The 461,373-nt window shown below is 35.6% G+C and carries 382 protein-coding genes, 4 tRNA genes, 1 other RNA gene and 2 pseudogenes (1 of these 389 only partly in view); 151 read left to right on the top strand and 238 right to left on the bottom strand.

The window, feature by feature from the left end:
• From FNW21_RS01950 to FNW21_RS01900, 11 genes are all read right to left on the bottom strand, one after another.
• Positions 1-308 carry the 5' portion of an ATP-binding protein gene (locus FNW21_RS01950; protein WP_144255043.1) on the bottom strand. It extends 2,656 nt beyond the left edge of the window, so the window shows 308 of its 2,964 coding nt (coding positions 1-308); the start codon lies at positions 306-308; its stop codon lies beyond the left edge, outside the window.
• Between the two features lie 10 nt (positions 309-318).
• Positions 319-864 (bottom strand): helix-turn-helix domain-containing protein, encoded by a 546-nt coding sequence (locus FNW21_RS01945; protein ID WP_144255098.1) that lies wholly within the window; start codon positions 862-864, stop codon positions 319-321.
• A gap of 271 nt (positions 865-1,135) precedes the next feature.
• Positions 1,136-1,477, bottom strand: coding sequence for a nuclear transport factor 2 family protein (locus FNW21_RS01940; RefSeq protein ID WP_144255042.1), 342 nt, complete (start codon positions 1,475-1,477; stop codon positions 1,136-1,138).
• Positions 1,478-1,670: 193 nt separating this feature from the next.
• Positions 1,671-4,139: a glycoside hydrolase family 3 N-terminal domain-containing protein gene (locus FNW21_RS01935; protein ID WP_144255041.1), complete on the bottom strand. Its 2,469-nt coding sequence runs from the start codon at positions 4,137-4,139 to the stop codon at positions 1,671-1,673.
• 416 nt (positions 4,140-4,555) lie between these two features.
• Positions 4,556-7,198: a TonB-dependent receptor gene (locus FNW21_RS01930; protein WP_144255040.1), complete on the bottom strand. Its 2,643-nt coding sequence runs from the start codon at positions 7,196-7,198 to the stop codon at positions 4,556-4,558.
• Between the two features lie 264 nt (positions 7,199-7,462).
• Positions 7,463-8,326, bottom strand: a complete 864-nt coding sequence (locus tag FNW21_RS01925; RefSeq protein ID WP_144255039.1) for an alpha/beta fold hydrolase — start codon at positions 8,324-8,326, stop codon at positions 7,463-7,465.
• Positions 8,327-8,410: 84 nt separating this feature from the next.
• Positions 8,411-9,934 (bottom strand): carboxylesterase/lipase family protein, encoded by a 1,524-nt coding sequence (locus FNW21_RS01920; protein ID WP_144255038.1) that lies wholly within the window; start codon positions 9,932-9,934, stop codon positions 8,411-8,413.
• 121 nt (positions 9,935-10,055) lie between these two features.
• Positions 10,056-10,913, bottom strand: coding sequence for a 3-hydroxyacyl-CoA dehydrogenase family protein (locus tag FNW21_RS01915; RefSeq protein ID WP_144255037.1), 858 nt, complete (start codon positions 10,911-10,913; stop codon positions 10,056-10,058).
• A 247-nt stretch (positions 10,914-11,160) separates the two neighbouring features.
• Positions 11,161-12,258 carry a bile acid:sodium symporter family protein gene (locus FNW21_RS01910; RefSeq protein WP_144255036.1) on the bottom strand — a complete coding sequence of 366 codons (1,098 nt, stop codon included), beginning with the start codon at positions 12,256-12,258 and terminating at the stop codon, positions 11,161-11,163.
• Between the two features lie 38 nt (positions 12,259-12,296).
• Positions 12,297-13,064, bottom strand: a complete 768-nt coding sequence (locus FNW21_RS01905) for an IclR family transcriptional regulator (RefSeq protein WP_144255035.1) — start codon at positions 13,062-13,064, stop codon at positions 12,297-12,299.
• Between the two features lie 70 nt (positions 13,065-13,134).
• On the bottom strand, positions 13,135-13,551 hold the full coding sequence (locus FNW21_RS01900) for a VOC family protein (protein WP_144255034.1): 417 nt from the start codon (positions 13,549-13,551) through the stop codon (positions 13,135-13,137).
• Between the two features lie 127 nt (positions 13,552-13,678).
• On the opposite strand from FNW21_RS01900, the gene FNW21_RS01895 reads away from it, so the two are divergent.
• The 6 genes from FNW21_RS01895 (at position 13,679) to FNW21_RS01870 (ending at position 19,160) form a co-directional block, all read left to right on the top strand.
• Positions 13,679-14,512, top strand: coding sequence for a hypothetical protein (locus tag FNW21_RS01895; protein ID WP_144255033.1), 834 nt, complete (start codon positions 13,679-13,681; stop codon positions 14,510-14,512).
• A 6-nt stretch (positions 14,513-14,518) separates the two neighbouring features.
• Positions 14,519-15,739 carry a CaiB/BaiF CoA transferase family protein gene (locus tag FNW21_RS01890; protein WP_144255032.1) on the top strand — a complete coding sequence of 407 codons (1,221 nt, stop codon included), beginning with the start codon at positions 14,519-14,521 and terminating at the stop codon, positions 15,737-15,739.
• 371 nt (positions 15,740-16,110) lie between these two features.
• Entirely contained in the window at positions 16,111-17,325 is a 1,215-nt protein-coding gene (gene pcaF, locus FNW21_RS01885; RefSeq protein ID WP_144255031.1) for a 3-oxoadipyl-CoA thiolase, read from the top strand.
• 6 nt (positions 17,326-17,331) lie between these two features.
• Entirely contained in the window at positions 17,332-18,138 is an 807-nt protein-coding gene (locus tag FNW21_RS01880) for an SDR family NAD(P)-dependent oxidoreductase (RefSeq protein ID WP_144255030.1), read from the top strand.
• A 17-nt stretch (positions 18,139-18,155) separates the two neighbouring features.
• On the top strand, positions 18,156-18,473 hold the full coding sequence (locus FNW21_RS01875) for a cupin domain-containing protein (protein WP_144255029.1): 318 nt from the start codon (positions 18,156-18,158) through the stop codon (positions 18,471-18,473).
• A 30-nt stretch (positions 18,474-18,503) separates the two neighbouring features.
• Positions 18,504-19,160 carry a nuclear transport factor 2 family protein gene (locus FNW21_RS01870; RefSeq protein WP_144255028.1) on the top strand — a complete coding sequence of 219 codons (657 nt, stop codon included), beginning with the start codon at positions 18,504-18,506 and terminating at the stop codon, positions 19,158-19,160.
• Positions 19,161-19,368: 208 nt separating this feature from the next.
• On the opposite strand, the gene FNW21_RS01865 is transcribed toward FNW21_RS01870, so the two are convergent.
• From FNW21_RS01865 to FNW21_RS01835, 7 genes are all read right to left on the bottom strand, one after another.
• Complete coding sequence (locus tag FNW21_RS01865; RefSeq protein WP_144255027.1) at positions 19,369-20,301, bottom strand: transglutaminase; 933 nt, start codon at positions 20,299-20,301, stop codon at positions 19,369-19,371.
• Positions 20,302-20,319: 18 nt separating this feature from the next.
• Complete coding sequence (locus FNW21_RS01860; RefSeq protein WP_144255026.1) at positions 20,320-21,171, bottom strand: substrate-binding domain-containing protein; 852 nt, start codon at positions 21,169-21,171, stop codon at positions 20,320-20,322.
• Positions 21,172-21,283: 112 nt separating this feature from the next.
• Positions 21,284-22,408, bottom strand: a complete 1,125-nt coding sequence (locus tag FNW21_RS01855) for an SDR family oxidoreductase (protein ID WP_144255025.1) — start codon at positions 22,406-22,408, stop codon at positions 21,284-21,286.
• 74 nt (positions 22,409-22,482) lie between these two features.
• Complete coding sequence (locus FNW21_RS01850; RefSeq protein ID WP_144255024.1) at positions 22,483-23,004, bottom strand: GNAT family N-acetyltransferase; 522 nt, start codon at positions 23,002-23,004, stop codon at positions 22,483-22,485.
• Between the two features lie 73 nt (positions 23,005-23,077).
• Positions 23,078-23,956, bottom strand: coding sequence for a nucleoside phosphorylase (locus FNW21_RS01845; RefSeq protein WP_144255023.1), 879 nt, complete (start codon positions 23,954-23,956; stop codon positions 23,078-23,080).
• Between the two features lie 176 nt (positions 23,957-24,132).
• A complete protein-coding gene (locus tag FNW21_RS01840; RefSeq protein ID WP_144255022.1) occupies positions 24,133-24,462 on the bottom strand; it encodes a translation initiation factor in 330 nt (109 codons plus the stop codon).
• Between the two features lie 83 nt (positions 24,463-24,545).
• Positions 24,546-25,496, bottom strand: a complete 951-nt coding sequence (locus FNW21_RS01835) for an isopenicillin N synthase family dioxygenase (RefSeq protein ID WP_144255021.1) — start codon at positions 25,494-25,496, stop codon at positions 24,546-24,548.
• A 170-nt stretch (positions 25,497-25,666) separates the two neighbouring features.
• On the opposite strand from FNW21_RS01835, the gene FNW21_RS01830 reads away from it, so the two are divergent.
• Complete coding sequence (locus FNW21_RS01830; RefSeq protein WP_144255020.1) at positions 25,667-27,643, top strand: alpha-ketoacid dehydrogenase subunit alpha/beta; 1,977 nt, start codon at positions 25,667-25,669, stop codon at positions 27,641-27,643.
• A 149-nt stretch (positions 27,644-27,792) separates the two neighbouring features.
• On the opposite strand, the gene FNW21_RS01825 is transcribed toward FNW21_RS01830, so the two are convergent.
• The 7 genes from FNW21_RS01825 to FNW21_RS01795 form a co-directional block, all read right to left on the bottom strand.
• A complete protein-coding gene (locus tag FNW21_RS01825) occupies positions 27,793-28,182 on the bottom strand; it encodes a nuclear transport factor 2 family protein (RefSeq protein WP_144255019.1) in 390 nt (129 codons plus the stop codon).
• Positions 28,183-28,247: 65 nt separating this feature from the next.
• Positions 28,248-29,138, bottom strand: coding sequence for an MBL fold metallo-hydrolase (locus FNW21_RS01820; protein ID WP_144255018.1), 891 nt, complete (start codon positions 29,136-29,138; stop codon positions 28,248-28,250).
• Between the two features lie 88 nt (positions 29,139-29,226).
• Complete coding sequence (locus FNW21_RS01815; RefSeq protein WP_144255017.1) at positions 29,227-29,808, bottom strand: Crp/Fnr family transcriptional regulator; 582 nt, start codon at positions 29,806-29,808, stop codon at positions 29,227-29,229.
• A 999-nt stretch (positions 29,809-30,807) separates the two neighbouring features.
• The gene (locus FNW21_RS01810) at positions 30,808-31,464 is read right to left on the bottom strand and encodes an NAD(P)-dependent oxidoreductase (RefSeq protein ID WP_144255016.1); all 657 of its coding nucleotides are present in this window, start codon (positions 31,462-31,464) and stop codon (positions 30,808-30,810) included.
• Between the two features lie 169 nt (positions 31,465-31,633).
• Positions 31,634-32,548: a helix-turn-helix domain-containing protein gene (locus FNW21_RS01805; RefSeq protein ID WP_144255015.1), complete on the bottom strand. Its 915-nt coding sequence runs from the start codon at positions 32,546-32,548 to the stop codon at positions 31,634-31,636.
• Positions 32,549-32,609: 61 nt separating this feature from the next.
• Positions 32,610-33,365 (bottom strand): SDR family NAD(P)-dependent oxidoreductase, encoded by a 756-nt coding sequence (locus tag FNW21_RS01800; protein ID WP_144255014.1) that lies wholly within the window; start codon positions 33,363-33,365, stop codon positions 32,610-32,612.
• A 92-nt stretch (positions 33,366-33,457) separates the two neighbouring features.
• Positions 33,458-34,063 (bottom strand): FMN-dependent NADH-azoreductase, encoded by a 606-nt coding sequence (locus tag FNW21_RS01795; protein ID WP_144255013.1) that lies wholly within the window; start codon positions 34,061-34,063, stop codon positions 33,458-33,460.
• A gap of 110 nt (positions 34,064-34,173) precedes the next feature.
• Here FNW21_RS01795 and FNW21_RS01790 point away from each other — a divergent pair, with 110 nt between their 5' ends.
• Positions 34,174-34,545, top strand: coding sequence for a winged helix-turn-helix transcriptional regulator (locus tag FNW21_RS01790; protein WP_144255097.1), 372 nt, complete (start codon positions 34,174-34,176; stop codon positions 34,543-34,545).
• 141 nt (positions 34,546-34,686) lie between these two features.
• Here the strand turns inward: FNW21_RS01790 and FNW21_RS16495 are convergent, their stop codons facing one another.
• The 4 genes from FNW21_RS16495 to FNW21_RS01770 all read right to left on the bottom strand — a co-directional run bounded on the left by FNW21_RS16495 (position 34,687) and on the right by FNW21_RS01770 (position 37,396).
• Complete coding sequence (locus FNW21_RS16495; RefSeq protein ID WP_235889573.1) at positions 34,687-34,971, bottom strand: SDR family NAD(P)-dependent oxidoreductase; 285 nt, start codon at positions 34,969-34,971, stop codon at positions 34,687-34,689.
• A gap of 153 nt (positions 34,972-35,124) precedes the next feature.
• Positions 35,125-36,045, bottom strand: coding sequence for a helix-turn-helix domain-containing protein (locus FNW21_RS01780; RefSeq protein ID WP_144255012.1), 921 nt, complete (start codon positions 36,043-36,045; stop codon positions 35,125-35,127).
• 20 nt (positions 36,046-36,065) lie between these two features.
• A complete protein-coding gene (locus tag FNW21_RS01775; protein WP_144255011.1) occupies positions 36,066-36,962 on the bottom strand; it encodes an NmrA family NAD(P)-binding protein in 897 nt (298 codons plus the stop codon).
• A gap of 86 nt (positions 36,963-37,048) precedes the next feature.
• Positions 37,049-37,396, bottom strand: a complete 348-nt coding sequence (locus tag FNW21_RS01770; RefSeq protein WP_144255010.1) for a winged helix-turn-helix transcriptional regulator — start codon at positions 37,394-37,396, stop codon at positions 37,049-37,051.
• 130 nt (positions 37,397-37,526) lie between these two features.
• Between FNW21_RS01770 and FNW21_RS01765 the strand changes: the two genes are divergently transcribed.
• On the top strand, positions 37,527-38,279 hold the full coding sequence (locus FNW21_RS01765; RefSeq protein WP_144255009.1) for an SDR family NAD(P)-dependent oxidoreductase: 753 nt from the start codon (positions 37,527-37,529) through the stop codon (positions 38,277-38,279).
• 95 nt (positions 38,280-38,374) lie between these two features.
• Here FNW21_RS01765 and FNW21_RS01760 read toward each other — a convergent pair whose 3' ends face one another.
• Together FNW21_RS01760 and FNW21_RS01755 are read right to left on the bottom strand one after the other, a co-directional pair.
• On the bottom strand, positions 38,375-39,529 hold the full coding sequence (locus FNW21_RS01760; RefSeq protein ID WP_235889572.1) for an FAD-dependent oxidoreductase: 1,155 nt from the start codon (positions 39,527-39,529) through the stop codon (positions 38,375-38,377).
• A 74-nt stretch (positions 39,530-39,603) separates the two neighbouring features.
• Complete coding sequence (locus tag FNW21_RS01755) at positions 39,604-40,359, bottom strand: helix-turn-helix domain-containing protein (protein ID WP_144255008.1); 756 nt, start codon at positions 40,357-40,359, stop codon at positions 39,604-39,606.
• 1,738 nt (positions 40,360-42,097) lie between these two features.
• On the opposite strand from FNW21_RS01755, the gene FNW21_RS01745 reads away from it, so the two are divergent.
• The 3 genes from FNW21_RS01745 to FNW21_RS01735 are packed head-to-tail and all read left to right on the top strand — an operon-like array spanning position 42,098 to position 43,486.
• On the top strand, positions 42,098-42,853 hold the full coding sequence (locus tag FNW21_RS01745; RefSeq protein WP_144255006.1) for a hypothetical protein: 756 nt from the start codon (positions 42,098-42,100) through the stop codon (positions 42,851-42,853).
• Position 42,854: 1 nt separating this feature from the next.
• Positions 42,855-43,250 carry a DUF5675 family protein gene (locus tag FNW21_RS01740; protein ID WP_144255005.1) on the top strand — a complete coding sequence of 132 codons (396 nt, stop codon included), beginning with the start codon at positions 42,855-42,857 and terminating at the stop codon, positions 43,248-43,250.
• 11 nt (positions 43,251-43,261) lie between these two features.
• On the top strand, positions 43,262-43,486 hold the full coding sequence (locus FNW21_RS01735) for a hypothetical protein (protein ID WP_144255004.1): 225 nt from the start codon (positions 43,262-43,264) through the stop codon (positions 43,484-43,486).
• Between the two features lie 245 nt (positions 43,487-43,731).
• Here FNW21_RS01735 and FNW21_RS01725 read toward each other — a convergent pair whose 3' ends face one another.
• The gene (locus FNW21_RS01725; protein WP_144255002.1) at positions 43,732-43,911 is read right to left on the bottom strand and encodes a hypothetical protein; all 180 of its coding nucleotides are present in this window, start codon (positions 43,909-43,911) and stop codon (positions 43,732-43,734) included.
• 29 nt (positions 43,912-43,940) lie between these two features.
• Positions 43,941-44,363 carry a DUF6943 family protein gene (locus tag FNW21_RS01720; RefSeq protein ID WP_144255001.1) on the bottom strand — a complete coding sequence of 141 codons (423 nt, stop codon included), beginning with the start codon at positions 44,361-44,363 and terminating at the stop codon, positions 43,941-43,943.
• Between the two features lie 566 nt (positions 44,364-44,929).
• Between FNW21_RS01720 and FNW21_RS16230 the strand changes: the two genes are divergently transcribed.
• On the top strand, positions 44,930-45,151 hold the full coding sequence (locus FNW21_RS16230; RefSeq protein WP_185963863.1) for a hypothetical protein: 222 nt from the start codon (positions 44,930-44,932) through the stop codon (positions 45,149-45,151).
• 603 nt (positions 45,152-45,754) lie between these two features.
• Here the strand turns inward: FNW21_RS16230 and FNW21_RS01715 are convergent.
• The 13 genes from FNW21_RS01715 to FNW21_RS01655 form a co-directional block, all read right to left on the bottom strand.
• A complete protein-coding gene (locus FNW21_RS01715) occupies positions 45,755-46,705 on the bottom strand; it encodes a hypothetical protein (protein WP_144255000.1) in 951 nt (316 codons plus the stop codon).
• 3 nt (positions 46,706-46,708) lie between these two features.
• Positions 46,709-49,951: a DNA repair protein Rad50 gene (locus tag FNW21_RS01710; protein ID WP_144254999.1), complete on the bottom strand. Its 3,243-nt coding sequence runs from the start codon at positions 49,949-49,951 to the stop codon at positions 46,709-46,711.
• Positions 49,948-50,595, bottom strand: coding sequence for a condensin complex protein MksE (locus tag FNW21_RS01705; RefSeq protein WP_144254998.1), 648 nt, complete (start codon positions 50,593-50,595; stop codon positions 49,948-49,950). The genes FNW21_RS01710 and FNW21_RS01705 overlap by 4 nt, the downstream gene beginning before the upstream one ends.
• Complete coding sequence (locus tag FNW21_RS01700; RefSeq protein WP_144254997.1) at positions 50,565-51,905, bottom strand: hypothetical protein; 1,341 nt, start codon at positions 51,903-51,905, stop codon at positions 50,565-50,567. The genes FNW21_RS01705 and FNW21_RS01700 overlap by 31 nt, the downstream gene beginning before the upstream one ends.
• A gap of 49 nt (positions 51,906-51,954) precedes the next feature.
• Positions 51,955-52,893 carry a carbon-nitrogen hydrolase family protein gene (locus tag FNW21_RS01695; protein ID WP_144254996.1) on the bottom strand — a complete coding sequence of 313 codons (939 nt, stop codon included), beginning with the start codon at positions 52,891-52,893 and terminating at the stop codon, positions 51,955-51,957.
• A 2-nt stretch (positions 52,894-52,895) separates the two neighbouring features.
• Positions 52,896-56,078: an RNA-directed DNA polymerase gene (locus FNW21_RS01690; protein ID WP_144254995.1), complete on the bottom strand. Its 3,183-nt coding sequence runs from the start codon at positions 56,076-56,078 to the stop codon at positions 52,896-52,898.
• A gap of 62 nt (positions 56,079-56,140) precedes the next feature.
• The gene (locus tag FNW21_RS01685) at positions 56,141-56,998 is read right to left on the bottom strand and encodes a nucleotidyl transferase AbiEii/AbiGii toxin family protein (protein ID WP_144254994.1); all 858 of its coding nucleotides are present in this window, start codon (positions 56,996-56,998) and stop codon (positions 56,141-56,143) included.
• Positions 56,998-57,798 (bottom strand): type IV toxin-antitoxin system AbiEi family antitoxin domain-containing protein, encoded by an 801-nt coding sequence (locus FNW21_RS01680; protein WP_144254993.1) that lies wholly within the window; start codon positions 57,796-57,798, stop codon positions 56,998-57,000. Before FNW21_RS01680 ends, FNW21_RS01685 begins: the two co-directional genes overlap by 1 nt.
• 122 nt (positions 57,799-57,920) lie before the next feature.
• Positions 57,921-59,597 carry an ATP-binding protein gene (locus FNW21_RS01675; protein WP_144254992.1) on the bottom strand — a complete coding sequence of 559 codons (1,677 nt, stop codon included), beginning with the start codon at positions 59,595-59,597 and terminating at the stop codon, positions 57,921-57,923.
• The gene (locus FNW21_RS01670; RefSeq protein WP_144254991.1) at positions 59,597-60,814 is read right to left on the bottom strand and encodes a DUF4297 family anti-phage-associated protein; all 1,218 of its coding nucleotides are present in this window, start codon (positions 60,812-60,814) and stop codon (positions 59,597-59,599) included. The genes FNW21_RS01675 and FNW21_RS01670 overlap by 1 nt, the downstream gene beginning before the upstream one ends.
• 100 nt (positions 60,815-60,914) lie before the next feature.
• Entirely contained in the window at positions 60,915-61,541 is a 627-nt protein-coding gene (locus FNW21_RS01665; RefSeq protein WP_144254990.1) for a P-loop NTPase family protein, read from the bottom strand.
• Between the two features lie 100 nt (positions 61,542-61,641).
• Positions 61,642-62,493 (bottom strand): transcriptional regulator, encoded by an 852-nt coding sequence (locus tag FNW21_RS01660; RefSeq protein WP_144254989.1) that lies wholly within the window; start codon positions 62,491-62,493, stop codon positions 61,642-61,644.
• Positions 62,490-62,795, bottom strand: a complete 306-nt coding sequence (locus FNW21_RS01655) for a helix-turn-helix domain-containing protein (RefSeq protein ID WP_144254988.1) — start codon at positions 62,793-62,795, stop codon at positions 62,490-62,492. Before FNW21_RS01655 ends, FNW21_RS01660 begins: the two co-directional genes overlap by 4 nt.
• A 421-nt stretch (positions 62,796-63,216) precedes the next feature.
• Here FNW21_RS01655 and FNW21_RS16225 point away from each other — a divergent pair, with 421 nt between their 5' ends.
• The gene (locus FNW21_RS16225; RefSeq protein WP_185963862.1) at positions 63,217-63,381 is read left to right on the top strand and encodes a hypothetical protein; all 165 of its coding nucleotides are present in this window, start codon (positions 63,217-63,219) and stop codon (positions 63,379-63,381) included.
• Here FNW21_RS16225 and FNW21_RS16220 read toward each other — a convergent pair.
• From FNW21_RS16220 to FNW21_RS01625, 7 genes are all read right to left on the bottom strand, one after another.
• Positions 63,361-63,849 carry a hypothetical protein gene (locus FNW21_RS16220; protein WP_185963861.1) on the bottom strand — a complete coding sequence of 163 codons (489 nt, stop codon included), beginning with the start codon at positions 63,847-63,849 and terminating at the stop codon, positions 63,361-63,363. The two genes, FNW21_RS16225 and FNW21_RS16220, sit on opposite strands and share 21 nt — an antisense overlap.
• On the bottom strand, positions 63,828-64,877 hold the full coding sequence (locus FNW21_RS01650) for a hypothetical protein (RefSeq protein WP_185963860.1): 1,050 nt from the start codon (positions 64,875-64,877) through the stop codon (positions 63,828-63,830). Before FNW21_RS01650 ends, FNW21_RS16220 begins: the two co-directional genes overlap by 22 nt.
• Positions 64,878-64,982: 105 nt before the next feature.
• The gene (locus tag FNW21_RS01645) at positions 64,983-65,165 is read right to left on the bottom strand and encodes a hypothetical protein (RefSeq protein ID WP_235889571.1); all 183 of its coding nucleotides are present in this window, start codon (positions 65,163-65,165) and stop codon (positions 64,983-64,985) included.
• A gap of 50 nt (positions 65,166-65,215) precedes the next feature.
• Positions 65,216-65,926, bottom strand: a complete 711-nt coding sequence (locus FNW21_RS01640) for an FAD-binding oxidoreductase (protein ID WP_144254986.1) — start codon at positions 65,924-65,926, stop codon at positions 65,216-65,218.
• A 20-nt stretch (positions 65,927-65,946) separates the two neighbouring features.
• Positions 65,947-67,140 carry an FAD-dependent monooxygenase gene (locus FNW21_RS01635; RefSeq protein WP_144254985.1) on the bottom strand — a complete coding sequence of 398 codons (1,194 nt, stop codon included), beginning with the start codon at positions 67,138-67,140 and terminating at the stop codon, positions 65,947-65,949.
• An 80-nt stretch (positions 67,141-67,220) separates the two neighbouring features.
• Entirely contained in the window at positions 67,221-68,078 is an 858-nt protein-coding gene (locus tag FNW21_RS01630; RefSeq protein ID WP_144254984.1) for an AraC family transcriptional regulator, read from the bottom strand.
• A gap of 59 nt (positions 68,079-68,137) precedes the next feature.
• Complete coding sequence (locus tag FNW21_RS01625; RefSeq protein WP_144254983.1) at positions 68,138-69,376, bottom strand: site-specific integrase; 1,239 nt, start codon at positions 69,374-69,376, stop codon at positions 68,138-68,140.
• Positions 69,377-69,832: 456 nt separating this feature from the next.
• Between FNW21_RS01625 and FNW21_RS01620 the strand changes: the two genes are divergently transcribed.
• From FNW21_RS01620 to FNW21_RS01560, 13 genes are all read left to right on the top strand, one after another.
• On the top strand, positions 69,833-71,134 hold the full coding sequence (locus FNW21_RS01620) for a site-specific integrase (protein ID WP_144254982.1): 1,302 nt from the start codon (positions 69,833-69,835) through the stop codon (positions 71,132-71,134).
• Positions 71,135-71,171: 37 nt separating this feature from the next.
• The gene (locus tag FNW21_RS01615) at positions 71,172-72,077 is read left to right on the top strand and encodes a hypothetical protein (protein ID WP_144254981.1); all 906 of its coding nucleotides are present in this window, start codon (positions 71,172-71,174) and stop codon (positions 72,075-72,077) included.
• 82 nt (positions 72,078-72,159) lie between these two features.
• The gene (locus FNW21_RS01610; protein WP_144254980.1) at positions 72,160-72,456 is read left to right on the top strand and encodes a helix-turn-helix domain-containing protein; all 297 of its coding nucleotides are present in this window, start codon (positions 72,160-72,162) and stop codon (positions 72,454-72,456) included.
• Between the two features lie 2 nt (positions 72,457-72,458).
• On the top strand, positions 72,459-72,737 hold the full coding sequence (locus tag FNW21_RS01605; RefSeq protein ID WP_144254979.1) for a helix-turn-helix domain-containing protein: 279 nt from the start codon (positions 72,459-72,461) through the stop codon (positions 72,735-72,737).
• Between the two features lie 10 nt (positions 72,738-72,747).
• Entirely contained in the window at positions 72,748-73,641 is an 894-nt protein-coding gene (locus FNW21_RS01600) for a hypothetical protein (protein WP_144254978.1), read from the top strand.
• 86 nt (positions 73,642-73,727) lie between these two features.
• Positions 73,728-77,150 (top strand): helicase-related protein, encoded by a 3,423-nt coding sequence (locus FNW21_RS01595; protein WP_144254977.1) that lies wholly within the window; start codon positions 73,728-73,730, stop codon positions 77,148-77,150.
• Between the two features lie 457 nt (positions 77,151-77,607).
• Complete coding sequence (locus FNW21_RS01590; protein WP_185963859.1) at positions 77,608-81,183, top strand: Eco57I restriction-modification methylase domain-containing protein; 3,576 nt, start codon at positions 77,608-77,610, stop codon at positions 81,181-81,183.
• Positions 81,183-82,901, top strand: coding sequence for an ATP-binding protein (locus FNW21_RS01585; protein ID WP_144254975.1), 1,719 nt, complete (start codon positions 81,183-81,185; stop codon positions 82,899-82,901). Before FNW21_RS01590 ends, FNW21_RS01585 begins: the two co-directional genes overlap by 1 nt.
• 162 nt (positions 82,902-83,063) lie before the next feature.
• Entirely contained in the window at positions 83,064-83,645 is a 582-nt protein-coding gene (locus tag FNW21_RS01580; protein ID WP_144254974.1) for a Panacea domain-containing protein, read from the top strand.
• 9 nt (positions 83,646-83,654) lie between these two features.
• Positions 83,655-84,086, top strand: a complete 432-nt coding sequence (locus FNW21_RS01575; protein WP_144254973.1) for a hypothetical protein — start codon at positions 83,655-83,657, stop codon at positions 84,084-84,086.
• A gap of 12 nt (positions 84,087-84,098) precedes the next feature.
• Positions 84,099-84,494: a hypothetical protein gene (locus FNW21_RS01570; protein WP_144254972.1), complete on the top strand. Its 396-nt coding sequence runs from the start codon at positions 84,099-84,101 to the stop codon at positions 84,492-84,494.
• A gap of 11 nt (positions 84,495-84,505) precedes the next feature.
• On the top strand, positions 84,506-85,030 hold the full coding sequence (locus tag FNW21_RS01565; RefSeq protein ID WP_144254971.1) for a hypothetical protein: 525 nt from the start codon (positions 84,506-84,508) through the stop codon (positions 85,028-85,030).
• 1 nt (position 85,031) lies between these two features.
• Positions 85,032-85,442 (top strand): protein-export chaperone SecB, encoded by a 411-nt coding sequence (locus FNW21_RS01560; RefSeq protein WP_144254970.1) that lies wholly within the window; start codon positions 85,032-85,034, stop codon positions 85,440-85,442.
• A gap of 305 nt (positions 85,443-85,747) precedes the next feature.
• On the opposite strand, the gene FNW21_RS01555 is transcribed toward FNW21_RS01560, so the two are convergent.
• Complete coding sequence (locus FNW21_RS01555) at positions 85,748-86,257, bottom strand: hypothetical protein (RefSeq protein WP_144254969.1); 510 nt, start codon at positions 86,255-86,257, stop codon at positions 85,748-85,750.
• Positions 86,258-86,699: 442 nt separating this feature from the next.
• Here FNW21_RS01555 and FNW21_RS01550 point away from each other — a divergent pair, with 442 nt between their 5' ends.
• Positions 86,700-87,344: a DUF6266 family protein gene (locus tag FNW21_RS01550; RefSeq protein WP_144254968.1), complete on the top strand. Its 645-nt coding sequence runs from the start codon at positions 86,700-86,702 to the stop codon at positions 87,342-87,344.
• Between the two features lie 147 nt (positions 87,345-87,491).
• On the opposite strand, the gene FNW21_RS01545 is transcribed toward FNW21_RS01550, so the two are convergent.
• From FNW21_RS01545 to FNW21_RS01500, 10 genes are all read right to left on the bottom strand, one after another.
• A tRNA-Ser gene (locus FNW21_RS01545) sits at positions 87,492-87,576 on the bottom strand.
• A gap of 143 nt (positions 87,577-87,719) precedes the next feature.
• Positions 87,720-88,853: a 3,4-dihydroxy-2-butanone-4-phosphate synthase gene (ribB, locus tag FNW21_RS01540; protein ID WP_185963858.1), complete on the bottom strand. Its 1,134-nt coding sequence runs from the start codon at positions 88,851-88,853 to the stop codon at positions 87,720-87,722.
• 8 nt (positions 88,854-88,861) lie between these two features.
• On the bottom strand, positions 88,862-90,313 hold the full coding sequence (locus tag FNW21_RS01535; protein WP_144254966.1) for an LptF/LptG family permease: 1,452 nt from the start codon (positions 90,311-90,313) through the stop codon (positions 88,862-88,864).
• Positions 90,314-90,319: 6 nt separating this feature from the next.
• On the bottom strand, positions 90,320-90,997 hold the full coding sequence (locus tag FNW21_RS01530) for a LolA family protein (protein ID WP_144254965.1): 678 nt from the start codon (positions 90,995-90,997) through the stop codon (positions 90,320-90,322).
• Between the two features lie 6 nt (positions 90,998-91,003).
• Positions 91,004-93,451, bottom strand: coding sequence for a DNA translocase FtsK (locus FNW21_RS01525; RefSeq protein ID WP_144254964.1), 2,448 nt, complete (start codon positions 93,449-93,451; stop codon positions 91,004-91,006).
• Positions 93,452-93,469: 18 nt separating this feature from the next.
• On the bottom strand, positions 93,470-93,844 hold the full coding sequence (locus FNW21_RS01520; protein WP_144254963.1) for a diacylglycerol kinase family protein: 375 nt from the start codon (positions 93,842-93,844) through the stop codon (positions 93,470-93,472).
• A 6-nt stretch (positions 93,845-93,850) separates the two neighbouring features.
• Positions 93,851-94,348, bottom strand: a complete 498-nt coding sequence (gene tpx / locus FNW21_RS01515; RefSeq protein ID WP_144254962.1) for a thiol peroxidase — start codon at positions 94,346-94,348, stop codon at positions 93,851-93,853.
• A gap of 160 nt (positions 94,349-94,508) precedes the next feature.
• Entirely contained in the window at positions 94,509-94,766 is a 258-nt protein-coding gene (locus tag FNW21_RS01510) for a DUF6952 family protein (protein ID WP_144254961.1), read from the bottom strand.
• A 10-nt stretch (positions 94,767-94,776) separates the two neighbouring features.
• Entirely contained in the window at positions 94,777-95,085 is a 309-nt protein-coding gene (locus tag FNW21_RS01505; protein WP_144254960.1) for a thioredoxin family protein, read from the bottom strand.
• A gap of 134 nt (positions 95,086-95,219) precedes the next feature.
• Positions 95,220-95,858, bottom strand: a complete 639-nt coding sequence (locus FNW21_RS01500; protein ID WP_144254959.1) for a peroxiredoxin — start codon at positions 95,856-95,858, stop codon at positions 95,220-95,222.
• Positions 95,859-96,306: 448 nt separating this feature from the next.
• Between FNW21_RS01500 and katG the strand changes: the two genes are divergently transcribed.
• Entirely contained in the window at positions 96,307-98,547 is a 2,241-nt protein-coding gene (katG, locus tag FNW21_RS01495; RefSeq protein WP_144254958.1) for a catalase/peroxidase HPI, read from the top strand.
• A 313-nt stretch (positions 98,548-98,860) separates the two neighbouring features.
• Here katG and FNW21_RS01490 read toward each other — a convergent pair whose 3' ends face one another.
• From FNW21_RS01490 to FNW21_RS01455, 8 genes are all read right to left on the bottom strand, one after another.
• Entirely contained in the window at positions 98,861-100,462 is a 1,602-nt protein-coding gene (locus FNW21_RS01490; RefSeq protein WP_235889570.1) for a glycoside hydrolase family 3 protein, read from the bottom strand.
• Entirely contained in the window at positions 100,462-100,914 is a 453-nt protein-coding gene (locus tag FNW21_RS01485) for a GNAT family N-acetyltransferase (protein WP_144254957.1), read from the bottom strand. Before FNW21_RS01485 ends, FNW21_RS01490 begins: the two co-directional genes overlap by 1 nt.
• Before the next feature lie 140 nt (positions 100,915-101,054).
• A complete protein-coding gene (locus FNW21_RS01480; RefSeq protein WP_144254956.1) occupies positions 101,055-103,016 on the bottom strand; it encodes a site-specific DNA-methyltransferase in 1,962 nt (653 codons plus the stop codon).
• Positions 103,017-103,832 (bottom strand): KilA-N domain-containing protein, encoded by an 816-nt coding sequence (locus FNW21_RS01475; RefSeq protein ID WP_144254955.1) that lies wholly within the window; start codon positions 103,830-103,832, stop codon positions 103,017-103,019.
• Positions 103,833-103,851: 19 nt separating this feature from the next.
• Entirely contained in the window at positions 103,852-104,130 is a 279-nt protein-coding gene (locus FNW21_RS01470) for a BRO-N domain-containing protein (protein WP_221932034.1), read from the bottom strand.
• A gap of 57 nt (positions 104,131-104,187) precedes the next feature.
• Complete coding sequence (locus FNW21_RS01465) at positions 104,188-106,890, bottom strand: restriction endonuclease (protein WP_144254954.1); 2,703 nt, start codon at positions 106,888-106,890, stop codon at positions 104,188-104,190.
• A gap of 25 nt (positions 106,891-106,915) precedes the next feature.
• Positions 106,916-108,178: an MFS transporter gene (locus tag FNW21_RS01460; protein ID WP_144254953.1), complete on the bottom strand. Its 1,263-nt coding sequence runs from the start codon at positions 108,176-108,178 to the stop codon at positions 106,916-106,918.
• 21 nt (positions 108,179-108,199) lie between these two features.
• Entirely contained in the window at positions 108,200-109,747 is a 1,548-nt protein-coding gene (locus tag FNW21_RS01455) for a glycoside hydrolase family 10 protein (protein WP_144254952.1), read from the bottom strand.
• A gap of 209 nt (positions 109,748-109,956) precedes the next feature.
• Here FNW21_RS01455 and FNW21_RS01450 point away from each other — a divergent pair, with 209 nt between their 5' ends.
• Both FNW21_RS01450 and FNW21_RS01445 read left to right on the top strand, forming a co-directional pair.
• On the top strand, positions 109,957-112,872 hold the full coding sequence (locus FNW21_RS01450) for an FAD-binding and (Fe-S)-binding domain-containing protein (protein WP_144255093.1): 2,916 nt from the start codon (positions 109,957-109,959) through the stop codon (positions 112,870-112,872).
• A gap of 306 nt (positions 112,873-113,178) precedes the next feature.
• Entirely contained in the window at positions 113,179-115,110 is a 1,932-nt protein-coding gene (locus FNW21_RS01445; RefSeq protein WP_144254951.1) for an amino acid permease, read from the top strand.
• Positions 115,111-115,478: 368 nt separating this feature from the next.
• Here FNW21_RS01445 and FNW21_RS01440 read toward each other — a convergent pair whose 3' ends face one another.
• Entirely contained in the window at positions 115,479-118,295 is a 2,817-nt protein-coding gene (locus tag FNW21_RS01440; protein WP_185963857.1) for a starch-binding protein, read from the bottom strand.
• A gap of 344 nt (positions 118,296-118,639) precedes the next feature.
• Between FNW21_RS01440 and lpdA the strand changes: the two genes are divergently transcribed.
• Complete coding sequence (lpdA, locus tag FNW21_RS01435) at positions 118,640-120,043, top strand: dihydrolipoyl dehydrogenase (RefSeq protein WP_144254949.1); 1,404 nt, start codon at positions 118,640-118,642, stop codon at positions 120,041-120,043.
• Between the two features lie 75 nt (positions 120,044-120,118).
• On the opposite strand, the gene FNW21_RS01430 is transcribed toward lpdA, so the two are convergent.
• Together FNW21_RS01430 and FNW21_RS01425 are read right to left on the bottom strand one after the other, a co-directional pair.
• Positions 120,119-120,493, bottom strand: coding sequence for a DoxX family protein (locus tag FNW21_RS01430; RefSeq protein WP_144254948.1), 375 nt, complete (start codon positions 120,491-120,493; stop codon positions 120,119-120,121).
• 211 nt (positions 120,494-120,704) lie between these two features.
• A complete protein-coding gene (locus tag FNW21_RS01425; protein ID WP_144254947.1) occupies positions 120,705-121,598 on the bottom strand; it encodes a DUF4349 domain-containing protein in 894 nt (297 codons plus the stop codon).
• A 206-nt stretch (positions 121,599-121,804) separates the two neighbouring features.
• Between FNW21_RS01425 and FNW21_RS01420 the strand changes: the two genes are divergently transcribed.
• From FNW21_RS01420 to FNW21_RS01405, 4 genes are all read left to right on the top strand, one after another.
• The gene (locus FNW21_RS01420; RefSeq protein ID WP_144254946.1) at positions 121,805-123,100 is read left to right on the top strand and encodes an anthranilate synthase component I family protein; all 1,296 of its coding nucleotides are present in this window, start codon (positions 121,805-121,807) and stop codon (positions 123,098-123,100) included.
• Positions 123,101-123,291: 191 nt separating this feature from the next.
• A complete protein-coding gene (locus tag FNW21_RS01415; RefSeq protein ID WP_144254945.1) occupies positions 123,292-124,452 on the top strand; it encodes an ATP-binding protein in 1,161 nt (386 codons plus the stop codon).
• 12 nt (positions 124,453-124,464) lie between these two features.
• The gene (gene tilS / locus FNW21_RS01410) at positions 124,465-125,775 is read left to right on the top strand and encodes a tRNA lysidine(34) synthetase TilS (protein WP_144254944.1); all 1,311 of its coding nucleotides are present in this window, start codon (positions 124,465-124,467) and stop codon (positions 125,773-125,775) included.
• A gap of 11 nt (positions 125,776-125,786) precedes the next feature.
• Complete coding sequence (locus tag FNW21_RS01405; protein ID WP_144254943.1) at positions 125,787-127,802, top strand: protein-disulfide reductase DsbD family protein; 2,016 nt, start codon at positions 125,787-125,789, stop codon at positions 127,800-127,802.
• Positions 127,803-127,831: 29 nt separating this feature from the next.
• Here FNW21_RS01405 and FNW21_RS01400 read toward each other — a convergent pair whose 3' ends face one another.
• From FNW21_RS01400 to FNW21_RS01390, 3 genes are all read right to left on the bottom strand, one after another.
• Entirely contained in the window at positions 127,832-130,732 is a 2,901-nt protein-coding gene (locus tag FNW21_RS01400) for an aminotransferase class III-fold pyridoxal phosphate-dependent enzyme (protein ID WP_144254942.1), read from the bottom strand.
• A gap of 348 nt (positions 130,733-131,080) precedes the next feature.
• A complete protein-coding gene (gene tamL, locus FNW21_RS01395) occupies positions 131,081-133,375 on the bottom strand; it encodes a translocation and assembly module lipoprotein TamL (RefSeq protein ID WP_144254941.1) in 2,295 nt (764 codons plus the stop codon).
• Complete coding sequence (locus FNW21_RS01390; RefSeq protein ID WP_144254940.1) at positions 133,368-138,371, bottom strand: translocation/assembly module TamB domain-containing protein; 5,004 nt, start codon at positions 138,369-138,371, stop codon at positions 133,368-133,370. The genes tamL and FNW21_RS01390 overlap by 8 nt, the downstream gene beginning before the upstream one ends.
• Positions 138,372-138,812: 441 nt before the next feature.
• Between FNW21_RS01390 and nadC the strand changes: the two genes are divergently transcribed.
• The 4 genes from nadC (at position 138,813) to priA (ending at position 143,825) form a co-directional block, all read left to right on the top strand.
• Positions 138,813-139,670, top strand: coding sequence for a carboxylating nicotinate-nucleotide diphosphorylase (gene nadC, locus FNW21_RS01385; RefSeq protein ID WP_144254939.1), 858 nt, complete (start codon positions 138,813-138,815; stop codon positions 139,668-139,670).
• 22 nt (positions 139,671-139,692) lie between these two features.
• Positions 139,693-140,652 carry a YihY/virulence factor BrkB family protein gene (locus FNW21_RS01380; RefSeq protein WP_144254938.1) on the top strand — a complete coding sequence of 320 codons (960 nt, stop codon included), beginning with the start codon at positions 139,693-139,695 and terminating at the stop codon, positions 140,650-140,652.
• Between the two features lie 162 nt (positions 140,653-140,814).
• A complete protein-coding gene (locus FNW21_RS01375; protein ID WP_144254937.1) occupies positions 140,815-141,243 on the top strand; it encodes a DUF2147 domain-containing protein in 429 nt (142 codons plus the stop codon).
• Positions 141,244-141,359: 116 nt separating this feature from the next.
• Entirely contained in the window at positions 141,360-143,825 is a 2,466-nt protein-coding gene (gene priA / locus FNW21_RS01370) for a replication restart helicase PriA (protein ID WP_144254936.1), read from the top strand.
• Position 143,826: 1 nt separating this feature from the next.
• Here priA and FNW21_RS01365 read toward each other — a convergent pair whose 3' ends face one another.
• The gene (locus tag FNW21_RS01365; protein ID WP_144254935.1) at positions 143,827-144,525 is read right to left on the bottom strand and encodes a LytR/AlgR family response regulator transcription factor; all 699 of its coding nucleotides are present in this window, start codon (positions 144,523-144,525) and stop codon (positions 143,827-143,829) included.
• Between the two features lie 168 nt (positions 144,526-144,693).
• Here FNW21_RS01365 and rpsF point away from each other — a divergent pair, with 168 nt between their 5' ends.
• The 20 genes from rpsF to FNW21_RS01265 all read left to right on the top strand — a co-directional run bounded on the left by rpsF (position 144,694) and on the right by FNW21_RS01265 (position 165,655).
• Entirely contained in the window at positions 144,694-145,035 is a 342-nt protein-coding gene (gene rpsF, locus FNW21_RS01360) for a 30S ribosomal protein S6 (protein ID WP_144254934.1), read from the top strand.
• A 5-nt stretch (positions 145,036-145,040) separates the two neighbouring features.
• Positions 145,041-145,337 (top strand): 30S ribosomal protein S18, encoded by a 297-nt coding sequence (rpsR, locus tag FNW21_RS01355; protein WP_144254933.1) that lies wholly within the window; start codon positions 145,041-145,043, stop codon positions 145,335-145,337.
• Positions 145,338-145,402: 65 nt separating this feature from the next.
• The gene (gene rplI, locus FNW21_RS01350) at positions 145,403-145,843 is read left to right on the top strand and encodes a 50S ribosomal protein L9 (protein WP_144254932.1); all 441 of its coding nucleotides are present in this window, start codon (positions 145,403-145,405) and stop codon (positions 145,841-145,843) included.
• A gap of 95 nt (positions 145,844-145,938) precedes the next feature.
• A complete protein-coding gene (locus tag FNW21_RS01345) occupies positions 145,939-149,097 on the top strand; it encodes a TonB-dependent receptor (protein WP_144254931.1) in 3,159 nt (1,052 codons plus the stop codon).
• 131 nt (positions 149,098-149,228) lie between these two features.
• The gene (locus FNW21_RS01340) at positions 149,229-149,702 is read left to right on the top strand and encodes a DUF6495 family protein (RefSeq protein ID WP_144254930.1); all 474 of its coding nucleotides are present in this window, start codon (positions 149,229-149,231) and stop codon (positions 149,700-149,702) included.
• A 68-nt stretch (positions 149,703-149,770) separates the two neighbouring features.
• Positions 149,771-151,774: an NAD-dependent DNA ligase LigA gene (ligA, locus tag FNW21_RS01335; RefSeq protein ID WP_144254929.1), complete on the top strand. Its 2,004-nt coding sequence runs from the start codon at positions 149,771-149,773 to the stop codon at positions 151,772-151,774.
• Entirely contained in the window at positions 151,764-152,447 is a 684-nt protein-coding gene (locus FNW21_RS01330) for a lysoplasmalogenase family protein (RefSeq protein WP_144254928.1), read from the top strand. The genes ligA and FNW21_RS01330 overlap by 11 nt, the downstream gene beginning before the upstream one ends.
• Before the next feature lie 223 nt (positions 152,448-152,670).
• On the top strand, positions 152,671-153,189 hold the full coding sequence (locus tag FNW21_RS01325) for a DUF6913 domain-containing protein (RefSeq protein WP_144254927.1): 519 nt from the start codon (positions 152,671-152,673) through the stop codon (positions 153,187-153,189).
• Between the two features lie 9 nt (positions 153,190-153,198).
• Positions 153,199-154,080 (top strand): 4-hydroxy-tetrahydrodipicolinate synthase, encoded by an 882-nt coding sequence (gene dapA / locus FNW21_RS01320; protein ID WP_144254926.1) that lies wholly within the window; start codon positions 153,199-153,201, stop codon positions 154,078-154,080.
• Positions 154,081-154,249: 169 nt separating this feature from the next.
• On the top strand, positions 154,250-155,044 hold the full coding sequence (locus tag FNW21_RS01315; protein WP_144255092.1) for an outer membrane protein assembly factor BamD: 795 nt from the start codon (positions 154,250-154,252) through the stop codon (positions 155,042-155,044).
• A gap of 8 nt (positions 155,045-155,052) precedes the next feature.
• Positions 155,053-155,370, top strand: a complete 318-nt coding sequence (locus FNW21_RS01310) for a DNA-directed RNA polymerase subunit omega (RefSeq protein ID WP_026709525.1) — start codon at positions 155,053-155,055, stop codon at positions 155,368-155,370.
• Positions 155,371-155,380: 10 nt separating this feature from the next.
• The gene (gene coaBC, locus FNW21_RS01305; protein ID WP_144254925.1) at positions 155,381-156,592 is read left to right on the top strand and encodes a bifunctional phosphopantothenoylcysteine decarboxylase/phosphopantothenate--cysteine ligase CoaBC; all 1,212 of its coding nucleotides are present in this window, start codon (positions 155,381-155,383) and stop codon (positions 156,590-156,592) included.
• A 160-nt stretch (positions 156,593-156,752) separates the two neighbouring features.
• A complete protein-coding gene (gene porD, locus FNW21_RS01300; protein WP_144254924.1) occupies positions 156,753-157,637 on the top strand; it encodes a type IX secretion system protein PorD in 885 nt (294 codons plus the stop codon).
• Positions 157,638-157,689: 52 nt separating this feature from the next.
• Positions 157,690-159,342, top strand: a complete 1,653-nt coding sequence (gene recN, locus FNW21_RS01295) for a DNA repair protein RecN (protein ID WP_144254923.1) — start codon at positions 157,690-157,692, stop codon at positions 159,340-159,342.
• A 114-nt stretch (positions 159,343-159,456) separates the two neighbouring features.
• Complete coding sequence (gene fabV / locus FNW21_RS01290; RefSeq protein ID WP_144254922.1) at positions 159,457-160,647, top strand: enoyl-ACP reductase FabV; 1,191 nt, start codon at positions 159,457-159,459, stop codon at positions 160,645-160,647.
• Positions 160,648-160,771: 124 nt separating this feature from the next.
• Positions 160,772-161,578: an enoyl-ACP reductase FabI gene (locus FNW21_RS01285; RefSeq protein ID WP_144254921.1), complete on the top strand. Its 807-nt coding sequence runs from the start codon at positions 160,772-160,774 to the stop codon at positions 161,576-161,578.
• A 111-nt stretch (positions 161,579-161,689) separates the two neighbouring features.
• Positions 161,690-162,694: a glycosyltransferase gene (locus FNW21_RS01280; protein WP_144254920.1), complete on the top strand. Its 1,005-nt coding sequence runs from the start codon at positions 161,690-161,692 to the stop codon at positions 162,692-162,694.
• A gap of 1 nt (position 162,695) precedes the next feature.
• Positions 162,696-163,286, top strand: coding sequence for a dephospho-CoA kinase (coaE, locus tag FNW21_RS01275; RefSeq protein ID WP_144254919.1), 591 nt, complete (start codon positions 162,696-162,698; stop codon positions 163,284-163,286).
• A 64-nt stretch (positions 163,287-163,350) separates the two neighbouring features.
• Positions 163,351-164,934 carry a sensor histidine kinase gene (locus tag FNW21_RS01270; protein ID WP_144254918.1) on the top strand — a complete coding sequence of 528 codons (1,584 nt, stop codon included), beginning with the start codon at positions 163,351-163,353 and terminating at the stop codon, positions 164,932-164,934.
• A 4-nt stretch (positions 164,935-164,938) separates the two neighbouring features.
• Positions 164,939-165,655, top strand: a complete 717-nt coding sequence (locus FNW21_RS01265; protein WP_144254917.1) for a response regulator transcription factor — start codon at positions 164,939-164,941, stop codon at positions 165,653-165,655.
• 81 nt (positions 165,656-165,736) lie between these two features.
• Here FNW21_RS01265 and pheT read toward each other — a convergent pair whose 3' ends face one another.
• The 5 genes from pheT to recG form a co-directional block, all read right to left on the bottom strand.
• The gene (gene pheT, locus FNW21_RS01260) at positions 165,737-168,157 is read right to left on the bottom strand and encodes a phenylalanine--tRNA ligase subunit beta (protein ID WP_144254916.1); all 2,421 of its coding nucleotides are present in this window, start codon (positions 168,155-168,157) and stop codon (positions 165,737-165,739) included.
• 116 nt (positions 168,158-168,273) lie between these two features.
• A complete protein-coding gene (locus FNW21_RS01255) occupies positions 168,274-169,584 on the bottom strand; it encodes a TolC family protein (RefSeq protein ID WP_144254915.1) in 1,311 nt (436 codons plus the stop codon).
• A 56-nt stretch (positions 169,585-169,640) separates the two neighbouring features.
• The gene (locus FNW21_RS01250; RefSeq protein WP_144254914.1) at positions 169,641-172,736 is read right to left on the bottom strand and encodes an efflux RND transporter permease subunit; all 3,096 of its coding nucleotides are present in this window, start codon (positions 172,734-172,736) and stop codon (positions 169,641-169,643) included.
• A gap of 131 nt (positions 172,737-172,867) precedes the next feature.
• A complete protein-coding gene (locus tag FNW21_RS01245) occupies positions 172,868-173,935 on the bottom strand; it encodes an efflux RND transporter periplasmic adaptor subunit (protein ID WP_144254913.1) in 1,068 nt (355 codons plus the stop codon).
• A 152-nt stretch (positions 173,936-174,087) separates the two neighbouring features.
• Complete coding sequence (recG, locus tag FNW21_RS01240) at positions 174,088-176,196, bottom strand: ATP-dependent DNA helicase RecG (protein ID WP_144254912.1); 2,109 nt, start codon at positions 176,194-176,196, stop codon at positions 174,088-174,090.
• Positions 176,197-176,348: 152 nt separating this feature from the next.
• On the opposite strand from recG, the gene FNW21_RS01235 reads away from it, so the two are divergent.
• The 9 genes from FNW21_RS01235 to rpsA all read left to right on the top strand — a co-directional run bounded on the left by FNW21_RS01235 (position 176,349) and on the right by rpsA (position 185,427).
• A complete protein-coding gene (locus FNW21_RS01235; RefSeq protein WP_144254911.1) occupies positions 176,349-176,966 on the top strand; it encodes a hypothetical protein in 618 nt (205 codons plus the stop codon).
• 30 nt (positions 176,967-176,996) lie between these two features.
• Positions 176,997-177,536: a DUF1697 domain-containing protein gene (locus FNW21_RS01230; protein WP_144254910.1), complete on the top strand. Its 540-nt coding sequence runs from the start codon at positions 176,997-176,999 to the stop codon at positions 177,534-177,536.
• A gap of 47 nt (positions 177,537-177,583) precedes the next feature.
• Positions 177,584-178,414 carry a 4,5-DOPA-extradiol-dioxygenase gene (gene ygiD, locus FNW21_RS01225; protein ID WP_144254909.1) on the top strand — a complete coding sequence of 277 codons (831 nt, stop codon included), beginning with the start codon at positions 177,584-177,586 and terminating at the stop codon, positions 178,412-178,414.
• 38 nt (positions 178,415-178,452) lie between these two features.
• Positions 178,453-178,866, top strand: a complete 414-nt coding sequence (locus FNW21_RS01220) for a hypothetical protein (RefSeq protein WP_144254908.1) — start codon at positions 178,453-178,455, stop codon at positions 178,864-178,866.
• Positions 178,867-178,972: 106 nt separating this feature from the next.
• On the top strand, positions 178,973-179,701 hold the full coding sequence (gene kdsB / locus FNW21_RS01215; protein ID WP_144254907.1) for a 3-deoxy-manno-octulosonate cytidylyltransferase: 729 nt from the start codon (positions 178,973-178,975) through the stop codon (positions 179,699-179,701).
• Positions 179,702-179,832: 131 nt separating this feature from the next.
• The gene (gene porQ, locus FNW21_RS01210) at positions 179,833-180,858 is read left to right on the top strand and encodes a type IX secretion system protein PorQ (RefSeq protein WP_144254906.1); all 1,026 of its coding nucleotides are present in this window, start codon (positions 179,833-179,835) and stop codon (positions 180,856-180,858) included.
• A gap of 252 nt (positions 180,859-181,110) precedes the next feature.
• Positions 181,111-181,803, top strand: a complete 693-nt coding sequence (cmk, locus tag FNW21_RS01205; RefSeq protein WP_144254905.1) for a (d)CMP kinase — start codon at positions 181,111-181,113, stop codon at positions 181,801-181,803.
• Between the two features lie 70 nt (positions 181,804-181,873).
• Positions 181,874-183,250, top strand: a complete 1,377-nt coding sequence (locus FNW21_RS01200; protein WP_144254904.1) for a nucleoside permease — start codon at positions 181,874-181,876, stop codon at positions 183,248-183,250.
• A 398-nt stretch (positions 183,251-183,648) separates the two neighbouring features.
• Positions 183,649-185,427: a 30S ribosomal protein S1 gene (gene rpsA, locus FNW21_RS01195; protein WP_144254903.1), complete on the top strand. Its 1,779-nt coding sequence runs from the start codon at positions 183,649-183,651 to the stop codon at positions 185,425-185,427.
• 73 nt (positions 185,428-185,500) lie between these two features.
• On the opposite strand, the gene FNW21_RS01190 is transcribed toward rpsA, so the two are convergent.
• From FNW21_RS01190 to FNW21_RS01155, 8 genes are all read right to left on the bottom strand, one after another.
• On the bottom strand, positions 185,501-186,244 hold the full coding sequence (locus FNW21_RS01190; RefSeq protein WP_144254902.1) for an acyl-[acyl-carrier-protein] thioesterase: 744 nt from the start codon (positions 186,242-186,244) through the stop codon (positions 185,501-185,503).
• Between the two features lie 248 nt (positions 186,245-186,492).
• Positions 186,493-187,413 carry a tRNA (adenosine(37)-N6)-dimethylallyltransferase MiaA gene (gene miaA, locus FNW21_RS01185; protein ID WP_144254901.1) on the bottom strand — a complete coding sequence of 307 codons (921 nt, stop codon included), beginning with the start codon at positions 187,411-187,413 and terminating at the stop codon, positions 186,493-186,495.
• Between the two features lie 12 nt (positions 187,414-187,425).
• Positions 187,426-188,787 carry an exonuclease domain-containing protein gene (locus FNW21_RS01180; RefSeq protein WP_144254900.1) on the bottom strand — a complete coding sequence of 454 codons (1,362 nt, stop codon included), beginning with the start codon at positions 188,785-188,787 and terminating at the stop codon, positions 187,426-187,428.
• A gap of 146 nt (positions 188,788-188,933) precedes the next feature.
• The gene (locus FNW21_RS01175) at positions 188,934-189,302 is read right to left on the bottom strand and encodes a four helix bundle protein (RefSeq protein WP_144254899.1); all 369 of its coding nucleotides are present in this window, start codon (positions 189,300-189,302) and stop codon (positions 188,934-188,936) included.
• Positions 189,303-189,358: 56 nt separating this feature from the next.
• Positions 189,359-190,027 carry a YggS family pyridoxal phosphate-dependent enzyme gene (locus tag FNW21_RS01170; protein ID WP_144254898.1) on the bottom strand — a complete coding sequence of 223 codons (669 nt, stop codon included), beginning with the start codon at positions 190,025-190,027 and terminating at the stop codon, positions 189,359-189,361.
• Position 190,028: 1 nt separating this feature from the next.
• Entirely contained in the window at positions 190,029-190,916 is an 888-nt protein-coding gene (locus tag FNW21_RS01165) for a 3-hydroxyacyl-CoA dehydrogenase family protein (protein WP_144254897.1), read from the bottom strand.
• A gap of 1 nt (position 190,917) precedes the next feature.
• On the bottom strand, positions 190,918-191,514 hold the full coding sequence (locus FNW21_RS01160; RefSeq protein ID WP_144254896.1) for a hypothetical protein: 597 nt from the start codon (positions 191,512-191,514) through the stop codon (positions 190,918-190,920).
• 3 nt (positions 191,515-191,517) lie between these two features.
• Entirely contained in the window at positions 191,518-192,483 is a 966-nt protein-coding gene (locus tag FNW21_RS01155; RefSeq protein ID WP_144254895.1) for a Gfo/Idh/MocA family protein, read from the bottom strand.
• Between the two features lie 144 nt (positions 192,484-192,627).
• Here FNW21_RS01155 and FNW21_RS01150 point away from each other — a divergent pair, with 144 nt between their 5' ends.
• A complete protein-coding gene (locus FNW21_RS01150) occupies positions 192,628-193,269 on the top strand; it encodes a protein-L-isoaspartate(D-aspartate) O-methyltransferase (protein ID WP_144254894.1) in 642 nt (213 codons plus the stop codon).
• A 72-nt stretch (positions 193,270-193,341) separates the two neighbouring features.
• Here FNW21_RS01150 and FNW21_RS01145 read toward each other — a convergent pair whose 3' ends face one another.
• The 3 genes from FNW21_RS01145 to FNW21_RS01135 all read right to left on the bottom strand — a co-directional run bounded on the left by FNW21_RS01145 (position 193,342) and on the right by FNW21_RS01135 (position 196,392).
• Positions 193,342-193,980, bottom strand: coding sequence for a hypothetical protein (locus tag FNW21_RS01145; protein WP_144254893.1), 639 nt, complete (start codon positions 193,978-193,980; stop codon positions 193,342-193,344).
• 71 nt (positions 193,981-194,051) lie between these two features.
• On the bottom strand, positions 194,052-194,504 hold the full coding sequence (gene smpB / locus FNW21_RS01140; RefSeq protein WP_144254892.1) for an SsrA-binding protein SmpB: 453 nt from the start codon (positions 194,502-194,504) through the stop codon (positions 194,052-194,054).
• Positions 194,505-194,604: 100 nt separating this feature from the next.
• Complete coding sequence (locus FNW21_RS01135; RefSeq protein ID WP_144254891.1) at positions 194,605-196,392, bottom strand: ABC transporter ATP-binding protein; 1,788 nt, start codon at positions 196,390-196,392, stop codon at positions 194,605-194,607.
• Between the two features lie 184 nt (positions 196,393-196,576).
• Here FNW21_RS01135 and FNW21_RS01130 point away from each other — a divergent pair.
• Positions 196,577-196,651, top strand: a tRNA-Val gene (locus tag FNW21_RS01130).
• A gap of 114 nt (positions 196,652-196,765) precedes the next feature.
• A complete protein-coding gene (locus FNW21_RS01125) occupies positions 196,766-197,896 on the top strand; it encodes a serine hydrolase (RefSeq protein WP_144254890.1) in 1,131 nt (376 codons plus the stop codon).
• 198 nt (positions 197,897-198,094) lie between these two features.
• Here FNW21_RS01125 and FNW21_RS01120 read toward each other — a convergent pair whose 3' ends face one another.
• The 19 genes from FNW21_RS01120 to FNW21_RS01030 all read right to left on the bottom strand — a co-directional run bounded on the left by FNW21_RS01120 (position 198,095) and on the right by FNW21_RS01030 (position 216,929).
• On the bottom strand, positions 198,095-198,970 hold the full coding sequence (locus FNW21_RS01120; protein ID WP_144254889.1) for a sugar phosphate isomerase/epimerase family protein: 876 nt from the start codon (positions 198,968-198,970) through the stop codon (positions 198,095-198,097).
• A 22-nt stretch (positions 198,971-198,992) separates the two neighbouring features.
• Positions 198,993-199,886, bottom strand: coding sequence for a hydroxypyruvate isomerase family protein (locus tag FNW21_RS01115; protein ID WP_144254888.1), 894 nt, complete (start codon positions 199,884-199,886; stop codon positions 198,993-198,995).
• A 10-nt stretch (positions 199,887-199,896) separates the two neighbouring features.
• Positions 199,897-201,135, bottom strand: coding sequence for a nucleoside permease (locus FNW21_RS01110; RefSeq protein ID WP_144254887.1), 1,239 nt, complete (start codon positions 201,133-201,135; stop codon positions 199,897-199,899).
• A gap of 59 nt (positions 201,136-201,194) precedes the next feature.
• Positions 201,195-201,923, bottom strand: a complete 729-nt coding sequence (locus FNW21_RS01105) for a 3-keto-disaccharide hydrolase (protein WP_144254886.1) — start codon at positions 201,921-201,923, stop codon at positions 201,195-201,197.
• A gap of 266 nt (positions 201,924-202,189) precedes the next feature.
• Positions 202,190-203,644 carry a Gfo/Idh/MocA family protein gene (locus tag FNW21_RS01100; RefSeq protein WP_144254885.1) on the bottom strand — a complete coding sequence of 485 codons (1,455 nt, stop codon included), beginning with the start codon at positions 203,642-203,644 and terminating at the stop codon, positions 202,190-202,192.
• 71 nt (positions 203,645-203,715) lie between these two features.
• On the bottom strand, positions 203,716-204,081 hold the full coding sequence (locus FNW21_RS01095; RefSeq protein WP_144254884.1) for a c-type cytochrome: 366 nt from the start codon (positions 204,079-204,081) through the stop codon (positions 203,716-203,718).
• Positions 204,082-204,093: 12 nt separating this feature from the next.
• On the bottom strand, positions 204,094-205,146 hold the full coding sequence (locus tag FNW21_RS01090; RefSeq protein ID WP_144254883.1) for a sugar phosphate isomerase/epimerase family protein: 1,053 nt from the start codon (positions 205,144-205,146) through the stop codon (positions 204,094-204,096).
• Positions 205,147-205,171: 25 nt separating this feature from the next.
• Positions 205,172-206,338, bottom strand: a complete 1,167-nt coding sequence (locus tag FNW21_RS01085) for a Gfo/Idh/MocA family protein (protein ID WP_144254882.1) — start codon at positions 206,336-206,338, stop codon at positions 205,172-205,174.
• An 11-nt stretch (positions 206,339-206,349) separates the two neighbouring features.
• Positions 206,350-208,053 carry a GMC oxidoreductase gene (locus FNW21_RS01080; protein WP_144254881.1) on the bottom strand — a complete coding sequence of 568 codons (1,704 nt, stop codon included), beginning with the start codon at positions 208,051-208,053 and terminating at the stop codon, positions 206,350-206,352.
• 55 nt (positions 208,054-208,108) lie between these two features.
• Positions 208,109-208,672, bottom strand: a complete 564-nt coding sequence (locus FNW21_RS01075; RefSeq protein WP_144254880.1) for a gluconate 2-dehydrogenase subunit 3 family protein — start codon at positions 208,670-208,672, stop codon at positions 208,109-208,111.
• Between the two features lie 429 nt (positions 208,673-209,101).
• On the bottom strand, positions 209,102-210,292 hold the full coding sequence (locus tag FNW21_RS01070) for a hypothetical protein (RefSeq protein WP_144254879.1): 1,191 nt from the start codon (positions 210,290-210,292) through the stop codon (positions 209,102-209,104).
• A gap of 15 nt (positions 210,293-210,307) precedes the next feature.
• Positions 210,308-211,138 carry a type 1 glutamine amidotransferase gene (locus FNW21_RS01065; RefSeq protein ID WP_144254878.1) on the bottom strand — a complete coding sequence of 277 codons (831 nt, stop codon included), beginning with the start codon at positions 211,136-211,138 and terminating at the stop codon, positions 210,308-210,310.
• A 41-nt stretch (positions 211,139-211,179) separates the two neighbouring features.
• On the bottom strand, positions 211,180-212,286 hold the full coding sequence (locus FNW21_RS01060; RefSeq protein WP_144254877.1) for a carboxylate-amine ligase: 1,107 nt from the start codon (positions 212,284-212,286) through the stop codon (positions 211,180-211,182).
• Positions 212,287-212,308: 22 nt separating this feature from the next.
• A complete protein-coding gene (locus FNW21_RS01055; RefSeq protein WP_144254876.1) occupies positions 212,309-213,256 on the bottom strand; it encodes an ATP-grasp domain-containing protein in 948 nt (315 codons plus the stop codon).
• A gap of 55 nt (positions 213,257-213,311) precedes the next feature.
• Positions 213,312-214,025 (bottom strand): alpha/beta fold hydrolase, encoded by a 714-nt coding sequence (locus FNW21_RS01050; protein WP_144254875.1) that lies wholly within the window; start codon positions 214,023-214,025, stop codon positions 213,312-213,314.
• Between the two features lie 210 nt (positions 214,026-214,235).
• Complete coding sequence (locus FNW21_RS01045) at positions 214,236-214,643, bottom strand: glyoxalase (RefSeq protein WP_144254874.1); 408 nt, start codon at positions 214,641-214,643, stop codon at positions 214,236-214,238.
• A gap of 339 nt (positions 214,644-214,982) precedes the next feature.
• Positions 214,983-215,375, bottom strand: a complete 393-nt coding sequence (locus tag FNW21_RS01040; RefSeq protein ID WP_144254873.1) for an ACT domain-containing protein — start codon at positions 215,373-215,375, stop codon at positions 214,983-214,985.
• A gap of 20 nt (positions 215,376-215,395) precedes the next feature.
• A complete protein-coding gene (locus FNW21_RS01035) occupies positions 215,396-216,652 on the bottom strand; it encodes a mechanosensitive ion channel family protein (protein ID WP_144254872.1) in 1,257 nt (418 codons plus the stop codon).
• Positions 216,645-216,929 carry a DUF3817 domain-containing protein gene (locus tag FNW21_RS01030; RefSeq protein WP_144254871.1) on the bottom strand — a complete coding sequence of 95 codons (285 nt, stop codon included), beginning with the start codon at positions 216,927-216,929 and terminating at the stop codon, positions 216,645-216,647. Before FNW21_RS01030 ends, FNW21_RS01035 begins: the two co-directional genes overlap by 8 nt.
• Positions 216,930-217,034: 105 nt before the next feature.
• Here FNW21_RS01030 and FNW21_RS01025 point away from each other — a divergent pair, with 105 nt between their 5' ends.
• The 4 genes from FNW21_RS01025 (at position 217,035) to FNW21_RS01010 (ending at position 222,126) form a co-directional block, all read left to right on the top strand.
• Positions 217,035-217,562 carry a DUF6155 family protein gene (locus tag FNW21_RS01025; protein ID WP_144254870.1) on the top strand — a complete coding sequence of 176 codons (528 nt, stop codon included), beginning with the start codon at positions 217,035-217,037 and terminating at the stop codon, positions 217,560-217,562.
• A 151-nt stretch (positions 217,563-217,713) separates the two neighbouring features.
• Positions 217,714-219,252, top strand: a complete 1,539-nt coding sequence (locus FNW21_RS01020) for a DEAD/DEAH box helicase (protein WP_144254869.1) — start codon at positions 217,714-217,716, stop codon at positions 219,250-219,252.
• Between the two features lie 154 nt (positions 219,253-219,406).
• Complete coding sequence (locus FNW21_RS01015; RefSeq protein ID WP_144254868.1) at positions 219,407-220,744, top strand: DEAD/DEAH box helicase; 1,338 nt, start codon at positions 219,407-219,409, stop codon at positions 220,742-220,744.
• A 101-nt stretch (positions 220,745-220,845) separates the two neighbouring features.
• Complete coding sequence (locus FNW21_RS01010) at positions 220,846-222,126, top strand: NAD(P)/FAD-dependent oxidoreductase (protein WP_144254867.1); 1,281 nt, start codon at positions 220,846-220,848, stop codon at positions 222,124-222,126.
• Positions 222,127-222,141: 15 nt separating this feature from the next.
• Here FNW21_RS01010 and FNW21_RS01005 read toward each other — a convergent pair whose 3' ends face one another.
• Complete coding sequence (locus FNW21_RS01005) at positions 222,142-223,371, bottom strand: multidrug effflux MFS transporter (protein WP_144254866.1); 1,230 nt, start codon at positions 223,369-223,371, stop codon at positions 222,142-222,144.
• Between the two features lie 279 nt (positions 223,372-223,650).
• A complete protein-coding gene (locus FNW21_RS01000; protein WP_144254865.1) occupies positions 223,651-224,157 on the bottom strand; it encodes a DUF2911 domain-containing protein in 507 nt (168 codons plus the stop codon).
• Between the two features lie 182 nt (positions 224,158-224,339).
• Between FNW21_RS01000 and FNW21_RS00995 the strand changes: the two genes are divergently transcribed.
• Entirely contained in the window at positions 224,340-226,256 is a 1,917-nt protein-coding gene (locus FNW21_RS00995) for a DUF294 nucleotidyltransferase-like domain-containing protein (protein ID WP_144254864.1), read from the top strand.
• 1 nt (position 226,257) lies between these two features.
• Positions 226,258-226,851, top strand: coding sequence for a 3'-5' exonuclease (locus tag FNW21_RS00990; RefSeq protein ID WP_144254863.1), 594 nt, complete (start codon positions 226,258-226,260; stop codon positions 226,849-226,851).
• Positions 226,852-226,961: 110 nt separating this feature from the next.
• On the opposite strand, the gene FNW21_RS00985 is transcribed toward FNW21_RS00990, so the two are convergent.
• The 14 genes from FNW21_RS00985 to FNW21_RS00920 form a co-directional block, all read right to left on the bottom strand.
• Positions 226,962-227,447: a 4'-phosphopantetheinyl transferase family protein gene (locus tag FNW21_RS00985; RefSeq protein ID WP_144254862.1), complete on the bottom strand. Its 486-nt coding sequence runs from the start codon at positions 227,445-227,447 to the stop codon at positions 226,962-226,964.
• Positions 227,444-227,698: an acyl carrier protein gene (locus FNW21_RS00980; protein ID WP_144254861.1), complete on the bottom strand. Its 255-nt coding sequence runs from the start codon at positions 227,696-227,698 to the stop codon at positions 227,444-227,446. Before FNW21_RS00980 ends, FNW21_RS00985 begins: the two co-directional genes overlap by 4 nt.
• A 249-nt stretch (positions 227,699-227,947) precedes the next feature.
• Positions 227,948-229,216 (bottom strand): beta-ketoacyl-[acyl-carrier-protein] synthase family protein, encoded by a 1,269-nt coding sequence (locus FNW21_RS00975; protein WP_144254860.1) that lies wholly within the window; start codon positions 229,214-229,216, stop codon positions 227,948-227,950.
• Positions 229,217-229,348: 132 nt separating this feature from the next.
• The gene (locus tag FNW21_RS00970; RefSeq protein ID WP_144254859.1) at positions 229,349-229,810 is read right to left on the bottom strand and encodes a 3-hydroxyacyl-ACP dehydratase FabZ family protein; all 462 of its coding nucleotides are present in this window, start codon (positions 229,808-229,810) and stop codon (positions 229,349-229,351) included.
• 2 nt (positions 229,811-229,812) lie between these two features.
• Positions 229,813-230,865: a type III polyketide synthase gene (locus FNW21_RS00965; protein WP_144254858.1), complete on the bottom strand. Its 1,053-nt coding sequence runs from the start codon at positions 230,863-230,865 to the stop codon at positions 229,813-229,815.
• Between the two features lie 480 nt (positions 230,866-231,345).
• Complete coding sequence (locus tag FNW21_RS00960) at positions 231,346-232,056, bottom strand: methyltransferase domain-containing protein (RefSeq protein ID WP_144254857.1); 711 nt, start codon at positions 232,054-232,056, stop codon at positions 231,346-231,348.
• Positions 232,057-232,083: 27 nt separating this feature from the next.
• On the bottom strand, positions 232,084-233,223 hold the full coding sequence (locus FNW21_RS00955; RefSeq protein ID WP_144254856.1) for an NAD(P)/FAD-dependent oxidoreductase: 1,140 nt from the start codon (positions 233,221-233,223) through the stop codon (positions 232,084-232,086).
• Between the two features lie 343 nt (positions 233,224-233,566).
• Positions 233,567-235,474 (bottom strand): acetate--CoA ligase, encoded by a 1,908-nt coding sequence (acs, locus tag FNW21_RS00950; RefSeq protein WP_144254855.1) that lies wholly within the window; start codon positions 235,472-235,474, stop codon positions 233,567-233,569.
• Positions 235,475-235,858: 384 nt separating this feature from the next.
• Positions 235,859-237,328 carry a ketol-acid reductoisomerase gene (ilvC, locus tag FNW21_RS00945; protein ID WP_144254854.1) on the bottom strand — a complete coding sequence of 490 codons (1,470 nt, stop codon included), beginning with the start codon at positions 237,326-237,328 and terminating at the stop codon, positions 235,859-235,861.
• Positions 237,329-237,376: 48 nt separating this feature from the next.
• Complete coding sequence (gene ilvN / locus FNW21_RS00940) at positions 237,377-237,898, bottom strand: acetolactate synthase small subunit (RefSeq protein ID WP_144254853.1); 522 nt, start codon at positions 237,896-237,898, stop codon at positions 237,377-237,379.
• 77 nt (positions 237,899-237,975) lie between these two features.
• Positions 237,976-239,664 (bottom strand): biosynthetic-type acetolactate synthase large subunit, encoded by a 1,689-nt coding sequence (gene ilvB, locus FNW21_RS00935; RefSeq protein ID WP_144254852.1) that lies wholly within the window; start codon positions 239,662-239,664, stop codon positions 237,976-237,978.
• Positions 239,665-239,759: 95 nt separating this feature from the next.
• Positions 239,760-241,433 (bottom strand): dihydroxy-acid dehydratase, encoded by a 1,674-nt coding sequence (ilvD, locus tag FNW21_RS00930; RefSeq protein ID WP_144254851.1) that lies wholly within the window; start codon positions 241,431-241,433, stop codon positions 239,760-239,762.
• A gap of 47 nt (positions 241,434-241,480) precedes the next feature.
• Positions 241,481-242,596 carry a 3-isopropylmalate dehydrogenase gene (gene leuB, locus FNW21_RS00925; protein ID WP_144254850.1) on the bottom strand — a complete coding sequence of 372 codons (1,116 nt, stop codon included), beginning with the start codon at positions 242,594-242,596 and terminating at the stop codon, positions 241,481-241,483.
• A gap of 33 nt (positions 242,597-242,629) precedes the next feature.
• Positions 242,630-243,805: a 2-isopropylmalate synthase gene (locus FNW21_RS00920; RefSeq protein WP_144254849.1), complete on the bottom strand. Its 1,176-nt coding sequence runs from the start codon at positions 243,803-243,805 to the stop codon at positions 242,630-242,632.
• Between the two features lie 153 nt (positions 243,806-243,958).
• Between FNW21_RS00920 and FNW21_RS00915 the strand changes: the two genes are divergently transcribed.
• A complete protein-coding gene (locus FNW21_RS00915) occupies positions 243,959-245,503 on the top strand; it encodes a hypothetical protein (RefSeq protein WP_144254848.1) in 1,545 nt (514 codons plus the stop codon).
• A gap of 58 nt (positions 245,504-245,561) precedes the next feature.
• On the opposite strand, the gene FNW21_RS00910 is transcribed toward FNW21_RS00915, so the two are convergent.
• The 7 genes from FNW21_RS00910 to holA form a co-directional block, all read right to left on the bottom strand.
• A complete protein-coding gene (locus FNW21_RS00910; RefSeq protein WP_144254847.1) occupies positions 245,562-252,623 on the bottom strand; it encodes a PKD-like domain-containing protein in 7,062 nt (2,353 codons plus the stop codon).
• A 615-nt stretch (positions 252,624-253,238) separates the two neighbouring features.
• Entirely contained in the window at positions 253,239-254,702 is a 1,464-nt protein-coding gene (locus FNW21_RS00905; protein WP_144254846.1) for an AAA family ATPase, read from the bottom strand.
• A 64-nt stretch (positions 254,703-254,766) separates the two neighbouring features.
• Positions 254,767-255,885 carry a vWA domain-containing protein gene (locus FNW21_RS00900; RefSeq protein ID WP_144254845.1) on the bottom strand — a complete coding sequence of 373 codons (1,119 nt, stop codon included), beginning with the start codon at positions 255,883-255,885 and terminating at the stop codon, positions 254,767-254,769.
• A 153-nt stretch (positions 255,886-256,038) separates the two neighbouring features.
• Positions 256,039-256,632, bottom strand: coding sequence for a 2OG-Fe(II) oxygenase (locus FNW21_RS00895; protein WP_144254844.1), 594 nt, complete (start codon positions 256,630-256,632; stop codon positions 256,039-256,041).
• Between the two features lie 202 nt (positions 256,633-256,834).
• Positions 256,835-258,529, bottom strand: coding sequence for an energy-dependent translational throttle protein EttA (gene ettA / locus FNW21_RS00890; protein ID WP_144254843.1), 1,695 nt, complete (start codon positions 258,527-258,529; stop codon positions 256,835-256,837).
• A 69-nt stretch (positions 258,530-258,598) separates the two neighbouring features.
• Entirely contained in the window at positions 258,599-258,781 is a 183-nt protein-coding gene (locus tag FNW21_RS00885; RefSeq protein ID WP_144254842.1) for a CAL67264 family membrane protein, read from the bottom strand.
• A gap of 51 nt (positions 258,782-258,832) precedes the next feature.
• On the bottom strand, positions 258,833-259,837 hold the full coding sequence (holA, locus tag FNW21_RS00880; RefSeq protein ID WP_144254841.1) for a DNA polymerase III subunit delta: 1,005 nt from the start codon (positions 259,835-259,837) through the stop codon (positions 258,833-258,835).
• Positions 259,838-259,966: 129 nt separating this feature from the next.
• Here holA and FNW21_RS00875 point away from each other — a divergent pair, with 129 nt between their 5' ends.
• From FNW21_RS00875 to FNW21_RS00865, 3 genes are all read left to right on the top strand, one after another.
• On the top strand, positions 259,967-260,416 hold the full coding sequence (locus FNW21_RS00875; RefSeq protein ID WP_144254840.1) for a type I restriction enzyme HsdR N-terminal domain-containing protein: 450 nt from the start codon (positions 259,967-259,969) through the stop codon (positions 260,414-260,416).
• Between the two features lie 84 nt (positions 260,417-260,500).
• Entirely contained in the window at positions 260,501-261,481 is a 981-nt protein-coding gene (locus FNW21_RS00870; RefSeq protein WP_144254839.1) for a glycosyltransferase family 2 protein, read from the top strand.
• Between the two features lie 71 nt (positions 261,482-261,552).
• A complete protein-coding gene (locus tag FNW21_RS00865; protein WP_144254838.1) occupies positions 261,553-262,386 on the top strand; it encodes an OmpA/MotB family protein in 834 nt (277 codons plus the stop codon).
• Positions 262,387-262,476: 90 nt separating this feature from the next.
• On the opposite strand, the gene FNW21_RS00860 is transcribed toward FNW21_RS00865, so the two are convergent.
• From FNW21_RS00860 to corA, 13 genes are all read right to left on the bottom strand, one after another.
• The gene (locus FNW21_RS00860) at positions 262,477-263,853 is read right to left on the bottom strand and encodes a M28 family peptidase (RefSeq protein WP_144254837.1); all 1,377 of its coding nucleotides are present in this window, start codon (positions 263,851-263,853) and stop codon (positions 262,477-262,479) included.
• Between the two features lie 109 nt (positions 263,854-263,962).
• Entirely contained in the window at positions 263,963-266,059 is a 2,097-nt protein-coding gene (locus FNW21_RS00855) for a glycoside hydrolase family 97 protein (RefSeq protein WP_144254836.1), read from the bottom strand.
• Between the two features lie 142 nt (positions 266,060-266,201).
• Positions 266,202-268,211: a T9SS type A sorting domain-containing protein gene (locus tag FNW21_RS00850; protein ID WP_144254835.1), complete on the bottom strand. Its 2,010-nt coding sequence runs from the start codon at positions 268,209-268,211 to the stop codon at positions 266,202-266,204.
• 177 nt (positions 268,212-268,388) lie between these two features.
• Positions 268,389-269,222, bottom strand: a complete 834-nt coding sequence (locus tag FNW21_RS00845) for a T9SS type A sorting domain-containing protein (RefSeq protein ID WP_144254834.1) — start codon at positions 269,220-269,222, stop codon at positions 268,389-268,391.
• 86 nt (positions 269,223-269,308) lie between these two features.
• Positions 269,309-271,633 (bottom strand): beta-glucosidase BglX, encoded by a 2,325-nt coding sequence (bglX, locus tag FNW21_RS00840; RefSeq protein ID WP_144254833.1) that lies wholly within the window; start codon positions 271,631-271,633, stop codon positions 269,309-269,311.
• A 2-nt stretch (positions 271,634-271,635) separates the two neighbouring features.
• Positions 271,636-272,340, bottom strand: a complete 705-nt coding sequence (locus tag FNW21_RS00835) for a carboxylesterase family protein (RefSeq protein WP_144254832.1) — start codon at positions 272,338-272,340, stop codon at positions 271,636-271,638.
• A 3-nt stretch (positions 272,341-272,343) separates the two neighbouring features.
• Positions 272,344-273,708 (bottom strand): glucoamylase family protein, encoded by a 1,365-nt coding sequence (locus tag FNW21_RS00830; RefSeq protein WP_144254831.1) that lies wholly within the window; start codon positions 273,706-273,708, stop codon positions 272,344-272,346.
• A gap of 77 nt (positions 273,709-273,785) precedes the next feature.
• On the bottom strand, positions 273,786-275,255 hold the full coding sequence (locus FNW21_RS00825) for a RagB/SusD family nutrient uptake outer membrane protein (protein WP_144254830.1): 1,470 nt from the start codon (positions 275,253-275,255) through the stop codon (positions 273,786-273,788).
• A gap of 4 nt (positions 275,256-275,259) precedes the next feature.
• Positions 275,260-278,241, bottom strand: coding sequence for a SusC/RagA family TonB-linked outer membrane protein (locus FNW21_RS00820; protein ID WP_144254829.1), 2,982 nt, complete (start codon positions 278,239-278,241; stop codon positions 275,260-275,262).
• Between the two features lie 240 nt (positions 278,242-278,481).
• Entirely contained in the window at positions 278,482-281,226 is a 2,745-nt protein-coding gene (locus FNW21_RS00815; protein WP_144254828.1) for a helix-turn-helix and ligand-binding sensor domain-containing protein, read from the bottom strand.
• A gap of 102 nt (positions 281,227-281,328) precedes the next feature.
• Entirely contained in the window at positions 281,329-282,525 is a 1,197-nt protein-coding gene (locus FNW21_RS00810; RefSeq protein WP_144254827.1) for an acetate/propionate family kinase, read from the bottom strand.
• A 77-nt stretch (positions 282,526-282,602) separates the two neighbouring features.
• Entirely contained in the window at positions 282,603-284,696 is a 2,094-nt protein-coding gene (gene pta, locus FNW21_RS00805; protein ID WP_144254826.1) for a phosphate acetyltransferase, read from the bottom strand.
• A 56-nt stretch (positions 284,697-284,752) separates the two neighbouring features.
• Complete coding sequence (corA, locus tag FNW21_RS00800; protein WP_144254825.1) at positions 284,753-285,823, bottom strand: magnesium/cobalt transporter CorA; 1,071 nt, start codon at positions 285,821-285,823, stop codon at positions 284,753-284,755.
• Positions 285,824-286,327: 504 nt separating this feature from the next.
• Here corA and fumC point away from each other — a divergent pair.
• Positions 286,328-287,731 carry a class II fumarate hydratase gene (gene fumC / locus FNW21_RS00795; RefSeq protein ID WP_144254824.1) on the top strand — a complete coding sequence of 468 codons (1,404 nt, stop codon included), beginning with the start codon at positions 286,328-286,330 and terminating at the stop codon, positions 287,729-287,731.
• Positions 287,732-287,752: 21 nt separating this feature from the next.
• Here the strand turns inward: fumC and FNW21_RS00790 are convergent, their stop codons facing one another.
• Positions 287,753-288,004 carry an LUD domain-containing protein gene (locus FNW21_RS00790; RefSeq protein WP_235889568.1) on the bottom strand — a complete coding sequence of 84 codons (252 nt, stop codon included), beginning with the start codon at positions 288,002-288,004 and terminating at the stop codon, positions 287,753-287,755.
• A gap of 316 nt (positions 288,005-288,320) precedes the next feature.
• On the opposite strand from FNW21_RS00790, the gene FNW21_RS00785 reads away from it, so the two are divergent.
• The 5 genes from FNW21_RS00785 (at position 288,321) to FNW21_RS00765 (ending at position 292,107) form a co-directional block, all read left to right on the top strand.
• Complete coding sequence (locus FNW21_RS00785; protein WP_144254823.1) at positions 288,321-289,088, top strand: YHYH protein; 768 nt, start codon at positions 288,321-288,323, stop codon at positions 289,086-289,088.
• The gene (locus FNW21_RS00780) at positions 289,089-289,658 is read left to right on the top strand and encodes a toxin-antitoxin system YwqK family antitoxin (RefSeq protein WP_144254822.1); all 570 of its coding nucleotides are present in this window, start codon (positions 289,089-289,091) and stop codon (positions 289,656-289,658) included. It abuts the gene before it with no gap.
• Positions 289,627-290,277, top strand: a complete 651-nt coding sequence (locus FNW21_RS00775) for an SCO family protein (protein WP_144254821.1) — start codon at positions 289,627-289,629, stop codon at positions 290,275-290,277. Before FNW21_RS00780 ends, FNW21_RS00775 begins: the two co-directional genes overlap by 32 nt.
• Positions 290,278-290,344: 67 nt before the next feature.
• Entirely contained in the window at positions 290,345-291,355 is a 1,011-nt protein-coding gene (locus tag FNW21_RS00770; RefSeq protein WP_144254820.1) for a sensor histidine kinase, read from the top strand.
• A complete protein-coding gene (locus tag FNW21_RS00765; protein ID WP_144254819.1) occupies positions 291,352-292,107 on the top strand; it encodes a LytR/AlgR family response regulator transcription factor in 756 nt (251 codons plus the stop codon). The genes FNW21_RS00770 and FNW21_RS00765 overlap by 4 nt, the downstream gene beginning before the upstream one ends.
• Before the next feature lie 103 nt (positions 292,108-292,210).
• Here FNW21_RS00765 and FNW21_RS00760 read toward each other — a convergent pair whose 3' ends face one another.
• Positions 292,211-293,194, bottom strand: coding sequence for a phytanoyl-CoA dioxygenase family protein (locus tag FNW21_RS00760; RefSeq protein ID WP_144254818.1), 984 nt, complete (start codon positions 293,192-293,194; stop codon positions 292,211-292,213).
• A 154-nt stretch (positions 293,195-293,348) separates the two neighbouring features.
• On the opposite strand from FNW21_RS00760, the gene FNW21_RS00755 reads away from it, so the two are divergent.
• On the top strand, positions 293,349-294,185 hold the full coding sequence (locus tag FNW21_RS00755) for an AraC family transcriptional regulator (protein WP_144254817.1): 837 nt from the start codon (positions 293,349-293,351) through the stop codon (positions 294,183-294,185).
• Between the two features lie 60 nt (positions 294,186-294,245).
• Here the strand turns inward: FNW21_RS00755 and FNW21_RS00750 are convergent, their stop codons facing one another.
• The 16 genes from FNW21_RS00750 to pckA all read right to left on the bottom strand — a co-directional run bounded on the left by FNW21_RS00750 (position 294,246) and on the right by pckA (position 313,824).
• On the bottom strand, positions 294,246-295,901 hold the full coding sequence (locus FNW21_RS00750; RefSeq protein ID WP_144254816.1) for a M1 family metallopeptidase: 1,656 nt from the start codon (positions 295,899-295,901) through the stop codon (positions 294,246-294,248).
• Between the two features lie 183 nt (positions 295,902-296,084).
• Complete coding sequence (locus FNW21_RS00745; protein WP_144254815.1) at positions 296,085-298,604, bottom strand: heavy metal translocating P-type ATPase; 2,520 nt, start codon at positions 298,602-298,604, stop codon at positions 296,085-296,087.
• A gap of 109 nt (positions 298,605-298,713) precedes the next feature.
• Complete coding sequence (locus tag FNW21_RS16485; protein WP_144254814.1) at positions 298,714-299,019, bottom strand: heavy metal-binding domain-containing protein; 306 nt, start codon at positions 299,017-299,019, stop codon at positions 298,714-298,716.
• A 361-nt stretch (positions 299,020-299,380) separates the two neighbouring features.
• Positions 299,381-300,595: an ATP-grasp domain-containing protein gene (locus FNW21_RS00735; RefSeq protein ID WP_144254813.1), complete on the bottom strand. Its 1,215-nt coding sequence runs from the start codon at positions 300,593-300,595 to the stop codon at positions 299,381-299,383.
• 10 nt (positions 300,596-300,605) lie between these two features.
• A complete protein-coding gene (locus FNW21_RS00730; RefSeq protein ID WP_144254812.1) occupies positions 300,606-302,039 on the bottom strand; it encodes a leucyl aminopeptidase family protein in 1,434 nt (477 codons plus the stop codon).
• 27 nt (positions 302,040-302,066) lie between these two features.
• The gene (locus FNW21_RS00725; RefSeq protein WP_235889567.1) at positions 302,067-303,173 is read right to left on the bottom strand and encodes an alpha/beta hydrolase-fold protein; all 1,107 of its coding nucleotides are present in this window, start codon (positions 303,171-303,173) and stop codon (positions 302,067-302,069) included.
• A gap of 173 nt (positions 303,174-303,346) precedes the next feature.
• Positions 303,347-303,946 carry a bifunctional phosphoribosyl-AMP cyclohydrolase/phosphoribosyl-ATP diphosphatase HisIE gene (gene hisIE, locus FNW21_RS00720; protein ID WP_144254810.1) on the bottom strand — a complete coding sequence of 200 codons (600 nt, stop codon included), beginning with the start codon at positions 303,944-303,946 and terminating at the stop codon, positions 303,347-303,349.
• A 44-nt stretch (positions 303,947-303,990) separates the two neighbouring features.
• A complete protein-coding gene (hisF, locus tag FNW21_RS00715; RefSeq protein WP_144254809.1) occupies positions 303,991-304,746 on the bottom strand; it encodes an imidazole glycerol phosphate synthase subunit HisF in 756 nt (251 codons plus the stop codon).
• A 44-nt stretch (positions 304,747-304,790) separates the two neighbouring features.
• The gene (gene hisA, locus FNW21_RS00710) at positions 304,791-305,555 is read right to left on the bottom strand and encodes a 1-(5-phosphoribosyl)-5-[(5-phosphoribosylamino)methylideneamino]imidazole-4-carboxamide isomerase (RefSeq protein ID WP_144254808.1); all 765 of its coding nucleotides are present in this window, start codon (positions 305,553-305,555) and stop codon (positions 304,791-304,793) included.
• A gap of 53 nt (positions 305,556-305,608) precedes the next feature.
• A complete protein-coding gene (gene hisH / locus FNW21_RS00705) occupies positions 305,609-306,190 on the bottom strand; it encodes an imidazole glycerol phosphate synthase subunit HisH (RefSeq protein WP_144254807.1) in 582 nt (193 codons plus the stop codon).
• A gap of 57 nt (positions 306,191-306,247) precedes the next feature.
• Positions 306,248-307,384 carry a bifunctional histidinol-phosphatase/imidazoleglycerol-phosphate dehydratase HisB gene (gene hisB, locus FNW21_RS00700; protein ID WP_144254806.1) on the bottom strand — a complete coding sequence of 379 codons (1,137 nt, stop codon included), beginning with the start codon at positions 307,382-307,384 and terminating at the stop codon, positions 306,248-306,250.
• A gap of 151 nt (positions 307,385-307,535) precedes the next feature.
• A complete protein-coding gene (locus FNW21_RS00695; RefSeq protein WP_144254805.1) occupies positions 307,536-308,441 on the bottom strand; it encodes a toxin-antitoxin system YwqK family antitoxin in 906 nt (301 codons plus the stop codon).
• Between the two features lie 56 nt (positions 308,442-308,497).
• Positions 308,498-309,538, bottom strand: coding sequence for a histidinol-phosphate transaminase (hisC, locus tag FNW21_RS00690; protein WP_144254804.1), 1,041 nt, complete (start codon positions 309,536-309,538; stop codon positions 308,498-308,500).
• A 62-nt stretch (positions 309,539-309,600) separates the two neighbouring features.
• Positions 309,601-310,899 (bottom strand): histidinol dehydrogenase, encoded by a 1,299-nt coding sequence (gene hisD / locus FNW21_RS00685; RefSeq protein WP_144254803.1) that lies wholly within the window; start codon positions 310,897-310,899, stop codon positions 309,601-309,603.
• Between the two features lie 87 nt (positions 310,900-310,986).
• Positions 310,987-311,844, bottom strand: coding sequence for an ATP phosphoribosyltransferase (hisG, locus tag FNW21_RS00680; RefSeq protein WP_144254802.1), 858 nt, complete (start codon positions 311,842-311,844; stop codon positions 310,987-310,989).
• 360 nt (positions 311,845-312,204) lie between these two features.
• Positions 312,205-313,824 carry a phosphoenolpyruvate carboxykinase (ATP) gene (gene pckA / locus FNW21_RS00675; protein WP_144254801.1) on the bottom strand — a complete coding sequence of 540 codons (1,620 nt, stop codon included), beginning with the start codon at positions 313,822-313,824 and terminating at the stop codon, positions 312,205-312,207.
• Between the two features lie 559 nt (positions 313,825-314,383).
• Here pckA and FNW21_RS00670 point away from each other — a divergent pair.
• Positions 314,384-316,078: a putative transporter gene (locus FNW21_RS00670; protein WP_144254800.1), complete on the top strand. Its 1,695-nt coding sequence runs from the start codon at positions 314,384-314,386 to the stop codon at positions 316,076-316,078.
• Positions 316,079-316,155: 77 nt separating this feature from the next.
• Here FNW21_RS00670 and FNW21_RS00665 read toward each other — a convergent pair whose 3' ends face one another.
• From FNW21_RS00665 to FNW21_RS00635, 7 genes are all read right to left on the bottom strand, one after another.
• A complete protein-coding gene (locus tag FNW21_RS00665; protein ID WP_144254799.1) occupies positions 316,156-316,656 on the bottom strand; it encodes a hypothetical protein in 501 nt (166 codons plus the stop codon).
• Between the two features lie 41 nt (positions 316,657-316,697).
• Positions 316,698-317,399, bottom strand: a complete 702-nt coding sequence (locus tag FNW21_RS00660) for a VIT1/CCC1 transporter family protein (protein ID WP_144254798.1) — start codon at positions 317,397-317,399, stop codon at positions 316,698-316,700.
• 20 nt (positions 317,400-317,419) lie between these two features.
• Positions 317,420-318,535: an efflux RND transporter periplasmic adaptor subunit gene (locus tag FNW21_RS00655; protein ID WP_144254797.1), complete on the bottom strand. Its 1,116-nt coding sequence runs from the start codon at positions 318,533-318,535 to the stop codon at positions 317,420-317,422.
• Between the two features lie 11 nt (positions 318,536-318,546).
• A complete protein-coding gene (locus FNW21_RS00650) occupies positions 318,547-322,881 on the bottom strand; it encodes a CusA/CzcA family heavy metal efflux RND transporter (protein WP_144254796.1) in 4,335 nt (1,444 codons plus the stop codon).
• Positions 322,882-322,954: 73 nt separating this feature from the next.
• Positions 322,955-324,334 (bottom strand): sensor histidine kinase, encoded by a 1,380-nt coding sequence (locus tag FNW21_RS00645; RefSeq protein ID WP_144254795.1) that lies wholly within the window; start codon positions 324,332-324,334, stop codon positions 322,955-322,957.
• A gap of 5 nt (positions 324,335-324,339) precedes the next feature.
• Positions 324,340-325,002, bottom strand: a complete 663-nt coding sequence (locus FNW21_RS00640; RefSeq protein ID WP_144254794.1) for a response regulator transcription factor — start codon at positions 325,000-325,002, stop codon at positions 324,340-324,342.
• A gap of 241 nt (positions 325,003-325,243) precedes the next feature.
• Complete coding sequence (locus FNW21_RS00635) at positions 325,244-326,233, bottom strand: glycoside hydrolase (protein WP_185963856.1); 990 nt, start codon at positions 326,231-326,233, stop codon at positions 325,244-325,246.
• 308 nt (positions 326,234-326,541) lie between these two features.
• Between FNW21_RS00635 and FNW21_RS00630 the strand changes: the two genes are divergently transcribed.
• The gene (locus FNW21_RS00630) at positions 326,542-328,641 is read left to right on the top strand and encodes an LTA synthase family protein (RefSeq protein WP_144254793.1); all 2,100 of its coding nucleotides are present in this window, start codon (positions 326,542-326,544) and stop codon (positions 328,639-328,641) included.
• 112 nt (positions 328,642-328,753) lie between these two features.
• Here the strand turns inward: FNW21_RS00630 and FNW21_RS00625 are convergent, their stop codons facing one another.
• Positions 328,754-329,755, bottom strand: a complete 1,002-nt coding sequence (locus FNW21_RS00625; RefSeq protein ID WP_144254792.1) for a zinc dependent phospholipase C family protein — start codon at positions 329,753-329,755, stop codon at positions 328,754-328,756.
• Between the two features lie 95 nt (positions 329,756-329,850).
• On the opposite strand from FNW21_RS00625, the gene FNW21_RS00620 reads away from it, so the two are divergent.
• Both FNW21_RS00620 and FNW21_RS00615 read left to right on the top strand, forming a co-directional pair.
• Positions 329,851-330,582: a YoaK family protein gene (locus FNW21_RS00620; protein ID WP_144254791.1), complete on the top strand. Its 732-nt coding sequence runs from the start codon at positions 329,851-329,853 to the stop codon at positions 330,580-330,582.
• Positions 330,583-330,720: 138 nt separating this feature from the next.
• Positions 330,721-331,236 (top strand): hypothetical protein, encoded by a 516-nt coding sequence (locus FNW21_RS00615; RefSeq protein ID WP_144254790.1) that lies wholly within the window; start codon positions 330,721-330,723, stop codon positions 331,234-331,236.
• A gap of 103 nt (positions 331,237-331,339) precedes the next feature.
• On the opposite strand, the gene FNW21_RS00610 is transcribed toward FNW21_RS00615, so the two are convergent.
• The 13 genes from FNW21_RS00610 to FNW21_RS00550 form a co-directional block, all read right to left on the bottom strand.
• Positions 331,340-332,320: a YeiH family protein gene (locus FNW21_RS00610; protein ID WP_144254789.1), complete on the bottom strand. Its 981-nt coding sequence runs from the start codon at positions 332,318-332,320 to the stop codon at positions 331,340-331,342.
• Positions 332,321-332,381: 61 nt separating this feature from the next.
• Entirely contained in the window at positions 332,382-334,409 is a 2,028-nt protein-coding gene (locus FNW21_RS00605; RefSeq protein ID WP_144254788.1) for a hypothetical protein, read from the bottom strand.
• An 88-nt stretch (positions 334,410-334,497) separates the two neighbouring features.
• On the bottom strand, positions 334,498-335,244 hold the full coding sequence (fabG, locus tag FNW21_RS00600; RefSeq protein ID WP_144254787.1) for a 3-oxoacyl-[acyl-carrier-protein] reductase: 747 nt from the start codon (positions 335,242-335,244) through the stop codon (positions 334,498-334,500).
• A 269-nt stretch (positions 335,245-335,513) separates the two neighbouring features.
• On the bottom strand, positions 335,514-335,936 hold the full coding sequence (locus FNW21_RS00595; RefSeq protein WP_144254786.1) for a hypothetical protein: 423 nt from the start codon (positions 335,934-335,936) through the stop codon (positions 335,514-335,516).
• A 214-nt stretch (positions 335,937-336,150) separates the two neighbouring features.
• Positions 336,151-337,023: a succinate--CoA ligase subunit alpha gene (sucD, locus tag FNW21_RS00590; protein WP_144254785.1), complete on the bottom strand. Its 873-nt coding sequence runs from the start codon at positions 337,021-337,023 to the stop codon at positions 336,151-336,153.
• Positions 337,024-337,120: 97 nt separating this feature from the next.
• Positions 337,121-337,483, bottom strand: coding sequence for a nuclear transport factor 2 family protein (locus tag FNW21_RS00585; RefSeq protein WP_144254784.1), 363 nt, complete (start codon positions 337,481-337,483; stop codon positions 337,121-337,123).
• Positions 337,484-337,485: 2 nt separating this feature from the next.
• On the bottom strand, positions 337,486-338,415 hold the full coding sequence (locus tag FNW21_RS00580; RefSeq protein WP_144254783.1) for a UDP-3-O-(3-hydroxymyristoyl)glucosamine N-acyltransferase: 930 nt from the start codon (positions 338,413-338,415) through the stop codon (positions 337,486-337,488).
• Between the two features lie 97 nt (positions 338,416-338,512).
• Positions 338,513-339,079, bottom strand: a complete 567-nt coding sequence (gene efp, locus FNW21_RS00575) for an elongation factor P (RefSeq protein ID WP_144254782.1) — start codon at positions 339,077-339,079, stop codon at positions 338,513-338,515.
• 144 nt (positions 339,080-339,223) lie between these two features.
• Positions 339,224-340,009, bottom strand: coding sequence for an acyl-ACP--UDP-N-acetylglucosamine O-acyltransferase (gene lpxA / locus FNW21_RS00570; protein WP_144254781.1), 786 nt, complete (start codon positions 340,007-340,009; stop codon positions 339,224-339,226).
• 79 nt (positions 340,010-340,088) lie between these two features.
• On the bottom strand, positions 340,089-341,477 hold the full coding sequence (locus FNW21_RS00565; RefSeq protein WP_144254780.1) for a bifunctional UDP-3-O-[3-hydroxymyristoyl] N-acetylglucosamine deacetylase/3-hydroxyacyl-ACP dehydratase: 1,389 nt from the start codon (positions 341,475-341,477) through the stop codon (positions 340,089-340,091).
• Positions 341,470-342,513 carry a UDP-3-O-(3-hydroxymyristoyl)glucosamine N-acyltransferase gene (gene lpxD, locus FNW21_RS00560; protein ID WP_144254779.1) on the bottom strand — a complete coding sequence of 348 codons (1,044 nt, stop codon included), beginning with the start codon at positions 342,511-342,513 and terminating at the stop codon, positions 341,470-341,472. Before lpxD ends, FNW21_RS00565 begins: the two co-directional genes overlap by 8 nt.
• A 39-nt stretch (positions 342,514-342,552) precedes the next feature.
• The gene (locus FNW21_RS00555; protein ID WP_144254778.1) at positions 342,553-343,785 is read right to left on the bottom strand and encodes an HD domain-containing protein; all 1,233 of its coding nucleotides are present in this window, start codon (positions 343,783-343,785) and stop codon (positions 342,553-342,555) included.
• A 143-nt stretch (positions 343,786-343,928) separates the two neighbouring features.
• Positions 343,929-344,723 (bottom strand): 3-keto-disaccharide hydrolase, encoded by a 795-nt coding sequence (locus FNW21_RS00550; RefSeq protein WP_144254777.1) that lies wholly within the window; start codon positions 344,721-344,723, stop codon positions 343,929-343,931.
• Between the two features lie 236 nt (positions 344,724-344,959).
• Between FNW21_RS00550 and FNW21_RS00545 the strand changes: the two genes are divergently transcribed.
• The 5 genes from FNW21_RS00545 to FNW21_RS00525 all read left to right on the top strand — a co-directional run bounded on the left by FNW21_RS00545 (position 344,960) and on the right by FNW21_RS00525 (position 349,922).
• Positions 344,960-346,030 carry a T9SS type A sorting domain-containing protein gene (locus tag FNW21_RS00545; protein WP_144254776.1) on the top strand — a complete coding sequence of 357 codons (1,071 nt, stop codon included), beginning with the start codon at positions 344,960-344,962 and terminating at the stop codon, positions 346,028-346,030.
• A 187-nt stretch (positions 346,031-346,217) separates the two neighbouring features.
• Positions 346,218-347,771 carry a T9SS response regulator signal transducer PorX gene (gene porX / locus FNW21_RS00540; RefSeq protein ID WP_144254775.1) on the top strand — a complete coding sequence of 518 codons (1,554 nt, stop codon included), beginning with the start codon at positions 346,218-346,220 and terminating at the stop codon, positions 347,769-347,771.
• A 31-nt stretch (positions 347,772-347,802) separates the two neighbouring features.
• Entirely contained in the window at positions 347,803-348,210 is a 408-nt protein-coding gene (gene tsaE / locus FNW21_RS00535) for a tRNA (adenosine(37)-N6)-threonylcarbamoyltransferase complex ATPase subunit type 1 TsaE (RefSeq protein ID WP_144254774.1), read from the top strand.
• A 95-nt stretch (positions 348,211-348,305) separates the two neighbouring features.
• On the top strand, positions 348,306-349,502 hold the full coding sequence (locus FNW21_RS00530; protein WP_144254773.1) for an alanine dehydrogenase: 1,197 nt from the start codon (positions 348,306-348,308) through the stop codon (positions 349,500-349,502).
• 33 nt (positions 349,503-349,535) lie between these two features.
• Complete coding sequence (locus FNW21_RS00525) at positions 349,536-349,922, top strand: DUF4258 domain-containing protein (RefSeq protein WP_144254772.1); 387 nt, start codon at positions 349,536-349,538, stop codon at positions 349,920-349,922.
• Here the strand turns inward: FNW21_RS00525 and ung are convergent.
• From ung to FNW21_RS00510, 3 genes are all read right to left on the bottom strand, one after another.
• Positions 349,919-350,590 (bottom strand): uracil-DNA glycosylase, encoded by a 672-nt coding sequence (gene ung / locus FNW21_RS00520; protein ID WP_144254771.1) that lies wholly within the window; start codon positions 350,588-350,590, stop codon positions 349,919-349,921. The genes FNW21_RS00525 and ung overlap by 4 nt on opposite strands.
• Before the next feature lie 2 nt (positions 350,591-350,592).
• Positions 350,593-350,835, bottom strand: a complete 243-nt coding sequence (locus FNW21_RS00515; RefSeq protein WP_144254770.1) for a HepT-like ribonuclease domain-containing protein — start codon at positions 350,833-350,835, stop codon at positions 350,593-350,595.
• 111 nt (positions 350,836-350,946) lie between these two features.
• On the bottom strand, positions 350,947-351,237 hold the full coding sequence (locus FNW21_RS00510) for a nucleotidyltransferase family protein (RefSeq protein WP_144254769.1): 291 nt from the start codon (positions 351,235-351,237) through the stop codon (positions 350,947-350,949).
• Positions 351,238-351,324: 87 nt separating this feature from the next.
• Between FNW21_RS00510 and FNW21_RS00505 the strand changes: the two genes are divergently transcribed.
• The 3 genes from FNW21_RS00505 to FNW21_RS16645 are packed head-to-tail and all read left to right on the top strand — an operon-like array spanning position 351,325 to position 354,106.
• Positions 351,325-353,490 carry an endonuclease MutS2 gene (locus FNW21_RS00505; protein ID WP_144254768.1) on the top strand — a complete coding sequence of 722 codons (2,166 nt, stop codon included), beginning with the start codon at positions 351,325-351,327 and terminating at the stop codon, positions 353,488-353,490.
• 6 nt (positions 353,491-353,496) lie between these two features.
• Positions 353,497-353,919: a thiol-disulfide oxidoreductase DCC family protein gene (locus FNW21_RS00500; protein ID WP_144254767.1), complete on the top strand. Its 423-nt coding sequence runs from the start codon at positions 353,497-353,499 to the stop codon at positions 353,917-353,919.
• Between the two features lie 58 nt (positions 353,920-353,977).
• Entirely contained in the window at positions 353,978-354,106 is a 129-nt protein-coding gene (locus FNW21_RS16645) for a hypothetical protein (RefSeq protein ID WP_262710607.1), read from the top strand.
• A gap of 91 nt (positions 354,107-354,197) precedes the next feature.
• Here FNW21_RS16645 and FNW21_RS00495 read toward each other — a convergent pair whose 3' ends face one another.
• The 6 genes from FNW21_RS00495 to FNW21_RS00470 are packed head-to-tail and all read right to left on the bottom strand — an operon-like array spanning position 354,198 to position 356,791.
• On the bottom strand, positions 354,198-354,590 hold the full coding sequence (locus tag FNW21_RS00495) for an energy transducer TonB (protein ID WP_144254766.1): 393 nt from the start codon (positions 354,588-354,590) through the stop codon (positions 354,198-354,200).
• Between the two features lie 55 nt (positions 354,591-354,645).
• Entirely contained in the window at positions 354,646-355,437 is a 792-nt protein-coding gene (locus FNW21_RS00490; RefSeq protein ID WP_144254765.1) for an META domain-containing protein, read from the bottom strand.
• Positions 355,438-355,485: 48 nt separating this feature from the next.
• On the bottom strand, positions 355,486-355,872 hold the full coding sequence (locus FNW21_RS00485) for a YchJ family protein (RefSeq protein ID WP_144254764.1): 387 nt from the start codon (positions 355,870-355,872) through the stop codon (positions 355,486-355,488).
• Positions 355,865-356,089, bottom strand: a complete 225-nt coding sequence (locus FNW21_RS00480; RefSeq protein WP_144254763.1) for a hypothetical protein — start codon at positions 356,087-356,089, stop codon at positions 355,865-355,867. The genes FNW21_RS00485 and FNW21_RS00480 overlap by 8 nt, the downstream gene beginning before the upstream one ends.
• A 7-nt stretch (positions 356,090-356,096) precedes the next feature.
• A complete protein-coding gene (locus FNW21_RS00475) occupies positions 356,097-356,249 on the bottom strand; it encodes a hypothetical protein (RefSeq protein WP_144254762.1) in 153 nt (50 codons plus the stop codon).
• Positions 356,246-356,791: a hypothetical protein gene (locus FNW21_RS00470; protein WP_144254761.1), complete on the bottom strand. Its 546-nt coding sequence runs from the start codon at positions 356,789-356,791 to the stop codon at positions 356,246-356,248. Before FNW21_RS00470 ends, FNW21_RS00475 begins: the two co-directional genes overlap by 4 nt.
• A 106-nt stretch (positions 356,792-356,897) precedes the next feature.
• Between FNW21_RS00470 and FNW21_RS00465 the strand changes: the two genes are divergently transcribed.
• The 5 genes from FNW21_RS00465 to FNW21_RS00445 all read left to right on the top strand — a co-directional run bounded on the left by FNW21_RS00465 (position 356,898) and on the right by FNW21_RS00445 (position 359,305).
• Entirely contained in the window at positions 356,898-357,143 is a 246-nt protein-coding gene (locus FNW21_RS00465; RefSeq protein WP_144254760.1) for a hypothetical protein, read from the top strand.
• A 154-nt stretch (positions 357,144-357,297) separates the two neighbouring features.
• A complete protein-coding gene (locus tag FNW21_RS00460) occupies positions 357,298-357,738 on the top strand; it encodes a KTSC domain-containing protein (protein ID WP_144254759.1) in 441 nt (146 codons plus the stop codon).
• Between the two features lie 162 nt (positions 357,739-357,900).
• The gene (locus FNW21_RS00455; RefSeq protein ID WP_144254758.1) at positions 357,901-358,644 is read left to right on the top strand and encodes a DUF4369 domain-containing protein; all 744 of its coding nucleotides are present in this window, start codon (positions 357,901-357,903) and stop codon (positions 358,642-358,644) included.
• Positions 358,645-359,049: a TlpA family protein disulfide reductase gene (locus FNW21_RS00450; protein ID WP_144254757.1), complete on the top strand. Its 405-nt coding sequence runs from the start codon at positions 358,645-358,647 to the stop codon at positions 359,047-359,049. It begins immediately after the preceding gene.
• Between the two features lie 175 nt (positions 359,050-359,224).
• Positions 359,225-359,305, top strand: a tRNA-Tyr gene (locus FNW21_RS00445).
• Between the two features lie 52 nt (positions 359,306-359,357).
• Here the strand turns inward: FNW21_RS00445 and FNW21_RS00440 are convergent.
• Both FNW21_RS00440 and FNW21_RS00435 read right to left on the bottom strand, forming a co-directional pair.
• A complete protein-coding gene (locus FNW21_RS00440) occupies positions 359,358-360,041 on the bottom strand; it encodes an SIMPL domain-containing protein (RefSeq protein ID WP_144254756.1) in 684 nt (227 codons plus the stop codon).
• Positions 360,042-360,092: 51 nt separating this feature from the next.
• Positions 360,093-360,731, bottom strand: coding sequence for a rhomboid family intramembrane serine protease (locus FNW21_RS00435; protein ID WP_144254755.1), 639 nt, complete (start codon positions 360,729-360,731; stop codon positions 360,093-360,095).
• 240 nt (positions 360,732-360,971) lie between these two features.
• Between FNW21_RS00435 and FNW21_RS00430 the strand changes: the two genes are divergently transcribed.
• Entirely contained in the window at positions 360,972-361,841 is an 870-nt protein-coding gene (locus FNW21_RS00430) for a lysophospholipid acyltransferase family protein (protein ID WP_144254754.1), read from the top strand.
• A gap of 488 nt (positions 361,842-362,329) precedes the next feature.
• Here FNW21_RS00430 and FNW21_RS00425 read toward each other — a convergent pair whose 3' ends face one another.
• The gene (locus FNW21_RS00425) at positions 362,330-363,817 is read right to left on the bottom strand and encodes an aminotransferase class V-fold PLP-dependent enzyme (RefSeq protein ID WP_144254753.1); all 1,488 of its coding nucleotides are present in this window, start codon (positions 363,815-363,817) and stop codon (positions 362,330-362,332) included.
• A gap of 452 nt (positions 363,818-364,269) precedes the next feature.
• On the opposite strand from FNW21_RS00425, the gene FNW21_RS00420 reads away from it, so the two are divergent.
• On the top strand, positions 364,270-365,757 hold the full coding sequence (locus FNW21_RS00420; protein WP_185963854.1) for a glycosyl hydrolase: 1,488 nt from the start codon (positions 364,270-364,272) through the stop codon (positions 365,755-365,757).
• 302 nt (positions 365,758-366,059) lie between these two features.
• Here the strand turns inward: FNW21_RS00420 and glmM are convergent, their stop codons facing one another.
• The gene (gene glmM / locus FNW21_RS00415) at positions 366,060-367,466 is read right to left on the bottom strand and encodes a phosphoglucosamine mutase (protein WP_144254751.1); all 1,407 of its coding nucleotides are present in this window, start codon (positions 367,464-367,466) and stop codon (positions 366,060-366,062) included.
• A 322-nt stretch (positions 367,467-367,788) separates the two neighbouring features.
• Between glmM and FNW21_RS00410 the strand changes: the two genes are divergently transcribed.
• The 5 genes from FNW21_RS00410 (at position 367,789) to FNW21_RS00390 (ending at position 374,296) form a co-directional block, all read left to right on the top strand.
• Positions 367,789-368,973, top strand: coding sequence for a YaiO family outer membrane beta-barrel protein (locus FNW21_RS00410; RefSeq protein ID WP_185963853.1), 1,185 nt, complete (start codon positions 367,789-367,791; stop codon positions 368,971-368,973).
• Between the two features lie 42 nt (positions 368,974-369,015).
• Positions 369,016-370,119: a protein-tyrosine phosphatase family protein gene (locus FNW21_RS00405; RefSeq protein ID WP_144254749.1), complete on the top strand. Its 1,104-nt coding sequence runs from the start codon at positions 369,016-369,018 to the stop codon at positions 370,117-370,119.
• 65 nt (positions 370,120-370,184) lie between these two features.
• Positions 370,185-370,769, top strand: coding sequence for an acyl carrier protein phosphodiesterase (locus tag FNW21_RS00400; protein WP_144254748.1), 585 nt, complete (start codon positions 370,185-370,187; stop codon positions 370,767-370,769).
• A complete protein-coding gene (ggt, locus tag FNW21_RS00395; RefSeq protein ID WP_144254747.1) occupies positions 370,766-372,445 on the top strand; it encodes a gamma-glutamyltransferase in 1,680 nt (559 codons plus the stop codon). The genes FNW21_RS00400 and ggt overlap by 4 nt, the downstream gene beginning before the upstream one ends.
• 57 nt (positions 372,446-372,502) lie before the next feature.
• Positions 372,503-374,296 (top strand): chloride channel protein, encoded by a 1,794-nt coding sequence (locus FNW21_RS00390; protein ID WP_144254746.1) that lies wholly within the window; start codon positions 372,503-372,505, stop codon positions 374,294-374,296.
• 5 nt (positions 374,297-374,301) lie between these two features.
• Here the strand turns inward: FNW21_RS00390 and FNW21_RS00385 are convergent, their stop codons facing one another.
• Positions 374,302-375,468: a proline dehydrogenase family protein gene (locus FNW21_RS00385; protein WP_144254745.1), complete on the bottom strand. Its 1,167-nt coding sequence runs from the start codon at positions 375,466-375,468 to the stop codon at positions 374,302-374,304.
• A 201-nt stretch (positions 375,469-375,669) separates the two neighbouring features.
• Here FNW21_RS00385 and FNW21_RS00380 point away from each other — a divergent pair, with 201 nt between their 5' ends.
• The 6 genes from FNW21_RS00380 (at position 375,670) to recQ (ending at position 384,127) form a co-directional block, all read left to right on the top strand.
• Entirely contained in the window at positions 375,670-377,670 is a 2,001-nt protein-coding gene (locus FNW21_RS00380; RefSeq protein ID WP_144254744.1) for an O-antigen ligase family protein, read from the top strand.
• Positions 377,671-377,705: 35 nt separating this feature from the next.
• Positions 377,706-378,785: a 3-dehydroquinate synthase gene (aroB, locus tag FNW21_RS00375; RefSeq protein WP_144254743.1), complete on the top strand. Its 1,080-nt coding sequence runs from the start codon at positions 377,706-377,708 to the stop codon at positions 378,783-378,785.
• 288 nt (positions 378,786-379,073) lie between these two features.
• On the top strand, positions 379,074-380,474 hold the full coding sequence (locus FNW21_RS00370) for a type III PLP-dependent enzyme domain-containing protein (protein ID WP_144254742.1): 1,401 nt from the start codon (positions 379,074-379,076) through the stop codon (positions 380,472-380,474).
• Positions 380,475-380,560: 86 nt separating this feature from the next.
• Positions 380,561-381,532 (top strand): deoxyhypusine synthase family protein, encoded by a 972-nt coding sequence (locus FNW21_RS00365; protein WP_144254741.1) that lies wholly within the window; start codon positions 380,561-380,563, stop codon positions 381,530-381,532.
• A gap of 8 nt (positions 381,533-381,540) precedes the next feature.
• Positions 381,541-381,936, top strand: coding sequence for a DNA primase (locus FNW21_RS00360; RefSeq protein WP_144254740.1), 396 nt, complete (start codon positions 381,541-381,543; stop codon positions 381,934-381,936).
• 88 nt (positions 381,937-382,024) lie between these two features.
• Complete coding sequence (recQ, locus tag FNW21_RS00355; protein ID WP_144254739.1) at positions 382,025-384,127, top strand: DNA helicase RecQ; 2,103 nt, start codon at positions 382,025-382,027, stop codon at positions 384,125-384,127.
• 64 nt (positions 384,128-384,191) lie between these two features.
• Here the strand turns inward: recQ and FNW21_RS00350 are convergent, their stop codons facing one another.
• Positions 384,192-385,229, bottom strand: coding sequence for an RluA family pseudouridine synthase (locus tag FNW21_RS00350; protein WP_144254738.1), 1,038 nt, complete (start codon positions 385,227-385,229; stop codon positions 384,192-384,194).
• Entirely contained in the window at positions 385,219-385,845 is a 627-nt protein-coding gene (locus FNW21_RS00345) for a PASTA domain-containing protein (protein WP_144254737.1), read from the bottom strand. The genes FNW21_RS00350 and FNW21_RS00345 overlap by 11 nt, the downstream gene beginning before the upstream one ends.
• Before the next feature lie 226 nt (positions 385,846-386,071).
• Between FNW21_RS00345 and FNW21_RS00340 the strand changes: the two genes are divergently transcribed.
• From FNW21_RS00340 to FNW21_RS00320, 4 genes are all read left to right on the top strand, one after another.
• On the top strand, positions 386,072-387,043 hold the full coding sequence (locus FNW21_RS00340; RefSeq protein WP_144254736.1) for a D-alanine--D-alanine ligase: 972 nt from the start codon (positions 386,072-386,074) through the stop codon (positions 387,041-387,043).
• A gap of 156 nt (positions 387,044-387,199) precedes the next feature.
• A complete protein-coding gene (locus FNW21_RS00330) occupies positions 387,200-387,778 on the top strand; it encodes a TMEM175 family protein (protein ID WP_144254735.1) in 579 nt (192 codons plus the stop codon).
• A 3-nt stretch (positions 387,779-387,781) separates the two neighbouring features.
• On the top strand, positions 387,782-388,237 hold the full coding sequence (gene coaD, locus FNW21_RS00325; RefSeq protein WP_144254734.1) for a pantetheine-phosphate adenylyltransferase: 456 nt from the start codon (positions 387,782-387,784) through the stop codon (positions 388,235-388,237).
• Positions 388,238-388,703: 466 nt separating this feature from the next.
• Positions 388,704-389,276: a PhnA domain-containing protein gene (locus FNW21_RS00320; protein ID WP_144254733.1), complete on the top strand. Its 573-nt coding sequence runs from the start codon at positions 388,704-388,706 to the stop codon at positions 389,274-389,276.
• 71 nt (positions 389,277-389,347) lie between these two features.
• Here the strand turns inward: FNW21_RS00320 and lon are convergent, their stop codons facing one another.
• Both lon and rocD read right to left on the bottom strand, forming a co-directional pair.
• Positions 389,348-391,801 (bottom strand): endopeptidase La, encoded by a 2,454-nt coding sequence (gene lon, locus FNW21_RS00315; RefSeq protein ID WP_144254732.1) that lies wholly within the window; start codon positions 391,799-391,801, stop codon positions 389,348-389,350.
• Between the two features lie 402 nt (positions 391,802-392,203).
• Positions 392,204-393,487 (bottom strand): ornithine--oxo-acid transaminase, encoded by a 1,284-nt coding sequence (gene rocD, locus FNW21_RS00310; protein ID WP_144254731.1) that lies wholly within the window; start codon positions 393,485-393,487, stop codon positions 392,204-392,206.
• A 239-nt stretch (positions 393,488-393,726) separates the two neighbouring features.
• Between rocD and FNW21_RS00305 the strand changes: the two genes are divergently transcribed.
• The 5 genes from FNW21_RS00305 (at position 393,727) to FNW21_RS00285 (ending at position 399,208) form a co-directional block, all read left to right on the top strand.
• Positions 393,727-394,179, top strand: coding sequence for an Lrp/AsnC family transcriptional regulator (locus tag FNW21_RS00305; protein ID WP_144254730.1), 453 nt, complete (start codon positions 393,727-393,729; stop codon positions 394,177-394,179).
• A gap of 36 nt (positions 394,180-394,215) precedes the next feature.
• Positions 394,216-395,079 carry a cyanophycinase gene (locus FNW21_RS00300; RefSeq protein WP_144254729.1) on the top strand — a complete coding sequence of 288 codons (864 nt, stop codon included), beginning with the start codon at positions 394,216-394,218 and terminating at the stop codon, positions 395,077-395,079.
• 1 nt (position 395,080) lies between these two features.
• Complete coding sequence (locus FNW21_RS00295) at positions 395,081-397,279, top strand: penicillin acylase family protein (RefSeq protein ID WP_144254728.1); 2,199 nt, start codon at positions 395,081-395,083, stop codon at positions 397,277-397,279.
• 108 nt (positions 397,280-397,387) lie between these two features.
• Positions 397,388-398,161, top strand: coding sequence for a dienelactone hydrolase family protein (locus tag FNW21_RS00290; RefSeq protein ID WP_144254727.1), 774 nt, complete (start codon positions 397,388-397,390; stop codon positions 398,159-398,161).
• A gap of 30 nt (positions 398,162-398,191) precedes the next feature.
• A complete protein-coding gene (locus FNW21_RS00285) occupies positions 398,192-399,208 on the top strand; it encodes a M28 family peptidase (protein ID WP_144254726.1) in 1,017 nt (338 codons plus the stop codon).
• Between the two features lie 129 nt (positions 399,209-399,337).
• Here the strand turns inward: FNW21_RS00285 and FNW21_RS00280 are convergent.
• The 5 genes from FNW21_RS00280 to FNW21_RS00260 all read right to left on the bottom strand — a co-directional run bounded on the left by FNW21_RS00280 (position 399,338) and on the right by FNW21_RS00260 (position 402,617).
• Positions 399,338-399,411, bottom strand: a tRNA-His gene (locus FNW21_RS00280).
• A 75-nt stretch (positions 399,412-399,486) separates the two neighbouring features.
• Positions 399,487-400,203, bottom strand: a complete 717-nt coding sequence (gene bshB1 / locus FNW21_RS00275; protein WP_144254725.1) for a bacillithiol biosynthesis deacetylase BshB1 — start codon at positions 400,201-400,203, stop codon at positions 399,487-399,489.
• A gap of 216 nt (positions 400,204-400,419) precedes the next feature.
• Positions 400,420-401,487, bottom strand: a complete 1,068-nt coding sequence (locus FNW21_RS00270; protein WP_144254724.1) for a chorismate-binding protein — start codon at positions 401,485-401,487, stop codon at positions 400,420-400,422.
• Positions 401,487-402,116, bottom strand: a complete 630-nt coding sequence (locus FNW21_RS00265; protein ID WP_144254723.1) for a hypothetical protein — start codon at positions 402,114-402,116, stop codon at positions 401,487-401,489. The genes FNW21_RS00270 and FNW21_RS00265 overlap by 1 nt, the downstream gene beginning before the upstream one ends.
• Before the next feature lie 72 nt (positions 402,117-402,188).
• The gene (locus FNW21_RS00260) at positions 402,189-402,617 is read right to left on the bottom strand and encodes a hotdog fold thioesterase (RefSeq protein WP_144254722.1); all 429 of its coding nucleotides are present in this window, start codon (positions 402,615-402,617) and stop codon (positions 402,189-402,191) included.
• A gap of 171 nt (positions 402,618-402,788) precedes the next feature.
• On the opposite strand from FNW21_RS00260, the gene FNW21_RS00255 reads away from it, so the two are divergent.
• The 4 genes from FNW21_RS00255 to FNW21_RS00240 all read left to right on the top strand — a co-directional run bounded on the left by FNW21_RS00255 (position 402,789) and on the right by FNW21_RS00240 (position 411,601).
• Positions 402,789-404,315, top strand: coding sequence for a right-handed parallel beta-helix repeat-containing protein (locus FNW21_RS00255; RefSeq protein ID WP_144254721.1), 1,527 nt, complete (start codon positions 402,789-402,791; stop codon positions 404,313-404,315).
• Positions 404,316-404,628: 313 nt separating this feature from the next.
• The gene (gene purL, locus FNW21_RS00250) at positions 404,629-408,300 is read left to right on the top strand and encodes a phosphoribosylformylglycinamidine synthase (protein ID WP_144254720.1); all 3,672 of its coding nucleotides are present in this window, start codon (positions 404,629-404,631) and stop codon (positions 408,298-408,300) included.
• 202 nt (positions 408,301-408,502) lie between these two features.
• Positions 408,503-410,284 carry an AMP-dependent synthetase/ligase gene (locus FNW21_RS00245; RefSeq protein WP_144254719.1) on the top strand — a complete coding sequence of 594 codons (1,782 nt, stop codon included), beginning with the start codon at positions 408,503-408,505 and terminating at the stop codon, positions 410,282-410,284.
• A gap of 270 nt (positions 410,285-410,554) precedes the next feature.
• A complete protein-coding gene (locus FNW21_RS00240) occupies positions 410,555-411,601 on the top strand; it encodes a proline iminopeptidase-family hydrolase (RefSeq protein WP_144254718.1) in 1,047 nt (348 codons plus the stop codon).
• Between the two features lie 51 nt (positions 411,602-411,652).
• On the opposite strand, the gene FNW21_RS00235 is transcribed toward FNW21_RS00240, so the two are convergent.
• Together FNW21_RS00235 and FNW21_RS16475 are read right to left on the bottom strand one after the other, a co-directional pair.
• Positions 411,653-413,230: a phage tail sheath family protein gene (locus FNW21_RS00235; RefSeq protein ID WP_221932033.1), complete on the bottom strand. Its 1,578-nt coding sequence runs from the start codon at positions 413,228-413,230 to the stop codon at positions 411,653-411,655.
• A 39-nt stretch (positions 413,231-413,269) separates the two neighbouring features.
• Positions 413,270-413,794: pseudogene (locus FNW21_RS16475) on the bottom strand (contractile injection system tape measure protein); the annotation flags it as partial.
• Between the two features lie 399 nt (positions 413,795-414,193).
• Between FNW21_RS16475 and FNW21_RS00220 the strand changes: the two are divergent.
• From FNW21_RS00220 to FNW21_RS00185, 7 genes are all read left to right on the top strand, one after another.
• Positions 414,194-414,661 (top strand): MarR family winged helix-turn-helix transcriptional regulator, encoded by a 468-nt coding sequence (locus FNW21_RS00220; protein WP_144254716.1) that lies wholly within the window; start codon positions 414,194-414,196, stop codon positions 414,659-414,661.
• Positions 414,645-417,035 (top strand): 3-hydroxyacyl-CoA dehydrogenase/enoyl-CoA hydratase family protein, encoded by a 2,391-nt coding sequence (locus tag FNW21_RS00215; protein ID WP_144254715.1) that lies wholly within the window; start codon positions 414,645-414,647, stop codon positions 417,033-417,035. Before FNW21_RS00220 ends, FNW21_RS00215 begins: the two co-directional genes overlap by 17 nt.
• Before the next feature lie 82 nt (positions 417,036-417,117).
• The gene (locus FNW21_RS00210; protein WP_144254714.1) at positions 417,118-418,299 is read left to right on the top strand and encodes an acetyl-CoA C-acyltransferase; all 1,182 of its coding nucleotides are present in this window, start codon (positions 417,118-417,120) and stop codon (positions 418,297-418,299) included.
• 115 nt (positions 418,300-418,414) lie between these two features.
• Positions 418,415-418,780 (top strand): four helix bundle protein, encoded by a 366-nt coding sequence (locus tag FNW21_RS00205; RefSeq protein WP_144254713.1) that lies wholly within the window; start codon positions 418,415-418,417, stop codon positions 418,778-418,780.
• A 34-nt stretch (positions 418,781-418,814) separates the two neighbouring features.
• Entirely contained in the window at positions 418,815-420,605 is a 1,791-nt protein-coding gene (locus FNW21_RS00200; protein ID WP_144254712.1) for an acyl-CoA dehydrogenase family protein, read from the top strand.
• A gap of 321 nt (positions 420,606-420,926) precedes the next feature.
• Entirely contained in the window at positions 420,927-423,305 is a 2,379-nt protein-coding gene (locus FNW21_RS00190; protein WP_235889566.1) for an Ig-like domain-containing protein, read from the top strand.
• 87 nt (positions 423,306-423,392) lie between these two features.
• On the top strand, positions 423,393-425,414 hold the full coding sequence (locus FNW21_RS00185; protein ID WP_144254711.1) for an OmpA family protein: 2,022 nt from the start codon (positions 423,393-423,395) through the stop codon (positions 425,412-425,414).
• Between the two features lie 94 nt (positions 425,415-425,508).
• Here the strand turns inward: FNW21_RS00185 and FNW21_RS00180 are convergent.
• From FNW21_RS00180 to FNW21_RS00120, 13 genes and pseudogenes are all read right to left on the bottom strand, one after another.
• Positions 425,509-426,738: pseudogene (locus FNW21_RS00180) on the bottom strand (TCR/Tet family MFS transporter).
• 98 nt (positions 426,739-426,836) lie between these two features.
• A complete protein-coding gene (locus tag FNW21_RS00175) occupies positions 426,837-428,405 on the bottom strand; it encodes an efflux MFS transporter permease (protein WP_144254710.1) in 1,569 nt (522 codons plus the stop codon).
• A 3-nt stretch (positions 428,406-428,408) separates the two neighbouring features.
• Positions 428,409-429,470: an HlyD family secretion protein gene (locus FNW21_RS00170; protein ID WP_144254709.1), complete on the bottom strand. Its 1,062-nt coding sequence runs from the start codon at positions 429,468-429,470 to the stop codon at positions 428,409-428,411.
• 10 nt (positions 429,471-429,480) lie between these two features.
• On the bottom strand, positions 429,481-430,758 hold the full coding sequence (locus tag FNW21_RS00165; protein WP_185963851.1) for a TolC family protein: 1,278 nt from the start codon (positions 430,756-430,758) through the stop codon (positions 429,481-429,483).
• A gap of 107 nt (positions 430,759-430,865) precedes the next feature.
• Positions 430,866-431,438 (bottom strand): hypothetical protein, encoded by a 573-nt coding sequence (locus FNW21_RS00160; protein WP_185963850.1) that lies wholly within the window; start codon positions 431,436-431,438, stop codon positions 430,866-430,868.
• Between the two features lie 85 nt (positions 431,439-431,523).
• The gene (locus FNW21_RS00155; RefSeq protein ID WP_144254706.1) at positions 431,524-433,242 is read right to left on the bottom strand and encodes an amidohydrolase; all 1,719 of its coding nucleotides are present in this window, start codon (positions 433,240-433,242) and stop codon (positions 431,524-431,526) included.
• A 32-nt stretch (positions 433,243-433,274) separates the two neighbouring features.
• Positions 433,275-434,042 carry a hypothetical protein gene (locus tag FNW21_RS00150; RefSeq protein ID WP_144254705.1) on the bottom strand — a complete coding sequence of 256 codons (768 nt, stop codon included), beginning with the start codon at positions 434,040-434,042 and terminating at the stop codon, positions 433,275-433,277.
• Between the two features lie 19 nt (positions 434,043-434,061).
• The gene (locus FNW21_RS00145) at positions 434,062-434,634 is read right to left on the bottom strand and encodes an HdeD family acid-resistance protein (RefSeq protein ID WP_144254704.1); all 573 of its coding nucleotides are present in this window, start codon (positions 434,632-434,634) and stop codon (positions 434,062-434,064) included.
• Between the two features lie 27 nt (positions 434,635-434,661).
• On the bottom strand, positions 434,662-435,129 hold the full coding sequence (locus tag FNW21_RS00140; RefSeq protein WP_144254703.1) for a copper resistance protein NlpE: 468 nt from the start codon (positions 435,127-435,129) through the stop codon (positions 434,662-434,664).
• Positions 435,130-435,144: 15 nt separating this feature from the next.
• Positions 435,145-436,233 carry a calcium:proton antiporter gene (locus tag FNW21_RS00135; protein ID WP_144254702.1) on the bottom strand — a complete coding sequence of 363 codons (1,089 nt, stop codon included), beginning with the start codon at positions 436,231-436,233 and terminating at the stop codon, positions 435,145-435,147.
• A gap of 57 nt (positions 436,234-436,290) precedes the next feature.
• The gene (locus FNW21_RS00130; RefSeq protein WP_144254701.1) at positions 436,291-437,616 is read right to left on the bottom strand and encodes an amidohydrolase; all 1,326 of its coding nucleotides are present in this window, start codon (positions 437,614-437,616) and stop codon (positions 436,291-436,293) included.
• Between the two features lie 21 nt (positions 437,617-437,637).
• On the bottom strand, positions 437,638-438,153 hold the full coding sequence (locus FNW21_RS00125; RefSeq protein ID WP_144254700.1) for a DUF4251 domain-containing protein: 516 nt from the start codon (positions 438,151-438,153) through the stop codon (positions 437,638-437,640).
• Between the two features lie 63 nt (positions 438,154-438,216).
• Positions 438,217-438,651, bottom strand: coding sequence for an META domain-containing protein (locus FNW21_RS00120; RefSeq protein WP_144254699.1), 435 nt, complete (start codon positions 438,649-438,651; stop codon positions 438,217-438,219).
• 234 nt (positions 438,652-438,885) lie between these two features.
• Between FNW21_RS00120 and FNW21_RS00115 the strand changes: the two genes are divergently transcribed.
• From FNW21_RS00115 to FNW21_RS00105, 3 genes are all read left to right on the top strand, one after another.
• Positions 438,886-439,413 carry a superoxide dismutase family protein gene (locus FNW21_RS00115; RefSeq protein ID WP_144254698.1) on the top strand — a complete coding sequence of 176 codons (528 nt, stop codon included), beginning with the start codon at positions 438,886-438,888 and terminating at the stop codon, positions 439,411-439,413.
• A gap of 24 nt (positions 439,414-439,437) precedes the next feature.
• Positions 439,438-440,007, top strand: a complete 570-nt coding sequence (locus tag FNW21_RS00110; RefSeq protein ID WP_144254697.1) for a YdeI/OmpD-associated family protein — start codon at positions 439,438-439,440, stop codon at positions 440,005-440,007.
• A 72-nt stretch (positions 440,008-440,079) separates the two neighbouring features.
• Positions 440,080-441,282, top strand: coding sequence for an LETM1-related biofilm-associated protein (locus FNW21_RS00105; RefSeq protein ID WP_144254696.1), 1,203 nt, complete (start codon positions 440,080-440,082; stop codon positions 441,280-441,282).
• 46 nt (positions 441,283-441,328) lie between these two features.
• Here FNW21_RS00105 and can read toward each other — a convergent pair whose 3' ends face one another.
• On the bottom strand, positions 441,329-441,964 hold the full coding sequence (can, locus tag FNW21_RS00100; protein WP_144254695.1) for a carbonate dehydratase: 636 nt from the start codon (positions 441,962-441,964) through the stop codon (positions 441,329-441,331).
• Positions 441,965-442,213: 249 nt separating this feature from the next.
• On the opposite strand from can, the gene FNW21_RS00095 reads away from it, so the two are divergent.
• The gene (locus FNW21_RS00095; RefSeq protein WP_144254694.1) at positions 442,214-443,155 is read left to right on the top strand and encodes a LysR substrate-binding domain-containing protein; all 942 of its coding nucleotides are present in this window, start codon (positions 442,214-442,216) and stop codon (positions 443,153-443,155) included.
• Between the two features lie 42 nt (positions 443,156-443,197).
• Here FNW21_RS00095 and hutI read toward each other — a convergent pair whose 3' ends face one another.
• Complete coding sequence (gene hutI, locus FNW21_RS00090) at positions 443,198-444,436, bottom strand: imidazolonepropionase (RefSeq protein ID WP_144254693.1); 1,239 nt, start codon at positions 444,434-444,436, stop codon at positions 443,198-443,200.
• Positions 444,437-444,443: 7 nt separating this feature from the next.
• On the bottom strand, positions 444,444-445,493 hold the full coding sequence (locus FNW21_RS00085; RefSeq protein ID WP_144254692.1) for a glutaminyl-peptide cyclotransferase: 1,050 nt from the start codon (positions 445,491-445,493) through the stop codon (positions 444,444-444,446).
• An 87-nt stretch (positions 445,494-445,580) separates the two neighbouring features.
• On the opposite strand from FNW21_RS00085, the gene ffs reads away from it, so the two are divergent.
• The 4 genes from ffs to fsa all read left to right on the top strand — a co-directional run bounded on the left by ffs (position 445,581) and on the right by fsa (position 447,693).
• Positions 445,581-445,678: signal recognition particle sRNA small type (gene ffs, locus FNW21_RS00080), an RNA gene on the top strand.
• A gap of 202 nt (positions 445,679-445,880) precedes the next feature.
• Positions 445,881-446,684 carry an SDR family oxidoreductase gene (locus tag FNW21_RS00075; protein ID WP_144254691.1) on the top strand — a complete coding sequence of 268 codons (804 nt, stop codon included), beginning with the start codon at positions 445,881-445,883 and terminating at the stop codon, positions 446,682-446,684.
• A gap of 2 nt (positions 446,685-446,686) precedes the next feature.
• On the top strand, positions 446,687-446,875 hold the full coding sequence (locus FNW21_RS00070; RefSeq protein WP_144254690.1) for a hypothetical protein: 189 nt from the start codon (positions 446,687-446,689) through the stop codon (positions 446,873-446,875).
• Between the two features lie 161 nt (positions 446,876-447,036).
• Positions 447,037-447,693 (top strand): fructose-6-phosphate aldolase, encoded by a 657-nt coding sequence (gene fsa / locus FNW21_RS00065; RefSeq protein ID WP_144254689.1) that lies wholly within the window; start codon positions 447,037-447,039, stop codon positions 447,691-447,693.
• A gap of 89 nt (positions 447,694-447,782) precedes the next feature.
• On the opposite strand, the gene FNW21_RS00060 is transcribed toward fsa, so the two are convergent.
• The 3 genes from FNW21_RS00060 to FNW21_RS00050 all read right to left on the bottom strand — a co-directional run bounded on the left by FNW21_RS00060 (position 447,783) and on the right by FNW21_RS00050 (position 450,154).
• Positions 447,783-449,009, bottom strand: coding sequence for an RsmB/NOP family class I SAM-dependent RNA methyltransferase (locus tag FNW21_RS00060; RefSeq protein WP_144254688.1), 1,227 nt, complete (start codon positions 449,007-449,009; stop codon positions 447,783-447,785).
• Positions 449,010-449,179: 170 nt separating this feature from the next.
• Positions 449,180-449,593 (bottom strand): DUF6691 family protein, encoded by a 414-nt coding sequence (locus tag FNW21_RS00055; RefSeq protein WP_144254687.1) that lies wholly within the window; start codon positions 449,591-449,593, stop codon positions 449,180-449,182.
• 3 nt (positions 449,594-449,596) lie between these two features.
• Entirely contained in the window at positions 449,597-450,154 is a 558-nt protein-coding gene (locus tag FNW21_RS00050; RefSeq protein ID WP_144254686.1) for a YeeE/YedE family protein, read from the bottom strand.
• A gap of 192 nt (positions 450,155-450,346) precedes the next feature.
• Here FNW21_RS00050 and FNW21_RS00045 point away from each other — a divergent pair, with 192 nt between their 5' ends.
• From FNW21_RS00045 to FNW21_RS00035, 3 genes are all read left to right on the top strand, one after another.
• Positions 450,347-450,796, top strand: a complete 450-nt coding sequence (locus FNW21_RS00045) for a 2-dehydro-3-deoxyphosphooctonate aldolase (protein WP_144254685.1) — start codon at positions 450,347-450,349, stop codon at positions 450,794-450,796.
• A gap of 145 nt (positions 450,797-450,941) precedes the next feature.
• Entirely contained in the window at positions 450,942-451,760 is an 819-nt protein-coding gene (gene kdsA / locus FNW21_RS00040) for a 3-deoxy-8-phosphooctulonate synthase (RefSeq protein WP_144254684.1), read from the top strand.
• A 17-nt stretch (positions 451,761-451,777) separates the two neighbouring features.
• A complete protein-coding gene (locus FNW21_RS00035; RefSeq protein ID WP_144254683.1) occupies positions 451,778-452,692 on the top strand; it encodes a hypothetical protein in 915 nt (304 codons plus the stop codon).
• 87 nt (positions 452,693-452,779) lie between these two features.
• On the opposite strand, the gene FNW21_RS00030 is transcribed toward FNW21_RS00035, so the two are convergent.
• Entirely contained in the window at positions 452,780-453,736 is a 957-nt protein-coding gene (locus tag FNW21_RS00030; RefSeq protein ID WP_144254682.1) for a hypothetical protein, read from the bottom strand.
• 282 nt (positions 453,737-454,018) lie between these two features.
• Here FNW21_RS00030 and FNW21_RS00025 point away from each other — a divergent pair, with 282 nt between their 5' ends.
• Positions 454,019-454,981: a DUF6515 family protein gene (locus FNW21_RS00025; RefSeq protein WP_144254681.1), complete on the top strand. Its 963-nt coding sequence runs from the start codon at positions 454,019-454,021 to the stop codon at positions 454,979-454,981.
• 72 nt (positions 454,982-455,053) lie between these two features.
• Here the strand turns inward: FNW21_RS00025 and FNW21_RS00020 are convergent, their stop codons facing one another.
• The 4 genes from FNW21_RS00020 to FNW21_RS00005 form a co-directional block, all read right to left on the bottom strand.
• Entirely contained in the window at positions 455,054-456,808 is a 1,755-nt protein-coding gene (locus FNW21_RS00020) for an ABC transporter ATP-binding protein (RefSeq protein ID WP_144254680.1), read from the bottom strand.
• 89 nt (positions 456,809-456,897) lie between these two features.
• Positions 456,898-457,518 carry an L-threonylcarbamoyladenylate synthase gene (locus tag FNW21_RS00015; RefSeq protein ID WP_144254679.1) on the bottom strand — a complete coding sequence of 207 codons (621 nt, stop codon included), beginning with the start codon at positions 457,516-457,518 and terminating at the stop codon, positions 456,898-456,900.
• Positions 457,519-457,579: 61 nt separating this feature from the next.
• A complete protein-coding gene (locus tag FNW21_RS00010) occupies positions 457,580-459,916 on the bottom strand; it encodes an ATP-dependent helicase (protein ID WP_144254678.1) in 2,337 nt (778 codons plus the stop codon).
• A gap of 392 nt (positions 459,917-460,308) precedes the next feature.
• The gene (locus FNW21_RS00005; protein ID WP_144066613.1) at positions 460,309-461,103 is read right to left on the bottom strand and encodes a Hint domain-containing protein; all 795 of its coding nucleotides are present in this window, start codon (positions 461,101-461,103) and stop codon (positions 460,309-460,311) included.
• Between the last annotated feature and the right edge of the window lie 270 nt (positions 461,104-461,373).

The following is a 461,373-nucleotide window of genomic DNA, read 5'->3' as shown; positions in this document are numbered from 1 at the left end:
AACCAGAACGGTTCGCCTTTTTTATTATTTAGAACGATTTCTATGGTATTTACTTTGTCCTTTTGAAACAATTGCAGTATTGTTTTTTTATGAAATTCTGGGATAACAATTCCGGTTTCTGCAGATGTTTTGCCTATAATTTCGTTTCTTGTAAAGCCCATAGATTTAAGAAAAGCCTTATTTACAAATTGAAATTTTTCGGTATCAATAACCGTAATAATCATTCCAATAGCACTGTTTTCAAACATATCAAAAAATAAATCATCGGATTTATAGTTTGTGTTTTCTGATTTTTTTGAGGGGCTCATGTTATTAAAATTAATTACCAATATCTTCAATCGATGTTCTGCGCTTATTTTTGAGTTGTTTGAAATGCGATGGGGACAATCCTGTGGTTTTCTTGAATTGACTCGACAAATGCGCCACACTGCTGTAGCCCATTTTCCAAGCGATTTCGGTAATGTTGTATTCGCCGTAAATAAGCAGTTCTTTGATGCGTTCGATTTTGTGGGAAATGATAAAATGTTCGATGGTCATTCCTTGCACTTCGGAGAACATACTGGCAAGATAGGAGTAGTTGTGGTCTAGTTTTTGGGACAAATAATCCGAAAAATTGACTTTGATGGTTTCCTCGGAATGGTGTACCATTTGGACGATGATAGTTTTGATTTTCTCGATTAAAATGGCTTTTTTATCATCCATTAATTCCAAACCGCATTCGAGTAAATGTTGTTTTAGCAAGGCTCTTTTCTCGGAATTGAGGTTTTCCATAATTTCGACTTCGCCTAAATCGACTACAATAAAATGAAGACCCAATTTGTTGAGTTCGTCTCGCACTACTAGTTTGCAGCGATTGCTAACCATGTATTTGATATAAACTCTCAAAATAAGTTCATTTATTTTTTTACCAAATATGATGTTTTAAATTGATTAAGTGTTATATAATGTGAAGAATAAGTTATATAATTCCTAGGTTTTTTATTCGTAAAAAAAAAGTAAGAGTAGATTTGTAGGTTTTATTGGCTTTAGCCAAAAATTCGTACTTTTTGGCTAAAGTCAATTTATTTTCATACCTATATCCCCAGCAAAAGCTGGAGGTAATTCATTTTTTTGATAGGTTGAATAGAATTTTGTTTTATAGTCTATAGTCGGCAACGGTGTGGTATTGAATTTTATCGCCTTCAAAAACGAAAGTATCGGTTCCCATAGGGATTTCGACACTATTGGATTTGCTTGCCCATGCAATGTAGGCTACGTTTCCTTCGATAATTTTTTGTTGCATACTAAAGGCTGAACCTGTGGGGATTGCTTCAAAAAAATCTTCAAAAAATCCCTGAATTTCTGTTAGTCCTTTTACAGTTCCGTTGGGTGTCATGATAACGGATTCTGGGGTGTAATCTTTTAGAATTTCGTCTAAATTGTTATCGCCAAAGGCAATCAGGTGGTGCATTAAAATTTGTTCTACTGTTGTGTTCATTGTTTTTGTTTAGCTATTATTTCAACTTGATTTAGGGCAATTATAGGGATATGTTACATTTAGTTGAATTATTTCGAAAAGGGATAGGTGTTCAAATAATTTAATAGGTTGGTGTTTTAAATTGGTGAGTGTTGTTATATTACCATTATAAAAATAAAACAAAACTTATTTTTATAATAATTTAATATTAAAATTAGTTTTTTAAATCTGAAAAATTAGTGTCAGGAGCAAAGGACGAATTTGTTTTTTCGACCACCAATTCTTTGGACAAAGAAAATCCTGCGGTTTGTTTGCTGTTTAATGATGACGTTCCGATGGCGATTTTATAAGCACCGGCTTCTGCAATCCAAGCATTTTTTGTAGTTACAAATGAAGCTAAATTTTTAGAATTCAGGGTTAATATAATGGTTTGACTTTCTCCAGCTTGCAATAATTTTGTTTTGGTAAAAGCCTTTAATTCAGCACTTGGTTTGTCGGTATTTTTGGATGGAGCAGACAGATACAATTGAATCACTTCTTTTCCTGCGGTTTTTCCTGTGTTTTTTATAGTTACAGTTGCAGTCATTTTTTTGGTAAAAGTTTTAGTACTTAATTTCAAGTTAGAAACATCAAAATTGGTATACGATAAACCATAACCAAATTCGTAGGCAGGTTTTACTCCAAAAGTGTTGTAATATCGATATCCTACATAAATTCCTTCATTATAAGTTACACTTGTAGGATTCTCCATAGGTGTACCATTCCAGTTTTTTGCGGATGGTGTGTCCTCGTATTTAATAGGGAAAGTCATTGTTAATTTTCCAGAGGGATTTACTTTTCCAGAAAAAACATCTGCTACAGAATTTCCTCCTTCTTGCCCTGGTTGCCATGGTAAAAGAATGGCATCTACTTTATCTCTCCAACTTGCAGTTTCAATTACACCACCAATATTCAACACTACAACTACTTTTTTTCCTTTGGCGTGAAATGCCTCCGAAACATTGTTAATTAAAGCTACTTCGTCAACGGCCAAAATAAAGTCTTCATCAAGATTTCTGTCAGCACCTTCACCTGCATTTCTGCCTATTGTAATCAAGGCAATTTCAGACGAATTGGCTTTGCTTTCTATAGTCGCCTTATTCAATTCTAATTCAAGAATTCGTTTTGGTGTGGCCAGTAACCCGCCATTTTTATCGCGACGTTCCATTTCTTTTGCCTTTTGATCTGCAACATAAGGTTTATATAATCCTTCTAATTCTGAATCTATTGCAAATCTATTATTGGTCAAGCCGTCAATTAATGAAATCGTATACGCTTCGTTAACATCACCACTACCAGTTCCGCCAGAAATGAAATCGTATGAAGTAACTCCAAAAATGGCTAATGGTGATTTTTTTGATTTGAATGGTAATGTATTGCTGTCATTTTTTAATAATATAGTTCCTTCTGCAGCAGCTTGTCTGGTCACTTCAGCATTTGCTTTCAAATTTGGTTTGTCAGAATATTTATAATTATTCATTGCTGGCGACCTCATAACCAATTCTAAAATACGGGTTAAATCTCTATTTACAACTGATGCTGTTAATTTTCCGCTTTTCATATTGTCTAAAATCGCTTGTTTTTGCGATGGCAGTCCAGGCATCAATAAATCATTCCCTGCAGATAATTGTGCAGTAACATTGCTTACTACATTAGGTGTAAAGGGAGCCGCATAGCTTATATATCCACCAAACCAGTCACTCATTATTAAACCTTTAAATCCCCATTCGTCTCTTAATACTGTTGTCAATAAATCCTTTCTTTCTGAAGTAAAAGTGCCATTGATAGAATTATAAGAAGACATAATTGTCCAAGGCTGTGCTTCTTTTACAGTTATTTCAAACCCTCTTAAATAAATTTCTCGCAAGGCTCTTTCGCTTATATGAGCATTTATACCCGTACGATTGCGTTCTTGATTATTTGCGGCAAAATGTTTAATGGAGGTTCCAACACCATTCGATTGAATACCATTTACGATTGCTGCCGAAATTTTTCCAGTAAGTAATGGGTCTTCAGAATAATATTCGTAATTTCTACCACACAATGGATTTCTGTGAATGTTCATTCCAGGTCCTAACAACACATCTACGCCATATTCTTTGACTTCGTTACCCATTGCTTGCCCAACATTGTTGATTAATTCTGTGTTCCAAGTGGATGCCAACGCAGTTCCTACAGGAAATGCGGTTGCATAATAATTGTTTGAGTCATTATTTCGTTTTGGATTAATTCTCAATCCAGCAGGACCATCAGAGACAGTAACTGTAGGGATTCCTAGTCGTTTAATTTCAAATGTTCCACCAGCTGCCCCAGGCACTTTTCCTTGAAATCCCTCGGTAGTGAACTTAAATGTGGTTAAGTCAAATCCGGGCATTCCTATACCTGTGAGCATACTTGCTTTTTCATCGTCGGTCATTTTGCTTATCAGATCTTGGATTCTGTCCTTTATCGGAAGGCGAGTATCTTCATATTTATCTAGTTTTCCGTTTTGATTTAAGTCCGAAAAAGTGAAACCATTGATAGTAATTATAGTTTTATCATTAGTGTCTTTGATTTCAGGTTTTTTATTCCAAGAGATTCCAGAAATTATAACTATTGTAAGGAGCGATGTTTTTGCAATTTTTAAAAAAGATACGTTTTTCATGTGATTTTTTTGTTGATAATTGATATTTGCAACGAATAGTCACAAATTTTTATCTTTGATTTTTTTATAAAACAGATTGACTTTATTTACCAAATCATAAGTAACTGTTTAAATTTTTGATATTAGAATTTTTATGAGATTATTTTTTGATAGTCAAGGCAAATTTTGAAAGAATAATCAGCTTATTTTTGAATAAATTTAACGAAGAATAGCGGAAAATAATCCATAAAAAAATAATTAGATAAAACTTAAACAGTTATTAAATATATTTTAAAAACAGATAGTTTAAACGAGGTCGCTTAATAAAAGGCAACCTCATTTAAACTAAAAAAAACCTGTTTAAACAATTATTTTACACTACTCATATTATAATCATTAAATCATCAGAGTAGTCATATTGATTCATCATTACGTTTTTATTTAAAACTATAGGATATTGAAGCCCAAAAACTGCGAGGTAAAATAGTTCTACCAATCATTAAGCTTCCTTTAGCAATTGTTGAAAAATCTCTAAATTGATCTCCTCTCACATCTCCTTCGGTAAGTGCTCTAGTATTGGTTAAATTATCAACCCAAAATTTAGCTTCAATTGCTTTTGTTAATTTATAACCTGCACTAGCTCTCACAGAAATATATCCTGGTAATTTATAGCTGTCAGATGGAGAAGTATAGCGACTTCCTGTATAGATAATACCCCAATTGGTTGTGAATTTTTTGTAATCATAATTAGCAGATAGTTCTGTACTTAATACTGGAACTCTTTCAGTTCTATTACCAGAAAAATCATATGTTTTATCTCCTAATTCTGCAAAAACTGCTGGATTGGTATTAGTAGATGCTTTATAATCCGTATATTTAGAGTCTTGTAATGTACCTGTAAGTCTTAAACCTAAATTATTGGATACTTTATAAGCTACTTCATATTCAGCACTTAAGGTTGCAGTAGAACCAAAAGCTATCAAAGACTGCAGTCCAGCACTAGTGGGAACCGTTATATTTAAAGAGACATTTTTAATAGCTGAATAACTCATAGAGCTAAATAAAGACCAACCATTTTTCGCATATTTATATCCTAATTCAGCTAAATATACGGGACGTTTTTTAATAGAAGCAGCATTGAAAACCTGTACACCATAGTCTAAATAATTTGGGGTATTGTATGCTCGTGTAAGTCTAGCAAACATGGCTGCATTTTCGCTTATTTTATCATTAAGTCCTGCAGAAAATGCCCAGTTGGTATTTGAATATGAATAATCTGTTGTGCCAGTAACAGTCATAGTAGCTGGAGCAGAAGGGTTTGGTGTTCCATCTGTGTTTACCCCATAATAAGGTCTTTTGCCATCTATATTATGATTATCCAAACGGAAACCCAAATCCAATCTGTATTTAGCACTCAAGGCAATTTCATCAGTAATATAACTCGATAAAATACGTGTATTTGCTATATATAGAGTTGTACTAGCTGGTATAATACCATTTCCTACAATACCAAAAGCTGGAATAAGTAAACGACGCGGATTTTCTTTCAATTCCTGAAAGAATACGAAAGTATCATATGGATTATTATTTACATTATGTTGGTGTATTCCTAATCCCATTCCAAGGCTATGATTATTAACTTTTTTCTTGAAATCAAGATTGTTGATATATTGCTTATCTTTATTTCGCCACATAATTGCTGCAGTAGTAACATTATAATCGTTAGCACCATATACCGCAGGACTTCCGTCTAAATATTTATAATCAACTCCAGGAACATATCCTCCCACACCTACTGGAATACTTGAATTTATATCTGTTTTATTATCTTGGTAACGAAAATTATTAGATATCTGCCACTCATTATCAGTAGTATAATTAAATTGAAAGCCTATTGCCCCCATTTTGGTGTGCATCCCATCTGCTAAATCATAGCTAGTTGTTTTTCCTGAACCGTTAGTATAATCCCATTTTGAATCTACTACTTCCATTGATTGTGTAAAAATGTCATAGTTTGGTAGCGCCTTTGGTTTTCCAGATCCATCGTAAGAATAATAACTAGGTAGTCTCCAATATATTTTGTCATCTATATATTTTCCTAAAAGACGAAAGTAACCTTTGTTGTGTTTGAAATGATACGTTATATTTCCTTTCAATTGACCACCTTTACCAGCGTTATATGGAGGAGATACGATTCCATTATCAGTACGATAAGATCCACCAATATTGTACCTAATATTATCGCTTAATGAGCCCCCTGTATTCCCTTCTACTTTGAATAGACCTTGAGAAAGCCCAGACGATACTTTGAAATCTCCATAGCTTTTAGCTGCCCCTACATAGCTAATATTATTGATAACAGCACCAGGCGTATTAGCCAAAACAATAGCCGCATTACCACCACGAATGGCTTCAACATTTTTAATGGTAAGATCGGCTTTATAATATTGATCTGCAGATGGGGCTGAATTAAATCCAGTAGGTAATACAGCTAGTCCATCTTCTAAAATTCCTAAATAAGTGTAACCACCTCCTTGAGGAAAACCACGTACCCATACATTGCCGGGGCCATCACCACCGCTACTTTCTACAGTAAGACCTGGTATTGCTTTCATTAAATCAATATTATTAAGTGGCGCTCTTTGTTGAATGTCTTTGGCAGACATCGTGGTAATGGCTACACTAGATTCGATTTTTCGTTTTGGACGACCACCTGTAACCACTACAGCGTCTAGTTGCATAGGATCTTCGACCAATTGTCCGTTAATCACGACATCATTATTTTCAACAACAACTTGGGCGGTTGAGGCTAAATGTCCGAGTAACGTAAAAAGAATTTTGTATTTTCCGTTGGGTACGTTTTTAAAATTGTAAGTAGACATGGAATCGACTTTGGTACTTCGATCTGTTCCATTTGCGGATGATAATTTAACAGTAACTTCAGAAAGCAGTGTACCGTTTTTGTCTTTTACAACGCCTGAAATACTTCCAGTACTTTGTGCGTGAGCCACACTTGAAATAATAAATAGACAAAGGAGCCAAAATGTTTCCAGCTTGTCTTTTAATTGTAATTTTTTCATTTTGTTTGTTTTTTGGGTTAATAGTTATTTTAATAATGATTTGCAATTTTAAATATTTTGCAAATTTTCTTTATTGCACTTTACTCCTAATTATCAGGAAATAAAAGATATAGGTTATGCTGTATTCGAATAATTTCGAAAAGTTATAAGTCTCTATTTTATTTAGAGATAGTTTTTTAAAAAGGGTTGTTGGTGCTTTTATTTCACGTTTTGAAGAGAATTAATGAGACTCTGTAAAATAAATTTTTCTATTTTCCTAACGGATTATTTTTTCAAAAAAGAGACGATACATGCCCAGCTCGCATTAAAATTTTCGGTAAAACATTCATGTGTAGCATTTGGAATAATGGCAATTTGCGATTTCGGGATATTCCGTGCCGCACTTACCACACGTTCTACAGGATTGCCAGTGTCACGGTCTCCTGCCATAACAAGAACAGGACATTTAATAGTGCTTAACAACTCTTTGCCCACCGTAACATTATTATAGCAATTAGAAATTTGTGTAAATAAATCCTCTATTCTATTGGGTTCTGGCATCAATTTTAATTGTTGTTCCCAGAAGGGTTTATCCATTTCGAATGCCATTTTAGAAGTGAATTTAAACTCTCTTACACCAGGACTTACTTCGCCAGCGCCAATGACAATCATTTTTTTGACTCTTTCTGGATGCATTGCACCTAATTTATACGCTGAATACCCGCCATCGCTAAATCCAAGTACAATAACACTATCTTTGGTTACGGTATTAATAACCGCCATAGCGTCGTGGGCACGTTGCTCTAAAGTAAGTGGCTCGGTACCTAATTCAGATTTGCCATGACCACGAGTAGAAACGGCTATTACTTGATAGTTTTGTTGTAATAGGTCAATAAAGTCTGCCATTTCTACAGTAGAACCGAACAATCCACCATGTAACAATACAATAGGTTGCCCTTTGCCATACACTTCATAATAAATTTTGGCATCATTTGCCTGAACATAATGCCCTGCTTTAAGGTTATTTCCATATGGTACTTTATTCACCACATTGGCGGGTTGAAAAGCGCGTCTTAAATTTTTTTGCTGTGCCTGACCAGTTGAGATAAAGAACAGTAAAACGAGAGCGGTTACTAATTTTGAATACATATTGTTTTTTTTTTTAAGTGAATAGTATTGTTTTGATTCTTGTTTTGTTTTTAAAATAGGGGAGTGGGTTTAGATTGTAGTTTTTTAATTTTTTTCTAAAAAAGCAAACTCTTTTTTAAAAAACCCGGACTTTGATTCTATTTTGTCGCCTAAAACCATAACAGCACCAGACTCTTGATCATACATTTTCCATTCGGGCAAATTGCTTCCATTTGGATTGCCCGTTTTGGCAAAATTGACCCAATAGGACGAAAAAATAGTTTCTATTTCGGTGTCTAATGGTTGCCAAGGACGATTCCAAGTATGCAAATTATGAAGTACATACGGCACTTCCGAAGTGTGAAAAGCTCCGTAATTAGGCGTGTTTGGTTTATCTGGTGCCACATGACCAAATTGATACACATAGCTTGCTTTAGTGTTATAACTTGCCAATAAATGAGCTGGTAATCCGGCAAAGCCTAATAATGTCAATTTTTGTTTCACACTTTTTACTTCGTCAGCTGTATTTGCAGGAAAAATATTCAAAAACGCATCGGCTTTATCGCCATATTTTGTTTGAGCTTCTTTTTTATAATCGGCAATAGACATATTAGTATCTCCCAAAAAATTACCATCGCCAGTAACCCAACCCGTTAAAATAGGCGTTTGATTGTGCAACCCTTTTTTAAAATGTTCTAATAAATTAACGGGTAATACATAACCGTCTAGTGTAGTTCCAAAGCCGCCAACTTCGGGATTATTGCCTATTAGTTGCAATGCTTCTGCGGGTATTTTTCGCAATTCGGCAATGGAATTGGTATTTGTTTTTTTCATAAAAACAACCCCTTGATTTTCGGCTTTTTCTAAATTTTGAATTAACATATTAGAAAACAAACCACCACTTTGTGCAATAGCTTTGTGGAACAAACCTTTGGCCAAGGGCGAAGCAATCAGAGCCGTTACGCTAAATGCACCTGCCGATTGCCCTGCAATGGTTACATTATTAGGATCTCCACCAAAGGCTGCAGCGTTTTTTTGCACCCATTTTAAAGCTGCCATTTGGTCTAAAAACCCATAGTTTCCCGAAGTATTATGACCCGATTCTTTGCTTAATTCTGGGTGAGCCATAAACCCAAAAACACCTACTCTGTAATTTATGCTTATAAAAACCACTCCTTTTTTGGCCATTTCTTCGCCATCATAAATAGCACAATTTGCCGATCCGCTATTCAAGCCTCCTCCATAAATCCATACAAATACGGGTTGTTTTTTGGATTTTGCTTTTGCAGATGTCCACACATTCAAGTACAAACAATCTTCCTTGATGGGTTCGGGTTGTGCAATAAATTCTTCCGACCAACAGTAAAAAGGCACCGGTTTGTTTTGTATTGGGCTTGCCGAAAAGCGAGTGCATTGTTTTATACCTTTCCAGTTTTGCAATGCTTGCGGGGCTTTCCATCTCAAGTTACCAATGGGTGCTGCCGCAAATGGGATTCCTTTAAAAACACGAACTGTTTTATCCATACTCGTTGTACCCTTAATTTTGCCATTGCTGGTTGCTACAATTGGGTTTTGTGCTTTTGCAAAAACCGAAAAGCATAAAATTAGTAAGAGGAAGCTGTTTTTCATATGTTGCTATTTGTTTTTTTTGGTGTCATCGAACTTCGTTTCGCACACAATCGTTGGTGTTAGCGACCCAATTTTGAGTCATGCTCATTTCATAATTTGATGTTTTTTTTACACTACATCGTTACTCATAATCATAAAATCCTTTTCCTGCTTTTTTGCCAAAATCTCCTTTGGTAAATTTCTCCACCACAGTGGGCGATGGTCTGTCGGCTGCATCGCCACTTTCTTTGTATTTTTCCATTCCTACATGATAGGCCAAATCGATACCCGTAAGGTCTAATAACTGAAAAGGCCCCATTGGGTAACCCAGTCCGTTTTTGGCGGCGGTGTCTATATCTTCAAAACTGGCAACGCCCATATCTAATAGCTTCAGGGCTTCTTGTCTGGTGGCTTGCAAAAGGCGGTTAACGAGAAAACCGTATATTTCTTTGTGAAGTAAAACAGGAGTTTTATTCATTTTTTTGGCCGCATTCATTACAGCATCAACGGTTTCGTTTGAAACGTGGGATCCTTGAACGACTTCGACCAGTTTCATGACCAAAGCCGGATTAAAAAAGTGCATGTTGCATACTTTATCAGGGCGATTGGTAGCATCGGCAATTTTGGAACTTACGATGTACGAACTATTCGTGGCCAAAATGGTATGTGCAGGACACATGGCATCCAAATCGGCAAATAGTTTTCGTTTTACGTCTAATTTTTCAATAATGGCTTCAATAACCAGATCCGTTTCAACAACAGCTTCTTGAATTGTTGGTACAAAAGCCAAATTTTGTTTGGTTTTATTCGCTTCTTCCTCGGTTAGTTTTCCTTTTGTAACCCTTTCGTTCAGGTAATTGTTCGCAAAGGCAATTGCTTTTGCCAGAATATCCGGATTGGTATCGGTACATTTTACTTCAAACCCAGACAAAGCGGCACACAAGGCTATTTGATGTCCCATATTTCCGGCTCCAATAACGGTTATTTTTTTTATTTCCATACTAATTTTCATTTAGTTATAAGTACTACATCCTTCTGGTGATTCCGTTATTTTTAACGTTAGTTCGATTATTATTTTTTTAACTTGTTGACTAACAGTATTTTTATTTCTATTAGTTTTCCTGCAAGGTCTTTTTTGACCTTGTAGGTATTTTTAGTATCGAAAATCATACCTACAAGGTCAAAAAAGACCTTGCAGGAGTGTAAAATTTATTGAAATCATCATTCAACAGTCTAAAATCAGGTTTTTAGTAAATGCTTTTATCCGCAGTATCGTTGTCTTTTTTGCACCACCAATTGGCAAGCGTCGATCCCGATATGGTCATCCAAGGCACGGCTATAACAGAGGCTAAACCCACTGTTGCTATTTTTCCCATTTGAAGGGCAATACCCGATGCAAGTCCTCCGTTTTGCATGCCAACTTCTAACGAAATGGTTCGGCACGATGCTTCGTCTAGCCCCATAAATCTCGATGCCCAATAGCCCAATAAATACCCAATGGTGTGGTGAATAATGGCCGATAAAAATAATAATGGACCAATTACTAACAGTGAATCTCTACCGGAGGAGACAATAACAATCATCATCATCAATACCCCAAACATGGATATTTTAGGCAATAGGAATTGAACTTTTCTAACCGTATTTCTAAAAAATTTATTGATAAGCAGTCCAGATACTATGGGCAAAATAATTATTTCGGCAACGTGTAACATCATGGCTTGCAAATCGATAGCAACGTATTGTCCAGCCAATGACTTCATTAACAAGGGCGTCATAAACGGTGCCGCAAGCGTAGAAATCGCCGCAATAGTTACCGACAGCGGCATATTAGCCTTGGCTATAAACGCCAACACATTGGAGGTTACGCCACTTGGTACCGAACCCATCAATATAACACCCGCAGCTATTTCGGGGGCAAATCCAAAACTTTTGGCCAAGGTAAAACCCACTAATGGCATAATGGTAAAATGGCTTACCAAACCAATCAAGACCGCTTTTGGTGTTTTGATAACGCTTTCAAAATCTTTCCAACTCATTTCGGTGCCCATTGTAAACATGATTAACTGAATAAGCGGTACAATAAAACGGGTGCACTTAAAATCGCCAATTTTTTGAAAATACTGTGGAAAAAAGAACCCAACCGAAACGGCCGCCAATACCCAAATGGTAAACGACATTTGATTTAGAATAGAAATGCTTCGACCTCCAAAGGCTAAACAGACAAGTGCGCTAACAACAAAAGGACCAGTTGCCAATAATCCGCGTCCAAAAAACAACATTCCTATTGCTAAAAGCCCTAAAATAGCGGAACTTATAAGTAAGAATTTATATAAATTATTCATAATAGGTAAAATGTTGGTTTTATAAAATGTTTTTTTGTTTATAATTTGGCAATTTTTTGATTCAAATTAGATACACAATATTTTAATTTTTCGGCTACTTCTTGATGCGTAAGTTGGTTTGTTCCATCAATTCGTGCCAGCATGGGTACCGTCATGGCGGCTACTGCATTTCCATTCATGTCCAAAATAGGAAATGAAATAGCATGAAGCCCTGCATACTGTTTACTTTTTATAGAGGCAAATCCATTGGAAGCCACTTCGATTAGTCCCTTTCGGAACGTTTCTATTTCGGATTCTGATGTATTCAAAAGGCATTCTCGAATTCTGATATCGGTGATCACTGGATCTTGAAAAGCCAGCAATACTAATCCTGATGCCGAAGGTGCTACCTCAATTTCCGACCCCACCCGAGTCATAAAACCCAATCCGTTTGGCGGCTGAATAGACGCTACAACGGTCTGAAAACCATTGTTATAAACCCTCAAATCGCAAGGAAAAGATACTGCTCGTGATAATTCTTCCATTAGTGGAAGTGCCTCGGTAAGCAAACGATATGTAGGCGGATGAAAATGCGACAGTTGAAACAATTTGGAAGTTATGGTGTACACATTACCATAATTAGCAACATAGTTTCGTTGTACCAAACAGTTCAACATCCTGTAAATTTCTCCTAATTTCCGCCCAAGTTGTCCCGAAATTTCTTGTTGTGTCAGTCCGTTTTCGCTTTTGCAAAGCACTTCTAGAATGTCCAACCCTTTGTCTAATGCAGGTGCCGAATACGCTCCGTTTTCTTCTTTCTCTTTCATATCTGATTTATTTTACGCTTTGTTTGAGATAAATATCTGCTATTTTAAGCAAAATAAACCGTAAATCAAACTACAATCCTATTTGATGCACCTCGATGATGTTTCCGTCTGGGTCATGAAAAAATATTTGATACCAACCCGCCAATGCCCATTTGCCATAATCGGCATAAGGAATATTTTGTTCCTCTAACTTTTTTTTGAATCCCTCGATGTCATCGGTTCTAAAACAGAAATGACCGTTTTTAATCGGATTGATCCATTGGTTCATTCTATGTCCCGCATTGTGGTCTTTTTGGGTAATATGAAATTCTATAGCACCATCGGTTATAAATTCAACTTGGCCATCGTACCTATTCTCGGTGTCCTCGGTCGTCAATCCGTGTTCTTCATCTTCAATGCGGTTCATGTCGAAAATGTCTTGGTAAAATTTGGATAATCTGGATACATTTTCTGTACAAAGATTCATGTGATGGTATTGGAATTTCATGTTTTACGAATTTAATAATTGTTATTTGTTTTGCAAATATGAAACATTATTTTTAAATATGAAAAAATAATTCGTATTTTTGTCGAAATATATAATAATTTACCTCTTTGTGAGAACATTTAGTACTATGCAAGAAAACATTTTAGAGTCAAAAAAACAATCAATTGAACTGTGTAGTCCCTCGATGGTGCGTCGTGTAGCTGCTATGTTGGATCTGCCTACGGCTTCTTTTTTCGAAGGGAATTTGTTGCCAAAAGGCTGGCATTTTTTTATGCTAGCTGGCGAAACTCCAAAATCCCAATTACGCCAAGACGGATTCCCCGGTTTGGGCGTGTCAATTCCTGATCTTGGTTTGCCAAGATTGCTTCTGGGCGGCAGAACGGTAACCTATAATGGAGATATTATAATAGGATATAAAATCGAGAAAACCAGTTTTATAAAAAGTATCATAGAAAAAACAACGCCTTCGGGTCCTATGGCCATTGTAACCCTTCAACACGAGTTGCGAACCATCACAGAATCTAGTCCTGCCATTATTGAAACCCAAACCTACATCTTGTTGGGCAAAAATAAAGCTTCTAACGATACCACAAAAACACTTTCGCAACCCATAGAATCAAAATACCAGCAACAAATAATTCCTGACGAAACACTTTTGTTCCAATACTCGGCATTAGGATTTAACTCTCACAAAATTCATTTGGATCGAAATTATGCCCAAAACATAGAGGGACTTCCAGATTTGGTGGTAAATGGTGGTTTAACCACACTTTTAGTAACCGAATTTATGAGAACCCATTTAAAACTCGAAATTTTGGATTTAAAAGTAAAACACCTAGCACCGCTTTATTGCAACAGGCCCATGACCCTAACTGCCCAAAAAACAGAAACAGGATGGAACTTGGCCGTTTATGATGATAATAACGATTTAGCGGTAGCAGCAGAAACAAACGTAAAATAATGAAGTATGAAATTTGAACCCCTAAAAAATATCAAAATATTAGACTTAACCTCCGTAGTAGTTGGTCCAGTGGCTACGTGGCGATTGGGGCAATACGGCGCCGAAATTATTAAAGTCGAACACCCATCAGGCGATTTAATGCGTGGTCTTGGAGGAATGTCCCCAACTGGGCAGCATTCGGGTACGTACTTACATCTTAATCGAGGCAAAAAAAACATTTGTCTTGATTTAAAAAAACAAAGTGGTCAAGAAATCGTTCAGAAATTAGTAGCTTGGGCTGATGTAATTGTTGCCAATATGCGACCTGATGCCTTGCAAAGATTAGGTTTAGACGCAGATACGATTCGATCAAAATATCCCGAAAAAATATATTGCATGATAACCGGTTATGGCACCGATGGGCCGTATTCGGGATTGCCAACCTACGATAGTGTTTTGCAAGGCGCCTCGGGTATTGCTGGCCTAACCATGGCTCGTGATGGAAAACCAGCCTACGTGCCACTACTTTTATGCGATCACGTGGTGGGCGAAATTACCGTAGGAACCGTTATGGCAGCGCTAATGCAACGTCAAAATACAGGAATTGGTTCGAGTATAGAAATACCAATGTTCGAAACTATGGCGTCTTTTGTCTTGCAAGAACATTTGGCGCAACAAAGCTTCGATCCTCCTGTTGGCCCACCAGGTGATCTTCGACTTTTGAGTCCGCACAATCAACCTGTTAAAACAAAAGACGGTTACATTTCCTTCACCATCAATACCGATTCTCAAGTACAAGCTTTCCTAAAAATAACCAATAGAACCCAATTACTTACTGACGAACGATTTTCAACGGTAGCAAGCAGGGCAAAATATGTTTCAGAATGGTTTGAAATTCGGGGTGCAGCACTTTATAATAAGACTACTGATGAATGGCTTAAAATATTCAGAGAGGCCGATTTGCCTGCAATGCCTTGCCACACGCTAGAAACCTTGCCCAACGACCCGCATCTAAAAGCCGTGGCCTTAATTAATTTTGAAAATCATCCCACCGAAGGAAAAACAGCCGTAATTCGTTCGACCATAAAAGTAGATGGCAATTATCCTGTTGCACGTTCTACAGCAGCTCCTTGTGGCTGGGATACCAACGAAATTCTGGATGAATTGGGATATTCAGATATAGAAATAGAAACAATTTTATCACAAAAAGCAGCCTATACCCATAAACCAAATAACAAACAACCCTAAAAAAGTCCAATTATCAGTTCAAACACAGTCAACAATTATTTGGGCGTGCCCCCATGGCTTGGCTCCGTTATCTCTTCGCCAAGCCATGGAGTCGGGCTATCCGTTCCCGCTTTTTTTTTGGCATTTGGGCTGGGAGAAAAACCCAGCCCAAATGCCAAAAAAAAGAGCTCCACTTCTATCCCTCACGCAATTGGAATAGAAAATCAGAATAAAAAACAATGGTTATAAATAAAACAATAAGTCGTTTCGCTACTATAACCAGCACTTATTTAAACTTAAAATATTGGTTATCATTATAATTTTTAATTGGTAATTGTAACCTACACCCAAAAAAAGGTATTAATTTATTTAATTTACAAAAAAATAATCCAATGAAACAATCCTATATTATTGATGCTGTTCGTACTCCAATTGGAAGTTTAGGTGGTGGTTTATCCTCACTCCGTGCCGATGATTTGGCAGCCTTGCCAATCAAAGAGCTCCTCAAAAGAAACCCCAATTTGCCCCTAGAATTAATAGATGATGTAATTTTGGGCTGCCACAACCAAGCCGGCGAAGACAATCGCAATGTAGCCCGAATGGCTTTACTTTTAGCCGGAATACCACATACGGTTCCGGGCGAAACCGTCAATCGGTTGTGTTCCTCCGGAATGTCGGCCATTATTCATGCCAACAGAGCCATCAAAGCCAATGATGGCGATATTTTTATTGCGGGAGGAATGGAGCACATGACCCGTGGCCCCTGGGTAATTTCTAAAACTTCAAAACCCTTTGGCAACGATGCCCAAATGTTCGACAGTAGTTTTGGATGGCGTTTTATCAACCCCGAAATGCAAAAACAATACGGCACCGATGCCATGGGAATAACCGCCGAAAATTTGGCAACACTATATTCCATCAGCCGCGAAGATCAAGATTTGTTTGCCTATAACTCACAACAAAAAGCGTTTTTGGCACAACAAAATAACATTCTAGCCAATGAAATCATGAAAATCGAATTGGCAGATAGAAAAGGCAATATAACCGTTTTTAACACCGATGAATTTATAAAAGGCAACACAAGCCTTGATGTTTTATCCAAATTAAAACCTATTTTCAAGAAAGAAGGCGGCACTGTAACGGCAGGAAATTCGTCTGGTTTAAATGACGGAGCTGCTGCCATGCTGATTGCTTCGGAGGAAGCCATAAAAAACCATCATTTTATGCCAAAAGCAAGAATTGTATCCTCGGCGGTTGTAGGCGTCGAACCCCGTATTATGGGCATTGGCCCCGTGGGAGCCACACAAAAAGCCTTGCAAAAAGCAGGTTTAACACTCGACCAAATAGACGTTTTTGAATTCAACGAAGCCTTTGCAGCCCAATGTCTGGCCGTTACTCGAAATCTAGGCCTTGCCGACGATGATGCCAGAGTAAACCCAAACGGAGGCTCCATTGCACTGGGGCATCCACTCGGGATGTCGGGCACCAGAATTATTCAAGCGGCTGCCAATGAACTGCTTCATACCCAAAAAAAATATGCTCTTGCCGCCATGTGTGTGGGCGTAGGAATGGGCTATGCCGTAATAATCGAAAATGTTACTATATAATTAGATATGAAAAACGTAAACGAACAAAAAAAATACAATCACCTATTATTAGATAACAAAGTTTGTGTGATTGTTGGTGGCGGATCATTGCGTAGTATTGGTTATGCTACGGCCGAACTTTTTGCAGCACACGGAGCCAAATTGGTGCTTTTGGATTTGGTCATGAACGAAGAAAAAGCCAAGGAGGCTACTAATGCTATCGCTTCACAAATAGGGTATACACCTGAAATTATTTGCATTCCATGCGACATCCGAAACACATCCGATTGTGAGAAAGCCATAGCAGAAGCCGTAGCACATTTTGGCACCATAGATTGCTTGGTCAATTGTGCAGGCATTGTAAAGTCGGAAGGAATGTTGTCTATCACCGAGGAAGCCTATGATTTGATAATGGACGTCAACCTAAAAGGGACATTTAATATATGCCAAAGTGCCCTAAAAATATTTGCCGAAAAGCAAGCAGGAGTTATTGTCAATTTATCATCCCTGTCTGCACAACGCGGTGGCGGATTGGTAGGTGGCACACATTATGCGGCTTCCAAAGGGGGCGTTATCAGCCTTACCAAAGCCATTGCCAGAGAATTTGCTCCCAAAAACATTCGTGCCAATGTCATTTGCCCAGCCATGATCGAAACCAGCATGCTCGACGGCCTTTCGGAACAACAATTGAAGGATGTGGTTTCAGGAATCCCATTGCAACGCGTGGGCAAAACGGTTGAGGTTGCAGGTGCTTGTCTTTTTCTAGCTTCGGATCTTTCGGGGTTTACTACTGGCGCTACTATCGATGTTAATGGTGGTATTCATATTCATTAAATAATTAATCTAAAGTGATGATCGAAATAAAGGCACTACCACAAAAGGAAATTAAAGACGGTTTCAAGGCACAATTTGTTCATGCAGATACTTTTACCTTGGGGTATTGGGATGTTGAGGAAGGTGCCATTTTGCCCGCACATTCGCATATTCACGAACAAGTGACCCAAGTTTTGGAAGGACAATTTGAAATGACCATTGGCAAGGAAACAAAAATCTACAAAAAAGGGCAGCTAGTTGTAATACCCTCTAACGTGGTACACGGAGGAAAAGCACTCACAAAATGCAAACTATTTGATGTCTTTTGCCCCGTTCGAGAGGAGTATCTGGTTTAGGTTTTAGTAATTAATTTTAAACTATCAAAAATGAAAACCCAAACCAATCTTACCATGCGATTTGTATTGTGTACAGCCTTGGTACTAATGTCTACCCTACTTGCTGCCCAGAAAGTGGGAGCAAAACACAAAACAATCCCCCCAACGCATCACACCTCAACAACTACTTTGAATACAGAAGACCTTCTCGCCCGAATTACAGCCATCGAAGACCGCCTCGAAATCCTAAACCTTCTTGCGGGTTCTGCTTTTAGTTCCGATGTAGCGTCCGAATCGTATTGGACAAAAATGTTTACCGAGGATGCCACTTTTGATCGTGGTGCTGCAAAGCAAGATAAAGGTAGAGATGAAATCTTGAAAATCGTCAATGCACCCGAGCAGAAGCAGGCAATCCAGGCTGGAATGTCTCATTTAGCAATGCTTCCTCATATCACACTACAGGGCAATACTGCTGTTGCTACGGGTTATTTGCTCATAGTAATGCCTGACAGCACAGCCTCACACGTAAAATTGCCTGGAAAAGGAACTTCTCCCGGGTTTTCTATTTATCAACTTACCATCAACCAATGGAAACTCGTGCGGACTACTGCTGGTTGGAAAGTTACCAATCGTACCGTTAGACCCATGTCAAGTGCTGATTCTCGTACGATTATTCAACAAGCCATTGAAGTTGATACGAACAAATAGTTTAAAATGAAGGTCTTGACCTAAACTATTGGAAATCAAAAAAAAACATTTATTAATGGATTAACTTACTATTCCATTTCGTACCATTTAGAAAAAGAGTTTGGAAAATTGTTTTTCCCTATTAAAAAGCCTTCTTGGGGTAAGCTAGGGCTTTGTATTTCGTGCAAAAATTACCCGAAAAGTTGGTTGTAACACTAAAACAAGCCCATCAATTCAAAGTTAAAGCTCCCAGAATTTCTTCGGACAGGAAGGGGCCTCCTGGATAATGAGCCGTATAATCCAAATTCAACCACACTTGACCGCGCTCGTCTATATGGTAATGCAATTGTTGCTTTTGACTTTCCTTTTCGAACAAAACATTTTTGATAAGGAAATTTACTTTTTCTAAATCGATTAACGAACCAATCAAAATTTCGGGATAAATATGCCCTTTGGTATGAATCAATCTCGGGGTTCCACCTATGGCTCTAACACAAGCCGCCATGAGTATAGAATGATCGTCACAATCTCCCGAGAAATAAAGCAACGACTCGCTTGCTGTGGCTATATAATCGCCTTCTTTGGGGTCGTTTACGTAATTCCAACGGTTATTTATTTCTTTGAAAACGGCAAAACATTGCATTATCGTGCGGTAATCCGAGTAGCCTTTTATGTTTTTAAAATGTTTTGAAGTAGCCATAATGGCAAAATTCCGAACTTTTGGATTTTCGTATTCAATGGCTTGAATGATTTTGGATTTGTTAGGAAAAGGAAGCAGTTTAGCAATGATAATATCTTGCGGATACGGATTATCAGACATCGTGTACACCATGGAATTATAGTCTTCAAAAACGTTATTGAAACCATAATTTCCCAATACCGTTCCATAAAATAACACCAAAAAATAAAGTGCCAAACAAACTATAATAATGGTGCGTAAGGAAATTAAAACATAATGAATAACGGCCAAAAGCACTAGAAATAAAAAAACACGATCCAAGTGAAAAGGCCAATTGGGATTGATTAAATTTTGGTGCAAAATGATGAAAACAGGGAAAGTAATTAATAAATTCAAAGAAAAAATGATAATATGATCCCAAGGTTTTTTGACCTGAAGTTTGGCTTTTATTTTCTTTAAATCAATTTTTTCGTATGTTGTCATAGGATACAAAAGCGTGGTCTATACGGCTTTTACGAGTGTAGCAAAAGTACTTATTTTATCAATAATACCCAGCTCAAATAATTGATTTTGAACTTTATCAACCATTTCTTCCGAAAGTGGTTTTTGAGACCATTCGGTTACTGCTAACCACTCTTGAATAGCCGCTTTTTTTTGATTAAAATGCTTCGCCAAAACCGAATCAATAGCCGGGATTTCTTTAAAAAAAAGCATTTCTTGATTGATGATTTCAAGAATTTTGGCAATGATTTTAGGTTGTTTTTCTAAAATTTCATCCCGAACCGCAATTACAAAACTAGGCCAAGGTGTAGGACAATCTCCAAGGCGTCTAAAAATACCTTGATCGACTAACGGCTGTGTCATGAAGTGTTCCCACATAAAATAATCCGCAGTTCCTTGGGTCAAAGCAGCGACGGCGCCATCGATAGTATTTACAATTTCGAATGGCAAGTTAGTCGTTTTCCAGCCTTGATTGTGAGCATTTACATAGGTCATTAATTGCGAACCGGAACCCACTCTTGAAATGGCGGCTTTGGTATTTTCTAAATCCGAAAGTGTTTTGTAATGGGATTGTGCTGCAACATGAATCCCCCATATCAAAGGCGTTGCTACATATATTTGCACGATTTTGGATGGGTTTCCAGCAGCAATATCCTTTACAATTCCTTCGGTTAGGATTACGGCAATATCGGTTTCGTCATCCCGAAGCATTTGGCACATTTTGCCTGTTCCTTCGGGAATATCTGTCCATTGTAAATGGATGTTTTCGTTTTCAAAAGCTTTTTTTTCGAGGGCAAGATGCCACGGAAAATTGAAATGTTCTGGAACGCCTACTATTTTTATTGGTGTCATACGTGATTTTTTTTTGAAAACGGATTCCCTAGCCCCGACAGTAGCGGCATCCTTTTTCTGGCTTCTTTAGCCAGGAAAAGATACAGCGAATGGCGGGAAATAGCTCCTGAAATTACACATTTATATCTTTAAAATTATTCAATCTTGCGTAGCGAATCATATTGGTAAAGGCTTCGGAATCTAGTTTTGGGATTTCGAGAATGGTGTTCAATAAAGTGGTGTCGTATTCATTGGCAGCCGTTGTAAAATAGGGGCTTAAGTGTTTGCCAATGCTTTCGTAATACAGTTTTTCGATGGTATTTTTGTATTTAAAATCGAGTGAATTTTGTATCAACGTAAAATTGGTATAGCCCACTTCTTGCATGATTAATTGCAGTCCAGTGGCCATATTAAAGCTTTTGTTGTGTACAATATTGAGTTGCTCAATATCATTTCTTTCGAAGGTATTTACAATCACTTTGGCAACATAATCGACTGGAATAATGTTCAAACCAGTATCCTTGTTGATGATAAAACGGACGTTTTCTTGCTCGCCTTTTCGCTGTGATGTAAAGTGAAAAAACTTTGCCAAGAGATAAAAAACCATGTATTTTGGGATGAAATACGTGCTTTCGTTACCCAGCATTTTGCCACCAATAACGCTGGGACGCAAAATCTGGAATGGCAAATGTAACCGTTTGCATTGTTGTGCTATGTAGTTTTCGGAGTGAAATTTAGCATCTTCATAGGCATTGCGATGCTCGGGTGTGAAGTCTAAATTATGAAAATTATTGTCGATTAATCCTTTGCGAATGCCGGATGAAAAAGCGGTTCCTATGTAAATGAATTTCTTGATAAAGGGATGAAAAGTATGGAAAAGAGTTTTGGTAATTTGGGCATTTTCCTCAAAAATCTTTTCTTTTTGATCGGCATCCGTGGATAAATTCACGTATCCAGCAGAATGAATGAAATAAGCGTCTTTTATTTTGGCTGAAAAAGAGGCGTCTACTGTTGCCAAATCCGAATCGATGATTTCGATGTATTGGTGTAGTTTTTCAAGTCCTTTTTCTACAAGAATTTTTGGGGTATAATCGCTGGATAATAATTCGTTTATTCGATCTTGTGCCGAATTTTTGCCCTTGTTACGGGTAATTATAAAGAGTTTTCCGCTGTTGTTTTTGGTAATAAAAAGTTCCAGAATTTCATACATAATATGAGAACCTAAAACGCCAGTTGCACCTGTAAGTAGTATTTTCATTATTGATTTGTTGTACGAACAAAGATAGTTTTAAAAAAATGAAGTTATTCCTTATTTTAACAACTCCTTAAAAATTACTTGTTTTCTAGTTCATACCAATTCCAAGAAATCCCTTCTTCGAGATAGTTTTGGGTAAATTGCATTCCAATTTTTTGAAGAATGGCGTTTGAAGCCCCATTATTAGTATGTGCAGCTGCGGTCATTGTTTTGATATTCATAGTCTTGAAACCATAATTGAGCCAAGCAAAACTAGCTTCACTGGCGTAGCCTTTGCCCCAAAATTTTTCGTCTAAACGGTAGCCAATATCATAAAAATGAGTTCTGTTATTGACTACATCCGTATTGTATTTCAAGCCAGCCCAGCCAATAAATTCATTTGTTTCTTTTGAAATCATAGCAAACCGACCAATATTGTTTTCAACATACTGCGCTCTTACAAAGGCGATTATAGCTATTGTTTCTTCTATTTTTTGCGTGGGTTTGTTCCATAAATACTGGTGAACATTAGGATTGCTGTCCATTGCAAAAAAAGCTTCGGCATCAGTAAGTTGGAGTTCTCGCAAGAGGAGGCGGTTGGTTTCTAGGATTAAATTCATTTTTTTTCTTTTTTGGAAAATTAAAAAAAGTGGGACTAATTAAGTAGTGTAGCACCTATAAAAGACACCACTGTTACAAAGCCGGAGTACTCAATTTATCCAGTGTATAAGCAATCAAAGCATCGACGGCTAGTAACGGATCTTCGCTAAAAGTTCCCGTCGCTCTATTAGCAATAATGGCATTTAGCGAAAGGGAGTGATGCCCTAATAGTGCCGAAAGTCCATAAATAGCGGCTGTTTCCATTTCGAGATTGGTGATTTTAGTGGCTTCAAAAGCAAATGTATCCATTTTTGAATTTAAGGTAGAATCCTGAATTTCCAATCGCAAGATGCGCCCTTGTGGGCCATAAAATCCGCCTGCAGTAGCTGTAATTCCTTTGTGCATCTGGTCACTTTCGATTCTTTTTTCGAGTAGTGGCGAGCAAGAAATAACGTATGGTTTTCCTTTGCGTATGTCCCAATTGGTGTGTTTTATAAAAGCATTTTCGATTTCATGATTCGAAATTTCGTCAATCAAGTAGGAGCGGAGCATGTTGTCGAGACCCAATCCAAATTTTGATAGCACAAAACTATCGCAAGGAATACTCGCATGAAGCGAACCTGACGTTCCAATCCGAATGATGTTTAGCGCCGTAAGTGTGGGTTTTGGTTTTCTAGTTTTGAGATCAATATTGACCAAAGCATCGAGTTCATTCAGCACAATATCAATATTATCAGGGCCAATTCCAGTTGACATAACGGTAATTCGTTTGCCTTTGAAAGTTCCTGTTTGAGTTTTGAATTCTCTTTTTTGAATAGAAAATTCGATGTTGTCAAAAAATTGCGTGATTTTTTCAACCCGATTTTGATCTCCTACAAAAATAATATCCCGAGCGATATGTTCCGGTTTCAAATTCAAGTGATAAACGCTTCCGTCGGGATTGAGAATTAACTCGGATTGTTTGATAGACATACTTTATATTTTAAACGAAGAGTTATTAGCCAAGTTTTTGTTAGTTTTAACCGCAAAGAGCGCAAGGTTTTACGCAAGGTTCGCCAAGTTTTTGTTGGTTTTTAAAAGCAAAATTCGTTGGGTTTTAGGCAAAGTCCGCAAGGTTAAAGTTTGCTCATTTTTTTTAATTTAAAACGCTATCCACCAACACGTTTTGTTTTGAATCCTTTTTCTTTTAAAATGACCATTATTTTATCTCGATAATCGCCTTGAATAATGATGGAATCATCCTTGAAAGTCCCGCCAACACTCAATTTTGTTTTGATTTCTTTGGCAAGGATTTTAAAATCTTCATCGGTGCCTTCGTAGCCTTCGATTATGGTGGTGGCTTTTCCTTTACGTTTTTCGAATTTGCAAATCATGGGTTCTTTTTGAACATATAATTCGTGTGCAATTGGCTCGATTGCTTCTTCGGGAGCAATTTTGTGGTCGGGAAAAAGGTTTTTTAGTTGGTCTTGTAAATCCATATTTTTATTCAAAAAATTACCAATTTTAAAATTCCAAAACTCAAAATGCAGCATTGGAATTTTAAAATTAAAAGGCTATGCTGTTATACTTTGATTAATCCCAAATCGACTAAACGCTCATACAAATAGGTACCAGCGGTGATGTCTTCGAATTTTTTCGGGTTTTCGGCATCTATGCAATTTTCGAGACAATCTAGTTTCATATCGCTCACAGGGTGCATAAAAAACGGTATCGAATAGCGTGAAGTTCCCCACAATTCCCTAGGCGGGTTAACCACTTGATGAATCGTTGATTTTAGTTTATTATTGGTATGACGCGAAAGCATATCGCCAACATTTATTACCAATTCGTCGGGTTGCGCAATGGCATCAATCCATTGTCCATCGTGGTTTTGTACTTGTAATCCTTTGCCTTGAGCTCCCATCAAGAGCGTTATCAAGTTGATGTCGCCGTGAGCCGCTGCACGAATCGCATTAGCAGGTTCGGCAGTGATAGGAGGGTAGTGTATGGGTCTTAAAATAGAATTTCCTTCCTTGGCATATTCGTCAAAATAAAATTCGCCTAAACCCAAATGCAATGCCAAGGCTCTTAAGACATAAACGCCTGTTTTTTCGAGCATTTGATACGCTTCTTTCCCCGCCGAATTGAATTTTGGTAACTCGGCTACCACTACATTTTCGGGATATTCGGTGGCATATTTAGAATCGTTGGCAACGTATTGTCCAAAATGCCAAAACTCTTTCAAATCGCCTTCTTTTCGCCCTTTGGCGTGTTCTGTTCCAAACGAAACATAGCCTCTTTGACCACCAATTCCAGGGATTTCGTAGCTTTTTTTGGTTGCTACTGGCAAAGCAAAAAAGTTTCTGATTTCGCCATACAATTCTTCGACCAATTGATCGTTTAAAAAATGCCCTTTTAAGGCCACAAAGCCTATTTCTTCAAAAGCACTTCCGATTTCATTTACAAATTTTTGTTTGCGTTTCGGGTCATCCGAAAGGAAATCACGCAAGTCAACACTAGGAATGTTTTGCATAGTATTTTAATTTTAGTACTTTTAGAAGTGTTTTACATCTTCCCTACAAATGTATCGAATATTTTTAAATACAAATTCTAAAATCGGATTTCAAACTAAAATAATATAACAAAAAACAATCAAACTGTTATATTTTTTTATCTTTGAAGCATCCTAATTAAGCAAACACCATGAATTTTGATCGAAAAAACCTCTCGGACGAGAAATTATTAGATTTATACAAGCGAATACTTAAACCCCGATTGATTGAGGAGAAAATGCTCATCCTCATCCGACAAGGAAAAGTGTCCAAATGGTTTTCGGGAATTGGTCAGGAAGCAATCGCTGTAGGCGTTACAGCAGTTTTGGATGCTGATGAATATATTTTGCCTATGCACCGTAATTTAGGTGTTTTTACAGGACGAAATATTCCATTGTACCGCCTATTTTCGCAATGGCAAGGCAAAGCCAATGGGTTTACCAAAGGTAGGGATCGCAGTTTTCATTTTGGTACACAACAATACCATATTATAGGAATGATTTCGCATTTGGGGCCACAATTGGGTGTTGCTGATGGAATTGCATTGGCAAATAAACTCCAAAAAAATGACAAAATAACGGCTGTTTTTACCGGTGAAGGAGCAACAAGCGAGGGCGATTTTCATGAAGCTTTGAACATTGCTTCGGTGTGGGAATTGCCCGTAATGTTTGTCATAGAAAACAACGGGTACGGACTTTCGACACCCACAAAAGAGCAATACCGATGCGAAAATCTTGCCGATAAAGGCATTGGTTACGGTATGGAAAGTCATATCGTTGATGGCAATAATATACTTGAAGTCTACCATTTGTTAAGCCAATTGAAGGCGTCGATGATCGAGAAACCACGTCCCGTTTTATTGGAATTCAAAACCTTTAGAATGCGTGGACATGAAGAGGCGAGTGGCACGAAATACGTTCCGCAAGAGTTAATGGATCTGTGGGCGATTAAGGATCCAGTTGAAAATTACAGGAATTATTTACTAGAAAATGGCATTCTAACCGAAGCTTTTGACTTGGAAGTACGAACCGAAATCAAAAAAGATATTGATGACAGTTTGGCCATAGCCAATGCCGAACCCGAAATTAAAGCCACTCTTGAAACCGAAATAAACGATGTTTACAAACCTTATTCGTTTGAGTTGGTCAAGCCAAATGCAACCACCGAGAAAATTAGGTTTATAGATGCTATCTCTAATAGTTTGCGAGAATCGATGACCCGACATAAAAACTTGGTTATCATGGGGCAAGATATTGCCGAATATGGAGGTGCCTTCAAAATTACGGATGGTTTTGTAGTGCAATTTGGCAAAGAACGCGTCTTGAATACGCCCATTTGTGAGAGTGCGGTTGTATCTGCTGGGATGGGATTGTCTATAAATGGGTATAAAGCGATTGTCGAAATGCAATTTGCCGATTTTGTTTCGACGGGATTTAATCCGATCGTTAATTTATTGGCAAAATCCCATTACCGCTGGCAAGAAAAAGCCGATGTAGTGGTACGAATGCCTTGCGGTGGCGGCACACAAGCGGGGCCTTTTCATTCACAAACCAATGAAGCTTGGTTTACCAAAACACCGGGTTTAAAGGTTGTTTATCCCGCATTTCCGTATGATGCCAAAGGGTTGTTGAATGCCGCAATCAATGATCCAAATCCTGTTTTGTACTTTGAACACAAGCAATTGTACCGCAGTATTTCGCAGGAAGTCCCTACGGATTATTACACGATTCCGCTAGGAAAAGCCGCTTTGTTGCAAAAAGGAACGGATGTTACGATTATTACCTTTGGTGCAGGGGTACATTGGGCATTAGAAACCCTATCCAAAAATCCTGAAATAGCAGCGGATTTAATAGATTTACGAACCCTACAACCGCTGGACACAGCGGCTATTTATGCTTCGGTAAAAAAGACAGGACGAGTTGTTATCTATCAAGAAGATTCGCTTTTTGGAGGAATTTCGAGTGATATTTCGGCTTTGATTATGGAAAATTGTTTTGAATACTTGGATGCTCCCGTTATGCGCGTGGCGAGTTTAGACAGTCCAATTCCGTTTACAAAAGCCTTGGAAGATCAGTATTTGCCCAAAGGCAGATTTGAAACGGTACTCAAACAACTTTTAGCGTATTAATACTCAATCAAAAATCTATCAACTATAAAATAATTATAGAAATACAAAATAAAAAGTTTTAACTACTTATTTATAAGGTAATTATGTTTAAAAAATATAATTACCACCGTATAAAAAAAAATAGATTGCAGGACATAAAAAAATAATTCTTATTTCATAGCATCATTTACAACTTGGCTATCTACAAACTGTTCAAAACCGATAATTTTGGTATCTTTCAATTTCCAAACGTGCGCCACTCTGGCTGTAAATGATTTGCCTGTAATTTTATAAGTACCCTTGTAAGTACCGTAAGCCACTACTTTATCATTGCTGGCAACATAATCTTCGGGCGTGAATTTATAATCAATCCATTCGCTTCCCAAACGGCTAAAAACGTTTTTGGTTACGTTTTCTAATCCAATATAAGTCCCTGCATACGGAAAACCTTTGGCTTCGGTCCAAGAAATATTTTCAGCGGAATATTGCGCTAGATTTTTACCGTTTTCTTCCGAAGTATTTCCTTCGTAGGTACTTTTTATAATGTCAAGATTTGTCATTGCCTTTTTATTTAAAGAACAGCTTGACAATGCCAAAAGCATCGCCAAGCTGCATAGAATTGATTTTACCATTTCATTTCTCCAGTGTTTACTTTTGCACCAATCATCAAGGCAGTTTCAAAAGTAAGTGTTGGGTATTTTGATTTCAAAGCTGAAATTAAAGCTTCTGAAGTTTTGTTGGTTTTTAGGGCTTCTTCGTAGAATTGAATGTAACTTTTGGTATGATTTACAGCAGTAATATCAAATGGAGAATTGGCATTAGCGTGAGCAGGAATTACAATTTCAGGTTTCAAAGCCGAGATTTTATCTAAAACGGAAATCCAGTTTTTGCGTTCTTCTGCGGTTTGTGCATCTGCCATCCAAAGATGAAAAGTAGTTCCAAAAACGTTTATTCCACCAACAACCGCTTTGATAGAAGGGATCCAAATAAAGGTTTTTTTAGGAAATTCATCCAAACCAATTATTTCTAATTGCTGCCCTTCTAATTCAATGCTGTTTCCTTTTAAAACTTGAGGTAAAACAACATTTGAAGTATTGTTTTTACCCAATCTTTCGCCCCAAACTTCTAATTTCTTTTGAGCTGTAGCTTTGATATGCTCTACCGTTGCAGGAGAAGCATAAGCGGTAACTTCTGGAAAATATTTTTTGAATACTTCCAAACCGAAATAAAAATCAGGATCGCCATAAGAAACGTAAACTGCTGTTAATTTTTTGCCTGAATTTTTAATTTCTTGTGCTACTTTTTCGGCATCCGCCAAAGTAAATTGCGCATCAATCAAAACGGCATCTGTTTTTCCGGATACTATTACCGATGCTACACCAAAACTGTTTTCGGATGCGTTGTAAACTTGAAGTTTTAAATCTTTTGTTTCAATTGTTTTGAAAATTTGTGCTTGTGATTCCATATTAAATAAAGTTAAAGTTGTTACTACTACTGTTGCAATAAGGTTTTTCATTTTTGTGTTGTTTTAAATTAACACGGCAAAGATGAAACGAAATCCTATCTCAAAACATTAAACTAGTTTAATAAATAAAAGGAAAATCTTATTTTCTGACAGCAATTTTCTTTCGGATATTACTCAAAAAAACATTGGTAATTCCCAAATAAGCCGCTATTTGTATGTTAGAAAGACGCTGCACAAGTTTTGGGTATTTTTCTAAAAATTCGATATAACGGGACTCTGCTGTTTTACTCAAATTATCAATCATTCGTCTTTGTAACGCAACATGCGTTTTTTGAGTCATTACTCGAAATAACTTTTCGATTTTAGGCAAATTGGAGTATGCAAATTCCTTATCTTTTTTAGAAATAACAAGTACCTCACTATCTTCAATAGCTTCTATAAAAAGTTGGGATGGGGATTCATTGGTAAAGCTATCAATATCGGTAATCCACCAATTTTCAATAGCAAAATAGAGTATTTGTTCTAAACCATTTTTGTCAATATGATACACTCGAAAAAGGCCTTTGGTTACAAAACCTTCGAACTTACAAACTTCTCCTTCTCGCAATAAAAAGCTTTTTTTCTGGATAGTTTTATGCTGAAATAAATTACAAAAACCTTCCATTTCAGTATCGGACAATGAAATATGGCTAGCAATATTTTGTTTAAGTAGTGTTGTCATTTTATGGGTTTTATAAAGAATGCTATCTTTATAACTAATTATTACTATTGATTTTACTTAATTTTTTCATCTAAAATTCAATGAACCTTTTAAGCTAATAGAAATAGAAGAAGTACAAAAGTAATGAGATTTATTTTTAGCATAAGTATTTTAGCAATCGATTCTTCAATTGACTTTATTAAATTTAGTAGTAGTTGGTATAAACTTATCTCATAAAATCATCCTATTTTTACTCGTTTTTCATTTAAATTTTTGTTCAATATTGGGTTGTTCGTACGTTTTTTTGACCTAGTATTTTGCTTGCACTTTCAATTGGAGTGCCATTTGTTTTCACAATTTCTAACGCTTCTTACCCAAAATTCGGAATCAGTTACAAAAGTGTGATTTATTTTATATTGGGCACTTTGTATTTTTATCACAGCAGTTTTTAGCTCTTAACGAATATGATTAAATGAATATTTTAGTTAGAACATAAAAGAAAAACCCCGTAAAACATAAGATTTATGAGGGTTTGATTGCTTTTGTTTTCAACTGTCTGGCGTTTTGTACTTGCAAACCAATGCAAATACTACCGATTTGTGTAGTATTTTATTTTCTTAAAGAAAGGAGCTATTCTCGCTAAAAATAGTCTTGAATGGTTTGTGAAGGATGGCTTTTTTAGCGGCTGTCCCCGATGGTATTAAGTATGACGGGTATGTTGCAGCAACTCAAAAAGTTATTATGGAGCAAACCCCTTGTGCATGGAGTGGAGCGGCTGTTGTCCATATTTGTTTTAATATCATAAAATCGTTTGAGCGAAACACTAAAAAAGTCAAAAACCAAACTAAATGAACTTTTTATTGAACCTTGAGTTATGTCTGCCAAGTTTATCAAACTAATTAATGGATGCTCCGGCATGGGTAATTCTATCAATTTGTCATATTGACTAATGGTTTTAATGTGATATAGCGGTACTTTTTCCATTTTTAAAATTTCCATTTTATAATCCAAAACTTATTTTTATTTGGCATAATAACTCAAATCACACGTATGAATTGCTGTTTCATCTAATAATAGTTGATAATTAAACGCAGCACAATCTACAAAAGTCGCCAAACTGTTTTTTGTTTTGGATCTTGTTAGGTTTCCTTTTGAAGCATCATCAGAAATTATGCTTGCTCTATGTACCATCCATTCTATATCGTTGGCTTGCTCTGTTAGGTATTTTATTACGGCTTCATTGTCTCTATGTTGTCCTAGTAACCCCGAAAATCGCACCATTGTTTGTTTTAAAACCCAAAACATAAAAGGAAGTTTTTCTTTATGAGGACGACTAAAACCTCCAGCTTGGTACAAAAAACGCTTTACTTTTTGGCGACGCATCGCAGGAATTAGTTTTTTGACGAATTCTGTATTTACGTTTTCCAATTTTTGAAGTCGGGCGTCCCCTAACATACTTACCACAAAGTCTACTCCATTTAATAGTTCATCAATAGAATAGCTGTCATTTATAGTGCCTTTAATTACTTTTAAATTAGGGTTCTGTATATCCATTTTTTCAGGATTACGAACCAATGCTATCACTTTATGACCTGCATTAAGGGCTATCGAAACAAAATGTTTCCCCGTGCGACCTGTACCACCTAATACAAGAAATGTGAATTTTGAATTTGTCATGCAATTATTATTTTATGTTAGCTGCAAAATTGGAATTATTGAGTAATAACTTTGTATCTGAATTTGATATTATTGTAATTAGATTTGATTTTTCTAATTTTAGTTGGTCTTGTCCCGTTTTTATCTAAAATTCTTGCGTAATCAGTATTTTAACAAAAGTACAAATTCATCAATTAAAGCTAGCTCTATACTTTAATGGACTCATTTCCGTTTTATTCTTGAACAATTTATTGAATGATTGTGGATGTTCAAAACCCAATTGATAGGCAATTTCTGCAACTGATAAATTGGTTGTTGTTAAAACATCTTTGGCGCTTTCAATCAGTTTATTATGAATGTGTTGTTGTGTGCTTTGCCCAGTAAGTGTTCGCAACATATCACTCAAATAACTTGTAGAAAGGTTTAATTGATTGGCAATTTCAGTAACGGTTGGTAATCCTAATTTAGAATCGGTATCGAAATAACTATTCAAAACATTTTCAAATTTTGCTAGCTCATCATTATTTGCCATTTTTCTGGTTACAAATTGACGGTTATAAAAGCGGTTGCAATAATTAAGCACTAATTCTAAATTAGAAACAATGACATCTTGGCTAAAAGTATCGATCCTTGATTGGTATTCTTTTTGGATGTTTTGAACTAAACTTTCTATGATTTTTTCTTCTTCATCTGATAAGTGCAACGCTTCATTTACGTCGTAAGAAAAAAATCCGAACGTTTTTATCGTTTTACTTAATGGGTAATTTCTAATCAAATCGGGATGAAATAAAAGTGACCAACCGTCTTTGTTTCTGGTTTGATCCTCATCAACAGTTATTACTTGATTTGGAGCTAAAAATGACATTGTTCCTTCGTCAAAATCATACTGATTTTTACCATATTTCATTTGGCCTTGAAAACTTCTTTTGATAGAAATATTATAAAAATTTAGCAGTAATTGTTCTTTATTGTCACTTTCAATAGTTGTTGTTTCATTATGGTTTATGAGCGTGATTAAAGGATGAAAAGGTTTAGACAAAGACAATATGCGGTGCAGTTCCGAAATCGAATTTATTGTTTTAATTGTTTTAACATTTTTTTTCATTGCGTAAAGGTAAAAAATAAAAGAGAAGCTATTAAGCTTCTCTTATTCACTAAATCATTATTTATTTGAATCCGCCCGAAACTTCAACTGTTTGTCCAGTAATTATTTTGGAATCATCAGCAGCTAAAAAAACAGCCATTTTTCCAATATCATCTGGTGTAGCCATGCGACCTAAAGCACTTCTATTCACAATCCCTCTAAAAGCATCTGAATCTTCTGCAAAGCCCAGTTTTGCAACACCTTCGGTAAAAACACCACCTGGTCTTATAGAATTAACTCTAATATTTTTTGTTCCCAATTCTTGTGAAAGAGAGTAGGTAATAGAATCCACCGCACCTTTAGAAGCTGCATAAACAACAGAATAAGGTTCTGGTCTTGTGCCTGCAAATGAACTGATATTAATGATACTTCCTCCATTTGTGCCAAACAAATTTACTGCTTCTTGCGAAGTTAATAGTATGCCTAAAATATTAATATCAAAAGTTCGTCTATAGGAATCTTCGGTGAAACCTTCCAAAAGTGCAAATTCATAAATGCCCGCATTGTTTACCAAAACATCTAAACCGCCAAACGCATTTATAGTTTCTTCAAAAAGATGTTTAACATCAGCTTGTTTTGACATATCTCCTTGAATGGCAATTGCATTTCCGCCTGCTTGTACTATTTCTTGTACTACAGCAGCTGCATTTTTTTTGCTACTTGCGTAATTCACTACTACTTTGGCGCCTGCTGCACCCATTTGTTTTGCAATTCCCGCACCAATTCCTTTGGATGCTCCAGTTATAATAACTACTTTGTTTTCTAATTTCTTATTCATCTTGACTTCTTTGTTTGTGAAGTACAAAGGTCAGATGATTATAAAGGTTGATTGTGTCCAAAATGGAGTTAGTTGTATCCGAAATCAAGATTTTAATCTATACTTATACTTTCAATGGCTTTTTGCATAGCAGTTTCTTTTATTCCTGGTACTTTTAATCCTTCTGCACGGAATATTGTCAAGTCGGTCATTCCTAAAAAACCAAGAAAAGCTTGTAAATAAGGAGCAACGAAATCATTGGCTTTGCCGGAACCTTCTGAATAAATACCACCAGATGCCATAGCCACATATACTTTTTTACCCGTAACCATTCCAATTGGGCGACCCTCTTGGTCATAACCAAAAGTGATTCCTGCTCTGGTAATGTGGTCAATCCAAGATTTTAGTGATGAATGAATTGTAAAATTTATTAGCGGCGCGCCAATAACAATGATGTCGGCATTCAGTAACTGCTTCACAAGCTCATTAGATAAACTAATGCTTTTTTTGTCTTCTTCCGTTAATTGTTCTTTAGGAATAAATAATGTGCGAAGTACGGCTGGTGTAAGGTGTGGAATTTCGGTTGCTACCAAATCTAATTCTTCTACTGTAGCATTTGGATATTTTTTTTGAATTTTTTCAACGATAGTATTGCCTAATTTAATACTATACGAAGCATCGCCCATTAGGCTTGATTTTAAATGAAGTATTTTTTTCATAAGAAATTTATTTATTTTTCAAAACAAAGGTATTGCTTTGCAGTATGCAAAAGGTATTAGTTACCCAAAGGAAAGCGGTTACTTTTACGAAAGTTTCTATCTTTGCTACTATGAAAATCATTGAAAATAATACGATTCCAACTAAAGAAGAATGTGCAGGATCACTAAAAAATGTTTTTGATGCTATGTATGTCCTGAACGGAAAATGGAAATTACCTTTAGTTCTTTGCTTGATGCAATCTTCAAAGCGTTTTAACGAACTACGGAAAGAAATTATAGGAATTTCTCCTAAAGTATTGGCTAATGAATTAAAAGATTTAGAATTAAATTATCTTATCAAACGGAATGTTTATCCGACAACTTCAGTTAATATAATTTATGAGGCAACCGACTATAGCCACACTTTAAAAAATCTTTTAATTGAATTGAGTGTTTGGGGTGAAAAGCATCGCAATAAAATAAAAGAAGATAAAAATTACTAGTTTTGATTAAAAAGAAATGCTCAATAGAATTTACTATTGAGCATTTCTTTTCTTCATTTTTTGGTTTTACCAAGGGCTTATTTCTGTTCCCTCTTCGATGTCATTACTAAAGAATTTTCCAGTTGGTGCATTGTTATTGGTCTAGGTATGTTTAACGCTAAATGCCGCTGTACTTTTTACAGTTTCTGGTCCAGTTATTACACCAAATAAATTTACTTCATAAACTTCTTTAAAAATTGTAATATTTGTATTTGTTGCATTTTGTTCCATACCACCAAGTATTCCTGCATTGTTTATTAAAATGTCTAGTTTACCTTTTTCTTTTTCGATGGTTTCTTTGGCTGCAAGTACCGTTACACTATTGGTAACATCAATTTGAATGGCTTTGATGTTTTCATATCCATTGTTTTTTAATTCTTCTGCAATTACTTCTCTTTTTTGAAGGTTGCGTGTCCCTAATAGACAAATACTCCATTTTTTGAAAGTTATTTTGCGGTTTCTAAACCGATGCTTCTGTTGGCACTTGTTAGTAATGCTGTTTTATTCTTTTCATTTTTTTATAATTTAAATTTATGCTAACTAATTAAAAGATTTTCTATACTCTAAAGGCGAAAATTTGGTTTTTGTTTTAAATAGTTTACTAAAGGATTGTGGATATTCAAAACCTAACTTGTAAGCAATTTCAGCAACTGATAAATGGGTTGTCGTTAAAGTTTCTTTTGCTTTTTCTATGAGTTTATTGTGGATGTGTTGTTGTGTGGTTAGTCCGGTTAAAACTTTTAGTAAACTACTCAAATAGTTTGCTGAAACATTCAAATTTTCTGCAATATTTTGTACTGTTGGCAATCCTCTATCACTTATTTGGTTGTTTTCAAAATAGAAATTGAGTAATTCTTCTAAACGATTCAAAATTTGATGGTTGTTTATTTTTCGGGTTAAAAACTGACGGTTGTAAAAACGATCTGCGTATTTAAGAAACAATTCCAATTGGGCAATAATTAAATCTTGACTGAATTTATCGATATTGGATTGGTATTCTTGTTTGATGTTTTGCAAAATCGTAATCAAACTTGTTTCTTCTTTTTCTGATAGAAACAAAGCTTCGTTTATGGCATAATCAAAATAATCGTATTTTTTGATTTTTTGAGCCAAACTTGAACCCCATAAAAAATCTGGATGAATGAGTAACATCCAACCTGTTGTTTTAAAAATTTTGTCAACTTCGGCTTGAATACTAAACATTTGATTGGGTGCGATAAAAAATAAAACGCCTTCATCAAAATCATATTTCTGTTGTCCGTATTTGATTTTGCCGTTGATGTTTCGCTTTAATGCAATAGAATAAAAATCCATAGACCAACTCGTTTGGTCGTAATCATCGGTATTTTTCATTTCTTCAAAGTTTACCAAACTGATTAATGGGTGTTCAGGTTGCGGTAAACCTCGAAAACGATGGTACTCGCTTATGGTTTGAAATCTATGGATTTTATTTGTTTTCATTGCTTAAAATATTTTGCAATTTACGAATTATAAGCCTTTGCAAAATCAAGTGCAAAATCTTTTACTTTCACTTTTCCAAAAATAATTGGTTTATTTAATTTGTAATCTTCGTACAATAAACCAGTGTGAATGGCATGATACATTTCTGTTAAATCTTCCGCAATTTTAGGTTGCATACCCGCAGCAATTAATCGATTGATCATTTCTTCATTTGTAAATTGTACCCATTTTAAATCTTTTTTGCCAATTGCTTCACCTAAAATACTTGCCAATTTATCATAGGTTATTTCTTCGCTTGCTACATAACGCACTTTTCTTCCTGAAACTCCAATTTCGATTTCATTTGCAATGGCTGTTGCAATGTCTTTTGGTGAAACCCAACAATTAATCACATCATTACCAATAGCTGAACCTATAAAACCGCTTGCTTTTGCATTATACACTTGAGGTAATAAGTTGTAATAAAATTCAGTTGGTCGCATGTGCGTTATGGCAACATCATTACTCAATTGGTTCAGAATACTTTCTACTTGGTTTGCACCTTTAAGAATACCATTTCCTTCGCTTAAATGCCCACCAATAGTGCTCAAATTAATTACTTTGTTTACACCCGATTTTTCGATTGCTGTTGCATAATTACTGCCAATTCTTTTGTAGTAACCCAATAAATCAAGGCTGTGGTCAAAATAATTTGCTGGTGGTACCATTGTATAGACTATAGCTGCACCATGAAACGTTTCTGCAATAAAATCAACATCTTCTAAAGAGCTAATTGCAGGACTTGCACCTAATTTTTCGATTGCTTCTTGTTTTTCGGGATTACTGCTAATAACCGTTATTTGATGCCCTTTTTGCACTAACTCTTGGGTTAATGGCTTGCTAATGTTTCCTAAAGAACCTGTTACAATAATTTTCATCTTTTTTGTTTTAAAATTTAATGTTGTAAAATTCATTCTATTTTAAAATAATGATGTGTTCAAATCTACGTTTGTTGTGTTTGAATTTAGTGAGTAAATCCTTTTTCCAACTGCTTATTCCCCCAATGATGCAAATATTTTATAAAAGGAATGAGCTCTTGCCCTGTTTCGCTAACAGAATATTCTACTTTTGGTGGCACTTCGTGATACATTTTTCGGGTTATCAAATTATCGTATTCCAATTCTCGTAAGGTTTGGGTAAGCATTTTGGTGGTAATATCGGGTAAAGTTCGGCTCAACTCACCGTAACGAAGCACCGTTTTTGAATATAAATACCATAAAATTCTGCCTTTATATTTTCCACCAATGCGTTTAAAAGCATAATCAACACCACACATTTGTGTCGTTTCAGAACTATTTGATTTATTTTTCATTTTTATTCATTTTTAAATCAATGATAATCAACAATACATACTTTTTAGTTTATAAGGTACTAATAAGTACATACTTGTGGCAAAGATACCTTTAATTTAATTTTGCAGTTCATTAATTAAGTAAATAAAAATGGAATTGAAATTAAAAGATAAAGTAGCCGTAATTACTGGTTCATCAAAAGGAATTGGTGCAGGAATTGCTAAAGCTTTTGCCAATGCAGGTGCAAAAGTGGGTGTCAATTACGCATCAGATAAAGTCGGTGCCGAAAAAGTGGTTAATGAAATTACAAAAAATGGAGGTGCTGCCATTGCTGTTCATTGCGATGTTACCAAGTTGGTAGATGTGCAACGCATGTTTGAAGAAACAAAAAAAGCGTTTGGCAGACTGGATATTTTAGTCAATAATGCTGGTGTTTTTGCATTTGAACCATTAGAAGCTGTTTCAGAAGAAAGTTTCAACAGACAAATGAATACCCACGTTTTGGGCAATTTGTTGTGCTCGCAACAAGCCGTTGAATTGTTTGGAGAAAGTGGCGGAAGCATTATCAATATTAGTTCTACGGTAAGCACCAATCCTATGGCTGGTTTGATTGTATATTGTGCCGCAAAATCGGCGGTTGATACTTTTACAAAAGTATTAGCCAAAGAATTAGGATCTAGAAAAATACGAGTAAATACGATTGCACCAGGCGTTACTGATACCGAAGGGAATCATACGGCTGGCATAATTGGTGGCGATTTAGAAAAACAAATGGTGGCAATGACGCCATTGGGTCGCACAGGTGAGCCAGACGATATTGCAAAAGTTGCCGTTTTCTTGGCATCTGATGATGCGGGTTGGGTTACTGGAGAGCGGATTACAGTTGCTGGTGGTTTGTTGTAAATTCTAGAATTAAATACGAAATGCTGTCTATCAAGGACAGCATTTCTTGTATTTAATAATCACTTTTTGTACGTAACATATTAATTTTATGTAATTTAATCGTTTCCGCTAAAAAAAGCCAACATCTTCTCTAAAGCACCTTCGCTATGCATCATATCGCCATTTTCTAAAGAGGCTTGAGCTGCTATTGACGCTCTTTTTCGCATAGTTACTTCATAAAAAGAAATAGCTTCTTGTATGGATTTATACTTGTCTGATGTTAAGCATTCGCTCAATTCAACTGCGTCTAACATTGCCATATTAACTCCTTCGCCAGCATACGGTGGCATTACATGAGCGGCATCGCCTAGGATTGTAAGGTTTGGCAACGCTTCCCAAGTTTGATTTAATGGCATACAATAAATTGGGATAGGCATAAAAGGAGTTTCAGCATTTTCAAACAATTCTTGCCATACATTGCCCCATTCTGCAAAATCGTTTTTGAACCAAGAAAGCATTTGTTTTTTATTAGCTAAATCTAAATTTTTAAAATGGCTCTCGTCTGTTTTGTAGGAAAGATAATAAGCCAAACTGCCATCTCCTTTTGAGGCTACACAAAAAAATAGTCCACCGCCAAAAGCCATTATTTTTCCATCTTTCAAAAGTTTATGAATGTATGGAGCTGTTGTTTCGGGGGTTTCGACACTGCCCATTAAACCTGATGTGCCCGTGTAAAAAGATTTTATATTGGTAATGTAAGGTCGGATTTTTGAGTTTGCACCATCAGCCCCAATTACAATATCTGCATAAGCTGCTGTTCCGTTTTTGAAATGTAATAGCCAACCCTCATTTTGTATTTCCATTGAAACAAATTGGCTGTCCCAAACAACGGTATCGGATTGTAATGATTCTAACAATAGTTGCCTTAACGGGCCTCTATCTATTTCCGGTCGAAAATGTTCGCTTCCAAAATCGGCTTCGGGTTTTCCTTCGTGGTCACTTAAAAAAACTTCAGCGTTTTCATTTGTAAGGAGCATTCTGTCGGCTCCAGGTCGATAATTTTTTTTAAATTCTTCTAAAAGTCCAGCTTCACGGATGGCTTTTAAACCCGAATCTTCGTGTAAATCGAGTGTTGTGCCTTGCACTCTTGCGGCTGCATTAAAATCTCTTTCATATACTTTTACAGCAACATTTTTTAGTTGTAGTAGTCTTGCGAGTATTAATCCGCCTGGACCGCCGCCAACAATAGCTATTTTTTTATTTTGTATCATGATTTTACATTGTTTAATTTTCAATGCAAAGATGTGGCGATACCGATTAATAAAATAGTATAAATCGGTCGTTTTTAGAATGGAAAACATTTGATGGCTGTAATGTTTAGAAATCGACCCTCTTTGTTTTTACTCAACTCTTTTGGGGTTACGCCAGCATATTTTTTTATCTCTTTGATAAAATGATTTTGGTCGGTAAAATTTTGTTCAGGAAAAATTTTGCCTTCGCTAATCTGTTTAAAAGAAGCTCCGAACCGAAGAATATTGCAATAGGTTTTGAGTGAAATACCAAAAGTTTGATTGAAGTACCGATTGATTTGGCGACTATTCCAAAACACTTTTTCTGACAATTCATTTACTGACATTGAGCCATCTGTGGCGTATAGGTGTTCAAATAATTTTTTCTTTCGGCTATCAATAGTTTGAGTTGCAATGGTATTTATTATTTGAGTTGCTTTACTACAAAAGCTTTCTAAATCGATTAAATCCATTTCGTCAAATTGCCAATAATCGTTTGCCATAATTTTACCTTCATTGAGAATATTTTTGATAGAATCCTTAAATAAATATTCAACGGCTAGTAATTTGAACCCAATGGAAAACATTTTTGTTCCGGATAAAATGCTCACGTCACCCGACATGGTGTCAATGCCTCGGATTACCATTTCCCATTCCTGCGAGTCGGTTTTCATTACAATCAAATCGACCATTCCGTTTGGCAAAACAGTCGAAGGAATATCTTTTTGCGTTTTGTTTTCGAGCATCCAAAAACTATGTACAAAATGAGTAATTGAACTATCTGGAAAAAGGGATTTAATTTCGATTTTCATTGTTGTTTTTTTAATTTTAATAAAATAAAACGGCATACTTTCTGATACTTCCACAATCTCAAAAAGTCTGTACTTCTAAAATTCTATCATAATTTCTACCCATTAATACAACTTATCGCCTCCAAAATTTCATAATTAAATCCTTTCTTTTTTACAATCGCTAAAATTTTATCAGAATTGATTTAATCACCTTAAAGTCTTAAAATAACATGTATGCAAGAAGAGGGAAAACCGTATCGCTAGATCAAAGTTAATCATTAAGTCCGTATTTTTATTTTGAATAGTGCTAAAAATCCTAACAGCTTGCGTTATATTCTAAATGTCCTTTATAAATACATCTATCATTTTTTTGAATTTAAATTATTTTTGGACCAAAGTGCTATTTATAACAACACCCACCAAACTAACACAACAAATCCTTAATATTCTTGATTTTAAATTTTCCTGAAATAATTCTTCGTTTTTATGGATTAGTTCCAATTGAACGTCAAATCACTCTAGATTTCATCAAATCAAGATCGTTATTTATTGTTCTAGCTTCTTCATTTGTACCCTTCACTTTAGCCCCTTCTTGCGACTATCGTTCGGGATTTATATACTTGTTAGCACTAAACTCAAATCGTTTGGCTTGCACTGTTACTCTTGCATAAATAGGGCAGATGCCTTAATTGTTGGCTTTTGATCTCTTGATGTAAAAGAGAATTGATACTTTTGTTTTCATTGTGGTAACCTTTTAGTTAGTATTAAATTTAATTCTAAAAAGACTATATCACAAGATGTTCAGATAGTGAACTACTTTTTGAACTGGTTATTGAACTGGTTCGGAAGCCTTGTAAATACTATCCCAGAGATAAAAATCGGTTACCCTAATTTCGGATAGTTTATTGTAACCGATTTTATCCCTTTAGGTTAACGCATTAATGAATAATTTGAAGGTGTTGTAAAAACAAAAACCCTTTAAATCATACGATTTAAAGGGTTTTAATTCAATTTGTATTTCTACTGGCGGAGAAAGAGGGATTTGTATCTCTCTTTTTATGCTAGTGTTTATAAGGGTTTAGCTGTAATATGTTTCGATAGGTCATTAAATAGGTCACTAGTAAAAACCAATAAAGAACGTTAAATAATATTTTATGTAAATATAATCAATATATCCATATAAACCAAGTGTTTACACTGTTATTTGAACTGCTTAATGAACTAGTTTTTAATGGATAGAGAATTGTTTTGAGCCTCGTAGAAGCATCAAATCCTATCCGATAATACAACGTAAAACGTGTTCAATTTGTAGTCCTGAAAAGGCACAAAATTCTTCAATTGAAATTAATTGATGTGGCTCTTTGTTGAGGTTATCTTTTACCTTTTTCAAATACAATCTTGCCTGCCTATATGTTTTACCTGTAATACGTTGTACATCTTTTGGATAAATACATACCCTAGTGTTACTTCCTACCACATTTTTATATTTTAATACACTATCTATGCCTTTGGTACGCCTTTGAGTAACCTCAACATACAATCAATTGGCTTCGATTCTCTACAAAGTTATGGAAATCACTTTATGAATAAGTGATTAAAACAGGTAATTATATACTCTTTACTACCATTATTGACATTCACTTTTTGAAATTAGGTTTAAAAGATGAAAACTTTGCTGATAATCATTCGAGATTTAGTTGCAACGAGTATCGGGATGAAAGAGTAATTAGTGAGTTTTTAAACTTAAATTTTAGAAATTATGGCAAGACAGAAAGGCATAATTAAATTAAAAGGTACTATCGGAGATATTACTTTTTACAAAACGCAAGATGGACATTTGGCGCGTGAAAAAGGTGGCATTGATGCGAGCAGAATTGCGAGCGATCCTGCGTTTCAAAGAACACGTGAAAATGGTTCTGAATTTGGTCGAGCTGGTAAAGCAGGAAAGATTTTAAGAACGGCTTTGAGAGCATTGCTTTTGAATTCTGCGGACAGTAGAATGGTCAGCCGATTAACGCAACAAATGGTTAAAGTAATCCAAGCTGATTTAACCAGTGTTAGAGGATTACGAAACGTAATTGATGGTGAAGCCGAACTTTTAGCAGGTTTTGAATTCAATATCAGTGGAAAACTGGGGACGAGTTTATTTGCTCCGTTTGTGGGAGCAATTGACAGAGTTACAGGAAATATTACTGTTGATTTGGCTTCATTTATCCCTGCTAATATGATTGCTGCACCATCTGGAACAACACATTTTAAAATCATTTCTGCTGGTGCGGAAGTAGATTTTGAAGCGGAAACATTTGTTGAAGCACATTCAGAAACGGCAATTTTACCTTGGGACACTACCGCTACGGCTGTAATTAGCCAAACAAACGCTGTAACTCCAGCAAGTGCAAAACCTTTGTTTTTGGCTCTTGGAGTTGAGTTTTATCAACAAGTAAATGGTCAAATGTACCCATTGAAAAATGGTGCATTTAATCCATTAGCATTGGTGCAAGTGAGCGGATTGTAAGATGGTTTTAATACTATCGAGAACTTATTTACCTGACGGAACAAACGGAAAACTCGAATGCGAAGGTAAATTGATTTGTAAAACCATTGAATTGCCGTGGAAGATGAACGAAACGAAAGTTTCCTGCATTCCGGAAGGGAAATATTTTATAAAAAAGCGGTACAGCAAGAAATTTCAATGCCATTTGGAAATAATCAATGTAGAAAATAGAAGTTTAATTCTGTTTCATCCTGCCAATAATGCTTTGCAAGAATTAAACGGTTGTATTGCTCCAGTAACAAAACTTTCTGGACCAGGTTTAGGTCTGATGTCGAGAAAAGCTTTTGCTAAATTAAAAAATTTAGTCAATCCAATTTTAGACAAAAACGAAAGTGTAGCATTAATTATCAAATCTTAAATTCATAGATTATGAATATCATAAAAAGAGTAAAATCGCCCAGTCCAAAGTTTTTTAAAGTGCTTCGAAATATCGGATTGGTTTTGGCTGCCGTAGGCGGAACAATTTTGGCAGCTCCAGTTGCTTTACCTGTTGCAATTACTACAATTGGTGGATATGTAGCCGTTGCAGGTGGTATTATTTCGGCGATTAGCCAATTGACAACTACAAAAGAAGATGTCATTACAACACAGTAATACAACATTGGTTGGTACCGCTGGCGGTACATTTTTGAGTGTTTTACCGAATTTACATTCGGAAGATGTTTTAAAAACTATAATTCTTGCCACACTTGGTGCAGTTGTTAGTTTTTCAATATCTTTAATTCTCAAATTTTTCATTAGAAAGCACAAAAAATAGTCTAATTCTAGTTGTGGTGACCTTTGGATTAGACATTAATGAAGCCCAAACCGCAAGGAATGGGCTTTTTTACGTTCTAAAATTAAACTTCCTCAAATAGGTTTAATGTAACTTCTACAACCACAACTTCGGAATTATGGTTGTATAATTCTTGCCATTTTGCGCTGTCAATGGCTTTGGTTCTGGTGACGAAAACGCCAAAACATACTCTTGATGCTCTGCTTTTCCAATTGTCGGTTTGGTACAAAATAAATAGTTTCATTTTTGTCAATTTTAGGTTTATATATGGGTTTATTTTTTGCAATACCTGTACAAAATGGCTTTTCGAATGTCATTTATTAGCATCATATCTTCTTTGTACTGCTTTTCTTTTTTCTCTAGAAGTTTGAGAGCAGCAATATTTTTTTGATGTTGCTCGTGTTCCACCATCATTAAACTGACTTGTGGATTGAATTGTTTTTTGAAATCTGGAAGACGTAAAAATGGGATTACTGAACCAACTAAATGTTGATGCCAGAATTTTGTTTGCCATAAACTATAAGCAATGAAAAAAAGGTTTTCGCAATCTTCTTCGTTTTGAAAAATGACTACAAAACTGTTAGTAAATGGTTCTTTTTGGGGCTTACCACTGTTCATCCCTTTGTTAAGTATGAATAAATGAGGTTTGGCGTATAACGTGTCTTTTCGGTGCGTTTTGATGATGAAATTTGGCATATATTCGGTTTTTTAAGATAATGTGCCTCGTTATCACAAGCCACACATAAAATTTTTAAAAGAAAAAAAAAGAAAAAAAAGAAAGTCGTCCTTCAAGTGGAGGTTTCAAGAAAAACAAGTTTTTTAGAAAAAATACTACCCGAATGGGTGGAGATTTTTTTTAAAACCCGCAGGGCTTGAACTTTTTTTTCTTGAAACTGGAACTTACCTTTACTTTCTTTTATTTATTATTTTTTTATTTTCCTTTTAATCCGAGAAGTTTCTGTTTGAGACAGATTAAAAAAATGTTGATGAGATAGATGATGTTCTTCGGAAAGGGTATGAAATTTTAAAGGCTGAATAAAAAACCAAAAAACAATAAAACTGCTTTTATTCGGACTTTGAAATTTCATACTCTTTCTTACGGTTTGATTTTGTAGGTGTAATAAATTGCTTTATCGAGATTGTGAATTTTAGAAGTGAAGTTGTAAAGCAATTTATTACACTTACAAAAACAATGCAAATATGACCTAGTGCGATGAGGCAGTAGCGCAGGCAAGTGTGTCTTTTTTTATTTGCTTAACGAGATGTTTCTGATTGATTTTACTATCGGCTTGATGCCCAATTTCCCTAAAAAATATAGTCTTGATTTTAAAGAAATCATTCTTCTGAAAACGCTAGGAATCAAGCCGATGGAAAATCAATTTGTTTTGACATTCTGGCAAATAAAAAAAGATACTCTTGCTGGCTTTTACTTGGTTTTGTGGGTAGAAAAAATGGCTTTTACCATAGGTAAATCCACTATATAATGAAGCCATTTTTCTACTCATAAAAGCAATGTAAATACTACCGATTTAGCCATAACGCTGATAAAACAGTTGTGAAGTTCTTGAGAAATAATTACTTGAATTTTGAAAAAATGTTGTTCGGAATTATGACAGTGGTTTGTGAAGGACGGTTTTTTTGAGCAGCTCTCTACGAATACATCAATGTTAAGATATTATTTCTGGAGCTGCTCAAAAAAGTTGTCCTGGAGCAAACCACAAGCGCGTTGGGTGTGGCGGCTGTTTTACATAAATGATATTATAGCTTCATTGCAAAAACCAAAAAAACAATAACAAAGCTTTGTAATGAACTATAATACTCAATTATGTAACACAGCTTGGGGAAAAAAATTACTGGCGCAAGTTGCGAAGCATACGTGTTTTTTCTAAAAACTGTGCCAGTAATTTTTTTTGGAGCGTGGGCAAAGGAGTGACTTCTGAAATGCAAAACTTCCTTTTTACTACCGAACAAAAAAAGAATAAGCTCGTTATTGGAAATGAAATTAGCGAAATGAAGCAAACAAAGATTTGAGTATAGGAATACTTGGACTATACGAGGATTTTGTGCAGCTGAATGAGATAATGGGTTTAAATGATATTATAACCTTTAAGTAGTTTGATTAAATCTAAAGACTCTTCTTCAATCCATTTATTTTCCGATATTAATTGATTGATAAAATCGAATTCTTGTAATGAAAAATCATTCTTCAATAAATTTGAGAATTCATTATCATTCCATTTACTTTTATGATGTTTTACATTAACTTCAATTGCAATTTCGTATGATTGTGGCTGGATTATTTTAACTTCGATTCCTTTGGATCTAAATATTTGTTTAACATTTGAATATATTAGCAATCCGTTGTAATCCCAATCGCAAAAATAATATATTGGTAGTTTTAATTTGTCTTGAGAAATGTCTTCTAATGGTTTGGTATTATTACCACCAACATACCATAACTCGATATTATTATTCTTATATTCTAAAGGAACTTTTAGACAATCAAGATTCTCACAAAGCACAATGACTTTTGGATTAAGGCAATCAACTACAAATCTCCATTGATTATTTTTTGGGTCTTTTTCTGGGAATTCATTAAGCTCTAATATTTTTAAAACGGCATTCTTAACACTTAATTTATTAGATAAGTATTTAGAATTTTGATTTTTATAAATTAATGCTGATAATTTTTTCTCTGTTGTTATATTTTTTTTTAATTCCTCTTTGTTATAAAAAACAAACATTAATGCTTTAAAATCTTCATCATCAAAAGATTTTTTAGCATCGTTTTCTATTCCCGATTTTTCAAAAAAATTATTATAATATTCATAGGTTTCTAAAAATTCTTGCTCGTAAAACTCATTAAATCTTGAGGATGCTTCAATAATTGAATGATTTCCAACCTTAAATTTTATTAGTTTCTTTTGTTTTAAAATGACCTGATTTATAAAATCATTGTTAGTTATTTTTAATCTTGTTTGTTTTGATTTATAAAGTTGATGCAATCCTACTAGGTGTTTCCATTCAATTTTCTTCATATTTTAATTGTTTGATGATCCAAAAATTGGCACAGGAGTGTAGTTTATATTTTCATCTTCTAAACTATTGTGCAACAAATAAATATTTTGATTTTCTGCATCAATTTTATTGGGATTTATCGATAAAGATAAAATTTGGTAATCATTTGCTTTTGCAATATTATAAAGCATATCAAAATTACTTCCAAGACCTTCTGCCTCATCAATAGCCATATAACGAATCCCTTTTCTTATTTTAGATTTTGAAGCTTTATCTATTAAAGATAATTTTGCCATACATAAAAGTGCTATTGCAGAATATGTTTGACTTGTACTGCCAGCAGTTTTATTCCCTTGTGCTGATTTAATTGAAAACTTCAACCCGTAATATGATTTTGGATTCAATAAGTCCCTAACTTCTAGTTTGTTTGCTCTTGTTCCACCAGTTCGATAAAACGCTTCTTTTAATTTTTCTTCTAACGTTGGAAAACGTTCAAATTCTGTTGAAAATGTTTTGAGAGTTTCAAATAATGATTCGTCCATACCGTATTGAATATCTTTACTTATTTCTTCTGTGAAATCATTCAACCATTCTTTTTTGAATACATTATCGTATATTACATCTAAATCGACTTTGTGACCACCAGTAATTTTTTTTTCTTCTGAATTCAAAAAATTACTTATTGTTCGTATATCCATTAATTGACTACTTACTTCATTTGAAACATCATCGATAATCTCACTTAATTTTTGAAGTTTTCGACTATTAAGTTTTTTATTCTTAATATTTATATTTCGTAAATAATTAGAAATCTTTTCAATTATATCTGCGTCTAATAAATCTTTTTCATCAAATATTTCTTGAGGTAAAATTTCTCTACATAAAGGACTAAAATCGCCAGTGTCTTTGTATTGACTTATTTTTTGTTTAAGAAAAGTATAGACTACAAAATTATACTTTAGAATATATTCATTATTTGCATTCTTTGATTTTTTTTCTAATTCATCAATTTCAATATCGTCATAATCATTAAAGACTATTTCTTCTGCAAATAGAGTTGGGTTTTGGCTGTAAATCTCATTTTTTTTATGTGTACTATTTGAAATTTTTAAATCTATTTCCTTTAGAGATTGTGTTTGATTGTTATTAATTATTTGAGAATTATAAGCTTTTTTCAGTTCTACATAATAGTCTTCGGCTTCGGCTAATTTTGTATTTAAATTCCCTAAATCAACATTATTATTAGTTGATGTGAAATTATATTTACTCTTATAATCATCTATTTCATCAATAATTATTGGTGTTAAAAAGGATTCTAATTCACGTTCTAGATTGATATTTAGATTGTCTAATTTTCGCTTTTCGCTTTCTAATTTTCTGAAATTTGTTCGCGCATCTGTAATCTGTTCATTAATTTCTTTTTCTCTAGAAAAAGCATCAAAATAATCATTAAAAATGATATTTGATACATCATACATTTCGTGATTTTCAAGCTGTTCTTCTAGTCCTATATTTGAATTAAAAGCAAGTACATAATCATCAGGATTTTCCAATTGCTCTAAAACTTCTAAAAGCAATTCGATGTTTAATAATTTCTTCTCCAAAGTTGAAATGTCTTCTTCAATCGTAAAAGTTTGTTTCTGAAAATATTCCTTAATTTCTTCTTTATCCTCCTTGTCAAAAATTGGTGATTGAATTAAAGATATATGTTCCATTAACCCATTTAGATCAATCCAAAAACCTTTGTCATTTTGATTTGATATTTTAAGATTTTCTATTAATTGATTTGGTTCGGGAATATATCTTAATAAAACATCTGACGGATCATCTACTTTTATATTTTCGTTTTGGTATTTATGAATTATACTTTCTTGAAATAAATCTAATTTTTTAGTTTGATTTAAAGCCCAATGTGCCAATGATTTTTCATCTTCGATATTATGTAAAGCTTTTAATTTATTTTTAATTTCTAGCTCTTTTTTGTAAACTTCGGTTTTTGAATTAATTTGTACAAGTATATTTTTACCCTTTAAGTTTTCATTGGTAAAAAAAGTCAAAATGTCTTTTGATTTTAACTTTTCAGTCAATTCTCTTAATTGTGTTATTTGAAGTTTATTTTGATGGTATTTATTATATTTTTCTCTTAAAATTTCTTTTTCATTACAATTAAAATCCTGTAGCCAAGTAAAAAACTTTTTTAATTTGTTTTCACATTCTTCCCATTTATACTTTTCTTTATATGCATCATCCCATTTTGGTTCTATAATTTTAATTTCTTCTTTTGTTGAAATTATTTTTTCTTGGACAATTGTTTTTAATTGGATGAGTATTTTAGAACTATTTTCATAAAGATTAATTTTCTCTTTTATTTCATTTTCTGAATTAGTAATTTCCTTTATATAATGGTTAAAAGATGCTAACAAAAAAGTCTGTTCGTTTTTATCTTTTTCAACTCTCAATTTCAACAATTCACTTAAAGCATTTTGCTTATCTGTGAGTAATTCTATTTCGTTTAAGTTTTTATCAAATTCTTTGGTGTCACCATTCAATTCTTTAACGGTTTGATTAAATTTTTCAAGTAATTCTTTTTCTTTCTCCTCACCAAATAAAAAACTTTGTAATTTTTCACTCTTATTCATATCCAAAGATTCTCTAGAAAATGCTTGAATAATTTTGGCATAATTGTCTAACGTTTTATTACTGATTGACAAATCAATAGGCAATATTTCATTTTTGAAAAGAATTTTATGATAATTTGAAGTTTTATGCCAAGATTCACAAGTAAGTTGCAAAGTATTACTGATGTGTTCTTTCAAATTTTGAATTGGTAATATTTGATTGTTTTTGAGAAAATCGGAATATCCTAAAACTGTTTCAAAAGGAATCAATTGAGTGTCGTCATCAAAATTATTACCCTCTTGAATAATAAACATATTTGAAGTACCAGCACTTTCTAAATAAATACCAATGACTATACATTTATTTTTCTCTATCTCAACATTTATAAAAGCGTAACCCATATCAGTTCCATTACCATCAGTTCTTAAAACCATAGTTTTAGGTTCTCTCGTGCTTGTACCTTTTGTAGGAGAATGAAAAGCTGAAGTACCAACACAAATTAATTGTAAAATGTCAGAAATCATACTTTTACCAGCACCACCTTCGCCAACAAAGTCAGTTCTAAATGTGTTAAAATCATAATCAAATCCCTGATGGTGTACTATGCCTAAAGTTGATAGTCTTTTAATTATTGGATAGTCTTTCATTTCAATTCGTTTAAAGTTTCCTCTATGTTTATGATATACTCTTCATATGCTTTTAACAATCTGTCGAATGCCGGTAATGTATGAAACTCATCTTTATCTAATGTAATCCAACCAATTTTTTTAAATTCTTCAAGAGCCGATTGAATTGTTTTATCAATTATTTCATCATTGTAATTACTAGGATTTGTATTCTTTGATTTAGCAATTAAAGTATAAATACCTTGCTTGTAGTCTTCACATTCAAGACGTATTTTTTCTTTTAATTTTTGAACAGAATCTAAATCAAATTCTCTGTCAATAAACATAATTTTATAGATTACAAATCCAATAATTACATATTCACTTTTGAGCATATATCTGTGTTTGTCAGAGATATTTCCTCGATCATTATTTATAAAATCTAAATAATAATAGCTAGCATTGTCTTCACCTCCTTTGACTAAATCGACTTTAAAAAAGGTATTGTAATACATTTTAAGACTTTCTTCATTTTGCGAAATAAAATTATATTGATTTATTTGTTTTCCTTCTTTTTGAAAGTGCACCCCATCTTTTAATGAATAATCAATTGAAGCAAATAAATCCTCCGAATTATCACTGTACAAGAAACTACTTAAACTAATTTTATTATTTTCATTTTCCATAATGTAATGTTTTTAAATGCGCTATTCGTTTCTAATTCTTTATCAATTTCTAATTTATATTTCTCTTTATTGCTGTAAACATATTTAATGATGTTAAAAGTTACGCTCACAGCGATTTGACTGCTTTTATTTTCTTCAATAATTTTAAAAAAAACTTCTGATAATTTGATAATTCCTTTTAGTTCTATTTCCGATAAGATATATTTTTCCCAATTTCTAATAGTGTCTATTTCGTTTATTTTATATTGAGCTTTCTTAATGTTTTCCTCAATTACTTTTTCGTTTTGAGCATATTTTTTTCTTTCTTTTGGTTTGGAAGGAAATAGTTCTCGGTCTTTATCAATTATTGTGAAATGTGGCGTTGCAATATGAATTTGTGGTGAAATAATATTACTTGGAAATACTATTGATTTATTACCATAGTTAGATTCTAATGTACTTTTATACAATAGAAAATGAATGAATTTTTCAATCTTTGAACTTAACAATGGTTTGCTTAATATTGAAAATAGTTGTCTGATTTTGGGTTGTATTCGATCTAATTTTCTATCAATTGAATTTAATCGATCATTGATGTATTTTACAAATGAATACACTTCCGAAATCAACTCATTAATTTCGCTATCTTGATTTTGTTTTTGTTCTAATAAACCTCTTATTGTTTTGGTTTCAGAATAAGCCGAACGTAATTCTGCAACGTGTTTTTGAGCATTGTTCATACTAACATCTGTTGCTACCAGTATCTCTAGGAAATTTTGATTGGTAAAATCGGTTCCTTTTTTAAGCAATTCTATCGACTCGGTAATTTGTCTGTCTAAAAAATCGATTTGTTCTCTTAAATCAGGTTCAAATTTCTTAAAAGTTTCTTTCAGCCAAAATTTAAGTTTATCTATTGAATCCTCTGATTCTAATAAAGAATTTGAAAGAAATGAACAAATCTCTTGGATTCGTGTGGGATTAAAAGCTCCAATAAGAGTTTCTTTAGCGTGTTTACAAAATTTAGAAGCATAGTCTTTGAAAAAATACTTTTGTGATTCCTGGTTGTAATCTAAAAAATATTCCTGTAAGTCCATAATATGGCTGCTGTAAACCTCTTTTGGATAGCGTACCTTTGTTTTGTATACATATTCAAAAGCTTCGTGTAAATCTTTTTCGGTAAATTTTTCATCTTCAAAAACACCATCACTAATTTTCTCATAAATCAAAACAATAGCAAGTCCTATTTCTCTTTCGGGAAATAAAAGCTTATATGTTTTCTCTTCATTTAGAATTTTAATGAAATTAAAGTTTGTGTTTATGGGATTACTCAATATGGATTAATTTTGATGTTTTTATAGAGCTTTTAGTTTTTGTTTATCATTACTTGTTTTTTGTAATCTTATCAAAATAGCCAGGCGGTGATGCTTTATAACGTATGTTTTTTTTCTTTTTATCATCATTTGAAAAATCGAAATTTTGAGCTTCATTTAAACTTTTTACAGGAATATTGATTAAATGAGTGTTAAACATTTTTTGTCCTTGATATTTATAGATTGTTCTTTCATTACTATCTTCATAAGGAGATATCACAACAGATCCACCATAATGCCCCGTGTTACATATTACTACATTGCAATATAAGAGTCTGGCTAAAGTTTCAGCCATAGAAAAATAGGTGTTCAAATCTTTGTTTAATGAAATAATAAATAGATGGTGGATTTTAGTTTGATAAAGTAACATTCTTTCAATATCAAAAATATCAGAACAAATCATAATTCCAAAGTTTCCAAATTTTTCAGATTTAAAAATATACATATTCTGTTCGGGATCTTCATAGCATTCAGAACCCTCAATATTTTTAAACATACTCCTTTCCATATATGTAAAATATGTTTTACCATAATGCAATGATGTTATTCTAGTTGAAATACTATCTTTTCCCCAATTATTAGGTATTGTTATAATACCTCTATTTCTAATTTTACTTGTATCTGATGGATTTCTTTGAAAATCTACTCCCGCAATAATCATTACATTATGCTTTTTGCTTATAATTTTTAACTCATTTACTTTTGATATGGGTAAATGCAATTCCGGAATTAGAATGATTTGAGGACAATTGTTGCTCTTTATTAATAAACGAAGTCCGTCACTAATTTCTTGCCAGACTCTTTCAGCTGACAAAGCATCAATGTTTAATTTATATGGAATAAATGTTGTTCTTTCTTTTTCTGAAATTATGAATGAATCACTTTCATTCCAGCAAATATCTGGATTTATTACAGGCTGAATTAATCCTATTTTTAAAAAATCTATCATAATTAAAATATATTTTTTGTTTCGTTAAGAACATCAATATCAATAATTGTTAGTTGACGAGGAGCATTGTCTAATAATATTAAATGGTCTTTAATTAAGTCTTTTTGCAATTCGTCAAGAGTGATTATAAAACCATCTAAACTTATAATTTTTGTTGTTTTATCAATTTCAATTGTATCTGAACCACTAAAAAAATTAACATCTTTTTTCGAGAAAATTTTAGTTAAAACCATTCTAGTTTTTGAAGAAATAGGCTCTGTTTCAATCGTAAATAAAGCCTTTGAGTATAATTGATCTATAAATGATTGTTTATTTACTGAACAGGGCCAATCGAATGATTTTGACAATAATTGTGTCATTAATACCGATAACCCTATAATTATGCTAAAATCACCTAATCCAAATAACCAGTTTATACCATTTGTTTTCCATATTGTTTGAATTGGCAGATAACGAAAATCGTCAATTAAAAATTCTGGTTCATTTAGAATTATTTTGTTTTCATCTTTTCTTACAAACTTTTTCCATTTATCCCAAGTTATTTTATCATTACTAACCCATTTTATAGGCAATAAATAATTTACTGGATGAAAATAAAGAATGCTACTATTAAAATTAAAAATAGTAATCTCTTCCTTTTTCTTCTTTATTGCTTCTGCAATTTGTTTTATTATTTCTAACATAGTCCATTCAGAAAGTCTAACATCAATCCATTTTTCAGCTTTGGTGTTATTTTTTACCATTTCAATCCATTTGTTTAATGGCAAATATTCTAGTTCACTTTGTTTTAAAATTTTCTCTAGTTTAGGGTAATATTCCCTATACTTTTCAATTATTTCTGGTCGCTTTTCAAACATTTCATATACAACACCATTTTCACGATTCCTAAATTCAAAATTTTCATAAATTACATCATCAATACTTTTCAATTCTTCCTCTATATTTTTTATTTTATCTATTGTTGATTCAGGAATACTAGCAGGAAATAATGAAATAATGCTCCAAGAAATTTTGTTTTTGAAATTTATATATTCAATATTATCATTCCATAAGTTTAATTTCACTGGTTGAATAGTAATAGATAATATATACCATAAAAAAGATTCAAACGTCAAATATTTCTCGTCGTCTTCTAATGTATCATAGAACTTATGCACAGATTTATAATTTATATCTGCTTCTTTATTTTTAAATTTTATCGTGCTTTTTATAAATTTATGATTGATGTTTGTCTCAAATGCAAATGGTTTGTTGATTGCTGTATTTATTTCCAGAATATCAACTTTTGAAATATTTTCTAGAAATTGATTTGAAGTATAATTTTTCCAAAATGATATATTCTTTACATTAATTTGATTTTGTGCTTGTATTATTTTCTCATTTAAAATTAAAACACAATATACTTGTATGTATCCTTTTCCTTCATAATGTAAGTCAGTATCCTTAATTGATTTTACAATGTTTTTTATTCCATTAAAACCAGTTATATAGCAAAACTCGATACAACGTTTCCATAATTTTAGTTTATCCGGATTTTCACAAGCTGATTTTAAAAGTAGCTTAAAAATTTTTTGAAATCTTTTATCGGTTTTCTTAATTTCCGAGATTAAACTTTCTTTAATATTATTTTCTATAATTCTGTCTAATTCTATTTTCTTCTTTTTTGGATCTTTGTATTTCGTTTTATCCAAATAATTATTGAAAGTAACTTCAGCATCAAGAATATTCTGAAAATAAGATTTGTCAAGTTTTTTAAAATCGGGTTTTATATGTTTAGCTAATTGGCATAATTTAAAAGAAGCAAATGCCATTCGAGTATCTCTTCTCATTTCGGCATCTGGAAAATCTGCTAATAAAAAATGTTCTAAATCAGATTCAATTTTTTGTAATTCATCCGAATCGAGCAACTCATAATCCTCATCGTTTAAATTTGACATTTTTTGAAGAGTATGGGTCATTAAAGGTTCTGGGAAATTTATATCTAAACTAGGGTCTTTATAATTTTCATTCTTAATATCATAAGAAAATTTATTTTCAGAACTAAATTGAAATGTATTTTCTGGACAGATTTTTTCTTTCTGAAATTCAACTCCTGTATTTGATTCAGATAATATTAAGCTATAATAATTCATAAATTTAAGTAACTCTTTTTTTGACTTACTTAAAATAACTTGGTCATCAACAAACTTAAAAACTGCAATATCTCGATTTTCAATTATATATTTTGTTACTTTTTCATCAACATCAATAAGTGCAATATTAGAAAGAAATCCAGAAACTAATAATCCAGTTGGTAAACCGTAGTATTCATTTAAATCACTTATTCCAAAGTTTTTTTTATCTAATAAATCATTTTCATTTTCCCAACCTCTTCTATCGATTGGAAATCGCAACATTTTTTCAATTGTGCTGAATAATAATTCTGTATCGTCTCTTGGTTCGCCATTATCTCTGATAATATTTTTTTTAATATTTTGAATTACAATTTCAGGGTTAATTGAAGGAAAGAATTTTTTGTAGTCTAAACCACTCCAAAATAATTTTTTATTATTGCCTTTCTTCCAAAAATCATTATCTAAATATTTGTATTCGTTCCAATTATTTTCTTTTTCATCTAAAAAAATATTTTTCTCAATTTCATTATCTAAATTTTCAATTTTGAACCTCGAATTAAAGCCCATTGTTTTAATTGTCATTGCAATATGTCGTCTATAAAATGGCCAACTTTGATTCCATTTTCGATATAAATTTTCTGAAGCATTTATATATCCCCCTTTTTTTAATTTCGGTTTATTATTTTCTTCTTCATACCAAATAGGCACAAACAATCTATTTCCATAGCTCCAAAACGGCATTTTTGGTTCAACAAATCTAGCAATTACATTTACTATTGCTATCCAAACTAATTGGTCTTCAATATTAATCCGAAAATATTGTCTTAATCTTTCTTCATTTTTCTTATTATTTTTTTTAGGAAATGGAAGCGGTTCAATAGGATGTGGATTATATGTTCCATCTTCAATAGATCTCTTCAATCTACTTATATTTGTGGCTAAATTGGCTTCATATTCACTTAATTCTATTGGATTATACCATTCATTTGATTGTCTCAAATAGTGATCTAATTTTTTAAAAGCAGAATAAAAATTATCTTCATTTATAAATTTTGATTTAAGATCGTCCATAAATTATTATTAAGGAAAGTAAATTGTTTTTTTGTTTTTTTTATAAGTCTTCCAATTACAAATCATTTAAAAATACTCTGAAATAATAATAAAAGGTTTTCTCTAACTATTACATATTCTGGTAGTTTCTCTTTTTTAATTTGATGTTCTAGACTGTTCTTCCAAGCACCTTTTAAAGCTTTATCACTTTTTGGATTAATTAACTGGTCTATTCCGGTGAATTCAATATTTTTGAATTTCATTTTTTTGTAAAAAGCTTCAACGATTATTGTCCAGTTTAAATCAGCAAAATTATTTGATAAGTACCAAATATCATAGTAATCACGTGGTGCCGTATAAGAGCGTTGAATTAATGCCCTGATTTTTTCGGATAAAACTTCTTCAATTTTATAACAAGGTATTGTGTTTTTTAATGCTAGTTTATCAGAATAGGGGTGGCTAACTGCTCGTTCTGTAACTTCAAAAATCATTTCTTCATAGAGAATTATTTCTATTTTAATTTTTGTTTGCCAGCGGTCAGGTGTTGGTGGCATTACATTTCTTGGATGGTCGGCACCCCAAAATTTAATTATAGCTTCATAGCCCGTTAATTTATCTTGAAATCGTAATGGTCTTAATGAAACGATATGTGTTTTTACTCCAGTATTGTCTTCAATATGTTTTGTGATAAATTTTAGATGACTTTGTGTAAGCTCGAATTCTTGTGACTTTGATGTAAAATCCAAATCTTCCGAAAATCTATATTCCTCAAACCAACACTTTTTCAAACAAGTTCCTCCTTTGAAAATTAATGTTTCTTTTAGTTCTGGTTCGTTGAATATTGCTGCTATAAAGTGACCCAACATCCAATCTTTATCAATTACTGATTTTGACACGCCTAGTTGTTCGGAAATGTTCGCTATTTCTTTTTGTAAAATCATTAATATTGTTTGTTACAGATGTCTAAAATTTCTTCGCTGCTTATGTTTAATCTCAATCGCCATTTGTTTACAAATTCGCCTTCTTCTATTCCAAATGGGTCAAAGAGATTGTATTTTTCGTTGACTTCTTTTAATGCAAAGTTTATAAATGACTTCATTCCTTTTTTATTTAGTAATTCTGCTAAATATCCCATTCGTTTTGTAATAGCAATGTTTTTAATGGCTTTGCAATACACTATCATTTTTTCGCTGTTGAGATTTGCTTGATTGAATGCCCGAATTAATTCGGCATAACCACCGGAATATTGTGGCAAATCAAAACAATCAATGATTGTTTTTTCAATATCAGTCATTTGGTAGCTGTGGTTTCCATATCCTAATCTTTCTATTCCAGTAATTTTTGATTTTGAAATTTGAATAAATTTATAAGAAACTCCAAAAACACTCTTGTCTGATTTTCTTTTTGTAGTTTGAATAAAAATAGAATTTGGAAATTGTTCTGTAAGTCCGTGTTTGTTTAATGCGGACCAATAGGCAATAGCACAATCCTCGGACAACTTACAACCAATTACGTTTTCATCTCTGAAATTGTATCTGCAATATTTACCACGTTCTATCCGAGATAGTAGTTTTTTATGTACTAGATTTTCTACTATCTCGTTAATGTTCTCAAATTCGTTTGATGCAATTAATTTAATCTCCTCTAAAGTAAAGATGTCTAACTCATTATCATCAAGCATTAACATAAAATCTATTTGATTTTGTGTTGTGTTTTCAGAAATATAGGTGCTTTTTGCCATTACTAATCGTTTAAGGATAAACCCTAAAAATTGGGGTTTATCTTGCGGTTAAAGGTAATCAAAAGTAATGCTAATTTTTGTATAAATAATGTGGTTTTTAAGAAAGTATTACTATTCTTTTATCATTTATACCATTCCTCTTTAATTTTGTCAATATCCATATCTTTCCATTCTTCTTTCCATAATTCCCAATACGGAATATCATTTGAAGAAGGTTCATTCGTGCATCTGTCTATTTGAACAATTGATGGTAAAATAACCGATTCTCCAATTAATAAAGCTTCGCCTTGTTTTAGTGATGGCATTTTTTCAATTAATGAACCTAAACTATCGGGAAGTAATTTTTTTACATAGCCTTGGTCAATAGGATTAGTTAATCTCATCGCAATGAAATTATTACATTGTGAAAATATAGTTTCTGATATTTCTGAAGGTCTTTGACTTGCCAATAACAAAGTAACTCCATATTTTCTGCCCTCTTTCGCAATTCTTTCAATTGATTTTTTTGAAGATCTATATTTTACTAAATCGCTATTGGGAACATATTTGTGTGCTTCCTCATAAACTAAAAGTATTGGAATGTCATTATTGATTTTTTCATTTGGATTAATATCGTTTCTCAATCTTTTGTAGATATAACCATATTCAAATACAATTCTTGAAATTAAAGAAACTGTAATACTTAATACTTCAAAAGGCACTCCACTTAAATCAATTACTGTAACATTCGATTTAGAAGTTTCATTAAATCCAATAAGTTGTTTTATAGTTTCTTGAAAAGTAATCTTTTTTGATTTTTCACCTATTAAAAAATCTAATCTTTTATCATTTATTTTATTTTCAAGTCTATTAACAAAATTGGTTAATTTACCATACAAACTTCCTTGTGTAGTTTTTTCTTGCCCTTTTTTTGCTCCAGAAACGTATTCTTCACCGGTTCCAATTAATTCCGTGTTTTTATCAATTGCATATTTTAGAATGTTATTTATGTCAAAAAATAATGGAGAGTCAAAATGAATTTTACTTTTTTCATCTTCTGGACCTACAAAATTTGATTTTCTTTCCGCTACAACAGATTCTTTAAAAATATATCTCTGGTTGTGATCATTTGCTTCTGTATCTATAAAAAACTCTTCTAGTTCTTCACTATTCAGCATCCAATATGGCAAAGTCAGGTTTTTAATATCAATAAAATTAGCATTAGGAAAAGCTGATTTATATTCGGAATGAATGTCAAAAATTATTACGTGCGAATTATTTAAACTAAAATCTCCACTTTTAGAATTTACAGCCGTTTGTATGATAGTAGATAATGTATGAGATTTACCAGAACCTGTTGAACCAACTATTGCAATATGCTTATTGAAAAATTTATTGCCATTTACTGGAATTCTAATGTTTGCATTTGAAGATAATGAGCAAAAAGTAAATTGTTCTTTATCCTCTACAGATTCGATATAGATTTTCTTGATTTCCTCTTCTGTTGCTGGTTCGACTTTTTTGGGAGGAATGGTTAAATCGTCACCACCTCTTGTAAATTTACCATTTTTTATTATTCCTAATGGACTTGCTTCGATAATATGTGTTCTAACAGCTTCATTATTTTTCTCTGAAACATCAATTGAGAAATTTTCAATAATTGCCATTAATATAGCATTGTCATTTCCATAAATTTTGAGATAAGAACCAACTCTCAAAGATTCGTTGGCTATCCTGAAATCTTCAAGTTTGTCAACCTTGATTTTTACTTTGTTTGGGAATACTGCAATTACTTCAGCATTTAATTTGTCTTCTACCATTAGATTATATTTTTGATGTCGTTAATTTCTTGTATTTGAATTTGTATATGTTTTATACTTGCATTTGATGTCGAAAAAAAAGGAGTTTCGAAATAGAAATGATATACTTCTTTAGTTTTTGAAATTTGATTAAAAACTGGTTCAATATCTTTTAAATCACTCACTATTTTAATTTTAATTCCATTATAATGAGTAGCTTTTTCTGCTATTGATTTTGGATTGAAACTTGAACCGTTAAAATCAAAACCATCTTTAAATTTAAAATTCTCGCTGATAAGTTCTGTTTTTAATTCAATTAATTCTGAATTTGATAATCCAAATATGTGGATATATGGACAAAAAGAATCTGGATTTAATCTTGAAAGTTGTGAATATTTTTTACTAATTAAATGAATTATAGATTTTAAATCACTTCGCAAATAATTGCTTGAATTCACTTCTATTAGAAAGAATCTTTCAAATGGAGAATTATTGTAATCACAGAAATATTTAGCCCTAACATCCGATAATAATTTCTTTTTACCTTTAAATTGAACAAACCATTTATGAAAAAGTACTTGTTTAGAATTTATTTGTGTTAAAAAGTCTTTTTTTGTTATTCTTCGATTGGCTAAATCATTCTCTTTGGCAAGATTGCTAATAATTTTTAATGCGTTGTTATAGTAGAAATTTTCAGCTTCAAAATCGTCGCAATTGAAATTATTTTGATTTTTTAAAGAAGTAAAAATTTCTTTTAGTTGTTCTTCATACGATTTTGCATTAATTTCAATTTCTAAAGTTTCTAAAAACGACATTAATTCTGTATCACTTACTTTTAAGTCTTCATAGTGTTTGTATTCAATCCTATCTTTTTTATAAGTCAGTAAACTGGACTTTAGAAAATCTAATGTTATTGAAGATGGAAATCTTTCGTGCCCTGATTTAAAATGACCGAAGTATAAATATTTTATTCTCTTCTTTTTTCCAATTAAAACTTGCTTAAAATGATTAAGCATAAGCCGTATTGGTTTGGCAATAGCTGAATGATTATATTCAGTTTTAGCGTGATATTTACATTGTATTGCTATTTCTTCAGTTGCATTTTTTACATCAACATCCTCAATGCCTTCAACTGTAATTTCGTGTGAGTCATCATCTAATTGCAATAATTTAAGTATAGCTAAATCAAATTGATAAAAATATCCTTTAATTGTATCAGTTGCTGTTCTGTCTGTCATTGTTTTTTAAAGGAGTTACGATTAATTGTATAAGTTTACTAAAATAGCAAATAATTCTGATTAATATTGTTTATCTACTTTTGACTTATTAACCTATTTATCAAACTCTTTTATCCATAATATTTCTTTCAAAACCAATCAAATTAATCATTTCCCTCAATCTACTTCTGACCCGATTTCCATAAATATTCTCAATTTCAGAAGCCGAAAGATTAGTAGTGATATGCGTTTGGATTTTTTTAGAAGTAAAAATATCATAACGACTTAATAGAATTTCTGCCATTATGTTACATTCATTTCCGAAGTATTTTAAGTTGTTTTCTGTTCCGAGATCGTCAAAGCATATTGTTTTGGGTTCTGATTCATATAGTTTTCCTTTACTGTATTTGTGTATGATTAGGTAACCATCTTGGATAAATTCAAAACTTATATCTCGACAGGGTTTTACGAAAAATTTATGCTCGGTTGGTGCCAAGTGTTTCATTAAATTCATCAGCGATGTTTTTCCACAACCGACTGGGCCAGAAAGCAAAATTCCTTTGTTGAGGTCAATGTTGAATTGAAAACAAGTTGCCTCGTCTTTTAAGAAATAGGCGATGAGTTTGTAAATTATGGGATGATCGGTTTCAAGGATTTTGAAATGATTTCCGTATAAATCAACTCCTTTTTTCTCAAGCCAAAGGATTACTTCTTCGTAGTTGTAGTGGGATTTTATTTCTGTTTCCATAGTTTAGGGTTTAACCGCAAAGAGTACAAAGTTTTTACTTCGTTAATTCGACCTTTGGCTCGGGTCGCAAGGTTTGCAAAGAAGCTGAAACAAGTTTAGCTTAAAGCGGTTCTGAATAATCTTTGTCGGTAGTGATGTTGAGGTATTTTGCTCTGTCGGATTTGGGTTCGTTGGAGTTGAATTTGTTTGCGTTTAGCATCCAGTTTTTGGCTGCGGCTTGCCAATTGACCATCGGGGTTTTGCCACCAACTAACCAACCGTTGCTGGAGAAGTAATTGAAAAATTTATTGGCTTCGAGTTCTGGGAAATTATTTTCTTGGAAGAATATTTTAACCTCATCGAAAACTGGCTTCTCGTCCTTCGACTGCACTCTGGATGACACGCTCGAAGTGACAAACTCTTTTTCTTTTTTGGCGGAGCTTTTTTCTTTTTTTTCTTCAACAACATTTTTTAAAACTTCATCTTCAATTTCAAAATTTTGCGTTTGCTCACCCAAGTTTATATCGTTTGAAATGTTTGTTTTGTTTATATAGTTTATAGAAGGTACTAGTGCTTGTTCAGTGCTTGTTTCATCACTAGTTCGTTGCTTGTTCACGACCTGTTTAGTATTTGGCAAATTTTTTTCGGTGTTGCTTACTCTTTTTTGAACTGGTTTTAGGTCTTCTGAAAAATTAAAAAGTATGACCATACTACCCTTAAATGGATTGAATGATGGCTCGTATTTGATATACCCTTTTTCGTTTAGTTCTCGCATACATTTGTGATACGTTGCTTTGGAACAAATTTTACTAATTCGCATTACCTCATCACGAGTAATGCTTATTGGATTTTGAAAACGATTTACATTCCAAAATTGAAAAAGGGCAATGTAAAGGCTAATATGTGTTGGATTTAGGTTTCGATCCTGGACGATTCTGTCGAAAAAACCTGTAAGGTGTTTGATGTAATTCATCGTACCAACCATTTAGGATTAAATAAATTGGGTGTTGCATCTACTTTATTTTTTTCTAACACTTTTTGCAAATCTGCATAGGCATAGAAAATAATTCCTCCAACTTTGGTGTAGGTTAGGGTTCCGTTGATGCGGAGATTTTGCAAAGTGCCAGAAGAAATGTTAAGTAATTTTCTGACTTCGGTAGATTTGAGCCATTGTTTTTGCTGTTGCGGTTTTGAATTAAACATTGCGTTTAAATCTGCTAAAAGTAGTGTGCGAAATTCGTTTAAATCTTCTCGGGTAATAACTTCGATTGCCATAATGTTGTGGTTTAAATATTTTGGACAAAGAGAAATATTAATCTAATACCAAACCAGTTACTGGGGTTGCGCAACCCCCAACAAAGTATAGTAAAATCAACCATTGAGCAGAAAAAAGTTTTTATTTAAAGGTGTATTGTTGTGAGTTTTGTTCATTTATGACTAAATTTGTACACTGAACACAGAATAGAGGTTTTACCTCTATAAAATATATTAGCGAAAGTTATTTAGGGCATCAGAAAACGACCAAACTTCTTATAATCAGCCTATGAATAAACTGTTCGCCTACGCAATGCGTGGGCTCGGTTTATCGTGGCTGTGGGTGCTTGGTCGTACCTCTGATGCTGATAATCGATGTCCCACGTTGTTGTTTGTACCAATCTCAAAATGGGACTTTTCGTAAAATCTAAAAACAAGTATTATGAAAAATTTAATTACAATTAGTCTCGAATTGCAACGATTTATGGAATTGCATAAAATTCCAAATCTTATCTCATTGCTTCAAATTGAAGATGAAATATTACTTGGAATGACTGGTTTTGGCTGGAGAATGATGGCAGAAGTTTTAACGCTTCGTAAGACTTAATAATGTAATTGTTTTTTCACGAATTGCATTTTTTGTACTCGTTTCAATATTGTAGTATTTTGATTTTATGCTATCCGTTGAAATTTTATCAGTGTTAGCCGTTTTGAAATTCTCTGAAATGAAACGAAATATGTCTGCGTGGTTTTTGTGGTCTATTATTCCTGTTTCGATAAGCAATCCAAAAAAATAGCACAATTGTGCGACCGACAATCCTGTTAGAAATTTGATTTTTTCTTCATTGCTTGCAACATTTGTAAATTGATTGGCTTCGAGTTTGATTTTCTTGGTCAAATATTCGATTTCTTCTTCAATCCAATTGATAATTTGTTCTTTTATAGACGGTACTTTTTGATTGTATCGCGTAAAATTTCGGGTTTGTTTCTGATTGTAATTTTTTAATTCTCGGTACAGAATATCAATTTTTTGGATATTGTTTTCTACTTCTTTTAATTCCTTTGAAATATCCATAACAAGGCAATCGAAAACTGTAACGAATTGAAATTCAAATCAAATAAGCAGTCTTTTATTGCTTCTTCAGTAATATTCTCAAAATCAATTTGATGATGCAATATCAAAATAAAATCGGAGCAATAATTAAAATCATAGTAGGTTAATTTTTCTTGAATGTTGATTGTGGCAATTTTTAGCAATGGTTCATAAGCCAATTTTAGTAATTGATCGTTGATGTTGCTTCCTAATAAGCGTGATTTGAGTTCTTTGAGCTTATCCGTGATTTCAAATTCTTTGACCAATATGGATCGATACGGAATTTGAATATTTACATTTAGGTAGTTTTTGAATTCTTTTTCTACAAAACGCAGTAGTTTTTCTAAATAAATATAGGTTATTTTCAAGCAATCTATTTTATCATAATTGGACGAAAATCGATAAATATCCGATGAATTTATTGGGTTAATGTCTTTGATTAATTTGTTTGCTAAATTTTCGAGTGCGTATTGTTTTTTATGAATGTACTGCTCAACTCGCTCTTTGGATTTTAAATTAAAAATCGTCGCCTTGTTTATTTTTTTGATTTTATCGTTTTCATTTTTTAAAGAATGATAACAATACAGGAAAAACCGCAATTCATTTGATAAATTACTAATTTCGATTTCTTGTAGAATATATAAAGTATTACTATCATTTTTTGAGCACCAACGCAAGTTAGCATCGAGATGATTTATTTCTAATTTTTCAAATACCTCGGAAATATATTCTTCAAATTCTGATGTTGGTTCACATTGTTTACCGTTTATTTCTGTCGCCTTTGGGTGCAAATTATGGATAGGTTTTTTTATAGTATATTTTGTTTCTCCGTTTTGTTTTACAAAATCAACTTTATAAATCAAATAACTTTCTGCCGAACAATTTTCTAGAAAAGCCACAAAATCATTATCAAAAACAATTTTCGGGTTTTTGATTTCTTTTAGTATCTGGTCGTAGGTTTCCAGAATGTACTTTTGTTTCATAAATAGGGTTAGAAGTGCTGGTATCATTTTGAGAAATGATTTTTTATTTGAGCTATTTAGATTGATTGATGCTTTTATGATTGTCAATATCTGAATCTATAAAAATTGATTTCATACATCTTTTATGTAATGTTAATCGAGTAATTCTTCGCATTCAAAACCTTTATCTTGCAAGAGTCTAATTACCGATTTGGTAATTTCTGTTTCACTGTCTATTCGTAAAATTTTGTCGCAATCATCAAGGTCAAAATTCCATTTTGCTTCTTTCAGTAATTCGTTTAAATACGGCTTTAATTGGTTAATGTCGTTTTCCATTTTTACTGAAGTTTTAAATACATAAATCATTTCCACATTTTTTTCAATTGTTATAATCCTTTTTTCCCTTCAAGCCAATAGCCTTGTGAATAGAATTTTCCTTTTGTTTTGTTTTTTAAAACTTTTCTGAAAGTTTGAACAGATTTTACGTTTCCTGTTATAGTAAAATTTGCTGTCTGCCATTCAGATGTTTGAATAATAGGCAAATCGATTATCCTTTTTTCATTTCTAAATAAGCCGTTTTTATTGAAAACTGTATAGTTTTCCAAGCCCAACAATTCAGGAACATTTTTATTTTCTTCGTCTAATTCAAAGTAGAATTGGAACTGATGTTGGTTTTGTTTCAAAACAGGAAGAAGCGAACAGGCAAGCCCTAACGAAGTTTCATCTCCAAATACAATCTGCTTTTTTACGCTTGGATCGTAAAAGTTTTTGCCTCTTGGCGGACTGATAAATATTTCATCGCCTATATTTAAGTTATTCAGGAATGTACTTCCAACTCCTTTTCCGTGAATATGAAGTATAATATCAAAAAATCCCTTTTCGATGTCGTGATAGGCAACTGTATAATTTCTATATTCTGTATCACTTACACGAATAACACTTGAATAGCCGATTTGAAAACTCCATTTTGATATATCTCCTTGAAAGCGTATTTTTTTGATGTATGGACTGATGTAATGCGTTTCTAAAACTTTTACATTGGGTAGCATTGTGTTTCCGAATAAATTGCTAACCCATTTTGGTATGCTCGAAATCATTATTTCTGAATTATCAATTACTAATAGTTTTTGAATGTAAAGGGTATTGTTGCTTGCCCAAAATCAGGCATATTTTCTGGGGTAGTAATACTTTCTTCTTCCGATGATTGAGCAAATGTTAGTTGTAAATCAGTACTCGGATCATAGGCAAGTTTTTGATTGTTGTTAACGTATTCACGCAATTCACTTTCATAATTACTGAATGCTTTTTGCAAATCGTATTTATGAGTAGCCAATTCTCCTGCCAAAACATAAGCACCAACCATTGCAACGGTTGTTCCCTGGCCAGTTGACAAAGACGCACTGTAGCCAGCATCTCCAACTAACACTACCCGCCCTTTTGACCAACTATCCATAATAATTTGATTGATAGAATCGAAGTAGAAGTTAGATGAGTCTTGCATATATTCCTTTATTTTCGGAATCTCCAATCCAATATTTTCAACCCTTTCATTTATCAGTTGCTTCTGCGATGCAATATCTCGATGGTCATAATCTATTGGTTTTTCACTGCCGAATCCCAGATACGTCCTTGCTTCGCTATTTTTTTCTTTAACTATATAGGTTGCAAGAGGAATGCCTTCATTTTCAAAAAACACTTCCCAATAGTCAAGATTAAGAAAATTTGGAATCGTAAATATCGCAACATAGTAGCCAAGATAACGGATGAACTGCTCGTCTGGACTGAAGACCATTTTTCGCACATTTGAGCGTAATCCGTCTGCACCAATAACAAGGTCAAAACGTTGAGGAGCTGCATTGGTAAATGTAACATCAACGCCTGTTTGATCTTGGTCAATTGATAGGATAGAATCATTAAAAATATACGTTACTTGATTACCAACCGTCTCAAAAAGAACACGGCAAAGATCGTCACGCAGTATCTCAACGTCAGGACTATCAAATCTGCCAGCGGTTATGGTGCCTTCGGTACTGCTAAAAGTCTCTTTTGCTGATAAAGCATCAACTACCGACATTCCTTTCAGTTTTGTACTGTTGTTGCGAATGGTATCTAAAATCCCCATTCGTTTAGCTACTTCCAATGCAGGACCTCGCACATCAAGAGCTTGCCCTCCTGCACGGATATGTGAGGCACGTTCTACAATAGTAACTTTAAAACCATATTTTACAAGCCAATACGCTGTGGTTAGCCCCGCAACACTTGCACCCGAAATCAGGATGTTTATTTCTTTATTTTCTTTTATTGTTTCCATTTTTATACGATTTATTTGTTGGTGCAAAGTTGCGACAACAAACAAGTGTAAACAATAGCAATAAAAAGGTAAGTTATAGACTAATCGTGGTTTTTGTTCCGAAAGGTTAATGCGGACATTCCTGTAACTTTGGTAAACAACCGTGAGAAATAATTGTATTCATCATAGCCCAATTCGGTTGCAATTTCCTTTACCGATTTACCAGAATGGTAAAGCAATCGTTTTGCTTCTAAAATAATACGTTGTTGAATGTGATAAGAAACAGAATGTCCAGTCGTGTTTTTGACGCATTCGTTTAAATAAGCAGTAGATACATTTAAGGTTTGAGCGTACTCTGTCGGTTTTTTGGAAGATATAAAATTACTTTCTAATAATGTTTTGAAGGCTTTGCTGATAATTTCAAATCGTGAAAGTGCGTCCATTGATTTTGATAGTTCTAAATACTGTGAAGCAACTAATGCAACTAACGTATTACAGCTATCTTTTAGCAAAGACTGATGTAATTTTTCATTTTTTCGTTCTGATAATTTTATACATAAAGTTACTGCTTCGGAAATAATGGAAAACGTTTCTTCATTTAAAGTCAATGGTTTTGCAGGTGTAATGTCTTCCAATAATTTCAAATATTCAGGATTCAGGTTTTCATTATTGATTGCCCAAAAACTGGCGGTTACATTTTCAAAAGGTCCCAAACGATGCACCTGATTGGGATGAATATAAATAACAGAAAATGATTTTGCATTGTACTTTTGAAAGTCAATTTCAAAAGAAAGATTTCCTTTTTCCAATACAAAGAATAAATGATAGTCGTCTCGATGTGATTGCTCCGCTACTTCAAAAGTTTGCAACTCTGTAATAGATGCTCTCCCGATGGCAATACCTGCACCAAACATATCTACCATCGTGTTTATTGGAATATGGTTTGACTTTTTAGGCATTAGAAGTTAAGTTTACTTTGTAAAGGTAGTTGTTTGAATTGTGAACTTGCAAAACTTTTTTATTTAGCTACATTTAATTGACTATGTATTTTAAACTTATCCCTCAAAACCTGCATATCCTCACTTACTTTCTTATCCAAAATCTTTGCATAATGCTGTGTGGTTTTAATATTAGTATGCCCCAGCATTTTGCTTACGGATTCAATTGGAACACCATTTGTAAGTGTAACAGTCGTCGCAAAAGTATGTCTGGCAATGTGGAAGGTTAAATCTTTTTGAATACCGCACACATCCGCTATTTCCTTTAAATAGCTATTCATTTTTTGATTGCTCAAAACTGGAAGTAATTTGTTTTCGTTTATACATTGTGGATGTGCTGCATATTTTTGGATTAATTCCTGCGGAATAGGGAGTAAGGGAATTCGTGAAGCGGTTTCCGTTTTTTGACGATGTGTAAATATCCATTTGCTACCATCGATACCAGTACTGATATTTAAAAGTGTCAATTGTTTTACATCAATGTATGCCAAGCCAGTAAAGCAAGCAAACACGAAAATGTCTTTGACTTGATTTAGTCGTTCGGTTACAAATACTTTCTCATAGATGGTTTGTATTTCTTCTTGTGATAAAAATTCTCTTTCGACTTCACGGATTTTTACTTTGTAATTTACGAAAGGATCTTTGTCTAACCAGCCATTAGAAATACAAAGTTTAACAATCTTCTTAAAATTCTTAATGTATTTGACTGCTGTGTTGTTGGCACATTTTCGAACACTTCGCAAAAAGAATTCATATTCTGTTATAAATGCGTGGTCAATATCCTTTATATCAATATCCGAAGCGGAATATTTCCATTGTATAAATTCGATTGTGTGTTTCAAAGATGTTTTATACCGCTCTAATGTTCCTGGTGCAAATTCTTGGCCAACTAAAGTTTCAACTTTATCATTATGCTCTTGAAAAATGGGAACCAACATTCTAGCTCTTTGTTCCGTTCCTTGTAATTTAGACTTTAAACTAGATGCAGTGGCAGTAATTTTGTCTTTCATTATGGAATGATGTGCATCGTAAACTTGTTGCTCTAATGTTTTCAAGTAAAGGTTTAAAGATTTTACCTCATCTGAAGAGCCGGAAACCTTTTGGAGTTTGTTGTCCCACTTATCAGGTTGAATGTATCTTTTGGAAGCAATTTCTTTTGGCTTTCCATCGATAGTAATTCTCAAATAAATTGGAGCGGTACCGTTGGCTTTGATTTTGCTTTTCTTTACAAAGAAAAGCAGGTTGAATGTTTTGTTCATAATGTGGCGACTTTAAGTTTGATAAAATTATACATCTTAAACACTTCCTACAAGATGTTCAAAACGTGAACACCTTATTATACAAGTGTTTCAGCGATTTCTAGTGACCTATTTGAGTTTATGCAAATAGGTCACTAAATAGGTCACTGAAAGAATACCATTTAATGAACTTTGTTGGTATAGTCACCAATAAAAAAACGCTGTAAAACATAAGTTTTACAGCGTTTTAGCCTTTTTTGTTTTTCTACTGGCGGAGAAAGAGGAACAAGCACCTACTTTTTCTATACTTATCAAATCTTACTAAAACAGTCGTTAACCCTTGTAAAATAAGGGTTTTTTAATATGTAATAGTTAAGTAAAATTAAGTAAATTATATATAAATATAGTCAATGTGGGGATTATGTGGGGATTATTTTGTATCTTTAAAGTGTTGAAAAACCTAATAATTCCGTACCAATGGCAACTATTAACTACCTCATTAAAGGAGAAAAAAACGCAACAAATATACTTTTGCGTTTCAAAAATGGCAGAAAATGCGATTTAACAGCTACAACAGATCTAAAGGTTGAACCTAAAAAATGGAGTGCAGCTAAACAAAAAGTCAAACTTACTGCTGCTGACACTACAAAAGACGAAGTTAATCAAAAACTTTCAGAACTTGAAAAATTCATATTTGATGAATTCAATTTTGATAATAGTAAAGGCGAATTCATAGACAAGTACTGGTTAAGAAAAAAGATTGCCAATTTCTTCAATAGACCTATTGACGAAACAGCTGTAGACCAGGTATTTTTTATACCTTTCATTGAAACCTTTATTAAAAATGCACCAACAAGGATAATCAAAGGCAAAAACAAGGTCATTGCCAAAGGAACTATTACAAAATATACAACAACACAACATAAGCTAGAAGAGTACGAAGAACGCTTTAAAACAAAGCTAAAATTTACTGATTTAGATTTGACTTTCTATGACAAATTTGTCAATTTCCTTTCGCAAGAACAAAATATAAATTTAGGTACCATTGGAAACTACATTGGCACACTAAAAACCATTGCCAGAGACGCAAAATTAAAAGGATTGCCGGTTCATATACATATTGAGCATCCAAACTTTTTTGTACCTAAAATCACAGCAGATAGTATTTATTTAAATGACAATGAAATCAACAAAATTTTCAATCACGATTTTGAAGGAGTGGAACGACTAGAAAACACAAGAGATTTGTTTATAATTGGTTTGCGAACTGGATTAAGAATATCAGATTTTTTAAGATTGAAAGATGCCAATATTAAAAATGGCTACATTGAGATAGAAACACAAAAAACAGGTCAAACAGTTACTATTCCTCTGCACACTCAAGTCAAATCAATTTTAGAAAAAAGGAATGGTTTTCCTAGAACAATTTCTGACCAAAAGTTTAACGAACACGTAAAAGATTTATGTGAAGTTGCAGGATTTAAAGAAAAAGTTCAAGGATCTAAAATCAATAAGAAAACGAAAAGAAAAGAAGAAGGAATGTATCATAAATGGGAATTGGTTACATCACATATTTGTCGTCGCTCCTTTGCAACTAATTTATATGGCAAATTAGATAATCTTACTATTATGGCAATCACTGGCCATCAAACAGAAACCCAATTCTTGAAATACATAAAAATTACCAATACAGAAAAAGCAGATAAACTCAAAGAATACTGGAATAAACAAAACGAGGAACAGGATTTTGAAGAGAAAAAAATGAAAATAGTAAAGTAAGGTAAAGTTTAATATATTTAAGGCATATTTTTTATCTATGAAAAACGTAAATTCATTTATTAAACTATTGGGCGAAAACTACTATTTCGATTTAATTATTGATACTCAAACAGAAGGGATCGACTTTTCTAAATATCATTTACCAGTAAACTATCAAAATAATTATTACTACGAATTAAGAAGCAACGGAATTCATTTGAAACGTAGAGAAATAATAAATAAAATAAAAAGTCAATATCAAGACGCCTTATCTGAAATTTATATTAACCTATCTTCACAAGACCCAGAGAATTTTGATGCTTTTTTAATATTTAATATTGAAGCTATAAAATTGCGATTAAAAATTATCAAAGCAGATTTTTATGTCGATAGTAAGCAATCAAGATATTATTCGGTAATAGATGATAACCCAGCAACACAAGATTTAGAAACCTATTATTTATCAAAAACAAAGAATGATGAATTTGAAATTGATGACCAAGTATTAAATTTAATTTTAAATTCAGATTTCAAAAAAGTTGAAAGTTTGTACTATATCGGTACATTATATGAACGTTCAAAAGCATTAAGTTTTTTACCTCTTTCATTATTTAATATTGGTCATAATTTTATTATTCAATTAATGAAAATTCAACAAATAGTGAATGATTTAAAAGAAGAAAAACAAGTTAATCCAAGAATAAAATGGAGTGGCAAAAAAACTCATATTGGCTATTTTTTGGGAACATTAGCAATAAATGGTTTTATTGATGCTCCAAAAAATAAAAACGGAGAAATCAATTTTACTGCTTATGCTAAACTAATTAAACAAAATTTTGATGTTGAAGTAGATCAAGATACGTTAAGAAAATACCTCAACCCTGAAGACGATAAACATCAAGAAAATAAAAATTCTTTTGATAAAGCAAAATCCCATATACCTAACATAATTGAAGTAAGTTAAGCCGTTCCGGAACGTTGAGGAACGTTTGCTAAAACATAACCAACCTTACTTTGTACCATCAACAACGATAAAATATATCAAGATGGAACAAAGTAAAATGACACAAGTATTCGGAATTTCTCCCGAAGAATTCAAAGAAAGCATCTTGATTGATGTTAGAGCAGAGATTAAATCTTTAGCTCAAAATTTCCAACCCATTACACCGCCAGAGTATCTCACTCGACAAGAAACAGCCACGATACTAAAAGTATCTTTGGTTACACTTTCCGATTGGAACAAAAAGAAAATCCTCAATCCGTATAGACTTGGAAACCTCATCAGGTATAAGCGTTCCGAAATTGAACAAGCTTTAATTAGTATCAATCCTAAAAAAGCATAACGATGAGCCACCCATTTCAAGACAGCTTAAACAACATTGAAAATCGTTTGGAAGAGCTAACCAAATTGGTTACTAAAAAGCAAGAAAAAGTATTCGACAAAGTAATTATTGACAATGACGAGTTTCAAAGACTGTTTAAAATTAGTCCTGGTACAGCTTCCAATTGGAGAGAGAAAGGATTGATTGCTTACAGCCAAATGAACAATAAAATTGTCTATAAAATAGAGGATATTAATACAATGCTTGACAACAACTATCGACCATTTAAAAAGCAACTATAATTTTTTTTAAATGCCGTTAGATTATCTAAAATGTAAAATCCTTGACGATGAACTTATACAACAAGTATGGGACAATCCTTTATTGGAATTTCATAGCAAATCTGAAAAGAGATACAATGATGTGATATATGAAACTATCACTAGAAAATTTGAAAATTTGTTTTTTACAAAGCATCAAAACCGATTAGAAATTAGTGGAAGTGTTCATTATTTTTTTAATAATGATTTACACAATGCCGATGATTTTTATATTGAAGATTGTATCGAAACTATTTTTTACATCAAAGAACTTTTTAAACTTGATTTAGAAAAATGTTTTTTAGTCAATTTAGAATACGCTGTAAACATCAATCCAATTACGAATGTTCCTGATTTAATCCTTAACATAATCTATCACGAAAAGCGACAATTTGCAAGACATCCAAAATATTTTTATTGTAAACAAGCCGGATTAGAAGCATATAAACAAGTAAAAGTATATGATAAAGGTGTGCAATTTCCAGACTATTGTAATTCCAATACTTTTAGATTTGAAGTAAAAACAGGACAAGCAAAATTCATTCATAGACTTGGATTGTTTACACTTCAAGACTTAACTTATTTCGATAATTACGACATTCTAATATCATCTATACTCAAAGAATGGGATAATGTTTTGCTATTCGATTTATCAAAAGACATTGATATTAAATTTTTTAACACCCATTTTTGGGAAGATATTATAAAGAACGGAAGTCGAAACAAATTCAACAATCAAAAGAAACTATATTTTAAAAAATTAGGTGCTAATAATTTACACTCCAACATCAAAAAAATCATAGAACGAAAGACCAAATATTTAAAATGTGTGCATATTCCAACTATTATAAACTTGGAAACTGCACAGGTGAAGATTTTGTTTTAAAAATAAATAAAAAGCATATAATTAAGTTTTAAAATATTATTTTTGATCATTAGTCAAAAACTGACAAAAACAACTTTTCTACTTTTATGATTATAGACAACGAAAATCAAAAGCTTAAAGTCCACGAATGGATAACAAAATATAATGAAGAGGGAACACTAGATGTAGTTACTGGTTATTTTACAATTGGAGCATTGGCATATTTGTCTAAAAGTACTAATGATAAAATTGAAAACTATCGTTTTGTTTTGGGTGATATTGTAAATTTTGATAAAAAGATTAAAGCACTCGATTTATTAAATGAAAGCATCGATATTGACACCTCTTTTCAGTTAAATAGATTAGCTAAAGAAGCAGTTAGTTTCCTTCAATTAGATAAAGTTGTGGCTAAAACGCTTGAGCCTAATTTTTGTCACGCAAAATTATATTTAAAAAGTGCTAAAAATGATGATAGAAACCATTATTTTATTTCTGGAAGTTCCAACCTAACAGAAGCAGGTATTGGTCAAAAAACAACAAGTAATGTAGAATTAAACATTGCAGAAACAGGTAATAACAATCAGTATAAAGAATTAATAGAATGGTTTAATGATTTATGGAATAGACCTCAAGCACATTCTAAAAAAACATTGATTGATGAAAATGGTAAACTTTCACAAAAAGATTTTAAGCAATATCTAATAGACGAAATTTCAAAACTTTTTGAAGTTTATACTCCAGAGCAAATTTATTATAAAATCTTATTTGAATTATTTCACAAAGAACAGGACAATCCAGAAGTTGAAAAACAATTAATAAAATTAGAAGATACTGTTGTTTTCAATAAACTCTATGATTTTCAAAAAGGCGGTGTAAACAGTTTAATTAGGATGTTGAATAAATACAACGGAGCTATTCTTGCTGATGCCGTCGGTTTGGGTAAAACTTGGAGTGCTTTGGCTGTTATGAAATCATTTCAGCACAAAGCAGATGTATTGTTGCTTTGTCCAAAAAAATTAGAACAAAACTGGAAGCAATACATAAAAAAAAACAATTCTATTTTTGAAGAGGATAAATTAGATTTTGATGTAAAATTCCATACTGATTTAAGAGTAGGTGGTTTTAATGATAACTTCTTGCAATACTTATTAAATGATAAATCCAAGTTACTTGTAATAGACGAAAGCCATAATTTAAGAAATGACAAGTCCAGTCGTTACAAATACTTAATTGAAGAGATATTACAACAATCAAAAGGAGATATAAAGATACTTTTACTTTCGGCAACACCAATCAATAATTCATTCAAGGACATTAGAAATCAATTCAAATTGATGACTAAAGGAGAAAATACAGGGTTTAAGGAAACTTTAGATGTAAATAATATCGAGAGCACATTTAGGGAAATACAAACAGTATTTAATAAGTGGAGCGCGGAACCCGGAGCAAAGCTATCCGAATTCCATAGCAAAATAAAAGACAGTGCTTTTTTTAGATTAACAGATCATTTGTTGGTAGCACGAACTCGTAAAAATGTAAAAGCTAATTTTGACAATTCACTTACATTCCCTATTCATAAAAAACCAATAAACATATTCAAAACTCCTTTACAATTTGGAGATGTAGAAAACTTTGCTGAATTTATGGATAATTTCAAATTGAATTTATCGGCATACCAACCGTCTTATTATACAATTTCCAAAGAAGAACGAAAAAGACTAGCAAAAGAAAAGGCTGAAAAGAAGAAAAAAGGAATTAAAGCAGAGAAAGATGAAGTTCTAAAGAACGATGTCCAAAGAGAGCATTTCCTTGTGAAAATGATGATGATTTTAATGCTCAAACGTTTAGAAAGCTCTTGGTATTCGTTTCAAATTACGGTTGACCGAATTTACAACCATCACGAAAATGCTATTAAAAAAATCAATCAATACCAAGAGCTTAAAGAGAAGCAAACTATTATAATTGATGAGGTAGAATTCATAAATGACATTTTAACTGAGCAAGACGAAGAGGAATTAAGATTGTTAGATAGTCTTTCTTTAGGCAAGAAAACAGCAATAAGTTTAAAATCTATTGATGATGCTAATAACCTCGATGATTTCAAAAAAGCAATTAACAAAGACAAAATTATTTTAGGTAACATTCGTAGAGCTTTATTAGAATTTGAAGAAAAATTCAAACCTGAAAAAGAACTAAAGTCTATTGACACTAAATTAGACGAGTTATTGGCTATTATTATTGAAAAGCAGAAAACAAGCAATAAGAAAATTGTTATTTTTTCTGTTTATAAAGATACTGTTGAATATCTATTCGACCAATTGACTGCTAGAGGTTTTACCCATTTTGCAATGGTTTCAGGGGATGAAAACAAAGTTTGGAATGAAACAAAATCTAGCAAAAAACACGAAAACGTATTAGAGCGTTTTGCACCTTATACAAAATTATTCAAAGAAAAAAACTGGACTAATTTTGTACCAACAACTATTGAACTAACAGATAAGGAATGTTATCAAGAGTGGCAAAAATACATTCAAGAAAATGAAGCAATGACATTCAATAAACTGGAAAATCAAATTGATATACTCATTGCTACAGATGTATTAAGCGAAGGACAAAACTTGCAAGATGCTGATATGGTTATCAATTATGACATTCATTGGAATCCCGTTCGTGTGATTCAACGTGTTGGGCGTATTGATCGTATTGGTTCGCCAAATACCAAAATACAAACCATAAATTTTTGGCCAGCAAAAGATATTGATGGTTACATCAGATTAAAAGAAAGAGTAGAAAAAAGAATGGCGATAATGAAAATATCAGGTTCAGAAGTTATTGATGAATTTACAGATGAATTTAATGAATTAGCGGAGGCAGACAAACTAGAAGACCAACAAAACGCCAATATGTTACGACAAATGGAAACAACAATGCAAGACATTGATGGCGAACAAACATTAGGATTTGATGATTTTTCTTTTGACAATTACCGTCAGCTATTACAAAATATGCTAAACCAAAAGAAAAAGGAATTTGAAAATATGCCTAATGGTGTTTTTTCTGGAATTAAAATTGAGAATAATCCCGAAATGCAACCAGGTATTATATCGCTCTTGGGTTATCCTGCACAAAAAAAATACAATCCGGAAACCAATTATCTATCTTACGAGTTGATTTATATTGATTTGCAAGGAAATCAAATTTCAAACAATCAAAAGGTCATTTTGGAGCAACTTAATAAAAACTATACTTTACCAAGAGCTATTGACCCAAAAATTGAAAGTGGAGATACTGAAGCCATTAAAATATTAAGTAATGCGTTGAAAAATTGGATAAACAATCAAGCTAAAGCAGAAAAAGAATTAGAAGACGGCACTAAAATAGAAGTAATATCAAATGCAGGTTTAGATTTAATCAATAAATTAAAAACCAATCCGAAACAAACGCTCGAAAAACTGAAAATTGAAGGAAACGTTTCAAAGAAATTTAATTTTGATAATTTTGATCTAATTACTTGGTTAATAATAAGCTAATATGAACTTACTACAAGATTTTAAAAACAAACCATTTATAGAAGCAGTACAATCGTTTTTCAAAAATTTGAATGTACCAGTAAATGAAATTACAACTGCTCCAGCAACTGCAATTGACATTATAGGCGAAAACCCAGTTAATATTACTATTAATGAAGTCTATGTTTATGGTATTGTTGATGATGCTATTTTTGAGCAAAACGAAACTTTCAAAAATCTTGCAGATGTAAAATTACTAAAAGCCGATTATGATGGTATTCTAATTTTCGGGATTACACTACATCCAAGAGAAAACAATTTACTGCCTACAAGAGCACAATTAGCCGATATTACACGTGCTTTTAGTAGAACTTTCAAACATACACCAATTACGATTGTTTTTAAATACGGTAATCATATTGCCTTTGCCAATAGCGAAAGAACACAATTCAAACAAACTTGGCGTGAAGGCGAAAAAGTGGGTAAAGTAACCATACTTCGTGATGTATTTATAGAGAAACCTCATTCTGGACACGAAAGAATTCTGCGGAATTTAGGAATAAAGAAAAGCGGAAGTAAGATCATTGAAACTTTTGAAGGTTTATACAAACATTGGCAAGAAGTACTCAATGTTTCTGTATTAAATAAAGCATTTTATGAAGAATTAGTAAATTGGTATTTTTGGGCTATCAAAAAAGTTACTTTCCCAAATGAACCAATTCAAGAAAATGACGAAAACTATTCAGATTATTTTGAAAGACTAAAAGCACATCGAGCACAAAATGTAATTAGACTAATAACAAGATTAATGTTTACTTGGTTTATCAAAGAAAAAAACCTTGTGCCAACTGAATTATTTGACCAGTCGTTTCTAAAAAACAATATCGATTTTGGCGACAACAACAGTAGTAATTATTACAAAGCCATATTACAAAATCTATTCTTTGCTACACTCAACCAAGAAATGGGCAACCGTGAGTTTAGAAAAGAGGGTCAAAATGTAACCATAACCAATCTTTACCGTTACAAGAAATTATTTAATGATGAAAATATCGCTTTAAAATTATTTAAAAATGTTCCTTTCTTGAATGGCGGTTTGTTTGAATGTTTAGATAGAGGACTTGATAAAATAGATGGATTTTCAGAAAGAAAAGATTGCATAATGATTTTTCCTAACGAATTATTCTTTAGCGAAGAACAATTTGAAGACTTTACCGAAGATTATGGTCAATCAGGTAAAAAATATCAAAAAGCACCGGTTAGAGGATTAATCAATTTGCTTAACGATTATGTTTTTACAGTTACAGAAAACACACCTGTTGAAGAAGATGTTGCACTTGACCCAGAGTTATTAGGAAAAGTTTTTGAAAACCTATTGGCAAGTTACAATCCCGAAACCAAAACCACAGCTCGTAAACAAACAGGTTCATTCTATACACCTCGTGAGATTGTTAATTATATGGTAGACGAAAGTCTTATTGCCTATTTAAAAAATGAATTACTCAAAGAAGTCCCAGGTTATGTAGAATTTGGTAAATCTCAAACCAATTTATTTGGTAACGAAGCCAAAAAAGGACAATTATCTTTAGAAACAAAGATTGAAGAAAATCCTTTTAAGGAAAACGAAGAAACACTCGATTTGCAATTACATCAGTTGTTTTCTTATGAAACAATTCAACCATTTAATGACGATAAAGTAAAAAACAGCATTATAGTAGCATTAGATAAATGCAAAATTCTTGACCCAGCTTGTGGTTCTGGTGCTTATCCTATGGGAGTTTTGCATAAAATGGTTCACGTATTACAAAAACTAGATCCCGTAAATACACATTGGAAAGCATTGCAAAAACAAAAAGCAATACAAGAAACCCAAGAAGCATTTGATTTTGGCGAGAAACAAGAACGAGAATTGCGATTGATAGAAATAAATGATGCTTTTGATGATGGAATTAATGACCCAGATTATGCTAGAAAACTGTTTTTAATAGAAAATTGTATTTATGGTGTAGACATACAACCTGTTGCAGTACAAATTTCTAAACTTCGTTTCTTTATATCGCTAGTAGTTGACCAAAAACCTACGCAAGATAGCACTAAAAACAGAGGCATTAGACCATTACCAAATCTCGAAACCAAGTTTGTAGCAGCCAATACATTAATAGGTTTAGATAAGCCAAAACAATTAATGTTGCGTAATCCCGAGATTGAAAAATTAGAAAAACTACTTGCCGAAGTTCGTCACCATCATTTTTCTGCAAAAACACCAAAAACCAAAGAAAAGTGGAGAGCAAGAGACAAAGAACTACGAAACGAAATCAGCCATTTATTGATTGATGATGGTTGGAATACAACAAGTGCCAACCAAGTTGCCAATTGGGACCCATACAATCAAAATACTTCCTCTGATTTTTTTGATACTGAATGGATGTTTGGTTTTGAAAATGGGTTTAATTTAGTTATTGGAAACCCGCCTTATATTGGAGAGAAAGGAAATGAAACAGTATTCCACAAAATGATAGGAAGCGACCTATATAAAAGATTTTATAGTAGATGGATGGATTATTTCTATTATTTTTTTCATTTTGGTTTAGATGCTTTAAAAAAGGATGGAATACTATCATACATAACGACCAATTATTATTTCACTTCAACAGGAGGGGGCAAATTAAGAGAAGATATTAAAAAAAGAGCAACAATTTTTTCAATAGTTGATTTTAATGAAATAAAGGTCTTTGAAAGTGCTAGAGGACAACATAATTCAATTACAATTTTAACAAAAGGAAAAAAAGAATTAATTACTGAAAGTATTATTTGTAATAGCAATTTAACAATAAATGAAAGTCATTTAAACTTAATTTTAAATGGTTTAGATAAGGACACAACTTACTCAAAAATAAAATCAACAAATATTTTTGATGGTTCAGATTTTCAAATAAGAATAAAAGGTATTAATAGTGGAAGTAATATTGATACTATTTTAGATTTAATTGCCAAAAAAAGCAAAACAAAATTAGGAGATATATCGCAAATAACAATGGGTGTTGTTACATTATCTGATACATTTAGCGGTAAACATTCAATAGATTATCCTAATATTAATGCAGTTAAAGGAGACGGTATTTATGTTTTAAATGATGAAGAATTAAATTCATTGGATTTAGGTATAGAAACAAAACAAAAAATCATAAAACCATTTTTTAAAAATTCGGACATATATAAATATGGTACAAAAACTAAAAATGAATTGTGGTTAATCTATTTGAAAGATTTAGGCAAACCATTAAATTTAGAAGAAAACTTGAAAAAACATTTTGAAAGGTTTAGTACTTTAATAATTGGACTTAAAGAAAATTTCTTAAAAAATGAAATAGCTGCTTCGGTCGTGAAGAAATGGTTTAAAAACGGCAATTATTTTGTTTTATTTACTCCAAAAAAAGAAGAATATTTTATTGGAGAAAAAATTGTGTTCCCATACAGAAGTAAAACAAATATTTTCGCATATAGTGAAACTGATTTTTTTGGTTCAAAAGATATTGGATATATATTAAAAAAGGATGCAAACTATAATTTAAAGTATTTACTAACATTATTAAATTCCAAGCTAATGTTTGTGTGGTTATACAATCGTGGAAAAAGAAAAGGAGAAACACTTGAGCTTTATACAAAACCATTAAATGACGTTCCAGTTGTTTCTGCTAATATTAATTATCAAAAAATTCTAATCATTTTTGCAGATATACTTTCTTATTTAATTGATAAAAAAAACAATAAGTTTTATTTTTTTAATGATATAGTTGATGGTTTAGTCTTTGAATTATATTTCACAGACCATATGAAGGACAAAAATATTGATATATATGGTTTTGTTCAAGAAGATATAAAAGCAGTACTTGGCGAAAAAGACTTTGAAAAATTATCTGATACAGAAAAACAAAATTGTATCAATGAATTAGAAAAACGATGGACAAGTGCAGATAACGAAGTTAGAAATCGCATTAAGTTATTTGCAGTTCGTAGCCCAGATATTTTAAAACCTATACTAGAAAGCAAATAATGAAGCAGTTTATTGAAACCATCAAAATAAAAAACTTTAAAGCTTTTCAGGAAGAACAAGTTTTTGATATTAAGGGCAAGAATGTTTTAGTATATGGTACAAATGGCTCGGGTAAATCGTCTTTGTTTTGGGCACTTTATACTTTTTTGCAAAGTAGTATTAAGACTGATGATGAAATAAGGAAGTATTTTCAAACTTTTGATGAACTCAATAAACAAACCCATCAAAGCTTAAAAAATGTTTTTATGCCTGATGATGCAGATAGTTATGTAGATATTACTTTTAAGGATGAAAACGATACTATAACTTCCTACCAAATATCAAATAATGTAATTGATACCAATAATGATGATGATACAAAAATTCAGGAATTAAATCTTGCTAGTGATTTTATAAACTACAAACTTCTTTACAACTTCTACAACACATCACATAAACAAGAAATAAATCTATGGCCAGTTTTTGAAAGAGATATTTTCCCTTTCTTAACTAATGGAACTCAAAATTGGTTAAACGATATCATAAGACCCATAACTAATGACGTGCCAAGAACGCCTACAGGAAAAGTAATTTCTAAAAATAGAAAAATAAGATATGAGGATCAATTAGTTGTTTTAAATGACAAAATACAAGCCTTATTAGATGAAGTTCAAAGAAATGCCAATAAGTTTCTGAAAGAAGAGTTTTTTGATAACAAAGAAGTAATTGAAGTAGAATTAAAATTTACAAAAAAATTTAACTTCAATAAAGTTAGGCAGAAATTATGGGAAGAAGTCAATAGTTATAAAAGGCGAGAAGAACTTCAAATTAAATTAACCATAAAACTTAAAGATGATGGTGCTACTGTATGGAAAACAATTCACAGACCACATTCATTCTTAAACGAAGCGCAACTAACAAGAGTAGCAATAGCAATTAGAATTGGTGCAACGCAAACAAGATTAGAAAGTTTTTTTAAGATTTTGGTTCTCGATGATATGCTTATTAGTTTGGATATGAGTAATCGAATGGATGTAATGCGTTTAATTCTAAATGTAGAAAACAAGGCAGAGCTAAAATTCTTTGACAATTTCCAAAAAATAATACTTACACACGACAAAGGTTTTTTTAATCTAATACAAAGACATACAGAAGATACAGATTGGGTTTATTACAAATTCATTAAAGACGAGAGCAAAAATGAAGCTCCAAAGATTAGCCAAGATTTAACACATTTACAAAAAGCAGAAAAATATTTTGAAGATGCTGAATTAGAAAACTGTGGTAATGAGTTAAGAAAAGCAGCTGAACAAGTTCTAAATCAATATTTAGATCCAACAATGAAAAATCTGAAGGATGATTTTGAAAGTTTAGGAACGAAATTGAACAAAGCAATTAATGAAATTAATAACAATCGTTTTAATAAATTCAAAACTAGCTTCATATCAAATTTAGAACTAGATAAATTAAAGAAAATAAAAGAAGATTATTTAATTGATGTAACGTTGTCAGATGATGAAAAAACTACAATAACGAATACCAAAACAAAAATATTAGATTTATTAATTGATTTAAATTCAGTGAATGATAAAAAGGAAACACTTTTAATAAATACTAAAGAAATACTTGAAAGGATAATGAATGCAGCATCTCACGCAGGAGAAAATCCACTTTACACGGCAGAGTTAAAAGATGCAATTGTTAAAATAAAAGAGTTGAAAGATTTTTTAAATCAATAGAATGAATTACAATCAAGTGAAATAGTTTCAAAACGTCTTAGGTTTGAAACATTAAATTAGGTACAATAATTGATTAAGAATTGGTAAATAATTCACAATGTTGTCTTATTATTCTTTTTAATTCGTAAATTTACTTACTTTTGCACCCTAAATTATAATTATATGAATACTTTTAATTATAAGAAATCTGTTCAAGCACTTAATTACCTAGCGGTTTTAGAAGGAGGAGCGATTAATTATATGAAAGCTCTTAAACTTATTTGGTTGTCAGACAGATACCATTTAAGAAATCACGGTAGAACCATTACAGGAGATAAATATTATGCCTTGAAAAATGGACCTGTTGCATCATTTACAAAAGACATTATAATCAATAAACATATAACCGCTGAACAAAATGAATATAGCTCTTCCTTTGTTAGTGTTAATGGTTATTCACTTTCTTCAAATTCAGAACCAAATGCTAAAGTTTTTTCACAAAAAGAATTAGAGGTTATCAATACAATATTTGATAATTATAAGGCTATGGATGAGTTTGAAATATCTGAATTCTCACATAATTTTCCTGAATGGAAACAATATGAAGAAAAAATAAAAAGGACAGGGAGTAGTTATGTAATTGATATGAATTTGTTTTTTGAAAATTATAAAGACAATTCCAATCTATTTGTAAACGATAAGGAAGAATTAGAAGAAATGAAAAGTTATCAAAAGACTTTTTTTCCTTCATTTGCAATAGTATAATTTTTCTTTATGGATTTACCAAGTAATCTAATTAATTCTGTAATAAAGGAAGGCGCAGTTTTTTATTTTAGAACCAACAAAATTAATTCCGATGAACCACATTATTTTATAGTTATTTCAAATATTGATAATAAAATTATTGCTCTTTCTTGCTGTACTTCTCAATACGATACAATTTTAAAATATATCAAAAGAAATAAATATCCAGTAAGTACAATTGCGGATATTGATTATAATAATTATGATTTTTTAAAAAACCCAACCTTTATAAATTGTAATGGTAAAATAGAATTTGAATACAATGAATTTGTAAACAAACATCTTAAAGATGAAAAAGGAGAAGTTAATAAGGGTGATTTTAAAAAAATCGTAGTAGGAATGTTAAATAGTCCAGATATTGAAGAAGAATTTAAAGAAATACTTAAACTGAAAAAATTGTAATAAAATTATTTAATGAGCAGTTTAAGAAATAAATCAGACATTAATATTGCGGCCGCAGAGCATTTAGATGGAAAAAGTATTTATCCGCCTGTTGCTCATTGTGCCTATTATAGTTGTTATCAGTTTATGAAACACATTTGGTTGTTTTCAATGAACAAAACAGACAATGATTTGGCATTGTTAACAAGAAACACTACTGAAGGCTCACACGAAGTATTAATAAATCAAATTACAAAATATCTAAAGTCTAAAAATCAAGATACTAGGAGTTTTAATACCGAAATAGTTTCACTAAAAAAATTAAGGCATAAATCAGATTACGACAATATAGAAATTGGTTCAGAAATTAGTGCCAATGCTATAAAATTATCAAAATCATCATTAGTCGTTTTGAAAAAATGTTTATAAAAATTAAAGATATGTTACCATTTGAATTTATAAAATCAGAATTAAAAAATTTCATAATTGAATTTCCTAAAACAAGAGTTCGATATGAAATGGATGATAATTCAAGTACTCACTCCATAGAAGTTGTTCCTAATGAGATTTATCGATTAGATAAAAATTATATTATTTGGGAAGATAATTTTTTTGATGAATTTATTAATCAGTTTCCAGATCAAAGCATTTGTTTTATTTCAGACGATGCTATTGTTGGATTAGATAAAATAGATTTCGAACTTTCAGGAAGAGAGTATATATCTATGATACCAAACAATATTATTGATAATGGTTTGCAAGTCCAACCAAATTGCATCAAAAGTTCAAACAATAAAATCAGTATTAATGGATTGAGTTTTAATTCAGGTGTTTCAAAAATACCAGTCGACTTATTTTCATTAATTCAAAATAATAAAAACAAAAGTACTCCAATAAATTTGAAACAAACTTTTTTAAATAATGGTAGTATCGATGCAATACCTAATTATTCTTTAGCAGCTTAAAATGGAAAATAATAAAAATAACCTTGAATCTGGCTTCAAAATAAATAACCTTTTACTTCTTGAAAGTACATTTAGCAGAGTAATAAATGTAACATTTGATAATCCAGAAGTAGTTCAGAATATAGATGTTGATGTTAATGTTAGTGTTAATGAAAACACAGTGGTTGTTACAGAAGAAATTAAGTACAACCAAACTTTTAATGAAATCCAAGAGGTTTCAGCAATAATAAAAATGGTAGGTGTTTTTGAAAAATTTGGAGATAGTGAATTAGATTTAGAAAATTTTGGCAACATAAATGGGGCAGCTATAATATTCCCATATATCAGAGAACATTTAACAAATTTAACTTCTAAAGCTGGTTTGGGATTAATAATAATTCCACCTTTTAACTTCACTAAAAAAGAGAAGTAGTAAAATATCTATTTTAGATACTATTTAAAATTAAGTATTTGAGTAAAAAAGGTTTTCAAAACAACATTTACGGTAAAAACAACACGGGCAATCAAGCGGTCTCTCTTCGGTCGTTCCCTTTGTTCCGTTCGGCTGTTCCAGTCAGTCGTTCCTCCTTCCGTTCCACAGACACTTCACAGCACAAAAAAAAACAGCAGCTTGAAAAACAGCAGCTATTTTTTTTGCACTGTTTCGTTCCTCATCTTCACACGTTCTCTACCCTACGTTCGGCAGGGCTAATGCATCCACAATACCGCTTCATTCCGTTACACTTCGCAAGCTACGTTCCACTGCATTCCAGCCGTATTATGTCTGCCGCCCTTTATTTTTTCAGCGGTTGCTCTTTCGCACAGCCATCGGGGTTGGCTCCGTTCAGTAAAAACTTCACTTTGCCCTAAATCAAGGAACGCCAAAGGCTGACTTATATTTTTTCCCCGCCGTTTCACGCTCGCAGTACTTCTCTCCACTTCGCAAAAGCTACGTTTCTTTCCCGTCCTGCGGTGGCTGTTCGATTGCCGCAACACCGCCGACTTCGCTCCTCGAAAAATAATAAATTCCGCTATCGCTACAATCATTTTTTTCTGCGGTGCTTGGGGGTGTTTGATTGCCGATTCCAAAAGAAACATCCCATATAAAAGACCACACAAGAAACATCCTGCTATAAAAAAAATAAATAAAAAGAAAGTAAAGGTAAGTTTCGGTTTCAAAAAGTAAAGTTCAAGCCCTACGGGTTTTTGAAAAAATCTCCACCCTACATTTTTCGTACGCTTCAACATTAGATTATAATCAAAACTTTATTTCCGAACAACTTCATAATATAAACCCGGGTAGTATTTTTTCAAAAAAACTTGACTTATTTTGAAACCTCCACTGTGACGACGACTTTCTTTTTTTTCTTTTTTTCTTTTAAAAATATATAGGGCGGAGGGTAACGATGGCATCATTTTAAATCCGAAGCTATTCCGGATTGTATTATCAAATCCTTCCAAAAAGAATTAATCTTCCTGATAAGCCACAAATAGAGCCTTTACAGATTTGTTTTTAATTACCACTCATAACCATTAAAGCACAAATTGCAATAATTTATAATAAACAAATGTATTTTAGTTGTCATTTGAAATTAAAATTGGTTTATTGATTAAATTTGTATCATTGTTTAAAATCAATACCAAAGCCGTACCAAGCCCACGAAATTGTAATTTTTAAATTGTCATAATTATGGGTAAAATTGGTAAAGGTATTCTAGGAGGAGTATCAGGAAAAGTAGCGAATGTAGTAGGTGCAAGTTGGAAAGGAATTGATTATCTTAGAGCTAAACCTCAAAGTGTTGCAAATCCTCGTTCTGTTCTACAAGTGAACCAGAGAACTAAGTTCTCTTTAGTATTGAGGTTTTTACAACCAAACTTGAGCTTTGTTAAGTTAGGATTTAAAAACTATGCTGTTAAGCAATCACAATTCAACAGTGCAATGTCTTATGCCCTGAATAATGCAATTACAGGCACAACAATCGATGATTTTGCAATTGACTACAACTTGGCTTTATTAAGTAGAGGAACGTTGTCAGGAGCTTTAAATCCAGTATTTGATCTAACCACTCCGGGACAAGTTCAATTCAGTTGGGATGATAATTCAAATGAAGGTAGCGCTTTGCCAACGGATAAAGCAATGGTTGTTGTTTACAATCCCTTAAAAGGGGAGAGTGTTCTTATCACTGATGGTGCTGCAAGAACAGATGTATCACAAACTGTAACAATACCAAATAGCTATGTTGGGGATGAAATTCTGATGTTTATTTCATTTAAGAATTTTGCTGAAACTCAATTATCGAATAGTATCTTTATTGGCTCTGGTACGGCTTCATAAATTTTATAGATACTTTTTAAAGAACCGCCTTGAAAAAGGCGGTTTTTTTATGCTTATAATTCTGATGATTGTGGGGATATTGTGGGGATATAGGAGCAATAAAAAACCCTAACTCGCTGATTAACAGCGGTTAGGGTTTTAATTCCGCGGAGAAAGAGGGATTCGAACCCCCGGACCTGTTACAGTCAACAGTTTTCAAGACTGCCGCATTCGACCGCTCTGCCATTTCTCCAGTGAGCGACAATCGTTATCTGATTGCGAATGCAAATATAAGAACCTTTTTTGGTTATACAAATGTATTTTTACAAAATTTGATTCTAATTTTATGACTATTTTTTAATCCTTTCATTTACTTCATTTTAGAGCCAAAATAAATTAATATTTCACGTAATCTTTAATTTCTAGACCATATCCAATCATACCAACACGTTTGGTTTGCTCTGTATTTGATAATAATCTAATTTTTGAAATATCAATGTCATGCAAAATTTGAGCTCCAATTCCAAAATCTTTATTGTCCATTTTGATTTGTGGTGCCTTGAATTCACCTTTGGATTGCAACATTTTTAATTCAGTGATTCGATTTAATAAATCAATGGATTGCACTTCTTGATTGATAAATAATACAGCTCCTTTGCCTGCATCATTTATCAATTGAAACATATCGTCTAATTTTTTATTTGCATCATTGGTCAATGTTCCTAATATATCATTGTTTACCGATGTCGAATTTATCCGAGTTAAAATTGGCTCACCAATATTCCAAGTTCCTTTGGTTAAGGCTACGTGAATTTGTTTATTAGTAGTTTGTTGGTATGCTCTTAATCTAAAGGTGCCAAAACGGGTTTCAATATCAAAATCTTCTTTTTTGACAATCAAGCTATCGTGTTGCATTCTATAAGCAACCAAAGCTTCGATGGAAACTAGTTTTAAATTGAATTTTTTTGCCACTTTTACTAATTGTGGTAAGCGCGCCATCGAACCATCTTCATTCATGATTTCGACTATCACACCAGCCGATTTAAATCCTGCTAGTCGCGCAAAATCAATTGCCGCTTCGGTATGTCCTGTTCGTCTTAAAACGCCACCTTGCTTGGCTATTAAAGGAAAAATATGTCCTGGGCGTGCTAAATCATGCGGTTTTGTGTTAGAATCTACTAGCGACAAAATAGTTTTGGCTCTATCTGATGCCGAGATTCCTGTTGTAACACCATTGCCTCTTAAATCCACCGAAACCGTAAAAGCTGTTTCCATAGGGTCGGTATTGTTGGTCACCATTACATGTAGTCCTAGTTCCTTGCAACGACTTTCTGTTAGCGGTGCGCATATCAATCCGCGTCCGTGGGTGGCCATAAAATTGATCATTTCAGGAGTTACTTTTTCGGCTGCGGCCAAAAAATCGCCTTCGTTTTCACGATCCTCATCATCAACTACAATAATTATTTTTCCTTGGCGAATGTCTTCGATAGCTTCCTCAATGGTATTGAGTTGTATTTTATTTGTAACCATAATTGGTGTTATTTTTTGGATGGAAATATTTTTTGAAATAATTTTTGAAAAGGAGCAAAAATGACATCAATATTGATCAATCCAATATCATTTGTGGCTCTGTAAGTAAGTAGTACGGCAAGTGGAGTCAAAATAAACGAGGACATCCAAGCTCCCATAAAGGGCGTCATTCCGTTTTCTTGAGCTACCCGTTTCCCAAAAGTGTTAATAAAGTGAAAGCTTATGAATATTAAAACCGCAAAAACTATAGGAAGTCCAAGTCCTCCTTTTCGGATAATGGCGCCTAATGGTGCTCCTATAAAAAACATTAGATAGCATGCAAAAGCAATTACAAATTTTTCGTACAAAGCTATTTCGTGATTATTAATGTCTTTTTGTTTAAAGTCTAAATTCGTTTTAGTCGCATTAATGGACAATAAAGTATTGTCATTGGTACTCATAGCATTTTTCAAAATACTGGATTTCTCGTCAATCGTGTAGTAGGCCAGAACATCCTTTTGAACTTTTGCGTTTTTGATCAAGAGCTTTTTTGGTACACTTTTTTTCGATTTACTTTGAACTGGAATCCCGACTTTTTGATTAATGTTTTCTGAAAAAGTGACAATTTCGGTCTTTAAATCCTTATGAAGTGAATCTAATGTATACCGTAATTCGGATACATCTAGCATGTTTTTGGTATCTGTTTTGTCCTGTTCTTCTGGATTTACGCTATTCAATTTTGATAAATCGATATTGATAATGTCTTTTTGGAACGCACTTTTTATGAAAGGCATCTTTTTGCGATCTTCGTATTTTTTTGGAATAACGTCTTCGTAGTAGTACCCGTTGTTTAATACTAATTGAAGAATGTTAGATTGTTCATTGCTAATTAATTCACCATCTTTGGCTTTGATAACGGTTCTACTACCATCGCCAATATTCGATTTTTTATGGATGGTAATTCCAGTTAGAATATTCCCGTTTTCTCCAGATTTTTTATTGACTTTGATGGTATAAATCCCAACGGTATTAAATTGTCCTTCGGCGATTGCCAATGCGGGTTTTACTTGTGCAATGTTTCGCCTAAAATTCATGAACTTATATTCCGCATACGGAATGACATTATTAGCAAATAAAAAGGCAACAATGCTTAAAAAGAAAATGAATATTATCAAACTTCGCATGGTTCTTTGCAATGAAATTCCAGAGGATTTCATCGCTGCAAATTCATAATTTTCGGCTAAATTACCAAAGGTCATTATGGAAGCTAATAAAATGGATAACGGCAATACTAGCGGAATTATTCGCGGCATAGAGAACATTAAAAACTTAAATATCATAAGGACATCCAAATCTTTTCCAGCTAATTCAGTAATAAACAACCAAACGGTTTGAAGTATGAATATGAAAAACAATATGACAAATACCGTAGCAAATGTAATTAAGAATGTTTTTAATACGTATTTGTCAAGAATTTTCACTTAAAATTAGTCTAGCTTGTTGATGTAGTAATTTGGATATTTACTCTTTACAAAGGTAAATTGATTTTTTGACAAAGGCTGATTGGTTTTGAAAGAATTAACCGTTAGCGTGGTTTTAGTTCCTTTTTTACCCATTTCTATCAAATTATAAATGTGCTTGGTTTGAATATCAATTCCCAATAAAATCTCTTTTCGTTGGTCTTTGGTGTTGGTAGGAACCAGTTTTATATACTGTATTTTTCGTCCTTTAATGTCTTGAACGATATCCATTGTATATTTATAACCCGAATTAAAAAAAGTCAACATTTTTGAGGGAGTTATTGCATTATCTTCTTTTTCGTTGATTTTAGAAATAGTTATTTCTTCATCTTCAGGGACTATTGTATAGGTTTTGTCTCCGTCAAATAGTTTTGTAACACCCATAAAATTCAATACATATTGATTGCCTTTCATGGTCACATTTCCTTTGCTATCTTGATTGATGTTTTCTTTGGTATTGTTCAAGGAGTATTTAAAATCGATAACAATGTTGTCGTAACTTTTTATTTTTGAAGTTACTTGATCTAATAATTCTTTTGCTTTCTTGTCCTGTGCATGAACGGATAGGCTTATAAAAAATACCAGAAATAGTTGTACAAGTGGTATAAAATAGTTGTTCTTACCGTTAGTTTTTTTAGTTTTCATAGACTACTAATTTTGTTCATTATTAAAAAATTGATCTAGAGAACTCATGTCTTGAATGTTTACGCTTCTGGCTTTACTGCCTTCAAATGGGCCAACAATTCCTGCCGCTTCTAATTGATCTATCAATCGTCCTGCTCGATTATAACCCAATTTTAGTTTTCGTTGCAGCAACGATGCGGATCCTTGTTGTGCGTTTACAATCACCTCGGCAGCTTCTCTAAACAAAGTATCTCTATCAGAAACATCCATATCAAGATTGATGCCACTATCTTCCCCAATAAATTCTGGAAGCAAATAAGCGGTTGCATAAGCTTTTTGGGAACCAATAAAATCAGTTATTTTTTCGACTTCGGGAGTATCAATAAAGGCACATTGTACCCGTACAACATCGTTTCCATTAGTATAAAGCATGTCGCCACGACCTATTAATTGATCCGCACCTTGCGTGTCCAAAATGGTTCTGGAATCAATTTTTGAAGTAACTCTAAAAGCGATTCTTGCCGGAAAGTTGGCTTTAATCAAACCCGTTATTACGTTTACCGATGGTCTTTGCGTGGCAATTATCAAATGGATTCCAATGGCTCTTGCCAATTGTGCCAATCGTGCAATAGGAACTTCGACTTCCTTGCCAGCTGTCATAATCAAATCAGCAAATTCATCAACAACGAGCACGATATAAGGTAAAAAACGATGTCCATTTTCAGGATTTAATTTTCTTGCTTTGAACTTGTCGTTGTATTCCTTAATGTTTCGTACCATCGCATCCTTCAATAACGAATAGCGATTGTCCATTTCAACACAAAGCGAGTTCAAGGTTGCTACGACTTTGGCATTATCAGTAATAATGGCATCTTCGGTATCGGGTAATTTAGCGAGATAATGTCTTTCTATTTTATTAAAAAGGGTAAGCTCTACTTTTTTGGGATCTACCAAAACAAATTTTACTTCCGCGGGATGTTTTTTGTACAAAAGCGAAGTCAAAACCGCATTTAATCCTACTGATTTTCCTTGTCCTGTAGCTCCTGCCATCAACAAGTGAGGCATTTTGGCTAAATCAACCACAAAGGTTTCGTTCGAAATTGTTTTTCCAAGAGCAATGGGTAATTCCATTTCGGCTTCTTGAAATTTTGCCGATCCAATCACACTTTTCATAGAAACCATCGTAGGATTCTTGTTGGGAACCTCAATACCAATGGTTCCTTTTCCGGGAATAGGGGCGATGATACGAATCCCTAATGCCGAAAGTGACAAGGCAATATCGTCCTCTAAACTCTTGATTTTTGAAATCCTAATTCCAGCTTCAGGTACAATTTCATACAAGGTTACAGATGGGCCTACGGTTGCTTTTATTTGTGCAATCTCTATTTTATAATTGCGAAGTGTTTCTACAATTCTATTTTTATTTTCTTCTAATTCTTCTTGATTGATTGTAATCCCTCCCGAAGAATATTCCTTTAACAAATCTATTGTTGGGTATTTGTAATGCGATAAATCAAGGGTTGGGTCGAATAAACCAAAATCCGAAACCAAACGAGAAGCCAAATTGTCCTCAATAATATCCTCTTCAACTGATTTTTCGATTACAAATGCTTCGTCGTTCGTCTTAATTACTTCATTGTAAATAGGAGGTGTTACTTGCATGGCAAGTGGTTTCGAAACGGGTTCTCTATTGAGATCTGATGCGTTCGAAATCGTTGGTTTCAGCGCTTCTTTATTAATCTCAAATTGGTTACCAGGCGATTTTAAATGAAGGTCATCTTCGGGCTCTTCCTCAATAGCAAATTCCTCTAGATTGTAAACACTAGTATCCGTTTTTGGGAATGGATTGGTGGCCAAATCCGCTTTGATTTCGTTCCTGGTACTATCAAAAAGGGATTGAATTTTTTCTGGTGAAATCTTTAATTTAAAAATAACATAAAGTAGTAATCCAAAAATCAAAACCAGTAAAGTGCCCGTTTTGCCAATGTAATCTTGCAAGAACGAATTCAATTCAAACCCAATTGTACCTCCCAATTCTGGTAAGGATGTAGCAAAAAATCCAAATAAAACGGCTATGATAATCATTACAAATAAATCCCAAAACCAAATGTTTTTGAGTTTTTTTATAGAAAGTTCTAAAACCAAATAAAGACCCGTCAAAAAGAACAAGCGCACAAATAAAAAGGCTCCAATTCCAAATCCTTTATAAACAAACAAATCAGATAAAAAAGCACCAAATTTACCCAACCAATTCTCGACAATCTCATTTCTATCCGATAGTTGATTGACAGCACTTTGATCCGATTGTCCATAGCTGTAAAAGGAAATAAAGGCAAATAAAAGGGCGACAGAAAATAAGACCAACAAACTGCCTAAAACTAATTTGTGCTGTTTTGTTACTACCCAAAATTGGGTTCCTTTGGGTTTTGAATCATTATTTTTATCTGTAGATTCTTTTTTAGTAGTTCTAGCCATTCTTGATTTTAATAGTGCCTAAATAAATTTTGGTACATATATTATTAACCCTATAATTATTGCAGTTATGGCGGCAAAAAACACAGCTCCTGCTGCAATATCTTTTATAAAACCTATTCGTTCATGGTAATTGGGATGTATAAAATCGGCTATTTTTTCAACGGCCGTATTCAATCCTTCGACACTCATAATCAAACCAATAGCTAATGTTTGAAAAAGCCATTCGGTAGCAGTTATACTAAAATAAAAACCAGCAACAGTCATCAAAATTCCTATCGAAAATTGCACCATAATGCTATGTTCGGTCGTAATTAATTTGACTGCTCCTTTGAAGGCAAAGGTGACGCTTTTCAATCTTCCTGTAACGAAGGTATTGTCTTTTTGAAATTCCATAGCAAACTATAGTACAGCTAATGCCGCTTCATAATTAGGTTCGTTAGCAATTTCTCCAACTTGTTCTGTGTGGGTAACAGTTCCGTTTTCGTCTACTACGATAATAACTCTGGAGTGCAATCCGGCCAAAGGTCCGTCAATAATTTCTAAACCATTGTTTTTACCAAACGCACCCTCTTGAAAATCTGATAAATTAATGACGTTTTCTAATCCTTCAGCACCACAAAAACGTTTTTGTGCAAATGGCAAATCTCTAGAAATACACAATACGGTTGTGTTGTCTAATGTGCTGGCACTTTCGTTAAATTTTCGAACAGATGTTGCACAAGTTCCAGTATCGATACTTGGAAAAATATTCAAAACTAATTTTTTTCCAGCAAAAGTACTTAATGTAGCAATTGACAAATCGTTTTGAACTAATTTAAAATCAGCTAATTGTGAACCTACCGTTGGTAATTCTCCTGAAGTGTGTATTGGATTTCCTCCTAATGTAATTGAAGCCATTTTTTTTTGTTTTTAATGAGGTTCAAAAGTAAGGATTTTTTTTAAGAATTATGTTCTTACTCTTTAAGAATTTATTGGTTGATGTATTCCTAAATACAACTTTTTGGCATAAAAAAAGCGCACTCATTTCCAAGTACGCTTTCAATTTCTATTTTTGTTTTTATTTATCTATTGAACCCAAAACGCGTTTCATAAAAGCATTCATAGCTTCTTTTTTATCAGTTCCAGTTTGAACCATTTTGTGCACCTCAAGTGCGCCGTACATATTAGAAATCAATTCGCCAATAACATCCAATTCTTCCTCTTTTAAGGATGAAATTTCAGTCATAGCTTCCAGCACTTCGATGGTTTCAATAATATAATCTTGGTCATTTTCTTCAATAAATTGAGTCAAATGTTTTATAACAGGTAGTTTCATATAGCAGTCTTTAAACGATTTCTTGAACTAACTCTATCAAAACTTCTTGTTTGTTGGTTTGTGTTTCGTTCACCAAAATTCCTTTTACAAATGTGGCAAAAGTAGGCAAATTGCTCACGTTAGCTAATTTTCTTGATTCAGGAGAATTTTCGGCATCAACCAATACAAAAGTTATAGCATCGTTTTCGGTAGCTAATTTTTTGAATTTTGGTTTCATAATTCTGCAATTCCCACACCATGAAGCCGAAAATTGTACCACAACTTTTTCATTTGCTGCAACTAGTTCATGCAACGTGTCTTCGTTTAATTCGATTAACATAATTTTTTTTATTTAGAGGCTAATTCAAAAGTCAATTTCAAGATAAAAAATATTGCATTTTTGAATTTACAATTGATTTTTGCTATTGGAATTGTCATTGCCATTGAAATTAACTTTTGAATTTGCTGTTTTTTTTAGTTCAAGCTCAAGTATTCGGCAGTACTTTTTCTGTCAGCGCTCATGGCTTCTTTTCCAGCTTCCCAGTTTGCAGGACAAACTTCACCTTTTTCTTGAATGTGAGTGTAGGCATCAACCATACGCAAATACTCATTTACGTTACGACCCAATGGCATATCGTTTACACTTTCGTGGAAAATTTTACCTGTTTCGTCAATAAGGTATGTTGCTCTAAAAGTCACATTAGAACCTTCAATAATCACTGAATCCGTTTCTTCGCTGTATTCAGTAGAATCGATATCCAAAATATCCAAAATATTGGCAAGATTACGATTTGTATCGGCAAGAATTGGGTACGTTACTCCTTCAATTCCACCATTATTTTTTGGAGTATTTAACCAAGCAAAATGCACTTCATTTGTATCACATGACGCACCAATTACAATGGTATTTCTTTTATCAAATTCAGGTAAAGCAGCTTGAAAAGCATGTAATTCAGTTGGACATACAAAAGTAAAATCTTTTGGATACCAAAACAATAGTACTTTTTTGTTGTTGTTTACCGCTTCTTCAAATACATTTATCTTCAAATTATCACCCATTTCCGAAATGGCGTCTACTGCAATACTTGGGAATTTTTTACCTACTAATGACATAATTTTATAATTTTATTGTTGTTTTAAATTTGATGCAAAAGTAGTTCTTAAAAACAGTTCTTTTAAATAGTTTTTAATTATATTTAATTATCTAATGATAAGTTTTGACTATTAAAAGAGGTGTGTTCTTAAATAATTATATCATGTAAATTTTAATGCTTTAAAAAAATGAAATTCCTATTTTACGGGTTCTTTTATTTCGAATTCCGTTGGGAGTTGTGTTTTGGAAAAAAAGGTATTTTTTGATAAAATTTAGTTGTAGGAATGATTCATACTACTTTTTAAAATAAAAATGGCAATTAGCGTTCCTTTTTTACTATTGCGCAATCAATAGGATTTCAATAAAATATTTCAGAAACAACTATAGTTTTTATCTATTAAAAAGCTAATTAACGATAGATTTATTTAGTAATTTCGTACTCTAGAAATGTAATTAATTATTTAAAATATGGAAAATAACTCAAACCAAAATGGTACATCGTATGATGTAAACAGTCAAAGCAAATGCCCGTTTTCGGGTGGAACAGCATCCAAACAAGGTGCTGGTTCGGGGACTAGAAATCGTGATTGGTGGCCCAATCAATTAAAACTGAATATTTTGCGCCAACATTCATCATTGTCTAATCCCATGGGCGAAGCTTTTAATTATGCAGAGCAATTTAAGTCATTGGATTTGAATGCTTTAAAAAAGGATATTCTGGAACTAATGACCAGTTCGCAAGAGTGGTGGCCAGCTGATTATGGTAGCTATTGCGGCTTGTTTATTCGAATGGCTTGGCACAGCGCTGGCACGTATCGTATTGCTGATGGTAGGGGAGGAGCAGGTTCAGGAACGCAACGTTTTGCCCCTTTAAATAGTTGGCCTGACAATGCGAATCTAGACAAAGCTCGCCTGTTATTGTGGCCAATCAAACAAAAATACGGCAAGAAAATTTCTTGGGCAGATTTAATGATTCTTACTGGAAACTGCGCTTTAGAATCGGCTGGATTTGCGACTTTTGGTTTTGCTGGTGGTCGGGAAGATGTGTGGGAACCACAGGAAGATGTGTATTGGGGTTCCGAAAATATTTGGCTAGACGACAAGCGGTACACAGGCGATAGAGAATTAGAAAATCCGCTTGCAGCAGTTCAAATGGGATTGATTTATGTAAATCCCGAAGGGCCTAACGGAAATCCAGATCCACTATTATCCGCTATTGATATTCGAGAAACTTTTGCCCGTATGGCTATGAATGACGAAGAAACGGTTGCGCTTATTGCTGGCGGTCACACACTAGGAAAAACCCATGGTGCTGCAGACCCAAATCAATATGTAGGGCCAGAACCCGCAGCTGCAAGTATCGAGAATCAAAGTCAAGGTTGGAAAAATAGTTTGGGTAACGGTAATGCAGGTGACACGATAACTAGCGGACTCGAAGGTGCCTGGACGACTACGCCAACGAAATGGAGTCACAATTATTTCGAAAACTTATTTGGTTTTGAATGGGAATTAACCAAAAGTCCTGCTGGAGCACACCAATGGAAACCCAAAGATAATGCGGGTTCTGGAACTGTTCCTGATGCACATGATGCCTCAAAAAGTCACCAACCTTTTATGTTAACTACCGACTTGGCTTTGCGATTTGATCCCGTTTACGAGAAAATATCCAGACATTTTCTAGAAAATCCTGCTGAATTCAATGATGCTTTTGCTAGAGCGTGGTTCAAATTAACACACCGTGATATGGGCCCTAAATCCCGTTATTTAGGAGCCGAAGTTCCTGTCGAAGAATTAATTTGGCAAGATCCAATTCCAAAGGTGGCGCACGAACTAATTACTGACGAAGATAGCGCATCGCTTAAAACAAAAATTCTAGAATCAGGACTATCAGTATCGGAATTGGTTGCCACAGCTTGGTCATCGGCAGCTACTTTTCGAGGTTCGGATAAACGAGGTGGTGCCAATGGTGCTCGCATTCGATTAGCGCCACAAAAAGATTGGAAAGTGAATAACCCCGCACAATTAGCCAAAGTTTTAGGAACTCTAGAAGGCATTCAGGCGAGTTTTAATAGTGCGCATTTTGGCGGCAAGCAAGTTTCTATTGCGGATTTAATTGTTCTGGGAGGTAATGCAGGAATCGAGTCAGCGGCTAGGACTGCTGGTCATGCTATAAAAGTTCCTTTCAGCCCAGGAAGAGCCGATGCTTCGCAAGAACAAACAGATGTTGATTCGTTTGCTGTGCTTGAACCTCAAGCAGATGGTTTTCGTAATTATGTAAAAACAAAATACACGGTATCGGCAGAGGAAATGTTGCTCGATAAAGCACAATTATTGACATTAACGGCTCCCGAAATGACAGCACTTGTAGGTGGAATGCGTGTTTTAAACACCAATTTTGATCAGTCACAAACAGGGGTTTTTACCAAATGTACCGAGACACTTACGAACGATTTCTTTGTTAACTTATTGGATTTGAATACCACTTGGAAAGCCGTTTCAGAGTCGGATGATGCTTTTGTAGGAACGGATCGTGCTACTGGTGCTATTAAATGGGTGGGTACGCGTGTGGATCTTATTTTTGGTTCTAACTCGGAATTAAGAGCTATCGCCGAAGTATATGGTTGTCAAGATGGTCAAGAAAAATTCATAAAAGACTTTGTTGCTGCTTGGAGCAAAGTAATGCACTTGGATCGTTTTGATTTGGTGTAACTGGAACTATTATAATTGTATAAAAAGGTAATTTGGTCAAACAAATTACCTTTTTTTATTGGTTATAAGTAAGTCGAAAGTTTTAATGTCGTAAAGTCAAAAGAAGCAATAGTATTAATACTAGTTCAAAATCAATATGTTAACTAGCTTATAGCAATTAGCTGTTCGCCATTAGCCTTAAAGTCAATGTTTTAAACTTTAAAAATATAGTATTAAATTATTTCAAGTACTTACTCCATTTTGTCTAATTTTTAAAACACGTCATAATACAATCGATGATTGTTATTTAGTTACAAATGAAATCCAACATTCTCTAAAGTCCTTCGATTTCAACTGGTAATGTTCCTTTGCATGCTCCATTTTCAAGTAATTGCTGTGCGGCACTTTCTTGAAATTCATCAAAATCCTGATAGACTTGTATAATTCCTTTGGCTTGATTCAGCTTTGGGAGCACTTGCAACGCATACGGATTCCCAAAAAGGTATACGATACATTTTTTGGTTTCAAACCATTTCTTCAAAATTTCTAAAACAGCATCTTCTATTTCAAAATTATGAAAAGGTTTGGCTTTGGGTACAAACAAGGCAATTAGCAATGTATCGTAAAGCTTCATTTTTTCTAAAAAACCATCGTCTATTTCAGCCCCTTTTTCGATACCAAATTCAGGAGCAGGAAGTATTTTTAGTACTTTAAAAAAAGCATTATCGGCGTTTTTATAAAGAGAAATTTTTGCTAATGTATTGTTTTTTTGCCCTTCAAAAATAAGTTGGGTATTCGAATTGTCTTTGATTTTGGTAAGGCTATTTTGAGCAATTTCCCGATTCAAATTTGACGTTTTGGCCCCGTCAAAACCACCCGAAAAAGTGACTTTTGTATCTAAAATACCTGCTTTTTCTTTGCATTTCATAATGCGATGTAGGCTTTCTTCGATGCGTTGTGGCGTGGCGTTTTTTAGTATTTCTTGTATGCCTTCTGGGACATTTTCAGCAAAACACAAAACATCATTTCCAGCATTAAACGCCTCCCATTCTAATTTCCCTTTTTGGGTATACAATTTAGACACGCTGTGCATATTCAAGGCATCCGAAATCACTAATCCATCATAACCCAATTGCTTGCGCAAAAGCGTTTCGATTATATTCTTGGATAAAGTTGCCGATGTATCTTTGCCATCATTCAATGCTGGAACCGCCAAGTGACCAATCATAATGGAATCGACATTGTTTTGAATTCCTTTTATAAAGGGAACCAATTCGTTTTCGAGTAATTCCGCTAAAGTTTCGTTCAAAATAGGCAATCCAAGGTGCGAATCTACATTCGTATTCCCATGTCCAGGAAAGTGCTTGAGGCAACCTAAAACTCCAACAGAGTTCATACCACGCAAATATTCTATAGCATAATCCGCCACTTTATCTTTGTTTTGACCAAAGGAACGGTACCCAATTACGGGATTATTAGGATTATTATTGATATCCGCTAGAGGTGCAAGATTGTAGTGAATTCCCGCGGCTTTGAGGTCCAAACCTATTTGCTTTCCTACCTCGTAAACCAAGCTTTTATGACTTTCGGGCAAGGCACCTAGGGTAATGGCATAGGGATATTGTGGTGTTTTTTCGATCCGCATGGCCAATCCCCATTCCGCATCAATACTCATTAGTAGGGGAGTGGTAGCGCAGTTTTGATACCTGATAATTAACTTTTTTAGGCGGTCAAAACTGTCGTCGTTATATTCAATTTTTTTATTGTTTTCATAATTCGTTGCTGCACTGGCACGACTGTGAAAAAAAGTCAATCCGCCTATGTTGTATTCCCTAATTAAGCGTTCGGTAGCTTGGATATTTTCTTCGGTGTCGTTAATGAAAACGGCTGGAAAAAAGAATTGTCCTATTTTATGTTCTAAAGTTTGAGGAGTCATTATGATACAGTTTTTTTCATACAAACACTATTCTCCATGTTTTCATAAGGAGGGTAATTTGGGGTAATAGTGTAGCCTAATTTTTGATACAATGCAATGGCTTCAGGTTGATTTTTTCCAGTTTCTAAAATGGTTTGTGTGTAGTTTAAATCCGCTGCCCAACGTTCTAATTCATTCAAAATCTGGGATGCAATACCCTGTTTGCGATAATCAGGATGTACAAACATTCGTTTAATTTCAACACATTCAGGGCTGTATTCTCTAAAAGCACCGCAACCCGCAGCCGTTTCATTTTCATACCCAACAATTACATGCTTGATAGCATTGGTTTTATTGAATTGATTGTAAAAATCGTGATCTTCGCCATCTCTAATTTTTAAATCTTGGTCTAATAAAACGATTAAATTTATAAAATCAATAGCGTCAGAAGTTGTTTTTTTTAAAGTTATCATAGGTTTTAATTGCTTTTTGGATGTTTTGCCACGAATGTAAAGAAAGAGGTTGCACTTTGACAACAAGTGGCACGCTGTTTTGACTACCAATTGCACCAATTTGCACCAATTAAAAAAGAGTTAGATAGATTGTATTGATTTTAAAATGCATTAAATTTATCTCCCAAATAGTGTTTCAAATTGTATTTCTTGGTGGTGTCAAGCGCACGTTCCAAGCAAATGAACTTTTGTCCAGTATTCACTTTGAAATAGTCAACCGTCTCGGGTTCTATACTCACATCAAGACAAATCAAAGTTTCCTTGTCGCCATCCGTTGCAAGTAAAATTTCGTTTTTGGTAAATTGTTCTTGAGCCGTTGTAGTATAATTAAGCGTAAAATTATTTTTCAATAAAATCTCTGTTAATAGTTCTTCTTTATTAAAGGCATTGACCAATTGTGCTTCTTTGTCTCGAATGTATTTTTTTAATAATTCTATGTTTCCTTGCTCTGATAATTCAGGGTCAGGCGCAAATTCAACTCTTGGAAAATTTGATTTTTGAAGTTTGAAAACTTTGAAACCAAGATTGGTTTTTGGTTGATAGTTGCTAGTTGATGGTTCAGCAACGGAATCAAAAGATAATTCCCCCTCTTTCTTTTTGTTTTTCTCGGCTAGTTCGTTTTCTATTTTAGCAACTACACGCTTGTTACGCTCTATTGTAATATCACTTATTTTCTTGAATCCTGCTTTGTAGGCTTCACTCTTTTCGTCTGTAGCTTCGGGGATTTGGACTAATATAAACTTACGGTTGCCACCATCTTCTTTGTTCAATTCCATTACAGCTTGACCTGTTGTGCCGGAACCTCCGAAGAAATCTAATATTAAAGCATTTTTATCATTTATACTAGAATAAAAATATTTGACTAGAGTAGTTGGTTTTGGAAAACTAAATATTTTATTTCCAAAAAAATCAACCATCTCTTTATTCCCATTTTCACTCATTCCAATGTTTACGGGTAATATTGTTGAAACAGCTTTGATTGCATCTTCACTACCATATTTTTTTAAAGCCTTTTCTTTATCTTCACTTTCAAAAACTCTATAAGATGGAATATTCGTATTTAAAAATTTATAATCATCTGGAAATACTATTTTGCCTTTATCATAATAATCTTGAAAAGTATCTTTAGTTACAGACCAAACTCTTTGACGATTAAATTTATAAATCTTATTTGTTTTTGGATCTACTAAATCAAATGCTGAATTTGGTCTCTCTTCTGCACTAGTTTGTTTTGTTAAATCGGATAATCTCCAACGGTCATTTGGGTAATCGTCGGTTTGATGATATTTTCTTTCAATACTTAACCCGGCATTAAATTCAGATTTAGCATAAGAAATTATCCATTCATAATCTTGAGATACTCCGAACGGAACATCACTTTTTGCTGTTCTTTTCTTCCAAGGAAAAAGGCTGACAAAATTCTCCTCTCCAAAAACTTCATCGCATAATTTGCGTAAATGATGTACTTCGTTATCATCAATAGAGATAAAAATCACGCCATCTTCTTTTAGTAACTGTCTTGCAATTAGCAATCGACTGTACATCATATTAAGCCAGTTGGAGTGATAGCGCCCATCGGTTTCGGCATTGGTATCAATTTTTACTCCATTTTCAAGCACTTCGGCATCTTCCCAGTAGCCTTTTTTGTCTTGGGTAAAATTGTCGCTATACACAAAGTCTTTCCCTGTGTTGTAGGGCGGGTCTATATAGATACATTTTATTTTTTCACGGTAACTGCCACTCAATAGTTTCAGCACTTCGAGATTTTCTCCTTCAATAATTATATTTTCGCTGACCGTTGGGTTTATGCTTCTATGCTCGTCATAAACCAATGTAGCATTACTTGGCGTAAAAGCATTGCGCTTGGCTTGGCTTTTGCCAAACCAACGAAATTCATAGCGTTCCGTTTCTTGTATGCCAGCGTAATTGAATATTTTTACAATTTCTTGAATGTTTGGCATTTGCTCATTGGTAAACAAGTCTGGATACAACTTTTTTAAGGTTTGCAAACGTTCTTCGTTCCAGTCGTGGCTTAATGGCATATAGTCGTTGATGGTTTCCATTTATTTGAGTTTGTTTAAAGAATTGCTAGTCAGCAATGATTTCATTTGGGTAATTGCAATTTCATTTAATTTTAGTAATCTTTCTGGTTGAATACTACCTTGTTGAATAAGCATGGCGTTTATACTTTCGAGATTAGACAAAACCACCAATTGTTCTATTGTGGCTATATCTCTAATATTCCCTTTCTCACTTGGATTTTCAGTACGCCATTCTTTGGCAGTTTTCCCAAATAAGGCGACATTCAAAATATCGGCTTCATCTGCATAAATAAAATTCTTCTGTTTTGTAGTTAAACTTATTGGAATTAGATTTTCTTTTATAGCATCGGTATGTATTCTATAATTTACTTTGGCAAGTGTACGATGAAAATTCCATTGCAGATTTAGTCTGTCATTTTCATCTTCTTTTAATCTTTGGTATTCTTTGATTAATAATAATTGAAATTTTGGACTGATCCACATTCCAAAATGGAAGGCAATGTCTTTATGGGCATAAGTGCCACCATATCGTCCTGCTTTTGCAGTTATGCCTATAGCACCCGTACTTTCTATCCATTGTTTGACAGATAAAACAAAGTTATTACTTCCTGCGGTATTTTTAATTATACCGAATTCGGTATAATTAAAAATAGGATTGTATAATGCTTCCCACTCTCCAAGATATTCAATGGTACTTTTTAAACTTAACCACTTAATAATAATAGCTTCTTGCATTTGACTTTTTGCCATATCAGTTAAAGAAATAAAATCATCCTTATGATTAGATATAATTGTTATTTCTTTTCCCTCAATGTTAATTTTTTTATTTTTTGCCATACTGTTTTAATATTACAAATTAAACATTCCAACCCGCCTCCATTTTCAACTGGTGACAATTTGTTACCGTTTCATTTCCTTCTGCAACTAAACGCTCTTTTAACTTATTCCAATATTTTCTTGCTCTTTGATAATCTACTTGATTGGTCAAAACCAACACTACATCTACAATAGAGAAATACCATTTTTCTTCTTCATCGTTCCAAACAGAACGAACTTGTTTTGATTCGAATAGTTTTATACTCGTCTCTTTTTCCATAACTATTATATTTTTTAGATGTCCGAGAATATCGGACATCTTATCTTTTTTTATCTGTAATTATCACTTTCCTGATGTCAGGAAAGTGATAATCAATTACATTATTGTGTTTATAATTTTATCCGCTTCGGTTTTAAAATAAGTAAATTCTTTGACTGGAGCTTTATAATGCACCTCTAATCCAAGCTTTTCAAAGTGTTTCATAGCGCATCGTATTTTATAAATCTCACTTTCGGTTAAGGCGCTTTTGTCGTTGATGTCATTTGTTCCTTTTGTTTCTATTACAAAATAGAATTCCTTTTCATTCCCGTTTTTTAAGTTTTTACGTTTCATTACCAGTCCAAAATCAGGCTCATAATTTCCTATTGGCGTACTTATTTTATACCAACTAGGCAGTTTAAGGAAACAAACCACTTCGGCAGCTGCATCTGCTCCTAATGAAAAATTGCGCTCAACATCGCTATCAATTATCATTTTGTCAAAAACACCTTTATTTGGGGTTTCAACAAAACGAGTAGCTGGCATATTCTTTACAAAATCATCAAAATCAAAAGGGTAACTTTCCCCCGTTAAATTATAATCCAACCCACGAATCATTTTATCTAATTCTACATTGCGAATTATTGTTGAAGCTTCGTGAATAAAACGAGGTGGATTTTTTACCATTTCATTTAAGTTGGTTAATCTCGTTACAATACTGAACAGCGTGGTATAACTCAAGCCCGTATTCTCGCTCAACTCTTCAATCAAATCCAAAGGAGTAAAATAGGACTTTTGTTTTACTTTGTCAGTTCCTCCAAAAGTATCGGTTCTTCCTTCTTCGGTAATACTATGAATTAAATGACTTGATGCTTCAATTACAAAATCTGGAATTGTTATTTTGGAAATAAATTCACTAGCCGATGTAATTAAATTTTCTTCATCAAAAGCGATGGTATATTCTGTTTTCTTTGCTAATGCTGTCCAATATTCTCTAAAAGCTTTGTCCATTTCTGCTGAACTATTTCTTTTAAATTTAACAGCGTCCATTGCATCACCTTTGTGTGTATGGGTCATTCCTGCACCTGCATTTGTTGTACCATAAACCGATTTGATTTCTTCTTGGTACTGGGTTACAAAGGTTTCGTAAGTTTCATTAGGAATAACCGTAAGTTGATTGATACGTTCATTATCATCAACATCCAAAGCATCATAAATTCTTTGTCCTTCTTGATTGACACAAATACGCAATCCACGCCCAATTTCTTGACGTTTTTTAATTTCGGAATACGAATTGTTTAATGTGGCAATATTAAAAACATTGGGATTATCCCAACCAACACCAAGAGCAGAATGAGAAAATACAAATTGAACTGGATTAGATAGCGTCAATAATTCCTCTTTCCCTTTTAGAATTAATTCATAAATTTTACTTTGTTCTTTAACGCCTCCTTCGTTGTCGGCAAATTCTCCACTTGCTTTTTGTGCAAAATAATAGCCTTGAATGCTTTGAATATGTTCACTTGATGGAACTTTACCTTGATTATACTCGGAATAAATAGCTTTATATTTTTCTACAAATAGATTTTTTATAATTGGATTTTCTCCCATATAATTTGAAACTCGGTCAATAAAAATAAGAGACAAACATTTAATCCCTTTCGATTCTAATTTTTGAGATTTTGTAAAATGTCTGTGAATCAACCATTCTATTTGCAAAGCCCAAATATTGGCTAACCCCCCTGAAATTTGTTTTTCCAGTATTTCAGTACCATTTGAAAACGTTACTGTTGTCAAACCCGTTTTTAAACTCTTATTTATATTTGAAATCGTGTAGTTCAAATAACTTGGGTTGTTTGTTTTGTCTCCTAAATTATCATTTTGATTGAGCCAGCCAGTTACTTTAAAATCAATTTTATTGGTCGATTTATTCAAATGCCACGCTTTCAATTTCACTTTTGGGTCTCCTTTACCAAATTGAATCTCCGACAACTCAATTTTAAGTGTTGCTTCATCATTCTTTTCAGTAACCGTCAGGACTTCTATTTTCTTTACCAAACCCTCTTTATAACTGTCATAAGGCGTTAATCTGTACAACAAGTTTTTCATCACTTTGTGCGTTGCAGAATACCTAATTTTATATAATGGATTCAGTTTTGCAATTTGTTTTATAGAATTATCGGTATCCATTCCTTCCTGTGGCTCATCCATTATGATAATTGGATTACATTGGCCAATTGCATCTATAAAAGGAACATTATTGAATAAATCTTCTCTTTGTGCTTGATTCAGTATTTTGTCTTCGGAATTAAAAGAAGCCAAAGTCATAATCATCACTTGTGGATGTTGGTCTTCAATAAATTGAGTAACCTTTTGAAGTTTTTTACTGTCATATTCAAAAGCATTAGGTTTGAACCCATAAATACTTTCCAGTTGGGTATTGAATGATTTGAATGTACCAATGATATTTTGCCTGATGGCAACCGATGGAACTAAAATTATAAACTTAGTAAAGCCATGATGTTTGAATAGCTCATAAATGGTCTTAACGTAAACCAGTGTTTTTCCTGTTCCCGTTTCCATCTCAACACAAATATCTTTATCATTTGAAAGGTTGGCTACTTCCTCCGATATTCCGTTTTCTAAAAGAATGTTTTTAATATTACTTTCAACTTCATCCAAAGAAAGTGTATTGATATTAGAACGAATACCCTCTTTACAAGAGTTATCGAATGTATTTTTCTCCGTCCCTTCAAAAATTTTCACAACAGATTTAACGGCGTCTTCTTGGTATTTTAGATTTTCAAGTTTTAAAATCATCTTTTTTGTACTGATTTAGATAATATTAATTAGTTTTTTTTCCAAAATCAGTCGGAAAAATCAAAAATCGAGATAAAATTAATCCTGGAATAGTGGCTAGAAATACCCAAATAAAGAAATTTCCGTACCCCAAATAGTCTTGAATATACCCGCTTAACATACCTGGAAGCATCATTCCTAATGCCATAAATCCTGTTGCAATGGCGTAATGAGAGGTTTTGGACTCCCCATCAGCAACATAAATTAAGTACATCATAAAGGCGGCAAAACCAAAACCGTAGCCAAATTGTTCCGCAATAACAACCACATAAACATAATGAACCGATGCAGGATGAAAATGCGAGAGCAAAATAAACCCAATAATAGGCAAGTGCATGGCGAGAAACATAGGCAACATCCATTTGCCAAGTCCGTGTCTTGAAATCGCTATACCACCTAAAACACCTCCAATTACGAGTGCTGCCACGCCAAATGTCCCGTAAATAATACCCACATCCTCGGTGGCTAATCCCATGCCACCTTTGGATTTTTCGTCAATCAAAAACGGAGTTAGCATTTTTAATAATTGAGATTCGCCCAATCTAAAAAGCAAAATAAAAGCCAATACAACACCGATTTGTTTTTTCTCAAAAAAGGTTTTAAACACCACGCCAAAGCTTTTTTTGTCCTCGGTATCGGGAGTTGCTATTGGTTCCTCGACTTTGGGAGTAGTAAAAAAATTATAAACCGTTAACACTACCATTAGCAACGCAACAACAATCATGGTATACGACCACGCTTTGCTTTTATCCCCATATTTTTGTTCCAAGAAACCGCCTAGAATTACAATTAAGCCATTGGCAGTAAGCATCGAAAGTCTGTAAAATGTACTTCTAATGCCTAGGAAAAAGGATTGCTCTTCTTTGGCCAAAGCCAACATATAAAAGCCATCACTAGCCACATCATTCGAGGCAGACGCAAAGGCCGCAACCCAAAATAAAGCCAAACTTATCATGAAAAAATGACTCATAGGAATGGTCAAACCCACAATTAAAAATAAAATGGCAATGACCAATTGCATCGTCAAAAACCATTTCCTTTTGGTGGCATATAAATCAATAAACGGACTCCAAAGCGGTTTGATAACCCATGGCAAATACAATAAACTAGTATAAACACCTATGGATTCATTGTCGATTCCAAGGCTTTTGTACATAATCACCGAAACCGAAATGATAATAGCATACGGAAATCCGGAGGCAAAGTTCAAAAAAGGAATCCAGAACCAAGGTTTAGTGTCAGTTTTCATAGTTGTAAAAGGGTTTTAATGTTATTTTTTAGGCAAATCAACGGTGGCTTCTTTACTTTCATTGCCATAATAATCAATAAAAGTAAGGGCAAATGCTTTTGTTTTTTCTAATTTAGATAAGGGAATACTAATGTTGATGGCATCGCTTTTTTGAGTGACAGTAATTTTATCAATAATCTGACTTGGATTATTCAAGTCTAATTTCGAATCGTTTTTGGCACCATACACCACTATATAGCGCACTTTGGTGTTCAAGGGAAATGACAAACTAAAAAAACAATTTACCGAGTCAATTCCAATGGCATTTACCATAGGAATATCAACCACAATGTGCATTGAACTGGGAACAGGATAGGGAAGTGCGGGATATTTGTACTGTTTTTCTTGTAACAATTGCGTAACATCTTGATTGGTATTTACAAACCCTTTGGCACTAAAAAAAGCATTTCCTTGCACATTTTTGTAGGTTCTGGTCAAGTCAATTTGGTTTGGAATTTCCATTGGATTATCCCATTTTTTATCCGAATCTGTTTTGATTTTGTACGTGCTATTGCCAATATAAAGGTTGGTGGTTGTAGTATTTTCGGACCACCATTTCAGCAATTTTGCATACGAAGCTTTGGGATGTTCAATGCTCCAATACAATTGTGGCAGGATGTAATCGATGTATCTTCCGTCCATCCAAGCCAATGGATCCGCATATAAATCATCATAATTGGTTTGTCCGGCTTCGGTATCAGAACCTTTTGGATCAACAGATTTATTGCGCCAAACGCCAAACGGACTAATCCCAAATTGTACCCAAGGTTTTATATTTTTTATACTAGAATAAATAGTTTTCACAAAGGAATTCACGTTAGAACGACGCCAATCCGCTAACGAAAGCCCATTTCCATATTTTTTGAAAGAAACGGAGTCGTTAAATTCCTTTCCTTTTACGCGATAGGGATAAAAATAATCGTCAAAATGTATGGCGTCAATGTCATAATTTTGAACAATTTCTTCGACAACTTTAGTCAAATGACTTTGAACTTCGGGCAAACCGGGATTGTAATAGTATTTTTCTTTGCCAACTTCCCCGTATTTAATAATCCAATTGCGATGTTTAAAAAAATCGTGGTTGGGGCTTAAAGTTTCAATTTTAGTATCGAAAGTGGCTCTATAAGGATTTAACCAAGCGTGAAATTCAAAACCTCGGTTGTGGGCTTCGGTAATCATCCATCCTAAAAAGTCAAAATTATCTTTTGGTGCTTGCCCTTCTTTTCCAGTTAAATAACGAGACCAAGGCGCCAATTCCGAGGGATAAAACGCATCACCAACACTCCTAATTTGAACAATTACGGCATTATAATTTAGTTTTTTATAGGCATTCAAAATTTCTAAATAATCGGCTTTTTGTTTGGCAATGGAGTCGGTTCCTTTTTTAGGCCAATCAATATTGACTACTGTAGCAATCCAAACGGCACGAAATTCGTTTTTGGGATAAATCTCTTTTTTTTGTGAAAAGCCATTTCCAATTGCCAATAAAAGGCAGGTCAACGTATAGAAAAGGGATTTTTTTGTACTCATTAGGCAGGTATTTATAAAGAATTCAAAAATAGTTTTTTTTAGGGTAGGGACTGGAAAATTTATTCAATAAATTAGGTTTGGTTAATTGTGAACCAAAATAGTGCCAATTGTTTTGCGTTTTCTTTCCTGATTTGCTAAAAATGAAAGGCTAAATTTTATATTTGTGGTTTATTACTAAACTTGAGTCCAAAAACAATCAATACCGCTCCATGGTCACCCAAATCCAGTTAGAACAACTCGCACAAACATTAGAAGGAACGCTTTTATTCGATGCGCTACATAAAACACTATATGCCACAGACGCATCGGCTTACCGATTGGTACCACTAGCGGTAGCCGTACCCAAAACCGAGGAAGATATAAAAAAAATAATGCGTTTTGCTACCCAAAACAAGCTGTCAATTACCCCTAGAACTGCGGGAACCTCTCTAGCGGGACAAACCGTAGGCGAGGGAATTATTGTAGATGTGTCTAAACATTTTACCCAAATCATTGCTTTTGATCCCCTAAAAAAAACAGTTACCGTACAGCCAGGAGTGATTCGGGATGAGCTTAATTTATTCCTGAAACCCCACGGATTGTTTTTTGGCCCCAATACATCCACCTCAAATAGGTGCATGATTGGTGGGATGGTAGGAAATAATTCTTCAGGGACAACGTCTATTCGATATGGGGTTACACGAGATAAAATTGTCGAAATAAAAGCCGTTTTAAGTGACAGTTCCTCGGTGGTTTTTAATGATATGACCTCTTTGGAATTTATCCAAAAAACTAAAGGCGAATCGCTAGAAAATTCGATTTACAAAACCCTGTACGAGGAACTTTCGAATGTTGAGAACCAAAAAGAAATCACCAGTCAATTTCCAAAACCCGAAATTCACAGACGCAATACCGGTTATGCGATTGATATTTTATTGCAATCCGATTTGTTTTCAGGAAATGAGCCTACTATAAACCTAGGCAAACTCCTTTGCGGAAGCGAAGGAACACTGGCCTTTACTACTGAAATTACCTTAAAAGTAGATGATTTGCCACCTACGAATAACATTATGGTCGTGGCACATTTTGATACCATTCAAGAGAGTTTAGAGTCGGTACTTATTGCCATGAAACACCATCTCTATACCTGTGAAATGATGGATGATACGATTTTGGATTGTACCAAAAACAATCGGGAACAGGCTAAAAACAGACATTTTATACAAGGAAATCCAAAAGCAATTATGCTATTTGAAGTAGCTGCAGCGACCAAAGAGGAAGCCGAAAACCAAGCCAATGCTTTAGTAGATGATTTACAAAAAAATAATTTTGGCTATGCCCTGATCAAACTTTACGATGGGGATATTGATAGGATTATCGAACTTCGAAAAGCGGGGCTTGGACTTCTAGGAAGTATTGTTGGCGATGATAAAGCCGCCGATTCTATTGAAGATACCGCTGTTGAATTGCGGGATTTACCTAATTATATTGCCGAATTTTCGGCTATGATGAAAAAACATGGGCAAGACGCCATTTATTATGCGCATGCGGGTGCTGGCGAAATTCACTTGCGCCCCGTTTTGAATTTGAAAACCAAAGAAGGTGTTTACCAGTTTAGAAACATCGCTACCGAAGTCGCCCTATTGGTCAAAAAATACCGTGGTTCCTTAAGTGGCGAGCATGGCGACGGCATTGTGCGTGGGGAGTTTTTGCCTTTTATGATTGGTGATAAAAATTACGAATTATTAAAACGGGTCAAAAAAGCCTTCGATCCCAACACGATTCTTAACGTGGGCAAAATCGTAAATGCCTATAAAATGGACGAAAACCTTCGGTTTGAATCAGGTAGAGTAGAACCCAATATCCAAACTATTCAGGATTTCTCGGATAGTATGGGGATTTTGCGTGCTGCCGAAAAATGCAATGGTTCTGGTGATTGCCGTAAATTGCCATCGGCAGGAGGAACACTTTGCCCGAGTTATCGCGCTACCAAAAACGAAAAAGATACCACGCGAGCCAGAGCCAATGCGCTCCGAGAATACCTCACGCATTCCGAAAAAGAGAATAAATTCAATCATAAAGAACTCTACGATGTTTTTGAATTGTGTGTGAGTTGCAAAGCCTGCGCCAGCGAATGCCCAAGTAATGTAGATGTTGCGGCTTTGAAAGCGGAGTTTTTATACCAATACCAAAAAGCAAATGGATTTTCGTTCCGAAATAAAATGTTTGCTTACAACAACAAAATCAATCAATTAGGAAGTCTACTTCCAAGGGTGACCAATGCTGTTTCCAACCTCTCGTTAGTTAAAAAAAGTATGGGAATTGCTCCCAAACGAGAAGTGCCTTTTTTGGCAAAAACTACCTTTAGAAAATGGTATAAGGAAGAGTTCAAGCGCCAAAAGCCAAGAACCAAGAGCCAGAATGGCAAACTGTATTTGTTTTGTGATGAGTTTACCAATTATTACGATGTTGAAGTAGGAATTGATGCGTATGAATTGCTCACGCATTTGGGGTACGAAGTTATTGTTATCGATCATGAAGAAAGTGCTAGAGCTTTTATTTCTAAAGGGTTTCTGGATCAAGCACAGGCCATTGCCAATAAAAATGTAGCGGTATTTAAAGATTTAATTTCCGAGAATTGTCCGCTTGTGGGCATTGAACCTTCGGCAATTTTAACATTCAGAGACGAATACCTGCGCTTGGCAAAAGACAAAGAGGCGGCTGCAAAAGTCGCTAAATATGCCGTTACGATGGAAGAATTTTTTAAAAATGAGATTGATAAAGGTGCTATTCATCAAGATCAGTTTTCGGATGTGGTCAAAACCATTAAAATTCACGGACATTGCCACCAGAAATCGTTGAGTAGCGTAGAAGCGACTTTTGCGATGTTAAATGTACCCAAAAACGCTTCAGTTACGATTTACAATTCGGGTTGTTGTGGTATGGCAGGCTCTTTTGGATACGAAAAAGAGCATTATGACATTAGCATGCAAATGGGTGAGGATACGTTGTTTCCTAAAATTAGAAATACCAATTTGAATACCGAAATCGCTGCCGCAGGAACCAGTTGTCGCCACCAGATTTTTGACGGTACCAATAGGAAAGCCCTACATCCAGTAACTATATTGAGAAGTTGCTTGAAATAAGAGCTTTTGAGGAATTAAAGGGGCTTTTTTTAGTTCAAAAGTGGCATCTAACATTTGGTATTTGTTAAAAATAATTTTAGTTTTAAAAATACCGTTATTTCAAGGGGTATTTTTATTTATATTTGGATTTCCTTATGATAAAAAAATAGATAATTCAATTTTATTCTTAATTTAAAAAAAAATGTTGCCAAATCTGTAAAAATTAAAATTCTTTTATATATTTGGATTTTAATAATATTTGCATAAATTGAGATGTAATTTTGAAAAATTTACAGGATTATAATTTTTAACGATAAAATTTACAACATGGCTTTAAAAGGGTTATTCAGAAAAAAAACAGTCCAAGACATATTAAAACAAGTTGAAAAAAACAATCTTGACGGTCACAATGCGCTAGGAAAACATTTGACAGCTAGAGATTTAACCGCTTTTGGTATTGCTGCTATTGTGGGGGCAGGAATTTTTAGCACGATAGGCAAAGCCAGTGCCGATGGTGGGCCAGCAGTAATTTTTTTGTTTCTTTTTACAGCAGTAGCCTGTAGTTTTGCCGCATTTGCGTATGCTGAATTCGCTTCGATGGTACCTGTTTCTGGGAGTGCTTACACGTATTCCTATGTTGCTTTTGGCGAAATAATCGCTTGGATTATTGGTTGGGCATTGATTATGGAATATGCCGTAGGAAATATTACCGTCGCCATATCCTGGAGTGATTATTTTACGGGCTTATTAGATAGTGGTGGTATTCATTTGCCGCAATGGGTTCAAATGGATTATTTGTCGGCCTCCAATGGTTTTAAGGATGCTACAGCATTGATGCAAGGTGGAAAATCTTTTGGCAATTTATCTCTTGCCATGCAAGATGCGTATACCGCTTGGACAACTTCGCCAGTTATAGGTTCCTTTCATTTGGTTGCGGATCTTCCTGCTTTGTTGATTATTGTATTGATTACTGCTTTGGTTTATCGTGGCATGAAAGAGTCTCGAAATGCTAGTAATATGATGGTTGCCGTTAAATTGTGTATCGTACTTTTGGTTATTGCAGTTGGTGTTTTTTATGTAGATACAGCGAATTGGCATCCATTTGCACCCAATGGCGTTGGTGGTGTTTTAAAAGGAGTTTCGGCGGTTTTCTTTGCCTACATTGGTTTCGATGCTATTTCTACAACTGCCGAAGAGTGTAAAGATCCGCAACGTGATTTGCCTAGAGGAATGATGTGGGCGATTATTATTTGTACCATTTTGTACATAGCCATTGCATTAGTTTTGACAGGAATGGTGAGTTATAATGAATTAAATGTGGGAGATCCATTGGCATTTGTATTTGAAAAATTAGATTTAAAATGGATGTCAGGAATCATTGCGGTGAGTGCTGTTGTAGCTATGGCGAGTGTATTGTTAGTTTTCCAGATGGGACAACCTCGTATTTGGATGAGTATGAGTCGTGATGGATTGTTACCCAAAAAGTTTTCTACCGTGCATCCAAAATTCAAAACACCTTCCTATGCTACCGTTGTAACTGGATTTGTTGTCGCCGTTCCCGCTTTATTTTTAAACTTAACTATGGTGACTGATTTGTGTAGTATAGGGACTTTGTTTGCTTTTGTACTGGTTTGTGCTGGAGTTTTGGCTTTGCAAAATAGAACCGATATTCCTCGTGGTAAATTCAAAACGCCGTATGTGAATTCTAAATTTATATTGCCTGTTTTGATTGGTATCGGATTGGTTTTTGCTTTTGGGTACAACAAGAAAGCGACAATGGATTTTATAACCAATGAAACTCAAATCAACAATTCAGCGGATATTATTACATCTTTGAACAAAGAGGAAACCCAAAAAGTGTATGATTATTTAGTAAGTATTGATACCAAAAAAAGCACCTTGGCCACATTAGACACCGAGCATTTATTGAGTCAATATCAAGGCGATGAAGCAGCTTACGCCAAAGTGGTTGCTGCTTTGCCTATTTCGGATGCAGTAAAATACGAAAAGGGTTTTGATTTGTTCAAACACAAAATACCCATGTGGATTTTTCTACTCGTTTTGGTTGGATTGATGGTTTGGTCATTCAAAGCCAACTTGTCCTTGATTCCGCTTTTGGGTTTAATTTGTTGCTTGTATATGATGGCTGAATTGAGCGTTTGGAACTGGATTTATTTTACCATTTGGCTCTTGATAGGATTGACAATCTACTTTGGTTTTAGCCGAAAAAACAGTAAACTCAATTTGAAAGAAGCCTAAAAAAAACAGAATTTATTGATAAAGCGTCCTAAACAAATGGGTTTAGGACGTTTTTTTTTGTTTAACAATAGTTGTATGTAAGTCGAAAGTTTTAATGTCGTAAAGTCAAAAGAAGTACTATTGTCAATAATTTTTCAAAATCAATCGATTACTCTATTTTGTCTAATTTTTAAAACACCTCATTATACGATGATTGTTAGCTATTTGAAAGATTTTACTTCTATTTAAAAAAGGTTTTAAACGAATCTATAGCAGTCCTAGAACCACAAAAAAAAGGTGTTCAAAACCATTTTTAAACAAAAAAAAAAGACAATCTAACGAATTAGATTGCCTTTTTTCGGGGTTTTGAATTAGTAATTTTGAGTTTCTTATTTTTTGATAACTTGTTTGAAAATGGTTTTACGATCTTGAGTTATCATTTTTAAAATATAAGTTCCAGCGGGCAAATCACCCATTTCTATTTGCTGATTTTGAATGCTTTGAAACGAAACTAAACTTCCTTTTGTATCGAATATTCCAGCCTCGGTTACTACCGCATCAGATTGGATGTTTACGGTACCATAAGTGGGATTTGGATAGACTAAAAATAGGTCTTTCTTGATTTGGTTGTTGTTTATGGCAAGGACAACTTTGTAGGTGTCATCAAACCATTTATCAGCAGTTATTCCCTCTAAATTTGGGCTTTGTGTATTTCCCGCTGCGTTTCTAAATATTACATTTACAGAGGTTATTCCCGTAAAAGTGTAGGAATACCAACCATCTAGAAGTGGTGTCATCGCTATTGATTGCTCCCAAGTAATGCTTGGAATGCTTCCAGTTGGAGTTGCTGCCCAGTAATAAATTTTTGGAATTCCCCAAGCTACATTTGGTTTGAAATACACTGTTATTGGAGAAATAGTGCCGCCAATAGTATATTTTTGAGTCGCAGTACTTTGATTGCCATCTTTGTCAATTGCCAAAATGGTGAAGGTTGTAGACGCAGTTATGTTTATTGTTTTTGTCGAAATAAAAGTAGCCGAGGCTGTTGTAGGTGTACTACCATCAGTCGTGTAATATACTTTGGGACTTGGATCAGTAGAATCGGTTGCTGTGATTTTTACGTCTAATGGTGTAGCTGAATAATTGGTTGCAGGATCAAAAACAATTTTGGGAGCCACATCTAAATTTTTTCCTACCCAAACGTGTTGGATTTTAGATTTGGTTATATTTCCTTTTTTGTCGGTTACTTCTACATAGTAATCAAGTAATTTTTCGGATATACCGGCAATTTCAGCATAATACTGGTTGGCAATAACGTCTGGCAACATATATAAATCGGCTTGAGTGCTGCTGGTTATGTTTCCTTTTGGAAAAATTCTTTCGTTCATTGGTAACGTAATCCAACTTCCTACCTCGCTACCACCAGCATAAATTTCGTTATGGTTAGATGTTTGACTGTTTTTACCATCAGCATCAATGCGGTACTTTAATTCCGATTTCTCTACGCCACTAACATCGTAAGCAAAAGTATAAACGGTAAAGTCAGCTGAATTCAAGACTTCTTTATAGGAATAGGGAGCACCATATCCTTTTTCGCCAGGATTGTAAGGCCAGCGTTGCGGAATAAATACGGATGGTTTGGTGTTGTCCACGCCAGGATGTGCGTCTAATGTAGGTTTCGAGAATTGAACGGCTCTATTTACAGCAAGTGTTGTTTTTATTTCTAAATCTTCGGCTAAACCGTAGTAGGCGTTTCCGCTATCATAGCCCGCCATCAGGAAGTGCCACGCTTTTTCGGCAGGACTCACAGCAGCGGTAGGATTTACGATTTCGCTCATGCGTAAATTACTTCCTTCGAGTTGTTCAGCCATGATTACGTGGTTCTCGCCTGCGGTGGTAATGGCTTGGTTCATCATGTCTTCCGTCCAGCCATTTGGATTGAATTTTTTACTTGTTGCGTCGTAAAATGGCCACAACCAGTTGGTAAATTGGGGGTGTCCAAAATCACCATCGGCATTGACCCAAGCACCATCTTCTACGTGAACGACCTCGGAGTCTGGTACGGGATGGTCTTTTAGATATTGAGGAATTGTAGTGGGAATTACCCCTTTTGCGGCAGCGGCATGCGAAAAACCTTTAACCGATTCATCATAATAGGACGAGCCACCGCCCCAAGCATTGTCGCCATCGTGGGCAAATAAAACTAAAGGAGGGCGAGGCGCAGTTGGTGCTCCAGCAACGATGGGATCAATTAAAGAAGTTCCAATTGCAGCATATCCGTCCTCATAACTTTCGTAATCCGCCATAGGAACTACGGTGATTTTGTATTCTTGTGCCGTTTCAGGGTCAATGTATTTTGATTTGTACGGCAAATAGCTGTAAGGAACGGCAAATTGTCCTCCACGAGCATCTTTTTGAGCCGAAAACCAAGTATTTCCTTTTGTTGCAACTTGATCCGCTTTGTTAGGATAATCACACATAGAGCCGCCAGAACCAGCCTTAATAGGATAATCAGCAAGTGTTCTCGATAAATGACTGTTGGCTATCACGGACCATTCAATGCCGCATTCCGTTAATGTTTTGATGATCCTTTCGGAAAAAGCACATTCAGCAGGCCAATATCCTTTGGAGTCATGAGAACCAAATAGTTGTGCAGAGTAAAATTGGTGTGCCAAAATTTCTTTCTTTAACGCTTCGTCACTCAACAAAGGGGAAAGTGCGTGGTGCATGGTAAAGGAAACAACTTCCATACGCGAAAAACCGCCTGAAGTTTTCCAGCCTTTGGCCGTTTTGATATTCTGAATCCAAGTAGGACTATAACCCCATTGATTGGATTGCGCCAGTTCGTTTACATTTTCCATCAAAGAGCCGCCGTAAGTAATTTGTGCGCCAGCTTCGGGTAAATCTTTGATAGAGTTAATGGCATTTTTGGGTGCAAATTGGTACGCAGCCACACGGTCGCCTGCACTAAAAATTTCCTGAAGGTTATTAGTAGGATGCGCCAAGCCGTTTTTATCATTATTAGCCCCAGATGTTTTTAAATCTTGGGATTCTTTAACAATTTGATAGCGATTTGGATTTTTTTTACTCACATCACCCCAATATGTTGGTTGATGCAAATGCCACAAATAGGTGGTATGAACTTGTGCTTGAGCACCAAAAAGTGTTGCAAAAAGGGCAACAACTTGTATCGCTTTTTTAATCATAAATTTAGATATTAGGGTTGATTTGGGGTATTTATTTGATAAAATTATAAAAATTAACATGTAAATTATCAAATTCTTTTTTTTGATAGAAACTATTACGTTTTCGTGTTTATAACTTTCTTGTTACAACTTTAAAAGCATTGTATTGTCATCTTTTTATTAAATAATTATTGTTTTTAGATTGCTGCTTTTTTAAGATGCAGTACATTTTGTTCCTTATGGGTATTTGATTCTTAAAAAAATCCCACAAAAAAGCGGTAATAGCAATTATAAATTCATAAAAATTAACAAAAATCGGGATGGAATTTCTTAATTTTGCAACACTTTAATTAAAAACAAAAACTATGAGTTCATTTGACGTAGTCATTATAGGTTCAGGTCCAGGCGGATATGTATCAGCAATTCGTTGCGCACAATTAGGTTTCAAAACAGCCATTATCGAAAAATACAGCACTTTGGGAGGAACTTGCTTAAATGTAGGTTGTATTCCTTCAAAAGCATTGTTGTCCTCTTCGCATCATTATGCCGAAATCAAACATTTTGAGGAAAATGGAATCGAAATTTCGGGAGAGGTAAAGGTCAATTTAGAAAAAATGATTGCTCGTAAGCAAGCGGTTGTGGATCAAACTGTTGGCGGAATCAATTACCTGATGGACAAAAATAAAATTACAGTTTTTGAAGGTTTAGGTTCATTTGTAGATGCCACTCATGTTGCCATTGCCAAAGCGGACGGCACTTCAGAAACCATTGAAGGGAAAAACATTATCATTGCTACAGGTTCAAAACCGTCTTCGTTGCCATTTATAACTATCGATAAAGAACGCATTATCACTTCGACAGAAGCTTTGAAACTGAAAGAAATTCCCAAACACCTTGTTATTATTGGTGGTGGCGTTATCGGAATCGAGTTGGGACAAGTTTATTTGCGTTTAGGAGCGCAGGTTTCGGTAGTAGAATTTATGGACAGAATTATTCCAGGAATGGACGGTTCGTTGTCTAAAGAATTGACCAAAGTCTTGAAAAAACAAGGGATGAAATTCTACGTTTCGCATAAAGTCAAAGCGGTTGAACGTAACGGAGATGTAGTCATTGTTCAAGCTGAAAATGCCAAAGGAGAAATCATTACCCTTGAAGGGGATTATTCATTAGTGTCTGTTGGGCGTCGTCCGTATACGGATGGTTTGAATGCGGATAAAGCAGGAGTTACAATTTCGGATAGAGGACAAGTAGTGGTCAATGATCATTTGCAAACTTCGGCATCGAATATTTATGCTATTGGCGATGTGGTTCGTGGTGCCATGTTGGCTCATAAAGCCGAAGAAGAAGGTGTGATGGTTGCCGAAATTTTGGCAGGACAAAAACCGCATATCGATTATAACTTGATTCCGGGTGTGGTGTATACTTGGCCAGAAGTAGCCGCTGTAGGGCAAACCGAAGAGCAATTAAAGGCATCAGGAACAGAATATAAAGTGGGAAGTTTTCCTTTCAAAGCGTTGGGTCGTGCTCGTGCTAGTGGTAATTTGGACGGATTTGTAAAAATCCTCGCCGATGCCAAAACCGATGAAGTGCTAGGAGTACACATGATTGGAGCCAGAACTGCCGATTTGATTGCCGAAGCTGTAACAGCAATGGAGTTCAAAGCCTCTGCCGAAGATATATCTCGAATGAGTCACGCACATCCTACTTTTGCGGAAGCGATTAAAGAAGCAGCATTAGCCGCAACTGATAATAGAGCGTTACACGTATAAGAACCGTTTTTTTCTAAATTAAAAAACCGATAGTAATGGTACTATCGGTTTTTTTTATCCAAAAAAGAAGTGATATTAGGCAGTAAAAACACTTTTGTAATTGTCCCAATAGCGGTAAATTAAAAATACATTGCCTAAAAACAGCAATGCCGCTATAGGAAGTCCTTCTGGTGCCAAGAAAAAATTTATAAACAAAATGTTTATTGTTATTGGCATGATTAAAATGTTAGCCAAGGTGACGTATTTCCCTGCAACAAAGGATAATCCACAAAGTAATTCTACTGTTTTTGCCATAGGCATGATATACGTAGCGGCAACTAAACCAACATTAAAAGCTTTGAAATTTCCAGTTGATTCCGGCTCCGGCATGAGATGAAAAAAATAACTAATGGAGGCAAACAACAATAAAAGTCCAATTAAAGTTCGGATAATAATAGTAGCGATTTTCATGATATAACGGTTTTTATGGGTTAAATTAGAATGCTTATTTTAGTTCTAAAATAAGAGAAAAATACAATTTCTTATCATTATTTAAGTTTTTATTTTTGGAGTCAAATAATGGGAATTCCACAAATAGAAACTACTAATTATAAGAATAGTTGAATGCTATATCAAATATAATTCTTTTTATCCAATAAATAACAGACCATTTAACAGTTGTTTACACTTTGTTTTTGCCATATTTTCGATAAATAAAAAAACCTCCCAAGCTTAAGGCAATAAACCACCAAAGCTGAAACACAAACACAATGAGGTTTTGCAATACATACCAACCGCTTTTTAAGGAATCTAGTAGTTGCAGTCCAATTTGAGGTTGGTAGGAATTGGCATCTTTTTCGTTAGCAACTATTTCTTGTTGCACGCTGTCACGCTGATACAACTGCAGGGTAAGTGTGCTAAAATTCACTTGGTCTTGAAGGGATAAATTCTCAATTTTGGTGGCGTCGTTTTGTTCTTTTTGGGTCGCTAAATCGGTTTCGGCGGTGACTACATCAGTTAGTTTCTTGCCCTTGGTGTCAATTGCTTTTTCGATTCTTTTTTCGTTTGTTACGCTTCTTTCTTGCGACAATTGGTTCGAAATCACTTTTAAGGAAACGTCATCGGCCTTGATAACACGATAATCCAAAAAGGCAATTTGTTTTGCAATTGTTTTAATTACGGTATCCAATTGCGCATTGGGAACTCGGATAGTAATGTCATTTGCCACCGAATATTTAGTAGTTTCTAATGTGCTATCCTGACTAATTTTGGTTTCTAACTTGTCTGTAACCGTACTTTGCAAGTTGGTGTAGGTTACGAATCCCCCAAAATGATGCGTCGTGTTTTCGATGGCATAGGTTGATTTTGCTACGTTTTTGACTTTGAATTTTAAATCGGCAGTTCGAATAAATTTCCTATTTTCTTCTTTTTTACCCACTACAACTGCCGTTGAAATGGTGTCAGTGTTTGCGCTAGTAGTAACGGAATCGTCAATTGATGCGTCCGCTTTTTTGCAAGAAAAAAAGAATGTGGTAATGACTACTGTAGTCAAACCTAATTGTGCAATAGTTTTCATAAAAATGATGGTATAAGGCTGAATAAATGGGTTACTTAATAAAAAGAGAACAAAATAGGATAAGTAGTTTTTCGTCAATAGTCCAATCAGTTTAGTAGGAATTCGTTGTTTGGGTTGTAATAAAAATCGTGCCAGTATTTTTTGCAATCGGGTTGTGGGTTGGCTTTTTTTTGTTGTAATTTTGAATTCTAATAAAAAATCAGTTTTTGAGAGTTTCTATAATCAAACCTATTCCCAATCCCATCGTTTTCAAAAAGCAATTGCTACGCTGGTCACAACAGTTTCGTGAAGTTGCTTTTTTAGACAGCAACGCCTATCCCGAAACGTATTCTAACTACGATTGCTTGTTGGCCGTAGATGCGTTTACGGCTTTAAAAACCGATTACCACCATGCTTTTGAGGATTTAAAACAGTACCAAGAAGCGACCAAAGATTGGCTTTTTGGGTATTTATCGTATGATTTAAAGAACGATGTCGAGCGTTTAGAATCCCATAATTATGACGGATTGCATTTTCCGGATTTGTTTTTTTTTCAACCCAAAAAATTATTTTTATTGAAAGGAAATCAACTCGAAATACAGTATCTCTCGATGTGTGATGATGAAATAGGGATTGATTTTGACGAAATTACAGGAAGTAGAACAGTAGATTTGGATGCCGCTTTGGACGAAAAACCGATACACATACACCAACGTATTTCTAAAGAAAATTACCTTCTTAAAATTGCCAAAATACAAGAGCACATTCTGCATGGCGATATTTACGAAGCCAATTTTTGTATGGAATTTTTTGCCGAAAAAGCGATGCTAAATCCATTAAAAAAATTTGAAAAACTCAACGAAATTTCAAAACCTCCTTTTGCTGTTTTTTTTAAAAATAACAATCATTTTTTACTTTCTGCTTCGCCTGAACGTTATTTAAAAAAAGACGGCGAACACCTTATTTCGCAACCCATAAAAGGAACGGCAAAACGGTTTTTGAATCCCGATGAAGACGAAAATTCCAAAAAAAGATTGCTTGCTGACCCCAAAGAGCGTGCCGAAAATATTATGATTACAGATCTGGTTCGCAATGACTTGTCCCGAACCGCTCAAAAAGGCTCGGTAAAAGTTGTCGAGTTGTGTGCCATATATTCGTTTCTGCAAGTGCACCAAATGATTTCTACAATTACCTCAAAAATCGATTCGCAATATCCTGTTGTAGCGGCTATAAAAACTACATTTCCCATGGGAAGTATGACAGGAGCACCCAAATTATCGGTGATGAAAATCATCGAGGAGCAGGAGGAAACCAAGCGCGGTTTGTACAGTGGTGCGGTGGGGTATTTTACGCCAAATGGCGATTTCGATTTTAATGTAGTGATTCGCAGTATTTTATACAATCAAGAAAATGAATATGTTTCTTTTTCAGTGGGAAGCGCCATTACAGCCTTATCAAATCCCGAAGCTGAATATGCAGAATGTTTGCTTAAAGCAAAAGCAATGTTAGCAGTTTTGAGTTGAATTAAATGCTCTGTTAATTCAAAATAATACTTCTGTTAATTCAAAATTTTTTGTCTGTTAATTCAAAATAATACTTCTGCTAATTCAAAATTTATTGTATGTTAATTCAAAGTTTTAACTTTTTTAATTCAAAATTTATTATCTGTTAATTCAAAATAATATAGTACATTTGTATTTATAATCAAATACTTATGGCTATAAATAGAGAAATAGTAAATGCAATTAATGAGAACAGGAAAATGTATCCTATTCTCGCTATTTCTGGACCAAGACAATCTGGAAAAACAACGATGTTAAAGAAACATTTTCCAGAATACCAATACTTAAGTTTAGAGAACATTGATGCTCGTAATTTTTTGGCAAACGACCCAAAAGGCTTTTTCGAGAAATACGATAAATTTTGCATTTTTGATGAAGCACAACGAGCTCCTGAATTGTTTTCGTATTTGCAAACCAAAGTCGATGAAGACAAAATAATGGGGCAATACATCCTTTCTGGCTCTCAAAATTTTCATTTGATGAAAAGTATTACCCAAAGTTTAGCAGGTCGTGTTGCTATTTTGAAACTATTTCCACTAGATTTCAACGAGCTAAAATCCGAAAATTTATTAGAAAAAGAGTATGTAAAAGCAATGCTTAAAGGATTTTATCCCGCTATTTACGACAGGAATATTCCGTCTAAAAATTTTTACAATAGTTATATTCAAACCTATGTTGAGCGGGATATTACAGATTTAGTCAATATACAAAACCTGCGTTCGTTTAGGATGTTTTTGGGTTTGTGTGCCGCTCGTGCAGGACAGTTATTGAACTTAAACAATCTTGCCACAGACTGTGGTATTTCGCAGCCCACTGCAAAGTCTTGGTTATCAGCATTAGAGAGTAGTTATATTGTGTTTTTGTTACAACCCCTACACAATAATTTTAACAAGCGGATTATCAAAACGCCAAAATTATATTTTTACGATACGGGATTACTTTGTCATTTATTGAAAATTAAAGATGAAAACCAAATTATTCAAAATGCTTTTAAAGGCAATTTATTCGAGAATATGATTGTGGCTGAATATGCAAAACAAAATTACCACCAAAATAACTTTGATGAATTTTGGTTTTGGCGGGACGCATCAGGGCATGAAGTGGACTTGATTAGGCAAGATGATTTCAAGTACAATGTCATCGAAATCAAATCGACCAAGACCATAATGCACGATTTGTTTAAAGGAATTACTTATTTTGAGGCTTTGGCCAAAGAAAATGTAAAATCCAAAACTTTGATTTATGCTGGTCTAGAAAACGAAAAACGAACCGCAGCCGATGTGCTTTCTTGGTATGATTTAAATTTAAAATAATTAACTTTGACCATGCTAGAAAAATTAAAAAATCACATCGCTCAAAACCTTCCTTTTTTGGAACACAAAAAACTGTTTCTAGCCGTAAGTGGCGGATTAGACAGCATGGTTTTGTTGCATTTATTGCAACAGTTACCGTATGAAATTGCGGTTTTGCATTGCAATTTCCAGTTGCGGGGACTAGAAAGTTTTGGTGACCAAAATTTTATTCAAAACTATGCGAATCAGCACGATATTCCCATTTTTATAACGCAATTTGACACGACAGCTTTCGCCAAAGACTATAAACTGTCAACGCAAGTTGCCGCCAGAGAATTGCGGTATAGCTGGTTTTATGAGCAATTAGAAACTTTAAATTTTGATTATTTGCTCACAGCACACCATGCAGATGACACGCTCGAAACGTTTTTTATTAATTTGACACGTGGCACTGGTCTGGAAGGATTAACGGGAATCCCCATGCAAAACGAGCAAGTGATTCGGCCGCTTTTACCATTTTCACGTCAAGAAATGGAATTGTATGCCAAAGAAAATAAAATCGAATGGCGAGAAGATAGCAGCAATGCCTCCGATAAATATTTGCGAAATAAAATCAGACATCATTTAATTCCAACCTTGAAGGAATTGAATCCCAACTTTATAGCCTCGTTTCAAAAAACGCAAAACTATTTGCAAGAAGCACAAGAAATGGTTGAAGATGCGGCGATTATGGTGTACCAACAAGTTGCCAAAGCGCATGAAAATGACATTTATTTCGATTTAAAACAATTGCTAAAATTGCCTAATTATAAATCGTACTTGTACCAATGGTTGCATGAATTTGGATTTACCGCATGGCAAGATATTTATGATTTGGTAGAAAGCCAATCAGGAAAACAAGTTTTTGCTGCCAAATATCGGTTATTGAAAGACCGAAAATTTTTGATTCTGAATCCGATTGATTTCGAACCTACAAATGAGGAATTTTTGATCGAAAAAAGTGCTACAGTAGTTAAAATTCCGCTAAATCTTTCGTTTTGTAAAGTGGATGACATTTCAGTTGCAACAAATGAAACTATCTTTGTCGATGAAGAAAAATTAGTTTTTCCTTTGGTTTTGCGAAAATGGAAAACGGGTGATTTTTTGCAACCTTTTGGAATGAATGGAAAAACCAAAAAAGTGAGTAAGCTTTATAAAGACGAAAAATTATCCTTGATAGAAAAGGAAAATACGTGGATTTTGTGTTCCAATAACCAAATTGTTTGGGTTGTAGGAATTCGTCAAGACGAGCGTTTTAAAATTGAAAATAGTACCGAAAATATCCTCAAAATAGCATTAATATAGATTTTATACGAATGAAAAAAATAATTGTTACTCTCCTTATCATTTTGGCTTTTGTCAGAGGAAACGCCCAAATTCTAGATCCCGTAAAATGGACAACCCAAATCGAAAAAAAATCGGCAACCAATTATATTCTTACGTTTAATGGTGTTCTCGAAACCGATTGGCATCTGTATTCGCAATTCACTCCCGATGGTGGGCCATTAGCTTTGGAGGTTTTATTTAAGAATCAAAAAGGGAATTTTAATTTGATAGGCAAAGCCAAAGAAAGCAAAACCAAAACCGCATTCAACGACGTTTTTGGGGTAAACGAAACTTTTTTTGAGCACAAAGCCCAAATTTCACAAGAGATTTCGCTGCTGAATCCAAATATCAAAACCATCGAAGCCAACTTAAATTACCAAGTTTGCAAAGAAGTTTGTATCAATTTAGAGAAAAAATTCACCTTTGTAATTCCCACAATTGTTGCTCCAACGGCTACACTTGAAACAGCAATTATCCCAGTAGATTCCTCTAAAAAAGCCACAATTCAAACTCCTGAAGTTGTTGAAAAATTACCAGAAACGAAACCTTTAGATATAAAAACAACTACACCTAAATCCGATTCTCAAAGGGGTTTATGGTCGATATTTTTTATTGCTTTTTTATCCGGATTTGCCGCATTGTTGACGCCATGTGTGTTTCCAATGATTCCTATGACGGTAAGTTTTTTTACCAAACAAAGCAAAACGAGAGCAACAGGAATTAGGAATGCAATCATTTATGGCGTATCGATAATCGTAATTTATGTTGGTTTGGGGCTTTTGGTCACTTGGATTTTTGGTGCCGATGCTTTGAATGCTTTGTCAACTAATGTTTGGTTTAATATTATTTTCTTTGGTTTATTAGTGTTTTTTGCAACGTCATTTCTTGGAGCGTTCGAGATTATGTTGCCTAATTCATGGGCCAATAAAGTTGATAGTCAAGCGGATCGTGGCGGAATTATTGGGATTTTGTTCATGGCATTGGCCTTGGCAATTGTTTCTTTTTCGTGCACGGGACCAATCGTGGGAACGCTTTTAGTCGAAGCAGCATCTAAAGGTGGCATTGCTCCTGTAGTAGGCATGTTTGGATTTTCGTTGGCTTTGGCATTGCCTTTCATGCTTTTTGCTTTGTTTCCTAGTTGGTTGAATTCGTTGCCTAAATCGGGTGGTTGGTTGAATACAGTAAAAGTAGTTTTAGGCTTTCTAGAATTGGCTTTGGCATTCAAATTTTTATCCAATGCCGATTTGGTTTTGCAGTTGCATTTACTGGAAAGAGAAGTTTTCTTGGCAATTTGGATTGCAATTTTTGGAGCGTTGGCGTTTTATTTATTTGGAAAAATTACGCTGCCACACGATAGTCAGTTGCCGCATATTTCCGTTGGACGATTGGTGTTGGGATTGGTAGTTTTGTCGTTTACGGTGTATATGATTCCGGGACTTTGGGGTGCACCTTTAAAATTAATTAGCGCTTTTCCGCCGCCAATGGAGTATAGCGAAAGTCCGTTTGGAGTTGGAAATTCCAATAATTCGAGTGCTACAGTATTACCAGCTGGAGCTAAAAGTGGTCCTCACGGAATTGTAGTTTTTAATGATTATGAAATAGGTTTGGCGTATGCTAAAAGTGTTAACAAACCCATAATGCTAGATTTTACGGGTCATGCCTGCGTGAATTGTAGAAAAATGGAAAATACCGTTTGGTCTGATACTACTATTTTATCGATGCTGAAAAACGATGTTGTAGTGCTATCTTTGTATGTCGATGAGGATATCGATTTACCAAAAAAGCAACAATTTATATCTAAAACTACGGGATCAGAAATCGTGACCGTTGGCGATAAATGGACGGATTTTATGATTTCTAAATACAAAACCAATACGCAACCTTTGTATGTTTTAACGGATTTAGAAGGCAATAGTCTCAATGTATCGCAACCTACCATTAGCTTCGTTTCGGCAGCTGAATATGAATCTTGGTTGAAAGAAGGAATTTCGAAATTCAAGAAATAGTTAAAAAATCCCATTCCGAATGGGATTTTTTAATCTTCCATTTTTGATAAAATAGTACGCAATGTTTCGACCAAGAAACGCGCATTTTCTTTGGTAAAACACATTGGTGGTTTTATTTTTAGAATATTGTAATAATCACCTGTTGGATAAATAATAATTCCGTTTTGTTTCATCGTTTCCGAAACCCATAAAGCTTTTTGACTGTCAGGTGTTCTTGATTTTTTGTCTTTTACAAGATCAACTCCCAAATACAACGCATGACCATAAACCGCTCCAACCGACTCGAATTCATAGATAAGTTTTTCCAATTCTTGTTTTAAAAAGGCTCCAACAGCAGCTGCATTTTCTTGTAGTTTTTCAGATTCAATTACGGTCAAAACCGTGGATGCAATTTGCGATGAAACGGGGCTTCCTGCAAAAGTATTAAAATAGGTGTATTTTTTTCGGTACGCCTCGGCGATGGCATGCGTGGTAATCACCGCCGAAACGGGATGACCATTCCCCATGGGTTTTCCTAAAGTTACAATATCTGGCAGCACGCCTTCTTTTTGAAATCCCCAAAAATGACTTCCCATTCGTCCAAAACCAATTTGCACTTCATCGGCAATGCAAACGCCACCCGCTTTGTGAACGGATTCGTAGACTTTTTGCAAATAGCCTTTTGGCATTTCGACACCACCGCCAGAACCCAATAAAGATTCGGATATAAAAGCGGCAACTCCGCGTCCTTGCGATTGGATAAAAGCAATTTTTTCGTCGGCATCTTGGGCGTATAATGTGGCTACATCTGGAGTTTCGCTATTGTATTTTCCTCTAAAAGTATTGGGTTGCATTAACGGATGCGTAAACGGGCGAACACTTTTTGAAGCCGTGGGGTTGTCCATCAAACAGGTGCTAATTTCATCGACAGCAGTCGTATTGCCATGGTATTCGCCATCAATAACGAGAACATCATTCTCATTAGTGTACGCTCTTGCTAGGCGCAAAGCCAAATCATTGGCCTCACTTCCGGTACAGGTGTAAAAAATAACTTGCAACGATTCTGGGAAATAAGCAAGCAATCGCTCGGCATAATCAATGTTGTCTTCGTATAAAAAGCGAGCGTTGGTGTTGAGTTTTTTTAATTGTTGCACCGCTGCTTCCACAATTTTTGGATGCGAATGTCCTATAAGTGCCACGTTATTTATGGCATCTAAATACACCCGACCATCATCAGCGATTAAGTATTGTTGCCAACCACGAACCAAATTCATGGGTTTTTGATAATAATATTCTTGCGCTTGCTGGATGATTTTGGCTCTGCGATTTTCGAGTGAATCGGTTTGGGTTGGTGTTTTTTCATTGGATTTAAATTCCAAAAAAAGGGCAGGATCTGAACACAGCAATTGCCACCCTTTACTTTCGCTAGGAACACAAAAAGCAGGAGCATTTCCAGAACAATCAATTTGAATGTACACAAGCGACGGAAAAGCGGTATTCAATTTTTCGGGAGCAATAACACCTATAAAATCGCCTATTTCTAACGGTGATTCCATTTGTAAATCAGCATCAATTCCTGATAAATACAAGTAAAAATCATTGGTTTTGAAAACATATTTATCGCTTTCTTTTTTAACAAAATCACAATCAATTGGTGCGTAAATAGGCGTTGCAACTGGTGCAAAAGCAAAACTTCCTAACGCAATAGTTTCGTTTTCTTTCGAATTTGAAACAAAAGGGTGTAAAGTTGCCGAAAGATAAGAAGTACAACCAAAACCGTTTTCTAGTTCCGCAATTATATTCTCTTGACAGGCTTGAAAATTAGTCCAAGCCCCTTCATTATAAATATCCGAAGCAGGAGTAATAGCAATATTTTTAAAATTTATTGGGTCTTTAAATACCGATTGTATTTTTTGGTTTTGCAACGAAAACTGCATTTTTTCATTTTTTTCGAAAGAAAAAGCACAGGCATCCAGAAATAGGGCAGTGGCAAAATCACTTTTTTCCACTGATAATTGTTGCAGTATTTCTTGGTCGGCGATGGCTTGTTTGCGCACATAGTCGTTATCAGGCTCGATGGATAATTGCCTAGCCGAAGCGCTAACAATAGTCGCAGATCGAAGCTGTATCAAAGGATAGAGGAGCTCAATTTCGGTTTTTGTAATTGGAAAAATACGGTGATACGACTGAATCATTTGGTACGCATCGGCAAAAGGAGTTGGGCTTCCGGTCATAGCCGATTCGAGTAACAAAACCGCTAACTCACCAATAGTCCACGACCAGCACACATCGCCAAAATCTATAATGCCTTGAATTTTTTCGCCTTTATCGTCAAGCAAAAGATTGTAGCGTGTTAAATCGGCATGGATGATGCTTTTGCGGACTTGGGCTATTTTAGGAATCTGGGTTTTCCAGTTTTCCATAATGGTCAAAATACTGTTTTTTGTCTTTTCGTCTGCAACAAAAGTGACCCAGTTTTCTAGCAAAGTTGCGGATTGTTGCAAATCCCATTGTAAATTTCGTTCAGCCGCTGGATGCGTAAAAGAAGCCAATTGCTTGGAAATTTCTCCAACAAACGCACCAATGTTTTGTACTAATTTCGTGGAACGATACGGAACGGTCGACAACATGGTTCCTTCCAGAAAATTCAAAACACGCCACCAATGCGACTCGATGAAAAGCATTTGGTGTCCCTCTTTAGAAAGAATTATTTTGGGAATGGCATCGGCATATAAATGTTCCACTGCTTTGTTCTGCAAGTCGAGCCACGGTTCAGGCGTTTCGATATTGGCGATTTTAAGCACATATTTTTCGCCATTGTTAGTTTTTACTAGGAAATTTTGGTCGAGGTAACTGTCCAATGGTTTTAGAGAACCTGAAATCCCCCAGTTATCATTTAAAATTATTAACGCTTCATCAGGAGAAAAAGTGGGGCAAGTGGCGATATTCATGGGAATACTGTATTATATTGAAACCAAAAAAAAATGAATTATTTCGATATAAATTAAAGCATTTTTTGTTTGTTTTACAACTATTTGTTTATTTTTTGTAAATAAAGCTATTTTGTTTTGAATTTTTTGACTAAAGTTGCAGAATATAAAATACAAGTTTCAAAAAGCAAATTTCAAATAAATTTTAAAACTCAAATTCAAATTTCAAAAAGCAAATTTCAAATAAAATTCAATTTTCAAAAAAAAATAAAAATTTGTGTTAATTCGTGTATTTTACCGTAATTTTTTTTCCCTAAACAGTTAGGGATAGTACCAAACTACAAAACACCACTACTCAAACCTACATTTTTAGAATGGATAGCCTATGGCGAGATTAAAAATCAAGTTTTCTTTTCGCCATGAACCGCTTCCTAGACTTATTTGGTCTAAAACCCAGCGATTTCCTTCGGGTAAATAGGGTTTTCTGATGGGGAAAGCAAAGTCAGTTCGAAGTATTAAAAAATCAAAGTCAAAACGCAATCCCGCTCCAGTTCCCACTGCGATTTCACTCATGAAGTTTTTAGTGAATTTTGCACCAGCTTTGTTGGAATCATTATTTAACAACCAGATATTACCTGCGTCAATGAACAAAGCCCCTTTTACCAAACCATAAATTTTGGCTCGGTACTCGGTGTTGAACTCTATTTTTATGTCGCCTGACTGATCTTCTAGAAACGAACTGGTATTGATGTTGGGGTCTCTATAACTTCCTGGACCAATGGAACGGGCTCTAAAAGCTCTCAAACTATTGGTTCCCCCTATAAAAAATTGTTTGATGTACGGCATTTCTCGAGAATTTCCGTAAGCGAATCCAGCACCTACAATTATCCTGCTGGCAAGTTCCGCATTGGGGTTGAATTTATAATAATGTCTAAACTCATTTTCTATTTTTACAAATTGGCTAAAGGGGACACCAAAAACTTTCAAAGTATCTTTTTTGTCCAAGTTTGCTCCCGTTACTAATCCAGTTACCGTTGCCGAAAGATCAATAGTACCTTTGTAATAGAAGGTGTTTTTTTTTCTTTTTTGCATCGTATTGGTGTAGCTATACGTGTAACTTGGACCAAAAATCAATTGTTTTTCGATTACTTTTCCCAAGGATGGGTTCAAATTAATTTCTTCCTGATACAAAGCGGTGACGTTTTGTGGTCTGGCGTATGTAATTTCGGAAATATTTAGGGTGTGTTCTTTGCGTTCACTAGCTTTCCAATTGTATCCAAACAAGGCCTTGAAGGTTTGCAAGGTGTATAATTGGGTTCGGTTTTGAAATTCGTAACCCAATGTAGCTTTGGTTTTGGGAACAAATCCATTGGACGTTTTAAACGTAAAAGGGGAGATGATTCTGGGCCAAATTAAATTGGCTTCGGTTCCCAAACGATAGACATTGTAACCGTTGTTTTGTCCTGCAACTTGAACTTCATATCCTCCAAATATAGAAATAGTAAGCAATTCAGCCGCTCTAAAAGCATTGCGGTTGCTCCAATTGGCATTCAATTCGGTTCCGTTATAATTCGCCGAGTTTGTTTTGGCCAAAAGTTCCAAACGAATTGATTTTTTGGTAGCAGGTGACAAATAGTAATACGCATCTAAATAATTTCCGGTAGTATCAGCAGGTTTAAATTCATTTTTTACAAATTTAAAAGTGCCCAAATTGACCAATCTATTTAAGGATAAATTATGGTTGGTACGGTTGTAAAAATCATTTTTTTTGAAGTACAAAGCCCTATCAAAAACACTCGGTTTGAATGTATTTTCGGGATCTATAATCGTAAAATCGTTGTGTTGTATGGCCAGAACCGAATTGGTTTTGACAGTATCAGCACCAATGCTATAATTGGGATAAATGACGATGGAGTTGATTTTGAATTGCTTTTTGGCTTGTGCTGGTGTTTCCTCTTTTATTTTTACAATCAGGTCAACTTGGTGTGTGGCAACGGTGCTATCCACTTGGATTTTGAGATAATCAGGATCAAAATAATAGAATCCTTTTTCCTTTAACCTATTGTCAATTCGAACACGCTCTTCTTTTATAGCGTCAAGGTCATAGGCATCGCCTAGTTTTAGCAGGCTTCGGCGACTGGTGCCTTTAATAGCAGTTGCAAGAACAGTGGAATCCTGCGGGAATATAACCTTCCTAATAGTATATTGATGGGCTGGTTTTACGGTATAAGTTGCAGCAACTCGTTTGTTTTTTTGAACGGTATCTGCGGTGGTTTTGGTATTGAAATAGCCTTTGTTTTCGCTGTAATTTTGCAAGACACTTTTGGTATATTCAAGATCTACTTGGCTTGTCAGCACGGGTGCTTCGCCTACTTTATTTTTTAACCAATAACGAAAACCTTTTTCTTTTTTGGTCGTACCTGCGATATTGTAAATAAATAATTTAGGTCTTAAACCCAAAAAAGTCGAATTGGGTTTGGGGCGTAAAAGCGGTTCTAGTTGTGATTTCAAAAGGGCACTCTTTTTTTTGACCGAATCGTTAGCTTCTATTTTTATATGAGCACCAGTATACAGCATTTCGCCTTCTGCCAAGTATTTGATATTGCTACAAGAACTGATGCAAAGTGCTGTAAAAAAAAAATATAGGATATGATTTTTATTCATCAGATTTCTTTTTGGCGTTTTTTTCTTTCGGCTTTGGAGTGCTTTGAGTTTTGTTTTTTTGGAACAATTCTTTAAATTTTGAATAATCAATAGTTATGATAAACGAAATTCCAGTTTCAACAACTTCGCCCTGAAGTGCTACTTGGTATTTATTGATGCGATAGCCCCTGATTTTGTATTTCCCGTCTTTGGATAGTTGGTAATCTAAAGCAACATCGCCTGCAATGGTATTACTTTGCTGGTTGGCTTGCTCGGATCCTTCTAAATTAAAGCTACTTCCTACGGTTACTTTTAATCGATCGTTAAGTAATTTTTTTGAAACGACCACATTTAAGTCGGTTTTATCTTGTCTTTGTCCTGACGAATAATCCTCTGTAGACTGCAAATTCAAATTTAATTCGACTCCTTTTATTAAATTTCCCGCTAGATTATTAAGTTGTTCCGACAAAATTTTGCTGGCACTTTCTCTCGCCATTGCCGAAACCGACCCACTTCCTGATTCACTCGAAAATGGATTGTCGCCCATAAAATGATTCAAAAGTAACACCGCAAAGACTTGTTTGTTGAGTTCATTAGGATCTTGGCGCAGCTGGGATAACTTGCTTTGTGTGCGTTTTATAACCGTTGATGAAACGGAATTATTATCTGGAAGCACAATGTCAAAACTAATGTCAGGTTTCATTAATTCGCCATTCATTTTTAACTCGGTTTCAAAAGGAATTTTTTCTTTGTAGGTATTCCGTTCCGACTCCGAAGCGGTTCCCAATTCGTTTTGCAACAAATCAATTGGAGCGGTATTGAGTTTGTAAACAGCGGTAATATTGATGTCGGCCGTGGTTGGTTCGCCATTCCATAGAATATAACTGCCTTTCTTGATGTCGAATTTTCGTTTTAATCCGCTAAAAGTCATTTCGTAGGTACCCTCGGAGAACTCATATTTACCAGTCAGCGTAGTTTTTCCCGAAGGGTCAATGCCACCATTTAATTGTGCTTCGCCTTTTAATTTCAAATAATCGCCACTTGATTTATCAATAATAATAGTAAACTCGGCATCCTTATCGACCTCGATATTTACGGAGGCGTTGATGCCTTTAACTTCGGATTTGTTGATGGTTTCCTCTGCTTTTAAGGTAGTTTTAATTTGTGGATGATCCTGATCTATAAATTCAACAATGCCCTCTCTGTCTGCAATGGATGGATCGGATTGTGGTAAAACCAATGTAAATTTAGTATCGGCATTCACTTTTATATTTCCAGAAACAATAGGATTATCGAGCGTGCCTTTGACTTTGAGATGGTTGTCTAAAAATAATTCGCCATAAAATAAATCATTGTCTTTGGCTTTGGAATTTATCGCTTTAAAATTTGTGGCGTCAAGAGCTAAATCAAAACCTAAATTACTAAAATTTTTGCTATCTATTTTTCCATCAACGATTAGATTATTGTCTTTTTCATCCTTGATGGTAAAGTGATCCAACAGAATAGCATCAGTAGTAAAGTCAATCGCATCATTTATCGACTGAAACTTGGCGTTGAGCTGTGTGGCCTTGAATCCAATGCCGTTAAACTGTAATTTACCCAATAATTGCGGCTGCGTTGTAGTTCCTGAAAGGGTAAAATGGCCTGTAAAAAAACCAGTACTTTCAATCAATTGGTTCATCGAAAATCCTTGAATACTTTTCATATTCAGTTTTTCAATGTTTAAATTCATATCAAAACTGCTGTCTTTCGCTTTGTAAATTCCATCAAGATTGACTTGATTTTCTTGCCCTGTTAACGCAATATGAGCTTGGTATTGATTGGTAATGTCGTTGTTGACTTTTATGGTGATGGTACCTACGGTATCTTTTTTGAATGTGAAATCTTCAAGGACTAAATCCGAGGTAAATAGGGGTTTTATGGTGCTGTTTTTTATAACGGCATTTCCATTAATTTTTCCGCTCATTTGCAAATCGCTTTTTTCGACCATGCTGGTGATGGTTTCTATTTCGAAGTTTTTAAAATCGACAGCGATGGGTGCATTTGGAACTTCGGATTGGGATTGGACGGTAATGCTGTTTTCGCCTTTACTCAATTGGAAAGCATTGGCATAAATTCCGTTTTGACCAATCTGGATTACGTTTTCGGGAGTAATTGTCCAATCCTTATAATTAAGGAGTAATTTGTTGGGATCGAGTTTAAGGACTGAATTTCCGTTAGTAGCTTGTACTGTTCCCGCAATAAAGTAGCGTTCTTTGTCCTTTAGATCCTTCAATTGCAGCGTATAATCAACGGTATTGTCCTTAATTTTTCCTGAAAAATTAGTGTAAGGCAATTGGATTTTTGGATTCTGAATGTCATCAACCACAACGCTATACTCCAAGGATTGCTCTTGAGTTTTCACTTCGAAAACAGCATTGGTAATCGTGTTTTCGCCATAAACTAGTTTTGGAATACTGCCATTTATCACGATAGAATCGTTCACGGCATTGTATTTTCCAGAGAGGGTAATGGGCTCTAAACTTTTTATCTCTGGTACTAATTGGGATACAATAGGACTATTTTTTAGATTCATTGTAAAATCAAAATGCGGTTTGTCTGTTTTGATTTTTTTACCATTGGGATTAGTGTCGTAATACGTTGCAATCGAATTGGCTAGGGCAGTAGGCAGCTGCGAAAGTTGGTATTTTCCATCCAAGGAAGCATCCAAAAATTCTGATTTCAAAAGCAATGTATTTTTTTGATTGGTTGCCGTTGCCGATACACGAATTGTATCTAGTGCAAAATCCCCTTTGTCATTGGTAATAAAAAGATTTTTGATACTAACATTTCCGTTGAGATAATCAACATCAAGGGATTGTATATCCGCGTATAAATTCCCTCGTAATTTCATTGGGCCAGCATGTAGATTTAATTTGTCTAAATCGGCGATATCTACGTTTAAGGCTACTTTTCCTGTTGGATATTTGTCTTTGAAACCTCCATTTGCAGTGGCATCAAAGGTTAAATTTGGGTCTTTGGCAACAGCCGAAACCGTATAATTTCCAGCATTGATTCGTCCTTTTAATGTTGCATTTTGATACGTATAATTGTTAACGTTCGCTTTAAAAATAGTGCCACTCACCATAGCATTGGCCGTTTTGGGATTCATACCAGTTCCTTTTACCGTGGCTTTGAGCGAAATTTTTCCAACCGCATTGTTTTTGATAAACTTGCCCAGATCAAAATTTTGAAACTCGGTTTGTGCCTCATATTTTTCTTTATTTTTTTGGCGTTGGTCAAAGGAGGCTTTTATTTTGGCAGCTCCCCAACTGCTTCCCAGATTCATGTTGGTATAAAAATGATTCACAGTTCCTTTAAAAGTTCCTTTGGCGGTTAACTGCGATGGCAATGCAATCGAGTTGGGAATAGTTCCTTTGGGTACAAATTGATTAATATCCGTAGCACCCGATTGAAAATCATGGATTACCAAATCGAAATTTGCGGTTTTTACATCAGGCAAACCTACTATTTTTCCGCTGGCTTTTAGTTTGGTTTTGCCAATACCACTAATTTCTAAATTGGGAATTTCGATGTTCTTAAGTTTGCCCGATACGGTGCTGTTAATCTTTAAAATCGCATTTGGGTTGCTCTTGAAGGAATTGGTTGCCGCTAGAGTAGGCATAAAAATCAAAATGTCTTTGAAACCCAATTGGCTTTGTTTCAAAGTGGCTTTTAGAGCTACTTCTCCACTATTCTTGGTTATTGATGCAACTGATGGGTAGGTTACAATGAACTCGTTGCGAAGGATTGTTTGTGGTGTTTTTAGGTATAGATTTTTTAGAAAAGCAATTTTATTTCCAAAGAAAAAATCGGTTTTGAAGGCTTGAATATGCAAACCGCTTTGTTCTTTTGCCGAAAAAGAATGAACAGTTGCCGCCACTGATTCTGGGCTATATTGGATATTTGTTGCTTCCAAAGCTGCGTTTTGTAGTTGTAAATGGCTGTAATCCATTCCTTTTTTGAGCGCAACGGCATTGTTGTCATCAAACTTGAAATTGATTTTCTTGAGATGGGTCTCGTTTATTTTTACTTCCCACTTATTCGTGTTTAGGGGATTTGTAGTCTCTTTTTGGGTAATTATTTGTTTCATTTTCCCCAAGGTGAGCGTGCCTTTTACATTTTGAATAGCAATGGCATTCAACAGTAGTAATTGGTTCGAAAGATCTATTAAATTAACCGAAACCAAAAGTTTTTGCAAGGACAAATTAGAAGTTATTTTGGAGTTTTCATCGGCATAAACTAGAGCAATTTTCTTTAATTCAATTTCGCCTAGTTTTAATTTTAAATCAGGCGTGGCGGTTTTTGATTGAGATTGTTGTGTTGCGGTAACAGCTTTTGTGAGCAGTCCTTGCTTTATTTTTAGTTGTAAACCATTGATTTTAAATTTTGGAACATCAAAACTCATGGCATCCAAATCGAAGGTTTTTATGCGGGTGTCAAAATGTTTCAAAACAACCGAAGCCTCGTTGTGACTCAAGGCATCGTTATAGTTTATTTTTATTTGATTCAAATCGATTTTATCAATAGAAAGCACCATTGGCGTACTGGTATCTTTGGGGTCATCAGGTGTTGCAAATGCTTTTGTAAGGTAATCAAAATTAAAAATCCCTTTTTTATCCCGATTCAAATACGAGGTAATTCCCTCGAGTGCAATGGAGTTGATTTGGATTTTGTTATTGACCAATTGCAACAAGCTAATGTCGACAGCGAGTAATTTTCCTGATAGCAAAGTGTCTTTTTTTTGATCTTCAAAATAAACGCCTTCCAGTTTTATTTGTTTCAGAATGCCAAATTCCAGTTTGGCAACAACGACTTTGGTTTTTATTTTAGTTTCTAAATAGCTGACAATTTTAGCTTTGGCAAAATTTTGAACCGCAGGAATATGGACGCCAATTACCAACAAAAGCAACACAATAAGCAGCGTCGCCAATGTCCATCGGATTAGTGATATAGTCTTTCGTAAATATTTGTTCAAGTTACTTTTTTTTTAAAAGTCTAAAATTAGCCAATTAAAATGAGGGAGCAACTTTATAAAGTGTAGAAAGTGTTTTAATCCAAAAAAGATATAAGTTAAAGGGTATAAAGTCGATAAATTGCATTTTAAAAAGGTGTTTTTAAATAAAAACAGAATTTTTTTTAACCACTTAAGAAATTTTAAGAAGAAGTAAAAAGTGTTGACAAACAATTTTTTAATTAAATAATTGCTACTTACCCAAAATTTCTTGAACAGGTTTTTTAAATTTGCAATTGACCAACCTGCGTTTGTGGGTAAGAGCCAGAGGTATCTTACTAGTGCGGTTTAAAATCATGAACAAAGTCCTTTTAAAATTCCCAGATTTTCTCCAGAATCAAACTATCAAATTTTTAAATCCACAAAATATAGTTTACTTTAGCATTTTAAATAAAAAACCAAAAAATGATTAGCGACGCCCAGTTTCAAAACGAATTACAACTCCTAATTGTCAATGCTATTCGTGAGGACGTTGGGCCTAGCGATTATAGCTCTTTGGCTTGTATTCCCAGTACTGCAATGGGCAAAGCCAAATTATTAGTCAAAGAGGACGGCATTATTGCAGGTGTAGCTTTTGCCAAAATGATTTTTGAATATGTCGATGCCAGTTTGCAAATAGAAACGCTAATCCTTGACGGAACTCCCGTAAAAAAAGGCGATATTGTTTTTTATGTTTCGGGAAGTTCCCAATCGATTCTCAAAGCAGAGCGGGTTGTACTCAATTCTATGCAACGCATGTCCGCCATTGCGACCAAAACCAATGCCTACGTACAATTACTCGAAGGCACGAGAACTAAAATTTTGGACACCCGAAAAACAACACCAGGATTTCGCGCCCCCGAAAAATGGGCAGTGAAAATTGGTGGAGGCGAAAACCACCGTTTTGCCCTCTACGATATGATTATGCTCAAGGACAATCACAACGATTTTGCAGGTGGAATTACGCTGGCAATTGCCAAAACCAAAGCCTTTCTTGCCGCCAATAATTTAGATCTTAAAATCATAGTCGAAGCCAGAAACCTCGCCGAAGTTGCCGAAATACTTGAATCCAATGGTGTTCATCGTATTCTGATTGATAATTTTAATTTTGAAGATACTCAAAAAGCAGTAATTTTAATCCAAGATAAATGCCAAACTGAATCCTCCGGAAACATCAACGAAAATACCATTCGTACTTATGCTGAATGTGGTGTAAACTACATTTCCTCTGGTGCATTAACGCACTCTATTTACAACATGGATTTGAGTCTAAAAGCCATTTGAACCCATAAAAGTACCCCCAACAATGACCCCAAAAAAAATAGAACCTCTTGAAATAAGAATCAAAAAACGAGTGCGTTCTAATACATTTGTAACCCAAATAATCCTTTTTCTGGATGCTATAAAGCTTTCCTGGCTCGAAGGACTTTCGCTCTATGGACTGTTAAGATTGTACGGTGATGGAATAGCCACAGCGGGTTTGTCTATTCGTGCAGGGGCAATTGCATTTAGTTTTTTTATGGCATTATTTCCATTTGCTCTTTTTATATTAAACCTCATACCGTTCATACCAATCGAAGGTTTTCAGCAGGATTTTTTGGATTTTGTCGCCCAGAGTGTACCGCCCAATACCTATGATGCCATTGCGGTAATCATCAATGATATTTTAAACAACAGCCATTCTGGTTTGCTGTCATCGGGATTTTTATTGTCGATTTTCATCATGGCCAATGGGCTAAATGCTATTTTGGGAGCCTTCGAAAACTCGCCAAGTGACATCCTCAAACGAGGTTTTTTTAAGCAATATCTAGTCGCATTAGCCATATCGTTATTGCTCTCGTTTTTACTACTTTTTACGGTGGCAACCATCGTTGTATTCGAGGTTTTTATACAACAATCCCGTATCCAAGACGTAGTAAGCAATGCCATTCCGCTCATACAACTCGGGCGTTTTGGCTTTTTTATCCTCATGATTCTCATCACTACCTCCATACTTTTTAGGTACGGAACCATGCAAGCTCACAAACCAGCATTCATTACCATAGGCTCCGTATTTACTACGATTTTAATCATTATTTCGTCTTATTTTTTCGGAATTTGGGTCGTAAAATTCTCTAAATACAACCAATTATATGGCTCCATAGGAACCTTATTAGTCATGATGTTTTACATTTGGATCAACTGCATGATTTTGCTCCTTGGTTTCGAATTGAATGCGACCATAAACAAGCATAAAATAATTGTCAATAATCTAAAAATCAAATAATATATTTAGGAGCTATTTCCTGCTATCCATTACAAGTCCTCGCACAAACAGCATTTTTGCAAGCCCTAAAAAGAGCTTCCGCTGGTCGCTTTTTTAGAGCAGCAAAAAAAGCAGTTTCTACTCCGGGCTTTCCATTCCTATCAGGGCTAAAAAATTACGATTATGAAAAAAATTCTCTTTTATCTACTCTTTATAAGTAGTATCATTACCACTTCGGCCCAAACCGTAATAGGAAAGTGGAAAACCATTGATGACGAAACAGGCAAAGCCAAATCCATTGTAGAAATCTACGAGAAATCAGGAAAAATCTACGGCAAAGTATGGGATATACTGGATCTAGCACATCGTAATTTTAATTGCATAAAATGTTCCGATGAGGATAAAAACAAACCCATATTAGGAATGATTGTTATCAAAGGATTGACCAAAGAGGGCAACGAATACAATTCAGGCAAAATACTAGACCCCAAAAACGGAAAATTATATAAATGTTACATCACGTTGGAGTCCAAGGACAAGCTCAAAGTTCGGGGATATATTGGTATTTCCCTTTTTGGTAGAACCCAGTATTGGTATAGAGTCAAAAGTTGAAGCACTTGCGATTCAAAATTAAAAAAACAAAAAACAACTCCAGACCATTAACTCCTAACCGATAATTCATAACTCATAATTCATAACTTATAATTCATAACACCCAACCCAAAACAATGTATTTCGTCGAAGTAATCCTGCCACTTTCTCTCGCTAAAACCTTTACGTACCGGGTATCACAAACCGAGTACGAGTACATCAAGAAAGGGATGCGAGTGGCCGTACCCTTTGGTAAAAGTAAAATTTATACCGCATTGGTTATCGATTTGCATCAAAACCAACCACAACTTTATGAAGCCAAAGAAATACACCAAATCCTAGACGAAAATCCTATAGTAACCCAAATCCAAATCACGCATTGGCTCTGGATTGCGTCTTACTATATGTGTGCCATTGGCGATGTGTACCGCTGCGCTTTACCGAGTGCGTTACTACTCGAAAGCGAAACGGTGATTGCTCAAAAAACTGCCGTTTATGTTGACGAAAGCCTACTTTCGGATGAGGAGTATCTCGTTTATCAAGCCCTGCAACAACAAAGTTCCCTGAAAGTTCAGGATATTATGGCTATCCTGAACAAGAAAAATATTTTTCCTGTTATTCAAAAATTAATTGACAAAAACATACTAGTTTTACAGGAAGAAATGATCGAAAACTACAAACCAAAATTGGTGCGTTATGTTCGCTTGCATGCTAAATATGAAACACACGATGGACTCGGTCAGCTGTTAGAAGCCCTCAAGAATGCACACAAACAAAAAGAGATTGTCTTGCATTATTTTCAACTTTGTGCCTCCGAAAAGACCCAAAACGGTCAAAAACCCATTACGGTTAAAAAACTCATAGAAGCTTCAAAATCAACTGCAACTGTTATAAAAGCATTAATTGAGAAAGAAATCTTCGAGGAGTATTTTATACAAGAAGACCGCATTAATTTTGCAGGAAAAAGTGCCGACACCGATTTGCAATTGAGTCCGGCACAACAAACCGCTTTTACCGAGATTGCAAGTAGTTTTACCCAAAAAGAAGTGTGCCTGTTGCATGGCGTAACCTCCAGCGGCAAAACCGAAATATACATTAAACTCATCGAAACCTATCTTGCAACAGGAAAGCAAGTATTGTATTTACTGCCAGAAATTGCTTTGACCACCCAGTTAGTAGGTCGTTTGCGAGCTCATTTTGGCAATAAAGTGGCCGTTTTTCATTCAAAATACAGTAATAATGAACGAGTAGAAGTTTGGAATCAAATTTTAAATAACTCCCAGAAAGCGCAAATTACAATAGGAGCAAGGTCGGCATTGTTTTTGCCTTTTCAAAATTTAGGACTCCTAATTGTCGATGAGGAACACGAGCAAACCTTCAAGCAAGTAGATCCCGCACCGCGCTATCATGCTCGTGATGCAGCCATTGTCTTGGCTCATTCGCATGGTTCCAAAGTGCTTTTAGGGTCGGCAACACCTAGTTTAGAGACCTATTTTAATGCCCAATCAGGCAAGTATGGTTTGGTTGAAATTACAACTCGGTACGGCAATGTTCAAATGCCCAAAATAGAATTGGTAGACCTTAAAGACAAGTATTTTAGAAAAAAAATGTCGGGGCACTTTAGCGATTTTTTGATAGAATCCATTACTGCAGCATTGGCATTAGGCGAGCAAGTTATTTTGTTTCAAAACCGAAGAGGGTATTCGCCCATCATGGAGTGTATTACTTGTGGTCATGTGCCACATTGCCTTCAATGCGATGTAAGTTTGACGTATCACAAGCATAAAAACCAATTGCGTTGTCATTATTGTGGCTATTCTATGAGTAAACCTTCGCATTGTCATTCGTGTTCTAGTGTCGATTTAACGACTAAAGGTTTTGGAACCGAACAAATTGAGCAAGAATTAATTACTCTATTTCCAAATGCCAAAACAGGTCGAATGGATCAAGATACGACGCGTGGCAAATACGGTTTCGAAAAAATAATTGATAGTTTCAAGAACCGTGAAATGGATATTTTAGTTGGAACTCAAATGCTAGCCAAAGGATTAGATTTTGATAATGTGAGTTTAGTAGGCATCATGAATGCCGATAATATGCTGTATCATCCTGATTTTAGAGCATTTGAGCGCAGTTTCCAAATGATGACTCAAGTGGCAGGGCGTGCTGGACGTTCTGGAAAACAAGGAAATGTAATTATCCAAACCTATAATCCCAATCACAACACGATTCAGCAAGTTACAGCAGCTAATTATTTAGCAATGTACAAAGAGCAGTTGTACGATAGGCAAATTTATAAATATCCGCCTTATTTTAAAATTATAAAAGTTACGTTAAAACACCGTGATTTTGATAAACTAAAAGAAGGTGCTATGTGGTTGTATCAGGTTATGAGCCAAAATTTAAACATGCCCGTTTTAGGCCCAGAAGAACCCGCCATCAGCAGAATCAGAAACGAATACATTCGTGTTATTATTATTAAAATTCCTCAAAATACGGCAATTGGAGGCACAAAAAAAACTATTCAAAAAATATTGAATAGTTTTGAGGCTGTTGCTACTTATAGAGCGATTAAAGTGGTCTTAAATGTTGATTTTTATTAACCTAATAAGCAACCGAAAGTGCTTTGGCTAAATCTTCCTTTTTATTTCTGCTCAAAGGGATTTTGGTAATGCCAATTTCGGCAAATTTACTATTAAAACGGTCTATCTTGTCAATATTAATAATGTACGATTTGTGAACTCTTAAAAATTTTTCTTTTGACAAGTCATTTTCAAAAGCTTTCATTGTCGAAAGCACTAGATTACTATCGTCCTCGGTTACCACACGAACGTAATCACCAAACGCTTCAATCCATTTTATTTTGGAAGTAAACACTTTTAATTTTTTGAGATTGCTTTTTATAAAAATATGTTCGCCTTCTTCTTCTTTGGTATCTTTTTTTAATAAATACAAATCAATCGCCCTTTTTACAGAGGCATTGAAACGATCCAAAGCAATTGGTTTTTGCAAATAGTCCGTGGCGTCGTAATCAAAAGCTTTCATGGCATATTCAGCCTTTGAGGTGATGAAAATAATTTGAGGTTTCAGTTTTAATCCATCCAAAAAATCAAAACCACTGATAACAGGCATTTCAATATCCAGAAAAATCAAATCCACATTATGTATTGACATGCAGCTTTTGGCTTCGATTGCATTAGAAAAATCACCTATTAAATGGAGGTTGGTGTGATTATTTACTAACTTTGCAATAATCATTCGTTGAATGGAACTATCGTCTACTACTACACAATTTAGTTTCATAGAATTGGTTTTTTGTTGATTTAGGTTAGTAAAACTAATTCTTATTTATTTTAAAAAAAAGTTTTACCGTCCTTTTTTTACCGCATAACGATTAAAGTTAATTTTTGCTTGTGGGATAAAATAAATTGATTACTTTTGCACCCAAATTAACAAATAAATATATTATTTATGAATCATTATGAAACTGTTTTCATTTTAAATCCCGTTTTATCTGAAGTTCAGGTAAAGGAAACAGTAAGCAAATTTGAAGATTTTCTTACTACTCGTGGAGCTACAATGGTATCTAAAGAAGATTGGGGCCTAAAAAAAATGGCTTACGAAATTCAAAACAAAAAATCTGGTTTTTACCACCTTTTTGAATTCAACGTTGCAGGAGAAGTATTAATTGCTTTCGAAACTGAATTTAGACGTGACGAAAGAGTGATGCGTTTTTTGACTGTAAGTCTTGACAAACACGCTATTTCTTGGGCTGAACGAAGAAGAGCGAAACTTAAATCTACAAAAGCTTAATTATTATGGCAACATTACAACAATCGGCTTCAGGAAAAAAAGACGGAGATATCAGATATCTAACGCCTTTGAACATAGAAATCAACAAAACTAAAAAGTATTGTCGTTTCAAAAAATCAGGTATCAAATGTATTGATTATAAAGATGCTGATTTCTTATTGAAATTCGTAAACGAACAAGGGAAAATTCTTCCACGTCGTTTAACTGGAACTTCATTAAAATACCAAAGAAAAGTGTCAGTAGCTGTAAAAAGAGCGCGTCACTTGGCTTTAATGCCATACGTGGCAGATTTACTAAAATAATATAAATTAACAGTTGTTGGTTTTCTGAAATATGAAACCTAACTTCTATAAAAAAGGACAACAACATGGAACTTATTTTAAGACAAGACGTTCAAAATTTAGGATTTAAAGATGATGTCGTTTCCGTAAAAAACGGATACGGTCGTAATTTTTTAATCCCACAAGGATTTGCTCATTTAGCTACTTCTTCTGCAAAGAAAGTATTGGCTGAAAACCTAAAACAAAGAGCGCATAAAGAAGCTAAAGTAGTAAACGATGCCAAAGAATTAGCAGAAGCATTGAAAGCTATCGAAATCAAAATTTATGCAAAAGCAGGTGGAGAAAAATTATTCGGTTCAATTACCAATAGTGATATCGCTGAAGCTTTGGCCAAAGGTGGTCAAGTTGTTGATCGCAAATTCATCACTAGCGGTATCGTAAAACGTACTGGTAAATACACTGCAAACGTGCGTTTACACAGAGATGTAATTGTTGAATTAGCGTATGAAATCATAGCTGAAAAATAACATTTTGTTAACTAATTGTTAATAAAATATAAAAATCACTCTTCGGAGTGATTTTTTTTTGTCTAATTTTGCTAAAATAACTTAACTCAAAGCTTATGAAAAAGATTTTTACTTTATTATTTTTTGTTGTAGGTGTACATTTTGTTGTGGGGCAAACCACAACATCAAGCATCAAAGGAACAGTTAAAAGTGCTGCTTTTCAATCACTTAATGGTGCTACCGTTTTGGCGGTACATACACCTACTGGATCCAAGTATTCGTCTATCACCAATCAAGACGGTAGGTTTAACATTTTAAACATGAAAATTGGTGGGCCTTACAAAATCACAGTGACTTTTGTAGGATACCAAAGCCAAGAATTCAATGATGTGTATTTAGAACTAGGAAAAGCAACAAGCCTAGAATTCATTTTGCAAGACGAAAGTCAAAAACTAGAAGAAGTAAAAGTGGTGGGTTCTAAAAACAAAGTTTTTGGAAGCGGACGAACAGGAGCCGAAACGACAATAGGTCGCAAAGAATTAGCCGCATTGCCTTCTATTTCAAGATCCGCTGAAGATTTTACGCGATTGGAACCATCGGCAAGTGGCGGTTCATTTGGTGGTAGAAATGACCAATACAATAATTACTCATTGAACGGAGCGATTTTCAATAATCCCTTTGGTTTAGATGCCGCTACTCCAGGCGGTCAAACGGGTTCTCAACCTATTTCATTAGATGCCATTGACCAAATTCAAGTCGCTACCGCACCTTATGATGTGACATTGTCTGGATTTACAGGAGCTTCTGTAAATGCGGTAACAAAATCTGGAACAAATGAGTTTCATGGTACCGCGTATGGCTATTTTAGAAATGACGCCATGACCGGTGACAAAGTTAAAGGACAAAAAATTGTTGTTCCTAATTTAGAACAAACCCAAGCGGGTTTCAGTATTGGTGGACCAATTGTAAAAAATAAGTTATTCTTTTTTGCGAATTATGAAATAGACCAACGAAGCGATTCTGGTTCAAATGTAGTTGCTAACGATGGTAATGGAACAACTGGAGTTAATGAGTCTAGAGTGTTGGCCTCGGATTTAATGCACGTTTCATCAGAATTAGCTAAATTAGGTTATGCTACGGGAGCTTATCAAGGATTTACGCATAATTCAAATTCAAATAAAGGAATTATAAAGTTTGATTGGAATATAAATGACAATAATAAACTCGCTGTTATTTATAATTTTCTGGACGCATCCAAAGACAAACCAGCACATCCAACGGCTATTCGTCGTCGAGGACCAGACAATAATACCATGCAGTTTGAAAATTCAGGATATGAAATCAACAACCAAATTAGTTCGTTTTTAGTTGAATTAAATTCAAAATTTACCGAAACGATATCTAATAAATTACAAGCGGGTTACACGCATTTTAATGATTTTAGAAATCCATTTTCTGCACCAGCACCTGTAATTAGTATTTATAAAGATGGTTCTCCATATATCATTGCAGGTCATGAGCCATTTTCTATAAACAATAGATTGGATCAAAAAGTAATTCAAATTACTGATAATCTTAATATTGTTAGAGGAAATCATACCTACACTGCAGGTTTTTCTTTTGAAAAATTCATTTTCAAAAATTCATTTAACCTAAAAGGATATGGTTTTGATGTGTTTGGAAGCACTGATATAGCAGGTTTTGATGCCAATATGGCTAGTGGTTATTACGCTACCGCTTTTGCAAATGCACAAGCAACATTTGATGCCAAAAGCAAATTAGCAGCAGGAACTAATGGTGGCTGGAATTTATCTGAAACTACTGTGGGTCAACTAGCTTTTTATGTACAAGATGAATGGAATATCAATGATAATTTCAAATTGATTTATGGCTTAAGAGCTGATAAACCTTTGTATTTTAATACTTCCGAGAACATTCAAAAATTTATTGATACTGATAATTCCGAAGGATATGTACCAACCATAAATTATTACAATCCAAAAGACGGTAGTAAAGTAAACTTTGATTCTACTAAATTACCAGGAAATGCTTTATTATGGTCTCCTAGAGTTGGTTTGAACTGGGATACTAATGGTGATAAAACAACTCAACTTCGTGGTGGAACAGGTATTTTTACAGGAAGACTTCCATTTGTATGGATAGGAAATCAAGTTAGTGGTATCGACCCATTTTTTTACGAAGTTGTGGATAAAAATTTTAAATTCCCACAAGTATGGCGAACCAGTTTAGGAATAGATCATAAATTCAAAAACAACTATATCGTAACGGTGGATATGTCATACAATAAGGATATTCACGCTGTACATGTTCAAGATTGGGGATTAAAAACACCAACAAGCAATCTAGTTGGTGCCGATGATAGAGCTATTTACGGAGCAAATGACAAAGGCGTTTGGACAGAATATGGTTTTCCTGCTGATACGCATGGATATGTTTTAACCAATACCAATAAAGGGAGTGCTTTTAATACTTCTATAAAAATCCAAAAAACATTTGACAACGGATTGTTTGCTAGTTTTGCCTATAACTATTTGAAATCTAAAGATGTAAATTCAATAGAAGCCGAGATTACAGGTGATGCTTTTAACTTTAATCCCGCTTTTGGAAACGTAAATGATGCCGTTCTTGCCAATTCTAAATATGGTGATACGCATCGTTTTATTGGTGTAGGCTCCAAAAAATGGAAATATGGAAATGACAAATGGGCAACCACAATCTCTACATTTTTTGAATATGCGCAAGGTGGTCGTTTTAATTATACGTATGGTGGCGATATCAATAACGATGGTGCCTCTGGGAATGATTTAATCTACATACCTACAACCGCTGAAATTAGTACTATGAATTTCTCTGGTGCTGGTCAAGGTGCTGCTTTAGACAAATACATCAATCAAGATGATTATTTAAGCTCTAGAAGAGGTCAATATGCCGAAAGATACGGTGCATTGGCACCTTGGAGAGGAAAATGGGACGTTAAGTTCTTGCAAGATTATAATTTTAAAATATCCTCCGCTTCCGAAAAGAAAAATACAATTCAATTTAGCATCGATGTTTTAAATATTGGAAACTTATTAAATTCAAACTGGGGTTTAATACAACAACCTAATAGTGTACAACCAATTGGTGTAACTGTGGATCAAACTACTAAAATTCCAACTTATACATTTAACGGAAGTCAAACAAAAACCTTTAGTTACGATGCTAGTTTAGCCTCAAGATGGCAAGCACAGTTTGGAGTTCGATACATTTTTTAAACATAATTGCAATACAATAAAGACCTTCTTGAAAAAGAAGGTTTTTTTTTAGCCTAAAAAAACTTAATTTTGTACCCATATAGAAAATCATTTTCAGTTGGTTTTCTGCAATGCATTATACTTTTTTAAAAATGAAATACACCCGATTAACTAAAGAACAATTTGAAGAACTGCATCAAGAATTCAGTACTTTTTTGGCCACACAAACGATAGATAAAGCCGAGTGGGATAAAATTAAAATAGAAAAACCCGAAGTAGCCGAACAAGAATTAGACGTTTTTTCTGATTTAATTTGGGAAAAAGTATTGGCAAAAGCCGAATATTTAGAACATTTTTCAAAAAATCATATTTTCCTTTTCCAATGTTTTGATACCGAAGTCAAATCTATTGTATTAAAATCCACCGTTCCCGAAGTTGATTTTTTGACCAAAGACGGCTTACAATGGTTGAGCGACAATATGTTTACCGAAACGATCGAAATGAAAGTAGGTAAAAAAGTCTTCACCGATGAACGCAATTTTTCGTTATTTCAATTGATTCAACAAGGCGCTTTTTTGAGTGACGGACAATTGTTTAAACAAATAAATGCAATTATTGAATCGTAAAATTTGATTTGTAAACTTTAAATTGGCTATTTTAGTAGATTATTTACTAGACTAGCCAATTTTGTTTTATGACCGTATTTCAAACTATACAAGCACTCCGAGAAGAACTCAATGTACACAATCATAATTATTATGTGTTGGATAATGCCACAATTTCCGATTATGATTTTGATAGTAAACTAAAACAACTGCAAGAGTTAGAAAACAATAATCCTGATTTTTTTGACCCGAATTCGCCAACACAGCGAGTAGGAGGAACTATTACCAAGAATTTCCAAACCATTGCTCACGATTATAGAATGTATTCCTTGGATAATTCCTATTCCAAAGATGATTTGTTAGAATGGGAAAAGCGAATCCAAAAAGTGTTAGGAGATGTTTCTTTAGAATATACCTGCGAACTAAAATACGATGGCGCATCGATTAGCATTACGTATGAAAACGGAAAATTGAAACGAGCTGTGACTCGTGGCGATGGTTATCAAGGCGATGATGTGACCAATAATATCAAAACTATAAAATCAATTCCGCTGCAATTGAAAGGCAATTATCCTGAAAATTTTGCCATTCGTGGTGAAATTATTTTGCCTTTTGCTGGATTCGAAAAAATGAATCAAGAGTTGATTGAAATAGGTGAAACACCCTATTCTAATCCAAGAAATACTGCTTCTGGCAGTTTGAAATTACAAGATAGTGCCGAGGTGTCCAAACGCCCTTTGGATTGTTTGTTGTACTTTTTGATTGGAAATAATTTGCCTTTTGCCACGCAATTTGAGGGGCTAGAAACTGCCAGAAATTGGGGTTTCAAAGCGCCAAAAGAAGCCAAACTAGCCCGGAATTTGGATCAAGTTTTTGAGTTCATCAATTATTGGGACACCCACAGACACGATTTACCTTACGAAACTGATGGCGTAGTTATCAAGGTCAATTCGTTTCAGCATCAGGAGGAGTTGGGATATACTGCCAAGTCGCCGCGTTGGGCTATTGCGTATAAATTCAAATCGGAGCAAGTTTCTACCCGATTAAATTCGATTTCGTATCAAGTAGGTAGAACAGGAGCGATTACGCCTGTAGCTAATTTAGAACCGATACAATTGGCAGGAACTGTTGTAAAAAGAGCTTCCTTGCACAATGCCGATCAAATAGAAAAGTTAGACATTCGCATTGGCGATACCGTTTTTGTCGAAAAAGGAGGAGAGATTATTCCAAAAATAATAGCGGTTGATTTAAGCAAACGACCAGCAAATTCCGAACCCACGCTATATATTACGCATTGTCCAGAATGCCAAACAGCATTAGTTCGAAACGAGGGTGAAGCCAATCATTATTGCCCGAATTTCTATGGTTGTCCGCCGCAGATTATTGGACGAATTCAGCATTTTATTTCCAGAAAAGCTATGGATATTGAAGGTTTGGGTGGCGAAACAGTGGCATTATTAGTTGCTAACGGACTGGTACATAATTATGCTGATTTGTATGATTTAACGGTTGAGCAAATTTTACCTTTGGAACGAATGGCACAAAAATCAGCAGAAAATCTTGTTAACGGGGTACAAAATTCGAAAAAAATCCCTTTCGAAAGTGTTTTGTTTGCTCTAGGAATAAGATTTGTAGGCGAAACGGTTGCCAAAAAATTGGCCAAACATTATAAAAACATTGAGGCTTTGCGCCAAGCAAATGCAATGGATTTGATTCTTGTGGACGAAATTGGGGAACGAATCGCCAATAGTGTCATCGAGTTTTTCGAAAATCAAGAAAACTGCTTGATTATAGATCGATTAAAATCGTACGGTATTCAATTTGAATTAATAGAAACAATAAATCCAGATGCCACCACTAAATTTTTAGGTAAAACTTTCGTGGTTTCGGGAGTTTTTTCAAAATTTTCTAGAGAGGATTTAAAGAAAGCCATTGAGGATAATGGGGGCAAAGTAGGGAGCTCTATTTCGGCCAAAACGGATTATGTCATTGCTGGCGATAATATGGGGCCATCAAAATTAGAGAAAGCCAACAAACTTTCTATCGCAATTATTACCGAAGATGATTTTATACAACTAGTGCATGAAGCCTAGTACACCCGCATTACTGCTTTACTTTGTAACGAGTATAATAGCCATTTTCTTGACGTTCATGCAGCAGTATTCGCTGGTGGTATATTGCAAAGCGATTCTTGTTCCTGCCATTTTTAGTTATTATTTGATTGCCAATAATTATAAAATGGACTGGTTAAAATTACTTGTTTTTTTATTCAGTTTAATAGGCGAAATCTATGGTTTAATGGACTTTAAGCATGCGGAATTGGGTTCAATTCTTTCGTTTTTTATAGTATATATATTGCTTTTGAAATGTGTTGTTTTTGATTTCAAAAAAGCAAAACTCAATCAAACAACCATTGTTGGAATTGTAATATTAGTGCTGTTTTTGGGAGGATTGTTATTCTCAATTCTAGATTTGAAATTTGAAAAACTAAAGTTCAGTTTCTGTTTGCTTCTATTTTATGGAGTCGTGCTGGGAATTTTGTCCGTAATTGCAATTTCAAATTATATAATTAGACCCAATTATCGGTTCTTAAATTTGGTTTTGGCTTGTGCGTGCTTTATCATTTCAGATGTTTTTTATGCGTTGAATCATTTCTACATTACCACAGCCGTTTTGCGAATAATAGGGACAAGTACACAAATCCTTTCCTATCTTTTTCTGGTTATTTATTTCATTGAAAGCAATGCTTTGCAAGAAAATAAATAGTTTAGATTGACTTTCTTTTTTTAATTCAATAACCCTTTAACGGCCAGTAGTTTTAATAATTTTCCTCTAATTTAGGAAGATTATAAACTTCATTATCGAAAGAAAAAACAGTATAAAGTGTTAAGAATATAACAAAAAGTTTGAAAAAACCGTTATACTTTTTTAGATTTACCAATTGTAATCAGACTTTATTATTTATTTTTGTAAACTAGTAAAAAGGCGTATGTTTTTAAATTTTTTAAAAGATTTTTTTGTAAAAAGAAAATTAAAAAAGAAGCTGCAGAGTAGTAAGAGTAGCGCTTTGGATAAAAAAATACAAACTGTTGGTTTACTTATTGATGAAAGTTATTTTTTTCAAAAAGAACAACTCATTGCAGCTTTGATAGCCAACGGTTTTTTGGAAAAAAACATAACAACTATTGTCTACAGGGACAAATTCAAAAAAAAGGAAAGCTATGCACAACCTACTTTTGGTCCCAATCAATTGCAATGGAATGCTCAAATTAGCGATGCCGTAGTAACTGATTTTGTTGCTACAAAATTTGATTTATTAGTAAGTTATTACGACATAGAAAAAGCCATTTTACTCCTCATAACACTGCAATCACAAGCGGATTTCAAAGTAGGTTTCTCGGCTATTGACAATCGATTGAATCATTTTATGATTACTACAAATGCCGAAAGTTTTGGCGTTTTTGTCAGCGAATTATTTAGATATTTAAAAATATTAAACAAAATATAAATTACCAATATGCAATCATTAATAGGAACAGGTGTTGCTCTTGTAACTCCTTTTAAACACGATTTTTCAGTTGATACCGAAGCTTTAAAACGGATTGTGAATTTTTCTGTAGATAATGGAGTCGAATATCTGGTTGTATTAGGAACCACTGCCGAAAATGCAACATTGTCTAAAACCGAAAGCGAATTAGTGATCGAAACGGTTATTGCGGCAAACAATGGACGATTGCCTTTGGTTCTTGGAGTAGGAGGCAATGATACTTTAAAGGTTGTTGCGGAACTCAAAACCCGAGATTTTTCGGCTTTTGAGGCCATTCTTTCGGTTTCACCATATTACAATAAACCAACTCAAGAAGGCATTTACCAACATTTTAAAGCCATAGCGCAAGCAGCTCCAATTCCTGTTATTTTGTACAACGTTCCAGGACGAACTGGAAGTAATATGTTGCCAAGTACCGTTATCCGATTGGCAACTGATTTTGACAATATTGTCGCCATCAAAGAAGCTGCAGGCGATTTAGTGCAAGCCATGCAGTTATTGCAAAATAAACCAAAAGATTTTCTAGTGATTTCCGGTGATGATATGATTGCTTTGCCAATGATTTTGGCGGGTGCATCTGGTGTTATCTCGGTAATTGGTCAAGGTTTTCCAAAAGAATTTTCGGAAATGATTCGGTTGGGCTTGAATAGAAAAGTGAACGAAGCTTTCAAATTGCATTACTCACTGGCAAATTGTATCGAGATGATTTTTGAACAAGGCAACCCAGCAGGAATCAAAGAAGTCTTTCTCTCATTGGGATTAACAGAGAATCAGGTGCGATTACCATTAGTAAATGTAGACGAATCACTGGCCAATCGAATTGCCGAATTTGTAAAAAACAGTGCTAAATAATCACAAAAAACAGGTATTTTTTTAAATAAAAATATATTTTGAAGTAGCTAAATTAATAACTAAATTTGCGAACGAAACTTTGAGCTGGTTTTAGCAACCCAATCAATAGGTTTTAAATAAAAAAAATCGAAGTTTCACAATTCCAAAACAAAACAATTTTATAATGTTGATTAAAAAAATAGTCTCTTTACTACTACTTGTTATCCTTTTGGGATCTTGTAATGAATATCAAAAAGCTTTAAAAACCGAGGATGTTGCTATAAAATTTGATATGGCAACCAAATTGTATGATAGCGGTAAATACTCAAAAGCAATTCGACTTTTTGAACAAATTGCACCAGCGTACAGAGGAAAACCACAAGCCGAAAAATTGTTTTATATGTTTGCACAATCCTACTATAAAACCCAACAATATTATCTAGCAGGATATCAATTTGAAAGTTTTGCTTCTGGTTATCCAAAGAGTGAAAAATTACAAGAAGCTGCTTTTTTAGGAGCCAAAAGTTATTCGAAATTATCGCCTGTTTACAGTTTAGATCAAACCGATACGCACAAAGCGATTGATAAATTGCAAACCTTTATCGACAATTATCCCACTTCCGAATATTTAGCGGAAGCCAATGCTGCGGTAAAAGTATTGAATGAAAAGATTGAGAAAAAGGTATTTGAAAATGCCAAAGCATACCACACCATACTAGATTATAAATCAGCCATTATTGCATTAGATAATTTTGTAGCTGATTATCCGGGAACTCCTTTTAGAGAAGACGCCTTGTATTATAAATTAGATTCAGCTTACCAACTAGCAGTGAATAGTATTCCTTCAAAAATGGAAGACCGTTTAAACGTTGCCAAAGTAGCGCACGGTAATTTGATTAAATTTAATGCCGAAACTAAATATAAAAAAGAAGCCAACGCAATGTTAGCTCGAATTGATACCGATTTACAAAAATTTACTAAATAAATAAAGTCATGGATTTAAAAAAGACGAATGCTCCAGTAAATACAATAACGTACAACAAAACCGTTATTGAAGAACCAACTGGTAATGTGTATGAAGCAATAACCATTATGGCTAAAAGAGCGAACCAAATCAATTCTGAAATAAAAAAAGAATTGACTGAAAAACTGGAAGAATTTGCCACTTACAATGATAGTCTTGAAGAAGTTTTTGAAAATAAAGAACAAATTGAAGTTTCTAAATTTTACGAAAAATTACCAAAACCACACGCTCTTGCAGTTCAAGAATGGTTAGATGGTAAAATTTACCACAGAGATTCAAACAAATAATACGGAGCTGATGTCAGTTTTAAACGGTAAGAAAATTTTACTTGGAATTTCAGGTGGAATAGCAGCCTATAAAACCGCTTCATTGGTTCGACTTTTTATAAAAGCAGGTGCGCATGTCCAAGTGATAATGACACCTGCTTCAAAGGTTTTTATAACGCCACTTACGTTATCTACGCTCTCCAAAAATCCAGTACATTCTAGTTTTTACAACCAAGATGATGCCAACGAGAAATGGAACAATCATGTGGAATTAGCACTTTGGGCTGACCTCATGCTTATTGCACCAGCAACTGCCAATACCTTGTCTAAAATGGCGAATGGCACTTGTGATAATCTCGTTTTAGCGGCTTATTTATCAGCAAAATGTCCCGTTTATTTTGCTCCAGCAATGGATTTAGATATGTACAAACATCCTACTACAACCACTAATTTTAAGTTGTTAGAACAGTTTGGTAATACCATTATTCCTGCTGAAAGCGGCGATTTAGCCAGTGGTTTATCAGGCGAAGGACGTATGGCTGAACCGGAAAATATTATTACTTTTTTAGAAAATGATCTTTCGAGTCAGTTGCCACTTCAAGGAAAAAAAATCCTCATTACAGCAGGCCCAACCTACGAGGCAATCGATCCTGTGCGTTTTATAGGCAATCATTCTTCCGGGAAAATGGGTTTTGATATCGCCATTAGTGCCGCAAATCTTGGCGCTACGGTTGTTTTAGTAACTGGCCCAACACGTTTTAAAGTAACCCATTCTTTGATTAAAGTTGTTGACGTAGTTTCGGCACAAGAAATGTACGATGCCTGCCATCAATACTATCACGATGTGGATGTAGCTATTGCTGCGGCTGCAGTAGCGGATTACAAACCCAAAATAGTAGCTTCGCAAAAAATCAAAAAAGCAGCCGATGATTTTACCATTGAATTAGAGAAAACCAAAGATATTTTGGGTTCTTTTGGTGTGTTGAAACAAAAACAGTTCCTCATTGGTTTTGCTTTGGAAACCGAAAATGAAATCGAAAATGCTAAATTGAAAATTCAAAAAAAGAATTTAGATTTAATTGTGCTAAATTCGTTGCAAGATGATGGTGCGGGTTTTGGAAAAACAACAAATAAAGTTACCTTTATTGACAAATTCTTTGCTATTGAGCCCATGCCTTTGAAATCGAAAGAAGCTGTTGCGGATGATATTTTGAAAAAAGTGATCGCTTATTTTGAAAAATAATATACAGATACAGCTTTTATAAAATGAATTTTGTTTTTTGGAATGGAATCCTTCCAATAAATCAAATGGTGTGACGTTATGAAATAGCAGAATTTAAAAGGAGGAATACACCAATCAAATTCGGGAATTTTAGGTTTCAATTACGAAAAAAGTAAAATATATGAATAAATTAGTTGTTTTTTTGCTGCTATTTTCTTGTGGATTTTCACAAGCGCAACAGTTGAATTGTACGGTTACTGTCAACGCACAAAAATTGGCTAATGCCAGTCAGCCTGTTTTCAAAACATTAGAAACAGCTGTAAATGAGTTTGTAAACAAGACCGACTGGACGGGACAGGTTTTGAAACAAAATGAAAAAATAAATTGTTCCATTTTTATAACTATTACCTCTAATAGTTCCGATAATTTTGTGGCGACAATCCAAGTGCAATCCTCCCGACTGATTTACAATTCTACGTATTCCTCGCCGGTATTGAATTATAACGACAAAGATTTTAGTTTTAAATATACAGAATTCGAAAACTTGATTTATAATCCAGCAAATTTTGATTCTAATTTGGTTTCGGTTTTAGCTTTTTATTGTAATATGATTTTGGGTATGAATGCGGATACTTTTCAACCTTTGGCTGGAAATCAATATTTTGAAACAGCCCAAAACATTGCCAATGTAGCCCAACAAGGCGGTTACAAAGGCTGGAGTCAAGCCGATGGAAATCAAAATAGGTATTTTTTGATTAATGATATGCTCTCCCCTACATTTGGCCCTATTAGACAAGCAATGTACAGCTACCACGCTGGTCTAGATGTAATGAGTTTGGATTTGAAATCAGGTAAAGAAAAAATTAAAAATGCAGTTTTAGGCTTGAGCAAAGTAAATGAAACGAGACCAAATGCTTTTTTGACACGCGTCTTTTTTGATGCAAAATCAGATGAAATTGTATCTGTTTTTTCGGGTGGACCAAGTATTACCGTTTCGGATTTGACGGATACTTTAAATAAATTATCGCCTTTGAACTCCAGTAAATGGGTCACAATTAAGTACTAATTTCTATTTAATTTCTTTTTTGAATACGCCTTTTCAACATTAATACAATTAAATGATAACATCCCTTTCGATAAAAAACTATGCGCTTATAGAAAAATTAACTATTGATTTTTCCAAAGGTTTCTCGATAATTACTGGAGAAACAGGTGCCGGAAAATCGATTATTTTAGGCGCATTAGGATTGGTTTTGGGCAAAAGAGCTGATTTAGCCGCACTCAAAAACAAAGAGGAAAAGTGTATTATCGAAGCCCATTTTGAAATTTCAAAATACAATTTGATTCCTTTTTTTGAGAGTAATGACTTGGATTATGAATCGGAAACGATCATTCGTCGTGAAATTTTACCTTCGGGGAAATCAAGAGCTTTCATCAACGATAGTCCCGTAAATCTTCAAGAATTACAAGACTTAAGTTTGCATTTGATTGACATTCATTCGCAGCAGCAAACTCAAGAATTATCAGATGAAATGGTTCAGTTTCAAATCATTGATGCTATTGCCAATAATAAAGAATTAATCTTTAAGTATCAAGAAGTTCTAAAAAGCTATAAATCAGATAAATCAAAACTGAATTCCTTACTTAAAAGACAAAGCGAATCGATAAAAGAGCAAGAATACAACACTTTTTTGCTAGAAGAATTGCTCGCTGCTCAATTAAAATCAGGAGAACAAGAAACTTTGGAAGCTGATTTCGAAAAATTAAACAATGTAGAATCCATCAAAGAAGCACTAGATAAGTCGTTGGCAATTGCCAATGAAGACCAGATTGGTGTGTTGTATAATTTGAAAGAAACTAAAACAGCATTGCAAAAAATAGCTTCGTTCTCAACTGAATATCAAGTACTTTTAGAACGCATAACAAGTGTAGCGATAGAGTTTGATGATATTACGAATGAACTAAATCGTGCTTCTGATAAGTTGGTCAATGATCCGGAACAACTAGACGCAATAGGGCAGAAGTTGCAGGTGATTTACAACTTGCAGAAAAAGCACCAAGTAAGTTCAGTAGATGAGCTGTTAGCAGTTCAAAATCAATTGGATACATCGCTTTTGGCTATTGGAAATCTAAAAGACGAAATAGAAAAAATTACGAATTTAATTCAAGAAAGTGAATTGCAACTGGACATATTAGCAACCGGAATTCATTCAAATAGAGAGCAAGCAATTCCAGTTTTGTCCCATAAATTAATAGTGATTTTAGAAACATTAGGAATGCCAAATGTGCGTTTCAAAATGGACTTAACAACTACAACAACCTATTTTCAAAACGGTAAAGACGAATTGCAGTTTTTATTTTCGGCAAATAAAGGAACTGATTTTGGATTGCTTAAAAAAGTAGCTTCGGGTGGCGAAATGTCTAGAATTATGCTTGCGGTCAAAGCAATTTTGGCACAGTATTCTAAACTTCCAACCCTTATTTTTGATGAAATTGATACCGGAGTTTCAGGTGAAATTGCCATTAGAATGGGCGAAATTATGAAAGAAATGAGTGCCGAAATGCAAATTTTTGCTATTACCCATTTGCCTCAAATCGCAGCCAAAGGAAATGCTCATTTCAAGGTTTTTAAATCTACCATTGGCGAGGACACCCAATCCGAATTAAAATTATTATCTGCCGAGGAACGGGTCGTTGAAATTGCACAAATGCTATCAGGAACCGTGGTTTCGGATTCGGCCTTAAATCATGCAAAAGCCTTGTTGAACTAAAGAAATGGTTTATATTTGTCAACTAAAAAAAATAAAGACGCTTACACGGGAAGTACTTTTTTTGAAATTATACCAAATAACCGTTTATCTAAAATAACGAAAAAAAATAAAAATATGATCATAGAACCAAGAATGAGAGGATTTATTTGTACCACATCTCACCCAAAAGGATGTGAACAAAATGTAAAAAATCAAATTGAATACATCCAATCAAAAGGAAAAATAGCTGGAGCCAAAAAAGTATTAGTAATAGGTGCTTCAACAGGTTTTGGTTTGGCATCTAGAATTACAAGTGCATTTGGTTCTGATGCAGCGACCATTGGTATTTTTTTCGAAAAAGCACCTTCTGAAGGGAAAACAGCGTCGCCAGGGTGGTACAATTCTGCCGCTTTTGAAACTGCCGCACACCACGCTGGTTTGTATGCCAAAAGTATTAATGGAGATGCTTTTTCTAATGAAATTAAGCAACAAACCATCGATTTAATCAAGGCTGATTTGGGTCAAATTGATTTAATAATTTACAGTTTAGCCTCGCCAGTGCGATTGCATCCTACAACGGGAGTTTTACATCGTTCGGTTTTGAAACCCATTGGAGAAAAATTCACCAATAATACAGTCGATTTTCATTCGGGTAAAGTTACAGAAATTACAATCGAGCCTTGTAGCGGTGACGATATCGAAAATACAGTTACCGTTATGGGTGGCGAGGATTGGTCAATGTGGATGAACGCATTGAAGGACGCTGATTTATTGGCTCCAGGCGCAACAACCGTAGCGTATTCGTATATTGGATCGGCATTAACCGAGGCAGTATATAGAAATGGAACCATTGGCCGTGCCAAAGACCACCTTGAAGCAACGGCATTTTCTATCACAGATAGTCTAGCGGCAATTAACGGAAAAGCGTATGTGTCTGTAAACAAAGCCTTGGTTACTCAAGCTAGTTCCGCAATTCCTGTTATTCCGTTGTACATTTCATTGTTGTACAAAATTATGAAAGCGGAGGGAACGCACGAAGGTTGCATTGAACAAATTCAACGTTTATACGCACAACGATTGTTTACAGGAAATGAAGTTCCTGTTGACGAAAAAGGACGAATTAGAGTTGATGATTGGGAAATGAATGCTGCTGTTCAAGCGCAAGTTGCGGCATTATGGAAGCAAGCCAATACCGAAAATCTAGCTGAATTGGGAGATTTAGAAGGCTATAGAAAAGATTTTTACAATTTGTTTGGTTTTGGATTTGATGGTGTAGACTACACCGCAGATGCAAATGAATTAGTGGGAATTGAAAGCATAAAATAACAATTTATTTTGCATTTGGTGCATCTGAATTTCCTATTGGTTTTTAAAATCAAGAAATTCAGATGCATCTTTTGGTTTTGAGTCATTTAGAGTTTTATAAAAAACAACAGCATAAAATTGTACTATGTATCATTTATTAAAAGGAAAAAGGGGAATTATTTTTGGCGCATTAGACGAGAATTCTATCGCATGGAAAACAGCAGAACGGGTTCATGAGGAGGGCGGAACATTTGTATTAACGAATGCGCCCGCATCTATCCGATTGGGGAATATTACCGAATTAGCTCAAAAAACAAACTCACAAATTATCCCTGCCGATGCTACTCTAGTCACTGATTTAGAAAATCTAGTGGAGCAAGCCACCGCAATTTTGGGAGGGAAAATTGATTTTGTCTTGCATTCTATTGGGATGTCCGTAAATGTGAGAAAAGGCAATCATTATACCAATCAGGATTATGACTATACGGAGAAAGGTTGGAATGTATCCGCGCTTTCGTTTCATAAAGTATTGCAAGTTTTGTACAAAAAGCAGGCTATGAACGAGTGGGGAAGCATAATTGCATTGTCCTACATGGCTGCCCAGCGCGTATTTCCAGATTACAATGATATGGCCGATAATAAAGCCTATTTAGAATCCGTTGCTCGAAGTTTTGGTTATTTTTTTGGAAGAGATTATAACGTCCGTGTCAATACTATTTCGCAATCACCCACAGCCACACGTGCGGGACAAGGTGTGAAAGGGTTTGAAGAATTTATAGCTTTTTCAGAGAAAATGGCACCTTTGGGCAATGCAACAGCTTTGGATTGTGCCAATTACACAGTAGCTATGTTTTCGGATTTGACTCGAAAAGTCACCTTGCAAAATTTATATCACGATGGCGGTTTCTCTAATATGGGGGTAAGCCAACAGGTAATGGAAATGTTCGAATAATACCCAAACTACTCCTAAAAAGGATATAATTTTAAAACCATGATATATAGTTGCTGGTTTTTTAGAGATAAATAGTACCTTTGCAATCCTTTTAATTCTAGCCGTTATCGTATGTTTTTTTCTCTGATTATTCCTGTTTACAATCGCCCTGATGAAGTTGATGAACTGTTGCAAAGTTTATCTGAAACTACTTATGATGAGATTTTTGAAATAGTAATTATTGAAGATGGATCAACGGTAAAGTGCCAAGATGTTCTAGAAAAATACGCCAACCAATTAAATATTTCGTATTACTACAAAGAAAATTCAGGGCCTGGCGATTCTAGAAATTACGGAATGCGTAGAGCAAGAGGAAATTATTTTATCATATTCGATTCGGATTGTATCATTCCAAAAGACTATTTAGTAGCCGTTGATGCGGCATTGAATCAAAATTATGTGGATTGTTTTGGCGGGCCAGATAAAGCATTGGATAGTTTTTCGGAGGTTCAAAAAGCAATTAATTTTGCTATGACATCCTTCTTGACAACAGGAGGAATACGTGGTGGATCGGAGAAAATAGATAAATTTCAACCCCGAAGTTTTAATATGGGATTGTCCCGAAAAGCATTTGAAGCGTCTAATGGTTTTGGGAATATTCATCCTGGCGAAGATCCTGATTTGTCCATTCGATTGTGGAATTTAGGGTATGAAACCAAACTTTTTACTCCTGCCTTCGTTTATCATAAACGTCGTATTGATTGGGGTAAATTCTCGATTCAAGTTCATAAATTTGGAAAAGCACGACCAATCCTTAATAGTTGGTATCCGCAACACAACAAGCTGACCTTCTTTTTCCCATCGGTTTTTATTGTAGGATTTGGTATTTCCATTTTTTTATACCTATTCAGTCAAAAATTTGATTTTTTCTTACAGTTGTATTTTCTTTATTTTATCCTTTTATTTTCGGTATCTTCTTTTCAAAATAAAAGTGTAAAAATTGGTTACTTATCGGTAATCGCTGTTTGGAAACAATTTTATGGTTACGGAACGGGTTTCCTGAAGTCTTATTTTAAAATAATAATTTTGAAACAAAAACCACAAGAAGCATTCCCAGAACTGTTTTTCAAAATGTAACATGACAAAAATTATTGGTTTAACAGGCGGAATTGGAAGTGGAAAAACCACTGTTGCTCATTATTTTCAGGAATTAGGAATCCCTATTTACATTGCCGATGATGAAGCCCGAATCCTAATGGAGTCGAAAGCAGTACTAAATGCGATTCGAACTACTTTTGGCGACGCGGCATTTGACGGATTTATTTTGAACCGTCAAAAATTAGCAGCAATAGTGTTTAACGATGCCCAAAAGTTAGCTGCCCTAAATGCCATTGTTCATCCAGCAGTTCGACAACATTTTGAAGCTTGGCTTTTAGAGCATAAAGAGGATTCTTTTGTCATTTATGAAGCGGCAATACTTTTTGAAAGTGGAAATTATAAAAATTGTGATTGTGTAATTACTGTTACAGCACCTGTAGAAGCTAGGATTCTTCGTGTTATTACTAGAGATAACACCACAAGAGAAGCTGTTTTAAAGCGCATGACAATGCAATGGAGCGATGCCGAACGCATTGCAAAAAGCGATTTTGTGATACAAAATACTTCCCTGAAAACGACTAAATCAAAAATTGTTAAAATTCTTAATTTTTTAAAGATTAAACAAAACTAGGTAAAAATGTTAATATTTGGTTAATGTATTATTTAGTATATTGTTAAAATGTTAAATTTGTTGCATGAATAAATTGTTTTTTAGGTTATTAGTTTTATTAATGAGTTTGTCCTTAATCGGAATCATTCTAGTTCAGGTGTACTGGTTTGATACTTCGTTTAAGAACAACGACGAACAATTCAAATTTCACGTAAAACAAGTCATTGGCAATGTAGCCGAAAATTTAGAACATCAAGAAGCATATCGCTTTTATGACAATTTCAATAAATTAAAAGATAGCACAGGTAAAACACCTCAAAAAGAGGATATCATGCAGTTTTCTTTGGTTCAAAAAAATATTAAAACCAATAAAACTATTGTTTATTCAAATATATTAAATTCAGAGGATTACAAACTAAAACCTTCCTTTTCTAATAATAAAGAAGATGATTTAAAATTTAAAAGTTTCAATTCACGACGAGTTACTGAAATTTACAACAACAATGAAATTGATAATTCAGGATTGCAACAAAGTTTAATTCCTGATGTTAAAATAGAAAAATCAGGTAGTTTAGATGTTTTGGATGATGCGCAGTTCGAAATTTCGTATAAAGATATTGCTTCGGCAATGCCAATAGATGAAAGAGTTTCTAATGATGTTTTGCGAAAGCTAATTAAGAAAGAATTAGAAGAAAATGGTGTAAACACCAAATTTGAATTTGGGATTTACAGTAATGGATTGGCAACAAAAATAAAATCTTCGGATTTTAAATATGATAAAGAAGCTACGTATTCCATTCCTATTTTTACTGATAATGAAGGAAATGATAAGTATAAATTATTGGTTACTTTCCCTCATAAAAAGAAGTTTTTGTTATCGGAATTGGTCAGTATTACCATTCTTTCTATCATTTTTACATTGATTATCATTATTGCTTACACAAGCGCATTGAATCAATTGATACGACAACGCCAAATTTCTGAAATCAAAACGGATTTCATTAATAACATGACGCATGAGTTTAAAACGCCTATTGCCACCATAAATTTAGCTTTGGACGCCATTAGAAATCCAAAAATAATTGATGATAAAGAAAAGGTATTCAAGTACCTAGAAATGATTCGGGATGAAAATAAGCGGATGCACGCTCAAGTAGAAAACGTGTTGCGAATTTCTAAATTAGAACGAAAAGAGCTGGACATTATCAAAGAATCGAGTAATGTAGAGGAAGTAATTGAAGACGCAATTGAGCATGTAAATTTGATTTTAGAAGACAGAGACGGCACCATAGATTTGCATTTTGATGCCACTAGAACCACCGTTTTATTGAATGATGTTCATTTTACAAACGTAATTGTAAACATTCTAGAAAATGCTATAAAATATTCGCCTGAAACCCCAAAAATTGATATTTATACCGAAAATATCAAGGATATGGTACTTATTAAAATAAAAGATAATGGTTTAGGAATGAGCAAAGTAGCTCAAAAAAGAATCTTCGAAAAGTTTTATAGAGAGCATACTGGAGATTTGCATAACGTTAAAGGGCATGGTTTAGGTTTGGCTTATGTAAAACGAATTGTAGACGATCATAACGGTCAAGTTTACGTAGAAAGTGAAAAAGGAAAAGGAAGTACCTTCATAATAAAAATACCACTAATAAATTAGCAAAATGGAAAATGTAAATAAAAAAATTCTTTTAGTAGAAGACGACCTTAATTTTGGAGCCGTATTAAAAGATTATTTAATGCTAAATGACTTTGACGTTGTTTTGGCCAAAAATGGAATGGAAGGATTTGAGAAGTTCAAAAAAGATTCGTACGATTTGTGTATTCTTGATGTCATGATGCCGTATAAAGACGGGTACACTTTGGCAAAAGAAATACGCGAAAAAAACAGCGAAGTGCCTATTATTTTCCTTACTGCAAAATCGATGAAAGAAGATGTAATAAAAGGATACAAAGCTGGAGCCGATGATTATTTGAACAAGCCTTTTGATTCGGAAGTTTTATTGATGAAAATAAAAGCCATTATTCAAAGAAAATCATCTGATGTTAAAACAGAGCAAGTACAATTTGAATTTAACATCGGTAAATTTCATTTGAATTCAAAACTTCGTTTTTTAACGTTTAGTGATGAAGAGCCGATTAAATTATCGCCAAAAGAAAATGAATTGCTAAAAATGTTGATTCTTCATGAAAATGATTTAATGCCAAGAGAGTTAGCCTTAACAAAAATTTGGAGAGACGACAACTACTTTACTTCTAGAAGTATGGATGTGTATATTGCTAAATTGAGAAAATACCTAAAACCAGATGAGGATGTTGAAATTCTTAACATTCACGGAGAAGGTTTTAGATTAGTTGTCAAAAACAAAGTTATTTCATAGTGAGATAAATATAATAAAAAAGAGGCTTCAAGTAAATTGAAGCCTCTTTTTTGTGCGATGAAAAGTAGTATTGGTTGCCGATTAACGCAAGGTAGCGCCCAATTCTTTCTCAAAATTCATTTGTAATTTGTTCATTATTTTATCAATTTGAACATCTTCCAATGTTTTTGAATTGTCTTGAATAATGAAGCTCAAAGCGTATGATTTTTTTCCTTCAGGGAGATTAGCACCCTCGTATACATCAAAAAGTTGAATCGATTTTAACAACGATTTTTCTGTTTGTCTAGCAATCGTATAAATGCTATCATAGGTGGTGGATTGATCAATAAGTAAGGCTAAATCTCTGCGTACTTCAGGGTATTTAGGAATTTCAGTAAATTTAATTTTGCTTGACATTACTTTTAAAATCAGTGCCCAATTAAAATCGGCAAAAAACACTTCTTGTTTAATACCAAAATGTTTTAGTATCACTTTTTTAACAACACCAAATTCCACTAAAACATCGTCTCCCAAAGCTAATGCTATTCCTTCTGAAAACACATCGGTGGTTACGGGTTTACTTTGTGTTTTTTGAATGCCTAAACGCAACAAAATTCCATCGACAAATCCTTTGAACAAAAAGAAATCAGATGGTTTTTGAACACTTGCCCAGCTTTCTTGGTTTTTGTTTCCAGTTTGAAACAAAGTTAAATGCTTTTGTTCTTCGTAACCCGTTTCGAAATTATGATAAGATTTTCCAAATTCAAATAACTTCAAATCGGCATTTCGGCGATTGATGTTGTATGAAATAGCTTCTAAACCCGAAAATAACAAGGATTGACGCATGGTAGCCAAATCAGCACTTAATGGATTGAGCATGGTTACATTGTGTTCCTCTTTCAAAAAATCAGACAATTGAATGTAAGAAGCAGTCGTCAATGAGTTGGCCATCATTTCATTAAAACCTTGCGAATTCAATTGGGTGGCAATACTATTTTGAACTTTATAATCTTCATTTCTAGGCGAATTAGAAACGGTAGCATTTAATTTTTTAGAAAAACTAATGTTGTTGTATCCATAGACACGAAGAATTTCTTCGATCACATCAATTTCGCGTTGCACATCTACACGGTAGGCAGGAATTGTTAGTCCCAAACCAGCATCCGAAACGCTGTTAATTTTAATTTCTAATGAAGCCAGGATTTTTTTGATAATATCTTTTGGTAATTCTTGTCCAATGATTTTAGCAACTTTATTAAAGTTAAGAAACACTGGAAAATCTTCAATTTTCTTTTGGTACACATTAATAACATCTGATGTGATTTCGCCTCCAGCCACTTCTTGAATTAAAAGCGCGGCCCGTTTTAGCGCATATTCCGTAATAGTGGGGTCAATTCCTCTTTCAAAACGGAACGAAGCATCGGTGTTTAATTGGTGTCTTTTGGCTGTTTTTCTAATGCTTACGGGATTGAAATACGCACTTTCTAGGAAAATACTATTGGTAGTTTCTGAAACGCCTGAATTTTTACCACCAAAAACGCCTGCAATACACAAAGGACCTTTTTCGTCACAAATCATTAAATCTTCTTCGTGTAGGGTTCGCTCTACATCATCCAAGGTGATGAATTTTGTCCCCGCGGGAAGCGTTTGTACAATGATTTTTCCATTTATTTTGGACGCATCAAACGCATGTAGTGGTTGTCCTAAATCATGCAAAACATAATTAGTGACATCTACGATATTATTTTTGGGATTAATGCCAATAGCTTTTAATCTATTTTGCAGCCATTCTGGCGAAGGTTTTACCGTAATTCCTGAAATGGTCACACCACAATATCTTGGCGCTAACTTGATATCTTTGACATTAATATCAATTTTTAATGTTCGTTTATCGACTCTAAAATTACTTACTGATGGTGTAATTAATTCCACGTTTACGCCACTTTGTATTAATCCAGCTCTTAAATCGCGAGCTGTGCCTAAATGACTCATGGCATCGGCACGATTGGGTGTCAATCCAATTTCAAAAACTTCGTCATTTTCGATTTTGAAAACAGTAGCAGCTTTGGTTCCTGGCAGCAAAGCATTGTCAAGAATCATAATCCCATCGTGGCTTTGTCCAAGACCTAATTCATCTTCGGCACAAATCATTCCGTGACTTTCTTGTCCGCGAATTTTCCCTTTTTTTATAGTAAAAGCAGTTCCTTCTTTATCATATAACACAGTTCCTAAGGTAGCCACAGGTACTTTTTGTCCCGCAGCAACATTGGCAGCGCCACATACAATTTGAACAGGAATTCCGTCTCCTAAATCTACGGTTGTAATTTTTAATCGGTCAGCATCTGGGTGTGGAATACTAGTAAGAACGTGTCCAACAACAATTCCTTCTAAACCTCCTTTTACCGATTGGTATTTTTCAACAATCTCTACTTCAAGACCTAAATCGGTAAGTAAAGCAGCCGTTTCATCGGATTTCCAATCAATTTTTATGAATTGTTTTAACCAGTTGTATGATATTTTCATTATCTATTTTTTTCGAGAATGCAAATATAGGTATTATAAGAGAAAAAGGCAATTGGAGTGGTGTATAATTATAATGGTAGTCAAACAAAACTTTAAATTAATTCATTAAAAAAAAATTAAAAAGTAAGATTTCCAGCCAATTCTTTTAATGCAATTTCAGATAATTTGGCCTGAAAATGCGCATTGCTGTTGCGTACTTTGGCATTTACATAATTGAGTTGCGCAGCTCGAAATTCAAGTGTAGTTATAGTCCCAATACGCAATTTATCAATGGTAATACTCAAATTTTGCTTGGCAATCAATTCGTTATTTTGCTCTAAATCGATGAGTTCTAAATTGGTTAAATAGGTTTGAAAAGCTGTTGCTAATTGTGTATGTAAAGCCAAAAGTTGCTGAACAAATACAATTTTTGAATTTTCTATTTGAATAGCAGCTATTTTTTCGGTTCGATTTTGATTGAAACCATCAAATAGGTTCAACGCAGCACTAAACCCATAATTCAAGCCATGTGAGGATGATTGTGTGGTAAATCCTAAACTCGACTCGGTGTTGGCAAAATTGTAGCCACTAGTTACTTTTACGGTTGGATATCGGGTTCCTTTTATTTGTTTCAACTGCAATTCGGCTACTCTTTTGTTGATAATTTGTGCTTCTAATGCAGGATTTTGTTTTTCGGACAATACGGTTAGTTCATTTAATAATAAGGAGTTGTCTATTTTTATTGCATCAATAACTTTAAAATCTGTTTGAGTTGGTCGAGCCAAAATTTCATTGAGTAAAATCTTGGTATTGGCGTAGACTTCCTTTTGTCGCAAGAGCGTAACTTTATCGGTATTCAAATCGACTTGGGCATTCAACACTTCTAATTTGGACGCTTTTCCTATCGTAAATCGGTTTTGCGCCAAGGTTAATCGTTGTTTTGAAATTATGATAGTGCTGTCCAGAGCGATCAATTGTTGTTGTTGCTGTGCCAAGTCATAATAGGTCGAGGTTACGTCACCAATCTTGGTCAAAATGGTTAATTTGAGATTGGCTTCTCCTAGTTTTTGCAACTCTTTTAACTGCTCTAATTTAGCAAACATTTTGAACCCGTCAAAAATTGTCCAATCCAATCCAACGCCATAATTCAGACTATTGTTTTTGGCATTGTTCAAGGAAGTTACCGTACCGTCTGATTTCGTTTGTTCTATTTTCTGAATCCCATTGGCATCTACAATTGTAGCGGTTGCTTTGGGCAACATTCCAGCGTTTCCTGAAGTTACATTGGTTTTATCGATATTCAAATTATTTGTAGCGATTTTGATTTCGTAATTGTTTTCTAATGCTATTTTTACGGCATCTTCAACCGTTAAAACTTCTTGCGCATTGCTTTTGGCCATGCAAAAAAAGAATAGCAGTAGACTTTGAACGACTATTTTACACTTCATATATTGTTTTTTATCCGAATTTAATTTTAAAAAAATCTAATTTAGTAGCATTTGTATTAATGATTCGCTTTTTCATATTCGTCGATATGATCAAATTCTGGGTAGTGTTTTCTAGCTTTAGACCACATCAAATAGAGTGCAGGAATAACAAATAAGGTCAAAACTAAAGAAAAAATGGTGCCGCCCACAATTACAACTCCCATCCCAATTCTACTTGTCGAAGCCGCTCCAAGTGACAATGCTATAGGCAATGCTCCCAGCGAAATGGCCAAACTCGTCATTAAAATAGGACGTAATCTAGCTTCCGAAGCTTCAAGTATGGCTTCGAGTTTTGGTTTGCCTTGTTCTCGTAATTGGTTGGCAAATTCTACGATTAGAATCCCGTTTTTGGTCACTAAACCAATGAGCATCACGGTTCCAATTTGGCTAAAAATATTCCAACTTTGGTCGAATAACCATAACGAAAATAAAGCTCCAGCCACCGCCATTGGCACGGTCAAAATGATGATAAAAGGATCTACAAAGCTCTCAAATTGTGCCGAAAGGATTAAGAATATCAACAATAACGCCAGTCCAAAGGCGAAACTAGTATTGGAACTACTCTCGACAAAATCTCTGGATTCTCCTCCTAAATCGGTTGTAAAGGAGTCGTCCAAAATTTTGGCTTTTATGCCATTCATAGCATCAATTCCGTCCGAAATACTTTTGCCTGGAGCCAGACCTGCCGAAACCGTTGCCGACATATACCTATTATTATGATACAATTGCGGTGGATTACTTTGCTCTTCAACGGTCACGACATTATCCATCTGGATGAGTTCGCCTTTGCTGTTTTTGACAAACATCGACGTTAAATCCAATGGTTTCGAGCGATCTTTTTGGTCAAACTGCCCAATTACTTGGTATTGTTTTCCGTTTTTAATAAAATACCCAAAACGCTGTCCGCTTAACGATAACTGTAAGGTTTGCGCAATATCAATCACCGATATGCCCAGACTTTCGGCTTTTTCTCGATCGATTGTTACATTTATTTCAGGTTTATTGAATTTTAGATTCACATCCGTAACCGAGAAAACATCACTTTTTGCCGCCTCATCCATAAATAATGGAATTTTCTCTTGTAGTTTCTTGAAGTTTGGAGCCTGAATAATGTATTGAATAGGCAAACCACCACGCCTGTTTACTGCAATTGTCGGTTGCTCTGTAACGGCAGTTTTTGCTTGAGAATATTTTTTGGTAAGTTTGGTGAGTTTTTCGGCGATGTCTTTTTGCTTCATTTTTCGTTGTGAAGGATCGACCAAAGCAATTCGCACTCTACCGCTATTAACGGTTGACGCCCCAAAACCAGGCGAAGTGATAATCAACGCTACCTTTTTTTCGGGGATAGAATCATCTACTAATCTCGAAATTTCCTGCATGAATCGATCCGTGTATTCATAAGTTGCCCCTTCAGCAGTGGTCATGCTCATTACCAATGCACTGCGGTCATCATAGGGAGCCGTTTCTTTTTTCAAAAGGTTAAAAAACAGGTAAATCAATCCAAAACAAGCAATTAAAATGGGGAAACTAACCCATTTTCGCTTCATAAATTTTTGTAAAGAAGCGGCATACGTGCTATTTAATTTTTGGAAATACGGTTCGGTTAGATTGTAAAATTTTGATTTTTTTTGAACACCACCTTTCATTAAATAAGCATTTAGCATAGGGGTCAACGTCAAGGATACAAATGCCGAAATCAAAACTGCCGCACCTATAACGACACCAAATTCCCGAAACAACCGCCCGACAAAGCCTTCTAGAAAAATCACCGGTAAGAACACCGCAGCCAGCGTTATTGATATGGATATTACTGCAAAAAAGATTTCGTTAGACCCTTTTATAGCCGCTTCTATAGGCGACATACCTTCTTCTACTTTCTTAAAAATATTCTCGGTTACTACAATTCCGTCATCTACAACTAGACCTGTTGCCAGTACAATAGCCAGTAAAGTCAATACATTGATCGAAAATCCAAAAAGCCACATGATAAAAAAAGTAGCAATTAACGAAACCGGAATGTCTATTAAAGGTCTAAAAGCAATAGCCCAATCTCTAAAGAAAAGATATATAATCAAGACTACCAAAAGTATTGAAATTCCTAATGTTTCGGCCACTTCGATAACGGATTGTTTGACAAAAATAGTACTATCGATAACAATATTGAGTTTGATATCCTTGGGTAAATCCTTTTTTAAGGCGTCAAATTGTTTGTAAAAAGCTTTTGAAATATCCAAATAATTCGCTCCCGGCAAAGGCACAATCGCAACTCCAACAAGCGGTAATCCCGATTGACTCATTTTGGTTTCCAGATTTTCGGCACCCAAAGTAGCCGAACCAATATCGCTCAAACGGACTATTTTTTCACCCTCGGAACGGATGATAATATTGTTGAATTCGGCTGGAGTTGATAGATTACCAACTGTTTTTACGGTCAGCTCGGTGTTGTCACCCGTAAGTTTCCCCGATGGTAACTCGACATTTTGTTTGTTGAGTGCGTCCCGAACCTCGGAAACAGTACAACCATATGACGCTAATTTTACGGGATCAATCCATAATCGCATCGCATACCGTTTTTGTCCCCAAATTTGAACGCCACTTACACCCGGAATGGTTTCTAATCGTTGTGAAATTACGTTTTCGGCATAATCACTTAATTCTAATGCGCTTCGAGAATCACTTTGAACAGTCATCGAAATTATCGCTTCGCCATTGGCATCGGCCTTGGAAACCACTGGAGGTGCATCAATATCTTGGGGCAAACTCCTAACAGCCTGTGACACTTTGTCCCGCACATCATTAGCTACTTCTTCTAGGTTTTTATCCAAATTAAATTCTACCGTAATATTGCTACTTCCTTGAATACTAGAGGAAGTCACGTTCCGAATTCCGTCGATGGAATTGATGGCTTTTTCGAGTGGCTCGGTAATTTGGGATTCAATAATATCCGAATTGGCGCCTGTATAATTGGTACGAACCGATATTTGAGCGGGATCTATCGAGGGAAATTCCCTAACACCAAGAAAACTGTACCCAATAACACCAAATAGAATGATAGTTAAGTTCAATACAATTGTAAGTACGGGTCTTTTTATGCTTAAAGTGGATAAACTCATGGAGATTTTAGATTTCTGATTCTTGACTTCTGATTTTTAATTTCGTAACGAATCGGTATCCGTTTTTTGAAGTATTTAGTGGTTCCGTGAAGTGTTTTTTGTTGCTTGTGCAACTTTAGTACTTAAAGAATCTATTTTTCTGTTTTTAAAATGACTTTAATGGGAGTTTCATTTTTTAGCGCCATAACACCGCTCGTTAATACCGTGTCGCCCACTTTTAAACCCGAAAGGACAAGTATAGAAGCGTCTGTTCGCGTTGCGGTTGCTACCATAATTTCTTTGGCCATTCCGTTATTGGCAACAAAAACTTTCTTGCCATTTTGTACTGGAATAATGGCTTCGGTAGGCACCACAATGGCGTTTTTGATGATGTCGAGCGGCAATACCACATTGGCAAATGTACCTGGCAATAATTTTCCGTTACTGTTTTGGGCAATGGCTCGAACTTGTAATGTTCGTGTTGCAACTGCTACTTCGGGCTCTATGGCGTAGACTTTGGCGGTGTACGTATCCGTAGTTCCTGCAACAGTAAAACTCAAATTCACGTTGGTTTTAACCTGGGAAGCGTATTTTTCGGGAATCGAAAAAGTGATTTTTAATTGATTTACATTAACCAATTTGGCTACCAAAAGGCTAGGAGTGATGTAGGTTCCGGGCGAAATAGCTCGCAATCCAATTTTTCCCGAAAACGGAGCTCGAACGGATGTTTTATATATTTGAGCATTAATCAGTTGGCTTTGAGCTTGCGCTGATTTGTAATCGGCTCTGGCAACATCATATTCTTCTTGACTAATGGCTTCTTTTTGAAGTAATAATTTGGCTCTACGTTCGTTTTCGCCTGCTAATCCTTCTTTGGTTTTGGCTTGAATCAATTGGGCTTTTAACTCAATATCATTTACTTTAAAGAGTACTTGTCCTTTTGCAACGGTGCTTCCTTCTTGAAAATAAATGCCTTCAACAATCCCCGAAATTTCGGAGCGAATTTCAACTTGTTCATTGGCTTCAATCGAACCAGAAAGCGAAAGCGTATTGTCAAAAGTTTGTGATTTGACAACAATACCAGTTACGGTCATTGGTTTTTCTTTTCCATCTTTATCCTTTGGATCTTCATTTTTGGTTTTATTAGCTACAACTCTGTAGGCTATGAAACTGCCAATACCAATTAGTAATAAAGTATAAACGAGGTGTTTTATTTTCATTTTTTTTAATATAAAAGCATTAATAATGTGTCATTTCAACACAATAAGCAAAGTTAGGATTTTGGATTTTAAAAATAGTTAATTCGGATAGTAATTTACTATTGTGATATAAAAGAAATGAAAGTGCTTTAAATCAATATTTTATGTTAAAACTAACTAATATAATTCCAAATGTTTTTTTTCTTGGTCATTTCGATAAAAACGGCTTTTAGAATGGCGTTTTCAGGTTTTTGCATGGGCGCATCGTCTTTTAGAATTTGAATAGCATAATTTCGAGCCAAAAGCAAAATGTCTCTATCCCTTACAATATCAGCAATTTGAAGATTCAAAACACCACTTTGCTGGGTTCCCATCAGGTCGCCTGGGCCACGGAGTTTCAAGTCGACTTCGGCAATTTCGAAACCATCATTGGTACTCACCATTGTTTCCATACGGGTTTTGCTATCGCTCGATAATTTGTAGGAAGTCATCAAAATGCAATAACTTTGATCCGCACCACGACCCACACGACCTCGCAATTGATGGAGTTGCGAGAGCCCAAAACGCTCCGCACTTTCTATAATCATGACACTCGCATTAGGCACATTGACACCCACTTCTATAACGGTTGTGGCGACCATAATGTTGGTTTTTCCTTCGGAGAAACGCTTCATTTCAGCATCTTTATCAGCGGGTTTCATTTTTCCGTGAAGGATAGAAATAGCATACTGTGGCAACGGGAAATCACGAGAAATACTTTCGTAACCGTCCATTAGATCCTTAAAATCCATTTTTTCCGACTCTTGAATCAGCGGATAAACGATGTAAATTTGGCGTCCCAATGCGATTTCGTCTCGAATGAATTTCCACACTTTCAATCGGTTGGAGTCAAAACGATGCACGGTTTGAATGGGTTTTCGTCCCGGAGGCAATTCATCAATCACCGAAATGTCTAAATCACCGTACAAACTCATCGCCAAAGTTCTAGGAATAGGCGTTGCCGTCATGACCAAAACGTGCGGAGGAATGGTGTTTTTTTTCCAAAGTTTAGCCCGTTGCTCCACACCAAAACGATGTTGTTCATCAATCACCGCCAAACCCAAATTTTGAAATTTCACTTTATCTTCTAGCAAAGCATGCGTGCCAATTAAAATTTGCAAAGAACCATTTTCTAGCTCTTCATGAATGATTCGTCTAGCCGCAATTTTACTCGAACCAGTTAGTATTTTTATGTTTATATTCAAGGTGTTAGCAAATTCCGAAAGCCCTATAAAATGCTGATTTGCCAAGATTTCGGTAGGTGCCATCAAGCACGCCTGAAAACCATTATCGAGTGCCAAAAGCATGCTCATAAACGCCACAATTGTTTTGCCAGACCCGACATCACCTTGCAGCAAACGGTTCATTTGGGCATTGCTCCCCATATCAGTTCGGATTTCTTTAATCACTCTTTTTTGAGCATTGGTAAGTTCAAAAGGCAAGTGATTTTGATAAAAATTATTGAATAATTCGCCTACTTTCGTAAACGGATGACCCTTAATTTTGTGTTTCCGAATGAGATTTTTAGTTATTAATTGCAACTGAATGTAGAATAATTCTTCAAACTTTAATCGGAATTGTGCTTTCGCCAATATTTCGGCACTTTTGGGGAAATGAATGTTGAATAATGCTGCGTTTTTTGGAATCAGTTTCAGTTCTGTCGTCAAATATTCCGGTAACGTTTCGCTAAAAAGAGCCTGCGTTTCCTGAAACAATTGCTGCATCATTTTGTTCACCACCCGATTGGTAATTCCGCGATTGGTTAGGGTTTCGGTCGAGGGATACACGGGTTGCATGGCGGAACGAAGGCTTTTTTCGTGTTCGCTTAACAACTCAATTTCGGGATGTGCCATGCTAAATTGGTTGCCATATTGGGCACATTTTCCAAAAACGACACACACTTCATTGAGTTTCAAACTTTCTTTAATCCATTTGTGTCCTTGAAACCAGTTGAGATCCATTTGTCCCGTATCATCTACAAATGTGGCTACTAATCGCTTTTGGTTGCGACCAAATTCCACGGTTTTGATGTTGCTAATTTTGCCAATAATTTGAACTTCGGAGGCGGTTTCTTGCAGTTCATTAATTTTGTAATACCGTGTTCGATCGATATACCGATTGGGGAAAAAATTAACTAAATCCCTATACTTAAAAATTCCCAGCTCCTTTCGCAACAATGTACCTCGATTGGGACCAACGCCTTTGAGGTATTCTATGGGAGTATCTAAAAGGTTTTGCTGCATAGTTCGAACACGGATGAGACGGATTTAGTCCGTAAAGACACGGATAAAAACGGATTTTTAATTTGATGGAGCGAAGATAGTTTTTTGTTTGGAAAATAGGAAATAGGATAAATTGGAATTTGTTATATTTGAAGAATAAAAACTGAATAATTATGAAAGCAATCCTTACCCAATATAAAATTGACAGTATGCTAGAAGATATTGGTAGTGACATTACCATGATTCATATTTTTTTTAAAACAGCAACTCGACCAGAAGCACGAATGCCAGTTATTCTTCCTTATGATAAATTAACCCAATTTATCCAAACAATTGATGAACAGGCTTTTGATTATTTAACAAAAATAAGATCTAGTATTGCTGGATATGGTCCCAAACATACTGCCGTTTTTAAAATTTTGGAATCCGAAAATTTTGATTTAACTCCTTATTTAAAGAGATATGTCGAAGCGTTAACGCCTACCTACATAGCGCAACAATACGAATGGTGTGACAGCATTGTGAATAATCCATCTAATACAGAAAAAGTTCAAAATTCTTTTAAAGAAATCCAAAAAATCGCCAATCCTGATTTTATAAATAGAAATGTTAAAATGGATCAGTTTAGGGATGAAATTGATCAAACACTTCATGAACTGGTGCTGAAATTTTTTCCAGAGTTGTTTGAAAACGGTCCAGAATGCCTATCAGAATACCGAGATATTTTAGTTAGAACAACGCTTAATTTTTTTGAAAACATTGATAAATTAACTTTCAAAAATGAAAAATAAATCCATTTTAAAGTTAAAAGACACCCAATTATGACAACCCATCTCGCCCTTCTTCGTGGCATAAATGTATCAGGTCACAACATGCTTAAAATGGACGCTTTGAAAACCACGTTAGAAGCTATTGGTTTTCAAAACGTGCAAACCTACATCCAATCTGGAAATGTGTTTGTGGACACCGAGGAAGAAAGTACAGCCGCAGTAGCTTTTACCATAAAGCAGGAAATTTTCAAGGCTTTTGGTCACGAAGTTCCCGTTGTGGTTATTGGTAAATCCGATTTAGAAATATGTTTCAAAAACAACCCTTTTTTGAAAGAAAAAGATATAGATTTCAAGAAATTGTATGTGGCTTTTGTCTCGGTAGTATTGCGTAGCGACAGTATTAATGACTTAAAAATTAGCCAATTCAAACCTGATGAAGCCAGTATTGACGGCAGTAGAATTTATATAAAATATGCTGTAGGTGCCGGAAAAACAAGGTTTGATCAAAAATATATCGAAAAGAAATTGAATGTAACGGCTACCATTCGGAATTGGAATACGGTGTCGCAGTTGCTCAAAATGTACGAGTAAAAAACAGTGGTTACCCTTCTAAATTTTAATTTGCAAAACAAAAAACAATGCACACTTTAAACGATTTGCACGCCATATCAAGCACTTTTTCTAATACCGAAAAAATGCCTGTTTTGTTTCTAGGACACGGCAGTCCGATGAATGCCATCGAGGAAAATGAGTTTGTTGCCGGCTTTCGGAATTTAGCCAAAACCTTGCCGCAACCCAACGCTATTTTGTGTGTTTCGGCGCATTGGTTTACTAGTGGAACCAAAGTTACCGCTATGGAAATGCCAAGAACGATTCATGATTTTGGCGGCTTTCCGCAAGCCTTGTTCGAAGTAGAATATCCCGCCAAAGGAAGTCCCGCATTAGCCGCTGCAACACAAGAATTACTGCAACCCATTCCGGTAGAACTAGACGAACATTGGGGTTTAGACCACGGTTCTTGGAGTGTTATTAAACATTTATATCCTGATGCAAATGTACCTGTAATTCAGTTGAGTATCGATTATACAAAATCACCGCAATACCATTTTGAATTGGCTCAAAAATTAAGCAGTTTACGCCAAAAAGGCATCTTGATTATAGGTAGCGGCAATATTGTACACAACTTGCGATTGGTCGATTTTCCTAATTTTGACAAAGACAATTACGGGTATGATTGGGCGATTGAAGCCCGACAAACCATCAACAATTATTTATTGGACGGCGATTTTCAGCCGCTTATTAATTACGAGAAACAAGCCCGAGCCTTGCAGTTAGCCATTCCTACGCCAGACCATTATTTGCCTTTGATTTATACTTTGGGTCTCAAAGACAAAACCGAAGAACTGACTTTGTTCAATGACAAATTAGTGGCGGGTTCGTTGAGTATGACCTCGGTAAAAATCACATGAAATAAATCGTATATATTTACACTAAAATTATTTAAACTATGAAAACAAAATTATCTTTTTTGACTCTAACATTATTTTTATTATTCTCTTGTGCTACAACAAAATCAGTAGATGATGAGCAACTAAAAAAGAAACTAACAGGCAGTTGGAGCGGCTCTGAAAAGGACAATCAAAAACCTGGTTTGACTAAATATTGGATACAAAACCGAAATAAAAACGGTACTTATGTTTTATTATTTACCGTAATAGAAAACTGTGAAGTAGAAAATCATGTCGAAAAAGGAAAATGGGGGGTAAAAGACGGCTTGTTTTATGAAACATTTGATGAAGATGGAAAAACTGATGTTTATGAAATTGAAATAATTGACACTAAAGTAAAATTCAAAGCAAAACAATTGAGCTTGGAATTTGGTAATACCGAATATGAGTTTATTGAAACTAGAGAAGAGTAGCTAAAGGAGATTATAAAACAAAGTGATTCTCAATTTGAAAACTACTTCAAATCATAAAACAAAACTTTGCGCCTTCGAGTCTTCGTGGCAAAAAAACAAATAAAAAATGAAAATAATCGCAGTCATACCCGCACGCTACGCCTCTACTAGGTTTCCGGCCAAATTAATGCAGGATTTGGGAGGAAAAACCGTGATTTTACGCACTTATGAAGCCGCAGTAAAAACCCATTTGTTTGATGCAATTTTTGTGGTAACCGATTCGGATTTAATTTACAACGAAATCGTTTCTCACGGCGGAAAAGCTATAATGAGCATCAAGGAACACGAATCCGGTAGCGACCGAATTGCCGAAGCAATCGCCAATCTCGATGTAGATCTTGTTATCAATGTGCAAGGTGACGAACCTTTTATTGATGCAGAACCGCTGGCAAAAGTGATCGAAATTTTTAAAAAAGATACCGATAAAAAGATTGATTTGGCCTCGTTGATGCGAGAAATTACAGCCGAAACCGAAATCAACAACCCTAATAATGTAAAAGTAGTGGTGGATCAAAACGGATTTGCTTTGTACTTTTCCCGTTCCGTGATTCCGTATCCTAGAGAAACGAATGTGGGCGTTCGCTACATGCAACACATTGGCATTTATGCGTTTAGAAAACAAGCCTTGTTGGATTTTTATAGTTTGCCCATGAAATCATTGGAAGCCACCGAAAAACTGGAACAATTGCGGTATTTAGAATTTGGAAAACGCATCAAAATGGTCGAAACCAATCATGTAGGAATAGGAATTGATACCCCCGAAGATTTACATAAAGCCCGAAAAATGCTGCTTTAAAATTGCTTTTCAATGGGGTACTTTTGCTCATTGATTCGTGCAATCTTTTCAACTTTAAATGTGTATTTTATTCTATTTATAATTTTATCTTCGCAGTTGCGTTTTACCATTTAGAAAAAGCGATTTAGAACATGCCCAAGAAACTTTTATTTGTAGTTGTATTTTTATTTTGCACCGTTTCGTACGGGCAAATAGGAGGGAAGTATATTTATCAGTTTTTGAACTTGGTAACTTCGCCAAGACAAGCGGCATTGGGCGGAAAAACGATTACAATTTATGATGATGATGTGAATCAAGTTCATTTCAATCCCGCTACTTTGAATGCGGATATGGACAACCATTTGGCTTTAAACTACGGTAGTTATTACAAGGAAGTCACTTATGGAACGGCATCGTATGCGTACACTTACGACCGGCATTTGCAAACTTTTCAAGCAGGTGTGAATTATGTAAACTATGGCAATTTTGAAGGATATGACGAAAACGGTTTGGCCACTAGTGCTTTCTCTGGTAGCGAAATAGCACTTTCTTTGGCGTATGCCTACAACATTCCGTTTACGGATATTCACATTGGTGTAAATGGCAAATTAATTTCATCAAATCTCGAAAGTTACAGTTCCTTGGGTGGCGCAGTAGATATTGGAGCCCTTTTTATAGACCAGCGCAATGATGTCAATTGGGGATTGGTTATACGGAATATAGGAACGCAATTCACTACGTATTCAGGCACAAATGAGAAGCTGCCGCTTGAAATTATCCTTGGTGTATCGCAAGAATTAGATAATGTTCCTGTTCGCTGGCACCTTACTTTAGAAAATTTGCAACAATGGAATATTGCGTTTTCGAATCCCGTTCGGGCGAATTCAAGCATTGACGGCGAATCAAGTCAGGAGAAAGTTTCGTTTGTAAATAATGCGTTGCGCCATGTGATTTTTGGGGTGGAACTTTTTCCCAAGAAAGCGTTTAATCTTCGGTTAGGATATAATTTTCGCAGAGCCGAAGAATTGCGTGTGGTAGATCAGCGTAATTTCTCGGGAATTTCATTGGGATTTGGCCTCAAAATGAACAAATTAAAATTCAATTATTCGTATTCAAGATACACTTTGGCAGGCAATACGAGTTTATTTGGCTTGACCATAAATTTTTCAGAAAATTGATTGGGACAACAAAACGTATTTGTGAAAAAAAAAAACAGGTTTAATTCTACAAAGACAGTTTTTTGTTTTGGGCGTGACCCTCTCGAAAAGGTCGGGTCGGGCATTCCGTTCCCGCTTTTTTAAATTTGGCGAAGAAAAATTCGCCAAATTTAAAAAGAGCTCCACTTCAATCCCTCACGCAAAGCAACCAAAAAAATAGTGTCCTAATCAAATGTTGTAAATCGAAGCATTCAGCAAAAAAATAAAATGAAAATGAAAAAAATCACCATTGCAATAGACGGATTTTCCTCTACAGGAAAAAGTACTTTGGCCAAAGAACTTGCCAAGGAGTTAGGTTATATATATGTAGACACAGGAGCGATGTATCGTGCAATTGCTTTTTTTGCGATGCAAAACGGATATATTTCCCCTGACTTTCTAGACAAAGAAACACTCATTAATAGCCTGCCTTACATTACGTTATCCTTTAAGTTTAATGCTGATTTGGGCTTTGCCGAAATGTATTTGAACGATGCCAATGTCGAAACCGAAATTCGAACCCTTGAAGTGTCTAACTTTGTGAGTAAAGTTGCCGAGGTATCGCAAGTGCGAGCCAAATTGGTAGAGCAGCAACAAGAAATGGGCAAGAATAAAGGCATTGTCATGGATGGTAGAGATATAGGAACGGTCGTTTTTCCTGATGCCGAACTCAAAATTTTCATGACCGCAGGAGCAGATACTCGAGCGCAACGACGTTTTGACGAATTGCAAGCCAAAGGCGATGCTGTGACCTACGAAGAAGTGCTTAAAAATGTAGAAGAACGCGATTATATTGATACCCATAGAGCCGATTCACCTTTGGTAATGGCTGCCGATGCCATAGAAATTGACAATTCCTATTTGAGCAAAAAAGAGCAGTTTGACGTGGTTTTTGAATTGGTTCAGGAGGTTGTTAAAACAGCTTAAATAGTTGTAGGTTTATTTTTTAATGGTAGTTTTACACCTTTGAATTTGTAAAACAATTAAACCACTTTTCATGGGAATTAAAAACAGATTAATCGCAATGAGTTTTCTCCAATTTTTTGTTTGGGGAGCGTGGCTAATAACAATTGCAAATTACTGGTTTGGCACCAAAAGTTGGGAAGGAACTCAATTTGGTTTGGTTTTTAGCACCATGGGAATTGCGTCCTTATTTATGCCAACTCTTACCGGAATTATAGCCGACAGATGGGTAAATGCCGAAAAATTATATGGAATTCTTCATGTTTTATATGCAGCGGTATTGTTCTATTTACCAGAAATAACCACTCCAACTGGTTTTATTTACGGAATGCTATTGGCGATGTGTTTTTACATGCCCACCATTGCATTAAGCAATTCAATATCCTTTACGTCCTTAAAATTGAATAATAAGGATGTGGTAAAAAATTTTCCACCTATACGCGTTTTTGGAACAATTGGGTTTATTGTCGCCATGTGGATTACCAATTTAACGGGCAATAAAGCAACTTCGTACCAGTTTTACATTGCTGGGATGGCGGCTCTTATTTTGGGAATTTATGCGTTTACCTTGCCACAATGCAAACCACAACGATTAATTAAAGAAAAGGCTTCCTTGATCGAAACATTAGGGTTAGAATCCTTTACATTATTTGCCAATTATAAAATGGCGTTGTTCTTTATTTTCTCTATGTTTTTGGGAGGAGCTTTGCAATTGACCAATGCTTATGGCGATGTTTTTCTGGATGAATTTAAACATTTTCCCAAATATGCCGATTCCTTTGTGATTCAATATTCGACTATAATTATGTCTATTTCCCAGGTTTCGGAAACGTTGTTTATATTGGCAATTCCTTTTTTCTTGAAGCGATTTGGGATTAAACAAGTCATGTTAATTAGCATGTTGGCTTGGGTATTGCGTTTTGGATTGTTTGCCTTTGGAAATCCAACTGACGGGTTGTGGATGATTGTTTTATCGTGTATTGTGTACGGAATGGCATTTGATTTCTTTAATATTTCAGGGTCACTTTTTGTAGAAACCAATACCGATTCTAGAAATCGTTCCTCGGCACAAGGATTGTTTATGATGATGACCAACGGTGTTGGCGCAGTGTTAGGCAGTTTTACATCAGGTTGGGCGATTGATCGTTTTTTTACAAAGTCATTTGCCTCTTCAACGGATTTAGCTTCTTTTTTGCAAACCGATGTGGCGAATTCCAAAATGTTGGATTTTATAAAAAACCAAGGAAAAACCATTTCTCCAGATGGTTTTTTTGACACCGCTATTTTGATGAAAGACTGGCATACCATTTGGCTGGCTTTTGCAGTGTATGCTTTGATTATTGCTGTTGCATTTGCCGCTTTGTTCAAACATGAGCATAATGTTGATGAAATAGAAAACGTGAGCCATTAAATTATTACTGATCTTTTAAGCAAGCCCGATATGTTTCATAAATTTATCGGGCTTCGTTTTGTAGATACATCACCATATAACCCATCTAGTCTTGATGGAAGGGAATATCCTTTTTAGTCTGGTATTTTGGGACGAGACTAAAAGATAGGAATGATAGCGGGAACTCTGCCTCCAAAAATGCCCTATCATTCGCTACTAAACCTTTTTATGTTTGATTTGAGTTTTCTCGTAAATATCTCGCCTTAAATATTTTGCAAATAAATAAAAAAGAATTACTTTTGCACACCTTTTGGCGGTTAGTGTTTCCATTAGGAATCAATTATATATATCAACAACTTCTGTATTTTCTGCTGCATTAAGAAACACGAGAGAACACAGAATACAAATTTTTAATCAGCATGTCTGAACAAATTAAATCACAAGAAGAGTTTTTAGCAAATTTTAACTGGCATAACTTCGAAGAAGGTATCGATGCAGTAGATGAGAAAAACTTATTGGAATTCGAAGAACTAGTTTCAAAAACATTTATCGCTACAGATCAAGAAGAAGTTGTAGAAGGAGTAGTTGTAAGAATCACAGATAGAGACGTTATCGTTGATATCAACGCAAAATCGGAAGGTGTTATTTCATTAAACGAATTCCGTTACAACCCAGCTTTAAAAGTAGGTGACAAAGTAGAAGTATTAATTGACATCCGTGAGGACAAAACAGGTCAACTAGTATTATCTCACAGAAAAGCACGTACTATCAAATCTTGGGATAGAGTTATTTCGGCTAACGAAACAGGAGAAATCGTTAATGGTTTTGTAAAATGCAGAACTAAAGGTGGTATGATCGTTGACGTTTTCGGAATTGAAGCTTTCTTACCAGGATCTCAAATTGACGTGAAACCAATTAGAGACTACGATGTATATGTAAACAAAATGATGGAATTCAAAGTGGTAAAAATCAACCACGAATTCAAAAATGTTGTTGTTTCTCATAAAGCGCTTATTGAAGCGGATATTGAAGTACAGAAAAAAGAAATCATCGGTCAATTACAAAAAGGACAAGTATTAGAAGGTGTTGTTAAAAACATTACTTCTTATGGTGTCTTTATTGATCTTGGTGGTGTTGATGGATTAATTCACATTACGGATCTTTCTTGGAGTAGAATCAACCACCCAAGTGAAGTATTGGAATTAGACCAAAAATTAAATGTTGTAATCCTTGATTTCGATGATGAGAAAACAAGAATTCAATTAGGATTGAAACAATTGAACGCTCACCCATGGGATGCTTTAAATGCTGATTTGAAAATTGGTGATAAAGTAAATGGGAAAGTAGTTGTAATCGCTGATTACGGTGCATTTATCGAAGTGGCTGAAGGTGTTGAAGGTTTGATCCACGTTTCTGAAATGTCATGGTCTACTCATTTACGTTCTGCTCAAGATTTCGTAAAAGTAGGTGATGTTGTTGAAGCTCAAATTTTAACATTAGACAGAGATGACCGTAAAATGTCATTAGGTATCAAACAATTGTCTCAAGATCCTTGGACTGATATCACTGCTAAATACCCTGTAGGTTCTAAACATTCAGGTATCGTTAGAAACTTTACAAACTTTGGAATTTTTGTAGAATTAGAAGAAGGAATTGACGGATTGATTTATATCTCTGACCTTTCTTGGACTAAAAAAATCAAACATCCATCAGAATTTGTAAATGTTGGTGAAAAATTAGACGTAGTTGTATTAGAATTAGATGTTGACGGACGTAAATTATCTTTAGGTCACAAACAAACTACTGCTAATCCTTGGGATCAATATGAAGATTCATTCGCTGTAGGAACTATACACAATGGTGAAATTTCTGAAATCGTTGACAAAGGAGCTACTGTAGAATTTGGAGATGATATCGTTGCTTTTATTCCTACTCGTCACCTTGAAAAAGAAGATGGTAAGAAATTGAAAAAAGGCGATACTGCTGATTTCAAAGTAATCGAATTCAACAAAGAATTCAAAAGAGTAGTGGCATCTCACACGGCCATTTTCCGTGAAGAAGAAGAGAAAAACGTGAAAGCAGTTACTGAAAATACTTCATCAAACTCTACTACAAATGCACCAGCTGCAACTTTAGGAGATAACAATGATGTGTTAGCAGCATTGAAAGCTAAAATGGAAAAATCAGAGAAAAAATAATTTCTTGATTTTATGAATATAGAAAGCCCCGCAATTGCGGGGCTTTTTTTATGAAAACTATTTTACTAGAATTTTATTCTTTCCAGTTCAATTGCAAGGCAAAACTAGTTTTATCTGCTTTGGTAATACTAAATATAGTTTCGTTTTGGATAGTGCTTTTGCGAATAAAAACGGTATCATTTAGCGCTAATTCTTTTAGAAAATTCATTTCGAAACTTTCTATTTTTTGATTCAAAATCAAATCAGTTGCAGCTAAATCAATGCACCATTCCAAATACTTTACATTATTGGCGTGATTCACAATATCTAAATCCGACAAAAAAACTGTTCTCTCAAAAACCTTCTCCGTTTCTGGATGCAGGTTTATTTTGGAAAACCCTTGGAGCGTTGCTTTCTTTTCAGGGAATAATTCAAAATGTTCAAATGGGAGTTGTAAGGCTTCAGGGCGTCTTTTGACAGTATTAAAAACGACCCAAAAAGTTTCGGAACCTACTATTTTCTGCCCATTTACATACATTTCTAATGCCCGAACCGAGCGGGAGTTTTCTAGCGAATTAATCCACGTTTTTATGGTAACTACATCACGCCATTGTGGCAAAGCTGTGATTTCAACTCGCATTCTGCTCAAAACCCAAGCTTGATTAAATTCCTGCATATCCGAAAAACTAATCCCACCAATTTCCGAATGTGCCGCTGCGGTCAGCTGTAGCAAATTGCACAACTCGGTATATTTCAAATAGCCATTGGGCGCACATTGGGTAAAATTGATTTCCCAGTCTTTGCTTAAAACGGAGGTGAAGTTGTGTGAAATGGGCATTTTTAATTTTAGATTTACGATTTTAGATTTACGATTTTAGAATTTAGATTTTTTGAAATAGGGTAAAAATAATTTAATGTTAATGGCAATAAACCCTAATAATAGAATTCCATAAATAAAGAATTCTTCAGTATTGAGATTTTTAGAATGAGGATCTTCAAATTTCATAAATAATGCCATAGAATATGGAAGTATTAAATATACAGTTAGAATAAAAAATATAATTCTCCCTATTAATTTTAATGTATTCATACTGATTTACCTTTTATATAATCAATAATTTCCTTTGGATTCGTCAAATAATCAAACCACTTTATTGCTTCATTTCCTTTGAACCAAGTCAGTTGTCTTTTCGAAAATCGGCGGGTATTTTTCTTGATTTCTTCAACAGCAAATTTCAAAGTAATTTCGCCTTCAAAGTAACTAAAAAGTTCTCTATAACCCACCGTTTGCAAGGCGTTTAAGCTTTTATTAGGAAACAATTCAGTGGCTTCTGCCAATAAACCTTGGTTCATCATGATGTCCACCCGTTGATTGATTCGGTCGTAAATCACAGGTCTTTCGGCGTCAAGACCAATGCTTATTGGAGTGAAATTGCGGTTGTTTTTTTCTTTATTCAAAAAAGATGAATATGCTTTTCCGGTTCCCAAACCTACTTCTACAAATCGCATCATGCGTTGCGGATTTTGCAGGGTTTGCGGATTATTTTCCAATAAAGAATCAAAATAAGATTGGTCTAATTCTTTTAATTTTTCTTGTAGAAAAGGCAATCCCTTTGCATCATATTGCATTCGAACAGTTTCTCGAACCGCATTATCAATTTCTGGGAATTCATCAAAACCTTTTAAAACCGCATCCACATACAATCCCGAACCGCCAACTAGGATAACATAATCATTAGTTTGGTGCAATTGTGCTATTATACTCAACGCTTCTTTTTCGTATTCGCCAACAGTGTACGTGTCAAAAATTGATTTGTTTTGTATAAAATGATGTTTTGCCGCAGCTAATTCTTCTGGACTTGGAACAGCAGTGCCAATGGTCATTTCCTTAAAAAACTGTCGGCTGTCGCAGGAAATAATATCGCAATTGAAATGTTGTGCCAAGGCAATACTCAAAGCCGTTTTGCCAATTGCTGTTGGTCCTACAATAGTGATTAGGTATTTCATTTTCTATAAAAATTAAAAATGAATCACTTTCAAAGTCTTACTTTTTCGGAGTTGGCTTTGGATTATATTTTTGGCATCCCGATTGTTTTGCATCGGAATTAGGATGTTTTTTAGGATTTCGACATTGGTAATTTGATAATTCAAATCATAAAAAGCGTATCCTTTATAAATACCGTTTTCGATCAAAACTGCCGAGCGTTCGCTGATGTTTCTTCCTTTATCGATTACAATCATGTTTTGATTTTCGTAGGTGTTTTGGTTTATAAAAGTCTGCACTCTACTATTGTATTCCTCGGGGCTAATTTGCCCAACACACGCGCCATCACATTCCTTGATGGTGTATTGAAAACATTCTTTTTTGGTTTGATACAAGCCGTTTAATTTCTGGCACAACTGGTATTTTGTGGTGATGTGAAACAGCATATTTTTAGCTTCTTGTAGCGATGAGAATGATGTAATTTCTTTTTTTCGTCCATCGGCTTTTTGAATTTTTAAGTTCAAGTAGCCTTTTTTATCCATCTCGGCATACAACGCCAATTGAAAAATACTCTTGCGTTGCGCTCTATTCAAAATGGGTTTGTTGACCTTAATTTCTTCGCTTTCTTTCAATAGAGCAATCAATTCACTTCCCGTTTCGTCATAGGTTACGGTATAGACTTCGGTTTGAATTTTTTTGCATTTGGTCGTATTTCCCGTAAAATGTTGGTTGATTCTTTTTTTAATATTTCGGCTTTTGCCAATGTAAATGAGAACACCTTTATCGTTATGAATGTAGTATATTCCTGTTCTCGAAGGCATATTTTGAACAATATCCAATAATTTGGGCGCAATTCCTTTCTCGATTTCGGTTTTGATGAGCTCCTTTAGAATGACTTTTTCGAGATCTTTATCCAAAAGCATTTTGAATAATTTTACCGTTGCCATAGCGTCGCCACTCGCGCGATGCCTGTCGGCCATAGGAATGCCAAGTGCACGAACTAATTTCCCTAAACTATGGGAAGGTTGTTCAGGCATTAATTTTTGAGATAATTCGACGGTGCAAAGCGTTTTGAGATTAAAATCATATCCCAAACGACGGAATTCAGTGCGTAGTATTCGATAATCAAATGAGGCGTTGTGCGCTACTAAAACGCAATCTTGAGTGATTTCGATGATGCGTTTGGCCACTTCAAAAAACTTGGGCGCCGAGCGCAACATGGCGTTATTAATCCCCGTTAATTTAACCACAAACGGCTGAATTGGGATTTCGGGATTGACTAAACTGATGAATTGGTCCACGATTTCGTGTCCATCAAATTTATAGATGGCGATTTCGGTAATTCCTTCTTCGTTAAATTGTCCCCCAGTGGTTTCTATGTCGAGTATTGCGTACATTTTCAATATCAATTTCAAAAAATCAATGGCAATGGCAATTATACAATGTCAATATCAAAAATCAATGGCAATGTCAATTCTTAAAAATTGAAAATTGGTATTGCCATTGCTATTGAAAACTCATTGCCATTGAAATTGATTTTGAACTATTTTTTATTATTAATCATTTTTGATGCTATAGCGATAAGTTCCTCAACCTCTGCCAAAAGCCATTTTCTTTTTTCTAGTTCTCCTTCATTGATATATTCAAGAACTTTTAATGAATTTCTGGATTCTTTCAATTCTTTTACTGTTAATGAAGCTTTGAAAATAAAATCTTTACTTGTTATCGTTCCTTGTGCCTCTCCGTAATTAAGGGAGGAACTTCCTGATGAACGAATTAGTTGATTTTTATAATATTCAAGTTCAAATGTTTTGTCCAATTTTCTAACAAAGAAAATACATTCTCCAGCAAAACGAACCAATCGATCTTCAAAATTGTAGATTTTATCAAAATTAGGTTCGTTTACTTCCATTTCTTTTTTTATTTTGAAATTGTCATTGAAATTGTCATTGAAATTGCCATTGCATTTTATCGTCCCCCAAAGATACTACTTCCAATCCGAACCATCGTGCTACCACATTCAATTGCGAGTTGATAATCGCCGGACATTCCCATAGAAATAGTTTGCCACGTAGAGACGCGATTAATCGCGTCTGTACTGTGTAATAATTTATCAAAAATCGATTTTAAATGGGTAAATTCTTTCTTGATTTGCGATTGATTATCAGTAAAAGTCGCCATTCCCATTAATCCAACAATTCGAATGTTTTTCATTTCCTGAAATGTGGTGGAAGTAAGAATCTCGTTTAATTCTTGTTCGTCTAAACCAAATTTAGTTTCTTCTTCTGCAATGTATATTTGAAGCAAACAATCGATAATTCTATTGTTTTTTTTGGCTTGTTTGTTGATTTCTTCTAGCAATTTCAAGCTGTCAACGCCATGAATTAAGTTCACAAAGGGCGCCATAAATTTCACTTTATTGGTTTGAACGTGACCAATCATGTGCCATTCAATATCTTTTGGCATCGCTTCCCATTTCTCGGCCATTTCCTGGATTTTGTTTTCGCCAAAAATGCGTTGACCCGCATCGTAGGCTTCCATCAAATCCGGAATGGGTTTGGTTTTAGAAACAGCAACAAGCGTTACGGTTGATAGTAAAGTGGATTTTATTTGGAGGAGGTTTTTTGTAATTGACATATTAATTAAATTGTTTCGAAATTTTATCCGCTTTTTTACTTTCGCTGTAATCATAAAAACCTTCACCAGATTTCACGCCCAGTTTTCCAGCACGAACCATATTGACTAATAACGGACAAGGTGCGTATTTTGGGTTTTTGAAACCGTCGTACATTACGTTAAGAATTGCCAAACACACATCCAATCCAATAAAATCGGCTAATTGCAATGGTCCCATAGGGTGACCCATTCCGAGTTTCATCACGGTATCAATTTCATAAACGCCTGCCACTTTGTTGTATACCGTTTCTATGGCTTCGTTGATCATGGGCATTAAAATTCTGTTGGCTACAAACCCAGGATAATCGTTGACTTCAACAGGATTTTTACCCAGTTTTTCGGATAAATCCATGATGGTTTTCGTCACTTCATCGCTCGTATTGTAACCTCGAATGATTTCTACCAATTTCATAACGGGCACCGGATTCATGAAGTGCATGCCAATCACGCGCTCTGGATGCGCCACAACAGTCGCAATTTGTGTAATCGAAATAGAGGAGGTATTAGTTGCCAAAATCGTATTGTGCGAACAAGCCTCATTTAATTGTTTGAAGATATTCAGTTTTAAATCAACGTTTTCGGTGGCGGCTTCAATGACTAAATCTACGCCAACAACGCCATCATTAATATCCGTATAGGTGATAATATTAGTAATTGTTCTAATCACATCCTGTTGAGTGATAGTGCCTTTTGCTACCATTCGGTCTAGGTTGTTGGCAATGGTTTGCATGCCTTTATCTAGCGATTTTTCGGAAATATCAATTAACTTTACAGTAAATCCGCTTTGAGCAAATGCATGCGCAATTCCGTTTCCCATAGTTCCTGCTCCGATTACGGCTATTGTTTTCATTTTATATGATTGGATTAAAATTGAAGTATTTATCTAAATCTTCTTTGATAACTTCATATTCATTTTCATTGATGTATTTATTGCTATAAAGCCATATATATCTTTCATATTGAATAGTATAAGGTAAAACTGGGTCTATCAAAAAATATTTTTTTCTAAAAAATTCGACTTGTTTTTTGTAAACCAATTCGATGAATTTATCAACTTCAGGTGCATTCTTTTTAGTATAAATAAAGTAAAAAAGTTTAGAGGAATCTATGTGTTTTTCATTAAAATCTTCAAATAATGTTCTTAATACCAAAACAATAGCAAACGAACTTGAAAAAAATATACTTAAAAGTGAATTTTTAGTGAACTTTACAGATTCAGATGTAATATAGATTACAAAAATAAGATTTAAAAGAATTGATAAATAAGTCACTAAAGCAAAACCATCTTGTTTACTTTTCGAAATAAATTGAGTATTTTTTATATCCTCCAACGGAATATTGTATTTTAATTTATGTTTTGAAGTATTTAAATCTACATTTATTTCATTGTCTAGTATTTCAAAAGTTTGTCTTTGATTTCGATACTTAATTTCTAATTTGTTTTCCATTAATTACTTCTTAAAACAATCAATAATTTGATACGCCACTTTTAGCGCAGCTGTAGCTTGTTCTAAAGTTACAACAGGTGTCGTATTAGTAGTAATAGCGTGGGCAAAAGATTCTAATTCGTCCAGAATGGCGTTGTTTTGTTCCACATTTGGATTCGAGAAATAGATTTGTTTTTTTACGCCTTCGGCATTTTGTAAAATCATATCAAAATCGCCAGGTACTTCGGGAGCATCTTTCATTTTGACTACTTCGCATCTTTTTTCGAGAAAATCAACCGAGATGTAGGCGTCTTTTTGGAAAAAACGGGATTTACGCATGTTTTTCATCGAAATTCGGCTGGCTGTTAAATTAGCAACACAACCATTTTCGAATTCAATTCGGGCATTGGCAATATCAGGCGTATCACTAATTACGGAAACGCCACTAGCATTGATGTGTTTTACTTTGGAATTTACCACACTCAAAATGGCATCAATATCGTGAATCATCAAGTCGAGCACCACTGGAACATCCGTACCACGAGGATTGAACTCTGCCAAGCGATGGGCTTCGATGAACATGGGATTTTCGATCATATTCTTGGTGGAGATAAAGGCAGGATTGAACCGTTCTACATGTCCTACTTGTCCTTTTACGTTGTATTCCTTGGCCAACGCAATGATCTCTATTGCTTCCTCGACCGTATTGGAGATTGGTTTTTCTATAAAAACGTGCTTACCGGATTTAATGGCAACTTTGGCACATTTAAAATGGGATAAGGTAGGAGTCACTATATCAATTACATCAACAGCGTGTAGTAAAGTGGCAATGGTTTTAAATTGTTTATAGCCAAATTCTTTTTCGATTTTTTGACCATTTTCTACATTTTCGTCATAAAAACCAACCAATTCATATTTTTCAGATTGTTGCAATAAGCGCAAATGTATTTTTCCCAGATGACCAGCACCTAATACTCCAATTTTCAGCATAATAATGTTATTTCTACAAAAATAGCAATTTATTGATTAATTTATTACAGATACAGCACAATTATTTCCATAAATTTAAACTATAAAAGCAATATTTTTATTAGAAATTCTTTTCTATTTTTACCAAAATAAATCAACTCTATTTTGAAAGATACTGCCAAACATCAAGGACTTCGGAATCAATTAGTAAGCCTTTTGCAACAAAAAGGAATTACGGATGGGAACGTGTTGGACGCGATTAAAAAAATCCCCCGACATTTATTTTTGAATTCCAGTTTTGAGGATTATGCGTATCAGGACAAAGCGTTTCCAATAGGTGCGGGGCAAACAATTTCGCAACCGTATACTGTGGCTTTTCAGTCTCAATTATTAGAATTGAAAAAAGAGCACAAAGTTTTAGAGATAGGCACGGGTTCGGGCTATCAAACTGCAGTTTTGTGTACCATGGGTGCAAAAGTCTATAGTGTAGAGCGGCAAAATGAGTTGTTTAAGCAAACATCGAATTTGTTCCCAAAATTGGGTATTCGTCCCAAGCATTTATCTTTTGGAGATGGCTATAAGGGATTGCCACTTCATGCCCCATTTGACAGTATTATTGTAACTGCGGGTGCGCCAATGATTCCAAAACCATTGATGGCACAACTAAAAATAGGAGGTAGGCTTGTAATTCCGTTAGGTGAGGATGTTCAAATTATGACTTTATTGATTCGTAAAAACGAAACCCAATTCGAGAAACATGAGTTTGGTGAGTTCCGATTTGTACCACTTTTGGAGGATAAAAATTAAGTGGAATTTCAGTAAAAAGCAAAAAAAATAATACTAGTCAAAGTATTATTTTTTTTGCTGCTGTTTGTACATTTATTTTTTTGGTAACGAACCGTCTTTTTTCATTTCACCAACTACTGCTTGCATAATGGCATCAACCGTTGTACCAATATCCGTTATATTAGAAGATTTTGTAGTTCCTGTCCAAATTAATTTATTTTCTTTCAAAGAGAAAATATTAGTTTCTACTAAATAATAGGTTGTTTCTTGGTAATAGCCTGAATTATAAAAATTAGACGAATACATGCCGTACCAATTACCAAATCCGTAACCATACATTCCGGAATACATGCCTCCCATACCGCCATAATACAAAGAGGTATTAGTGCCTGGTACATAACTCGTTTCTTTTTCGGTGCTTACCAATCGCATGGTTACAACGCCGTCAAAGTTCTCGTCGTTGAGTATTTTTATTTTTTGTTCTTTGGTAAGATCCAAATTTGTACCATTCAAAAAAGAATACGAAGAGTGAAAGATAGGATTACTGGAGGCAATTCTATTCTCGGTAGTTCTACGAGTCGCTTCGTCTTTTACAAGTGCTACTACTAATACTTTTTTGAATTCTTGATTTGCAATAGTGGTATCTGGGTCTCTCCAGCTATTAACAATTGCTGTATTACTTCCACAACTTGCCATAAAAATGCAAGATACAATAACTAAAAACTTTTTCATAATTTAACATATTTGATTTAGAGTAGTAAAAATAAGGATAATTTTGGGATAAATTGTATCCAATATTATCTTTAAAAAGATTTTTTGATTCGGTCTAAATCTCGTTTTGTGTCTTGTTCTTTGAGCGATTCTCTTTTGTCATAGGTTTTCTTTCCTTTGCAAAGACCAATTTGCAGTTTCGCCATCCCTTTTTCGTTCGTAAATAACTTTAATGGAATTATTGTAAGTCCTTTGGCTTGAACACTTTTGGCTAAATTTTTTAATTCTTTTTTATTCAAAAGTAATTTGCGCTCGCTTCGTGCTTTGTGATTGAATTGATTCCCAAACGAATATTCCTCAATATAGGTGTTGATGGCAAAAAGTTCCATATCAGAAAATTCGCAAAAACTTTCGGTAATGTTGGCTTTTCCTAAACGAATGGATTTTATTTCGGTACCTGCCAAAACGATTCCCGCAGTAAAAGTTTCGATTATTTCATAATCAAAACGAGCTCTTTTGTTAAGTATGTTGACGGTTTTTAGCATAGGATATAAGGTATAATAAAAAAAGAAAACGAATCACGTAATCTCTAAAAAAATGAATTTTCAAATGGTTTTTGAGGGGTAAAATAAAATGTTTTACTACCTACGAATTACTAAATTGTAAATTGCTTAAGTTTTTATACAGTCCGTTTTCCAGCCCAATTAGCTCCTGATGTGTGCCTTGCTCGGTAATTTTACCGTTATCAAGTACCAAAATTTGATCGGCACTTCGTATGGTCGAAAGACGGTGGGCAATTATGATACTCGTTCTTCCTTGCATCAAAATTTCTAATGCTTCTTGCACTAATTTTTCGCTTTCACTATCCAATGATGAAGTCGCTTCGTCGAGTATCAAAATACTTGGATTCTTGAGCAATGCTCTAGCAATAGCTATGCGTTGTCGCTGACCACCTGATAATTTTATACCTCTTTCGCCCACGATAGTTTCCATTTTTTCGGGAAAGCTTTCTATAAAATTTAAAGCATTTGCTTGTTTGGCAGCCAAAAGAATTTCGTCATTGGTTGCATTAGGTTTTCCGTAAGCGATATTTTCTTTGATAGTGCCTCCAAAAAGAATCACATCTTGAGGAACGATGCTCATATTGCCACGAAGATTTTCTAAATCGTATTCATAAATATTTTTTCCATCGACTAAAATGGAACCACTCTCGATATCATAAAAGCGAAGTAGGAGTGAGGCAATAGTCGATTTTCCAGTACCGCTTGGACCAACAATGGCAATTTTTTGACCAAATTCAGCCTTAAAACTAACGTCTTTCAAAACTTGAATTTCCTTTCTTGACGGATAACTAAACGCTACGTTTTGAAAAGTTACTTCCCCTTTTATTTTGTGATTGGAAGCTGGGTTTTGTACGGAATTTATTTTTTCGGGGGTTTCTTCTAATAGTTCAAATACACGTTCAGTAGCTCCAATTGCTTTTTGCATTTGGGCGTACAACTCGGCAATTCCCCCAGACGAAGCTCCTACATAGCTTGAATAGAGTATAAAAGTGAACAATTGCCCCACGGTAATTTCGCCCGCAATACTCAACTGCACGCCATACCAAACCACAGCCACAATGGTTCCGAACAAGCAAACAATGATAAACGAGGCAAAATAGCCACGAAATTGTCCGCCTTTGATGGCAATTTTTACGACTTCTTTTATTTTGTCTTTATAACGTTCTATTTCGTACCATTCATTGGCAAACGCTTTTACAATACTTATTCCTTGCATTGTTTCTTCAACAACCACTTGGCTTTCGGCAACTTGATCTTGTACTTTTTTGGAATATTTCCGAATAAAACGACCAAAAATAACGGCAGCAACTCCCACCAAAGGCACCACCGAAACCATCATAATTGTAAGTTTGATATTGATGCTCGCCAGCATGGCAAAACTCCCAATGATTAAAATAAACTGACGCAAAAATTCGGCAATTGTTGTTGTTAAAGTATCTTGAATTTGTCCAATATCGTTGCTAATACGGCTATTTAATTCTCCAACCCGTTTTTGAGAAAAAAACGACATGGGTAATTTTACTAAATTGGTATACAATGCCATACGAACATTGGCGAGCGTATTTTCGGTAAAATTTACAAATAAGGACAACCTAAAAAAGGAGAATACGGATTGCAAAATTAAAACCAATCCTAGGCCAAGCGCAATTTGATTGGCTAGGGCACTGTCTTTTTTATTCACACAATCTACAAGCATTCCCATAAATTTAGGAAACGCCAAAGCAGTAACGCTAGTGAGCAGTAAAAACACTAAACCAACGTAAAATTTCCAGCGGTTGTTTCCAGCATATTTAAAAATTATTTTTGCTTTATTGAGAGAACTTGCTGTAATTTTTGATTTTGGTAAATCGTTTTCTTTGAACCGTGCCATTATAATTATTTTATGTTCCAAATGTACTACTATAGCAATTGATAACAAAAAAATAACGCCAATTGATTCTTGATTTAAACGACTGAAAAAGAATTGATAAGCAAAAAGATGGACTTTTTTTATTTATTTTTTCCAAATTTCCTTGTAAATACAATTTCTAAATGTATATTTGCACTCACAATTAGGGCGATTAGCTCAGCTGGTTCAGAGCACCTCGTTTACACCGAGGGGGTCGGGGGTTCGAACCCCTCATCGCCCACAAAATCCGATAGCAATATCGGATTTTTTTGTTTAATTACTTTAAATTTATTCGTCTCTTATTTTATTTCCTACTCATTTTCATTACATTGCAGTACTTTTTTAAACAAATGGTATGAATAAAATAGCTGCAATTGTATCCTTTTTTGTTGTTTTTTGTCTTTTGGGCTGTGCCAATCTCAAAAACAATCCTCTCCAACAATCGCTTACTTCAAACGATAGTCTTATTAAAAGGGTTTTGGATCATCCAAAAGAATATGAATTGCAAATTATTTATACTCAAATCATCCGAGATAAGAATAATGCCGTCACTTTTAAGGATTACAAATATCATGTGGCTTCAAAAAACTATTTTTATCCTGCAAGTGTAGTGAAATTTCCCATAGCAGTCTTGGCTTTAGAAAAGTTAAATACAATACCCAATACCTCAATAAATACCGAATTTTCTATTGATGGTAACCTAAAGAAATACCGATTTTCCGATGAAATATCAAAAATATTTGCTGTAAGTGATAATGAAGCTAGTAATAATTTGTTTGAATTTATTGGATTTGATTATTTGAATACGAGTATGCATAGTAAAGGTTTGCTGGATTTTAGAGTGACACATCGATTATCAGCGGTTCATTCTGGAAGTCGAGTTATGAAAGCAGTTACTTTGTATAAAGATGATTTTTCGGTAACGACTATTCCAGCAACAATTTGTGATACTTTTGCTCCATTGCAACTTAAAAAAGTAAAAAAAGGGATAGGATATTTAGAGAATGACAAAATAATTGCAAAGCCTTATGATTTTTCTGATAAGAATTATTATTCATTGGAAACAATGCACAATACGTTAAAAAGAATTGTTTTTCCTCAAGTTTTCAAAGAAAATGAACGCTTTCATTTAACTGATAAAGAGCGAGAATTTATACTTTACTCCATGCAGAATTTACCAAGAAATGCAGGATACGATCCAGCCGAATATTATGATGGTTATTGTAAGTTTTTTATGTTTGGAGATACCAAAGCGTCCATACCAAAAACTATTAAAATATACAACAAAGTAGGAGAGGCCTATGGAACGCTAATTGATTGTGCCTATATTGTTGATGTTGAAAACAAAGTTGAATTCCTGGTTTCGGCGACAATTCTTGTCAATAAAGACGGAATTTTTAATGACAATGCATATGAATACGATGCTATTGGATTTCCGTTTCTTGCCGCATTGGGACGATCTCTTTATAAAAACAATAAAAAATAATTCACTAATTCAAGGTTAAAGCACCCAGAATTTCTTCGGATAAAAAGGGAACTTAAGGAATAATCCAAGTTAACGTTTTTTACCAAAAAAGTACATCTTGTTTCTTATCCTGTAGAGAATTAAAGACTAATAAAAAGACTTTACTATAAAAAATGGGATACCCAAAAGTATCCCATTCCTTGTGTTACTTAAAAAAAATTAAAGTAAGCTTTTTTGAATATAGTTAAAACTCGTTGCTACAGACTCAATAGGATTTGGTTTGTAATTTGATTCGTGCTCCAAGAAAAATCGTTTCATTCCCGAAAGTTCGGCTTTGGCAAAAATAGCTCTAAAATCAATTGCACCCGTTCCTATTTCGGCATTGAAATCGTGGTTTTGTTTGTCCATATCTTTTACATGCCACATTTTGACACGTCTAGGATATTTTTGGAACAAGTCAATAGGATTGTATCCCGCACGAACAACCCAATACAAATCCATTTCAAAATCGACTAATTTTTTATCCGTTTCGTTTAGCAAAATTTCATATCCAGTTGTGTTTCCAAATTTAATGAATTCAAAATCATGATTGTGATACGCTAATTTTAATCCTGATGCTGCACAAAGTGCAGCTGCTTCGTTTATTTTTGAGGCAAGTTTTTTGTAATCATCGGCAGTTGTACCACGCAATTCAGGCAAAATCCACGGCACAGTAATATATTCGCTACCCAAATGGTTTGCCGTTTCTATGTAGGTTTTTACAATATCCGTATTACCATCTTTAATAACCGAATTAAAATCAAAATGATTACTTGTCGCTTTCAATCCATTATCATCGAGCATTAACTTAAAATCAGGCACCGAAGTTCCAAAAAAACCTTTGGAAACCGAATAGCCAAAAGTTTCTACTTCGCTAAAACCTATTTTTCCAACCTGTGTCAAAACGCCTTTGACATCGCCAGGCAAAGTGTCTCGCAGAGACCATAATTGAATTCCTATTGGTTTCTTTTTTGCTTCAAAAGCAAATGAAGGTGCTATTGCTAATGCTCCTAAAGCCAAGCCGCTGTTGATTAGAAAATCTCTTCTTTTTATCATAACTTTATTTTTTTTTAAAATTTTAAATATCACAAATAGTAATGGCTTGCTGCAATGAAGCGAGTTTGTTCGGATTCTTGGCTATGAATTCCTGCCCTACAAATCCCGTAAAACCAGTGGCAGCAATGGCTTTCATTATGGCAGGATAATAGAGTTCTTGTGTGGCATCAATTTCATTTCGCCCAGGAACTCCAGCGGTATGAAAATGGGTAATATAGGCGTTATTTTCTCTAATATTTCGAATAATATCGCCTTCGTCAATTTGCATGTGATAAATATCAAAAAGCAATTTAAAATGTTCCGAATTCAATCGTTTTGCCAGCGTTACGCCCCAACTTGTGCGGTCACATTGGTAATCTTTATGATCAATTTTGCTATTTAATAATTCCATCACGAGGGTAACATTGTATTTTTCGGCTAGTGGAAGTAGTTTTTGTAAACCAATAATGCAATTATTCCAACCTTCTTCATCGGTTTTTCCTCTTCGGCTGCCGCTAAAACAAATTAGATTTTTATACCCTGCTTTTGCTACAAGCGGAATCATTTCGGTGTAATTTTTTAGCAATACATCATGAAATTGAAGGTCATTAAAACCATCAACTAAATTAATTTCGGCACCATTGCACATTGTAGACACCAAACCGTGTTTTTGCAAAATGAGCCAATCTTTAGGACCAACCAAATCAATTCCTGTAATTCCAATTTTTTTGGCTTCAATACAAAGCGTTTCTATATCTAAATCATTAAAACACCATCGTGCCACCGAATGATTTATGTTTCCTTTCAACATACCTACTGTTTTTTTTGCATCCGTATTTGGACTGGCCAAAGCCGAAAATTCAGCTGGAATTCCTAAAACTGCCGCTCCAGCTAGCATTCCTTTTATAGCGGTTCTTCGGTCAAAATTTGTACTCATTTTTTTGTTTTTAAACGCTAGCAATTGCGTCTTGCGTTTTGTTTTTATCCGTAAATAATACTGCAAAAATCAAGAATACAACAAATGCAATTCCCGCTGGTATGATCCAAACCATCTGCCAGTTTGTGGTGCCTTCTATTGTTTTATAATTATCCGTAATCCAACCTGCAACTGCAAAACCTATTAACATTCCTACACCATAAGTGGCGAGTGTTATCAGGCCTTGAGCGGCACTTTTGTATTTTTCACCAGCTTTGGAATTGGTATAAATTTGACCTGAAACAAAGAAAAAATCATAACATATTCCGTGCAAAGCAATTCCTATGATCAGCATAAAACTCAAATCACCTCCATTGCCGTATGCAAATAAAACATAGCGAATTGCCCATGCCAACATCCCCACCAAAATCGTTTTTTTGAATCCAAAACGACTAAAAAACACAGGAATCAGTAATAAAAACAAGGCTTCGGATATTTGACCAATTGCCATTTTTCCAGTAGGATTTTCAACTCCTGCCACCGTCAAAAAAGGATGTGCATTTTGATAATAAAATGCCAATGGAATACAAATCAAAATGGAAGAGATAAAGAATATTGCAAAATTTTTGTCCTTCAATAGTTTCAAAGCATCTAACCCAATTATGTCACCAATTTTAATTTTTTCGTTACTCACTTTTGGTGGCGTTTTTGGCAGTGTAAAACTAAAAACACCCAAAATAAAAGCAGCGATTCCAGCCAAAAGAAACGTATTTTTAAGCAATCCTCCTGAAATTGCTTCGGCAGCATCCCAATGAAATATAAAACTAATTGATAATCCCGCAACAATCCAGCCTATTGTACCCCAAACTCTGATGTTTGCAAACTCTTTTTCTGGATCGTTCATTTGATTAAATGCCACCGAATTTACTAACGCCAATGTAGGCATGTACAAAACCATATAGCTCAAAACGTAGGTGTAAAACAATCCAACATCCTGTGATTGATACATTTGATACATCAAAAAAGCACCAATAATGTGCAAAATCCCCAAAATTTTCTCGGCGTTAAAATAGCGATCGGCAATCAAACCAATTATAAAAGGAGCAATAATCGCTCCCCATGATTGAGTCGAAAATACGGCTGCAGTTTCGGCACCAGTAGCTTTTAGATTACTTCCTAAAAAAGTTCCCAACGTAACAAACCATGCCCCCCAAATAAAAAATTCGAGAAACATCATTACAGATAATTTAAAGCGGATTGTTGTATTCATTTAGTTATATATTGGTTTTTGGTTATTATTTTAGTTTTTTTTTAGGCTTTCTACTGCTGTTACATGCCGTTTTCGCAACCAGTAGTTACTTTTAGTGTATTCCATTCTTTAATGTAAATGTTGCGATACCACACATTTTCGCCATGATCTTGCAAAGCAATTTTTCCCGTTTTGAACGTTCCAAAATCAGCCCAAGCAGCAAATTTACTTCCTGCAACCAATGTTTTAAAATTAGCATCCCAAAGCATGGTTTCCACAACAATTACGCCGTTCAAAACCAAAGAAAGCTTTCCGTTTTTACAAACCACTTCTGCCGTATTCCATTCTCCTACAGGCTTTACGGGTTCACTACTGCTTTTTATTAAATCATACAAATCGCCCGATCGGTGCTTTGGAATTTTCCCATCGGGATGCCCGTCATTGTCCAAAACTTGCATTTCTAGACCTGTTTCATACGTATTTTTATATTTTTTTGGGTCTTCATTTACATAAAAAATAATACCGCTATTGGCTTTTGGCGCCACTTTCCACTCCAGTTTCAAGTGAAAATTAGTATAGTCTACATTGGTCACAAGATCACCTCCTTGCCCATCTTTGGCGGCAGCAGGATCAAAATGCAAAACCCCATCTTCCACTTTCCAAGCGGTACCCACCGTTGTTTTTCCATAAGTATGCCATCCCGTTGTGGTTTGCCCGTCAAAAATGGCCTTAAAGCCTTTTGGAACTTGCGCATTTACAGTTTGAAATAAGGCAAAAGCAAGTACTGCAGTAAAAATATTTTTTTTCATTTCTTTATAATTTAATTTTTTAAACACAATTTTATAAGTGTAACAATTCCTTTGCTTTGGGCGTGCCACCATTAGGAAAAGGGGCTATTCAATATAGGTGCTAGAAGCCCCTTTTCCTAATGCTGTCGGGCTGTACGCACTACTTCGGTAGTTTGCTTCCATCCCTCACGCAACTCCATAACAAAAACAATTCGTTGTAATTCAGTTTTATTATACTTAAATCCGTACCTATTTGAGGATACACAATTTAGCCTATGATTTTTGATTTATAACGCAATATTTTTCCAACCTTCGCGATAATTTCGTTTTACAAATTGGTTGACTTCATCAAAATTGGTGATTCTCATGGCATCGTTATCCCACAACAATTTTGCAGAGCGTCCAGGAAATACCTCTTCGCCAAGCACTTCTTTTTGAATATCGTATCCTCTAATGGCTAAATTGGCCATCAATAAGGCTTCAGTCAAAGGGCCAGCAATTTCGAATGGAGAACTCACTTCCTGTTTACCATACCCTGCAATTGCAGCTTCAATCCATTGCTTGTAATGCCCATCAGATCCGCCAGTTACACGAGCATACTTTTGTGCCACCTGAAGATTTTCGTTTCTAGAAAGCGGCAATAATCTTGGATTTAAGCCATAGGTATCGCACATCATTTTGCCTTTTGTACCTGTAAATAAAGTGCCATTTCCTCCATCGCCAAAAATCTCATTAGCACCTAATTCTGCAGGGCGTTCAGGCTGAATACCGCCATCCATCCAATGCAAGGTCACGTCACCATTTGTTTTTTCAGTTTTCGGAAAAGTTAAGGTAACGTGGCTAGAAGGAGGACAGCTTTCAGGGAAATACCCCCTTTGAAATTCGTCAACATATACGGAACCTACGCTGCATTGCACATCCTTGGCGTATTTTAAATTCAAAATCGAGAACGGCGCCTCTATCAAATGGCAGCCCATATCGCCCAAAGCTCCCGTTCCATAATCCCACCAACCACGCCAATTAAAAGGTACTAATTTATTGACATAGTTTTTATTGGGTGCCGTTCCCAGCCATAGATCCCAATCCAATTCTTTTGGAATTTCAGTTTTGGCGGTAGACCAAGGAATTCCTTGTGGCCATACTGGGCGATCTGTCCAAGCGTGAATCGTGTGTATGTCGCCTATCAAACCCGCTTCATACCATTCTTTCATGATTCGGGTGCCATCATTGGAGGCGCCCTGATTGCCCATTTGGGTTACCACTTTGTATTTCTTGGCGGCTTGAGTCAGGATTCGAGCTTCGTAAATATCATGCGCCATTGGTTTTTGCACATAAACATGTTTGCCTAATTGCATGGCTGCAAAAGCCTGTATGGCATGATTGTGATCGGGAGTTGATACCGAAACTGCATCAAAATTTTTATGTTCTTTATCTAGCATTTCTCGCCAATCTTTGTAAAATTTGGCTTTAGGAAAAGCGGCAACACTATCCGCTGCTCTGCGGGTATCTACATCACATAAAAAAGCGATATTTGCTTTCCCACTTTTATCAAAATAGGCAACATCGGATTTTCCTTTTCCGCCCACACCAATACTGGCAATCAATAACTTATCGCTTGGTGCGACATAACCGCGTCCCAATACATGACGGGGAACAATCATAAAAGCGGCTGTAGCAAGTGCACCCGTTTTTAAAAAATCCCGCCGATTTGTAGGTACGTTTTTTTGTTTTTCTTCTTTCATTGCTGCAAATGGAATTTAAGGTGTAGAATAAATTAGTTGTTTTTATTTTGAAAAATGCCTTCCAAAAGCGTTTATTTTTTCAACGAAAGAATGTATTTTGCAATCGTTTTGGCTTCTTCTTTTTTCAAACTAGTATGAGCAGCCATAGGAATCGCACCCCAAACACCGGAACCACCTTTGATAATTTTGGTAGCTAAATAATTGATGTTTTTATCATTAGATTCATACTTTTTGGCAATTTCAACATAAGCTGGTCCAACAAGTTTTTTGTCTACTTTATGACAACCTACGCAATCCATTTTTGCAATTAATTTTTCTCCATCAATTGCTTGTACAACAATAGCTGTTGCCGTATTGTACTTTTTGTCTACATTGTTTTTAGAAAAAGAAGTTAAAGTAATTATAACGACGCTTAATGCTAAATATTTAATTTTCATAATTTTATGTTTTTAAAGTCCTAAATTTTTTCTGTTTAACTCGGTATTGGTTGCTACAGCAGCAAAATCATCAAAGGCTTTATCGGTCACTTTTATGATGTGATTTTTGATGAATTCAGCTCCTTCACGAGCACCATCTTCTTGATTCTTTATGCAACATTCCCATTCCATCACAGCCCATCCTTTGTAATCATATTGTGCCAATTTGCTAAAAATTGTTTTAAAATCAATTTGTCCGTCACCAGGTGAGCGATACCTACCTGCACGATTTGCCCAATTTTGATACCCGCCAAAAGTACCTTGTTTTCCAGTTGGATTAAACTCGGCATCTTTGACATGAAATGCTTTTATTCGTTCGTGATAAAAATCAATATATTGAATGTAATCCAATTGCTGTAAAACAAAATGGGAGGGATCGTATAACAAACACGCTCTAGAATGATTGTTTACCGCTTTTAGAAACATTTCATAGGTTTCACCATCAAATAAATCTTCTCCGGGATGAATTTCATAGCACACATCGACACCATTATGGTCAAATTCGTTTAAAATAGGCAACCATCTTTTGGCTAGTTCAGCAAAACCCTCTTCAATTAAACCGGGAGGCCGTTGTGGCCAAGGATGAAAATATTGCCATAACAATGATCCACTAAAGGTAGCATGTGCTGTTAAACCTAGATTTTGCGATGCTTTGGCAGCATATTTTAACTGTTGCACTGCCCATTCCTGTCTGGCTTTTGGATTGCCACGAAGTGCAGCAGGAGCAAAGCCGTCAAAAAAATCATCATAAGCAGGATGAACCGCTACCAATTGTCCTTGTAAATGAGTCGATAATTCGGTTATTTCAAGTCCGTAAGAGGCCATTTTTCCCGATAATTCGTCAGCATACGTTTTGCTTTCGGCGGCTTTTTGTAGATCGATAAATCGAGTGTCCAAAGTTGGCATTTGTATTCCTTTAAAACCTAAATCAGCTGCCCATTGGCAAATGCCATCCAAGGAATTAAATGGGGCTTGATCCCCTATAAATTGTGCTAAAAAGACCGCTGGCCCTTGAATTGTTGTCATATTGAGTGGTGTCTAATATCCTAATTTATGATAAAACGTAAGGAGTCCATTTTTGATCCGAAAGCGATGAGGCTACCACATTATCAATAAATGCCATCCCGCGAATTCCATCAGCTACTGAAGGGAAATCTAACATTTCGGGAGTGGGTTCTTTTCCGTCTAATTTGCAACCCAAAGTTAGAGCAAAATTGCGATAAATATTGGCAAATGCTTCAAGATATCCTTCGGGATGCCCGCCAGGAGTTCTACAATTATGGGTGGCAAATGTGGATAAATGACTGTAATTTGAACCTGCTCGCAAGGTTTGCATAGGCTCATCAAGCCATTTTACGAGTAACGTATTTGGGTCGTGTTGCAACCATTCGATACCGCCTTTTTCGCCATATACGCGAATTCGCAAAGCATTTTCTTCGCCAGCTGCCACTTGTGACGCCATTAAAACGCCTTTGGCTCCGTTATCAAATTTTAATAAAACAGCACCATCATCATCCATAATCCGACCTTCAACTAATGTGTTTAATTCAGCACAAATTGCGGTTATTTCAGCTCCGGTAATGTATTCTGCCAAATGAGCCGCATGCGTTCCTATATCTCCCATAACCGAACTTTTACCTGATTTTTTGGGATCAGTTCGCCATGCAGCTTGTGCATTTCCTTCTCTTTCAGATAATTTACTCAACCAACCTTGCGGGTATTCGACCCAAACTTTTCTTATTTTACCAAGTTTTCCTTCTCGCACCATTGCTTTGGCTTGCTTGACCATTGGATAACCGGAATAGGTGTGGGTCAAACAAAGAATTAAACCTGTTTCCGCTACTTTTTGCGCCAGTAATTTCGCTTCTTCGGATGAAAAAGTGATTGGTTTTTCGATTACAACATTGAACCCATATTCCAAAGCCATCATTGCTGGAGCAAAATGTGCAAAATTTGGCGTTACAATGGTTACAAAATCCATACGCTCATCGGCAGGCAAAGCAGCTTCGGCTTGAATCATTTCTTGGTACGTCAAGTAGGTTCTTGATTCAGGAAGAAACAAGGCTTTTCCTGATGCAAGGGCTATTTCTGGATTAATGCTCAATGCACCACAACTCAATTCGATAAGTCCATCCATATTTGCCGCAAGGCGATGAATAGCTCCTATAAAAGCGTCTTGACCACCGCCAACCATTCCCATTCTTAATTTTCTATTCATGTTTTTTGAACCTAAATGTTTCCTTTTTTTAATTCTTTTACCGCATAATCACAAGCACGAGCGGTTAATGCCATAAATGTTAACGATGGATTTTGACACGCAATAGATGGCATGCAAGAACCATCAGTAACAAATACATTATTTACTTCGTGCATTTGATTCCATTTATTTAACACCGAAGTTTTAGGATCGTTGCCCATTCGAGCCGTACCCATTTCGTGAATTGCCATACCAGGATAACAGTCGTTGTCGTATGCTTTTACATTTTTCATTCCTGCAGCTTCTAGCATTTCGGCGGCATCATTCATCATGTCTTCGCGCATTTTGGCTTCGTTTTCTTTGTATTCGCAGTCAATTGCCAAAACAGGTTGTCCCCATTTGTCTTTTTTGGTATGGTCGATATAAACCTTATTTTCGTAATAAGGAAGCATTTCACCAAAACCGCCTAATCCCATACTCCAAGAATCGGCAGGAAGTGACATGGTTTCTTTGAAGTTTTGACCAAAAGCCAACTCCGCTACTTCTTTGTGCCACGAACCTCTGCTCGCACCACCTTGATAACCAAAACCACGTAAATAATCGCGTTTATCATTCCCAATGTTTTGGTATCTTGGAATGTAGATTCCATTGGCGCGTCTTCCATAAGTGTATTTATCTTCAAATCCTTCGGCACTTCCTTCGGCACCACAACGGAAATGGTGATCCATTAAATTATGACCTAGTTGACCGCTTCCGTTTCCTAGTCCTGTGGGATGCGCCTCGGAAGTAGAGTTCAATAAAACAAAAGTTGACCCCAAAGTAGAGCCGTTCACAAAAACGATTTTGGCATAAAATTCCATTGTTTCGTTAGTTTCGGCATCAATGACCATAACTCCTTTTGCTTTTTTGGTGTCCTTATCATAAATAATATGATTTACAATTGAATACGGTCGAACGGTAAGTCGCTTTGTAGCCATTGCCGCTGGAAGAGTAGACGATTGCGTACTGAAATATGCTCCAAAAGGACAACCTCTGCTGCATAAATTTCGATACTGGCAATTGCCACGACCATTGTGCGGTACCGTTAGGTTTGCCGTACGACCAATGGTAAGAATACGGGATTTATTATACTGCTTTTCTATGCGTTCTTTTACAGATTTCTCGACACAATTCAAATCCATTGGAGGCAGAAAATGCCCGTCTGGCAATAGCGGCCAGTTCTCATTTTGCCCACTTACGCCTATAAATTTTTCGGCATAATCGTACCAAGGCGAAATGTCTTTGTAACGAATAGGCCAATCGTTTCCATGTCCGTCTTTGGCATTATCCTCAAAATTATGGTCACTAAAACGGTAACTTTGGCGACCCCACATCAGTGATTTTCCTCCAACATGAAAGCCCCTGTACCAGTCAAAACGCTTGTCTTCGGTGTAGGGACATTCTAAATCATTTACCCACCATTTTTCGGTTGCTTCATTATAAGGATAATCTCGAGTTTGAACTGGATGGGTGCGTTTTTGCTCTTCGGTAAGTTTTCCTGCGTGCTCAAATTCCCAAGGACTTTTCATCGCCGAATCGTAATCTTTGATGTGTTCAATGTTCATTCCACGTTCAAGCATCAAGACTTTAAGTCCTTTTTCGGTAAGTTCCTTTGCGGCCCAACCACCGCTAATACCTGAACCAACTACAATTGCATCGTAGGTATTTTGTTTTTTTAAATCCGTATTTATATTCACGTGTCGTATTTTTTTTAAATTCAAAAATTATTGAAAACTTGTATACAAAATAATATTAGTTGGTTGCCCATGCTTTTTGCCCTGGCGAATAGGGAGCGCTACCATCATAACGTCCTGGAACAGGCAGGTATTCTCGAGCTGCGGTACAACCAATTTCTGAAGAGAAATAGCCTAAAATAGTTAAATCTCTGGCTATTATAAAAAACGAAGGGGTTTTGTTTGCCGCTAAAGCTTCGTCTTTAAGTTCGGTTACAATTTGTACCCGTTCTGCTGTAGTAAGCGATATAAAACTCTTGTTGAATTCTTTGGTGCATCTTTCATTCATCGCTTGGAGTCCATTGGCGAAAATTTCTTGCATTTTAGCAGGATAACAATCCCTTACCATCATGGGAATAAAAGCACCCAATCCAGCAGCTTTTGCCCCAGCAGATGATGTAGTAGTTGGAATTATAATTTCGGCAAACTCAGCTAAAGTTTCTTCATCTGAAGCCGAAAAAGTGATAAAGTTTTTTTCCTTTTCAGGTACTGTAAAACTTTCAAACAAAACCCCCATAGTGGTTGCAGAAATGGCACCTCCCATCAAAAAGGCAACATTTTTTAGTGCTTGTCGTCTATTCATTTGCTAAATTATTAATTGTATGAATTAATTATTGAATAATATGTAATTAGTATATCATTACAATAATAAATAAATTTCAGCAATAATCATTTAATAGTTGTTAAATTATTATTACAATTGAATAATTTGCACCTTTTTAAGGAATTAGTTTGAATAATGGAGGGTATTTTTTAAGGTTTTTGAAAAAAAACTACCAAAAACGCATCTTTTTGCAAAAGGAAGTAATCAAAAATTAGCTTTTTGTTGTTGTTTTTAAATGTTTTTTCATGTTAAAAAACAGATACGCAATCGATTTTTGGTTTTCAATGCGTTAAAATGACGTAATAAGAAAAAAAACATTCATTTTTGTCCAGCTGAATGCGCTCAAAATGAAAGGTTTTAATTTCGAAAACTACTATGAAAATCGATTTATGAACCACAAACAAGGGTTTACTGTTCAAATAAACCAAGCGTTCCTCCAACCCAATCTTTGTCTTTGTTGAATTTAACGCCAATCATTTCGCCACGACTCAACCGGACTAAATTGCAAAGTAAGGTGGGAGCAACAGCCTCTTTTTTCCAAACACAAAGCATTCTAACTTCGGCTTTTACTTTGCCATCAGGAGATTGTACAATGGGAATATAATTTACTTTTTTTTGCAAAATATATAATTCTTTATCAACTACCGCTTCAATATCCTCTTTTTTAACATGAAAAATAACGCCTGAACCAGAGAATGAAAATAAGGGTTTCAAAACGTAATTTTCTAAATCTTCAGGAATTACTTTTAAGTCGCTCAAAAGTGTAGTTTCGATAAAATATTTTCCTTTGAGAAGAGGCAAAATAAATTTACTAATTCGAAAAAACCAATTGGGATGTCCCGCCCATTCCAAATCTAATTCATCTGAAAAACTAAAATTTAATTTTAAATCCGTGCGTAGATTGAGTTCGTCAAAAATTACACGATTGTAAATGCGTTTTACCAGAATTTCTATTCCAAACTCATTCTTGTAAAAGAGCTGGTTTCCTTTTTTAATGATTTCGGTCACGCAAATAACGGGAATACCAAGGTCTTTGTGGCAATACAAAAAATCAATTTTGGTATTTTGCTTTTCGGGTTCTATTTCGAGCAAAATGACGTTTTCCTTTGGGTGATTGTTACAAATAACAGATTCTAAAATAGCGTTGTATTCTTGCGCATCAATTCCATTTATAAAAGGGGTTACTGTTTCTAAAAACTGGTATTGTTTTTTGAATTTTTCAAACAAATTGACTTGATAATTGTATAAAGTAGGAAAGCCCTGAACTTCGATTAATTTTGGAATCACATGACCATCTTCTTCACAAATTCCAAAATCAATTGCCAAAAAAGTAGTATGTTCATCTTCATTAGGTACTTTAGTGTTGAGTTCTAATGATTTGTTTGTTAATTCTTTAAAGTTATCTTGTTGAATTAAAGCTATCACTTCGTTACAACCTTCTATTAATTGTTCTTTTAACTCTCTAGAAATAAAAAAAGGAGTTTCACCTATTCTAAAAGTAGGCATATAATCAAAATCGGAAGCAATATCATTTTTGAAATCTTGATATTTTTGGTCGGTAAATTGGGCATTAAAAAGCTCCCGATATTTTGGAATCATACGATTGGGATTGTATTAATTGGACAGGATTTTTTTGGTTTTCATCAAGTCATTTATGGCAATACGAAGAAAATTGGGAATTAGCGTTTCGTTCGTTCGGTATATTTTATCATCGTCAACTAGATCTTCGAGCATGTTTCTAAACTTACGTTTTCCTTTCATGTTTCTAATTTTTTCTTTCGATTCTTTGTTTCGCAAATGCATAATAAAACTAATGGGATCTGCTTCGGGATGAAATTGTGTTCCTACAAAATAATTGGTAAAACGCACCGCCATAATAGCACGTTCGTATTGCACGTGATCTCTAATTTTTTCCAATGACAGTATTTTGGCTCCTTTTTTGGCAAAAACACTTAATTTGGGTTGTACCACTTGATAATCTCTAGAATCGATGGCATAAAATGGATCTGCAAGCCCTTCAAAAAGCGGATCTAAAAGTCCTTCTTTCGTTTTATGAATGGTCATTACTCCAAATGAGGTGTCGTTTCTTTTGGTTATTTCGGCTAGACCAAAATGTTTACACGCCATTTGAAACGAATGACAAATAAACAAAACGTGTTTTTTGATTTGGTTTTCGGTGTTCCATTTGTTTAGCGAATCGATGAAGTCATAATATTTCATATCCCAATCGCCGTCGCCAAGAAGCGGATTTCCTGGACCGCCTGATGAAATATAAATATCAAATTTATCTATTTTAGGCAATTCACATTTCCCTCTAACGTCAAAAATTTCAAAACTAACAACGGGCGTAAATCTATTGATAATAGCTATAATACAGCGCATCCCTTGATTGGGTTCGCCATTATACATGTCTAATAAGGCTATTTTTATACTTTTTGAACTCATTTTTTAGGCTTTAAAAACAGTTGCAAAGTTACTTGATATTTTTATAAACCCTTGGTAAATTCGCTGGTTATAAAATCAACAACTTTAGAGAGATCATTGGTTTCCTGAAAAACAGTAAGCTGCTTATCTGCGCCTGTTCCGTTTTTTAGGATTTCATGTACATAATTAATGTCCTCACGACTTCCTAATTCGTCTACTACATCGTCTATAAAATCTAATAATTCAAGGATAAGCAACTTGGTTTCTACTTCTTTTTGTAAGCCAAAATCAATCATATTGTTATCGATTCCGTAACGGGCAGCTCGAAATTTATTCTCCTTGATTAATGCCAGTCGGTAGATGTTAAAACTGGTATTGTTCATGTTTAGTTTGTACAATTTTGCCACAATAGCTTGAATGATAGCCACTATACAAATGGTTTCGTCAACGGTTAAACACATGTCACAAATCCTAAACTCGATGGTGTTATAAAACGGATGCAACCGCAAATCCCACCATATTTTTTTGGGATTATCGATACAATTGGTCTTCACCAATGTTTCTAAATAATTTTCATAGGAACTAACCGAATCAAAATACTCGGGTAAACCTGTTCTCGGAAATTTGTCAAAAACCTTGGTTCTAAAAGATTTATAACCTGTTTTACGCCCTTCCCAAAAAGGGGAATTGGTCGAAAGTGCAAAAATATGAGGCAAGAAATAAGTCGCTTGATTCATTAATTGCAATCCTATCTCTCTGTTTTCGATACCCACGTGGCAGTGCATTCCAAAAATCAAATTGGAGCGTGCCGCATCTTGCAACTCATTAACAATATCGTGGTAACGTGGATCATCAGTAATGGGTTGATCTTGCCATTTTGAAAACGGATGTGTTCCGGCACCGCCTACAATTAAATCTTGCTTTTGGGCTAATTCAACGATTTTTGACCGCAAGAATTTTATTTCGCATTTGGCTTCGGCTACACTTTTGCAAATATTAGTTCCTACTTCAACCACTGATTGGTGCATTTCGGCTTTTACTTGTTCGTTCAAAATTATTTTGGCACCATCAACAATTTTAGACAAATGCGAGCGTAAATCTCTGGTAACAGGATCTATAATTTGATATTCTTCTTCTACACCTAGTGTAAAAACAGGTAATTTTTTCATTTTTTTTGAAATTTTAATAGCACTATTTAACCGCAATAGCCTCTTTCATAAAAGTACCCCAAGTTAAATTTATTTTCCCTGGTTTTTGTTTTTTTGCGGCAGCGATGGCCATTTTTGCAGCTTCTTCTACAACCCAGTCAAAATTTTCTTGTCCAACCGAATTAATATCGGCATCTGGAGCTGGATTTCCAAAATCAATAGCGTACGGAATACCGTCACGAACGGCAAATTCTACGGTATTGAAATCATATCCTAATCCTTTACACAATCTTAAAGTATAGTCTTTTATAGTTGCTATTAATTTTTTATCGACTGGAGGGCCGTCCAAGACGTAACGCAAATGATGCGGATTTCTAGGTTCGTATTGCATGATTCGCACCGCTTTGCAACCTAAACAATAGACTCTGAAATACTCGGTAAAAACAATTTCTTCCTGTAACATCATCACTAATTGTCCTGTTTCTTGGTGTTTTTCCCAGAATTCTTCTTTGTTTTCTAATCGGTACACGTTTTTCCAACCGCCGCCAGCATAGGGTTTCATGTAAGCAGGAAAACCAATATAATCAAAAATTCCTTCCCAATCCATTGGGTATTTTAGGTTTCTAAAGGATTTTCCAGTGGTATCCGTAGGATGTTCAGCCGAGGGAAGAATCACCGTGTTGGGCAAAGGTACCCCCAGCGTATCCGCCAAAGCATTATTGAAAAACTTGTCATCGGCACTCCACCAAAAGGGGTTGTTAATTACGTTCGTTCCCGTTAAAGCAGCGTTTTTGAGATAGGCGCGATAAAACGGAACGTCTTGCGAAATCCGGTCAATAATTACAGCATATTCGCCATCTTTATTTTGAACTACTTTGTCTATCGAAACGGCTTCGGCAATGATGTCTTTTTCGTTTTTTGAATTTACTTTATCAATAAATGCTTGTGGAAAGGTGTCTTCCATTCCAAATAAAATTCCAATTTTTTTCATTTTTATACGGTTAAAAAACGCTGTTATTAATCAAAAAAAATAACAAAGTCAATGGTTAGAAAAATTTAATTCGTGATATGTAATGTGGAAACATTTCCTTCCAAACAGGCCAATCGTGTTCGCGGTCTGGGCGTACATCCAGCCAATGGTGAACGTTTCTATCGCTCAATACTTTACTCAATCGCAAATTAGCATCATAACAAATATCCCAGTTCGAGGTGCCCAGAACAACATCCATATTCCACAATTCATGATTGTCGAGTCCGTACAAGAAATCTTCGGGACTGTTATAAAACACATCGTCATTATGAAAACCATCCATAAAATTTTTGATACTAAAAGCACCGCCCATCGAGAACAGGTGACTTACATAACCCGGATGTCTGAACGCAAAATTAGCGGCATGATACCCGCCAAAACTACAACCCGCCAACGCAACTTTGCCGGATGGTGTGTTGTGTCGCACTTTTTCGACTAGTTCGTGGCAAATCATTTTGTCATACCAAGTGTGATTTTCGATGCGGTGAATGGGATGAATTTGCTTGTTATAAAAACTATCTTTGTCGATGCTTGCGGGGCAAAAAATTTGCACTAATCCTTGCTCAATAAACCACCTTGCCGATTCGATTAAGCCCATATCCTTGTTTTCGTGAAAACTTCCCATCGAGGTTGGGAATAAAATTATTGGATAACCCGAATGACCAAAAACTAGCATCTCGATATCTCTGCTTAAATTAGGAGAGTACCATTTGAAATATTCTTCTTTCATAGGATGGTTTTAAAATTGATAAATTTTAGGCAGTTACCATTTAACAATTATACTAAAAAATAGTATGCTAATTACATCCATTGCTACTGATTTTATCATTTATTTTAAAAATAAATTGACATTTACCAAATCCTAAAGAAATTGTAATTATAAGGTAAATAGCCATTCGTTTTTTGAATTATAAGCAATGAAAATGGCATTTTAACAATTTTAATTTTGGCTCTCCTGCACATCAAATAATTGCACTTGACTTTTTAGGCGCTCCATGAGCATTCCCATCATTCGTTTGTTAAGGCTCGACGAATTTTTTATGTACAGTTGGTATTCTGCTAGTGTAAACAATCCTATAATCATTCCTTTCAGGGCATTTCTAAACTTAATATCCTTTTGGATTGCGTTTTCTATAATCGTTAATTTTTTGGCAACAGGATGGAGGTAAAAATCAACTTTGTTTTTGCTCACATAATTACTAAATGCGGCAACAAACAAATCATTTTGAAGTTTTAAAATAGGGCGGAGGACTTCGTTTTGAAAGGATTCCTCTGGGGAGGATTGGGAGGTTACTGTGCCAATGGGTTGTCCGCGAAATTCATTTAAGAAAGCATCTCTCTGTATCATTTTTTTTTCTAAATTTAAAAAAAAAGGAATTAATAATGTTTTTTTAAACCAAATAATTTAAAAAAACTTCCTCCAACAAAAAAATACAAAAAAAGAGGCTTACAATTAAGATAAGTAATAAGAATAATGTAATGTCGCTTTTTAAAATCTGACAAAATGATATAATCGGCAACTATATAGTGATTGTACATAATAGTAGGTCTTTAAACTTTACGACATTTAAACTTTCGACTTACTTACTTACTTACTTACTTACTTACTTACTTACTTACTTACTTACTTACTTACTTACTTACTTACTTACTTAATGCCAATACGGCTCAAAAAATAGCATTGGTATTAATTCGAAAACTGGTTTAGGATTTCCATAGCCCTTGTTGCATCCTGATATTTCACAAAAATATGATCGTGATAAAAGGCCGCAACCACATTACAGGATATGCCATCCTGCGCAAGTGCTCCAGAAAAAGCGGCTGTTAATCCCACCGCCTCTAAAGCCGAATGTACGGTCAAACTGATCCAAGCGGCAACAAAATCATAGTGTAATTGCAATGCATCGGCAACTTCTTTTTTTAGAACTAATGTGATTCCCTCGGATTCTCTAAATAACAAAAGAACGTTTTCAAGCGGTACATCATGGGCATTTTGCACCACGCAAAACACATATTCGCCCGTATTAAATTTTGGTTTCATGGATTGCAATAAGACTTCCAAGTTTTTTTCTCCTGACATTGTAATTGGGTTTAATTTTTTTATTCCAAATAGCCGTTTTCCGATGGCATCTCGAAAACTTCTAAATAAAAATAAGGAACGGCTGCAATAATATGGTCAAAAATATCAGCCATAATGTATTCGTAATTTTCAAATCGCTTGTCCGTCGAAAAAGCATAGACTTCCAGCGGAATCCCATGTGGCGTTGCTTGCATTTGGCGGCACAGCATGAGCATGTCGGTATTAAGTCCCGGATAATTGGTTAAATACTGAGTAATGTATTTTCTAAAAAGCCCCAGATTGGTTAAATTCCTACCATTTATAGCCAATGATTTATCGACCTTATGACTGGTATTAAAAAGATCAATTTCGGTTTTTCGGGTGGTAATATAGTCGCGTATCAATTCGATTTTTTGCAAGTCTACCAATTCATTTTCGCTCAAAAACCGAATCGTATTGGCTTTTATCAACACATGTCTCTTGATGCGTCGCCCATTAGAATCGAGCATGCCACGCCAGTTTCTAAATGAATCGGAGCTCAAACTATACGTAGGGATGGTAGTGGTGGTATTGTCAAAATTGCGCACTTTTACGGTAGCCAAATTAATTTCGATAACATCACCATCAGCCCCAAATTTTTCCATAGTAATCCAATCCCCAATGCGAACCATATCATTGATTGCGACTTGAACACTGGCAACAAATCCTAAAAGCGTGTCTCTAAAAATTAATATTATTATGGCCGAAACAGCTCCCAAAACCGTTAAAAGATCTTTTTGATTAATGTCAAATATCTTTGAAATAATCACCGTAATCCCGTATAGCCACAACATGATGTTAAAAACCTGAATAAAACTATCGATGGGTTTGTCGCTAAATCGAGGAACTTGTTTTAAATAATATTTTAAAATATTTAGCCCAGTTCTAATAACCATTATCACCAAAACTACGATCCAGATGGCTACGATTTTACCAAAAACAAACTCCCAATAATCGTATTTTTCTAAAATCACAGGAACTGATTTGTAAACCAATAGCAACGGAACCAGATAAAAAAGGTATTGTCCCGTGATGTTTTCTATAATATAATCATCAAATTTATTTTTAGTTCTAATGGCTATTGCTCTAAAAGTTTTATCCAAAACAAACCGAAAAACAATGAAAAAAACATACGCCATACAGCACATCAAGACAATGTTTACCAGCAAACTAAAGTAGGAAGCAATGGTGTAATTCACGCCCAACTTTCGTAATAAAAGATAACACCAACCAAATATTTTTTCGAGCGAATTATTCATTTTTCAACTGTTTTTTTTCGATATAAAAAGCCCCAAACGGAATTAAAGAAGCCACAACGATGATTCCCCATTTTTTCACAGACCAATTGTCTTGAAATTTGAGTATACTAGCCAGAATGATGTAACTCACAAAGAGTAATCCGTGCGCCATCCCTACAGGAAAAAGCAACATTTTGTACACCTCGATATGAGTTGGTTTTATAAAAAGCATATTAGAAAATAAAACCAAATACGAAATGCCTTCTAAAATGGCAATAATCTTGAAAATTTTGAGCATACCTTATTTTTTTTGAAACCGTTTGTCACAAAAATAACTATTATCATTGATTTTAGGTCTATGGATTCCCAAACTAATTTACTTTTGTATTCTTAAACTTTGGAAATGAGCAAACGTGATTTAAAAAAATACTTGACCGAACTAAATAAAGAACAACTCGAGGAACAAATCTTGGAACTCTATGCCAAATTTCCTCCTGTAAAAGTCTACTACGATTTTGTTTTTAATCCCAAAGAAGCCTCACTTTTACAGGAATGCAAACTCAAAATCACCCATGAATATTTCCCTATCAAAAAAATGGGCAGAAGAAGTAGACCTAAAATGCGTCGCTCCGTGGCTCAAAAATTCATCAAGCATTTCCTGCTTTTGGGAGTAGATTCTTTCTTGATTATGGATGTCATGTTGTACACGATTGAAATTGCTCAAACCTACTCAGGCGAAAACACCATTACACAAGAATTATTTTATAAAAGCATGTACAACTCCTTTGACCAAGCGGTTTCCTATGCTATTGCCAACGGAATTTTGTACGAATTCAAAACCAGAATCATCGCAATTCACAAGGAAACAGTAGCTCAAAAATGGAAAAATAAGGACGCTTTTGCCGCTGTTCTAGAACGTTTAGAACTGTAAAAGAAGCACATCCATAAAACCGAAAAGTGAAAACAAGAATTGACATTCGATTATAAATCAATTTTAATTAATCGGACCTATTTCTTTTTAATTAAAAGTGATGGTTTAACTGTTTTTTAGGTGTATTTTTGCAAAAATCCAATAAAAAGCAATGTTACAAGAAACTTTAGAAATTGAAATTGAAGACAAAAAAGAACTATATGCCTATCAAAAAGGAGATATAGACGCCATCTTTGAACGAATTGATAATGCTCCAGCGCAACACCATTTATTATATCAATTACCAACAGGCGGTGGAAAAACAGTCGTTTTCTCGGAAATTGTTCGTCGTTATTTGTCGCAACACGATAAAAAAGTGGTGGTGTTGACGCACCGTATCGAGTTGTGCAAACAAACCTCAAAAATGTTGAAAGGATTTGATGTCAAAAACAAAATTATCAACAGCAAAGTCAAAGAACTTCCAGATCAAAACGATTATTCCTGTTTTGTTGCCATGGTCGAAACCCTCAAAAACCGTATCAATGACGAGAAACTACATCTAGACAATGTAGGTTTAGTAATCATTGACGAAGCCCATTACAATTCGTTTAGAAAACTCTTGAGTTCTTTCAAAAACGCCTTTATATTAGGAGTTACCGCCACACCATTGAGTTCGAATATCAAGCTGCCCATGCACGAAAGTTATGACGAATTAATTGTGGGCGATACCATAGGATCCTTGATTGACAAAGGCTTTCTGGCCAAAGCCGTAACCTACAGCTATGACGTAGGATTGACTTCCTTGAAAGTAGGAATAAATGGCGATTATACCGTAAAATCATCGGACGATTTATATACCAATATGGCCATGCAAGAAAAATTATTGCACGCCTACACCGAAAAATCATTGGGCAAAAAAACCCTAATTTTCAATAACGGAATCAACACCTCCTTGTATGTCTACGAGACCTTTAGAGAAGCAGGATACCCTATTCGGCATTTAGACAACACCAGCAACAACGAGGAACGCAAGGATATTTTGCATTGGTTCAAGCACACACCAGACGCCATTTTGACCTCGGTAGGGATTTTGACCACAGGTTTTGATGAGCCAACCGTAGAAACAATAATTCTAAATAGAGCCACAAAATCATTGACATTGTATTTCCAAATGATTGGTCGTGGCTCCCGAAAATTGCCCAACAAGAATGAGTTTACCGTAATCGATTTAGGGAACAATGCCGCACGTTTTGGACTCTGGAGCGAACCCGTAAACTGGCAACATATCTTTAAATCACCCGAGTTTTATCTGGAAAACTTAAGAGACGATAACGAAATCGAGCTGTATTTTAAATACGCTATGCCACCAGAATTAAGAGCCAAATTCAGCAAAACAGCTGTCGTAACTTTTGATGTCGATGAAGAACACAAATTGATTATCAAACAAAATTTACGCTCAAAAGTAGTACTCGAAAAATCACTTGAACAACATGCCTCCATGTGCGTAGACAATTCCGAAACCCTGCAAGAAGCCAAAGCATTGGGCAAAGAACTAGATGATGACATTGATTGTCGCATCAAGCGCTACTCCAAATGCTTAAGTCAATGCAGCAAAAATTACCGCGAATGGCTCGTTGACGATTACAAACTAAAATTAGTCTTGTTGACAGGAAAAAAATACCGACAGAAAATCATGAACGAAGCCGATTAATTTCCGGCATTTACTCCTATCGTTTTCTTTTCAAGGAGCTAATTCCTGCTGTACGTTGCAATCTTATGAGCCGAACCCCGGCTCATAAGGATTTTCACTTCCATCAGGGCTAGGGCATCCGTTTTCAAAATAACTATTTCAAAATCCAAAAAAAATGTCAAAACAATTCTCTGATTTAGGAATTTCAGCACCAATATGCAAAGCCATAACCCAATTAGGGATAGTTACACCTACGGAAATTCAGCAAAAAATAATTCCGCTAGTGTTGTCCAACACCACGGATGTAGTAGGTCTTGCCAAAACTGGAACTGGAAAAACAGCTGCTTTTGGATTGCCACTTTTACAACTCATCAACACGGATTTACCTGTAATTCAAGCAGTAATACTAGTACCAACGCGAGAATTAGGACATCAAATTTTCAAAAATTTAGAAGATTTTGCACAACACTTGCCTCATATTGCTATGGCAGCAACTTGTGGCGGTATTCCAATAAAACCCCAAATCGAACGCCTAAAGCAACCTACACATCTCGTAGTAGCCACACCAGGAAGATTGATCGATTTAATAGAACGCAAAGCAATTGACTTAAAACAAACCCAATTTCTAGTCCTTGACGAGGCCGATGAAATGGTCAGTATTTTAGGGGAAAGTTTAGATACAATTATTACCCAAATCCCTAAAGAACACCGTACTTTTTTATTCTCGGCAACGTTACCTGGCACCATCAAGCAACTGGTTCAGAACTATTTGAACAAAAATGTAGTTCAAATAAGTGCCAATATGGAAACGGTAGGAAATCAAGGAATTGACCACCATTATATTGTGGTAGATCCTATTGAAAAACTCAACGTTTTGATGCACTTTTTGAATTCTAAAGAAGGAGAACGCGGTATTATTTTTTGTAAAACCAAAGCCGCTGTCAATAAACTGGCTAAAAATCTAGCCATAAATAAGTTTTCGTCGGGAGCGTTGCACGGGAGTTTGTCACAAGGTATTCGGGATCGAATCATGGAGCAATTCAGAGGAGGTCACATCACTATTTTGGTCGCAACGGACTTGGCTGCTAGAGGAATCGATGTGGCCGCCATCACGTATGTAGTCAATTATCATTTACCTGATGTGTACGAAGTATACGTACACCGTAGCGGTAGAACGGCTAGGGCAGGGGCAAAAGGATTGTCTTTGACCGTTTTACAACCCGAAGAAGTGTCAGAAATTACTGATTTTGAAACCGCATTAGGCATTCAATTTACAGCATTCAAAAAACCAACCGTGGCGAGTATCGAGGAGAACAATACGCTTTTGTGGGCCAAGCAAATCTTTAAAACCAAACCCAATCATGATGTTGATTTAGAATTGAAAACCAAAATTAAAACCGTTTTCCATCATTTGACCAAGGACGAATTGATCGAAAAATTGATTGCAAATTATGTGCTTCAATCAAAAAATGAACCCGTAGAAAAACCAATTAAAAAAATAAAAAGAAACTAAATTTCTCGCATTTATTTTACAATCTTATTTTCAAAAAGCATTTCATAAATACTGTATATTTATGAAATGTTTTTTTTTATGCAACAAAAAATTAAATACTTATGGAGATTGTCATTATTGGTGGAGGATTTGCAGGATTGAATCTAGCCAAAGAATTGCTCAATAAAGAAGGAATTCATGTTACACTTGTGGATAAAAACAATTATAATTTTTTTCCACCGCTAATTTATCAAGTGGCAACAGCTTTTTTAGAACCATCCAGCATTAGTTATCCATTCCGAAAATTCTTTGCAGGAAAAAAAAACCTGCAATTTCGTTTGGGCGAACTGCTGCAAGTACTTCCCCTCGAAAATAAAATCATCTTAAGCAATGACGAACTAAAATACGATCAATTGGTTTTTGCCACGGGTGCCGAAACCAGTTATTTTGGAATGGAAAATGTCAAAAAAAATGCCATTCCAATGAAAACGCTCAATGATGCTATTGAAATGCGCAACACTATTTTGAAAAATTTAGAAAAAGCAGCCATTTGCAAAGACATTAGGAAACGTCGTGAATTGCTAACTATTGTGGTAGTAGGTGGCGGGCCAACTGGGGTGGAACTTTCAGGAATGTTTGCCGAAATGAGAAAAAGCATACTGCTAAAAGAATATCCTGAACTCGATACCACAGCAAGTAATATTTATTTGGTCGATGGTGGAGATGCGTTACTTGCACCAATGAGTGTGGCGTCCCAAACCGATACGCTGGAAGCTCTCACCAATCTGGGAGTGGTCATAAAATTAAACAGTCGTGTGAATGATTATGTAGACGATACCGTATTTTTTACAAACGGAGAAACCATCCGAACCAAAAATTTAATTTGGGCAGCAGGAGTTTCGGCAAGAACTTTTGACGGAATTCCACTAGAAAGTTACGGGCGAGGAAAACGAATGGCTACCGATGCGTTCAATAAAGTCAACGGTATGACAAATATTTATGCCATTGGCGATACCTGCATTCAACTTACGGATACCAATTTTCCAGAGGGACATCCCCAAGTGGCACAAGTTGCTATTCAACAAGGATTGAATTTAGCGGCGAATTTCAAGGCGATGCAGCATAATAAACCGTTGCACCCCTTTGAATACAATGACAAAGGATCGATGGCTATTATTGGAAAAAATAAAGCAGTTGTCGACTTGCCCAAACCCAAAATGCATTTCAAAGGCTTTTTTGCTTGGATTATTTGGCTTTTTGTACACCTAATTTCGTTAATCACATACCGCAATAGAATCAATACTTTCTATCATTGGACCACTGCTTATTTTGCCAAAGACCAATCATTGCGCATGATTATAAGACCTGAAAAAAGAGTTAAAGGCGAACAGACAATCTGTTAAAAATCCAAAAAAATATTAATGTACCATTGTAATTTCATCCTCAAATGAAGTCGCAATGGTATTTTTGATTGTTCGTTTACCGATAATCAAAACAAAAAATGCCGTTACTGTCGAAAAACACATAATAACAACCATAGGAGCTATTGAATTTTTTACAAAAACACCCACAATAAAAGAAGCAAAAGCACCCAAACCCAATTGTATTGCACCCATTAATGCCGAGGCACTTCCTGCGTTTTTGGCAAAAGGAGCCAAGGTTAAACCCGCAGTATTGGGATTTGAAATACCCAAACAAGCCAAAAATAAAAACAAAAAAGCAATTGTTTCATACAAGCCCAAAAATGAGTTTACAGCTGCTATGAGAAATAAAATACTAATAATTGATTGGGCTACGAGTGCGCCAAAAATCATTTGCTCACTTTTAAACCTCCGCAACAATAGGGAATTCAGCTGACTAGCACCAATAAAACTCATGGACATAAAAGCAAAAATCCAACCGTAGGTTTTAGCACTTACTTTGAGAATGGTCATGAATAAAATAGGCGAAGCCGCAACATAAGTAAACAATCCTGAAAAAGCAATTGCACCCGTAAAAGCATAAGTATAAAATTGTGGAACTTTGATAATTTCTATAAAATTAGTGATTATGGGTTTTGGTTTCAACGAAATGGTAGTATCGGGAATAAATTTTGAAGGAAGTCCTAGCCAAGCCGCTAGAAAAACAAGTATTCCCAAACACATCAAAATCAAAAACACCACATGCCAAGAGTAATATGCCGTTACGTACCCACCAATTGTTGGTGCCAGCATTGGCGAAAGCCCAACAACCAACATTAATTTTGAGAACACTTTTGGAATATCTTTTACAGGAAATAAATCCCGAACCATAGCGACAGAAGTCACAGTAGCAGCGCAACTACCAATAGCTTGTATGAAACGTAAGCCAATAAAAGCATCAATATTTTTGACAAAAACGCAACACAACGAAGCCAAAATATAAATCAACAAGCCTATAAACAACGGTTTTTTGCGTCCAAATCGATCCAATAACGGGCCATAAAGTAATTGTCCAGCGGAAATTCCAATAAAATAACTGGATAATGTCATCGAAACATTGGCAACTGTAGTATTCAAATCTCTGGCAATTCCCGCAAAACCGGGCAAATACATATCAATTGAAAATGGCCCAAGTGCTGTCATAGAACCTAATATGAGAATTAGCTTTAAATAATTGGTTTTGGTCATTTCTTTTTTTTAAAGTGCAAATATAAGTCTAATGAAGGTATTTGCTGGGATAAACGTATTTTTCTATATAAACTTGTTCGTTATAAATACTAAAAACGTCAGTTAGAAGTACAAGTGCTCTTTTAAATAATTATTATATTGTCAAATAGCTTTTCAAGTTACTTATTTCCTACTGTTGTATTTTGCACTATAATTTATATTATGTAAAATAGACTTTTACAAAAACAAAAAGGAAAGCCCTTTTTGTTTTGTATTAAAAATTGGAATTAAACCTTATATTTACTGGACTTTCATAACAAAATTCCATTTTTCCCAACTTAACGTAATATCGTTTGGATTAACAAAATATGCTAATTTTTCGGTGCTTGTGGTTGCTGCTTGTTGTTTTATCTTAACGCGCAATTGATCATTTTTTTCTTTGTAATCATAAGCACCCCATTGTTTTGGTTCTTTGTTAAAAATGATAGTACTTTCGGTTTCACTTGGAATGATAAAAAAAGAATATTTTCCTGCTGGTAATGTAACGCCTTCAATAGTCAAGCTTTTATCAGTTTCAATGGTGGTGGCTTCATTAGCTCCAGCACGCCAAACTTGATTAAAAGGAACTAATCCGCCCCAAATTTTTCTTTCTTTTACAGATGGGCTTCCGTAATTAATCGTGATGCTGGCACCGTTAATTTTTCCCGATACCGTTTCGGCAGGACTGGCTAGTTTTTTTTGCGCATTAGCAAAGGGTACTATTGCGATTAGAAAAGCAATTACGAGGAGTTTTTTGGATAATTTCATGATTTTAAATAATTTAGTTTACGTCATAAATGTAAAAAACAGTATTCAATTTAGGATAATTTTTAACATTTTTATGAAAAAATTATGAATTGTATAAATTAATCGTTTTCCCCTTACATGGATACGAAAATGACTTTTTATTTTATTATTTTTACAAACCATAAATTTATTTTAAACAAGCTATGAATACTATTGCAGCCCATATTGCAGACTTTTTGAAGGATTACCAGCCCTTTGATAATTTAACTTTTGAAGAATTATCAGAGATTGCTACGAGTATTCGGGTTGTTAATTTAGAAAAACACAAAACCTTGTTTCAAATTAATGATGTCTTGCACGATAGTTTTTATGTAGTGGCTTCGGGCGTTATCAATTTATCCGTAATTGCCGATGCCGAAGAAACTTTATTGAATAAATGTCATAAAGGAGATATTTTTGGGTTGCGTCCTTTTTTTGCCAAAAACAATTACATGATGACCGCCAAAGCTCGGGAAGAAAGTATTGTTTACGCCATTCCAATTGCCACTTTTAGACCTTTTGTTGCCAATAACACACTTGTATTGAACTTTTTGTTAGAAAGTTTTGCCACCAATACTCCCAATCATCATGACAAAGAAAATTTGCGTGGCAAACTCATTTCGGATAATGTATTTTATTCCGATCAACAATCGGAAATTCAATATTTTCAATCATTAACCTACAATACATCCCCATTAACAGTGCTCACTACTGCCGTTATAAAGGATATTGCCAAGCTAATGACCGAAGAAATTTCGAGCAGTGTTATCATTTGTGAAAACAATTTTCCCATTGGTATTGTTACAGATCGGGATATGTGTACCAAAATTGCTACTGGAAGATTTCAAATTACTGATAGCATTGCGACCATTATGGCATCGCCCGTAATTACGGTTGTAGAAAACGTTTCCCTTGCCGAAGCGCAATTGCTGATGCTCAAATACAATGTCACGCATTTGTGCGTAACTTTAGACGGAACGGCTAAATCTGTTGTAAAAGGAATCATATCCGAGCACGATTTAATCATTGCTCAAGCCAGCAACCCTGGGGTTTTAATCAAAGAAATAAAACGTTCCCAAACGCCAAAAGATTTAAAACAAATACGCGAACGATTAACGGATTTGATTCAGAATTCGATTCATAAAAACATTCCCATCTCGCATATTACCAATATTGCTAGCGAAATCAATTTGGCTATCATAAAACGAAGTGTGGAACTTTCTATTTTAGATTTAGGCTCCCCTCCTGCCCGTTTTGCATGGTTGAGTATTGGTAGTCAAGGCCGAAAAGAACAGCTATTAATGACTGATCAGGATAGTATTTTGGTTTTTGAAGATGTCACTCCCGACAAATACCGTGAAGTAAAAGATTATTTCTTGCGATTAGGACGAAGAACAACGGCAACACTCGAAAAAGTAGGTTTTGATTTGTGTCCAAATGGGCATATGGGAAGCAATATGCTATGGTGTAAATCACTGACAGACTGGACAAAACAATACAACAGCTGGATGAATACTCCAGGAGAAAACAGCAATGATTTGAGTAGCCTCTTTTTTGATTTTGAAATTGCTTTTGGAGAACCCAAAATTGAAGAAGCCCTGGAAAATATCATTTTCAAAAATGCCAAAAACAATACACTTTTCTTTGATTTTTTAGGCAATGATGCTTTAAAGAAAAATGCACCTTTGAGTTTTTTCAAAAAGTTCATTATTGAAGAAGATGGAGAAAACAAAGATAAATTTGACATTAAAACGCGTGCTTTGATGCCGCTTATTGATGGTGCCCGATTGTTTACTTTACATTACAACATCAAAGGGGTTAATAATACCTATATGAGATTCAAGCAATTAGCCATGATTGACCCCAAAAATGCTGAAATTTATTTGAATTGCGCCGATGCGTTTCAAACCTTGTCGAAATTTCGAACCATTGAAGGCTTAAAAAATGATGATTGCGGTCAGTTTATTAATTTGAACGAAATGTCTAAAATTGATAAAGAAAAATTAAAGAATAATTTTGCTCCAATGAGAGAATTAGAAGAGTTGATCAAAGGGAAATTTAAACTTACACAATTTTCATAATATGTTAGACTGGCTAAAAAATATCAACAAAGAATACCCTGAATTTTGGAAAGAGTATTTGTCTAAATTTGAAACCAAATCAAAGCGATTTGTTGTTTTATCTACTGAAACCTCTGGTATGAGTCCAGTCAAAGATGTTATTTTATCCCTAGGATCCTTTGCTATTGTGGATAATAGCGTGGTTATAGGCGATAATTTTGAAGCTGTATTATTGCAATATAAATTTTTGCATGACAATGGACTATCTAATGAGTTTATTGTAGAAAGCAAAATGAAAAAACTCGTTGAACCTGACGCCATAAAATCATTGATTGGTTATATAGGAAACGCGGTTTTGGTTGGTCATCACATTCATTTTGATGTCGAAATGATCAACGCAGCACTGGATCGTTTGGATTGCGGTCGCTTGAAAAACGAAGCCTTGGATGTAGATGTCATGCATCGCAAATTATTGGATATAAACGATAAGCAATTTTCACTGGACGAATTATGCGACATTTATAAAATCCCAAAAAGTGATCGCAATTCTGCCTCCGAAGATGCTTACAAAACAGCATTGTTGTTTTTGAAATTAAAATCCAGATTGGGTATATAGATTTTTTTATCGTTTAATTTATTCTGATCTATTTTAAGAAGTAGTCTAAAGTAAATTTTTATAGTAGCCAAATCCTCGAAAAGCAATTTTTTGGAGTACAGAAACTAAAATCACAACGTAATCCCGCACCAAAACCGTCCGTGATGGGTTATCGAAACGGGTTTCAGTTCCTGGATTTGTGGATTATTCTGGTATGGAATTCCATTTATTTTGGTAATTGGCGTGTTCGGATCCATTGTTTTAATTTGGTCAAAGTGCTCTTTTGTGGCAACGGCAATGGTATACACGCAATCTGCATCAACAGTAGTTTTTGTAAAATAACGAAATCCCTTTATGTGGACAGTTCCTTCGTTTTGATTGCTACAATCGCATTCCAATTGCAGGGGAAAATACCCTCGGATTCCTGTTTCCCGATTGTAAATTTTGTAAGCTGCTTCCTTTCTACTCCATAAATTCCAAACCATACTTTCGGGATTTTGCGAGGTGCTGATACGCAATTGCTCGCTTGGAGTGAATATTTTATCCATAAATCCCTTGCGTTGCCAACGGCTTTGTTTTTTGGACAAAGCCAAATCTACGACGTCGTTTCCTATCATTTTGAGGCTAATTGGGTTTCAATAATGGTCAAAGCAGCTTTTACGTTACTCATTTTTTCCATCGCTTCATTGTCAATCACGATATCGTATTTTTCTTCAATGTCTAAAATCACATCGACTAAATTAGCCGAATTTATCTTCAAATCATTAATGAAATCAGTGTCTTCCGTAAGATTTTCAAACGCTTCTTCGTTTTGAATATACGGTTTTACAATGGCTTTTAATTCTTGAATGGTTTCTTCTTTGTTCATAATTGTAATCATTTTATGGATATTAGCCTATTTAGTGTAGCCTATTTAGCTACTGATTCACTGATTTCAAAATATAAGTACATTAGCACATTTTGATTTAGCTTCTAAAAATAATAAAACCACAAATTTTCACAAATTAATAAGTACTAATTAATGCAATTTGTGGCAAATAAATTAGCGCTACAACTTTGCAGACTTTCAGTCCAAAGTGGTTTAGTTCTAAAATTTGCGAATTAGCAGTTACTCTTTTTAAAATTTCTTGAAAATTACACACCCATTTACATCTCCAAAACCAAAACTTGCTTTGGCTGCAACTTTAATTTTGCGGTAAAGCAATTGTTGAGGGATGCGGCTTTTGTCGATTATAGCGGTAATATCGGGATTTAAATCTTCGCAATTGCTATTCGGAAAAATAAATCCGTGATGCAATTGCAGTATGGTAGCCACACTTTCTATGCTTCCTGCTCCAGACAAACAATGCCCCACCATGGATTTTAAGGAATTAATATACGGAAAATCAACACCACTTCTATCTAAAGCTTTACTCCAATTTTCTATTTCTAAACTATCTTTGGATGTGGCAGTTAAGTGCCCATTTATTATATCAATTTCACTAGCCTGAATTGCAGCATTGGCTACTGCATTGGCAATACAATTTTGAACAGCAACAGGATTGGGTGCTGTCATGGTTCCCAGTCCTCTTTGCCCACCCGAGTTAACATTTCCGCCCAAAACTTCGGCATAAATTTGCGCTCCTCGTGCCAAAGCTGTTTCTAAATCTTCCAGAACCAATGCTCCTGCCCCACTCCCTGGAACAAACCCAGAAGCCGTGCTTGACATGGGGCGAGAACCGCTTTCAGGAGTGGTATTGTGCTTAAAACTGCACACTTTCATGGCGTCAAATCCTCCCCAAATATAAGGACCTGAATCACTGGTGCTTCCTGCCAACATTCGTTTGGCTTGACCGGATTTAATGCGTTCGTAGGCCATCAAAATACTCTCGGTTCCCGTGGTACAAGCCGAGGAGTTTGTTGTGACTTGATTTCCTAATCCTAATTTGCCTCCCAAAAATGCGCTCACACCACTATTCATGGTTTGTGCCACAGCGGTACTGCCCAATTTGCGGGTTTCGAAAGCATCAATTTTATAAATACTCTCTCTAAATTTATCGATTCCAGATGTTCCAGTTCCAAAAATAGTCCCGCTGTCCCAATCCGGTTCGTCTCGTTTTTCGAGTGCTAATCCAGCATCCTTCCAAGCATCCATTCCAGCAATTACACCATACAAAATACCTGACGAATTGAAATTTCGCAATTCCAATTCGGAGAAATAACGCAATGCCATTTCGTTTGAAATTTCTGGTTTTCCCGCAATCTGACAGGAAAACTGCAATCGTTCCAATTCCGGATCGTGCTTAATTCCCGAAATTCCGTTTTTTATAGCATGCGTAAACTCAGTTAGCCCGACGCCGTTTGGAGCCACTACGCCAAGTCCCGTAATTACAACACGTTTATTCATATAGAATTGTTTTTAGAATGGCAATTTCAATAGCAATTTCAATTTCAATGGCAATAGCAATTTTAATAGCAATTTCAATGGCAATTTCAATTTCAATAGCAATGGCAATTTTGATTTTTAAATTTCAATCGTTTATTCTAATGCTGTTCGGTCCTCCTTTGCTGATGAGCGGAGGATACCGGCAATTGTTCCTGTGCAAACCGACTCTCCTTTTTGGTTTTTCATTTGTACTTTACATTTTAATTTTCCGAATCTAAAATACACTTTTTCAGAAATAACGGTAACTTTTTCGTTTGGATAAACAGGTTTTAAAAATTCTATATCCGTTGAAGTTAAGGCAATTGAAGTATTTTTGTTAAATACATCATTTACCAAAAAAATTCCCAAACAAACCAATCCTATTTGCGCCATAACCTCGGTTAGAATGACACCTGGTGTGATGGGATTATCCTTAAAATGCCCTTTGTAAAAGTCTAAATTTTCATCAAAAGTATAGGTTCCTTCTACTCCATTTTCGTCTATCCGACTAATGTCATCTACGAACAAAAATGGTTTGGTATACGGTAATTGGGATAAAATTTCTTTACTATTCATAACTAAAATTGGAGTAAAACCCGTTGAGCCGAAAATCCGGGACCAAAACTCAAAAGCAAACCTAGTTCCCCTTTTTTGGGATTTTCGTCCATAATTCGTTCTAAAACATACAAAACGGTTGCACTCGACATATTGCCATACAATCTCAAGACTTCCTTGGTGTCATTGATGTTTTTGCCCAAACTGGAGAACAAACTTTCTACTGTTTGTACAATTTTTTTTCCACCAGGGTGAAAAATTAAATGATCAATCGCTTCAATTGAAACGTTATTTTTAGCTAAAAAAGGATGAATAATATCCGGAAAATGATTGGAAATAGTTTCGGGAACTTCGATATCCAAAACCATTTGCAAGCCTGAATTGGTGAGTTTAAAGCCCATCATGTGAATGTTGTCGTAAAAATGATACATTTCTTCGGCAAGGACTTCCGGGCCTTCGTCAGCTTCGTGGGAAGATAACAAAACACAGGCGGCTCCATCGCCAAAAATAGCGGCACTAACAATATTAGCCATCGAAAAATCGTCTAGCTGAAAAGTGGCCGTAGGACTTTCGACTGCAATTACAGCTGCCCGTTTTCCGGGATTGGCTTGCAGAAAGTTTTTGGCATAAATAATCCCCGAAACTCCTGCGGCACAACCCATTTCGGTCACTGGAAGCCTCACAATATCTTGTCGCAAATGCAACGAATTGATCAAATACGCATCCAAAGACGGAATCATGATTCCCGTACAACTTACCGTAATGATATAATCCAAGGTTTCGGGTTTCCAATTGGCTTTTTGCAACGCTTTTTGGAGTACTTTTTCGCCCAAATCAATCACTTCTCGAACGTAAATAGCATTTCGTTCCTCAAAGGAAGTTTGGGTAAAAACTTCGATTGGATCCATTATAGAATATCGCTTGTCAACGGCGGCTCCTTCAAAAATTTTCTTCACTTTCCGAATAAAACGCTCGTCTTGTCCCGCCAACCACGCATCCAAAAAAGGAATGATTTCATCGGTAGTTCTCGAATATTTGGGCAGTTGCTTGGCAACACATTTTATTTTTACACTCATTTTTTTTTGTCTTAAACAATACGTTTTTGGCTAAAGCCAATACTACATTGATTTCTTTTTTCTCCAGCTAAAGCTGGAGTCTATTGATTCCTTTTCTCCAGCTAAAGCGTGGAGTCTATTGCTTTTTTTCTCCAAATAAAACTGGAGTCTATTGATTCCTTTTTCTCCAGCTAAAGCGTGGAGTCTATTGCTTTTTTTCTCCAAATAAAGCTGGAGTTGATTCCTTTTTTTCCAGCTAAAGCTGGGAGTCTATTGCTTTTTTTTCTAAAGCTGGAGTCTATTAATTTTTTTGGCAGCATTACGATTTCAAAATGCTAACCCCAAACTTATCATTTATTGTAACTTTCCTCTAGCTTCTTTCTTCTAACTCCTAACCTCTTTCCTCTAGCTTCTTTCTTCTAACTCCTAACCTCTTTCCTCTAACTTCTAGCTTCTTTCTTCTAGCTTCTTCTTTCTAATTCCTGACCCAAAACTCTCAACCTATTTCCAAACAATCCATTGGTATCTGAAAGCCCATTTCCATTGAATAGTATAGTTTTTAAATTTATTTTTTATGGAAAACTGTTGTAATTCCACTTTTTTGAAACCCCTTAAAATGGAGGTTAAACCATCCTCACGCGACATGGCATTCAAACCAAAAACAAAACACAATCCTTGAAATAAGCGGTACGCTAGTGCGCTTCGTTGCAAATCATTAATCACAATTCCGATGCTAGCATTGGTGTTAAAAACGGTTAGAATGGTATCGATTTCACTTTCTTTAAAATGGTGTAACGTTAAGGTGCACAGCACAATATCGTATTTCAATTCGCTAAACGATTGCCCAAAAATATCTTCACAGCGGTAACTGATAGTAGGATACCCAACCGATAAATTTTGGGCGTGACCAATGGTAAAATTATTGGCATCAATCCCAATTAGTTCCAAAGGCAATTGCTCTTTTTTTCCATATTCGGCCAACGTGCGCAACATATCGCCATTGCCACAACCTACATCTACAATTCGGATGGTTGGTTGGTTTTTATTTTGATGGAGCAACTGGGCAACACCTTGTAAAGTTAATCGGTTTCCTCCTAAAAGCTGGTTTATTTTGGCAATTTTATCCAATGCTTCTCGCAAAATTTTCCCTTCCAAAGCAAAATCATCCATGATTTCGGGCGTGTCAGTTCGGTATTTGGTGTTTATTGCCATAGGTTTTCAATCGTTTGAATGTGTGTTTTAGTCTTTATTTGGATGGATAACAATTGGTTTTCCATGCGTTTTTGTGATGATAAAAGTCAAAAGTGCTGGAAACCAAATTATAATTTGCAACGCCAAAGCAGTCGCTTTTTGATGTTGTAAAAGTTGAGCTAGCCACCGTCCTGACTGGATTCGATGCTTGAAATTAAAATTCCATACTTGTGTGTATTTATGCTCTAATTTGGTTCTTGATGCGATTGTTCCCTTGTTGTATTCCGCCACCAACTCGGCCGCCAGTTTAGCACTATGAATTGCCATTGCCATGCCGTTGCCACACAACGGATGAATAAGTCCAGCGGTGTCGCCTATAAGGAGCATGTGGTCGTAAACGGCTTCTTTTTTATCAAATGCTATTTGGCTAATGGTCAATGGTTTTTCAAAAAGCAGTGTTGCATTTTCGAAAATAGATTTTAAATTTGGGTTTTTGCAAATCCACATTTTTTGGTAATCTTCGGTATTTTTGTAGGGTTTAAAGGTTTTGTAATCCGTTAAATAACAAATATTCAAGATGTCATTTTCTACTTTTGACACGCCACAATAACCGCCTTCAAAGTGGTGTAATCCCACCAAATCATCAGGGAAATTTCCAGTATAATGCGCTTTAACACCCAGCCAATTTGATTTTTTTTGAAAAAAAGAACGTTTTAGTTTTTGGTCTAAAGTGGAACGTTTGCCAAAAGCGCCAAGTACAATTTCGTATTCAAATAATTGATTAGTAGTAGTTTCTACTTTAAATTTAGTATTGCTAAAGGTTACATTCTCGACTGTTTCTTGCAGGAATTGGCAACCGTTTTCTAGTGCTTTTTGGTACAAAAAATAATCTAATGTGTACCTACTAATTCCAAATCCGCCCAGGGGCAATGCACTCGTAATGGTAGTCCCGTTTGCTGTCGAAAATTGAAGGTTGGTAATTCTAGTTGGTTGTAAAGTCTCGATTGTGATACCCAACCAATTGAAATAAGGCAAGACTTCATTCGAAATATATTCGCCACAAACTTTGTGTTTTGGGAAAGCATTTTTTTCGATTACAAGGACTTGAAACCCAATTTTTGACAGATGAATTGCGGCAGTTAATCCCGCTAAACCACCACCAATTATAAGGATTTCCTTGTTTTTCATATCAAAGTAAAATTAGACATTCCATTTGATTATTGTGGTATAACATTCTGTTAAAAATTTGCTTAATTATTGGTTTTAAGGTTTTTTAGGAACGGATTCTAGTCGTTTAGTGCGTGAGGGATAGTAGCGAAAAGCCCACAGCAAAACGGAATGGAATGGCGTTTTGCGAGGACTTGTAGCGAATAGCCCGACACCATGTATAAAAGGCGCTTTTTTGGGCAGTTGCCTAGGTGCGCCTTTTATATGTGGTGTCACGCCCAAATGGTAGTAATTTTACAGTCGTAAAAAAAAACTGCTTTATCGCAAGGACAAAGCAGTTTTATGTTTTGGGAACCAATTGGTTTTACAATCGTTCTTCTTTTATTTCATCTACAATTTCAGGGTTTAATAAGGTTGACGTATCGCCAAAATTTGAATAATCACCTTCGGCGATTTTACGAAGAATTCTACGCATGATTTTTCCAGAGCGGGTTTTGGGCAAACCAGAAACAAACTGAATTTTGTCTAGCTTGGCAATTGGCCCAATATGATCCGAAATGTATTGGTTAATTTCGATTCGTAAATTATCTTGGTTTCTGCTTTCTCCCGTTTCTTTTAGAATGACATAACCGTACAACGCATTCCCTTTGATATCGTGCGGGAAGCCTACAATTGCAGACTCGGCAACTGCTGGATGCTCATTGATGGCGTCCTCAATAGGCGCCGTTCCTAGGTTGTGCCCAGAAACAATTACCACATCATCAACACGACCTGTAATACGGTAATAGCCAACTTCGTCCCTCAAAGCACCATCGCCAGTAAAATATTTACCTGGAAAAGTAGAGAAATACGTGTCCTTGTATCGCTGGTGATCTCCCCAAATGGTTCTCGCAATTCCGGGCCAAGGGAACTTGATACACAAGCTACCTACTACTTGATTGCCTTCGATTTCGTTGCGCTTTTCGTCCATCAAAACGGGTTGAATTCCAGGTAATGGCAAGGTAGCGTAGGTTGGTTTTGTTGGGGTTACAAAGGCAATTGGCGAAATCATGATGCCGCCAGTTTCGGTTTGCCACCAAGTATCTACAACAGGACAACGCTTGTCGCCAACGTGGTCATTGTACCAGTGCCAAGCCTCTTCGTTGATAGGTTCCCCTACGGATCCAATCACTTTTAAGGATTTCAAAGGGTATTTTTGAATGTATTCTAAATTTTCTTTTGCCAAGGCACGAATGGCGGTTGGTGCGGTATAAAATTGAGTTACTTTATGTTTTTCGATGGTTTCCCAAAAGCGACTAAAATCAGGATAGGAAGGAATTCCTTCAAAAATTACTGTTGTTCCACCGTTCAATAATGGGCCGTACAAGGTGTACGAATGTCCTGTAATCCAACCAATATCAGCGGTACACCAAAAAATATCATTTTCCTCATGGCTAAAAACATTCTTGAAAGTATAGGCCGTATAGACCATATACCCAGCTGTAGTATGCACCATTCCTTTTGGTTTACCCGTCGATCCCGAAGTGTATAGGATGAATAATGGATCTTCGGCATCCATGATTTCGGCAACATTATTATCAGAAGCATCGTCTAAAAGTGGTTGCAACCATTGGTCTCGTCCTGCTTGCATTACAATTTCAGAATTCGTTCTTTGCGCCACCAAAACGGAAGTTACCGATGAACAACTTTGCAAAGCATCGTCAACAATTCCTTTTAAATCAATAGTTTTATTTCCTCTAAAACCACCATCCGAAGTGATGACCATTTTGCATTCGCTATCATTTATTCGTGCGGATACTGCCGAGGATGAAAAACCTGCAAATACCACCGAATGTATGGCTCCTATTCGAGCACAAGCTAATATTGAAACGGCTAATTCTGGAATCATAGGCAAGTAAATACATACTCGATCGCCTTTTTTTATGCCTTGTTCCCGCAACACATTTGCCATTTTGCAAACACGTTGGTGCAATTCATTATAAGTAATGTGTAATGCCGCTTCGGATGGATTATTGGGTTCAAAAATGATGGCTGTTTTTTCGCCTTTTTTGGCAAGATGTCTGTCGATACAGTTTTTGGTGATATTTACTTTTGCTTCGGTAAACCATTTTACTTCGGCTTCGGCCATATTAAAATCAACAACTTTATCCCAATATTGATACCAAGTGAAATTTTCTTCGGCTATTTTTCCCCAAAATTTCCTTGGTTCCCGAACTGATTTATTGTAATGTTTAAAATATTGTTCTAAATTTTCAATTTTATAATAGCTCATGTTTTTTAATTTTTTATAAAAGTATTAAATCTCTATTAATTCGTACAACTATTTAAGTCATTAATTATTTTTATTTGAAGAAAAAGTAGTCAAATGCCATTTTTACAAATAAAAAAAGGTGTAATAGCTCTGTATTACACCTTTTGAAATGAAAAACAACAAAAAACAATATTAATTTAACAGTTGTTTTTTGTTATGTTATTCCCAATAATATTAGGGATTACTTCACTCAACTAGCAACCTAAATTACAGTTAAGTGAATGTAATTATGCATCAGTATCAATTTTATTCTAATAAGTGCTTACTAATTCAAAATATTATGAAACCCAATGATATAATGCCAATCACAGCACACCCTCATGTGTGGTAATTCCTAATTTTTAATTATCCAATTTTTTTCATAGCAGTCATAGATTCTCTCAACCACGCTCCTACTTCTTCAATAGGATGTTGACGAATGCTACTATTTACAGCAATTAAAACGGCATTATCAACTCCATTTGAAGTAGAGAATGGTTTTCCAATTACGTTAGTATCTACTGTTTTCATGAACTCAACCAATAATGGTTTGCAAGCATGATCAAATAAATAACAACCGTATTCAGCGGTATCCGAAATGATTCTGTTCATTTCGTATAATTTTTTTCTAGCTACCGTATTGGCAATCAAAGGCAATTCGTGCAACGACTCATAATAAGCCGATTCTTCGATAATTCCAGATTGTGTCATGGTTTCAAAAGCCAATTCTACACCCGCTTTTACCATAGCAATCATCAATACTCCGTTGTCAAAGTATTCTTGCTCTGAAATAGCAGCTTCCGTTGGAGCCGTTTTTTCGAAATTAGTTTCTGCAGTTGCTGCTCTCCAGGTTAATAAATTGATGTCGTCATTTGCCCAGTCAATCATCATATTTCTTGAAAATTCTCCCGAGATAATATCATCCATGTGTTTTTGAAACAAAGGACGCATGATGTCTTTTAATTCTTCTGCCAATTCGTATGCTTCGATTTTTGCAGGATTAGAAAGACGATCCATCATGTTCGTAATTCCGCCATGTTTCAAAGCCTCGGTTATGGTTTCCCAACCGTATTGAATCAATTTTGAAGCATAAGCAGGCTCGATTCCTTTTTCGACCATTTTGTCAAAACACAAGATAGAACCTGTTTGCAACATACCACAAAGAATGGTTTGTTCTCCCATTAAATCCGATTTTACTTCGGCTACGAAAGAAGAGTTTAAAACTCCTGCTCTATGACCACCAGTGGCAACGGCATACGCTTTCGCTTGAGCGAAACCTTCACCATTTGGGTTATTCTCTGGGTGAACTGCGATCAAGGTTGGTACACCAAAACCTCTTTTATATTCTTCACGAACCTCTGAACCAGGACATTTTGGAGCACACATAATTACGGTGATGTCTTTACGAATTTGCATTCCTTCTTCAACGATGTTAAAACCGTGAGAATAGGCCAATGTTGCTCCGTTTTTCATTAAAGGCATGATAGCGGTAACTACTGCAGTGTGCTGTTTATCAGGCGTAAGGTTACAAACCAAATCAGCAGTTGGGATTAATTCTTCATACGTTCCCACTTTGAAACCATTATCAAAAGCATTGGTGTAAGAAGCTCTTTTTTCGGCAATTGCCTCTGCACGTAATGCGTAAGAAATATCTAAACCAGAATCTCTCATGTTCAAACCTTGGTTCAAACCTTGAGCGCCACAGCCTACGATAACTACTTTTTTTCCAGCTAATGCCGCTATTCCGTCAACAAATTCGGATTGATCCATGAATTCGCAAACGCCTAATTGTTCTAATTGTAATCGAAGTGGTAATGAATTGAAATAATTTGCCATTTTTTTTAATATTTAATGAATGTGTAATTTAATAATTGAGTGTGAATATTATTTTAGATCTACTAATAAGGTTGAAATTTCCATTTTGGATTTAGAAACCGAAATTCTTCCAGAGCGCACAAACTGCATGATTCCAAAAGGTTTCAATTTAGCATGAAGCTCTTCTATTTCGGAGCGTTTTCCTGATTTTGAAATCACAAAAAAGTCTCTGGAAACCGTTACAATTTCGGAGTGGCTTTCTTTGATGATATTTTGAATTTGTCTTTCGTCAAAAAGCAAGTTAGATTGTATTTTGAACAAAGCACTTTCTAGGAAAATGGTTTCTTCATCTACGTGATAAAAAGCTTTGATGACTTCGATTTGTTTTTCGATTTGTCCTACAATGTTTTTAACCCATTTTTCGGTGGTATCCACAACAATAATGAATCTAGAAACATTTTCTATTTCAGATTCGGATACATTTAAACTTAAAATATTGATGTGGCGTTTCAAGAATATTCCTGAAATCCTGTTGAGTAAGCCAACGTTATTTTCTGAATAAACAGAAATGGTGAATGTTTTATTTTCCATAAATTATTTTTGTTTAAAGTTTTCTTTGTTTAAAGTTTTGAGTGAAAAACTTGAAACTTCAAAAAGCAAACTTTTTTTTAACTCAATCTCATTTCCGAAACCGAAGCTCCTGTTGGAATCATTGGGAATACGTTATTTTCTTTTTCTACCATAACTTCCAAGAAATAGGAGTCTTTGGAAGCCATCATTTCGGCAACGGCTGCGTCTAAATCTTCTCTTTGTGTAACTTTTTTGGCTTTGATATAATAGCCTTCGGCAATGGCACAAAAATTTGGATTAACCATTACTGTGGAAGCATACCTGTTGTCAAAGAACAATTCTTGCCATTGACGCACCATTCCTAGAAACTCATTGTTTAAAACTACAATTTTAACAGGAACTTTTGTTTGATTGATGGTTCCCAATTCTTGAATGTTCATTTGGAAACCTCCATCGCCAATAATAGCAACTACTTCACGTTCTGGCATTCCCATTTTGGCACCAATAGCGGCTGGCAATGCAAATCCCATTGTTCCTAATCCACCAGAAGTAACGTTACTTTTGGTTGTGTTGAATTTGGCATAACGGCAAGCAAACATTTGGTGTTGTCCTACATCCGAAACCATTATGGCATCTCCATTCGAGTGTTTGTTAATCATTTCGATAGTTTCGCCCATCGAAATTCCTTTACCATTCGTTGGTGCTAATTCTTCGTTAATAACGGCATCCAATTCGATTTCATATTTTTCTTTGAACTCATTGTGCCAAGAATCGTGCGATTTTTTGTCTATTAATGGAATCAAAGCAGTCAGAGCTTCTTTGATATCTGCTAAAACGGCTACTTCTGTTTTTACATTTTTATCGATTTCTGCAGGATCTATTTCAAAGTGAATTACTTTGGCTTGTTTGGCATATGTGGCCAAATTTCCAGTAACACGGTCGTCAAAACGCATTCCAAGTGCAATCAAAACATCACATTCATTGGTCAAAACATTTGGTCCATAATTGCCGTGCATGCCCACCATACCCACATTCAAAGGATGATTTGTAGGCAAAGCAGAAAGTCCTAAAATAGTCCAAGCAGCAGGAATTCCTGATTTTTCAACTAATGCTTTCAATTGTTCTTCTGCTTCGCTCAAAATAACACCTTGTCCAAAAATGATATATGGTTTTTTGGCATTATTAATAATGTTCGCTGCCTCTTGCACTTTTTGAAGATTCAGAACTGGTTTTGGATGATAACTTCTTATGGAAGTACATTTTTCATAACAAAAATCCAATTCGTCAAACTGCGCATTTTTAGTAATATCAATCAAAACGGGACCAGGACGACCTGATCGAGCAATATAAAATGCTTTGGCTATAATTTCTGGAATTTCATGTGCTTCGGTAATTTGGTAATTCCATTTGGTTACCGGAGTCGAAATCCCAATAATATCGGTTTCCTGAAAGGCATCCGAACCCAATAAATGTTTTCCCACCTGACCTGTAATACAAACCAAAGGCGTAGAATCGATTTGAGCATCGGCGATTCCTGTAACTAAATTGGTTGCTCCAGGTCCTGAAGTGGCGATTGCAACACCCACTTTTCCAGTAGCTCTAGCAAAACCTTGCGCTGCGTGAGCCGCACCTTGTTCGTGACGCACCAAAACATGATGCAATTGATCTTGAAATTTATATAATTCGTCGTAAACGGGCATAATAGCACCACCTGGGTACCCATAAACCAAATCTACCCCCTCGGCTAATAAGCATCTGATAACTGCTTCTGCTCCTGTTATTTTCATTTTTTTAAACTGCTTTTGGCTATTGGCTTTTAGCCTTTAGCATTTGTTTTTAACTTTTTCATTTTCTAATGGCTAAAAGCCAAAAGCTACTAGCTTTACTTATCCGTTACACATCCTTCAGAGGCACTAGAAACCGAACGCATGTACTTCAATAAAACGCCTTGTTTTATAGGAGATATTGGTTGTTTCCAGTTGGCTTTACGGGTTGCAAAATCAGCATCCGATATTTTCATATTAATGGTGTTTTTTACAGCATCAATGGTGATGACATCGCCATTTTCGATTAATGCAATTCCGCCACCATCATACGCCTCTGGCGTGACGTGACCTACTACAAAACCATGCGAACCTCCCGAGAAACGCCCATCGGTAATCAAAGCAACGGTACTTCCTAGTCCAGCTCCCATTATGGCAGAAGTTGGTTTGAGCATTTCTGACATTCCTGGCCCACCTTTTGGACCACAATATCTTATAATTACTACGTTTCCGGGTTGCACTTCGCCACCTTGAATTCCTTTGATTACGTCTTTTTCATTTTCATAAACCACAGCTGTACCCTCAAAAAACTCTCCTTCTTTACCACTAATTTTAGCTACACAGCCTTCGGAAGCGATATTTCCATAAAGAATTTGAATGTTTCCAGTAGCTTTTAATGCTTTTTGGATTTCATGAATAACATCTTGGCCATCGTGCAAATCCGGAACCAAAGCTAAATTTTCTGCTATTGTTTTTCCAGTTACCGTCAAACAATCGCCGTGAAGCAACCCTACTTTTAGCAAATATTTCATTACTCCTGGAACACCACCTACATTGTGCAAGTCTTCCATTAAATATTTACCACTTGGTTTCAAGTCGGCAAGTAAGGGTGTTTTATCGCTAATATCCTGAAAATCTGTCAATGTTAATTCAATTCCTACGGAGTGCGCCATAGCAATTAAGTGCATCACGGCATTCGTAGAACCACCTAGAACCGCCACCATGGTAATGGCATTTTCAAAGGCTTTGCGAGTCATGATGTCACGTGGCTTAATATCTTTTTCTAACAAAATGCGGATGGCTTTTCCCGCATCGGCACATTCTTGTTTTTTTTCTGGACTCAAAGCAGGATTAGACGAGCTAAAAGGCAAACTCATTCCTAATGCTTCAATTGCCGATGACATCGTGTTAGCAGTATACATACCGCCGCACGCGCCTGCACCTGGACACGCATTTTGAATTACGCCTTTGAAATCTTCGGGTGTAATGCTGTTGCTGAATTTTTTGCCCAAAGCTTCAAAAGCCGAAACAATATTCAAATCTTCGCCTTTCCATTTCCCTGGGTGAATGGATCCACCGTACACCATAATTGATGGGCGATTGACTCTACCCATTGCCATTACAGCACCCGGCATATTCTTGTCACAACCTGGAACCGCAATCATACCGTCGTACCACTGTGCTCCCATTACGGTTTCGATAGAATCAGCGATTACATCACGAGAAACGAGAGAAAAACGCATACCGTCATTTCCATTAGAAATTCCGTCGCTAACGCCAATTGTATTAAAAATCAAACCGACTAAATCCGCATTCCAGACACTCGTTTTAATGTCTTTGGCCAAATCATTCAAGTGCATGTTACAGGTATTTCCCTCGTAACCCATGCTTACTATCCCCACTTGAGCCTTTTTTAAATCGTCTTCGGTCAAACCAATTCCGTACAACATGGCTTGAGAAGCAGGTTGTGTTTCGTCTTGGGTAATTATTTTACTGTATTTATTTAATTCCATTTTTTATTTATATTTTTTCCTAAAAACACCCTTCTGGTGTTTGGGCATTATACTATTGTTGAACGTCCTATTTGAACAAAATCTTTTTTGAAATACAAATCATCTTCATTGGTTATGTAATTTGAAATAAAATCCCCTACCTCATTGGTTCCAAACTGGGAATTCACTTTCAAATCGACCGTGACGACTTCGCTTATAATGGCTTTTTCTACGGCTTGAATCACTTTTTTGGATTCTTTTGAGAGTCCAAAATGTTCTAATAATAACGCTACTGACAAAATTGCCGCAATTGGATTGGCTATGTTTTTATCTTTTGCTTCGGTATAACAGCCGTGAATGGGTTCAAAAAGCGAATGTTTTTCGCCCAAAGATGCCGAAGCCATTAATCCAATAGAGCCTGAAATTACACTCGCTTCATCAGACAAAATATCGCCAAATAAATTGTCTGTGAGCAAAATATCAAACTGGGATGGATTCAAAACAATTTGCATCGCAGCATTATCTACGTACAAGAAATTTAAATCAACATCTGGGTATTCAACAGCAATTTCCGAGACAACTCTTCGCCACAAACGGGAAGTTTCCAGTACGTTAGCCTTGTCAACCAAGGTTACTTTTTTGCGTCTGGATTGTGCAGCTTTGAAGGCTAAATGCGTTATTTTTGAAATCTCCTCTTCATTATATTCACACAAATCCGAAGCATAGGTTCCCGCTTCGTTTGTAGTTTTTTCTCCAAAATACATCCCACCATTGAGTTCTCTATAAATGACAAAATCGGTTCCTTTTAAAATTTCTCTTTTTATAGGTGACGCATTCATCAATTTAGGATACGCTTTTATGGGGCGAATGTTGGCAAATAAACCCAATTCTTTACGGAGCTTTAATAATCCTTGTTCGGGACGAATTTTGGCTAATGGGTCATTATCATATTTAGGATCCCCAATGGCGCCAAACAAAATAGAATCTGTATTTCTACATAAATTCAGCGTTTGTTCTGGCAGTGGTTTTCCCGTTTTCTCGATAGCAATTGCTCCGATATACGCATCTTCAAAAATAAATTCATGATCATAAACAGCACCAATAGCATTCAATGCTTTCTTGGCTTGCAAGATCACTTCGGGACCAATTCCGTCTCCCGAAAGAACAGCTATTTTTAGATTCATAATTTTGTTTTTACTTTATTCGTTTGTGATTTACTAGTTTTTTACCAACTCACTATACATTTTACAAGCTTCAATAATTTGATGAATATCGCTATCTAGAACTTCTTTCTTTATATCTGCAAATTTCAAAAACTCTACATATACAATATCAAGTTGCACTTTGGTCAACTCATACCCCACTTTTTTGGCACGATACGCTAATGCTGCTCTACCACTTCTTGCCGTTAAAATGATGGATGATTCATTGACACCTACATCTAATGGATCCATGATTTCGTATGTGGCTCGGTTTTTTATCACACCATCTTGATGAATTCCTGAACTGTGTGCAAAAGCATTTGCTCCTACAATCGCTTTATTGGGTTGTACCATCATTCCCATGCTTTCGGACACCAAACGACTCATTTCATTCAATTGTTTGCTGTCAATATCCGTGTATAAATTAAGGTATGGGTGTTGTTTAAAAATCATAACCACCTCTTCAAGTGCTGTATTTCCTGCTCTTTCCCCAATACCATTTATAGTACATTCTATTTGTCTGGCTCCGTTTACCGCTCCCGCAACCGAGTTGGCTGTAGCCATACCTAAATCATTGTGACAATGACACGAAAGAATTACGTTTTCGATTCCTTTGACGTTTTCTTTCAAATATTTGATTTTCGCACCATATTCTTCTGGCAAACAGTAGCCTGTAGTATCCGGAATATTAAGTACGGTTGCTCCAGATTTAATGACTTCCTCACAGACTCGTGCCAAGAATTCATTATCGGTTCTTCCAGCATCTTCGGCATAAAATTCAACATCTTCAACATACGATTTGGCATGCGAAACGGCAAATTTTGCTCTAGCAATAATATCCTCTTTGGTGGTTTGTAATTTATGAATAATGTGGGAATCAGATGTTCCTATTCCAGTATGAATTCTAGGTTTTTTGGCATATTTCAAGGCTGCTGCTGCAACATCAATATCATTTTTTACGGCTCGCGTTAAACCACAAACAGTAGCATTCTTGACAATCTTGCTAATTTCTGAAACGGATAAAAAATCTCCTGGACTAGAAACCGGAAAACCAGCCTCTATAATATCGACTCCCATCTCATCGAGACGATTGGCAATAACAAGTTTTTGGTTGGTGTCTAATTTACATCCTGGGACTTGTTCGCCATCTCTTAAAGTGGTATCAAAAATTTGAACTTTCTCTCTATTCATTTTCATTTATTTAATGTAATTTCACATCTCCAAACAAAAATAGATTTCATTACTTTATTATAAAAACCAATTTAATGAAATATACTCTTTATAAAGCAAATATTTACTTTATAAAATACTGAAAAACAACATTTTAAGTTACATTATTTTACAATGGCTAACCATCAAAAAGATTTCTTATTCGTATTAATAAAATCACTTTCAAAGTCTGAAAAAAGACAATTTAAGATTTTTGCCAGCCGATTAGAAACCAGTTCCAATACTAAATTTATCGAGTTATTTAATATTTTAGACAAATCCGAAGCCTACGATGAGAAGATAATTCTTAAAAATGGGCTAATCAAAAAGGTGCAATTATCGAATCTAAAGTCTTATTTATACAAACAAATTCTGGTGAGTATTCGCTTGAATATTCCCAGTCAAAACATCCGTTATCAATTGCGGGAACAAATTGATTTTGCCGCCATCCTCTACAACAAAGGATTGTACAAGCAAAGTTTGAAAATTTTGGATAAAACCAAATTACAAGCCATCGAAAATGACGAAAAATATATGGCTTTTGAAATTGTAGAATTCGAAAAACTAATCGAATCCCAATACATTACCCGAAGTATTCAAGGTCGCGCCGATGAGTTAGTGATTCAGGCCAAAGAGTTGAATTACCGCAATACCATTTCGAGTAAATTATCTAATTTGTCCTTGCAATTGTATGGCATTATGCTCAAAACTGGGTATGTAAAAAGCGATGAAGAGTACCAACATATTGATGATTATTTTAATAAACACGTTGCAAAACTTGACGAAAACAAGTTTGGTTTTAGAGAAAAATATTGGTTTTACAATGCTAATTTATGGCGTAGTTTTTTGGTTCAAGACTTTCTAGGAAGTTACAAGTATGCTTACAAATGGGTTTCGTTGTTTTATGACAATCCCAATATGATTTATTTGAATCCTGTTTTTTTTCTAAAAGGAAATCATTATTTATTAGAATCCCTTTTTATGCTCAAATACAAATCAAAGTTTAAGGAATACTTGGACTTATTAGAGCACACCATCGAGGATCCAAAATTCCCAATGAACGACAATATTGCTTCCTTATCGTTTTTATATTTGTACAATAATAAATTAAATTATCACATTCTAGAAGGAACTTTTGCCGAAAGCGAATACCTAATTCCAGAGGTTTTGAACAAGATAAAACTCCACAGCGAGCACCTTGACGAGCACCACGAAATGTTGTTTTACTACAAGATTGCTTCTATTTATTTTGGAAATGAAAAATATGCCGAATCGATTTTTTATTTGGAAAAAATAATAAACAATAAAAATCTTTCTATGCGAGAAGATTTAATGTGTTTTGCAAGATTGCTTTGCTTGATTGCCCATTTTGAATTGGGAAAAGATTATTATCTGGAAAACCAACTCAAGAATACCTATAAGTTTTTGATTAAAATGAATGATTTACAAGAAGTACAAAAAGAAATTATCCGTTTCTTAAAAAACTTAAACTCAATCTATCCAAGCGAAATCAAAAAGGAGTTTATCAAAATGAAAGAACGTTTTATTGAATTAGAAAAAAACACCTACGAAAAGCGCGCTTTTTTATATCTAGATATTATTTCATGGTTAGAAAGTAAAATAGAAAACCGGAAAATAAGCGACATCATTAAAGAAAAAGCCAAATTAAATAACCGATAAAATAAAAAAAACTTCCAAAATTTTTGGAAGCTTTTTTTATTGTAAGTACGCGATACGCCTATCGTTTCAAGGTGAAATGCGCTCTAAAAACTTTGGTAGTTGCTAGCTCTTCATATTCAACCGTAAACCAGTAATCATCAGCTGGAAGTGGTTGTCCGTTATACGTTCCATCCCAGCCCTGTTCTGTTGGGCTAATTTGTTTTAGCAATTTACCATAGCGATCAAAGAGGAATATTTTGGAATTGGGTTGCCCATTTAAACCAACAATATTCCAATTTTCATTGTACCCATCCCCGTTTGGAGTAAAGAATTTTGGGTATCCAATGATGAAAACATTTTGAGTCAAATTCGTACACCCATTAGTATCGCCCACCGTTACTTGATGCGGCCCCAAACTCACATTGGTAAAAAGATTCGAAACTTGAAAAGGCCCATCGTCCAATTGGTACTCGTAAACACCATTTCCTCCCGAAACCGTAACCGTAATAGTTGCATCATCAGCGAAAGCTGGGGTTTGTGTAGTTGCAATAGTGGTGGCTGGGAACGAAGCTGTAATGGTTGCTGTGGCAGGAAGTGAGATACAGCCCGTACTTTTATTGGTGGCAATAACACTGTAATCGCCCGCAACTAAAGCCTCATAGGAACTACCAATAGCACCCGCAATTGGAGTCGTTGATGGACTCAAGAACCACTCAAAAGTATGTGTTGTAGCACTCAATCCTGTAGCCAACGTATAAGTTTCAAAAGCAATATTAGAAGTTTGATTGACACAAATAATGCCGTCCGCAAGCGTTGGATTTGGCAATGAATTCACCAATACTTTGATGGCAAGTGGTTTTCCTTGACAACCGTTTAAACTTGGAGTTACCGTATATATTACGAAACCTTGCGCAGTACCAGTTGCTTCTAGCACTTGATTAATTGTATTTCCAGACCCATTTGTTGCTCCCGTAACTCCCGTTTGAACCACCGTCCAATCAAAAGTTGTCGCTACCATTAACGGATTTGGAGCTAGAGAAATACTGGGACTTTCGCCGCTGCAAATGGTGGTAAGCGTAGGGCCAAAAACTTCTGGGGAAGGATTTACTGTTACGATTACTTTTATGGGTAAGCCTACACAAGCGTTTTTTGTTGGCGTTATAGTATACTCAACAGTACCTGCTACAGATCCAGTTGCTATTAGTTTTTGAGTAATAGCAGTTCCCGTTCCAGCAGTTGCGCCTGATACTCCATTTTGAATTACAGTCCAATTAAACGCTGCACCAACAACATTGGGAGACGTTAATGCAATAGCTGTAGTTTCGCCTGAACATAAAGTTGCTGCAGTAGGATTTGCATTGGCAATGGGTACAGGAATTACATCAATAGTTACCGTTATAGGTTGTCCGTAGCAACCATTTAAAACTGGTTTAATGGTGTATACTACTTGTCCCGTGTTATTAGTAATAGTTGTTAACGTTTGTACAATAGCTAATCCAGACCCTGCTAGAGCTCCAGCAACATTGGTTTGAACCACATTCCATTCGTAAGTAGCACCGGCCAAATTACTCGATAAAACGAAGGATGTAGTATCTCCTGAACAAATAGCTTGTAGGCTCGGAGTGGCTTTGGCTATCGGAACAGGAGTTACATCAATTGTTACGGTTATTGGGCTTCCAGAACAGCCATTGGCCGTTGGAATTATGCTATAAATTACAGTTCCTAGCACACTTCCTGTGGCAGTAAGTGCTTGCGAAATACTCGCTCCAGTTCCTGCACTTGCTCCTGTTGCTCCTGTTTGTGAGAGCACCGTCCAGTTGTAAGTAGTGGCGGCAATCGTACTGGAAAGCACAATTCCTGTTTGATCGCCCGAACATATTTTTTGTGATGCTGGTGTGGCTGTTGCAACTGGCGACGGTTTAATGGTAACTGTTGCAGTTCCTGAAACCGTTTGCGAACATAAAGTGGTAGGATTAGTTGCGCTTACCAAACTGTAAATGGTAGTTACCAGTAAATTTCCTGTTGGTAGACTGGCTTTTCCAGTAGCATCCAGAACTAATGTTAAAGCTGTTCCGCCATTTATAGTATAGCTAACAGTAGCATTAGGAGTTCCAGTAAATAATATCGTAGTTCCTGTACCTAAACACACTCCTGCACTCCCTGATATACTTGCGGTAGGCAAATCATTCACCACAATAGTCATTGTTGTGGTGGTGGCACAAAGTCCGGTAGCTGGTAAAAAAGTATATAGTGTAGTTTTTGTATTGTCTAATGTTGGTGACCAAGTTCCCGCTATGCCGTTGGTCGAAGTGGTTGGCAATGCCGCCAAAATAGTTCCTGAACAAATAGGAGTCACCGCTGTAAAAGTGGGAGTCACTTTGCTATTGACCGTAATTGTCATAGTAGCATTCGTTGCACATAATCCAGCAGTTGGTTTAAAAGTGTACAGAGTAGTTTTTGTATTGTCTAATCCTGGCGACCAAGTTCCTGTTATACCATTATTAGAAGTAGTTGGCAATGCTGCCAAAATCGTTCCCGCACAAATCGCACTTACTTGCGTAAATGTTGGTGTAACATTGGGCGTAATAGTGGTGGTTAATGTTTGCTTATTGGCACACGGAAAAGAAGTATTTGGAGTAAATTCATAGCTTCCTGCAATCGTATTGTTGATGGTAGCGGGAAACCATGTTCCAACTATTCCGTTGGGAGAAGTTATAGCCAAAATCGGAGCCGTTGAACCCGAGCAGAACGCTGGTATTGCTGCAAAGTTTGGAGTTGCAACATTGCTAACTGTTTCTGAAGGTACACAAGGCGTACCATTTGCAACGAGTGTAAATGTTACACATTGATTTCGGGAAGCTACATTTACAACAAAATGAGAGGGAGACAACCAATTCCCAGTTACAGGTGCTCCACCATCTATGGTATAGGTATATGTAAAACTACTTTGACCCACATTAGCAAAATCAAAATAAAGAGTAGTTGCTGTAGATTGCGCATAATCTATAAATAAACTCAATCGTTTGCCATTATCAGCCACCACTTTTACAGGAATAACGGCTCTTGCTCCTTCGCAACCTGAAATCGTTTGACTCACATAATAATTAATAGTTCCCGCTACTGCTGTGGACGGAATTGGAGCTGTTGTCGAAGCAATTCCTCCTGTAGCATTCGTACCATACCAATTTAATGTTGCACCTGGCAATGCCGAAGCTATAAGTGCAGTTGCAATGCTACCTTGACAATAATCGCTTGGTGGAGTAACACTTGGTAATGGCACCTGTGGACTCACAACAATGGTACCGATTAATATAGCCGCTGGCGAACAACCGCCAGTTGTAGCAACCGAATAATTGAAAGTTCCTGATTGTGATGGTGTTCCAGTGATTGTAAAAATTCCAGCTGAAAAAGTTCCTGTAACCCCTGTTGGCAATGAACCCGTTAGGACTGCACTTGTAGCGCTTCCGATTATGGCATAGGTAATGGGATTTATCGCAGTATTGATACAAGGTGTTTGTGATGTTGTGGCTGTCGCCGATGTCAACGTGAGTATCGATGAAGGACTCACAACTATAGATCCAACTAAAGTTACTGTTGGTAAACACCCTCCTGTTGTAGCAACCGAATAATTAAAAGTTCCCGATTGTGATGGGGTTCCTGCAATAGTATAAACGCCAAAGGCAAAATTCCCCGTAACGCCTGTTGGCAAACTGCCTGTTAAAATTGCCCCAGTTGCTGATCCGCCTATGGTATACGAAATAGTATTTATACCACTATTAATACATGGCGTTTGAGCTGTTGAAGCTGGTGCTGATGTCAAAGTAAGCGAAGGTAACGGACTCACAACAATATCAAAAGTGGTTGCTGGACCTGTACAAAATCCTAAAGCATCGGTTGCAGTAACCGTAATAGTTGCCGTTTGTGCTACAGCACTAGTGTTCAATGCAGTAAAAGCAGTAATATCTCCAGAACCAGAAGCTGGAATTCCAATAGTTATATTGGTATTAGTCCATTTGAACGTAGCGGTAGCATCTGGACTTGTAAAATCTATAAGTGAAACCGTTGTATTGGCACAATTCGTAATTTTTACAATAGGATTTACTATTGGCACCACGCAATTGGAAGCTACACAATTGGCAGACACAGGTTCAGGACAAGCGCTACCAACTGGTGTAAAGGTTAACGATACACTTTGCCCTGCTGTTAAACCAGTAACGGTCAATGTGGTGGTTGGACTCGAAATAGTTCCTGTTACGGTCGCCGCCAAAGCTGGAGTATACGAATAAGTATACCCAGTTGCTCCAGCAATTGCATTCCAATTAAAGGTAACGCTTGTTGCTGTAGCGGTGCCACAACTTATAGTTAATATTGGGGTTGTATTTAGTGTTACTGTAGCAACACTTACACTATTTACACAAGGTGCTGTTCCTAGAATGGTGTATGAAAAAGTACTCGTTGTAGCTCCTATTGCCGGAGAATAACTTCCCACAAGAGCATTAAAAGTACCTCCCGTTCCAGTCGTTCTAGACCATGAACCGCCTGCTTGCTCACCACTTATTAAAGTGAATAAATCGATAGCCGTTGTACTTGATTCACAAACCGAGATTCCACCCGAAGTTCCTGCATTGGGTTGTGTATTGATGGTTATCGTACCAATACTCGTATCATTTACACAAGGAGCAGTTCCTAAAACCGAATAGGTAAAGGTACTCGTTGTTGCTCCTACAGCTGGCGTATAGGTTGCCGATCCTGCATTGAATGTTCCTCCAGTTCCAGAAGTTCTAGCCCAAGTTCCACCCGCTTGTTCGCCACTTATTAAACTGTACAAATCAATAGCTGTAGTACTCGATTCACATACCGTAATCCCGCCATCTGTTCCAGCACTAGGTTGCGGAATAATAGTTACAGTTGCCTTACTGACAGCCGCCAAACAGGCTGCTGTAGCAGTAAGAGTATATGAAAAAGTACTTGTTGTGGCTCTTATTGCTGGTGCAAAAGTGCCTGCTCCTGCAGTAAATGTCCCTCCTGTTCCAGAAGTTCTAGCCCAAGTTCCACCCGTTTGCTCCCCACTTATTAAACTGTATAAATCGATAGTTGTAGTATTAGATTCACATGCGGTTGCTCCGCCATCAGTACCTGCATTGGGTTGCACATTGATAGTAATGTCAAAAGTAGACGAACCCGCTGCCTGACAAATACTGGCATCGGCACCAACAGCATATTTTACGGTATATGTTCCTGCCGTACTCAACGAAGGATTAATAACTCCTGTTGTGGAATTAATTGACAACGTTCCCGCTCCTGCAAATTTACTCCAAGTACCACCAGCCGTAAAAGTAGCAGGAGTTGTTTTTACTGGTGTTACTACCGTAGTGGTTTGACATACTGGTGTTGGGTAAGTAAAAGCAGTATTAGAGGTTCCTGGGGAAATAGCAACTGTAATCGATTTACTCGGCCTACAAGAACTCGTAACTTGTGGTATAAAGGTAATATCATCTATACCAAAATCATTTCCAGATGCCGAAATTTCGGTATCATACAATTCAACGGTCGCAGTAGTAATTCCAGCCCCTGCAGTCCAAGTATGTTTAAAATTTAACCATCCTCCAGCAGTAACTGTTGGCGCAACATCTATTGCTGATGCTACACTATTATTGACAATAACACCATTTATTTTGAGCTGTAATTTTGCAGGGTGAGCAGCGTCCGTAGAAGTAATTGTTCTTAAAAAATAATCAAAATCGTATACTATTCCTGGCTTAACGGCTATATTTTGCCCCCAAACTTTATCGCCCAATGTTTTTGAACCATCGGTAATAAACATATTTCCTGTACCACTGTAATCCGTAGCGGTATCATAAACAGATCCCCAAGTTTTAGGATTCGAAATAACGCCATACGCTTGTTGTACAAAAGTTGGATTCGTAGCGTAATAGGCATAACTTGATGAAAATCCTGCGGTATCTTTCTCAAAATCGCCATTATAAACCAAATTTGTCAATAAGCCACTAGGTGCATTGGCAGTTACTGTATAAACCGTATTTTGAGTTGGTGTTACTGTAATTGATGTGGCATTGGGAGTCGTAAGCGTAGGATCTACTGGAGTTGCTGTCCAAGTATAGCCAGACATATTGGCTGCTTTTAGCGTTATTGTTGTTCCATTGCAAATTGATGTGTTTACTGGTTGCAAGCTTGTTGCTGGAACAAGTGCCGGATTTGCAGTTGTGCCTGCGGCAATAGTCATGTCTACAATGGGGTCAATTACTACCGATGTCGTTTTTTTTCCAATAGGGGAATTAGTATCTGTTACTTCTATCGTGTAGGTGTCTGCAACAAGATTTGTAAAAATCCCAGTCGCATTGCTCGTTGAAACCCCAGTAGACGGAGTCAATTTATACGAATACGGTTGAACTCCTCCAAACCCATAGGCCGAAATAGAAGCATCCGTTAAACCTGGGCAAGAAATACCAATGTGTGAGGCACTTATTGCTAATGGTAATGGTGGTGCGATTAGCGACAAATCATCAAGTGCAAAATCATTCCCATTTGGCGAGGCTGTTGGCGTAGATAATTCAATACGCACATATTTTCCACCAGTTCCACTAGGCGTGATTTCATAAACAACTTGCTGCCATGTGGTACTATTTACGGTGGCACTGCCTGATTTTAAAACCGGAGTACAGCCACAATTATCCAAAGCCTCTATTTTAATAATTGGATTGGGAAAGGAACTATTACTTGTGCCGTTTTTATTAATATTTACTACCCAGTAGGAAAAAGTATACGTTGTACCGCCTTGTAATTGAATGTTTGGATTTTGTTTCCAAAAAATTTGATTGTTGGCATCCACAACCATCATTTTAGATCCCGAATGCGGGGTAACATTAATAAAACTACTGGTATTCATGGGACCTGAATTCCCTGTCAAGGCATAATTTCCGTCTGCGCTTATGCCACTTGTGCCAGGAGAAATATTGGTGTAACCATTGCTATCAAAACCGCCAGCACCCTCAAATCCTGGGTTGTTGGCGGTTATGAGATTTTGTCCTTTGGCATTAAAAGTAAAAAGAAAGCAAAAAACAAATACAATGAAAAATCTCTTTTTTGGGGCAAAAAGGGAATAACAAGAATTTTGTAACATATAAAAACGGGTTAGTAGGTGTGGTAATTTTTAGTTTCTAAAAAAATAAAATTAACAACAAAAAATTATTCTTTTGATAAAAAAATACCTTCAATTGTATATTAATTTAGTAGAAACGTTAAATTTATGTAAATTTATACACCCACGACATCCGGAATAGATCTTACCGTTACGAAAACGTAGTAGTGTTGAAAACTTTGCAACTAAAACGTTTTATTAAGTCGTCAAAAGATTACAATTTGCTGTCCTTTGGCTTTTTTTTAAGAAAATAATAACGGTATTCGTTTCGGATTTAAAAAAAGATCTTCTCAAATTAGTATAACTAAATAGCAAGAAATAGCTATTGTCGCAAGTATTAAAAGAGTTTTTACCACAGATTGGAAGGATTAAAAAGATTTCATAGCAAGTAACGAAATAATCTGTGCTAATCTGTGACCCGACCGAAACAACTGTCGAAGCAAATCTGTGGCAAAGAAATTGGGTGCCTTACAGTACGACATTAAATTTTAACCATTATTTAAATACCATACATGATTGTTACTTATTTGACGAAATTCAAAAAAAGTAGTTGTAAAAAAAAAGGTTTAGATAATTACTCTAAACCCTTTTGTATTCTTATAATTTGCTAATATAACTGCCGTATAAATCCTTAAACTGATACCCCTCGGACAAGCGGTCTTTGCTCAATTTATTGTAAGCAACCAATCCCCAAAGCACGAATTCTTTCATAAAATAACGATCTTCTTTAGGCAATTGAGGTTGGTATTTTTTTATTAAAACATCCATTGGAGCAATGTCATCCAGAATGGTTTTGTATTCTTCATCCGAGGAATCGTCTAATAATTCGAAGCCACTTTCGGCGAAAAACCATTCTAAAATATCCGAATAAGCTGTTTTTTCTCCTTGTTTTTCTAATTTCTCAATTTTCGGGAAATAAGCTGGCAAAAATGTATGAATCGCATCTTCAATTAAATGTTGTGCCACAACTGCAGCTCCCTCCTGCTCTCCTTCATAAACCAGCTCAACTTTTCCAGTAATGGCTGGAATAATTCCCATAAAATCGGACAATCGCAAGGTCGTTTTATCCGTTCCCGATTTCAAGGCACGACGTTCGGCTGTGCTCAATAAATTCTCAAAAGCGGTGATGCTCAATCTCGCACTCACACCACTTTTATTGTCAATATATTCACTTTCACGAGCTTCAAAACTGATTTGTTCCAATAAATCTCTGGCTAATGAAGGCACGTAAACCAAATCACTTTGAGCAATGTCCAATTTAGCTTCTTGTTCCGTAATTGTTCTTGCGATTTTAATCGTTTCCGGATAATGCGTCAGGATTTGGGAACCAATTCTGTCTTTAAGCGGTGTAACAATACTTCCTCTATTAGTATAATCTTCGGGATTTGCAGTAAAAATAAACTGCATATCAAGAGGCATTCTTAATTTGAAACCCCGAATCTGAATATCGCCTTCCTGCAAAATATTGAACAACGCCACCTGAATTCTGGCTTGTAAATCAGGTAATTCGTTGATGACAAAAATACAACGATTGGCTCTTGGAATCATCCCAAAGTGAATCACACGATCATCCGCGTATGATAATTTTAAATTGGCAGCTTTTATCGGATCGACATCGCCTATTAAATCGGCAACGGTAACATCCGGAGTTGCGAGTTTTTCAAAGAAACGTTCGCTTCGGTGCAACCAAGATATGGGTGCTTCATCTCCTTTTTCGGCAATTACATCTTTGGCAAAACGGGAAATTGGATTCAACGGGTCATCGTTGATTTCGGAACCTGTCACAAAAGGAATGTATTCGTCTAACAATTCAATCATTTTACGGGCTAATCGAGTTTTCGCCTGACCACGAAGTCCCAACAAATTGATGTTGTGACGAGACAAAATAGCACGCTCCAATTCCGGAATTACGGTATTTTCAAAACCGTGAACGCCTTCAAAAGTCGGTTGTCCGGACTTGATTTTCTCTCGTAAATTATGACGCAATTCGTCTTTGATACTTTTAGTTTCGTATCCTGATTTCTTTAATTTACCTAGTGTGGTTATATTTTCTATTTTCATATTTTTTATTACTTTATCTTTATCAACGAGTTCAACTGAATACTAAAATCTGAATGCTGAACACTTATTTAATTCGTTTCTTTCTATTGGTTTCATAATCTTCGAAAATCATTTCGCCCAAACCTTTTAACCCTGTGTAAAAAGCTTTTCCCTGATTGGCTTCGGTAAAATGATTCACAAATTGTTGTAAATATGGATCATTGGCAATCATAAAAGTGGTTATGGGAATGTGTAATTTTCGGGCTTGTTGCGCCTGATTGTAGCATTTATCGACAATATATTCGTCTAGACCGTTGCTGTTCATATAATAGGAACCGTCTTTCTCCCGAACACAACTCGGTTTTCCGTCGGTAATCATAAAAATTTGCTTGTTGGTATTCCGTTTTCTACGCAATAAATCCATTGCCAATTGCAATCCCGCTACGGTATTCGTGTGATACGGCCCGACTTTCAAATAGGGTAAATCCCGAATGGCAATCGTCCAAGCATCGTTTCCGAAAACGAGAATATCCAAGGTATCTTTTGGGTAACGCGTCGTGATTAATTCGGCCAAAGCCATCGCTACTTTCTTGGCAGGCGTGATTCGATCTTCGCCGTACAAAATCATACTGTGGCTGATGTCGATCATCAAAACCGTACTCATTTGGGATTTGTATTGGGTTTCTTCGACCACCAAATCATTTTCGGTCAGCATAAAATCGGCTACACCGTTATTGATTTGGGCATTGCGTAAACTTTCGGTTAAAGAAATGCGTTCCAATCCATCGCCAAAATGAAATTCCCGAAATTCTCCCGTATGTTCGTCGCCATTTCCGGCGTGTTTGGTTTTGTGATTGCCACTTCCGGAACGTTTTAAATTTCCAAAAATGTTATCCAACGCTTGCTGTCGAATGGCTCGTTCGGTTTTGGCAGTAATACCAATTCCTGACGTTCCATCGTCTTTGAGTTCGTCTCGGATGTATCCTTTTTTCTTTAAATCTTCGATAAAATCATCGATGGTATAAGCGGAATCGGTGAGTTTGTATTCCTTGTCTAATTCTCGCAACCAATCGATAGCTTCGTCAAAATCGCCCGAGGTATGGGTGATCAACTCCTTGAAAATCGCAAAGAGTTTATCAAACGGAGACTGAAATGGCGCTTCGTAGCTCTTGAAATAAAATCCTTTTTTGATGGTGTTCTTCATAGCTTTAAAATTACATCTTTTTGAAATGTACCAAAGGGTAACGTTTATTAATTTTTAGTTAAAAACAAAAAGCAATAAAAAAAAGGGGATTTAAAAGGCGAAAAAAATCAAAATTTTCAATCGGTTAAAAGTATTAGTTTTCGACTTAAAAACTCAATCGCTCTTTAACCAACCCGTAATACTCATGCGCGTGTTTTGGGTAACCAACACTTCGTGAACCAATTCGTCGCTTTTAAAAAAAACTGTTTTTCCTTGTGTTGGACTTATTTTTTGATTGTTGTCCAGCTGATGAATGAGTAATTCACCACCGTCACTTTCTTGCCAATCGCTATTCAAGTAGCTAATCATAGAATATTTCCGACTGGGATTATTCTTGAATTGATCGAGGTGTTTTAAATAAAAATCACCCTTTTCATACAAGGAATAATGAAATTCATAGCCCGTTATTCCCGCATAACAGCTTTGATTCAAATACAAAATAAAGGCTTCGATTTGGGCAAAAAATTCGTTTTCGAAACTGTTATTATGCTTTTTATCCAACCAATAAATTGAATCACTTCGTATGGCACCATCATAGGACAGTTTTTCTAAATTACCAATTCCTGCGGCCGTCAATAGACGTTGTGTGTTCAAAGCGAGTAAATGTAGTTTCAAATTATTCGCCAATGTGTCACTCAAAAAATGTTCGGATATGCCTACTTTATTTTCTATAAATGTAGCAATCAAAGCTTCAAAGCTGTTTTCCATATCGTTTTTTGATGGACTCAAAATGGTACCAAAGCACAAGGTAGACTAATTAAATCTAGTAAAGCACAATGTTATCACAAAGTAAAAAAATACTGTTAATATTTAAAAAATCATAATGCCTTTTGCTTAAAACATTCTTTTTTTTACAAAAAAAACCGAAACAAGTACTGTTTCGGTTTATTATTTAAGAGCATTGATGGGATTAATTTCGAATCAATTTTCTGTATTTCAAACGTTTTGGGGTCAAATCGCCACCCAAACGTTTCTTTTTATTTTCTTCATAATCAGAGAATCCACCTTCAAAATAATACACTTCCGAGTCGCCTTCGAAAGCTAGTATGTGCGTACAAATTCGGTCCAAGAACCATCTGTCGTGCGAAATCACTACGGCACAACCTGCAAAATTCTCCAAACCTTCCTCCAAGGCACGAAGCGTGTTTACATCCAAATCATTCGTTGGCTCATCTAATAAAAGTACGTTTCCTTCTTCTTTCAAGGTCATCGCCAAGTGCAAACGGTTGCGCTCTCCACCAGAAAGCGCTGAAACTTTCTTGTTTTGCTCACCACCACCAAAGTTGAAACGGGATAAATACGCTCTTGAATTTACTTGTTTTCCGCCCATCATAATCAATTCCTGACCATCGGCAAAATTTTCCCAAATGGATTTATTCGGGTCAATATTCGAATGTGCTTGATCTACATAAGCGATTTTAACAGTATCGCCAACCATAAATTCACCGCTATCCGTTTTTTGCTCGCCCATAATCATTTTGAAAATGGTAGATTTACCCGCACCGTTAGGCCCAATAATTCCAACAATTCCGGCTTGTGGCAAAGTGAAGTTTAAGTTGTCGTATAATAATTTGTCCCCAAAAGCTTTGGCAACATTCTTGGCTTCGATAACATTCGTACCCAAACGAGGCCCATTTGGAATGTAGATTTCCAAGTTTTCGTCCAATTGTTTTTGGTCTTCGTTCAATAATTTATCGTAGTTCTGTAAACGCGCTTTTTGTTTGGTTTGACGCCCTTTTGCTCCTTGACGCACCCAGTCCAACTCGCGTTCCAAGGTTTTTCTACGTTTGGAAGCTACTTTTTCTTCGAGTGCCATACGACTTGATTTTTGGTCTAACCAAGACGAATAATTTCCCTTCCAGGGAATACCTTCGCCTCTATCCAATTCTAGAATCCAACCCGCCACATTATCCAAGAAATACCGGTCATGCGTTACCGCAATTACTGTTCCTGCATATTGCGCTAAATGTTGCTCCAACCAAAGTACACTCTCGGCATCCAAGTGATTCGTTGGCTCATCCAGTAACAATACGTCAGGTTGTTGCAACAACAAACGACATAAAGCCACCCGACGACGCTCTCCTCCCGAAAGGTTTTTGATAGGCGTATCGCCCTCTGGCGTGCGCAAGGCATCCATGGCAATTTCCAGTTTGGTATCGATTTCCCAAGCACCAAGCGCATCGATTTTGTCTTGCAATTCGGCTTGCTTGTTCATTAACTTATCCATTTTGTCTGGATCAGAATAATTTTCTTCAAGACCAAACAAATCGTTGATTTTATTGTATTCTTCCAAAACTGCCATTGTTTCGGCAACGCCTTCTCGAACAATTTCGATAACGGTTTTAGAATCATCCAAAATAGGTTCTTGCTCCAAATACCCCACGGTATAACCCGGTTGAAAAACCACATCGCCTTGGTAGTTTTTATCAACTCCTGCAATAATTTTCAAAAGGGAGGATTTTCCAGAACCATTTAGACCTAGAATACCAATTTTAGCCCCGTAAAAAAAGCTTAAATAAATGTTTTTAAGTACCGGTTTATCGGCTCCTTGATAGGTTTTACTCAATTTCTGCATTGAGAAAATTACTTTTTTATCGTCTGACATATCGATTTATGATTTTAGAATTTAGATTTATGAATAGAAAAAATAGTTTTTATAGCCCAATAATACCTCTTACAAACGGCCTTTCAGCGAGCTAAACACCCAAGCATTAGCCAAGAATCCAAATCCTACAGCGGCAAATCCCCAACCTGCTACATCGTCATATCGAAAAGCCCCCAACCCAATGAGTAATAACCCCATCAGAATCATAATTAAGGTTGCCCAGCCCAAAACTGTATTTTTATTCATTCCCATAATTGTGGTATTTTGTTTTTAAAGAGTTGCAAATATCGGGAATTTTCAATGTTAATTAAAAATTTTAAAAAGCATTTCTCGCAATAAATCCGATTGGGACAAAGCATTGGCACCAACACCTTTGCTTTTTACATCGGTATCGCGCAATGCCGTTACAATTTGGCTTACTTTTCGCATGGGATAATTTTTTACAGCCACATCGTATTCCTTCATAAAATAAGGATTCACGCCCAAAACTGCGGCTACATTTTTAGGGTTTTTATCTTTCAAACCGTGGTATTTCAATAACTGAACAAAGAAACTAAACACCAATCCCGTGGTCATCACTAGCGGATTATCTTTTGGATTTTTAGAGAAATTATCGGCTATTGAGTAGGCTTTTAGTTGGTTGCGTTCGCCAATCGCTTTTCGCAATTCAAACACATTAAAATCCTTGCTAAAGCCAATATTTTCCTCAATATCTTCTGGAGTTATGGTGCTGCCTTTGGGCAAAATGATTTGCAATTTTTCGAGTTCATTGTTGATTTTACTCAAATCCGTTCCTAAAAACTCCACCAACATGGCAGTTGCTTTGGGTTCGATACCGTATTTTTTGCCTGCCAAAACCCGCTTAATCCAATCGCCCACTTGGTTTTCGTAGAGCTTTTTACTTTCATAAACAACACCAGTTTTGGCTAGTATTTTGGGGAGTTTTTTTCGTTTGTCTAGCGTTTTGTATTTGTAACAAAAAACCAAAACCGTTGTTGCCATTGGATTCTCGGCGTAGGATTCTAGTTTATCAATGGTACGTATCAATTCCTGCGCTTCCTTAACAATTACGACTTGTCTATCTGCCATCATTGGGTAGCGTTTGGCGGTCGAAACAATATCTTCTATCGTCACATCACGCCCGTACAAAACGGTTTGGTTAAAGCCCTTTTCCTCTTCGGATAAAATGCTTTTCTCTATATAATCCGATAATTTATCGATATAATACGGTTCCTCGCCCATCAAAAAATAGATCGGTTTGATGTTGCCCGCCTTGATGTCATTGACTATTTTTAAAACTTCGTCCATTAAGATTTATGATTTTTGATTAACGATTTTTGATTTCAGATTTTCAAAATATCGCATCTCTTTTTCTTACTTCTTTGCTCTTTTTTCTATTCTCTTTTTTCTCTATTCTAAAAGTCTTACTTTTGCTTTATGCAACAACTCCATTTTCCTTCTTATTCTTTTCGTTTCAAAAATAGCGAAAATAAAGTATCTATTTTCGACGAAATTAGGAAAAAATTCATCATTCTCACGCCCGAAGAATGGGTTCGACAGCATGTGGTTCGGTTTTTATTGGAAGAAAAAAAATACCCAAAATCCTTAATCAATGTCGAAAAAGTATTGCAAGTCAATGGATTACGCAAACGCTACGATATTGTGGTTTACCATCCCGATGGTTCTATTTTTGTTCTTGTAGAATGCAAAGCTCCCGAAATTAAAATTGCCCAAAATACTTTTGACCAAATCGCACAATATAACATGACGCTAAAGTCTCAATTTTTGATGGTGACCAATGGTTTGAATCATTACTTTTGCATCATGGATTTTGAGAATGAAAAATACGAGTTTTTGAAGGAATTGCCGGATTATGAGAAGAGATGAGAAAAGAAAGAGGAAAGACAATTGGGATACTAAAATTCAAAACAGGTCGCTCTTAAATTTATTTTAAAAATATAAAAAACATAAATGAAAATAGCCGTTGTCATCCTCAATTGGAATGGAACAAAATTACTAGAGCAGTTCTTACCATCCATTGTTCAATTCTCTCCCGAAGCGGATATTTATGTTGCCGATAATGCTTCTACGGATAATTCTATTGCGTTTGTAAAAGTGAATTTTCCAACGGTAAAAATCGTTGAAAACAACCATAATTTAGGCTTTGCTGGCGGATACAACGCCGCTTTGCAGCATATTGATGCCGAAATTTTTGCTTTGGTCAATTCGGATGTGGAAGTGACTGAAAACTGGCTGAAACCTATTCTTGAAACATTCAAAAAGGAACCCAAAACCGCTATCATTCAACCCAAAATTTTGGATTATAAGCGTAAAGAATACTTTGAATATGCTGGTGCAGCGGGTGGATTTATAGACAAATACGGGTTTCCTTTTTGTCGGGGACGTGTTTTTGAAACTTTAGAAAAAGACAACGGACAATACGATGACTATCGTGAAATATTTTGGGCTTCGGGTGCTTGTTTTTTTATCCGAAGTTGGGTTTACAAGGAATTAAACGGTTTTGATGTTGATTTTTTTGCGCATCAAGAGGAAATAGATTTGTGTTGGCGAACCTTTAATAAAGGTTATGCTGTTAAATACGAGTTTCAATCGGTGGTGTATCATGTGGGCGGTGCTACTTTGGATCAAGGAAATCCTAAAAAAACCTTTTTGAATTTTAGAAATTCGTTGTTTATGCTGACCAAGAATTTACCTAAATCATCTTTATATACGACACTTTTTATTAGGATGGTGTTGGATGGTGTGGCAGGAATTCATTTTTTGGGACAAGGAAAATTCAAACATTCGCTTGCAATTTTAAAAGCGCATGGGGCATTTTATAAAAATTTTAATCATCATTATGCTAAAAGAAGTTCTTTTCAATCGCAGGAATACTTTACCACCAAAAGTATCGTTTATAAATACTTCATCCAGAAAGTTACCATTTTTTAAGACTCTTTTGACATTTATTTCCATATTAAAAAACTAACTTTGTAACTCACGTTTAATTAAAATTAATTTTTATGAGAAAAATAGTAATTACCCTATCCGCTCTAGCACTTTTGACTTCTTGCGTTTCTAAAAAGAAATACGCTGATTTAGAAGCTAAAAACAAAGAGACCCAAGATTTATTGAATACCGCCACCGTAAAATTAAATTCTTGTTTAGAGGAAAAAGCGGGTCTTACTGCTACTGTAGCTGGCTTGAAAGATCACAATCAAACGTTGATTAATTCTTCCAAAGACATGACGGTACTGACAACAAAAGGAGCCGAAAACATTGAAAAAGCCCTAGAATCTATCAAAGAAAAAGATTTGAAAATAAGCAGAATGCAAGATGCTTTGACCAAAAAAGACAGCGTAACCCTTGCTATTGTTACCAGTTTGAAAGGTGCTGTTGGAATCTCGGATCCAGATATCGAAATTAATGTTGAAAAAGGCGTAGTTTTTATCTCCATTGCCGATAAATTATTGTTCAAAAGCGGTAGTTATGATGTGACTGATAAAGCCAAAGGCGTATTAGCCAAAGTGGCCAAAGTAGTCAATGACAAACCTGATTTTGAGTGCATGGTTGAAGGTCACACGGATAGCGATGCCATGAAACCAAACGCTATTTTGCTAGACAACTGGGATTTGAGCGTAAAACGTTCTACAGCCATTATCCGCGTATTGACTAAAGATTTAGGCGTAAAACCAGAACAATTAATCGCAGCTGGTAGAAGTTCTTACATCCCATTAGTTCCTAATGATTCCCCAGAAAATAAAGCAAAAAACAGAAGAACACGTATTGTAGTTTTGCCTAAAATAGACCAGTTTTATGACATGATCGAAAAGGAAATGAAAAAACAACAACAATAAACTGTTCAAAAAAGCACAACTTTTATAAAACTAAAAAAAGCTACAAGTTCTAGACTTGTAGCTTTTTTTTGTGGTAAAGTTTTTCAGATATTACTTCACAACACCATATTGATCTATCAAATACACTAATGAAGTCATAGTGGCAGCTCCTAGTTCCAACTCCCGTTTATTAATGGCATCAAAAGTATCGTTTAGGGCATGATGGTAATCAAAATACCGCTGTGAATCTGGTTTGAGTCCTGCTTTTACAAGGTTTTTGGAAGTTAAAAGTTCAATATCTGAACCGCTGTGCCCTTTGACAAAACTGTGAATTAAATATGGTTCAAAAAGAGTTTTCCATCCTGAAATAGTTGCAAAATTGGCCTCATCACATTCCAATGAAAAACCTCTTGGACTAAATCCTCCCGAGTCACTTTCTAAAGCAAGAATATGGTTTTCGTGATTGGATTGTGCAAGTTCTTGGTATTTTTCGCCGCCTTTACCCCCGTTTTCTTCATTCATAAAAAGCACTACCCGAAGCGTATTTTGGGGCTTGTAACCCATTTTTTTAAAAATATTTAGAACTTCCATACTTTGGACAACTCCAGCGCCATCGTCATGGGAACCATCTGCTAAATCCCATGAATCCAGATGCCCACCTACTACCATAATATTTTCTGGATGGGTACTTCCTTTTATTTCTCCCACAACATTATAGGACAAAACATCCGGTAATTGCTGGCAAGATTGTTTGAAATAAAATTTCAAAGTTGGATTTTTTTTAAGGGTTTTACTCAATAATTCTGCGGCATTGGTGCTAATTGCTGCCGTAGGAATGTATTGTGATTTAGGAATATCGCCATAACTTTGCACGCCAGTATGCGGAAAATCATCCAAACGCAGGTTCATCGACCGCACTATTGTTCCTACAGCACCCCATTTTGAAGCTTCTTTAGCGCCATCAAACCGTTGATCCACACAACCTCCATAGGACTTAAAGGTTTCAATATTTTCAGGATCCATGGGTCTATTAAAAAACACTATTTTACCTTTTATTTTATCGCCTAATTGTGCCAGATCTGCTATACTGTGAACCTCAATTATTGGGGCCAAAAGCCCATTTTTAGGTGTTGCAACAGAGCCTCCCAAAGCACAAATGGGAACCGCAATTTTAGTTTTATTGTTGACAATATAAGCTACTTCTTTATCGCCTCGCACCCATTTTGGCACCATGACTTCTTGCAGAAATACGCGGTCTAAACCCAGTGTTTCGAGTTGTGATTTGGTATAGAATACTGCTTTTTCGGCGTTGGTTGAACCAGATAATCGGCCGCCAATTTGATTGGATAAATAATCCAACCACGAGTAGCACTGGGAATTGGTTAAAGCCGTTTTATAAATTGTTTGAAGTACCAGTCCGTCTTTTTTTTGTGCCAAAGCCAAGAAGCTATTGCATAAAACAAAGGCAAGCATAATTGATTTTTTCATAATTTATTGGGGGAATTAAATGGATGTTTAAAAGGAGTTTATTGCAGTCAACAAATTCCTTTTGAAATTAAAAAAAAACCGAAAAGAATACACTTTCCGGTTCCAATTGTTAGGGAATAAGTTCAAAACTAATTGCTGTTCCGCCACCAGGAGCCAAATTCAAATTGATTTTTGACTTGCTAGTAACTTCCATTGTTTTGATGGTGTAAGCAATGGGATTCTTTTTCCAATCGGCATCTTTGGAATCTTGATACACAATGGCTTTATACTTTTTGCCTGACGAAAGAAAATCTAATTTGATGGTTGTTTTTCGGGCATTTTCATCGGTGATGGCACCAAGGAACCATTTTTCGGAATTTTTGGCTTTTCGAACAATGGTCAAATAATCACCTGGTTCCGCTTCTAGGTATTTGGACTCTTGCCAATCTACGGCAACATCTTTGATAAACTGAAAAGCATCTGGGTATTTCTCGTAATTTTCAATCAAATCGGCAGCCATTTGAATAGGCGAATACATCGTTACATACAACGCCAATTGTTTGACCAATGTAGTGTGAACTTGCTCGGTTTTATTTTTATCATAATAACTCATTTTGATTTCAAAAATTCCTGGCGTATAATCCATTGGTCCACCCAAAAGTCGTGTAAAGGGTAAAATAGTTTCGTGCATAGGCGGATTTCCTATACTCCAAGCATTGAATTCAGTACCACGAGCAGCCTCGGCAGCTACATAATTAGGATACGTTCTACCGTAACCTGTAGGTCTTGACGATTCATGAGAATTGACCATAAGCTTATAATCTGCGGCACGATGCGCTACATAATTAAAGTGATTGACCATAGTTTGTCCATCATGAAACTCACCACGCGGAATAATTTTGCCCACATAACCCGTTTTTACTGCAGGATAATTATACTTGACCATGTTCTCAAAATCACGATCTAAATGACGTTCAAAATTAGCTACCGATCCCGATGTTTCGCTGTGCATAATCATTTTGACATTTTTGGATTTTGCGTAAGCGGCAATAGCGGCAATATCAAAATCGGGATATGGTGTTGTAAAATCAAACACTTCCTCTTTCCAGTTGCCATTCCAATCCTCCCAGCCCACATTCCAACCTTCTACAAGAACGCCGTCAAAACCATTTTTGGCGGCAAAATCAATGTATCGTTTGGTATTTTCTGTTGTTGCGCCATGTTTTCCTGATGCTTTTGGCGCATCGGCAAAATTGGTGGCATTTTGTGAACCAGCATAATCCCAAGTCGATTTTCCTACGTGCATTTCCCACCAAATTCCCACATACTTCATGGGCTTAATCCACGAAGTATCCTCGATTTTTGAAGGTTCATTTAGGTTTAAAATCATCTTGGAACCCACAATATCTCTAGCATCATCGCTAATCATAATGGTTCGCCATGGCGACACGCAAGGTGCTTGCAAATAGGCTTTATCGCCAATGGCGTTTGGCACCAATTGAGCGGTTAATTGATAATTTGTAACATCCGCTTTGAGGTGCATTACTGGATAATTGACCACCGCAGCTTCGAATATATTGAGGTACAAACCTGCTGGAGATTTCATCATCAAAGGAGTTTGAACGGTGTATTTTCCAGGAATGGATTTTACGCCAATACCATTATTCATATTGATTTTGGAATTGTCAATTTCAGAAATTTTGGTTTGGTTGTAGTCGTATTCGTTGCTATCAAAATCGCCTGGAATCCAAAAAACGTTGTGATTATCTGTTAAATTGAATTGCGTATCCTCATCCGAAATGATGAAATAATTCAAATCAGCTTGCCTAGGAAAATCATATCGAAACGCCACACCTTCGTCAAAAACTCTAAAAATAATGTTCATTTTTACTTTCGAATCTTTGTTAATCAATCCAACGGTAAGTTCGTTATAATGATTTACAATCTCACTTTGTTCGCCTAAAACAGGTTTCCAAGTCTCGTTGAAAGTGCTTGTTTTACTCGTTTCGACTTGAAAATTAGTTTCCAAAGCGGGTTTGTCCTTAAGTTTGATTCCCAAAGCACTTTCTAAAATAGCGGCTTTATTTTTATAGTTTACGGCATAAATAGGTTGTCCGTTAGCGGATAATTTGAACTGGAGAACAATCTTGCCCGAGGGCGATTGCACACTTTGCCCGTGCAGCATACTTATGGCAAATACAAGAAATAAGGAAAAAATTTGTTTCATTGGTTTTTGGTTTTTTTGAATCGCTAAAAGTAATTAAAAAACAGCAAAAATAAGATGTATTTGAAAAATAGTAATTACAAAAAAGGCAACAAATTAAAAAATCTGTTGCCCGTTTAGTCTTTTTATGATTGATGAAATGTGCTTATTTTTTTATGATTTTAATTGGTTTTTCATTTTTAATTTGCAAAAAATAAACACCCGATTGCAGATCACTTGGCAAATTGATATTTTGCGCATTTTGCTTTAAAACTAGCGAAAAAACCTGTTTTCCAGAAACGTCACTAATTGTAGCTGTTGTCTCTTGAAAATTTTGAAAAGTAATGGTGATGCTTTGTGCAAAAGGATTGGGATAGACTGTAATTTTTGGTTCTTTTTTATTCCAATCTTTGGTCTCTAAATTACTTACCGTTAGTGGCCAATTGTAATTTGAAAACCAATTGCTGCCTAAATTTTCGGGCAAGGAAGCCAGTCCAAATAGCATTGTCGAATAATCAATGGCTTGAATATATGGCGTTCGGGCTGCGGTATCGTTGCGTTTGTAGCGCCACAAGACTTTTTTTGCAGTATTGCTGGGCAATCCATAAACAGCGGCTGCGTTCCCGTTATTGAAAAGGCTAACCAAATCCGTTTTACTACTTGAATTTATTGGAATGAAACCTGCAATTATATGCGGGGAAACTATTTTATTGGGATTGTCATAAATTTTATCCGCTGAATAGCCTCCACCGGGAATTTCGCCAGCACCCAATCCCCATTCGTACGTATTGGTGGCTCCTTCTTTGGTCGCAAATAATTTATCGGCGTTGAGCCAATTCGAAAAATAACTCATATATTTAGAATCACTTTTGAAATAATGGACAAAATAATAACAAAACTGCGGAATGAATGAGGATATAAAATCGCCGTCAGAAAGTGTGGTGTACCCAAAATAAGTGGGACGAGTTATTAAAGCGGTATCTGGATTAGCAAAATAAGTGTTCCAGAAAGTCTGCGATTTGGCATAGCCCACATTCGAAGTTGGCGCATTTTTGGCCATCCATGCAACCAACATATACTCGTTAAACGGACTCGTAAAAGCCGATCCAACGGTGCCGCTTTGATCTAAAATCATGGCCATTTTAGTTGGATAAATAGCTTTGGTAAAATCCATAGTTGCTAGTAAACTATTGGCATTAGCAACAATCGTGGCGTTGTTGGCAAAATAGTTTGTACACATGTGTAATCCCATAGCAAAAATTGCATTGTCAACGGTACTAAATTCTCCTGACCAATCGCCATCTTGATTTCCTGAATCCCATCTAAAATAACGAGGGAACATGCCAGCATCATTGGCAATTCCGTTCGCTTTAAAATCAACAAAAGCTTGGAGTGTGGCTATTACTTGGTCTGCAGTGGGTTCCCAATTTATGGCATCACCCGTTTTGGTGTACATAGCATCCGAAATGCACAACGCCATAAGTCCAATTCCATTAGCCACAATAGCGGCGGGTTTTTCGCCAGCACCGTTTATAGCCAGCGCATCGAGGTAGACTCCATTCGATTGCCTAATGTTTTTGTACAATTGATAACTGTTTTGAAACAGCTCCGTGGTGTATGTTATTGGGGCAGCATTGTCATTAAGTACTATGTCATCTATGTAAATATTGGTATCAAAACTCAATCCTACGGGATCTTTATAATCTGGAATTACAGTAAATTTTGCAGACGTTCCAGACAAACTACTACAATCAAAAACGTAATCTTCCCATTGGTTGATTTTGGTTTGAGTATTGGTACTATTGCTTGTAAAAGTTCCGTTTGTACCGCCTTCTAATTTTAATTTTACGGCTGTCAAGCGGTTTTTGTAGACTTTGATGTGAAGGTATTTTTGAGTTGCAAAATCGATATTTTTGGTAGCCAAAAAACCCTCTTCTGGAATTCCGTCTTTATCTCTAAAGAGTTTACAAACTTTGTTACTGGTATTTGTTCCTGATTTAACTGGATTTGAAACTACAGTTAGCGTACTCAAATCCGTTGTTCCACCTTTGATTAGGGACATGGCGAGAGGAGTTGCTTCGTAATTTTCGATTATTTGAGCATGCCCAAATTGCATGGAAGCAAAGGTTGAAATAACGGCTAAAATTTTGACTTCTTTTAGAAAATGCTGCATCATAATGATTTTAAAAGGTGCTTAAAATACTTTTGGTATGGGCTAATTTGTATTTTCAACTTGTTGCTATTTTAAAAACCCTTAAGTAAACATTACATAAGGGTTTCATTTTTAAAACAAAAATCAACTTACTTAAAAAAAATATTTTTAAATGTAAAAATTGACGGAAGAACTACTCCCTTAATTCTTAACAATTTTTTGACTTATTTTTTCACCATTTTCGGTGACCATTTTAACCACATACATTCCTTTGCTGTAGCTAGACATATTCACCTGATTAGTTCCAGCTGCTAGATTTTTGCCTACATAGACTTTTTTGCCTTGCATGTTATAAATAGACAAAGACGAAATTTTGCTCACAGCATTGATATTCAACTCATTTTTAACAGCCGAAGGATACAAAGCAATTTTACTTTTGGTCGTGTTACTGTTCAATCCAAGTGTTGTAGGAGTTGCTATATTATTGATTACAATATCATCAAAATAAACCATTATATCTCCCGAATCAGTCAATGGATCTTCAAAATCTGGAAAGAAAACTACTGTAGGATAGATACCCGTTTCAGTAATTAGAAAAACCATATCTTGCCATACATCAGCAGTAGCATACGGTTCTGTACTGGCTATTTCTCTGTTTCCACTAGGTCCACCTTCTATTTTAAATTTAACTGGCGATACTTTTGTTTTCAATACTTTTACATGCACATACTTGTTGGTAGTGAAATCCACCACTTGTCCGCCTGAATAAGCCCCGGTGTAGGAAGCAGCTCCACCACCTGTTCGTCTTAAAAACTGGGCTACTTTGGCACTTGTATTTATTCCAGAAACACTTGGATTATCAACAATAGTAACATCCGCATTAGACTCTCCTGCTCCATTAGCAAACACATTCAAAGTTAGTGTTCCTGTGGTTCCATCTTCGCAATCCATAAGTAATTGATCTTGCGAATAAGCATTGGTATTCGCTACGATCATAGCGAAAAACAACATACTTGACAACGTAATTTTTTTCATAATAATAAGTTTTTATTGTGGTTAAATGGGAGTTAGCAATCGGCAAATAGTTATTCCCACTTTAACTATCGCCTTTTAAAATCGTATTAATTAACCAATTCGAAACTGGTTTTATTTGTTGTTTGCGCATCTTTACCTATAAAAACTTCGAAAGTTCCTGCTTCGGCAATGTATTTCAAATCGGCATTGTAAAATTTTAAATCTTCGAGCGAAATTTCAAAAGTTGCCGTTTTGGTTTCTCCTTTTTTCAAGGCAATTTTTTGGAATCCTTTGAGCTCTTTTATAGGTCTTGTTATCGATCCTACAAGATCTCGTATGTACAATTGTACTACTTCTTTCCCGTCATAATTACCTGTATTTTTGATATCTACACTTACTTTTAACTTTTCATCAAAAGTGATTTTGGTAGCCGAAGTTTTCACATTGGAATACTCAAAAGTGGTGTAACTCAATCCAAAACCAAAAGGAAATAATGGCTCGTTTCGTTCATCAATATAATTGGAGCGAAACTTTTCGAATTTTCCCTCTTTGTTTCCTAACGGTCTTCCCGTATTTTTAGAGGCATAATAAATAGGAATCTGCCCTACACTTCTAGGGAAAGTAGCGGTCAATTTTCCCGATGGATTTTCGTCGCCAAAAAGGACATCTGCAATGGCTAATCCAGCTTCGGAGCCAGGAAACCATACATCAAGTATGGCAGGAACGGTTTCTTTTTCTTGGTTTAAAACCAATGGACGACCATTGAATAAAACTAAAACTACTGGTTTTCCTGTTTTTAATAATTCTTGTAACAGCTCTTTTTGCGCTTGTGGAATTTCGAGATTGGTTCGGCTACTGCATTCGCCACTAAATTCCGCTGATTCTCCCAATGCCGCAACAATCACATCAGATTGACGGGCTATTTTTAAAGCTTCGGCAATTAGTTCTGTTTTGGTTCTAGTATCCCTGTGCAATGTTTTGCCGAACATAGTCGCTTTTTCTTCCAAAGCTGCATCATCATCCAGATTGCTTCCTTTGGCGTACAGGACTTTGGCATTATTTCCCACAGCGGCTTTTATTCCTGTAAGCAATGAAATCGAATTTTCTTGTTTGCTGGCCACACTCCAAGTGCCAGCCATATTTTCGTTACTATTTCCCAAAGGGCCAATGACGGCAATAGTTCCAGATTTTTTTAAGGGTAAAATCCCTTCTCCAACCTTACCAGAAATTGCAGCATCATTTTTTAACAAAACCAAAGATTGTGCGGCAATTTTTCGTGCTTCATTACGGTTTGACTGTGTATACACTTCGGTTTTAGATCGTGCTTCATCGCAATATTTATAAGGATCTTGAAACAATCCCAAATCATATTTTGCATTCAAAATAAGCGTTACCGCAGTATCAATTTGCTGTTGGGTCACTTTCCCTTCTTGCAATGATTTTTTTAAGGTGGTCAAGAATCCTTCGCCAACCATATCCATTTCTAAACCTGCATTTAAGGACAGAGCCGAAACCGTTTGCAAATCGCCTACGCCGTGTTCTACCATTTCGTTAATTCCAGTATAATCGCTCACTACGAAACCTTTGAAACCCCATTGATTGCGCAATACATCCGTCAAAAGCCATTTGTTTCCTGAAGCTGGAACGCCATCAATCTCGTTAAAAGACGCCATTACGGTTCCTGCACCTGCATCGATTCCAGCTTTGTAAGGCGGAAAATAGTCATTGTACATTCGTACTTTGCTCATGTCAACGGTGTTGTAATCCCGTCCCGCTTCGACAGCTCCGTAGAGTGCAAAATGTTTGATACAGGATAAAATGGTATTGTTTTTGGACAAATCATCACCTTGATAGCCTTTGACCATGGCTCTTGCTACTTGGCTTCCTAGGTAAGGATCTTCTCCAGAACCCTCGGAAACTCTACCCCATCTTGGATCTCTAGAAATATCAACCATGGGCGAAAACGTCCAATTAAGACCATCTGCACTTGCTTCTTGAGCGGCAATTCGAGCCGACCGTTCTATTAACGCCATGTCCCAAGTACAGGATAATCCTAGCGGAATTGGGAATGTTGTACGGTACCCATGAATGACATCCATCCCAAAAAGCAACGGAATTTTCATCCGACTTTGTTCCACTGCTATTCTTTGAAATTCTTTTATTTTGGTTACAGAACCTAAATTAAATAGTGAGCCTACTTGTCCTGCGGCTACTTTTTTGGCCACATTTGAACTTTTGGCTTCCCCAGTTGTAATATCGCCAGCGGTTGGCAAATTTAATTGTCCAATTTTTTCGTCCAAAGTCATTTTAGAAAGGAGTTCGGCGACAAATGCTGCTTTTGGTTTTATAACAATCTCATTATTGGTTTTTTTACTTTGGCTGTAGCCAAAAAAAGAAATTCCCAAAAGTGTTATTACTAGTATTTTTTTCATTTTTAGTTTGCTTTTTTTATTTGTTTGAACAACCAAGAGTACGTTTCTGGATTGTCATACACTGCTGTCCAACAATCATGACCGGAATCATTGCTAATGATTAACTCCACCGTATTGGAGCATTTTTTTAACTCTTTGTAAATCACAATCGCATTTTCTATGGGCACCACATCATCGCGTAAACCATGATACATCAGGATAGGAATGTCTTTGATTTTACAAATTTCTTCCAACTGATTCAGGTCGACAAAACCTGAAATGGGAAGTATTGCAGCAAACATTTCTGGATGCTTTAATGCGAGACTCCAAGTTCCCCAACCACCTGAACTCAAACCTGTCAAGTAAATCCTGTTGCTATCAATGTTGTTTTCCTTTTGAATTTTTAATAGCAATTGATACAAAACATCCGGATTCCATTGTTCGTTTTCAGGACATTGTGGGGCTAAAATATAGGCGTCAAGGGTGTTGTTTTTTATAAATTTAAAAGGGCCATGTATTTTGACTTTTTCAATATCAGTACCGTTTTCGCCAGAGCCGTGCAAAAAAACAATCAAAGGTTTTGGGTCTTTGGTGTTTTCAGGAATTTGCAAGGCATATCCCCAATCAAATTGTTGCTTGATTTGGGTTTTGAAATTCGCATTGCTACTGCGCTGCGAAAAGCAAAGCCAAGAAAATAATAGTACGACTAATGTGAGGCGATACTTCATTTACTAAAAATTATATTTACCCGAATGAAATCCTAAAGCAATCAAACCTTGTTGCACTTCGGGTGCATTCATAAACAATTTCCAAATTAATCCGCTGCGATAATTTTCTAACATTACGACTTCTGGGCCTTGATCAATGGCTAAATAATTAGGAGCTGTCCATTGAAATTCCAGACTGTGTGCGTCATAAAATCCAGCAACTCCCCAAACCTGATTTTTGTAATTACTGTATAAATTTCGCATCAAGGCTATAGATTCTGTTGGTGTGTACACAATGGAACTGATGGCTGCTGTAGGCGAGATAATGCCTTTGTCGTTGGACGGCATGTGTGCATCATAACCTGTTGTCCCATCGGGATTTCTAGAATATGAGGCTGTTAATCCCCAATAGTTAGCATCATATCCTTTGAATCCTTTTGGATTTGCGACGGCGTATAAATAATTAATTTTGGTTTGATTGGTATTCAAATCCCAATAATTAGCATACATATCACTCAATTGTGTTGGGTCTAAACCCAAATACGAATAATGTGCCCAAAATAAAGGCCCGCCAAACTCCTCGGCGCCATTGTGTTTTAGAATTAAAGGCAAATTGTATTTGGTATTACCAGACACTATGCCACCATTTCTAGCCCAACATTGATGGTAAACCGTAGGCAAAATAGCATGTGTAGGCGATGCCGCAGCCATAACATAGGTAATCAATGTTTCGTTGTAGCCCTCTAAAGGGAAATTCATTTGCCAATTATAATCAGGCGACCAATGCCAATACAATTTATTTTGGTTGTTGGTGTACCAATTCCAATCAATGCCTTTCCAGAGGATATCAAATCGTTGGGCAACTGATTTTTCATCGGTAGAACCGTTTTTTAAATATTCTCGAACGGTTAGCATTCCAGCTGCCAAAAAAGACGTTTCGACTAAATCGCCTCCGTTATCTTTGGTACCAAAAGGGATTACTTTCCCCGTTGGGCCATCAATCCAATGCGACCAAGCACCATGAAATCGATCTGCTTTTTCTAAAAAGCCAGCTATTTTATTCAACCGTTCTAATCCTTGTGCCTTGGTAATGTAGTCCCGTGACATACCCGAAACCAAAGCCATTAATCCAAAACCAGAGCCTCCTGTGGTAACTATATTTTGATCAAAAGTAGGATCTGCAGGAAGGTATCGCTCTCGTGCCATACCAGAATTGGATTGGGCAAACTCCCAGAAATAAGCAAACGTTTGTTTTTGAACAAGTGCTACTAATTCGGCATCAGTGATTTTTGCCACAGGCGGCGTAACCACCATTCCGTTGCCAGAGTTTGAGGCCGAATCACATCCCAAAAATGAGGTTATTAGCAGTACAATTGAAAGTTTTATCATTTGTGTGTTCCTAAAATTAAAATCTAAATAATTACAAGAATCCTCTTGGCAAAAAAATAAAATTGTCTATAAATCAATTAATTATAGCCTGGATTTTGAGCTGATTTACCTGCTGCTTGGGTAATGAATTTTTGTGGCAACGGAAATAGCTCATTTTTTCCTTCTACAAATGTTTTTCCATCGGCAGCCATAACTTCTTTGGCTTGACCAGTACGAACAATATCAAACCAACGATCGTGCTCAAATGCCAATTCATGTCTACGTTCCAAGCGAATCGCATCTCTCAAAGCTATTTGGCCTACCGCAGTTGTGTTAGCAAGACCCGCTCTTTTTCGCACTTTGTTCAAAGGCCCAGTTACGTCACCAGTACCGCTTTCGTTAGCGGCTTCGGCTTGCATTAACAAGACTTCGGCATAACGTAAAACCCTGATATTCTTGGTAGTTTCCCAGTCGCCACCATTAAACGTTTCTTTTTTGTTGCTTACATAGGCTTTTTCGTTGTACATAGGATTCGCTACTTTTGGCGAAACTATCCTACCGTCCCACAAGGTTTCGCCCGCAAATATGATTGTGGCATCCTTACGAACATCCCCTACTTCATAGGAATTAGATAAACTTGTAGTTGGCGTGTTGAAACCCCAACCCCAGCCACTGGTACCTCTCGCACCCTGTGAAACCATATATCCTTCGATTCCTTGGGATGGTTTTCCTGCGTATCCTCTAATTTCAAAAATAGATTCGGTGTTATCTTCTCCAACTTCTCTCCAAATTGTGGCATAATCCGAAACCAAAGTATAGCCTGTAATAGCAGCACATTGGTCTTTTATCCCTTGCCAATTTTTTTGATACAAATAGACTTTGGCCAACAAGGCACGAGCAGCCCCTCTTGTTGCTCTACCTGTATCTGTAGTTGGGTATTTTTCAGGCAAAACCGCAATGGCAGCTAGTAGTTCATTTTCAATAAAAGTATATACTTCTTCTTTGGAATTCCGAGTCAATGTCATGTCCGTATCCGCTTGAGAGGAAGGCAATGGAACGTGATCTACAATGGGAACACCGCCATAACAGCGCACCAAATTAAAATACATTAAGGCTCGCAAAAATTTGGCTTCGCCTGTTAAACGGGCTTTCAAATCTGCATTTGCTTGGTCTAATTTTGGCAAATACAACAGGGCAACATTGGCTCTATTTATGCCTTGATAGTTGGCTTCAAAAACATCCAAAACCGATAGTGAAGTTGCATCAAGTGTTAAGGCATCGCATTTGTCTTTATCTGTTCCAGTATCGCCTGGGTCAGAACCTTTATTCGCATCATCAGAAGTCATACTTGATAATCCGTTCCAAGAAAAAGAACTCATGTTCCAATCGAGGTTTTTACTGTAAATGGCGGTTACAAAACTGGCTGCACCTTCGTCATTGTTGTAAATTGACAACAAATCTTTTTCGGCTATGCTCTCTGTAGGATCTACATTTATAAAGTCATTGGAACAATTTGAAGCTACTAAAGCAAAGGTCAAAAGTGTTAAGGGAATATATATTTTTTTCATGATTTTAAAATTTAACGTTAGCACCAATAATAAATGAACTCAAAGTAGGATATGCATTTAGCTCGATTCCTTGCGTGCCCAATGGATTCCCATCATTATTTAATTCTGGTGAATATCCTGTGAATTTTTGCGAAATAAATGGGTTAATAGCACTGGCATAGACTCTGATGCCGTTTATAGTATTCGAAAACTTGGGCAACGTATAACCTAGTGTAATGTTGTTGATTCTAAAGAAAGCGCCAGACTCCAGATAATATGTTGATGCCAATGGAACGGCATTAAACGGAGCTGGATTTGGCGAATTGGTATTAGATGAAGTCCAAAAATCAGTGGCGACTGATGCTTCGATGTTCTCGCCACCAAAACGTTGTGCTTTTTTACCATTGTAAACCTTGTTACCACCTACACCATAGCCATCTACGGAGAAATCGAATTTATGAAATTCAACACCCAGATTTATCCCGTAATAATAGGTTGGTAATGAGGAACCAAAAAACTTTCGATCCAATTCGGTTGGTGTTGCGGTAATTCCACCCTCTTTGTCATAATAAGTAAAGTTCCCATTGACGTCTTTACCGGCAACTTCCCACAAATAAAAACTACCAATAGGTTGTCCTACTTCTAACTGTTTTGTATACTGCCCATTATCAATTGAGCCGCCTTGTTGCTTAATTGCCAATGGATTATAGATGTTTGAAACTTCGTTTTTATTGTTCGAATAATTTCCTCCCAACCAGTATTTAAAATTATCATTAACTACATTATCCCAGCGCAAAGCAATTTCGAAACCCTTGTTTGTAATTTCGCCTGCATGAGCTGGAGTAGCTCCTGTACCCACGGTGATTGGTGGTGTTACGCTTAAAATGACATTGGTTGTGGTTTTATTATACCAATCAAATGATCCTGATAATTGACTATTGAAAGCTTTAAAATCAAAACCTGCCGAAGTTTCTTCGGTGATTTCCCAGCCCAAACTTGGATCAATAAAAGTACCTATGGACGTTCCTGTATACAGCGTTCCTCCTAGCTCGTATCCAAGACCCGCTCCTGAACTAAAGGTTTGTTGGTTGATAGGAACATTTTGATTGCCTAATCGTCCCCAACCGCCTCGAACTTTCAGGAAGTTGATAGTGGTACTTTCTTTCAAGAAATCTTCTTTTGAAGCCACCCAACCCAAACCGAATGATGGAAAATTACCCCATTTATAATCGGCTCCAAATTGAGAAGAGCCATCACGTCGTAGTGTTCCTGTTAACAAATATTTTTCGAGATAACTGTATTGAAAACGACCAAAATAGCCAATAAGTGATTTGCTGTTTCCTCTAAAATGATTGGTAACTACATTGTTTGCCAAGGAAGTCGATAAATTTAAACTCCAATAATTTGAATTTTCGGGAACATTTCTTCCTTGTACTTCTAATTCTTCTCTACTGCCCGTTTCTTGAGCCGTCATCCCTACAGTAACTTCTAAATCATGTTTCTCTGCAAATTTTTGATTAAAAGTCAAAAAGTTATCAAAATTCCAGTTGAAATAATCACTTCTAGCGGTAACTAATTCATTGATAGGCTCTAATGCTGAATATTTAGTAATATCTCTAGTAGGATCGGCCGCCAACCACAACTCCCGGTTGGGTGTGTAGGAGAATTTTTTCCAATTATTGTATTCAATTCCCACGCGTGAAGTTGCTTTTAATTGTTTGAAAATTTTATATTCGGCTGCCAATGAACCTTGTAGTAACAAACTTTTTTGTTCTTCGGTAAAATAGTTTAATTGGGCTACTGGATTTCCAACATTATTAAAAACGGCTCCAGTAGTTCCCGCTTGACCATCATCACCCACAATTGGGGCACCCCAACGTCCATTTTCATATTGTACGGGTACTAATGGTGATTGCTTGTACGCATTTGTAAAAGCCGATAAGGGTTTTGGAGTCGATTTTGAAAACGATACACTTATATTTTGAGTAACCTTAAATTTATCCGAAATTTTATAATCATTATTATTTCTAAAGGTAAATCGGCTAAAATCCAAGCCATCCAAAACCCCTTTTTCGTCGTAATAATTCATACTAAACAAATAATTAATTTTGTCTGCTGCACCAGATAATGACAAATTATTAGAGGAATACGTTCCCAAACTTGTAATTTCGTCAAACCAATTGGTATTGTAGGCTTGATTATCAGCAAAACGAGAATTTTGTTCTGCCGTGTTGGTGTAATTAGCAAATTGATTGGCACTAGCCATTTTTACTTTTCGCAATGGTGTTCTTATGCCATAAAAACCATCATATTCAGTAGTAGCTTTGTCTCCTTTTCCTTTCTTGGTTGTAATGATAACTACACCATTAGCTGCTTGATTTCCGTAAATTGCAAGTGAAGATGCATCCTTTAAGACATCAAATGAAGCAATGTCATTCGAGTTAATGTTACTAATATTTTTGGTAGGAATTCCATCAACTACATACAATGGGGTTCTGTCCGCACCAAAGGTACCAATCCCCCTAATAATCAATGAAGGCGAACTACCAGGAACATCGGTTCCTATAACTTGAACTCCAGCCGCTTTACCTTGAATGGCTTGAGTCGCGTTTAGCACTTTTGTTTTGGTAATATCAGTAGTCGAAAGTTGGGCTATTGCGCCAGTATTATCGGATTTTTTTCGAGTTCCGTAGCCTATAACGACAACTTCTTTCAAATCCGTATCCTTGGATTCCTTTAGTAATATGGTCATTTCTTGTCCAGTTGCTTTTATAGACACTGCATCAAAACCTACCATACTAATTTTTAGGACTTCTCCTTCTTTGGCAGTGATAGAAAAGTTTCCATCTAAATCCGTATCGGAAGTTGTTTTTGAAATAGTAGCTACTACAAAAGCTCCTGGTATACCAATTCCTTTGTTATCGACTACTTTTCCTTTAATCACTTGACCAGACATGTAGGCTGGTAATACAATGAGGGCTAGTAAGCAAAATATTAAATTTCTCATAGGGTTTAAATTCAATTAAGTTAGTGATGCTAAAGTAGCCTATTACAACGTTATAGTAGCTCTTTGTGAGCACTACACGAGTACATCAAAAACCAAAATGATCCCTAAAAACCAATGATTGTAAACCAAATAAAAGGCTATGAGAAAGTAGACTACATCGATATGATGTAGTAATGATGTATTGTAATACCGCAAAAAATTAGCATTAAAAATACATTTTTTAAAATAAAACAGACTTATTTATACCGATACTAAAAATTTAGACAAATTTTCTTCTTGAGTGAGGTTTAATTTCTTGCGAAGACGGTACCGATGGAGTTCTACACCGCGAAAGGAGATGTTCATCATAGGAGCAATTTCTTTTGACGAAAGATTCATTTTCAAATAAATACAGAGCTTGATGTCCTTTGGGGTTAAATTAGGGTATTTTTTGGTCAAGTTTACCGTAAACTCATTGTTGATTTGGCTCAAGTTGGTTTCAAAAGTTTCCCATTCGTGTTTGTTAACCGCATTGATTTTTATGGCTTTCTTGATTTCACTTTTCAGTTTGTTAAAATCCGATTCAGAGTCTAGAATACTGTTGATATTCTCTATCATTTCGCTTTGTTTCGCAATTGAAAGTGATTTACCCGTAATTTCAGAGGATTTTGTTTGCAATTCTAGCTCCAGAATATGTTTTTCATATTGTTTGGTATTCAAATCATTCTCGGTTTTTAATTCTATTTCTAATATTTTCTTTTGGTGTTTTAGCTCTTCTTCCCGCAATTCTAATTTTTGAATGTAGCGCATCTTATTCCATTTATAATACAAATACAAGATGCATCCTATGAGCACTAAATACAGTAAAATCATCCAAAACGAAAAATACCAAGGATTTGCTACCGTAAACTGAAAATTGGCAACCGTATTATAATGCAAACCATCGTGGTCGTAAATCGTTACTGCATAGGTACCGCTAGTGAGCGTATTGAGAACCAATAAACCATTAATAATGGGTAAAAAGTCTTTAGAACCATTTATTTTATACGTCAAATTAGGACTTGTTGCACCATAAATACCTGTAATTACATTAATAGTTAACTCGGTATTGAATCTAATTTTTGAATTATTAGGCACCAATTTACCTTCATTATATAATTCTATTTTTAAGTTTGTTTTTGGGATTTTTGCGTAATGCAATGGAAGCGAAATAAAGCCATCGTCTAAATTTAAAAGGTACGTATTGTCGTTTTTAAAAACCCTTAAATTATCGTTTATAATTTTTCCTTTGTAATATTTCTCTTGAATAAGTGTTCGTGTAAAGGTTTGATCTGTTGCAGCTACATGATACAAAAGTCCTTGTTGCAAGACCATAAAATTAGCAGCATCTATGGCTACTATATCGGAAACATTTTTGAAATTGGTATTAAAAAGGGCATTTTTTTCCAATTGATTGGTTAGCGAATTATAGGTGTACCAAGAACCATGAATTAAAAAAAGGATTTCATTTCTAAACCCAAATATTTTGACCCCAAAATCATTGGTGATTTTGCCTTGTTGCGTAATATTGGTCACTTGGAGCGTTTGATTTTGATCATTCAATACCACTCGATATAGCCCACGGTAATTATCGGCTGCCCAAATCTCATTTTTGGTGTTTTGGGCAACATATTTAATTGGTTTTTGCAAATTATTGATGAGCGTAATTTTTTCTAAATTTGACTCATCATTATACATAAAAACACCATTGTAATTAGCCTGAAAATAAACAGAATTAATACTACTTTTATTCAAATTCCAACCGCCACTAACCGAATTCAATTTTGTCAACACCCCATTTTGATAGGTAAAAGTACCTTCGTTATGTCCTATCAAAAAAGTGTTTTTGATTTTACTAATGTTCCAAGCTTGCCCTTGCGCATTGGGCAATAACGATAATTTTTTGGCTTCATATTTAAAAATTCCATGGTTAGAAGCCATCAAATACCCGTTGGCAGTAGTAGCCACAGAATATACGGAGCCCAAATCGCCTGAACTGTCATAAAATAATGCAATGGGCGAATTGACTTCTATGTGGGCAATTCCGTTGTCCAAGCCCAACCACAAATCATTCTCTTTGTCCAAGCCAATACTCAAAACAGAGTTGTTCATTAACACATTATTTCTATTAATGTTTTGGTAGGTATTGGTTTTTAAATCATAAATATAAAGTCCTTTATTGGCAGTTCCTATGACTAATTTTTCGTTTTTGGTAAAAAGAGTGACATTGATATTCGCCGTTTTTAAAATGGTATTCAAGGGTGCATTCCAGGGTTTCAAAATTTTGTTTTGTAACACAAAAACGCCATTTTCTCTGGTAAAAAAATAGGTTTTGTCCTGAAATTTTTGAATAGAATGAATTACATTTTTTTCTAAAAGTGATAACCCAACTACTGGTACGACTTTGTGATTCGTTAATTCATATACTCCTTTTTCGACCGATGCTACATACAAATGATCTGCAACAGGAAAGCAATATGAAATTAAAAAGGGGAACTTGGTGGTCGTAATTTTTTGACCATCAAACTCAAAAATTTGATTAAAAGATTGGAAAAAAATACTTTTTTTGAACTTAAAAATTTTCCATATTTCCTCATTGTCTTTATCCTCAAAAACTTTATTTTTATTCGATAAAGAAACATAATGCATCTTCCCTTCCTTTCTAAACCAATACCCAAACTCTTTGTAAGATCCGGAATAAATTAGGTTGCCATCAGCCATCACGGATCGAATAATTGTTTTGTTGGGCAAGCTGTATTTTTCCCATTTTACACCATCGTAACGCAAAAAGTAATAATTATTGGCAAAATACATGGCTTTGTCATTTCCTTGAGCCACATTCCAAATTTGATTGTCGCCTTGGTAATTGGACTTGTTGTAATTTTCGACAAAAGGAAGCAATTCCTGCGAAAAAACGGGAAGTGATATAAAAAGTAAAACGAAAAAACGAAGTTGTTGTAGCGTCACAATAAATAGATTTATAGCCAAATATAACTACAATTATTGAATATAATGCATAAAAAAAGCCACCTCAATAGTGACTTTCTTTTCTACATACTATTCCGTTTTTTAACGCAGTAACAATTCATAGACTTGATTGGCAATTTCTAATTCCTCGTTGGTTGGAATTACAAGAATTTTTACTTTGGCATCACCCCTATTAATTTCCCGAATTTCTTTGGAACGAACTTCATTTTTATTTTGGTCTAAATCAATCCCAAAATAATCCATATCCGTGCAAACTAATTTCCTGATGTTTGAGGAATTTTCGCCAATTCCAGCGGTAAAAATAATGGCATCAAGACCATTCAAAACAGCCGTATAGGATCCAATATATTTTTTGATTCGGTACGCATTCATCGCTAGCGCTAATTGACATTCCGTATTTCCGACTTCGGCTTGGGCTTCAATATCTCTCAAATCACTGTATCCCGTAAGTCCGAGCATACCGCTTTGTTTTTGCAATAGCGTATTGACTTCATCCAGTGTATATCCTAACGAATTGACTAAATAAAACAACACCGATTGATCCACATCGCCACTTCGAGTGCCCATAATTAAACCATTACTGGGACTAAATCCCATAGAATGATCCACACTTTTTCCGTCTTTTACAGCCGTAATACTACAACCATTACCTAAATGTATCGTGATGCAATTGCCGTACGGTTTACCAACTGATTTCAAGTATGCTATCGATTTCTCCGAAACGTATTTATGTGAAGTTCCGTGAAAACCATAAGCTCGGATTTTATTTTCGGTCAATAAAGCATTGGGAATGGCATATTTATAAGCAACGGCAGGTATGGTTTGATGAAAAGCGGTGTCAAAAACGGCTACTTGTTCCGCTTCCGCAAAAATGGATTCGGCAACCAGTATTCCCTCTAAATGAGCTGGATTGTGCAAAGGAGCAAGGTCACAAAGTTGCTGAATTTTGGCTTTCACATCACTGTCAATCCTAACCGTATTCGAAAACGTGCTACCGCCATGCACCACGCGATGTCCCACAGCAATAACCTCCGATGTCGATTTAATAACCCCTACTTCATCACTCATGAGCAACTGCGCAATTTTCTCTAATCCCACTTTGTGATTGGGAATAGGCAAGACTTCTTCTATTTTTACAGCATGGGTTACATAACTTAAATTGGACGTTTCTAATCCAATGCGGTCAATCATTCCGCTACAAATGACTTCGTTGGTAGGCATATTGATTAATTGGTATTTTATAGACGAACTCCCTGAATTGATAATTACTATTTTCATGCTTGATTATAATGTTTATTTACTTTTTTGCTACAAAAGCAAAAGTCGTAGTTGTATTTGTTTTTAATCGCCCTTTTCTACAATCCTTGCGCTTGAATAGCCGTAATAACCACCGTATTAATGATGTCGTCAACGGTACAGCCACGGCTCAAATCGTTGACGGGTTTGTTCAATCCTTGCAACATGGGACCAATGGCTAATGCACCCGTTTCCCTTTGTACCGCTTTGTAGGTATTATTTCCAGTGTTCAAATCTGGAAAAATCAACACGCTGGCTTGACCTGCCACTTCCGAATTGGGCATTTTACTTTTTCCAACCGTAATGTCTACAGCAGCATCATATTGAATGGGGCCTTCAATTTTTAAATCGGGACGTTTTAGTTTTACAATAGCGGTTGCAGTACGAACTTTATCCACCTCATCGCCTTTGCCAGATGCCCCTGATGAATAGGACAACATAGCAATTTTTGGTTCAATGCCAAAAGCCAAACTAGAATCGGCGGAGGAAATAGCAATTTCTGCCAATTGTTCCGCCGTAGGATTAGGATTGATGGCACAATCTCCAAAAACCGAAACCCGATCCTCTAAACACATAAAGAAAATCGAGGATACCACCGAGGAATTGGGCTTGGTTTTTATAAACTGCAAAGCGGGCAAAATCGTGTGCTGCGTGGTATGTGAAGCCCCAGAAACCATCCCGTCAGCATGTCCTTTGTAGACCATCATCGTACCAAAATACGACACATCCTCCATCAAATCTTTGGCCATTCCTATGGTTACATTTTTGGCTTTTCGCAACTCATAATAGGTGTTTACATAATCATCATAAAAAGGAGATTTAATAGGGCTGATGATCGCAATTTTCGAAAAATCGAAATCCAAACCTAGTTCTACAACCTTACTTTCAATTTGTTTTTTGTTGCCAATAATCGAAATATCAACCACATCCATCGCCAATAAGCGAGAGGCAGCTATGAGAATTCGATCATCATTTCCTTCGGGTAAAACAATGTGTTTGCGGTGTTTTTTGGCTCTTTTGACCAAATTGTACTGAAACATTTTTGGGGTTATTCCCTCGGCTTCAAACGTAATTAGCTTCTCGGACAGTCTGTCTAAATCGACATATTTTTCGAAGGTAGTAATCGAGGTTTCTATTTTTTGTAAATTATTAGCATAAATTTTGGATTGAATCGCACCTATTTGATTGGCAATATGATACGTTCCTCTTTCGACCGTAAAAATGGGAACAACAGTCGAAAGTCCTTCTATCAATTTCAAAATACTTTCCTCGGGCAATATATTCCCTGTAAGCACAATTCCCGAAACCGAAGGATAATTAACCGATTCATTGGCTTGCAAAGCACCCAAAATAATATCTGCACGATCACCAGGTGTTATAACCAAAGCATTTTCTTTGAGATGCGTCAAGTAATTGGGCAATTGCATAGCACCAATACTGTAACTTCCTGTTTGATTATTCAAATACTCACTACCAAACAAAACGGTAGCACCCAACTCATTTACAATTTCTTGTATTGTAGGATTGTTCAAACTCGAAATCAACGGAATAGCATTGACTAAAACGGATTCAGGCAAACTTTTTTGCAATCCCAAAGTGACTAAATTGATGTTCTCGTTCTGCACTTTATTAGCAATGACGGCAATGACTTCTACTTCTTTTACTTTGAAAGTATCATAGGCAAGATACAAGCTATCTACCAGTTCATCTAACGTTTTGCTTACTCCTGAACCTACAATTAAGGTTGGGATTCCTAAATTTTTGGCAATCAACACATTAATACCTAATTCAATAGCGGTTCCCTCGCCTGTAAAACTGGTTCCTTCAACCAAAACAAAATCAAAACGTTCCTCTAATCGTTTGTATTTTTCGATAATTACATCGAGAACCTCCCCTATTTTACCTTTATTTTTCTTTTTGATTAACTTGCTTTTGGTAAAAGCAAAAGCATCTTCAAAGGCTATGTCTAAACCAAAATGGGTAATCACCGTTTCGATATGATTGTCGGCTTTTCCATCTTCAAAATCCTCTACGATGGGGCGAAAATACCCTACTTTGGCAGTTTTTCCAATCAACATTTGCATCAAGCCCAACGTAATAATTGATTTGCCACAATTGTGCTCGCTTGTGGCTATGTATATTGCTTTATTCATTCTTTTTATTCGTTAAAAAATTTAAACATTTGCACTGTTTTGGTGCTACCCAAAAATTAAAACCAGCGTCTTTTTTTGAAATAAATCAACATGACAACACCTATAAAAACCATGATTCCTATAACGGTATAATAGCCGTTTTGATAACGCAATTCGGGCATATTATCAAAATTCATTCCATAAACACCTACAATAAAAGTCATTGGAATAAAAATGGCCGAAACGATGGTCAAGGTTTTCATAATCTCGTTCATCTTGTTGCTTTGCGCCGAGAAATAGAAATTGGAAGCACTTTCTAATGAGCCCATATCCGAATTAATTTGTTCCAATAATTCCAAACTCTTTTGGTGCAACCGATCAAAAAAGCTAAAATTATCCTCCTCAATGGCATTAAAAACGTTGTCGAACTTGATGTTTTTGATGTTATACAACGAGTCCCGCAACGGAATGATAGACCGTTTCAAGAAATTGAAATTATCACGATGTTTCTCTATGCGTTCCAAAATAACGGGATCGGCACTTTTTTTGGTCGTATTAATCAATTCCTCCAGATTATTTTCCTCATTTTCTAATGTTACATAGAAATTCTCCATAATTGAATCGAGTAAAATGTACAACAAATAATCGACTTTCTTTTTGCGCACAATGCCCGTATGTAGTCGAATTCGCTCTCGGATGTGCGTAAAAAAGTCCGATCTTTTTTCTTGAAATGAAATCAAAACACCTTCTTTCAAAACAAAACTTATTTGCTCAACGCTGATATTATCTGAATTTTCGGTTGGTAAAATCGATTTGATATTAAAAAACAACACTTCGTCTTGCTCTTCGATTTTGGTTCTTTTGGTCGTGTTTAAGATATCCGACAACAAAAAATTATCTATCTCAAAATGAGTCGTTATTTCCTGAAGCAATTCTAGGTCATTGAGTCCATGAATATTGAGCCAATAATTCTTGTGAGGATCCTGTTTTTTATCTAAATTGGCAATGACAAAATCATCCGATTCCGAAAAAAAAGTATCATTATAGGTAAACAATTGCATTTCGGAATCCTTGCTTTTATGAATACCCGTATATTCTAGCGAATATGGTTGGGACTTTCTACCCTTTTTGTACTTGATTTTACGCATCTTATGAGCTAATGATTGAAGTAGTAATATTACGAAAATCTTTTAAAACCGAACTCTAAATTCAACTTTTGATTTTTATAAAATGAAAACCTATTTTTCGATAATTTTTGGCTCTTCGCCATAATTAGTGGAAAATCAAATTTCGATAACCAACTCATTTGATAAATCTGCTAAATCTGCGTGCCATTTTTCACGCAGATTTAGCAGATTTAGCAGATTTAGCAGATTCTTTTAATACCTGAAACAAATGCCTTCTTAAAATTCCACTGTTTTAGGCGAAGAATCTAATTTTTATAAAATACAAAGTTATTTCAAAATAAGAGCTACTTTTATGAGATAAATCATTTTTTTTTGGGAAATAAAAAAATAGCAACTCCATTGTAAGCTATTCCTTTCTTCAATATCAAAAGCAATTCCCCTTTTTCTTTTCCATAAATACACCTTTACCACAGTTGTAATCATTAAATTTGAGCTAGTATTTCCATTTTTATTAAAAATCACACTATGAAATTCAGGATAGAAAAAGACACTATGGGAGCCGTTCCCGTTCCTGCCGATAAGTATTGGGGAGCACAAACGGAGCGTTCCAAAAACAATTTCAAAATTGGTTCAGCTGCGTCGATGCCACTTGAAATCATTGAAGGTTTTGCTTATTTAAAAAAAGCGGCTGCCTATGCTAATTGTGATTTGGGAGTTTTACCAATTGAAAAACGAGATGCCATTGCTGCAGTTTGTGATGAAATTTTAGCGGGAAAATGGACTAATCAATTTCCATTAGTCATTTGGCAAACAGGTTCAGGAACACAAAGCAATATGAATGTAAACGAGGTTATTGCTAATCGGGCACAGGTTTTAAAGGGTTTTGCTATTGGCGAAGGAGAACCATTTATCAAAGCCAATGACGATGTCAATAAATCACAATCCTCAAATGATACTTTTCCTACTGCCATGCACATCGCAGCTTACAAGGCAGTAGTAGAAACAACCATTCCGGGTATCGAAAAATTAAGAGACACACTACATGAAAAAGCAGTAGCTTTTCATGCTGTCATAAAAATTGGTCGTACTCACTTGATGGATGCAACACCACTTACTTTGGGTCAAGAAATTTCAGGATATGTGGCGCAATTAAATTACGGTTTAAAAGCCTTACGAAATACATTGCCCCACCTATCCGAAGTCGCTCTTGGAGGAACAGCAGTGGGAACTGGATTGAATACGCCAACAGGTTATGATGTAAAAGTAGCTGAATATATTGCCCATTTCACAGGACATCCCTTTCGTACTGCGCCCAATAAATTCGAAGCTTTGGCGGCACATGATGCCATTGTTGAAAGTCACGGTGCATTGAAACAAATAGCGGTTTCGTTACATAAAATTGCAAATGATATCCGTATGTTAGCCTCTGGTCCACGTTCAGGCATTGGAGAAATCCATATTCCCGAGAACGAACCAGGCTCTTCTATTATGCCTGGAAAAGTGAATCCTACACAATGCGAAGCCGTAACAATGGTTTGTGCTCAAGTAATGGGTAATGATGTCGCTATAACCGTTAGTGGCATGCAGGGACACTATGAATTAAATGTTTTCAAACCCGTTATGGCAGCTAATTTCTTGCAATCTGCACGGTTATTAGGGGATGTTTGCGTGTCGTTTGCGGTACATTGCGCCAGCGGTATTGAGCCAAATTACAAGCGCATCGAGGAGTTGGTCAACAATTCCTTGATGTTGGTTACGGCATTGAATACTAAAATTGGCTATTACAAATCCGCAGAAATTGCACAAACCGCTCACAAAGACGGAACTACATTAAAGCAAGAAGCAGTCCGTTTGGGATACGTGACAGCCGAGGATTTTGATGCGTGGGTAAAACCCGAGGAAATGGTAGGAAATTTGAAAAAAATATAAATTTTAAAGGCCAAAAAAAAGCTACTCCTCCATAATAAATACCATCAATCCTCTTGCACTATGAGCACCAAGTACCAAGGATTGCTCAATATCGGAAGTTTTTGATGGTCCCGCTATAAAAGTCCCAAAACCATATTCTTGATTCCCGATGCGTTCGTAGGCTTGATGCGTCGTTGCTAAAATAGCATTTTTATGCACTATTATTGCTAAATATTGCGGGATAAATACCGAAATACGTTGCCCTAACAAGGCATCAGTTACCCAAAGAGCCAAATTTTAGGCAACTCCAAAATGTGCTTTTACCAATGTCAATTCAACATCATCAAAGTGTGTGGATCATCATGGAACCAATCCGTATTTGCTATTGCTATTAATTCTGGGAAAGTATTTAATTCTTTATTAGTTTCTTAACTTTTGTATTTATCAATTGAATTTAAAAAACCAGTAATTAAAAGATAATGATACGCATAGCTTATGCCTTGAGAAAAAGCTTTTACAACTCAACACGATTTTTCTACAACTCAACATAAAGTAACTTTTGAAAAGCAAATAAAAACAATACTTTTGAAGAAATCTTAAAAAGACAAGTATGAAAAATTTAAAAATCAGTGCTTTAGCGGTTATCGGGATTGCTTTTGGTAGTATCATAAGTTGTAGCAATAATGACAGCACAGATACAACAACTGCAACTGTAGAAGTGCCTGCAGTCTATAAAAAAATATACGGAGCGACCAGTATTACCAGTGACAGAACCTATATTTACATTAAAACAAAGGATTTACCAGATCATAAAAGCGCTTATTATCCAACCACAAATGCGTTGTACGAATCCTATTCTGGAACCACTTTTGACGGAAATACTTTTGTCAAAAATCCAAATTCTATTATAGAACAAACCACCACAATCAAAATTCCTTTGAATCCTGTAGTGGCATCAACACACGCTGCAACGCCTTTGGGTGCCATTGGTATTGCCATAAACGGAGTGGCATTTTTCAATCAATATGCGGGACCTAACAACCAAGTTTTGGCTGGAGAAATTGCCTCTTTTGACAAATATTACGGGCATCCGCAACAACAAGGAGTCTATCATTACCACGTCGAGCCATTGTATTTGACCACTGTAAAGTCCACCAAATCAGGTTTGATGGGTTTTTTATTGGATGGTTTTCCAGTTTATGGTCCACAAGAAGAGAACGGAACGGTGGTTACCAATGCCACTTTAGACGTATATCACGGTCACACCCACGCCACGGTTGATTATCCAAATGGGATTTATCATTATCATTTTACCAATGAAGCACCCTATTTAAACGGAAACGGATTTTACGGAACACCTGGAACCATTTCACAATAAATGAAATTTTTTAAAATTTATGTTTTAGCACTTTTGGTTTGTTCTTGTTCCAAGAAAGAGCCAAAAGTACCTAAAACCTATAGCCTAAAATCATCCAAAGAAATTACGGTTTTGAATGATGTTGTCTATTTTAACAAAGAAAAATACTCTGGTTTTCTATTTGAATTGTATCCCAATCGAGACACTATTTCTTCAGAAGGTTTTATCAACGGACAATTGTGTGGCATTTGCAAAAAATGGTATCCCAACAAACAACTGATGGAATCACGTGTCTATTTCAATGGAAAAAAGAACGGAAAACAAATTGCCTATTGGGAAAACGGAAACAAACGCTTTGAATTTGTTGCCAAAAATGATGCCTACGAAGGCGAATTAAGCGAATGGACTTTCGATGGGAAATTAACTCATTTGGCTCATTTTAAAGACGGTCAGGAAGAAGGAAGCCAGAAATTATGGTATGATAATGGCAAAATTAGAGCCAACTATGTAATTATAAAAGGAAAAAGATATGGTTTATTGGGAACTAAAAATTGTAAAAATGTATCGGATAGTATTTTTGTTGTTAAGTAGTTTGTTGTTGGTGAGTTGTTTAAATAAAAAAGCGGATACAATTGATTTGCCATACTATAACGAACCCGATTTTACGCCAATATTCCTGACCAATACATCCGAAATGGAATCTAAAATAAAACACACCATTGCCGATTTTTCTTTTTTGGATCAAGACAGTACTTTGATTTCTCAAAAAAAAATAGAAGGAAAAATTCATATTGCCAATTTTATTTTCACGACTTGCGGCAGCATTTGTCCAAAAATGACAACGAACTTAAAAATTGTAAACGACAGCCTAAAAAACCATTCCGATATTGTTTTGTTGTCCTATTCCGTTACGCCTTGGATTGACACACCTAGTGTTTTGAAGAAATATAAAGCCAAAAATAAAATTACCAACCCAAATTGGCATTTTCTGACCGGTTCTAAAAATGACATTTACAGTCTGGCTCGCAAATCCTATTTTGCAGAGGAAGATATTGGCTTTAGCAAAGACAGCAACGAATTCCTGCATACGGAACATTTTATTTTGGTTGATAAAACCAAAAGAATAAGAGGTATTTACAACGGAACTTTGGAGTTGGAAATGCAACAAATGCTGGACGATATTAAAACATTGGAAAAAGAAAACAATTAGAAAAAGAGTTTTATTTACCAGTTCTATTTATTTCTATTTTATTTATAAATTGCAGTTTTAAGAAACAATGAAGCATTCAAAATTCAAAATACTATATAAATTAGGAGTTGCGATTGCAATTGCATTCTTTTTTAAATTACTGTTTTTTAGGTTAGACCATTTTTTGCAGTGGGATTTACCGTTTATGATTGCCATTATTTTAATCATTTGGCTAGGAAATGATGCTATCGACAACGCTCTGAATACTAGATGTCCTTGGATTGAAAACGCTAGAAAAAGGTTGCTTATTCAGGCTTTTCTTTCCGCAATTTTCACTTCTATTAGTTTGTTTTTTTTGATGTATTTGTTGCATCAATTGCGATTTGGCGATGGTCGAATCATCAATCGGAAAATGGTGGAGATTTTTCCGCCAGCCATTTTTTTTACCTTTGGTATTTTAGCGTTTAAAATTGGAAATGAATTTTTCAATTCCCTGAAAAACAGTTTACTCGAAGTCGAAAAATACAAAACCGAAAGTGCCAATGCGCAATTAGAAAACCTAAAAAACCAATTGAATCCTCATTTTTTATTCAATAATTTGAGCGTTTTGACTTCGTTAGTGTATAAAAATCAAGACAAAGCTGCCCATTTTATCAATGAATTAGCCAAAGTTTATCGCTATGTTTTGGATTCTAAAAATGCAGAATTAGTTCCTTTGCAAGACGAATTGGATTTTATAAATCATTATATTTATTTGCAAAAAATCCGATTTGAAGACAGTATTTTGTTCGAAATTAATGTGGAAGAAAGCAAGAAAAATGATTTTTTATTACCAATGTGTTTGCAAATGTTGGTCGAAAATACCATTCAGCACAATGAAACCTCGCAAGCCAATCCGTTGCAAGTTTTGATTTATACCCAGAACAATTCATTAATCATCGAAAACCCTATTTTGCCTAGAAACAACGTTGCCGACAGCACCAAAACAGGTTTGAAAAATATTGAACAACGGTATTCCTTTTTTACCGATGAAAAAGTTGTCGTTACTAACAATGGAGCAACTTTTAAAGTAATTTTGCCTTTAATCGAAAGAAAATGAAAGTTGTAATAATAGAAGACGAAAAATTATCGGCAGAACATTTAACCGTTCTTTTGCAGAAAATAGACCCATCAATAACTGTAATCAAGTATTTTGACACCATTAAAACTTCTGTAACCGCCTTCAAGGAAGGATTAACTGCCGATTTAATCTTTATGGACATTCATTTGGCGGACGGCAACAGTTTTGAGATTTTCAACCAAATAGCACTTGAGATTCCTGTTGTTTTTACTACCGCTTTCGATAATTATGCGATTCAGGCTTTCAAACAAAACAGCATCGATTATTTATTGAAACCAATTGCATTACAGGATTTACAATTTGCTGTAGAAAAGTTCAAAAAGCAACAACAATCAGGAAATAAAGACCTGATTTCGAGTATTGCAACAGCGTATCAACAACTGAATAAAGAATATAAAACACGCTTTTTAGTCAAATCAGGTCAAACCATTGACACAATAAAAATCGAAGAAATTCATCATTTTGAAACCAAAGAAAGCTTGTCATTTTTGGTAACCAATAAAGGAAATCACCATCTGATTGATTATACTTTAGACCAACTGGAAACAATGTTGCAACCCAAAAATTTCTTCCGAATCAATAGAAAAATAATTCTAAACATTCAATCCATCGAAAAAGTAAGTACTTATTTTAATAGTCGGCTTTCTATTGCAACTAAATTTTTAAATACTGATTCCAGAATTGTAAGCCGAGAACGGGTTAATGATTTCAAAAAATGGTTGGATAATTAAATTCCGAGAGCAGCCAAGAAGCAATACAGCTTCTTGACTATAGCCTCTCCAGAGCTTTTGTTTAACAACTAGATGTACCAAAAATGTAGCAAACTAATTGGTATTACCACTTCTCTACTCCTAGCAATTTTTTGCCAAGGTCACTTAACACAGCCGTTTCCTGCTTGGTTTGCTCCCAGTTACGCGGGTCTCCCGGAAAAGCATATCCTTGGGGTGCAATCCTGTTTTTCCATGAATTGATTCGCCATTCGCGTAATTCTTCGTTTTTCTCCTCGGCTGGCATCATGGCGATGTATTGCGCCATTCGGACTTTATCTTTGGTTCTATTAGGGCGAATTCCGTGGGGTTGCGTACTATTAAAAATCAATAAATCGCCAGCTTCCATTTTTACTTTTACCAATTGATCTTCCATTCCGGTAACATCCGGTTGAAAATGATTCCGATCTTCGGGCTGGGCGAGTTTCCAAGTGTCATAATTGCGATACAAATCAGGAATACATTGAAAACCGCCCATATTCTCATCCATTTGATCTGCCAATGCCAACACACCTTGCACATTTTGAGGCTTTGTCTCTGGATCATAATCCCAGTGAATAAATCCTTTGAAATCATAACCTGGTCGTACGGGCAAATTAAGATTGGCTCGATCAATGGTAACCCACAATTTTTCGGTTCCCCAAATGTCTACAAAGGCGTCATACACTTTTTGCACTTGGCGGTTATCCCATTGGTATTGATGGTTGTACAACTCGACCATGCCACTGTTATTGAGTTCTTTCATTTGCATTTCGGCTCTTGGTGGCGCATACCACGTTTCGGGATTGTTGGGATCTTTCTCTTCAAATTCCCATAAAAAACGGGCTAATTTTTGTGCATTTTCTTTGGGAACAGCATTTTTTATGATAATGTACCCGTTTTCGATCCAAAATTTCCAATCGGATTCGGTAAGTAATCGCAGTGGTTTGCCGTTAGATCGATCATTCAATTGCGTGCTGCTGGACTTTGCAGTCGATGGATTTCCAGGAATATCCTTGTGGGCATTATTGGTTGCCATTGTTGGCATCATTGTTTTGTTATTCGTTTCCATTTTTGGGTTATTGAGAATTACTAATAGTCCAAAATTAAAAAACTAGCACGTTGAACACTTTCACAAAAATCGCTACTATTTGTACAATATTGCTATTTTTAGTACTTTTAAAGACCTATAATGATTTTTTTGAACAATTATAAATAGTTACGAAATGAAAATAGTATTTGAAGACATCAAAAGATTGGCTGGAAGTTCCTTTCGAATATTGGTAAATCCAAAATTAAATCATTTTTATTATTGGCATTTTCATCCTGAATTTGAATTGACTTTTATAGTGGCACCAAAGGGTACGCGCCGTGTGGGAAATCATGTTGGCAATTTTGAAGGAAGCGATTTGGTTTTTATAGGTTCGAATATTCCACATTTGAATTTTGATTATGGAATAAAAACCGAGTACGAAAAGGTAGTTTTACAAATTAAAGAAGATTTTTTCAAAAACGATTTTGTCACCACTCCAGAATTAGCCGCAATTCATCAACTTTTTGAGCAGTCAAAAAGGGTCATTTGTTTTAACGGTATCATAAAAGATAAAGTAGGCAAAAAACTCCAGAAAATTCATTTATTGCCCCATTTTGAACAATTTATTGCCGTTTTGTCTTTGTTCCAAATGCTAGCTACATCCAATGAAAGAACACTTTTGCATGATACACCAATCGAAAATTTATACAATAATAAAGAACAATTGCGACTAAAAGTGGTATACCAATTTATTGAAAACAATTACCAAAGAGCCATTCTAGTCGATGAAATAGCAACACTGACGCATTTATCCAAAGCAGCATTTTGTAGGTATTTCAAAAAAATGACACGCTTGACATTTACTGAATTCTTGAATCAATACCGAATCGAACAAGCCAAAATACTTTTGAAAAGTGATAAAAACGTTACCGAAACCTGTTACGAATGTGGCTTTGAAAGTCTTTCGTACTTTAATAGAATTTTCAAAAAAGTAGTAGGCGAAAATCCCATCCAGTTTAAGAGAAAGTAAAAGGTTGACCTTCTTTTTCACAAAAAAAGAAAGATAACCTTTGTTTGGATTACAAGAACATTAATTTGTTATATCATACCCAATGACATAAAAATTGGAATTGATTTCAAGTTTACCTTTTTCGGTATTGCTTCCCATTGGGCTCCATTCAGTAGTAGGATTTAGCCATTCTTCTTTTCCGTTCAAAGTCACTTTTACTGGCATTGTAAAACCCGAAACACAATTTGTCCAATGGTAATACAATTGTTTTTCCTTAAAAAAATACTCTAAAACTGGAACTCGAATGTCTCGTAAATATTGGTTGAAAAAGGGGTTCAAATTCAAATCTATTTTATCACTCAAATAATCTTCAATTTGCTTTGTAGTAACCGTCTGATGGTAAAAAGTACTGTTTAATCCTCGCAAAATCAGGCGCCATTTTTGGTCATCATTTACAATTTGGCGAAGCGTGTGTAGCATATTTGCTCCTTTGTAATACATATCGCCCGACCCTTCTTTGTTTACATTATAGGTTCCAATAATGGTATTGGTATTCTCAATATTTTTTCGCAGCCCTTTGATATAAGTACTTGCAGCATCTTTACCGTAATAATATTCCAGAAAAAGACTCTCGGAATAATCCGTGAAACTCTCGTGAATCCACATATCAGCAATGTCTTTGTAAGTGATATTATTAGCAAACCATTCGTGTCCAGATTCGTGAATAATGATATAATCAAATTTTAAACCCCAACCGGTTCCGCTCAAATCACGACCCAAATACCCATTGCCAAAACCATTGCCGTAGGTCACACAACTTTGATGCTCCATTCCTAAATAGGGGGCTTCAACAAGCTTGTAACTGTCCTCATAAAATGGATAAGGGCCAAACCAATTCTCGAAGGCTTTGAGCATCCTTGGCACATCCTGAAACTGTTTTTTGGCTTTAGCTAAATTGTCTTTTAAAACATAATAGGTGCAGTCCAAATCGCCTTTCTCCCCTTTATATTTCTCCGAAAAAGTGGCATAATCCCCAATGTTGATGTTCACACCATAATTATTAATAGGATTGGTAACAACCCAATTGTAGGTTTTGGTTCCGTCTTTGAGTTGCTGTACACTTTGCAAACGACCGTTAGAAACATCAGTCAAATTGCCAGGTACGTTGACACTAATGAGCATTCCCTCCACTTCATCGTACATGTGATCCTTGTTTGGCCACCAGACGCTGGCACCCAATCCTTGACACGACGAGGCAATAAAAGGTTTTCCGTTGGTATCTTTTTTCCAAGTAATACCGCCATCCCAAGGTGGGTTTACCGCAATTTTGGGCTTACCTCCATAAAAAACTGTTAACTCTTTTACAGCTCCTACTTTTTGTGGCGCAACCAACTCTATAAAAAAAGCGTTGCCTTCTCTTTTGTATTTTAAAGGGACACCATCTTGCAAAACTTTATAAATTTCCATAGGATTTTGCAAATCAATTTGCATACTATTGTATTCTTGCAACACTTGATATTTAATCGTGTTAGATCCTGTAATAGTGCTGTCTAACGGATTTACTTTTACATCCAGATGGTAGTATTTTACACCCCACCAAGCCCGTTCTTTGGTAATACTGCCACGCAAAGTATCTTGTCTGGTAAATGCGGCTTCTTTTTTTTCTAGCAATCCTTGTGCGGTTGCAAAATTGCTAATTACCAATAAAAAACAAATAAAAGGAGTGTACTTTTTCATAATAGCATTTTAATTTCTTAATGGGTTTACTTGTACTCCAATACTGCTTATCAAATAGTAATGGTATTAAAAGTGATTCAAGAACAACACGTTTCAAAACCTATAAAACCATAACAATTTTAAGCGCTTTGTTAGCGTCTTCGAAAATACAAAATAAAATGTACAGTGTAAATGATTTCATTTTCATAATTTCAAATTTCGCAAACGCAACGCATTTACGATTACCGAAACCGAACTAAAACTCATTGCCAAAGCCGCAATCATTGGCGAAAGCAAAATCCCAAAAAATGGATACAAAACACCAGCGGCAATAGGAATACCCAATACATTGTAGAAGAATGCGAAAAATAAATTTTGTTTGATATTTCGCATTACAGCGTGGCTTAATTTTTTGGCTTTTACAATGTCTTGCAGGTCCCCTTTTACTAGTGTTATTTTGGCACTTTCAATAGCCACATCAGTTCCTGTTCCCATTGCAATTCCTACATCGGCTTGCGCCAAAGCTGGAGCATCGTTTATCCCGTCGCCTGCCATGGCTACAATTTTGCCTTGTGCTTGTAATTTTTTTATTTCGTTTAGTTTGTCTTCGGGTAAATAACCCGCTTTGAAAGAGGATAAATGTAGTTCATTTGCAACAGCTTTAGCGGTATTTTCATTGTCGCCAGTTAGCATAATTACTGCAACGCCTTGTTGGATTAATTCTTTTATTGCTACTGCACTAGAAGTTTTTATAGCATCAGAAATAGATACAAAACCAACTCCAACACCATCAATTGCAATGTAAGAAACCGTTTTTCCTAATTTTTGTTCGGCTATAATTTTATTTTCTAAATCGGTTGCAACGGTTACTTTTCCGTGTTCCATTAGTTTTTTATTGCCTACTGCTACTTTTTTATTGGCAACAGTTCCTGTAACACCTTTTCCAGCAATAGCTTCAAAATCGTTGACTTTTATTAATGAACAATTTTTTGTTTTCGCAAAATTTACAACTGCTTGCGCCAATGGATGTTCGCTGTATTGGTTTAATGATGCTATGTTTTGCAACAAATTATCTTCCTCATTATTTACAGCATACATTTTTTCTACCGATGGTTTTCCTGCTGTAATTGTTCCAGTTTTATCGGTTATTAACACAGTTACTTTGTTCATATTTTCGAGTGCTTCGGCATTTTTTATCAAAATTCCCATTTGCGCACCTTTGCCCACGCCAACCACTACAGACATGGGTGTCGCTAATCCTAAAGCACACGGACAAGCAATAATTAAAACCGCAATGGCGTTTATAAATGCGTAAACGTATCTGGGTTCGGAACCAAATTTTGCCCAAACAAAAAAGGTAATTATGGAAGTAATAACCACAATTGGCACAAAATATTTAGCAATATTATCGGCTAATTTTTGAATTGGAGCTTTAGATCGGCTGGCATCGTTGACCATTTTCACAATTTGCGAAAGCAGCGTTTCTGAACCCACTTTTTCGGCAAGCATTACAAACGATTTGTTTCCGTTTATGGTTCCAGCAATTACTGAATCGCCGCTTTTCTTGTCCACTGGAATGGGTTCGCCGGTAATCATTGCTTCGTCAATACTGCTTTCGCCATCGGTTATTTTTCCGTCAACTGGTATTTTATCACCTGGTTTTACACGCAATAAATCCCCTTTTTTGATATCGTGAATGGATATTATTTTTTCACTTCCATCGATGACCAAAGTAGCTTCTGTTGGTGCTAACTTCAATAACTCTTTAATTGCACCACTTGTTTGGCTGTGTGCTTTGGCTTCGAGTAATTGTCCTAACAATACCAGGGTCAAAATTACAGTTGTGGCTTCAAAGTAAAGTGATACAGATCCATTGGTATTTTTAAATTCTGTTGGAAATAAAGTTGGAAAAAACAATCCCACTAAACTAAAAATAAACGCTACGCCAGCACCAATACCTATTAATGTAAACATATTCAAATTCCAAGTAATGATGGATTTATAGGCACGAACAAAAAACATCCAACACGCATAAAATACTACGGGAAGAGATAAAAAAAGTTGAACCCAATTAGAATAAATTGCTGGAAGTATTTTGTGCAATGGATTATTTGCCATCATTTCCATCATTGAAATGATAAAAATAGGAATCGTACATGCAACTGACACTTTCATTTTTAGAACCAAATTTTTATATGTTTTGAGTTCTTCAGAATCACTTGGGTTCAGTGGTACTAAATCCATTCCGCATATAGGACAGGCACCCGAATGGTCTTGGATAATTTCGGGATGCATTGGGCATGTAAACAACGCTTTGGTAGTGCTCAATTCGTGGACTTTTTCTAAATTCATGCCACAAACTGGACAATCTCCAACTTTGTCATAATTTTTATCGCCTTCGCAGTGCATGGGACAATGGTATTTTGCATCCAAATCACTAGTAGAAGAAGTAACTTTTTTATCGTTTTTAGATTCTGAATTTAAAGGAGGTTTTTTAGAAGTTGCCTCTAATTTTTCATCAAAATCAGAAATCTGATAGTTACCAATTGCTGAAAGTATTTCTTGAAATTGAGCAATTGGAAGGTGTTTTTGCATTGTAATTGTTGCCCCTTTTGTTTCTAAAAAAACAAGTGCTTCAACACCATCAATTCCGTTTAAAGCTTTTTCTACTTTAGACTTGCACCCATCACAACTCATTCCTGTAATCGTGTATTTATGTGTCATTGGTTTATAGAATTAAAACCAACTTCACCAGTAAGTCATGCAAAGTTGATTTAAATATCTTTGCTAAAATGTAAAACTTCGACAAAGAGTAATGGGTTGAAACTTGACTTTATTTACTTGTAGATTCAGCAACAGGTTCGGTTAATTTCATGCCGCATTTAGAACATTTATCGTTCAATTTTCCTTGAACTTCTGGGTGCATTGGACAAGCAAACCTGCTTTCTGCCATCATTTTTTTAGAAGAACTGTCCTTCATCATTGTCGAGTCGTTCTCTATCGTTGTTCCTTCTTTTGTCATCATAGTCGAATCATTTTTCATCATTTCTGAATTGGTTGTTGTTACTTCTTTAGTTTTTTGGTTGCAAGAAACCATTATAAATGCTGTTACTACAGCTGAAAGGATTATTTTTTTCATTTTTATTTGATTTAAATTACACCTAAATTGTATCGCATAAAAGTACATACGGTTTGTATTTAGAAAGTTACAACTTTAGCTGTTTGATTTGTATTATTTACATTAAAATTATCGAACTGTTTTGCCTTTTACCAAAATAAAGATTTAAAAACCGAATTTGCTTTGGACAAAAGCGGTATAGAAATGTCAAAAAATGATTGGAGCTATTAGGAAAAATAGCGAAGTAGAATAAAATTGGGGTGCTTTTAGTAACTCTCGCCAAAAAGAATACTTTTGGCGAAAGCCAATGCTACAAGACTCAATTTTCCTCTAACTAAAACTAAAGGAAATTAAAAATCTTTGTTGTGTTCATAATCAATGATTAATGCAATTTAGATACTTTTTTTTGATCCACTACAATTGTAAAATCACGAACCAATCTCTCGGTATAATCATTTAGTAATTCCAGAACTCTTTCGTGTTTATTGGACTTTACTATCAAGCCCGCGTGGTAGTCAAGCGGTACCCTGAAACAAACCTCGGGATCCGAAAAAGAGGTTAAATCAGGATGCTGAAACTTGGATAACGTCAACACAATTCCAGCGTATTCTTTCTTGATTTTTGGCAAAATGTATTGGGCTTGTTTGACCATTGCATTCTCGATTGCCGCCCATTCTGCCCAAAGATTCATGTTGGATGCCTCCGCAACCATCTCGGCCAAATGTGCTCCGCCAACTCTTGAGGAAGTCTCTAGAAAATAAATTTGTCCGTCGTCATTGCATTTTATAAATTCGGTGTGAGCAGCACCATGTTTGAGTCCAAAGCCTTTCATAACCGCTTCGTTTACTTTTTTGATGGCTTTATCATCCTCGGAATTATAGGCGATATTTGCCGATCTAAAAACGCCGCCACCTTGCGAAATTTCCATTGGAGTCGCCAAGTATTTCGAGGTCAAACTAAAAATTACTTTGCTCTCTAAATTCAAACTATCGCAATGATACACATCGCCAGGTTTGAATTGTTCCAATAAATACTTGAATCTATTATTCCCCATTTCGTTGATATGAATCCAAAGCGTTTCCTTATCATACACTTTGATAATTCCTGTGGAAGAAGCTTCGGAACGGGGTTTCAAAACCCACGGATCCGAGATGGTATCCGCAAAAGTATTGATATCGTGATCATTAAACAAGGAACAAAAAGCAGGAATGCGAATACCACAACTCTTGGCACGCATTCGCATGGCCAGTTTATCTCGGAAATAGCGTCCCGTGGTTTGTCCCATCCCATCTATCCGAAGATTTTCTCGCAAATAGGTTGCTTTTTCTACATCATAATCGTCTAGAGCTACTATGGCATCAATTTTATTGGATTTCATTAGGTTGCCAACGCCCAGTAATAAATGTTCTAAATTCCAATCGATGTCCTGTCCCGCCATGTAAAAAACTTCGTCTATGTGGTCAAAAGGCCAAGGTTTATCCCGTAATTTCTCCGAGGTAACGAGATAAACGGTATTTCCTAGTTCTTTCAAATGAGTCAAAAAAGCCGCACCCTTAAAATAATTCGAGATGCAAACGAAGGTTTTAGAGTTTTCCATGGTTGAATTGTTATAGAGTTTCAATAAATTTAGTCAATAAATGCACACCATACCCTGTTGCATGTTTACTTTTTGCAAATTCATCATCACCAAAGGCTACGCCAGCAACATCAAGGTGCGCCCAAGCGGGATGTTCCTTGGTAAAATATTCTAAAAATTTAGCGGCACTAATTGCTCCCGCAACGGGTTTGCCACTGTAGTTTTTAACATCGGCAATGTCGCTATCAATATCGGATTTGTAGGCATCCCAAAGCGGTAATGGCCACAAACGTTCTCCTACTGCATCACCTGCTGCTTGTATTTTTTTAGAAATTTCTTGATTATTGGTAAACAAAGCACCACATTCGTACCCAAAAGTTCCAATGCTACTTCCCGTTAAAGTGGCAATATCAACAATATATTCAGGATTAAAATTCTGAATTAAATAGGATAATCCATCCGCCAAAACCAATCGCCCTTCGGCATCCGTATCAATAATTTCAATCGAGTGACCGCTGTAACTGTGAATGACATCGCTTGGCAAAAATGATTTTGCATCTACCGCATTTTCGGCACACGGCACAATCGCGGTAACCTGAATGGGCAATTGCAAATCAGCAATGAGCTGCATCGCCCCAAAAACCGCTCCACCGCCCGCCATATCGCATTTCATGTGCAGCATTCCTGCGGTTTTTATGTTCAATCCTCCTGTATCAAAAGTAATTCCTTTTCCTACTAAACCAACGTGTTTTATTGCATTCACTGCAGCTTTTGGAATGTATTTCATGATGATAAACTGCGGTTCGTTTTCACTGCCTTTACCCACAGCCAAAAAAGCGCCTAACCCAGCAATTTTGGAAGCTTCATAGCCCAAAACCTCGACTTCAAAACCGTATTTTTTTCCTGTTTCTTCGGCCCAATTACTTAAATATTTAGGTGTGACCACATTAGGTGGTAAATCAACCAAATCAAAGGTTTCTAGTTGTGCATTGGCGATTTTTAAGGCTTTTTGAGCAGTTGCCAAATAATCTTTTTCGGTTACTAAATGCAACGTAAAATCGTCCGCTAGAAACGGATGCAAGCTTTTTTTGCTTTTAAAATGCCCCAAATCATACGTCCCCAATTGCAATCCCGAAACGGCGGCTTCCACCTGATTATCCGTAAATTGATCCGGTATGACCAATCGTAAATTCCCCTCAAAATACTCTTTTTGTTTGGAGGCAACCCGTCTAAAAGTAGTTTTCAAGGTTTTATAATCAATGCCTTTTCCTAAACCAATAAAAAGATACAAAACCCCATTCGCATCAGCGAGATAATGGGTATCTTTTTTTCCAAAAAAAACATTTGAAGCTACCGAAACCGTATTGTAAAAAATGATTTCCGAGCTTTTTGAATCGATTTCAAACACTGGAATAAGTATCGTTCCCGAGAAATCTACTAAATTCTGAATAGTATTTATTTTCATTTTCTGATATTTTTTTAAACTAAAAAATTAGGATTTGGGTTGAAAAAACAACCATTCTATCGCCTTTGGAAATTCGTCGCTCCAGTACGTTTCACTATGTTTTCCCTGCATATTAATGCTCAAATTAATTCGTGACGTGTCTTTTACAAACGCATTTTCCATCATATTAACTTTGAATTTTTGCACCTGTTCCAGCATGGTTTCGCTCTCATTGCCGCCTGCGTACAAATACACTTTGGTATCGGTAGCTTTGTTTTTTGGACTGCTGATTTTCAGTTCTGGAACCACCCATAACGAGGGCGAAAAAATCATCAATTTACCATACACTTCGGGATTTCGTAACCCACTAAAAATGCTGACCAAACCGCCCATCGAACTCCCACCTATTCCCGTGAATTCCCGTTCTTTTTTGGTTCTAAAGTTACTATCCACAAAGGGTTTCAAGGTATCGGTTACAAAACGAATGTATTTCTTACCTTCTCCTTTTCCTAAAACAGTTTTACCTACATTGTATTCTTTTACTCGATCTTCTTCGGCATGTTCGATGGCTATAATTATAATTTTTCCAATTTTGTATTCGGACATTACAGCTAGTTTTTTGTCAATCTCCCAATTCCCATATTTTGCTTTTTCATTGAATAAATTTTGAGCATCTTGCAAGTACATTACAGGATATCGTTCGTCTGTTTTGTCATAATCATGCGGCAATAACGCCCATATTTTTCTGGTTTTATTGAGCTGCGGAATCTCAAATTCATCCGAAATAAGGTGTACTTGTGGCAAAAACGATTGTTTAAACGGCAACCAGTTTTTACGCCATCTAGGAACATGTTCTTTTTGAATGCCAAGGTGTATTTTGGTCGAACGATTCTCGGTACGATTTCCGTTATTGTCAATTTCAACTTCACTCCAATCGCCTTTGGTAAACTTATAGAAGAGTTTTGACGGATACACAAAATTAGGAGGAAAAATAAATTTATAATAATAAATACCCAGTTGCTCCATAACAAAATCAGGGTCTTGCGTACGCCAATTATTAAAATTTCCCGAAATATAAACAGGGCGTAAATCATCTTCATCGGTCGTTAAAATGATTTGAAGTCCCGCTTGCATCGGTTTTTCTGCTGAACTCATCTCTTGCATCGTGGCATTTGTGTTTTTGAAATAAAAAGTAAATATAGTGGATTGCTTTTTGAAAAAAAAGAAAAAACAAAACCCAATAGCAAATCAATTCGCTACTGGGTTTTGGAATATTTCATTGAAAAAATTTGGTTTCGAATCTTATTTTAAATCAAAACGAAAGATCTTTATTTCTGACGACTTTTCAAAACTTGAACTACATCTTCCAATTGAAATCCTTTGGCTTGCAAAAGAATTAAGTAATGAAAAAGTAAATCGGCACTTTCACTCAAAAACAAATCGTCATTATCGTCTTTGGCCTCAATCACCACTTCTACGGCTTCCTCACCCACTTTTTGAGCAATTTTGTTGATGCCTTTTTCGAATAAAGAGGCAACGTAACTTTTTTCGGAATCGGCATTTTCTCTGCGTGTTTTGATGGTACTTTCTAAAGTTGAAATAAACCCATATTCCTGATTGTTAGCTTCTTGCCAGCACGTATCTAAACCTGTATGACACGTTGGTCCTTCTGGTCGCACTTGTATCAAAAACGTATCATTATCACAATCATTTTTGATAGAAACCAAATGCAAAAAATTGCCACTTTCCTCGCCTTTTGTCCAAAGTCTTTGTTTAGATCGGCTGTAAAAAGTTACTTTTTGAGTGTCCAACGTCTTTTGATAGGATTCGGCATTCATATACCCGAGCATCAAAACATTTTTAGTTTCGCTATCTTGAATAATCGCTGGAATCAATCCGTGTGCGCTTTTTGAAAAATCTATTTCCATTTTTTTAAGTCTAAAGTTGTAAAGTCGAATGTCTTACAGTAAAACTAAATTCGAACCTCAATATTATTATTTTTTAATGCTGTTTTCAATGTTTTAATTTCAATTTCCTTAAAATGAAATACGCTTGCCGCCAATGCCGCATCGGATTTTCCTTCGACAAAGGTATCTACAAAATGCTGGATATTTCCCGCTCCACCTGAAGCTATAATCGGAATATTTACTAATTTAGATAATATTGCCAAAGCTTCATTCGCAAAACCGTTTTTAGTTCCATCGTGATTCATTGAAGTAAACAAGATTTCTCCTGCTCCTCTTTGCTCCACTTCTTGTGCCCAATCGAATAATCGAATTTCAGTTGGAACCTTTCCTCCAACCAAATGCACCATCCACTCACCGTCAATTTGCTTGGCATCAATAGCCACAACTACACATTGGCTACCAAATTTCCGTGCCAAATCGTTTATCAACTGCGGATTTTTGACTGCCGATGAATTGATCGAAACCTTGTCAGCTCCGTTTTGCAGCAAAACTTCCACATCTGAAACTGCCGAAATTCCACCACCAACCGTAAACGGGATATTGATTGTTGCCGCTACTTTTCGAACCAAATCAATCAGGGTACTTCTGCGTTCCTCCGTGGCCGAAATATCAAGAAAAACCAATTCATCAGCACCTTCATCCGAATAGATTTTGGCTAATTCCACAGGATCTCCCGCATCGCGCAAATCTACGAAATTAACGCCTTTCACGGTTCGCCCGTTTTTAATGTCTAGGCAGGGGATTATTCTTTTTGTTAACATTTTTTTGTTTTGTTTCGCCGTAGAGACGTTGCATTGCAACGTCTCTACATTGTTAAAATATAATTTTCCAATTGTTTCAACGTAATTCTTCCTTCGTAAATCGCTTTGCCAATTATGGTTCCTTCGCAACCCAATTCGGCTAGTTTAGGCAATTCGTCAAAGGTAGAAATTCCACCGGAAGCAATTAATTTTATCTCGCCTCTCGACTGCGCTCGAGGTGACACACTCGAAGTGACAGAACACTGATTGATAATTTTTTTATACAAATCAAAACTTGGACCTTCTAACATTCCGTCTTTGGCAATGTCCGTACAAATTACGTACTGAATTCCTTTGTTTTGGTAATCCTGAATAAACGGAATCAAATCTTCATCAGAATCTTCCAACCATCCCGAAACGGCTACTTTTTCGTTATTCGCATCTGCTCCCAAAATGATTTTATCAGAACCATATTCTGCAATCCATTTTTCGAAAATAGCCCTGTTTTTCACAGCAATACTTCCGCCTGTAATTTGATTGGCACCAGATTCGAAAGCAATTTTTAAGTCGGAATCCGATTTCAAACCACCACCAAAATCAATTTTCAATTTGGTTTGCGTGGCAATTTGTTCCAATATTTTATAATTGACAATTTTACTGGATTTTGCGCCATCCAAATCCACCAAATGCAAATATTCGATTCCGTGTGCTTCGAATGATTTTGCTACTTCAAGCGGATTTTCGTTGTATATGATTTTGGTATTGTAATCGCCTTTTGACAAGCGAACACATTTTCCGTCGATGATGTCTATTGCGGGTATTATTCTCATTTATATAAGTCTTAAAGTTTGAAAGTCGAAAGTCTTAAAGTTCTCAACTTAATTTATAATTTTAAAAAATTCCCAAGAATTTGTTCTCCAACATCCCCACTTTTTTCGGGGTGAAATTGCGTTCCGTAGAAATTATCCTTTTCCAATGCCGATGAATATGCCAATTCGTAATTAGTTGTAGCAATGGTTTCAGCACAAAGTGGCGCATAAAAACTATGCACCAAATACATATATTCGTTCTCGGCAATTCCTTTGAAAAGTTCCGATTTCAAGTTATAAATGTTGTTCCAGCCCATTTGTGGCACTTTTACTTTTGTAGAAAACTTGACAACATTTACATCAAAAATTCCCAATCCTTTTGTGTTTCCTTCTTCCGAAGAATTGCACATCAATTGCATTCCCAAACAAATTCCAAAAACAGGTTGCGTAAGCGTTGGAATCAATGCGTCTAAACCGCTTTCTTTTAGCATTTTCATAGCATAACTTGCTTCTCCCACTCCTGGAAAAATCACTTTATTCGCTGCTTTTATTTCGTCAGGATTATTGCTCAAAACGGCTTTATATCCTAATCTTTCGATGGCAAACATAATGCTTTGAATGTTTCCTGCTCCGTAATTTATGATAACAATTTTCATTTTATTCTTGGCTTTTGGCTTTTGGCTTTTGGCTAATTGCCAATAGCTAAAAGCCCTTTACAACATTCCTTTTGTACTCGGCAAAATCATTTTCTCTGGATCACGTTTTACGGCAACTTTTATTGCTTTGGCGAAAGCCTTGAAAATAGCCTCGATTTTGTGGTGTTCGTTGGTTCCTTCGGCTTTGATGTTGATGTTGGCTTTTGCTCCATCCGAAAAAGATTTGAAGAAATGATAGAACATTTCTGTTGGCATTTTACCCACCATTTCGCGTTTGAATTCGGTTTCCCAAACCAACCAGTTTCTACCACCAAAATCAATTGCTACTTGTGACAAACAATCGTCCATTGGCAAACAAAAACCATATCTTTCAATTCCTAATTTGTTTCCTAATGCTTTGGCGAAAACTTCTCCCAAAGCAATTGCAGTGTCTTCGATTGTGTGGTGTTCATCGACTTCTAAATCGCCTTTTACCAAAATCTCCAAGTCCATTTGTCCGTGACGGGCGATTTGATCGAGCATGTGGTCGAAAAAAGCAATTCCTGTTTCGATTTTACTTTTTCCAGTTCCATCAAGGTTTAAGTTGATATAAATATCGGTTTCATTCGTTTTTCTAGTGATAGAAGCTGTACGTTCTTCTAATTTCAAAAACTCATAAATGGTTTTCCAATCCGTAGTTTGCAAAGCAATAACATTGTCCAATTCGTGTCTTTTTGACGAAATTTCGTCACTTCCCAATTTTTCGTCATTGCTGATAAAAATGGCTTTTGAACCCAAGTTTTTAGCCAATTCCACATCGGTTATTCTGTCACCGATTACGAATGAATTTTCTAAATCGTATTCGGGATTATTAATGAATTTGGTCAACATTGCTGTTCCTGGCTTGCGAGTTGGGACATTTTCGTGAGGAAATGTTTTGTCAATCAGAACATCACTAAAAACAACGCCTTCATTTTCGAAAGCTTTCATCACCAAATTATGCACGGGCCAAAAGTTGGCTTCTGGATGTGAATCGGTTCCCAAACCATCTTGATTGGTAACCATCACCAATTCAAAATCCAATTCGGCAGCAATTTTTCCCAGATATTGAAAGGCTTTTGGGTAAAATTCTAATTTTTCAAAACTGTCCAATTGATAATCATTTGGTTCCAAAACCATTGTTCCGTCACGGTCTATAAAAAGTATTTTTTTCATTTTATTATTTTATTTTCAGAGCTAAAGTCTATAGCCACAAAAGGGTTGGTAAAAAAGTACGTCTAAATTTCGATTTAAGACTGGATTTTAAATACAAAATCAAGTTTCAGTTTATGACCGAAACCAAATTCTAATTGCTGTTAGTAAATAATTATTTATTCTTTTTTTTGTTTCTATTCTTTTTACAGTATAAATATATCATATCAGATGTATCTATTGTTTTATCTCCAAGTTCAAGTGCTTTATAAAAATCCTCACAAGCACTTATTGTTTGTTCATTTGTTGGTTCTAAATTACCTTTTGAAGTATGTGTATTAATTTTAGCATTACCTCGATTAGCATATGCTTCCATATAATTTGGATTTAACTCTATTGCTCTATCATAATCGCTAATAGCTTTCTCAAAGTCTAAACTATTACTATAAGCTGTTCCTCTATTAAAAAATATTTGAGCTACAGTTGGATTTAATTCTATGGCCTTGTCATATAAAGGAATTGCTTCTTTAGATACGAATCGACCAGTCATTTCAGCTGCTTTATTGACTAACTCCATAAACTCATCAGAATATTCGGCTTTCCCATTTCGAAAATAAAATTGTCTTGTTAAATTTCCTTGATAATCAAATTCAAAATAAGGACCAGTTTGAACTCCATTATCAAAATTCAATTCTACCCGTTTAATCCCACTTTGATAATATACAATCCATGTTCCGTTTTCTTTATTGTCTACAAAATTACCTTCCTGTTTTAAAGTTCCATTTTCATAAAATTCTTTTGAATGACCATGTGGATAAGCATTCTTATAATATTTTTGTGACATTATATTGCCGTTTTGGTAATATTGAATTCTCAAATCATCAAGTTTTCCGTTAATTAAATTACCTGTTCCTTTAATCTTACCATCATCAAACTTTTCTTCAAATTTACCTGTAAAAGTTATCGTATCACCTTTTTTTGACCAAAGTCCATTAACTCTTTCCAATTCATTAATATTAATTTGTCCAATAGCCGATAAACAAGAAAGAAAAAATAATCCAAAATAAATGATTGTCCTCATACAGTATGTTTTTATAATGTATCCTAATAGTTTTTAAAAACTGTCAGGTACAAAAGTTAAGCTTTTAATGCCTCCATTAATTTTTTATTTTCAACCTCGGTTCCAATAGTCAAACGCAAGGTGTTTTCACATAAAGGTTGTGTCGTTCTGTTACGAATTACAATTCCTTTCTTAATTAATTCATCGTATCTTTTATTAGCGTCATCCACTTTTATCAAGATGAAATTGGCTTCTGTTGGATAGACTTTTTCGACAAATTTTACGTCAACCAATACTTTAAGTAATTGTTCTCTTTGTTCAATAATCGATGCTATTTCAGCTTTTATTTTACTTGGATCACTCAATCTTTCCAAAGCTCTCAATTGCGTCAATTCGTTCACGTTGTAGGGAGGTTTTATTTTGTTTAAAACCGAAATCACCGCTACAGAACCATAACAAATTCCCAATCGAATTCCCGCCAAGCCATACGCTTTGGAAAGCGTTTGTGTGATAATCAAATTTGGATATTTGTTTATTTTAGCCAACCAACTTTCCTTTTCTGAAAAGTCGATATAGGCTTCGTCAATCACAACTAAACCTTTGAAATTCTCCAATAATTCAACCACGCTTTCATCCGAAAATGAATTCGCCGTTGGATTATTTGGTGAACATAGGAAGATAATTTTGGTGTTTTTGTCAACTGCTTCTAAAATCTTTTCGACTTGTGGCTGAAAATCTTCAGAAAGCAATACTTCTCGATTTTCAACAGCATTAATATTAGCCAAAACGCCATACATTCCGTAGGTTGGTGGTAATGAAATAATATTATCTACTTTTGGTTCACAAAAAGCCCTGAAAATTAAATCTAATACTTCGTCACTTCCGTTTCCTAATAAAATTTGATTGGTGTTTACGTTTTTTTCTTTCGCTAAAACCGCTTTCACACTGCTTTGTTGCGGATCAGGATACCGATTTACGCCATTTTGAAACGGATTTTCATTGGCATCCAAAAAAATCATATCTGCTGTGTCGAAATCCTCAAATTCGTCACGTGCCGAAGAATAAGGTTTCATCGACTTAACGTTTTCTCTAGTTAAATTATTTATATCGAAATTCATTTTTATTCAATTTTACTCCTACAAGGTTTTAGAAACCTTGTAGGTGTGATTATTATAAATACCTACAAGGTTTTAGAAACCTTGCAGGATTCCAAACGTAATGTTACTGCATTTTTATGCGCCTGCAATCCTTCGGCTTCTGCCATAATTTCTATTGCTTTACCAATGTTTTGAATACCACTTTCAGATATTTTTTGAAAAGTCATCGATTTGGTAAAACTATCCAGATTTACACCGCTGTAATTCTTTGCATATCCGTTAGTTGGCAAAGTATGATTCGTTCCTGAAGCATAATCTCCGGCACTTTCTGGCGTATAATTTCCAATAAAAACCGAACCTGCATTACCAATATTATTGACATAAAAATCTTCGTCTTTGGTACAAATAATAAAGTGTTCTGGTCCATATTCGTCAATTAATTCCAAAGCAGTTTCGTCATTTTCGACAAAAATCAATTTCGAATTGGCAATCGCTTTTTCGGCGATGGCTTTTCTTGGCAAAACATCTAATTGTTTTTGAACTTCCTCCTCTACTTTATCAATTAATTCCAATGAAGTCGAAACCAAAATCACCTGACTGTCTGTTCCGTGTTCTGCTTGCGACAACAAATCCGAAGCGATAAAAGCCGGAACAGCCGTATCATCAGCTACAATCAACAATTCCGATGGGCCAGCTGGCATATCGATAGCCACTCCAAATTGTGTCGCCAATTGTTTTGCCACCGTTACAAATTGGTTTCCTGGTCCAAAAATTTTATACACTTTTGGTATTGATTTGGTACCAAAAGTCATTCCTGCAATGGCTTGAATTCCGCCCACTTTCAAGATTTTGGTTACACCACATAAATCCGCAGCATATAAAATCGCAGGATTTATATTTCCTTTTTTATCGGGTGGTGAACACAACACAATTTCGTTGCAACCTGCAATAGTTGCAGGAACAGCCAACATCAAAACCGTTGAAAACAAAGGCGCGGTTCCTCCTGGAATGTACAAACCAATTTTTTGAATCGGACGTTTTTCTTGCCAACAATAGACGCCTTCGGTAGTTTCTACAACAACTTTATCCGTTTTTTGTGCCGAGTGAAATTTTTCTATATTCGATTTTGCTAGTTGAATTGCACTTTTCAATTCATCAGAAATGGTTGCAATTGCTTCTTCTATTTCGGATTTTGAAACTTGTATATTTTCGAATGTGGCACCGTCAAAAAAAGATGTATATTTGGCAACCGCATCATCGCCCTTCTTTTGAACTTCCTTAAAAATTTCTTTTACTGTGGCTTCAATATCATCAACAGTTTTAGTTGGTCTTTCTAAAATAGCCGACCATGTTTCGGGTTTTGGATTGAATATTTTGTTCATTTTTTTTAGCTTTTAGCTAATAGCTTTTGGCTTTTAGCTTGATTACAGGAATCTTTGCCAACAGCCAAAAGCTATTAGCCAAAGGATTTACAAAACCATTTTCTCGATTGGGCAAACTAGAATTCCCTCGGCTCCCGCTTCTTTGAGTTGGTCGATTACTTCCCAAAAAGTGTCTTTGTCAATTACCGAGTGAACGCTGCTCCATCCTTCCTGCGCCAAGGGCAAAACGGTTAAACTGCGCAATACGGGAAGAATTTGTCCAACTGCTTCGACTTTGTCGTTGGGAACGTTCATCAAAATGTATTTGGACTTTCTCGCTCTTAAAACCGATTCGATTCGGAATTTTAGCGTATCGATTATTTTTTGAGATTCTGGGCTTACTTTTGGAGAAACGGCTAAAACGGCTTCACTTTTGAAAATCACTTCTACTTCTTTCAAATTGTTTTTGAACAACGTGCTTCCGCTCGAAACAATATCCACAATAGCATCAGCAAGACCTATGTTTGGTGCAATTTCTACCGAACCTGATATTTGGTGAATGTCGACTGTTACGCCTTTGGAATTAAAAAAATCAAGTACCGTATTGGGATACGAAGTGGCAATTCGCATGCCTTCGAGATCATTTACCGATGTGTAATTAAATGCTTTTGGGACAGCCACGGATACTTTGCATTTAGAAAAACCTAATTTTTGAATGACTTCAATGTTTTTCCCTTTTTCGACTAATAAATTATCGCCAACGATGGCAATATCGACCACGCCATCAATCAAATATTGCGGAATATCAGAGTTTCGCAAATACAAAACTTCCAATGGAAAGTTAGACGCTTCGGCCTTTAATTGGTCAATTCCGTTATCGATAGAAATGCCTGCGTCTTTAAGGATTTGGATACTTTCTTCGTTTAAACGTCCTGATTTTTGAATGGCAATTTTTAATGTACTCATTTTTTTAGTTTTGTTTGTTGTTGTTTTTAGTTTTGGGTTTGAGTACAAATTTTAGGTATAAAAAAACCCGCTTGATGTACTCAAACGGGTTTTTGAAATATGATTATTTACATCCATACCATTAACACATCGCTTGAGAGCAATCTTGAAAATGATGGTGATGTGATTGAATTAATAACATAAGATATTTTTTGTTTTGGAAATCTATTTGATTTCTGATTGCAAATATAAAAGATAATAGGCTTACAAACCAATTTTTATTTTAACTTATTGTGATAAAATTGTTAAAATCATTGTAGACAAAAAAACCGTAAATACTACTAAATACTATTTACGGGTTTCTTCAATCTATAAAATTGATTACACTAAAACAGCTTCTAGTGATGGTCCAGCTGACACAAGTCTTTTTCCTTCCTCGGTATTGGTGTATTGTTGGAAGTTTTTGATGTATCGAGCAGATAAATCTTTGGCTTTGCGTTCCCATTCGGCACCGTCTTTATACGTGTCTCTAGGATCCAAAATTCCTTCACTCACTTTATCCAATTGGGTTGGAATTGTTAAATTCAAGAACGGAATTGTGGTGGTGGCAACCGTATCAATTTCACTGCTAATGATTGCATCAATGATTGCTCTTGTGTTTTTGAGCGAAATTCTTTTTCCAGTACCGTTCCATCCTGTGTTTACCAAGTAGGCTTTAGCGCCATGTTCTTTCATTTTTCCAATCAACGTTTTAGAATACATTGTTGGGTGCAAAGTCAAGAAAGCTTCGCCAAAAGCAGGAGAAAAGGAAGGTTCTGGTTCGGTTATTCCTCTTTCGGTTCCAGCTAATTTAGAAGTATATCCACAAAGAAAATGGTATTGCGCTTGGTCTTCGTCCAAAATAGATACGGGAGGCAAAACGCCAAAAGCATCGGCAGAAAGATAGATTATTTTACTAGCATGCCCCGCTTTTGATGGCAATACAATTTTGTTAATGTTATAAATTGGATACGAAACTCTTGAATTTTCGGTAATACTGTGGTCGTAATAATCAATTTCGCCATATTCGTCAACGATTACATTTTCGAGCAAAGCATCTCTTTTTATGGCTCTCCAAATGTCTGGTTCGTTTTCTTCGGTCAAATCAATCACTTTGGCATAACAGCCGCCTTCGTAATTGAACACGCCATTGTTATCCCATCCGTGCTCGTCATCTCCAATCAAATAGCGTTTTGGATCTGCAGAAAGTGTGGTTTTTCCTGTTCCTGAAAGTCCAAAAAACACGGCAACATCTCCTTTTTCGCCCACATTTGCGGAGCAGTGCATAGAAGCCATTCCTTTGAGTGGTAAGTAATAATTCATCATCGAGAACATTCCTTTTTTCATTTCGCCACCATACCAAGTCCCGCCTATAATTTGGACTTTCTCGGTAAGATTAAACAGGACAAAGTTTTCGGAATTTAGACCTTGTTCTTTCCAGTTTGGATTGGTGGTTTTGGAACCATTCATGACAATAAAATCAGGTTCGCCAAAATTTTCCAACTCATATATAGAAGGTCTAATAAACATATTGGTCACAAAATGGGCTTGCCAGGCCACTTCCATTACAAAACGAACTTTCAACCGCGTATCGGCATTGGTGCCACAAAAAGCATCTACAACATACAGTTTAGGAGAGGTAGAAAGTTGTCGCAATACCAATGCCTTTAAATCATTCCAAATCCCAATTGTCGTTGGAAAATTAACTTTATCATCCCAATAAATGGTATCTTTTGAAATATCGTCTTTTACAATGTATCGATCCTTTGGAGAACGTCCAGTAAAAACACCCGTTTTTACCGCTACAGCACCCGTATCAGTCAAAGCTCCTTTTTCGTATCCTTTGCGTTTATGAGATACTTCGGCTTGATACAATTCTTCATAAGTGGGATTGTAAGACACTTCGTGATAGCCTGTTATCCCTAGATTGTGTAATTCCTGAATAATTTTAATGTTTTTCATTATTTCTAGTTTTTATAAATTGATACTGTTAATTTCTATTCAAATGTAGGTTGGTTACTGCTAAAAAAAACTGATTTTTATCATGTTCCAAAAAAAATCACGCAAACGTTTTCGTGTTTGACAGGGGTTCCCGAGGTTTTCAAAAAAAAGATATTTAACTGCTCTTAATAAATTATACCAATACTGCTTATAAAATAGTCCAATCTACTCGTTCTTTTTATCCAATACTTCCTCAAAAAAAAATTCCGTAGCGAAGGCTAAGCAATAATTTTTTTCATTATCTTGAAAAAATAACTTCGCATCTTTGAACTAAGTAAGTCGAAAGTTTTAATGTCGTAAAGTCAAAAGAAGCAATATTGTGAATAATAGTTCAAAATCAATCTATTACTCCATTTTGTCAAATTTTTAAAACACGACATCACACGATGATTGTTACTTATTTTATAAACAGTATTGGTATTACATTTACATTACTGCGTAAAAGCTGATTTATATCATATAAAGGTAAAAATAATAACAAGTAATTTGTTGTATAATTAAACTCTAAAATTTTAATATTATGTTTGACTGGTTTAACACGTTGTTTTTTCCTGCTAGTGAACCTGACATTACTCAATCCTTGATAGTTTTGTTAATTGCCATTAGCGTTGGTTTTTTTGTGGGTCGAATCCGAATAGGAAATGTATCTCTTGGGGTTTCGGCGGTGATGTTTGTAGGTTTGTTTCTAGGTCATTATGGCTATCGAATGGACGAAAGTATATTGGTATTTGTTCGCGATTTTGGTCTCATTCTATTTGTGTATGGAATTGGAATTCAAGTGGGGCCTTCATTCTTTTCATCCTTCAAAAAAGACGGCTTACTGTTTAATCTCTTGGCCGTAGGAGCGGTGGTTTTAGGCGGATTGATAACGTATGGCATTCATATAATTACCAAAATTGATATCGAAAATGCCGTTGGGTTAATGTCCGGATCTGTTACCAATACGCCGGGTTTAGGTGCGGCAAAAGCAACGTTGCAAGAAATCCAAAATCAGTTTCCAACCAAAGTTTTTAGCGACCCCACTATTGCGTATGCCATCACGTATCCGCTGGGTGTTTTTGGAATTATTACCACAATAATTTTATCTAAATCAATATTCAAAATTGATTTAGCAAAAGAAAGTCTTTCACTCCAAAAAAAATCGCTTGACACTGAAAACAAAATCATTCACGAAAAATGCCGAATTACCAATCCCGAATTATTAGGAAAAAGTATTTACCAAATTTTTAAAGAGTTGGATAGTCATAACATCATTATTTCGAGACTTAAAAATAGTGGTTCCAAAGTGGTTTACTCTCCCTCATTGGACACCAAAATCCACGATAAAGATGTTGTTATGGTAGTTGGGAATCAAAAAGATGTAACTCGTTTTATAGCCGTTGTTGGAAAAATTTCAACCGATTTATTTATCGAATCCGAAAGTGATGTTGTGGCAAGATTTATTTTTGTAACCAATAAAAAAGCCACACACAAAACACTAGCCGAATTGGATTTGCACAACAAATTCGATTTAAAAGTGACTCGAGTCGTTCGTTCTGGACTAGAGCTATTGGCACAACCGTCATTAGAACTTTTTTATGGTGACAAATTATTGATTGTAGGCAATAAAGAAGCCATTTGCGAAATAGAAAAAATAATTGGCAACTCCGAAAAAAACTTATTAGAACCTGATTTTTTATCGCTCTTTGGTGGATTAATCATTGGAATAATCATTGGATCAATTCCTATTTTTATTCCCTCATTGCCCGTTCCTTTAAAATTAGGATTTGCAGCAGGGCCACTACTTACAGCATTATTTATTAGTAGGTATGGCGGTGTTGGAGCAATCCACTCCTATATCAATAATGGAGCAATTCACTTTATGAAAGACCTAGGAATTTGTTTGTTTTTTGCTGCTGTTGGTATTCATGCGGGAGCTGCATTTTATGATAATTTCATCAAATTCAATGGTTGGCTTTGGATTTATTACGGCTGTTACATTACCTTTATTCCGCTCATAATCATGGTATTATTGGGTCGTTTTGTCTTCAAACTTAACTTTTACCAATTGGTAGGAATTATGAGTGGTGCCTATACTGATCCAGCCGCATTGGCTTTTAGCACTAAATATTTAGATTCCGAAATTCCCAATCAATCCTATGCTACAGTGTATCCATTGGTCACCATTGCCCGTATATTTATAGCGCAATTGCTGATTTTATTGTTTGCGAGTTAAAGAGTTATTTTACTTTTTAATTGACACAAAAAATGCCTCTAAACTTGGAGGCATTTTTTATTAAACAATAATTTTTACTAATCTTTGTCTTCACTAGTAGTAGATTCAGTTCCTGCAGGAGCTGGAGCTGCGGTGGCATTGGGTCTAATTTCGGAATGGCGAATTTCTCCACCTGAAGTACCCACTTGTTGCGCTACAAAAACGGCGACACACGCAATTACAAGTACTAGATAGGAAACCAATTTGGCTTTAGCCTGTTTTTTATAATTCAAAAACAATCCTAGAATCGAAACCACTCCCAAAACATCTAACAGCAAGGCTAATTTTTCGGCAATTTCCTCATGTTCGTGAATGATTTGTTTGCCAATGCCAGGCATATCTGCAACGATTTCCTCGGCACCATCGCCCGTAGCCATACTTGCCAAACCAAAAAGAGCGGCAAGTATAAAAATGCCGTAAGCTGTATTTTTCAAGGTAGTATTACCCAAAATCAATCCTAGTAGTAGTATTCCGAATCCAAAAATGGTTCCAATAATTGGAAAATGGTTCACAATCAAGTGTAAATGTGCGTCGTTCATGGTTGTTTGTTTTAAAATTTATATGGTAGTATTTAATAATTCTAATGAAAAAATGTATCGAATCCAATGGCTACAAAATAAGCAGCGGCGGCGGCAAGAAGTCCTATTGAAGTTACTTTCAAAGCACCAAAAATAGGAGGTTGCCCTGTCATTTTACTTTTGAAATAACCAAAAGTAAACAAACAAAGCGTTGTGATTACTGCCGAAAGCACCAATCCTTCTTTTGGAGTATTCGTAAAAAAATAAGCGGTCAAAGGCAATAATCCGCCAATAAAATAGGATGAACCAATCGTTAATGCCGAATTTCTAGCTCTGGCAGCATGTGGTTCCTCTAAACCCAATTCGAATTTCATCATAAAATGAACCCATTTATCCTTGTCTTTTGCCAATTGGTTTGCCAAAAGTGTTTGCCCCGCTTCATCAATTCCATATTCGGCAAAAACTTCTCTCACTTCTTCCATTTCTTTTTCGGGGAGGTTTTCTACTTCTTCGTATTCGCGTTTGAGTTCGTTTTCGTAATGCTCTTGCTCGGTTTTTCCGGCTAGATACCCACCCAAACTCATAGCAATACTTCCCGCCACAATCTCGGCAACTCCTGCCGTGAGTACCATTTGATTAGTACTTCCTATCACCGCACTGATGCCGGCTGCAAGTGCAAAGGGTACTGTTAAGCCGTCACTCATTCCAATTACGATATCAGAGATGAAGGCGGAACTTTTTAAATGTGCTTCTTTATGATCCATTCTTTATAAATTATTTTTTTTTAATTGGCGATGTCAAATACACCTTTTGTCAAAATTACTGATTTCTTATTGATGCTTTTATTGGGTAACATCTCCACGAATTTTTCTGATTTTATCCCTAAAGATACGGCAACTTTTTTGAAAGTGAATCCATTTTTTGCGGTATCCAATACTAATACAAAACTTTTATTATTTTCTGTCAATACAGCTTCTGTTGGAACTGCCATTCCTTTTTTGGAATTTACAATAATACTGGCTTCAACAAACATTCCCGAGAGTAACCGTTGGGTTACATTGGCATCTAAATGTCCGTGCACATTGATTGTTCTATCATTTCCTTCGATGGTTTTTCCAACCAAATGCACTTCGGCATCAAATAATTCGCTTGAAGCTTCTGGGACTTTAAACTTGATTTTTTGTCCTTCTTTTATTTGCAAAATATCTTTCTCAAAAACAGATAATTCTACGTGTAAATCGGCATTATTTACAATTTCTAGCATGACATCGGTCGGCGAAATAAGCATTCCCACTTCGGCATTCATCACCGAAACCGAACCCGAAATGGGCGCATAAATGGTCACAACCGTTGTTAGTTTTCCTTTTTCGACTTGGGCGGGATTGATGTTTACTAGTTGCAATTTTGCACGCAAACTTTGATACATTCCTTTGGCACGGCGGTATTCGCTTTCGGCTTTTAGGTAGTTTTTTTGTGAAGTAATTTTCTCGTCATACAAGGTTTTTTGTCTTTCAAATTCTGATTTCAAAAAGGTAATTTGCTCTGCCACATCCAAATACTCTTTTTGAATATCCAGATAATCCGTACTTTCTAGTGTAAGCAATGCTTGTCCCTTGGTCACTTTATCGCCTATTAGCAAAGTTGTTTTTTTGACATATCCGCCTAAAAAAGCAGTTACTTTTGCTTTGTTCTCTGGCGGAACGTCAATTCGTCCAGACGCTTTTACAACTACATCAAAATCGTAATCAATAGGATTTCGCGTTTTCATTCCCAATGATTTGAATTGTGCGGTTGTGACTTTGATTATACTGGAATCATTGGTACTTATTTTGTCGGCTTTTACGTCTTTGCAAGCTAAAAATAAAGAAGCGAGAGCAAAGGTATAAATGATTTTTTTCATGTTTTGTAGTGTTAAAAATTAAGGTATTGAAGATCCAATTGGGTGGTATTGTATTGCAAAACAGCTTCCAAATACTCCACCTGAATGGTCGTTGCGTTCTCTAAACTTTGAATGTATTGAAAAAAATCAATCTCGCCTTGCTGGTAACTTCTACTCCCAACTTTAATGATTTCGGCAGCTACTTTTTTTCCAAATTCATTGTAGTACTTTATTGCTTCCTCGTATTTGGCTAATTCTGCGGTTTTTTGATTTCGGTATTGGGTTATTTTTTGTTCTTCTTGCGCTTTTTGTTGCTCCCAACTTTGTAATTCCAGTTGGGCAACTTTAGTTTTAGAAACCGTTCCCGAAAACAAAAGTGGTACTGCCAATCCTATCTGAAAACCATATAGCGATTGTGATAAACCGTTGTTTTTTCCTTGAAAATAATCCAAATTAATATCCGGCAACCATTGTTGTTTTTGCAAACTTAATTGACTTTTATAATTACTAGTAACACGCTCTAAATAGGCTTTATGAATTGCTAAACTTGTAGTATCCATTAAAGACACTAAAGGCGTAATTGTATTGGATTTAATGGTAAGTTCGTTATCGTTTTGTACCAATTGTTGGAGCATTTCGTACTGTTGCTTTTTATCGGTATCGATTTGCAAAAGCGTTGTTCTAATTTTTCTAAACTTGGCTTCGGCGGTGATTTTTTCTAAATAATTACTTTCGCCTAATTCAAATTTGCGAGCACTTGCTTTAGAAAAATTTTGATACAAACTGTCTAAATAATGGTATGTTTTTTCCTTGTTTTGCAAATAAACAATATGATAATACACGGATGAAACTCCAGAAGCCAACTTGTTTTTTTGCAATTCAAAGCTTCCTTTTTCTCGCTCAAAATCCGCTGTAAACACCTTTTTTTGTGCGGCATAAACAGTTGGGAACAAAAAGCGTTGTTGCACCCCAAATACCTTTAGCGGTTGATTATTTAGAGCCAAATTATTTTGATCGTAGCTGTAATACACATTGGTTTTGTCAAACGTATAAGCCGCTTTTATGGAGGCTTCAGCTTTATTAACCTGCAATTGAGCGACTTTTAATCCCTTATTATTAGTGGTCGCTTTTGCGATTAAATCGGATAATTCGGTATTGTTTTTTTGAGCAAAAGTGAGGCTCGAAAACAATAAAAGCAGCATCAAATAAGTACTTTTTTGATGGATCTTGAATTTTGGCTTTTTGAATGCTTTTTGGTCGAAAACTTTATATAAAATGGGCAAAACCAGCATGGTTAATAATGTTGCCGTAAACAATCCACCAATCACAACGGTTGCCAGCGGGCGTTGTACCTCTGCTCCCGCCGATGAAGAAATAGCCATGGGCAAAAATCCCAATGCTGCGGCGGCTGCCGTTAATAATACGGGTCGCAAACGATCCGTTGTTCCTTTCAAAATCAACTCGTCTATATTTTTCATTCCGTTGTGTTTTAATTCTTTGAAGTGTTCAATCAATACAATTCCGTTTAATACGGCAATGCCAAAAAGGGCAATAAATCCCACTCCAGCCGAAATGCTAAAGGGCAAATTGCGAATCCACAGGAATAAAACGCCACCAACCGCCGAAAGTGGAATTGCCGAATACACCATTAACGCTTCTTTTACAGTGCCAAAAGCAAAATACAACAGCACAAAAATCAAAAATAAAGCAATAGGAACTGCAATAGCCAAACGGGCTTTGGCACTTTGAAGATTCTCAAATTGACCACCATATTTCACATAATACCCCGCTGGCAACTTGATTTTGGTATCCACAATTTTTTGAATATCCAAAACAACACTTTGTAAATCCCGGTTCCTAACGTTGATTCCTACTACAATCCTCCTATTGGTATTGTCCCGTGAAATCTTGGCTGGGCCTTGTGCATATTCAATTTTTGCGAGTTCGCTCAACGGAATTTGTTGTCCCGTAGGTGTGGCTACATACAGGTTTTTTAAATCATCAATATCCTTCCTATTGGTGGTGTCTAATCGAATGACCATGTCGAAACGTTTTTCGCCCTCAAATACATTTCCAACCGTTTTTCCTGCAAAACCTAGGGCTATTGTTTCGTTCAAATCAGTAATATTCAAACCATATCGGGCAATTTTAGACCGATCGTACACCACGGCCATTTGTGGCAATCCTTCGGTTTTTTCGATAATTATATCCGATGCACCCGCCACATTTTGAATTGCCATTTTGATTTCTTTGGCTTTTTTGGCCAAAACTTCTAAATCCTCCCCAAAAACTTTTACCGCCACATCCGATCGTGTTCCTGATATTAATTCGTTGAAACGCATTTCTATGGGTTGTGTAAATTCAATATCCATATTGGGAATTTGGGCTTCGATTGCTGCTTTTATTTTATCCGCCAATGCATCTTTTGAAGTAGCCGAAACCCATTCCTCCTTTGGCTTTAGCTTCACAATAATATCACTTTCCTCCATTGACATAGGATCTGTTGGGACTTCGGCAGCTCCTATCCTACTGACAACTTGATCTACTTCGGGGAAATTTTTCAGGATTATTTTCTCGATTTTGGTCGTTGTAGCAATCGTTTTGGTCAATGAAGTTCCCGTTTTTAGCACGGGTTGAATAACAAAATCTCCTTCGTCGAGCGTTGGGATAAATTCGCCGCCCATGGTCGAAAATACCACCATTGCGAGTACTAATAATCCAGCGGCTCCGTATAAAACGCTTTTGGTATTGCGTAACGCCCAAGTAATTACGGGCAAATAAAGCGCATTTAATTTTTGAAGTAATCGGCTAGAAATCGAATTGGGATTTTCTTCTTTAGGTTTCAAAAACAAAGAGGAAACCACCGGAACATAGGTAAAACAGAAAATCATAGCACCCACCAAAGCAAAACTAAAAGTCATTGCCATGGGTTTAAACATTTTGCCTTCAATGCCTGACAACGACAAAATGGGGATGAAAACAATCAAGATAATCAATTGCCCAAAAACTGCCGAATTCATCATTTTTGAAGCACTTTTAAAAGTGATTTGGTCGATTTCTTGCTGCCTATTTTCTTTAGAAAGAGAAGCTAAATGAACGGATTTATGTGCAATTTGAAACGCTATAAACTCCACTATAATAACGGCTCCATCAATGATAATTCCAAAATCTATGGCTCCTAAACTCATTAAATTAGCGTCAATGCCAAAAATGTTCATCAACGAAATAGCAAACAGCAAACACAACGGAATAATCGATGCGACAACCAATCCAGAACGCCAATTGCCTAGCAACAAAAGCACTACAAAAATTACTATTAAACACCCCAAAATAAGATTTTCGGCAACGGTAAAAGTGGTTTTACCTACTAATTCGCTTCGTTCCAGAAATCCGTTGATGTAGACGCCTTCGGGGAGTGTTTTTTGAATTTCGGCTACTCTATTTTTGACATCCGTAATCACTTGTTTGGAGTTACCCCCTTTGAGCATCATGACTTGTCCCAATACCTTTTCGCCTTCGCCATTGCCTGTAATGGCTCCAAACCTGTTGGCATTTCCAAACCGAACTTCGGCTACATTTTTGACATAAATAGGCAAACCATTCGTATTTTTGACCACACAATTTTCGATATCTTGAAGTGATTTTACTTTGCCTTCGGCTCGAATAAAATAACTTTGATTAGTCTTTTCGATATATGCACCGCCAGCAATACTGTTGTTTTTTTCTAAAGCCGTATAGACCTCGCTCATCGTGATATTCATGGCTTTCAAGCGTGAGGGAATAATGGCAATTTCATATTGTTTCAAGTAACCGCCCCAAGTATTAATTTCAACCACGCCTTTGATACCGCTCAATTGTCGCTTGATGACCCAATCCTGAATGGTTCGTAAATCCGTAACCGAATAATTATTTTTAAATGCCGGTTTTACCTCTAATGTGTATTGATAAATCTCGCCTAATCCTGTGGTAATGGGCCCCATTTCGGGCGTGCCAAAACCTTGAGGGATTTTTTCGGAGGCGGCTTTTATTTTTTCGGCAATTAATTGTCGGGGCAAATAAGTACCTAAATCATCCTCAAAAACAATGGTTACAACAGACAAACCAAACTTTGAAATCGACCGAATCTCTTTGACACCGGGTAAGTTTGCCATTTCAATTTCAACAGGATAGGTAATAAACTGTTCGATATCCTGCGTGGCAAGATTGCGAGAAGTGGTAATCACTTGAACCTGATTGTTGGTCACATCAGGAACGGCTCCAATAGAAATTTGGGTTATCGAAAAGATACCAAAACCAAAAACGATACCCGTAAAAAGCAATACCATGAGTTTGTTTTTTAGACTAAAAGCTATAATTTTTTCTAACATTTTTACTTTTTTTATTCGAAACAAAAGTAAAATGAAAAACTTTTTTATTGCTTAAGAACTCCTTAAGATACGCTTATGAGAACCTTAAAACAACAGTCGTTCCCAAGTTTTCTTGACTTGAAATATGAAGAGAAATTTGGAGTAAAGTACACAGCCTTTTTACAATAGACAATCCGAGACCGATGCCTTTTATTTCGTTGTGTTCATTGGGCTTTGAACGGTAAAATTGATCGAAAATTTTATCCAAATCTTCCGCCGGAATTCCTATGCCGGAATCGATAATTTGACAAGTGATTTTGTCTTTTATCCGAGAAATAGTAATGTTTAAAGGGGTATTTTCTTTGGAATATTTCAGCGCATTTGAAATCAAATTATCAATGATAATAGACACTAAATAATCATCTTTTTGGATGTAAAATTCCGATTCAAAATTAGTAATAACTTGCATTTTCTTGGTCAAAATAGTATTCGAATGCCTAGAAATAGCGTCCAAAATAATTCCGTTCAAGAAGAGCTTTTCGATTTTTAAACTTTGCTTTTGGTTTTCAAATCGAGCCAACAAGAGCAATTGATCTACTAAATGATTCAAACGATTTACCTCGGAGATGCAAAAAGTAATTTTATTGGTATATTCTTCTTGATTTCTGGGCTTTCTAATCAAGACTTCCAGCGTTCCTTTGATAACCGTAAGTGGCGTTCGCAGCTCATGAGAAGCGTCTGATGTGAACTGTTTTTCGCGTTCTATGGTACTTTCTATTCGGTGCAATAACTCATTTATGGTTTGAGAAAGTATAAAAAGCTCGTCCTGATTTTGTGGCAACGGAATTCGAGAAGTAAGATTGTCCTTGGTAATACTATTTGAAGTAGCGATTATCGCACTAATGGGTTTGATGCTTCTCCCCGCAATTAATCGAGCAATTACAAAAAGAATTAACAATATTAATGGATACGCAATGATTAGTATTCGAGACAAATTATGAAGTACCATTGTTGCATCTTCAAGAGACATAGCAATAAGCAAATAGCCTTTTTTTGCTCCGTCTTGAAACAAAGGAACTTGAATTTGTCGAATGGATTTATGAACTAATTGCGTGTCAAATAATTCATTGTCTCTCATTTTAGAATGAAACGTTAGGGACTGAATTTTTAGATTTGGAGATTTCTCGGCAATAGCACCGTTTTTATCATAAAACTGAACAAAAACGGGATTTACAGCAACCGAATTGTGCTCTCTTTCGCGCCATTCGTCATTATGTATGAGCCCGATGTGGTTGCTTTTGATTTCAATTTCGGTCAAATGCTTGTCTACTTCAATCTGAATATCGTTGTTGATATGGTCGTAAACGCTAAATTTAACGATTGAATAAATCGCAAAGAAAACTACAAAAATCAATAATGCAGTGGTGATAATGTAATAAAAAGCAATTCTATTTTTGAAAGAAAGTGGTTTCATGGGCTTTACTCATTTGCAATATATCCTACGCCACGAATGGTTTTGATGTAATCTTCTTCGATTTTTAAATTCAGTTTTTTGCGGATTGCATTTATAAAAACATCGATTACACCTGTGTCATAATCAAAATGAATGTCCCAAACATCCTCAATAATTTGGGTTCGGGTACATACTTTGCCTTTGTTTTTGACTAAATACAAGAGTAATTGAAACTCGCGTTGCGTTAGGTTAATTTCTTGTGCATTGACCCAAACTTGATGCTGTAAAATATCGATTGTTATGGCACCAAGCGTTACTATTTCGGGCTCTTTTAGGTTTCTAAAATGAATTTTTATACGTTCCAAAAGCTCTTCAAAACTAAACGGTTTTTTGATATAATCATTGGCACCTGCTTTCAATCCTTCGATGGTTTCTTGAAGGGTATCTTTGGCCGTCAAAAAAAGAATTGGCGTTTCACTATCCTTTAATCGAATCGCTTTACACAAGGCTAACCCAGTCATTTTGGGCAGCATCCAGTCCAATAAAATAAGGTCAAATTTAGTGTTTTGAAGAAGTTCAAATCCTTTTAAGCCATCAGTTGCACTTGTTATTTCATAGCCTTCTTCTTCCAAACCTTGTTGTAAAAATTGAATAATTCCAGCTTCGTCTTCTACTATTAAAATGTGCATGTATTGGGTATTAAAATTCAAATGTAACGAATACCAACTTAAGTTGTAATTTGGTTTTAATTATTAAATAAAATTAAAAGCAAATTTAGAATAAAATACAAATTCAGGGTTTGACAAGATTATTTCTTAAGGTAACTTTAAGAATTGAATTATTTAAAAAAAACGCACGCAAAGAGAATTCAATTCTTCAAGCGTGCGTTCTATAAAAGTGAACTATCGAAAATTAATTCAAATGATACATCTACAATTTATTATAAACCGTATTGAAATAAGACGTTTTTGTATACGTTTTTGGACTTCCGCTCGCATAAGCTTGAAATTGTGGCGAAATCATATTCATTCCTATTCCGTCACCTGCCCAAGCCCAACCTATAATAGTCCAACCTTTGGTTTTGGCATAGTCAACAATTCCTGACCAATCCGCTCCTGAACCACCAATACTACCAAACTCACCCAAGATACAAGCTCTTCCTGATGAAGCCAAATCATCTAAATCAGAAGTATTCATATAACGCCCTTTGGCTTGATTGTAAGCACCTGGATAAATGTGAGCCGAAAGGATAATTCCAGTATCCGTTATTTTAGTTTGTCCTGTGGCACATCCTTTTACAGCACAAGCCGCAGTCGCCGTTTCTTGACCCCAACCCGGAATATCAATAATAATACTCCCGCTATAAACAGTACGAACTTGAGCAATAGCGGCGTTGTAAGCTGTTGCATATGCTGCAGCAGTAATATTGTGGCTTCCCCATTCGTTCATTAAATTAACAATAAAACCACCGCCTAATGAGTTATAATTATTTTTCCACCATGTTCCAGCTGCCAAAAGTTCAGCGGCACTATCAGAACCCAAAACCGATGATTTATGGTAAGTTACAATTACTTGAAAACCATTCGATTTTGCTTCCGAAATCCAACGTTTTGCATTGGTTTCCTGACCTGGTTCTACCTCTATCCGTACGGATTTGATGTTTGCATTTTGCTTCATTAATGTCCATCCTAAATCACAATTACCGTTGTTGTAATAAGACGGTTGCAAGTTTACACCGTTACCAATGGCACCTATCGAGGAGGCCGTTTTTGCAGTAATCGAGGTTTTTGTTTTTACTACAGCAACCGTTGTTGGAGCAGAATCGGATTGGTCACAACTGACAAAAAGTAAGGAACTAAAAAAAATAAAAAAAGCACTTGTAGTTTGCACTTTTTTGGAAAAAAAAGAAATTGTTTTCATAAGTAAATAAAGTTTGGTTGTTTAAAGTTTCTCAACTATTAAGAAATCTTCCTTGCAAAAATTCAACAATAAAAACAATAATTATGATGTTATTTTGTCATTTAATAATCATATTTTGATAAAAATAAACGGTTAAAAAAACACAATATGTATTTTATAGGTTAAAAAAATGAATTAAACCTAATATACAAGCCGTCTCAATATGTTATTCACCTCTGTTAAAAATGGGCTTTAAATACATTTTAGAACCAAAAATTAAAAAATTTTGAATGCTTTAAATTACTTATTTTTGTAAAAAAATATACGCTATGTCTTTTCTCAAAAAAATTTCTCCTTTTTATAATCTAGCCCTTTTTTACCTAATTGTAAGCTTCGTTTTGCGACTCGTTTTGATTTTTCATCCTATAACCCAAGCTTCTTTTGTATTTATAGACTCCTTAAAAATTTTTACTTTAGGATTGGTTTCTGACTTTTTTGTTTTTGTAGTGGCGAGTTTCTTTTTGTGGCTCTATCTTATTTTTATATCCAATTCAAAATATTTTAAACCTTATGGTTACATCATTTTTGGGGTATTAGTAGCATTGCTTTTGTATGTTGCTTTTGGAAATACTATCCTTCATGAATATGGTGGTGCTTTGCCAAAAATTGGAATGATTTTTATAGGAATCAAAACACTTTTGTTTGGTTTATTGCTTTTTTTACCCAAATACCGAAACCAAATTCGATTCTGGTTGTTCTCTTTTGTGATTTTCCTGTACGCCGTTTTGATTTTGCAAAACGGAATTAGCGAATACTTTTTTTGGAACGAATTTGGCGTAAAATACAACTTTATAGCCGTTAATTACCTAATTTATACCAATGAAGTTATTGGCAACATCATGGAATCGTATCCTGTGATTCCAATATTTACAGCCTTGTTTGTAGTAGCTGCAGGGATTACTTTTTTAATTGTAAAAAAATCAAAAAACTACATCCAAAATATTCCTTCGTTTGAAGAAAAATTAAAAATTTCTGGGATTTATTTGGCTTTATTGGGACTTTCTTTATTTGCAATTCCTTTTTTGGCAACCAAAGAAAATTCTCAAAATATTTTTTCTAATGAATTGCAATCCAATGGAATGTATAAATTTTATTTGGCTTTTGTAAATAGCGAATTGGACTATTTTAAGTTCTATAAAACCATGCCCGAAAAACAAGCTTATGCATTATTGAAAAACCAAATTCCAACTATTTCAGGCGAAAACACGCTTCGAAACATTCAAAGTACCGCAGCAGAAAATCATAAAAATGTGGTGCTGATAACGATAGAAAGTTACAGTGCCGATTTTATGAAAATGTATGGAAACGAACAAAATATCACGCCCTTTTTAGATAGTTTGGCAACAAAAAGTTTGCTTTTTACCAATTTATATGCCGTTGGAAATAGAACGGTTCGTGGTCTTGAAGCCGTAACATTGTGCTTTCCTCCCACTGCTGGCGAAAGTGTTGTAAAAAGAAAAGATAATAAAAACAAATTCTCAACCGGAAGTGTTTTTGCTAAAAAAGGCTACAACGTGAAATTCCTTTATGGTGGTGATGCTTTTTTTGACAATATGGAAGATTTCTTTTCAGGAAATGGTTACGGAATTGTAGATAAAAAAGCATTTACTCCAGAAGAAGTTACTTTTGCTAACGTTTGGGGCGTTTGTGACGAAGATATGGCCAACAAAGCCATTACCGTTATGAATACCGAAGCAAAAACAGGGAACCCCTTCTTTAATCATTGGATGACAGTGAGTAATCATCGTCCTTTTACTTATCCTAACAACACAATTGATATTCCTGGAGATGCTAAATCCCGAGATGGTGGTGTAAAATATACTGATTATGCGTTGCGAAAATTCTTTGCTATGGCAAGTAAACAAAATTGGTATGCCAATACTGTTTTTGTAATTTTAGCTGATCATTGTGCTTCTAGTGCAGGAAAAACAGAGCTTCCCGTAGATAAATATCACATTCCAGCCATGATATATAGTCCTGGTTTTATTGAACCCAAAACATATACCAATGTCATGTCGCAAATAGACATTATGCCTACTTTATTTGGATTATTACACTTCAATTATCAAAGTAAATTTTATGGTCAGGACGTATTGCAACCGGATTATAAACCAAGAGCTTTAATTGCAACATATCAAGATTTAGGATTAATAAAAGATAACGTTCTAACTATTATTTCGCCAAAACAAAAGGTAAAGCAGTTTCAATTAACACTAAAATCAAACCAAAAAGTAGCCAAAGATTTTCAAATTTATTACGATCAAGTTCCCTTAACAAAAGAAAGAACTGATTTAGTAAACGAAACCATTTCCTATTATCAAACGGCTTCGGATGTATTGAAGAAAAAGAAATACCAAAAAATAAAGTAACAAAAAAAAGCCTGTGAGACTATATTCACAGGCTTTTTTATTAAGTTTTACTTCGAAAATGGTAATTTGCAAAAACTAGACTAAATTCAAAAATTTGCATTTATTAAATGCATCAAAAATCTTTTTCACTTTCAAGACCAAAAAGAATTCCTTTATTCCAAAGTTTAAGGTCTTGTTTTAAACTTTTCTTGTTGCGATTGGTGTATTCACGAGTATCTAAATCATCCAAATTGGGTTTTCCCGCATTTACCCAAGCCGTGTACCAATAACTAGAAGTGGCAATAATGGCTTTTCGCATTTGATTTTCGACCATTCCGTTGAGTGCCGTATGCAGTTGGGTCGCATACGCATCGGAGAAAATCATGTCGTTAAATTTATTTTTTGCAATGTTTCCTTTTGCATCCATTTGAAAAATGGCGGTCACGGGTTGCGAAGTCCTTAATACTTTATCTGCTTCTAAAAGCGGTGTTACCAAGCGGTGTGTATCAGCAATCATTGCCCAAGTTGTGGCGTCAATATCCTGAATATAATGCGCCTCCTCGGTATGAAAATTATAATTTTTACCAAACAGTTCTGGAAGACGAGATTCCCACAAGGAATGAATTCCTTTTTGATCCGTTAATTGCCCGTCATGATTCACCGAGGTGTGCAGAGGCATGTGCGCATCCCCAATATAATGTCCCAAATCCCCTGCAAGAAACAGGATTTCAGTTTTGCGTTTTTCTTTAAATGCCTTGGTTAATTTGGTCATTACTTCTTGAATATACCAAGGTAAAATCCCATTGCTTGACAAGAATTTCTCGTCATATTTTTTCTTTACATCTTCAAAATTATGCGGAACAGAATCCAAATTTCCAAAATTTTCCATATCTATGTAATGACGAGGATTTTCGGATTTGTCTTTCAAAGTATATTTTCTCAAATCTGGAACTGTCGATTCCTGCGTCATAAAATCGATATGATTGTAAAAAAAAGTTTGCAATGGCTTGGGAAGCGCCATAACTGCTGCTTTATTGATGTGTTCATGTCCAAAAATGCCCCATGACAAAATAAAAAAAGCAAGACCAATTACTAAAAAAGCGGTAGCTGCTGGTTTCAATTTAAGATTTTTCATTATATTTATTTTTTTGTACTGCAAATGTATTTTTTTTAAATATAATTCAGTCAAAACGGCTTTAAGATTATGTTAATTTAACAAATTAAATAAAAATGTTCCGACATCAAGGCAAAAACAGAACTTTTATCCACAATATGCGCTTGGCAACCGTCTTGTCATTCGTAGCTGGAATGGTAAATGTCACGGGAGTTTTGGCTATAAAAACGTTAACAACAAATGTGACGGGGCATTTTGCCTATTTTGCCGAAGAGGTGATGAAAAACAATTACATGGCGGCGACAACCTTTTTTGTATTGACACTTTTCTTTTTAGCTGGTGCTTTTACGTCTAATTTTTTATCCGAAATGGTATCCGAAAAAAATCAAGAACGCTCCCATGTGCTTCCTATTGCGCTAGAAATTCTAGTCTTGTTTGGAGTAGGTTGGTTGGGATCGGCATCAAATATCGAAACAATCCAAGGACGAACAATAGGTTTTTCGATGTTATTTGCCATGGGAATTCAAAATGCTTTGGTAACAAAAATTTCTCAATCAACCGTTCGAACAACGCATCTAACTGGTCTTTTTACTGATTTAGGAATCGAATTATCGCAATTATTTTTTTACAAAAAACCAGACGAAAACAAGAAATTAAAAACTAGTATTTACTTGCGATTATCCATAATTAGCTTCTTTTTTATGGGTTGTTTTTTAGGGGGTTTCCTGTACCGATTCCTAGCCATGAAAACACTATTTGTAGCCGTTATTTTTCTCTTAATAGCTTTATTATACGATTATATTCGGTTGCAATTTCAGGTATTTAAAAGGAAAAAATTTAATTCCTAAACCGATTGCTAGTATTGCATAAAAACCAAATTTGTAATAATGGCTAAAAAACAGGTAAAAAAAATCGAATAGGATTAAACCATTGCCTATTTTTAGCATCTAAAATTGCAATTAATCATCCTTAACATTGTATTTATTATGACCAAAAAAAGCAAACTCAACACCAACATGCGTATTTACCACCGTTATCTAGGTTTTTTTCTAGCAGGAATTATGGCTGTTTATGCTATAAGTGGCTTGCTCTTAATTTTTAGAGAATCCGATTTTTTAAAATCAGAAAGACAAATCGAAAAAACACTACCGCCAGATTTTAAAATTGAGGATTTAGGAAAAGCATTGCACCTGCGTGATCTTAAAATCGAAAAAGAAGAAAATGGAATTAGCTATTTCAAACAAGGCACCTTCAATAAAAAAACGGGTGTTGCTCAATATACTTCAAAAGAGTTGCCATTTATACTCGAAAAAATGACAAAGTTGCACAAATCATCAACCAAAGATCCTTTGTTTTTCTTGAATGTCTTCTTTGGATTATCGCTGTTATTTTTTGTAATTTCTTCTTTTTGGATGTTTTTACCCAAAACTCAAATTTTCAAACGAGGCATGTATTTTGCTTTAGGCGGTATTATTCTAACGCTGATTTTGATTTTTATATAATATCTTTTTTTATAAAAAAACCGCAACTCTACCTATTTATGACCTCAAAAAAGGAGCTGTAATAGGGTAAATTTGCGGTGTTTTTTTGGACTAAAAAAACACCCTACATCAAATACAATACTAACAAAAGCGTAGCAATAGCAATACTTGCCCACAATAAAACACCTTGCAACAAAGGTTTTAAGCCTACAGCAAACAAAACCGTGCGATGCAATCCCGCTCCTATCAAAAACAAAGTAACCGTTAATCCAATTTTTGCAACAGCAACAAGATAAGTAGCCACAAGTGCCGTTTGCGGAACGTAGGTATTGAGCACCATTGCCACAATGAAAAACCCAATGAAATACGGAATTTTTATGGTGTTCGATTTATTTTTAAAAACAACTGCGGTAACTAACGCCACAGGAATAATCCATAAAGCCCTAGCTAATTTGACAGTAGTGGCAATTTGCAATGCCTCAATGCCATATTTACTTGCAGCTCCAACAACGGAACTCGTGTCATGAATGGCAATAGCGCACCAAAAACCAAATTGTTTTTGAGATAAATTCAAAAGATGACCAATAGCTGGAAATAAAAACAACGCCACCGAATTCAATATAAAAATAACCCCCAACGCAACCGAAGTTTGTTTCTCATCGGATTTGATTACTGGAGCAATGGCAGCAATAGCGCTACCGCCACAAATTGCAGTACCACAGGAAATTAGATGTGCTACTTTCTTGTCAATTCCCATCCATTTCCCTAAAAAATAGCCTAAAAACAAGGTGCTTATTATTGAAATAATGGTAAATAGAAAGCCTTCTTTCCCAGCCAAAACAGCACTGTGTACATTCATCCCAAAACCCAATCCTACCACCGAAACTTGCAGTAAAATAGTGGTGGCTTTGTGATTGAGGTGCAAATACGGATGTCCCGTTAAGTTAGCAACAATTGCTCCTAAAAACAAGGCTAATGGCGGTGTAATCCAACCCGAACAACAAAGTAGCAAGAGTATAAAAAAGACAATTTTTCTTGATTTTTCGCTAATTTGCAACACATGAAAGGACGGTTTGTCGTTTAATTTAGCTTTTTTTGACACCATTTGATGCAGTTTAATTGGAGTTACTTTTTATTAAAATCAAATTTCGGGTACCTAAAAATCGCTACAATAATCCATTGTATTTTCGAATAAACCATTCCGTCGAAAGCAATCCTGCGAGTAAAATAAGCAACCAAACCCAATCAATCAAAGGCGATTTGGTTATTTTATTTTTTTGAATGGCTTTGTATTCCTCGTTTTCCAAAAGCGATTTGATAAGAGCATCTACTTGATTTGGATAATACACTGCGCCTTTGGTTTGTGCTGCTAGTTGCGTAAGTTTGTCAACATCAGGATTTACAAATTGCTTTTCGATATAAAAATCAAGGATTTCAAAATGGCTAGAATAAGTAGTTTTTGAGTTTAATTCCTTTACCGAAAACGCATAATTCCCGGCTGAAAAACCATCTAAATTCACCGTAAACGAATTGGTTGCTTTTAGTAAATCGTAGTTTTTAGTTTGCTTGGTTTTAGTATTTGTGACGGCGATTGTCAAACGGGCTTTGTCGTCAAACTCATAATTTTTATTGAAATAATGTGCCGAAATGACAATAGCTTCGCCTGCATTATAAAAACTTTCGTGATCCACAACCAACGCTTTTTTTGCATCATTAGAAGCTAAAAACTGCATCATTTTGTCTATAAAAACATCATATTTATCAAATGATTGCTGGTCGATATGACTTTGCAAACGCCATTTCCAGGTGTTTTCGCCAAACAAAAAAGCCGAACGTTTTCCTTGATTTTCTGCAAAAGCAACCAAAGGATTTCCTGTAACCATGTTTCTAATTTTTGACGAAAGCAATACCGAAACATTCCCCGAAGCTGTAATCGTTCCGTAGGGATTTTGCAAGGGCGGAAAATTTTCGAAACCAATATTATCCGTAGCAAAGAGATTAAATTGCTCATTAAATTGAGCTACATAATCTTCCTTTTCAGTACTCATTCTAAAATTAAAAAAAGGTTGTTGGTTGTTCAAAAAATTAAAATCGGTATTGTTTCCCGTGATGATAAACGTATTAATTCCTGCCGTTTTATTGGCATCAAAAACTGTTTTGAAAGTAGCCGTTGGTTGGTACAAAATCAAAACAGAATAATCCTGTAATGCTTTAACATCTTGAGGTTTACTAATAGTTACTTTACGTTGCGCATTAGTTACTATGGCACGTTTCAAAGCACTAATATCAGGGTGATTTATAGCCGAAATTAAAGCAATATTTGTTTTTTGATCCAGCACTTCTACGGCAAAATTCTTGGTGTTATTAAAGGTGTTTTTCTCTTTGTGACTGCTTGTAATAGAGGCTTTAAAAAGATTCAAACCAATTGTATTAGCAGGCAATAGCACGTTTACAGTTGCCGTTTTTGTAGCAGGCAAAAAAGAAATACGCTGTTTGTTTACCACCGAATTTCCTTGTGAAATACTAAAATCAGCTGTGATTGATTTAGTACCAGAATAGTTCAAGAAGACTTCTACCGGAAATTTATTTTTATGAAAAGCGTATTTATTGACGTTTAATTGGCTGATTTTTAAATCCAAAAATTGAGTCGTATCACCCAAAATTATGGGATATATTTTATTGGTGGTTTCAAACCCAAAAACATAATCATTTCCGGAAGTTTGATTCCCATCCGTAAGTAGTATTGTTGGGAATACTGTATTTTTATACAAGCTTTTTAAACTTTTGGCAACGGCATCAAGATTGGTTTGTATTCCTTTATAATCAAATTGATCTGTGGCTTCTAATTCGGTGTCAAAACGATAGGATTGTACTTCAAATTTATCTTGAATGGCAGCATTTGAAGCTATTTTTTGATAAATTGAAGTCGCTTTTTCTTTGGCCTTCAAAAAAGGAATAGAACTCGAATTATCAACTATTAAAGCCAAGGGTGTTTTTACAATTTCAAGTGAACTCCGAGTAATTATAGGATTTATAAGCAAAACTAATAATCCAAAAAGCGTAAAAAAACGTAAAAAAGCCAAAAGCAAGGTCACATTTGACTTGGTTTTGGCTTTGTAAAAATAGTAAAAATAAGACAAACCAATTGCTATTAATAAAGAAAGCAATAGTAATAGCATTGTGTTTGTGTCCATTTATTCTTTTGATTGAAATATTAAAAGATTAAAAGATTAAAAAATTTCAACAATCTTTAAATCTTTCAATCATCAAATCATTAAATTATTAAGTAAGCATTCCGCCGCACACATTCATGACTTGTCCAGTTACGTAAGCACTCATATCCGAAGCAAAGAAAAGACAGGCATTGGCAACATCCTCCGTCGTTCCGCCACGTTTTAAAGGGATTCCGTCTCTCCAACCTTTGACAACATCTTCATTCAACTTGGCAGTCATTTCGGTTTCTATAAATCCAGGTGCAATGACATTGCAACGAATATTTCGAGATCCCAACTCAAGCGCAACTGATTTTGAGAATCCAATTACACCTGCTTTTGAGGCAGCATAATTCGTTTGACCCGCATTGCCCTTCACTCCTACCACAGAACTCATATTGATAATAGAACCCGCACGCTTTTTCAAAAATGTTTTCTGAATGGCTTTGGTCATATTAAAAACCGATTTTAAATTGACATCAATTACTTGGTCAAAATCGGTTTCGGACATGCGCATCAACAAATTATCCTTGGTAATTCCGGCGTTATTGATTAAAATATCCACCGTTCCAAATTCAGCCAAAACCGCATCAACAAAGCTTTGCGCTTCATTAAAATTGGCTGCATTAGATTGGTATCCTTTGGCTTTAATACCCATAGCGTTCAATTCATTTTCTAAAGCCAAAGCCGATTCTACAGATGAACTATACGTAAACGCCACATTAGCACCGTGATTAGCAAAAACTTGGGCAATTCCTCTCCCTATTCCGCGGCTTGCGCCAGTAATTATAGCTACTTTTCCTTCGAGTAATTTCATATTCTAAAATTAGTGTGATTATTTTTTGTGTTACAAATATAGATTATTTAAGCGTTTTATAAAATTTGTGCTATAAAAAAAGCCTTACCGAAGTAAAGCTTTTAAAATTTTGAAACTACAATTTTAATTATCATAGTATGAGTGATGCCGATACGCTTAATTTTTGCCCTATTTCTTTTAGAGCAATGGCTAATGTTTCTAATTCATTTAAACAAAAAAAAATGCCCAACGATACCGTGGACATTTTAATTATTTTTAGGATGTATAGTTTAAAAAGCTACATTCCATCTTGGTAACTTCCCATTTTCGTCCAAGAAATTCTGTAACACTTGTCCTTCTACAAAAGTTGGGATTCCTTTAGTTTTTTCGTTGAAGGTTTCGTACCAAACCACTTCTAATCTTGAAATGTTTTCTAATTTCATTTGTGCTGGCCAAGAATATTTACGTCCTGTTTTTGCAAATTGGTGCCCGTTTACAATTTTGTCTTGTAAACCGCCATTTTTAATTTTCAAAGTACCGTCATTTTGAACCGTTCCAGTAGATCCAACCATGATTAACTCTTTTTCTTCGGCTACTGCATAGACAAGAAAAACGCCACATCCTTGAGAAGCATTAGAAACTTCTTCTAAACTATCGTCCGTTGTAAATGTAAATTGATTGGTAACTTTGAATTTTTTTAACTCTTTATACATATTATTTTATTTTAATTGGAAACAATTGCATTAAAAAACGACTCTCAAAACCAGCGAGAGTAGTAGCAATTATTTGTTTATAAATGATTTATTGCTAGAATCGCTGAAAAAACAACCCTATTTAATAAAGTGCAAATGTATTTCTTTAATTTAGTTAATACTAAAAAAGCCTCACAAAATGTGAGGCTCTTTGAAATCTTATGCTGTAACAGTTTTAACCTAAAACTTCTTTTACTTTTTTACCAATTTCTGCTGGAGAATCTACAACGTGAATTCCACATTCTCTCATAATTTGTTTTTTGGCTTCGGCTGTATCGTCTGAACCGCCTACAATTGCACCAGCATGACCCATTGTACGTCCCGGAGGAGCCGTAACTCCTGCAATAAAACCAACTACTGGTTTACGATTTCCATCGGCTTTGATCCAATGTGCAGCATCGGCTTCAAGTTGACCACCTATTTCCCCAATCATAACAATACATTCGGTTTCAGGGTCATTCATCAACAATTCAACGGCTTCTTTTGTAGTGGTTCCAATGATTGGATCTCCACCAATTCCAATTGCTGTTGTAATCCCTAATCCTTGTTTTACTACTTGATCAGCAGCTTCATAGGTTAATGTTCCTGATTTAGAAACAATACCTACCGTACCTTTCTTGAAAACAAAACCTGGCATAATACCTACTTTGGCTTCGCCTGGAGTAATAATTCCAGGGCAGTTTGGTCCAATTAATCTAGCATTTCTCTCTTTTACATAACTATTTGCTTTGATCATATCGGCTACAGGAATTCCTTCTGTAATAGCAATAATTACTTTGATTCCAGCATCGGCAGCTTCCATGATAGCATCGGCAGCAAAAGCGGGTGGAACAAATATAATAGTGGTGTCAGCTCCTGCAGTTTCAACAGCATCTTTTACCGTATTAAAAACCGGTAAATCTAAATGGGTTGTCCCTCCTTTTCCTGGAGTTACACCACCTACAACATTGGTACCGTATTCGATCATTTGAGAGGCGTGGAATGTTCCTTCGCTTCCTGTAAATCCTTGAACAATTATTTTGGAATCTTTATTAACTAAAACACTCATGATATAATTTTTATGTAGTTTTTTTTAAATAGTGATGCAAAAGTATAAAATAGTAAGCATTTATACGTAGATGCCATCTAGTTTTTTATAACTTATTTTAGGATAATTGGCTCATTTGATAGCCCCGAAATAATTTATTGTCTTTTATTTCCCAAATTGTTATAAAATGCGCCAATAGCATTTCTTCTCTAGGGTTTTCTATTGTTTTTACAAAATGTGAATACCGTACTGAAACCAAATTATTGTCTTCGAGAATATGACTAATTCTAACTTTTGAACGCACATAAGCTTTACTCAACTCCTGAGATAAATCTAGTAGAGAAGCATAATTCATTTGAATAAATCCTTTGCTACTATTCCAATCTAGCATAATTTCGGGATGCAAAAATTCTTTGATAACTTCGCTATCAATAAGGGCATCCGATTTATAAAATTTTTGAACAATTTCTTTAGCAGACATAATTATTTTAATTTATTTAAAATTTCTGGTATTTTCTTGATGTTGGCCAATTGTTTTAATTTTTCTCTGGATTCTTCTATAGGTGTGCCAAAATAGGATTTCCCTCCCTCTACCGATTTAGTAACGCCTGTTTGCCCCATAATTACGGCTTTTGTGCCTATAGTGATGCCGCTTGTAGTACCCACTTGTCCCCAAATAGTAACTTCGTCCTCAATGATTACACAGCCTGCAATACCCGTTTGAGAAGCAATCAAACATTTTTTTCCAATCACCGTATCATGACCAACATGTACTTGATTGTCGATTTTAGTGCCTTCGCCAATAATGGTATCTCCCGTAACGCCTTTGTCAATGGTACACAAAGCACCAATTCCCACGTTATTAGCAATAACAACTCTTCCGCCTGAAAGCAATTGATCGTAACCATCAGGTCGTTTTTTATAATAAAAAGCATCGGCACCTAGAACGGTTCCGGCATGAATTATTACATTATCGCCTATGATGGTGTTGTCATAAATGGCAACATTAGCGTGTATCAGGCAGTTTTTTCCTATGACAACATGATTACCAACAAAAGCATTAGGCTGAATTACAGTACCCTCACCAATTTTGGCAGAAGCCGGAATCGATACACTCGATTGCTCAAATGGTTTGAAATGTTTAGTCAGTGTATTAAAATCTCTAAAAGGATCCTCCGAAATCAACAAGGCTTTTCCCTCTGGACAAGCCACTTTTTTGTTAATTAAAACAATTGTTGCTGCAGATTGAAGTGCTTTATCGTAATATTTGGGATGGTCTACAAATACGATATCGCCAGCGGTTACAACATGAATTTCGTTCATGCCAAAAACCTCAAAATACGGATCGCCTACAAACTCGCAACGAAGCAAATTTGCAATTTCTTGTAAAGAATATACTTTTGGGAATTTCATTTAGGTAAAAATTGTTTTTTTAGCGACTCTTCAGGCAACATTTTTTGGTTTAGTTCCGCTTTCGCAAAAGAGGTACATGACTATTTCATTGAAAAAATTACACTTTAACGCGCTCCATATAAGAACCCGACGCCGTATCAATTTTAATTTTATCGCCTTCATTAATAAACAACGGAACATTTACTGTGGCTCCCGTTTCAACCGTTGCTGATTTAGTAGCATTTGTAGCCGTATTTCCTTTAATACCCGGTTCAGCATAAGTCACCTCAAGTATTACCGATGCTGGCATATCTACTGATAATGGCAAATCAGTTTCGGTATTAATACTTACCATTACGCTTTCGCCTTCTTTCAATAAATCAGGGGAGTCAAGAATGTTTTTGTTCAAAGAGATTTGCTCAAACGATTCTACATTCATAAAATGATACAAATCTCCTTCTGGATATAAAAACTGAAATTTATGATTCTCCACGCGCACTTCTTCAATTTTATGACCTGCCGAAAAAGTATTGTCTAACACTTTACCGTTACTCAAACTTCTTAATTTTGTTCGAACAAAAGCGGGGCCTTTTCCTGGTTTTACGTGCAAGAATTCTATTATTTTGTAAATATCATTATTGTACTTGATACACAATCCGTTTTTAATATCTGATGTAGATGCCATTTTTTTATTTTAAGATTTAAGAATTTAGATTTTAGATTCTAAAAAAGAACCTAATTCTCTTTAATTTATTTATGTACTATTTTTTTTATATTGTTTGATGCCAATGCATTACCTGTTTTGAAATCAGAAATCTCAATTCTAAAACTAATAATTGCCAGAATATCCCTTCATGACACCTCGAGAAGAATTTCTAATAAAATCGATGATTTCATCTCGTTCTGGTGTTGCTTCCATTTCGGCTTCGATGATGCCTAAAGCTTGGGTTACATTGTAATTTTTTTGGTATAAAATTCGGTAAATGTCTTGAATTTCTTTTATTTTTTCAGTGGTAAAACCTCTTCGGCGCAAGCCTACGGAATTGATTCCTACGTAGGACAACGGTTCTTTGGCTGCTTTGGTAAACGGAGGAACATCTTTACGAACTAAAGAACCTCCAGAAACCATGGCATGATCGCCAATATGAATAAATTGATGAATAGCTGCTAAACCACCAATTACGGCATAATTACCCACAATTACGTGCCCTGCGAGCGCAACACCATTGACTATTATAGCATTATCTCCAATATGACAATCGTGTGCAATGTGCGCCGTTGCCATGACCAAAACATTGTTACCAAGTTTAGTTTGCCCCGAGGCAATTGTCCCTCTATTGATGGTTACGCATTCGCGAATGGTGCAATTATCCCCAATTATTGCTAATGAATCTTCGCCGCCAAATTTCAAATCTTGTGGTACTGCAGAAATTACTGCACCAGGGAAAATATTACAATTTTTACCTATTCGAGCACCTTCCATAATAGTCACGTTAGAACCTATCCAAGTTCCATCGCCAATTACAACATTGTTATGAATAGTTGTAAAAGGTTCTATTACAACATTTTTGGCGATTTTTGCGCCGGGATGAACGTATGCTAATGGTTGATTCATATATTTTTATTGGTTTATGGTTTGTTGTTTGTTGTTTATTGTTGCCAGCAACTATAAACTATAAACTATAAACTTTTTATTATTGCTTTCTTGCAATTTGCGCCATTAATTCGGCTTGTGCTACTAGTTTTCCGTTGGCATAAGCATTCGCTTGCATGTGACAAATTCCTCTACGTATAGGAGTTATCAAATCGCATTTGAAAATTAAGGTATCGCCAGGTAATACTTTTTGTTTGAATTTTACATTGTCCATTTTCATGAAAAAAGTCAAATAATTCTCTGGATCTGGAACAGTACTCAAAACCAAAACTCCGCCTGTTTGCGCCATGGCTTCTACAATCAAAACACCGGGCATTACGGGAGCTTCTGGAAAATGACCTACAAAAAAGTTTTCGTTCATAGTCACATTTTTCATTCCAACCACATGACTTTCGGACATTTCTATAATTCGATCTATCAATAAAAACGGTGGGCGGTGCGGGAGTACATTCATAATTTTATGAATGTCCATCAACGGTTCTTGGTGCAAATCATACGTAGGAACATAATTGCGTTGTTCGTTTTTTATGATTTTAGACATTTTTTTGGCAAATTGAGTGTTCACATAATGTCCGGGCTTATTGGCGATAATTTTTCCTTGAATTCTAGTTCCTATCAATGATAAATCGCCTATTACGTCTAGTAATTTATGTCTGGCCGCTTCGTTAGGATAATGCAAAGTAAGATTGTCTAATATCCCGTTTGGTTTTACTGTAATCTCCTCTTTACCAAAAGCTTTCTTTAAATGTTCCATTGTTGTTGACGAAATATCTTTGTCAACATACACAATAGCATTGTTTAAATCGCCACCTTTTATCAAACCATTTTCTAACAAGGATTCTAATTCATGTAAAAAGCTAAAGGTTCTAGAATCCGAAATTTCAGCTTTAAAATCCCCAATGCATTTCATGGTGGCGTTTTGAGTTCCTAAAATTTTAGTACCAAAATCGACCATTGCAGTAACACAATATTGATCGTGTGGCATAACAATAATTTCGCTTCCTGTAGTTTCATCTACATACGAAATTACTTCTTTGACCACATACACATTTCGAGTAGCTTCTTGTTCTAAAACACCTACAGCATCAATTGCTTCTACAAAAAATTTAGAAGAACCGTCCATAATTGGCAATTCGGACGAGTCTAATTCAATAATAATGTTGTCTAAATCACAACCCATAAGTGCTGCTAGAACATGTTCTGGGGTTTGAATTTTGACTCCAAGTTTTTCTAAATTAGTCCCTCTTTGTGTATTTACTACATAATTCGCATCGGCCTCAATTACTGGTTTTCCTTCTAAATCTACTCTTACAAACGTAAATCCATTATTGATTGGTGCGGGTTTAAAAGTCATGGTGACTTCTTTACCAGTATGCAATCCAACTCCTGTTAGAGAAATTTCCGTTTTGATGGTCTTTTGTTTAACCATTATTTCCATTTTTTTGGTTTATTATTTGTTTTTTTAACTCTTCTAGTTCTGCAACAATTTTCGGCAAATTTTTAAAATGAACATACGATTTACTAAAATCATTGTATCCAAATGTTGGACTTCCTTGCAAAACCTCGTCATCTTTAATGTTTTTTCCCACGCCAGACTGCGCTTGAATCCTAACGTTGTCGCCTATGGCTAAATGTCCCGCAATGCCTACTTGCCCACCAATCATACCATTCTTGCCAATTTTGGTAGAGCCTGCAACTCCAGTTTGAGCAGCAATCACGGTATTCTCGCCAATTTCTACATTATGTGCAATTTGAATTTGGTTGTCTAATTTTACTCCTTGTCTAATAATGGTAGAACCCATTGTGGCTCTATCAATAGTAGTATTGGCACCAATATCTACATTATCTTCTAAAATAACATTTCCTATTTGAGGAATCTTGGTGTAGGTTCCGTCAGGATTTGGAGCAAAACCAAAACCATCTGCGCCAATTACTGCTCCTGAATGAATCACGCAGTTGTTGCCTATGATACAATCCGAATATACTTTTGCACCCGCAAAAATAACAACATTATCGCCAATTGCAACATTATCGCCAATAAAACAATTGGGATAAATTTTGACATTATTGCCCAATACCACTGCATTGCCTACATAACTAAAACTTCCTAAATATAAATTAGCTCCGTATTGTGTGCTTGCTGGCAAAACTGAAGGCTGTTCAATACCATTTTTTTCGTTTTTGGATTGGTCATAATATTGTAACAATTTAGTAAACGAAGCATACGCATCAGCAACTTTTATCAAAGTTGTTGTGAGAGGCGCTTCGGCTTCAAAGCTGGAATTTACAATTGTTATAGAGGCTTTTGTACTGTATATATAAGGAGTGTATTTGGGATTTGACAAAAAAGCTATGGCTCCTTCTGTTGCTTCTTCAATTTTAGAAAAACGACCTACTTGAGCATTAGGATCTCCTACTACTTCGCCTTCTAATACTGCTGCAATTTGTTCTGCTGTGAATTTCATAACGACAAAAATAAAAAAAATAGATTTTAAATGGTGCTTTTATAGCAGTTGTTTTGGAAAACAGATATAATATTTAGTTACCAATCGCGATAATGATTTTAAATTTAATTGATCGGACACATCAACAACATCTTCGATTGTTTTGTCTTTTTTTAGAATGCGTATGGGTTCCGCAATTTTACTGTAGGCTTGGCTTTTTATTTTTCCTTTAAAAATAAAATAACCTGCATCAGTCACCGAAATACTTGGATGAAGCGCAATGAATTGTTCTTTTAAGGGCAATAATGCTTCTGTTGGAACTTTATCGCTGCTTAATTTTATTTTCAACAAATCCCTATTAATAATCATCTTGCTCAAAGCAGAAAGGATATAATCGTCCTCTTTTTGCCACGCTTTCAAGGCACTAATGATGTCAAAATCGTCAAGTTGCGAAAAGAAATCTAATGTTTTAAAGTCAAAAGTATCCAGCGTAATTTTATTTTTCATAAAAAAAAGCAACCCTTCGCTACACGGCAAATCAATGCCTTTTTGAGTTAATTCTTTGGCGCGTTTTAGGATTTTTGTCAAAATCAACTCGGCTACCAAACTGGTTTTATGCAAATATACTTGCCAATACATGAGGCGTCTTGACATCAAAAATTTTTCGACGGAGTAAATTCCTTTTTCTTCAATTACGAGGACATCCTCCACAACATTCATCATTTGAATGATTCGTTCGGAATTGACGTTCCCCTCCGATACGCCCGAATAAAAACTATCACGTTTTAAATAATCCATTCGATCCATATCCAACTGACTTGAAATCAATTGCAACATAAATTTCCGATGGTACTCGCCCTTAAAAACCTGAATCGCCAGGGTCAATTGTCCTTTGAACTCGGTGTTGAGCTGCTCCATAAACAATAACGAAATGGCTTCATGATGCACATCCTCGACTATGCTACTTTCCATAGCGTGCGAAAAAGGCCCGTGACCTATATCGTGCAAAAGAATGGCAATATAAAGTGCGTTTTCTTCTTCAGGATTGATTGAAACGCCTTTGAAACGCAAAACATCAACCGCTTTTTGCATAATATGCATGCATCCCAAAGCGTGATGAAAACGAGTGTGATTGGCTCCTGGATAGACCAAATAGGACAATCCCATTTGAGAAATTCGGCGCAGTCGCTGAAAATATGGATGCTGAATTAAATCATAAATTAAAGCGTTTGGAATGGTAATAAATCCATAGATAGGATCATTAAATATTTTTAGCTTATTGATTTGAGTCACAATAGTTTTTTTTGGTCAACAAATATAAGGAAAATTACCTTTAAAACAGAGTTGGTTGCTGTTCCTTTTTGAACCCAAAATCCAAGGTGATTATGAGATTTAAAGACCTAAAAAAAGGAGCTTTTTACAGCTCCTTACTTGGTTTACAATTTTCTAATCCAAATGTTTCGAAATTGGTTTTTGCAATCATGATCTTGTAAGGCAATAACATCCTCACCATGAGCTTCGGGATAATTATGCAAACCTATATATAAGGTCAACCCATTTATAGTGGCATTGTTTTGTACCAAGATACCATTCAAAAAAACAGTAATTCGTGCCGGCGCATCAATACTACCATCGGTTTTGAAACGTGGAGCGGTATAAACCACATCGTACGTATTCCATTCCAAGGGGGTTTTTATGGCGTTGACCAATGGCGGATGATCCTTATAAATACTTCCTGCTTGCCCATTGGCATAGGTTCTATTGTTATAAGAATCTAACACTTGAAGTTCGTAACGGTTTTGAAAAAAAACACCGCTATTCCCACGCCATTGTCCACCATCCAAAACCACATCAGGCGCACTCCACTCGAGATGCAATTGACAATCGCCAAACTTCATTTTGGTTTGAATGGCACCAGTTCCAGGCAATACTTCCATGTATTGGTTATTAATTATTTTCCAGCCGGCGGGTTTTGTAATGTCTTTTTGGCTCACCCATTGGTCTAAATTTTTTCCATCAAATAGAACAATAGCATCCGAGGGCGCCTCGGCATTGCTCTTGGCGGGAGTAACTACTTTTACTTCTGGTTCCCATATTTCGGTCATTTCAGGTTTCATAGCCATGGGAGAAACTACTGGTGGTGTGTTTACATAGTCGTGTTGCGCCACAACAACTGATACTGAAAATAAAGCTAAACTTAAAAAACAAACATTCATTCTTTTAGATTTCATAATTTAAAAAATAGTTAAAATGGATAATACCGCTAAATTTAGTCTAAAATCCTTGAATTTCGCAACTACAATACGAATAAAATTTTAACGTAATAAAATATCTATTCCTATATAATTACCACTAAAATTATACATATCGTTTTTTTTGATAAAATAATACTGCTAAATGATTAAAAAACACCACAATAAAGCTCTTTTTAACTATAATTTTATAATTCAATTTTAAACTTAAAAAAATGAAAACAAAATTACTTAAATCACCTTTTTTCGCATTTACGGCTTTCATAATGGTGCTCCTATTTACAACCAATGTCAATGCGCAAACTTTAACTATTACTGCTGTTCCAGATCCAGGTATTGCAGGATCAGCCGCTAATTTTAGCTTTAATTACACTTCTAGCCTGGCAACTGCTTTGTATGCAGAATTAAGAATTGCAGATTGGGATGGAACAACTTTGTCCCAAAACTACGCAAATGGTTATTATGTTGCAGGTGGCTTTTCGGATCCTTTGGCAGTAGCCGCAACCGAAACTACAGGCACAGCGCAATTTAACATTCCTGGAAACGTAATGATTCCACTACCCTCAAACAAAAAATATTGCTGGGTATTTAAACTTACTGGAGGTGTAAATAATTATAATGATGTTGGTCCAGGGGCTTCAACATATACCGTTAGAGAGGCTATGATTTCCGCATCATCAGTAGCTGTTGATGCTATTTCTTTTCCAAGCACACCAGTAGCTACCGTTATGGCTAATAGTACCCAAACTATCAGCATTCAATACACTTTATCAGCTCCAAGAGATTTAAAAATTGGACTGACTGAATATGATGCTTCGGGAAATTATGTTACTAGCGGCCCTGCAACCTATCTTAATGATGTTCCAGCAACCACAACAACTCCAGTTGTTATGAACGTTGACGTTATTGTTCCAAATGATGTTAAATTAACTAGTGCATTAGATGCTGGACATTATTATAAATGGGAATATTCCTATTCTGACGCAACGTCTGGGGCGTATTTGGGTGGGGTTTACACCACAGATCAAGCAACAATAATTGGATCTTTGAAAACATCGGATTTTGAAAAGCAAAAATTAAATTTCTTAAACCAAAATCCAGTTGGAGATCGCTTACTAATCAATAGCAATGTTGATTTTAAATTCGCTACAATTTATGACATGTCAGGAAAAAAAGTTATCAAAATTACCAAAGCTTCCGAAAGTACTGATGTTTCTAGCTTGAAAAAAGGAGTTTACGTAATCGTTACGGATACTGGAATCAAAACAAAATTTGTTAAAAAATAAAAAAAATTTCTTTACCTAAAAGCCAGATAAACACCCGTTTATCTGGCTTTTTTATTTTACTTTAATAAACGCAAAATACTAAAAATCAAAACTATATAAAACCTTGAAATAGAAAACTTAATTTTATACTATTTTTAATACTTTTCTAGTTCTATACCCTTAAATTGCATTAAATTTTGAATCAGATATGGATACTATAAAAATACTTTGGGTTGATGACGAAATCGATTTGCTCAAACCACACATTCTCTTCCTAGAAAAGAAAAACTACAGCGTTACTACCTGCAATAATGGACTTGATGCAATTGCAATTTTTGAGGAAAACAACTTCGATATTGTTTTTTTAGATGAAAATATGCCTGGTATGAGCGGTCTCGAAACTCTTTCGGAAATGAAAGAAAAAAAATCAGCAGTTCCAATGATTATGATCACCAAAAGTGAGGAGGAATACATTATGGAAGAAGCTATTGGGTCTAAAATTGCCGATTATTTGATAAAACCAGTAAACCCAAATCAGATTTTGTTGAGTCTAAAGAAAAATTTAGATCATTCCAGATTGATTTCTCAAAAAACAACATTGGATTACCAAAAAGAATTTCGAAAAATAACCCTCGAAATGGGAATGGTCAACTCCTATGAAGATTGGATTGAATTGTATAAAAAGTTGATTTTTTGGGAACTCGAACTCGAAAACATTGACGATCAAAGCATGACCGAAATCCTAGAATCACAAAAAGCCGAAGCCAACTCACAATTTGGAAAATTTATAGAACGCAATTATGAAGATTGGTTTGTTCCAAAAGCAGATAAACCCATTCAATCACATACACTTTTTAAAGAATTAGTTGTTCCCGAAATTGTCAAGAAAGACAAACCCATTTTATTTGTCGTAATTGATAATTTGCGTTACGACCAATGGAAAACTTTTGAAAGCGTGGTTAGCAATTATTACAAATTAGAAAAAGAAGTTCCCTATTATTCTATTTTACCCACGGCAACACAATATGCTCGAAACGCCATTTTCTCTGGTCTTACACCTCTAGAAATGGAAAAAAAATTCCCGCAATATTGGAAAAACGATCCCGAAGAAGGAGGGAAAAATCTATTTGAAGCCGAGTTTTTGACTGCACAACTCAAACAATTGGGGTTACATATCAAACAGGATTATTTTAAAATCACCAATTTAGCTGGAGGAAAAAAACTAGCCGAAGGATTCAAATCCTTAAAAAACAATGATTTAGTAACCGTTGTTTACAATTTTGTCGATATGCTTTCTCATGCCAAAACCGAAATGGATGTCGTAAAAGAACTCGCCTCTGATGATAAAGCTTACCGCTCACTGACCTTAAGTTGGTTCAAAAATTCACCTTTGTTAGAAATCATTCAACAAGCTCAAAAACTAGGATTTAAACTAATTTTGACTACCGATCACGGCACAATAAATGTAAAAAATCCCTCAAAAGTGGTTGGTGATAAAAATACCAGTCTCAATTTGCGTTATAAAACAGGTCGAAGTTTGACCTATGAACAAAAAGATGTTTATGCCGTAAAAGAGCCCAAAAATATTGGTTTACCTTCTATAAATATGAGTAGTTCGTATATTTTTGCCAAAAATGATTTTTTCTTGGCGTACGTAAACAACTACAACCATTATGTGAGCTATTACAAAAACACCTACCAACATGGCGGAATTTCATTAGAGGAAATGATTATTCCCTTTTTAATTTTTAACCCAAAATAGCATTTTTTTAGTCCAATAAATTTTTAAACGAATGGAAATCACTTTCTCATTAAATGAAATAAATGAAGTTGCCGAAAAAATTTTGGCACAAAACCCCAAAAAAATTATCCTTTTTAATGGCGAAATGGGCGTTGGAAAAACAACATTAATCAAAGTATTAGCAAAAAAATTGGGCGTTACATCACCCACTAGCAGCCCCACTTTTTCATTAGTAAACGAATATGAAATCACTCCAAATCAACCGCTTTATCATTTTGATTGTTACCGCCTAAATTCCGAAACTGAAGCACTCGATATGGGAATTGACGAGTATTTGTATTCTGGAAATTGGTGCTTTATAGAATGGGCCGAAAAAATTGAAAACCTCATTCCAATAGACCATTCCATCCTAACAATCGAATTACTTCCTGATGAAAAACGCTTTTTGAAATTACAATAAAACATTTTTTTTGAAGCTCCTTTTTGAAGCGAGCAAAAAGGATTGTTTTTTGTAAATTCTTTTTTGTAAATTGTATCCCTAATTTAAAAAAACTCATGCCAATAAAAAGTCCATTCACCAAGCAACAATTAATGCCACAAGAGGAAAAACTTGAAGTAGCAAGACATAAAAGTGAACTTTTTATTGGGATTCCTAAAGAAACCAGTTATCAGGAACGCCGCATTTGCTTAACTCCAGATGCTGTAAATTCCCTTACTTATCAAGGACATCGTGTGATGATTGAGTCTGGAGCGGGCGAAACTTCCAGTTATTCGGATAAAGAATATAGTGATGCAGGTGCCGAAGTGACCAAGGATACTGCCAAAGTATTTAGTTGCCCCATGATTTTAAAAGTTGAACCACCTACGGTATCCGAAATCGAAATGATGAATTCTAAATCGATTTTGATATCCGCCATTCAATTAAAAACAAGAAAAAAGACCTATTTCGAAGCCTTATCTCGAAAAAAAATTACCGCATTAGCTTTCGAATACATCAAAGATGAGGACGGCTCCTACCCCGCTGTAAAATCCTTGAGCGAAATTGCAGGAACAGCATCCATATTAATCGCTGCCGAATTAATGATTACCAATGAATTTGGAAAAGGACTCCTTTTTGGGAACATAACGGGTGTTGCGCCTACTGATGTTGTGATTTTAGGAGCAGGAACCGTGGGCGAATTTGCGGCAAAAACCGCTATTGGACTTGGAGCCAACGTAAAAGTTTTTGATAATTCAATCACAAAATTGCGTCGATTACAAAACAATTTAAACCAGCGCATTTTTACTTCTACGATACAACCCAAATCATTATTAAAAGCACTTCGGCGTTGCGATGTAGCCATTGGCGCCATGCGTGGCAAAGAACGTTGCCCTATTATAGTGACCGAAACCATGGTAGAACATATGAAAAAAGGAGCTGTAATTGTTGATGTAAGTATTGATACAGGCGGTTGTTTCGAAACCTCCGAAGTAACCACACATGAAATCCCGACTTTTATAAAAAGTAATGTTTTGCACTATTGTGTGCCCAATATTCCGTCGCGATATTCAAAAACAGCTTCCTTATCAATAAGCAATATCCTCACGCCCTATTTACTACAAATTGCCGAAGATGGTGGGATTGAAAGTGCGATTCGTTGCAACAAAGGACTCAAACATGGCGTCTATCTATATCACGGAATCCTGACCAACAAGGCGATTGGAGATTGGTTCGATTTACCGGATAACGATATTAATTTAATTGTTTTTTAAAACAACTTTAAGTTACCTTTGCAAAAAAAATTCATGAAATTTCAATATCGATTTGCGTATTACTTAATAGGATTAATTATGGGTAGTTTCTTTGTAGCTGCCGTATTTAGCGGAAAAGACACTCGTTGCAATTACTTTCCAAATGCCAGAGTTCTTAATGATTTACGCAACAAACCTTTTCAATATTCAGATAAAGTTTCCTTGATTTTATCCCAAAAATGGGTGGATACTACTGATATTAAAAATACCTTGAAATTGGGTGATGTTGATTTTGATGAAAGTAATATTCCTGTAAAAAACGGAAAATTGTATGTCATTTATGGCAAAACTACCAAGAATCAAGAAATTACTCTAAAAGTCATCAATTATTCCGAAAAAGCGGTTTTAGAAGATATTATAAAAAAATCAAACGATAATTAAAACCATTCAATAGGCTCTTTGTCATTTGCTACTAAAAAAGTATTAGTAGTACTAAAATGCTTGTTCCCAAACCACTTTCCTTGATTGGCACTCATAGGCGAAGGATGCCCAGATTCCAGTACCAAATGTTTTTTTCGGTCTATTTTGGCACCTTTCTTTTGCGCATAATTGCCCCACAAAAGAAAAACTATACTTTCTTTTTCTTCAGAAATTTTTTGAATAACAGCATCCGTAAAAACGTTCCAATCCAAGTGTTTATGGCTGTTTGGACTGTCTTTTCTAACGGTTAACGAAGCATTCAAAAGTAAAATTCCTTGCTTCGACCAATGCTCTAAATTGCCAGAAGTGGGCATGAAAACCGAATCGAAATCATCATTTATTTCTCTGAAAATATTGCGCAATGAAGGTGGAATTCGAACTCCATCATTTACCGAAAAGCACAAACCATTTGCTTCTCCATCTCCATGATACGGATCTTGACCAATGATAACCACTTTTAAATCCTGAAACGAACAGGAATTAAAAGCAGCAAAAATTAAATCCTCGGGCGGAAAACAAGTATGATTTTGGTATTCGTCATCAACTGATTTTAGTAAATCTTGAAAATATGGTTTTTCAATTTCGGTGGCTAAAAATTTTTGCCAAGAAAGGTTTAAGTTGAGTTGCATTTTTAAAGTTTGCTTAATTCCGTTTTTATAACCAATTCTAATTTTGGCAAATAAGTATCACATACTTCATAAACAATTTCATAATCAAGCATTTCGTAGTGGTGAGAAATAAAATCTCGAAGTCTAATAATCATATTCCACTCAATTTCAGGGTAATTATTTTGTAATGAGTTATGTTTTCTTGATATATTTTTTACATTTTCACCAATGGCTTGAAGTCTTGTAACAATCGAATCCAGAAGCATCTTTCCGTAATCAGTAGCTATAAAATCATGGAACTATGAATTTCAGAAAATCTTTTATTAATTACAGCAATATGATCTGTAATTGTTTCCAGTGAATATTTATACGTTTCATTACACATAAATCAAATCATTTTTGATCGTAGTAAGAAATCGTTCCGATAAATGAGGGCCTTTTCTAACAATTTCAATTTTAGAATTTAATTTATTTTCCAAATAAGAATACAAACCCATCAAAAAACGATAAGAAGGTTCTTTGAATTCGACGATGAAATCAACATCGCTATCTGCTCTTTCTAAATCTTTTGCATAAGATCCAAACAAGGCAATAGTCTCAACTCCATAATTATCTTTAAGGAATTGCTTATCTGTTTTTAAAATGCTGATTATTTCCTCTTTTTTCATTTAACAAAGATAAAAAAATTATAGTTTCAAAACGCTTTGGCTCTTTTAAACTTTGTAACTTTGAACCTTTGCAACTTATACTAGAAAATGATATCCATTACCGAAAAAACATTACAAGATTTACAATTCCCAACCGTACTCGAAACCATTTCGGCAATTTGCAATACAGATATTGGCAAGCAAAAAGCACTAGAAATTACTCCTTTTAGAGACAAAAGCACATTGATGCAATCCTTGTTGCAAACATCTGAATATGTGTCGTCTTTCCAGAATAACAACGCCATTCCCAATCATGGTTTTGATGCTATTACGCACGAAATCCGGTTTCTTGCCATAGAAGATAGTTTCCTAGAAGTAGGCAGTTTTAGAAAAATTGCCACCATTTCTGGCACAACTAATTTTTTGCTACAATACTTCAAAAAATTTGACGACTATTATCCCAATCTAAATTCCAGAGCGGTACAAGTCGAATTTACAAAGGATATCATTACAATGGTCGATGAAGTTGTGGATAAATATGGCGAAATCAAAGACAATGCTTCACCTGATTTATTGAATATTCGGCGCAACATGAATAGTGTTCGTGGCAAAGTAAATCAGAGTTTTGGAGTGGCTTTGACCCAGTACAATTCATTGGGCTATTTAGACGATATTAAGGAAAGTTTTGTACAAAATCGTAGGGTTTTGGCAGTTTTGGCCATGTATCGCCGTAAAGTAAAAGGCAGTATTTTAGGCAGTTCCAAAACGGGAAGTATCGCTTACATTGAACCCGAAGCAACCTTGCAGTATTCCCGAGAATTAAGCAATTTAGAATACGAGGAAAAGGAAGAAATTACTCGAATCCTGAAACAATTATCGAATGCTATTCGTCCGTTTTTGCCGTTGTTGATTCAGTACCAAGATTTTTTAAGTGACATCGATGTTATTGCGGCCAAAGCCAAATATGCCAATCGAATCAACGGAATTTTACCCGAAATAACCGAGAATAGACGCTTGTATTTTCGAGACGCCTTCCACCCTATTTTGTATTTGAATAACAAACAAAAAAACGAAATTACGCATCCGCAAACCATCGAGTTAAACCAGGAAAATAGAATTATTGTCATTTCTGGTCCTAATGCGGGAGGAAAAACGATTTCGTTAAAAACGGTTGGTTTACTCCAATTAATGCTTCAATCCGGCATGCTAATTCCAGTACACGAACGAAGCGAAACCTTCCTTTTTGATAGAATTTTAACGGATATTGGAGACAATCAATCTATTGAAAATCATTTAAGTACCTATAGTTACCGCTTAAAAAACATGAACTACTTTTTGAAAAAATGCAATGCCAAAACCATGTTCTTAATCGATGAATTTGGTACAGGTTCCGATCCAGATTTGGGCGGTGCTTTGGCTGAAATTTTCTTGGAAGAATTTTACCATCGGGAAGCTTTTGGGATTATAACGACTCATTATTCTAATCTCAAAATTCTAGCAAACGAATTGCCTTTTGCACAAAATGCCAACATGCTTTTTGACGAAAAATCATTGGAACCCATGTACAAATTGGCGTTGGGACAAGCAGGTAGTTCCTTTACCTTTGAAGTGGCTCAAAAAAATGGAATCCCTTTTGGTTTAATTAATCGTGCCAAAAAGAAAATCGAAACCGGTAAAGTACGTTTTGACAAAACCATTGCAACACTTCAAAAAGAGCGTTCCAAGATGGAAAAAACCTCGCAAACGCTCAAGGAAGAAGAATCCAAAGCCAGAGAAGAAGGTAAAAAAATGGAAAATATCAATGTCAAAATCAAGCAAAAACTAGAAAGCTACCAAGAATTGTACGATAGCAATCAGAAAACGATTTATATTGGTCAAAAAATAGAAGATATTGCCGAAAAATATTTTAATAATAAGAACAAAAAAGACTTGATTGGAGAGTTTTTGAAAATTATAGAAATCGAAAATTCCAAACGTAAAAAAGCCTCTACCAAAGAAGCAAAAGCAATTATCGAAAAGAAAAAAGAAGTCATTGAAGAAATAACCGTTCATGTCGAAGAAATACGTGCCGCCAAGAAAGAGAAAAAATTAAAACCGGTTATTGAGAAACCAAAACCTATCCTAAAAGTGGGCGACCGAGTACGAATGTTTGACGGAAAAGCCGTAGGAACCATTGATAGCATTGAAAAAAATAAAGCTACTGTAAATTATGGCGTTTTTACTTCAAAAGTGAGTTTAGAAGCTTTGGAATTTGTAGAAGCTGGAAAAAAGTAAGCTTAAATGAGGAACAAACTCCCCAAAAACAAACAAATAATCCTCTTTGACGGTGTGTGTAACTTATGTGATACAGCGGTGCAATTTATAATCAAGCAGGACAAAAAAGATGTTTTTCGGTTTGTGGCATTGCAATCGGATTTGGGTCTTGAAATACTCCAACATATTGGCATTGACCAAACAAAAATAGACAGTATAATTCTCTATAAACCTGGAATTGCTTATTTTTATAAAGCAGCGGCAGCGATTGAAATTGCTAGGGAATTGGGCGGAATATTTACTTTGTCTGCTGTTTTCAAAATCATACCCGAAAAAGTAAGTAATTGCATTTACGATTATATTGCCAAAAACCGATACCACTGGTTTGGCAAAAAAGAAAGCTGTATGATTCCTACTCCTGAATTAAAAAACAAATTTTTAAATTCCTGATATTTATCATAAAAAATTGATTTTCAAGTTCTTATTTTTGAAATATAAATTAGGAGTTATGAAAAACACAGCACTTTACACTTGGGATAACGGTTCTATAATTATTGTATTTGTTTTCGGATTTGTAGTAATCGGTTTGATTGCAGCCGTATTACTCATGATGAACTCGGATAAAAAGAAAAAATAAGCCCTTTTTTTATTTAAAATAGATTAAAAATACTATTTCTGAAAGACAAAAAAATCATTTCAAAGCATAGGACTAGATTGTCGCATTATTTTTAATTTCCTAGTGGAAGTACATAAAGCACTCTAACTTGTTGGCCGTTGCGTTTTCCAGGATTCCACTTTGGGAGACTTTGCAACATTGCAATCAATCCTTCTGATTTACGGGCATCAACTTTGCTTTTACCCAAAATTTTTATGTCCGTAAGCGATCCATCCTTTTCGACTACAAATAGTGCAAAACATTTTGCATTCCTTTTTTCTTTTGGCTGTGCTGCAAAACCATTTTCGTTGATATAAAAATTCAACTTTTCTTGCCCTTCTGAAAACGAGGGTTTAACATCAAGTACGGAAATGTCGTATATTGTGTTATCCACATCCGTTGCAACACTTTGAGAGAAGGCACCTGTAGCATAAAATAGAAGTAATAATGCAATTAATTTTTTCATTGTTTTCGATTTTTATAATTTGGTTTCAAAAATACAACCTAAAAAGAGCCTTTCGTCAATCTACTTTCTTAAAAATCAACTCAATTCCAGATTGGTTTTTCAAAGTCAAACGCAAGTTTTCAATACTATAGAAAGTGGTACTTTGCAGTGAAGTCAAAAATTCACTCTCCCTATTTTGAGGTTCGCAAGCCATCATGGTCGAAATAGTATTTGTAAATCGCAAGAGCCCGTTTTCAAAAAACAGCCCGCCAGATATGCTATTACATCCCCCAAAACCAGAAAAGCGATTGGTCATTGTATTGATTTCTATGTTTGGAAACGCGCCTTTGAACTTGGTACTGTTCACGTTTTCGCCATTCATTTTTTCTAAAACCCAAATATCATGCAATCTTGGGTCGGTGATATATACCCCGCAACCTTTAAAAACAGTACTATTGTCAATTTTTCCTTTCGTGATTTCAATTTTTACGCTATGCGGTAATTTTGCACCTGACATGGTATTTTCGCATTCTTGCTGAAAAATTTCAATGGTCATTGTTCCTGCTGCTATAGCAATTTGATACCTTTTTACATTAGCATCCATTGCTCTTTCTGGCGTTACATGAGGCGCTGTAAAGGATTCAAAAACTGGTTTAAGCGACGTAAACTGAATTCCTTTTTCTGCTATTTTTAAACTCCAACTTGGTTCATTTCCAGTTGCAGTAAAATAATTTTCTTGTTCCAAATATTCTATTTGTTGTGTATAAGCCGCCGTTGGTTGCGTTTTAGGAACTGCTGGAACTACAGGTATAGTTGATTTACAAGAAACAAATACAACTAAAACAAGGTATAAAAGAGTATTTTTCATGAGTATAATTTTAAAAACTAGAACAAATAAGGTGCCAAAATTATTTTTTTAATCCAATTCAAAACCTTCAACATAAAACCAATGTCCATCTTCTTTTACAAAAACTGATTTTTCACTATGAATTTGCATGCGCTTTTGGGAGTCCAAAAAATGGGCTTTGAAAGCCACAATAGTTTCCGAAAAATGAATGATTTCCAATCGCTTCCACTGATTTTCTGTAGCCCATTTTAGAATTTCATCCTGACTATAAAAACGTCGTGTTGCATCCTGTGTGGTCTTCATTAAGTACGCTACATTTTGAGTAGCATACGCAGCATACCTTGATTTCATTAAGGATAATGCCGAAGGAGCAGTTTCGTATCCAAGGATGTATTTCTCGCAACATTCCTGAAAATCCAACTCCGATCCGCAATAACACTGTGCCTCATTACTCATTTTGGGGATTTATTTTTTGAAACAATTGGTTCAATAAGACTTGGTATTTACTAATCTCTCGCAAGTCTTCATCTTCATCCGAATAGTCTAGTAATTCGTCCAATGCTTCACTAACTTCTAGCAATTTATTGTTGGCAGCTTTGTTGTCTTTGCTGGCAATTAAATCAATAATTTCTTGTACTTTATGCTTTAAATCTTCAAATTGGTTTGCTCTCATTTTCTAATTAATTATTTCCTGAAGCTTTGTCTTCATTGAATTTTTTAGTAATTTGCTTTAGTCTTTCTTTGCGATCCATTGCTGCTTTCTTGGCTTTGTCTTGGGCTTTGTGCAGCTTATCGTTGTGTTTTTTGATATTTCCTTCGTTGTTTCGGCTCATGATATTGCTCTTTTTATTTCTTCTAAAGTGGTGTTGGTAAAAATCAGTTCCCTTATAATTTGGCGACGTAAAACATCTAAATCATTGTAATCAAAATATTTTGCCCATGACGTCAGGTTGAATATATTTCGGATTTGCTTGATTCTTTTGGTTGTTTCAAAACTGGTTCGCAATACCGCTTTTGAGTCGTAATTGGGATTGTTTCTATGTTGGTATTGCACCGTTTTATTGCTATAATTGGCTTCTAAATAATACAATTCCTCGTCATTGTTATCAGGATAAAAATCCTTCCAAGCAGCAAAACCCAACTTAAATTTCGTTTCGGTTTGGGTTTCCAAAGGTTCTAAACGCCATTTGCTATTGGCCAAACGTCCCCAATGGTGCGATAAACGGTACATTCCGTCTTGGGTATAATAATATTTACTGCCTGATTTGCTATTATATTGCACGGTCAAACCTTGAATTGCACTAGGAAGCACTTCGTTGAAAACGCAAAACGTATTCTGGAACGATTTAGGACTCGGTCGAAACATTTTTTCCATCGAACAAAGGTAAGTAGAAATTGATTGCCACGAAACTCTTGTAGACAATTCAATACCGCCAATAATTTAGTAACTTTGCAACATCTAATTTTAAACAATACAAATTATGACCAAGTCAGACCAAGAAAAAATGTTACAAAAAGGCGTTTTTACAGGTATTATGGAACAAGATGAGCAGCAAAACTTTTTTTGTGGAGAATATCTTTTAGACTACAAAATGGCTCTAAATCATGCTCTTGGCGATTTTATTACCATCAAATCAATTATCGAAAATCCTAGTGATATTAGTTATGGCAAATATCCCAAAAAGTCAAAAAACTTTGACAAAGCCAACAACAAACCGCAACAATAAAGTTCAAAAAAACACTACTCAAATCTCCTTAAAAATCAAAAAAGCGCATTGTTTTTTTGATTTTTTTTTAGTCCTAAACCAAAAACTTAAAAAAAAGTGTACCTTTGCAAAAAATTTGTCGATTTTATATTAAAAGACAAGTAGTTACATCTTTATGAAAAAAATAGTTGAATACCGCAAACTGCTAAATGTAGAAAAAACTGCAGAGCTAAAAGATTTAAAAACAATCTATCGTAACGCAATGAAAGAAGCGCATCCTGATAAATTTCAAGGAGACGAAGCTGGTTTAAAAGTTGCCGAAGAGAACAGTAAAAAAATTATTGAAGCGTATCATTTTTTGGTAAGTATTAATCCTGAAACCATTAAACAAAACTTACCTGAATATACGGAAACCATTTCTACATCAACAATTACGGATTACAAATTTGTTGAGGGAAGATTGATCATCAATTTTTCTAACGGAAGTGTGTACGAATACATCAGTGTACCAAAAGCAACTTACGTAAAAATGGTCAATGCCGATTCTCCAGGGAGATTTGCCAAGAGACACATTCTAAATTCTTTTACTTGGAGAAAAACAATCAATCAAGATTAATTTTCATCAATGTCATACTTCAAAGCACTCTTATATATAGAGTGCTTTTTTGTTGCTAAAAAAGAAATAAAAATTATAACAAAAATTTAGGGTATAATAGTATGTGTACTTTATAAAATTAAATACTTTTGCAATCTAAAATCAAATAACTAAATTAAAAAAATGAAAAAAATCGTTTTATTACTAACCGCTGCGGTAGTTTTTACCTCATGTAACAAAGACAAATATACCATTTCAGGAACCGCTAAAGGAATTGAAAACGGTAAAACTATCATCATGGAAACGCAAGATGAAAAAGGAATAATCGCTGTAGATACTGTAAAAGTAGAAAACGGTAAATTTGAAATCAAAGGAAAAGCGTTGGAACCTTCGTTTCACATGTTGCAAGTGGAAGGAATTCAAGGAAAAGTACCTTTTATTCTTGAAAACGGAACTATTGATATCGTAATCAACAAAGATACTATTCAAAAATCTAAAATTTCAGGAACATACAGTAATGATGAATACGTTGCTTTTAATGTAGAAATTACTAAAGTTCAAAAAGCGTTGATTGACTTTCAAACAGCCAATACTCAAAAAATGAATACTGCTCAAGCTGCAAAAGATACAGTAGTAATTAATGGTTTGATGAAAGAATTCATGAAAATTCAACAAGATGTAAATGTGGCTTCAAAAGCTAAATATTTAACTTACGCCGAATCACATCCAAAATCATTCATTACAGCATTGATCATTCAAGGGATGTTAAACGATCCTTCTACTGATATTAAAAAATCAGAAGCCTTGTTTAATGGTTTAGATGAGTCCTTAAAAAACACAAAACCAGGTAAAGCTATCAAAGCAAAACTTACCGAAATGAAATCTCCAGCTGTTGGTGCTACTGCTCCAGCCGCTCCAGCTAAATGAATAACTGATTTTTCGGCACCTAATCCGCAAGGTAAAATAGTGTCGCTGAAAGAAAGTCTAGGCAAAGTTACCATCGTTGATTTTTGGGCTTCTTGGTGTGGTCCTTGTCGCAAGGAAAACCCAAATGTTGTGGCTATTTACAAAGAGTTACATGCAAAAGGGTTGAATATCGTTGGAGTTTCTCTGGATAAAGAGGCCAAAGCCTGGAAAGAAGCTATTGCCAAAGATGGTCTTGTTTGGACGCAAGTTTCGCATTTAAAATTTTGGGACGAACCTATTGCCATACAATATAAAGTAGAGTCTATTCCTGCCACTTTTATTCTAGATCAATCTGGAAATATAGTGGCACAAGATTTAAGAGGCGATGCATTAAAAGCTAAAATAATCGAGCTTTTGGCAAAATAACAGCGTTAAAAGTAAATACTATAAAAAATCTCCCTAGTGGAGATTTTTTTATTTTATTCAATACCAACACATTAAAAATAATAGCAAAATTAAGTTCCATTATAGTTTGGAAACATCAAAACAGTTTCTATATTTGCACCCGATTAGCACAACAAGTACTGCTAGTTATGGCCATGGGGAGATACTCAAGCGGCCAACGAGGGCAGACTGTAAATCTGCTGTGCAAACTTCGCAGGTTCGAATCCTGCTCTCCCCACAAAAAAAAGTCCCGATACATTCGGGACTTTTTTTATGCTGAAAATTTTAATTTATTCTAATATAAAATTCACACTAACGGATCCAACAATGGTAATTTCTCCTATTGCCAAGGTTTGTCGGGGTGCGCTTTCGGAATCCATGGTTTTCATGGCGGCATACATTGGTTGTGGGTAATAGTTTTGTGAACTATCTGTAATCGTTAGTACACGACCTACTTTTTGCCCTAAAACAGACACGTAATCCTCGGCTTTTATTTTGGCATCCTTCATCGCCAGTTTTCTCGCTTCCGATTGGTATTGCGTCATTTTTGAGGATTGAAACGTGACATTATCAATTTTATTAATTCCTTGATCCACTAAACCTTCCATCAATTCATCGTATTTTGACAAATCTTTCAAAAGAATTTCGATAGTTTGCGTGGCATTGTAAGTGGTTTTCTTTTTTTCATAATCAAAAATAGGATTCAAAGCAATGCGTTGTGTTCTATAATCGGTTGGATCCAAATTCATTTTTTTAATCACCTTCAAAACGGCATCTATCTGTTGGTCATTTTGTTTTTTGACGTCTTTGGCGTTGTTGCCTTTCGTCTCAATAGTTGCTAGAATGACCGCTTGATCAGGAACAACTTTTACTTTTCCTTCGCCGTTTACATTAACTTGAGGAATTTGTTTTATTTCCTGTGCTTGTGCCATCGAAATAAATAGAATGCTTAAAAATGCTACTGCTTTTTTCATTTTAAATTTGTTTTAGAATTAGTGTATAACGAGTATCCAAAAGTTATGCCATTATAATTTTCCCATTTTTTCCATTGCAAAAAGAACCGCAATTGGGATGGCCAATAGAACAACCATTCCGGTATGTTCAACAAGCAATTGTGGCTCTCGAACAAGTGTAATCAAATACCCGCCAATAGCACCGCCAAAATGAGCGGTATGACCTATATTGTCATTTTTGGCTCTCATGCCATAAATAGAATACAACAAATACAATATTCCAAAAAGATAAGCCGGTATAGGAATCACAAAAAAGATTCCAATCATCATATCCGGTTGCAACAATATAGCCGAATACAACACACCCGTAACAGCTCCCGAAGCACCAACAGCGCAGTAATTATAATTATCCTTGTGAAAAAACAGTGTCAATAAACTACCAAAAATTAAACTCCCAAAATAGATTAAAATCAAAGAAAAATCGCCTAAATACGCCGTAACTACGGGCGCAAAAAAGTACAAAGTAAGCATGTTAAAAAGCAAATGCGACATATCCGCATGAAGAAAACCCGAGGACAACATCCTAATTTGTTCTCCCGCTCGAATACTACCTACATGAAATTGGTATTTTCTAAAAAAGGCAAGATCATTAAATCCCTTGTAACTAAATAAAACATTGGCTACAATAATGGCAATCAAAATGGTGTTCATAACGCATTATTAATGTGAATTGTAAAGATAGTCATTCTCAAATACAGTTAGTAAGTGCATCCAAAATTTAATCACTATTTGTTTTAAGTAACAATCATCGCATGACGACGTGTTTTAAAAATTAGATGAAATGGAGTAATAGATTGATTTTGAACTATTATTGACAATAGTGCTTCTTTTGACTTTACGACATTAAAACTTTCAACTTACTTACCTTATATTTGCATCAAAAATAACTGCATGCAATTACTTATTTTTATTTTAGCATTTCCATTACTCTGGGTAATTTCTATCCTTCCTTTTCGGATTTTTTATTGGTTTTCGGATTTTGTGTACTTAATCGTTTACTACCTTATTGGCTATCGAAAAAAAACGGTTCGGGACAATCTAGCATTGGCTTTGCCAAATCTCTCCACCCAAGAACAGCTGGTTATCGAAAAGAAATTCTACCACCATTTGTGCGATATGTTTCTGGAAATGATAAAAACGATGTCCATTTCTCCCGAAGAAATGAGCAAACGTTTTGTAATAACCAACATTGAATTGGTAAAAGAATACGAACAAAAAGACAAAAGTATCATTTTATTAGCCTCACATTACGCCAGTTGGGAATGGTTGTTGACGCTGAATGAAAAGACAAAATTCAATGGAATTGGTGTGTACAAGAAAATTACCAATAGGTATTTTGATAAATTAGTTCACGATATTCGATCTAAATACAAAGCTGAATTGGTCGAAACCAGACAAGCCATCCCAACGATAAAAAAAAACCAAGAAGAAGGAAAGCTTTGTATTTACGGATTGGCGAGTGATCAATCCCCCAAATTAGACCGCGCTTTTCATTGGGATTCATTCATGGGTATTGAAGTCCCCGTTCATACCGGTGCCGAAATGCTTGCCAAAAGATATGATTTAGACCTTCTTTTTGTAAAAGTAAAAAAGATAAAAAGAGGTTTTTATGAAGCTACTTTTGTTCCCATTGCCGATAATCCAAAAGAAATCCCCCAATTTGAAATTACAAAAAAGTTCATTCACGAAGTAGAAAAACAAATCCTAGAAGCACCTGAATATTATTTTTGGACCCACAAACGCTGGAAACACAAAAGATAATTTTTTTGTTGATTGTAATTTATCCCAAAAAACGCTAACTACTTGTAGCGTTTTTTTTGGCTTTATAACAAAATTACCCTATTCTAAAACAATAGGAATTGCAAAAAATTAGGGTATCAATTATTTTGCGTATAATTATTGACCGTTCCTACGGCACTTTTAAATATCCCCTTAAAGACGGACGGACTAAAGTCCATCCCTACAATATCTGACGAGCCCTTCGGCTCTTTGGGTAAGAGTTCCATAGGAACAGTGTATTTGTAGCCCCGAACTTTAGTTCGGGGTAAATAGATAAGGTATTCAGAGAGTTCCGTAGGAACGATACGTGTAAACAAAACAACAGAAAACAATAATAAAATCTAAATAAAATACCACTTTCGTTTTGTAACCGTACAAAATAATTAAAGCTGCTGCATCACAATAAATTCAAAAACTAACTAATAAAAAAAGAATTCAAAAAACATCATTTTGAATCCTTTTATATCATTTTAAACCGAAAACCAATTTTTGACCAACTCATCTTCTAATGGTTGCGCCGCTTTATGAACAAATTCGTTCGTGATAGGATCGTAATTATAATCCAAAGCCCATGTTTTATGGTTTTGTGCCATTGCTTGTATTCCGTTGCAAACCATTGCTATTTCGGCAGTGGTTGTGGTAGGATGAATAGACATGCGAATCCAACCTGGTTTTCGGAGTAAATCGCCAAGTGAAATTTCGTCGATTAATTGGTGAGACGTTTCTTGATTTACATGCAAAAGAAAATGCCCGTAGGTTCCGGCACAACTACAACCACCTCGGGTTTGAATTCCAAATTTATCATTGAGTAATTTCACTCCTAAATTAAAATGCAAGTCCTCTATAAAAAATGAAATCACCCCCAATCGATTGCGGTGTTGACTTGCCAAAATCTTGATATTGGCACTATTTTCTAACGCTTGAAATGCGTAGGTTACAATTTCATGTTCGCGTTGCAAGATATTGGTAACTCCCATTTTCTCTTTGAGCTGAATCGCCAAAGCCGTTTTTATAACCTGAAGAAATCCGGGTGTTCCGCCATCTTCCCTATCTTCAATATTATCAATATACTGGTGTTCGCCCCATGGATTTGTCCACGAAACGGTACCGCCACCAGGACAATCAGGAACCATATTGTGATACAATTTTTTATTAAAAACCAATACGCCAGAAGTTCCTGGACCACCCAAAAATTTATGTGGCGAAAAGAAAATGGCATCCAAATACGATTCTGGATCCTCGGGGTGCATATCAATGGTTACATACGGGCCAGAACAAGCAAAATCCACAAAACAAACGCCGTTATGACGGTGCATTAATTGAGCGGCTTCATGATATGGGGTACGAATTCCAGTAACATTCGAACAGGACGTTATGGAAGCAATTTTATAGGTACGGTTTTTATATTTTTCTAATAAAAGGGCTAAATTTTCTAGACTAAAAAGTCCCTCTTCACAAGCGGGAATTACCTCAACATCCGCAATGGTCTCCAGCCAAGACGTTTGATTGGAATGATGTTCCATGTGCGAAATAAATACCACCGGTTTTTTCTCGATGGGAATGGTAATGTACTCTTTGAGATTTTCGGGAATTTTCAGTCCTAAAATGCGTTGAAACTTGTTTACAACGCCCGTCATTCCTGTTCCATCGGTAATTAAAACATCATTGGACGTCGCATTTACATGGTTTTTTATAATTTTTCGAGCCTGATGGTAGGCTTTGGTCATTGCCGTTCCAGAAACAGTCGTTTCGGTATGGGTATTGGCTACAAATGGCCCAAATTCATTCATCAATTTCTCTTCAATAGGGCGGTATAAACGACCACTTGCAGTCCAATCCGTATACACCATTTGTTGGTTGCCATAAGGCGATTCAAACTCTTGATTGATTCCTATTATATGTTGCCTGAACTGCTGAAAGTACTGTTCTAATGGGGTTGGCGATTGCTTTTGAGTCATTATTTTACTGATTTGTGGTCAAAGATATTCCTTTTATTTGAATTTTATTATTTTGAGATGAACAAAGGATGCTCCAAAAATTGGATCTTTTTTTAATCTAAAAAAAAGTATCACAAAATCATTCATCCTAAAAAGCATTTAAGGTCGTATAAGTTTGATAACTAAGATTTTGGTTTTTTATAAATGAATAAAACCAATAGTAAACAACATCCTTAATGCCCTGAAGGGTATAAAAAATATAAAAGTCTTATATTTTAAAAAAGTGTATTCAAGTACTAAATAGAATTTGTCGTTCACCTAATCACAAAGAATTAAAGCTACATACAACACTTATATTCATTAGCCAAAAAAGACCAAAAACAAGTGATTTGATGTGTTTTTGTAGTGAAAAATTGTTAGCACATTCCGTTGAAGATGGTTTACTTTTGATGTTCACAAAAAACACATTTGCTATGCTTAAAATAATATTGATACTCACTTTTACTTTTATAAGTGCGTGTTTATCGTCCCTTTTTGCCCAAAGTCCAAAACGTGGTATTGCGTATGGCTCTCATTCCGTTGCTGATATTACCGCGCTAAAACTGGGGGTTTCGTGGTGGTACAATTGGTCGCCTGAACCAGAAGCTGCAGTAAATTCAAGTTACGCCTCACTAGGAGTAGAATTTGTTCCTATGGCTTGGGGCAAAATCACAAACCCAACTGCTTTTATTGCAACAATTAAACCCGGAGCCAAATATTTATTGGCATTTAATGAACCTAATTTTAATGACGGTGCTAGACTTACCCCACAAGAAGCAGTAGATGCATGGCCAAATATCGAAAAAATTGCTGCTGCCAAAGGATTAGAAATTGTAAGTGCCTCACCTGCTTACAATGGTCCTGATAATTATGGCGGATACCAAAGTCCCATTGCTTGGCATGAAGAATTTTTTAGACTTTGCCCAATGTGTAAGGTCGATTATATTGCTTTTCATACCTATGATCACTATGCGGCTTCGATTATTGGGGTTACTAATGGGCTTAAAAAATTCAACAAACCTATTTGGGTAACCGAATTTGCCAATAGAGTCATCCAAACTAGTGCTCAAAAAACTAGTTTTCTAAAAGATATTGTTGCTAGTTTTGAAAACGACCCTGATATTTATAGGTATTCGTGGTTTACTGGTCGAGTTCCTGCCAATTGGACGGACATGATCGAAGGACAATTGTTAAGCGAAACAAGTGGTGTTTTAAAACCAATTGGAATCGAATATATAAACGCAACGTATTCCGATAAAAAAATCAATATCCCGGGAAAAATCAACGCCAACAAGCATTACCGCCGTAAAGGCACTGGTTTACAAAACACCACTGACGGTGGAACGGGACAAAATGTATGTTTTATCAATGAAGGCGATTGGGCGGAATACTTGATAAACGTTGCCAATGCAAGTTCATACAATATGAAATTCCGAATAGCTTCTCCAGCACTTTCAGGTAAATTTGACATTAGTGTAAACGGCATTATCGTAAAAAAAAATGAAACTTTTCCAGCAACTGGAGGTTGGCAACTGTATGCCGATAAAGTAGTTAGCGGAATTGCATTGCCTAAAGGTGAAGTGTATTTAAAAATTATTTTTGAATCTAACGATTTCAATTTCAATTATATCGAAGCAACTGATGAAGCTGCTTTAGGAATGGAAACTTTTGGTGCAGCAACGCCATCACTTGAACTTTTCCCGAATCCTTTTTCGAACGAAGCCACCTTCAAAATTAAATTTGCCACGAATGAAAAAATAAATTTAAAAATTGTTGATATAAAAGGACTCGTTTGCTATTCATCCGAGGCATTTTCTACCAATCAAGATATAAAAATAGGTAGCAAACTCGCAAGTGGCGTTTACGCGGTAACGGTTAGTTATGGAAATATTACAAAAACAGTCAAGATTATTAAACAATAATTATTTGATTTTTGTAAAAAATAAAACCCTTTCGATCAAATTCTAGATGGAAAGGGTTTTAAAATTTGGAACTAATTTAGGACTTTAAATCCCTGGGCATTCGCTTTTAAAAAGACTGCCACAGATTCACAGATTTCAATAACTTAAAAGGAATTAAATTGACACTGATTTTTGAATTTGTGCAATCAAACAGCATTATTTTGGTTTTAAAATATGTGACCCGAGCGATAGCGAACAGGCGAAGCAATGAGTGGTGTATTTTCTTTTTTTATTAACAATTGTTTTAAAAGCGAACGCCCTGTTTAAATCCCAGCCACTGTTTTTATTTCGTCTATAATTCGTAATGCTAACTCATCGGCGAGTTGTTGTGAGGCGGCTTCGGTATAAATACGAATAATAGGTTCCGTATTTGATTTTCTTAAGTGAACCCAATTCTGGGCAAAGTCAATTTTCACGCCATCAATAGTTGTAATATCTTCGTTTTTATATTTCTCCGTCATGGCAACAAGAATGGCATCAACATCAATTTGGGGCGTCAACTCAATTTTGTTTTTGCTCATATAATATTCAGGATACGAAGCGCGCAATGCCGAAACAGTCATTTTTTTATTGGCCAAATGCGTCAAAAACAACGCCACACCTACCAAACTATCGCGTCCATAATGGGATTCCGGATAAATGATACCGCCATTTCCTTCGCCACCAATTATGGCATGATTCTTTTTCATCAAATCGACTACATTCACCTCGCCTACTGCGCTGGCTTCGTACGTGCCATTATGCGTAAGCGTTACATCACGCAAGGCTCGGGAGGAGGACATATTAGATACCGTACTTCCTGGTGTTTTGCTCAATACATAATCCGCACAAGCAACCAGCGTGTATTCCTCTCCAAACATTTCGCCGTCTTCGCAAATAAAAGCCAAACGATCCACATCAGGATCTACAACCACTCCCAAATGGGCTTTTTCTTGGACAACCAATAATGAAATATCCGTTAAATGCTCTTTTAAAGGCTCTGGATTATGAGGAAAATGACCGTTGGGTTCACAGTACAATTTAACTACTTCAACCCCCATTAATTCAAGTAATTTTGGGATAATAATCCCTCCTGACGAATTTACGCCATCTACTACCACTTTGAATTTGGCCGCTTTTACCGCTTTGATATCCACCAAAGGCAGGTTCAAAACTTCGTCGATATGAATATCCATATAGGCATCGTTTTGGGTAATTTCGCCCAAACTATCCACATCCGAAAAATCAAATGCTTCGGCTTCGGCAATTTGCAATATTTTTACGCCTTCGATACCATTCAAAAATTCTCCTTTTTCGTTGAGTAATTTCAACGCATTCCATTGTTTTGGGTTGTGAGAAGCAGTAAGAATTATACCACCATCAGCATTTTCTAACGGAACAGCAATTTCAACCGTTGGTGTGGTCGAAAGTCCCAAATCAATGACATCTATGCCTAAACCAATCAAGGTATTCACCACTAAATTATGAATCATAGGTCCTGAAATTCGCGCATCGCGTCCCACTACAACTTTGAATTTTCGGGGTGCATCGCTTTTGATTTTTGGCTCTTGACCCTTTAACCAAGTCCCGTAGGCCGATGCAAATTTTACAGCATCGACTGGCGTCAAGTTATTGCCTACTTTTCCTCCTATTGTTCCTCGAATTCCTGAAATCGATTTTATTAAAGTCATTTGTTCAATTTTGGTTATTTACTACAAATATAAAAAAGTTAATGAAGTGGCCTAAAACTTATCAAACTAGTTTTCAAAAATTAAAGATCCTATTTTGTTTTTCATCCCAAAAAATAGGAAATGAAAACCAAAACTAATTCCTTACTTTTGCTTAACTGTTGTTTTACTGCAAAACATAAAAACCAATACAATAGTGTATAGTAGCTCTATTTTTTTTAAACAAAAAAAAACGCAACTGCCTTAAAATGTTTATATTATGAAATTAAAATACTTATTTTTTTTGTTTATTATCGTTACAAAAACTAGTTTATTTGCGCAAAAAATGGATACCGACAGTTTATTAGTCGCAACAAACAAAGTGATTTCGGTAGAAAAAAATTATACCAAAGCGATTGCATTATGCCAATTAGGGATAAAAAAAGCACCCAATTATTTGGATTTTTATGTATCATTAGGTAACGCTTACAAAATGACCAATCAAATAGACAGTGCGCGCTATTATTTTAAATACGTCATTGCAAAAAACACCAACTATAAAGAAGCTTTTAGTTACTTGACCCGTTTAGAAATTGAGCAAAATAAGGCAGATGCAGCATTACAAACGATAGACCAAGCCCTAGTACTTTGTCCCGAAGAGAAGGACTTTCATCTCTTGAAACTTCGAGCTTTGGAGCTTGAGAATAATCCAAAAGCTACAGCTACCTATTTAAGTTTTTTAATCAAAAAATATCCAGAAGATACTACTTTAAAAGACCGCTTATTCGACATGAAACTAGATGCTTATGGCGATCGAATAGGCATTAGCAACACCACCACTGTATTCAATCGATCTGGCGTTGGCCCATGGAATTATACGAGTTTACACTATGCAAAACAATTAAAAAACGCAACAATCATAGGACGTTTTGATTATAACGACAGGCAATCTAGTGGTACAAGTGTGCTTTCTGGTTCCATGTATGAACTCGAAACGTATTATAAAACCTCTCCAAAAAATTATTCTTTTTTGAACATTGGCATCAGCAATGATCGGATTTTTCCAAAAGTGCGCTTGAATTATTCCTTTTTTCAAAATTTAGGTAAAGGTTGGGAAACTGAATTAGGCATTAGATACAATAAAACCAATACAACCGAAAACTATTCGACCGCATTGGGTTTTGGAAAATATTTGGGTGCCGGATGGTTCAACTTGAGATCTTATTTCCAAATTGGTCAAAAAAAACCCTATCCTTCCTTTGCATCAACGTATCGCTATTACTTCAATTCCCGCTATGACTATTTTGCAATCAATGCTGGATATGGAACATCGCCTGATGAACGCGAAACTATTTCGCAATTTGACCAACGAGTTTCGCTGAATTCCTATAGAATTGGTGCGGGATATAACAAAGTGGTATTCAAAAAATTTATTATTGGGGCACAAACTGGGTTCAACCGCCAAGAATACACGCCAAGCAAATACCAAAACGAAATCAATATCACTTTGCAATTGCAATGGCTGTTGTAAAGCCAAAAAAATGTTCAAGCAATAACATCAATTTATTTAAGTATGAGTACTAAAAAATGGAGCCTTAAAAGTGTTGTTATTTTTTGTTTTTTGGGATTAGGGTTGGCTTTTCCGTTGGGATTGTTAATGCTTACCGTTGGTCCAACACGAATGATTGCTCAAAAAGCAGCAGACGAAAATTGGTCCGAAGCTAACGAAAACTTAATTCAAAAAATAGTAGTGGCTCTTTTTGTGGTAGCCATCGTTTTTTTAACCTTTTTTATATTTCGAAAATTTAATGCGTCCAAAAATAGTAGTGCCAAAAATGGAATGCTCGTATTTATAGGAATAGCGTTGCTTGTTTCGCTGTACATTTTTAGCTTTAAACCTGAATTATTGATAAATTCCAGTGCCAATACTATCGAAATCAACAAAAGTGCCACAGCCGAATTTCATTTTGGTCCTTATCCTGACCAAGAAAAAATCGAAGCGCTAAAAGCTCAAAATTATACGGCCATTATTTCATTATTAAGCAAATTAGTAATTCCAGCTGAACCCATTTTGATGCAAAAGGAAGCCGAAAATGCGGCCAAAACAGGCATACAATTAATTGCTATTCCAATGTTGCCTTGGATTGATGAAAACACCAATTCTGTGTTACAAATCAAAGAGTTGGCCCATCATTTAAAAGGTAAATATTATGTACATTGCTATTTAGGAAAAGACAGAGCCAATGTTTTCAAAAACATAATAGAAAACGAAAATAACACTCTAAAAATCAAAACCGAGTTAGGTTCTAACGACATTGATACTCTGAAAAGTTTTGAACGAGGCAAAATTATTAAACTTCAAAAACACATTTACTTTACCCCCTATCCTACTGATGATGAGTTTTTTGGCTTTATTTTAAATGGAAAAATAGAAAATGTTGTGTGCTTAATGGATCCCAAAATCAACCAAGAATTAATCCAAAAAGAGCAAAAAATAATGACTCAATACAATCAAGATTTCGAATATATAGCGTTAGCCGAATCCGATTCGGACAAAAAAATTCGAACAGTAATTGATAGCATCCTCAAACTCAAACAACCTATTCTAATCAATTCCTACTCCACTAAATCAGTAGTATCGGAACGATTCATACGTTTATTTAATACCAAAAAATAAATTGGATTGTTTTTTAAGTAGTAATTGGTATTATATTTACTAACGAAATAAAACAACTCAAAAAAATGAATTTTCTGGCTCATATTTATCTTTCTGGCGATACGGATTTGATCAAAATTGGCAATTTTATGGCTGATGGTATTCGGGGAAAACAGTTTGTAAATTTCCCGTTAGCCATTCAAAAAGGGATTATTTTACACCGAGAAATTGACACTTTTACTGATGCGCATCCCATTTTTAGGCAAAGTACCAAAAAACTACATGCCAATTACCACCATTATTCAGGCGTTATTGTAGATGTTTTTTACGACCATTTTTTGGCCAAAAATTGGAACCAATATTCCGATGAAAAATTAGAAAATTTTACACAACGATTTTACCAATCCTTGCATGACAATTACAGTATTTTGACACCAAAAACTCAAAATATGTTGCCTTATATGATCCAACACAATTGGTTAGTTAGTTATCAAACTGTTGCAGGAATTCACAGTATTTTGACCCAAATGGATCGCCGAACAAATAATGAATCCAAAATGCGATTTGCATCACAAGAACTCGTTACTTTTTACACCGAATTTGAACAGGAATTCATCACTTTTTTTGAAGATTTAAAAACGCATTCGAATTTAAAATTACTTTCGTTATGAAAAAATCAATACTCGCTTTTGGCTTTTTGATACTGATTCTTTCCACAAAAACTAATGCGCAAACAGGATTAATTGCTCATAAAGCGATGGTCGTTTCAGCAAGAGAAGAAGCGTCAAAAATAGGTGTAGCAATTATGAAACAAGGTGGTAATGCCTTTGATGCCATGATTGCAACCGAGCTGGCACTGGCAGTTGCTTATCCGTATGCCGGTAATTTAGGTGGTGGAGGCTTTATGGTCTATCGCAAAGCCAATGGGGAAATGGGCACATTAGATTATCGAGAAAAAGCCCCTTTGGCAGCGACCAAAACTATGTTTTTGGATAAAGATGGCAACGTTATTAAAGGAAAAAGTACCGACACAGCCCTTGCAATTGGTGTACCTGGAACCATAGCAGGAATTTTTGCCGTTCATAAAAAACTGGGTTCTTTACCCATGTCCGAGATTTTGAAACCTGTAATTGCATTAGCAGAAAAAGGCGTTGTAGTTACTCAAAAACAAGAAAAACAACTCAAGGATTATAGGAATAAAGTTATAAAAATTAATGGCGACAAAACGCTATTTGCCAAGAATTTTAAAGAAAAAGATACTATAAAATACCCCGCATTGGCCACTACTCTCAAACGAATTGCGAAAAATGGTAGTGCCGAATTTTACAAAGGACAAACTGCCAAAATACTGGTACACTACCTGCAACAAAAAGGGGCTATTATTACCCTGAAAGACTTGGCACAATACGAAGCCAAATGGAGAAAACCACTGGTATTTGCCTACAAAGATTTAAAAATTATTGCAATGCCACCACCAAGCAGCGGTGGACTATGCCTAGCCCAAATTATGACCATGATTGCTCCCTATGATGTGGCAAAAATGGGACATAATTCCCCCGACGCCATTCAAGTTCTGGTGGAAGCCGAAAGAAGGGCTTACGCCGATAGAAGTTATTTTTTGGGTGATCCTGACTTTGTAAAAATTCCAATAAAAGCACTTATGACTACCGAATATGCCAAATCGAGAATGGCAACTTTCGATTTTGAAAAAGCAACGCTATCCAAGGATGTCAAAGAGGGAACCGTAAAATACAATGAAAGCACCGAGACAACACACTACTCAATTGTAGATTCCTTTGGCAATGCTGTTGCCGCAACCACGACCTTGAATGATGCATTTGGTTCCAAATATTATTGTGACGAACTGGGATTTTTCTTGAACAATGAAATGGATGATTTTAGCGCCAAACCTGGCGAACCCAATATGTTTGGTTTAATAGGAAATGAAGCCAATAGTATTGCCCCGAGCAAACGAATGTTGAGTTCAATGACACCCACGATTGTCGAAAAAAACGGTCAGTTGTTCATGGTTGTAGGCTCTCCTGGCGGTTCGACCATTATCACATCGGTGCTGCAAACAATTTTGAATGTCTACGAATACGATTTGGGTATGCAAGCAGCCGTAAATGCTCCCCGATTTCACCATCAATGGTTGCCTGATGTCATTACTTTTGAACCCAATACTTTTGACGCTCCAACTCTTAAAACATTGCAATCCAAAGGGTATCACATCAACGAAAAAACAACTCCTGTGATTGGAAAAGTAGACGCTATTTTGGTACTTCCAAATGGTACATTAGAAGGTGGAGCCGATTCTAGAGGCGATGATACCGCAGTAGGTTTTTAATAATTAGGAAGTGTTCGTTATGAATTCTATTTTTGCAGAATCAATTTTACAAAAGCAATGTTCAAAAAAATCATTAATACGTTTGAATATCTAATTGTTTGGTCACAAAACAAGCTGACCAACAAGCAATTTATATTTTTATCGGCAGTTTTAGTGGGTATTTCGGCAGCATTTGCCGTGATAGTTCTAAAAACATTTGCGCATTGGGTTTTTACTTTTGCCACGTATGTAACAACAATAGCTAGTGTTTTTAAATATGGCGTTATTAAAGGAATGTTGCCTATAATAGGAATTGTATTGACGGTTTTTGTGGTCAAAAGAGTTTTGGGTGGAACGATAGAAAAAGGAACCTCACAAATCTTATATGCTGTTGCCAAAAAAGCTAGTATTATTCCCAAAAAACAAATGTATGCCCAGATAATAACCAGTTCGCTTACAGTAGGTTTGGGTGGTTCAGCAGGTTTAGAAAGTCCAATTGTAATTACAGGAGCAGCTTTTGGTTCTAATTATGCTCAAAAATATAAATTAAGTTACAAAGACCGCACACTTTTGATTGGATGTGGCGTGGCTGCTGGTATTGCAGCCGCTTTTAATGCGCCTATTGCAGGAGTTTTGTTTGCTATCGAAGTCTTGTTGGTGGATGTGAGCATTGCCGCTTTTACACCAATAATGATTGCGGCGGCTACGGGTGCTTTGGTATCCGTAATTGTTTTGGACGAAACTATTTTATTATCATTCAAACAACGTCAAATTTTTAATTACCATAATATTCCATATTACGTTTTACTTGGTCTTTTTACAGGAATTATTTCGGTGTATTATGCTCGTAATTTTCAACGGGTAGAACATTTTTTTGGACGACTCAAATTAAGCCCGTATAAGAAAGCTTTATTGGGTTCGAGTATCTTGGCGTTACTGATTTTTATATTCCCAACGCTCTTTGGCGAAGGCTACGAAAGCATCCGAATATTATCTCAAAAAGACCCAGGACAATTATTAGACAATACTTTATTCAAAGGTTTTCGAGATAACAATTGGGCACTTTTGGGATTTATAGGTTGTACAATGTTGCTGAAAGTATTTGCAACAGGCATCACTTTGGGCAGTGGTGGTAACGGAGGGAACTTTGCTCCTTCCCTATTTTTAGGATCGTATGTAGGCTTTTTCTTTTCAAAAGCATTGAATCTAATTGGACTATCAAAATTGCCTGTAAGTAATTTTACTATGGTGGGAATGGCTGGAATCTTGAGTGGATTATTTCATGCACCACTGACGGCAATATTTTTAATTGCCGAAATAACAGGAGGTTACAACCTAATGATTCCCTTGATGATTGTGTCGTCTATAAGTTTTGCTATTTCAAAACGCTTTGAAAAACATTCGCTAGATGTCAAAAGTCTTGCCCGAAAAGGAAATGCGTTTACCAGCAATAAAGACACAAATATCCTTTCGACACTCGATACCAACTCGATTATTCAAACAGATTACCTAACCATTGCTCCTAACGAAAATCTAGAGAAATTAGTCGATTTAATTTCGCATTCCAATCAAGTCATTTTTGCCGTAGTTGACTCCGAAAATAACATGCAAGGCATTGTACATTTTAACGATATCCGAGAAATAATTTTCAATTCCTATCGGGTAAAATATACTTTGGTCAAAGAAATTATGACCGTTCCTACTGATATCATTTATCCATCGGACAGTATGGAAATCGTGATGAACAAATTTGAAAGTTCCAAAAAAGTGTTTTTACCCGTCATAAAAAACTCCAAATACTACGGATTTATTTCAAAATCAGTAGCATTGGAGGCGTATCGCAAAAAACTAAAATCAATGACAATAGAATAAAAATCTTATTCTTTTCTTCTTTTTCGCTCGGCTTTTATCATCGCTAATTCGCGACTGGTTTGTCCCGCAACCGATGTATTTTCTTCCGCACGACGGATTAAATAGGGCATCACATCTTTTACGGGACCAAAAGGCAAATATTTAGCCACGTTAAATCCATTTTCGGCTAGATTGTAACTAATGTTGTCGCTCATGCCATACAATTGACCAAACCAAACTTTGTCATCATTGGTTTTTAACCCCTTTTGACGCATCAAATCCATCAGTTTATACGAACTTAACTCGTTATGTGTTCCTGCAAAAATGGCCATTTGGTCTACATGCGCCATCATATAAGTAACCGCAGCATCATAATTGATATCAGTTGCCGCTTTAGATTCGCAAATAGGACTTGGATAGCCTTTTTCTATGGCATGTGCATTTTCTTTTTCCATATAGGCGCCCCGAACCAATTTCATTCCTATAAAAAAACCTTCGGTGGTAGCTTGTGCGTGCAACTTTTTCAAATAATCCAATCGATCCCAGCGGTACATTTGGAGCGTATTGAAAACAATAGCGCGTTGCTTGTTGTATTTTTGCATCATTGTGGTTACTAGATCATCGGCGGCATCTTGCATCCAGCTTTCTTCGCCATCTATTAGTAAAGCTACATTTTTATGATGCGCTTCCTGACATACCACATCAAAACGAGTTACTACGCGATCCCACTCAGCTTGTTCTTGTGGCGTTAAGGTTTGTTTTTCGCCTAATTTTTCATACAACGCTAACCGTCCAAAACCAGTTGGTTTAAAAACCGCAAACGGAATCGCCAATCGCTCCTTGGCAAACTCAATGGTTTTCAAAGTCATTTCGAGTGCGGCATCAAACTGTGCTTCTTCCTCTTTGCCTTCGACTGAATAATCCAAAACCGAAGAAACGCCTTTGGTAAACATTTTATCCACAACAGTCAAACAATCGGACTCATTTATACCGCCACAAAAATGGTCAAAAACAGTAGCTCGAATTAATCCTTCAACTGGAAGATTGGCTTTCAAAGCAAAATTGGTCACCGCAGTCCCAATTCGTACTAACGGCTGACTATCAATCATTTTGAATAAAAAATAAGCTCTGTCAAGTTCCGTATCGCTTTTTAATGCAAAGGCTATTTGTGTGTTATTGAATATTTCAGTCATTTTTTGTTATATTTTTTTACAAATATAGCCAGACTTTTGAAAAATAATTCCTAAAAAATGCCTTATTTTGCCATGCAAAAATAGAATTAAACAGTGTATTGTTTTTTATCAAATTAGTTCTTACTTTTTAATACTGCTTTTTTGTTTTTTTAATAAAAAGAGCTACAAATCAGCCCGTTTTGTGCTATTTCAAAACTATAAATGACTACTCCAATTCAAGATCCAACTAATTCGGGAAACAAATTACACTTTTTAAATAAGGAATTCCTTTTTTTAGAATCCATGTCCTTGTTATTTATAGCGTTGTATTTTTGCATCGACTTTTTACCGTATTTTGGTTGCAATGAAATCATTCCCGTTCAATATTTTTACCTTTCGTTTTGCAACATTGCCATAGGCATTTATGTGATTTGCAATCCAATAGTGTTTCCCAAAGAACTTCTTTCGTTACTGTCTAAAAATCCAATTCTCAAAGTCTATGCAGCTTTTGTGGTTATTTGCGGCATTTCGATAGTTGTGGCTACAAATATTTCCTTGAGTATTGTGGCATTTTCTCGCATTCTAATTGGTTTTATTGTATTTATAAATGCCACTATTTTACTGTACAATAGCGTACAGTTGTTGTATAAGATTGCATTTATCGTTGGTTTTTTTACTTTTTTACAGGCACTACAAGGGCTTTTAAACCTCGTAGAGCAATCTCAAATCACGAATGTTCTTACTGCTTTGTCCACTTTAAAAGGCAATACGGGTGGCATCAACATTTTTTCGGCGAGTCTTGCTATCAAAATTCCTTTTTTACTTTTGGGGATTTCTCATTTTCAAGATTGGAAAAAATGGTTTTTATCTTTAACGCTTTTTCTAGCGCTAACAGGTGTTTTTTTGACGGGTGCAAGAGCTGCTTTATTAAGTTCGGTGCTAGTTATCGTGTTGTTTTTGTTTTTTTATTTTAGAACCAAAAAAACTACTAAAACAATAATAACCAACGTAATAGCAATTTTACTACCGCTGGTTTTCTCCTATTTTGTAACCAATAAAGTTTTTCAACAATCCAAAGATACGGGTCGCTATACCTCTATTGCCACGCGAGTCAATCAAATTAACACACAAGACGAATCTACTAATTTGCGATTGATCTTTTGGGGATACGCCATTCAAATGGCCAATAAAAATCCGTTACTGGGAATTGGCATCGGGAATTATAGAGTAGAATCGATTCCATACGAAAAAACGACGGCTAGTTTTTGCAATGTATCGTTGCATACTCACAACGATTTTTTGGAAATTACGTCTGAAACTGGATACATCAATGGCGTGATTTACGCTTTAATTTTGCTTTTGGTATTGATTCAAAATATAAAAAAAAGCAGGCGTTCCCAAAATTCAAAAACACAACAAATTGCTCTTTTAGCCTTATTAATACTCGTGGTTTACGGCATTGATTCGGCATTGAATTTCCCTATGTACCGCCCAACTATGCAACTGCTCTTTGTACTTTCATTAGCCTTAACCATTGTTACTATTCCCCAAGACGAATCGCCGACAGCGAGTTTGAAGTCAAAAAAAATAGGTTTTTTATTAGTATTCGTTTCAATACTAACGCTTTGTTTTTCCTATTTGACCATTAGAACATCACAATTAGAATTCCAGCTAGTTGCTGATAATATTAATGTCAATGCCAAAGGGAAATTATCTGGCAAAGAAGTGGCTTCGTTTAGCCCAAAATTCCCGAACGTTTTTAGCTCCTCGGAATCTTTTGATGAGTATGCTGCAATTTATTTTTTACGAGAAAAAAATATTCCAGAATCCTTTAGATATTTATCAAAAGCGGCCAAAATAAATCCGTATTTGGGCCGAATAGCCTTTTATAAATATGTAATTGCCAAGCACAATAACAAACTTGACAGCGCAAATGTGTACTTAAAACAGGCCTTTTATAGACAACCAACGAATCAAGGTTTGTATCAAACGGCAATAAAATATGCAAGTTCTAGAAAAGATACTATTGGGATTTTAAAAATTCATACTACTTTTACAACTTATAGAAAAGCCCCAGAAAATTGGCAAAAAACAGCAATGGCTTTACAAAAAGCAAATTTTAGCTCCGTTAGCATGCTTCGTTTTATCGATTTGGGATTAGAACAGTATCCTAATAATCCGGTTTTGCTCAAACAAAAGAACGAATTGCTAAAAAATCAGTAGCACAAAAACAATAAATAAAGCACAACACCTATATCATGACGCAGCACCTTAATGTTATTCAAGCCAATAATTATCCTATCTATTTTAATGAAAATGGGTACGAAGGACTCAACCTTTACTTAAAAGAAAACAATTATTCGAAATTGTTTATTATTGTGGATACGCATACTAATGAGTATTGTTTACCCGTTTTTTTACCGTATTTAGAAACAAATGTAACCATTGAAATCATCGAGTTTGAGGCTGGCGAAGCCAATAAAAACATCGAAACTTGTGTGCAAATCTGGAAGGTTTTGACGGACCTTGGTGGCGATAGAAAAACATTGGTCATTAATCTTGGTGGTGGTGTCGTAACGGATTTAGGCGGTTTTGTAGCTTCGACTTTCAAGCGAGGAGTTGATTTTATTCACGTTCCAACCACCTTACTTTCTATGGTTGATGCTTCTGTAGGTGGTAAAAACGGAGTCGATTTAGGCAATTTGAAAAACCAAATAGGTGTGATTAATGTCCCAAAAATGGTACTTATTGATACCCAATACTTGGCAACAGTGCCGCAAAATGAAATGCGATCTGGTCTTGCCGAAATGCTAAAACACGGTTTGATTTACGATAAACCCTATTGGGAACAATTTCTAGATTTAAAAGCCATTGATTTTGCCGACTTTGATGCCTTAATATACCGCTCGGTTGAAATAAAAAACGAAATCGTTACCCAAGATCCTACCGAAAAAAACATCCGAAAAGCACTGAATTTTGGACACACTTTGGGGCATGCAATTGAAAGTTATTTTCTTGAAAATGAAAGCAAAACTACCTTGCTTCATGGAGAAGCCATTGCTGTGGGAATGATTTTAGAAAGCTATATTTCATTGGACAAAAAACTAATAAGTCTCGCCGAATATTCGCAAATAAAAACGACTCTTAAAGCTATTTATGACGACATCGTTTTTGAAGATAAAGATATTGAACCCATATTAGAATTATTGATTCATGACAAAAAAAATGAATACGGAACCATACAATTCGCACTAATTCAAGGCATCGGGAGCATTAAAATCAATCAATTGGTTGAAAATGAATTGATTCTTGAAGCATTTGAGGATTATAAATCTTAATCTTTTTTTAATAAAAAGGATTGCTTTACGTATATAATATTTTTTACATTTGTAGCAATGAAAAAAAATCAAAACAATAACACTTACAGTTCTAAAAAAAACCGAATCAATAAATCTTTTTTAAGGATCTTGAAACGTTTTTATTCTATTAAGGGGAACTTTAGTTTTGCTATTTTTCAGTATTTAAAAGCTGATCCCGAAAAACTACAACTTATTTATGCCAATATAAGACAGTGATGCGATAGTAATTTTATTAAAAATTAATTATTAAAATCACACCTCCTTATAATGAACACAAAATATTCGGATCTAATCAATCAAACCTATTATTTTCCTCAAGAAGAATTCAAATTAAATAAAGATAATCTTCAGTTTCACAACATCGATTTGATGAAATTGGTCGAAAAATACGGTACCCCATTAAAGTTTACGTATTTGCCTCAAATTTCTAACAACATCAACAAAGCCAAGAGTTGGTTTCGTAAATCGATGGAAAAAAACAAATACGAGGCCAAATATTACTACTGCTATTGCACTAAAAGTTCTCATTTCCAATACATTATGAATGAGGCTTTTAAAAACAATATTCATATCGAAACGTCGTCAGCTTTTGATATTAATATTGTCGAAAATCTTTTGGAAAACGGAAAAATCAACAAAAGCACGTATGTTATTTGCAACGGTTTCAAACGAGATCAGTACATAGAAAACATTGCACGTTTGGTCAACAATGGTCATAAAAATACCATTCCTATTATTGATAATTTTGAAGAATTAGATTTGCTTCAATCCCAAATAAAAGGAAAATTTAAAATTGGTATCCGTATTGCCGCCGAAGAAGAACCTAAATTTGAGTTTTATACCTCGCGATTGGGAATTGGATATCGAAACATCGTTCCTTTTTACAAAAAAGAAATCAAAGAAAATAAAAATTTGGAACTCAAAATGTTGCACTTTTTTATCAATACAGGCATCAATGACAATGCCTATTATTGGAACGAATTAGTCAAATGTATCAAAGTATACGTGGCACTCAAGAAAGAATGTCCTACACTAGATGGTTTAAATATTGGAGGTGGTTTCCCTATCAAGAATTCATTGGCTTTTGAGTACGATTACCAATACATGATTGACGAAATTATCAATCAAATAAAAATTGCTTGTGACGAAGCCGAAGTGGATGTTCCCAATATTTTTACAGAATTTGGTTCGTTTACAGTTGGCGAAAGCGGCGGAGCAATCTACCAAATTTTGTATCAAAAACAACAAAATGACAGAGAAAAATGGAACATGATTGACTCTTCATTCATTACCACTTTGCCAGATACTTGGGCGATTAACAAACGTTTTATCATGCTTGCAGTCAATCGCTGGAACGATACTTACGAGCGCGTTCTACTGGGCGGAATGACTTGCGACAGCGATGATTATTACAATTCCGAGCAGAATATGAATGCTATTTATTTGCCTAAATACAATAAGGAAAAACCATTGTATATTGGATTTTTCAACACTGGAGCGTATCAAGAAACCATTGGCGGATACGGCGGATTACACCATTGCTTGATTCCACAACCCAAACATATTTTAATCGATCGAGATGAAAACGGCATTCTTGCCACCGAGGTTTTCTCGGAACAACAAACCTCGGATGATGTGCTAAAAATATTAGGGTACGATAAAAAATAATTTTAATTTTAGAATAGTAATTTTAAAAATTAGTTACATTTGAAAAAAATTCAAACGCTGGTTTTTAAAAATTTAAATACACAAAAATGAGTAAAGGACCAATCAGTCAATTTATAGAAAAGCATTATTTGCATTTCAATTCAGCATCGCTAGTTGATGCCGCAAAAGCATACGAACAACAATTGGCAAATGGCGCCAAAATGATGGTGAGCATGGCAGGTGCAATGAGTACCGCCGAAATTGGAAAGATTTTTGCCGAAATCATTCGTCAAGATAAAGTACAAATTATTTCGTGTACTGGTGCCAATCTAGAGGAAGACATTATGAATTTAGTAGCGCATTCTCATTACGAGAGAGTTCCTAATTATCGTGATTTGACCCCAGAGGACGAATGGGCTTTATTAGAAAGAGGATTGAATAGAGTTACGGATACTTGCATTCCAGAGCACGAAGCATTCCGTCGTTTGCAAAAACACATTTACAAAATTTGGAAAGACGCTGATGATAATGGAGAACGTTACTTTCCTCATGAATTCATGTACAAAATGTTGCTTTCAGGTGTTTTAGAGGAATATTACGAAATAGATTTAAAGGATAGTTGGATGTATGCCGCTGCCGAAAAAAACTTACCTATCATTGTACCCGGTTGGGAAGATAGCACCATGGGAAATATATTTGCTTCCTATGTAATCAAAGGAGATTTAAAAGCTTCAACGATGAAATCAGGTATCGAATATATGGTATTCTTGTCGGATTGGTATCCAAAAAACAGCACTAATGGTGTTGGTTTTTTCCAAATAGGTGGTGGTATTGCTGGAGATTTTCCAATTTGTGTGGTGCCTATGTTGTACCAAGATATGGAAATGCATGATATCCCGTTTTGGAGTTATTTTTGCCAAATTTCAGATTCAACAACCAGTTATGGTTCGTATTCTGGAGCCGTTCCAAACGAGAAAATTACTTGGGGTAAATTAGATATTAAAACCCCAAAATTTATTATTGAGTCCGATGCTACCATTGTGGCACCATTAATTTTCGCTTATTTGTTAGATTTATAGAACTATTTATGAAAAGAGTAATTGTTGATTACGCAAAACTGACCAACGAAATTTTGAACCTTTTAGTAGAAAAATTTCCTGATGGTTATGATGATTCAGACATTATCCGTTTTAGAAATGCTAAAAACGAATTAATCGAAGCTGTCGAAGTACGAACTGAAGATACTATTTATTTAGTTAAAGTAAGTACTAAACTCGCTGACCGTATAGGAAATTTTGATGAAGACGAGGACATCGATGCCGTTGTAGAACCCATCAGCGGATTAGAACTGGACGAAGACATTGACGACGATGAGGATGAGGATGATAATCTAGACAAACCAGATGTTGATAATGGAGAGGATGACGATGAGGATTCCAACGATAAAGACATTGCTGACGATGAGGATGAGGATGAAGATTAAATTCATTTTTTAACCCATTTATAAAAGGAACTCCTAAAACGAGTTCCTTTTTTTATTACTTTTATCTTTCAAAAAAATACACGCCAAAATGACAACACCACTTTTACACGCCAAACTTAAGGAGAATTTCGGTTTCGAAAAATTCAGACCCAATCAAGAAGAAATAATAAACAGCATTCTTTCCGGTCAAGACACACTAGCCATTATGCCTACTGGAGGCGGAAAATCAATTTGTTTTCAACTTCCAGCTTTGGTTTTACCCGGCATTACCATTGTTATTTCTCCACTAATCGCATTGATGAAAGACCAAGTCGATAGCTTAAAAGCAAACGGTATTCCTGCCTGTTTTATCAACAGCAGTCAATCCAGTGAGGAACAACAATTTTACATTGAAAGCTTACAATCGAATGCTATCAAATTGATTTACATCGCTCCGGAAAGCTTATCCTACCTCGAAAACACCTTTAACCAATTGACCATTAGCCTTATCGCCATAGATGAAGCGCATTGTATTTCGGCTTGGGGACACGACTTCCGTCCAGCTTACACCAATTTAGGCTATTTAAAAAATCGCTTTCCTACTACTCCAGTTTTAGCTTTAACGGCAACCGCAGATAAAGCGACTCGTCAAGACATTAGCGAACAATTAAATTTAAAAAATCCAATAGTTTTTATCGCTTCTTTTGACAGACCTAATTTAAGTTTGGAGGTGCGTCCAGCTTTGGACAGAGTCAAGCAAATCATTGATTTTATCAAAGACAAACCCAACGAATCGGGAATTGTATACTGCTTAAGCCGAAAAACCACCGAAGAATTAGCCGAGAAATTACAAAAAACAGGAATTAATGCCAAAGCTTATCACGCTGGTTTAGATTCTAAAATGCGTTCCCAAACCCAAGACGAATTTATTAATGATGATTGCCAAGTGGTTTGCGCTACCATTGCGTTTGGAATGGGAATTGACAAATCGAATGTTCGCTGGGTTGTACACTACAATTTACCCAAAAATATAGAAGGTTATTATCAAGAAATTGGTCGTGCAGGTCGCGACGGATTACCGTCAGAAACCGTGCTTTTTGAAAGCTACGGCGACATGATTCAGCTCCAAAAGTTCGCTTCGCAAGGATTAAATGCCGAGGTGCAACTGGCAAAATTAGAGCGCATGAAGCAATATGCAGATGCTTTGAGCTGTAGACGAAAAATACTGTTGTCGTATTTTGGAGAACTTGTACCCGAAAATTGTGGTAATTGTGACATTTGCAAAAATCCACCTGCTTTTTTTGATGGAACTGTTATTGCTCAAAAAGCATTATCAGCCATCATTAGGGTGAAAGAAAACGAACCATTGCCCGTAATCATTGACTTTTTGCGAGGATCCAAAAATGCAGCTATTTTCGAAAAAGAATATCAAAATCTAAAAACCTATGGCGTAGGGCACGATATTTCGTGGTACGATTGGAACCAATATCTAATCCAATTGATCAATTTAGGCTATTGCGAAATCGCTTTTCATCAGCAAAATAAAATCCGATTAACCGCTTTTGCCAAAAAAGTACTTTTTGAAGGCGAAAAAGTAAGCTTAAATACCGTTCAAAAAATGAGTTTTGGCAAAACTGAAACGAAAGAAACAAAATCCAAAACAATCGTTAATTCCCTTTTTGAAACCCTTCGGAAATTGCGCTCCGAAATTGCAAAAGAAGAGGATGTTCCTGCGTATGTAATTTTTAGTGATGCGGCTTTGCGCCAAATGGAAACCGAAAGACCTATGAGCGAGCCAGAATTACTCGCCATTGACGGTGTGGGAAAAGTAAAATTAGAAAAATATGGCGATGCGTTTATAAAAGCCATTATCGATTTTCATAAAAATAAAACACAACCTAAAAAAAACGGAAATACCTATACAGAAACGTTAGAAATGTACCAAAAAGGGATATCAGTCGAAGAAATTTCCAAGCAACGCGCACTCGGTATAAGCACCATTATGTCCCATTTAGCAAAGCTGTATCTAGACGGAGTTGCCATTGATTTGGCTCCTTTTATTTCCAAAGAAGAAATTGCTCAAATCGCTCAAGCCAAAGAAAAACTAGAATCGCCAACGGCCTTAAAACCTTACTTTGAATTTTTTGAAGAAAAAATGCCTTACGAAAAAATCCGATTGGCATTAGCCATAATAGAAAAGGACAACAACTAATCCGCATTCATAGTACCTAAAAAAGCACGCCTACAGCGTGCTTTTTTTGTTTTAGTAGCACTGTTTATTCCTCGTCAGCAGTGTGTGATTTCGAATAGTTACGCCATTTTTCAATACAATCCTGTAAATCTTGTGGGAATTCGGTATCAAAACGCATCATTTCGCCAGTCGTAGGATGAACAAAACCAAGTGTTTTGGCGTGCAGGGCTTGTCGTGGTAACGTTTTGAAACAGTTTTCTATAAACTGCTTGTATTTAGTAAACGTAGTTCCTTTCAAAATCAAATGGCCACCATAGCGCTCATCATTGAACAACGGATGTCCTAAATGCTTCATGTGAGCACGGATTTGGTGCGTTCGCCCTGTTTCAAGTTGGCAGGAAATCAAGGTTACATACCCAAAACGTTCCAAAACTTTATAATGTGTTATTGCTGGTTTTCCTATTTCGGGATCAGCAAAAACGGCCATTTGCATGCGGTCTTTGAGATGTCTTGCCAAGTTGCCCTCGATCGTACCTTGATCGTTAGCAACATTTCCCCAAACCAAAGCAATGTATTCCCGCTCCGATGTTTTGGCTTCAAATTGTTTGGCTAAATGGGTCATAGCAGCTTCAGTTTTGGCAATTACAAGCAAACCAGACGTGTCTTTATCAATGCGATGCACCAATCCAGGACGCTCACTGCTATTCATGGGCAAATTATCAAAATGATGTGCCAAAGCATGAACCAAAGTCCCTGTATAATTGCCATGTCCAGGATGTACTACCATGCCAGGTTCTTTGTTAATCAACAACAAAGCGTCATCTTCATAAACAATATTGAGCGGAATATCTTCGGGAATAATATGATTTTCAAATGGTGGATGCGAGAGCATTACCCGAACCACATCAAATGCTTTTACTTTATAATTGGACTTTACAATAGCATCATTTACAAAAATATTACCTTCGGTCGCAGCATTTTGAATTTTGTTTCGGGTTGCATTTTGAATCAAGCTCATCAAATATTTATCAATTCGCAAAGAGGCCTGCCCTTTGGGAACTTCAAATCTAAAATGTTCAAACAATTCTTCTTCTAAATCTAAACTATCGGTATTATTGTTCATTTACTGGTGTTTCAACTGTTGGCGGTGGTGTTGCTAGACTATCCACAGCACCTTCATCTTCATAACTCGCTTTTCCATCTCCTAAAACCAAATCAATTTTGGAGGATTTCAAAACCCTATCGCCTACTTTTAAGTTTCTGCCTTTGTAACGCATCTCGAGAACCATATCCTTCCCTAAATTAGGAATATACGTAATCACACCTTCTTGAAGTCCTAACGCTTTCAAGGTAGGAACCGCCTCACGATATGTTTTTTCAATTAAATCAGGAACTCGAACCGATGAAAATCCGGAAGCATTAATTTTAATATATACCTTCCGACCCACTTTTACGTGCATTCCCGGCAACGGATCTTGCTCAACTACGCTAAATTTAGGATAATCACCTCTAAAATCTACACTGTCCAAAAGCACATAATCTAAATCCAAGGCGTCCAATTTGTCCTCCACTTGCTCCTCGGTCAGTTTACTCAAATCAGGAACCACAACTTCATTACCATGATCCGTCGTAAAAGTCAACCAGTGCATAAACAAATAACCTAAAACTGCAATTATCGCCAAGGCAATAAGCACTTGACCAAAAAACACCCGACTAGTAAGATACTTCCGTAAACTCATAAAAATTATTTTTAGATGCCACAAAGATAAAGCTATTTCGTTTCAAAAAAAATGATAATTTTGTTTAATGCTTTTTCGGAGCTATTTCCCGCTATTCGTTGCAATCTTTTTACCAGCCAAAAAAGGCTGATAAAAAGGATTTCCACTGCTATCGGGGCTAGAGCATCCGTTTTCAAGACCCGTTTAGATTTTCAATAAAAGAACTATAAAACCTTAAATCGTTACAATGAAAAACATTGCCATCATCATGGGAGGCTATTCCAGCGAATACAAAATATCGCTAATAAGCGGAAACGTAGTCTACCAATTTCTAGATAAAACCAAATACAACGCATTCCGAATTCATATTTTTAAGGAAAAATGGGTATATGTTGACGCCAATGACACGGAATTTCCCGTGGATAAAAACGATTTTTCGGTAGTTGTAAACGACAACAAAATAACATTCGATTGTGTCTTCAACGCCATTCATGGGACACCCGGCGAGGACGGATTGATGCAAGCTTATTTCGAATTAATAAACTTACCCCAAACTGCTTGCGACTATTACCAAGCTGCCTTAACCTTCAATAAGCGCGATTTACTTTCGGTACTCAAACCCTACGGAATAAAAACCGCTACTTCCTATTATCTCAACAAAGGCGATAGTATAGATACCAACGCAATTGTCAACAAAGTAGGTTTGCCTTGTTTTGTAAAACCCAATAAAGCAGGTTCAAGCTTTGGAATTTCCAAAGTAAAAGCTGCCGTAGAATTGCCTATTGCTATTGAAATTGCCTACAAAGAGGACAACGAAATCATCATTGAAAGTTTCCTTGATGGTACCGAAGTTTCGGTTGGAGTCATTAATTATAAAGGAATCGTAACCGTTTTACCCATCACGGAAATTGTCTCCGAAAATGATTTCTTTGATTACGAAGCCAAATACCACGGGAAGTCACAAGAAATTACACCCGCTAGAATCTCGGACGAAATGACCCAAAAAGTGGGCGAAATTGCCAAACGTGCCTACGAAGTGCTAAAAATGAAAGGATTTTCTAGAAGTGAATTTATCATTGTAAACGAAGAGCCTCACATGCTCGAAATGAATACCATTCCCGGTTTAACCACCGAAAGTCTCATTCCGCAACAAGCCAAAGCCGCCGGAATTTCTCTAGAAGATTTGTTTACTAATGCTATTGAGTTAGCACTTTTATAAAAACAATTGCTTTAAAATACTCCTGCAAGGTAAAGACATTATTAACAGAGCCATTCCGTTATTTGACGAAATCATTATTGACATTAGTGTCAATGCCGAAAAAAAAACATGTTTTCACTCGAAGAACGAAAAATTTCATTGAACAAACCTAAAAAAATGAATAAAAGTAGAATTGAAGCCTTTAGTGATGGTGTATTAGCCATTATAATTACTATAATGATTTTAGAAATAAAAGCCCCCGAAGCGGATAGTTTTGAATCGTTGAAACCTTTGATTCCTATTTTCTTAAGCTATGTATTGAGTTTTATTTATGTTGGAATTTACTGGAACAATCACCATCACATGTTTCAAGTAGTCAAAAAAATAGATGGTTCTGTACTCTGGTTCAATACTATACTTTTATTTTGGTTGTCTTTAATTCCTTTTGCAACAAACTGGATTGGAAGCCAGTCATTTGCTACAATTCCTATTGCCACTTATGGATTTATATTATTAATGTGTGCACTTTCGTACCTAATGCTTCAAAATAAAATTATAAAACTAGAAGGCAAAGAATCCGTTTTATACCAAGCTATCAAGAACGATAAAAAAGGAAAAATATCGTTAGTTTGCTATATTTTGGCAATTCCACTCGCCTTTTTTTCGCCCATTATCTCGGGAATCCTTTATATCAGTGTTGCCTTAATCTGGATTATTCCCGATAAAAGAATTGAAAATCAAATCCATACAATCTAAAAAATGAGAAAAGCCATATTCCCCGGTTCCTTCGACCCCATTACCCTAGGACATGAAGACATTATCAACAGAGCCATTCCGTTATTTGACGAAATCATTATTGCCATTGGGGTGAATGCCGAAAAAAAATACATGTTTTCACTCGAAGAACGAAAAAATTTCATTGAAGAAACCTTCAAAAACGAACCCAAAGTTTCCGTAATTACATACGAAGGATTAACAATTGATTTGTGCAAAAAAGTAAAAGCCAATTTTATTTTAAGAGGATTGCGTAATCCCGCCGATTTTGAATTTGAAAAAGCGATTGCCCACACCAACAGGCGTTTGTCTAAAATTGAAACCGTATTTTTATTAACCGCTGCCAAAACTTCGTACATCAGTTCAAGCATTGTGCGAGATGTCATTCGCAATCACGGAGAATATAAAATGCTGGTTCCTGATGCGGTAAGAATTCGCTAATTATTTGGTTTTCAGGTTTTTTTTGACACTATTTTGAAAATAGAACCCACGTTATTTCAAAAATTTACACGCTATTGTAAAGCAGAATTTATTAACCGAAATGTATTCTAAAATTATTTCACGTATCAAATTACTGGTAATTATTGGTCGTTCCTACGTACCTTTTTAAACAATCATTAAATAAGTACGAAATAAACTCTATCACTTACACTATTTCCCGAGCCTATGGGAAGTTCCGTAGGAACGATTCCTGTTGTAGCCCCGAACTATAGTTCGGGGTAAATAAATGTCGATATTCATACAGTTCTATAGGAACGATTCTTATAAATACAGTAACAAAAAACTGCACTAGTATCAAAATAGAAAAACCACTATATTTCAAGAATAGAGTCAAAATTTTTTAAAAATAATATAAACTTGGTCATAGCATTTATTAGCTGTATTTTTGCCAAAAAAAAAATAAGTCATGGAAAGACAATTAAATAAGCGTAGCGGTTCCCAATGTGAACTTTGTGCTGCTACCGAAAACCTAAAAGTATACGCCGTATTACCAACTCAAAAAGGAGGATTAGACGAAAACATTTTGGCTTGTGCCACCTGTATTGACCAAATAGAAAACGCAGGTAATGAAGACCTAAACCACTGGAGATGCCTAAACGACAGTATGTGGAGCGAGCATACAGCAGTGCAAGTAGTTGCTTGGCGAATGTTGAGTCGCCTTCGCAAAAATGGTTGGCCACAAGAATTATTAGAACAAATGTATCTTGACAAAGATACCCTAGCATGGGCACAAGCCACAGGCGAAGGCGAAGATGACGAGAACAAAATCATTCATCGTGATGTAAATGGAGTAATTTTGACCCACGGAGATTCCGTAGTTTTGATCAAAGATTTAAAAGTAAAAGGATCTAGTATGGTGGCAAAACAAGGAACTTCGGTGCGTAATATTCGTTTAGACCACGAAAATGCCGAATATATTGAAGGAAAAGTCGACGGGCAACAAATTGTAATTATTACACAATACGTGAAAAAAATATAAGCATACTTATAAATGACAAAGGGCTAATTTTAAAAAATTAGCCCTTTTTTTTATTTCGAAATGATCTAAAATTATTTTAAATCCTTTGCGTTTTTAACTTTCTGATCCGTAATGGCTAATTTCAAAACTTCGCTCATTTCTTTTACGTAATGAAAAGTCAATCCTTCAAGGTATTCGGCTTTGATTTCATCGATGTCGCTTTTGTTTTCGTGACATAAAATAATCTCTTTGATATTGGCTCTTTTGGCTGCCAAAATCTTTTCTTTAATACCGCCCACAGGCAAAACTTTGCCTCGTAAAGTGATTTCACCCGTCATGGCAAGGTTTTTCTTCACTCGCTTTTGAGTCAATAAGGAGACTAATGATGTCAACATGGCAATTCCTGCACTGGGTCCATCCTTGGGCGTAGCACCTTCTGGAACGTGAAGGTGAATGTTGTATTTAGAAAGTAATTCGGAATTTAATCCCAACAATTCTGTATTGGCTTTGATGTATTCTAGGGCTATAGTTGCCGATTCTTTCATAACCGTTCCTAGATTCCCCGTGATGGTCATCGCTCCTTTTCCTGGAGAAATCAACGATTCTATAAACAAAATATCACCACCAACACTCGTCCACGCCAATCCTGTTACCACACCTGCTACATCATTACTCTCGTATTTATCTCGCTCTAATCTTGGAACGCCCAATACTTTTATAATATCTTCATCGGTTACTTTTTTGTTGTACTCCTCCTCCATCGCTACCGATTTGGCCGCATTTCGAATCACTTGTGCAATCTTATTTTCAAGTCCACGAACTCCTGATTCTCGGGTATAGCCTTCTACAATTTTCTCCAATTGTTTTTTGCCAATGGTCAAATCCTTGGCAGTCAATCCGTGTGCTTTTAATTGTTTCGAAAACAAATGCTTTCTAGCAATTTCTACTTTTTCTTCAATGGTGTAACCAGACATTTTAATAACTTCCATTCTATCAATCAATGCTGGTTGAATCGCCGCCATATTATTAGACGTGGCAATAAACATTACTTTAGACAAATCGTAACCCATTTCTAGGAAATTGTCATAAAAAGCATTGTTTTGCTCTGGATCTAAAACCTCCAATAATGCCGAAGAAGGATCTCCGCTATTGCTACTGGATAACTTATCGATTTCGTCTAAAACAAAAACGGGATTTGAGGTGCCTGCTTTTTTCAAACTCTGAATAATACGACCTGGCATGGCGCCAATATAGGTTTTTCGATGTCCCCGAATTTCGGCTTCGTCACGCAAACCACCAAGGGAAATACGTACATATTCACGACCCAAAGCTTCTGCTACAGATCTACCAATAGAGGTTTTACCAACCCCTGGAGGGCCTGTTAAACAAATGATGGGCGATTTCATATCGTTTCGTAATTTAAGTACCGCAAGATGCTCAATCATTCGTTTTTTTACTTCTTCTAAACCAAAATGATCTTTATCTAAAACTTTTTGTGCGTGTTTCAAATCAAAATTATCTTTAGAATATTCGCCCCATGGCAATTCTAAAAATAGCTCTAAATAATTGCGTTGCATCCCAAAATCAGGTGCTTGCGGATTCATTCTTCGCATTTTGGACAACTCTTTTTCGAAATGAATTTTGGTTTTTTCATCCCATTTCTTGAGTTGCGCTTTTTGCTTCATCTCATCAATTTCCTCCTCGTGAGACGCGCCACCCAATTCCTCTTGAATGGTTTTTATTTGCTGATGCAAAAAATATTCACGTTGTTGCTGGTCTAAATCAAAGCGAACTTTGGACTGGATATCGTTTTTCAATTCCAATTTTTGAAGCTCAACATTCATAAAACGAAGCGTTTCCAGAGCGCGTTCTTTCAAACCATTGATAGCCAATAAATCTTGTTTTTCCTTAACCGATAAATTCATATTAGATGAAACAAAATTCACCAAAAACGAGGTGCTTTCGATGTTTTTTATGGCAAAAGTAGCTTCCGAAGGAATATTAGGACTTTCATGAATAATTTTAATCGCCAACTCTTTCAAAGAATCAATAATTGCCGAAAATTCCGTGTCGTGGTGCGCAGGTCTTTTTTCTGCAACTTCTTTTACTTTTGCAGTAATATAAGGCTGTTCCGTGAGTACTTGATCAATTTCAAAACGCTTTTTTCCTTGCAAAATAACGGTAATATTGCCGTCTGGCATTTTCAAAACACGCAGAATTCTAGCTACAGTTCCTACTTTATGAATGTCATCTTTTGTAGGATCTTCGTCTTCCTCGTTGATTTGTGACACCACTCCTATTACACGTCCAGCGGCATTGGCATCATTGATTAACTTAATCGATTTGTCTCTTCCTGCCGAAATTGGAATGACAACACCAGGAAACAAAACCGTATTTCGCAAAGGCAAAATAGGCAACGAATCCGGCAATTCCTCGTTGTTCATTTCCTCCTCATCTTCGGGGGTTAAAAGTGGTATTAATTCGGCTTCAGAATCAAATTCTTGAAGTGACAGATTGTCAATAGTGAGTATTTTGTGATTTGACATATAGTAATTAAGTCATTTTGTCATTAAATGTAAAAACATTGCAAACAAAGTTAGTGTTTTATTAGCTTTATTAAACTGAAAATCAATTAGTAAGACAAGCCTATCAAAGGAATTCTTGTCATAAAATCAATCTTTATGCCATAAAAAGAGTGTTTGCTTTAGCAAAAAATCGAAATTGGGATTTCCTTTTTAAAAGCGACCAAAAAAGGATGAAAAAGATACCGAAAGCTTTTTTTTTAGAAAAATAAAATGCTATTTAAAACCAAACATCTCATTAAAAAAAAATTTCAGAAGCTAGTAAAAACTATCCTCTGAAATTAAATTAAAAAGAACTTATTCGACGTTCAAAAACATTCGTTTAAAGTATTGTGATAAAAACGAATTATGAGAACAATTCAAAAATTAAATAAAATCATTCAACGCACGTTCAATAATTACTAGACAGTCTTGAATTTGAGTTTCGGTGATGACCAATGGTGGTGCTAAACGAATTTTGTTGCCATGTGTAGGCTTCGCTAACAATCCATAATCTCGAAAACGCAAACAAATTTGCCAAGCTAAATCCGAATCCTCATCACAATTAATTACAATAGCATTCAATAATCCTTTGCCACGAACGAGTGTTATCAAATTATTTCGAGTTGCAATTTCGTTCAATCCGTTGCGCAACAAAATGCCTAAACGTTCCGCATTTGCCGCTAAATTCTCTTCTTTTACAACTTCAAGAGCTGCAATTGCAACAGCGGCAGCAATAGGATTTCCTCCAAAAGTCGAACCGTGTTGCCCTGGTTTAATTACATTCATAATGTGATTATTAGCCAAAACTGCCGATACGGGATATACACCTCCCGAAATTGCTTTGCCAAGAATCAAAATATCTGCTTTAACTTCTGGGTTGTTTTCACAACCGTTTTGACACGAACAATTGCCGCAAGTCGCTAATAATCGGCCCGTTCTAGCAATACCTGTTTGAACTTCATCAGCAATGAACAAGGCGTTATGTGCTTCGCAAAGTGCTTTGGCTTTGGCCAAATAACCTTCGGCGGGAACATAAACTCCGGCTTCGCCTTGAATAGGCTCTACAAGAAAACCTGCAATATTGCTATTCGATTTCAAAACCGTTTCGAGAGCTTCAACATCGTCATAGGGTATTTTTATAAATCCAGCAGTAAATGGACCAAAACTCTTGCGAGCACTTTCGTCATTTGAGAAAGAGATAATAGTGGTAGTTCGTCCGTGAAAATTATTCTCACAAACGATGATTTGTGCTTGATTTTCGGGGATTCCTTTTACCTCATACGCCCATTTCCTGCAAAGTTTCAAGGCAGTTTCAACCGCCTCTGCTCCTGTATTCATGGGTAGCACTTTATCAAAGCCAAAATAGTTAGTTACATATTCCTCATAAACACCCAATTGATCGTTATGGAAAGCACGCGAAGTCAAAGTCAATCGCTGCGCTTGTTGCATCATAGCACCAACTATTTTTGGGTGACAATGTCCTTGATTCACGGCCGAATAAGCCGATAAAAAATCAAAATATTGCTTGCCGTCAACATCCCAAACATATACTCCTTCTCCCTTTTCTAAAACAACAGGCAGCGGATGGTAATTATGCGCACCATAGTGGTTCTCTTTGGCAATTAAATTTTCTGATTTTGAAGAAAGTGAGGCTGTTGTTGGTGTCATAAGGATAGCATTTAGTAAGATTCAAATACAAAAGTAATTAAAAAAAGTATTTTTACAACAAATAATAGTAATTTTGACTTAATTTATTGATTAATTAATGAATAATTTACTTTTTTATTTAAAAATAAGTCATATTATTTTTTTAAGATTACCTTTAAAACGGCTAAATTTGATATCAAAAAAAAAATAATTACTTTTATAGCTATAAAAAAAGTGATTTTAACTTAAAAACACCACAAATGGAAGTATTAGACGAATTCGATATCAAAATTATTAAAAAATTAGAAAAGGACGGAAGAATGGCATTTTCGGCTATTGCTACTAGCTTAAAAATATCGAATACTATGGTACATCAGCGTATTAATAGGCTACTGGAACAAGGCATTATTACGGGAATAAAACCCATCATAAACGAAAAAAAAATAGGCTACGATTGGGGTGCTTTCACAGGAATTACGTTGACCAAAGACCACGATTCCCAACGTATAATCGAAGCTTTGAAAGAAATACCTGAAATTACCGAATGCTATTTTATAACTGGTTCTTTTACACTTTACATAAAAATGATTGCCAAAGACCACGAGCACATGCGAAAACTACTTTACGAAAAAATAGATACTATTCCTGGTATTGCCAAAACTGATTCTATCATTGAATTGGGCTGTGCCTTCAAACGAAATGTCACTTTGTAACCACTTCTAGCCTTTTAATTATCTAAAAATATACCAATGAATGCAGTACTATTTTCTAAAAAAAAGCAGTTCAAAACCAGTTTTATTTTCCTTTTTTTAATTTTTTGTGCTAGCATTCAAGCACAAAATCCAAAAGGAAATCTCTTTATAATAGGTGGCGGAAACCGATCTGATGCGCTAATGACGCAATTGCTTCAAGTAGCTGATCTCAAACCAAAAGACTTTATTGTACTGCTCCCCATGTCGAGTGAGCAACCGGATAGTGCGTATATTTTTTTTAAAACACAACTCGAAAAACTCACTTCGCACCCTATTGTAATGCTCAATTTCGATAAAAATTTGGCTACAAATAAAGTGCTAACAGATTCTTTGCAAAAAGCAAAACTCATTTACATTAGCGGAGGCGACCAAACCCGATTTATGAATGTGGTCAAAAATACGCCCATTTATACCGCTATTCACACAGCATATCAAAACGGAAGTACCATTGCAGGAACTAGCGCTGGTGCTGCCGTCATGTCCGAAAAAATGATTACGGGCAATCAAAAACTCGAAAAAAAATACACGGGAACTTTTGACAACATTAGGTACGACAACCTAGAAACTACCGAAGGTTTAGGATTGATAAAAACAGCCATCATAGACCAACATTTCTTAAAAAGAAGTCGTTACAATCGATTACTATCGGCTTTGGTTGAATTCCCAAACCTTACTGGAATTGGCATTGACGAAAGTACCGCAATCATTGTTCGTGGCAATCAAATTGAGGTGGCTGGCGAAAGCGAAGTCATTGTCATGAAAAATCCAAAAGGAGTTCAAAAATCCAAAAATAATTTAATTTCGATCAAAAGTCTCGAAATGAGTATTTACAATGCGGGTCAAAAATTTAAGGTACAATAGCATGAGAAAACGCAAAAGTATTCACGTATTGGTGTTTTTTAGTTTGATAAGTGTTGCTCTTTTTTCACAAAAAAAGAACACTAAAAAGCAACTCCAAATCGAAAAACTAGCCCAACAAGTAACCATAATTCGGGACAATTGGGGCATTGCGCACGTCTACGGAAAAACTGATGCCGACGCCGTATTTGGAATGCTTTATGCCCAATGTGAAGACGATTTTAATCGAATCGAAAGGAATTATATTGACAAATTAGGACGTTTAGCTGAAATAAAAGGAGAATCCGTTTTATATAATGATCTCGAAACACGCCTTTTAATTGATGCCGAAGAAGCGCAAAAAGACTATAAAAAATCCGCTCCTTGGCTCAAAAAATTACTAGATAGTTACGCCAATGCCATTAACTTTTACTTGTACAAACATCCCGAAGTGCATCCGTTATTGATTACCCATTTTGAACCTTGGTTTCCGTTGCTTTGGACGGATGGAAGCATTGGTGCCATAAGCACCGCAAATCTTTCTACGGGGGAATTAAAAACATTTTATTCGGGTAATTCAGATAAAGTGGCTTACACAGAAAGGGAGAAAAACATACAAACGGGCTCCAACGGATTTGCAATTGCGCCCTCAAAATCAGTTTCGGGGAATGCCTTACTATATATAAATCCACACACCACGTTCTATTTTAGACCCGAAATCCAAATCACTAGCGAAGAAGGATTGCATGCTTATGGTGCCGTAACCTGGGGACAATTTTTTATTTACCAAGGATTTAATGACTATTGCGGCTGGATGCACACCTCCTCCAATACCGATGTTGCCGATATGTATGCCGAAAAAATAAGCACTAAAAACAATCATTTTTATTACGAATACAACAAAAAACTGCTGCCCGTAAAAGAGAAAATAATTACACTCAATTACCTAGAAAACGGAAAAATGGCAACCAAAAAAATTAAAACCTATTACACCCATCATGGCCCCATTATGGCGCAAAGAGATGGAAAATGGATTAGCCTTAAGTCCAATAATCGGGATATGAAAAGCTTGGTGCAAAGCTGGATTAGAACCAAATCAAATGATTTTGAAGCCTACAAAAAAGCCATGGATTTAAAAGCCAACAGCTCCAACAATACCGTTTATGCGGATAACAAAGGGAATATAGCCTACTGGCATGGGAATTTTATACCCATAAGAAATCCTAATTTCGACTGGGGAAAAGTAGTTGATGGAACAACTCCAGCAACAGAATGGAAAGGTTTACACGAGGTGTCAGCAACCGTACATTTTTACAATCCTAGCAATGGTTGGTTGCAAAACTGCAATTCGACCCCGTTTTCGGTAGCAGGTGCGAACAGTCCCAAGAAAGAAAATTATCCCGCATACATGGCACCCGATGGCGAAAATTTTAGAGGTATAAATGCCGTTCGGATTTTTAGTGAAAACAAGAAATACACTTTAGACCAACTCATAACGGCGGGTTACAATACTAGACTTTCGGCTTTTGAGGTATTACTTCCAGCTTTATTTTCAATTTATGAAACCGCCTATAATCCCAACGACACCACATACCAAGATCTAGCGGCACCAATTGCTGTGTTAAAAAATTGGAATTTTTATGCCAATGCAAATTCTATAGCCACGACATTAGCAAACGAATGGGCGTATAAATTAGACCCTATTATTCAAAAAATATATATCGACGAAGGCGAAAAAGATCAAGTCGAAAACACCAAACAATTTGCCAAAAACGCAACTGCTGCTCAAGTACTTCCGCAATTACTCGAAGTAGTTCAGGAATTGAAATCTAAATTTGGCACTTGGCAAATTCCGTGGGGCGACCTCAATAGATTCCAGCGAATTGACGGTAAAATTGACCTTGTTTATGATGATGCAAAACCCAGTTTGGCTATAGGAACAGCATCGGCTCTTTGGGGTTGCTTGCCCGCATTTAAAAGTGTATATCAAAACAATACCCAAAAACGCTATGGGTATAACGGAAACAGTTTTGTATGTGCCGTAGAATTTGGCAACAAAATCAAAGCTAAATCCATTTTAGCTGGCGGAAACAGCGGTGATCCTAAATCAAAACACTTTAACGACCAAGCCGAAATGTATCAAAAAGGAGAATTCAAAGACGTTCTTTTTTATAAAGAAGATGTTCAAAAAAATGCCGAAAAAACCTATCATCCAGGAGAATAACTTGGTTTAAATTCTTTGAAAAATTAGGAATTTCAATTAGAATGTTAACATTTGTGAATACTTTTTATAACAAAATAATGTTGATATTTGTAAAAAAATAACAGTACTATGAAAAAAATACACTACTTCATTCTAGCTTTTTTAGTATCAGCTCCATTTTCGTTTGGACAATTAAAAGCAGTAACCTACAAAGATGAAAATCAAATTTTGAATGGTTTCACAGTCAAACCAGTCAAGAAAAATGCTCAAAAACCGGGTGTTTTAATTCTTCCAGCTTGGCGAGGAATTGACAAACTAGCTAAAGATACTGCCCAAGAATTGGCAAATTTGGGCTATTATACTTTCGTTGCCGATATTTATGGCGAAGGAAATTACCCAAAAGACAATGCCGAAGCAGGCAAAATGGCTGGTTTTTACAAAAACGATTACAAAGAGTACCAAAAACGAATTCAATTGGCATTAGACCAATTAATACAATCTGGTGCAAATCCTGATAATATTGTAGTCATAGGCTACTGTTTTGGAGGAACTGGCGCACTAGAATCCGCACGAGGACACTTAAATCTTAAAGGCGTAGTTTCGTTTCATGGAGGTTTGGCTAAAGACGCTACACGACCTATAGAACCTATTACTACCAAAGTTTTAGTTTGCCACGGTGCCGATGATCCGTATGAATCTGCCGCAGAAATTACCACTTTCCAACAAGAAATGCGGGACACAAAAGCCGATTGGCAAATGATTTATTATGCCAATGCCGTACATTCCTTTACCAACCCAGAAGCTGGAACAGACAATTCAAAAGGCGCAGCGTATAACGAAAAAGCAGCCAAGCGTTCCTTTGAACATTTAAAACTTTTTTTGAACGAAGTTTTTAATAAATAACCATTCATTTACCCAAAAGTATTTTTTATAATGAAAAAAATCATCGCTTTTTTTATACTAGCTACCACTATTTCTTGTTCCTCACAAAAGCCAAGTGACGCACCAATAGAACCAACAAAATATACCAAAACCATCACTCCCGAAGAGTTAAAAGAGTACCTTACAATTGTTGCTTCTGATGAAATGCAAGGTCGCGAAACGGGATCTGTAGGCCAAAAAAAAGCTGGAGCATACCTTATAAGTCAATATCAAAAAAATAAAATTCCTTTCCCAAAAGGGGCTACGAGTTATTACCAAGCCATTCCAGCCGCTTATTTGAATGCCAATTACCATGAAAATCTAGGCGATTCCGAAAATATCTGGGCCTACATCGAAGGTTCCGAAAAACCTAACGAAGTCCTCGTAATTTCGGCTCATTACGACCATGTTGGAGTCAAAGATGGCGAAGTATACAATGGTGCAGATGACGATGGTTCTGGCACGGTTGCGCTAGTGGCAATCGCAAAAGCATTTGCAAGTGCCAAAAAAGAAGGACACGGCCCAAAACGATCTATTCTATTTCTCCATGTTACTGGCGAAGAACATGGTTTGCATGGTTCCCGTTTCTACTCGGAAAACCCTTTATTTCCGCCTGCAAATACCATTACCGACATAAACATTGATATGATTGGCCGACGCGATTTTGACCATCCTGACACCAATAATTACGTTTATGTAATAGGAGCCGACCGCCTATCGACCGATTTGAATACTATTACAATTGCGGCAAACGAAAAATACATTCATTTGGATTTAGATTTCAAGTTCAACGCGCTTACTGATCCAAATCATTTTTATGAGCGTTCTGATCATTACAATTTTGGTAAAAACGGCATTCCATCAGTATTTTTATTCAACGGAGTACATGCAGATTACCACCAAAAAACAGATGAAGTAGCTAAAATAGAATTTGACGCTTTGGCAAAAAGAGCACAACTTGCCTTTGTAATGGCTTGGGAGTTGGCCAATAGAGAAAATAGACCTATTGTAGACAAACCCATCCAATAACAACTGTATTGCATGTAAAACCACGAGAGCTTTGAAGAAATTCAAAGCTCTTGTGGTATAATAATATCTTACAATTTGAATTTACTCCACAAAAAAAGCCTCGAATTTCTTCGAGGCTTTTGCCTTTTGGGTGGATGACCGGGTTCGAACCGGCGACCCTCGGTACCACAAACCGATGCTCTAACCAGCTGAGCTACAACCACCATTTGCTTAGCGGTGGCAAAGATAGAATAATTGTTTGCTTTACCAAAGGTTTTTTTGAAAAATTTACATCAAATTTACATCAAATCCCCTAAACTATTGACTGCCAAATACCTCTCTACCGTAAAACCTTCGGCGTATTCTACTCCTGCTAATCGACCTAAATCTCTAGACCGATAATTTAGGCTTTCTAGGAAGTTTTTGCTCGTTATAGGCGATTCTGGCTCATTAGAATTTGGATCATAAAACTGCGATCCATACGCTACTATTGCTTTAATTTTTGTTTCAGAGAAGCCTGTAATGTCGACAACAAAATCGGGTTCTATGTTTTTCCATTGCATGTAATGGTAAACTAATTTTGGACGCCAAGCGGCTTGCAATTGCCCATCGAGTTGGGTTTCTATCTTCATCAAACCGGATAAAAAACAAGCATCAGAGACCAACGAACTGCCTTTGGCATGATCAATATGCCGATCATCAATGGCGTTACACAACACAATATCGGGTCGGTATTTCCGAATCATTTTAATAATTTCCAGTTGATGCGCTTCGTCATTTACAAAAAAACCATCCCTCATATTCAAGTTTTCACGCACCGAAACCCCTAAAATTTTAGCTGCCGCTGCCGCTTCTTGGTCTCTAATTAATGCTGAACCCCGAGTTCCTAATTCGCCCCGAGTCAAATCAATAATTCCAACCGTTTTACCCAATGAGATTTCTTTTAAAATGGTTCCGCCGCATCCCAATTCTACATCATCAGGATGTGCACCAAAAGCTACTATATCTAATTTCATAAATTCATGTTTTTTATTTTAAAAAGTTAAAGAAGTTAAAGAAGCTAAAAAATCTAAAGAAACACATTGCCCTTTCCTCTTGTCTCTTTCCTCTTGTCTCTTTCCTCTTGTCTCTTCCTCTTGTCTCTTCCTCTTGTCTCTTCCTCTTGTCTCTTTCCTCTTGTCTCTTTCCTCTTGTCTCTTTCCTCTTGTCTATTTCCTCTTGTCTCTTCCTCCCTAACTCACAACCAAACTTCGTTTCATTGTCATGGATTTATTAACGCTTTCTTCCCATTCTTTTTCAGGAATGCTGTCTTTGGTAATTCCGCAACCCATATAAACAATCGCCACTTGTTCCTTGATTTGCATGCACCGCAAATTTACAAATAAATCAGAACTTTGCTTCATATTGAGTTCCTTTCGGTTGAGTTCGCCCAAAAAGCCAGTATAAAAAGTCCGATCATATTGCTCATTTGCTATAATAAATGCTTTTGCTTTTTCTTTGGGCAAACCACATACAGCGGGTGTGGGATGCAATAATTCAATGATATTTTTGACGTTGGCATTGGCATTCAAAACACCCGAAATATTGGTTTTTATATGCCAAATACTTCCTGCTTTAACGCTATAAGCATCAGAAACATGCACTTCCGAAGCTATATTTTGCAACTTGGTAACAATATAATCGGTTACAATTTGCTGTTCTTCGGTTTCTTTTGCTTGCCATTTGACCGTTGCCGTTCCCGTGTCTTTTTGCGTTCCCGCCAATGCAATGGTTTCAAAAACGGTATCGTTCACCCGCACCAATTGCTCTGGAGTTGCCCCCAACCACATTCCAACTTTTGGATGAAAAAAACAATAAACAAAAGTACTCGGGTACAATTCAACCAAATTATGAAACACCGCAACAGCATCAAAATTAGGGCATTCTAATGATTCTTGTCGGGACAAAACTACTTTTTTAAACGTCTCGTTTTCAATTGCTTGAATCCCTTTGGCAACTAGCATTTGGAACTCCTTTTTGGCCTCGAGATTAACAGTTGCTATTTCAATTTCAGGAATAGCAATAGTTTTTTTATCGAAAACAAAGCTTATTTCTTCCGATTGATTATCAGGAATAAAATAGGTTTTATTGCCGTCAAAAGAGGCAAAAACAAACCCTTTCTCGGTAAAATCAACAACCGAATATAACGTATCATTTTGTTGCAACAATCCTATAACTTGATCCGAATTGGGTTTGCTATACAACACAAAGGGCAATTGACGTTCGTGTTGTTTCCTAATTTCTGAAATAAAATAGGTCATTAATACGGACTTTTTTCGGTTAGAATTCCAACAGGTAGTTGAAAAAAACTGCTTTCCAATACCATAGGAAGCACAGCAGTTGCGGTACTCACAAGCGTAAATTGCGGTGTCTCAATGATAGTTTTCAATGGTATAGCATTCGATTTAGAGACAAAATCAAACCAATTTCCAAATTTATGTTTGGCAAATAATGCCGCATCAACTTTGATTTTCGAATTGAAATAATATTTTTGAACACCACTTTTGCAAGTCAAAATAAGCTCGTCACACAAATACCCCAAAACGGTACTTGTTTTTTTATTCCACACTACTTTCAAAACTTCATCACCTTGAATGGCACCGTCGTTCCAAAAAGCGATTTCGGAATTTGCCATTTTGTTGTACAATTTATTGGCATCATTGCGATACAATTGCCATTGAAATAGCGACCCATTCACCACTGATTTGTAATCCCCAGATTTAATATAATATTCTTGTGTACTGCCCAACATCGTGTTCCATTGCTGATCCGTAACTTGTGGATTGTTGCTTTTATAGGAGTTAAAATAAGTGATTTTACCTTCAAAATTTTGGCTACAAACAGTCCATACTGTGCACAATGTCAAGAAAATTGTGATGTGTTTTTTCATTTTAATACTTTATTTAGTAATGTCAATTAATCTCTTTTTGCAGAAAGAAAACCCTCAAAAAAACCGTAGTTCTTATTTTTTTTCTTTGGTCAAAACCATATTGGTCAATTTGCAAAGCGAGATTAAATTCCCCGCTTCATCCGTGATTTTTATTTCCCATAAATGGATGCTTCGCCCTTTATGAATGATTCTAGCGGTACCAAAAACTACTCCTTCACGGATACTTTTGAGATGATTTGCTGCTATTTCGATGCCACGCACTTCTTGCTCTTGGTCATTTATAAAAAAATGAGACGCCGCACTTCCCACACTTTCCGCCAATGCAACCGATGCACCGCCATGCAACAAGCCCATTGGTTGGTGAACAGTAGCATTCACTGGCATTTTGGCGACCAAAAAATCAGGACCTGCATCAATATATTCAATGTTCAAGGTTTCCATCAAGGTGTTTTTCGAAAACGCATTACAGTATTCGAGCATTTTTATTTTGTCTAATGCCATTGCTTTTTTTTGTAAAAGTATAAATTGTATGCCGATCTTTGGATAAAAAAAAGAAAGAGTCGGCTATATTTTTTGGAAACCATACAATAATTCAAAACATATTGCATTTTATAGATGCGGATAGATTGCATTTTCTAATTTATCCCTATTTTTACAAAAAAATCGATACCAATGCGCCACATCACTTTACTACTTTTTGCAGGACTATTACTAACTATTTGTTCTTGTCGTAGTGATTTTGAAACCATTCCAAGCACCGGCGATTTGGCTTTTTCTAAAGATACGATTTACTTGGATACCGTTTTTACTAACATTGGTTCCAGCACTTATAAGCTAAAAGTCTACAACCACAGCAAAAACGACATTAAAATCCCCACCATTCAACTGGGCAAAGGATTGAATTCTAAATATAGAATGACCGTTGATGGTATATTGGGAACGAATGGGAAAATATTCAATGATGTAACCCTTTTGGCCAAAGACAGTTTGTATATTTTTATAGAAACAACCGCCAGCAGTGCCGATGCTAATCCAACCGATTTTTTATACACGGATGACATTCAGTTTGATAGCGGCACCAATCTACAAAAGGTAGCCTTGGTCACTTTAATTCAAGACGCGGTGTTTCTTTACCCCAAAAAATTTGCAGATGGCACAACCGAAACCCTTCCAATTGGCGAAGATAAAGTTTACGGTTTTTACCTCGATGAAAATGATCCTGTTAATGGAAATGAACTCCAATTTACGAATAAAAAGCCCTATGTAATCTATGGTTATGCCGCAGTTCCATCAGGAAAAACCGCCACTTTTGATCCCGGTTCTCGTGTTTATTTTCATGCCAATTCTGGATTAATTGTCGCCAATAAAGCCAGTATTCATGTGAATGGAGGCCAATCCTTAACCGATAAACTCGAAAAAGAAGTCATTTTTGAAGGCGATAGATTAGAGCCAGATTTTGCTGATGTGCCTGGACAATGGGGAATTATTTGGCTTACGGATGGCAGTACCAACAATACTTTTGACCACTTGACACTGAAAAATGCTACGGTAGGTTTATGGATTGACAGTAATGACGGAACAACAGTTACCCTAAAAAACACTCAAATTTACAATGCTACAAATTATGGAATTCTAGCGCAAACAGCCAAAATTAAAGCCGAAAACCTAGTCATAAACAATGCAGGTCAAGCAGGTTTAGCTTGTGCTTATGGCGGCAATTACCAGTTTACCCATTGTACGTTCAACAATAATTGGTCGAGTTCCAGCCAAGTTGCGGTTTCGGTTGGGAACTATTTTGCAAGCGCAACTCCAGAAGTTAAGGATTTGACAGCAGCTACTTTTAACAATTGCATAATTTACGGCTCCTACTCGAACGAACTCCTTTTGAATAAAAAAGAAGGGGCCGCTTTTAACTACCAGTTTAATAATTGCTTGCTAAAATTCAACAATACATCCAATCAATTTACGACCGATCCTTTGTATCAATTTCAAACTGACGGCGCACATTACACCAATATTATATTGAACAAAGACCCTAAATTCTTTAATATAAATCTAAACAAAATGAATATCGACGAGACTTCTGCCGCTTTCGCAAAAGGGAATTCGGCGTATACCATTCCGCTTGATATTATAGGAAATTCGAGAACTTCTCCACCAGATTTGGGTGCCTATCAAAACAAAACGTTTCCAAAATAAATCCTTTTGAGTTCATTATAATTTGGTAAAAAAGCAATTTAATTTGGATATTAAAACAAAACATATAACATTCATTGTATGATGACGTATTGGAAAAAACGTGGTAATAGATTGATTTTGAACTATTATTGACAATATTGCTTCTTTTGACTTTACGACATTAAAACTTTCGACTTCCTTAAAAGCACTATCGATTTAAAAAATGGATGGCGCTTTTTTAATTCTTGATTTTGTCAAATACTTTCTGTATCACATTTGTTCTTACTATTTATTTAAACTAAATTTGCACGATACTACAACAAACAACACAACGATGATTCATTTCTTTGAAAACCAAAGCAAAACCATTTTTGCAGTTCAGACTAAAACCGAAATTGCTACCGAAGACATTTCAAAACTCAACTGGCTTTTTGCCGATGCGCATAAAATAGAAAAATCCGTACTGTCGGATTTTTTTGTTGGCCCACGAGCTACTATGATTACGCCTTGGAGCACCAATGCCGTCGAAATTACGCAAAATATGGGCATTGCTGGAATCATTCGAATCGAAGAATTTCAATATTCCGATGCCGATTTTGTTGATTTTGACCCTATGCTTTCGCAAAAATACAGCGAGTTAAATCCCGATATATTTACCATCAATGTGCTTCCAGAACCTATTTTGGATATTGATGCTATTGCAGCCTACAACAAACAAGAAGGACTTTCCTTAAGCTCCGAAGAGGTTGACTATTTAGACAATTTGACCACAAAATTAGGTCGAAAACTAACCGATTCCGAAATATTTGCTTTTTCGCAAGCCAATTCCGAGCATTGCCGTCATAAAATTTTTAACGGTACTTTTATAATTGATGGCGTCGAAAAAGAAACCTCGCTTTTTAAACTAATTAAAAAAACATCACAAGAAAATCCGAACGATATTGTTTCGGCTTACAAGGACAATGTGGCTTTTGTAAAAGGCCCAAGAGTACAACAATTTGCCCCAAAAACTGCCGACAAACCCGATTTTTATGAAGTAACAGAATTTGATTCGGTTATTTCCTTAAAAGCCGAAACGCATAATTTCCCTACCACCGTAGAGCCGTTTAACGGAGCTGCAACCGGAGCAGGTGGCGAAATTCGAGATCGTTTGGCAGGTGGTCAAGGCTCCTTGCCATTGGCTGGAACCGCAGTGTATATGACTTCGTATTCTCGTTTGACGTCTTTCGACTCCGCTCAAGATGACAGACCTTGGGAAGATGCTGTAGCCGAAAGAAAATGGTTGTACCAAACGCCAATGGATATTTTAATCAAAGCATCCAACGGAGCTTCGGATTTTGGAAATAAATTCGGGCAACCGTTAATTACAGGTTCTGTTTTAACTTTCGAACATCAAGAAAACAACCGCAAAATTGGTTACGACAAAGTAATCATGCAAGCCGGTGGCATTGGTTACGGAAAATTAGACCAAGCCATCAAAAAGAAACCACAGGAAGGCGATAAAATCGTCATTCTGGGCGGCGAAAATTATAGAATTGGAATGGGTGGTGCTGCGGTATCATCAGCAGATACTGGGGCTTTGGGATCGGGAATCGAACTCAACGCCATTCAACGCTCGAATCCCGAGATGCAAAAACGGGCTGCCAACGCCATTCGGGGTTTGGTAGAAAGCGACCATAATCCAATTGTTTCCATTCACGATCACGGAGCTGGCGGGCATTTAAACTGCCTTTCGGAATTGGTGGAAGAAACCGGCGGATTAATTGATTTAGACAAACTGCCTGTGGGCGACCCTACCCTTTCCGCAAAAGAAATTATTGGCAACGAATCCCAAGAACGAATGGGATTGGTTATTGCCAAAGAAAATATCGATTTACTACAAAAAATAGCAGACAGAGAACGTGCTCCAATGTACCAAGTGGGCGATGTTACGGGCGATCACCGCTTTACGTTCGAGTCCAAAACCACAGGCGAAAAACCAATGGATTATGCCTTGGAAGATTTTTTTGGAAGTTCGCCAAAAACCGTAATGACCGACAAAACTATCGCTTATAATTATGGTGGTTTACAATACGATAAAAACAATATTGCTACTTATTTAAAACACGTTTTGCAACTAGAAGCCGTGGCCTGCAAAGACTGGTTGACCAACAAAGTCGATCGTTGTGTGGGCGGAAAAGTGGCCAAACAACAATGTGCTGGGCCCTTGCAACTGCCTTTAAATAATGTTGGTGTGATGGCTTTGGATTACCAAGGTATTGAAGGAATTGCGACCTCGATTGGGCATTCGCCAATTGCGTCTTTGATTGATCCCGTGGCGGGAACAAGAACGGCGATTGCCGAATCGCTATCGAATATTGTTTTTGCACCTATAAAAAACGGAATGGACGGCATATCGTTATCCGCCAACTGGATGTGGGCCTGCAAGAACGAAGGCGAAGATGCTCGTTTGTATGCGGCTGTTGAAGCGTGTTCGGAATTTGCTATCGAATTGGGAATCAACATTCCAACCGGAAAAGACTCCCTTTCGATGAAACAAAAATATCCAAACGACGAAGTAATTGCGCCCGGAACAGTAATTATTTCTGCAGGTGGAAATTGTATCGATATTACAAAAGTGGTTGAACCTGTTTTGCAAAAAGACGGTGGGTCTATTTATTATATCAATTTGTCGCAAGACGATTTTAAATTAGGTGGCTCTTCATTGGCACAAACTTTAAACGCAATTGGAAACGAAGCACCCACAATTAAAGAAGCGAAGTTTTTTAAGAATGCTTTTAACACCTTGCAAGAATTAATTTTAGACACTCAAATCTTGGCAGGTCATGATATCGGAAGTGGTGGTTTGATTACTACTTTATTGGAAATGTGTTTTGCAGATGTGAATTTGGGAGCAAATATTTCTTTCGATAATTTTAAAGAAAAAGATTTAGTAAAAATTCTTTTTGCTGAAAATATTGGGATTGTTTTTCAGGCTAAAAATGATGCAAGTGTTGAATCTAAATTAAATTCAAATAACATTGAGTTCTTCAAAATTGGTTCAGTTACTTCAACTGAAACTTTAGACCTTGGACATTTGACTTTAGACATCAAAAAACAAAGAGACATTTGGTTTAAAACCTCTTATTTATTAGATCAAAAACAAGCCAAAAACGGAACGGCAAAAGCCCGTTTTGATAATTACAAAAACCAAGCATTAAAATATACTTTCCCTGCACACTTTACTGGCAAAGCACCTGTTATCGATGCTACAAAACCAAGACCAAAGGCTGCTATTATTCGTGAAAAAGGAAGTAATTCCGAGCGTGAAATGGCAAACGCCATGTATTTAGCGGGTTTTGATGTAAAAGATGTACACATGACCGATTTGATTTCGGGACGCGAAACCCTAGAAGACATTCAGTTTATTGGCGCCGTGGGAGGATTCTCGAATTCCGATGTTTTGGGCTCCGCCAAAGGTTGGGCTGGCGCATTCAAATACAACGAAAAAGCAAATACAGCATTAAAAAACTTCTTCAAAAGAGAAGATACTTTATCTGTTGGAATCTGCAACGGTTGCCAGTTGTTTATGGAATTGGAATTGGTAAATCCAGAGCACGAAGTACACGGAAAAATGTTGCACAACGAAAGTCATAAACACGAAAGTATTTTTACCTCGGTAACGATTCAAGAAAACAAATCGGTGATGTTGTCCACATTGGCGGGAAGTACTCTTGGCGTTTGGGTATCGCATGGTGAAGGAAAATTTAATTTACCGGAACCAGAAGCAAACTACAACATCGTTGGAAAATATGGTTACAAAAGTTACCCAGCCAATCCAAACGGTTCCGATTATAATACCGCTATGCTATGCGATACAACGGGAAGGCATTTGGTTATGATGCCACACATTGAGCGTTCGACTTTTCAATGGAACTGGGCACATTATCCAAAAGACAGAAACGATGAAGTTTCGCCTTGGCATGAAGCATTTGTGAATGCTAGATTGTGGGTAGAGAAATTATAATCAAAAAAACCAGAACTAATATAAAGCGTTCACCCTGTGGTGGACGTTTTTTTTTGTAGTAAAACAGTAGTTTTTTTAGCTTGTTAAGAAAACGATTTCGCTGAAAACCAATACCGTAATTAAAGTTTTGGAAATTAGTTTATTAAAAATAAAAAATACTACTAATTTTTATTTAATTTGCAATAAAATTCAATATTTAATAATGATAACTATCACACGCCTTTTTGATTTTCCTTATTATCAACAAGAAAAATTTACCAATATATCCGATGCTTTGGTTACCAAAAAAAACGGAGTTTGGATAAAAACTTCTACGCAAGAATACATCGCCAAGGCCAATGCGGTCTCGAGAGCTTTGATTCGATTGGGTGTTCAAAAAGACGATAAAATCGCCCTAATTTCTACCAACAATAGAACCGAATGGCACATTATGGATATTGGAGTTTTACAAACTGGCGCACAAACAGTACCTATTTACCCCACGATTGCAAAGGAAGATTATGAATATATTTTAAACCATTCTGGGGCGAGTTATTGTTTCGTTTCGGATGTCGAAGTGCTTGCCAAAGTCACTAATATCAAAGCAAATGTTCCTAGTTTAAAAGGAGTGTATTGTTTTAATGAAATCGAAGACTGCGAAAACTGGACGTCCTTACTCACACTTGGCGAAGACCAGAGCAACCAAAATGTGGTAGAAGATCGAAAAAACGGTGTAAAAACAGATGATTTAGCCACCATAATTTATACTTCGGGAACAACAGGAAGACCCAAAGGCGTAATGCTTTCGCACAAAAATATCGTTTCAAATGTTTTGGATAGTGCGCCAAGAATTCCTTTTGCTGCAGGAAAAAGCACGGCATTGAGTTTTCTACCCATTTGCCATATTTTTGAAAGAATGATTTTGTATTTGTACCAATATTATGGTGTTTCAGTTTATTTTGGAGAATCAATAGACAAATTAAGTGACAATCTAAAAGAGGTTCGACCAACAGTAATTACGGCCGTTCCCAGACTTCTGGAAAAAGTGTACGATAAAATTTATGCCAAAGGAACGGAACTAACTGGAATTAAAAAGAAACTTTTCTTTTGGGCAATCGATTTAGGATTGCGATATGAACCGTATGGAGCGAACGGACTTTGGTATGAATTGCAATTAAAACTTGCTCGCAAACTCATTTTTAGTAAATGGAAAGAAGGTTTAGGAGGCAATCTCGATTTGATGGTTTCAGGAAGTGCTGCGTTGCAAACTAGATTGGCTCGCGTTTTTGCTGCCGCCGAAATCCCTGTCATGGAGGGCTACGGATTATCCGAAACGTCGCCTGTAATCTCCGTGAATGACACTAGAAATCATGGCTTCAAGATTGGAACTGTTGGCAAAGTTATTGACAATGTCGAAATCAAAATTGCCGAAGATGGCGAAATTCTTTGCAAAGGGCCTAACGTCATGATGGGCTATTACAAAGACCCAGAAAAAACGACCGAAGCCCTGCAAAACGGGTATTTTCATACGGGAGACATTGGTGTTTTTGATGCCGAAGGATTTCTTAAAATTACCGATAGAAAGAAAGAAATGTTCAAGACCTCTGGCGGTAAGTATATTGCCCCACAACTCATTGAAAACACAATGAAACAATCCCGTTTTATTGAGCAAATCATGGTCATTGGTGATGGCGAAAAAATGCCAGCAGCCTTTATTCAACCTAGTTTTGAATTCATCAAAGAGTGGGCAAAATTACACCATATTGAAGTAGGTAAAACCAATGAAGAAATTATTTCAACCCCAAAAGTAATCGAACGCATTCAAGAAGAAATTACGACTTTGAATATAAAATTTGGCAATTGGGAACAAATAAAACGTTTTGAGTTAACGCCTGACGTTTGGTCTATTGATGGCGGGCAGCTCACTCCTACTCTAAAACTAAAACGCAAAATTGTAATGGAAATGTACAAAGAATTGTATGGTAAAATTTATGGTAAATCATAAATACAATCTGGAATCCTTACTAATTATCACGGCATTCACTTTTAAAAAGCATAATTTCCTTTAACCACAAATTTACGCAAAAATGAACCCGTCAATAACATCATAATTAACTCAAACATACCAAAAACAGACTTTGAATTTGTGAAAATTTGTGGAATTTGTGGTGAAAAATTTTAAAAGCGAATGCCCTGACTAATTATTTAGCAAGGATTTTTTATTTATAAAATGCTTACCTTGTTGAATCAAATAAAAACTTCCAACAATTGATTTATGAAAACAAAAATCTTGTCCGTTTTAGCACTTTTGCTACTGTTAACTGGTTGCAAAGAACAAAAAGAAAATACCGTTGTCAATAATTATTTGGATTTTTCCAAAAGAGACGATCAATTTACGGGTGGCATCAAAATGATTCCCATCAATACGCCGATAGGAAAATTTAAAGTATGGACAAAAACCGTTGGAAATAACCCTACAATAAAAGTATTGTTGTTGCATGGTGGCCCTGGATTAACACACGAATGTTTCGAATCTTTTGATGGTTTTTTTCCAAAAGAAAGCATCGAATACATTTATTACGATCAATTGGGTTCCTACTACAGCGACCAACCCAACGATAACCGACTCTGGACAAACGAACGTTTTGTAGAAGAAGTGGAGCAAGTGCGAATTGCATTGGGTTGCGACAGCACAAACTTTTACGTACTAGGGCAATCGTGGGGCGGAATTCTGGCGATGGAATATGCCTTGAAATACCAAAAAAATCTAAAAGGATTGATTATTTCGAACATGATGGCTAGCGCACCCGCTTACAATAAATACGCCGAAGACGTGCTGGGGCCCAAACTTCCAAAAGTCGTTTTTGACCAAATAAAAACATTTGAAAGAAACAAAGATTACACCAACCCAAAATATAGTGAACTGCTTTTTAAATACTATTATACCGAACATATTTTAAGAATGCCTGTTGACCAATGGCCTGAATCCATAAATAGAGCCTTCAAACACCTCAACCCCAATGTCTATGTATACATGCAAGGGCCAAGCGAATTTGGAATTACAGGAAATGCCTCTTTAAGAAATTGGGATGTCACCACCCGACTCAAAACCATTACCGTTCCTACTCTAGTTATTGGAGCTAAATACGACACCATGGATCCTGAACACATGAAATGGATGTCGAAAGAAGTGCAAAACGGACGCTTTTTGTTTTGTCCCAACGGAAGTCACCTCTCCCAATATGATGACCAGAAAAACTATTTCAAAGGCGTAATTCAATTTTTGAGGGATGTGGATAGTGGGGAATTTAAGAAAGGGTGAATAAATAGTTCAAGAATAATTTTATGTTAATGAGCCGTTTTTTATTAATAATTACGAAGATGTAGTCATTTCTTGTTGGAAAGTAAGTACAATAAATTCTGCAGGACGAATAATAGCTACTTTTACAGTTACATTCATAAATCCGTTTAGAATATCATCAGAAGTCATAGTAGTTCCCAATCCACATGCCACAGAAAATGCATCGGAAGCAGAAGCTCCTTGTAACCCACCTTGTTTCCATATTGATGTTAAAAAACTACTTATCATAGCTTTAACAGCTTCCCATGTGTTTTTAACATTGGGTTCGAAAAGATACGCATTTGCAGCCAACTTGCAAGATTGTTCTAAAAAAGTCATGGTTCTTCTTACTGATAAATACTTCCAATCCAAGCTATTTCCGTCTAAAGTTCTTGCACCCCAAACTAAAATTCCTATTCCATTAAAAGAACGAATAGCATTAATAGATTTTCCTGAAACAGCATCTATATTCAAGTTGCCTTGTTGCGTTTCTGATAAATTAATAGGCAACGAAGAAACACTTACTATCGACGTATTAGCTGGCGCTTGCCACACTCCTTCTTGATTATCAATGGTAGTAATTACTCCAGCCATGGCACCACTAGGAGGTAAAACATTGACATCAAACAATATATGTTTAATAATAAGGGCATAGGTTTCACTAGCATTTATTAAAGCATTATTATTTTGTATTAACGATAATCCCGATGAAGGATTATTAATATTTGTCATAATACTTGTAACACTTGGATTAGGATTATCCGCAGGATTTAAAATTGCCTGTAATTGTTTTGTATCACCTCCAAATAAATTTGTATAATCGATATCCTGATTTTGCATAATGGTAGTTCCTATAAAAGGGAAATAAGCCGTACCATAATTTAATCCTAGCGAACCAGTATTATTTCTAAAAGTTTCAATATCATTTGTGTATAAAATTGAATCTGGATTTCTTGATCCTATAATATCAAAAATAGCTATAGTAGTTTGCATTTCAGTACATTGTTTCAACATTCCTTGCATTAAAGTACCATTATTCTCAACACTCAACAATGTTGCTTCGGGACAAATATACATCGTAGGCTCTTGCTCATTCAAAAGTAATGTCAAACCATTTTGTAAATCGGTTAGTTGTACATTAGGATTTACAATTTGATTACCTGCATTTATTGGTTTTTTAGAAGGTGCTCCATAACCACCCACCGAAACAATATAAGCATCTCCTCCTCCATTTTCATAAAATAATCTTATACTATTGTATAGATAATAAATGGTATTTGGATCAGGAACAATAGAATAATAAGCATTATCCATAAGTATATAATTTCCTTTTTGGGGTTGGATATTTTCTTTTACCAAATAATATTCAGGAGCATATTGCTTCACTGGACTCGATAAAGGAGCAGAATCTGGAAAACAATAAATAGCTTGAAACTCTGCAAAAGAAGTTATTTTTTGAGCCACATTAGTATACGATTTTCCTTTGTATAAAGCTGTAGGTGTATAACCTATAAAAGCAGGAACTGCTGTTGCTACTGGAACTACCGAATTTGGAAAGGCATTTAAACCATCTATATAAACACCTGGTGATTTAATATTAGATTCAATCATAATTTCTTATACTTAAATTATTCTATAAAATTACTATTTTTAATATAGCCAAATTACATGCAAAGGTTTTAGCATCCAAGTATATTTAATAATTGAAAAAGAAAATGGAGATTTATGAATTAATAAATCATATGCCCTCTTGTCAACAGTTAGTTCCCATCTTTCTTCTTTTTCTACTAACAATCCATCCCTAACTAACCAATTGCCTCTAAAGCCATCTACAGAAGTATCACCAATTGTAGTCCAATGAGAAATTACTGCATTAATAAGTCCAGCAATTAGATTTTTCTGGCTATCTATTATCTCAATACCATCGGCAACTGGTGTTGCTAATGGTAATCCACACAATACTTTATTAAGTGGCAAAAAACTTTCTTCTGTTATAGATAAACCCGTAACCAAATACTGCTAGTAATACACTCCTTGCAATTGGCATTCCTCATTTTTAAACGTATTTTTCTCAAGCAAATCTAAACGTTCCAGCAACAGCACGATATAATTATTGAGTAATACAATACCTGCATTTCTAATTGCAATTCCTTCTTGTTGATTAACCATTTTTTTAGATTCTTGTTTAACAAGTCTTTTATTTTTGAATTATTTTCTTAATGTGACCAAAAGCAAACACTATTATTCCTTCAAATATAATTATAATAATTTTCTTAAAATTACGAAAATCAATAAACTGTTACTAAATCCGTTAAGATGCTTTTAATCTCATTTAAAAAGAGTTAGGAATTCATCATTTGTCTCTTCGTATTCAAAATTTCATCTCTTTTTATAAAAATCTCAAAAATTAACAACACCCCATAAAACAAAAAATATACTACGCACGCATAATAATAAGTAAACTCCTCTTTTTCAAAGGAGTTTTTATTTATATTTATAAAAATTTAAAAAAAACAAATATATTATGCGTGCATAGTATATTTTTTATTACTTTTGAAAACGTTATAGTAAGTTATGAAAGACAAAACAATAGATTACATTTTGAGAGCCACATGGCAAGCCGTGTCAAGAATGTACAACGAAGAAGCTGCAAAATACAGCGCAACTATGGCAACAGGATTTGCTTTGTTGAGTATGGATAAAGAAAAAGGAACACCCTCAACAGCCCTAGGTCCAAAGATGGGAATGGAAGCCACTAGCTTGACAAGAACCCTTAAGTCTATGGAGGACAAAGGGTTAATAATAAGAGAAAAAAATCCGTTTGATGGGCGTGGCGTACTGATTTTCCTGACCGAAATGGGCAAAGAAAAAAGAGAACTATCTAAAAATACCGTTTTGAAATTTAATGAAACCATAAAACAACACGTTTCCGAAGAAAAATTACAGCATTTTATGGAAGTTGCTGAAATTATAAATGAGTTAATTCAAGAAAAAAATATATTTAATCAAACTGAAAACACTACTGATGAATCGAACCATTAAAAAAGTTGCAGTAATTGGATCCGGAATTATGGGTTCAGGAATTGCGTGTCATTTTGCCAACATTGGTGTAGAAGTCTTACTTTTGGACATTGTTCCAAGAGAATTGACGGATGCCGAAGCCAAAAAAGGGCTAACGCTTGAGAGTAAAATTGTTCGCAACCGTGTGGTAAACGAACATTTGGCCAACTCCTTAAAATCGAAGCCATCCCCTATTTACAGTCAAAAATTCGCAAGCCGAATTACCACTGGAAACACAACGGATGATATGGCTAAAATTGCCAATGTAGATTGGATCATCGAGGTGGTTGTGGAGCGTTTGGATATCAAAAAAATGGTTTTTGAACAAATTGAAAAATTTAGAAAACCGGGAACTTTGGTAACATCCAACACTTCTGGTATTCCAATTCACTTCATGAGCGAAGGACGTAGCGAAGATTTCCAGAAACACTTCTGTGGGACTCACTTTTTTAACCCAGCGCGTTACTTAAAATTATTCGAAATTATTCCTGGTCCACAAACTTCATCTGAAGTTTTGGATTTCTTAACCATATACGGAGAAAAATTCTTGGGTAAAACTTCGGTTGTTGCCAAAGATACTCCTGCATTTATCGGAAACCGAATTGGTATTTACGGAATTCAAAGTTTGTTCCACCTTGTAAAAGAGTTGGGATTGACTATTGAAGAAGTAGATAAATTGACGGGACCGGTTATTGGTCGCCCAAAATCGGCTACTTTCAGAACTGTGGATGTGGTTGGATTGGATACTTTGGTGCATGTTGCCAACGGAATCTACGAAAACTGCCCAACAGACGAACAACACGAATTGTTCAAACTTCCGGAATTTGTCAACAAAATGATGGAAAACAAATGGTTGGGTAGCAAAACAGGTCAAGGTTTTTATAAGAAAGTAGACAAAGACATTCTTTCTTTAGATTTAGATACTTTGGAATACCGTCCTGCTAAAAGAGCTTCTTTTGCTACTTTGGAATTGACAAAAACAATCGACAAACCAATCAACAGATTTAAGGTTTTAGTTAAAGGGAAAGACAAAGCAGGAGAATTCTACAGAAAAAGTTTTGCTGGAATGTTTGGGTATGTTTCGAACCGTATTCCTGAAATCTCAAATGAATTATACAAAATAGACGATGCCATGAAAGCTGGTTTTGGATGGGAAAATGGTCCATTCGAAATTTGGGACGCCATTGGTGTTGAAAAAGGAATCGAAATCATGAAAGCCGAAGGCCTTGAACCTGCAGCTTGGGTTACCGAAATGTTAGCATCTGGAAATACCAGTTTTTATACAATTAAAGAAGGAGCGACTTATTTCTACAATATTCCAACAAAATCTCAAACTAAAGTTCCTGGTCAAGATGCCTTTATAATCCTGAACAACATTCGCGAAAGCAAAAAAGTATGGAGCAATAGTGGCGCTATCATCCAAGATTTGGGAGACGGAATTTTGAATTTAGAATTCCAATCCAAAATGAATACCATTGGTGGTGACGTTTTGGCTGCGATTAATAAAGCGATAGATTTATCCGAAAAAGAATACCAAGGTTTGGTTATTGGAAACCAAGCAGCGAATTTCTCTGTTGGTGCCAATATCGGAATGATATTCATGATGGCGGTGGAGCAAGAATACGATGAGTTGAATATGGCCATCAAAATGTTCCAAGACACGATGATGCGTGTGCGTTATTCTGGAATCCCAGTTGTAGTTGCTCCTCACGGAATGACTTTTGGCGGTGGTTGCGAAATGAGTTTACACGCTGACAAAGTAGTGGCCGCAGCAGAAACGTATATGGGATTGGTTGAATTTGGTGTTGGGGTTATTCCTGGCGGTGGAGGTTCTAAAGAATTGGCCTTGCGTGCATCTGATTTATTTCGTAAAAACGATGTGGAATTGAATGTTCTTCAAGAATATTTCATGACCATCGCAATGGCAAAAGTATCAACTTCAGGTTACGAAGCATTTGACACTGGACTTTTGCAACATGGAAAAGATATTATCGTAGTCAACAAAGACCGTCAAATTGCCGAAGCCAAGAAACACGCCTTATTAATGGCAGAAGCGGGTTACACTCAACCCATACGCAGAACGGATGTGAAAGTTTTGGGTAAACAAGCATTGGGAATGTTTTTGGTTGGAACCAATCAAATGGTTGCTGGAAAATACATCTCGGAACACGATTTGAAAATAGCCAACAAACTGGCTTATGTTATGGCTGGTGGTGATTTATCCGAAGCTACTTTGGTATCGGAACAGTATTTATTGGATATTGAAAGAGAAGCCTTTTTATCACTTTGTACCGAAAGAAAAACATTGGAGCGAATTCAGTTTATGTTAACCAAAGGAAAACCGCTTCGCAATTAGAGAATAGATGCAAGAAACAAGACTTTAGAAATATCTTGCCTCTTGCCTCTTTCTTCTAATAAATCTTAAAAAACAAAAACAAATGAAAACAGCCTATATAGTAAAAGCATACAGAACAGCCGTTGGTAAAGCACCAAAAGGGGTTTTTAGATTTAAAAGACCTGATGAGTTGGCTGCAGAAACCATTCAATACATGATGAATGAGTTGCCTGATTTTGACAAAACACGTATTGACGACGTTATGGTAGGAAACGCCATGCCGGAAGCAGAACAAGGTTTGAACGTGGGTCGTTTAATCTCTTTGATGGGATTAAAAGTTGATGACGTTCCGGGTGTAACCGTAAACAGGTATTGCGCATCGGGATTGGAAACAATCGGAATGGCAACTGCCAAAATCCAATCAGGAATGGCACATTGTATCATTGCTGGTGGAGCCGAAAGCATGAGTTTTATTCCAATGGGAGGTTACAAACCTACTCCGGATTATGCTGTTGCAAAAGCAGGACACGAGGATTACTACTGGGGAATGGGATTAACATCGGAAGCGGTGGCGAAACAATTCAACATTTCGCGTGCAGACCAAGATGAATTTGCTTTTCAATCGCACAACAAAGCATTGAAAGCACAAGCAGAAGGTAAATTTGACAAACAAATTGTACCCATCACAGTAGAACAAACTTTTATCAATGAAAATGGTAAAAAAGAAACCAAATCATACATTGTAAACAAAGACGAAGGCCCAAGAGTTGGCACTTCATTGGAGGGATTAGCAGGTCTTAAAGCTGTTTTTGCTGCCGATGGAAGTGTAACAGCGGGTAACTCTTCACAAATGAGTGACGGTGCCGCTTTCGTATTAGTAATGAGCGAAGAAATGGTAAAAGAATTAAACCTTGAACCGATTGCCCGTTTGGTAAACTTCGCCTCTGCAGGTGTTGAGCCAAGAATCATGGGAATCGGACCTGTAAAAGCAATTCCAAAAGCGTTGAAACAAGCGGGATTGACTTTAAATGATATCGATTTAATTGAATTGAACGAAGCTTTTGCATCACAAGCATTGGCCGTTACCCGTGAATTGAACTTGAATCCCGATATCATCAATGTCAACGGTGGAGCGATTGCCTTGGGACACCCACTAGGTTGTACAGGAGCTAAACTTTCCGTTCAATTGTTTGACGAGATGAAACGCAGAGGCAGTAAATACGGAATTGTGAGTATGTGTGTGGGAACTGGACAAGGAAGTGCGGGGATTTACGAAGTTTTTTAAAGAAGAGCAAAGAGGCAAGAATGAAGAGGCAAGAATAAAGAGGCAAGAATGAAGAGGCAAGAATTAAGAGGCAAGAATTAAGAGGCAAGAGACAAGAATAAAGAAACTAGAATATATGAGGCACAATTTTAAGAATTTGAAAATTTGGATTTTAGCTATGGAAATTACAAATGATATTTACAAGCTGACTTTTACTTTTCCAAAATCGGAAACTTATAGTTTATCCAGTCAAATGAATCGATGCTCCGTCTCAATGCCTTCAAATATTGCAGAAGGTTCAAATAGAGGAAATAAACATTTTCAACATTATTTGAATATTAGTTTGGGTTCATCATTTGAATTACAAACACAATTACTGATAGCTTGTCAAAATGACTATTTATCAAAAGAAAAAACAGAAGAAATAGAAAATAAAATAATTGAATTTCAAAAGATGACCACAGGTTTCATAAGTAAGTTAGACAACAATCTTTCTTCCTGATTCTTTCATCTTTCATCTAAAAAAATAAAAAAAAATGAGCGACAAAACAAGAGGTGGTCAATTCATCGTAAAAGAAACAAAATGTGAAAACATCTTCACGCCAGAAGATTTTAATGAAGAGCAGTTAATGATGCGTGACTCTGTGAGTGAGTTCGTTGACAAAGAATTGTGGGCACACAAAGATCGTTTTGAGAAAAAAGACTACGCCTATACACAAGAATGTATGAAAAAAGCGGGAGATCTTGGGTTCTTGAGCGTAGCTGTACCAGAAGCTTATGGCGGAATGGGAATGGGATTTGTGAATACGGTTTTGGTATGTGATTATATTTCGGGAGCAACGGGATCTTTTTCTACAGCTTTTGGAGCGCATACTGGGATTGGAACAATGCCAATCACATTATACGGAACTGAAGAGCAAAAACAAAAATACGTACCTAAATTGGCTTCTGGAGAATGGTTTGGAGCGTATTGCTTGACGGAACCAGGCGCTGGATCGGATGCCAATTCTGGAAAGACTAAAGCGGTTTTATCTGAAGACGGAAAAACATATTCAATCACTGGACAAAAAATGTGGATTTCGAATGCAGGTTTTTGTTCTGTTTTTATCGTATTCGCAAGAATTGGTGACGACAAAAACATCACTGGTTTTATCGTAGAAAATACTGCCGATAATGGAATCTCAATGAACGAAGAAGAGCATAAATTAGGCATTCGTGCTTCTTCTACACGTCAGGTTTTCTTCAATGACGCTAAAGTTCCTGTGGAAAATATGTTGTCTGAAAGAGGAAATGGTTTCAAAATTGCGATGAATGCTTTGAACGTTGGTCGTATCAAATTGGCTGCTGCTTGTTTAGATGCGCAACGTAGAGTAATTTCAGGAGCTGTTAACTATTCTAATGAAAGAATCCAGTTCAATACTGCAATTTCTCAATTTGGAGCTATTCGTTCTAAATTGGCCGAAATGGCAACTTCTTGCTACGCAGGAGAAAGTGCTACCTACCGCGCTGCCAAAGACATTGAGGACAGAATTACGGCTCGTGAAGCTGAAGGTGTTTCGCACCAAGAATCGGAATTGAAAGGAGTTGAAGAATACGCAATTGAGTGTTCTATCTTGAAAGTAGCCGTTTCAGAAGACGTTCAAAACTGTGCAGACGAAGGAATTCAAATTTTTGGTGGAATGGGATTCTCTGAAGACACACCTATGGAAAGTGCTTGGAGAGATGCTCGTATTGCTCGCATCTACGAAGGTACAAACGAAATCAACAGAATGCTTTCGGTGGGAATGTTGATCAAAAAAGCCATGAAAGGGCACGTTGATTTGCTAGGACCTGCTTCTAAAGTACAAGAAGAATTAATGAGAATTCCATCTTTTGAAACTCCTGATTATTCGGAATTATTTGCCGAAGAAAAAGAAATGATTACCAAATTGAAAAAAGCTTTCCTTATGGTTGCTGGTGGTGCAGTTCAAAAATACGGTCCCGATTTAGACGCGCACCAACAATTATTGATGGCTGCTGCCGATATTCTTATCGAAATTTACATGGCAGAAAGCACGATTTTGAGAACCGAAAAACTAGCCAAAGCAACTGGTGAAGACAAGGTAAAAGAACAAATTGCAATGGCCAAATTATATTTGTACCAAGCGGTAGATATTATTACCATCAAAGGAAAAGAAAGCATCATCTCTTTTGCCGAAGGCGATGAACAACGCATGATGTTAATGGGATTGCGTCGTTTTACCAAATATACCAATATGCCAAATGTTGTTGGTTTAAGAGAAACGATTACCACCAAATTAGTTACCGAAAATCAATATTGTTTCTAAAAGATATTTTTTAGTTTTTAGTTTTTTTTAGTTGAAAGCCGTCTCGTTAAATAAACGAGACGGCTTTTTTTTGGCTATTTTTAAAAGGAATCGAGGCTATAAAACCTCGATTTTTTGTATGTACTATTCGCAAAAAAAACAAATCAATTATAGTTTTTTATAAAAAAAAGCCCTTAAAAAAGATATTAAAAAAATTAAATGCAAAAAAGTGTGAATAATGCAACTAAATCACCGAATTGTATAATACTTCAAAAGCATAATATCAGAACCTTTGTTGGATAAATATTTAAATTTTTTTAAACTTAATAACGCCAAAAAAAAATGAAAACTAAAAAATTACTTTTGATTATTGCAATACTATTTATTGCTTTAATTTCGGGATGTTCCAATGATGATTTTAAGGAAGTCGTTGGTGTATGCCCAGTTGTGTCCGCAACGAGCCCAATAGATGGTGCTTCTGGCGTGCCTCTAAACCAGATTATTACGGTTACTTTCAACGAAGATATTGATCCAGCAACCATCAACCAATCTTCTTTTATCGTAACCATTGGTACAACTCCTGTAGCAGGAACTGTATCACATTCTGGAAAAATAGCCACCTTTACACCAGCAAGCCCACTCGCAGAGAACACGCTTTATACGGGGAGAATTACGACTTTTGTCAAAGATGTAACTGGCAATGCGTTGCAAACTGATTATATTTGGACTTTTACAACAGGACTTATACCACTTGTAGCATCAACAGATCCAGCAAACCTTGCTATTGATGTTGCCCTTAATAAAGTGATTACTGCTACTTTTAATATGTCAATGAATCCACTGACTTTAAATGCAACTACATTTACCGTTAAACAAGGAACTACTACTGTATTAGGAGCAATTACCTATGCAGGAACCATGGTTTCGTTTACGCCCTCATTACCATTAGCCGAAAATAAAGTATACACGTGTACTATAACTAAAGGTGCAAAAAATCTTTCAGGAATTGAATTGGCTGCTGATTATGTTTGGACTTTTACTAGTGGTATTTTGCCAAAAGTAGTATCGACCGACCCTATTAACAACGCAATTGGAGTTGCCTTAAATAAAAGTATTTCGGCTACGTTCAACATGCCTATGAATGCTTTAACGTTGGGTGCTACTGCATTTACAGTAAAACAAGGGGATATTTCAGTTTTAGGAATTATTACCTATTCTGAATCAACAGTAACTTTTACCCCTTCTATCCCATTGACAGGAAACACAATATATACTTGTACCATTACTACAGATGCCAAAAACCTTGCGGGTACAGCATTGGCTAGTAATTATATATGGTCATTTACCACTAGCCTCTTGCCTATTGTGGTTTCAACCGACCCAGTCAATAATGCTACTGGTATTGCATTAAATAAAAGTATTTCGGTAACCTTCAATATGCCTATGAATGCTTTGACTTTGACCAATACAGCATTTACGGTTAAACAAGGAGCTGCTACAGTAGTAGGAACCATTATATATGCAGGATTGACTGCAACTTTTACACCTACTATCCCTTTAACAGCAAATACAGTATATACGTGTACAATTACCCCAGAGGCAAAAAACCTTGCAGGTGCTGGATTAGCCAGTAATTATGTCTGGAAATTTACTACTAGTTTGTCGCCTATTGTGGTTGCTACCGACCCAGTGAATAATGATACGGGTGAAGCCCTCACTAAAAGTATTACAGCAACCTTTAATATGCCAATGAATGCTTCGACTTTAAGCGCTACAACCTTTACCGTAAAACAAGGAATAACAGCTATAGCAGGAACAATTTCGTATTTGGGTACAACAGTTACTTTTAATCCAACTACTGCTCTAACTAGTAACAAAACATACACTTGTACGATTACTACAGGGGCAAAAAACATGGCTGGAATTGGTTTAGCCAATGATTACATTTGGAATTTCACTACAATTGTTCCAATAGTAGTAATTCCACCCCCAGTAACCACAAGTAATTTATTCTTTGGTATTTTTGGAGGAAATGCTGGTGTAACTAATCAAGGATTATTTACAAAAATCAATGGAACAATTGGAACGACCGCTGCGGCTACTTTGATTACCGGTTTCAAAGATGGCGTGACTGGTGATGTTTATACTGTAACACCTCTTAATAACGGACTCGTTACAGGCGGCATATTTGCGGCACCACCAGCTCCTGGAAATGCAACCAACGCAGCAACAGCTTTAGCAGGATTGAATGCCGCTAGGGCAGCTTATTTAAGTATTTCTCCAGCCTCAATGCCAGGCGGAACAGACCCAGGTGCTGGCGAATTAGGGGGGCTTACTTTGGCACCAAGTATTTACAAATCTGCTAGTGGTACTTTCAAAATTACCAATGGAGATCTTACATTAGACGCACAAGGAGATCCTAACGCCATATTCGTTTTTCAATGTGCTGCGGCTTTAACGGTGGGAGATTCATCGCCAAGCAGTGTTAAATTAATAAATGGAGCTTTGGCTAAAAATGTGTATTGGTATGTGGGTAGCGCAGCCGTTATCAACTATGCTGGAGGAGGTGTTATGACAGGAAATATTATGGCAAATTCAGGGGTAACTTTATCCTCACCTGCTAATAGCACGAACTCTAGTGTAACCACTTTAAATGGTAGAGCGATTTCATTAGTAGCATCAGTTACCATGGTAAATACCGTAATTAATGTCCCTAACTAAATTCCAACCAAAATTATAGAATCAAAAAACAAATCCCGTTGAAGGACGGGATTTAATTGAATAAAAAAACCAATAAAAAATAAAAAAATGAACGCTAAAACTAATACTAAAACGGATTCCTACAAAATAGGATTTCCCAACAACCTTACCCTCAAAAGCATTTTTATAATCGCTTTGGTTTGGTTCACTACTCAAACGCCAGTTCAAGCACAGGAGGAACAATACACAAAACCCTCTTGGTGGTTTGGTGTGGCTGGTGGTGCCAATTTTAATTTCTACCGCGGTTCTACTAACCAGTTGAATGCCAGTTTTACTCCTCCTGTAACTTTTCATGACGGAAAAGGAGTTGGTTTATTTCTTGCACCGCTTATGGAATTTCACCGTCCGGACTCCCGATGGGGTTTTATGCTACAAGCGGGTTATGACAACCGCAAAGCCAAGTTTGACCAAGTAACTTCGCCTTGCAACTGCCCTACCGATTTAAAAACGAATATTAGCTACATTACAGTAGAGCCAAGTTTGCGTTTGGCTCCCTTTAAATCAAATTTTTACTTGTATGCTGGGCCTCGTTTGGCTTTCAATAGCGAAAAATCATTTACGTACCAACTCGGTATTAATCCTGCTTATCCCAATCAAACGCCAAGTCCCGAAGTAAAAGGAGATTTAAGCGATGTCAAAAAAACGATAGTTTCCATGCAAATTGGATTGGGATATGATATTCCGTTGTCATCTGAAAACCAAAAAACACAATTTGTTCTTTCGCCATTTGCGGCATTTCAACCGTACTTTGGACAAAATCCAAGGTCTACAGAAACATTAAACATCACAACATTTCGAGCTGGTGTGGCACTTAAATTTGGTCAAGGAATGCTAATTCCAAAACCAGATGCTTTATTCCCTGATGCCGAAGTAGAATTCGCAGTTCACGCTCCCGCAAATGCTCCTACCCAACGTCGTGTGAGAGAAATATTCCCACTTCGTAATTATGTGTTTTTTAATAGCGGTTCCTCCGAAATGCCCAATCGTTATAAAATGCTTAAAAAAGAAGACGTCAAAGATTTTAGAGAAGACCAACTGGAAATGGTTACGCCTATCAACCAATCTGGTCGTTCGGAACGCCAAATGAATGTGTATTATAATGTGCTTAACATCCTTGGTGACCGAATGATAAAAAATCAGTCAACAACAATTAATTTAGTAGGTTCATCAGAAAAAGGGCCTGCTGAAGGCAAAGAAATGGCTGAATCCGTAAAATCATATCTCGTAAATACCTTCGAAATTAATCCTTCCCGAATTAGCACTGTGGGACAATTTAAACCCAATATTCCATCCGAGCAACCTGGAGGAACATTAGAATTAGATTTGCTTCGCGAGGGCGACCGCAGAGTCTCTATAGAAAGTAGTTCTCCTGTATTATTACAAGAATTTCAAAGTGGTTCTAGTACCGCAACACCATTAGACAAAAGCACTTTGCAAGCAACACCAGCAGAAAGCAATGTGGTTTTTGATGTAAAAGGAGCTACAGAAGCCTTCTCCACTTGGAACGTTCAAGTAGTTGATGAATCAGGAAAAATGCAATCTTTTGGTCCTTATACACAAGATAGTGTGAGTGTATCCAGAAAAGCAATTTTGGGTTCTCGAACCGAAGGAGATTACAAAATCACGTTGATTGGACAATCCAAAACGGGTAAAGTAATCAACAAAGAAACTACCACACACATCGCACTTTGGGAACCAGCCAAAATTGAAGAAGGGCTACGATACAGCGTTATCTATGAATTTAATGAATCCAAAGCGATTTCGATTTACGAAAAATACTTGATCGATGTTATTGCACCAAAAATCCCTGCAAACGGAAACGTAATTATTCAAGGGTATACCGATATTATTGGTGAGGATACCTACAATCAAAAACTGTCTCTTGCTCGCGCCAATGATGTGAAAAACATTCTTGAAAGTGCCCTAGCAAAATTAGGTAGAACCGATGTTACCTTTGATATCAAAGGATATGGAGAGGATTTAAACCATTCGCCTTTCAAAAATGAATACCCAGAGGAACGTTTTTATAACCGAACTGTAATCATTGATATTTTCAATAAAGGTTTGTAATTAAATAGGTTTGCCAATACTTAAAAAAGGGTAGAAATTTAGATTTCTACCTTTTTTTTATTTTACAAAAATCAGCTAATTAAGTTGAAATTTTTCAGCCATTTTTACTCCCAAACCGATGCTTGGATAAGGTTCGAATAGAAAGAAACAAAGCGATTAAAGTTAATACCGCAGCCAAGTAAAATGGAGCTCCTGGAAGGTAAAACAAACTTTTTTTTGAGGTGGAATAGGCAAACAAATTTGTCATTAACAAAGGGCCTAAAATAGCGCATAAACTGGTTAAACTTGCCAATGCACCTTGCATTTCGCCTTGCTCATTGTTAGGAACTTGACTCGAAATAATCCCTTGAATTCCTGGTCCAGCAATACCACCCAAACAATATGGAATCAAAAAAAGAAACATCATCTAACCACTTGAAGCCAAACCAAACAGTATTAAGCCTAATGCCGAAAAAGCCATTCCTAAGTAAATCGACTTATTTTGTCCCAAACGAGGTATTATTTTCCGAATCAAAAATCCTTGCACAAAAGCAACTAATAATCCTACAATAGCTAATGAATAGCCCACCATTTCGGCAGTCCAATGGAACTTATAAATGGTATAATACGTCCAATTTGATTGAACGGCATGTGAAGCGATAAAGGTCAAAATTAGCGAAACCACCAAACCCGATACTACTGGATATTTCTTTAAGTGTTGCAACGAGCTTACAGGATTGGCTCTACGCCAATCAAATTCTCTACGATTGGCTGTGGATAACGATTCGGGCAAAATAAAATAACCATAAATAACATTGAGCAACGTTAATCCAGCAGCAATCAAAAAAGGAACATTTGTTCCCCACTTACTGCTAATTCCGCCTATTACGGGACCAATTATAAAACCCAATCCAAAAGCCGCCCCAATGAGACCAAAATTTTGCGCTCTTTTTTCAGGAGAACTAATATCCGCAATGTATGCGGTTGCGGTACTAAAACTGGCACCCATAATACCCGCAATAATCCTACCCACAAAAAGCCAAGTAATCGAGGGAGCAAACGCATGAAAAATATAATCAAATCCCAAACCCAAAAGCGATAGCAGTAAAATAGGTCTTCTACCATATTTATCACTCAATCCACCCAATATTGGTGAAAAAATAAATTGCATAATTGCAAACGCAAAAATCAACCAACCACCAAATTTGGAGGCTTCGCTAATACCTAAACCTGTCAATTTTTCTATTAATTTGGGTACAATTGGTATTATAATTCCCAACCCAATTACGTCTACAAGCACCGTGATAAAGATGAAGCCCAAAGCGGCATTTCGTTTTGTTGTCATTTATTTTTTTGGATACTAATTAAGATTTGTAATTATTTATACGGTGATACCGCCGTTTAAAGGCTCTTCACTTTATAGAAGTTTCAAATATATCTTTTTTAAACAGGAATTGGTTCTAATTCTACTCTTCCAATAGGTCTTCTTCCTAATCGGAATAGCAAAAGAATGATAATTGGCAAGATACAAAGTGCCGACATTACTAAATAAATATCCTTATAAGCTAGTAAAATAGACGCTTTTGAGGTTTGATTGGACAAACTTCGTTCTGCCATTTTCTGTGCTTCTATTTGTGATGATCCTTGATGTAAATAATAATTCTTGGTATTCGATAATTTCTTCGCTGCTTGTTGGTTTACTACTGATAATTGCTGACTTAAACCCGTTTTGTGCTGCGCTTTGGTATTCGAAATAAAAGTACCCAAAAGTGCGCCACCAAGCAAAGTAGCAATAATAACACGCGCAATAATACCGCTCATCATTCGGGAATCGCCTAGTTTAGCAGGAACTCCTTCGGCAATATACAATGCCGAAATAGGATACAAAAATCCAATAGCCAATCCTTTGAAAACAAACGGCAATAAAAAATCGGCTGGAGCAATTCCGGGATAAAATCGAAAATAAAGAAGGATGTGGTATATTCCGTAACACGCAAATCCAGCAATCCAAATGGTTGCCAAATAAATTTTTTTATACAAAAGATAGGTCGATAACGGAATGGCAATAAAAAGTCCTATCAGTATTGCCAGATGTGTTCGAGCTTGATAAACACCATCAAAACCAAGTACTCCCGACATATATCCAGTAACGATACTTCCCGTTCCATTCATCAAACCGATATAAAAAAAGAGGAAAGTACCCATTACGACATTTTTATATTTAAAAACATCGGGATCTATTATAGGTTCTTTGGTAAAACGAACGTGGAATAAATAAACTCCAATCAAGAGCAATAAAGAGGCAAAAGCAATGGTTATTTTGGAATCGGAAAGCCAATTTCTACTTTGTCCCTCGGCACAAATGAAAAGAATTATGGTAAAAAAGAAAATCAAAATAATCCAACCTCGCCAGTCAAATTGAAACTTGCCTTTCATTGGCGCGACATCTTTTCGATAAAAAATCCAAGCCAAAATAATGCCTATCAAAAAATTGATATTTAGAAAATAAATACTAAAAGTCCAATCATAAACGCTCGTAAATTGAGCACCAAGGTATTTGTAAATATGCGAACTTCCTTGTAGAATAAATTGGATAATTCCATACATTATAGGCATATTGAATGCTGGATTGTACTTCATTAAAATCGGAATCATCGAAGCAAATATCCCAATAATAGAAATCACAGCCAAAAGGGAACGCCAAAAAGTAAACCAATAAATATTTGTAGCATATAAAGAAGCAGTATTGAATAAAATTGCCAAAAAGCAAGCCGACAAAATCATTGTTCGCACCTTCATTTGCTTGGCAATTCGCATTCCCAAAGGCATAAATGCCAACATTACAAATACTGGAATATAACTGGAATAAGTAAAAATAGTGGTCGATTCGCCAAAGTGTCCCAGAATTTGAGAATTGTCGTAAGCGGTTACATTCAAGGCATTAAAAAAAGGAATCGTAAGGATATATAATCCAACAAGAGTGAAAACGCTACCTTTTTTTCCTGCAAACATATTTTATTTTTTTACTACGACCGTTACATTCATTCCTGGTTTTACTTCTTGTAATTCAGTAGCCAAAGCTTCAAAAACTATTTTTACGGGAATGCGTTGGGTAATTTTTACAAAATTCCCTGTGGAATTATCGGGTTCTACCATCGAGAATTTGGACCCAGTTGCTGGCGAAAAACCAACTACTTTTCCCTTAAATTCTTTGGCATCCAAGGCATCTATGGTAAGGGTTACCTCTTGCCCTTGCTTTATTCTTTCTATTTGAGTTTCTTTAAAATTTGCCGTTACCCATTTTTGTTTCAAAACAATTGAAGCAATAACTTGATTAGTATTTACCAAATCGCCAACAGACAAAGCGCGTTGCCCCACAACACCATCAACTGGAGCAGTGATTATGGTATAAGACAATTGCAATTTTGCAGCATCCAGATCGGCTTGTTTTCGGGATACGGTTGCTCTGGCAGCTTCTAAATTGGTCAAACTTTGTTTAGCGATTGAACCGCTCGCCAATAATTCGTTTTCGCCTGCTTTTAGATAGGCTTTTGTCGATTGCAATTTGGCTACAACTTGATCGTATTGGTTTGCGGTCACAGCTGAATCTGCATACATGTTTTTGAAGCGTTGGTAATCTTTCTGTGCTTTTTCTAAACTGGCTTGGTCACCAGCTAGTTTTGCTTGGGTTGCCGCTTGGTTAGATAAAGAGGTAACGATGGTTTGTTGCAATGAATGCAGATTTCCTTCGGCTACAGCTAGATCAGCTTCGGCTTGTTTTACTTTGATTTTGTATTCTTCGTCATCTAGAATTAACAAAGTATCACCTTGATGCACCAACTGATTTTCTTCAAATTTTATTGCAATAATATGTCCCGTGGCTCTTGCGGCTATGTTGTTCATATAGGCATCGACTTGCGCATTATTGGTAGTTTCGTATCGGCTGAAATCAAAAAACAAACTCAAAATCCATAATCCACCTGCCAACAGGAAAATAAAAGAAAGAATCGTCAGGATATTATTTCTTTTTTTTTCTGTATTTTGAATAGCATCATTAATTGCAGTTTCTTCGCTCATAGTCATATTTTTATAGTTTACCTATTGCATATTGCAACGAATAATATTGAATAATTAAATCTAAATTGGCATTAATCAAGGAGATTTTTGCTTCGTTGACTTGCAATTCGGCATCGACCATGTCGCTAATTAAGGCAAAATCGTTGTCGTATCTACTTTTTACAATTTTGTAATTGCTTAACGATAATTCCACATCTTTTTTGAAAGTGATAATATTTTCTTTGCTTTCTACAAAACGAACAAAACTACTTTTTACTTCTCTGTCAATCTGGTCTTTTGTAGCCTCTAAAACGATGTTGCTTTTCTCGATTTCAATTTTATTGGCATTTATACGATGTTTTAAATTATAAAAACTAGAAATATCCCAATTTAACGAAACTCCTGCTGCCCAATAATTAAGGATGTTGGGATAATTAGGCCATTGAGCAGGATACTGCGTATTCAACACAACATTGGCATTTACATTGGGTTTAAAACCACTTTTGGTTAAACTCAAAGTGGATTTGGATAATTTTACCCCAATTTCGGATTGTTTGATTTCTACCCTATTTTGATAAGCTTCGGTCAGGCTTTTTTGCAAGTCAATAATCCCGGCGGGAAGTAGGGCATCTACAGTTTCGGGTTTGAGCACCGTATCAGTAGGAAGTCCAATTAAAATATCCAAATAATTACTAACCAATTTGATGTTGTTAGAATCCTTCAAAACTGAAACTTTAAAACGAGATTGCTGTAATTCGGTTCGCAACAAATCACTTTTAAGATTTTGTCCGTTCAAAACTCTCGATTGAAGTTGTTTGATTCGCAAATCAGTATTGATGATGTTTTGTTTGGTTACATCGATTTGTCGGTATAATTTTTCGAGAGTAAAATAGTGTTGTACGATTGTTAATTTGATTTCGGCTTCGGTCATTTTAACTACTGATTGCTTCATTTCGCTAATCAATTCTTGTTGCTCGATTTTGTTATTGATTAGGCTTCCATTATAAATTGGCATTGACCCAACAATATTGGCAAATGATTGATTATTGAAGTAATCAACGGTTATACTTTTATCATAAAAACCATCGTAAATTTTGGGGTTTCCAATATAATTATAGCCCATATTCAGCCCAATACGAGGTGATTTGGCAATTTTAGACTGGCTCACATTCTCGTTGGCAATAGCCACATCTGTATTCGAAATTTTGAGTTGCTTGTTATTTTGAATCCCGAATTGAAGGGCTTCATCCAACTTTATGATTCTGCAATCTTTCAAATCAATATTTTGTTGCGCAAAAACTGCTCCCATTGTTAAACACAGGAAAGTGAAAAAAAAACAACTGATTTTGAAATTTTTGAAAAGGTAATAATTCATCAATTTTTTTTTGGTTTTTGTTAAAAAAATAATGTTTTATTTTACAAATCAGCTTCTTTTCTTTTGAAAAAAAGATCAATGATCGTTTTATGCCCTATAACTCTAGCCAATTCTTTGAAAGCAAAAAATGGAATAAAACTAGTAAAAACAACCAATAAGCTAGCTAAATATTCATGAGTTCCCAAATGATGACTCAAAATAACGATAGCTTCTTGAGCAGATGATGTTTTAAAATAACCAACTACAAATTCTTCCAAAGCATTGAAAACAACTAGACATAATGTAAAAACAGCCGTTTTATATAAGGTTGACACCGATAAATTAGTATTTATATTTTTTTTGCCCATTTTGGTCATTCCAATTATAGAAACAACTTTGCCCAACACAAAAGCATTAAAAAAAGCAGTACCGTATTCCTCAAAATCAATTTCATATTGTGCTAAAATCAATCTTTTGTAGGTAACAAATACCCCAAAATAAAAGGTTAAATATGCTACATTTATCCAATATTCGATAAATTCTTCTTTGAATTTTTCTTTAAAACTCTTCTTTTTTCCGTCAATGGTTATGTCGCTCATAGTTGTAATATTGAAGTTATAAATGTTAAATTTCATGTAAACTTATACATTTTTCGTAACATACGAAAGATTTAATTAACTATAGTTAGTACAAATACAACTATTTATTTTTTCATAATCATTATTTTATTGGAAATGATTTACCTTCATAAACGGTTTCCAGAACCTTAATATCTTTCAGTTTTATAGGTTCAATTTTCATTGGATTTTCTTGTAAAATAACAAAATCTGCTTTTTTGCCTGCTTTAATACTTCCTATTTCATCATCCATACGCAACACAAAAGCGGCGTTTGAAGTGATTCCTTGTAACGCATTATAAACAGGAACTCTTTCTTCTGGTGCTAATAAATTGCCATCGGCAGTTATTCTATTGGCAGCTACCCAAGCCAAAAGCAATGGCTGAAGTGGTGCCATTGTAAAATCAGTATGCAAGGCAAAAGGCACTTTGTTTTTGAGTAATGAACCCAATCGCACCATCTCTGAACCTCTTTTTTTACCCAAAATTTTATCTCCCGAAAACTTATCGCCCATTGCATATAAATAATACGGATTGGCAGATACAACTGCTCCTAAATCGGCAATTCTTTTGGCTTGTGCCACTGATGATTCTCCAAAATGCTCAATCGTTAAGCGATGGTCTTTCTTTGGATTTTCATTTTGCAAGATTTCTAATTCATCTAAAATTGCAGTCAATCCGCCGCTACCATTGCAATGAATGTGAATGGTATATCCTGCATTCCACCAAAAACGCATTGTTTTGTGCAAACGTTCGGGTTGCATAATCCACTCTCCGTGATGCCCATCATTATATCCGGGTGCTTCTACTTGAAAAGCCTGACCGAAAAAAGCTCCATCCGAAAATAACTTTATACTGTGTCCAATGACCATATGTGGCGATTTTTTCTTCTCCAACTCTTTTACAATGGCCAACGTTTTTTCTCCATCACCGTTTATAACGCCTAATGTATTAAGGTCAGGAGTATATTGAATTCTAAAAGGGGTGTTGGGATCCTCTAGAATTGTAGCCGTCATTTTTAAATCGGTTTCCATACTTCCTGACGCGCCTAATGCCATATCACCAACGGTTGTAATTCCGCCAAGATGCACCACGGAGCTAAATTTGCCCATTGCTTCCTTCATCTCTTTTTCGCCCATTAAGTAAGGTGCTAATTTGGGTAAGGCAACCGTGAAGAAACCCGCCTCTACAAATCGTCCTAATTTATAATCAATCTGGCTATTCCCTTTGGTTTCAGCTTCTGTGATTTTAAATTTTTTAAGAGCTGCTGTATTAAAAAACATCTCGTGAGCCGAATATTGCCAAACCACAATAGGTCGTGTAGTGGAGATAGAATCGAGTTCTCTACGGGACATACTGCCGTGAAAAGGTTGCATATACCCCCAAACAATTAATTGTTCTGTTGGGTCTTTCAACGCTTTATCGTAAGCCACGACTTTGTCCATAAAAGGTTTGTGACCCCGAATGGCTTTTACATTTCCCCAAGGAAAATTCCAATCGAATGGCGATGCAAAACTGGTATTTAATATTACCGAACCCAAAATAGGATGCAAATGTGGGTCAATAAGTCCCGGCATCATAGTTTTTCCTTCTAAATCTTTCATCTCGGTTTTGTCACCGTGAAATTTCTCGGCTTCGGTTTTTGAACCTACAAAAAGGATTTTTCCGTCTTTGATGGCAACTGCTTCGGCATAATTGGCTTTTTCGCCCTCCATTGTTAGGATTTCGCCACCAAAATAAATAGCGTCGGCAGGATTGGCAACTTCTTTTTTAGAACAGCTTATTAATGCTACTAAAAGGAATGCGGTTATTGATTTTTTCATTGGAAAATAATTAAAGAGTAATTGATTGATTTTTATAGATACATTGTGGCTCCAAGTCTCAAAATATGAACATCGGTAGTGAAATTGGGTCCCCAATAAGCATTTACTTTAAATTTATTAGGGATAATAATGCGATTCAAATTTACTTCTCCAGACCAAAATGTTTTCCATTGTCCATTTGTACTTAAAAAAGTTGGTGTTGGATTTACAAATAAAAACGTTTTTTTATTAATCACATAACTGGCATTGAACTGAAAACCAACACCATCACTACTAAACTTACTAGTCTCTGGGAGTATATTTGTGGCTGGTTTAGTTATATGCACATAACTCGCCCCCGGGAAAATAGACAATTTTTTACTAATTATAAAACCTAAAACGGCTCCACCTGCTAATGACCAACTACTGGTTCCTAATCCATTTTTATAGGAGCCAATTGGGAAACTCACGTCTGCAAAAGGAACAATTGCAATAAAAGATTTCGAAATATTGCGCTTCACTGCTGTAAAATAACGAACACGCATATCGCCAATACCAAACTTTTCGGTTTTATCATTGTATAAAAAAGGAAGTTCTACCAGGAATAAATTATCGGGATTAAGTGCATATTGTACATTGGTTCGAACCCCAAAAAGATTTTGGGTTTTGCCACTTTGATACTCCAAACTTGCATTTACTTGTGTGTAGAGATTAGTAGGTTTAGTTGGGTCAATTTCTGTTTTTGTGGGTGCTGTTTCTTGTGCGTTACTTCCCATGGAAAACATTAATAAGAGTACTGAAATTGCAATTGATTTGTTCATTTGTTGTTTATTATTACTATTAAATTTCTGATTTCAAAGAGTCAATTTTTTCTTTTACGATACCCACAACTGCTTTTTTGGCAAAAGACAACAATACAAGGGCAACACCAGTTAACAAAACCTGCATTCCTAACAAAGTGCTCACGCCAATAGCGCCTGTACCCAAATTAAAAAACAGCATTACCGCTGCAACTACCGAAAATAGCCCTGCAAGAAGCATCAACCAACCAAAGGAGTTTTTTGCCCTCAAAGACCAACCCGATTGTATGAGTTTGAATCCCGTAATGAGCATCCAAAAGGCAAAAAACATCGTGATTGTTTTCATGGTTACAACCAAATTAAGGAGCAACACAATCCCAAATCCCACCGAAAAAATACTCCACAAAAGGGACATTCCTTCTTTCTCGGTAACGGTTGCAAATAGCCATGTTATCACTCCAATAACACCCGCAGTAATTACCAAAACGCCAAACCAAAACGAAAGTGCCGCCAAAACTACCACCGGATTATCAAAAATATAAATACTTAAAATGATTAATAATAGTCCTTGAATAAGGATAAGCCACCATTTTCTAAATAATAATTGTATCATAAGTGTTGTTTGATTTTTAGTACCTAATTATTTTTTGAGAATGTATTTCTCCGCCAAAACTCCTTCTATTTCTTGACCCTTCATATCGAGTTGTGTCAATTTATTTTCGCCCACTTTGTATTGATTGGGGCGGTTTTTTAGACCCGAAAATACGACAATAGATCCCGTTTCATTCCAAGTAAAAGCTCCATTTTCTTCGTAAACTTCGGCTTTTCCTTTTCCCAAATAGGTTGTTTTAATGGTGTAAGTCAAATTTTTATTCAAAGTAATTTCGGTGTTAATTCCTTCGCAATCAGCACAAGGCGTAACTCCTTTATAAACCCCAGCCCAATCTAATGAATTTTGAGAATTATGATTTTCTTTTGCTTTGGCATCAGCAACCGTTGTGGTAGTATCTATTTTGATTTCGGGTGCAATGGAGGTTGCTGATTTTTCTTCTTTTTTACAATTAAAAAAGAGAAAAGACAGACATGATATTAGGATTAATTTTTTCATTTTAGACAATTTTAATTAAGGAACAATGGTTGTAAAAAGGTAAACCGAAAAGATAACCAGCAATACAATTCCTTGTACTACAGTTGTTTTTCCTGTTCGCAAGGAAAGTGAAATAATAAAAAGCGACAAGACAAACAGTACCGTTGATTTTAAATCGATTCCTAACGTCAAAGGCAAACCAAAGAAAATAGAAACAATCGCTACCGCAGGAATCGTTAAACCAATACTGGCTAATGCGGAACCCAATGCGAGATTCAAACTAGCTTGCAAGCGGTTTTTGCGAGCCGCTTTGAGTGCCGATAAAGCCTCTGGCAGCAAAACAACCATAGCAATAATAATTCCAACAACTGATTTTGGAGCACCAACCGAATCAATACCGTTTTCTATACTTGGAGACAAAGCCTTGGCTACCAAAACAACCACTATCAAACTAATTACCAGTAAAATAGCACTAATGCCACTTGTTTTGTTGGTTGGCGAATGCTCATGCGCTTCCTCCTGTTCTTGAGCGTTTTCAGGCAAAAAATAATCCCGATGTTTGACTGTTTGCATCAATAAAAAAGCACCATACAATACTAATGAAATTATGGCAACAAAAATCAATTGACTGTCACTGTATTCAGGTCCCATAACGCTAGTGGTATAATTGGGCAAAATAAGTGTTAGTACCGATATGGCGGACAAAACGGTTAATGCAGCACTTACCCCATCTATTTTATAGCTTTGTTCTTTGAATTTAATACCGCCAATTAGTAGACAACCGCCCACGATTCCGTTGATAATAATCATTTCGGTGGCAAAAATCGTGTCTCTTGCTAACACCGCAGTATCTTTGCCCCCCGAAAGCATTAAGGAAACAATCAATGCCACTTCGATGGTGGTTATGGCAATTGCCAATACCAAGGTTCCTAATGGTTCTCCTACCCGTAGCGCTACTACTTCGGCATGGTGAACCGCAGCCAAAATGCTCGCAATAAGACCAACTGTGAGCAAAATAAGATAAAAACTACCCCAATCAAATTGAACTCCAACATAAAGGAAACAAGTCAAAATTGGCGCAACTATACACCATAAAGGAAGATGGGAATGGGTTGGGTTTTTCATAAAAGTGGTATTAATATGGAGACAAAAGCAGTTGAAATCTATTGTTTAAATTGCAATTTATTTTTGAAACATTTCTAGTAAAGCAGTTGTTCCTAGGGTAACACCAAACGGAATAGCGGTCAAATCAACTTTGAAATCGCCATTATGATTAGAATACGGAAACATTTTACCTTCTTTTCTAGCTTTGGCACTATCCGCAGCACTTGCAATTCCCACCAAAAAATAGTCATACACCGTTTTCTTGTTATTAATTACAAGATGCTGAAAATCCTCGGAACCCATAACCGCGGGAAATCCTTGTATGTTTTTGCCAGGACCAACCAATTTTTCTAGTGCAACATCAATTTTATCGACCATCATTTTATCATTGGTCAAAGGAGAAACACGCCCTTTCATAGTAAGAGTGGGATACAATTCCTTTGGTAAATTATTGGCAATAGCAATTCCCAGATTTACTCTTTCAATCCTCTTAAGAATCGAATCACGAACGGTATAATTAAAAAAACGAGTATTCAATTTCAAAGTAGCCGATGCTGGAATAACATTATTATCAATTCCCGCTTGAACGGCTCCAACGGTAATAACCGCTGGAGCTTGTGGTTCGTTGTTTCTACTAATGATTGTTTGGTATTGCAAAATCGCATTAGCCGCCATCACAATTGGGTCAACGGCAAGATTAGGCGATGAACCATGACCGCCTATACCGTGAAACGTAACATCAAATTGATCTGCTCCCGCCATTCTAGGGCCTGCAGCGTTCAAATAGTACCCCACTTCTAGCGGAGCGGTGTGCATTCCTAATAAATAATCTGGTTCAGGAACCCCTTTTTTATACATTTCAGCTTCCATGGCTGCGGCTCCTCCTCCTGGCTCTTCGGCAGGTTGACCAATCATGATAAGTGTACCTTTCCATTGATTTTTCATGGCAACCATATTTTTGGCAATGCCCAACATCCAGGTGGTGTGCGCATCATGTCCGCAAAGGTGCGCAACGGGAACCTCGATACCATCAGGATTTACCATCATTTTGGCACTTGCATAAGGCAAGCCTGTGGTTTCTTTAACGGCATTGCAATCCATATCAGCGCGGTACATGACAATTGGACCATCCCCATTTTTTAGTGTTGCTACCACTCCCGTTTTACCAATGCCAGTCATTACCGTAAATCCAAGAGATTTCAACTCTTTGGCTACAATTGCGGCGGTTCTCACTTCCATAAATCCTAATTCAGGATTGGCGTGAATGTCCTTAAAAATGGTTACTAATCGGTCACCATCGGCATTTGAAAGGACTGTTATTTTTTTAAAGTCTAATGACGATTGCGCTTGCAAACCTAGTGTAGTAAGCAAAAGTGCTGCGAATGCGATTCTATTTTTTTTCATGTTATTAGGGTTGTTGGGGGGTTATTTTTTTTTATTTGATTTAGATATAGTTCCCGTGTACGAAATACTGGATCTCGTGTTGCTACTGATGGTCATTGAGGCATTTCCTGTAAAAAAAACGGTGAGCGAAATTGTATACGAATCCTTCTCGCCTCTCACCACAGCTTTGATTGCATAGGATTTGTCACTTTTGGTAAACGTGTATTTTTCTGGAATACCTTCAAAATCCAAACCGCCGCCGCCGCCATAAGCGACACTTCCTGTTGCTTTTCCAAAATAAGGCATCTCACTTTTGATGAATGCGGGTTCAAATTGTACAAAATTAGGATTCGTTGTTAAGTCAACACTTTTATATCCTTGTGGCAAAGCACGAGTAGCCACAAAAACAAACGTTTTGGAATCAATTAAAAGTGCGGTTTCTTTTTGACTTTCTATTTTTTGAGTTTCTTTGCGTTGTTTTTTGGTTTCCTGTTGCGCAAATCCAAAAGTTATTAAGGCTAAAAGAAAACTTAACGAAAGTATTATTTTTGTTTTCATAGTTCCAATGATTAAGATTAAAAAAAGCCTGTTTTATATTTTAAAATAGGCTTTATCACAATTTTATTTTTTATCAAAACGCATCATCATCATGCCTTCCATATTAAAAATCAATACTTTACCATCTTCTGATATAGTATAGGAATCTATTTTATCAAGTGTTGACATGAAGATAGTTTCACCTTGCATACCGTCCATACACATCATTTTGGTAACGGCCATTGGGGTTTTGAAATTAATTTTAGCACCGTCAACATTCAGTTTTCCTGTGAACGAATTGCAACTATTATTTCCTGAAACCCTATTTTCGATCAAGTCAAAAATAATAGTTGGTTTTTTATTAGGATACAAACCATCAAAGGTAATTCTAGGTCCAGTGATATAATTCAATTCCCAAGTACCCGATAACGAATTGGTTGTGTTCATAGTCTTTTGGGTTGTTTTACATGACATTAAAGTCAAAAATAAAAGCGATAGCAGCATACTGATTTTTTTCATTTTGTAGTTTTTTAAAAGATTATCATATTAAACCTAGTAAAAATACTAAATTTCATAGTACTTACATTCATCATAATCCGTTTTTGTTGTTTTTTAATACCGTTTATTTTAGCACTAAATAGTTTACAAACGAATAAAAGTTTTTGAAACCTATAAATAACCGCAACAGATTTAGGATAATTTAAATCAAAAACCCATTTTTATGCTTAAATTTATACCATCAAAAAAAACAAAATGAAAAAAATAATTATTCCCATCGCATTACTACTCGCAATAGGCATTAGTTGCAAAACCAATACTAAATCTAGCGATTCCAAAAAATTGACAATTGCTTTTGAGGCAAAAAGCAACAGCAGCGTTTCGGGCACGGCTTCGTTTATCGAAAAAAACGGTAAAGTCACTTTTATAGCCAAAATTGCTGGACTAAAACCCGGTATTCATGCCATACACATTCACGAAAAATCAGATTGTTCCGCTGCTGATGGAAGTTCAGCGGGAGGACATTGGAATCCTACTTTCAAAAATCACGGACAATGGGGGTCAGACGCCTATCATAAAGGAGATATTGGGAACTTTATTGCCGATGAAAAAGGAAATGGCTCAATTACACTAACTACGGATCAATGGTGCATAGGTTGCGGTGATGCCACCAAAGATATTCTAGGCAAAGGATTAATTGTACACCAAGGAGCTGATGATTTTGTAACGCAACCTTCAGGAAATGCTGGTGCTAGAGTGGCTTGTACAGCAATAATTAAATAAAAAAAGGGTTTAAATTTTATTTTTTTGGAAGAAAAAGAATTGCATTATTTTAAAAATACTGACGAATGGCGGGCATGGCTTCATGACAACCACCATTCGTCCACAGGTATTTACCTGATTTTTTATAAAGTAAGTAGTGCTAATGAAAGCATGCGTTGGGAAGAAGCCGTTCAAGTAGCAATCTGTTATGGTTGGATTGATTCGGTTGTGAAAAAAGTCGATGAAGAACGCCGAAAACAGCTTTCTACACCCCGAAAAACAAAAAGCGTATGGAGCAAACTCAATAAAACCTATATCGAAAATTTGATCAAACAAAATTTAATTCATCAAAGTGGGCTAGCAAAAATTGAAATTGCCAAGCAAAATGGCTCCTGGGAATCTTTAGACGAAGTTGAAAATTTAATCCTTCCCGAGGATTTAAAAACGGCATTTGAGGCTAATAAAATCGCCTATAAAAACTATCAAACCTTTAGCCCTTCCTATCGAAAAAGCTACCTATACTGGCTCAACCAAGCCAAAAGGACTGAAACTAGAGCGAGTAGAATTGGGACCATCATTGATTTGTGTTTTTTGAACAAAAAATCCCGAGAATGATAATTAAAACTTAACTCCATTCCCACTTTAAAATCATAAAATAACATAGCTTTGTGCTTTTAATTTAAAATAATGATTAACCCATCAACGTCTGGCTGGATTACTAAATTTTTTGTAGAACAACAATTCCCAAAAAATAAAGTTCCTGAAACTAATGCTTCCTTTTACCAAAAAGTAAGAAACACTGGTTTCATATATGGACACATTATTTCGTTTGACACCATTGTCACCATTGACACTACAGGTTGGTTCAAAGAAGAAATATCAAAAGTAGCCTTACTGAACACGCTTTTTGGGATTTATACACTAAACAGCCACGATCTAGATTCGGAGATTTTTATAGACAAAGTAGTCGGTTTTTACAATCAAATGGATCCACAAGGATTTAATTTGTTCAAAAAAATACTCCCAAAAAATACTCCTTCCTTAACTTTAGAAAAAATAATAGCGGAGCGTGTACAAACGAATGATAGCATTATTGGCAAAAATTTTTCGCATTTAGTTACCAATGCCTTATTGTTTATTGATGTATTGGCTTTTCAACAATATTTGATTCACAATGAAATTCCCGAAAAATATCTCAAAAAAATAGAAGAAACGGTTGTAAATATTGTGACTTTGGCACTCAAAATCAAGTCCAACAAAACCCAATATGATGACTTATTAATCAAATTATTTGAAGCTTCGATTCGCTACAGTAAATTTTCAAAAAATGCTACCGTAACACTAGAAACATTACAATTAGACTATTTTACCAATGATTTAGAAAAACAATATTTAATAGATATTGCTGGAATGGCGTTGTGGAGTGATGGTTTAATAGAAAATAACGAAGCCTATTTTTTGCATTCATTAGCGCAATTAATTGCCATTCCTGACGAATTTGTAACACAAAGTATTGCCAGTACAAATGCTTTTATCACCAATTATAAAAAAGAAATTCCTTATTTTAATTATTCAAATCCAGTAAAGCATTTTTATGATCAAACTACCCAAAGTGTAGCGACCTTGGTAACACGTAATAAAAAGAGATTGATTAAGGAAATCACAGAAAGCAAGGAATTAATGCTCCTTCTCGCCTATTCAACCCGAAGAGATTTAGACGAAAAAGAAAAGAAAAAAGTAAAAAAACAACTTTTGGATATTTGCAAAACCATACCGTCATTAACCATTTTTTTACTTCCTGGTGGGAGTTTATTACTTCCCATTCTCATCAAATTTATTCCCACATTATTACCGTCGTCCTTTAATGAAAATTTAGACAATGAGGATTAAAAAAACTGCCCAAAAGCAGTTTTAAAATCCTACTACAACCATTGATCTAAAACTTCAATTGATAAACCGAATCTAAATCGGCATCCGAGCTAATATTTACGTCCAAATCAGTAATAAATCCTGAATTCAAACCGTAAGCCCAGCCATGAAGCGTTACTTCTTGACCGTTTTTCCAAGCGGATTGCACTATCGAAGTTTTGGCCAAATCAAAAACTTGTTCTTTTACATTGATTTCAACAAAGGCATTAAAACGATCATTTTCGTCTTCAATAGCGTCAAGATACACATGATGCAACCTGTAAACATCCTTAATATGGCGAATCCAGTTGTCAATAATCCCTATCGAATCGTTACCCATAGCTGCTTTTACACCGCCACAACCGTAATGACCACATACTAAAACGTGCTTCACTTTCAAAACATTTACAGCGTAATCCAGCACACTCAACATATTCATATCCGAGTGCACAACCATGTTAGCAATATTTCTATGTACAAAAACTTCGCCTGGTTTCGCCCCAACAATCTCATTGGCAGGGACTCTACTATCCGAGCAACCTATCCATAACAATGGCGGTGTTTGCCCTTTGGCTAAATCCTGAAAATAATTAGGATCACTCGCCAAAGAATTTTCTACCCATTTCTTGTTGTTTTCTATTATTTTTTTATAAAAATCGCTCATCGATGTATTGTGTTTTATTGGTATCAAATATAAAGCTAAAAAAACGTATTTCATCAAATGCAAAAACCATTTTGTACGCAAATTGATTTTCTAACGTATTTTCAAGAAGCTGTTATAATTATACTGTTGAGAAAATTAGGATGGTTTTATTCCGTCAAAAAAAAATCGCAACAAAATTTTACAACAAAGTTCCAAAACAACTATCAGTTAAATTTATTGTTTTTATATTTGTATCACAAAATACTATCCATGACAATCACTCAACTCAAATACGTACTTGCTGTAGCCGAATATAAAAATTTCACTCTCGCCGCAGAAAAATGTTTTGTTACACAGCCCACCTTAAGCATGCAGATTCAAAAAATTGAAGATGAATTAAGCATTCAAATTTTTGATAGAACCAAAAAACCCATACAACTTACTGATATTGGTCAAAAAATTGTAACCCAAGCCAAAAACATTGTCAACGAAGCGGATCGCATTCAAGATATTGTGGAACAACAAAAAGGGTTTGTAGGTGGCGAATTTCGATTGGGAATTATCCCTACAATAATGCCAACTTTATTGCCTATGTTTTTGAACAATTTTATAAAAAAATATCCAAAAATAAAATTGATTATCGAAGAGTTAAATACTGCCGAAATCATTACCAAACTCAACAACGGACATTTGGATGCAGCCATAGCTGCCACGCCTTTGATGGAAGAAAAAATTAAAGAAATCGTCCTTTATTTCGAGCCATTTGTAGCCTATATCCCTGAAAATCACCATCATTTTGAGAAAGAAGAAATTGAAGTTTCAGATTTGAATTTAGACGAAATTTTATTGTTGCAAGATGGACATTGCTTTCGAGATGGTGTCTTGAATTTGTGTAAAAACGGTTCAAAAAACGAAGTCAACCATTTTCAAATAGAAAGCGGCAGTTTTGAAACCTTAATCAAATTAGCCGATGAAGGACTCGGTACCACATTACTTCCGTACTTGCATACGCTGGATTTGAAAGAAGCCGACAAGCTAAAATTACGCCACTTCAAGGAACCCAAACCAGCACGAGAAGTCAGCTTGATTTATCCAAAAAGTGAACTCAAAATACAAATTATCGATGCCTTAAGAAGCACTATTGCTGGTGTTATAAAAGGCGCAATTGTTTTTCAGAATGTCCAAATTATAAGTCCTGTATCCAAAAAATAACACCGATAATACTACAACAGGAATCCCAAAAGAGTCCTGTTGTTATTTTATACGCTGCCCAGCAATAAATACGGTATCAATCAAATTACTGCCAAAAGCATACGGCAATTGATAATAGGACGCAATGGGTTTGGTCAGTATAAAGTTGGCTTTTTTGCCAATGGTAATACTGCCGTGCGTTTCCGATAACCCCATCGCATAAGCACCATTAATGGTAGCCGCATTTATAGCTTCCTCTGGAGTCATTTTCATTTTGATGCAAGCCGTAGCCACCACAAAATTCATATTTCCCGAAGGTGTAGAGCCTGGATTATAGTCGGTTGCGAGTGCTAATGGTAAGCCTGCGGCGAGCATTTCGCGCGCTGGTGTGTACGGAATACTCAAAAAATAGGAACAGGAAGGCAAGGCAACTGGCATTGTTTGGGTGTTTTTTAAAACTTCAATATCGGCGGGATGTAGTATTTCTAAATGATCTACCGAAAGTGCGTTGTACTTTACTCCTGCTTGAATGCCGCCAATGGAATGGAATTGATTGACATGAATTTTTGGTTGTAAGCCAAATTGAATGCCCGCTTGCATAATTTCTTCGGTTTCGGCAACAGTAAAATACCCTTTTTCACAAAAAACATCTATAAAATCAGCCAAATTATCTTGGGCAATTCGAGGCAACATTTCGTTGATTATCAAATCAATATAGCCCTTTCTATTGTTTTTATATTCCAATGGAAATGCGTGTGCACCTAAAAAAGTTGCTTTTATTGTAATCGGAAATTGCGCTGCTAATTGTTGAATAACCCGGAGCATTTTGAGTTCGCCATCTACTGTAAGTCCGTAACCCGATTTAATTTCAACGGCACCAGTTCCCAAACGCATGATTTCTTGGAGGCGTACTTTGGATTGATTAAAAATTTCCGCTTCGGACGTTTCATTGAGTTTTTGAGCCGAATTCAAAATCCCACCGCCCCGATTGGCAATTTCTTCATAGGTCATACCGTTGATGCGATCTACAAATTCTTGCTCTCGATTTCCAGCATAAACTAAATGTGTGTGGCTGTCGCACCAAGTGGGCAAAATCATTTTTCCCGTAGCATCAATAATGGTATCGGCGGCTATTTTGGGTAAATTATCCATCGAACCAAAACCAGTTATGATGTCATTTTCTACAACTAAATAAGCGTTTTTTAAACTTGGTAAAATAGCCATTTCGGCACCAGAAACTTTCAATACTGAAATTTCTCGAATTTGAAGCAACTCTTTGATGTTGATGAATAGTGTTGTCATTTTTTAATTATTCGAAAACTATAATTTCGAATATTTTATTCCAATTTTTACCCGTAACAAAAATGGTTTTGGTTTTTGGGTTATAGGCTATTCCGTTCAGGACATCATCAGGGGTTACTTTCAAAAATTGGCGTAATCCCGACATATCAAGAATTCCTTCTACAGCTCCGTTGCTAGGATTTACGACCGCTATGGCGTCCTTTGTCCAAACATTAGTGTATATTTTGCCTTCAATCCATTCCAATTCATTGATGGCTTTCACTTTGGAACTACCGGAATAAACATTAATGTAGTCAATCATTTTTTGGGTTTTGGGATCCATTTTCCAAATTTTCTCGGTTTTGTCCGTTTGATAAATATACGTGCCATCATTCGTCATTCCCCAACCTTCGATGTCTTTCTCGTAGGTGAAAGTTTTGAGGAGCTTCCATGTTTTGGAGTCGTATATAAAACCAGTTTTATTCTGCCACGTTAATTGAAATAATTGATTGTTAATAAACGTAATTCCTTCGCCAAAATACTGATCATCCAGTTTCAAACTTTTATATATTTTTCCAGTTTTATAATCTGTTTTTAACAATTTAGACTTTCCGTTTAGTCCCGTACTTTCGTACAACGTATCTTTATAAAACTCTAAACCTTGCGTAAAAGAAGTAGTGTCATGTGGATATGTATGTATGATTTTGTATTTGAGTAATTTGGGTACAACCGCGGATACGAGTTCAATTCTAGCCGTAGCTTGGGCATTTTCGCCATCATAATACACGACAGCTTTTAAGTTTTGATAGCCTAATTTTTGGTTTTTTAACCCCCATTTAAAAACTTCTATTCCCTTTGTAGCAGCTATTTTTTTATCATTCGAAAAGTAAACAACACTATCAATTTTTTCTGAATTGGTGTTTACAATAGCTAACGAAAGTGCGTCTTGAGGTAGATATTGCGCTTTGAAACTAGTGATATCAAAAGTAAATAAGGTATTTTCTTCTTTTTTGATACCGTTGCAATTAACCAAAGTGATTCCTAATAAAATGATAGATAGGAGGTTATATTTTTTCATAAGTATAAATTTTAATGCCCCAATATACAACGTTATTTTTAATCATTAAAGCACTTGCAAAAATATAAAAAGATTGTATATTTGCACTGGCAAGTCCTACACGACCAGCTCCTGCAGACTCCCCCAGGATGGGAACATAGCAAGGGTACGTGGTTGAGCGGTGCGATGTAGGTCGCTTGCCATTTTTTATAAAATTTATACACAAAGTAGTCTTCCTTCGGGAGGATTTTTTTATTTTTACCCTATTTGAAGCGTAAGAGTTAAAGTTTAAACACTTATAGGTAAACAAGCGGTTTGTAAAAAAAACCACAGCTCACAACTTTTAAAACACAACGCATAACTCATAACGAATAACACAAAACTCATAACTTTTAACACCTAACCAAAATGAATAAAGTCGTATTAATCACAGGAGGTTCATCAGGAATAGGAAAATCTATTGGGGAATTTTTACATCATAAAGGATTTGTGGTGTATGGAACGAGTCGCAATCCAGAGCGGATTTTAAATTCGGTTTTTCCATTAATGGCTATGGATGTTCGAGATGCGGCTACAATTCATTTGGCTGTTGCCAAGGTTATAGCCATTTCAGGCCAACTGGATATTGTGATTAACAATGCTGGTGTTGGAATTACAGGTCCTTTGGAAGAAATTCCAATGGAGGAAATCAAGAATAATTTCGAAACTAATTTTTTTGGTCCCATCGAAGTAATAAAAGCTGTTTTGCCACAAATGCGTCTTCAAAAATCTGGGGTAATCATTAACATTACTTCCATAGCAGGTTATATGGGCTTGCCGTACCGCAGTGTTTATTCGGCTTCCAAAGGCGCATTGGAATTGATAACCGAATCCTTACGAATGGAAGTAAAATCCTTTGGCATACAAATCACGAATGTGGCACCAGGCGATTTTGCAACCAATATTGCCGCAGGACGGTTTCATGCCCCAGTTATAACAGGTTCAGCCTATGAGCAACCCTATGGAAACACGCTGCATAAAATGGACAATCACGTAGATAGCGGCAGTAATCCAAACGAAATGGCAACAGCAATTTATAGTATTATTCAAAATCCAAACCCAAAAATTCATTATAAAGTGGGTGCTTTTATGCAAAAATTTTCGATTGTATTGAAGCGCATTCTTCCTGATAAAGTGTACGAAAAAATGCTAATGAATCATTATAAATTGTAAATATGGTAGATTTATTAACCTCGCTTTTGCCAATTATCATAATTGTTTTTATTTGGATTTTTATATTATTTCGCTTTAAAAAACATTTTAAAACCAACAAATACAATGAAAAACAAGATGAAATGATTGGTTTACTAAAAGAAATCAAGGACGAACTCAAACAATTCAATCAAAGAAATAATCCAACATAAATATATTTTTGAAAGACAATTATAAATCACAATTTGATGCCTCTTTTTTAAAATTAAGTTTCAATATTGATTTTTGACCTCGCAATTGCCATTGAAATTGATCCTGATTTCGTAATTTTGCACCTAATTTTTCAAACACACCTTTAAATACAATTTATATTATGAAATTTTTTATTGATACCGCTAATTTAGCTCAAATTAAAGAAGCACAAGCACTAGGCGTTTTAGACGGAGTAACAACAAATCCATCCTTGATGGCCAAAGAGGGAATTACAGGAAAAAACAACATTTTGAAACATTATGTTGACATTTGTAATCTTGTTGAAGGCGATGTAAGTGCCGAAGTAAATGCGTTGGATTACGACGGAATGATCAAAGAAGGAGAAGAATTAGCCGATTTACACGAACAAATCGTGGTGAAACTACCCATGACAAAAGAAGGTGTTATGGCAGCGAAATATTTCTCGGATAAAGGAATCAAAACCAATGTAACACTAGTATTTTCAGCAGGTCAAGCGTTATTGGCTGCCAAAGCTGGTGCGACTTATGTTTCTCCATTTATTGGTCGTTTAGATGATGTTTCTACCGATGGTTTAGCACTTATTGAAGAAATTAGATTGATTTATGACAACTACGGATACGAAACTCAAATTCTTGCAGCTTCGGTTCGACATACTATGCATATTGTAAACTGTGCTAAACTTGGTGCCGATGTTATGACAGGACCACTTTCGGCAATTTATGGTTTATTGAAACACCCATTAACAGATATTGGATTGGCGCAATTTGTTGCCGATTTTGAAAAAGGAAACAAATAGTTTTCATTTTATACCTAATATTGAATCCAAAAAGAAACCCCATTCAGTAATTGAATGGGGTTTTCTTCTTTAATAATCTTTTCTACTTTTTAAATCGAAACAGCTTCTTTTCGCTCTAATAAAGCCATATAAAAACCGTCAAAACCAGATTCTGATGCTAGTATTTTTTGATCTTTTATAAAATTAAATTCCTGACCAATAGCCGTTTTCAAAAACTTCTCTACTTGTTCTTGGTTTTCAGAAGGTAAAACGGAGCAGGTTGCATACACCAACTTACCGCCTGGTTTTACAATTTTCGAATAATTTTCTAGGACTTCGGCTTGTACTTTTCGGATATTATCAATGAATTCCGGTTGCAATTTCCACTTGGCGTCGGGATTTCTTTTTAGAACTCCTAAACCACTACAAGGGGCATCAATAAGAACCCGATCAGCTCTTTCGTGCAGTTTTTTAATCACTTTTGTAGAGTCTATAATACGGTATTCTATGTTAAAAGCACCGTCTCTTTTGGCTCTTAATTTTAATTGTTTCAATTTGCTTTCGTACAAATCCATAGCAATTAATTGTCCTTTATTTTCCATCAAAGCGGCAATATGAAGTGTTTTTCCACCTGCACCAGCACACGTATCGACTACTCGCATACCCGGTTTCACGTCAAGAAATGCAGCTACTAATTGGGAATTAGCATCTTGAACTTCAAAAAAACCAGCTTTGAAAGCATCTGTCAAAAACACATTGGCTCTTTCTTTCAAAACCAAAGCATCGGGTTGCTCCTTTAGCATATCGGTTTCTATATTCAAGTCCATGAGTATCGCACGCAATTGCTCTCTGGTTGTTTTTAAGGTGTTAACCCTCAAAATCACTTTGGCGGGTTGATTTTGGGCTGCAATTTCTGTTGTCCATACTTTTTCGCCCAACTCTTTTACACCCAATTCATCCATCCAATCTGGAATAGATTCTTTTAGGGCTCTTACTTTCGAAAGTTCGTCAAAACGTCCTTTTATTTTACGTTCTGGTGTACCTTCTAATTGACGCCAATCAGGGATTGGGTAGCCGCGTAAAACTGCCCAAACCGAAAACATTCTCCATAGATTGTCTCTATCAAAAGGTTCTTTTACTTCGGCTATTTCGGCATATAATCGTTTCCAACGAACAATTTCGTAGATGGTTTCGGCAACAAACTTTCTGTCCGAGCTTCCCCAACGTTTGTCTTTTTTTAGGGATCTTGCTACTACTTTATCGGCATATTCTCCTTCGTTAAATATGGCATTCAATGCGTCAATGGTAGTGTAAACTAAATTTCTGTGTAATCTCATTTTAAATAATTGAGCTGCAAAGGTACTATTTATTGATTAAAAGTGATGCTTATATTTTTGACCAAAAAAAAAGCTATTTTATGAGAATCATTTTCCTGTTTTTTGAATCTCCCAGAAAACAAACTATACTACAAAAGCAACTTTAAAACGCTATTTTTATGTTTGAGAGATTAATGCGGTAATTTATCCTTTAGAACTCCATAGCAAAAAGTACCTACAAGAGCACCAATAAGTACTAAAACCAAAGGTAAAAAACCAGCACCCAAAAGTATAAAAATAGGCCCTGGACACGAACCAACCAACGCCCACCCGAGTCCAAAAAAAAGACCTCCAATATAATAGCGAGCAGCAACTTTTTCTTTATCCAAAATTGCAATGGGAAGTCCCTCAATATCTTTGACTTTTTTTTGCTTTATGATTTGAATTCCAACTATTCCCGTTGCCACTGCAACCCCAATAATTCCGTACATGTGAAAAGATTGAAACTGAAACATTTCATAAATTCTATACCATGATACCGCTTCGGATTTGGTTAAAACAATACCAAAAATCAATCCTACTAAAAAATATTTGAATCCTTTCATACCTTAAAAAATTAGTGGAAATAAAAAATAAACCATGATTAATCCTCCAATAAAAAAACCAATAACAGCTTTTAACGAAGGAAGTTGTAAGTTACTCAAACCAGATATGGCATGTCCAGAGGTGCAACCGCCAGCATAACGAGAGCCAAAACCAATTAAAAAACCACCTATAACCAACAAGAAAATACTTTTGGGAGAGTGAAAAATTTGATTTCCAAAAAGCGTATTGGGCAACAATTTTCCGTTAGGAGCATCGATTCCTAATGTTGCTAATTGCTGGATTGTTTTGGGATTAATAGCCACATTAGATGGGGCACTCATGTAGGTAACGGCAATAAAACCGCCCACCATAGCGCCTAAAACTACGATTAAATTCCACCGTTGCGATTTCCAATTAAAGTCAAAAAAAGCAACTCGCTTGCCAACTCCAGTCATAGCACAAAGACTGCGAAGGTTAGAGGACATCCCAAATGTTTTGCCAAAATAAACCAGACAAAGCATAATCATACCTATTACAAACCCCGAAATGTACCAAGGCCAAGTTTGATAAATAAAATTCATATTGTTTTTTTATACAAAGGTAAAAAGCTTTTGGTTGATTTGTGTGAGAAGTGTCACATTCGTAAAAAAAGTAGAAAACCGACTGGAATTCCATAAAACCAGAACTTCTGTTTATCTTTGCAGCACTATCCAGCCAATTATTTTGGTATCATTATTGCACTGAATTTTCATCATAAAACTGTACTTAAAATCATGAAAAAAATAACGCTTTTTATTCCTTTATTTGTCTTTTTTGCTTCTTGTGTTAGCACCAAATCTACTTTGAAAAATGTGGATGATACTGCGCCAAATTTAGAACTAACCAAAGAAAATACTTTTGTAATTACACAATTTAGTACCGACAAAAAATATGGTTTTGACAAAGATTATCCCATCAACATTTTCTTTAAAAGCACCAAAGAAGACACCATCAATCAACAAAGCTTTTTGAATGCTTTGGCTGGACCAAAAGGAGAGAAAATAACGTATACCAAATTAGAAAGTTGTTGCCCATTCCCAACCAAAAGAAGCGATATGGGAGCTGGTTTTCTAGACGTTTACGAATTGAAATGGGAAGGTCAAAAAAAACCAATCGTACTGTATTTAAACATCTACGAAAAAGGAATTTTGAGGGTTCCTTTTGGACTTTCGTTAAAAAAATAAAAAAGCTGCAGCTTCATAAAAGGGAAATCTTTTTTCTTCCAATAATATCGTACGGATGGGTTTGAAACCGTCTCTGCAAATAATCATAAAACTTAATCTAAAATTCACATTTGATAATTATCTTTGCACTTTATAAAAATTCATTATGAACATACAGCATATCCCACAAATTAAACATACTGATAGCGGAAATTTCTTTTTACTTGCTGGTCCTTGTGCCATTGAAGGCGAAGAAATGGCAATGCGAATTGCCGAAAAATTAGTAGGCATTACGGATTTATTGCACATTCCTTTTGTTTTCAAAGGATCTTTCAAAAAAGCCAATCGCTCTAGAATTGATAGTTTCTCTGGAATTGGTGACGAAAAAGCGTTGAAAATTCTTCGTAAAGTTTCGGAAACCTTTGGAGTACCAACCGTTACGGATATTCATACCAATGAAGATGCCCAAATGGCAGCACAATATGTTGATGTCTTGCAAATTCCCGCTTTCTTGGTGCGTCAAACGGATTTAGTTGTAGCTGCAGCCAATACAGGTAAAGTAGTCAACCTTAAAAAAGGACAATTTATGAGTCCCGAAAGTATGAAACACGCCGTGCAAAAAGTACTGGATTGCAACAACCAAAACGTGATGATTACAGATCGCGGTACTATGTTTGGTTACCAAGACATGATTGTAGATTTTCGTGGCATTCCTACTATGCAAAACTATGCGACAACAGTTCTTGACGTTACCCACTCCTTGCAACAACCCAATCAAACTGCTGGTGTAACTGGCGGAAGACCTGATATGATTGAGACCGTTGCCAAAGCAGGCATAGCCGTAGGTGTAGACGGAATTTTTATAGAAACTCATTTTGATCCTGCAAATGCCAAAAGTGACGGTGCGAATATGCTTCATTTGGATTATTTTGAAGCTTTAATGACAAAGTTAGTCGCCATTAGACAAACCATAAATCAATTTTAAATTTTAATACAACGACCTTGAAAAAAACAATTTTAGTAACAGCATTATTTGTTGTGTTTTGTTTATCAAATACTTTTGCACAAGAAGATATTAAAATACAAGATAAATACTCGGCTCATAATAAAGGGAAAATCTTTATTTCTTGGGGCGGTAACAGAGATAGTTACACCAAATCTGATGTGACTTTTAAAGGAAACGATTACAATTTTACCCTATACGATATTTCAGCACATGATAAGCCAAAAGGCTGGCATGCAGATTACATCAATCCCAGTAAAATGACGATACCGCAAACCAATTTCAGAATGGGGTATTTTATTAATGATCATTACAGTATAGCTATTGGTTGGGATCACATGAAGTATGTAATGACACAAAATCAAACCGTTGACGTAACCGGTTCTATTAATTTACCTACTGATCAATCTGGATCATATTACAACGGAGTTTATACTAATACACCTGTTGATTTGTCTCAAAATGGTGCTAAAGAAGGTGGTTTTGAGAAAGGTACTATCCAGCAAGGAATTCCTGCTTTTTTAATGTACGAACACACAGATGGTTTGAACTACGTCAATACAGAATTTTCAAGACATGACGATATTTCGAAATGGTTTGCTTTGACTAATACAGATAAAGTTCAAATTAATTTAACTGAAGGTTTAGGTGCAGGACTCATATTCCCTAAAACAAATGCTACTGTTTTAGGTAAAGAACGTCACGATGATTTTCATGTTTCTGGTTTTGGAACTTCGCTAAAAGCGGGACTGAATGTGACTTTTTTTAAGCATTTTTACATTCAAGGAGAGCTAAAAGGCGGGTACATTAATATGCCTGATATTAGAACAACCGTAAGTGCCGACGATACAGCATCGCAACACTTTTTATTCTTCCAGCGCATTATTGCTTTTGGAGGAATATTCAAGATTTAAACAAAGCATTGTTTCAAAAAGTAAAATTTTTGTAGTACTAAAAAAAAGCCGTTTCTAAAATCTTTAGAAACGGCTTTTTTTATTAAATTAATGCCATTTGTTTTTTCCAAAAGAATAGGATACTTTAAAAAAGATACCATTATTGCCCCATTTAAAATCCCCATTTAAATGATCTTTTATGGCATCAACCTTGAAATTAAAACCAGTTAAACCCGAAGATAAATCTAAATTTTCTAACACTTTATAAGTAAATGCTCCATCAAAACCCAGAATTGTTCCTTTGATATCATTAATTTTTAGCGCAAAATAGTTAAACTCACCATTAAATGCAAAACGGTTACTAAAAGCATATCCGCCCCAAATACCAAAGTCTGGCAGTGGTGCCGTAAAACCAAAATCATCACTTGTTTTTATTGATATATTTGAATCTGCTAATGAAATTCCTGCTTTGGCTCCTACTATATGTGTACCTATTGATAATCCCAATTCGTAATCGGGTTTACTGATCAGGGCATAACCATAGGAAAAACGAAAGATTGAGGTATTAAAATAAGAATTTACTTTAGCATCAATTTCGTAGGTATTATCTCCAAAATTAATTGATTTTTGAAGGCGATAATTGGCATTTCTGTGGAGATTATAATAGTTTAAAGTAAATTTAGATCTACTTGTTGACCTCCAATCAATCCCAGCCAGAAAGGTTGGTGAGTATTTACTAAACCCTAAATCGCTTTCAAAATCTACTCCAGTTCCTATAGATCCAGAGCTATTCCCTAAACTGATATTGGTATTATTTAGTGCTTCGTAGAAGCCCGCTGCAATTTTGAATCGCTCCACAAACCAAGGTACATCACGTTCAACTTTATCTTTTTTTAATGTGATAACTTCATTATTAACAAATACATTTTTCTCAAAATTATAACTCAATTTTGCACTATCAAAATGATTTTTGTCGTCATTCCTATTTGAATGAGAAGTAATTTGTCCGTAAGAAAATTTAAAAAAAAGGAGCAATACCGTAGAAATTATAATTTTTTTATTCATGACACAAAATTATTGGAATGATTATTAAAAAAACTTAATTAAAATTACAAAAAAAAACAAACCCTTTTAATTATTTCTACTTTTATAAAATGCCTTCATGTTATTCTTTAAGTGAATTATTAATTGAAGGCACACTTTTTTTATGTTACTAGTTCTAGATTTAATCGAAACTACTCTTAATAACTTCAAAATTGTTTTGCTTTTTTTGAAAAAAAATAAAGCAAGCTATCAATTAATGACCAAAATAATTTAATTTTAATATCTAAAACTAAATCACAGTACATGAAAAATTTAATTAAAACCAAAAATCATGTAATCGTCCTTTGCATGATGATTGCATTTCTTTTTATCCAATTGGATATAAGTGCACAAAACAGAAGAGGCAATGGTGGTGGATCAGCTCCTTCCCGAAATTCGGTTTCTAGACCCAGTCGGCAACAAGTTTCAAGACCAACTGCAACCCCAAACAGAAGACCCGCAACTGCTAATACAGGCAATAATAGAGTGACTAGAGATCGAGTAAATAATGCTACTACTGATAGAAATCGCCCTTCAAGAGACGTAAACAAGCCTAATAGAGTTGGTGATGATAAAAAAATTGGGAACCACAATAAAATTGGGAATGGCAACAATAATAATGTCAACATAAATATTGACAAGAGTAAAGACATCAACATTCGAAATAATCGAAATACTGTTGTTCGACATAACAATTACAACCGTCCCTACAGCCGTCCTCCTTACCGCTACGGTGGGTACCGCTACAACTGCTATCATCCGTATTATTACCATCCATACCGTCCTTTTTATTGGGGACCAGTTTGGCATCCGTGGGGATTTTTTGTAACTACATTGGCAGTAACAGCCATTATAGTAAGTGTCGAAAGCAATCAATACCATTATGACCAAGGTGTGTGGTATTCACCATCAAGTTCAGGATACAATGTAGTTGCAGCCCCCGTTGGTGGTACAATAGTAACTATTCCAGATGGAGCAGAAACAGTAAATACGGGCACTGTAAATAATTACTACTACGGTGGAACGTATTACGAAAAATCAGATGGTGGGTATACGGTTGTTCCGCCTACTGCTGGAACAATTGTAGATAAATTACCTGAAGGCGGCAAAGAAGTAAAAATTGGAACCATTACTTATGTAAAATTTGGAGAAACCTATTACCAACCAGTTCAAGTAGATGGACAAAGCAAATATGAAATTGCAATGGTCGAAGAGGATAAAAACTAAATATAATTTATTTACAAAAAAAAGCCGCAATTGTAACCTACAATTGCGGCTTTTTTTGCTTTTTAGAAAGGACTAAACTGTTTTTCGCTCCCCAATTTGTTGTCGCCACATGGCGTAATACAAGCCTTTTTCGTTCAATAAATCTTGGTGTTTGCCTTCCTCAATGATAGTACCTTGCTCCAAAACATAAATTCTATCAGCGTGCATAATGGTCGATAAACGGTGGGCAATCAATACCGTAATTTGGTCTTGCTTGGACGAAATACTGCGAATGGTTTGTGTAATTTCCTCTTCGGTGATGGAATCTAATGCTGATGTGGCTTCATCAAAAATAAGCAATCTCGGACTTCTTAACAAAGCTCTCGCTATAGATAAGCGTTGTTTCTCGCCTCCCGAAACTTTAATTCCGCCCTCGCCAATAGTAGTATTCAAACCATTTTCGGCACGTTCTAATAAATTTTGGCAAGCCGATTTTTGCAACACGTCATTTATTTCGGCATCGGTTGCATTGGGTTTTACAAATAGTAAATTGTCCTTTATAGTCCCCGAAAACAATTGTGCATCTTGGGTTACAAAGCCTAATTGTTGTCGCAACTCGGTCAAATCAATCTCTTTGGCATTGATTTCATTATAAAAAATTGTCCCTTCCTCGGGTGTGTACAACCCAACTAGCATTTTGACCAAAGTAGTTTTACCACTTCCCGAAGGCCCAACAAAGGCAATTGTTTCGCCAGCTTTGGCTTCAAAAGAAATGTCTTTTACAGCATAAGTCGAAGCCGTTTGGTGCTTGAATGAAATGTTAGAAAATCGCAAATTATTGATGAATCCCATTGTTTCGGGATGCAAGGGTTTCTCCTCACTTTTGGAGTGCATCAAATCGCTAAAATTATCCATCGAAGCTTTCGTCTCGTTGTAAGTAGCGATAACATTCCCCAATTCTTGCAACGGATTAAACAAAAAGAAAGAGAAAAACATCAGTGTAATCAAATCACCTGGTTTTATAATTCCTTGAAAAATAAACATATACAAGGCAAAAACCAAACCTGTTCGCATAAAATGTACGGTTGTTCCTTGTACAAAACTCAACGAACGAATAAAACGTACTTTCTTTAATTCAAGTCCTAATATTTTTGTGGTCGTACTATTCAAGCGGTTGACTTCTTGCTCGGTCAATCCCAAACTTTTTACGAGTTCAATATTACGTAAGGATTCTGTGGTAGCACCAGCCAAAGCAGTGGTTTCGCCAAGGATTTCTCGAGAAACTTTTTTTATTTTTTTTCCCAAAAAAGAACTGATAAATGCAATAACCGGAACGGTTGCTAGAAAAATAGGACCCAATAACCAGTGGATATTTATGGCATAAACCACCACAAATGTAATCCCAATCAGCGTTTGAAAAACCATTGAAATGGCCAATGTGATAAACTTTTCGCAATCAATTTTTACTTTTTGAAGCTTGCCTAATGTTTCGCCACTGCGTTGGTCTTCAAAGTCTTGGTAAGGCAACTGCAAGGCTTTTTGAATACCTTCGGTGTACATTTGGGCACCTGTTCTTTGAATGATAATATTGGTAAAATAATCTTGGAAATTTTTGGCAACTCGAGATAACATCGCCGCAGCAAGTGATAAACCCAACCAGCCAGCAACGGCTTTGGTAAAAGCAGCATAATTATGATTGAAAGTAGCGACTCCTACACCGCACTGATTCAGTAATTTACCTATAATAATCGAATCCGATAAGGAGAAACATTGGTTGATAGCTGCCAAAAAAAGTGCCAAAAACAACAATCGTTTGTGTACTTTGATATACGTATATAATATTTTCATAGTCTGTTTTAAAATTAAAAAAGCAAATTTACAACAATGGAACGCAAGTTTTGCATTTACTAAAAATGAAATTCGGTATTCCTGAAAAACTAAAGTATGTCTATACTACCCTTTCCTTCCCGCACCACAACAATCTCATCGCCTGACAAATCGATAATGGTAGAACCCATATTATCGCCATAACCGCCATCAATTACGAGGTCAACTAGGTTTTGCCATTTCTCAAAAATAAGTTCGGGGTCTGTGGTGTATTCAATCACGTCATCCTCATCGTGAATCGAGGTAGAAACGATAGGATTGCCCAATTGCCGTACGATTTCTAGAGCAATTGCGTTATCAGGAACTCGGATTCCCACAGTAGTTTTCTTCTTGAACTCCTTTGGGAGGTTATTATTTCCAGGCAAGATAAAGGTATAAGGCCCTGGTAAAGCTCTTTTTAAAATCTTAAAAGTTGCCGTATCTATTTGCCGCACATAATCCGACAAATTACTTAAATCATGACAAATAAAAGAGAAATTGGCTTTGTCGAGTTTGATTCCTTTTATTTTGGCAATGCGTTCCAAAGCTTTGGTATTGGTGATATCACACCCCAAACCATAAACAGTATCGGTGGGATAAATGACTAATCCGCCGTCTTTTAACACCTTTACTACTTTTGCAATAGCGGCTTCGTTGGGCTTGTCGTTGTATATTTTTATAAATTGTGCCATTTTTTTTAAATAAAGAGAATAGAAAAAAGATAAAAAAATCCGTGTTTTAATGCATTAACAATCACCCAATTATATCCAATTTCGCAAAACGCAAAAGCAATTTCTTAATGCCGCCTACTTCAAATTTGATTTCGGCTTTTTTATCTGCGCCAATTCCTTCCATATTGATGACTTCTCCTTTGCCAAAACGCTCGTGCATGACTAGATTTCCAGCAACTAGTTTATTGTCAAATAAATTGGCATTGCCAGACGCACCATTACTGGCAACCGGTTTTAATTTTCGGATAGTACTGTCTGGTCGTACCCCACCTTCGGAGGTGGAAGCACTTGGTGGCGTTCCTCCTATTGGCTTTGCCAAACGCAACTTGGATTTATCTACATCGCCAAAAATATCACTATCAATCATGGGTTTGTAGCGGTAATTATTTTCCTCGGGAGTGAGGTATTCTAGGTATTGCCCGTCTATTTCCTCTATAAATCGGGAGGGTTCGCTATCCGTCAATTTTCCCCAACGGTAGCGGGACTGCGCATACGTGAGGTACGCCTGATGCTCGGCACGAGTCAAGGCAACATAAAACAAGCGGCGTTCCTCCTCAAGTTCGCTACGGGTGCTCATACTCATGGCACTCGGGAACAAATCTTCCTCCATTCCTACCACAAAAACGTGTGGAAATTCGAGCCCTTTGGCCAAGTGAATCGTCATTAATGCCACTCGATCTTCATCGGACGTGTCTTTGTCTAAATCCGTAGCTAACGCCACATCTTCCATAAATTCGGACAAGGCACCTCTTGCGCCATCAATTTCTTTTTGCCCCTCGGTAAAATCTTTGATTCCGTTTAATAATTCCTCAATATTTTGGATTTTCGCCATTCCCTCGGGCGTGGCATCTTTTTTTAATTCTTGTACCAATCCTGTTTTTTTGGCTACATAATCGGTGATATAAAACGCATCCTGATTTTCGTTTATGACCTGAAAACTCTGAATCATGGTCACGAAATCTTCGAGTTTATTTTTGGTTCCCGCATTGAGTTTCAAATCTATTTTGTCAATATTTTGCATCACTTCCCAAATCGAACGCTTGTAATGATTGGCAGCAATGGTCAATTTCTCTACGGTCGTATCGCCAATTCCTCTTGCGGGATAATTAATCACACGTACCAAAGCTTCCTCATCCTTGGGGTTGATGACCAATCGCAAATAACACAACACATCTTTAATTTCTTTTCTTTGGTAAAAAGACAACCCGCCATAAATCCGATACGGTATATCGCGTTTGCGCAACGCATCCTCCATGGCACGAGATTGGGCATTGGTGCGGTACAAAATGGCAAAAGCACCGTTGTGCAACTGGTTTTGCATTTTTTGTTCCCAAATGGTACTGGCTACAAACCTGCCTTCCTCGCTGTCGGTCATGCTGCGGTGTACTTTTATTTTGGGGCCAAAATCATTGGCAGTCCAAACAATTTTATCCAGTTTTATTTTATTTTTATCGATAATCGTGTTGGCGGCTTCGACAATATTCTTGGTCGAACGGTAATTTTGTTCCAATCGAAAGGTTTTTACACCCTCATAATCTTTCTGGAAATTCAAGATATTATTGATATTTGCCCCACGAAACGCATAAATACTTTGAGCATCATCGCCTACGACACAAATGTTCTGAAACTTATCGGATAAAGCCCTTACAATCAAGTATTGGGAGTGATTCGTATCTTGGTACTCATCCACCAGAATGTACCGAAAACGATTTTGGTATTTGGCCAAAACTTCAGGGAAACGAGTTAGTAATTCATTGGTTTTCAATAGTAAATCATCAAAATCCATCGCACCAGATTTGAAACATTTATCGACATAATTCTGATAAATTTCGCCCAATCGTGGTTTTTTGGCCATGGCATCCGCCTCTTGCAATTCGGGATTATTGAAATAGGCTTTTACGGTAATCAAGCTGTTTTTGTAACTCGAAATTCTGCTCAACACCTGCTTGGGTTTGTACACATCCCGATCCAATTGCATCTCCTTGATAATCCCCGAAATACAACGCAAGGAATCCTGTGAATCATAAATCGTAAAATTAGAAGGATACCCCAAATGATCCGCTTCCGAACGAAGAATTCGGGCAAAAACCGAGTGAAAAGTCCCCATCCAAAGGTTTTTGGCTTCACTCGCCCCCACGATATCCGAAATTCGTTTTTTCATTTCTCTTGCTGCTTTATTGGTAAATGTAAGCGACAAAATGCTAAACGAATCCACGCCTTGGCTCATCAAATAGGCAATTCGAATGGTCAAAACTCTTGTTTTTCCAGAACCTGCACCCGCAATAATAATCATGGGGCCATCCTTTTGTAAAACGGGTTCTCGTTGAGCTTCGTTGAGTTGTTCTATGTATTTTTGCATGAATAATTTCTATTGATTGCAAAAATAAGAATTTAAGAATTAGAAAGTAGGATTAAAACCGAATCAAAAGTGGACTTTTTTATAAAAAATAAAAGGACGTATTTTAAAGTTGTGAGACAATTACATTTTAGAAATTATATTTTAAAACATAGACTAATTACTATTTTGAAAAACTAGTAGAAAATGGGAATAGTTACTTGCAAAAATCAGTCAATAAAAGGTGTTTTTAACTACACAAAGAAAAATTACTCCATAAAAAAGAGGATTACACATCCTCTTGGTATTCGCTCTCATAATTTTTATTATGTTGTAACTTGTTGATAGTAGATATTAAAGTTACTTTCATTACTAAACAAAATCTTAAAGAAAAGTCTAACTGTTTTGAAAAGAACTTATTTGGTAGAAACAATGACTCCATCTACAACAAAAGTATTACCATTTTCAAGTATAACATTATAAACTGAATCTACTTTTCGGTAGTTTTTTTGAATATTCGATACAATATATGTTAAAGTTTCGCCTAGAGTATTCACAACTAAAACCTCATTACCATATTCCAATTCGTCAATTCTCTTAATACCATTATTTGTCAAAATAGGATGATTTGCAGTTGCTTCAATTACTTTTTTACCATCTATTATAGATGGATTTGAAAAGGTTTCGGAATTATCAGCATAAAGCTCCTCTTTTTGAGTGAATGTTATTTTATAGACTTCATATTTACTTTCATCATGTGTAACTAATTTTTTAACTTTAGACGTAGTTAGTTTCTTTCTAATATTGTCATAAACCACTAATGTATCTTCATTGGTAATAGTTTCAATTGTTTTGTATTGCATATTCTGGGTTAATACCATAGAGCCTTTTGAAAAACAGACATTATTATAATCATTAGTAAGTTGTCCAATTAAATTCATCATTGCCCAAGTAATCGGAAGATAAGCTGTTGTCTGCAAATTTGTGTCTCGCAAATCAATAAAACACTTATCCCAAATTTCTTTTGAAGATTCTTGTGTAGGGATACAGAAATATTTTGTTTTACCTTCAATATTTTTGTATATCATTACCCATGCACATACTTTGTAGTTACTCTCAATAACGAGTGCTTTAAATTCAACTTCTCTTTTACCATCAGTAGAATTTGTATTGCGAATCAACTTGTCCCATAAAAAGTAACCTCTTTTCATATCGAGCCCACTTTTCATTTGGATTTCCAAGCCTTTTGTTACATAATTGTATACTTCAAGAGTTGTTGCCTCTTGACTAGTATTGTAGTTGAACTCTTGCCCATTAACTTTGGAAACGAACACAAAGAATAAAAGGATCATAAAATAGACAGGGCAAACGCATCATATTGCATAAAAATAAGTACTAAAAAACTTGTTAATTAAATATAATATAACTACATTAACGCTTAATAATCAATATATTAAGCAGTTTTTATGTCAGGTAATTTA

Source organism: Flavobacterium restrictum (assembly GCF_007097245.1).
GTDB classification, from domain to species: Bacteria; Bacteroidota; Bacteroidia; order Flavobacteriales; family Flavobacteriaceae; genus Flavobacterium; species Flavobacterium restrictum.
Note: the sequence above shows the minus strand (reverse complement) of the source record. Positions and strands in the feature narration are given on the sequence as shown.

What these genes read in the sequence shown, in the direction of transcription:
- FNW21_RS01945 (WP_144255098.1), bottom strand. Translation starts at nt 864, where the DNA reads ATGGTTAGCAATCGCTGCAAACTAGTAGTGCGAGACGAACTCAACAAA.
- FNW21_RS01940 (WP_144255042.1), bottom strand. Translation starts at nt 1,477, where the DNA reads ATGAACACAACAGTAGAACAAATTTTAATGCACCACCTGATTGCCTTT.
- FNW21_RS01935 (WP_144255041.1), bottom strand. Translation starts at nt 4,139, where the DNA reads ATGAAAAACGTATCTTTTTTAAAAATTGCAAAAACATCGCTCCTTACA.
- FNW21_RS01930 (WP_144255040.1), bottom strand. Translation starts at nt 7,198, where the DNA reads ATGAAAAAATTACAATTAAAAGACAAGCTGGAAACATTTTGGCTCCTT.
- FNW21_RS01925 (WP_144255039.1), bottom strand. Translation starts at nt 8,326, where the DNA reads ATGTATTCAAAATTAGTAACCGCTCTCGTTTTACTGTTCTTTATCTCA.
- FNW21_RS01920 (WP_144255038.1), bottom strand. Translation starts at nt 9,934, where the DNA reads ATGAAAAACAGCTTCCTCTTACTAATTTTATGCTTTTCGGTTTTTGCA.
- FNW21_RS01915 (WP_144255037.1), bottom strand. Translation starts at nt 10,913, where the DNA reads ATGGAAATAAAAAAAATAACCGTTATTGGAGCCGGAAATATGGGACAT.
- FNW21_RS01910 (WP_144255036.1), bottom strand. Translation starts at nt 12,258, where the DNA reads ATGAATAATTTATATAAATTCTTACTTATAAGTTCCGCTATTTTAGGG.
- FNW21_RS01905 (WP_144255035.1), bottom strand. Translation starts at nt 13,064, where the DNA reads ATGAAAGAGAAAGAAGAAAACGGAGCGTATTCGGCACCTGCATTAGAC.
- FNW21_RS01900 (WP_144255034.1), bottom strand. Translation starts at nt 13,551, where the DNA reads ATGAAATTCCAATACCATCACATGAATCTTTGTACAGAAAATGTATCC.
- FNW21_RS01895 (WP_144255033.1), top strand. Translation starts at nt 13,679, where the DNA reads ATGCAAGAAAACATTTTAGAGTCAAAAAAACAATCAATTGAACTGTGT.
- FNW21_RS01890 (WP_144255032.1), top strand. Translation starts at nt 14,519, where the DNA reads ATGAAATTTGAACCCCTAAAAAATATCAAAATATTAGACTTAACCTCC.
- pcaF (WP_144255031.1), top strand. Translation starts at nt 16,111, where the DNA reads ATGAAACAATCCTATATTATTGATGCTGTTCGTACTCCAATTGGAAGT.
- FNW21_RS01880 (WP_144255030.1), top strand. Translation starts at nt 17,332, where the DNA reads ATGAAAAACGTAAACGAACAAAAAAAATACAATCACCTATTATTAGAT.
- FNW21_RS01875 (WP_144255029.1), top strand. Translation starts at nt 18,156, where the DNA reads ATGATCGAAATAAAGGCACTACCACAAAAGGAAATTAAAGACGGTTTC.
- FNW21_RS01870 (WP_144255028.1), top strand. Translation starts at nt 18,504, where the DNA reads ATGAAAACCCAAACCAATCTTACCATGCGATTTGTATTGTGTACAGCC.
- FNW21_RS01865 (WP_144255027.1), bottom strand. Translation starts at nt 20,301, where the DNA reads ATGACAACATACGAAAAAATTGATTTAAAGAAAATAAAAGCCAAACTT.
- FNW21_RS01860 (WP_144255026.1), bottom strand. Translation starts at nt 21,171, where the DNA reads ATGACACCAATAAAAATAGTAGGCGTTCCAGAACATTTCAATTTTCCG.
- FNW21_RS01855 (WP_144255025.1), bottom strand. Translation starts at nt 22,408, where the DNA reads ATGAAAATACTACTTACAGGTGCAACTGGCGTTTTAGGTTCTCATATT.
- FNW21_RS01850 (WP_144255024.1), bottom strand. Translation starts at nt 23,004, where the DNA reads ATGAATTTAATCCTAGAAACCAACCGCCTCCTCTTGCGAGAACTCCAA.
- FNW21_RS01845 (WP_144255023.1), bottom strand. Translation starts at nt 23,956, where the DNA reads ATGTCTATCAAACAATCCGAGTTAATTCTCAATCCCGACGGAAGCGTT.
- FNW21_RS01840 (WP_144255022.1), bottom strand. Translation starts at nt 24,462, where the DNA reads ATGGATTTACAAGACCAACTAAAAAACCTTTTTCCCGACCACAAAATT.
- FNW21_RS01835 (WP_144255021.1), bottom strand. Translation starts at nt 25,496, where the DNA reads ATGCAAAACATTCCTAGTGTTGACTTGCGTGATTTCCTTTCGGATGAC.
- FNW21_RS01830 (WP_144255020.1), top strand. Translation starts at nt 25,667, where the DNA reads ATGAATTTTGATCGAAAAAACCTCTCGGACGAGAAATTATTAGATTTA.
- FNW21_RS01825 (WP_144255019.1), bottom strand. Translation starts at nt 28,182, where the DNA reads ATGACAAATCTTGACATTATAAAAAGTACCTACGAAGGAAATACTTCG.
- FNW21_RS01820 (WP_144255018.1), bottom strand. Translation starts at nt 29,138, where the DNA reads ATGAAAAACCTTATTGCAACAGTAGTAGTAACAACTTTAACTTTATTT.
- FNW21_RS01815 (WP_144255017.1), bottom strand. Translation starts at nt 29,808, where the DNA reads ATGACAACACTACTTAAACAAAATATTGCTAGCCATATTTCATTGTCC.
- FNW21_RS01810 (WP_144255016.1), bottom strand. Translation starts at nt 31,464, where the DNA reads ATGACAAATTCAAAATTCACATTTCTTGTATTAGGTGGTACAGGTCGC.
- FNW21_RS01805 (WP_144255015.1), bottom strand. Translation starts at nt 32,548, where the DNA reads ATGAAAAAAAATGTTAAAACAATTAAAACAATAAATTCGATTTCGGAA.
- FNW21_RS01800 (WP_144255014.1), bottom strand. Translation starts at nt 33,365, where the DNA reads ATGAATAAGAAATTAGAAAACAAAGTAGTTATTATAACTGGAGCATCC.
- FNW21_RS01795 (WP_144255013.1), bottom strand. Translation starts at nt 34,063, where the DNA reads ATGAAAAAAATACTTCATTTAAAATCAAGCCTAATGGGCGATGCTTCG.
- FNW21_RS01790 (WP_144255097.1), top strand. Translation starts at nt 34,174, where the DNA reads ATGAAAATCATTGAAAATAATACGATTCCAACTAAAGAAGAATGTGCA.
- FNW21_RS01780 (WP_144255012.1), bottom strand. Translation starts at nt 36,045, where the DNA reads ATGAAAACAAATAAAATCCATAGATTTCAAACCATAAGCGAGTACCAT.
- FNW21_RS01775 (WP_144255011.1), bottom strand. Translation starts at nt 36,962, where the DNA reads ATGAAAATTATTGTAACAGGTTCTTTAGGAAACATTAGCAAGCCATTA.
- FNW21_RS01770 (WP_144255010.1), bottom strand. Translation starts at nt 37,396, where the DNA reads ATGAAAAATAAATCAAATAGTTCTGAAACGACACAAATGTGTGGTGTT.
- FNW21_RS01765 (WP_144255009.1), top strand. Translation starts at nt 37,527, where the DNA reads ATGGAATTGAAATTAAAAGATAAAGTAGCCGTAATTACTGGTTCATCA.
- FNW21_RS01760 (WP_235889572.1), bottom strand. Translation starts at nt 39,529, where the DNA reads ATGATACAAAATAAAAAAATAGCTATTGTTGGCGGCGGTCCAGGCGGA.
- FNW21_RS01755 (WP_144255008.1), bottom strand. Translation starts at nt 40,359, where the DNA reads ATGAAAATCGAAATTAAATCCCTTTTTCCAGATAGTTCAATTACTCAT.
- FNW21_RS01745 (WP_144255006.1), top strand. Translation starts at nt 42,098, where the DNA reads ATGGCAAGACAGAAAGGCATAATTAAATTAAAAGGTACTATCGGAGAT.
- FNW21_RS01740 (WP_144255005.1), top strand. Translation starts at nt 42,855, where the DNA reads ATGGTTTTAATACTATCGAGAACTTATTTACCTGACGGAACAAACGGA.
- FNW21_RS01735 (WP_144255004.1), top strand. Translation starts at nt 43,262, where the DNA reads ATGAATATCATAAAAAGAGTAAAATCGCCCAGTCCAAAGTTTTTTAAA.
- FNW21_RS01725 (WP_144255002.1), bottom strand. Translation starts at nt 43,911, where the DNA reads ATGAAACTATTTATTTTGTACCAAACCGACAATTGGAAAAGCAGAGCA.
- FNW21_RS01720 (WP_144255001.1), bottom strand. Translation starts at nt 44,363, where the DNA reads ATGCCAAATTTCATCATCAAAACGCACCGAAAAGACACGTTATACGCC.
- FNW21_RS16230 (WP_185963863.1), top strand. Translation starts at nt 44,930, where the DNA reads ATGTTTCTGATTGATTTTACTATCGGCTTGATGCCCAATTTCCCTAAA.
- FNW21_RS01715 (WP_144255000.1), bottom strand. Translation starts at nt 46,705, where the DNA reads ATGAAGAAAATTGAATGGAAACACCTAGTAGGATTGCATCAACTTTAT.
- FNW21_RS01710 (WP_144254999.1), bottom strand. Translation starts at nt 49,951, where the DNA reads ATGAAAGACTATCCAATAATTAAAAGACTATCAACTTTAGGCATAGTA.
- FNW21_RS01705 (WP_144254998.1), bottom strand. Translation starts at nt 50,595, where the DNA reads ATGGAAAATGAAAATAATAAAATTAGTTTAAGTAGTTTCTTGTACAGT.
- FNW21_RS01695 (WP_144254996.1), bottom strand. Translation starts at nt 52,893, where the DNA reads ATGATAGATTTTTTAAAAATAGGATTAATTCAGCCTGTAATAAATCCA.
- FNW21_RS01690 (WP_144254995.1), bottom strand. Translation starts at nt 56,078, where the DNA reads ATGGACGATCTTAAATCAAAATTTATAAATGAAGATAATTTTTATTCT.
- FNW21_RS01685 (WP_144254994.1), bottom strand. Translation starts at nt 56,998, where the DNA reads ATGATTTTACAAAAAGAAATAGCGAACATTTCCGAACAACTAGGCGTG.
- FNW21_RS01680 (WP_144254993.1), bottom strand. Translation starts at nt 57,798, where the DNA reads ATGGCAAAAAGCACCTATATTTCTGAAAACACAACACAAAATCAAATA.
- FNW21_RS01675 (WP_144254992.1), bottom strand. Translation starts at nt 59,597, where the DNA reads ATGGTAGAAGACAAATTAAATGCTGAAGTAATTGCAGTATTCCCAAAC.
- FNW21_RS01670 (WP_144254991.1), bottom strand. Translation starts at nt 60,814, where the DNA reads ATGACAGACAGAACAGCAACTGATACAATTAAAGGATATTTTTATCAA.
- FNW21_RS01665 (WP_144254990.1), bottom strand. Translation starts at nt 61,541, where the DNA reads ATGGAAACAGAAATAAAATCCCACTACAACTACGAAGAAGTAATCCTT.
- FNW21_RS01660 (WP_144254989.1), bottom strand. Translation starts at nt 62,493, where the DNA reads ATGAATTACATCAAACACCTTACAGGTTTTTTCGACAGAATCGTCCAG.
- FNW21_RS01655 (WP_144254988.1), bottom strand. Translation starts at nt 62,795, where the DNA reads ATGGCAATCGAAGTTATTACCCGAGAAGATTTAAACGAATTTCGCACA.
- FNW21_RS16225 (WP_185963862.1), top strand. Translation starts at nt 63,217, where the DNA reads ATGAAAAATTTAATTACAATTAGTCTCGAATTGCAACGATTTATGGAA.
- FNW21_RS16220 (WP_185963861.1), bottom strand. Translation starts at nt 63,849, where the DNA reads ATGGATATTTCAAAGGAATTAAAAGAAGTAGAAAACAATATCCAAAAA.
- FNW21_RS01650 (WP_185963860.1), bottom strand. Translation starts at nt 64,877, where the DNA reads ATGATACCAGCACTTCTAACCCTATTTATGAAACAAAAGTACATTCTG.
- FNW21_RS01645 (WP_235889571.1), bottom strand. Translation starts at nt 65,165, where the DNA reads ATGGAAAACGACATTAACCAATTAAAGCCGTATTTAAACGAATTACTG.
- FNW21_RS01640 (WP_144254986.1), bottom strand. Translation starts at nt 65,926, where the DNA reads ATGATTTCGAGCATACCAAAATGGGTTAGCAATTTATTCGGAAACACA.
- FNW21_RS01635 (WP_144254985.1), bottom strand. Translation starts at nt 67,140, where the DNA reads ATGGAAACAATAAAAGAAAATAAAGAAATAAACATCCTGATTTCGGGT.
- FNW21_RS01630 (WP_144254984.1), bottom strand. Translation starts at nt 68,078, where the DNA reads ATGCCTAAAAAGTCAAACCATATTCCAATAAACACGATGGTAGATATG.
- FNW21_RS01625 (WP_144254983.1), bottom strand. Translation starts at nt 69,376, where the DNA reads ATGAACAAAACATTCAACCTGCTTTTCTTTGTAAAGAAAAGCAAAATC.
- FNW21_RS01620 (WP_144254982.1), top strand. Translation starts at nt 69,833, where the DNA reads ATGGCAACTATTAACTACCTCATTAAAGGAGAAAAAAACGCAACAAAT.
- FNW21_RS01615 (WP_144254981.1), top strand. Translation starts at nt 71,172, where the DNA reads ATGAAAAACGTAAATTCATTTATTAAACTATTGGGCGAAAACTACTAT.
- FNW21_RS01610 (WP_144254980.1), top strand. Translation starts at nt 72,160, where the DNA reads ATGGAACAAAGTAAAATGACACAAGTATTCGGAATTTCTCCCGAAGAA.
- FNW21_RS01605 (WP_144254979.1), top strand. Translation starts at nt 72,459, where the DNA reads ATGAGCCACCCATTTCAAGACAGCTTAAACAACATTGAAAATCGTTTG.
- FNW21_RS01600 (WP_144254978.1), top strand. Translation starts at nt 72,748, where the DNA reads ATGCCGTTAGATTATCTAAAATGTAAAATCCTTGACGATGAACTTATA.
- FNW21_RS01595 (WP_144254977.1), top strand. Translation starts at nt 73,728, where the DNA reads ATGATTATAGACAACGAAAATCAAAAGCTTAAAGTCCACGAATGGATA.
- FNW21_RS01585 (WP_144254975.1), top strand. Translation starts at nt 81,183, where the DNA reads ATGAAGCAGTTTATTGAAACCATCAAAATAAAAAACTTTAAAGCTTTT.
- FNW21_RS01580 (WP_144254974.1), top strand. Translation starts at nt 83,064, where the DNA reads ATGAATACTTTTAATTATAAGAAATCTGTTCAAGCACTTAATTACCTA.
- FNW21_RS01575 (WP_144254973.1), top strand. Translation starts at nt 83,655, where the DNA reads ATGGATTTACCAAGTAATCTAATTAATTCTGTAATAAAGGAAGGCGCA.
- FNW21_RS01570 (WP_144254972.1), top strand. Translation starts at nt 84,099, where the DNA reads ATGAGCAGTTTAAGAAATAAATCAGACATTAATATTGCGGCCGCAGAG.
- FNW21_RS01565 (WP_144254971.1), top strand. Translation starts at nt 84,506, where the DNA reads ATGTTACCATTTGAATTTATAAAATCAGAATTAAAAAATTTCATAATT.
- FNW21_RS01560 (WP_144254970.1), top strand. Translation starts at nt 85,032, where the DNA reads ATGGAAAATAATAAAAATAACCTTGAATCTGGCTTCAAAATAAATAAC.
- FNW21_RS01555 (WP_144254969.1), bottom strand. Translation starts at nt 86,257, where the DNA reads ATGTTGAAGCGTACGAAAAATGTAGGGTGGAGATTTTTTCAAAAACCC.
- FNW21_RS01550 (WP_144254968.1), top strand. Translation starts at nt 86,700, where the DNA reads ATGGGTAAAATTGGTAAAGGTATTCTAGGAGGAGTATCAGGAAAAGTA.
- ribB (WP_185963858.1), bottom strand. Translation starts at nt 88,853, where the DNA reads ATGGTTACAAATAAAATACAACTCAATACCATTGAGGAAGCTATCGAA.
- FNW21_RS01530 (WP_144254965.1), bottom strand. Translation starts at nt 90,997, where the DNA reads ATGAAAACTAAAAAAACTAACGGTAAGAACAACTATTTTATACCACTT.
- FNW21_RS01525 (WP_144254964.1), bottom strand. Translation starts at nt 93,451, where the DNA reads ATGGCTAGAACTACTAAAAAAGAATCTACAGATAAAAATAATGATTCA.
- FNW21_RS01520 (WP_144254963.1), bottom strand. Translation starts at nt 93,844, where the DNA reads ATGGAATTTCAAAAAGACAATACCTTCGTTACAGGAAGATTGAAAAGC.
- tpx (WP_144254962.1), bottom strand. Translation starts at nt 94,348, where the DNA reads ATGGCTTCAATTACATTAGGAGGAAATCCAATACACACTTCAGGAGAA.
- FNW21_RS01510 (WP_144254961.1), bottom strand. Translation starts at nt 94,766, where the DNA reads ATGAAACTACCTGTTATAAAACATTTGACTCAATTTATTGAAGAAAAT.
- FNW21_RS01505 (WP_144254960.1), bottom strand. Translation starts at nt 95,085, where the DNA reads ATGTTAATCGAATTAAACGAAGACACGTTGCATGAACTAGTTGCAGCA.
- FNW21_RS01500 (WP_144254959.1), bottom strand. Translation starts at nt 95,858, where the DNA reads ATGTCATTAGTAGGTAAAAAATTCCCAAGTATTGCAGTAGACGCCATT.
- katG (WP_144254958.1), top strand. Translation starts at nt 96,307, where the DNA reads ATGGAAAATAACTCAAACCAAAATGGTACATCGTATGATGTAAACAGT.
- FNW21_RS01490 (WP_235889570.1), bottom strand. Translation starts at nt 100,462, where the DNA reads ATGACTCCTCAAACTTTAGAACATAAAATAGGACAATTCTTTTTTCCA.
- FNW21_RS01485 (WP_144254957.1), bottom strand. Translation starts at nt 100,914, where the DNA reads ATGATAACTTTAAAAAAAACAACTTCTGACGCTATTGATTTTATAAAT.
- FNW21_RS01480 (WP_144254956.1), bottom strand. Translation starts at nt 103,016, where the DNA reads ATGGAAACCATCAACGACTATATGCCATTAAGCCACGACTGGAACGAA.
- FNW21_RS01475 (WP_144254955.1), bottom strand. Translation starts at nt 103,832, where the DNA reads ATGGCAAAAAATAAAAAAATTAACATTGAGGGAAAAGAAATAACAATT.
- FNW21_RS01470 (WP_221932034.1), bottom strand. Translation starts at nt 104,130, where the DNA reads ATGTCCGATATTCTCGGACATCTAAAAAATATAATAGTTATGGAAAAA.
- FNW21_RS01465 (WP_144254954.1), bottom strand. Translation starts at nt 106,890, where the DNA reads ATGATTTTAAAACTTGAAAATCTAAAATACCAAGAAGACGCCGTTAAA.
- FNW21_RS01460 (WP_144254953.1), bottom strand. Translation starts at nt 108,178, where the DNA reads ATGAAAACTGACACTAAACCTTGGTTCTGGATTCCTTTTTTGAACTTT.
- FNW21_RS01455 (WP_144254952.1), bottom strand. Translation starts at nt 109,747, where the DNA reads ATGAGTACAAAAAAATCCCTTTTCTATACGTTGACCTGCCTTTTATTG.
- FNW21_RS01450 (WP_144255093.1), top strand. Translation starts at nt 109,957, where the DNA reads ATGGTCACCCAAATCCAGTTAGAACAACTCGCACAAACATTAGAAGGA.
- FNW21_RS01445 (WP_144254951.1), top strand. Translation starts at nt 113,179, where the DNA reads ATGGCTTTAAAAGGGTTATTCAGAAAAAAAACAGTCCAAGACATATTA.
- FNW21_RS01440 (WP_185963857.1), bottom strand. Translation starts at nt 118,295, where the DNA reads ATGATTAAAAAAGCGATACAAGTTGTTGCCCTTTTTGCAACACTTTTT.
- lpdA (WP_144254949.1), top strand. Translation starts at nt 118,640, where the DNA reads ATGAGTTCATTTGACGTAGTCATTATAGGTTCAGGTCCAGGCGGATAT.
- FNW21_RS01430 (WP_144254948.1), bottom strand. Translation starts at nt 120,493, where the DNA reads ATGAAAATCGCTACTATTATTATCCGAACTTTAATTGGACTTTTATTG.
- FNW21_RS01425 (WP_144254947.1), bottom strand. Translation starts at nt 121,598, where the DNA reads ATGAAAACTATTGCACAATTAGGTTTGACTACAGTAGTCATTACCACA.
- FNW21_RS01415 (WP_144254945.1), top strand. Translation starts at nt 123,292, where the DNA reads ATGGCTATAAATAGAGAAATAGTAAATGCAATTAATGAGAACAGGAAA.
- tilS (WP_144254944.1), top strand. Translation starts at nt 124,465, where the DNA reads ATGCTAGAAAAATTAAAAAATCACATCGCTCAAAACCTTCCTTTTTTG.
- FNW21_RS01405 (WP_144254943.1), top strand. Translation starts at nt 125,787, where the DNA reads ATGAAAAAAATAATTGTTACTCTCCTTATCATTTTGGCTTTTGTCAGA.
- FNW21_RS01400 (WP_144254942.1), bottom strand. Translation starts at nt 130,732, where the DNA reads ATGAATATCGCCACTTGCCCCACTTTTTCTCCTGATGAAGCGTTAATA.
- tamL (WP_144254941.1), bottom strand. Translation starts at nt 133,375, where the DNA reads ATGAATAAAAATCATATCCTATATTTTTTTTTTACAGCACTTTGCATC.
- nadC (WP_144254939.1), top strand. Translation starts at nt 138,813, where the DNA reads ATGATTAGCGACGCCCAGTTTCAAAACGAATTACAACTCCTAATTGTC.
- FNW21_RS01380 (WP_144254938.1), top strand. Translation starts at nt 139,693, where the DNA reads ATGACCCCAAAAAAAATAGAACCTCTTGAAATAAGAATCAAAAAACGA.
- FNW21_RS01375 (WP_144254937.1), top strand. Translation starts at nt 140,815, where the DNA reads ATGAAAAAAATTCTCTTTTATCTACTCTTTATAAGTAGTATCATTACC.
- priA (WP_144254936.1), top strand. Translation starts at nt 141,360, where the DNA reads ATGTATTTCGTCGAAGTAATCCTGCCACTTTCTCTCGCTAAAACCTTT.
- FNW21_RS01365 (WP_144254935.1), bottom strand. Translation starts at nt 144,525, where the DNA reads ATGAAACTAAATTGTGTAGTAGTAGACGATAGTTCCATTCAACGAATG.
- rpsF (WP_144254934.1), top strand. Translation starts at nt 144,694, where the DNA reads ATGAATCATTATGAAACTGTTTTCATTTTAAATCCCGTTTTATCTGAA.
- rpsR (WP_144254933.1), top strand. Translation starts at nt 145,041, where the DNA reads ATGGCAACATTACAACAATCGGCTTCAGGAAAAAAAGACGGAGATATC.
- rplI (WP_144254932.1), top strand. Translation starts at nt 145,403, where the DNA reads ATGGAACTTATTTTAAGACAAGACGTTCAAAATTTAGGATTTAAAGAT.
- FNW21_RS01345 (WP_144254931.1), top strand. Translation starts at nt 145,939, where the DNA reads ATGAAAAAGATTTTTACTTTATTATTTTTTGTTGTAGGTGTACATTTT.
- FNW21_RS01340 (WP_144254930.1), top strand. Translation starts at nt 149,229, where the DNA reads ATGAAATACACCCGATTAACTAAAGAACAATTTGAAGAACTGCATCAA.
- ligA (WP_144254929.1), top strand. Translation starts at nt 149,771, where the DNA reads ATGACCGTATTTCAAACTATACAAGCACTCCGAGAAGAACTCAATGTA.
- FNW21_RS01330 (WP_144254928.1), top strand. Translation starts at nt 151,764, where the DNA reads ATGAAGCCTAGTACACCCGCATTACTGCTTTACTTTGTAACGAGTATA.
- FNW21_RS01325 (WP_144254927.1), top strand. Translation starts at nt 152,671, where the DNA reads ATGTTTTTAAATTTTTTAAAAGATTTTTTTGTAAAAAGAAAATTAAAA.
- dapA (WP_144254926.1), top strand. Translation starts at nt 153,199, where the DNA reads ATGCAATCATTAATAGGAACAGGTGTTGCTCTTGTAACTCCTTTTAAA.
- FNW21_RS01310 (WP_026709525.1), top strand. Translation starts at nt 155,053, where the DNA reads ATGGATTTAAAAAAGACGAATGCTCCAGTAAATACAATAACGTACAAC.
- coaBC (WP_144254925.1), top strand. Translation starts at nt 155,381, where the DNA reads ATGTCAGTTTTAAACGGTAAGAAAATTTTACTTGGAATTTCAGGTGGA.
- porD (WP_144254924.1), top strand. Translation starts at nt 156,753, where the DNA reads ATGAATAAATTAGTTGTTTTTTTGCTGCTATTTTCTTGTGGATTTTCA.
- recN (WP_144254923.1), top strand. Translation starts at nt 157,690, where the DNA reads ATGATAACATCCCTTTCGATAAAAAACTATGCGCTTATAGAAAAATTA.
- fabV (WP_144254922.1), top strand. Translation starts at nt 159,457, where the DNA reads ATGATCATAGAACCAAGAATGAGAGGATTTATTTGTACCACATCTCAC.
- FNW21_RS01285 (WP_144254921.1), top strand. Translation starts at nt 160,772, where the DNA reads ATGTATCATTTATTAAAAGGAAAAAGGGGAATTATTTTTGGCGCATTA.
- FNW21_RS01280 (WP_144254920.1), top strand. Translation starts at nt 161,690, where the DNA reads ATGTTTTTTTCTCTGATTATTCCTGTTTACAATCGCCCTGATGAAGTT.
- coaE (WP_144254919.1), top strand. Translation starts at nt 162,696, where the DNA reads ATGACAAAAATTATTGGTTTAACAGGCGGAATTGGAAGTGGAAAAACC.
- FNW21_RS01270 (WP_144254918.1), top strand. Translation starts at nt 163,351, where the DNA reads ATGAATAAATTGTTTTTTAGGTTATTAGTTTTATTAATGAGTTTGTCC.
- FNW21_RS01265 (WP_144254917.1), top strand. Translation starts at nt 164,939, where the DNA reads ATGGAAAATGTAAATAAAAAAATTCTTTTAGTAGAAGACGACCTTAAT.
- pheT (WP_144254916.1), bottom strand. Translation starts at nt 168,157, where the DNA reads ATGAAAATATCATACAACTGGTTAAAACAATTCATAAAAATTGATTGG.
- FNW21_RS01255 (WP_144254915.1), bottom strand. Translation starts at nt 169,584, where the DNA reads ATGAAGTGTAAAATAGTCGTTCAAAGTCTACTGCTATTCTTTTTTTGC.
- FNW21_RS01250 (WP_144254914.1), bottom strand. Translation starts at nt 172,736, where the DNA reads ATGAGTTTATCCACTTTAAGCATAAAAAGACCCGTACTTACAATTGTA.
- FNW21_RS01245 (WP_144254913.1), bottom strand. Translation starts at nt 173,935, where the DNA reads ATGAAAATAAAACACCTCGTTTATACTTTATTACTAATTGGTATTGGC.
- recG (WP_144254912.1), bottom strand. Translation starts at nt 176,196, where the DNA reads ATGCAGCAAAACCTTTTAGATACTCCCATAGAATACCTCAAAGGCGTT.
- FNW21_RS01235 (WP_144254911.1), top strand. Translation starts at nt 176,349, where the DNA reads ATGAAAGCAATCCTTACCCAATATAAAATTGACAGTATGCTAGAAGAT.
- FNW21_RS01230 (WP_144254910.1), top strand. Translation starts at nt 176,997, where the DNA reads ATGACAACCCATCTCGCCCTTCTTCGTGGCATAAATGTATCAGGTCAC.
- ygiD (WP_144254909.1), top strand. Translation starts at nt 177,584, where the DNA reads ATGCACACTTTAAACGATTTGCACGCCATATCAAGCACTTTTTCTAAT.
- FNW21_RS01220 (WP_144254908.1), top strand. Translation starts at nt 178,453, where the DNA reads ATGAAAACAAAATTATCTTTTTTGACTCTAACATTATTTTTATTATTC.
- kdsB (WP_144254907.1), top strand. Translation starts at nt 178,973, where the DNA reads ATGAAAATAATCGCAGTCATACCCGCACGCTACGCCTCTACTAGGTTT.
- porQ (WP_144254906.1), top strand. Translation starts at nt 179,833, where the DNA reads ATGCCCAAGAAACTTTTATTTGTAGTTGTATTTTTATTTTGCACCGTT.
- cmk (WP_144254905.1), top strand. Translation starts at nt 181,111, where the DNA reads ATGAAAAAAATCACCATTGCAATAGACGGATTTTCCTCTACAGGAAAA.
- FNW21_RS01200 (WP_144254904.1), top strand. Translation starts at nt 181,874, where the DNA reads ATGGGAATTAAAAACAGATTAATCGCAATGAGTTTTCTCCAATTTTTT.
- rpsA (WP_144254903.1), top strand. Translation starts at nt 183,649, where the DNA reads ATGTCTGAACAAATTAAATCACAAGAAGAGTTTTTAGCAAATTTTAAC.
- FNW21_RS01190 (WP_144254902.1), bottom strand. Translation starts at nt 186,244, where the DNA reads ATGCCCATTTCACACAACTTCACCTCCGTTTTAAGCAAAGACTGGGAA.
- miaA (WP_144254901.1), bottom strand. Translation starts at nt 187,413, where the DNA reads ATGAAATACCTAATCACTATTGTAGGACCAACAGCAATTGGCAAAACG.
- FNW21_RS01180 (WP_144254900.1), bottom strand. Translation starts at nt 188,787, where the DNA reads ATGTACGCAATACTCGACATAGAAACCACTGGGGGACAATTTAACGAA.
- FNW21_RS01175 (WP_144254899.1), bottom strand. Translation starts at nt 189,302, where the DNA reads ATGGAAGTAAACGAACCTAATTTTGATAAAATCTACAATTTTGAAGAT.
- FNW21_RS01170 (WP_144254898.1), bottom strand. Translation starts at nt 190,027, where the DNA reads ATGTCAATTACAAAAAACCTCCTCCAAATAAAATCCACTTTACTATCA.
- FNW21_RS01165 (WP_144254897.1), bottom strand. Translation starts at nt 190,916, where the DNA reads ATGAAAACAATAGCCGTAATCGGAGCAGGAACTATGGGAAACGGAATT.
- FNW21_RS01160 (WP_144254896.1), bottom strand. Translation starts at nt 191,514, where the DNA reads ATGGAAAACAAATTAGAAATTAAGTATCGAAATCAAAGACAAACTTTT.
- FNW21_RS01155 (WP_144254895.1), bottom strand. Translation starts at nt 192,483, where the DNA reads ATGCTGAAAATTGGAGTATTAGGTGCTGGTCATCTGGGAAAAATACAT.
- FNW21_RS01145 (WP_144254893.1), bottom strand. Translation starts at nt 193,980, where the DNA reads ATGAAAAAGTTTTTAGTTATTGTATCTTGCATTTTTATGGCAAGTTGT.
- smpB (WP_144254892.1), bottom strand. Translation starts at nt 194,504, where the DNA reads ATGCTAAAAACCGTCAACATACTTAACAAAAGAGCTCGTTTTGATTAT.
- FNW21_RS01135 (WP_144254891.1), bottom strand. Translation starts at nt 196,392, where the DNA reads ATGGCACGGTTCAAAGAAAACGATTTACCAAAATCAAAAATTACAGCA.
- FNW21_RS01125 (WP_144254890.1), top strand. Translation starts at nt 196,766, where the DNA reads ATGAATAAAATAGCTGCAATTGTATCCTTTTTTGTTGTTTTTTGTCTT.
- FNW21_RS01120 (WP_144254889.1), bottom strand. Translation starts at nt 198,970, where the DNA reads ATGATAAAAAGAAGAGATTTTCTAATCAACAGCGGCTTGGCTTTAGGA.
- FNW21_RS01115 (WP_144254888.1), bottom strand. Translation starts at nt 199,886, where the DNA reads ATGAGTACAAATTTTGACCGAAGAACCGCTATAAAAGGAATGCTAGCT.
- FNW21_RS01110 (WP_144254887.1), bottom strand. Translation starts at nt 201,135, where the DNA reads ATGAATACAACAATCCGCTTTAAATTATCTGTAATGATGTTTCTCGAA.
- FNW21_RS01105 (WP_144254886.1), bottom strand. Translation starts at nt 201,923, where the DNA reads ATGAAAAAAAATATTTTTACTGCAGTACTTGCTTTTGCCTTATTTCAA.
- FNW21_RS01100 (WP_144254885.1), bottom strand. Translation starts at nt 203,644, where the DNA reads ATGAAAGAAGAAAAACAAAAAAACGTACCTACAAATCGGCGGGATTTT.
- FNW21_RS01095 (WP_144254884.1), bottom strand. Translation starts at nt 204,081, where the DNA reads ATGAAAATTAAATATTTAGCATTAAGCGTCGTTATAATTACTTTAACT.
- FNW21_RS01090 (WP_144254883.1), bottom strand. Translation starts at nt 205,146, where the DNA reads ATGACAACAATTCAAGGGCCAGCGGTCTTTTTAGCACAATTTATAGGG.
- FNW21_RS01085 (WP_144254882.1), bottom strand. Translation starts at nt 206,338, where the DNA reads ATGAATAGAAAATTAAGAATGGGAATGGTTGGCGGTGGTCAAGACGCT.
- FNW21_RS01075 (WP_144254880.1), bottom strand. Translation starts at nt 208,672, where the DNA reads ATGAATAGACGACAAGCACTAAAAAATGTTGCCTTTTTGATGGGAGGT.
- FNW21_RS01070 (WP_144254879.1), bottom strand. Translation starts at nt 210,292, where the DNA reads ATGATTCCAAAATATCGGGAGCTTTTTAATGCCCAATTTACCGACCAA.
- FNW21_RS01065 (WP_144254878.1), bottom strand. Translation starts at nt 211,138, where the DNA reads ATGAGTTCAAAAAGTATAAAAATAGCCTTATTAGACATGTATAATGGC.
- FNW21_RS01060 (WP_144254877.1), bottom strand. Translation starts at nt 212,286, where the DNA reads ATGAAAAAATTACCTGTTTTTACACTAGGTGTAGAAGAAGAATATCAA.
- FNW21_RS01055 (WP_144254876.1), bottom strand. Translation starts at nt 213,256, where the DNA reads ATGAAAAAAATTGGAATTTTATTTGGAATGGAAGACACCTTTCCACAA.
- FNW21_RS01050 (WP_144254875.1), bottom strand. Translation starts at nt 214,025, where the DNA reads ATGAAAGAAGAATATTTCAAATGGTACTCTCCTAATTTAAGCAGAGAT.
- FNW21_RS01045 (WP_144254874.1), bottom strand. Translation starts at nt 214,643, where the DNA reads ATGATACAGAGAGATGCTTTCTTAAATGAATTTCGCGGACAACCCATT.
- FNW21_RS01040 (WP_144254873.1), bottom strand. Translation starts at nt 215,375, where the DNA reads ATGTCAGGAGAAAAAAACTTGGAAGTCTTATTGCAATCCATGAAACCA.
- FNW21_RS01035 (WP_144254872.1), bottom strand. Translation starts at nt 216,652, where the DNA reads ATGAATAATTCGCTCGAAAAAATATTTGGTTGGTGTTATCTTTTATTA.
- FNW21_RS01030 (WP_144254871.1), bottom strand. Translation starts at nt 216,929, where the DNA reads ATGCTCAAAATTTTCAAGATTATTGCCATTTTAGAAGGCATTTCGTAT.
- FNW21_RS01025 (WP_144254870.1), top strand. Translation starts at nt 217,035, where the DNA reads ATGAGCAAACGTGATTTAAAAAAATACTTGACCGAACTAAATAAAGAA.
- FNW21_RS01020 (WP_144254869.1), top strand. Translation starts at nt 217,714, where the DNA reads ATGTTACAAGAAACTTTAGAAATTGAAATTGAAGACAAAAAAGAACTA.
- FNW21_RS01015 (WP_144254868.1), top strand. Translation starts at nt 219,407, where the DNA reads ATGTCAAAACAATTCTCTGATTTAGGAATTTCAGCACCAATATGCAAA.
- FNW21_RS01010 (WP_144254867.1), top strand. Translation starts at nt 220,846, where the DNA reads ATGGAGATTGTCATTATTGGTGGAGGATTTGCAGGATTGAATCTAGCC.
- FNW21_RS01005 (WP_144254866.1), bottom strand. Translation starts at nt 223,371, where the DNA reads ATGACCAAAACCAATTATTTAAAGCTAATTCTCATATTAGGTTCTATG.
- FNW21_RS01000 (WP_144254865.1), bottom strand. Translation starts at nt 224,157, where the DNA reads ATGAAATTATCCAAAAAACTCCTCGTAATTGCTTTTCTAATCGCAATA.
- FNW21_RS00995 (WP_144254864.1), top strand. Translation starts at nt 224,340, where the DNA reads ATGAATACTATTGCAGCCCATATTGCAGACTTTTTGAAGGATTACCAG.
- FNW21_RS00990 (WP_144254863.1), top strand. Translation starts at nt 226,258, where the DNA reads ATGTTAGACTGGCTAAAAAATATCAACAAAGAATACCCTGAATTTTGG.
- FNW21_RS00985 (WP_144254862.1), bottom strand. Translation starts at nt 227,447, where the DNA reads ATGATAGGAAACGACGTCGTAGATTTGGCTTTGTCCAAAAAACAAAGC.
- FNW21_RS00980 (WP_144254861.1), bottom strand. Translation starts at nt 227,698, where the DNA reads ATGAACAAAGAAGAAACCATTCAAGAATTAAAAGCCATTGTAAAACCG.
- FNW21_RS00975 (WP_144254860.1), bottom strand. Translation starts at nt 229,216, where the DNA reads ATGAATAAACGTGTTGTAATTACGGGACTTGGCGTAGTGGCTCCAAAC.
- FNW21_RS00970 (WP_144254859.1), bottom strand. Translation starts at nt 229,810, where the DNA reads ATGAATAGTAAAGAAATTTTATCCCAATTACCGTATACCAAACCATTT.
- FNW21_RS00965 (WP_144254858.1), bottom strand. Translation starts at nt 230,865, where the DNA reads ATGAGTGTAAAAATAAAATGTGTTGCCAAGCAACTGCCCAAATATTCG.
- FNW21_RS00960 (WP_144254857.1), bottom strand. Translation starts at nt 232,056, where the DNA reads ATGGCAATAAACACCAAATACCGAACTGACACGCCCGAAATCATGGAT.
- FNW21_RS00955 (WP_144254856.1), bottom strand. Translation starts at nt 233,223, where the DNA reads ATGAAAAACAAGGAAATCCTTATAATTGGTGGTGGTTTAGCGGGATTA.
- acs (WP_144254855.1), bottom strand. Translation starts at nt 235,474, where the DNA reads ATGAGCTATTATAAAATTGAAAATTTAGAACAATATTTTAAACATTAC.
- ilvC (WP_144254854.1), bottom strand. Translation starts at nt 237,328, where the DNA reads ATGGCAAATTATTTCAATTCATTACCACTTCGATTACAATTAGAACAA.
- ilvN (WP_144254853.1), bottom strand. Translation starts at nt 237,898, where the DNA reads ATGGAAAATAAAACATTCACCATTTCTGTTTATTCAGAAAATAACGTT.
- ilvB (WP_144254852.1), bottom strand. Translation starts at nt 239,664, where the DNA reads ATGAAAATAACAGGAGCAGAAGCAGTTATCAGATGCTTATTAGCCGAG.
- ilvD (WP_144254851.1), bottom strand. Translation starts at nt 241,433, where the DNA reads ATGGAATTAAATAAATACAGTAAAATAATTACCCAAGACGAAACACAA.
- leuB (WP_144254850.1), bottom strand. Translation starts at nt 242,596, where the DNA reads ATGAATCTAAAAATAGCTGTTCTTTCGGGAGACGGAATTGGTCCCGAA.
- FNW21_RS00920 (WP_144254849.1), bottom strand. Translation starts at nt 243,805, where the DNA reads ATGAATAGAGAGAAAGTTCAAATTTTTGATACCACTTTAAGAGATGGC.
- FNW21_RS00915 (WP_144254848.1), top strand. Translation starts at nt 243,959, where the DNA reads ATGGCTAACCATCAAAAAGATTTCTTATTCGTATTAATAAAATCACTT.
- FNW21_RS00910 (WP_144254847.1), bottom strand. Translation starts at nt 252,623, where the DNA reads ATGTTACAAAATTCTTGTTATTCCCTTTTTGCCCCAAAAAAGAGATTT.
- FNW21_RS00905 (WP_144254846.1), bottom strand. Translation starts at nt 254,702, where the DNA reads ATGAAAATAGAAAATATAACCACACTAGGTAAATTAAAGAAATCAGGA.
- FNW21_RS00900 (WP_144254845.1), bottom strand. Translation starts at nt 255,885, where the DNA reads ATGAAGAACACCATCAAAAAAGGATTTTATTTCAAGAGCTACGAAGCG.
- FNW21_RS00895 (WP_144254844.1), bottom strand. Translation starts at nt 256,632, where the DNA reads ATGGAAAACAGCTTTGAAGCTTTGATTGCTACATTTATAGAAAATAAA.
- ettA (WP_144254843.1), bottom strand. Translation starts at nt 258,529, where the DNA reads ATGTCAGACGATAAAAAAGTAATTTTCTCAATGCAGAAATTGAGTAAA.
- FNW21_RS00885 (WP_144254842.1), bottom strand. Translation starts at nt 258,781, where the DNA reads ATGGGAATGAATAAAAATACAGTTTTGGGCTGGGCAACCTTAATTATG.
- holA (WP_144254841.1), bottom strand. Translation starts at nt 259,837, where the DNA reads ATGGACGAAGTTTTAAAAATAGTCAATGACATCAAGGCGGGCAACATC.
- FNW21_RS00875 (WP_144254840.1), top strand. Translation starts at nt 259,967, where the DNA reads ATGCAACAACTCCATTTTCCTTCTTATTCTTTTCGTTTCAAAAATAGC.
- FNW21_RS00870 (WP_144254839.1), top strand. Translation starts at nt 260,501, where the DNA reads ATGAAAATAGCCGTTGTCATCCTCAATTGGAATGGAACAAAATTACTA.
- FNW21_RS00865 (WP_144254838.1), top strand. Translation starts at nt 261,553, where the DNA reads ATGAGAAAAATAGTAATTACCCTATCCGCTCTAGCACTTTTGACTTCT.
- FNW21_RS00860 (WP_144254837.1), bottom strand. Translation starts at nt 263,853, where the DNA reads ATGAAAAAATCAATTATGCTTGCCTTTGTTTTATGCAATAGCTTCTTG.
- FNW21_RS00855 (WP_144254836.1), bottom strand. Translation starts at nt 266,059, where the DNA reads ATGAAACAAATTTTTTCCTTATTTCTTGTATTTGCCATAAGTATGCTG.
- FNW21_RS00850 (WP_144254835.1), bottom strand. Translation starts at nt 268,211, where the DNA reads ATGATGCAGCATTTTCTAAAAGAAGTCAAAATTTTAGCCGTTATTTCA.
- FNW21_RS00845 (WP_144254834.1), bottom strand. Translation starts at nt 269,222, where the DNA reads ATGAAAAAAATTACGTTGTCAAGTATGTTGTTTTTCGCTATGATCGTA.
- bglX (WP_144254833.1), bottom strand. Translation starts at nt 271,633, where the DNA reads ATGAAAAAAATACTAGTAATAACACTTTTGGGAATTTCTTTTTTTGGC.
- FNW21_RS00835 (WP_144254832.1), bottom strand. Translation starts at nt 272,340, where the DNA reads ATGAAGTATCGCCTCACATTAGTCGTACTATTATTTTCTTGGCTTTGC.
- FNW21_RS00830 (WP_144254831.1), bottom strand. Translation starts at nt 273,708, where the DNA reads ATGATAAAACTTTCAATTGTACTGCTAATAACCTCATTTTTGGGATGT.
- FNW21_RS00825 (WP_144254830.1), bottom strand. Translation starts at nt 275,255, where the DNA reads ATGAAAAAAATATATATTCCCTTAACACTTTTGACCTTTGCTTTAGTA.
- FNW21_RS00820 (WP_144254829.1), bottom strand. Translation starts at nt 278,241, where the DNA reads ATGAGAAATTTAATATTTTGCTTACTAGCCCTCATTGTATTACCAGCC.
- FNW21_RS00810 (WP_144254827.1), bottom strand. Translation starts at nt 282,525, where the DNA reads ATGAAAATAGTAATTATCAATTCAGGGAGTTCGTCTATAAAATACCAA.
- pta (WP_144254826.1), bottom strand. Translation starts at nt 284,696, where the DNA reads ATGAATAAAGCAATATACATAGCCACAAGCGAGCACAATTGTGGCAAA.
- corA (WP_144254825.1), bottom strand. Translation starts at nt 285,823, where the DNA reads ATGCGTAAAATCAAGTACAAAAAGGGTAGAAAGTCCCAACCATATTCG.
- fumC (WP_144254824.1), top strand. Translation starts at nt 286,328, where the DNA reads ATGAAATTCAGGATAGAAAAAGACACTATGGGAGCCGTTCCCGTTCCT.
- FNW21_RS00785 (WP_144254823.1), top strand. Translation starts at nt 288,321, where the DNA reads ATGAAAAATTTAAAAATCAGTGCTTTAGCGGTTATCGGGATTGCTTTT.
- FNW21_RS00780 (WP_144254822.1), top strand. Translation starts at nt 289,089, where the DNA reads ATGAAATTTTTTAAAATTTATGTTTTAGCACTTTTGGTTTGTTCTTGT.
- FNW21_RS00775 (WP_144254821.1), top strand. Translation starts at nt 289,627, where the DNA reads ATGTATCGGATAGTATTTTTGTTGTTAAGTAGTTTGTTGTTGGTGAGT.
- FNW21_RS00770 (WP_144254820.1), top strand. Translation starts at nt 290,345, where the DNA reads ATGAAGCATTCAAAATTCAAAATACTATATAAATTAGGAGTTGCGATT.
- FNW21_RS00765 (WP_144254819.1), top strand. Translation starts at nt 291,352, where the DNA reads ATGAAAGTTGTAATAATAGAAGACGAAAAATTATCGGCAGAACATTTA.
- FNW21_RS00760 (WP_144254818.1), bottom strand. Translation starts at nt 293,194, where the DNA reads ATGGAAACGAATAACAAAACAATGATGCCAACAATGGCAACCAATAAT.
- FNW21_RS00755 (WP_144254817.1), top strand. Translation starts at nt 293,349, where the DNA reads ATGAAAATAGTATTTGAAGACATCAAAAGATTGGCTGGAAGTTCCTTT.
- FNW21_RS00750 (WP_144254816.1), bottom strand. Translation starts at nt 295,901, where the DNA reads ATGAAAAAGTACACTCCTTTTATTTGTTTTTTATTGGTAATTAGCAAT.
- FNW21_RS00745 (WP_144254815.1), bottom strand. Translation starts at nt 298,604, where the DNA reads ATGACACATAAATACACGATTACAGGAATGAGTTGTGATGGGTGCAAG.
- FNW21_RS16485 (WP_144254814.1), bottom strand. Translation starts at nt 299,019, where the DNA reads ATGAAAAAAATAATCCTTTCAGCTGTAGTAACAGCATTTATAATGGTT.
- FNW21_RS00735 (WP_144254813.1), bottom strand. Translation starts at nt 300,595, where the DNA reads ATGGAAAACTCTAAAACCTTCGTTTGCATCTCGAATTATTTTAAGGGT.
- FNW21_RS00730 (WP_144254812.1), bottom strand. Translation starts at nt 302,039, where the DNA reads ATGAAAATAAATACTATTCAGAATTTAGTAGATTTCTCGGGAACGATA.
- FNW21_RS00725 (WP_235889567.1), bottom strand. Translation starts at nt 303,173, where the DNA reads ATGAGTTCAGCAGAAAAACCGATGCAAGCGGGACTTCAAATCATTTTA.
- hisIE (WP_144254810.1), bottom strand. Translation starts at nt 303,946, where the DNA reads ATGGAAATAGATTTTTCAAAAAGCGCACACGGATTGATTCCAGCGATT.
- hisF (WP_144254809.1), bottom strand. Translation starts at nt 304,746, where the DNA reads ATGTTAACAAAAAGAATAATCCCCTGCCTAGACATTAAAAACGGGCGA.
- hisA (WP_144254808.1), bottom strand. Translation starts at nt 305,555, where the DNA reads ATGAGAATAATACCCGCAATAGACATCATCGACGGAAAATGTGTTCGC.
- hisH (WP_144254807.1), bottom strand. Translation starts at nt 306,190, where the DNA reads ATGAAAATTGTTATCATAAATTACGGAGCAGGAAACATTCAAAGCATT.
- hisB (WP_144254806.1), bottom strand. Translation starts at nt 307,384, where the DNA reads ATGAAAAAAATACTTTTTATAGACCGTGACGGAACAATGGTTTTGGAA.
- FNW21_RS00695 (WP_144254805.1), bottom strand. Translation starts at nt 308,441, where the DNA reads ATGAGGACAATCATTTATTTTGGATTATTTTTTCTTTCTTGTTTATCG.
- hisC (WP_144254804.1), bottom strand. Translation starts at nt 309,538, where the DNA reads ATGAATTTCGATATAAATAATTTAACTAGAGAAAACGTTAAGTCGATG.
- hisD (WP_144254803.1), bottom strand. Translation starts at nt 310,899, where the DNA reads ATGAACAAAATATTCAATCCAAAACCCGAAACATGGTCGGCTATTTTA.
- hisG (WP_144254802.1), bottom strand. Translation starts at nt 311,844, where the DNA reads ATGAGTACATTAAAAATTGCCATTCAAAAATCAGGACGTTTAAACGAA.
- pckA (WP_144254801.1), bottom strand. Translation starts at nt 313,824, where the DNA reads ATGAAAAACATTAAAATTATTCAGGAATTACACAATCTAGGGATAACA.
- FNW21_RS00670 (WP_144254800.1), top strand. Translation starts at nt 314,384, where the DNA reads ATGTTTGACTGGTTTAACACGTTGTTTTTTCCTGCTAGTGAACCTGAC.
- FNW21_RS00665 (WP_144254799.1), bottom strand. Translation starts at nt 316,656, where the DNA reads ATGAACGACGCACATTTACACTTGATTGTGAACCATTTTCCAATTATT.
- FNW21_RS00660 (WP_144254798.1), bottom strand. Translation starts at nt 317,399, where the DNA reads ATGGATCATAAAGAAGCACATTTAAAAAGTTCCGCCTTCATCTCTGAT.
- FNW21_RS00655 (WP_144254797.1), bottom strand. Translation starts at nt 318,535, where the DNA reads ATGAAAAAAATCATTTATACCTTTGCTCTCGCTTCTTTATTTTTAGCT.
- FNW21_RS00650 (WP_144254796.1), bottom strand. Translation starts at nt 322,881, where the DNA reads ATGTTAGAAAAAATTATAGCTTTTAGTCTAAAAAACAAACTCATGGTA.
- FNW21_RS00645 (WP_144254795.1), bottom strand. Translation starts at nt 324,334, where the DNA reads ATGAAACCACTTTCTTTCAAAAATAGAATTGCTTTTTATTACATTATC.
- FNW21_RS00640 (WP_144254794.1), bottom strand. Translation starts at nt 325,002, where the DNA reads ATGCACATTTTAATAGTAGAAGACGAAGCTGGAATTATTCAATTTTTA.
- FNW21_RS00635 (WP_185963856.1), bottom strand. Translation starts at nt 326,233, where the DNA reads ATGAAAACAATTTCTTTTTTTTCCAAAAAAGTGCAAACTACAAGTGCT.
- FNW21_RS00630 (WP_144254793.1), top strand. Translation starts at nt 326,542, where the DNA reads ATGTCTTTTCTCAAAAAAATTTCTCCTTTTTATAATCTAGCCCTTTTT.
- FNW21_RS00625 (WP_144254792.1), bottom strand. Translation starts at nt 329,755, where the DNA reads ATGAAAAATCTTAAATTGAAACCAGCAGCTACCGCTTTTTTAGTAATT.
- FNW21_RS00620 (WP_144254791.1), top strand. Translation starts at nt 329,851, where the DNA reads ATGTTCCGACATCAAGGCAAAAACAGAACTTTTATCCACAATATGCGC.
- FNW21_RS00615 (WP_144254790.1), top strand. Translation starts at nt 330,721, where the DNA reads ATGACCAAAAAAAGCAAACTCAACACCAACATGCGTATTTACCACCGT.
- FNW21_RS00610 (WP_144254789.1), bottom strand. Translation starts at nt 332,320, where the DNA reads ATGGTGTCAAAAAAAGCTAAATTAAACGACAAACCGTCCTTTCATGTG.
- FNW21_RS00605 (WP_144254788.1), bottom strand. Translation starts at nt 334,409, where the DNA reads ATGGACACAAACACAATGCTATTACTATTGCTTTCTTTATTAATAGCA.
- fabG (WP_144254787.1), bottom strand. Translation starts at nt 335,244, where the DNA reads ATGAAATTACTCGAAGGAAAAGTAGCTATAATTACTGGCGCAAGCCGC.
- FNW21_RS00595 (WP_144254786.1), bottom strand. Translation starts at nt 335,936, where the DNA reads ATGTATAAAGAGTTAAAAAAATTCAAAGTTACCAATCAATTTACATTT.
- sucD (WP_144254785.1), bottom strand. Translation starts at nt 337,023, where the DNA reads ATGAGTGTTTTAGTTAATAAAGATTCCAAAATAATTGTTCAAGGATTT.
- FNW21_RS00585 (WP_144254784.1), bottom strand. Translation starts at nt 337,483, where the DNA reads ATGTCTGCTAAAGAAATTGTTCAAAAATTTTATAAATCGGATGCCCTT.
- FNW21_RS00580 (WP_144254783.1), bottom strand. Translation starts at nt 338,415, where the DNA reads ATGAAATTCCCAAAAGTATATTCTTTACAAGAAATTGCAAATTTGCTT.
- efp (WP_144254782.1), bottom strand. Translation starts at nt 339,079, where the DNA reads ATGGCATCTACATCAGATATTAAAAACGGATTGTGTATCAAGTACAAT.
- lpxA (WP_144254781.1), bottom strand. Translation starts at nt 340,009, where the DNA reads ATGAATCAACCATTAGCATACGTTCATCCCGGCGCAAAAATCGCCAAA.
- FNW21_RS00565 (WP_144254780.1), bottom strand. Translation starts at nt 341,477, where the DNA reads ATGGTTAAACAAAAGACCATCAAAACGGAAATTTCTCTAACAGGAGTT.
- lpxD (WP_144254779.1), bottom strand. Translation starts at nt 342,513, where the DNA reads ATGAAATTCACAGCAGAACAAATTGCAGCAGTATTAGAAGGCGAAGTA.
- FNW21_RS00550 (WP_144254777.1), bottom strand. Translation starts at nt 344,723, where the DNA reads ATGAAATCTAAAAGAATGAATGTTTGTTTTTTAAGTTTAGCTTTATTT.
- FNW21_RS00545 (WP_144254776.1), top strand. Translation starts at nt 344,960, where the DNA reads ATGAAAACAAAATTACTTAAATCACCTTTTTTCGCATTTACGGCTTTC.
- porX (WP_144254775.1), top strand. Translation starts at nt 346,218, where the DNA reads ATGGATACTATAAAAATACTTTGGGTTGATGACGAAATCGATTTGCTC.
- tsaE (WP_144254774.1), top strand. Translation starts at nt 347,803, where the DNA reads ATGGAAATCACTTTCTCATTAAATGAAATAAATGAAGTTGCCGAAAAA.
- FNW21_RS00530 (WP_144254773.1), top strand. Translation starts at nt 348,306, where the DNA reads ATGCCAATAAAAAGTCCATTCACCAAGCAACAATTAATGCCACAAGAG.
- FNW21_RS00525 (WP_144254772.1), top strand. Translation starts at nt 349,536, where the DNA reads ATGAAATTTCAATATCGATTTGCGTATTACTTAATAGGATTAATTATG.
- ung (WP_144254771.1), bottom strand. Translation starts at nt 350,590, where the DNA reads ATGCAACTCAACTTAAACCTTTCTTGGCAAAAATTTTTAGCCACCGAA.
- FNW21_RS00515 (WP_144254770.1), bottom strand. Translation starts at nt 350,835, where the DNA reads ATGCTTCTGGATTCGATTGTTACAAGACTTCAAGCCATTGGTGAAAAT.
- FNW21_RS00510 (WP_144254769.1), bottom strand. Translation starts at nt 351,237, where the DNA reads ATGAAAAAAGAGGAAATAATCAGCATTTTAAAAACAGATAAGCAATTC.
- FNW21_RS00505 (WP_144254768.1), top strand. Translation starts at nt 351,325, where the DNA reads ATGATATCCATTACCGAAAAAACATTACAAGATTTACAATTCCCAACC.
- FNW21_RS00500 (WP_144254767.1), top strand. Translation starts at nt 353,497, where the DNA reads ATGAGGAACAAACTCCCCAAAAACAAACAAATAATCCTCTTTGACGGT.
- FNW21_RS16645 (WP_262710607.1), top strand. Translation starts at nt 353,978, where the DNA reads ATGAAAAACACAGCACTTTACACTTGGGATAACGGTTCTATAATTATT.
- FNW21_RS00495 (WP_144254766.1), bottom strand. Translation starts at nt 354,590, where the DNA reads ATGAAAAAATTAATTGCATTATTACTTCTATTTTATGCTACAGGTGCC.
- FNW21_RS00490 (WP_144254765.1), bottom strand. Translation starts at nt 355,437, where the DNA reads ATGAAAAATACTCTTTTATACCTTGTTTTAGTTGTATTTGTTTCTTGT.
- FNW21_RS00485 (WP_144254764.1), bottom strand. Translation starts at nt 355,872, where the DNA reads ATGAGTAATGAGGCACAGTGTTATTGCGGATCGGAGTTGGATTTTCAG.
- FNW21_RS00480 (WP_144254763.1), bottom strand. Translation starts at nt 356,089, where the DNA reads ATGAGAGCAAACCAATTTGAAGATTTAAAGCATAAAGTACAAGAAATT.
- FNW21_RS00475 (WP_144254762.1), bottom strand. Translation starts at nt 356,249, where the DNA reads ATGAGCCGAAACAACGAAGGAAATATCAAAAAACACAACGATAAGCTG.
- FNW21_RS00470 (WP_144254761.1), bottom strand. Translation starts at nt 356,791, where the DNA reads ATGGAAAAAATGTTTCGACCGAGTCCTAAATCGTTCCAGAATACGTTT.
- FNW21_RS00465 (WP_144254760.1), top strand. Translation starts at nt 356,898, where the DNA reads ATGACCAAGTCAGACCAAGAAAAAATGTTACAAAAAGGCGTTTTTACA.
- FNW21_RS00460 (WP_144254759.1), top strand. Translation starts at nt 357,298, where the DNA reads ATGAAAAAAATAGTTGAATACCGCAAACTGCTAAATGTAGAAAAAACT.
- FNW21_RS00455 (WP_144254758.1), top strand. Translation starts at nt 357,901, where the DNA reads ATGAAAAAAATCGTTTTATTACTAACCGCTGCGGTAGTTTTTACCTCA.
- FNW21_RS00440 (WP_144254756.1), bottom strand. Translation starts at nt 360,041, where the DNA reads ATGAAAAAAGCAGTAGCATTTTTAAGCATTCTATTTATTTCGATGGCA.
- FNW21_RS00435 (WP_144254755.1), bottom strand. Translation starts at nt 360,731, where the DNA reads ATGAACACCATTTTGATTGCCATTATTGTAGCCAATGTTTTATTTAGT.
- FNW21_RS00430 (WP_144254754.1), top strand. Translation starts at nt 360,972, where the DNA reads ATGCAATTACTTATTTTTATTTTAGCATTTCCATTACTCTGGGTAATT.
- FNW21_RS00425 (WP_144254753.1), bottom strand. Translation starts at nt 363,817, where the DNA reads ATGACTCAAAAGCAATCGCCAACCCCATTAGAACAGTACTTTCAGCAG.
- FNW21_RS00420 (WP_185963854.1), top strand. Translation starts at nt 364,270, where the DNA reads ATGCTTAAAATAATATTGATACTCACTTTTACTTTTATAAGTGCGTGT.
- glmM (WP_144254751.1), bottom strand. Translation starts at nt 367,466, where the DNA reads ATGACTTTAATAAAATCGATTTCAGGAATTCGAGGAACAATAGGAGGA.
- FNW21_RS00410 (WP_185963853.1), top strand. Translation starts at nt 367,789, where the DNA reads ATGGATACCGACAGTTTATTAGTCGCAACAAACAAAGTGATTTCGGTA.
- FNW21_RS00405 (WP_144254749.1), top strand. Translation starts at nt 369,016, where the DNA reads ATGAGTACTAAAAAATGGAGCCTTAAAAGTGTTGTTATTTTTTGTTTT.
- FNW21_RS00400 (WP_144254748.1), top strand. Translation starts at nt 370,185, where the DNA reads ATGAATTTTCTGGCTCATATTTATCTTTCTGGCGATACGGATTTGATC.
- ggt (WP_144254747.1), top strand. Translation starts at nt 370,766, where the DNA reads ATGAAAAAATCAATACTCGCTTTTGGCTTTTTGATACTGATTCTTTCC.
- FNW21_RS00390 (WP_144254746.1), top strand. Translation starts at nt 372,503, where the DNA reads ATGTTCAAAAAAATCATTAATACGTTTGAATATCTAATTGTTTGGTCA.
- FNW21_RS00385 (WP_144254745.1), bottom strand. Translation starts at nt 375,468, where the DNA reads ATGACTGAAATATTCAATAACACACAAATAGCCTTTGCATTAAAAAGC.
- FNW21_RS00380 (WP_144254744.1), top strand. Translation starts at nt 375,670, where the DNA reads ATGACTACTCCAATTCAAGATCCAACTAATTCGGGAAACAAATTACAC.
- aroB (WP_144254743.1), top strand. Translation starts at nt 377,706, where the DNA reads ATGACGCAGCACCTTAATGTTATTCAAGCCAATAATTATCCTATCTAT.
- FNW21_RS00370 (WP_144254742.1), top strand. Translation starts at nt 379,074, where the DNA reads ATGAACACAAAATATTCGGATCTAATCAATCAAACCTATTATTTTCCT.
- FNW21_RS00365 (WP_144254741.1), top strand. Translation starts at nt 380,561, where the DNA reads ATGAGTAAAGGACCAATCAGTCAATTTATAGAAAAGCATTATTTGCAT.
- FNW21_RS00360 (WP_144254740.1), top strand. Translation starts at nt 381,541, where the DNA reads ATGAAAAGAGTAATTGTTGATTACGCAAAACTGACCAACGAAATTTTG.
- recQ (WP_144254739.1), top strand. Translation starts at nt 382,025, where the DNA reads ATGACAACACCACTTTTACACGCCAAACTTAAGGAGAATTTCGGTTTC.
- FNW21_RS00350 (WP_144254738.1), bottom strand. Translation starts at nt 385,229, where the DNA reads ATGAACAATAATACCGATAGTTTAGATTTAGAAGAAGAATTGTTTGAA.
- FNW21_RS00345 (WP_144254737.1), bottom strand. Translation starts at nt 385,845, where the DNA reads ATGAGTTTACGGAAGTATCTTACTAGTCGGGTGTTTTTTGGTCAAGTG.
- FNW21_RS00340 (WP_144254736.1), top strand. Translation starts at nt 386,072, where the DNA reads ATGAAAAACATTGCCATCATCATGGGAGGCTATTCCAGCGAATACAAA.
- FNW21_RS00330 (WP_144254735.1), top strand. Translation starts at nt 387,200, where the DNA reads ATGAATAAAAGTAGAATTGAAGCCTTTAGTGATGGTGTATTAGCCATT.
- coaD (WP_144254734.1), top strand. Translation starts at nt 387,782, where the DNA reads ATGAGAAAAGCCATATTCCCCGGTTCCTTCGACCCCATTACCCTAGGA.
- FNW21_RS00320 (WP_144254733.1), top strand. Translation starts at nt 388,704, where the DNA reads ATGGAAAGACAATTAAATAAGCGTAGCGGTTCCCAATGTGAACTTTGT.
- lon (WP_144254732.1), bottom strand. Translation starts at nt 391,801, where the DNA reads ATGTCAAATCACAAAATACTCACTATTGACAATCTGTCACTTCAAGAA.
- rocD (WP_144254731.1), bottom strand. Translation starts at nt 393,487, where the DNA reads ATGACACCAACAACAGCCTCACTTTCTTCAAAATCAGAAAATTTAATT.
- FNW21_RS00305 (WP_144254730.1), top strand. Translation starts at nt 393,727, where the DNA reads ATGGAAGTATTAGACGAATTCGATATCAAAATTATTAAAAAATTAGAA.
- FNW21_RS00300 (WP_144254729.1), top strand. Translation starts at nt 394,216, where the DNA reads ATGAATGCAGTACTATTTTCTAAAAAAAAGCAGTTCAAAACCAGTTTT.
- FNW21_RS00295 (WP_144254728.1), top strand. Translation starts at nt 395,081, where the DNA reads ATGAGAAAACGCAAAAGTATTCACGTATTGGTGTTTTTTAGTTTGATA.
- FNW21_RS00290 (WP_144254727.1), top strand. Translation starts at nt 397,388, where the DNA reads ATGAAAAAAATACACTACTTCATTCTAGCTTTTTTAGTATCAGCTCCA.
- FNW21_RS00285 (WP_144254726.1), top strand. Translation starts at nt 398,192, where the DNA reads ATGAAAAAAATCATCGCTTTTTTTATACTAGCTACCACTATTTCTTGT.
- bshB1 (WP_144254725.1), bottom strand. Translation starts at nt 400,203, where the DNA reads ATGAAATTAGATATAGTAGCTTTTGGTGCACATCCTGATGATGTAGAA.
- FNW21_RS00270 (WP_144254724.1), bottom strand. Translation starts at nt 401,487, where the DNA reads ATGACCTATTTTATTTCAGAAATTAGGAAACAACACGAACGTCAATTG.
- FNW21_RS00265 (WP_144254723.1), bottom strand. Translation starts at nt 402,116, where the DNA reads ATGAAAAAACACATCACAATTTTCTTGACATTGTGCACAGTATGGACT.
- FNW21_RS00260 (WP_144254722.1), bottom strand. Translation starts at nt 402,617, where the DNA reads ATGGCATTAGACAAAATAAAAATGCTCGAATACTGTAATGCGTTTTCG.
- FNW21_RS00255 (WP_144254721.1), top strand. Translation starts at nt 402,789, where the DNA reads ATGCGCCACATCACTTTACTACTTTTTGCAGGACTATTACTAACTATT.
- purL (WP_144254720.1), top strand. Translation starts at nt 404,629, where the DNA reads ATGATTCATTTCTTTGAAAACCAAAGCAAAACCATTTTTGCAGTTCAG.
- FNW21_RS00245 (WP_144254719.1), top strand. Translation starts at nt 408,503, where the DNA reads ATGATAACTATCACACGCCTTTTTGATTTTCCTTATTATCAACAAGAA.
- FNW21_RS00240 (WP_144254718.1), top strand. Translation starts at nt 410,555, where the DNA reads ATGAAAACAAAAATCTTGTCCGTTTTAGCACTTTTGCTACTGTTAACT.
- FNW21_RS00235 (WP_221932033.1), bottom strand. Translation starts at nt 413,230, where the DNA reads ATGATTGAATCTAATATTAAATCACCAGGTGTTTATATAGATGGTTTA.
- FNW21_RS00220 (WP_144254716.1), top strand. Translation starts at nt 414,194, where the DNA reads ATGAAAGACAAAACAATAGATTACATTTTGAGAGCCACATGGCAAGCC.
- FNW21_RS00215 (WP_144254715.1), top strand. Translation starts at nt 414,645, where the DNA reads ATGAATCGAACCATTAAAAAAGTTGCAGTAATTGGATCCGGAATTATG.
- FNW21_RS00210 (WP_144254714.1), top strand. Translation starts at nt 417,118, where the DNA reads ATGAAAACAGCCTATATAGTAAAAGCATACAGAACAGCCGTTGGTAAA.
- FNW21_RS00205 (WP_144254713.1), top strand. Translation starts at nt 418,415, where the DNA reads ATGAGGCACAATTTTAAGAATTTGAAAATTTGGATTTTAGCTATGGAA.
- FNW21_RS00200 (WP_144254712.1), top strand. Translation starts at nt 418,815, where the DNA reads ATGAGCGACAAAACAAGAGGTGGTCAATTCATCGTAAAAGAAACAAAA.
- FNW21_RS00190 (WP_235889566.1), top strand. Translation starts at nt 420,927, where the DNA reads ATGAAAACTAAAAAATTACTTTTGATTATTGCAATACTATTTATTGCT.
- FNW21_RS00185 (WP_144254711.1), top strand. Translation starts at nt 423,393, where the DNA reads ATGAACGCTAAAACTAATACTAAAACGGATTCCTACAAAATAGGATTT.
- FNW21_RS00175 (WP_144254710.1), bottom strand. Translation starts at nt 428,405, where the DNA reads ATGTTTGCAGGAAAAAAAGGTAGCGTTTTCACTCTTGTTGGATTATAT.
- FNW21_RS00170 (WP_144254709.1), bottom strand. Translation starts at nt 429,470, where the DNA reads ATGAGCGAAGAAACTGCAATTAATGATGCTATTCAAAATACAGAAAAA.
- FNW21_RS00165 (WP_185963851.1), bottom strand. Translation starts at nt 430,758, where the DNA reads ATGGGAGCAGTTTTTGCGCAACAAAATATTGATTTGAAAGATTGCAGA.
- FNW21_RS00160 (WP_185963850.1), bottom strand. Translation starts at nt 431,438, where the DNA reads ATGAAATTTAACATTTATAACTTCAATATTACAACTATGAGCGACATA.
- FNW21_RS00155 (WP_144254706.1), bottom strand. Translation starts at nt 433,242, where the DNA reads ATGAAAAAATCAATAACCGCATTCCTTTTAGTAGCATTAATAAGCTGT.
- FNW21_RS00150 (WP_144254705.1), bottom strand. Translation starts at nt 434,042, where the DNA reads ATGAACAAATCAATTGCAATTTCAGTACTCTTATTAATGTTTTCCATG.
- FNW21_RS00145 (WP_144254704.1), bottom strand. Translation starts at nt 434,634, where the DNA reads ATGATACAATTATTATTTAGAAAATGGTGGCTTATCCTTATTCAAGGA.
- FNW21_RS00140 (WP_144254703.1), bottom strand. Translation starts at nt 435,129, where the DNA reads ATGAAAAAATTAATCCTAATATCATGTCTGTCTTTTCTCTTTTTTAAT.
- FNW21_RS00135 (WP_144254702.1), bottom strand. Translation starts at nt 436,233, where the DNA reads ATGAAAAACCCAACCCATTCCCATCTTCCTTTATGGTGTATAGTTGCG.
- FNW21_RS00130 (WP_144254701.1), bottom strand. Translation starts at nt 437,616, where the DNA reads ATGAAAAAAAATAGAATCGCATTCGCAGCACTTTTGCTTACTACACTA.
- FNW21_RS00125 (WP_144254700.1), bottom strand. Translation starts at nt 438,153, where the DNA reads ATGAAAACAAAAATAATACTTTCGTTAAGTTTTCTTTTAGCCTTAATA.
- FNW21_RS00120 (WP_144254699.1), bottom strand. Translation starts at nt 438,651, where the DNA reads ATGAAAAAAATCAGTATGCTGCTATCGCTTTTATTTTTGACTTTAATG.
- FNW21_RS00115 (WP_144254698.1), top strand. Translation starts at nt 438,886, where the DNA reads ATGAAAAAAATAATTATTCCCATCGCATTACTACTCGCAATAGGCATT.
- FNW21_RS00105 (WP_144254696.1), top strand. Translation starts at nt 440,080, where the DNA reads ATGATTAACCCATCAACGTCTGGCTGGATTACTAAATTTTTTGTAGAA.
- can (WP_144254695.1), bottom strand. Translation starts at nt 441,964, where the DNA reads ATGAGCGATTTTTATAAAAAAATAATAGAAAACAACAAGAAATGGGTA.
- FNW21_RS00095 (WP_144254694.1), top strand. Translation starts at nt 442,214, where the DNA reads ATGACAATCACTCAACTCAAATACGTACTTGCTGTAGCCGAATATAAA.
- hutI (WP_144254693.1), bottom strand. Translation starts at nt 444,436, where the DNA reads ATGACAACACTATTCATCAACATCAAAGAGTTGCTTCAAATTCGAGAA.
- FNW21_RS00085 (WP_144254692.1), bottom strand. Translation starts at nt 445,493, where the DNA reads ATGAAAAAATATAACCTCCTATCTATCATTTTATTAGGAATCACTTTG.
- FNW21_RS00075 (WP_144254691.1), top strand. Translation starts at nt 445,881, where the DNA reads ATGAATAAAGTCGTATTAATCACAGGAGGTTCATCAGGAATAGGAAAA.
- FNW21_RS00070 (WP_144254690.1), top strand. Translation starts at nt 446,687, where the DNA reads ATGGTAGATTTATTAACCTCGCTTTTGCCAATTATCATAATTGTTTTT.
- fsa (WP_144254689.1), top strand. Translation starts at nt 447,037, where the DNA reads ATGAAATTTTTTATTGATACCGCTAATTTAGCTCAAATTAAAGAAGCA.
- FNW21_RS00060 (WP_144254688.1), bottom strand. Translation starts at nt 449,009, where the DNA reads ATGAGATTACACAGAAATTTAGTTTACACTACCATTGACGCATTGAAT.
- FNW21_RS00055 (WP_144254687.1), bottom strand. Translation starts at nt 449,593, where the DNA reads ATGAAAGGATTCAAATATTTTTTAGTAGGATTGATTTTTGGTATTGTT.
- FNW21_RS00050 (WP_144254686.1), bottom strand. Translation starts at nt 450,154, where the DNA reads ATGAATTTTATTTATCAAACTTGGCCTTGGTACATTTCGGGGTTTGTA.
- FNW21_RS00045 (WP_144254685.1), top strand. Translation starts at nt 450,347, where the DNA reads ATGAAAAAAATAACGCTTTTTATTCCTTTATTTGTCTTTTTTGCTTCT.
- kdsA (WP_144254684.1), top strand. Translation starts at nt 450,942, where the DNA reads ATGAACATACAGCATATCCCACAAATTAAACATACTGATAGCGGAAAT.
- FNW21_RS00030 (WP_144254682.1), bottom strand. Translation starts at nt 453,736, where the DNA reads ATGAATAAAAAAATTATAATTTCTACGGTATTGCTCCTTTTTTTTAAA.
- FNW21_RS00025 (WP_144254681.1), top strand. Translation starts at nt 454,019, where the DNA reads ATGAAAAATTTAATTAAAACCAAAAATCATGTAATCGTCCTTTGCATG.
- FNW21_RS00020 (WP_144254680.1), bottom strand. Translation starts at nt 456,808, where the DNA reads ATGAAAATATTATATACGTATATCAAAGTACACAAACGATTGTTGTTT.
- FNW21_RS00015 (WP_144254679.1), bottom strand. Translation starts at nt 457,518, where the DNA reads ATGGCACAATTTATAAAAATATACAACGACAAGCCCAACGAAGCCGCT.
- FNW21_RS00010 (WP_144254678.1), bottom strand. Translation starts at nt 459,916, where the DNA reads ATGCAAAAATACATAGAACAACTCAACGAAGCTCAACGAGAACCCGTT.
- FNW21_RS00005 (WP_144066613.1), bottom strand. Translation starts at nt 461,103, where the DNA reads ATGAAAAGAGGTTACTTTTTATGGGACAAGTTGATTCGCAATACAAAT.